The organism is Microbacterium sp. Y355 (genome assembly GCF_059445345.1).
In genome coordinates this window covers 1,929,573-2,387,533 of the sequence record NZ_JCAIUD010000001.1, presented here as the reverse complement: position 1 = coordinate 2,387,533, position 457,961 = coordinate 1,929,573, and the positions used below count along the sequence as shown (strand labels likewise).

Genomic DNA, 457,961 nt, shown 5'->3' with positions numbered 1-457,961 from the left:
GATCGCGAGCGGATCCGTCACCTTCCATGATGGGGCGGGTGACGACATCGACGTCGGCACCCTCGATGCCGAGCAGATGCGCCGGTTCCGCTGGGACAAGATCTCGATGGTCTTCCAGGGAGCGATGAACGCGCTCAATCCCGTCGCCACGATCGGCTCCCAACTTGAGGACGTTTTCGAGATCCATCGCCCCGGCATGAGCAGGCGGGAGCGCCGCGAGGCCGTCATAGAACTGCTTGAGATCGTCAAGGTGGGCGCCCAGCGCATCCGTTCCTTCCCGCACGAGCTCTCCGGCGGTATGCGTCAGCGCGTGATGATCGCGATGGCGCTGGCACTCCGACCGCAGCTGATGGTGATGGATGAGCCGACGACCGCGCTGGACGTGCTCGTCCAGCGCGAGATCCTGCGTCAGATCTCGCAGCTTCGCGAAGCGTTCGGATTCTCGGTGATTTTCATCACACACGACCTTCCGCTGCTGTTGGAGATCAGTGACCGCATCGCGATCATGCGCGCGGGCGAGATCGTTGAGCTCGATACCGCGGAGCGCATCTGGAACGCTCCGCAGGACGAGTACACGCAGACGCTGCTGTCATCATTCCCGCGCCTCACCGGAGAGAAGGGCGTGGTTCTCAGATGAGCATTCTCGAGGTCCGAAACATCACGAAGGTCTACAACGTGCGAGGCGCAGGGCAGATCGCCGCGCTCTCCGACGTCAGCTTCACGCTGGAGTCCGGACGAACGCTGGGCCTTGTCGGCCAGTCCGGCAGCGGCAAGTCGACAATCGCGAAGATCCTCACCCAGCTGGAGCGCCCGACCAGCGGTGAAGTACTGCTCGACGGCATGCCCATCCCACGCCGCGGCAAGGGCCTTCGCACCTATCGACAGCAGCTGCGCATGGTCTTCCAAGACCCCTTCGCGTCCCTCAACCCGTACCACTCGATCCGCTACCACCTGGAGCGCCCGCTGCGTCTGGACGCCGTAGTGCCGAAGGAGGAGACCGAGGCTGAGGTGCGCCGCCTGCTCGAACGCGTGCGGCTGGATCCGGATACCGTGATCGATCGCCGTCCGCACGAGCTCTCCGGCGGGCAGCGTCAGCGCGTCGCAATCGCTCGAGCGCTGGCATCCCATCCTTCGATCCTCGTCGCTGACGAACCGGTGTCGATGCTCGACGTCTCCATCCGTCTCGGAGTGCTGAACCTGCTCGCCGACCTGCAGCGCGAGGAGGGGTTGGGTGTGCTGTACATCACGCATGACCTCGCCACCGCCCGCCACTTCAGTGACGAGATCATGGTGCTCAATCAGGGTCGGGTCGTCGAGCATGGCCCGGCCGACGACGTCATCCTGCGTCCGAAGGACCCGTACACACAGGAGCTTCGCGCAGCATCCCCTGACCCTGAGCGATTCTTCGCCGACACCATCGGAGGTGCACGATGACCGCCGTCGAACCCCAGTTGCCCGTCACCGACCGGTATCCCACCGACCAGCATTCCGTCGATCAGCAACCCGTCGACGGCGTCGAGATCGGAACCACGGCGACGAAGGTGATCGCCGGTCGATCACGCATCCCGTGGCGCTTCCTCGGTGGACGTGCCGCGTTCTACCTGTTCACGCTGTGGGCGGCTCTCACGATTAACTTCTTCCTGCCACGCATGATGAAGGGAGACGCGGTCAGCCAGTATCTGTCCCGCAACCGCGACGTCTCGCCTGAAGCGGCGGATGCGCTTCGTGCGCTCCTCGGCTTGGACACCGACAAGAGCCTGTTTCAGCAGTATCTCGAGTACTGGGGACTGCTGCTGCGCGGCGACCTCGGCGTCTCGCTGCTGCATGGCCTCCGCCCTGTTACCGAGGTGATCAGCCAGGCGCTGCCGTGGACGATCGGCCTGGTCGGCTTCGCGACGATCGTCTCCTTCGCGATCGGCACGATCGGCGGTGCGATCATCGGATGGCGCCGGGGGAGCCGCCTGGAGGCTTTCATCCCGATCACCACGTTCCTCAGCACCATCCCTTACTTCTGGCTGGGTCTGCTCGCGATCGCCGTCTTCTCGGTGAACCTCGGCTGGTTCCCGATCGGCAAGGCCTATGGCGTGGGGATGGTGCCCGGCTGGAACCTGGAGTTCATCGGCCAGGTCATCCACCACGGCGCGCTTCCCGCTGCGACCATCGTCATCGCCTCGCTCGGCGGATGGATGCTCGGGATGCGGAACATGATGCTCACCGTTCTCGACGAGGACTACATCACCGTCGCGCAGGCCAAGGGCATGCCGCACCGGCGTGTGTTGTGGCGCTACGCCGCCCGCAACGCCGTGCTTCCGCAGATCCAGAGCTTCGCGCTGTCGATCGGATTCATCGTCGGCGGCACGATCGTGATGGAGATGGTCTTCAGCTATCCCGGCGTCGGCAAGCTCCTTCTGGATGCCACGAATGCGAAGGACTATGCGCTGATGCAGGGCGTTTTCCTCGTCCTCACCCTCTCGGTGCTGGTGGCGAACATCCTCGCCGACATCGCCTACGCGTTCCTCGACCCGCGCACGCGCCAGACGGAGGCCTGAACGATGACTACCAACACATTCCTGACGAAGACCGCCGGTGCCTTCGCGATGTTCCGCAACGCGAAGTCGATCACGGGTCTGTCGATTCTGGCGTTCTTCGTGCTCGTCGCGATCTTTGCCGATGTTCTCGCACCGTTCTCGCCCACGCAGATCGACAACTCGGCTCGGTTGCAGCCGCCCTCCGCGACGCACTGGCTGGGGACGACACATATCGGGGAGGACGTGCTCAGCCAGGTGATCCACGGAACCCGCGGTGTCATCGTCGTCGGCTTTCTCGCAGCGCTGATCGCCACGATCATCGCAATCACCGTCGGCGTGATCGCCGGATACCTCTCCGGTTGGAAGAGCGAGGCTCTGTCTGCGCTGACCAACGTGTTCCTGGTGATCCCCGGTCTTCCGCTCATCATCATCGTCTCTTCGCTGTTCGAAGACCCGCCCCTGGTGCTCATTGCCGGGGTGTTGGGGCTCACCGGATGGGCGTGGGGTGCCCGAGTACTGCGCGCGCAGACCATGTCGCTGCGCAACCGCGATTTCGTTCAGGCCGCCCGAGCCAACGGCGAGCCGCTGCGACGCATCATCACCGTCGAGATGCTACCGAACCTCATGGCGCTGATCGCAGCGAGCTTCGTCGGCACGGTGACCGCCGCCATCCTGGGGCTGACGACGCTGTCGTACATCGGTGTGATCCCGATGACCACGTACAACTGGGGGACGATCCTGAACTGGGCGTCGGCGCAGGGCGCCTTTGGCCAGAATCAGTGGTGGTGGTACATGCCTCCTGGACTCTGCATCGCTGCCATCGGCGTCGCGCTGTCTCTGATCAACTTCGGCATCGACGAATACGTCAATCCGCGGTTGCGTTCCGCCGGCGAACGCGCCCGCGCCATGAAGAAGAAGGGTCTCGACGTCAACGACGCCGTCACCGCCGTCCGCATGACCGCCACCACACAGAACGCGAATCGATGATCTCTCAGACCCAGACCGCGACGTACCTCGACCCGGCCGTTTCGGTTCCGGAGCGGGTGGCAGACCTGCTCGGGCGCATGACGCTCGAGGAGAAGATCGGGCAGATGCTGCAGCTCGATGCGCGTGACGATCTCGACGACCATGTGTTGCGGCGCTCAGTCGGATCGATCCTGCACACCTCCCCTGAGCGCCTCGTCCGCGCGAACGAGCTGACGGCCGAGACACGGTTGCGCATCCCGCTGATCGTCGGTGAGGACTGCATCCACGGCCACTCTTTCTGGCCGGGTGCGACGATCTATCCGACCCAGCTCGGGATGGCTTCTTCATGGGATGCTTCGCTCATCGAGCGCGTCGCCCGTGCAACCGCGGTCGAGGTGGCAGCCACCGGCATCCACTGGACGTTCTCACCGGTTCTCTGCATCGCCAGGGACCTCCGCTGGGGGCGCGTGAACGAGACATTCGGCGAGGACCCGTTCCTGATCGGCGAGCTTGCCTCTGCGATGGTGCGGGGCTATCAAGGCGAGGGACTCGACGATCCGACCGCGATCCTCGCCTCTGCCAAGCACTTCGCCGGATACTCCGAGACCCAGGGAGGCCGAGACGCCAGCGAGGCGGACATCTCGCGCCGCAAGCTCCGTTCGTGGTTCCTGCCGCCGTTCGAGCGCGTCGCGCGGGAAGGATGCCGCACCTTCATGCTCGGATATCAGAGCACCGACGGCGTCCCGATCACCATCAACGACTGGTTGCTCAGCGACGTGCTGCGTGGCGAGTGGGGGTACACCGGCACGCTCATCACCGACTGGGACAACGTCGGCCGGATGGTGTGGGAACAGCATGTGCAGCCCGACATCATGCACGCTGCGGCCGCCGCGGTGAAGGCCGGCAACGACATGGTCATGAACACGCCGACCTTCTTCGAAGGCGCCCTGGATGCCGTCGCACACGGCCTGCTGGATGAGAACTCCTTCGATGTCGCTGTCGAACGGATCCTGACGCTGAAGTTCGAGCTGGGTCTGTTCGAAAACCCGCGGCTACCCTCAGACGAGGTGGAAGCCGTGGTTGGCAGTGCCGCGCACGCAGCGCTGAACCTCGAAATGGCGCGCCGCTCGCTCGTGCTGTTGGAGAACGACGGGCTGCTGCCGCTTTCGTCGGCTGCGCCTGGCGAGCCGCTGTCGCCTTCGACCGTGAAGCGCGTCGCCGTCGTCGGACCACTCGCGGATGATGCGCAGGAGCAGCTTGGTGATTGGGCCGGTGGGTCAGGTCAGGCCGGGTGGCTGGATGGGCAGCCGCGCGAGATGATCACGACCGTGCTCGACGGGCTGCGCGAGGTCGCGCCGTGGGAGGTGGTGCATGCCAGAGGTGCAGATATCATCACCCTCGAGCCCGACCCGCGCGGGGAGACCTGGCCGGACGGTCAGCCGCGACCGCCGATCGTGCAGGCGTGCGAGCCCAACGAGGCGCAAATCGCCGAGGCTGTGGCCGCGGCATCCTCTGCGGATGTCGTCGTCGCCGTGGTCGGCGATGCGCGGGGGCTGTACGGAGAGGCCCGCTCGACCGCAACGCTCGAGCTTCTCGGCGGACAGAACGCACTGCTCGACGTACTGGTCGAGGCCGACACCCCCGTGGTCGTCGTATTGCTTGCGTCGAAGCCGCTCGTGCTGCCGGCATCCGTCTCGCGCGCCGCAGCAGTGCTTTGGGTTGCGAACCCTGGCATGCAGGGCGGGCGCGCGATCGCCGAGCTGCTCACCGGCAGGGTCGAGCCGACCGGCCGTCTGCCGATCTCGTTCGCCAGGCACGCCGGGCAGCAGCCGACGTACTACAACCAAATTCGCGGCCAGCATGGTGACCGCTACGCCGACCTCACCCAGTCGCCAGCGTGGGCGTTCGGGGAAGGGCTGTCGTATACGACAGTTTCGTATTCCGATCTCGCCGTCGAGGAGCCGGCGCTCGCGGCATCCGACACTGTCGTTGCGCATGTGACGGTGATCAACACCGGTGAGCGTGCGACGATCGAGACGGTGCAGGTCTATGTGCGGGACGCCATCACGAGCGTGAGCTGGACCGACAAGGAGCTCAAGACTTACCGCCAGGTGTCGCTGCAGCCGGGGGAATCCGCGCGTGTGCGGCTGGATCTGCCGGTCGCGGAGTGCACGCTCGTGGATGCCGCGGGCAACCGGGTCGTCGAGGCGGGGGAGTTCGAGCTGCTGGTTGGGCCGAGTTCGCGGGACGAGGTGCTGCTGACGGCGGACTTCACGGTGAGTTGAGCTCCGGCGGCCCCGGCTACAGTGGATCTGCCCCACTCGGGGCGTTCACTCTGGAGTCTTCATGACCACTGCCGCTGACGATCGCGCCCGCTATCGCGCGAATCCGTCCGTTCTCACCGCGTTGAAGAACCCGCGGATGCTGACGCGGGAAGTCCTCGCTGGGCTCGTTGTGGGCCTCGCTCTCATCCCCGAGGCCATCGCGTTCTCGGTGATCGCCGGCGTCGATCCCAAGGTCGGCCTGTTCTCATCGTTCATCATGGCGGTGTCGATCGCGTTCCTCGGCGGACGCCCGGCGATGGTCACCGCGGCCACCGGCGCCGTCGCGCTCGTGGTTGCTCCGGTGGCGCCGGCCTATGGCCTGGACTACCTCATCGCCACCATCCTGCTCGCTGGGGTCTTCCAGGTGCTGCTCGCGGTGCTGGGGGTTGCGAAGCTCATGCGCTTCATCCCGCGCAGCGTGATGACCGGGTTCGTCAATGCACTCGCGATCTTCGTGTTCAGCTCGCAGGTGCCGCATCTGCTGAACGTGCCATGGCTGGTGTATCCGCTGGTGGCACTCGGCATCCTCGTGATGATCTTCATGCCCAAGATCACCAAGATCATCCCGGCGCCGCTGATCTCGGTGATCATCGTGACGGCCGTGGTCATCGTGTTCGCGATCAGGGTGCCGACTGTCGGTGACCAGGGTGAGCTGCCGCAGAGCCTCCCGGAGCTCTTCATCCCCAATGTGCCGCTCACATGGGAGACGTTCACGATCATCGCCCCGTTCGCTTTCGCCGTCGCTGTGGTGGGCCTCATGGAGACGCTGATGACGGCCAAGCTTGTCGACGAGATCACCGATACGCACTCCCGCAAGACGCGTGAAGCCTGGGCGCAGGGCGTCTCGAACATGCTGTCCGGATTCTTCGGCGGCATGGGTGGCTGTGCCGTGATCGGTCAGACAATGATCAACGTCAAAGAATCAGGGGCGCGCACGCGCATCTCTACGTTCTGCGCCGGAATCTTCCTCTTTTTGCTCGTCGTCGTGTTCGGCGACTTCGTCTCGACGATCCCGATGGCCGCGCTCGTCGCCGTCATGATCATGGTCGCGATCGGCGCTTTCGACTGGCACAGCATCCGTCCGTCGACCCTGAAGCGGATGCCGAAGAGCGAGACGGCAGTCATGCTCGTGACCGTTCTCGCCGTCGTCGTCACCCACAATCTGGCCATCGGCGTCATCGCCGGGGTGATCACAGCTTCCGTGCTCTTCGTCAGACGCGTTGCCCACTTCGTGACGGTGGCACGAACGGTGGAGGGGGAGACCGCGCACTACATCGTCGACGGCCAACTGTTCTTCGCCAGCAGCAACGACCTGACAACACAGTTCGAGTATGCCGACGACCCAGAGCACATCGTCATCGACCTGTCGCGCTCACGCATCTGGGATGCCTCGACCGTCGCCGCTCTGGATGCGATTCAGACCAAGTACACCCAGCACGGCAAGACCGTCGAACTTGTGGGGCTCAACGATGCCAGTGGAGTGTTCCATGGGAGACTGAGCGGCGGCTTCCCGCCCGCCTGAGCCGGGGACGCCCGTCCGAGATCAGGATTATGCCCCCTGATCAGGACGTTTCAGTAGATTCCTCCTGATCTCGGAACAACGTCCTGATTTCGGGATGCGCGGCGCGGGGACGCGGCGGAGGAGGCTGCGTCAGCGCCGCGCTGTCGTCCCGCGGACGATGAGTTCGAAAGGCAGTGCCTCATGCTCCTGGGGCGCGTCGGAATCCGCGCTCAACCTGGCAAGCACGGCATCCGCTGCCCGCTCACCCTGCTTGAGGGGGAACTGATCGACAGTGGTGAGGCGGAAGACACGACCCAGGTCGTGGCCGTCGATACCAACCACCGACAGGTCTTCGGGCACGCGGTAGCCGAGGTCGCGCGCGGCGAGGATGGCGCCGACCGCCATCTCATCGGATGCCGCGAACACGGCGGTTGGGCGGCCCCCCGGACGCCCAAGCAGCTGCTTGCAGGCGCGATAGCCACCCTCGACAGTGAAGTCCGCTGGCTCGAGCAGGGCGGGTTTCGGGGTGATCCCGGCATCCGCCAATGCCTTCTCGAAACCGAGTCGACGGTTGGTGGGGATGTGGAAGTCGATGTCGAACTCCGGGTTCGCACCGATATGCGCGATCTCAGTGTGGCCGAGGCCCAGCAGATGCTCGGTGGCGAGCTGGGCGAGGGCGAAATCATCGACGGTGAGGGTGTCGAGCTTCGGGTTCGGGCCACCGATCGCGATGACAGGCAGGCCAAGGGCGAGCAGCCGCGCGGTCTCTGCCTCGTCGAGCTCGATCGACACCGCGATCACGGCATCCACTCGCTGCCTGCGCAGCGCAGTTTCGAATACGTCCTTGCGGGCGTCCTCATCCGCGGTGATGTTGTAGAGCGTGATGTCGTAGCCATGGCGCATCAGGGCACTGGAGACTCCGGAGAGCACGGTGCTGAAGAACCAGCGATCAAGGAACGGCACGACGACGCCGATGTTCCTGGTTCGGCCGGACGCGAGGCTCGATGCGCGTGAGGAGACCACGTAGCCGAGCGACTGCGCGGCTACGTGGACTCGCTCACGCGATGCTGCTGACACATAGCCGCGACCGCTGAGCGCGCGCGAAACCGTTGCCGTGGAGACCCCGGCCAGTTGCGCAACCTCATCGATACTGACCATGCGCCGCGGTCAGGCTTTCAGATACCAGGCGGCGGTGTCCGTGGGCAGCGCAGTGCCGTCGAACGCCTGGCTCTGCACGACGAACGTCACGCCTTCACCGAGTTCGAGCGGAGCATCGCCCAGGTTCGCCACCACGTGCAGGTCGCCGCGACGGAATGCGACAGCGTCCGTGCCGAGGTCTTCCCACACCAGCGAGCCGGTGCCGAGTGCGCGTTCGCGACGCAGGCGCAGCAGTGCCTTGTAGAGGTTGAGGGTAGAGGCTGCATTCGGCTCCTCGACATCGCGAGCGAACGTCGCCCACTCGGCCGGCTGTGGCAGCCAGGCGTCGCCGGTGTCGTTGAAGCCGAAAGCGGGAGCATCCGCTTCCCACGGGATCGGCACGCGGCAGCCGTCGCGGCCATAGCGCTTGCCGCCCGTGCGGAACCAGGTCGGGTCCTGACGGAACTCGTCGGGGATCTCCATGGCCTCGGGGAGTCCGAGCTCTTCACCCTGGTAGAGGTATGACGAGCCGGGGAGCGAGAGCATGACGGTGGTCGCAGCGCGCGCGCGCGAAAGACCGGTCGCCTGGTCGGGCTTGCCGGGAGAGAGCGGGCCGATGCCGTCGCCCTGGGGGCTGTCGGCCGTGAGCGCGAGGCGTGAGGCGTGGCGGATGACGTCGTGGTTGGAAAGCACCCACGTGCTGGGCGCGCCAACATCGCCGAACTGCTCCAGCGAATCGCGGATGACGCCGCCAATGCGCTCGGCATCCCACTCGGTCATCATGTACGGGAAGTTGAACGTCTGGTGCATCTCGCCCGGACGCACCCAGAGTGCGGTCTGCTCGAGCGTTGGCATCCAGGCCTCGCCGCACAGCGCGCGCTCTCCGTCGTACTCGGCGAGCACGTTGTGCCAGTCGCGGTAGATGTCGTGGACGCCGTCCTGGCCCCAGTACGGCACATCGTCCACGCCGCCCATCGAGCCTGCATCGGCCGGAGGCGTGTAGTCGGGTAGTCCGTCGGCCTTGATCATGCCGTGCGCGACATCGACTCGGAATCCGTCGACACCGCGGTCGAGCCAGAAACGCAGGACGGAGCGGAACTCCTCGCGGACCTCTTCGTTGGTCCAGTCGAAGTCGGGCTGTGACGGGTCGAAGATGTGCAGATACCACTGTCCGAGGGTTCCATCGGCCTCGGTCACGCGCTCCCACATGCCACCGCCGAAGACGCTCTCCCAGTTGTTCGGGGGCAGCTCGCCGTTCTCGCCCTTGCCGTCGCGGAACATGTAGCGTGCACGCTCTGGGCTGCCAGGCGCTGCCTTCAGTGCCTGCTGGAACCAGACGTGCTGGTCGGAGGAGTGGTTAGGAACGAGGTCGACGATGACCCGGATGCTGCGAGCGTGAGCCTGCTCGAGCATCTCGTCGAAGTCGGCAAGATTGCCGAAGATGGGGTCGACGTCACGGTAATCGGCGACGTCATAGCCGGCGTCTTTCTGCGGGCTCGTCATGAACGGGCTCAACCAGATCGCGTCGACGCCGAGATCCTGCAGCGCGTCGAGACGGCTGGTGATGCCAGGCAAGTCGCCGATTCCGTCGCCGGAGGCATCGGCGAATGAACGCGGGTAGATCTGGTAGATCACGGCGCTGCGCCACCACTCGGAACCGGGCGCGGCGGACTGCTCAAGCTCTGTCATGCGACGAGCCTACTGCAAGCGCTTACAGAAACGCTAGAGCGCCCGATCGAATCGGTTCGGTGATCAGTCGCCGATGACGACATTGACGGGAGCTTCGCCGCGCAGCATCCGCTCGATCTGCTTGCGGATCAGGCGCGCGATGCGCGGGTTCATCGCGCTGGACGCGCCGCCAACGTGCGGCGAGATGAGTACGCCGTCAGTCTTCCAGAGCGGATGCTCCGCCGGGAGCGGCTCGGGATCGACGACGTCCAACGCTGCGCGGATGCGCCCATCCTGACGCACGAGCGCGTCGCTGTCGACGAGCGTGCCGCGCCCGACGTTTACGAGCAGTGCGCCGTCGGGCATCAGGGCGAGGAGCGTGTCATCGAACAGGTGGTGTGTCTCGGCTCCGCCGGGAAGCGCGAGGATGACGATCTCGGCGTCCTTCACCAGCGCGGGCAGCTCATCGATCGCGTGCACCTGCACTCGTCCGAGGCGCTCGTGCCACACCGGGCGAGCGGTGCGCGCGACCACGGTCAATTCGACCTCGAACGGCTCGAGCCGCACGGCGATCGCTTCGCCGACGCCGCCAAATCCAACCAGCAGCACCTTGCGGTCGGCCAGGCTCTCGGCGAACACCGGTGACCACTCGCCGTGCTGCTGGGCGAGCACAAACCGCGGGAACTGCCGTTGCGCTGCGAGCGTCAGCGCCAGGGCGATCTCGGCGGTGGAGGTCTCATGCACACTGGCGGCATTCGCGAACGGGATGCCGGCGGGAAGAATATCCACCACACCGTCGTACCCGATCGATTGGCTCTGCACGAGGCCGATGTCGAGGCCGCCGAGGGAGCCGAGGTCTTGCGTGCCGCCCATGTAGGGCGTCACCGCGAGGTCGATGCGCTCGCGAGGTGCAGGCGACTTCATGTCCCAGACCTCGAGTTCCACTCCATCGGGCAGCGCGCCGATGTTCTCGGCGAGGCGGGCAGTGGGGACGGTGACGAAGAGACTCACACCTTCAGCCTATCGATCACCGCGGGCCTATCGATCGCGAACGGGGCGGGGGAGTACTCTCGGCGACAACGGCGACGCTCAGTCGCACAGATTCTCGAGGAGGAACCATGATTCCGGAGATCAACTACTGGGCGGTGCTGTTGGCCATGCTCTCAAGCATGGTCGTCGGGTCGATCTGGTACACACCGAAGGTGTTCGGCACGAGGTGGGCGAGGCTGGCGAAGGTCGATATGGAAGGCTCAGCCCGAGGTGCTTTGTGGCCGATCATCACCACGGTTCTCGTGAGCTTCGTGACGGCATGGGTGCTTGCCGGAGCATCCGCCATCGCTTGGCACTTCTACGAGGGGTCGTTCTTCACCGCGGCCGTGGTGACGTCGATCCTGCTGTGGGCGGGGTTCACCGCCGCCCGGTTCATCACGCATGATGCCTTCGAAGGGCGTCCGACGTCTCTCACCACGTTGAACATCGCACACGAGCTCGTCACCGTCGTGATCATGGCCGTGCTGATTGGTGTGTGGCCGCCGGCCGGCATCTAGTTCTGCCGTGTTACGCCTGCAGGAGGGTGTTGCACTTGTCGGACACTTCTGGAGAAAGGTCCGACAGGTGTAACAGGTTCCGACATATGTAACAGGCGGATGCCGCGGCATTCGCCCCGGGCGTGGACAGATTACGCGGCGACGCGGCTGACTGCGGCGATCGCGCTCGTGAAGAATGCAAGGCCGTCGATGCCGCTACGCATGGCGTTAGCGGTGTCGGGGCCGAAGCCAGGCTCGGTGGCGTGCTCGGGGTGCGGCATGAGACCGACGACGTTTCCGGCCTCATTGCGGACTCCGGCGATGTCGCGGAGCGAGCCGTTCGGGTTGACCCCCGCGTAGCGGAAGGCCACTAGGCCCTCACCCTCGAGGCGATCCAGGGTGTCCTCTGAAGCGACGTAGCCGCCCTCGCCGTTCTTCAACGGGATGATGATCTCTTGGCCCTGGCTGAACTCATTGGTCCAGGCTGAGGTCGTGTCTTCGACGATCAGCTTCTGATCCCGGCGCACGAAGTTCTGGTGGTCGTTGCGGATCAGGCCGCCGGGCAGCAGATGCGCCTCGACGAGCATCTGGAAGCCGTTGCAGATGCCGAGCACTGGCATGCCCTTGGCTGCGGCATCCTTGACCTCGGCCATGATCGGCGAGAGTGCAGCGATCGCGCCGGAGCGCAGGTAATCGCCGTAGCTGAAGCCGCCGGGCAGGACGAGTGCATCCACGCCCTCAAGATCGTGGGAACCGTGCCAGAGTGCGACCGGCTCGGCGCCGGCGAGACGCACGGCGCGCTGGGCGTCGCGGTCATCCAGCGACCCTGGCCAGGTGATGACTCCGATGCGGACCGTCACTGGACGACCTCGATGCCGACGACATCCTCGATCACAGAGTTCGAGAGCACCTCATCGGCGATCTTCTTCGCTTCGGCGAGCACGGCATCGGTCACTTCTCCATCGACCTTGAGCTCAAAGCGCTTGCCGATGCGGACGTCGCTGAAGTCGGTCACACCGAGGCGTGCGAACGCGCCGGAGACGGCCTTCCCCTGCGGGTCGAGCAGTTCAGACTTGGGCATGACGTCGACGACGATGGTGGGCATTGAAGGCTCCAGATGTCGCGGGAAGGCGGGCATGTCCAGTCTACTGTCCCGCCAGCTCCCGCTCAGCGCCGGAGCGGCGTCAGGATTATGCGCACGAGAAGGCCGGCCAGCAACGCCCAGAATGCGGCGCTGATTCCGGCGAACGAGAGGCCGGATGCCGCGATGAGGAAGGTGACGACGGCTGGCATCCGCTCTGCGGGTTCTGCCACAGCCTGCTGCACCGACGAGCCAAACGCAGCAAAGAGCGCGAGACCGGCAACGGCGGGGATCACTGCGGCGGGGGCGAGGATCACGAGCGTCGAAAAGGCTGCCGCGCAGCCGCCGAGGACGATGTAGGAGAAGCCCGTCGACACGCCAGCCACCCAACGGCGCTTCGGGTTTGGATCCGCTTCTGGGGCTGCGGCGAGCGCAGCGCTGATCGCGGCGAGATTTATGCCGTGACCGCCTGCCGGTGCGCCGAGTGCTGTGCCGATGCCCGTGACGAACATCGCCGGACGCCACGGCACCTCGTAGCCGTAGCTGCGCATGATCGCGACGCCCGGCACGTTCTGCGAGGCCATCGTCACGATGAAAAGCGGCAGCGCGATGCCGACGAGTGCTCCGACGGTGAAGGTGGGGGCGACGAGCTCGATGCGGGGGATGAGGAGCCCGGCATCCACTGTGGCCCCACTGCGGATCAGTTCCACGCCGACCACGATGGCTGCGGCGACGAATGCCAGCGGCACCGCCCAGCGCGGCACGAACCGGGCGAAGATCAGCCAGGTGAGCACCACCGGAATCACGCCCCACGGGTTCTCAGCGATCCCGGCGATCGGGGCGAGACACAGCGGGAGCAGTACTCCCGCGAGCATTGCCTGGGCGATGGATGCCGGAATCCGCGCGATAAGTCGGCCGAACCCCGGCCAGACCCCGGCGAGCAGAGTGAGCGCTGCCACCATCAGAAAGGCGCCAGTGGCCGCGGGCCATCCGCCTTCGACCATTCCGGTCGCAGCAAGAAGTGCGGCACCTGGCGTCGACCAGGCGACGGTGATTGGCATCCGGTATCGCCAGGCAAGGATGACGCAGGCCAACCCCATCGTGATGCTGAGGACCAGCAGTCCGCTGGCGGCCTGAGCGGCAGTCGCCCCGACGGCGTCGAGCCCGGTGAGCACGACGGCGAATGAACTGGTGAAGCCTACGAGTGCGGTGACGATGCCCGCAATGACCGGTCGAGACAGCGGGGCTGGGGCGTCGGTCATAGGGGTGAGGGTAGCGCGAGACGGCACTCACAGGGAACTGATTGCATGCACGGGAATACAATATCTCTTGCGGTCGTTGACCACTTGAGACCGCAAACGGCTCAGCCTGATCTCGAAACAGAAGGAATACCAGTGACTCGCACCATCGGATACATCGTCGGCAGCATCTCCAGCACCTCCATCAACCGCCGCCTGGCACGGGTGCTGACGAACCTCGCTCCAGAGGGTGTCGAGCTCGTGGAGATTTCGATCAAGGACCTGCCCTTCTACTCCCCTGACTTCGACGGCAGCTTCCCCGAGGTCGCCACCAACTTCAAGAAGGCCATCGCTGACGTTGATGGCGTCATCATCGTCACCCCTGAGTACAGCCGCTCCATCCCCGGCGTGCTCAAGAACGCCCTCGACTGGTCGACCCGTCCCTACGGCGAGATGTCGTTCTTCGGCAAGCCCGTTGCCGTGATCGGCGCCTCAGGCTCGGGTGTCGCGACCGCCGCTGCGCAGCAGCACCTGCGCGCGATCCTCGGCCACTTCAACGCGGTCACCATGGGTCAGCCTGAGGGCTTCATCCAGGACCGCCCGGGCCTCTTCACCGAAGACGGCCAGGTCACTGACGACAGCACGGCAGGCTTCCTCGTCGGCTACCTCGAGGCATTCAACGGCCTCATCTCGCGTGTGCAGCACTCCGCTGAGCTCGTAAACGCCTAAGCATTCTTGCGTGATCGGATGCCCCGTGGCCCTGTGCCGCGGGGCATCCGTCGTTTACGGGCGTCCATCGCCGCGGCCGACGTACGGAGATTAAAAACCGGGCTTCCGGCGCGGGGTTGGCCAGGTTTTCCTTCCCGCGCCAGTGGGGCTGCTCACGCCAACCCATGCCGCAGCGCCAGCACCACCGCCTGCACGCGATCGCGGGCGCCGAGCTTCTGCAGCACCCGTGAGACGTGCGTCTTCACAGTGGCTTCGCCGATAAACAGCGATGCGGCGATCTCAGCGTTACTCATCGCCTCGGATAGGAGCGCGAGAACCTCCGCCTCGCGATCAGTGAGCGGCTCGACCAGGTCGAGCGCGGGAGCGGATGCCAGGGCCACAGCCCCGTCGCCCGTCGCATACCGTTGTACGACGCGCCTGGTCACTTCGGGTGCCAGCATGCCGTCGCCAGCAGCCAGTACGCGCACCGCGGCGACCAGATCCTCTGGGCCGCCGTTTTTGAGCAGGAAACCGCTGGCTCCGGCATCCAGAGCGCTGAACAGATAGTCGTCACGATCGAAGGTCGTCACTATCGCGATTGCGGCGTGCACATCCGGGTCGGCGACGATGAGACGGGTCGCCTCGATGCCGTCCATGTCGGGCATCTGCACGTCCATGCTGATGACATCGGGTTTCAGTGCGGATGCGGCGGCCACCGCCTCAGCGCCGGTCGACGCTTCGCCAACCACGGTGATGTCAGGCTGGATATCGAGGATGGTGCGGAACCCGGCGCGCAGCATGGCGTGATCGTCGACGAGGAGAACACGGATCGGGTCGGTCATGCGGAGGCTCCTGCCAGTTCAGCGTGCGCGGCCAACGGAACCTGCACGCGCACGCGCCAGCCTCCGCGCTCGCGAGGTGCAGATTCAATCGTGCCACCCGAGGCCAGGGTGCGCTCGCGCATGCCCAGCTGTCCCATTCCCGGGCGGGGTGCGATCACCGCGCGGCCGGTGTTCATCACTTCGAGCTCGATGCCGACTGTCGTGTAGCGCAGACGCACATCGGCCGTAGCTCCGACGCCAGCATGGCGGCGGGCGTTTGTGAGCGACTCCTGCGCGATCCGGTACAGGTTTACCTGCACGACCGACGGCACAGGCCGCTCATCGCCGACGATAGTGAACTCGGTCGGCAGGCCAGCGCCATTCGATGCCGCGACGAGTTGGACGATATCGGCGAGCGAGACGGTGGAGGCAGCATCCTCGTGATCTCCGTTCGAGCGCAGAGTCTCCAGCAGATGCCGTAGTTCGCTGATGGCCTCGCGCGCCGATTCCTCGACGCTGGAGAGGATCTGCTTCGATCGCGCAGGATCCTGATCGAGCACGATGCGCGCGGCCCCTGCCTGCACGCCCATGACAGAGACGTGATGCGCGACGACGTCGTGAAGCTCGCGGGCGATACGCACCCGGTCGAGTGCAACGGCCTGTGCAGCGGTGACCTCGCGCTCGCGTTCCAGATCTTTCGTGCGCTGCTCGAGGGCCTGCTGCTCCATCGCGGCTTTCCATGCATGCTCGCCGAAGTAGTACGCGCCAGCGAAGTAGAGCACGTTCAGCAGCAGCTGCAACATCATGAACGCGAGGTATGGCGACATGGCGCCCGCGACGATCTCCTCCTCGCGCGCGGTGTCAATCGCGTCGCGGTACATCGTGAACAACAGCCAGATGAACATGCCGGCGATGATCGACACCCGCACGATCATTGCCGCTCGACGGTTGGCCATCCACGCGCCCACCGTGTACAACGCGATGAACATCGCGATGTTGCCGGCGTACATCTCCGGCACGCGTAGCGTCACGGCGAAGAAGTAGGCGACGCAGACGATGATTGCGACCTGCGCGGGCCAGATGCGGCGCACCGCGAGCGGGGCGGCGAGCACGAGCAGATACACGAGTGCCTGCCAAAGTGGTGCCTGTTCCTCGCCGTAGAGCTCAGAGATCGCCGACAGCGCGGCGCTGATGACACCGCTGATGAACACGATGACGGCGAGCAATACATCGGCCTGCCGTTGCCGCGCGGTCAGCGTGCGTGATGATGCGGACATGCTCCCACGGTACGGGTATGCGGATGCCGGGGCATCCGCCGTGCGGCGGACTCGTTGGTCGTTACGCGCTTGCTATTGACAAGCATGGTTGTTATTTGCAAGCATCCCTTTTATCGGCTCAGTGATCCCGCTGCGGCCGCCGATACGACAAAGGAGTCAGTATGTCCACGAAGGTCTTCGTCAATCTCCCCACCTCCGACCTCGAGCGCAGCAAGGCGTTCTACACGGCTCTCGGATGCGACATCAATCCGCTCTTCACCGATGAGAACGCCGCGTGCATCGTCTGGAGCGAGGACATCTTCTTCATGGTTCTGAAGCGCGAGTTCTTCGCCACCTTCACCGATAAGCCGATCGCCGATCCGAACGAGATCGCTCAGGTCTCCGTCTCTTTCAGCCAGGAGTCCAGGGAGGACGTCGACGCGATCCTCACCAAGGGGCTCGCAGCCGGCGGCGCGGAGCCCAAGCCCGCTCAGGACTACGGGTTCATGTACTCGCGCGACTTGGACGACCCGGACGGCAATTCTCTCGGCTTCCTCTACATGAGCGAGGATGCCGCCGAACAGGGCCCGGAGGCATACATGGCAGAACAGGGCGTCGAGTCGGCCTGACATGGCCGCGCGCAGTTACGGTCAGTACTGCGGCGTGACGAGCGCCGTCGAACTGATCGGGGAGCGCTGGGCGATGCTCATCGTCCGCGATCTTCTCGTCGGCCCGCGGCGGTACACCGACCTCAAGCAGGGCCTGCCTCGCATCCCCACAAACATCCTGTCCACACGGTTGAAAGAGCTGCAAGAGGGCGGGGTGGTGCGCCGGGTCCCGTTGAAGAACTGCGGCCTTGTGTACGAGCTCACCCCGTACGGCCGTGCTCTCGAGCCGATCATGCTCGCTCTCGGGCGCTGGGGATTCCAGGCGATGGGGGACCCGCAGGAGGGCGATGTCGTCACCGCGGATTCGTTGACGATGGCGCTTCGCACCGCGTTCCAGACCGAGCGGGCGACGGATGCCGACTATGAACTGCACGTCGGCGATGTCGCGTTGCGCGCGCGGGTGCGTGACGGGGAGTTGTCTGTCTCGCAGATCGCACCCCCCGCGCCGCCCGTCGGAGGGCAGATGCCGGCGGGCGAACCGGATGCCGTGATCGTCGCCGGCCCCGGCATCCGCCGCCTGATCGCGGGAGAGATCTCGCCCGCCGAGGCGATCGCGCAGGACGTCCTCGCGGTCGTCCGCGGCGAAGAGTCGCTCCTTGACTCCTTTGCCGCGACCTTCCATATCGCTTCATTCGCACTGCAAGGAGTCGCATCATGACCGGCCGCATCATTATCGATCTGTTCACCACACTCGACGGAGTCGCGCAGGCGCCCGGTGGCCCAGAGGAGGATGCCAGCGACGGCTTCCGCTTCGGCGGCTGGCAGGCAGGAGTTCCAGACGAGGCTGTGGGGAAGTGGGTCCTGGAGGGGATGTCGACGCTCGACGCGCTGTTGCTCGGCCGCCGCACATACGACATCTTTGCGTCGTACTGGCCGAGCCACACGACGGGACCGGAGGGTTGGATCGGGCAGCTATTCGATCGCGTTCCGAAGTACGTCGCCTCGCGAGACGCCGGCATCGACCTGGAATGGCAGGGAAGCTCGCGCGTCGGGGCAGACCTCGCGACTGAACTCGCACAGCTGCGCGAGAACCATCGTGACGTGCACGTGATCGGCAGTGTAGATCTCGTGCAGACTCTGCTCGCGGAACAGCTCTTTGACGAGCTGCAGCTCTGGGTATATCCGATCGTGCTCGGTCGTGGCAAGAGGGTGTTCCCTGACGAGGCAACCTCCGCGAATCTGACGTTGCTCGGCGCGGAGGCCGGTGACAACGGCGTGGTGAGCCTGCGCTATGCGCCCGCTCCTGGTCCGGTGCGCACAGGCGTCATGGGCTCCGACTGACACGGTTCACCCGATGGCGTGCTCGCCGTCGCCGAGTGGTGATGAATACGTGTTCTGGGGCTCGTATCACTCTGTTGAGCCCGGCACGATCGTGCACTCGTGGCAGTACGAGGGTGAGATTGACGTCACGCTCGAGGTGCTGCGCTTCGTCGACCTCGATCATGGCCGTTCTGCTATTGACGTCGTGTCGACCTACACCTCGAAGGCGGCCTGTGACGCCGTGCTCGCCAGCGGCATCGACGGTGGGATGGACGAGAACTTCGATCGTCTCGAAGAACTACTCACCGGTCGGTGACACCCGCCGCGCGTTCACGGGCACCACGTGGATTCCTGCGGCCCTGGCGGAGTCCAACGCGGCGCGCGTACGGGCCGAGACGCTGGAGTCTGCGCTGAGGAGTGTGCCGTCCAGATCGCTGGCGATGAGTCGCGGCAGCGCTCTCACGCGAAGATCATCGGCATGTCGTCATCGTCCTCATCAGCGCCGCCGAAATCGAGGTCGACGACCACAGGAACATGATCGCTGGGCTGGGTGCCCTTGCGCTCGTCCCGGTGGATGGATGCCCCGGTCACGGCGCTTGCGAGCGCGGGGGAGCCCAGCACGAAGTCGATGCGCACACCCTCATTGCGGGGGAACTTCAGGCGCTGGTAGTCCCAGTAGGTGAAGCCCTCTGGCAACAGCGGACGCACGACGTCGATGAGGCCGGCATCCTGGAATGCAAAGAACGCCGCGCGCTCCTCGGGAGACACGTGCGTCGAGACGCCTTCGACGATGTCAGGGTCGCCGTTGTCGCTGTCGAACGGGATGATGTTGAAGTCACCGACCAGCGCGAGCGGCAGGTCGGGCTTCGCCTGCAGCTCGGATGCCGCGTGCTGGCGCAGCGCCTCAAGCCAGTGCAGTTTGTACGCGTAGTGCGGGTCATCGAGGGATCGGCCGTTCGGCACGTACAGGCTCCAGACCTTCACCCCTTCGACCGTCACGCCCAGCGCGCGCGCTTCGAGCGGAGCATCCGGTCCTTCATGGCCCTTGGCAAAGCCAGGCATCCCGGTGAATGCCGTGTCGACGTCAGTGATCGGCAGGCGGCTCGCGATCGCGACGCCGTTCCACTGATTCAGCCCGTGCACCTCGACGTGGTAGCCCGCTTCCTCAAACGGCGCGTACGGGAACTGCTCGGGCTTGCACTTGATCTCCTGCATCGCGAGCACATCGATGTCTTCTCGCACGGCGAACTCGACGGTGCGGGTGACACGAGTGCGGATGGAGTTGACGTTCCAGGTGGCCAGGCGCATGCATCCAGCCTAGTTGTGGGGTCGGACGGCAGCGCGCCCTACACTTAATGCCGTGACTCTCGACGCTGACCGCCAGTCCCTGCTCGCCCTCATCAAGGATGAGGCGGTGTTCCATGGCGACTTCATCCTGTCCAGCGGTAAGCAGGCGACGTACTACGTCGATATGCGCAGGCTCACCCTCGATCACCGCGCAGCCCCGGCCATCGGTCGGATCATGCTCGACTTGATCGGCGACCTCGACGTCGTGGCCGTAGGGGGCCTGACGCTCGGCGCCGACCCGATCGCGAACTCGGTGATGCACGCTTCGGTCGCCACCGATCGACCGATGGACGCTTTCGTCGTGCGCAAGGAGCCGAAGGATCACGGCCGCGGTCGACAGATCGAGGGCGCTGATATCGCAGGCAAGCGCGTGGTCGTGCTGGAAGACACCTCGACCACTGGTCAGTCCGCACTCAAGGCCGTCGAAGTACTGCGCCGTGAAGGCGCGGAGGTTGTCGCCGTCGCGGTGATCGTCGATCGCAAGACCGGTGCACAGGCCGCAATCGAAGCCGAGGGCCTTGAATGGCGTGCGGCATTCAACCTCGATGATCTTGGGCTTGCTACGCAGTGACCCGGTATGCACTGGCCGTCGACGTCGGCGGCACGAAGCTCGAAGCAGCGCTCGTCTCTGACGCCGGCGAGCTGGTCGCGGGCAGCCGCAGCCGCCAGGCGACCGGTCGCTCCGCAACCCCGGAGCGCTTGGATGCGGCGGTGTCCGCCGTTGTGCGGCACGCTCTGGCGGCGCTTCCGGATGGTGCGGACCTTGTCGGTGCTGGAGTCGGAAGCGCCGGCCCCGTTGACCGCGCGACCGGGACGATCGTCCCGGTGAACATGCCGCAGGCGCGTGGCTACGCTCTGGCGGATGCGGTGCGCACTGCGGCATCCGATGCTTTCGGCCGCGAAGTCTCCACGGTGTTCGGGCACGACGGCGGTGCGCTTGCGCTCGCCGAATCTTGGCTCGGTGCGACGCGCGATGCGCGCTCCTCGCTGTCGATCGTCGTCTCCACCGGCGTCGGTGGCGGGTTCGTCGTCGACGGTGCGTACATCGCCGGCGCATCCGGCAATGCAGGGCACCTCGGCCAGGTGCGCCGCGAGGGAGGACTGACGCTCGAAGAGATCGCGTCAGGACCCGCCAGTGCAACATGGGCGCAGACGCAGGGATGGACCGGTTCGACCGGCGAGGATCTCGCCAGGGATGCGGCATCCGGCGATGCTGTCGCCCGCGCCGCGATCGAGCGCTCCGCGCGTGCAGTCGGGGAGGCGCTGGCGGATGCCGCGACCCTCGTCGACCTCGACGTGATCGCGATCGGTGGCGGATTCTCTCGGGTCTCAGACGATTACATCGAGCTCGTGCAGCACGCGCTCACGGCCAGTGCCGCACACGGATACTCCCGGCTGGCGCGAGTGGTGCGCTCGGGGCTTGGGGATGAAGGTCCGCTGATCGGGGCCGCAGCCTTCGTGCTGCGGTAGCGGTCGATCGCGCGGGAGCCACCGTTGATGCTCAGCGCCGCCGATCGTCCTCGTCCCAGGGGCCTTCCCACCAGTTGCCCGATTTCCTGTCGTCGCCGGGCTTGCGGCGGTGGGAACGCACGAACTGCACGATGATCACGGTCAGGCTTGAGAGTCCGATCAGGATCAGCACGAGGAAAAGCAGGTCCTGCTGGGTCATGGCCTCTTCCCCTCCGCGGCATACGCTGCCGTGAACCGCTCGCCCTCGTCGAGTGCGCCCATGTCAGCTCGCAGCAGCCTCGGGGAGCAGATCGGCAACCGAGTTCACGATCTCCTCGGGCCGGAACGGGTACTTCTGGATCTCGACCTGATCGCTGATGCCGGTGAGCACGAGCACGGTGTGCAGGCCCGCCTCGATGCCGGCGACAATGTCAGTGTCCATCCGGTCGCCGATCATGCCCGTCTTCTTGGAATGCGCGCCGATCTTGTTCAAAGCTGAGCGGAACATCATCGGGTTGGGCTTGCCCACGACGTACGGCTCCTTACCGGTCGCCTTCGTGATCAGCGCGGAGATGGCACCCGTTGCCGGCATCGGGCCATCGGCACTGGGACCGGTGGCATCCGGATTGGTCGCGATGAAACGGGCACCGTTGTTGATCAGGCGGATCGCCTTGGTGATCGCATCGAAGGAGTAGTTGCGCGTCTCGCCGACGACGACGAAATCAGGGTTGGTCTCGGTCATGATGAACCCGGCGTCGTGCAGAGCGGTCAGAATCCCGGCCTCGCCGATGACGAATGCCGAACCTCCAGGCAGCTGATGCTGCAGGAAGGCCGCGGTAGCCAGCGCTGACGTCCAGATGCGGTCCTCAGGAACATGCAGTCCGCTTGAGCGGAGGCGTGCAGAGAGGTCGCGTGCAGTGAAGATCGAGTTGTTCGTCAGCACCAGATACGGGATGCCGTTGCTCTCCCAGCCGGCGAGCAATTCAGCAGCCCCAGGAATGGCATCGTTCTCGTGGACGAGCACGCCGTCCATGTCAGTGAGCCAGCATTCGATTTCAGAGCGATCAACCATGTGCTCAGCCTAGAGGTCGCGGGCGAGGCTCGCCTGCCGCAGTGCGGTCAGCGGCCAGTGACGTGGAGCTGACGCTGTGGGCCTTCGAATCGTGCAACGGCGATCTTCAGATCAGTGATCTCGGTGGCGAGATTGTCGATGCGCGCGCCCAGGACCCTGCCGAGCGCGTCACTGCGCTTTTCAGCTCTTCGGTCAACGGCGTCGATGCGTTCTCCGAGCTTTCGGTCAACGGCGTCGATGCGTTCTCCGAGCTTTCGGTCAACGGCGTCGATGCGTTCTCCGAGCCTTTGATCGCCAGCATCGATGCGGCGTACGCACCAGCTGAAGCCCGCGAGCATCGTCGCGCTGAGCGTCAGAACGATTCCAATCGCACTAACGATGACGGTGATCACCTCGAGAGACACGTACACGGCTCCATTCTCTACCGATCGCGGGCGGTTCGCCACCGACAATACAACCGATTTATGCCCGGGGATTAGCGGTTCCGTGATCGGTGGACAAAGCAGAGAATGCGCGCGATGTGGAGAACAAGTGGCGCCCGGATGCTACGCGCTGAGCCAGACGATCTCGAATGCCCCGTCCGGCAGCGCCGCGGATGCACCGTCGAGCTCGATGCCATCCGTGGTCACACGCACCGAGGAGGAGACCGCAAGCCCGAGTGCTTCGAGCGCACGCAACAGCTCTGCGTCGGTGTCGGCAACGCGCAGTACGCGCCCCTCATGACCGAGCGCCGCGTCGGCCAGCAGCACGAACGGCTCGCGAACGACGTCGCCCGCCGCATCCGGAATGGCGTCCCCGTGTGGATCGAAGCGGGGCCGACCCAGGCGCTCGTCGATACCCTCCAGCAGTCGGTCACTGATGGTGTGCTCGAGAACCTCGGCCTCGTCGTGCACCTCATCCCACGCGTAACCGAACTCCCGCACGAGCCAGGTCTCGATCAGGCGGTGGCGACGCACGATTGCGAGGGCGCGCTGTGTGCCGGCATCCGTCAATCGCACTGCGCCGTATGGCACGTGCGAGACGAGCCCAGTGGCTGCGAGCTTCTTCACCATCTCGGTCACGCTTGACGGCGCGATGCCGAGCTTCGCCGCGAGCACCGACGGAGTAATCGGCGCATCCTGCCACTCGGTATGCGCGTACACCGTCTTCAGGTAGTCGTCTGCTGCCGGAGATGCCACGGCTCCAGACTACGCTGGCACCGGATCCGCTGCCTCCGGACTACGCTGGCCCGGACTACGCTGGCCCGGACTACGCTGACACAGTGACCGAGACTCCTGAGCGCAGCACCCACGGCCTCGGGCCCTGGGACGGTGAGTGGCCTGAGGGTGACCAATACGACCCTGAACTGCTGGAGAACGGCGACACCCGCAACGTCATCGATCGCTACCGCTACTGGCGTATGGAATCGATCGTCGCAGACCTCGACACCCACCGGCATCCGTTCCATGTCGCCATCGAGAACTGGCAGCACGACATGAACATCGGCTCCATCGTGCGCAGCGCCAACGCGTTTCTCGCCGACACCGTGCACATCATCGGCCGTCGCCGGTGGAACAAGCGCGGGGCCATGGTCACCGACCGCTACCAGCACGTCGTCCACCATGAGGATGTCGCCAGCTTCGCCGCATGGGCCGACACAGAAGGTATTCCGATCATCGCGGTCGACAACGTCGACGGCGCAATCCCCGTCGACCGGGCGGATCTTCCGGAGCGGTGCGTGCTGCTGTTCGGCCAGGAAGGGCCGGGGCTGACGGATGAGGCGATCGCCGCGGCATCCGGACACATCGAGATCACTCAGTACGGCTCCACGCGCTCCATCAACGCGAGCGCCGCAGGCGCCGTGATCATGTACGAGTGGTGCCGCCGCTACGCGAATTGACCTGCCAGGTTCACCCACGCGAGTGATCCGCGGCCGCCGCGCCTATGACAGCATGGGGCCGTGCCTGCAGGTGAGATGAGGAGCCCCGGCGGGTGGCGAGCCATCGGCAGACCCGACGTGATGCTCGCCGCCGGCCTCACAGTCGTGCTCCTGCCGACGAGCTTGCTGGCCGTCGTGCAGACAGACGTTCGCGCATCCACTCCCGTCGTGGTTGCGCTGGCTGTGCTGTTCGCTCTGCTGCACGCACTTTCACTCGCGGCGATCCGATTCCCCGTCGCGTCGTTCATCGGTGCCAGCGCTGTCATGCTGGCGCTTGCCCTGCTGCCCGGTGGTGCCGACATCCCGGCGGCCGTGTACCCCTCGTCATTCGCTTATCTCCTCTGCCTCGCGCAGGTGACAGCGACGCGCGAGCGTCGGCTCGGCATCGCCGCGCTCGCCGTGGGCGTTCTCGGCGCGATCATCATCGCCCTGACTCCGGCTGCCTCGCTGGACGTGCAGGTGCGATGGGGCACCTTCGTCGGGCTTGTCGCGCTCGTCGCCGCGGCCTGGGCGGTCGGAGCTCTGCAGAAGGTACGCCGCGAACAGGCGGATGACCGTGCTCGAGTACGCGTGCAACAGGCGATCACCGAGGAGCGGATGCGGATCAACCGTGACCTGCACGATGTCGTCGCCCACTCGATGACAGTGATGATTGCGCAGGCTGAGGCGGCCCGTGCCGTCATCCACGATGACCCAGAGGAGGGTGCCAGAGCGATGTCGATCGTTGCCGACACCGGGCGCGAGGCGCTTCGCGGCATGCGAGGGATCGTCGCGACCGGAGCGGATGCACCGCGTGAGCCCGTCCCCGACCTCGACGCGATCTCCCAGTCCGTCCACAGCGCGCGCAGCGTCGAGACCGATGTGTCGCTCGTCGAAGTTGGCCTGCGGCATCCGCTCGATCCTGCCGCGCGGATCGCACTTCATCACGCCGTGCGCGAGGCGCTCACCAATGCGATCCGGCACACCATGCCTCCCCGGCGCGTCGACGTGCGGATGCAGTGGGACGCGCAGTGCATCGTGACCACCGTCGTCGATGATGGCGGTTCCGGGGCGGCCGCGAACAGCCCTGGCACCGGCGTCGGCCTGATCGGGATGGTCGAACGGGTGCGCAGCGCCGGCGGGACGCTGACCGTGGGGTCGATGGATGCAGCGGGCTGGGCCGTCCGGATCGAGCTGCCGTACACACGTGTCGCCGGGCAGGAGCTGCAGTCATGAGCATCCGCGTGCTGCTCGCCGATGATCAGGCGCTGTTTCGGGAACCCGTCGCTGCGATGCTCGCGCGTGACGAACGGCTGGACGTTGTCGCTTCAGTGGCATCCGGTGACGAGGCGGTCGAGTTCGTGCGCGCGCACGCCGTCGACGTCATCCTTATGGACATCAGGATGCCGGGAACAGACGGCATCGCTGCGACGAGGGAAGTCCTGCGGCAACGTCCGCAAGTGCGGGTGCTCGTGCTGACCACCTTCGATCTCGACGAGTACGTGTTCGGCGCTGTGCGCGAGGGCGCGAGCGGATTCCTGACGAAGGACGTCACTCCCGCAGCGCTCGCGAATGCCATCGTCGCGGTCGCCGCGGGTGAACCGGTGATGTCGCCGAGCGCGACGCAGGCCCTCCTCGGATTCGTGAGGACGGGCTCTCCGGTGGCCAGCGCTGCAGCGGCCCTCGACATCCTCAGCCCACGCGAGCAGGATGTGGCCCGGCTGCTGGCGACCGGGGCATCCAATGACGACATCGCCCGTCGCCTCTTCCTCTCCGAGAACACCGTCAAAACGCATGTGAAAGCAGTTCTCGCGAAACTGTGTCTTCCCGACCGCATTCACGTCGTCATCTGGGCCTACGAGCAGGGCGTCCTGCGCCCTGGCGCCTGACCGCATCTCGCGTTGCAACCTCACCCGCGCGGGTGAGGGAGATCACCGTGCCGGGCGATGTCGACGGGCCTGCCGGATTCATAGCGTGAAGACCATGACTAAACGAAACCGTTTGATACTGACGCTCGTCATCGTAATCAGCTCGGCGGCGCTGGCAGTCGTCGCTGGGCTCCGTCTGATCGCCCCAGCTTCCGTCCCCTGGATCGAAGCGCTGGGCCCGGGGCTGGCGGGCCGAATACTGCCCGACGCCGTGTGCGCGGCGATCGGCCTCGCCGCCGGTCTCGCGGGAGTCGCGGTCGGAGTGCTCGGGTACACGGCGCGCATGCTCGCGCCGTCCTCCACGCTGCGCGTAGGAGCAGTGATCGTCGCCGCCATCATGATCGTGCTCGCCCCTGGCGGCATGATCCCCATCGCGGGCTACACCTTCGCACTCGCCGTGGTGCTCGGAGTGGTCACGATGACGGCGCTGTTCGTGCGTCGGCATCCATGGTGGGGGCTGGGTCTGGTCGCGGCCCTCGCCGGCATCGCGACGTGGGCGATCGTGAGCATGCGTGGGGCAGTACTGGCCGTCGAGATCGTCGTGTCTCTCGGCGAGATCCTGCCGGGAGCCCTGCTCGCGGCAGCCCACCTGCTCGCCGCCGCAGCCCTCATCGTCTGGACCGCGATCAGCGGACGCGGACGCCGTGGATCCTTCGCCAGCTGGGTGCTGCGGCACCGGACGGCGATCACCGTCATCGCGGCTTGCTGTGCGGTACCGTATGCCTTTGCGCGCGCGACCTGGTTGACTCCATGGCCGTTGCTCGGGCCCGACGCTGCGGCGCTCGCCGATGAGCCGATGGTGCTGCTGACCGGGTTGAGCCTCGGTGCGGCGATGCTGGCCGGAGGGCTGCTGACTCTCGGACTCATCATGCCCTGGGGCCGGACCTTCCCACGATGGATGGCTGGCCTGGGCGGACGCGCTGTGCCGGTCTCCCTCGTCGTCGTTCCGGCATCCGTCGTCGCCGCTTTGTTTACGGCCGGTGGCGTGGATATGGTGCTGTCGGTGGCGGATGGGAGCATCGGGGACGGCAGCCTCGCGCAGATTCTCGAGCTGACCCTGGTCTTCCCCTTCTGGCTCTGGGGTCCACTGCTCGCACTGGCAACGTGGGCCTACGCGATGGCGCGAAGCGATGACGCCGCCGGCATGGTTACGCGGGATATGGCGGCGCGGAATGTCGCTTCATCGGAAGTCTCGCGGTGACAACCCGGGGAGCGCAGAGCGATACAGGTCAGGAGAAGCGCGCCGACACGGCGATCTGATGGCCCGTCTCGATGCGCACATCGTGGAGGCGTGTCGGCGTGCCGTCTTCGGCGATGATCGCGTTGAGGTCGACCGTCTGCCCGATGACCCCGCGGATGTGCTTGCGCGCGAACAGCAACCCCGCCTTGACGAACAGGTTGCGGCTCCCGACCGTGAGATCCCGCACGGTGATGACTGCATCCCGCGTCACTTGGATGTGGGCATCGGCGCGTGCTGACGCCATGAGCAACTTCCAGCGCAGTCCGGCATACGCCGTGACGTGGATGCCGTCGCCGCCGTCGTCGGTCAGATCGAGCTTCACGCGACCGAGGTGCCCGCCCGCCTCCTTCACCATCGGGCGTGCGACGGAGGTGATGAGTGGAACCAGATCCTTCGTCGCGACGGTCGCGTGGAAGGTGCCGTGCAGCCCGCTCAAGTCGCCGTCCGGGATGAGCGTGTGAATGCTCTCGGGAAAATCGGGTTCGGTGGGTTCAGTGAAGGTCAGCCAGGCGATCGGGATGTCGAAGGCCTGCAGGTCGATGCGGAGCGGGGTTCGTTCGATCCGCATCGGTCGAGCCGCGAAGCGGAACGTCTTCACAAGGCCGGATCCCCGGGTGAGGGGGTTAGGTTCAGGTGCTTCGGATGCGGCGCCGGGCGGAGGCAGAGGCACGGGCGCCCCGGCACCCCATCCGAGCCGCAGCTTCATGCTGGTGGCATCCAGCGTCAGATGCTCGAGATCGTTGCCGGCGAGACTTGCGGTGACCTTGATGTCATCGAGCCCCTTCAGCTCCACTTCGCTCGTACCCTGAGCCGCGTGCTGGATGACTGCGCGCACCCAGCGCACGACGGTCGCGCTGTCACCAGGCCAAGCTGTGGTCATACAACAATCTTCGCGCACCGGCCGGCAGCGTCAGTCGCGATCGATGCCGAATGACCTCTGAGTCGCCTACACGGACGCGCTCAGCCACCCGCCCGTCTTCACGCGCCAGCCCAGTGTCGCGAAGCGGGCGAGCATGTAGACGCCGAAGAAGCAGACGGCGAGCCAGGTGACTCCTGCGGTGCCTTCGACCCCCACGAGCGTGACGATCCACAGCGCCGGTAGGAAAGGCACGAGGTTCAGTGCGCCAGCGAGCGCGAGGTAGCGCACGTCGCCTGAGCCCATTAGTACGCCGTCGAGCACGAACACGATTCCGGCGATGGGCTGCGCCACGGCGAGCACGAGCAGCGCAGGTTGGATGAGCGCCGCGAGCGCCGGATTCCCGGTGAATGCGAGCCCGATCACCCCCGACAGTGCCGCGATTACTAGCCCGACGATCACGCCGAACCACGCGCCCCATGCGACCGTTCGGGCGAGCACGTGCTTCACAGCGGGTATGTCCCCGGCGCCGAGCCCCTTCCCGATGAGAGCCTGGGCTGCGATCGCGAGGGCATCCAGAGCGAATGCTGCGGCCGAGAATATTGTGAAGATCACCTGCCACCCGGCGAGCTCCTCGGTGCCGATTCCGGTGGCGATTCCCACCGTGATCAGCAGCGCGATGCGCAGGCTCACCGTGCGCAGGAACAGCCACCCGCCTGAACGGGCCGAGCCTCGCACGCCGTCGCGCTGCGGACGAACGGATGCCGCATGCCGGCGCGCCAGGCGCCCGACGATCACAACATACGCGGCGACCATGCCCCACTGCGCTGTCACCGTACCGATGGCCGAGCCTGCGATGCCCCAGCCGAAACCGTAGATGAACAGGGCGTTCAGCAGTGCGTTCGCCCCGAAACCTGCGCCGGCGATCCACAGCGGAGTCACGGTGTCCTGCATCCCTCGAAGCAGGCCGGTGGCCGCGAACACGATCAGCATCGCCGGCAGCCCCCACATGCTGATCACGAGATACGTGTCGGCCTGGGCAGCGACCTCCTCAGAGGCGCCGAACAGCGAGACCAGCCAGCGCGACGACAGCGCTCCGACCACAGAGAGCACCGCGCCGAGTCCCAAAGCCAGCCACATGCCGTCGATGCCGACGGAGACGGCGTCCTTGTGCTCGCCGGCCCCGAACCGGCGAGCTACCGCCGGTGTCGTCGAGTACGCGAGGAAGATCATCAATCCGACGATCGTCTGGAGCACGGCGCTTGCGATACCGAGTCCCGCGAGCGGCACGGTGCCGAGATGACCGACGAGCGCAGCATCCACCATCAGGAAGGCTGGCTCTGCAACCAGCGCACCGAGCGCGGGGACCGCAAGCCGCAGGATGTCCCGATTGAGGGATGCAGGGCGCGCGGTCATCCCTGAAGCCTATGGCGTGGCGGTGACAGTGGAGCGAGGCAGAAGTAGGGTTGAAGAACCGGCATCCGGAGGTGGACGATGACTGATCCTCGAGATATTGCAGCCCGCTATCGGGCACGTCAGAACGGCGAGCCGGATGCCGAGCAAGAGCCAGCTCCGTCGCAGCTCACCGCGCAGAACCAGCACGAGTTCGTGGAGAGCGCGATCCAGATCGCCATCCGCCGCGGCGAATTCGATGATCTTCCGGGTGCTGGCAAGCCGATTGAGGGACTCGGCACGCATCATGACCCTGACTGGTGGATCCGTCGCAAGATCGAGACCGAGAATCTGTCGGGTCTTGGTCCGCCTGCGATCCTGCTGCGCACCGAAGATCGCGAACTGGACGGGCAACTCGATGGGCTGTCTCGGGAGAGCGATGTACGCGAGATCTTGGACGACTTCAACAGCCGCGTGATCTCCGCTCGCCGCCAGTTGCAGGGCGGACCGCCGGTGGTGACGCGCACTCGCGATGTGGATGCCGAGGTTGCGGCCTGGCGAGAGCGCAGGGAGGCACGGGCCGTGCGGCCTGCGCCTCTTCAGACCGAACCCGCTCGTCGGCGAATCTGGTTCCGCCGGGCGTGACGATGTCGCAGCCCCGGCATAGGCTGGAGCGCATGACTGATGTTCTCCCCGCAGGTCTTGCTACCGAAGAGTTCAGCTCCGACATTCGCCCGCAGGATGACCTTTATCGCTACGTCAACAACGAGTGGTTCAAGAAGACTGAGATCCCGGGTGACAAAGCTCGCTGGGGCTCGTTCCATCTCCTCGCCGAGCAGGCAGAGAAAGACGTTCGCACGATCATCGAAGAGTCGCAGGACGCCGAAGGCGGCACCCTCGCTCGCAAGATCGGCGACCTGTTCGCCAGTTTCATGGACACCGAGCGCATCAACGCTGCCGGCATCGAGCCCTTGGCCGTGACACTTGCCGAGATCGATGCCATCGACAGCATCCCGGCGTTCCTGCGCACAGTGGGCACATACGATCGTGACGGGCGCGCACACCTGATCGGTCTGTACATCGACGGAGACCCCGGCAACCCAGAGCGTTACCTTCCCGTCCTCGTGCAGTCGGGGCTCTCGCTGCCAGACGAGAGCTACTTCCGTCTCGATAGCTTCGAAGGCACCCGCGCTGCCTACCGTGCGCACTTGGAGCGCCTTCTCGCGCTCGCCGGAGTCCAGGATGCCGCCGGCGATGCCGACCGCGCCATCGTCGTGGAGACTGAGCTCGCTTCGCACCACTGGGACAACGTGCGCAGCCGTGACGCTGTGGCGACGTACAACCTGAAGACCTGGGACGAGATCCAGGCACTCGCCGGCATCGACCTCACTGCCTGGCGTGACGCGGTCGCCCCGTCGAACCCCAGTGCCTTTGGTGAAGTCGTCATCTCACAGCCGAGCTTCTTCGAGGGTCTCGGCACGCTACTGACCGCCGAGCGACTTGACGACTGGAAGGCGTGGCTACGCGCGCAGGTTGTGCACGCCGCCGCCCCGTACCTTACCGATGAGTTTGTGCAGGAGAACTTCTCGTTCTACGGCACAGAGCTCACCGGTGTGCCCACGATCCGCGAGCGCTGGAAGCGTGGCGTCTCGGCCACCGAGGGCGCCCTCGGCGAGGCGATCGGCAAGGTTTACGTCGAGCGGCACTACCCGCCGACGGCGAAGGCAGCGATGGATGAGCTCGTGGCAAACCTCATTGAGGCGTATCGACAGAGCATCACGACGCTGGAGTGGATGAGCCCCGAAACTCGCGAACGGGCGCTCGCCAAGCTGGACGCCTTCACTCCGAAGATCGGACACCCCGAGGTGTGGCGCGACTACTCGTCTCTGGCCATCGACCCCGCTGATCTGTTCGGCAACGTCCGTCGTGCGAACATATTCGAGCATGACCGCAACGTCGACAAGGTCGGCAAGCCCATCGATCGCGATGAATGGCACATGCCTCCGCAGATGGTCAACGCGTACTACAACCCGTCGATGAACGAGATCGTCTTCCCCGCGGCGATCCTGCAGTATCCGTTCTTCGACGCTGCGCGCGATGCGGCCGCCAACTACGGTGGCATCGGCGCAGTGATCGGCCACGAGGTCGGCCACGGTTTCGATGACCAGGGCAGTCGCTATGACGGATCAGGCAAGCTCGACGACTGGTGGACGGATGCTGACCGCACCGCGTTCGAGGATCGCACGAAGGCACTGATCGCGCAGTACGACGAGCTCGTCCCAGTCGGGCTGCCGGACGAGAACCACGTCAATGGTGCACTCACTATCGGTGAGAACATCGGTGATCTCGGAGGCCTGAGCATCGCGCTTAAGGCATACGAGTTGTCACTCGGCGGCACTGAGGCTCCGGTCATCGACGGCCTCACCGGAGTGCAGCGGCTGTTGCTCAGCTGGGCGCAGGTATGGCAGCAGAAAAGCCGAGATGCCGAGACCATCCGCCTGCTCACGATAGACCCGCACTCGCCGAACGAGTTTCGTTGCAACCAGATCGTCCGTAACATCGACGCCTTCTATGCGGCGTTCGACGTCACCGAATCGGATGCACTGCACCTGCCGAGCGACCAGCGTGTGACGATCTGGTGATAGTTCTTCATAGTGCGTGACGTGGGCTCGGGGTCGGGGCTACGATAGCCATGCCGCTGGGGAGCGTCCTCCCCAGTAGCGTCCCCCCGACAGATACCTTCCTGGGAAGGAACACGCGTGGGCACTCCCCCCGAGCCTGCGATGCTGCGCCGATCTCTACGCGGCACCCGACATCTACCGCGCCGTGCGGCCATCGGCAGACGGACATTCACCGCGACTACGCGTGCGCTCGAGCAGTTGGCTGATACCGGCGCCGAGGTGTCTGTATACGTCACTGACCTCGACAGCGATGCTGAGGTACTCGCCGGTGACGATCATGTGACGATGCCGATCGCTGGGCTCGGTGTGGTGCCGCTGCTGATCGAAGTTGCTGCCGGGTTCGAGGCAGGGACGTTGGATGCGTTGGAGATCGTCGAGCGTTCCTCAACCGAAGCTGTCACAAGCTCGGGAGTGTGGCGCAATTTGCAGGCGCCGGCGCTGCCCCTCGGTGACCTTGCCGTGCTTGCTGCCAGTGCCGGGGATCCGGTCGCTGTGAACATTCTGCTGCAGCACGTCGGACACCACCGAGTGCTCCGCAGAATCGAATCCCTGGGGCTTCGGCGCACCGCCGTGCTTGATCGTTTCCGCGACGAACGAGGTCCGGATGACGCGCCGCACGTCGCAGTTGGCACGACACGCGAGCTTGCCGGACTCTTCTCAGCCCTGGTGAATTCGAAAGTTGTGGATGCTGCGGTCAGCTCACAGGTTTCGGAGTGGCTGAGCCTGAATCACGACCTGAGCCTGGTCGCCGCGTCCACGGGACTGGACCCGTTCGCGCACGAGCACGATCCACACGGGCTGCTGTTCATCAACAAGACCGGGCGTGACCGCGGTGTTCGTGCGGAAGCAGGTGTGCTCGCCGGGCCCCGCGCCGGGGTCGCATACGCAATGAGCGTTTGTTTCGATGACCTCTCCATCGCGCACCGGCTTCGCGTGCACGACGCGTTCCGGCTACTCGGGCTCGAGTTGATGGAGTACGCCCACTAGCAGGTGGTCTGCACACTTGCAGGGTGATCGTACGGATGCATGGCCATCTGGCGGTGGGGTGGCCTGCAGGTGTGCATCGGCCCTGCAGGTGTGCCGGGCGCCTCAGACGCGGGCGGACTCCGGACGCACCTCAAACGCGAACGCGACGGGCGCCTTCGCCCAGCGACTCCAACTTCGCCCACGCGATGTCGGTGTGCACGCGGCCACCGAGGCCGCAGTCGGTCGAGGCGATCACGCGCTCGGGGCCCACGATCGCCGCGTACCGCTCGATGCGCTGAGCGACCAGATCAGGGTGCTCGACGACGTTGGTCGCGTGGCTGACGACGCCGGGGACGAGGACCAGGTCGTCGGGTACTGCGGCATCCGCCCACGCCCCGAACTCGTGCTCATGGCGGACGTTGCCTGCTTCGAACGAAATCGAGCCGACGTTCGCCTTGAGCACGGCCGGCAGGATCTTGGAGAGCTCGATGTCGGTGGCGTGCGGTCCGTGCCAAGAGCCCCAACACAGATGCAGACGGACGAGTTCTTTCGGCAGGCCCTGGATGGCGTAGTTCAATGCCTCGACGCTCTTCGCGGTGAACGTGAGATAGTCCTCGACGCTGGGCTCGGGGTTGATCTGATCCCAGTTCTCGGCCAGTGACGGATCATCGAGCTGCAGGATGAGCCCCGCGTCGGTGATGGCCTTGTACTCCTCGCGCAATACCTCAGCCCATGCCCAGAGGTGCTCGTCGTGGGTGGCGTAGTGCTCGTTCCACACGCGGGCAGCCGAGCCGGGCGCAATCGCGGTTAGGAAACCCTGCTCGCCCTCGGTCAGCGCGGACTTCAGGTGACGGATGTCGGCGGCGACAGCATCCTGCCCGGTGTAGGCGAGGGATGCGGTCGTGGTCGGGAATTCAGTGGCAGGGCGTCCCTCGGATGCGCCGGAGCGCCGGTCACTGTACACAGCGGGGAAGAGCTGGCGGTCGCGGCGGTCGGCGAAGCTGGTGAGCTCGATGTTGCCGGGTGTTGAGACTGCGGTCGGCTGCGTGAACAGGTTGTTTTCGGTGAGGGACAGTCCACTCACGCGCTGGAAGGAATAGCCCCACCAGGCACCGTAGTCGAGCGGGTTCGACATCGCCTTGCCGAATTCGCCATCGCCGGGCTGAGTGATGCCGGCCGCGCGCTGCCGTGCGACGACATCCGTCACTGCGTCCGCGACGAGCTGCTCGAACTCGGGCGGGGATTCGAGGGTGAACCCGTCGTCGGCGAGCGGACGCGCGGCATTTGCAGCGATGAGGGCCTCGGTGCGAGGCAGGCTTCCGGCGGTGGTGGTGGCGATCGTGCTCATGACTGCGATGCTATCCAGCGCCGGGTGCTGCGACCGATTCGCGTGACGAAGGGTGACGACGCGCGAGACGTCGAGTGCTCAGAATGGGCCGAACTTCCGTTGCGGATCAAGCGCCTGCACGACGGGCTCGAGTGCATCTGCCAAGTGATCGAGTTGCTCGGGGCTGAGGTGATCGAGCACCAGTCGGTGCACTGTGGCGAAGTGATCGGGAGTCGCGAGCACGAGCCTGCGGCGACCCTGCTTGCTGATCTTGAGCAGCACGCTGCGACGGTCTTGTTCGCTGTCCTGGCGCTCGACGAGCTCACGCTGCTGCAGACGGCTGACCACTTTCGATGCGCGCGGGAGCGTCGCGTTCGTGGCTGCCGCAAGATCACTCAGACGCATGGCGCCGCTGCGCTGAAGAGTGGTGAGCAGGAGGAATTCGTAATGGGTGAGCTGCGCATCGCTCTGCAATTGCGCATCCAAGGCAGCGGGGAGCAGTTCAGCCGTGCTGATCAGCGCGAGCCAGGCGCGGGACTGCTTCGGCGTCATGCGAGTGATGGATGCAGACATGTTCTCCATTCTGTCGGGAACAGTTGTCGAGGCAAGTTAGTTACCGCACGCCCTTCATCAGGCGCAGCACCGGCTTGGCGGCGAGGAGCAGCAGGCCGCCGACCGCGATCGCGATGAGCCCGAGGGTGAGGAAGTACGGCACCTCGTCGGCATCGTTGTAGAACGTCGCGAGCTGCCCCGCCAGTGCGGTGCCGAGCGACACCGAAAGAAAGAACAGCGCCACCATCTGGGTGCGGAAGGCGTGCGGGGCGAGCTTCGTCGCCGCTGACAGGCCGACCGGCGAGAGCAGCAGCTCGGCGATGGTGAAGACGAACAGGATGCCGACAATCGCGAGCAGCGGCGTCGAGTTCGCGCCCCCGCCTGCGAACGGCAGGAACAGCAGGAACGCCACGCCCATGATGATCGCCCCGAGCGCGAACTTCACCGGCGTCGAGGGCTGTCGAGCGCCCATCCGTGTCCACAGCCAGGCGAAGACGCCGGAGAGCACGATGATGAACACCGGGTTGATCGACTGCACCCATACGACCGGCATCTCGAACCCGAACAGGTTCCGGTCCAGGCGCTTGTCGGAGTAGACGGTGAGCACTGTGAATTGCTGCTGGTACAGCGCCCAGAACGCCACCGAGGTGATGAACAGCGGCACGAAGCCCCAGACGCGACTGCGCTCCTCGCTGGTGATGCGGCGGCTGGAGAGGATGACCGCGAAGTAGGCGACGGTCGCGATGACGGCGATGATGATGACGATAAGGGCCAGGTTGTCGGCCTGGATCACGCCCACGAGCACGAGCACGACGATGGCGATCACCGCGACAGCGGCGACGATTGCGACCATCGGGTAGCGTCCGCGTGGCAGCGGGTTGGGCACTTCGCGTGCGGAATCCGGAAGCCCGCGGCGCCCGAACGAGTACTGAATGAGGCCGGCCGCCATACCGACTGCTGCGAGGCCGAAGCCCCAGTGGAATCCGAGCGACGTCTGCAGGAGCCCGGTGAGGAGTGGGCCGAGGAAGGCGCCGAGGTTGATGCCGAGGTAGAACAGCGAGAATCCGCCGTCGCGGCGGACGTCGCCTTCGGAATAGAGGGTGCCGACGACGGCTGTCGCGGTCGCCTTCAATCCGCCGGAGCCGATGGCGACGAGCACCAGGCCGACGCCGACCCCGACGAATCCGGGTAGCAAAGCAAGGGCGATGTGCCCGACCATGATGACGAACGCGCTGACGAAGAGCACGCGCTCGGCGCCCAGCATCCGATCTGCAATCCACGCGCCGAGGATCGTCGACAGGTACACGGCCCCGCCGTAGGCGCCGACGATGCCGGCGGCGACCGTCTCTGGCATCCCGAGACCGCCTTCAGCAGCGGAATAGTAGAGGTAGATGAGCAGGATGCCCTGCATGCCGTAGAAGCTGAACCGCTCCCACATCTCCACGCCGAAGAGATGCGCGAGGGCGCGAGGATGGCCGAAGAATCCGGTGTCTGATGCGGGAGAGTCGGCGTCTGGCCGCGGTTCGCTCATACCGGGAACGCTACCGGAGCAACCGTGCCGGGCGGCAGTGGCAAGGTACGCTCATCGGATGGATGACTGGACACCGCACCGCCGCGACGACGGCGAGCTGCTCGGCTGGATTCACCCCGCGGGAGATGACTGGGTTGCCGTCGACGTGCTCGGCCGTGCCGTTTCCGAACCGATTGAGTGGTTGGATGCCGAAGTTGCACTCGAGGCGCACGGTCTTGCCTGGCTGGCAGACCCGTGGATGCTGGACGGCGAGGCCGCCCGCCCGTTGCGCGTGCGCATGGTCGAGGTCACCCCCGCTCGGGGCGGTGTTCCAGGGCGCATCGTGGTGAAGATCGACGACTTTGGCGACATGACTCGCGATGCCGCCGAGCAGTTCATTCTGTCGTGGCCCCTACCCGCGCGCCTGCGCCCACCGCAACCCACCGACCCCGACCCCTTCACCCGCTAGACCCGCGAGGGCAGGGGCGCTAGGGCAGGGAGGGATGGCGTTCTACGGCGGGGGCCTTCGGAATGAACAGCGACAGAACCAGGGCGACGGCCCCGGCGATGATCGCGAGCCAGAAGCAGACGTCGAAGGCCTCACGGGTCGGTATTGATACCCCGTCGACCTTGACGCTCATCGAAGCGAGCACGCCGCCCATGACGGCTGAGGCGCTGGATGTTCCAACCGAGCGGAACAGGGCGTTGAGCCCGTTCGAGGCGCCGGTCTCATTGGCGGGCACCGAGCGCATGATGATCATCGGCATGGCGGCAAAGGTGAAGCCGATGCCGACGCCGATGATCGCGTTGGCGATCAGGATGTGCACCCACTCGGTCGACCAGATCAGCACGAAGACGTACGCCAGTACGATCGCGGCGGCGCCGGCGGTGAACAACGGGCGCGGCCCGACCGTGCGCTCCAACCAGCCAGACAGCGGTGAGATCACCATCATGACGAGGCCAGCTGGCATCACGATGAAAGCCGCTGTGACCATGTCGAGTCCGAAGCCGGAGCCAGTCTCGACGGGCAGCTCTAGCATCTGCGGGAACGTCACGTTCGACGAGAACAGCGCGAAGCCCATCCCGATCGCGGCGATGTTGGTGAACAGCACTGCGGGTCGTGCCGCGACGCGCAGATCAAGCAGCGGGTCCTTCGTCCGTAGCTGATACCAGCCCCACAGCAGCATCACGAGAACGCCGCCGATGATGAGTGCCAGGCCGATCGGTGAGGTCCACCCCCACTCCGCCCCGCGCGACACATACAGCAGCAGACCGCTGAGACCGACTGCGAGCCCGACGGCGCCAAGAACGTCGAGCCTGCCCGGGGAGAGCAGTACGTCCTCCGGGACGTACAAGATCACGAGCACGAGTCCGATGACGCCAAGCCCAGCGGCGAGCCAGAACAGAGAATGCCAGTCGGCGTTGAGTGCGAGGTAGGCCGCAAGCGGCATTCCGAGTGCTCCGCCGACGCCCATGGTCGCGCTCATCAGTGCGACCGCGGTTCCCAAGCGGTTCGATGGCAAGATGTCGCGCATGATCGCAATGCCGAGTGGAATGACGCCGGTGACCGCGCCCTGAAAAGCACGACCGATGATCACGCCGATGATGGAGGTGGAAAGCGCTGCGATCACTGAGCCGATGATCAACAGCGCCATCAGCACGACTATGACGCGGCGCTTGCCGTACATATCGCCTAGGCGCCCCGATATCGGGGTGGCAATCGCAGCGACAAGCAACGTGATCGTGACGACCCATGTGGTGTCTTCGCGGGAGGCGTTCAGCAGCGTCGGCAGCTCTGCCTGGAGCGGTACGACCAGGGTGAACATGAACGATGAGACCAGGCCGGTGAACGCGAGCACTGCGACGGTGAGTCCACGATTCGGACGACGTGAGAGCCGCTTTCTGGCTCTTTCGTCGTCGTCTCCCATCACGCCAGGCTATCGGTGCCGCGATGGGGTGAGGGCCACAGGCTCTGTTCTTCCCGCCTTACCGCGGTCAAGATTCAGTCTTGATGCAGCGTCGGAGGTGCAGTGGAAGAGCGCAGAATCAGCGTCGGCTCGACGCGCGGCACAACTCCCTCTGGCTCGGTGCCTTCGATTTCCGCGATGACGCGCCGCGCGGCCGCCGCACCGACTTCTTCGAATGGCTGCCGAACCGTCGTCAGCGCGGGGGAGGCATAGGCCGCCAGCGCGATGTCGTCGACGCTCACGATTGAGACATCTTCCGGCACGCGGCGACCGGCCTCGTGCAGGGCACGGATGACGCCGAACGCCATCTCATCGCTGCTCACGAAGACCGCAGTGGCCCCGGGGATGGCCGCGATCGTGCGGCCGGCGCGGTAACCGGATTCGCTGGTCCAGTCGGCGGGGATGACGGGCGGAGGCTCGATGCCATGCTCTCGCAGCACGCGCTCCCACGTCTCGCGGCGCTGAACGCTTTCTGTCCAGTACTCGTCACCCGAGACATGCCAGACGGTCTCATGGCCGAGATCAAGCAGATGCTCGACCGCGAGACGTGCGACCTCGGTCTGGTCGACTGCGAATGCGGCGTCTTCCTCGGGGGAGACGCGCACGTTGCGGGTCGAGGGTGTGCGTTCTGTTCGCGCTCGCATCCCTGGGTGGTCAAGCGACACCGGCACGCCAAGGATGATGCCCTCGGCGCCCTGTCGCTCAAGACGATCGAATGCCTCCAGGATGTCTTCGATCGTGGCGTGATCTGAGACGGATGCCGTGGTCACGGTGAAGTTGTTGTCAGCGGCCACACGCTCGATGCCGACACCGAGGGCGGCCGTCGAATAGCGGTTCGTGCTCAGCACGATGACTCCGAGAATACGGGTGCGGCCGGAGGCGAGTGACGCGGCGGCGGCGTGCACGCGGTAACCGAGATCTTCCACCGCGTTGAGCACTTTCCGGGCAGTCTCTGGGCGTACGTTGCTCTGTCCAGACATGACGCGTGACACTGTTTGCGCTGAAACACCCGCGACACGGGCGACATCGTTCTGATTGGGAGCGCGATCAACGGGAGCCCGGCGGGGAGACATGCCTTCCATGCTAGTGATCACGAGGCTTCAAGGCGAGGTTCAATTCCGCAGATGATGCAATAATGTGAACGCAAACAGTTTTTGTCATGCCAGACTGCGCAGTGACGCCTCTCGGGACGAAAGAGCTCTCCAGATGTGTCGTGCGCGGACGTGCAGGACAGGCATCCATTCGCTCTTGGGAACACCCTGGAGTGAGATAGTCACGCAGGAGTCCCTGATGAACAGCACATTCTCGTCCTCCCCGGGAGTCGACCCGGCGATCACGTGGCGGGACGGACAGCTCATCCGCGATGGTCGTCCGCACCGCATCCTCGCCGGTGCAATGCACTACTTCCGCATCCACCCAGGCCAGTGGGAAGACCGCCTGCGTCGCCTCGCCGCTATGGGCGCAAACACTGTTGACACCTACGTGGCATGGAACTTTCACGAGCGGATCGAAGGTGAGCCCCGTTTCGATGGCTGGCGCGACCTTGAAGCATTCATCCGTTTGGCTGGCGAGGTGGGGCTGGACGTCTTCCTCCGCCCCAGCCCCTACATCTGCGCCGAGTGGTCGAACGGCGGTCTGCCGCACTGGCTGACCGGGCGCGTGAGCGCGCTGCGCACTAGCGACCCCGAATACCTCGCAGCCGTCGACCGCTGGTACGACGAGCTGATCCCGCGGATGGTTCCGCTGCAGGCGGCATACGGTGGCCCCATCGTGGCAGTGCAGATCGAGAACGAGTACGGCTCGTTTGGCAGCGATCACGCATACATCGAGCACCAGCGCGATGCGCTGCTCTCGCGGGGAATCGTCGAACTGCTGACCACGGCTGATGGCATCACCACAGACATGATCACGCACGGCTCGATCGAAGGTGCGCTGCCCACCTTCACCTTCGGCACCGGCGTTGCGACGGCCGAGGAGCTGCGCAAGCCGAACGATGCGCTGATGTGCAGTGAGCTGTGGGGCGGATGGTTCGACCATTGGGGCGAGCAGCACCACGTGCGATCGGCCGAGAGTATGGTCGGCACCGTCAATGAGCTGCTTGCGGCCGGCGGCTCCGTCAGCATCTACATGGCGCACGGTGGCACGAACTTCGGGCTCTGGAACGGCGCCAACTACGACGTTGCACTCCAGCCGACCATCACCAGCTACGACTCGGATGCACCGATCGGCGAGGCAGGTGCGCTGAATGACAAGTTCGAGGCGCTGCGCGCTGCGTTCGCTCCGTTCCACGATGGTGAGCTGCCTGAACGTCCGGCACCCGTGCCGGTTCAACCCGCCCAGACGGTCGCACTGAATCCGGTGATCTCACTGCGCGCCCTGGCCGAGACCCTTCCCGTCGTCGGTGAGGCGACCGCGATGCCGCAGACCTTCGAACAGCTCGGTGTCGAGGACGGCATCGTCGTCTACCAGGCGCAGATCGACGTCCCCGCTGATGCGACGGTGAATGTCGACGGGCTCCACGATCGTGCGACGGTGTTCATCGACGATGAGCGCCTCGGCACGCTCGAGCGCGACGGTCAGCTCTCCCTGACGCTCCCCGGCGGTGCCCGCAAGGCCCAGCTGACGATTGTGGTCGAAAGCCTTGGGCGCATCAACTACGGGCCCTACACCGGTGAGGGCAAGGGCATCATGCGCGGGGTGCGGATCAACAACCGTCGCTACGTGCATGGGTGGTCGCACCGTGCGTTGCCTCTCGACGCCCCGATCGCCACCGGTGCTCCCGCCGCTGACGGCGTCGCGCACGCGTCGATCGAGGTCGAGACTCCGGCGGATGCCTGGCTCGCGTTCCCTGGCGGGGCCAAGGGTATGGTCTGGTTGAACGGCTTCCTGCTCGGTCGCTACTGGAAGGTCGGCCCGCAGGAGACGCTTTACGCACCGGCGCCCCTGTGGAAGACCGGAGCCAACGAGATCGTCGTGCTTGACACCGACGGCCTCGGCTCCACAGTCGAAGTCCGCGAGCAGCCGAACTTCGGTCAGACCGAGGAGTTCATCGGCTCCTGACGCCGATTTTCTCCGATCGGTCACACGTTTGGCATTCGGGTCGTCTCCTTCATGAACCGCCATACCGGCGGACATCTAAAGGAGACCCCATGCCTGCGACACTCGACGACCTGCTTGAGGATTTCACCGGCACAATCATCACACCCGATTCGCCGGACTATGCCAAGGCGGCGCGCGCGGCGCTCACGTTTGCCGCTCCGGCACTGGTTCTGCGTCCGTCCGATATCGCTGACGTCCAGCGCGCGGTGCGCCTTGCCGCGGCATCCGATCTTCCGCTCGTCGTGCGCGGGGGCGGCCATTCTGCCGCCGGCCTCAGCACCGTCGACGGTGGCATCGTCATCGACCTCGGCGCATTCGACTCCGTGGAGCTTCTCGACGAACGACGAGTGAAGGTCGGCGGCGGAGCCCGCTGGCAGCAGGTCGCAGACGCGCTAGCACCCCAAGGGCTGGTGATCTCGTCCGGAGACACCGCAGATGTCGGCGTCGGCGGGCTGACCCTCTCCGGCGGAATCGGATGGCTTGTGCGCCGGCACGGCCTCACCCTCGATCATCTCCGCGCAGCCGAGGTGGTGACCGCGGCGGGCGAGGTGATCGTCGTCGACGAGACACATCACGCCGAGCTGTTCTGGGCCTTGCGCGGTGGCGGTGGCGCATACGGCATCGTGACGGACTTCGAGTTCGAGGCGCAACCCGCCCCGATGTTTACGTTCGCCTCGCTCACGTTCCCGGCCGATCGGGCAGAGCAGATTGTTCCTGCGTGGTCGCGTTTCATGCGCACCGCATCGAAGGAGATCAGTTCGACCATGGTTCTGGCGAACCCTTTCGCCGGCGGGCTCGATGCGCCCATTGAGGTGACGTTCGCGAGGTGCGACGCCGGTGCCATCGATGGCGCGCTGGCCGTGCTTTCGCAGGCTGGTGCGCCGTTATCGGAGGACGTTCGACAGCTTCCCTATCGGGACATCTTGCACCCCGGTGTCGAGTTTCCCCCGGGCATGCGAGTTGCGTTGCGAAGCGGATTCATCGGCGCTGAGTCAGCGGATGCCGCGGCCGAGACCATAGCGCGAGTGGCGAGCGAGACGCAGCCGGCGTCGATCGTGCTGCACAGCCTTGGCGGGGCCTTCGGTGAGACACCATCCGACGCCACGGCCTTCGCGCATCGTCACGCAGAACTCATGGTGAGCACCTTCGCTGTTGCTCCAGACGCGGCCTATGGGGATCTGCGCACACGGTTGGACCACGTGTGGAGCGTGCTCGCCCCGTTCACCGATGGTGCCTACGCGAACTCTTTGGATGGAACGGCGGCGGATGCCGTGGCATCCGTGTTTCCAGAATCGACCCGGCGCCGATTGGCCGACGTCAAGAACACCTATGACCCGTCAAATCTGTTCTCGCGGACCTTCGCGCCTGACCCGGAATCCGCACGGTAACCTCGCAGGACAGGAGAGAGACTATGAGTGATTCCACCGCGCTCGCGGCAGAGTTCGACAGCCATCGCCGGTATCTCACGACGGTCGCTTACCGGATGCTCGGCTCGCGGGCCGATGCCGAGGATGCTGTTCAGGAGTCGTGGTTCCGCCTCGAGCGCGCCGACGAGGTAATCGATGAGCAGCGTGCGTGGCTCACCAGAGTCGTGAGCAGGATCTGCCTTGATCAGCTCCGCTCCCGCACTCGTCGGCGGGAGAATCCGCTCGATGTCCTGCCTGATATCGAAGCGCCGCCCGAGGAGAACGGCCCAGCGGTGCGGGCCGAGACCATGGACCGCGTCGGCTACGCGCTCATGCTCGTGCTCGAGCAACTCCAGCCCGATGAGCGACTGGCGTACGTGCTGCACGACGTCTTCGGACTGCCATTCGACGACATCGCCGACGTCGTCGCCCGCACGCCACAGGCCACGCGCAAGCTGGCCAGTCGTGCACGCGAACGCGTCCGCGGTGCGGCTCCCACCTCACCGCAGGTGCGCGCGAGCAGGCAGGAGCAGCGGGTCGCCGTCGATGCGTTCCTCGCGGCCGCGAACAGCGGAGACTTCGCACGGCTCGTCAGTGTTTTGCATCCGGACGTCGAGTTCCGTGTTGATCGCGGGCCTGACGGGCTGCACATCGTGCGCGGGGCAGAGCAGGTCGCATCGCAGGCTGCGGAGTTCCATCGCTTCGCGCGTGACTACGAATTCGAGATCGTCGAGCTCGGCGACGGGTTCGGGGTGCTGGCCTCCGAGGGAGGCTCGCCGAGTTCTCTGCTTCTGCTGACCAGCGACGGCGGAGTCATCACCGACATGGAGACGCGGCTGCTCAGCTGACCAGCATCCGTCGGTGAAAGAAGCTGACAACGCAAGAAGGGCTCGCGACCGAAGTCGCGAGCCCTTCTTGCGTAGGGGGGGATCAGCCCTTGACCGCACCGGCGGCCAGGCCCGACTGCCAGAAGCGCTGCAGGCTGAAGAACAGGATGATCAGCGGGATGACGCCCAGCAGGGCGCCGAGCATGACCGCGCCCTTGTCAGGGGCGAAGTAGCTCATCATGCCGTAGAGGCCGAGGGTCACCGGCTTCAGCTCCGCGCTGGAAATCATCATCAAGGGCAACAGGAAGTTGTTCCAGGTCGCCACAAAGATGAACAGGAAGATCGTCACCATCGCCGGTGTCAGCAGACGCAGCACGATCGTGAAGAAGATTCGAGGCTCACTTGCGCCGTCGATGCGCGCGGCCTCAAGTAGCTCGGTCGGCACCGACGATTCGGCGTAGACCATTCCGAGGAAGACGCCGAACGGAGACACTGCCGAGGGGATGATGATCGCCCACATCGTGTTCGTGAGGCCCAGAGCGTGGAACTCCATGTACAACGGCACGGTGAGGAGGGCGACCGGCAGCAGGAGCCCCGCCATGATGATGCTCACGGCGATCTTCTTGCCGGGGAAGACGAACTTCGCGATCGCGTATCCCGCCATGATCGCGAACAGTGTGCCGATGACGCCCGCGACGCTCGAGTACAGAACCGAGTTGCCGACCCATCGCCAGAACATGCCCTGCGTCCAGCTCATGAGGCTGTCGTAGTTGGTGTCCAGGTTCCAGTTCGCGAACCAGAAGCCGAAGGTGTTGGTCAGATCGGCGTTGCTCTTCGTCGATGCCACGATGACCCAGTAGACCGGCATGAGGAAGTACAGCAGCGCAACGACGAGCGCGATGATTCCGACGGTCTTGGCGACCGGGCTGGGCGCTACGGAACGCGGCGGCATGTCGGCATCCGCAGCAGAAACCTTGCGCGGCTTGCGCTTTGTCGCGGGGGCGGTGATCAGTCTTGTGGTGCTCATGTCAGTTCGCCTTCTTGCGCTGTGCGAATGAGTAGATGACGGCGAGAGCACCGGCAATAACTGCCATCAGCAGGGAATAGGCGGATGCCGGACCGCTGCCAGAGGGGGAGATCTCACCCATCATCGAGTTGTAGGTCAGCATCATCGGCGTGTAGTCCAGGCCCATCCAGGAGTTCGCCCCCTCCATGATGACCGGCTCGTTGAAGAGCTGGACCGTGCCGATGATCGACAGCAGAATCGCGAGCAGAGCCGCGCCGCGCACCATCGGGACCTTGATCTTCGTGGCGATCTGGAAGCCGTTTGCTCCATCGAGGCGCGCTGCTTCGTACAACTCGCGCGGGATCGACTGGAGCGCGGCGAGGAAGATCAACATGTTGTACCCGGTGTAGGTCCAGGTGGTCATGTTGGCCATCGAGGCGAGGATCGTGGTCGGGGCCATGAAGTTCGTGCCTTCGGGCAGGAACTGCATGAACGGCGAGACCTCCGGGGTGTACATGTACAGCCAGATCATTGCCGCGATCACGCCGGGGATCGCGAACGGGAGGAAGAAGGCAAGGCGGAAGATCGCCGGGCGCCGCACAATGAAGGAATCCAGCAGCAGTGCGAGTGCGAGGGCGAGGATGATCATCACCGGGATCTGGAATGCGGCGTAGATGACGACGCGCCCCATACCGCCCCAGAAAGCACCGTTGGTTGCTGCGGCGATCAGCTGGTCGAAGCCGACGAAGGTGTCGACCAGCTCGCCTCCACCGAACAGTCCTTCGCCCGCGGGAACCTGCGCGAAGAACGCTGATCGCACCGAGATGACGATCGGGACCAGGAATACCACGATGAACAGGGCGGCGAACGGGGCCATGAAGAACCAGCCGTTGCGCGCTTCCTGTCGTGCGCGGAATCCCTTTCTCGTGCGCGGCCGTCGGCCGATGGTCTCAGCGGTAGTGGTCACAGCGTGATCTCACCTTTCGAAGTAAATAGGTCCGGCGGAGGACACATTATCGTCGTGTCCTCCGCCGGAACTGCGTGCTCAGAGAGCGGGGGAATTACTCGGCTACGGGCAAGCCGAGGTCAGTCAGCGCCTTGACCGCCGTGTTCTGGGCGGTGGTGAAGATGTCCGCGACCTGCGCGTCGCCTGAGACGACAGCCGCTGCCGTTTCGTTCATCGCCGAGAGGGTGGAGAATCCGGGCGCGTAGGGGAAGTCCGGGTTCATGTTGGCGGTGGCAGTGGCGAGCTCTTCGAGCACTTCCTGGCCGCCGAACTGGCGCAGCATCTTCTCGCTGGTCTCGGGCGTGCCCGCGGCAGCGACGACGAGACCCTGAGACGCGAGGTCATCGATCTGCGTGTTGAACCAGTTGTTGAACTCCATGGCCTCGGCCGGGTTCTCGCATCCCTTCAGGACTGCGACACCGGAGCCGCCGTCGGGGCCGGTCTGCTGGCCTGCACCGAAGTCGGGCAGCTGCGCGATGCGCCACTGGCCTTCGGCATCCGTGCCATCAAGCGAGTCGAGCAGGAAGCCCGCCTCCCAGGCGGCGCCGACGTGGCCGATGAGGCTGCCGTCGTTGAGGGCAATCGTGAAGGGCTCGCCCCAGCGGTCGGCCTTCAGAGTCTGGTTGGTGTCGAGCAGGTTCTGCCAGAACGCGGCGACGGTCTGCGAGCCTTCGCCCTCAGTGTCGACGACCCACTCGTCACCCTCGGTGGAGAACCAGGTGTCGCCGGCTGCAGCGGACTGCGCGGCGAGCCAGTGGGTGGCCTCGTCCGCCGAGAACGCGGTGAGGTACTTGCCAGCGGCTGCTGCCGTGGCCGACTCTGCCGTGAGCTCTTCGATCGTGGTCGGGGCCTCAAGGCCGAGGGCCTCGAACTCTGCCTCGTTGTAGAAGTAGACCAGCGGACCGACGTCCTGGGGCAGGCCGACGACGACATCGCCGACGCGCATGCCGGCGAAGGCGCCAGCGGAGAAGTTGTCCGCGTACTTCTCAGCCTCGGTCGTGACGTCTTCGAGGAGACCCTTCACGTAGAGCTGGGGAGCCTCGGAGTAGCCGACCTGGGCGAGGCACGGCGCGTTGCCGGCCTTCACATCGGTCTCAAGCTTGAGGATCATGTCAGTCGCGGCGCCATCGAACTTGGTCGTCTTGACCTGAATGTCGGGGTGCTCTTCGTTCCAGCGCTCAGTGATCTCAGCGACAGTGGCCATGTCTGCGCCATTGTCGAGGCGGTGCATGTACTCGATCGTGACCGCCTCGCCGGAGGCGTTGTCGCTTCCTGCGTCGCCTGCCGAGCTGCATGCTGCGAGACCGAACGCTGAGAGGGCGCCGACGGTGACGACGGCTGCGGTGCGCGTGATTCGTTTGGTTGCCATGAAGTGTTCTCCCCTTTGAGGGTCATGTGACTGACGGTCAGGACGGATGCTGTGAGACATCCGCGCCCGTGGAAACCATTAAACCCCGAAATGTTTGCGTTCACAACACTGGGATTCCTATGCCCGCCTGGGCAGTCAGGTATTGGTGTCGTGCGCAGACATTCGGCGGCTCATGCGGTGACTCTTCTCGCGGCGTGGCAATCGAGGTTTCCCACAGCGCTCAGTGAGGGGCAGACTGGGGGTGTGCGAAGCATCCGTGAACTCGACACCGTTGAACTCATCATCCAGGCGCAGTCGTTGCTTGACGCGATCCGCGGGCCGGAGCGCGTCATCGACGCTGGCACCCTACGCGCCCTCGAGCAGTCGGGAAACTACGTCGTAGGGCTCTTCGACGACGAGCCCGGCGAGGAAGAGATGGTCGGCGCGTCGATCGCCTTCTTCGGTGCTCCTGATCAGCGCACGATGCACTCGCACATCACGGCGCTGCTGCCTGAGTATCGGGGGCGGGGCTGGGGCCGTGAGCTCAAGGAGCACCAGCGGCAGTGGGCGTTCTCACGCGGCGTCGGCCAGATCACCTGGACGTTCGACCCGCTCGTCGCCCGCAATGCGCACTTCTTCCTTACTGTCCTCGGGGCCCGCGTAACCGGCTACTCGGTCAACAACTACGGCATCTTCGGCGGCGGGGACGCTGGCGATGAGAGTGACCGGCTCGATGTTCGCTGGGCGCTCGCAGATATCGCCAAGCCACCTGCCGAAGAGGTTGTCGTCGCGACGCTGGAGATTCCCTCCGGCATCGAAGGTATGCGCGAGACTGACCCCGCCGCTGCGCACGAATGGCGCCTGCGCCTGCGCGGCGAGATGGAGGAGTTGCTCGGCCGCGGTCTGCGCATCGCCGGCTTCGACGTCGCCCGGGGATATTTGTTCACTGAATGAGCCGGTACTCGCGCATGCCGGCGTCGTTCCGCGGATGCCGGCGTGGTGGTTCTGGTTTCATGTACGTATGACCTCCGAGGCAGAATTCACGCAGCACCCGGCCGGCACAGCCTGGCACCGCTGGGCACCGATCGGCCAGACCCTCGACACGTCCCGCGTTCCGGGCAGCGGCCCGGCACCCAGCATCGCGGCGTTCGAGCTCCTCCCGATCGAGCCGATGCTGGTGCCGGAGAAGCCCCGCCACGGCGAGATGGATGCCAGCGAGTGCGGGCACTGCAAGCCGTCGAAGCGCACGATCTGGCAGGACGACGAGTGGCAGGTGAACTCTGGTTTCGAGGGCGGCGTTGGACTGCCGTTCGTCGGGTCGATCTCGCCACGTCGCCACGTGAAACTTGAAGATGCGCCGATCGAGGTGCTCGCAGGGCTCGGACCCGTGCTGCAACGAGTATCAGAGGCGACCAAGGCGATCCCGGCTGTTGCCCGATGCCACTTCTCGCGCTGGAACGACGGCTCGGCGCACCTTCACCTGTGGGTGTACGCGCGCCCGGCCGGGATGATGCAGGGGCGCGGGGCGATCCTTCCGTACTGGGAGCAGTCGATGCCCGCGATGCCAGAAGCGATGATGAACGAGTACATCGACATCGTCGCGAAGTCTCTCGCGGCTGGCGGAGGAGAAGCGTTCCCGAACCGCTGAGCGCTTGTCCGAGGTTCCTTTGTCCGAGGTTCGTGGCATCCTGAATCGCATGGATGACGCGATGGGGCAGCCCGGCGGGTCGGCCGAGAAGCCGGCCGTCTTCTTCCGTGAGGCGGGGGAGTTCCGCGCGTGGCTGGAGCATCATCACGCCACCGCGACGGAGCTGTGGATGGAGGTGCGCAAGGCGCACGTCGCCGATCGTGGTCTGAGCTGGGCAGATGCCGTTCCCGAGGGGCTGTGCTTCGGATGGATCGATTCTCTCTCGCAGCCCATCGACGACGATCGCCGGCGGCAACGGTGGACGCCGCGAAAGCCGGGCAGTACCTGGTCGAAGATCAACATTGCGCATGTCGAGCGACTCATCGGCGAACGGCGGATGGCGCCGGCCGGTCTCGCCGCGTTCGAAGCGCGCAGCGCCGCACGCACGGGCACCTACTCGCACGAGAACGGCGAGGCGGAGCTCGAACCCGAGGTGCAGGCCGTGCTTTCCTCATCGTCCGCAGCGCAGGCCTTCCTTGATGCGGCGACGCCCGGGTACCGCAAGACCGTGCGGCACTGGATCGCGACGGCCAAGCGTCCCGAGACTCGCATCTCTCGTGCCGCGCAGCTCATCGCAGACAGTGAGCAGGGGCGGCTCGTCGCGTTCACGCGGGTGGGGAAGGCTCCGGCCTGGCTGACGCGGGCTGCCGCTGCTGCGGCATCCGCCCGGGGCTGAACCGGCGCGGGGGCGCAGATAAGATGGAGGATGCCGCGGCATGTCCGCGCGCCGAATGAATCCACCCCTTCCGACCATTGGAGCCACCGTGGCCGAACAGTCCCGCCTTGACAAGGTCATCAGCCTCGCCCGCCACCGCGGGTTCGTGTTCCAAGCGGGTGAGATCTACGGCGGTTCGCGCTCGGCCTGGGACTACGGTCCGCTCGGCACCGAGCTCAAGGAGAACATCCGCCGCCAGTGGTGGCAGACCTTCGTCCGCGGTCGCGGCGACATGGTGGGTTTGGACTCCTCGATCATCCTTCCCAAGCGTGTGTGGGAAGCGTCTGGTCACGTCGCGACGTTCAGCGATCCGCTCGTTGAATGCCTGAGCTGCCACAAGCGCTTCCGTGCCGACAACCTCGTCGAAGACTTCGAGGCACGCAAGGGCCGCAAGGCGGAGAACGGTCTGGCGGACGTGCCCTGCCCGCACTGCGGCAACAAGGGGCAGTACACCGAGCCCAAGGCATTCTCTGGCCTGGTGAAGACCTATCTTGGTGTCGTCGACGACGAGTCGGGCATGTACTTCCTGCGCCCCGAGACAGCACAGGGCATCTTCGTGAACTTCACGAACGTGCTCACCGCGAGCCGCAAGAAGCCGCCGTTCGGTATCGGCCAGGTCGGCAAGGCATTCCGCAACGAGATCACCCCCGGAAACTTCATCTTCCGCACCCGCGAGTTCGAGCAGATGGAGATCGAGTTCTTCGTTCCGCCTGCCGAGGCTCAGGAATGGTTTGAGCACTGGGTGGAAGCCTGCTGGGCCTGGTTCCTCGATCTCGGCATCAATCCCGAGAACATGCGTCAGTTCGACGTGCCTGAAGATGAGCGCGCGCACTACTCTGCAGGCACCATCGACTTCGAGTACCGCTTTGGCTTCACCGGCAAGGAGTGGGGCGAGTTGATGGGTGTGGCGAACCGCACCGATTACGACCTCAACAGCCACTCCGAGGCATCCGGTACGAGCCTGACGTACTTCGACCAGGCCTCCGGCGAGCGCTACACCCCGTACGTGATCGAGCCGTCCTTCGGACTCACTCGCTCGATGATGGCGTTCCTCGTCGACTCCTACGTCGAGGAAGAGGTGCCCAACGCGAAGGGTGGCACCGACACTCGTACGGTTCTCAAGCTCGACCCGCGTTTGGCTCCGGTCAAGGTTGCTGTGCTCCCACTGTCGCGCAACGAGCGACTCTCGCCGCTTGCGCGTGAGGTTGCTGACTCGCTGCGTGGCCGCTGGGCGATCGACTTCGACGACGCGGGTGCCATCGGTCGGCGCTATCGCCGTCAGGATGAGATCGGCACGCCGTTCTGTGTCACGGTCGACTTCGACTCCCTTGACGACCATGCAGTGACGGTCCGTGACCGCGACACGATGGCGCAGGAGCGCATCTCCGTCGACGATCTTGGCCAGTACCTGGCCGACCGGCTCAAGGGCGCCTGAGCGCCCGACGACTCGGCGTCGCACCGGTCGCCGGGGCCCCTGGTTCGCGACAGCAAGACGGGGCCCCGGTGGAAGCGGGCGGGGTCAGCCGGTGATAGTGATCTCCACCTGGTCGCTGCCGCCGGCTTCGGTCCAGGCGAGAGTGCTCTCTAGGATGCCCCGGAGCACGTCGAGATCGACCTTCTCGAGGTCCTTGATGTACAGGCATCCTTTGCCCAGGGTGTGCGGGCCGAGCTGCGCGAGCTCTTCGCTGTAACGGCCAGTGTCGTCCAGATAGATTGTCGATGCTGCCTTGCGCGGCGCGAACGCGAGGACCGGCATATCGCCCTCGTTGCCGGTCGGGTATTGGTAGTGGCACGATCCGAAGCCGATGATCGTGCCCCACAGCTGCGGTTCGCGGCCGCTGATGTCTTGAAGGAGCGCGGTCAGCGTCTCAGCATCCCGTCGTCTGGTTGCTGATGACACGTCGGCGATGAATGCGGCTACGTTTGTTCCGGTCTGCTTCATAGCCTCAGTCTCCGGCAGATGTATCGACGGGGGCGAGATCCGGCAGCGTCCTGGTGCCAAAGTCGTGTCTCAGAGCGCTCAGCGCCGCATGCCATCCCGATAGTCCGTGGACGCCGGGACCGGGTGTGGTGGATGCTCCGCAGAGGTAGATGCCGTCCATCGGTGTGCGCCATGGATCCGGGCTGAGTACCGGCCGACGCAGTAGTTGCGAGAGATCTGGCGTGCCGGCGGAGATGTCGCCCCGCGGATAATTCGGATTGTGTCGTGCGACGTCGATCGCGGTGCGCGAAGAGATCCCGAGGATCGTGTCGCGGAACCCGGGCGCGAAGCGCTCGATCTGTCGAATCACCTCGTCGGAGCGATCGGCTCCCGATGCGGCCGGCACATGCGTGTACGCCCACAGTGTGTGCTGACCTGCCGGAGCACGGGTGTCATCGAACAGCGAGGGCTGTGAGACGAGAACGTACGGCGAATCCGAGAGCCTGCCATGTGCGACGGCGTTCTCGGCGGCGGCGATCTCCGCGCGCGTACCGCCCAGGTGCAGAGTGCCCGCCCCGTGCAACTCGGGATGCGACCACGGAACGGGCTGCGACAGTGCGAAGTCGACCTTCGCCACGGCGTTGCCGTAGCGGAACCGGGCAAGCGCGCGGCGATACCGCTCCGGCATCCGATCTCCGGCGATCCTGCTCAGCGCGCGCGGCGTGACGTCGAGCAGTGTCACGCGCGATGCCGGCAGCTCGTCGAGAGAGGTGACTTCGTGATCCGTCACGAGCTCGCCGCCGTGCGCCAGGAGGTCGTCGACCATCGCGTCGATGATGCTCTGGCTTCCGCCGATCGGAATCGGCCACCCCTTCGCATGCGCGTACGCCGTCAGTGCAAGTCCTGCGCCCGCGCTGGCTAGGCCAGGCAGCGGCAGAATCGTGTGCGACGCGACGCCGGTGAGCATGGCCGGCGCCACATCATCGCGGAAGCGCGCGTTCCACAGCGGGCTGCCCTGCTCCAAAGCCGCCAGGCCGAAAGTAAGGGCGGTCGGAATGTCCCGGGGGATGCGCAGGAGGGTGTCGCCGGTGAAATCGGCGACTCTCGTCGCTCGCTCGACAATAGGACGCAGCAGGTTGGCGTACGACTTGCCGTCCGCACCGAGTCCTTCTGCCGTGCGCTCCAGATCGCGGTAGGCGACCCCGGCCCTGCCGCCATCGAGCGGATGCGCGAACGAGATCTCTGGCACCGCGAAGGACACGCGACGGGTGAGGCCGAACTCGCGGAAGAAACGCGACTCGAAGGCGAGCGGATGCACCGCCGAGCACACATCGTGATGGAAGCCGGGCAGCGTGAGTTCGGCAGTTGCCGCGCCGCCGCCCGCAGTGGACGCGCGCTCGAACACTCGCACCGATAGGCCGGCGCGTGCGAGTGTCACCGCTGCAGCGAGACCGTTGGGACCTGCACCGACGACGGTCGCGTCGACCTCGTGCGAACGGGTAGTCATCGAGCTTCCGACGAGGTGAGAGGGTTCTTCGCGTGGAGTCCCTCGGCCAGGTACGCCAGCCGGTGCAAGGTCTCCGCATTGCGCCACTGCAGCAGCACGTCCGTCAGGGCGGTCGGTATCGCCTTCGCCGGTCCCCTGACGGCCTCCTCCTGGATGCGAACGAGGCATCCGTCACCGAAGGGTTTGATGTCGATGGTCACTCGTGCCTCGCCGATCGGCCAGCCGCGTGCCGTCATCACCATCTGACGCGGCGGATTCCACGTCACGCTGCTCGTCGAGTCGTCGAGCAGCGCAGGCCAGACACCGACGGAGTGGTGCAGCCGCGCGCCGGGCTCCGGCCACGATTCATCAACGTCCCGCATTCGCGAAGCTCCCACGACCCAACCGGGATAGACCCAGCCGTCTGCCAGCACGCGGAACACAGCCTCAGGCGGGCACTGCATCTTTCGGACGTTTCTCGACATCGTCGCCTCCAGTGTCACGATCGGTACTCAGTCTGCGCGCCGAGGGCGATCAGCTCACTGGCCTTGACAACGGCTTCGGCGCTGTCGCACGACCGGATGCCCGGCCTCACTTGGCGAGCTTCGCCTCGGCCTTCATGGCCTTCTTGTGCTCGCGGACCTTCGCGAGCGACTCGGGCGAGACGATGTCGGCGACGCTGCGCAGCGCGCCAGCCTCACCGTAGGGAGCGGATGCTTCGCGCCATCCCTCGCCGGTGAAGCCGTACTGCTTGCCGAGGAGAGCGAGGAAGATCTTCGCCTTCTGCTCCCCGAAGCCGGGAAGGTTCTTCAGACGCCGCAGCACCTCAGCGCCGTCGGGCTCACCCTGTGTCCACAGTGCCGAGGCATCCCCACCCCACGAATCGACGAGTTCGTGGCAGAGGGACTGCACCCGCGTGGCCATGGAGCCGGGGAACCGGTGCACAGCGGGAGTCTGCTTGAACGCCTCGAGGAATGCCTCGGGATCCATGTCGGCGATGGCTGCAGCATCCACAGCCCCCGTGCGCTGCTCGATCTTGAGCGGCCCCGCGAAGGCCGTCTCCATCGGCACCTGCTGATCGAGAAGCATTCCGACCAGAAGTGCGAGCGGGTTGTCGGTGAGCAGCGTGTCTGCGGCGGTGTCTCCGGTGATGTGAAGGGCCATGCGTTCTATCCTCTCTCACGACCGGATGTCGGTGCGCAGACGCAGAGTTGGATTGGCGAGTCCACTGCGAAGGGGGCGCCATCCCAGCCGCCGAAGCGCTCCACCAGCCGGAGTCCGGCGTGTTCGAGAAGTACTGGCAGCTCCTGGGGGAAGATGCTCCGCACCTCGAGCGACACCTTCTGGAAGTCGGGTTCCGAGTCTGTCGAGAAGTACCATGTTCCGCGAGTCACTTGCGCGGCGGCATCGTAGGCGTCGTCGACGTCGACCTGGACGTCGCCGCGGTCAGGATCGGTAAAAGAGGTGCGCGGCCGCCGCATCCCGTCGGCGCCAGCCAGAAGCCGCACGTTCGGATTGAAGACGTCGAATGCGAATCGCCCGCCAGATGCGAGGTGCCGCCTGACTGCGCGAAAGCACTGCACGATGTCGTCGGCGTCGTGCAGGTGCAGCAGGGCGTTGGCCGCGATGAAGATGAGGTCGAACTCGCCGCCCAGGTCAAAGTCGCGCATGTCGCCTTGCAGCCACTCGACTGACACGCCTCGCTCATCGGCCTTCCGGCGCGCCTCGGCCAGCATGTCCGGCGACAGGTCGAGTCCGACGCTCGGGTGCCCATCGGCCGCGATCGGGATCAGCTTGTGCCCCGTGCCGCATCCGAGTTCGAGCACGCGCCCTCCCTTGCCGTCGGCTTCGGCGCGGTAGAAATTGACTGCCGCTTCGTCCGCCGGAAACAGCAGATCGTACAGTCTCGCGTCCGAGTACAACTCCTGTGTCATTCGGGCCTCCCGGGCGCCCATACTCTCACGACTGTGTCAGAGTGTGCGCTGACGCGGTTCGGGGGAGTCACGCTCACCGCATGGTTAGCGCACCTGCTGATCGAGAAGCGTTCCGACCAGAAGTGCGAGCGGGTTGTCGGTGAGCAGTGCGTCAGCGGCGGTGTCTCCGGTGATATGAAGGGCCATGCCTCCAGTGTGGCACTCGTACGGCGGCGGCGTCAGCGCTGTTTTGCGGACAGTTGCCTCGGAGATGTACCGCTTCTTCGGACGAATCCGGGGAATCTCTCCGAACATGACGTACATCTCCGAGCGAACCGCACGGCGAACCGAGCGAACCGCACGGCGAACCGAGCGAACCGCACAGGCCGCACCCCGACGAGGCTCAGGCGATCGCGGATGCCGCCGGGGCAGCTGCTGCCGGCGCGATGCCGTAGATCGTGTTGAGAGCGGCGGTGAACTCGTCACCGCGTCCCTCGGCGGCGAGCTCGTGGGCGCGCGTCGTCGGAGTGTGCGTGAGCACGCCCGCGAGGTGTCGCATTGCCTGCTCGACCTTGCCGTCTTCATCGCCGCGGGCGCGTGCACGGTCGATCTCGGCCTCCATGAGGGCGAAGATGTGCGAGCGGAACGCTACGACTGAGCCGGTGACACTCTGGCGATCTCCGACGACGTTGAATGTGTCGGCGGCTTCGCGAACCACGGAGCGCGCAGCATCCGTCGCCTGCAGCTCTTCGAGCGGGGCGTGCAGTCGGATGGTCTCGAGATCGAGCAGCGCGACGCCCTCAAGCCCTGCGACCGCAGGGTCTACGTTGCGCGGCATCCCGAGGTCGATCACGAGCTGAGAGTGCTGCCCCATCGGGCAACCAGCCGGCACGGGGCCGGTCGGTGCCTGCAAGTGCTCCGGGCCGAGAACCGGCTCGGTCGCCGTCGTGCAGGTGATCAGCAGGCTGGAAAGTGATGCCGTGCGGGCGTAGTCCTCTTCGCCGACTGCGGCGATATCGTGCTTCTTCGCGAAAAGCTCCGCGCGGCCAGAGGGTGAGTACACGGAAATGTTCGTGGCGCCACGCTCACGCAGCGTGGCAAGGGTGACTGCGGCGTAGGCGCCGGTGCCGACCAGCAGCACGCGCTCGGCGGACCAGTCCGCGATCCGGCTGTCGGCCAGTTCCAACGAGAGACGCACGAGGGAACGGCCAGCACGGCCGAGTGCGGTGACGTTCTTGACCTTGCGCTGTGCCTGGCTGGCGCGCTGAAACAGTCGTTCGAGTTCGGGGGAGGTGGTGCCGTCCTTGCGCGCCGAGTTCAACGCGCGGCGCACCTGGCCGGCGATCTCGCCCTCGCCGGAGACGACGGACTCCAGCCCGGATGCCACGGCGAACAGGTGCTCGGCGACGCGGCGTCCTGAGTGCACGGTGTATGCGCCGTCGAGTTCCTTGGCGGGGATGCCGGCCGACTGCCCGATCGCCTCAAGCACCGCCTCGACGCCCACTGCTCCCGCTGCAGTCACGGGCTCATCGACCTCGACATAGGCCTCAAAACGGTTGCACGTCGACACGATAACGGCCCCCTGCACGCACGGAGCGAGGCGAAGAAGGTTCGGCGCAACGTCGTCAGGGGTGCGGCTCAGTCGTTCGAGCATTTCGAAGGAGGCGGTCTTGTGGCTCGCCGTCACACACAGCAACACCCCGCCATCCTACGCTGAGTGCCGAAGAACCAGCTGAATGGGCCGTTCTCGGGCCTGAATGGGACAATGGCGACATGCCTTCATCCACAGCCCCGCTGCTGCGCGCACTCGCCGGAGATCGTCCAGAGCAGACACCCGTCTGGTTCATGCGTCAGGCCGGACGCTCACTTCCGGAATACCGAGAGCTCCGCGTCGGCACTCGGATGCTGGATGCCTGCCTCACCCCGGATCTCGCCGCGGAGATCACGCTGCAGCCGGTGCGCCGTCACGGTGTCGATGCAGCAGTGTTCTTCAGCGATATCGTCATCCCGCTGAAGCTGGCCGGTGTCGACGTCGTGATCGAACCTGGTCGCGGCCCGGTGTTCGCAGAACCGGTGCGCACCCGCGCCGATGTTGACAGGATCACCGCGATCGACCCTGACTCGCTCGACACCACGGCCATTGCCGAGGCCGTACGCATCGTCACAGCCGAGCTGGGTGACACCCCGCTGATCGGTTTCGCCGGTGCGCCGTTCACCCTGGCCGCCTATCTGGTCGAGGGTGGTCCGTCCAAGGAGCATCTGCGTGCCAGGGCGATGATGCATACCGATCCCGAAGCATGGAACCGCCTGGCAGGCTGGCTCTCGCGCGTTTCGCGCCGGTTCCTCGAAGCGCAGCGCGATGCGGGGGCTGCGGCCCTGCAGCTGTTCGACTCGTGGGCAGGTTCGCTCAAGCCCAGCGACTACCGCACCTTCATCGCTCCGCACTCGAAGGCTGCCGTCGCCGACCTCGGGGTGCCCGTGATCCACTTCGGCGTCGGTACGGGTCCGTTCCTCGATGACATGCGCCTGGGCGGCATCGCATCCGCTGTCGGTGTCGACTGGCGTCAGCCGCTCGACGAGGCAGCCCGCATTCTCGGCCCCGATGTCACGGTTCAGGGCAATATCGACCCGGCCCTTCTGTCCGCGCCCTGGGAAGTGCTTGAAGCACACGTTCTCGACGTGCTGGAGCGCGGTCGTTCCGCTCGTGCCCACATCGTCAACCTCGGCCATGGCGTTCCGCCCGAGACCGACCCGGCCCAGCTGACCCGCATCGTCGAGCTGGTGCACGCGCGCTCGGAGGGGGCTCAGGCATGACCGAAGAGGCTGCTGATCTCGCCTCCCGCGCCGCGCAGCGTCACATCATCGTCGTCGGCGGTGGCATCGGTGGGCTGGTCGCTGCGCGTGAGTGCGCCAAGGTCGGTATGCGGGTGACGCTGCTTGAAGCCTCTTCCGTTCTCGGCGGTGCGATCCGTCGCGCGGAGCTCGACGGCGTCATGGTGGATGCCGGCGCCGAAAGCTATGCGACCCGCGGCGGACACGTGCGCACTCTGATCGCCGATCTCGGCTTGAGCGATCTTGTCGTGACGCCGAATCCGGCGGGTGCCTGGCTGGTCGGCGCCCCGGGTGTTGGCGCTGCACCGTTGCCCAAGGGCGGCGTTCTCGGCATCCCGGCGAACCCGTTCGCCGACGATGTCCGCCGCATCATCGGATGGCGTGGTGCATGGCGCGCATACGTGGATCGCCTGCGTCCGCCGCTGACGATCGGCAACGAACGCAGCCTCGGAAAGCTCGTGGCGAAGCGGATGGGGGATCAGGTGCGTGACCTGCTGGTCGCGCCAGTGACAGCCGGGGTCTACTCCGCAGACCCTGATGATGTCGACGTCGAAATCGCGGCCCCCGGCTTGAACGCGGCTCTCACCCGAGCCGGATCGCTTTCCGGTGGCGTTGCCCAGTTGCTCGCCCAGCGTGCCGATGGGGCGAAGAAGGCGCCAGGGTCCGCAGTCGAAGCACTGGCCGGCGGTATGAGCACTCTTGTGGATGCGCTGGCAGCCGACCTGATCGAGCTCGGCGCCGTGATCCGCACCGGCGTGGAAGTGAATGCGCTCGAGCGCCAGGGCGACGGCTGGGGGGTCTCTTTTCCCGTGCCGACCGAGAACGTGGCCGTCGAAGGCGTCGATGCCGCCGAACCCGAACAGATCACTGAGACCCTCACTGCGGATGCTGTCGTCATCGCGACCGCGGAGCCCAGCGCTCGCGTGCTCTTGACCGGCCAGGTGAGCGGGCTCGGCGATGCTGGCGATGCCCCCGAGATTGAGATCGTGAGCCTGCTGCTGGACGCGCCAGCCCTGGACGCTGCGCCGCGTGGCACCGGCGTGCTCACGGCCCCTGGGAGCCATATCGCCAAGGCGCTCACGCATGCCACCGCTAAGTGGGGATGGCTGCGCGAAGCGGCGGGGAACAGGCACGTCGTTCGGGTCTCGTTCGGAGCCCAGGGCGAGCCAGCCGCGACAGCTCAGCTCGACGATGATGCCGCCGCACGCCTCGCCCTGAGCGAGGCCTCGACCATGCTCGGGGTGCCGCTGCCTGAGTCAGCGCTGATCGCCTCGCACCGGGCGCGGTTCACTCAGTCGCAGCCAGCATCCCTCATCGGAGCAGCAGACCGGCGACGCGAGGTGCGCGCTGCCGTGCAGAAGGTTGGCGGGCTCGCCGTCGTCGGTGCGTGGCTGGCCGGCACCGGCCTAGCGCAGGTCGTCCCAGACGCGAAGAAGGAGGCAGACCGCCTTCGCCACGGTCTGCTCTGGGACTGAGCGAAGCGCAGTTGTCAAGCCCCTCGAGGTATAGATGCCATTTTCGGCATATGGCGTTACGCTGGTAATCCTGGCCGACGGCATTCATGCCAGCGGCTCGACCGGAACAACGTGAGGAGACCCCATGAAGGGGAAGATCGGACTCGTCGTCGGACTCGGCGTAGGTTACGTACTCGGCACGCGCGCCGGACGCGAGCGCTATGAACAGATCAAGACGCAGTGGTTGAAGGTCTGGAACCTCGACCCTGTGCAGGACCAGGTCACCAGGGTCAAGGGCTACGTGGGCGACAAAGCCGTAGCTGTTCCCGGTGCTGTCTGGAACGGCATGGTCAAGATCGCCAAGGCAGCCGGCAACGCAGACACCCCCGGCAAGAAGCTCGACTCGGCGATCGCTACAGGCAAGAAGGTCGCATCCGACCTTGAAGATGCTGTGGAAGACGCGGCAGAAGAAGTGAAGAAGAACGCAACAGCCGCGAAGAAGCAGGCGGCCGCGAAGAAGCCCGCGACAGGCTCAGCGAGCACCAAGAACGGCGAGTGATATGGCCCGCGGATATCGTGACCGTGCGGACGACAGCCTCCTGACCCTGCTCGGCGATCTGCCTGACCTCGTCAGCAAGCTCGTCAAGGCAGAGATTGACTCGGCCAAGGCATGGATCTCGCGCACCGCGAAGGATGCCGGAATCGGCAGCGTCTGGTTCCTCATCGCCCTGTTCTTCCTGTTCTGGCTCATCCCGATGATTCTCGTCTTCGCGGTTGCTGGACTGTCGTCCTGGTGGCCGGTGTGGCTGTCAGCACTGGCGGTGATAGGCCTGTTACTGCTCTGTCTGGCAGTGTGCGCCTTGATCGGCCTGCTGAAGTTCCGCAAGGTCCTGCGTAGGGAAAATCCAGGCCAGGCTGTGGCGACCGATATTCGACTTGTGAAGGAGGCCGGTGATGACACTCTCTGACCAGAACCTTCCCCGCACCGCCGTTCCTACCGGGATCACTGATCCGGTGGCATCCGCTCGTGCTGAGCTGAAGGCGGCGCTCGCCGCGATCGAGGTCAAGGGCAACTTCCCCAGACGCATCGAGAAGGCATCCACCCGGGGCGCGGCCAAGGCCCGCGCCTTCGCCGACCGCAACCCGGTCGGCGCGGTCGCTGCTGCCATCGGAATCGCTGCTGCGGCTGGTGGACTCGTCTGGGCGATCGCTCGCGCGCTCGCCCGCTGACGCCGATCAGCTGACAACGGTTCGCTTCGCGCCGTCACGCATTCGCTCCTGCCTTCAGAAAGAGGCAGACTGGATGCATGTCCGATGCAGTAGAAGAGAATCCTTCCGGCTTCACCCTCTGGGCGGTATGGCGCCGCAACCCGGATGCACCCGTGATCGAGACGGATGCGACGGAGCTTGAGACGATTGCCGGTTACATCGAAGATTCCGGCGTCACGATCCGCGGTTTCTACGATGTCTCGGGCCTTAAGGCTGATGCCGACCTGCTGGTCTGGCTGCACGGCGACACCGCTGAAGACTTGCAGAAGGCATTGCGGCGCCTTCGCCGTACTGAATTGCTGCGCACGCTGCTCCCCGTCTGGAACGTCATGGGAGTTCACCGCGACGCCGAGTTCAACCGTGCGCATGTACCGGGGTTCCTCCGCGGCGTCGAGCCCAAGGGCTGGCTGTGCCTGTACCCGTTCGTGCGCACCCCGGAGTGGTATCTCGCGCCGGACGAGGAGCGTCGTGCGATGCTCGCCGACCACGGTCGCAAGGGCGCCGCTTTCAAGGGCGTCATCGCGAACACGGTCGCGGCTTTTGCACTCGGTGACTATGAGTGGATTCTGCCGCTTGAGGCCGATGACGTCACTGAACTCGTCGACCTGATGCGCGACCTGCGGTACACAGAGGCTCGCCGATACGTGAAGGAGGAGGTTCCGTTCTACACGGGACGTCGCCTTCGTTTCGACGAGATCGCGGACGTTCTCCAGTAGGCCGCCATGAGTACTCCGATCAGTCAGCGCCCAATCCGTCAGCGCCCAATCCGTCTGGGCACCCGTCGAAGCGCCCTCGCCGTGGCCCAGTCCGGACACGTCGCCACTGCCCTTGAGAAGATCTCCGGTCGCAAGGTCGAGCTCGTCCCGATCGTCTCCGAGGGCGACACCAACAGGGCCTCCCTCTCCGAGATCGGTGGGCTCGGTATCTTCGCCACCCGTCTGCGCGAAGCGCTGCTGGCGGGTGAGTGCGACATCCTCGTGCACTCGCTCAAAGACCTGCCAACGAATGTGCCGGACGGGTTACTCATCGCGGCGACCCCCGATCGTGAAGACGCCCGTGATGTCGTCATCACCCGTGATGGCACACCGCTGCACCAGCTGGCGGCCGGCGCGAAGGTCGGAACCGGCTCACCGCGCCGTATCGCGCAGGTGCATCGCCACGCGCCACAAGCCGAGGTTGTCGACATCCGAGGCAATGTCGACTCGCGCCTGGCGCGGGTTGAGTCTGGCGAGTTGGATGCCGTGATTCTCGCGGCTGCCGGGCTCTCCCGTCTCGGATCGCAGACGACCCTCGCGAGGGAGTATCTGGGTCTGGCCGGATGGCCCACAGCTCCGGGACAGGGCTCTCTTGCCGTCGAGACGACATCGGATGCTCCCGCTGAGCTGCTCGCGGCACTCGCAGAACTCGACGATGCCGACACACGTCTCGCCATCACCGTGGAGCGCGGCATCCTCGAGGGGCTGGATGCCGGGTGCCAGGCGCCAATGGCAGCCCACGCGGTCGTGAGCGGCGACTCCGTTCGCGTCCGCACAATCGTTTACGCACCCGAAGGAGAGCGACGGATCGGCCTCGACGTCACTGAATCACTGCACCGGGGGTATATTCGTTTGAACGGCAGTGGCAACGGAGCGGATACTGCCGATGGTGCGGACCCGAATCTCGCAGCACGCGAGATCGGACTTTCTGTCGCCCGTCGGCTGCTCGAACAAGGGGCGGCTGAACTCGTCTCCCGAGAGCAACTCTGATGACAAGCACACCCGAAACGAACCATGAGAAGCCGTTGACCGGCTGGCGCATCCTCGTCCCGCGAGGAGGCCCCTGGGGCGACGGCGTCGCCGCGAGCCTTCGCGCTCAGGGCGCAGTGCCCGTTGTCGCACCGCTGATCAACTTCGGCCCGACGAACGATCAGGCAGCACTCGATGATGCGCTGGAGAAGCTCGCCGCCGGAGAGTTCGACTGGCTGACAATCACCAGCGCGACGACCGTGGACGTGCTGTTCGCGCATCGCGCTGTCGTGCCGAAAACCACCAAGATCGCCGCGGTCGGCGAGACCACGGCGGCAGCCCTTCAGGCGGTCGGCTATGAGGTCGCGCTCGTGCCGGAGGAGGACAACTCCGCCGAGGGCATGGCCGAGCAACTGATCAGTCTCGAGCCTGAACCGCGCCGCATCCTGACTCTCCGCAGCGAGATCGCAAAGCCAGTGCTCACGCGCTCGCTCATCGACGCAGGGCACCACGTATCGAGCATCGTCGCCTACCGTACGGTCGGGGTGCCGGTCACTGACCGTATTCGCCGCGACGTCGACAGCGGTCGCATCAACGCGATCCTCATCACCAGTGGATCGGTTGCACAGCAAGTGCGAGAGCAGTTCCCTAACATCCCTGATGACACCCTGCTCGCAGCCATCGGTCCTCGCACCGCGAACGATGCACGCAAGGCGGGGCTGCCGATCACGGTGGTGGCCGACAAGCAGACCGTCGATGCGCTCATCGATGCCGTCTCGCACTTCACCCTTCCGCACGCGGCCGACGAATTCGCGCCGTGAGCTTCCCCGAGATCCGTCCGCGTCGACTTCGCCAGACGCCGGCGGTGCGGAACCTGGTGCGCGAGACGTCGCTCGAAGCGCGTCAGCTGGTGCTGCCGATGTTCGTGCGCGAGGGCCTTGCTGACGCCGCGCCGATCGGCTCGATGCCTGGCGTCGTGCAGCACTCGATGGACTCGCTGCGTCGCGCAGCAGCCGATGCGGCAGAGGTCGGGGTCGGCGGTGTGATGCTCTTCGGCGTTCCCGCAGTGCGCGATGGGATCGGCTCTGGCGCGGATGATCCCAGCGGCATCCTGAACCTCGCGACCACGGCTCTCGTCGAGGAAGTCGGTGATGCGCTCGTCGTGCAGACCGACCTGTGTCTGGACGAGTTCACCGACCATGGTCACTGCGGAGTGCTGGCAGCCGACGGTTCGGTGGACAACGACGCGACCCTGGAACGCTACGTCTCGATGGCGCTTGCGCAGGCACGCGCTGGTTCTCACCTGCTCGGTCTGTCCGGAATGATGGACGGCCAGGTCGCGGCCATCCGCAAGGGGTTGGACGGCGAAGGCTTCACTGACACGCTCCTGCTCGGTTATGCGGCGAAGTACGCCAGCGCGTTCTACGGACCTTTCCGCGAGGCTGTGGACTCGCAGCTGCAGGGCGACCGGCGCACCTACCAGCTCGACCCAGGCAACCGCCGCGAGGGATTGCGCGAAGCACTCATCGACGAGGCAGAGGGTGCCGATATCGTGATGGTGAAGCCTGCGATGGGATTCCTCGATGTTCTGCGGGAGGTGCGCGATGCCGTGCACATTCCGGTATGGGCGTACCAGATCTCCGGCGAATACGCGATGATCGAGGCCGCTGCGGCAAATGGCTGGATCGACCGCCGCGCCTCCGTAATGGAATCACTGCTTTCCATCCGACGGGCAGGCGCGGACGCCGTGCTGACGTACTGGGCGACCGAGGCCGCCCAGTGGCTTCGTGACTGATCCGGTTTTCCTGACTGATCCGGTTTTCCTGACTGAGGAGCTCCCGATGAATGATCGTAACGACGACCTGTTCGCTGCTGCGCAAGCCGTGACCCCAGGAGGCGTGAACTCGCCGGTGCGGGCATACGGCTCCGTCGGCGGGACGCCCCGGTTCCTGGCATCCGCCAAGGGCGCCACTGTGACGGATGCCTCCGGCAACGAGTACGTCGATCTGGTGGCTTCGTGGGGGCCGGCGCTGCTGGGGCACGCGCACCCGGAAGTCGTGGCCGCCGTGCAGGATGCCGCGACTCGAGGTCTGTCGTTCGGCGCACCGACGGAGGGTGAGGTTGAACTCGCCCGACTCATCACCGAGCGCGTGCGACTCGGCGACCTCGCACCCATCGAGCGTGTACGCCTGGTCTCCACGGGCACCGAGGCAACCATGACCGCGATCCGTCTCGCCCGCGGCGTGACCGGACGCGACCTGCTCGTGAAATTCGCCGGTCACTATCACGGCCACTCCGACGGGCTCCTGGCCGAAGCGGGCTCTGGTGTCGCGACGCTGGCGCTGCCAGGCTCAGCAGGCGTGCCCGCACCGATCGCCGCGCAGACCCTGGTGATCGGTTACAACGACCGCGCGGCGCTGGAAGCAGTCTTCGCCGAGCATGGCGACCGCATCGCGGCCGTCATCGTCGAGGCGGCCGCCGCCAACATGGGCGTGGTCGCCCCCGAGCCCGGCTTCAACCGCTTCATCGCCGACACCGCGCACGCGCACGGTGCGCTGATGATCCTCGACGAGGTGCTCACCGGATTCCGCGTGCACCACGCCGGGTACTGGGCGCTGCAGGCATCGTTGGGCGAGGAATACCTGCCCGACATCATCACCTTCGGCAAGGTCGTCGGCGGAGGCATGCCGCTGGCAGCCCTCGGCGGTCGGGCCGAGGTCATGGACCAACTCGCGCCGGTCGGCCCGGTCTATCAAGCAGGCACCCTGTCTGGCAACCCGCTCTCGGTTGCTGCCGGGCTTGCGACGCTGCGCCTCGCGACGCCCGCGGTCTACGCCAGGGTGGATGCTGCCGCCGCACGTGTCGCGAACGCCCTCGATGCCGCGCTCACTGAAGCCGGCGTCGTGCACGCCGTGCCCCGCGCGGGCAACCTCTTCGGTGTCGTCTTCGCCCCGGAAGCACCCCGCAACTATGCAGAGGCGCTGGCGCAGGAGTCGTTCCGCTACCCGCCGTTCTTCCACGCGATGCGCGAGCAGGGTGTCGCCCTGCCTCCAAGCGTGTTCGAGGCCTGGTTCCTCACCGCAGCGCACGATGACGCAGCGTTGACGCTCATCGAGCGCGCTCTGCCTGCCGCTGCTGCTGCCGCGGCATCCGCTCGTTCCTAACTCCTCAGAATCAGGGCGGTTCGGCCCGAATTGTGCGAGCGCACGGTATTTGGTGCCTATTTCTGAGGAGTTATGAACCGAAGTGCGGCTTGGCGCACTGCCACAAGATGATTGTTGTGGCTCTGTGAGCAAGTTGCAGACCGTTTACGGGGCGGCGCTGGCAGACTGGAACAATGGTGACGCTGCTCCTGGATCAGACACAACTGGAGGTTGTGCTCTCACCGGTCGAGCGTGCGGCGACATTTCATCGTGAGAACGTGCGGATCGCTCGCGACACGATCACCAAGGTGCAGCTGACTGACGACGCGTGGACCTGGCTCCGCGGCGTCCCAGGGCCTGGGACGCGGATCCCCGGCCTGATCGCCGCCGGCACTTGGAAGGCCGCTGCCACCACTGACTTCGTCATGCTCCGGGGCCGTCGAGCGAGTGTCGTCATTGACCTTGAGGGTGATGAGCACTTTGACCGGCTCATCTTCACCACACGTCACGGGCTTTCCCTGACCCAGGCGCTGCGGCTCGACGTCTCAGACAAGCCGGTCGATGTCGTGACGATCGCCAGCACCGCACCGATCCCGGTGGTGAAGGGTCGTCAGCGTCCGGTCATCCGGCCGCGCCCGGCGTGACGTCAGCGCTGCTCGCCTGCGGTAACGTCATCGTCTGCCGCGTCGTCATCGGACGCAGGGTCGCCGGAGAGCCCGTCGAAGAACTCCTCTGCGACATCTGACTCTGCGGAGTCGTCGTTCGCCGCCGGAACGATGTTGATGGCACGGGTCGCGTCTTCATCTGCCTCGGATGCTTCGGCGGGTTCGGGTGCTTCGTCTGTCTTGGATGCTTCGTCCTCGACGGATTCAGGCGCGGCGGACGCTGCGTCTTCGGGGGCAGATTCCGGTGCCGGCGAGGAGAATACGCTCGCCATGGCGGCGAGACCGGCAATACCGGGAAGGGGATGATCGGCTTCGACGGGCTCGGCCTCGGTCGCTTCAGGCTCAGCCTCGGGCGCTTCTGCAGGCGCAGCGGTCGGCTCGGGTGCTTCTACAGGCTCGGCGGCCCGCTCGGGTTCAACGGCCGGTGCATCGATGATGGGCAGAGCCGTCGTCGCATCCGCCACGACGGGAGCCGGCGGCACGTAGCGGTCGTTGACCAGATCGAGGAAGACGTCCTCGAGTGTCGGGCCGCGCTGCTGCAGTGTGGTGAGCGCGACTCCGGCACGAGCAGTGATGCCACCGATCGTCGCAGCGTCACTGCCGCGCACCGTGAGGCCTGAACGCAGCACCTCGAACTCGAAGCCTGCGTCGTGCAGCGTGGTGGACAATGCGGAGCGGTCAGCGGCATCCACCACAACCGGCCCCGTTCTCGGGTCGGCGAGGTTTTCCATGGTGTCGGCGAACTTCAGCTTGCCGCGTGCGATGACGAGGATCTCGTCGACGGTCTGCTCGATCTCCGAGAGCACGTGCGACGAGACCAACACTGTGCGCCCTTCATCAGCGAGGCTGCGGATGAGAGTGCGCATCCACCGGATACCTTCAGGGTCGAGCCCGTTCGCGGGTTCGTCCAGCACGAGCACACCCGGGTCCCCCAATAGCGCGGTGGCTGCGCTCAAACGCTGACGCATGCCGAGCGAGAGCGCAGCGATGCGGGTCTCGACGTCTCCGCCGAGACCGACGAAGGCGATGAGCTCGCCGACCCGGGACAGGGGGATGCCGTTGGCTTTCGCCGCCACGATGAGGTGCCGCTCGACCGTGCGACGGGGGCGGAAACCAGTGTCTTCCAGCATGGCGCCGATGACACGTGCAGGATTGCGAAGTTCCGAGTACCGCGTGCCGCCGATTGTCGCGCTGCCGGACGTTGGTCGCTCGAGTCCAAGAAGCACCCGCAATGTGGTGGTCTTGCCTGCGCCATTCGGGCCGAGGAACCCGGTCACGACTCCGGGGGCAATGCGCGCGGAGAAGTCCGAGACGGCGGCGACGGCGCCGAAGCGTTTAGTCACGTGGTCGAACTCGATCAACTGTCCGTCGGGCATTCGGGGCCTTCCTGCATGGGCGTTCTCCCTATCCTGCCGGAAAACACGCAGAATCTCGCGTTGGGAGTGTGCAGACCGATCAGAACTGGTCGATGTAACGTGGCTTGCGTGACTGACTTCGATGAGGCATCCGCTGTTCTTGTCCGCACCGAGGGATCGCTCGGGCGCCTGACGCTGAACCGCCCGAAGGCGATCAATGCGCTCAATATCGACATGATCCGGCAGCTCTCCGCGGCGCTGGAGGCCTGGCGGCATGACACCGATATTGACATTGTCCTCATCGATGGTGCGGGGGAGCGCGGCCTGTGCGCGGGCGGTGATGTGCGCGTTCTGTATGACGAGATCACTGCCGGCCACCCAGAGCACACGATCGACTTCTTCCGCTCGGAGTATGCGCTCAACCTGATGATCGCCGAGTATCCGAAGCCCGTCGTTGCATTCGCTGATGGGGTCACTATGGGAGGCGGCATCGGACTCGCGGGCCACGCTGCGATCCGCATCGTTACCGAGCGCAGTCGTCTGGCGATGCCGGAGACGAGGATCGGGTTCACCCCTGATGTCGGCGGAACGCTCCTGCTGGGTCGCGCGCCGGGTCGATTGGGTGAGTATCTGGGGCTGACCGGCGCCGCGATGTCAGGCACGGATGCCATCTACGCCGGATTCGCCGATCACTATGTGCTGTCGCAGCACCTGCCAGAACTGCGTGAGGCACTGGGCAAGCGCGCCGATCCGACGAGCCCGGCCGAGCTTGTGCTGCTCTTCGACGAAACACCGGAGCCCTCGGAGCTGGTGGAGGAGCGGAGATGGATCGACGAGGTTTTTTCTGCAGACACGATCGGTGAGGTCATGCAGCGCCTGTCCGCACGGTCGGAGCCTGCGGCATCCGCTGCTTCAGCAACACTCGCGGAGCTGTCACCGACCGGACTCGCGGTTACGCTTGAGGCCGTCCGAGAGGCCCGCGAGGGTGATCTACGCGACGCTCTGATCGGCGAGTACCGCCGCGTGCTTTGGTTCGGCGCTCACCACCCCGACCTCGTCGAGGGGATCAGGGCGCAGTTGGTCGACAAGGATCGCTCGCCGAAATGGCAGCCCGCGACGATTGCGGAACTTGCTCCGGATGCCGCAGCGGCCGCGCGCGCGTACGTGCCAGAGGTGGCGCTCTTCGACTGACGACCTCGGTCCGCGTTGCCGGGTGGAGGAAACCCGGTGCGATCAGCAGATCGTTTCGCCCTGAGCGGACATTGCGCTCTTTCCATTCTCAATGTCCGAGGTCCGTGACACGCTATCTTGTGGCCGCTTCGGCCCCTCTCCTACAAGGACGCCTTCATGCTCGGAAAACTCCTCGTCCGCTATCTCTCAAAGTACCGATGGCTACTCATCGGCGTGCTGGTCTTCCAGTTCGCCAGCGCGCTCGCCACGCTGTACCTCCCCCGACTCAACGCCGACATCATCAACAAGGGTGTCGCGCAGGCCGATACCGACTACATCTGGCGTACCGGTGCATTCATGCTCGTGGTGTCGCTCGGCCAGATCGTGGCGTCGATCATCGCGACCTACTTCGCGGCCAAGGCGGCCATGAGTATCGGCCGTGACATCCGCGCCGACGTGTTCTCCCGCGTGAGCGGCTTCTCCGAGCGCGAGGTGTCGCAGTTCGGCGCCGGCTCGCTGATCACGCGCAACACCAACGACGTCCAGCAGATCCAGATGCTGGCGATGATGGGTGCCACGATGTTCGTGACAGCGCCGCTGCTCGCGATCGGCGGCATCATCATGGCCGTCCAGCAGGACGTCGGTCTGAGCTGGCTGATCGCCGTCTCGGTGCCGGCACTTCTGATCGTCGCCGTTCTCATCATCGGTCGAATGGTTCCGCTGTTCCGCCGTAACCAGAAGCAGCTCGATGCGATCAACCGCGTCATGCGCGAGCAGCTCACGGGCGTGCGGGTCGTCCGCGCATTCGTCCGTGAGCCCATCGAGGAAGAGCGCTTCCGCGAAACGAACACGGAACTCATGGTTCTCGGGCGCAAGATCGGCTCATTGTTCGTGCTGCTCTTCCCGGCATTCATGCTGATCCTCAACATCACCGTCGTCGGTGTGATCTGGTTCGGTGGTGTGGAGATCAACTCGGGCAATGTTGAGGTCGGCACCCTGTTCGCATTCATGCAGTACATCGGCCAGATCATGATGGGCGTGATCATGTCGAGCTTCATGGCGATGATGATCCCACGTGCGGCCGTGTCGGCCGAGCGTGTGGGCGAAGTTCTCGACGCCGAGTCGAGCATGCACCGTCCGGACAATGGAGTCGTCGACTTCAGCACCCCCGGCACGGTCATGCTCGAAGATGTCGAGTTCACTTACCCCGGGGCCGAGGCTCCGGTGCTGTCGGGCATCTCTTTCGGTGCGAACAAGGGTGAGACGGTCGCGATCGTCGGATCGACCGGCGCAGGCAAAACCACACTCGTCTCGTTGATCCCGCGCCTGTTCGATGTCACCGGCGGAGCCGTGCGTGTCAACGGCACAGACGTGCGTGAGGCAGACGTCCAAGCTCTGTGGAAGAGCATCGGCCTGGTGCCGCAGCGGCCGTTCCTGTTCACCGGAACAGTCGCGTCGAACCTGCGGTATGGGCGAGAAGAGGCCACTGACGAAGAGCTCTGGCACGCGCTCGAGATCGCGCAGGGCCGCGACTTTGTCGAAGAGATGCCCGATGGACTCGAATCGCGCATCGCCCAGGGTGGAACCAACGTCTCCGGCGGGCAGCGCCAGCGACTCGCGATCGCGAGGGCGATCGTGCATCAGCCTGAGCTTCTCATCTTTGACGACTCGTTCTCGGCGCTCGATCTCACGACAGACGCCAGGCTGAGACAGGCGCTATGGCGTGAGTTGCCGGAGGTGACGAAGATCGTTGTCGCGCAGCGTGTGTCGAGCATCATGGATGCCGATCGCATCGTGGTTCTCGACGGCGGCGCGATGGTCGGCATCGGCACCCACGACGAGCTCCTTGCCACCAATGACACCTATCGTGAGATCGTCGAATCGCAGCTGGGGGTGGACGCATGAGCACGCCAGAACAGCTCACTGCAGAAGAGCAGTACGAAGCAGAGCTCGCCGACGCGGCGCGCCTGGAGGCGGGAGGCTGGGACGCCCCCGCCCCTGGCAAGGCCGACCACTTCGGCAAGAGCTTCGCCCGCATGATCGGGCTGCTGAAGCCCTCCGCCATCTGGTTCGTCTTCGTGTCGATCCTCGGCGCGATCGGCGTCGTGCTCACCGTCGCCGCGCCCAAGGTGCTCGGCGAGGCGACCAACATCATCTACGAGGGCTTCATCTCGAAGACGCTGGGCGACAGCGGCGTTCCGGCAGGTACGTCGCAGGAGCAGGTCATTGAGCTGCTGCGGTCGCAGGGCCAAGATGACTTCGCGAACATGGTCGCGGCCTTCACCGACTTCCAGGTCGGCGCCGGCATCGACTTCGAGCGGCTTCGCACGATCATCATCGCGGTCCTCGCGATTTACGTGGGCGCTGCGCTGCTGACCTGGATCCAGGGCTATGTCATCAACGTCATCATGGTGCGCACGATGTGGCGTCTTCGTGAGTCCGTCGAGGCGAAGATCAACCGCCTGCCGCTGTCGTACTTCGACAAGGTGCAGCGCGGTGAGCTGATCTCTCGCGTGACGAACGATATCGACAACATCACCACCGCGATGCAGCAGTCCCTCTCTGGTGCGCTGACCTCGGTGCTCACCGTCATCGGTGTGCTGGTGATGATGTTCTCCATCTCGTGGCAGCTCGCTCTCGTGGCTCTTGTCGCTCTGCCGCTCATGGGCGTCATCTTCGGCGTCATCGGTCCGCGATCGCAGAAGGCCTTCGGATCGCAGTGGCGCAAGGTCGGCCGGCTCAACGCCCGCGTCGAGGAGGCGTTCTCCGGACACGCGCTCGTCAAGGTGTACGGCCGTGAGAAGGATGCGCTCGACAAGTTCCAGGCCGAGAACGAAGAGCTGTTCCAGGCGAGCTTCAAGGCACAGTTCCTCTCTGGCATCATCATGCCGGGCATGACCTTCATCGGCAGCCTGACCTACGTCGGCATCGCCGTCCTCGGTGGTCTGATGGTCGCGAGCGGCCAGCTGCGCCTCGGTGACGTGCAGGCGTTCATCCAGTACTCGCAGCAGTTCACGCAGCCGCTGTCGGAGCTGGGTGGCATGGCGGCAGTCGTGCAGTCCGGTACGGCTTCGGCCGAGCGGGTGTTCGACTTCCTCGACGCCGACGAGCAGGAACCGGATGCGGCAGATGCTCCGACTCTTGCCGACGGCGAGGGCGTCATCGAGTTCGAGAACGTGTCGTTCTCTTACACACCGGAGCGTCCGCTGATCAACGACCTCTCGTTCCGGGTAGAGCCGGGCCAGACGGTCGCGATCGTGGGACCGACCGGCGCGGGCAAGACGACGCTGGTGAACCTCATCATGCGCTTCTACGAACTCAGCGGCGGCCGCATCCTGCTCGACGGGCAGGACATCTCTGAGGTGACCCGGTCCGAGCTGCGCTCGCGCACGGGCATGGTGCTGCAGGATCCGTGGCTGTTCGCAGGTTCCATCCTGGAGAACATCCGGTACGGCCGGGCCTCGGCGACCGACGAAGAGGTGTTGGCCGCAGCGAGGGCGACGTATGTCGACCGCTTCGTGCACGCGCTTCCCGACGGGTACGAGACGGTTCTTGAAGAAGACGCGGCGAACGTTTCGGCCGGTGAGCGTCAGCTCATCACAATCGCGCGCGCGTTCGTCGCGAAGCCGTCGATCCTCATCCTCGATGAGGCGACGAGCGCCGTTGACACCCGCACCGAGTTGCTGCTGCAGCACGCCATGGCGGCGCTCCGGCAGGGGCGTACCTCGTTCGTGATCGCGCACCGTCTGTCGACCATCCGCGACGCCGACCTCATCCTCGTGATGGAGCACGGCGACATCGTCGAGAAGGGTTCGCATGACGAGCTCATCACGGCGCAGGGCGCGTACTGGCGGCTGTACCAGTCGCAGTTCGAGCAGGCAGCGACCGACATCGACGCGGAGGAGGCCCTCACCGGCTCCGTCCCGGTCGTTGTCACCGGAGAGGCTGAGGCTGAGGCTGAGGCCGAGGTGCAGGCGGAGGTCTGAGATCTGAGGTAATCAACTGTGGCCGGCTGCAATCGCAGCCGGCCATAGTTTTTGTTGTTGTCGTTTGTCAGTCGTCCGCAGCGAGCCCGAGGATCTCAAGGGGATGCGTCAGGCGCCACAGCGGGCTCGGTCCGTTGAGTTCTTCGGCGAGGGAGACGCTGGAGTCTGTGGCATCCACGGGCCCGTTCACCGTGAGCGTGCCGATCTCTTCGCCATCGGCGCGCTGATCGCGCAGGTCGAAGGTTACTGTTGTGTCCGCCGATGCGCCGTTCCACAGCACGACGTTCGCGTCGCTGTCGGTCACCACATCCACGCTCGTGCCCCACGGAGTGCTGACCGTGCCAACAACCGTGCCGGCCTGCACTGCCGGAGGTGTTGCCGCCAGTGCGGCCTCCACTTCGGCGAACAGCGAGCGCGTCACTTCGAGCCGCTGGTCGTCATCGTCCTGGTTCAACACCGACGCATACAGGTGCACTGTCGTGTCACCGATCGTGACGTCCTTCGCGGTGAGCAGGCTCCACCCCACGAGGGTTCCGGTTTTGATGCCGACGACGCCCGGATCTGCGAGCATTCCGTTGGTGTTGGTCACCAGGCCGGCGCCCGGGATCTCCACACTTGCGGTGCCGACGATCTCGGCGAACACGGGATTCTGCATCGCCCGCTCGGCGAGCTGCAGCAGCGCCTCCGGTGTGGCGATGTTGTCCTCGTCGAAACCGGATGGGGTCACCACGGTGATTGCGGAGAGGCCACGGTCGGCGAGCCATATCTCCGCGGCCTCGGCGAACTGTCGGTTCGAGCCCCAGATGTCGCGCGCCAGTCGATCGACATAGTTGTTCGCGGATCCGAGCAGGGTGCCCTGCAGCATCTGGTACTCCGTCAGCACGCCGCCAACCGGTACATCCAGCGCTGATTGATTCGCGCTGCGGTAGTTCCAGTAGTCGAGCGTGTCACCATACGTGAACGCGAATTCCGGTCCCGTCTCGCCGAGCTGCAGCGGCATCTTGTCCAGCACCATCAGGCTGGTGACGACCTTCGTCAGACTGGCGATGGATGCCGCATCTAGGGAGGATGCCATCGAGGAGACCCCGCCGATGCTCACACCCGCGCTTCCGATGGTGGGCCAGGTGACCGTCGCCGCCTCGGACGCCACCGCCTGGAGCGGGGCGGCCTGGACGGTCGGCGGCACTGCGTTCAGTGGCCACAGCAGCATCGTCGCGGAATAGGCGACGGCAAGAGCAGCGACGGTGCCCAGCGGCGCGAGCAACGTGCGCGCGCCGGAGCGCAGCGAGGCATCCCCCAGCAGGTCGGGTCCCGCCTCGTACATCGTTACCGCATTGAGATCGGCCGGGCGGGTGCCTTCGCTGACATCGTCGACATCGATCCAGGTGAGAGCAGTGACTGGGCGCGCGGAATCAGCCCACTGCGCGTCTGAGGCGGTCTCGTCCACCGCGCGCTCGAGCACGTTCAGGTCGGCGTCGGCGTCGAAGTCGAAGATTGTCTCGGCAGTGGTGGACGTATCCCGTGTTTCCGGGGCATCCGGTAGCGGTTCTGAGGTGTTCGGCACCGCCTCCGGGGCATCCGATTTCGCCTCCGCGGCATTGGTGAACGGCAGGGCTGAGGGGCGCGCGGTATCGACCGCTCCCGTACGCGCGCGAAGCGCACGCCGGCTGAGCGTGCCCGTATCGGGCGTCGCATCGTCAGGGGTCACCCACCTACGCTACCGAATCTCGCTCCCGGTGTGCGCAGTGCGCCAGGAACTCCCCTGTTCGGTATGATCGTCAACACAACCACGGGAGTCCGGTAAGTCGGGCTGAGAGGGAGCGACACGCGCTTCGACCGTCGAACCTGATCTGGGTCATGCCAGCGCAGGGAGGAGTTCAGATGAACACGTCTACACGCACGCCCACTGCCGTGCAGTACAGCACCCAGAGTCCATCGCGCTGGCGCGTCGTCGACATCGTTGTCGCTGCCGTCCTCGGCGTCGCGATCGGGCTCGTCTTCTGGGGGTGGAACATTGTCGGCGGTGCCTGGTTCGGTGCTGCAGATGCCCTGACCCCCGGACTTGGCGGCGTTGCCGTCGGTATCTGGCTGATCGGCGGTGTCGTCGGTGGTCTGGTGATTCGTAAGCCGGGCGCGGCACTGGTCGTCGAACTGGTCGCCGCGATCGTGTCGATGCTGATCGGCAACGTGTGGGGCGTTTCGACGATTCTGTCCGGGCTCGTGCAGGGGCTGGGTGCGGAGCTGATCTTCGCGCTGTTCCTCTACCGCCGTTTCGGCGTCGTCGTTGCGGCCCTCGCGGGGATCGGTGCCGCCGTCGCCGCGTGGACCTTCGAGCTGTTCTACGGCAGCTCACCCAACATCCTCAAGTCGCTCGAGTTCAACACGATCTACCTGGTGTCTGTTGTCGTCTCGGGCGCGATCCTCGCCGGAGTCGTCGGCTGGTTGCTCGTGCGCGCGCTCGCCGCGACCGGTGCTCTCAGCCGGTTCGCCGCTGGTCGAGAACACGTGCGCGAGGTCTGAGCATGACCTCTGCCACCCCAGCCCGCGTGCAGGCTGCGGGCTGGGGGTGGCGCTACGCAGGGCGAAAACTTCCCGCCGTCAGTGAGGTCACCTTCACGATCGAACCTGGTGAGCGGGTACTGCTGCTTGGCGCATCTGGTGCGGGCAAGTCGACGCTTCTCGCGGGCCTTGCAGGTGTCCTCGGCGACGCAGACGAGGGAGAGCGCTCAGGATCGCTCCTCATCGATGGTGCGACGCCGGAGTCTCGGCGGGGGCAGGCAGGGCTCGTGATGCAGGATCCGGATGCCGGCATCGTGCTGTCGAAGGTCGGCGACGATGTCGCGTTCGGGTGCGAGAATCTCGGCGTTGCGGCATCCGAGATCCCTGCCCGCGTCGCCGAGGCACTCGATGCCGTCGGGTTGGATGTGCCACTGCGCCGTGCGACCAAGGCGCTTTCCGGCGGGCAGAAGCAGCGGTTGGTGCTTGCGGGCGTACTCGCGATGCGACCTGGACTGCTGCTGCTCGATGAGCCGACCGCGAATCTCGATCCGGACGGCGTCGCGGAAGTGCGCGCGAGCGTGGAGCGCGCCGTGGATGCCACAGGAGCGACGCTCGTCGTCGTCGAGCATCGGACTCCGGTGTGGGTCGGCCTGATGACCCGTGTGATCGTGCTCGCCGCAGACGGCGGCCTGCTCGCCGACGGTTCACCTTCTCAGGTGTTCGCCGAGCATGGGCGGTCCCTGGCGGATGCCGGCGTCTGGGTGCCCGATCAGAGTCTCGATCTGCCGGAGCTGTCGGGCGCAGTGGCATCCGATGTGCTGTCGGCTTCGGGGCTCGCGATCGCTCGTGATCCGCGCACCGTCGTGCAGTCGGGACTCAACGTGCGCGTGCCGCGGGGGAGCGCGACAGTGATCACGGGGTCGAATGGCGCCGGCAAGTCGACGCTCGCGCTCACGTTGGCAGGACTCATTCCCGAGCACACCGGACAGGTGGTTGCAGCGGCGGAGTTGGCTGGTCGCGGCGGACGCCGTCCGCTGCGGTGGACGTCGCGCGAACTGCTCACCCGCATCGGTACGGTGTTCCAGGAACCGGAGCATCAGTTCCTCACCCAGACGCTGCGCGATGAGCTCGCCGTCGGTCCGAAGGCGCTCGGCTGGGACAGTGCGCGCACCGACGTCGTCGTCAACACGCTGCTTGAGCGACTGCACCTGTCGAAACTCGCGTTGGCGAACCCGTTTACGCTGTCCGGTGGGCAGAAGCGGCGTCTCTCGGTTGCGACGGTGCTCGCGGCATCTCCTGAGGTGATCGTGCTCGATGAGCCGACCTTCGGGCAGGACCGCCGCGGCTGGATCGAACTGGTCGCGCTGCTGCAAGAGGAGATTGCCGAGGGAACGACGGTGGTCGCAGTCACGCACGACGAGGGGGTGATCCGCCATCTCGGCGGGCACCGTATCGAGCTTGGGGCGGCCTCGTGACTGGCCCGTCTATCTGGCGCAAACCCGCGCCCGATGGCCCCCAACCCGACGGTTCGCTCCATATAGATGGGGGGTCGTGGCTTGACGGCGTGAATCCGGTGACGAAGCTGGTGCTCGCGCTGCTGCTTTCTGTGCCGCTTTTCGCGTCAATCGACGTCGTCAGCGGCCTCGTCGCGATCGGACTGCAACTGCTGTGCCTGCCGCTCACCGGCTTGCGTTTTTCGCTTTTGCTGCGCCGGATCCTGCCGATCGTGATCTTCGCGCCGATTGCAGGTCTGAGCATGCTCCTCTACGCAGAACCTGCCGGTCGCATCTACTGGACCTTCGGCTTCGCAACGATCAGCGAAGACTCGATCAGCCTCGCAATCGCGGTGAGTCTGCGTGTCGTGGCGCTGGGGCTGCCGACGATTCTGCTGTTCGGCAACACCGATCCAACCGAGCTAGCGGATGCACTCGCGCAGGTTCTGAAGCTGCCCAGCCGATTCGTTCTCGGCATTCTCGCCGGCACTCGGATGCTCGGACTCTTCCTCGATGACTGGCGAACGATGGGGCTCGCCCGCAGGGCCAGAGGCGTCGGCGACAGGGGGGTGCTACGGAGATTCTTCTCGATGGTATTCGTGCTTCTGGTGTTCGCGGTGCGGCGTGGCACGAAGCTGGCGATGGCGATGGAGGCGCGCGGCTTCGGCTCCGGCATCCCGCGCACTTGGTCCAGAAAATCGCGTCTGCACAGACGAGACGCGGTAGCGCTCCTCGGTGGCGTGGCGATGATGGCGCTGGCGCTGACGGCAGCGGTGCTTCTCGGCACGTTCAGGTTCGTCTGGAGCTGAGGTGTTTTCTTCCATGCTGCGACATCATCTGCTGCCTGCGGCACTACTCTCTGCGTGAGACAACACGGCTGTCATGGTGCCTCACGCAGAATTTGGTGTCTGGCGCAGCGGATGTTGTCTCGCGGGCGCTAGTGCGTGCGCGGTCATATGCTCGCCGTTCTGCGGCAGCGCATCGGCACCCTCCGAGCCGTCCTCGAGGGTGATGTCCGCGAAATTCATCGGAATCCCGACGGCTGTCCACGGGGATGCGCGGTCCATGAGTTGAGCATGCACATGAGGCTCGCTCGTGTTGCCGGAGTTTCCGCAGCTACCGATCTGCTCACCCTCTCGGACCGTCTCGCCGACGCGAACGGTGACTGACCCGCGTTGCAGGTGCGCGACCATGGCGTGCACGCCGTCCGCGCCGCGAACCGTGACGTGGTTACCGATGACGAATCCCGGCCCGCCCAGCTCCCGGATCGCACCTTCGATCATCATGTAGATCACGGCGAGCAAATTGGAGCGTGCTCTGTGATCCCGTCGCCAGTCGGATGCGCGCACCACCACTCCGTCGCACATGGCGAACACCGGCTCTCCGAATGCCGGATACTCCGAAGGGGAACGCATCGCGGGGCTGCCGCCGAAGGTCGGGCGGACTGCATCGACCGGCTCGTTGACGAGGTCGATCGCGTATGTCTGGCCGTATGCGCGGACTCCGTGGCTGGGCGTTTTCGAAGCAGGGCTGTTCATTGCCAACCAGCGTCCGTGCACGGGGGAAACGACGCTCACTGTTCCTCGTTCGGGGAGAAACGCGGGCGCGGCGAGTGCGAGCACGATACACAGCGCCAGCGCGCACACCGCGATCATCGCAAGGATGCCACGCGCCTGGCGCGCGACATCGCCCAGTGCGAAGGGTGCGGACAGAGCGACGGCGACCAGGGTCGCGGTCGCTGCGTAGTAGCCGGGGACGCGGAAGCGATAGATGGCGGCGAGTGCCCGCCTCATCGCTCGGCTCCGAGCATGCACGCTAGTAAGGGGACGATCCGTGCCGCTGGAATCTCGTAGAGGCCACGCCCGCTCTGACGTACCCACCCGGCGCTGACTAGTTGTCGCAGATGGTGGTGCAGCTGACCGGTTGTTCCGAGTGTCTCGATCGCCGCGAGATCGGCAGTCGCGTGCACGCCGGAGAGGATGTGCCGCAGCAGTTCCACCCGAACCGGATGCCCCAGTGCCGCGAACACGGAAGCCTGCTCCGTCCACTCCGTCTCTAGCATTCCTGCGGTCCCGACGCTCTGCTGCCATGACACCGGAGAGCCAGTAGGCAGGGTCAGAGAGCCCACGAGCATTACTGCGCCATCGGCTGTGGACGGAGCTTCCGCAAGTCGTGACTGCAATCCAGCCAGCGCCCAGAACGCGTCTTGGCTGGCAGGTGGCCGATTGGTCGTCTGGTCCGGCCGCTGCTGTGCGTCGAGGGTGTCGACTCGTTTCGTCAGGGCACGCACTTCTTCGCGCAGTGCTTCCAGTTCGTCATCCATGTCGCAATAGTACGCTAATACGTACTAACAAAGAATAATGAAGTGACCACTATCGCTCGTCGAGCGTCCGAACCAGCCGTTTCGGAGCGGTCACCCGATACGACGCATCGATGAGTTCGGAGATCTCACGCCAGTCCGTCGCTTGGTCGAGGTCGATGCCGAGCCATCCGGACGGGCCGAGGTATGCGGGCACCCAGAATCGCGTGTCTTGTCGCAGCGCCGGATCGTCACCGGGATCGGGTCGCACCATGATTGCTGCGTCGTGCGCGATCCACTCGTCGTCTATGCGTTGGGAGCCGCCGAAGTAGCAGAACACCTTCTGTGTGAAAAACGCGGGGCGGCCGTGGCTGACCTTCTCGTCGGCCTCGGGCAACGCGAGCGCAATGGTTAGCACTCGCGCCAGCAGTGGATCGTCTTCCACGAACATGAGGGGATGAGACATCAGCGCGCGTTCTTCAGTCGCCTTGACCTGCGACGCCGAGGAATCGGATGAAGACCGAGATCCATCCGAAGATGAGCGCGAAAACGACGATCTCAAACGCGGTCAGCCCGAAGAATCCGACGGCGAAGAGCAGCGTGGACACCAGTACTGCGGCAAGGAACACCCAGGATGCGATGAAGTATGCGCGTGGCATCCCTCGAAGTATCCGGTGTCCGCTTGCGAGCATCCCGATATACATGACGGCCATGCCGCCCGCGCAGAGGTTGTGGACCAGCAGGCTCACGTTCACCGGGACGAGGCCGACCCCAGCCAGCATGATGCCCAAGATGATGAACATCCTTGCGATGATCTTGGGACCGTCTTCGCGTGCAAGGATCCGCCGCTCGAGGAGCGCGTTCATATCGTTCGTGAGATAGACGGCGAAAGCGGTGACGAGGAGGCCGCCGATGACCAGGGTGCCGTTGAACACCAGACTCGACACGCTCCAGAAGGTGCCGAGGTGGCTGAAGTGCGTGTCCCACCAGAGCGGATCCGGGGTCGTGAGCATCGCCGCGAAAGTGCCGATGCCGACGAAAGCCATCAGCAGTGAAGACATCCGCCGCGTCGTCATGCGCGACACCGACAGGTAGGTGAGATATGCGCTGAGCCCGAGGCTCACCGCCATCAAAACGACCGTCCAGAACGGCTCGACCTTCAACCCGACGAACCCGAGGCTGAGGATGAGGAAGGACGCAAGCGCCGCCAACACGGCAAGCACGAGGTGCACAAGCACCACCGCGATCGTGTTGACGGTGAAGGTCGCGGCGGAGAGCGAGTGTCGCCATTCCTGCCCAGGCATGTCTCGCACACGCCAGTATCCGATGCCGCTGGTGATCGCCGCGACCGCTCCAGCGGCGATGGCGACGATGCTCCCGAATGACCAGTCGCCGAACAGGCTGAGCGGGGGCAGAGCGACGCCGATGACGATGCCGAGGAATGCTCCTAGGACGCCAGCGGCGAGGGCGGCGTAGATGGCGTACGACTCCACACGAAGGGAGTGCGCTGGCTCTGCCACCACGCGTGTTGTAGCTACATCGGCTGCGGACATGATGGAGGGTCTCGTTCCAGGCGTCAGAGTTTAAAGGTGCGGTCGGTGAGTGCAGTGCCCGCGAGGATTCCGAGAGCGATCGCGACCATTGTAGTGATCGTGGTCACGAGGGTGGTCGTTCCCGCGCTGTCGCCGCTCAGGAGCGCGGCGACTCCGACGAGCCCGAGCGCCCCCGGCACGAGCAGCCAGAACGCGGGGAGGAAACTGACCTTGGCTGCGGGGCCGGACGGATGCCGCGAGGCGAGGATCGCGACCGGCGTCATGGCGAGCGCACCGATCAGGGCCGACAGCACTCCTCCGAAGAAGATGCTTCCGATGACCTGTGCGCCGTATGCGACGTAGAGCACGAGCAGGATCCAGGGTATGGACGCCATCCGTCCCCCTTGGTTGATCACGATCCCGACGCCGAAGACGGCAACGGCGACCCAGGGGGCGATTGGTCCAAGTGGTGCGCTCGCCTCGGTCATGTCGATCTGCGGTACACCAACGAGCATCGCGCCAGACACGATCCCAAGCGCGAGCAGTACCAGTTGCATGGATCCGGCCGCCAGTCGGCCAGCACCCGACATCATCTGCCCGGATGCCAGCTCGATCATTCCGGTCGTGAGCAGGCCTCCCGGCAAGAGAAGCACGAGCGGGGCAATCAGGGAGGGAAGGATGCCGGGGTCCCACCCGGCACCGGTGACAAGGAAGACCGTGGCGGAGACGCCAAAAGCGAGCCCGACCGTGACGAGAGGTGTGAAGCGACGCGGAACGGCCTCCGCCAGCAGGAGCACGATTCCGACCAGCGTGCCCAGAGCTGCAGCAAACGCCAGTCCGATCCAGGACCCACCGAGGAGTGCGGCAAGAGCAGCGCACACTCCAGCGTATGCAGCCACCCGGACCCCGCGCCCCGTCGATGGAGGAAGGGCGCGCACGGCTGCCACCCCGCGCCGCGCCTCTGCGGGCCCAATACGGCCGGCACGCGCATCCTCCACGATGTGATCGAGCGCGTCTACCTGATGCAGCAGCAGCTGCGAGCCAGCCGTGCCGACCGCACCGGTTCGCACGTGCCCTCCTACACGGGAGGAGACGATCAGTGCAGTGGGAAACACGATCAGTTCAGTGGACGGGTGTCCGTTGACAGTGGCGATGTCTGTCAGTGCTTGTTGCACTGACACGACGGAATAGCCGGCATCGAGCATCGCTTCGCCCACTGTCTCCAGGGCGGAGAAGGCCTCGCCTGACGGCTGCATCGACCACTCGTCCTCCGTCCGTTGTGCTCGGCGTCGGATGGGGAGAGGGATGGGGGCTGTGGCTGTGCGGTGGCGCAGCTGTGCCTGCAAGCCGATCAGCAGGAGAATGCTCGCGATGATGATGACCACCGCGGCAACCCAGCTGACCATGGGAATAGTGGCGCTCGCCGCAGGCGGCACGTACTCCAGTATCGGAGCGTCGACATCGGTGTCCTCGTCCGGAGCATCCTGCTCGTCCTGCGTGTCGTCCTCGGGCGGAACCTCCGATGCTGGCTCCGTCGGAGGCGCCGTCACTTCCTCGGCTGGCGCCGAGGGTTTGGGAGTCTCGGGTTCTTCGGTTGCCGGTGGCTGAGGCTCGTCCGTCGCTCTGTCCGCAGGCTCGTCCGTGGCGGGCGCGGGGTCTGTGGCATTCTCGGTCGCCGTGACGTTCGGAGAGTCCACCTCTGCAGTCGCCGCGCCTGCCGGAACAATCGCGAAGAACCCTGCGGCAATCAGCGCCACGAGGAGCGGGATCGGTGTGCGCATGCCCACTCTCTCGGTTGTTCGGTGTTCGCTGTCCTATCCGACACTAAGGCCACCACCCACGACCCGACACCCCTGGTTTTAGGGCTTCACCTCTGGGCGGAGATGACTCCGCTGCAGCGGATTGGCCGGGTCACTGCAATGCGGATGTCAGCCGCGCCAACCCGTCGATCACCTTCTCGCGCAACGGCCGCCTCGCCCATGCTTCGCGGTGCAGCCTGATGCTGTTGCGACGGTAGTCGTCCTCGACGAGTTTCAACTGATCGACGAACTTTCGCCCGCGGACCAACACGGAGACCTCCATGTTGAGGCTGAATGAACGGATGTCCATGTTGCTCGATCCGATGACGGCAACCTCGTCGTCGATGGAGAAGTGCTTGGAGTGCAGTACGGTCGGCGATCGGTACAGGTAGATGGCGACCCCCGCATCCAAAAGTGCTGCGTAGTACGAGCGTTGCGCGTGATGGACGAGGACCTGGTCTGCGACCTCCGACACGAAGAGCTCGACATCCAGGCCGCGTGCGGCCGCGGTGAGGATGGCCAGCATCGTCGACTCGTCCGGAACGAAGTACGGGCTGGTGATGCTCACTCGTGCGCGTGCGTTCTGGATGAGCATGACGAACAGCTTGAGATTGTTGTCGTTCTCGAAGCTGGGGCCGCTCGGAATCACCTGCGCGTCGATATTGTCGAGTGGCGTATCGCTGAGTGGTTTGTCGTTCCCTGAATCGGATGCCGCGATGGCGGCGGCCCGCGCCGGATAGGTGTGAACGGGGAGGAGCTCGTCTGTTTCGCTGAACCAGTCTGTGATGAACACCGCATCGAGCTCGCCGACCACGGGGCCCTCGAGCCGCACCATGAGTTCGATCCAGTGCAATCCGCGGCGAACATTCTTCGGCTTCAGGTACGTCGCATCGATGAGGTTCTGCGAACCGGTGTATCCGACGTACCCGTCGATGACGACCAGCTTGCGGTGGTTACGGAGGTCTGGGCGCTGCCATTGCCCGAGATGGGGACGCAACGGAAGCATCGGCCTCCACTGCGCCCCCATCTGCGCGAGTGCTTCTTGTGTTGCTTTCCGGTGCGGGAACATCAACCCCGAGACGTGGTCGGAGAGCACCCGTACGACGACTCCCCGGGCGACCGCGCGCGCGAGTGCGTCGAAGAACGGCTGCGTGGTCGTGTCTCTCACCAGAATGTAGAACTCGACGTGCACATACTCGCGGGCGGCGTCAATGTCGACGATCATCGCATCGAATGATCCCTGGTAGTCCTGGATCAACGTCGTTCTGTTGCCCGCGACGATGGGGAGCGCACCGAGTGTCTCGTTGAGTATCACGGCCGTGTCCAGCCAGTCGGGGGTCGATGGCGGCGCCCGGTGTGCGGTGACGCCCGAACGATCGAGCATCAGCGCATTGACCTCTTTTTGCTTCTCGCGCCGCCGCCGAGGGAGTCGGCCAAAGCCGATGAGGAAGAAGGCGATTGCCCCGAGAAGGGGGATGAAGATGATCGTCAGGATCCAGGCAATCGCCGTGGCGGGCTTTCTGTGCAGCGAGATCGCCACCGCCGCTACGAACCCCACGATGACGTGAACACTCAGCAGGATGATCCCCACGAAGTCCGCAGTGCTCACGATGCGAGGGCTTCCGTGACCGTCATCCCCTGGTCGGTCGTCTTATGCATCCTTGCTCCAGTCATCAGCTCGCATTCCACAGTGCCCGGTAGTAGGCGAGACGTTCACGGTCAGGCTCGAGGCCGTACGCGTCGATGAGTGCGTCCTCCCAGCCGGGGCCGCAATTCCACTCGGTGCTCATCGAGGCCACGGCGATGTCCGCCCAGCGGTCGGCGGTGCCGAGAACGGCGAGATCGACGTGGGCGAATGGGTTGCCGTCGGCGTTCAAGAGGGTGTTCGGCATGCAGGCATCCCCGTGGCACACCACGAGCCGATCGATCGGTGGCGCGTCGCGGAGTTCTTCGGGAATGCGGATGCTGCGAGTCTGAGCGTTCGCGATCCGGGATGCCACGCTCCACTCCCAGCGGCACTCGTCGACCGGGAGTGCGTCGTGCAGCATCCGCAAACCCGCACCGACGGCGCGCACAGCGACGGCCGGTTCTGCGATCCAGCGTCCGTTGACGGCGCTGAGCCCGTCGAGCGCGACGGTCACGAGCCACTCGTGTGTGGCATCTTCGCCCTGCTCGATCACTTCGGGCACGGTGATCCACTGCGACGCCCATCGCATGCGCTCGGCCTCGTCGCGCATGTTCGCCTCAGGGTCGCGGGGGCCCCATTTGATGTAGCGGCGGTCGTCCGTGCGGAACGTCAGCCCGCCATTGTTGTTCTGCCACACCGGTTCGAGAGTGGCGGCGTGTGCGAGTGCCCGCACGCGCGCAGGGATCTCGATATGTCCGGACGGAATGCTCACCGCCCCATCCTTGCGTGTTTCTCGCTGGTTCACAGCAGCGGACGAAGGCACTCCTCCAGCACGACGGCGTGATTGTGCTGCTCGTCGTGTGCGGCGTACACGAGCGTGACGACCGGATGCTGGCGCAGCTCGATCGCCAACGACTCCAGTCCGGCCGCCGTTTCGTGCGACAGCTCTGCGCGGTATCGGTCGGCATAGACGCCCCACTCCGAGTCGGGTGCGGCATGCCAGTCGCGACGTAGATCGGGGCTCGGCGCGGCATCCTTCGCCCATAGATCGATCGCGGCACGCTCCTTCGAGACTCCGCGTGGCCACAGTCGATCGACGAGGACGCGGAAACCATCAGAGGATTCGGCGGTGTCGTAGGCTCGCTTGCGACGCAGTTCCATGACCCCAGCCAACACCTCCGCCGTCACAGAAGCCAGGGGTGGTACTGAGAACTGCGTATGCTGGGACTGAGTTGCAAACGGTTCGAAGGAGAACACATGCAGATCCAAGGATCCGGGGCACTGATCACGGGCGGCGCTTCGGGGTTGGGCCTCGCGACAGCGCGCGCACTCGCCGCTGCCGGCGCGCACGTCACGCTTCTCGACCTGCCCTCGTCCGCAGGGGCCGAGATGGCTGCGGAACTCGGCGGGATTTTCGCTCCGGGAGATGTGACCAATCCGGAGGATGCCGCAGCCGCGGCAGCCACCGCTCAGGCCGCTGCGCCGCTGCGCATCGTCGTCAACTGCGCCGGCATCGCCCCGCCAGCCAAGGTGCTCGACCGTGAGGGCAACCCCGCAGTGCTCGCCGACTTCGAGCGCGTCATCCGTATCAACCTCGTCGGCACATTCAACGTGACGTCGCAGGCATCCGCCGTCATCGCGAAGAACCAGCCACTCGAAGGCGGTGGACGCGGCGTCATCGTCAACACGGCATCCGTCGCGGCGTTCGACGGGCAGATCGGTCAGCCCGCGTACTCGGCATCGAAGGGCGGCGTGCACGCCATGACGCTCCCGATCGCCCGGGAGCTCGCCCGTTACGGCATCCGGGTCTGCACGATCGCCCCCGGCATCATGGAGACCCCGATGCTCGCCGGTCTTCCGGAGGCTGCGCAGGCATCGCTCGGTGAGCAGGTTCCGTACCCCGCACGCTTGGGTAGGCCCGCCGAATATGCCGGGCTGGTCGAACACATCGTCAGCAACGACTATCTGAACGGCGAGACCATCCGCCTCGACGGCGCCATCCGCATGGCCCCGAAGTGACCGGCACCAACGTTCCCGTCGCGATTTCTGTCGCTTCGAGCGTTCGGAGGCGACAGAAATTGCGACTGGAATCCAACGAAGGAGCAGCATGACCAACCTGGCAGGCAAGACAATCCTGATGTCGGGCGGCAGCCGCGGCATCGGCCTGGCCATCGCGCTGCGCGCCGCAGCAGATGGCGCGAACATCGCGATGCTGGCGAAGACCGACACGCCGCATCCGAAGCTCGAGGGCACGATCCACACTGCGGCCGAGCAGATTCGCGCGGCCGGCGGGAACGCGCTGCCGATTGTCGGCGACGTCCGCGAGGATGACGACATCACCGAGGCCGTCATGAAGACGCAGGGCGAGTTCGGCGGCATCGACATCGTCATCAACAACGCCAGCGTGATCGATCTGTCGCGCTCGCTCGATCTCGGCGCGAAGAAGTACGACCTCATGCAGGACGTCAACGTGCGCGGCACCTTCATGCTGTCGCGTGCGGCGATTCCGCAACTGCGAGAGTCTTCAAACCCGCACATCCTCTCGCTGTCACCGCCGCTCAACCCGACCCCGAAGTGGCTCGGAGCGCACACCGGTTACTCGCTGGCGAAGTTCGGCATGACCATGGTCACTCTCGGACTCGCTGCTGAGTTCGCTGAGGATGGCATCGCCGCCAACACCTTGTGGCCGCGCACGACCATTGCGACCGCCGCGGTGCAGAACCTGCTCGGTGGCGACAAAGTGATGGCTGCGAGCCGCACGCCGGACATCTATGCGGATGCCGCCTACGCCGTGCTGATCAAGACGGCAGCCGGGTACACCGGACAGAGCCTGATCGTGGAAGACGTGCTGGAGGCCGACGGCGTGACAGACTTTTCCGGCTATGCCGCAATTCCCGGCACCCCGGACAACCGCCTGTTCCCGGACATCTTCCTGGACTGAGCCCCTCTGTCAGCGATCATTCACTGCCGAACCGGGTCCGCAGACAACATCCTCGGATTAAGGTAACGGGGGGCGAAGCGTACGCCTCGCCCCCCGATCAGTGCTTACGGTCAGCTCGCGTCGTATGCGGCCTGCCATATTTCGAGGTAGCGGTCGACGCCGAGGCCCTGGAGGCCGTCCAGGTAGCCATTCCAATCGTCGTCGTTGTTCGGGTCACGCACTCCGGTGACGAACTCGGCGGTTGATGTCGCCACGTTGCTCTCGATGTTGGCTGTCAGCGTGGACAGTTCGCTGCCTTCCTCGACGGGGACCCAAAGGTCCCAGTACGGGAAGATCGCGTCGGTATCTTTTCCTTCGTAGAGCTTGGTCGCCTCGAAGAGCCGACGCTCGTAGCCCGGCTGCGTGTTGATGTCGAGCGGTGACACCTGCGCGTTTCGGAATTCCGTTGTCTCGAACACCTGGGCCATCGGGCCCCAGCTGCCGTTGTAATCGGCTTCGTTCTCCTCATCCACCAGCACGTCGAAGAAGGTCGCCTCGAGTTCTGTGTCGAGTGCAACCTCTTCCTCCTCAGCAGCTCGCCAGCCGATGTTCTCCTCGCCGAACTCGCCTCGCATATGCCCTTCTTCGGTGAAGAGATAATCCATCATCTCCATAATCACCTTCTGCTCCGTCTCATCGGCGGCCTTCGTGACGAGAAAGGTGGCTCCGGGGATACTCGGCAGCTGGTAGGTCGCTTGTGGACCCGCGGGACCGTCGAGCGGCGGAATGGGGAAGTACTGATTGTCGCGCCCGTCTTCCTGTCCGACGCTCACGAAGATTCCGGAATGAATGGCTGTGGCGCCGCCGACGATCACTGCTTCGGCGTTGTTGCCCGTCCCCTGCATGGTGTCGTCGCCTTGCGAGAATGCCGCAGGGTCGATGAGTCCTGCCGCCCACAGCTTGTTCAGGAATTTCAGACCCTCCCGCCATCCGTCCTGCGTGGCCTGCACCTGCACGGTGTCACCGTCGAGCCCGAGCGAGATGGGCTGCCCGTTCGCCCCGGCCCCGGTATTGAACGAGTTGGAGATGAACGCGTTCATGATGTACGGCACGGCCGACCATTGGGCGCTGCCGGTGATCGGAATTTCGTCCGCGACCCCGTTACCGTTGGGGTCGCCCGTCTTGAACGCCATCATGACGTCGAAGAATTCGTCGGGCGTCGTCGGTGTGTCAAGTCCGAGCGTGGTCAGCCACTCCGTGTTGATCCAGAACTTATACGGGTACGAGCAGTGGTAGCAGTCATTCCATTGCGGAAGACCCCAGATATTGCCGTCGGGTGCTGTGGCGAGCGACTGGAAGCCGGGCTCAGCGGCGAGGGCGTCAGCGATGTTCGGCGCGTACTTGTCGATGAGGTCGTTCAGGGGCAGGATCACGCCCTGATCGCCGTAGCGCTGCAGTTCCGACTTGTTGAATTGCGAAGCCCAAGGGACGAGCATGTATGCCTCGGGCAGGTCGCCGCCCGCCAAGGAGACCTGGCGAGCCTCGTTCGCCGCCCCCGATTCGTAGCCGGTTGTCTCGAACTGGATGTCGACGTCGAATTTCTCCTCCATGAGCACGGTGAAGGAGTTGGTGTTGAGATCCATCTGCCCCCCCTCCTCTCCGAAGATGGTGATGACCTTCTGGTCGTCTTCTTCGCTGGGGGAACAGCCGACCAGCGCGGCAGTTAAAGCCGCGACTGCCGCGATGCCTGCGATTGAGCGACGGCTGAATCGCATCGTGTCGGATATGTGTGGTCTAGACAATGTCTTGCCTCCTGATTGAGGGTGGGAACGTCGCAGGGCGTGATCCTGAACGGGTAGAGACTCGAGCGGAACCCGCATCCGTCTGCTCTTGATCGGGAGTCGCAGGCAGCCGCCAGTGGCACATCATCCGGACGTTCCTCTCTGCGGCGTTGCAGGTACGTCCTTCACGGTAAACGTCTGATCATTCGCTGTCAACAAGTTTTGTGCTGAGATTCAGTGCGCGCCGACGTGAGTTGGATGCGGCAATGCGTGTGCATCGCTAAGACGTCCCAGTTTTCCGTGTTTCGAATGGCTTTGCACTGATGGTGTTCTGAGAATTTCCACGCTCGCGGGGCTCAGAACTCACCAAAACACGCCGCGCGTGTTCTCTCGTGAAGGATTGCGCTACTCTAAACATCTGATGATCGCCGATGAGGGCGCGGGTGCCCGCATCGCGCGAGCCAGCAGATTTTCTCACTCTCAAAGGCGCCGTCCACGCGGACCGCCTTGGAGAACGTCAACAGATTCGAGGACGCAAGATGGCGAACGCCCTGGAGTGGAACGACCCTGCTGTGCACGAATGGGGGACCGAGCCTGCTCACGCCTCGCTCATGCCCTACGAAACGCACGCGCAGGCTTTGCGCGCTGATCGGCTCGATTCGCCATATCGCTTGAGCCTCGACGGCCAGTGGAAGTTCCACTGGTCGGAGAACCCGACGGCGAGGATGCTCGACTTCGCCGACGACCGTGTCGATGACTCGGATTGGGACACGATCCCGGTTCCTTCCTCCTGGCAGCTGCATGGCTACGACTTCCCCATCGGGACGAACACGGTCCTGCCCTGGACCGGGGCGAATGGAAACAACGAACAGCCCGATCCGCACGGCGACTACCCGCACGCCCCGACCTCGTACAACCCGGTCGGCCAGTACCGCACGACCTTCGACCTGCCGGTGGGGTGGGCGCCGCGTCGCACCTTCATCCAGTTCGACGGTGTGGAATCTGCCTATTACGTCTGGATCAACGGTCAAAAGGTCGGGTACCGCGAAGACAGCTACACGTGCGGCGAATTCGAGATCACCGGTCACCTCCGTCCGGGCCGCAACCTGATCGCAGTAGAGGTGTATCGCTGGTGCTCCGGTTCGTACCTGGAGAACCAGGACAACGTGCGGCTCTCCGGCATCTTCCGCAGCGTGTCCCTGATCTCCCGATCGCCGGTGCTGATTCGCGACTTCACTGTCCGCACCCAGCTGGACGACGAGTTCGCCGACGCCGTGCTCGAGGTCACCGCGGACATCCGCGACTACGCCGGTGAAAGCACCGGGCTCGACTACAGCGTCCGGGGGCGACTCTTCGACGGCACAGCGCCGTCGGTGGCCGAACTGTGGACAGAAGCCGCCCGCGTACAGCTGGCTGGCGTCGGGGTCGATTTCTCCGTGGGCCTGTCGGCGCCTGTTCGGCAACCGCGTCTGTGGTCGGCCGAGCGCCCGGACCTCTACACCCTGGTCCTCGAACTGTGCGACGAGAACGGAGCGGTCGTCGAGCGCATCTCCACACGCGTCGGCTTCCGACGCGTCGAGGTCACGGACGGTGCCCTCCTGCTCAACGGCCAGCCGCTGTCCATCCGTGGTGTCAACCGTCACGAGTGGAACCCGCGGACCGGGCGCACGCTCTCCAGTGCGGACATGATCGCCGACATCCGGCTCATGAAGCAATCCAACATCAACGCCGTACGCACCTCGCACTACCCGAACGACCCCCGTTGGTACGAGTTCGCCGACGCGTACGGGCTGTACATCTTCGACGAGGCCAACAACGAGACCCACATCAACAGCGTCGACGCAGCAGGCAAGCCCAACGTCCCCGGCGACCGCCCGGAACTGCGGGACCCGCTGCTGTGGCGGATGAAGAACGTGGTCGATCGTGACAAGAATCACGCGTGCGTCATCGCCTGGTCGATCGGCAACGAGTCCGGCGTGGGATCCAACCTCCGAGCCATGTATGACTGGACCAAAAAGCACGACCCGACCCGTCCGGTCAGCTACCAGGACCCGACCGGCTCCGGGTCGCCCATCGTCCCCATGGAGCTCTCGGACTTCGACGGCGACTTCTATCCGCCCGTCGCCCAATTGATCACCCGAGCGCAGCGCGACCCCAGGCCGTATCTGCTCATCGAATACGCCTTCGGCCAGGGGAACTCCTCCGGTTACCTCGAGGAGTACTGGGCCGCCATTCGGGACCATCCGGGGCTGGTGCACGGCGGTTTCCTTTGGGATTGGGCCGACAAGGGCTTGTGGTGGCCGATGCCGGGGAGGCCCGGGGCCGAGTTCATCGCCTACGGCGGTGATTGGGGCGACGACCCGAATGAGGAGAGCGCGCACATGAGCGGCCTGGCGCTCTCCGATCGCACCCTCACGGCGAAGCTCGCCGAGGCGAAGCTCGCGTACCAGCCGATCACCGTCACCGGCCATGCCCTGCCCACCCCGACCGTCACGATCACCAACGAGCACCTGTTCATGGGGCTCGAGAGTCACACGCTCGAATGGTCGCTGACCGAGGACGGAATCACTCTTCAGGAAGGATCCGTACCCGGCGCGCGGCTGGCCATCGGGCCTGGCGAGAGCTCCGAGGTCACGCTTCCGTTCGGGATCCCCGAGAGTCCTCGCCCCGAGGCGGAGTACCGGCTGGACGTCTCGCTCACTCTCGCCGAGGCCACACCGTGGGCCGTGCGCGGGCACGTCGTCGCCCGCGCACAGTTCGACATCCCCGTCGGGACCATCGACGCCACCCGTGTCGCCGCCGAGGATATTCCGTCCGTCCACGTGGTCGATGGCGCCGGCGCGATCCACGTCAGCGGCGACCGGTTCGAAGCCGCGATCTCCCGCGATACAGGACGCCTCACGTCGCTGGCGTATGACGGGCGGGAACTGCTCGCAAGCGACCTGATGCCGAACTTCTGGCGCACGCCGAACGATCCGGAGCTGGCAATCCCCGACATTCGTGCCAAGCGTCCCGAGCCGTCGCAGCCGTGGCGCGGCGTCGGCGAGAAATGGGCTGTCGACGCGGTCGAGGTGCAGCCGATGACCGGGGCTGTGCGGATCACCGTCCGCGGCACCGTCACCACGAAGGTGCCCTTCCGTCCGAGCGACCAGATCACCACCTCACCGCAGTCGATCGTCTACACGATCCACGGCAACGGACAGGTCGACGTGCTGTCGACGTTCGCGCCGGTGACGGGCACGCCCAATCCGCAGGTGATCGGCACCACGCTCGGACTCCGCAAGGAGCTCGACAGCATCCACTGGTACGGCCGCGGGCCGTTGGAGTCGACCGCCGACCGACGGTCCTCCGCGTTCTTCGGACGATACTCCGGTACCGTCGCGGAGCAGGTCACCCGCTACAGCCGCCCTCAGGACTCGGCCAACAAGGCGGACACCCGCTGGGCAGCGGTCACGGACCACGACGGCGCCGGCGTGCTCTTCGTCGCAGGCGGGAGCATGTTCTTCAACGCCCAGCCCAACAGTCCGGATGAGCTCGCTGACCGCCGACACTGGCACGAGGTTCCGACCTCGAACCGGACCGTCGTCCGCGTCGATGCGGCGCAGGAAGGCATGCACGGCGGCAACTGGGACGTCATGACGCGCCCCGACAAGTACAGCAACACGCCCGCCAAGGGCCCGTATCGGCATCTCTACCGGATGCTGCCGCTTCGCGCGGGGGAAGACCCTGGCGAGGTGGCCGGGAGGTACGTCGAGACCGAGCTGCCCTACTCGCCCGCTGTCGCCCCGCAGCCGAGCCCGGGAGCCGACGCGTAGACAGGACTGCGAAAGCCTCTGGCGGATCGCCTTAGCGGAGCGATCCACCAGAGGCGGGATGCGAGGCGTGATGACTATGTGCGCCGCAGGCGGAACGTGCGCGCCGCAGGCTCGTCCGGCAGCTCGATCACGAGCTCGCCTGCGTGGGCATCCCACGTAGCCCGCGTCGGAAGCCGCTTGGGGAACATGATCTCCACGTCGAGTTCGCGCCCCGCGTGCCCTGCGAGCGGGATCCTCACGGTGGTGGGACCCGATCGGCGCCAGACGGTGAGCAGCTCGCCCTCATCGTCGCGCATGCCCAGGGCGACGACGGGATCGTGCCAGCCGGGCAGGCCCAGGGGCCAGAACGGCACGGCCGTCGGGAGCCTGTCGCGCGTCTCGCGGTAGGCGGCCAGTCCCGCCCTGACCAGCTCCATCTGCGGTAGCGAGAGAAGATCGAGGCGACCGCCGAGGTGCACGCGGCCCAGCAGCGTGTTCGCGAGCGAGAACGCGATCCGCTCATCGGACCATGACGGGTCGGGATAGGCCCACACGGCCCCCTGCTCGGGAGTGACGGCGGTGGGCGCGGCCGCGGCGATCGCAGCGGTGAACATCGGATCCTGATTGTCGCTCGTCGACTGGACCGGGTGCACCGCGAGGGTCGCGGCATCCATCCGCTGTCCGCCGCTCGCGCAGCTCTCGATGACGAGTCCAGGATGCCGGTCCATGAGGCTCCGCACCCAGCCCAGCAGCACCCGCTGGTGGCCGAACTGCCCGTCGCCGGGGCTGTCGGCATCCACGTCGGTGCCCTGCGTGACGTCCATGTTGTAGTCGAACTTCAGGTAACCGAGACCCAAGTCGGCGATGAGTCGTTCGACCGCGCCGTCGATGTGAGCGAGTGCGGCCGGATGCCGGAAGTCCAGCTGCAGTCGTCCTGACTCGATGACCCGCTGCCCGTCCCGCTGGAAGAAGGCCTCAGACGGCAGTGTGTCGGCGACCGGGCTCGAGACCGAGACGACTTCGGGCTCGAGCCAGAGCCCCGGCACCATGCCGGCGTCGCGCATCCGACTCGTCATCGTCTGGAGGCCGACGGGGAACCGGCGCAGCGACGGCTCCCACGAGCCGAGGTCGTTCCACCATGTCGCCCCGTCGGTGTACCAGCCCGAGTCCATGCAGTAGATCTCCGCGCCGGCGAGCCGCGCGGCGTCGATGAACGGCGGGATATTCTCGCTCGTGGGATCGCCCATGAGGGCGTTCATATAGTCGTTCACGATCACCGGCAGCGCATCGTTGTCCGGGTGCGGACGACGCACGCGGCGCCGCGCGCGGGTGAGGGCCCCGAACAGCTCGTCGTCGTCGCAGGCGAGGACGAGGGTCGTCGGCACGGATCGGAAGCGTTCGCCGGGCGCGAGGCGGCGCATCCAGGCCGAGCTCTGGTCCGTCGGCCCGCTCGCCACAAGGTACAGCGCCCCGCCCTGGTCTCCGAGCTCCCAGCGCCAGGCTCCGTTGTGCTCGACCTGCCACAGAATGGATCGCGCCTGATCTCGGGCCCGCAGGACGCCCATCGGCAGGTGACCGCCGGTTGACCAACTTCCGCGCTGCCCGATGGCGAATGACGCGCGGGAGCTGGGGATGCCCCACAGGTCCAGTCCTGAGTCGTCGAGTCCGAGCTCGGCCGGGGTGCGACGCTGCCAGACCATCTCGCGGAACCACGTGTTGTGTGCGAACCCGACCTCGTGGTCGAGCCACCATTGCGCGCCCGGCGACGATATGCCGCCGAGCGCGACGGACGAGACCGCGCGTAGCTCGACGGGCTCCGCGCCTGCGAGAACCTCGGTCTCGCATCGGACGACGGGCAGGTCCGGCCAGCTGGACCACCGCGAGATCACGCTGATGTGCGTCTCGGGGTCCTGCGCGGTCACCTCGAGATGCGCCATCCCGTCTTGATGCCACTCTCGGTGGTCGACGAAGCGCAGCCGGCGCCCCACGGCGCTGCCCATGAGCCGTTCCGACGAGGAAGTGCCCGAGCCTTCGCCGCCGAGGTGGACCTCGGCGATGGGCAGAGCGGATGTCGGGTCGGGAGCGCTCTCGTCGCCGGAACGCGTGAACCGTTTGACCATCGGCGGCCCGTCAGCCCCCGACGAGATGTCGAGCTCGATGGCGCCGGGGCGCCAGGTGATTTGCTCACCCACGGTCACCCCTTGACCGCTCCGATCAGGATCCCCTTGTTGAAGAAGCGGGCGACGAACGGGTAGACGAGCATCACGGGCACCGTCGAGATGACGATGAGCGAGTACTTCATCAGATCGGCGAGCTGCTGCCGTTCGAGGGCCGCGGCCGCGTTCAGGCCGGGGGCGGTCTGGTTGAGGATCAGCACGTTGCGCAGCACGAGCTGAAGGGGGTAGAGATCCGGGTCGCGCAGGTAGAGCAACGCGTCGAAGTAGGAGTTCCACTGGAAGATGGCGTACATGAGGGCGATTACCGCGAGCAGCGGTTTGGACAGCGGCAGCACCGTTGAGAAGAGGAAGCGCAGGTCGCTCGCGCCGTCCAGTTGGGCCGCTTCGTACAGTTCGTCAGGGATCGACGAGCGGAAGAAAGCGACAGCGATAATCACCTGCCAGACGCCGATCGCCTGCGGGAGAATGATCGCCCACTGGGTGTCGAGGAGCCCGAGGTTCTGGACGACGAGGTACGTCGGGATGATGCCGCCGGCGAAGAGCATCGTGAATACCACGAAGATCGTGATGCCGCGGCGACCCCAGAAGTCCTGTCGGGACAGCGGATAGGCGATCGCGACTGTGAGCACGAGGCTGATCGCGGTGCCCGCGATCGTGTAGAACAGCGAGTTGCCGAATCCGGTGAGGATCGAGCTGTCGCTGAGCGCGCGCTGGTAGCCCTCGAGAGTGAAGTTGATCGGCCAGAACGTGACCTGGCCCGACGACACCGCGAGGGGATCGCTGAAAGAGCTGGCGACGATGTAGACGAGCGGCAGCAGTACCACGAGCAGGAAGGTCGAGAGCAGGATGTAGACGCCGGCCATGAACCACCGGTCGACCGTGGGCTCCTTGATGCGCGTGGGCTTGAACCCACGGCTCGACTTCGGGAGTCGGGACCTGCTGGTCTTGTCAGAGGCTTGTTTCAGCATCGAGCTCACCACAGTCCGTTTCCTGTTAGTCGCTTCACTATCGCGTTCACGCCGAGCAGCAGCCCGAGGTTGATGACTCCGTTGAACAGCCCGATCGCCGCCGCCTGGCTGAAGTCGGCGTTGAGCAGGCCGACCTTGTACGTGTACGTCGCGATGATTTCCGATTGCGAGAGGTTGAGGCTGTTCTGCAGCAAGTAGGCCTTTTCGAACCCGATCGCCATGACGTTGCCGACTGCGAGGACGAGGACGATCATTGCGGTGGGCAGAATGCCTGGCAGGTCGACGTTGAGGATCTTCTGCCAGCGGCTCGCGCCGTCGACCCGCGCGGCTTCGTAGAGGGTGGGATCGATCCCCGCGAGCGCGGCGAGATAGATGACGGCGGAGTATCCCATGGTCTGCCAGACGTCGCTGACAACGTAGATGTGCCGGAAGAAGTCCGGGTCGCTCAGGAAGTCAATGGATCCCAGGCCGAAGAACTGGGTCACATGTCCGGCAATGCCCAACCGCGGCGAGAGGAAGAGGATGGTCATCGAGATGACCACGACCGTCGAGATGAAGTAGGGCGCGTACGTGACCATCTGCACGGTGTTCTTGAAGAACCGCAAGCGGACTTCGTTCAGCGCGAGCGCGAGGATGATGGGGATCGGGAAGCTTGCCAGGACGACGTAGGCCGAGAGCAGGAAGGTGTTGCGCAGCACCGGCCAGAACATCGGATTGTCGAAGAAGCGCTCGAAGTGCTTCGTCCCAGCCCAGTCGCTTCCCCAGACACCGTCTATAACGTTGTAATCCTTGAACGCGATGATGGTATTCGCCATCGGGATGTACTTGAAGATGACGAAGTAGGCGATCGGGATCAGGATCAGCAGATAGAGCTGCCAGTGCCGACGCCAGCTGCGCTTCAAACCGCGCAATCCGCGGGAGTTGCCCCGATCGCGGAGCTTGCGGGTGACATCGCCGACGTCCAGGCCGACGCCGGGTGGGCTCACCATGCAGACCTCGCGAGTCTGAGGGGCAAGTTCGGGGGAGTGGAACGGGCGAGCGACCTCAAGCGGATCTTCATCAGGTCTCCTCTCTGAGTCGATGCAGGAACACTTTACGATAAACGTCTGATCAATGCCTGTCAATCACTTCCGAAGCTCGCGCCTCGGCCAGGTCGGAGTGAGGCTCGGCCGAGGCTGCAGAGATCCGGCCTGTGAGCTTGAGATGCCCTGTTTTTCCGGTTATTTCGACCTGCTCCCAGCCGCCCGGCATCCCGCTGAGTGAAGACTTCACCGCACGTACGCCTTTGAGTCGAGTTGCGAATAGTCGATATTGATTCAATCTTTCAGTGCGCTGGCACTCACGTGCGCGAGGTCTGACGCAGAGGAGCGTTCAGCGGGGCATCTAGACGACGGGAGTCACGGGGATGCATGCCGTCTGGATAGATTCGTATGACGTTCTCGTCCGAGTCTCGTGAATGTACTCGTTCCAGATGAGGACTGTGAGGGCTTCGGCGACCATGCAGCTACGCTAAGCCACCGCGAATGCGCAGCTTCGCGTCGTCACATGCGATCCGGACCGCTCGGCTCCCGCATCCGACTTTGATCGAACCTATTCCCGCCTCGCCGCATACACTGAGAACGTGGCAGCTGAGACAGAAGACTTTCCGACGGGTTCCCTTTCGAGATCGGATCACGTCATCGATCATGTGAAGCGGATGATTGCTTCGGGTGAGCTGCGGGCGGGAGACCGGCTCCCGATCGAGAAGGACCTCGCCGCGCAGCTGGGGGTCTCCCGTGGCTCGCTTCGCGAAGCGGTGCGTTCGCTGGCCACGCTCGGCGTGCTCGAGACGAGACAGGGCGACGGCACCTACGTGACCCAGCTCGAGCCGAGCTCGCTGCTGCGGCACCTCGAATTCTGGGCGGGCCTGCAGGAGGCGACCCAGTCGGTCGACCTCCTCGCGGTCCGGCGCGTGCTCGAGACCGAGTCGGCGGGTCTGGCCGCGGTACGGCTCACCGAGGACGAGTTCGACGAACTGGAGAGGATCCTCTCCGACATCGATGCCGGACTGATCACGGGCCAACTTGAGCCGGAGTCATTTATCGACGCGGATGCCGCGTTCCACCACCAGATCGCCGTCGCCAGCGGCAACGCAGCCCTGGCGGCGCTGATCGACAGCCTCATGACCCGCACACTACGTGGGCGCCTCTGGCGCGCGATCACCGAACGGGACTCCCTCGGCGAAGCGCATTCCGACCACCGGGCCATCCTTGACGCCCTTCGCACGCGCGATGCCGAGCGTGCCCGCATCCGTATGGCCGCGCATCTGCTGGGCGTCGAAGTCTTCGCCGCCGACCACCCCGTCAAGGACGACGTGCCTCCAGCTCAGCAGGCCTAGGCGGTCACGAGACGACGAGCACCTCTTGGGCCTCCGACTCCAACCAGTAGCTGCCGGTCGGGAACTCGTAGCGCTGGATGCTCTCCTCGTGCAGCTCTGCACTGTATCCCGGCTTCGAGGGCAGCACGTAGTGTCCGCCGGCGACGAGGGCGGGATCGACGAAATGCTCGTGCAGGTGATCGACGTACTCGGTGAGGCGGTTGTCCAGCGATCCTGAGACGGCGACGAAGTCAAAGATCGACAGATGCTGCACGAGCTCGCACAGCCCGACGCCACCCGCGTGCGGGCACACTGGGACTCCGAATTTGTGAGCCATGAGAAAGACGGAGAGGATCTCGTTCACGCTGGCCAGGCGGGCAGCGTCCAGCTGACAGAAGTCGATCGCCTCGGCTTGGAACATCTGCTTGAAGAGCACGCGATTCATGCCGTGCTCACCGCTCGCGACACCGATCGGGCTGACCGCCCTGCGGATGGCGGCGTGCCCGAGCACGTCGTCGGGGCTCGTGGGCTCCTCGATCCACAGTGGCCGGAACTCCGCCAGCTCCTTGATCCAGTCGATCGCCTGGGGAACATCCCAGACCTGATTGGCGTCGATCATGATCTCGGCCTCCCACCCGACAATCTCGCGGGCCACACGCAGTCGCCGACGGTCCTCCTCGAGGTCGGCGCCGACCTTCAGCTTGAAGTGGCGGTAGCCGTCGTCCACCGCCTCCTGCAGGAGCGTGCGCAGCTTGTCGTCGGAGTACCCGAGCCAGCCGGCGCTAGTCGTGTAGCAGGGGTAGCCGCCGCGGGCGGTCAGCTCCGCGATGCGCTGCTGGCGTAGAGGCGCCGAGGCTCGCAGGAGGTCGAGGGCCTCTTGGCGGGTCAAGGCGTCGGACAGATACCGCAGATCCGCGGCATCCACGAGCTGCTCGGGGGACATTTCGACGAGGAGCCGCCACAGCGGCACCTCGGCACGTCGGGCGGCCATGTCCCAGAGGGCGTTCATCACCGCCGCCATCGCAAGATGGACGACGCCTTTCTCCGGACCCAGCCAGCGCAGCTGCGAGTCGGACGCGAGCTCCCGGTAGATCCCGCCGAGGTCGTCGAGGAGTGAGTCGACATCGCGGCCGATCAGCGGCTGGGCGCGCTGTCGGGCTGCCTCGGTGCACAGGTCGTTCCCGCGCCCGATCGTGAAGGTGAAGCCGTGACCGCGCAGGTCGCCGTCGGTTTCCAGGATGACGTAGGCGGCGGAGTAGTCGCCGTCCTTGTTCATCGCATCGGAGCCGTCGGCCTCAAGTGAGGTGGGGAAGCGTATGTCGTGCACGCGTACACCGGTGATGATCGCCATTAATCGTCCATTCTTGCTGGTGATACATCGAGCATCATTCGATCTATCACTGTTCTCGTAGAGGGTTCTCTCCCCGGTGGCCGCCGCGCCAGTCGAACGCTCGCATCGCTTATCCGTTGATATTTGTCGATATTCCGCCGCTTTGGAGTCCTATGGCTCCGCGCCACCGGAATCACGACTCTTCCGATGTTACCGTCAACCGCGCGATAAAGATCAGATGTTTACACATGATGTCTGCGATGTTAGCGTGACGTGGCACCGACGAGGAGGAGACCGGGATGCAACGGGAGGCGTATTCGCAGTCGTGGGAGTACCGGGATCTCACCGGCGGGACACCGGGGGAACTCCGCCCGGTGATCGTCCCTCACGACGCCGTGCTCAGGGTGGCGCGCGTCCCGGACTCCCGCCAGATAGCCTCGGGATACTTCCCCGGCGGAAAGTGGGAGTACCGCACCCGCATCTTCGCTCCCGCGCACTGGCGGGAGCGCCATGTCGTCCTCGAGTTCGAGGCCGTCCACCGCTCGGCCGCGGTCTTCGTGAACGGAGACCTCGCCGTCTGGCAGCCGTCCGGAAGCACCTCACTCGTGGTGGAGCTCGACACGTTCCTGCGCTACGGAGTCGAGAACGAGATCGTCGTAGAGGCTCGTGCCGACCAGGATGCGCGGTGGTACACGGGCGGCGGGATCATCCGACCCGTGCACCTCGCCGTGGGTCCTCGGGTGCACGTTCCGCTCGACGGCGTCGTGGTGACCACTCCGGAGCACGATGCGGAGGCGTCGCTCGTGCAGCTCATCACAACGGTGCGCAACCTCGAGCCCGTCCCCGTCGTGCGGCGGCTGGAGACGAGTATCCTGAGCACTTCGGGTGACGTGGTCGGCGTGGACCGGACTAAGGTCAGCGTGCCCGCCGGCGGCGCGGCGGAAGTCAGTCAGCGCATTCTGGTGGAGGCGCCGCGGCGCTGGTCCGTCGACACCCCGGAGCTGTATCGCGCGACATCGCTTCTCACCTCGGGCGCCGGGGGCGAGGACCAGACGGACCGGAGCGACGTGGTCTTCGGCATCCGGTCGCTTCATCTGGATGCGCGGCGCGGCCTGCGGGTGAACGGGCAGCCGGTGAAGCTGCGCGGGGCTTGCGTGCACGCCGACAACGGGGTTATCGGCGGGGCAACGTTCGACGCCGCAGACGAGCGTCGGGTCGCGATCCTCAAGTCCGCGGGTTTCAATGCGATCCGCAGCGCCCACCAGCCCATGAGCAGGGCCATGCTGGACGCCTGCGATCGGCTCGGGATGCTCGTGATGGATGAGCTCACCGACGTCTGGACGAAGGCGAAGTCGCCCGAGGATGGCTCCGACACCTTCCTCGACCACTGGCGGTCCGACCTCGAGGCTATGGTCCGCAAGGACCGCAACCACCCCAGCGTCATCATCTACTCGATCGGCAATGAGATCCCTGAGGCGGCGACGCGATCGGGCAGCGAGCTGACCAGGGCGATGGCGGCGGCGACTCGCTCGCTGGACCCGACCCGCTACGTGACGGCGGCCGTCAACGGCGCACTGTTCGTGATGGACGACGCAGTCGACATCGACCCGGAGCGGCTGGGCGGCGCATCGCTGGAGCCCGTGGCCGAGATCAACGCGCGCTCGATGAGCCTCGAGGACCGCATGAGTTCTCTGGCTCTCACGGATGCCGTTGCCGAACTCACGGAAGAGGCCTACGGCGCGCTCGACATCGCCGGGATGAACTACCAAGACGCGCGCTACGTGCTCGATCGTGAGCGGTACCCGAATCGAGTCATAGTCGGATCGGAGACCTTTCCGACCCGGATCGACCGTCTGTGGGGACTCGTCCTGTCCAACCCTCACGTCATCGGCGACTTCACGTGGACCGGCTGGGACTATCTCGGCGAGCCAGGCCTCGGGCGCATGCACTATCGGGACGACCAGCCCGGCGGCGGGGCGCTCGGCGCGTACCCCTTCCTCGTCTCGTTCGCCGGCGACATCGACATCACAGGAGAACGGCGCCCAGCGTCCTACTATCGCGAAATCGTCTTCGGCCTGCGCTCAGAGCCTTTCATCGCGGTGCGGCGGCCGCACACTCGCGGCCGTGAGATGAAGGCCGCTCCCTGGTCGTGGACGGACAGCATCCCATCCTGGACCTGGTCGGATGCCGAAGGGGATTCTTTCGAGGTCGAGGTCTACAGCAACGCGGCAGAGGTCGAGCTGTTCGTCGCCGGATCATCGCTCGGACGACAGCCCGCGGGCGTCGCGCACGGCTACCGCGCGTTGTTCGCGGTGCAGTACGCGCCGGGCCGGCTGGAGGCCGTCGCCGTGCGCGACGGACTCCCGGCCGAGCGGACGGCGCTGCAGACCGCCGGGACCGACCGTCGACTCGCGCTGAGCGCAGAGCTCTCAGATCCCGGCGCGGGCGGACAGCACCTTGCGTTCGTCGTCGTCGAGCTCGTGGACGAGGTCGGAGTACGGGCGACCGACGGCGACCTGGAGGTCGAGGTCGACATCGACGGTCCGGGAGTGCTCCAGGGGTTCGGCAGCGCACGCCCGGAGACCGAGGAATCGTTCACCGACTCCCGCCATCGCCTCTATGACGGGCGAGCACTCGCTGTCGTCCGCCCGACGGGGGCGGGCCGCATCGTGCTGACCGCCTCCGCGCCGGGGCTGCCGTCCGCTTCCGTCGAGGTGCAGGCCAGCTGAGCGCTGGCCTGCCCCCCAGAGAGATGTCAAGGGCACGGCCGTCGGCCGGCTCGCCGCGGGACCGAGATCCAGTCGCCGCCCCTCCACCGAGGAGGTCATCATGGTCTCCATGATCTCGAGAGCATGGAAAGCGCTGCCGGCGTCCGCGCGTGGGACGTCTCCGGCCGCGGTGCGGTGGTAGTCGAGCAGGCCGAAGCCGCGGGCGCTGCCTTCGTAGCCCGCCGATACCGGAAGGGGCTCCCAGTCTTACCCCGGACCCTGAGCAGCGTGGTCCCGGTGAACTCGTTCGGGTCGGGCACGATCAGCGATCCCTCGATCCCATGCACTTCGATCGGGACCGCTCGGGTGCCCACGGTGTCGAAGCTCATCGTGAGCGTCGTCGTCGCACCTCCCATGACCGAGCCGACCATCGGGCCGCTGACCGGTCACCGGTGCGCGCTTCGTGGTCAGTCCCGGTCTAGACGAGCAGATACACGGCGCCGACGATCGTGAGACCGATCACGATCTTGTCGAACACGTGCTGCTTCATTCGTCGTGCGAGCCGGATCCCGGCCAGGGCTCCGATCACGACGAGGGGCACCAGGGCGGCATCCATGAGCAATACGGGGCCTTCGAAGAGCCCGATTCCGGCCAGAAACGGCACCTTGAACAGGTTCACGATCGCGAAGAACCAGGCCGACGTGCCGAGGAACACCTGCACCGGCGTGCGCATCGCGAGAAAGTACATCGACATGACGGGGCCCGCGGCATTTGCGACCATCGTTGTGAATCCGGCCAGTGCGCCATAGGTGGAAGCGGTGACGATGGAGCCACCGGAGGCCGGAGCAGCATCCGCTCTGCTCTGTCGCCAGCGACGCCACAGCGTGACGGCGATCATCGCAAGAAGGATGACACCGATCGCACGACGCACGATGGCGTCATCACCGAGTGCGAGGAATGCGAAGCCCGCCAGCAACCCCACTACGACGGCTGGTGCCAGGCGCAGCAGCGTCGGCCAGTGCGCATGCCTGCGGTACGCGACCAATGCGAACATGTCGCCGACGATCAACAGGAGCAGCAGGGCAGCGGTCGATGTGCGCGCCGGAAGCACGGTCGCGAACAGCGCGACGGGCAGGATGCCGCCGCCAGGGATCGCCGTCTTCGCGAGGCCGATCGTCAGCGCAGCGAGACCCAGAACGACCCAGGCCCACGGCAGCAGTTCGGGCAAGACGATCGACTCAGCCGCGGACGGCGGCGAACGCGGCAGCGAAGCGCTCGGCGCGTTCGGTGAGATCGGCCCAGTTCGAGGCCTTGATGGATGCGGAGTTCGCCAGGTCGCCACCGGCACCCACTGCCACCGCTCCTGCGGCAAACCAGTCCGCGAGATTCTCAGGAGAGACGCCACCGGTGGGCATAAGCGGAGCATCCGGGAACGGTCCGCGCAGCGCCCCGAGATAGGAGGGCCCGCCGAGGGATGCCGGGAAGATCTTCACGACGTCGACTCCGAGCGCGAGTGCGCTCATGACCTCGGTCGGGGTCATCGCCCCGGTCATCACCACTCGGCCGGTGTCGAGCATCGCGCGTGTGAGGTCGGGCAGGGTACCGGGGCTGACGAGGAATTCGGCCCCTGCGTCTGCGGCCGCGGTGGCCTGTTCCACCGTGGTCACGGTGCCCGCACCGACGTAGGCGGCGTTGCCGTGCCTGGCGATCAACTCACGGATGACCGCGGGGGCGTCAGGCGTGGAGTACGTGACTTCGATTCCGGCAACCCCGCCGCGGATGATTGCGTCAGCCGCCTCGAGCGCGAGCTCAGGGGACGGTGCGCGCAGCACGGCAAGAACGCCGGTGGCGCGGGCGCGGGCGAGACGGTCAGTCATGGGGGCTCCTCGGTCGGTGATGCTTCCATTGTGTCGCAGAATGCAACCTGTCAGTACAGGCGCAACTGGGTCGGACCGGCGCCAAGCGATTGGAGCTGAAGGTGCGAGAGTGTCGCCAGCTCACTTTTCGCGATCGGGTCATCTGTGATCTATTCGATGCTAGTCTCGCCGAGAGATCGATCTCTCGCATGTGGCATGAGGTCGAACCAAGAACACACGGAGGTGCTCATGGCGGTTGGTCGTACGGCGAAGATGCGAGTGGTGAGGGCGGTATGACTGCCCCGATTCGCGTCCTGGTGTGGGGTGAGAACCATCACGAGAAACACGATGAGATCCCGCAGCGGATCTATCCCGAAACGATGCACGGCACGATCGCCGCTGGACTTCGCCGCAGTCTCGGCGCGCAGGTCGTGGTCGAGACGGCAACCCTCGATGACGTCGAGCACGGTCTTACGGACGAACGGCTCGCGCGCACCGATGTGCTGCTGTGGTGGGGGCACATACGTCACGATGTCGTCTCCGACGAGGTGGTCGCGCGAGTGCATAAGCACGTCCTCGGCGGCATGGGTCTCCTCGCGCTGCACTCGGCGCATTTCTCCAAGATTTTCATCGCTCTGATGGGCACCACCTGCACTCTTCGCTGGCGGCAGGGTACGGACCGGGAGCTCGTCTGGACGGTCGCGCCGACGCATCCGATCGCCGAAGGTGTCGCGCAGCCGATCGTGCTGCCCGCACAGGAGATGTACGGCGAGTTCTTCGACGTGCCGACGCCGGATGACCTCGTCTTCGTCTCGGGATTCACCGGCGGAGAAGTGTTCCGTTCCGGCATGACGTTCAGCCGGGGCCACGGACGGATCTTCTACTTCTCGCCGGGAGATCAGGACTATCCCGTCTACCACGACCCGAACATTCAGAGGGTGCTCGCCAACGCCGTCCAATGGGCGCATCAGACGCGCCCCCGCATCGCACCGCGCATTGCGATGCACCAGACCAACGACTTCGACACTCCTCGCGAGTGGGACGGGACACCCCTGTGAGCGCTGACCAGATCCGCGACGTCGTCGTCGTCGGAGCGGGAGGGATGGGCAGAGCCTGGCTCGACACGATCGAGAGGCGCGCGGATCTCCGGGTCAGCGCCGTCGTCGACGTCATGGAGGGTGCCGCCCGCGCGGCGATCGACGAACGCGAGTGGGATGCGCCCGGCTTCACGTCCGTGCAGCAGGCGCTCGCCGAGGTTCACGCAGACCTTCTCCTCAACGTGACCATCCCGGAGGCGCACCTCGAGGTCAGCGCGGCTTCTGTTCACGCCGGGGTGCCCGTGCTCAGCGAGAAGCCAGTCACGCCCACCGTCGCCGAGGCGATCCGGCTGGCAGCGCTCAGCCGGTCACAAGGCGTGCTCGTCGCGACGAGCCAATCGCGGCGCTACTCCCGTGGCATCACGGCTTTCCGGGGCGCGCTGAATCTGAACGGTGGCGCGGAGCAGCTCAACGCGCAGTTCTTTCAGAACCCACGTTTCGGTGGCTTCCGGGATCGGATGGCGCACCCGCTGCTGATCGACATGGCAATCCACACCTTCGATCAGGCGCGCTATCTGCTCGGCGTCGAACCGGTCTCGGTGTACTGCGAAGAGTTCAATCCTTCCTGGAGCTGGTACGACGGGGCAGCTGCAGCCGAGGCCGTCTTCGAATTCGACGGCGGCGCACGCTTCTCCTATGCCGGCAGCTGGTGCGCCGACGGTCTGCAGACCTCCTGGAACGGTGCGTGGCGGGCTTCCGCCGAGGGCGGCACCGCCACCTGGGACGGCGAGACCGAAGTGCGAACGCAGGGGCGCGACGAGGAAGAACCGACGAACTCGGTACTTGCCGGCGGGCCCGAGGGCCTGGATGCCGCGCTCGAGGAGTTTCTCGCGGCCCTGGACGGCGGACCGACCCCCTCGGGCGAGATTCAGCGCAACATATGGAGCCTCGCGATGGTGGAGGCGGCAATCGCCTCGGCCGAGAGCGGGCAGCGCGTCGTCCTCGACGACATCTTCGCGGCGGCACTCGCCGAGGCACGCCGCACGGCCTCCGATATCGACGACCTGGATGCGCTCACGCGATGGGGGAAGACATGGACGGACGATCGATCCGCGATGCACCGGGTGCAGCAATGACACTCACTCATGTCGCCATTGGTGACGCGCAACTCGAACGCGGCGTCTTCGACGACCGTCGCCGGCTCAATCGTGACTACCTGGCGACACTGCGCGAATCTGCGCTGCTTCAGAACCACTACATCGAAGCAGGTATCGGCAGCCAGCTCTGGCATCTGCAGCCTTCGCGCGACTCCGCGGACGCGCGCGGTCTCGATCGGCATTGGGGTTGGGAGACTCCGGGAGCCCTCCTACGAGGGCATTTTCTCGGACACTGGATGTCGGCGGTCGCCCGCGAAGTCGCGGTGACCGGCGACGCAGCGCTGCGCGCCAAGCTCGACACTGTGCTGGACGGGCTCGAGCGCTGTCAGCGCGACAGCGACGGTGAATGGGTGTGGGCGATTCCGCCGAGCTTCCTCAGCCACCTGGAGAAGGAGCGTTCGGTCTGGGCGCCGCAGTACAACATGCACAAGACGCTCATGGGGCTCGTCGACGTATACCGCGACCTCGGCGACGAGCGGGCTCTCGCGATGGCGAAGCGCGCGACGCAGCCCTTGCTGCGTTGGGTGCGCAGCCTGGATGATGACGCATTCCAGCGCATTCTCGAAGTCGAAACAGGAGGGATGCTGGAGGTCTGGGCCGACCTGCTGGAGGCCACCGACGACCCGGTCTACCGCGAACTGCTGGAGCGGTACTACCGCAAGTCGCTCTTCGACGGGCTGCTGGACGGACGCGACATGCTGACGAACATGCATGCCAACACGACCATCCCCGAGATTCTCGGTGCGGCCCGTGCGTACGAGGTCACCGGTGCCGAAGTCTGGCGCCGCATCGTGGAAGCTTATTGGGACTGGGCGGTCGTTCGCCGAGGCACGTTCTGCACCGGCGGACAGACCTCTGGCGAGATCTGGACACCGCCGTTCGCATTCGCTGCTCGTCGTGGGGATAAGACGCAAGAGCACTGCGGCGTGTACAACATGATTCGCCTCGCCGACGTCCTGATGCGATGGACAGGCGACCTCTCCTACGCCGACTACATCGAACGCAACCTCTATAACGGCATCCTCGCCCAACAGAATCCGCGAACCGGTATGGTGGCCTATTTCCTCCCGTTGGAGGGCGGAGCGCGGAAGGCGTGGGGGAGCCCAACCGAAGACTTCTGGTGCTGTCATGGCACGCTAGTGCAGGCGCACACCCGCCACGCGGAGCTGGTCTTCTACACGGCAGATGATGGCACCCTCACGATCGCGCAGTTCATCGCCGCGCACGCCCGGGTGGCGGTCGATGGTGGAGTGGCAGAAGTACGCGTCAAGCTGCTCGACAACGCGGAATACGTTGGCCCGGACTCGAACGCCGGTGCGGCCGGAGATCTTCATCGTCCGTCTGCTCTGCGGATCAGAGTGGAGATCGATGGGCCCGAAGCACCGCTGCGCGTGCGGCTACGTATCCCGGAGTGGATCGTAGGTGTGCCGTTGACCTCGAACGATGCGCTTTTCGAGACCGTCGACGGGGTGCTCGTGCACAACCACCCTGGTGGACGAGGCAGCGTCGACATCGCTTTCCCGTTCTCGCTGCGAACGGTGGCGATTCCCGACGAACCCGAGACAGTCGCCTTCATGGAGGGGCCCGTCGTCCTCGCCGGACTCGTCGACCGTGAGATCTCGCTTCGTGGAGACCTGGATGCGCCGGCAGCGCTGCTCAGACCCGATGACGAGCGACATTGGACGCAGTGGCGCACGCGCTATCGCACGGCCGGGCAGACGGCCGGCATTCGCTTCTTGCCTCTGCACGAGGTCGTCGACGAACAGTTCTCGGTGTACTTCCCGATCACGACGCACGCGTGAAGAAGGCGGGCGACAGCACCGCTGTCGCCCGCCTTCTGTACCAGTTCAGTCGAGCTGCAGCTCGATCGTCGCGAAGGAGTGCGGCGGAAGAGTCACGGTCAAGGCTCCACCCTCCAGTCGCACATCGAGCGGCTTCGGCGCCACGCGCCCAGGGGCATCGGCGTCGTTGAAGTCCGAGGTGCTCTCGCCGGTCAGCACCCGCGCACGCGCAACAGTGGCGTTGCGCCCGCGCAGGTCGATATTCACCGTGCAATCGTCATCGGTCGACATGTGGGTGAGGGAAAGCAGCGCGCTGCCGTCCTTGGTCGATGCCGACATCGAAACGAGCGGGAGTTCCTGGTCGCGCACTTTCTGGGACGGCGCCTCGAGCAGATGCGTGGTGAGCTGCTGCGCATCCTGATGACCCTTGTTCATCTCGAACACGTGATACGTCGGGGTGAGGACCATCGCCTCGCCGTCGGTGAGGATCATCGCCTGCAGCACGTTCACGGTCTGCGCGATGTTCGCCATCGACAGCCGTCGGGCGTGACGGTGGAAGATGTCGAAATGCAGACCTGCGACGAGGGCGTCCCTGACGGTGTTTTGCTGGAACAGGAATCCAGGGTTGGTCCCCTCCTCCGCATTCCACCAGGTACCCCACTCATCGCAGACGAGGCTGACCCGGTTGAGGGGATCGTATGAGTCCATGACGGCGATATGCCCGCTGATGACGCGTTCCATGTCGGCGGCGTATGCCATCGTCTCGTAGAACTGCGTGTCGCTGAACCCACTCGCGTCCTCCGTGTTGATCCCGGATCCGGAGTGCGTGTAGTAGTGGAACGAGATCGCCTGATAGGGAAGGTTCCCGTACAGGGTGCAGCCGTGGCATTCGGTGAGCGTCTTCATGAGGACGCGTGTCCAGTCGAGGTCATCCTCGTTGGCGCCGGCCGCGATGCGAACCAGCTTGTTCTTGCCGTGGTTGTGGCAGAACGTCGCGTAGCGACGCGCTTCCTCTGCGTAGTATTCCGCGGACATGTTGCCGCCGCATCCCCACGCCTCGTTGCCGAGTCCCCAGAACGGCACTAGCCACGGCTCATCGCGACCATTCTCCCGGCGTAGTCGTGCCATCGGGCTGTCATCGCCGCGAGTCAGGTACTCGACCCATTCGGACATCTCCTGAACCGTGCCGCTGCCGACGTTGCCGTTGACGTATGCGTCGGTGCCGAGCAGGTCGCACAGGTCCATGAACTCGTGCGTCCCGAAGTGGTTGTTCTCCACCACGTCGCCCCAGTTCGTATTGGCGATCTTCGGACGATCCTCACGCGGGCCGATGCCGTCGCGCCAGTGGTACGTATCGGCGAAGCATCCTCCAGGCCAGCGGAGGTTGGGGATGTTGAGATCGCGCAGCGCCTCCACGATGTCGAGGCGGATGCCACGCTCGTTCGGGATGGCGGAGTCTTCGCCCACCCAGAAGCCGTCGTAGATGCAGCGGCCGAGATGCTCGGCGAAATGCCCGTATACGTGGCGGCTGATCTGATGACCGGTCACATCTAGGTCGATGATCGCGCGCGCGGAAGAAGTCAACGCGTTCTCCAATGATTTTCGGTGGTGAGGGGGACGAGCGACGGACGCTCCGCGGTGGTCGTGAGATCGATTCGTCGACCGGAACGTGCCGACTCCATCAGTGAGGTCATGATCTCAAGCACGTGGAGAGCGATGGTGCCGTCGGCGCGGCCACCGCCTCCTGAGGTGAAGTCGAGCAGTCCGATGCCGCGCCCGGCATTCTCGTAGCCGGCGCGGGGCGCCACTGCCGTCCACTGATCTTCACGGGGACGGCGCAGACGCACCTGGCCGTTGAAGTTATTCGGATCCGGCAGGGAGAGCGTGCCGGTCTCACCGTGCACCTCGATCGGCGCGGCATCCGTCGCTGCGCCGTCGAAGCTGAAGGTGACCGTCGAGACGGCACCGCCGACGTGCTCGAGAATCCCGGTGACGTGGGTGTCGATCTCGACAGGGATGTCTTCCCCCGCGCGAGGCCCAGACGCGATGCGTCGCACGCTCTTCGGCCGTGAGGACGCACCGGATACCCGCGCGACCGGGCCGAGGAGGTGGAACAGAGACGTGAGGTAGTACGGGCCCATGTCGAGCATGGGGCCACCGCCAGGCCGGTAGTAGAAGTCGGGGTTCGGATGCCATGCCTCATGTCCCGCCGAGACCCAGGTGGCCACGGCCGCGACCGGGCGGCCGATCTCGCCATCATCCACGACGGCGCGGGCGGTCTGGATGCCGGTACCGAGCACAGTGTCGGGCGCAGAGCCCACCCACGCCGAGCCTGCAGCGTCGATGATGCCGCGGGCCTCCGGCATGGCGGGCGCCAAGGGCTTTTCGCCGTACACGTTTTTGCCGTGCTGCAGTGCAGCCAGCGCGACCTCTGTGTGGGCCGCGGGAATCGTCAGATTCAGGACCGTCTGCACGTTCGGGTCGGCGACGAGTTCGTCGACCGTCAGTGCGCGACAACCTGGGAACTGAGCGGCGACCGCGGCAGCCCTTCCCGCGTCAAGATCCGCTGTTGCAGCGATCCGCACACCGGGGTGTGCTCCCAACGTCTCCAGATACTGGCCGGAGATGACTCCTAGACCGACTATTCCGATACCGTGCGGCTCGCCCACAGCATTCCTCTCTCGATGATTGTGCGGACGTTGACGTCACGCAATATGACGGGGCTGTGCCCGGGTGTGGCAACGAAGATCCGGCCCTGGCCCCACTCGCGTGTCCAGACGGCGGGAGAAACGATGGGGCGATGCCACGGATGGTACGGCTGCACAGGGTGCGTGGTCGTCGCCAGCACATCGTTGAGATCGTCAGTGAGCACCCAGTACTGCTCTGTGCGCAGGGTGAAGTCTTCGAGGCCGGCCATGATCTCGTGATCGCGGCCGAGATCGGTGAGATCCACCGTGTAGCAGAGGTAGTTGTCCGTCTCGTCGCCCGCGCAGGAGTCGGGATGCTTCGACGGATGCGTCGCGAATTGTCCGCCGATGAGCTGGAGGTAGTCCGAGTTGTTGCGGTACGAATCAGCGATGCCGCCGTGCCAACCGGCAAGACCCGTCCCACGCTCGACCGCCCGGCGTAGACCCTTGAAAGCGTCGGCGGAGATGCTGGACATCGTGACCGACTGGACGATGAGGTCGATCTCCGTCATCACGTTCTCATCGGCGTAAACCTCGTTTGAGTCCTCGACGCGTACCTCGAAGCCGTTCTGTTCGAGAAACGGAAGGAACATGTCGGTGGATTCCACCGGACGGTGGCCTTCCCAGCCGCCCCGGACGACCAGGGCCTTTCGAGCGGTCATAAGAGTGCTCCTTCCACTGCGGTATATCTGCTCTCTGAGGAGGCGCTGCGCTCAACGGCATCCAGCACGCGCTGCACGTGGGCTGCCTCCTGGAAGCTCGGATTTGGTGTGTGCTGGTCTGTGATCGCGCGGACGAAATCAACGATCTGATGGGTGAAGAGGTGTTCGTAGCCCAAGCCGTGTCCGGCCGGCCACCATGCGCCGGCATACGGGTGCTCTGGTTCCGTGACATCTATGCGGCGGAAGCCCTGCTCGCCGGCAGGCAGAAGCGCATCGTAGAACTGCAACTCGTTCATGAACGAGAAGTCGAAGGCAACAGATCCTCGGTCGCCATTGATCTCGATGCGATTGGCATTGCGATGGCCGGTGGCCATCCGGGTCGCCTCGAAGACGCCCAACGCGCCGTCCGCGAAGGTGGCGGTGAATGCGGTGGCGTCGTCTACTGTGACGGCTTCGCGCGGCGCATCCGCACCTCCGTGTCCGCCGAGACCGACGCGTTCATCCAGGCGAGGCCGCGTGGGAACGAACGTCCGGAGCATCGCGGAGACCCCAGTGATCGATGATCCGGTCAGCCACTGGGCGGTGTCGATGCTGTGAGCGCCGATGTCTCCGAGCGCACCAGAGCCCGCGCGCTGCCGGTCCAGGCGCCAGGTGAACGAAGCATCGGGGTCACTCAACCAGTCCTGCAAGTACTGCGCGCGGACGTGTCGAATCTGCCCGATCCGCCCTTCCTCGATGAGGCGTTTGGCGAACGCCAGGGCAGGCGTGCGTCGATAGCTGAAGCCACACATGCTGACGACCCCACGGGCGGCGGCGAGCGCTGCGGCATCCGACATGCGGTCGGCGTCGATGGTGTCATTGGCGAGTGGCTTCTCGCACAGCACGTGCTTTCCCGCGGCGAGAGCCGCCAGAGCGATTTCGGCGTGCGTGTGCCCCGGCGTGCAGATATCGACGATGTCGATGTCGTCGCGGGCGACTGCCGCTGCCCAGTCGTCGGAGGACTCTGGCACACCGAACTCGGTGGCTGCGGCGGCAGCGCGAGCACCGTCGCTGCCGACCAGGAGCGCGACCTCCGGTGCAGACGAAAGATCGAAGAACCGGGGAGCCGTTCGCCAGGCATGGGCGTGCATGCGCCCCATGAATCCGGTTCCGATGATGGCTACCCGCAGCGTCGTCGTCATTGAACTGTTCCTTCGCCATTGATGGGTGCGTAAGTGGATCGCGAGAAACATTGCCAGTTTCGGTGGCGGAAGTCTCAGAAATTGCGCAAAATAGGCAAATGCCCCGCCCGCTTCGAATCACGCTCGCCCGCGTGGCGGACGTCGCCGGTGTCAGTGTGTCGACGGCGTCACGCGCGTTGCGAGGGCGCGGTGACATGGCACCTGATACGAGGTCCCGCGTCCTGCAGGCGGCACGCGCGCTGGGCTACACCGTCGCGGGTGAATCACGCGGACGCCCGCGTGGCGGTACATCCCTCGTCTTCGACCTCGTACTGGGGCACTTCCACGATCCCTACACCGATGAGGTGACGGCTGGCGCGCGTACTGCCGCGGCACAGTTGCGGTACGACCTGGTGCTCACTGCCGAGCGCGACGACCCCAGTGACGATTGGCCCCAGCGAATCCGATCGCGGGGCACTGCCGGTGTGATTCTCGGGCTTATCGCGCCCACCGCACCGCAGATGGCTTTGATGCGTCGTGCGGGAATTCCCGTCGTACTTCTTGAACCGCCTTCGGAAGCGCCGATGAAGCTGCCGAGCATTCGCACCACCGATCACGCGGGTGGGGCGGCGGCCGCGGAACACCTGATCGACCGAGGAGTTCGACGGTTCATCGTCATCGGAGGTGCGCCCTCCTACCGGTATGGCCGCGGTCGGGTGGAAGGGTTCCTCGAGACCCTCGCCAAGGCCGTCCCCGGTGCGCCTTATGTGCGCACGGACGCTGACTGGAGCGCGATGGAGGCATGGCGCTCCTGCGCCCGTGCGCTCACCGAGCTCGGCGGTGCAGGGCCGATCGGGCTCTTCGCGTGTTCTGACGAGATGGCTGCCGGGGCCTACCGCGCGATTGCTGAGGCCGGTCTGATGATCCCCCGAGATGTGCTGGTCATCGGGTTCGACGACGTGCGCGGCGCCCGGTGGTTGCATCCATCGCTGACGACGATCCGGCAACCGATCAGGGAGATGGCGGCTGCGGCAGTGCACACTCTTGCCAGGGCCGTAGCAGGCGACGAAATCGACGACGAGGTGATCAGCCTTCCCACAGAGCTCGTCGCCCGTGGATCGACAAGGGCGACGTTCATTCCCTCGGTCTGAGATCGATCTCTAGGCTATCTTTCACCCTGCTGATTGAGCAGAATGGAATCATGCGCGCCGCAAAGATCATCCATCTCACCGCCGAGAATGTCTCCATCATCGTTGCTCAACTCGAAGATCGTCTACCGATAATCGTGCACTGGGGAGTGCGAATCATCGCTACCGACGAAGAGCTGCGCGCCTTCGTTCTCGCCGAGGAACGGCCGGGAATGAGCGGAATATCTGACGTTCCATACCGTCCATCGATCTTGCCCGAGCACTCCTCCGGCTGGTTTGGTCGCCCGGGGCTTGAGCTGCATCGGGACGGGGCCGCGTGGGCTCCACGCTTCTCGGTTCAGTCGATCGAAGTAGACGGTGTGCCGCTGAGTGGCGGCGTCGCGCAGAGCGGCGCGGGGTCCTTGTCTGTTGTAGCAGTCGATGAGTGGGCGCAGATTGCACTGAAAGTGGAGATCGATCTCACCTCGGCAGGTCTGCTGCGAACGCGAGCACACGTGCGCAACACCGCCGAGGGGTCGGAGGCACTGCATGTGCAGTCGGTATCGGTGTCTCTTCCGATTCCGGTGTGGGCGAGCGAGGCGCTCGACTTCACCGGAAGATGGGCGCACGAGCGCATCCCGCAGCGGCATCCGGTCGTGCGCGGCACGCACTTGCGGGAATCGCGGCGGGGGAGAACGGGGCTTGACGCGACGATGGTCGTCGCTGCCGGTGTTCCTGGCTTCTCGTCTGATGCCGGCGAAGTATGGCTCGCACATGTCGGGTTCAGCGGAAACCACGAGCACGGTCTCGAACGCGGCGACGCTGCGCTTGCGTTCCGTGGCGGCGAGCTTCTCCTGCCCGGTGAGGTGAGACTGGCCAGTGGCGAGGAATATGCGACCCCGTGGGTCTTCGGCAGCTACGGCGTCGGACTCGACGAGGCCGCCGCACGCTTCCATGCGTATCTGCGATCAATGTCCCGATCCTCGACCCGCCCTCGCCCCGTCACGCTCAATGTGTGGGAGGCGGTGTACTTCGACCAAGACTGGGACACTATCGTCGAGCTGGCTGAGCAGGCGGCAGATCTGGGCATCGAACGTTTCGTGTTGGACGACGGGTGGTTCCAGGGTCGCCGGGACGACCGCGCGGGCCTGGGAGACTGGTCCGCCGACCCCTCTGTGTGGCCGGATGGGCTGCGCCCGCTCGCCGACCGAGTTCGAGAGCTCGGAATGGAGTTTGGGCTGTGGGTCGAGCCGGAGATGATCAACGAAGATTCCGATCTCGCTCGGGCTCACCCGGACTGGATTCTTCGCGCGCGGCCCGAGCTCCCCGCGCTCTTCCGATTCCAGCAGGTGCTGGACCTCACGAACCCCGATGCTTACGCGCACATCCTTGGTGTCTTGGACGGCCTTGTCTCCGAGATCGGCGTTGCCTATCTGAAGTGGGACCACAACCGAGACCTGATCGAGGCGGGCCATCCCGAGACCGGAGGCGCCGCCGTTCATGCGCAGACGCTCGCGGTGTACCGGATGCTGGACGAGCTCCGCGAACGTCATCCTGCGCTCGAGATCGAGAGCTGCGCGTCGGGTGGCGGTCGGGTCGACCTCGGCATCCTCGAGCGCACAGATCGGGTGCACCCCTCGGATAGTCACGACCCCGTCGATCGGTTCCACATCCTGCGATGGACTGGGCTGCTCGTCCCGCCGGAGATGCTCGGCTCGCATGTCGCCTCTGCGGTATCAAGCGTGACAGGACGCTCGCACAGCCTGCACTTCCGTTGCGCCGTGGCATTCCTCGGGCATTTCGGAATCGAGTGGGATGTCCGAGAATTGTCTGAGCAAGAGCGTGACGAAATTCGGCATTGGATTGCACTTCACCGTCGGTTCCGCGGGCTCATTCAGACCGGCCGTCAGGTCGGTGGCGGAGAGCTCGACTCATCAGGCCCCGCAATTCGCGGCGTCGTAGCTGCGGATCGATCAGAAGGTCTGTTCACGATCGTGACCCCCGCCGCGACCGCGGAGACCCGGACTCGCGTGCGATTCGCGGGACTCGACGACGACCGCAGCTACCGGGTGGCCGTCGGTGCCTCGGAGACGCTCGGCCCCCCGTGGCAAGTGTCGGACTGGCTCCGCGACGCACCCGCCCTCGGCGCCGAGGATGACCCGCGGACGCTCTCCGGCGCGATGCTGCGTCTGGTCGGTCTGGAGTTCCCGACGTTCCATCCCGAACGTGCGGCGATCGTCCACCTCAGCGCAGCCAGCTGAGGTGGACGATCGCGGTGCGTGAGGCGCGCGCTCAGCCCTTGAAAGCGCCGTCCATGATTCCCGCGACCATTCGGCGGCCGACGAAGAAGAACACGATCAGCAGCGGGAGCGTGGCAAGGAACGACCCGCCCATTGTCAGCGCCAGGTCGATCGTGCGGTTGGCCTGCAGCTGCTTCAGCGCGATCTGCACGGTGAACAGCTCTGGCGACTTCAACACGATGAACGGCCACATGAAGTCGTTCCATACTCCGGTGAAGGTGATGAGTCCGAGTACGAACACGGCCGGGCGAACGACCGGGAATCCGATGCGCCAGAAGACCTGCCAGCTGTTGCACCCGTCGATGCGCGCGGCGTGCATCAGCTCGTCGCTCAGAGTCGTTGCCATGTGCTGACGCATCCAGAAGATTCCGAAGGCGCTCGCGAGCCCTGGCACGATGATCGCCTGCAGCGTGTCGACCCAATCCAGCCACGAGATGATCAGGTACTGCGGGATCACGCTCAGTTGCGCCGGCACCGTCATCGTCAGGAGCACGATGACGAACAGCGCGTTGCGTCCGCGGAACTCGAGCTTCGCGAATGCGAACCCTGCGAGTGCGCACAGGAGCGAGGCGATCACCGCGATCGAGAGGGACACGATGACGCTGTTGAGCAGAGATTGGAAGAACGGGACCGTCTCGAAGACTTTTTGAGCGATGTCGAAGAAATTGAACCCGGGGTACAGTCGCGGCGGGATGGATGTCACCGCGGACGCACCAACTGAAGCGATGACGAACATGTAATACAGCGGGAAGACGCTCGCCAGCACAGCGATGATGAGCATCGCATAGACGAGCCAGGAGACCTTCCCGACCCGTCCTCCGCGCTTGCGCGGACGTTTGACCGGCGCGGCGAACGCTTCCTGCGGGGACTGAGGGATTGCCTGATCGACGACGTCGGACATCAGCTGGCCTTCCGTGTGCGGGTGGTAAGGAAGAAGTTGATGAGCGACACGATGACCACGATGACGAAGAGCGCGACGCCGATCGCCGAGCCGTAGCCGAACTCAAACTGTCCGAAGCCCTGTTCGTACAGGAACAGCGCCAGCGTCTGACACTGTCGTCCGCCTCCGCAGGTGAGTCCCGATTCCGGAGCAACGAGCAGTGGTTCTGTGAAGATCTGCAGCCCGCCGATCGTAGACATGATGACGGTGAAGATGATCATCGGGCGCAGGGAGGGGATCGTCAGATGGATGAACTGCTGCCAGCCCGAAGCACCATCCACAGATGCTGCCTCATACATCTCTCGAGGCATGGCCTGAAGCCCGGCGAGGTAAAGGAGCGTGTTGTAGCCGAACCAGCGCCACATCACCATCGATGAAATGACGATCCACGACCCGACCTGCGTCGAGAGGAAGTTGACTGGATCGATCCCGAACAGGTCCAGCACCCAGTTGATGAGACCGAAGTTCTTGTCGAATATCTGCGCGAACACGAGCGCCGTCGCCGCCACCGAGGTGATGTACGGAATCAGCAGTGCCATCCGGAAGAAGTTCGCCATCTTCAGTGCGGCGTGGTTGAGGAGGTGTGCGAGTCCCAGAGCCAGGAGTAGCTGCGGGATCGTCGAGATCAGGAAAATGCCAAACGTGTTCACGAAGGCGTTCCAGAATCGGGGATCCTGGAAAAGGCGCTCGAAGTTGGCAAGCCCCACGAACGTCTGTTCCCCGATCGGGTTCCAATCGAACAGTGCGACGTAGAACGTGAAGACCAGGGGGAACAGCCCGAAGACCGCGAAGATCACGAAGAACGGCGCGATGTACAGGTATGGCGCCGCACGCTCGGCTCGGGACTGGCGGATTCGTCGTGCCGGTGGGTGGTCGCGCTTGCGGATTTTTTGGACGGGGATGGCGGTTGCTGTCTCGGTCATCTTCGTACCTCGGTCAGGGTGGTGGCCCGACGTTCGTCGAGCCACCACCAACGGGAATGGGGGTCAACCACCGAGTGATGCCTTGGCGCTGTCCAAGGCGGCCTGCCAGGCGTCGTCAGGTTTGACGTTTCCCACCTCCATGTCGACGAGAACGTTGAGCAGTGCTCCACCGATGGCGCTGGTGTCCGGCCCGTTGTAGAACGAGTTGAACTGCAACACGGAGTCGCTGATGACCGCACCGACCGCGGAATCCCCATAGAACGGATTCGTGTACTCGAGGACCTCAGGGCTCTCCAGCGCATCCTTGGCGGCAGGGAACGTGCCTGTCGTAGCGAAGTGCTCGGTCTGGCCCTCCGGTGACAGCATCGTTTCGATGTACTTCCAGGCAGCCTCGGGGTTCTTCGCTCGGGCCGGGATCGCGATGACACTACCGCCCCAGTTGCCGCCGACGCCCGGGATCGAAGCAATACGCCAGAGGCCCTCGGTGTCTGGCGCATCATTCTCGATACCGGAGAGGATCCATGAAGGAGCGGTTGTGACGGCGAACGCGCCGTTCGCCCTGCCGGGCGCCGAACCGGATGACCACGCTGCGATTCCGGCGCTGATGCCAGCGTCGTACGCGCGGACGGCGATGTCGAACGCTTCCTCGACCTCAGGGTTGGTGTCGTAGACCAGCTCACCGTCGGGAGAGTAGTACTTCTCGGAGACCTGGTTGACGGCCGAGAAGAACACGGAGGTCTCGACGTTATCGACGAACGGCTTGCCGGTCGCTTCGGTGTATTTCTCACCCATCTCGATGAAGCCGTCCCAGGTCGACCACATCTCCGCGACCTCCGCCGGGTCGGTCGGCAGGCCCGCTGCCTCGAAGAGGTCGGCGCGGTATGCGAAGCTCAGTCCGCCCACGTCGGTCGGGACGCCGATGAGCGAGCCGTCCTCGGCGGTCGCAGCGTCAACGGCCCAGTCGAGATAGCTATCGCCGAGGTCGTCACCGCCCAGGGTGCGCAGGTCGAGGAAGTTGCCGGCGTTCTCGACGAACTTGGGCAGATCGTCGGTCTGGATCATGACCAGATCCGGAACCTTGCCTCCAGCGAGTGCTGCGGTCAGTGCAGTCGCGGTCTCGGTTGTGCTGCCGACCTCGGAGAGCTTCACCTTGGCGTCTGGGTTCTCTTCCAGATAGCGGTCGACGGAGTCCTTCTGTCCGATTCCAGTGAACGACCAGAACTCGAACTCGGCATTCGGGTCGTCGGATCCTGCGTTGGTTCCTCCAGACGAGCATCCGGACATTGCGAGCGCGAGCGCGCCCACCAGTGCGACGGGTAATGCGATTTTGCGACGGTTCACAAACTGCTCCTCTTCTTCGGGGACATGTGATCAGGGGCCATGTGATTACGGGACATGATGATCGTGAGAGAACGATCTCTCAGGGGCACACGATAACCCGCGTGTCCATGGAAAGGCAACCCCCAGTTCGACGAACCGGGCTCTCTGCGCGGGGGAGGAGCATGTCCAGCGTTCAATGGACTGGAACCCGTCCGGGCGGATGTGCAAGTATGCAATGATCAGCAACGTGAGAGATCGATCTATCACAATTCGCAGATCACCTGGGAGAGGGAGTAATGGCTAGACCCACGATCATCGACGTCGCCAAAGCCGCCGGCGTCTCTCGCGCCACTGCAGCGCGCGTGCTGGCTGGCGCCACCAACGTCGATCCGGCCATGACGTCTGCCGTCGCTCGCGAGGCAGCGAGCCTGGGCTACGAGACGAACTTCGCCGCGCGGATGCTACGCGGAGGCCGCGCCGGAGCGATCGGTCTGGTGATCGCGTTCAACCAGCTCGGCAGTATCAACGGCACGTTCTTCGCCTCCGCACTGAAGGGCGCTGCAAAGGGCCTCTCCGCGGGCGACGTACAGCCGGTGTTGCTGCCTGCAGACGACGAGGACCGCGACAGGATCCCCAAGTTTCTCCGATCGGGCGCCGTTGATGGCGTGATCGTCATCCTCCAGCACGAGATCACCCACCTGGTCGATGCGCTGGCCGATTCTCCCGTGCCGATCGCCTGGGTGGGGAGACCGCACGGCGACATCGGCCCCGACTCCATCGTCGTCGACTCCGACAACTTCGGGGGTGGCATCCTCGCCGCGCGTGCGCTCGTAGAGGCCGGACGGCGAAAGATCGGCATCATCACCGGCCCACCGGACATGGAGCAGGCGAACCAGCGCACACGAGGCTGGACAGAGGAATTGACGCGCTCCGGCATCGCTCCAGGACCGATGGTCCACGGCGATTTCACCGTCGACAGCGGCATGGCGGCGATGACCAGGCTTCTGCAGCGTGCACCTGATCTCGACGGCGTCTTCGCGTCATCCGATTTGATGGCAGCTGGCGCGATGCGCGTGCTGCAGGCGGCGGGACGTCGTGTCCCGCTGGATGTGTCGCTCGTCGGATTCGACGACGTGCTCATCGCCACTACCTCAGAGCCGCCGCTGACCACTGTGCGTCAACCGCTCGAGGAGATGGGGCGGGCAGCGGCCGAGGCGCTGATCGCGACCGTCTACGGACGCGTGGCCGAGAAGGAGCAGATTCTCCCGACGACGCTGGTCCGCAGAGAGTCGCTGTAGGCCCATGACCGCGGCCCGTAGACGCAAGGTGGTCGTCAGCACCGATGCGAAGAACGAGGCGGACGATCAGTTCGCCATCGTGCACGCGCTGCTCACCCGGACTCTCGATGTGCGCGGTGTGCTTCCTGCGCACTTCGGCAGGCAGGGGAGTCTCGCAGCCTCTCGCCAAGAGGTCGACCTGCTCCAGCAACTTCTCGGAAGTGCACGGCAGCCGGCCTCCGTCCATGATGGTGCCGAGGCAGCACTACCAGATGCCGGCACCTCGGCTCCTTCGGCGGCATCGCGGTTCCTCGCGGAGGAAGCAGCCGCGGACGATCGACGTCTGTGCATCGCCGTGCTTGGACCGCTCACCGACGTGGCATCCGCTCTTCTCGAGTATCCGGAATTCCAACAGCACGATCCTCTGGTGGTCTGGGTGGGCGGACCGCCCTATGAAGGTGTCGTCGGCTATTCACCCGAATTCAACCTGATCAACGATGTCCATGCCGCGAACGTGGTGATGGCATCCGGCGTCGAGGTCTGGCAGGTTCCGATGTCGACCTACACGATGATCGGGGTCGGGCATGCCGAACTGGAGGAACGACTGCGCGGGACGAGCCCGCTCGGGGACTACCTCGTCGACCAGCTCGTGGAATTCAACAGCACCGTCGAATACGGACCCATGGATTTTCGATCGCTCGGTGACAGCCCGGCGATTGGTGCGCTGATGAATCCGCTTGCTGCGCGATGGAGTCTGCGTCCGCCGCCACGGTTCACGGCCACTGGAGAAATGGACGGCACGCATGATGAGGGGCGTCGCATTCGGGTGTGCGAAGCATTCGATACACGGTGGCTGATTGAAGACATGTTCGCCAAGATCCGCGCGTTCGGTGCTGGCACCCGCGCTGCCGCTTCAACATGACAGACCTCCGGTTCGAGACCCGAACGCCAGCGCCGACGTGGGAAGACGGGCTCATCGTGGGCAGCGGCCGGGTGGGCGCCCTGGTCCATGGCAGCCCACACCAATTGCTCGTGTCCTTCGCTCACGAGCGGTTCTTCCTCCCCGCGAATGCGCGACCTGCCGCACCCGACCTCAGCCCTGTGCTCCCCGAACTGCGTGAGCGCCTGCTCTCTGGCGACAGCGCTGGTGCATCCGACCTCATGGGCGACGCCGCGAGAGCAGCCGGATATGACGGGCTGGTGTGGACAGATCCGCTCGGCATGTGCGCGACCCTGTCGCTGACGATGCAGGGAGGAGTCGCGAGCTTCTCTCGCACGATCGATCTGGCGCGCGGAACTGTCTCCGTGTCGTGGGCTGATGATCATGGCGGATCTCATCGGGTACACCTCGTCGCACCGCGAGGATTCGATACGGTCTGGATCGCGATCGAATCCGACCGCCCGTCCGAGATCGTGGCGTGCCTGATGCTTGATGCCGCAGACGCCGACCCAGCGGCATCCTTCGCTCCCGACTACTCGGGCACCGTTTCTGCGGCCGTTCATGCCGGAGGTCCGGGACTACTGGACGTTCTCGACAGCGATGGCACCCGGCTGGCCTCGGTGCAGGCGACTGCCGCCGCCACCTGGATGCAGGGGCCAGGGCCAAAAGAGCTGAGCGCCCACCTCGAGGCCTCCCCCGGGCGGATGCAGTTGCTGCGCTTCGACATCTCGGTCGTGGGCCGTCCCGCTCTCCCCGCTCCCGATGCGGACTGGGAGAGCATCCTGGAGACGCAGACCGCCGGCCATGAAGCGCTCGTACGCTCCTCGATGCTCGACCTGGACGGCGAGGGCGACACAACCGTCGAGGAGGTGTGGGACGCCGCCCGCTCCGGTGATCCAGCGGCCCGCCGACGCGCAGTGGAAATCGCCTACGCGTCAGGGCGGTCCCACATCATCGCCGCGACCGGAGAACTGCCACCAACCCTTCAGGGCGTGTGGCAGGGGACGTGGAAGCCAGCCTGGTCGGCGGACTACACGCTCAATGGCAATGTGCAGAACGGTGCGCTCGCGGGCGTCATCCCGACCGGTACGCCGGAGCTTGCCCGTTCGCTGCTCGACCTGATTCTGCCGTTCCTCGATGACTACCGAGAAAATGCCGCCCGAATCTTCGGCGCAGAAGGGATGTTGCTGCCATCCCGGATGTCGACCCATGGCAAGGCCGATCACTTCAACGCACAGTTCCCCCACCTGTTCTGGGTGGGATGCGGTGGCTGGGTGTTGCGATTCGCCGCCGATATCGTGTCGACCACCGGGGATCGGACCGTGGTCGATGACCGGTTGTGGGCGCTGGTGGAGGGGGTGCTGCGGTTCGGGGAGACGGCCACGGAACTGCGTGACGGTACGCGTCATTTCGTACCGAGCTATTCGCCGGAAAACACTCCGACGGATCAGCGCTCGCCGTTGGCAGAGGACAGCACGATCGATGTCGCCATCTTCCGTGATGCCGCACGATCCGCCGAGATACTCGGCCGCGCCCGTGACGATGACTCCCTGAACGCGCGGTGGGCCGCGCTCAGCGGGAGTCTGCCCGATTATCGGATCGCCGACGATGGCACCCTCGCCGAATGGAGCAGCGGTCCGTGGCAGGAGAACCTCGCGCACCGGCACGTATCCCAGCTCTACCCGCTCTGGTACGAGGCGGATGCCGCGTTCGAAGGCGAGCATGCTCCGGCGCTCCGTGCGGCCGCACTGGCAACAATTCACAGCAAGATCGCCTGGCGTGCTGCTGATCCCACGCCTCCACCCGGACGAATGGAGATGGCTTTCGGACTGGTGCAGCTCGGCATCGCGGCCGCGGCGCTCGGCGATGCCGCGTCAGCACTGAGGTGCGCAGAATGGCTGGCCATTGACCACTGGCGTCCCAGCCTCACCACGACGCACGACGCCGGAAAGATCTTCAACCTCGATGCAAGCGGTGGCCTTCCGGCGGTCGTTGCCGCGATGCTGTTCTCGTCGACTGCCGACACGCTCACAGTGCTCCCCGCGATCCCGGAGGAGTGGGAAAGCGGCGTCATCACAGGATTGCGAGCGCGGGGCGGTGTGGTCGTGGACCGGTTGGAGTGGGATCTGGATGGATGCCTGATTGATCTGCGACGGCTTCCGGAGGCCAGGTGGCTCAACCCCGAAGGCCGGCTCGAGCTGCGATCCGGCCGCGCCTTCGGTATCGACGGTCAGGAGGGTCGTGACGTGGTGCTGTATCCGGGGCAATCCACCACGCTTCGCCTGCGATGGACGTCTGTGGCTTGACGGCGCCGCGTGCTCGCCGTGCCACCCCAGCCCCTTCCCACCTGCCACCGCGTACCCTGGACACATGACTGAGTCCTCCGCCATCCGCTCGACGGGTCCCGCCAAACCGCAGGTGCGTCCGCGGACAGAGGGCTGGACCCAGAAGAAGGACGAGAGCGGGCGTCCACTGCTGCAGTTCGCGAGCCCGAAGCGTGGCAAGCCGCCCGTGCACCTCGCTGACCTCACGCCCGAAGAGCGCGTCGAGAAGGTCAAGGAGCTGGGGCTTCCCGGCTTCCGCGCCAAGCAGCTGTCCACCCATTACTTCACGCACTACACCTCCGATCCGGCTGCGATGACTGACCTTCCGGCCGATACCAGGCAGCAGCTGGTCACCGGCATGCTGCCGCCGCTGCTCACCGAGGTGCGGCGTCTGGAGACAGACAAGGGCGACACCATCAAGTTCCTCTGGCGCCTGCATGACGGCGCCCTCGTCGAGTCGGTGCTGATGCGCTACCCGGGCCGGATCACTTTGTGCGTGTCGAGCCAGGCCGGGTGCGGCATGAACTGCCCGTTCTGTGCCACCGGCCAGGCGGGACTGACCCGCAACATGTCGTCTGCGGAGATCATCGAGCAGATCGTCCGCGCGAACCGTCTGATCGCCGAAGGTGGTCTGGGCGGCAAGAAGTCTGATGATCACAGCATGGAGCGTGTCTCCAACATTGTCTTCATGGGCATGGGAGAGCCACTCGCGAACTACAAGCGAGTGATGGATGCGGTGCGCACCATGGTCGAGCCGCAGCCGAACGGCCTGGGCATGAGCGCCCGCGGCATCACCATTTCGACCGTCGGGCTGGTCCCCGCCATCCGCAAGCTCTCGAACGAGGGCATCCCGGTGACGTTCGCACTGTCGTTGCATGCTCCGGATGACCACCTGCGCGACGAGCTCATTCCGGTGAACTCGAAGTGGAAGGTCGACGAAGCACTGGATGCTGCGCGCGAGTACTACGAGAAGACCGGCCGTCGCGTGTCGATCGAGTACGCGCTCATCAAAGACATGAACGACCACGCATGGCGCGCCGACCTGCTCGCCACGAAGCTCAATGAGCGTGGCCGCGGCTGGGTGCACGTGAACCCGATCCCGCTGAACCCGACTCCTGGTTCGGTGTGGACCTCATCTACCCGCGCGGTGCAGCACGAGTTCGTACGCAGGCTCAACGACGCCGGCATCCCGACCACTCTCCGCGACACCCGCGGCAAGGAGATCGACGGGGCGTGCGGTCAGCTCGTCGCCACGACCGAGGACGAGGCCGCGGCCGCAGCCATGTGAGCGCTCGGCGCATCCGCGGATGATGCGGCGAGGGACACCACCGCTGCGAGGGTTCTCGCGCGCTGCGCGGGGTGGGCGCGAGCGTGTAGCGCCATCGATCGCACCAAACTGATGATGGCCGGCTCGCGGGTGATGCGAGTTCCGGACAGCGACGCATCGAGATCGCGCGTCCAACGGCTTCCCGTCAGGGCCTCCTCCAGCGCCCGCAGGGGAACGCGGATAGACCCATCACTCAAACGAGAATCGTCCTCGGCGAACCATTCCAGAAGACGTTCAATGGTCCAATCAAGGGAGATTGGCGCAGGGAACGCGATTTGAGGGTTCGATGGCTCGTTCATTGGACCAGAATGCTTTGATATGAGCATCGATCACAGTGCCAATCTCCGGCTGGTGGACCATCGATCGGCCACAGCGGACTCCGAGCGGCTCGCCGCCCGACTTGGGCGCTGGTCGCACGGCGACGGGACGCTCGCCGGTCGGCTCGCCCGTGCGATCGCGGTCCTCGTCGAAAGCGGCGAACTCAGGCCCGGCGACCGGCTGCCGGCCGAACGGACTCTCGCGGGCGTTACATCGGTGTCTCGCGGTACGGTCGTCGCGGCGTATGCGGAACTCGCCGAGCGCGGCGTCGTCGACAGGCGTCAGGGCAGCGGCACGAGCATCGCCGGGAGCGCGGGGTCGCTGCCGAGCACGGCGCGCTCCGGCCGAGGTGAGGCGCTGTTCTCCGCACTGCCGTCTGCTATCGATCTGCTGCGCGGCGTACCGCAGATTCCGGATGCCGGAGTCGATATCATTCGCGCCCACGCCCCGTCGCTCGATTTGGCGACCCTCACTGAGGCAGACCCAGCCGGTCTCCCCGTCCTCCGGCAGCGAATTGCTGACCTGCTCACCGTCGAAGGCACGCCGACGACGCCCGAGCAGATCCTCGTCACCCACGGAGCACAGCAGGCGATCCATCTGCTCGTGAGTGAGATCATCGCTGCGGGTGATGTCGTGCTCGCCGAAGAAATCACCTGGCCCGGCATGTCCGACACCGTTCGCCGACAGGGTGGCCACGTCTATGGGATCCCTCTGGGCCCAGACGGCATTGACGTCGTCGCCCTCGAAGCGGCGATCGTTCGGATGCGACCGGTGCTTGTCGCGTTGAACCCGCACCATCACAACCCGACGGGAACGCGGATGCCGGCGGCCACACGGCAGCGGGTGGCCGAGCTTGCCGCTGAATACGGCGTGCTCGTTCTAGAGGATCGCGTTCTCGCCTCGGTGTCCTTCGACGGGATCGTGCCGCCATCGATCGCGGCGCTGCGTCCAGACGCGCCGATCATCGTCGTGGAGTCGCTGTCGAAGTGGGCGTGGGGTGGGCTGCGCGTCGGGTGGATGCGTGCGGATCCGGTACTGATACGCCGGCTGCGCGCCACGCGACAGCTCGCCGACCAATCCACCAGCGTTCCCGCACAGCTGCTCGCGCTGGACCTGCTCGAGCAGGCTCCGCTGCTGCGCCGACAAGTGAGTGCCGCGCACGCGCTGGCACTGCAGCGTTTGCAGACACAGCTGGCCGAGGAATTGCCGGAGTGGCGTTACACCCCGCCGCGCGGGGGCCTGTCGCTGTGGGTGGAACTGCCCGGCGGATCGGCCGAGGCGTTCATCCGCACGGCGGCCGTACACGGGGTCGCGGTCGCAGGCAGCGCGGAGTTCGCGGCTGGCACTTCGCCCGACGACCACATCCGCATCCCGTTCACCGCGCCGGAGGAGGAGCTGGCAGAGGGCATCCGCCGTCTCGGCGAAGCGTGGCGGGAATATCGAGAGCTGTTATGACGGTCGCGGGGGGGGGGGGGGGGGGGGGGGGGGGGGGGGGGGGGGGGGNCCCACCCCCCCCCCCCCCCCCCCCCCCCCCCCCCCCCCCCCCCCCCCCCCCCCCCCCCCCCCCCCCCCCCCCCCCCCCCCCCCCCCCCCCCCCCCCCCCCCGCGACCGTGTCGTGCTCCTTGACGGCTATTCCTTCACGGCACCCGACGTCAGCCCCTGCACGATCCAGCGGCTCGCCAGGGCGAACATCACCATCGTCGGCAGGATCGTCACGACGGCTGCGGCCGACATCGAGCCCCAGTCCACGTTGAAGGTGGAGATAAAGCCGTTCAGCGCGGCGGGGACCGTGCGATTCTCCTCGGAGTGCATCAACACAACCGAGAGGAACAGCTCGTTCCAGCAGTTGACGAAGTTGAAGATGAACGCGGCGATGATGCCAGGAGTCATCACCGGAACCAGCACGCGGAACAGAGCACCCAGGCGTGAGCATCCGTCGATCATCGCCGCCTCTTCGAGCGCCACGGGGACGTTCTCGAAGAAGCCGCGCAGCATGATCGTGGAGAACGGGATGCATACGGCGATGTAGACGAGGATCAGGCCGAACTTGCTGTCCACCAGATTCAGGTCCGCCATCATCGAGTACAGCGGGCCCAGGGCGATGAACGCGGGGATCATCTGGGTGAGCAGGAACGCGATCAGGACCGCTCCTTTGCTGCGGAACTCGAAGCGGGAGATCACGAATGCACTGAGCAGGGCGATCAGCGTCGCGGTGAGGCCGGCAACGAGCGAAACGATCGCGGAGTTCGCCAGGAATACCCCGAAGCTGTTGTTCTCAAACAGATTCGCGTAGTTCTGCGTCGAGGGCTGGCTGGGCCAGTACTCGATGGGGAACACGTTGACCGTCGATGGAGCCTTGAACGAGGTGAGGGTGATCCAGTAGAGCGGGAACAGCGTCAGCAGCATCCAGACGGTGAGCCCGACGGCGCGCACGACTCCGCCGACGGTGACCTTGCGCCGTCTGCGGGTGGGTGTGGGGCGGCGGGTGCCGGACGGGCGTGCCAGCTGCACGGTGGCGCTCATTTGCTCACCTTTCTCATCGTCAGCAGATAGAACGCGCAGAACACGAACAAGAAGGCGACGACGATCAGTCCGATCGCACTCGCGATTCCGTAGTTACCCTGCTGGGTGTAATTGATCATCCAGGTGGTGATGATGTGCGTTTGGCTCGCTGGCCCCCCAGCCGTCATCGCCCAGATGATGTCGGGGAAGTTGAAGGTCCAGATCACACGGAGAAGCACCGTGAGCAGCAGCGTCATGCGGATGTAGGGGATCATCACCGAGAACAGCTGGCGCGCCTTGCCTGCGCCGTCGAGGCTCGCAGCCTCCAGCATCTCGTCCGGCACGGACTGGAGGGCCGCGAGGATCATGATCGCGAAAAACGTCACTCCGTACCAGATATTGGCGATGATCACGGCGAGCATCGCCAGCTTGGGGTCGGCCAGCCAGGGCAGCGGAGCGTCGATGAGGCCGATCTTCATGAGCAGATCGTTGACCACCCCGAACTCGGCGTTGAACATCCAGCGGAACAGCATCCCGATGAGGAAACCGGACACTGCCCAGGGGAAGAACACCAGAGCCTGGTAGACGCCGCGGAAGCGGAACCGTTTGCGCAGCGCGAGCGCGATGAGGAACCCGATGATGAACTGCGGCACCAGCGAGCCGACGACCCACAACACCGTGTTCCACGCGACCGTCGGGAAGACCGGATCGCTGAAGACGCGCACGAAGTTGTCGAAGCCGACGAACGGGGTGGATGTCAGATCCCACAGATTCCAGTCGTGGAAAGCCATCCGCACGCCTTGCAGCATCGGATAGTACGTGAACCAGCACACGAACAGGATCGCCGGGGCCAGGAAGGCGAGGATCGTCCAGGCATGCCTGGCACGGAACATCCGCTTTCCTGGCCGCGCCGGGGCGGCCCCACCGGATTCACCGGTGGGGCGCCTCGAACGCGTCAGTGTCGTCATGGATCAGTCCTTTTCGGCGGCGTACTTGTCTGTCCAGTACGCATCCCACGACTCGAGCAGTTCTGTGCTGGTCATGTTGCCCAGCAGCACGTTCTGCACATCCTGGTCGGACTTCTGGATCCACTCCGTCCACCAGCTCACACCGCGCGGCTGCTGCACGTTCACGTAGGTGTCGGGGTTGTCGGTCATCGTCACGTAGCTCGTCCACGGACCTGACGCGTAGAAGTCATCGTCTGCGGCTGCGGCGACGATCGGGACGAGGCTGTTCGCCTGAGCGAATTCGGTGGCGGGTTCTGCGGATGAGAGGAACTCGACCAGATCTACGGCGGCATCCTTGTGCTCACTGGCCTCGGCGATTCCCCAGCCGGCGACGGCGAGCGGCTGTGCAGCCTTGCCCGTCGGGCCGACGAGGAGCGGCGCGGTGTCCCACTGATCTTCGGTCAGGTTTGAGTCCTGCACGGTCGCGATGACCTCGGGGTCCTGCAGAAGGAACGCCGTGGAACCGTTCGTGAAGCCGGCCACCATCTCGGGGTAGCCCCAGGAAACGGCAGATGGCGGAGAACCCTGTTCGAACAGCGCGAAGTAGTCGTCGACGGCATCCTGCGCTTCATCGGCAGAGAAGATCGTCGAGCCGTCCTCGAGGAGGAACGCATTGCCGATGTCGAGGTCATCGATCACGTAGGCCTCGATTGCGGCGACGACGTTCGTGTTGCCGTTCTGGCCGCCGCGGAACGCATAACCGTAGGTGTTGTTCGCCGGGTCTTGGATGGCGGATGCCTGCTCGAGAAGGTCTTCCCAGCTCTCGGGAGGGCCGTCGAAGCCGGCCGCCTCGACGAGGTCGGTGCGGTAGAACAGCGACAGGCCGTAGAAGCCGTAAGGAACGAAGTAGCTCTCGCCGTCACCCTCGGCGGCCGCCTTCGCATTGTCGGTCAAGGCATCCCAGCCGTCCCAGCTCGACAGATCGTCGGTCATGTCGTACAGCCAACCGTTGTTCGAGAACGGACCGACTGTGATGTCGCGCACCTCGAGGACGTCTACGCCCTTCCCGGCCTGCAGCATCTGCTGGATGGTCTTGTCCGCCTGCTCGGTCGGCGGCGAGATCAGCTTCACCGTGACCCCGGGGTTGTCTGCCTCGAACTCGTCGAGGAGGCCTCGGAGTAGTTCGGTGCGCGCAGGGTTGGTCAGGCTCTCGACCATCTGGAGTTCGACGTCGCCGCCGTCACTGGACGAGTCGGAACCACCGCCGGAGCAGGCAGTGAGCGCCAGCAGGGCGACTGTGCCCATGCCGACGGCTGTCATCACACGAGTGCGTTTCATGACGTACCTCTTTCTGTGTTGTTCGATCGGGTGAGAAGGTCAGATTGCCGCGGACTCTGCGGCGCGCAGAATCTCAGGGATGCAACGCTCGATGTATGCCTCGAAGTCGCTGATCTCGGTGTAGAGGTGAACAGAGAGGCGGTAGTACCCGCGCCCCTCGAAACTCGTGAACGCGGTCTCGACGCCGACGCGGTCGAAGAGTGTCATGCGCAGAGCATCCGCCTCCTCGCGTGTCTTGCCGAGGCCATCAGGCAAGCGGATCAGTCGCATGGCATCGACCGGCATCGGCAGACGCGCGAGAGCGTCGTCTGCGACATAAGGCTGCACAGCATCCGCGATCATGCGCGCGCCGTGATCTGCGAGCTCGCGCATGGTCTCGCGGGTGCGCTCCCAGGTGTACTCGCGTTCGATGAATTCGATCGCAGCGGGGGTGCTGATGTAGGTGGTGGCGTCGACCGTTCCCTGAGTGTCGAAGCGACCGGGGAAAGGCTCAGTGGCACCCCAGGAGTCGATCAGCGGCCAGAGGTCCTGGCGGTCAGGGTCGGTCGTGATGAGCAGGGCAGACCCGCGAGGTGCGCAGGACCACTTGTGCATGTTGCCGAACCACCAGTCGCCGCCGCCGACTTCGGCTGCATCCGCGATGAGCCCCGGCGCGTGCGCTCCGTCGACGAGCACGCGGATGCCGCTTTCATGGGCGAGCGCGGTGATCTCGGCCGTCGGCAGCTTCCGCGCCGTAGGAGATGTGATCTGGTCGACGACGATCAGGCGGGTGCTCTCACTGATCGCCTGGCGGAAGAGCTCGATGACCTCGTCTGCGGAAGCGAACAGAGGAATGCTGACCACCCGTACGTGCGCGCCGAAGCGTCGGGCGAGGCGGGCGGCGCCCATCGTGATGGCGCCGTATCCGTGATCCGTCACGAGGATCTCATCATCGATGCCAAGACGCAGGCTGTTGTAAACGACGGTGGCCGCAGCCGAAGCATTCGGCACGAAGGCGCTGTCTTCGGCGCGCGCGCCGAGGAACGGAGCCACCTTCGTGCGTGCATCGGCGACATGCTCTGCGATGCGTGGAAACCAGCCGACAGGGTTGCGATCGGCCTGCGCGCGTAGGGCATTCTGGTGATGCACCACTTCGGTCGGCACGGCGCCGAAGGATCCGTGATTGAGGTGGATGATTTTGGGGTCAAGTGGCCAGGCATCCCGTGCGCGCATTCCCGACGCGAGGCGCACGGGTGCAAGAGTGGGGGAAGGATGCTGCATGGTGCCTCGTTCGAAAAAAGATCGGATGCCTGGAACTTGTTGTACAACGCTGTCACATTACGGGCAATAAGGCGATGTTCGGGCATAGATTTAGCAAATTCGTAATACAACTAGGTGAAAGGTGTGCAGATGGGCGCAATGGAGACAGCACTGCACGGGCTGCGTGCGCTCATCGCCGACGGCGATCTGAAGCCAGGGGACCGACTACCCAGCGAGGGTGATTTGTGCGCGAGGCTCGGAGTGTCACGGGGGCCACTGCGTGAGGCGATCCGGACGCTCTCGGCGCTTGGTGTGATCGACACGAGGCACGGATCAGGCAGCTATGTCTCGGAGTTGCACGCCGCCGACCTCATCAAAGGACTCGGACTCACCGTCGGGCTGCTGCCACTGGACTCGATCATCGAGTTGTACGAGCTGCGGCGTGCGCTCGAAGCGCATGCGGCGAGCCTCGCGGCCGCCCGCATCGACGACGAGCTGATCGCCAGGCTCGATCATCTGCTGGTGCAACTCGAAGCTGTGTCCGATGACGAAGCGCTCTCGGAACTCGACCATGAGTTTCACTCGGCGATCGCCGACGTCGCGGGAAATGATGCGCTCGCCACGCTGCTCGACGTGCTGCGTGCACGCTCGCGCGCCTACCGCATCTTTTCCACAGAGGATGCTGCGCAGATCAAGATGTTGTCGGATGCCGGACACCGCGCGATTCTTCGTGGGCTTGAGGCGCGTGATCCGGTGGCCGCGTCCGCCGCGGCCGCCGGCCATGTCGCACAAACCGAGTTCTGGTTGCGCAAGCATCAGCCGCCGGTCGGCTCCTGACCCTCTGGCATCCGATATCTGTGACAATCTGACATTCTTGCGCCGAGGAATCTTCAGAGGCTCTAGCGTTGAACCATGGTCAACTATCGCTTCCTCGGAAACAGTGGTCTCAAGGTCTCTGAGATCACATACGGCAACTGGGTCACGCACGCATCCCAGGTCGAAGACGACGCTGCAGTAAAGACGGTGCATGCGGCGCTGGATGCCGGTATTACCACCTTCGACACGGCTGACACCTACGCGAACACCGCGGCGGAGGTCATCCTCGGCAAGGCGCTGGAGGGCCAGCGCCGCGAGAGCCTGGAGATCTTCACGAAGGTTTACTTCCCCACCGGGCCCAAGGGCGCGAACGACACCGGGCTCAGCCGCAAGCACATCCTCGAGTCGATCAATGGATCGCTCACGCGCCTCGGCACCGACTATGTCGACCTTTACCAGGCGCACCGCTTCGACTACGAGACTCCGCTGGAGGAGACCTTCCAGGCCTTCGCCGATGTGGTTCGTCAGGGCAAGGCGCTGTACATCGGCGTTTCAGAGTGGACGGCAGAGCAGTTGCGCGAAGGACACGCGCTGGCGAAGCAGGTCGGCGTGCAGCTCATCTCGAACCAGCCGCAGTACTCGATGCTGCACCGTGTGATCGAGGGCAAGGTCGTGCCGGCATCCGAAGAGCTCGGCATCTCGCAGATCGTCTGGTCGCCGATGGCGCAGGGTGTGCTCAGCGGCAAGTATCTGCCCGGTCAGCCGGTGCCGGCAGGGTCGCGCGCGACCGACCCGCACAGCGGCGCCGACTTCATCAAGCGGTTCCTGCAGGATGACATCCTCACCGCCGTGCAGAAGCTCAAGCCCATCGCCGAGCAGGCCGGCCTCACGATGCCGCAGCTCGCGATCGCGTGGGTGCTGCAGAACAAGAATGTCGCGGCAGCGCTCGTCGGAGCATCCCGACCAGAGCAGCTCGCCGACACGGTCAAGGCATCTGGCATCACTCTCGATGCTGACACGCTCGCCGCGATCGACACCGCCCTCGGCGACACGGTCAACCGCGACCCCGAGGACACTTACTCGGTGTCACCGCGCGCCCGCCTGGTCTGAGTTTCTCGCCCGTTCTTCCTCGCCGAGCCCCCGTCTTCGCATCGAGCCCCCGTTGTATTGACGTCAATACGACGGGGGCTCGGCGACAAGACGGGGGCTCGGCGGCAGTGGTGGGGCGCGAGATCAGGTCAGCGTGATGTCGACCTGGAGCTCTGTCGTCAGACGCTCCAGGTCTGCGCGCAGGGCATCGAGATCTGTGGATGCCGGAACCGCCGCCGACACTGTCGCCTCGAACAGCCGGCCGCCCGACATTGCGGCATCCTTCGTCTCGGTCGTCATCTCGTGGATGCTGAGTTCGTGTGCGTGCAGCACCGCGGAGACCTCGCGCACAATGCCCGGACGGTCGTTGCCGAGGATCTGCAAGGTGACTGGGCGGGATGCAGTTCTGTCTAGGGCATCCGCCCCGGTGTGTACCGCGATCGTGAGCAAGCCATCGAGCGCGCGCAGCGCCGTCTCAAGATCAGCCTGCCGATCGGGCGTGACGGACACCTGGATGACTCCGGCGAACACACCGGCGAGCTCGGCCAGCTGGCTGTTCTCCCAGTTGCCGTCGTGTGCGTCGACGACATCGGCGATTGCTGCGACGAGGCCGGGGCGATCGGATCCGGCGACGGTGAGGATCAGAGTTGTCATGGCGCCAGCGTAGCCCGCAGCCGGGTCAGCTGTCCCAAACTCCGGTCTCGAGGAAGTCGTCCATCTGGGCGCGATGCGGGGCGAGATCCCAGCCCTGCGCCGCGACCCAATCATCCGAGTAGTACGTGCCGGCGTACCGTGCGCCGCCGTCGCAGATGAGCGTGACGACGCTGCCCTTGCGGCCCGCCGCGCGCATTCGGGCGATGAGCTGGAACGCCCCGACCAGATTCGTGCCGGTCGATCCGCCGGCCCAGTGCAGCGTTCGGTCCTTCAACAGACGGATGGCTGCGATGGACGCCGCATCCGGAATCTGCAGCATTTCATCGATGACACCCGGCACGAATGACGGCTCAACGCGCGGCCGACCGATGCCTTCGATGCGGCTGGGAGTGCCGGTGGTGTAGTCAGCGGCGCCGGTGCTCCAGCCGCCGAAGAACGCCGAGCCCTCTGGATCGACGACCGCGACGCGCGTCGGATGCTGGCGGTACCGCACGTAGCGACCGAAAGTGGCGCTGGTGCCGCCGGTGCCGGCTCCGACCACGATCCAGTCCGGAATCGGGTGCCGCTCTCGGGACAGCTGGCTGAACACGCTCTCGGCGATGTTGTTGTTGCCGCGCCAGTCCGTGGCCCGTTCGGCGTATGAGAACTGGTCGAGGTAGTGTCCGCTGCACTCGGCGGCCAGACGCTCCGCCTCCGGGTACATCTCGGGAGCCCGATCGACGAATTGGCAGCGGCCCCCGTAGAACTCGATCAGGTCGATCTTCTCTTGGCTCGTCGACCGCGGCACGACGGTGACGAACGGCAGTCCCAGCATCCGTGCGAAATATGCCTCGGACACCGCAGTCGAACCGCTGGATGCCTCGACCAGCGTCGTCCCCTCGTGGATGCGTCCGTTGACGAGGCCATAGAGCAGCAGTGATCGGGCGAGTCGATGTTTGAGGGATCCGGTCGGATGCACCGACTCATCCTTCAAATAGAGGTCGATGCCCCACTCGGGCGGCAGCGGGAAGACGTGCAGGTGTGTGTCGGCGCTGCGGTTGGCGTCTGCTTCCAGCAGTGCGATGGCGTTGCTGGTCCAGGAGGTCATGCAATCGAGCGTAGCTGCGCGCTCATAGTGCCAAGTACAAGGCGACGGCGCCGCCGGCGAGTGCAACCAGTACGACCGCCACCACGAGTGGCGCGACCCAGCGCGGACGGCGCTTGAGGGGACGAATCGTCGGTGAAGGCTTGGTCAGCGGGCCAGGCGCCGGTGCGGCACGACCCGTGAGATCGATCAGCGCAGGGGTGGGCCCGCTGGGCGGACCTGGATGCTTCTCATTCCGTTCGTCACTCATCGGAGTAGCCGCCTTCGCCGGTGTCGCCGTCGTATCGGAAGGTCCGGTCGCTCAGCGTGATCTGGATATCGGAGCACCGCGGCTGCTCAGACGACAGCAGGTCCTCGAGGTGGGTCATCCGGTCAGCATATTCCAGTGCGCGGTTCTCATCCACGCCCCACATCGCGGCACTGTTCATGTCGGCAGCTCTCTCTGAGGGGCAGTCATCACCTTCAGAGAGAGACTGTACCCGCGCGCGACGTGCCGCCGCGGCCGTCGATGTGCAGCAGCGAAGCCTGCGATTGCTCTTGACGCAGCTGGAATTCGAATCGTGAACGATCGCCACGGTGCAACGCGATGAAGTACTCGATCGGAGTGCCGGTGGCATCCCGGCTGATGCTGCGCAGTCGCAGGAGGGCCGACCCCGCGCTGACGTCCAAATGCTGCGCCTGGTCATGTGTCGCGACCGTAGCCTCGGCCGAGCGCACGCCGTCAGTCGCCTGTATCCCGTGCTCGGCGAGTACGCGGTAGAGGGATGCTTCGGACAGATCGACGCCGAGCGTGACAGTGCCGATGGCATCCGGCATCCACGTCGTTGAATATGACCACGGTTGGCCGTCCACGTGACGGAGACGCTCGAGCGCGATGACGGGGGAGCCCACCGGAATTTCGAGGGCCTCGGCGACGTCGGCATCGGCATCTTCGTGTTCATGGCGCAGGATGTCGCTGTGTACGTGACCACCACGTCGTTCGACGTCGTCGTAGAGTCCGATCAGCGTGTGCACCAGCGACTCGGCCGTGCGCGGACGTGAGACGAAAGTACCCTTGCCCTTGACTCGCTCGACCAGCCCTTCATGCTCCAGTTGCGCGAGTGCCTGACGAACGACCGTGCGCGAGATGCCGTACCGCTCACAGAGCCGGTGCTCGCCGGGAAGCGGGTCGCCGGGCATCAATCCGTCGCGGGCGATGCCCTCGATGATCAGCTGACGCAGTTGGTCGTACATCGGAGCGGCAGAGTGTCGATCGATCGTGTCGTCCGCAGTCTGGTTTGTGGCCATCTAGAACGCCACCCCCGCGTGCAGGATCACGTTGGCATAGGGCGTGAACTCACCGGAGCGCACGAAGGCGCGAGCCTCGTGGGTGCGCTTCTTGAACTCCACGTGCGGCACGAGCTCGATCTCGATTTCTGGCAGCCGTTCGCGGAGGGCCGTGAGTACCTCGGGGCTCTTCTCAGCGATCTCGGCGGATACCGTCGCGCCTTCGACGACCATCTCGGCAAGCACTGTGTCGAGCACGTCGAAGAACGCGGGTGCGCCGGGACGATAGGCAAGGTCGATCCGCTCGGAGCCGGGAGGAATCGGGAGCCCGGCATCCGTCACGACGATGAGGTCAGTGTGCCCGGTCTCGCTGATGACGCGTGAGAGGGCTGGGTTGATCGTGGTCGAGGTCTTACGCATGCGAACTCCTGATCAGACGGAAGCGCGGGATGCCAGAAAGGCATCGACGTCGCGGCGGAGGGGAAGGCTGGGGGATGCGCCCTGCTTGGTGACGGCCAACGCGCCGGCGGCAGTGGCCAGGCGCACGGCGTCGGGCAGTGTGGCGCCGTTTGCGAGGGCGGCGCCGAGGTAGCCAGCGTATGCATCGCCAGCGGCGGTGGTGTCGACGGCCTCGACTGGCAGCGGCGGAACGATCTCGGCGCCGTCTGCGGTCACGACGCATGACCCTTGTTCGGCGAGCGTGATGACCGCTGCACCGACGCCCTGGGCGAGGAACCAGCGCCCGGCCTGCTCGGCGGTGGCGGCATCCTTCACCTCGATGCCGCTGAGTACGGATGCCTCGGTCTCGTTCGGCGTGACGATGTCGATGTTGCCCCACACTTCTGCCGGCAGCGCGGCGGCCGGGGCCGGGTCGAGAATCACGGTCATGCCATGCTCACGTCCGCGTGCGGTGATGTGCGCGGTGAGGGCGGATGGCGTCTCGAGCTGAGTGAGCAGCACCGAGGTCGTCGCGGCGAGCGCGTCGAGTGCTGCGTCGATCTGCGCGGTGTTCAACTCGGCGTTGGCGAGCGGCACCATCACGATGTCGTTCTGCGCGGAGGCATCGACACGGATGTGGGCGATGCCGGTGGGGCCAGGGACCGTGCGCAGGTGGGTGAGGTCGACTCCGGCCTCGCTGAGACCGTCGATGACCAGGTCGTGGAAGAGGTCGTCACCGACGCATCCGACGAAGGACGTGTGCGCTCCGGCGCGCCCTGCGGCGACCGCCTGGTTGGCGCCCTTGCCGCCGAGCATCAGCGTGAACTGATCGCCGAGAATGGTTTCTCCGCGTGCAGGGAGACGCTGGGAGAAGGTGGTTACATCTGCGGTGACACTGCCGACGATGACGACGCCGGTGCGTTCTGTAGCGGGCGCGTCGGTGGGGGAGGCGGTCATGGGGCTCCTGATCTTCTTCTTCGGCTTCGTCGTCTTCATCGTCTTCTTTGGCGGAGGTCTTCTTTGACTTCGCCGAGTCCTGTCATTACATTAGCCGAGTCTGTACTTGTAACGACAGGTTGCATCTAAGGAGTCGAAGACATGTCTGCAGTCGCAGCCGTTGCCCCGCGCTTGTACGTCGACAGTGCCGATCTCGAGCGAGTCTCACGGCTTCTGGATGCCGGAGTCGTACACGGCGTGACCACCAATCCGACGATCCTCGAGCGTGGTGGACGCAAAGCCGCCGAGATTCCCGATCTATACGAGCGGTGGGAGTCTGAAGGCGCGAAGGAGATCTTCTTCCAGACGTGGGGTGCTGACCGCGCTGAGCTTCTACGCAATGCTGCGATGATCCGCGCGCTCGGCGAGCGTGTGGCGGTGAAGGTCCCGGCGACCGCCGATGGCTTCGCCGTGGCATCCGCTCTTGTCGCCGACGGCGCGACGGTTCTCATCACAGCCGTGTACTCGGTGGCGCAGGCGCTCGCCGCGGCGAGTATCGGGGCGACGTACATCGCGCCCTATCTCGGCCGGCTGAGGGATGCCGGTGTCGATGGTGATGCGCTGATTGCCGAGATGCAGGAGGTGTGTGCAGGTAGCGCGACGAACGTGCTTGCCGCGAGTCTGCGTTCGGCAGATGACATCACCAGGCTGCGGCTGGCCGGCGTGCCGTACTTCACCGCCGCACCCGACGTGCTTGACCAGGTGCTGTTCCACGAGGTCAGCGACAGTTCAGCCGTCGAATTCGACGCCGCCATGGGCCGGATCGGGGCCTGAGCCGCCTCGGTAGGCGTCAAGCGTCAGGTGTCAGGTGTCAGGCGTCGGTCGTCGGTCGCGGCTGCGGCCTGACGAAGCCAACGCTCAACGCCGGCGATGTGCGCCGTGGCGAGGGAAGTCGCAAGGTTCGGGTCGCGCTGGGCGATCGCTTCGGCGATGGCGCGGTGCTCCGACAACGTGCGCTCGACGGCACCCTGCTCGGTGAGGCCTCGCCACACTCGTGCGCGTACCGTCTGACTGCTGAGGTTTTCGATGAGACTGGCGAGATAGGAGTTACCGGCCATACGGACGATGTCGCGGTGGAAGCGGATGTCGTGCTCGACCAGTTCATCGATCGTGACCTCGGCGTCGACAGTTTCGAGTTCGCGGTGCATCGCGTCGAGCGCCTCGGGGGTGCCGAGCGTGGCGGCGAGGCCCGTCGCCTGGGACTCCAGCATCCGCCTCACAGCGAAGATCTCGAGCATCGAGTCGTCGTCATGCATGTCGACGACGAACGAGATGGCCTCCAGCAGCAGATGCGGCTCTAGGCTCGTGACGTAGGTGCCGTCGCCACGACGCACATCGAGTACGCGGATGACCTCGAGCGCCTTGACCGCTTCGCGCATGGAGTTGCGGGAGAGACCGAGCCGCTCGGCGAGTTCCTTCTCGGGCGGAAGGCGGTCTCCGGGGGAGAGCTCCCCGGACATGATCATCGCCTTGATCTTCTCAATCGCCTCGTCAGTGACTGCCATAGCCACAATCCTAGCCAGTGATCCGATGTTTCCGGCAGGATGGGTGCATGCGCATTCTTGATTCACATCTGCACCTGTGGGATCCGGAGCGTCTCGAGTATTCGTGGCTCGAGGGTCCATTGCGGGCGCGGTTTGCTGTGGACGAGCTTGCTGTCGCCGTTGGCGGTCTCGACGGCACGCGCGACTTCATCTTCGTTCAGGCTGGCAGCGCTGAAGGGCAATACCTCGACGAGGTCGAGTGGGTGTCGTCGCTGGCTGCGCGCGTCGGGGTACGGGGGATCGTCGCCGGTGCGCGACTCGATCGCGGTGCGGCCACGATCGAGCATTTGGATACCGTGGCTGAGAAGCCGCTCGTCGTCGGTGTGCGCCACCTGCTGCAGGGCGAACGTGTGGGCTTCGCGGGTACTGCCGCGTTCCGAGCCGGAGTGCTGGCGCTCGTGGAGCGGGATCTGACCTTCGACGCGTGCGTGCGGGGGCCGGCGCAGCTGCAAGATGTGGTCGCCCTCGCGGAGGAGCTGCCCGAGCTGCGGATTGTCCTCGATCACCTCGGTAAGCCCTCGGTCGGCACGGCTGAGGCGCCGGCTGCGCCGTCGACGCAATGGTCAGACGGGATGCATGCGCTCGCCGCGAACTCCCGGGTGTTCTGCAAACTTTCCGGGCTTCCCGCCGAGGCCGACGGTGCATGGGATGCAGCGCAGATGGTGGCCTTTCTCGACGTCGCGCTCGCCGCATTCGGACCCGACCGGCTGATGTTCGGCAGCGATTGGCCGGTGTCCGCGGTGCGCGCATCTGGAACTGTCGCGACCGTTGATCCTGTTGCCATCGCAGCCTGGACGGGTGCCGTGGCATCCTGGGCCGCGTCTCACGAACTAGACACCGACGCGATCCTGTACCGCAACGCGGAGCGCTTCTACGGGATCGGGTAGCCAGCGGGTGTGCCTGCGGGGTCGCGGCCCCGGGCTGGGGCGGGTGTCGCAGGTGGTCGCTATCTGTGGGTGGATGCGGCGATGTGTGACCCCTCGCTGGGCGCGGCCGGAGGGCGGGCCGCGGCAGGTGTCGTACATGGCCGCTACTCGCGGGTGGATGCGGCGATGTGTGACCCCTCGCTCCGCGCGGACGGACCTGCGCCGCGGCGGGTGTCGCAGGTGGTCGCTATCTGTGGGTGGATGCGACGATCTGCGACCCCTCGCGCAGGCCGCGCGGGTCAGGCCTACTCGGCGCGCAGGCGCAGCTGCGCCATACCGCCGTCGACCTCGATGAACGTGCCGGTCGTTGAGCCGGCGCCAGGAGAGACCAGATACGCCACAGCGGCGGCGACCTCCTCCGGGCTGACCAGGCGGCCGTGCGGCTGACGGGCCTCGAGCGCCGCGCGCTCAGCCATGGGGTCATCGGCTTGGCCGAGCAGGCGTCCGACCCACGGAGTGTCCGCGGTGCCAGGATTCACGGCGTTGACGCGGATGCCTTCGCGCAGATGATCCGCGGCCATCGCGCGCGTGAGAGCGGAGACCGCACCCTTGGACGCGGTGTACAGCGCACGCTGCGGCAGGCCGGTCGACGAAGCGATGGATGCCGTGTTGCACACGGCAGCGGCTGGCGACTGGCGCAGCCACGGAAGCGCCGCCGAGGTCACGCGGGCGATGCCGGTGACGTTCACCGAGAGCACCCGTGCCCACTCTTCGTCGTCGTTCGCGCTGATGTCGCCGACCGCACCGATACCGGCGTTGTTCACGACGATGTCGATGCGGCCGAACTTCTCGGCGACGGCCGCGACCGCGGCATCCACGCTGGCGCGATCCGACACATCAGCGGTGAACGCGGCGAAGCGCTCGTCGGCGCCGGAAGGGTCGCGATCGAGTACGGCGATCTGCGCTCCGTCAGCGTGCAGCCGGGATGCGATCGCCGCGCCGATGCCGGATGCGCCGCCGGTGACGATTGCAACGAGACCCTCAAGCGTGGCGCTCATCGGGTCGGCTCCCATGCCACGAAGTTCTGCCGCTGGTGGCCGAGGCCATCGATTTCGATGTCGACGACATCGCCGGCCTTCAGGTAGGGGAACTTGCCCGAAAGGGCCACGCCCTGCGGTGTGCCGGTGAGGATGAGGTCGCCGGGCTCGAGCGTCACGTACTGCGAGAGGTGGTGCACGATGTGCTCGACCGAGAAGATCATGTCACGGGTGTTCGAATCCTGACGGGGCTCACCGCCTACGAAGCTGCGCAGGTCCAGGTTCTGATGATCGACCTCGTCAGGGGTGACCAGCCAGGGGCCGGTGGGGTTGAAGCCGGCGGCGATCTTGCCCTTCGACCACTGTCCGCCTGAGACCTCGATCTGGAACGTACGCTCAGAGACGTCGTTGGCGGTGACGAAGCCGGCGATGTGGTCGAGTGACTCCGAGACGCTGTCGAGATAGGCGGCACGCTTGCCGATCACGACGCCGAGCTCCACCTCCCAGTCGGTCTTCTCACTGCCGCGGGGGATGGTCACGTCATCATTCGGACCGACGACCGTGTTCGGGGTCTTCAAGAAAAGAATCGGAATCTTCGGTGGCTCGGAACCTGACTCAGCCGCGTGCGCGGCGTAGTTCATGCCGATGCAGATGACGGCGCTGGGTCGTGCGATGGGAGCGCCGATGCGCAAATCTGCTGCCCCTTCAAGCTCCTCGAGCTCGCCAGCGGCGAGGGCGGCCGCCACTCGCGAACGGAAATCGCCGGAGAGGAAATCCCCGTTGACGTCGGATGTCACGGGTCGTAGGTCGAGGTGACGATCGCCGTCAACCAGGACGGGAATTTCGGATCCAGGGGCGCCAAGCCGCGCGAACTTCATAGTTCTCCTACCTCGTTAGGGGGCCGCCATCGGGCGGCACGTCTGATTGACAGTATAGACATCGGATGTTTACACTCCAAGAGATCCGTGCAGAAATTTCGTGCTGCACCAGGAGAGGAACCCCGTGAGCCGCATCGTTGCACTCGAGACCACAGATATCCGTTTCCCTACGTCATTGAGCCTTGACGGCTCGGACGCCATGAACACCGACCCCGACTACTCCGCGGCATACGTGATCATCCGCACCGACGCTGCGGATGACATCGCCGGACACTCCTTCGTGTTCACGATCGGCCGGGGCAATGACGTGCAGGTCGCCGGTATCAACGCACTCGCCGGTCATCTCGTTGGGCGGGAGCTCGAGCCGCTGCTCGACGACATGGGGACGACGTTCCGTGACATCATCGGCGACTCGCAGCTGCGCTGGTTGGGCCCAGAAAAGGGCGTCATGCACATGGCTATCGGCGCCGTGATCAATGCGCTGTGGGACATCAAGGCCAAGCGTGCAGGCCTTCCGCTTTGGCAGCTGCTGTCGAGGATGACGCCCGCAGAGATCGTCTCGCTCGTCGACTTCCGCTATCTCACTAACGTGCTCACACCTGAGCAGGCGCTCGAGATTCTCCAGGCGGCGGTCCCCGGCCGCGCCGAACGCGAGGCAGAACTCCTCGCCACCGGATACCCCGGATACACCACGAGTCCCGGCTGGCTCGGCTACTCCGACGAGAAACTCGAGCGCCTCGCCCGGGAGGCCCTTGCTGACGGCTTCACGCAGATCAAGCTCAAGGTCGGCGCGGACCTCGACGACGACATCCGCCGCTTCCGCAAGGCGCGCGAGGTGTGCGGCCCTGACTTCCCGATCGCGATCGACGCGAACCAGCGCTGGGAGGTCTCCGAGGCGATCGAGTGGGTGAACGCGCTCGCCGAGTTCAACCCGGCCTGGGTCGAAGAGCCCACCAGTCCCGATGACATCCTCGGCCACGCCGAGATTGCCCGGGGCATCGCTCCGATTCGTGTCGCAACCGGCGAGCACGCCCAGAACCGGATGATCTTCAAACAGTTGCTGCAGGCGAACGCTATCGAGGTCATGCAGATCGATGCCGTGCGCGTCGCCGGTGTCAACGAGAACATCGCCAACCTGCTGCTGGCAGCGAAGTTTGGTGTGCCGGTCTGCCCGCATGCGGGCGGCGTGGGCCTCTGCGAAGCGGTGCAGCACCTGTCGATGTTCGACTTCGTCGCCATCACCGGCACCCGAGAGGGACGCTTGATTGAGTTCGTCGATCACCTGCACGAGCACTTCGTCACACCGACCGACATTCAGGGCGGTTCCTACATGCCGCCCACCGCTGCAGGTGCCAGCATGGAGATGAAGGCGGAAAGCATCACGAAGTACACCTGGACGGGTGCGTATGTCACGGACTGACCTGAACATCCCGGCGCTCGGGTACGGCGCAGCGAACGTCGGCAACCTTTTTCGCGCGCTGACGGATGCCGAAGCATGGGCCGTGCTCGACGCGGCGTGGGACAGCGGCATCCGCTACTACGACACCGCACCGCACTATGGGCTCGGCCTTTCCGAGCGTCGCCTTGGGGCGTTCTTGCAGACCAAGCCGCGTGACGAGTTCGTCGTCTCGACCAAGGTCGGTCGCCTGCTGCGGCTGAACCCCGATTTCGATGGCGGGCTCGACACCGACAACGACTTCTTCGTGCCGAACGACCTGCAGCGAGTGTGGGACTTCTCGGATGCCGGCATCCGCGCATCACTCGATGAATCCCGGGAGCGCCTGGGGCTCGACCGAATCGACATCGCGTACCTGCATGATCCAGAGCGGCATGACCTCGATCTGGCGCTCGCCGAAGCATTCCCCGCCCTTGAACAGCTGCGCGCTGAGGGGGCGATCGGCGCGATCGGTGTGGGGGCAATGACCAGTGATGCGCTCGCCCGCTCAGTGCGCGGAGCCGACCTGGACGTCGTCATGATCGCCGGCCGATACACGCTGCTGGAGCAGCCGGCGGCTGCCGACGTGCTGCCGGCCTGTCGCGAGCGCGGCACCGGTGTGGTCGCGGCATCCGTGTTCAATTCCGGCCTGCTCGCGAAGGCAGAACCGACTCGCGGCAGCCGATACGAATACGGCGGGATGCCTGACGAGATCTGGGACCGTCTGCAGCGCATCGTTGCCGTCTGCCGCGCGCACGATGTGTTGCTTCCGGCTGCGGCAATTCAGTTTCCGCTGCGGGATGCAGTAACTCGCTCGGTCGTGGTCGGCAGCTCCCGACCGGAACAGGTGCGTCAGAACGCGGCCCTCGCCGCCGCGCCGATCCCCGCCGCGTTCTGGCTCGAGCTCATCGCCGAAGCACTAATCCCCGGATGAATCGACAGCATCCCGACGCGATTTCTGTCGGCTGACCGCGCGCCAGGCGACAGAAATCGCGACGGGAACAGCAAGGAGAAAAATGCTTGAAGGAATTGATCCGTTGCTCACAGGTGAACTGCTGCTGCACCTCGACCGGATGGGACATTCCGATTCCGTCGTGATCGCGGACGCGCACTTCCCCGCCTGGGCGCTGGGGGAACGCGCCATCGATCTGCCGGGGACGACGACACCTGAGGTCCTGGCAGCTATCCGCACGGTGATCCCGCTGGATGATGCGCCAGGTCTCGACCTGATGGCCTCCGCCGACGGCGAAGTTCTCGACGTTCAGCGCGAGCTGATGGCCGCCGCCGGAACAACGGTCGAGACGACCAAGTTCGTCGAGCGCTTCGCCTATTACGACATCGCAGAGGTCGCGTACCTCATCGTCCGCACCGGCGAGACGCGCAAGTACGGCAATGCACTGCTGCGCAAGGGGGTCGTCGGGCACGCCTCTGTGTAGCGGGAGGCCCGGCGCCGATCAGGAGCCGACGGTCGACTCGCGCACGACGAGCTCGGCCGGAAACTCCTTCGTCGCCGGCAACGGCGCCGAAGGGTCGGCAAGTATTTGCAGCAGCATCGTGCCTGCCGCGCGCCCCAGCTCGTACCCGGGCTGACGCACGCTCGTCAGCGGCACGACGCTTTGGCTGGCCTGCTCGACGTCGTCGAATCCGACCAGTGCGATCTCATCCGGAACCGCGACGCCTGCGCGCAGCAGCGCGGTGAGCACGCCGATGGCCACCATGTCGTTGGTGGCGAAGATCGCGTTCGGGCGTTCATCGTTCGGCAGTGCGAGCACAGATGCTGCGGCCTGCAACCCGGCATCGATCGAGAGCCCGGCAACGGGGAACACCGATACCTGCGCCTGCGTGCCTGCCACGGCATCCTGGAGCCCGGAGAGGCGCTGGGCAGTCTGCACGACTCGTTCGGGGTCGCCGATGAATGCGATCCGGTCTCGGCCGAGGTCCACCAGGTGTGCGCCCGCGAGGCGGGCGCCGCCGCGGTCGTCGAACAGCACGGATGCGACCTTCGCTGAGTCCTGCACTGGGCCGATCGTGACCGAGCGGATGCCGCGATCGGCGAGCTGCTCGAGCCGAGGGACGACATTGCCTAGCGGCGAGATCACGATGCCCTGCACCCTGTGCATTTCGAACAGCTCGATGTTGCGCAACTCCTGCTCGGCATCGCGAGCGCTGTTGCTGAAGAACAGCGACCAGCCGCCCTCGCGCGCGGTGTCCTCGACGCCTCGGGACAGTTCGTTGAAGTATGGCAGCCAGGCATCGAGCAGGATCAGTGCAAGCGTTCGGCTGGAACCTGCCCGCAGCTGGCGTGCGGACTCATTGGGCACGAAGCGCAGTTGCGTGATCGCCAAACGCACCTTCTCTCGGGTGGCCTCGCCCAGCAGGTGCGGATGATTCAGATAGTTCGAGACCGTCGAGGACGAGACTCCGGCCAGCGCCGCGACATCTTTCACGCTGGCGGTCATCGCACTCCTGGTTCGTGGGGGAGCGTCCAGCATATCCGCGCGACTTGGCACGTTACAAGTCTGTCTTGACAGATCGCTTTCGACGCTCGTATCGTATGGATCAGCATTAAAACTTGGAACGTGCCAATCGGCAGAGCGACAAAGGAGTCCGATCACTATGAACATTGGTTGCCATGGCTTGGTCTGGACAGGAACCTTCGACGCGGACGGCATTCGCCTCGCGGTCGAGAAGACGAAAGAAGCCGGCTTCGACCTGATCGAGTTCCCGCTGATGGACCCGTTCAGCTTCGATGTCGCGGCAGCGAAGGAGGCTCTCGAAGAGCACAATCTCGCCGTCAGTGCATCGCTCGGCCTCTCAGAGGCGACCGACGTCACCAGCTCCGAACCTGAGGTCGTCGCGGCGGGTGAGGCGCTGCTGCTGCGTGCGGTCGACATCGTCGCCGAGCTCGGCGGTGAGCACTTCTGCGGCGTAATCTACAGCGCGATGCGCAAGTACATGGACCCGGTCACCGCGGAAGGCCTTGCCAGCAGCAAGCGTGTCATCGCAAAGGTCGCCGATCACGCTGCCGAGCGGGGGGTGACGGTGTCGGTCGAGGTCGTCAATCGCTACGAGAGCAACGTGCTCAACACCGGACGCCAGGCGTTCGCCTATGCGGCGGATGTCGATCGCGCGAACCTCGGTGTGCACCTGGACACCTACCACATGAACATCGAGGAATCGGATATGTTCTCCCCGGTGCTCGATACTGCGCAGCGTCTGAACTACGTACACATCGGAGAGAGCCACCGCGGCTATCTTGGCACCGGCACGGTTGACTTCGACAACTTCTTCAAGGCGCTCGCTCGTATCGATTTTCAGGGGCCGATCGTGTTCGAGTCGTTCTCGTCGGCAGTCGTCGCCCCCAACCTCAGCCGCATGCTCGGAATCTGGCGCAATCTCTGGACCGACAATGTCGAACTCGGCACTCACGCCAACGCGTACATCCGCGACAAGCTCGTCGCTGTGGACTCGATCCGGTTGCACTAAGCGGCACTGTTGTGACCAACTTGTTATTACAGGTCTAGCATGGCAAGGCGGGGTTAGGTACATTTAGGTACAACTTGCATCGAAGTGGATGCTGGTAGAGAATTGACCCGATGTTTGATCCGGCGCGTCAGCGTCCACGCATCACGACAGACAACAGGACCTCCAAGGGAGCAGGCGAGCATATGAGCGATCCCATTCTTCGGGTGGAAGGCATTAGCAAGGGTTTCCCCGGCGTGCAGGCACTCCAGGATGTGCACCTCGAAGTGCGCGCCGGCGAGGTACTCGTTCTCGTGGGCGAGAACGGTGCCGGTAAGTCGACGCTGATGAAAATCCTCTCCGGGATCTACATGCGTGATGAGGGCACGATCACCTTCGAGGGTCGCGAAGTCGAACTGACCAGCCCGCTTCAGGCGCAGCAGCTCGGCATCACGATCATCCATCAGGAATTGAACATGATGCCTGACCTCACAGTTGCGCAGAACATCTTCATCGGCAGGGAGCCCAGGTCAGGGCCTCTGCTCTCCGAGCGCAAGCTCAACCGGCAGACCTCCGAACTGCTGAAGGGTCTGGGTATCGCGCTCAACCCGAAGCAGAGCGTCGGAGAGCTGACGGTCGCCGAGCAGCAGATGGTCGAAATTGCCAAGGCGCTGTCGTTCGACGCCAAGGTTCTCATCATGGATGAGCCGACGTCAGCGCTCACCGACAGCGAGGTGGAGACGCTCTTCCTTCTGATCGAACAGCTCAAGGCGAACGGCACCGGCATTGTTTACATCTCACATCGTATGGACGAGCTTCGCCGTCTCGCGGATCGTGTCTCGGTGCTCCGCGATGGTCAATACATCGGATCACTTGAGAAGAGTGAGATCAGCATCCCCAAGATCATCGAGATGATGGTCGGTCGTGTCATCGACGAGGGAACCCGTCCGACGGCCCGCGATCACGACAACGATCCGATCGTTCTCGACGTGGCGAACCTGTCGACCAAGGCGCTCTTGAAGGACGTCAGCTTCCAGCTTCGACGGGGCGAGATCCTCGGGTTCGCCGGACTCATGGGAGCAGGCCGAACCGAGACCGCTCGCGCCGTGATCGGCGCCGATCCGCGCAGCGCAGGGACCATCTCCATCAACGGTCGAGTCGCCAAGATCCGTCAGCCTGAGGATGCCGTCAAGCGGGGTGTCGGATACCTCTCCGAGGACCGCAAGCAGCTCGGTCTCATGCTCGAGCAGGACGTCACATTCAACACCGTCCTGGCATCCCTCGGCCGATACACCAACGCGATCGGCTGGATGGGCGACAGCAAGGCCAAGAATCAGACCAAGGACTACGTGCGGCAGCTGCGTGTGAAGACGCCATCGGTCAACCAGATGGTCAAGCTGCTGTCGGGCGGAAACCAGCAGAAGGTCGTCATCGCCCGTTGGCTGATGCGCGACTGCGACATCCTCATCTTCGACGAGCCGACTCGAGGGATCGATGTAGGCGCAAAGGAAGAGATCTACCGGCTCATGCAGCAGCTCGCTGACACCGGTAAGTCCATCATTGTCATCTCGTCCGAGTTACCAGAGATCCTCCGCGTCGCCAACCGCATCGCGGTGTTCGCGAACGGTCGGATCACCGGAACACTCCGCAACGAAGAAGCCAGCCAGGAGAAGATCATGCAACTCGCAGCCCATGGGGAGGAAGACTGATGAGCACGCCGCAACAGCCCGGATCGACGACGACCGTCATCCAGCAGGCAGTCAACGAGAACACCGACAAGCGTGATGTCAGCGGCTTCCTGAAGCGTCAGGCACAGCAATCGCTCGCGTTCGGCACGCTCGTTGTGCTGCTGATCTTCTTCTCGCTCGCGAGCCCGAACTTCTTCACGTTCAGCAACATCGCCTCGGTGCTCCTATCGACAGCAGTCATCGGCATCCTGGCGCTTGGTACCACGTTCGTCATCATCACCGGTGGCATTGACCTGTCCTTGGGTACAGGTATGGCACTGTGTTCGGTGATGACGGGTGTGTTCATCACGAACATGGGTCTTCCGGTCTGGCTTGGGGTGATCGGCGGTATCGCCACGGGTGTGCTGATGGGGCTGGTCAACGGCGTGAATGTGGCGTATCTGCGCCTTCCACCATTCATCGCCACTCTGGCGATGATGATGATCGCCGGCGGTCTCGCCCTGGTCATCTCCGGTGTCGCACCGATCTATTTCTCGACGTCTGCGCCTGACTTCAAGAGGATCGCTCTCGGCACGATCATCCCCGGCATCCCGAACGCCGTCCTCATCACCGCACTGCTGGCGATCGTGGCATTCCTCGTGCTTTCCAAGACGCTGCTGGGTCGCTACACCTTCGCGATCGGTTCCAATGAAGAGGCCACCCGTCTGTCTGGCGTAAATACCCGCCGTTGGACGATCCTCATCTACATGTTCGCTGGCGCCTTCACCGGCATCGCCGGCGTCGTCATTGCCTCACGCCTCGACTCGGCTCAGCCGCAGATCGGCACTGGCTACGAGCTGCAGGCGATCGCGGCCGTCATCATCGGCGGGACGTCTCTTCTGGGTGGCCGTGGCTCGATCATCGGTACCGTAATCGGCGCGCTGATCATGAGCGTGCTCGTCAACGGTCTCAGCATCCTCTCGATCCAGACCGAGTGGCGCAACATCGTTGTCGGTGTCGTGGTGCTGCTGGCCGTCTTCCTCGATTCGCTGCGCAACCGCCAGCGAACCTGATCCTCGGGTGGTGGCGATACCCGTGCCCGCCACCACCACGATCGGCTTCGGCCGAAAATCGCGGAGTGATCCGCACCGGCACACACCACCGGAATGTCCACATCGTCGGTCGCGAGATCGGCACCCACAGAACAATGGAGTTTCCCATGCGATTTGGCAAGAAGACCGCATTCGCGGCACTCGTGGCCGCATCTGCGCTTGTGATGGCGGGCTGCGCAGGCAGCGGCGACGTCATCGACGAGGGCGCAGGCACTGACGGCGGCAGCAGCAGCGACGAAATGTACATCGCCCTCGTTTCAAAGGGCTTCCAGCACCAGTTCTGGCAGGCCGTGAAGACGGGTGCTGAGGAGCGGGCGGAAGAGCTCGGCGTCAAGATCACTTTCGATGGCCCCGCCGCCGAGACCGAGATCGCCCAGCAGCTCGAGATGCTCACCACAGCGATCGACAAGAACCCGGATGCTATCGCCTACGCGGCGCTCGACCCCGAGGCGTGCGTTGCACCGCTCGAGCAGGCGAAGTCCAAGGACATCCCCGTCGTCTACTTCGACGCTCCCTGCAACGGTGATGTCGGCCTGAGCCTGGCCGCAACCGACAGCGAGGTCGCCGGTGCACTGGCTGCAGATCACATGGCCGAGCTCATCGGCGGCGAGGGCGAAGTCGCCATTGTTGGACACTCGCAGATCAACTCGACCGGTGTCGAGCGCCGTGATGGCTTCGTCAACCAGATGGAGTCTGAGTACCCGGACATCGAGATCGTCGACATCCAGTACGGCGACGGCGATCACCTGAAGTCGGCTGACATCGCCAAGGCCATGATCGCGGCGCACCCCGACCTCAAGGGTATCTACGGCACCAACGAGGGCTCCGCCATCGGCGTCGTGAACGCTGTCGGCGAGCTCGGCCTCGAGAAGGGCAAGCTGACGATCATCGGCTTCGACTCCGGTGCCGCGCAGATCAACGCCATCAAGGACGGCACGATGGCCGGCGCTATCACGCAGGACCCGATCGGTATCGGCGCTCAGGTCGTTCAGGCAGCGTATGACGCGGCCAACGGCGAGGCCGTTGATGAGTTCTATGACACTGGTTCGTACTGGTACGACGCCACGAACCTCGAAGACCCGAAGATCGCCGCGGTTCTCTACGAGTGATCTGACGTCTCGGCTCGGCCCCTCGCCTTCGGGTGAGGGGCCGATTTCGTGCGCCGATTCGGAATCAATTAAGGACACCAGATGTCCCGGTTGAGTGACAAGCTGGCGTCAACGAAAGGACGATCATGACCTCTCTGCCCGCTCGACCCACTGGTTCCAACACCATCAACCCGTTCCTCATGACCGATGACGCGGCCGGGATCATCGCATTCCTTGCTGAGGTCTTCGGTGCTGTCGATGTGCCGGAGGCACGCACTCTCGATACCGACGGACTCATCCTGCACTCCGAACTGCTCATCGGCGACTCGCTCATCACTGTCGCAGATCGCAAGGCCGACTGGCCTTTCACTCCGGGGTTCATCCAGGTCTACGTCGACGATGTCGACGCGACGCTCGAGCGCGCGGTGCGGCTGGGTGCGCGTATCGTGACACGTCCCACCGACTTCTTCGGTGACACCTTCTCCCGTTTCTCGGACCCGTCCGGCAACCTATGGTGGGTCTACCGGCACGCCCCGCAGGAAGCGTCCGGCGAATGGTCAGCGGAACCGGATGCCGCTGACGGCGCGGACTGGGCGACCGATGGTGATGGCGCGGAGGTCGAGGACTGGTCGAACTTCACCTCGCCCGAGCTCGAGTACATCCACGGAAGCCTCGTCGAGGCGATGTCTGCCCTGCAGGACCCCCGCCAAATCAGCTGAGGGTTCGAGATGCGCGAGGCGCTGTCAGGAGTGAAAGACGGTGTGCAGGTCGCCGATGAGTTCGCGTCCGCCGAGGCCGTCGATCTCGAACAGTACCGAAATGCCTGCGACGTGTGAGCCGAGGCGCTCGATCAGCTGCCGTCCGGCGGCGAGTGTGCCTCCGGTGGCGAGCACGTCATCGATGAGCAGCACGCGCGAGCCGGCCGGAATGTCGTCGTGCATCTCGATCGTCGCGGTGCCGTATTCGAGGGCATAGTCGATGGATGCTGCGGGCCTGGGGAGCTTGCCCGCTTTGCGGATCGGCACCAGCCCGACGCCGGCGACGATCGCAGCGGCGCTTGCGATCAAGAATCCCCGCGCCTCGATGCCGGCGATGACGTCGAACTGTCCCATGAAGGGTTCGATGATCGCCTCGGTCGTTGCGCGCAGCGCGTCAGCATCCGCCAGCAGCGGAGTGATGTCGCGGAAGAGGATGCCGGGTTCTGGATAGTCCGGGATGCTGCGGATGAGCGATTCGGCGCGGGTCAGAGCAGGGGTGAGTTCGGCAGAGGGCACTGAGAGATCGTACTCCAGCGCCCTGTGAGTGTTTCGAGGGCTTGACATTCGTGGGAGCGCTCCCATAGAGTTTCACATCAGTTCGTGGGAGCGCTCCCACGTTTCCATGAATGTCCTATTACCGCACTATCACCGCACCATCTCGCACAAAGGAGTGACCGTGAATACACGTGCCCGCCGACGGATTCTGACTACAGCTGCCGTCGCATCCATCTCTGCCCTCGCCCTCGCCGGCTGTTCTGCTGGCGCCGGCAACACAGACGCAGGCGCCGACGCCGGTGCCGACGCTGACGAGCAGATCACTCTGACCGTCACCACGTTCGGCGTCTTCGGCTATGACGACCTCTACAAGGAATACGAAGACGCCAACCCGAACATCACCATCGAGGCGAACAACATCGACACCGGTGGCAACGCCCGCACAGATACATTCACCAAGATCGCGGCAGGCAGTGGCCTCAGCGACGTCGTCGCGATCGAAGAGGGCTGGCTCGGCGCGATCATGGAGGTCTCCGACTTGTTCGTCGACCAGCGTGACTTCGGCATCGAAGACCGCAAGGACGACTGGGTCGAGTGGAAGTACGATCAGGGCACGGACCCTGAAGGCCGCGTGATCGGCTACGGCACCGACATCGGCCCAAGCGGCATCTGCTACAACGGCCCCGCGTTCGAGGCCGCAGGGCTCCCTAGCGACCGCGAGTCCGTCGCCGAGCTGCTTAACGGCGACTGGGAGAACTACTTCGCCGTCGGCGCCGACTACACAGAGAAGACGGGCAAGGCATGGTTTGATCACTCCGGCTTCGTCTGGAACTCCATGATCAACCAGCTCGACGAGGGCTATTACACGGCCGACGGTGAGCTGAACGTCGAAGGCAACACTGAGATGCAGGAGCGCTTCGAACTGCTGGGGACTGCAGTCGAAGGTGGCCAGTCGGCTGCAGAAGCCGCGTGGGACTGGAACGGCGGCAAGTCGTTTGTCGACAGCTCGTTCGCGACCTTCGTGTGCCCCGGATGGATGCTGGGAAACATCACCGGCAAGCTCGAATCAGGTGGCGGTGACGCGTCGACAGGCTGGGACTTCGCCGACGTGTTCCCCGGAGGACCGACCAACTGGGGTGGCGCGTTCCTCACGGTTCCGGAGACCTCGGAGCACCAGGAAGCAGCTGCGGAACTCGCCAGCTGGTTGACGCTGCCTGAGCAGCAGGTGAAGCAGTCCGCAGCCGCGGGCAACTTCCCGTCGACGATCAAGGCTCAGGAGACGCTCGCGGCTGAGGCGACACCGAACGAGATCTTCAACGACGCGCCGACCGGTGCGATCCTCGCGGCACGCGCAGAGGGCGTCGAAGCGCAGTTCAAGGGCCCGGACGACTCCATCATCCAGGAGAACGTGTTCGGCCCCGCGCTGACCAGTCTCGACCGCGGAGAGGTGAACACGCAGCAGGCGTGGGACAAGGCTCTGGCGCTTCTGGACGAACTCGTCGGCTGATCCTTCGACAGGCTCGGGAACCTTTCGGTTCCCGAGCCTGTCGCTGCTGGCCCGGTGGATAAAGAAGGAACGAAGCAATGACACTCACTGTCCCTCCCGTGCAGCGCACGGACACGGCATCCGCTCGGGTGCCCCATTCCGCGGGGAAACCTTCCTGGCGTCACCGTCGCTCACGATTCGATATGAAGGCGTCACCGTACTTCTATATCTCGCCGTTCTTTCTCCTTTTCGGCCTGGTCGGGCTCTTCCCGCTGCTCTACACCGTCTACGTGGCGGTCTTCGAGTGGGACCTGCTCAAGGGGCAGGGCGAGTTCGTTGGCCTCGGCAACTTCATCGAGATTCTCGGCGACTCGATGTTCTGGAACTCGATCTTCAACACTCTGAGCATCTTCCTGCTCTCCGCGATTCCGCAGCTGGCCGTAGCGCTTGTGGTCGCTTATCTTCTTGACCGCGGGCTGCGGGCACCGACCTTCTGGCGGATGAGCGTGCTCATCCCGTTCGTGGTCACCCCTGTCGCTGTCGCGATCATCTTCTCCAGTATCTTCAACGAAGCGGACGGCCTCGCCAACAACCTCCTTAACCTGATCGGCATTGCCGACCAGGAGTGGAAGCACGACACGTTCCTCTCGCATATCGCGATCGCGGTCATGGTGAACTTCCGCTGGACCGGCTACAACGCCCTCATCCTGCTCGCCGCGATGCAGGCGGTGCCGCGTGATCTCTACGAGTCCGCTGCCATCGACGGCGCAGGCCCGATCCGGCGCTTCTTCTCGATCACGATCCCGACAATCCGCCCGACACTGATCTTCGTGATCATCACGGCCACAATCGGTGGCCTGCAGATCTTCGCCGAGCCCCGCCTGTTCGACGTTTCCACGGCGGGCGGTATCGGCGGCAGTGACCGGCAATTCCAGACAACAGTGCTGTTCATGTGGGAGCTCGCTTTCTTCCGGCGTGACTTCGGTGAGGCATCCGCCGTTGCCATCTTGCTGTTCGTTCTCATCGTGGGGATCGGTGTGATCAACTTCCTGATCACCCGAGGAATATCCACCGGGGATGCCCCGAGAGCGAAGCGTCGCCGAGCGCGCAAAAACACGACAGGAGCCCAGCGATGACCGCCACCCAGGCCATGAGTGTGCCGGAGAAGCTCCGCAAGCGCCGCGGAGTCAGCTCTGGATCCGCGGGCATCGGCAGCCGGCCCGGCTTCCTCACCTACGGGCTTCTCGCCGCCTTCATCATCGGCAGCGTCTATCCGCTGTGGTGGTCTGTCGTCGTCGCCAGCGGCACCAACTCCACCCGCGGTGAAACGCTCCCGCTCATCCCCGGTGGCAACTTCTTCACCAACGCTGCGAAGGTGCTCGACGCCATCCCGTTCTGGCTGGCGCTGGGTAACTCTCTACTGATCTCGACGATCATCACCGTCTCCGTCGTGACATTCTCCACTCTCGCCGGGTATGCCTTCGCGAAGCTGCGTTTCCGTGGGCGAGAGGGACTCATGGTGTTCGTTATCGCCACGATGGCGATCCCTACGCAGCTCGGCATCATCCCCCTGTTCATGTTGATGAGACAGCTCGGCTGGACCGGATCGATCGGTGCGGTGATCATCCCGATGCTGGTGACGGCGTTCGGTGTGTTCTTCATGCGCCAGTACCTCGTCGACGTCATCCCGGATGAGCTCATCGAAGCCGCACGGATGGATGGCGCGAACCAGTTCCGAACGTTCCTCACCGTGGGTATTCCCGCTGCTCGCCCGGCTATGGCGATCCTCGGACTGTTCACATTCATGACGGCGTGGACGGACTACCTCTGGCCCCTGATCGTCCTTTCTCCGCAGAATCCGACGCTGCAGACGGCGCTCAGCCAGCTGCAGTCCGGCTATTACATCGACTACTCCATCGTGCTCGCCGGTGCTGTGCTCGCGACGCTCCCTCTCCTTGTGCTCTTCGTGGTCGCAGGCAAGCAGCTCGTCAGCGGCATCATGGCTGGCGCGGTGAAAGGATGACCTCTATGACTTCCAGGACGTTCCCGACAAACTTCCTCTTCGGCGCGGCAACAGCGGCCTATCAGATCGAAGGTGCGGCCTTCGAAGATGGGCGTACGGCGTCGATCTGGGACAAATTCGCACGGGTTCCTGGTGCGGTCATCGGTGGCGAAAACGGCGATGTGGCGTGCGATCACTACCACCGCTATCCCGAGGATGTCGCGCTCATGACCGAGCTCGGATTGCAAACGTACCGCTTCTCGACCTCCTGGTCGCGGGTGCGTCCGGATGGCGGAGCGGTCAACGAAAAGGGCGTCGACTTCTACAAACGGCTGGTCGACGAACTGCTGGCTGCCGACATCTTGCCCTGGCTGACGCTTTACCACTGGGATATGCCGCAGGCGCTGCAGGAGAACGGCGGCTGGACGAATCGCGACAGCGTGGAGCGCTTCGTTGAGTACGCCAGCACTATGCATGACGCGCTCGGTGACAGAGTGAATGTGTGGACGACGCTGAACGAGCCGTGGTGCTCGTCCTTCCTCTCCTACACCGGGGGTGAGCACGCGCCGGGTCACACGAGCATTGCCGAAGGCCTGCTCGCCTCGCATCACCTACTGCTCGCCCACGGCGAGACCGTTCGCGAGTTGCGCGGCCGCGACGCATCGCTGGACCTGGGCATCACGCTCAACCACACGGTTGCCGACCCCGCCGACCCGCAGAACCTTGAAGACGTCGATGCGGCGCGCCGTATCGATGGGCAGTTCAATCGCTGGTTCCTCGACCCGCTCTACCTCGGCGTCTACCCGGCCGACATCGTCGATGACATCCGTGCGGTGGATGCCGATGCCGTGGCGCAATTCGAAGCCGCAATCCATGACGGTGACCTGGAGACGATCTCACAAAAGATCGACACCCAGGGAGTGAACTACTACCACGGCGATTTTGTCTCAGGCACGGCGCCCGCCACGTCTACCGTTTCCGGTGGTCCGAGCACCGAGCGCAAGACCCGAAGCCCGTATCCGTCGAGCGATGGCATCCATTCTGTCGAGCGGGGCCTGCCGCGCACCGCCCAGAACTGGGAGGTGCAGCCGGAGGGGCTCACTCGATTGCTTCAGCGCGTCTGGACCGAGTACGCCCAGCCCGCAGGCACCGTGCTTTACATGACCGAGAACGGCGCGGCCTACGATGACGTCGCGGTGGTCGAGGACGGCGAGACACGCGTCCACGACACGGATCGCGCCGAGTTCCTGCGTCTGCACCTCGGTGCAGTGCTGGATGCTGCGGACTCCGGAGTCGACGTGCGTGGCTACTTCTACTGGTCGATGTTCGACAACTTCGAGTGGGCCTGGGGCTATGACAAGCGTTTCGGCATCGTTCGAGTCGACTACGACACTCAAGAGCGCAGCATCAAAGACAGCGGTCGGGAGTACGCTCGCATCATCGCCGCTCGTTCTCTCTGAGCGCGCGAAGGAGGGGAGAGCTGTGCCGTCACGCGCGACCATCGAAGAGGTGGCGGCTGCCGCCGGAGTGTCACGGTCGACGGTGTCGCGTGTGGTCAACGGATCGACCGCCGTCAGCCCCGAGGCACTCGAAGCCGTGCAGGTCGCGATTTCGACGCTCAACTATGTGCCCAATCGTGCGGCCCGTTCGCTCGCATCCAGGCAGACGCATGCGATCGCGCTGATTGTTCCAGAAGACACCACACGCTTCTTCGGTGAGCCCTTCTTCGCATCGATCGTTGCAGGCATCACCAGTGCTCTCGGCGGATCCGACTATCTATTGAATCTGCTCATCGCCAGCGACGACCCCGGCGCGAAGATGGCCAGTTTCGTGCGCAATGGGGGCGTCGACGGTGCGCTGATCGTCTCGCATCACACCAGCGACGCATTCATCGACCAGATCACGGATGCTGTGCCGGTGGTGTTCGGAGGGCGCTCGGCGCATCCGCGTCCAAGTGATTACGTTGTCGATGTCGACAACGTCTCGGCGGCGCGCGGTGCCACCCAGCACCTCATTGACATCGGGCGAAAGCGCATCGCGACGATCTCCGGTTCGTTGACAATGATCGCGTCGCTCGATCGCGTGCAGGGTTTTCGCGATGTGCTCGCGGAGGCGGGTCTCACCCCGTTCGCCGAAGCCGAGGGCGACTTCAGTGAGGAGAGCGGCGGCGAGGCCGCCAGGCGCATCCTCGAAGTCGGGGTGCCTGATGCTATTTTCATCGCCAGCGACCTCATGGCGCGCGGTGCGCTGACCGTGCTGCGCGCCGAGGGAATCCGCGTGCCGGAGGATGTCGCCATCGTGGGCTTCGATGACTCAGCGGTGGCGCTCAGTTCCGTTCCGCAGTTGACCACCGTGCGTCAGCCCATGTATGCGATGGGGGAGACGATGGCAGCGGTGCTGATGTCGCGCCTGAACGGTGGAGAGCCGCCGCAGACCACGATCCTGCCGACTGAGCTGGTGGTGCGGGCTTCGACGTAGGGGCTGTCGCTCGTCCCAGATCAGGCCAACTGCGCCTTCAGTGTGTTGCGCCACGGGTCGGTGAAGGTCAGGGTGCGACCGTCATCCTGCACCTGGGTGCCGAAGTGCGTCAACCGCTCGTTCAGCTCGCCAAGAGCATCCGCATTCGGCAAGGCAAGATCCATCTGACCGAGGCCGAGTGCTGGCATTCGCGGACCCGCGCCACGCGAGTTCCAGACGTTCATCGCCATGTGGTGGTGGTAGCCGCCGGCGCTGACGAACAGTGCTTGGTTACCTAGGGATGCCGTGGCGTCGAATCCCAGGCGACCCACGTAGAACTCGCGGGCGGTGGCGATGTCGCCGACGGAGAGGTGCACGTGGCCGATCTGTGCGGGCGCGGTCTCGGTCGCCGTCTCCTCGGTGAAATGCTCCTTCAGGAACGTGTTCGGGTCGAGGTAGAGGGTGGCCATCTCGATTTCGCCGTGCGTCCACGACCACTCCGAGCGGTCGCGGTCCCAGTACAGCTCGATGCCGTTGCCCTCAGGGTCGGTGAGGTAGAAGGCCTGGCTGACCAGGTGGTCGGCGCTTCCGGTGAAGGTCTGTGGCGCGCGCTGAGCGACCGAGAGGAGAGCGGATGCGAGAGCTGCCTGCGATTCGAACACGATCGCTGTGTGGTACAGCCCTGCGGAGCCGGTCGCCGCGTGCGCGAGCGTCGGCTCATGCTGGAGGATCACGATCGGCGTCCCCGCGCGACCGAGCACCACGGAATCGCGCTCGGCGCTCTGCACCTGAAGCGTGATGACGTCGCGGTAGAACGCCGTCATCGCATCGAGGTCACCGACGAGCAGGGTAACGGCTCCCATGGTGGTTGCCGCGGCAAGTTTTTCGTTCATGTCAGTTGGAACGGCCCCGACCCGGAATCTATTCCTGGCTACTCGCGGCCCATTCGGGCGAACGCGCCCAGCACGAGTCGTTCGGATTGGATGAGATAGCCCTCTAGCGCGTCGGCTGCGGCGTGGGGGCCGTCCTCGAGGAAAGTCTTGAGAACGACACGGTTCTTGCGCACGAATGGCTCATGGAGCGCGCGGGGATCGTCGATCTCAAGGAACACCAGCCGCAACTCGGCAGCGAGGTTTCGATAGGTGCGGGCGAGTCTCGGGCTGTCTGCCAAGGCTACGATCGCATCGTGGAAGGCCATGTTCGCGCTGCCCACTCGACGCCATTGATCACGGGGCAGGTGGAGTTCGGCTTCAGCGAGGGCATCCTTCATCAGTTGCACCGCCGGATGCTCCGGTTCTGACTGGCGAAGCGCAGTGCATTCGATGATGCGGCGCGCGCGATAGATGTCGATGACGTCAGCGATCGTGGGGGCCGCGACAGAGACGCCGCGATTCGGAATGTGCTCGATGAGCCCTTGCTCGGCCAGTACTCGGAATGCCTCGCGCAGCGTGTTGCGCGACACCTCAAATCGCTCAGCCAGTGCGGATTCGGACAGGCGGGACCCTGGCGCGAAATCGCCATCGATGATGCTCTGTCGCAGCACATCGGCCAGTACTCCCTGTTGGATCACGCCTTCATGTTATGCGTCTGGTTCGACACTCGTAGCATGCCGGAAACAAAGTTGTAGAACAATCAGCTCGATCTTGTTCTACACTCGGTGTCACCCGACACCCAACAAAGACGATGGGAACCCCCTCCATGTCCGAGCAATCTCAGACTGAATCTCAGCTGGCCGCCGTGAAGAAGCGCGCCGGTCGTAGCGCCGTCATCGGCGCGATCTTCCTGATGGCGACTTCCGCCATCGGCCCCGGCTTCATCACGCAGACCGCGACCTTCACTGCCACGATGGGGTCGGCGTTCGCGTTCGCCATCCTCGTCTCGGTGTTGATCGACATTGCCGTGCAGCTAAACGTCTGGCGGATGATCACGTCATCCGGCAAACGCGCCGGTGAGCTCGCGAATGCGGCGATCCCGTTCTCTGGACACGTGATCGCGATCCTCGTCGTGATCGGCGGTCTCGCCTTCAACATCGGAAACATCGCCGGTGGTGGCCTGGGTCTGAACGCGCTGCTGGGCATCGATCCCAAGATCGGCGGGATGCTGACCGCCGCGCTGGCAATCATCATCTTCCTGGTCAAGAAGGCCGGCAAGGTGATGGACATCGTGCTGATCGTCCTGGGTATCGGCATGATCGTGATGACCGTCATCGTTGCGATCCTCGCGCAGCCGCCAATCGGCGATGCGCTGCGACAGACGATCATCCCGGACGAGCTGAACTTCGCCACCATCACTACCATCGTCGGTGGAACCGTCGGCGGTTACATCACGTACTCGGGCGCACACAGGTACTTGGATTCCGGCCAGACCGGACCCCAGCACGCCAGCCGGGTCATGCGCGCTGCCGCTAACGGCATCATCATCACCGGCATCATGCGCTACGTGCTGTTCCTGGCGATCCTCGGCGTCGTCGCCTCGGGTGTCGCTCTCGATCTCTCCAGCCAGGCGGCAAACCCTGCCGGTCAGGCCTTCGGCGCAGTGCTCGGAGATGCGGGGCTCCGCATCTTCGGTGCGATCTTCTGGGCGGCTGCTCTCAGCTCGGTCATCGGTGCGGCATACACTTCTGCGACATTCCTGTCGGCATTCAACAAGAAGTTGCTCGGTGGCTGGGCGCTGCAACTGGCGACCGTCGCATTCATCGTCGTGTCGCTGATCGTCTACCTGTCGATCGGCACTGCCCCCGCCGCGATCCTGGTGTTCGTCGGTGGCTTCAACGGGCTCATCCTCCCGATCGGTCTCACCGTGTTCATGTACATCGGCTGGTTCCGGCGTGACCTGCTCGGCACGAAGAAGTACCCGCTGTGGCTGCTGATCGCAGGTACGGTGGTCACTCTGCTGACCTGGTACATGGGTATCGTCTCGGTCGGCCCAATCTTCGCCTTCCTCGGAATCGGAGCGTGACCTCGTGGTGAGCATCGACCTGAACTCTGACCTCGGCGAAAACGTCCCAGACCGCATCGTCAGTGACGATGCGAGCATGCTGCGCATCGTCACGAGCGCAAACGTGTCGTGCGGGTTTCATGCGGGAAGCCCCGAAGGCATCCGTGAGACCCTCGCGGCGGCCGTGGCAGGGGGCGTCGTGATCGGTGCTCACCCCGGATACCGCGACTACGAGAACTTCGGTCGCACAAACGTCGAGATTGACTCGGCAACGCTGCAGGCGCACGTCGAATATCAGCTCGGCGCGCTGATGGGGCTCGCCTCGTCGGTCGGCGGAAAGGTCTCGTACGTCAAACCACACGGCGCGCTGTACAACACCATCGCCCGCGACGAGCGGCAGTCTGCCGATGTGGTCGCGGCCATCCGTGCGATCGATCCGAGCCTCGTGCTGCTCGGCCTCGCTGGCGGAGTCGTGCTGGATGTCGCCTCAAAGGCAGGCCTCTCCGTTGCAGCAGAGGCCTTCGCCGACCGCGCGTACCTGCCCGACGGTCAGCTCGTCTCGCGCACTCAGGAGGGGGCCGTGCTGCACGAGGCCACCGCGGTTGCCGAACGCATGGTGCGCCTCGCATCCGATGGCGTCATCCGCGCGATCGACGGCACCGATGTGCGCGTCGACGCGCAGTCGATCTGCGTTCACGGCGACAGCCCTGGGTCGATAGAGATGGCGGCGGAGACGAAGCGCCTTCTGCAGGATGCCGGCATCACGATCGCCCCATTCGCTGGAGTCTGATGCGCATTCTCACGGCATCCGATCGCACGCTTCTCGTCGAGGCTGCTGACCTCGACGAGGCGATGCGCCTGAACCTCGCCTGGGATGGCGTGCCGGGCATCGTCGAGCGTATTCCGGGTGCGCGAACGGTGCTCGTGCGATTTGATCCGGTGCAGACCTCTGCCGCTGCGCTGGCCGCAGTGCTGGAAGCAACAGAGGTGGATGCTGAGCACATCACGCATGCGCGCGAGGTCACGGTTCCGGTGCACTACGACGGCGAGGATCTCGCCGAGGTCGCAGGACTGCTGGGCGTCTCGACCGAGGAGCTGGTGAACCGGCATCTGGCCGCCGATTGGCAGGTCGCGTTCTCGGGGTTCGCGCCGGGGTTCGGCTATGTCGTGAGCAGCGATCCGCTGTTCGATGTGCCGCGGAGGTCGTCGCCGCGCACGCGCGTGCCGGCAGGTTCGGTGGCGTTGGCCGGGCAGTTCACCGGGGTGTACCCGCGCGAGAGCCCCGGCGGCTGGCAACTGATCGGACGCACGGATGCCGTGATGTGGGACATCGACCGTGAGCCGCCAGCGTTGTTGTCACCCGGTGTGTCTGTGCGGTTCGAACGGGCTGAGCGGGACGCCGTCGAAGGGCGGCGGGAACACGGAGATGATTCCAGTCAGACTCGGCCCGCCATCACGCGAAACGACGCAACACGGCCGGACGATTCCGGTCTTCCGGCCGTCGAGGTCATCCGCTCGTCCCTGCAATTGCTGGTGCAGGATGCCGGGCGCCCAGGGCACGCGGCCCTTGGCGTATCCGCATCCGGTGCTGCAGACCGTAGGGCGATGCGCGACGCCAATCGCGCCGTCGGGAATGTCCCCACAGTCGCCGTGCTCGAAAGCGTCGGAGGTGCGGTGCTGCGATTCCGCGGTGACGGTGTCGCCGCTGTCGCTGGCGCCATCGGCACACTCACGCTGACCGACGCGCAGGGCATCGCTCGCTCGGTCGACCATGGAGCACCCTTCGCGACGGTCGACGGAGATGAGCTCGCACTCGGACACCCGAGCCGTGGCCTCCGCTACGTCATCGCCGTCCGGGGCGGAATCGCTGCGGCATCCGCTCTGGGCAGTAGTGCCGCCGACACCCTCGCGGGTCTCGGCCCCGACGCTCTCACCGCCGGCGACATCATTGCGGTCGGCATTGACGCACCGCATTCGGTCGAATTCGAAGTCGTGTCGCGAGAGCTGCCTGCTTCCGGTGACCTCGTTGAACTGGCGATCACTCTCGGCCCGCGCGATGACTGGTTCACGGCATCCGCACTTGAGAAGCTCACCGGCCAGGACTGGCTCGTCACGCCGCGGTCCGACCGGGTCGGTATCCGTCTGCAGGGTGAGGTGCCGCTCGAGCGCGCCGTGCAGGGCGAACTGCCCAGCGAGGGGGCGGTGACCGGAGCCATTCAGGTGCCGCCGGATGGTCAGCCGGTGCTGTTCCTGCCGGATCATCCACTTACCGGCGGGTATCCGATCATCGGCGCGCTCACTGACCGTTGCCTGGATCTCGCAGCTCAACTGCCGCCAGGCGCGCGCATCCGTTTTCGCATTGAAGAAGGTCTGTCATGAAGAAGGTACTGATCGCCAACCGTGGCGAAATCGCGGTGCGCGTGATCCGCGCGTGCGCCGAAGCCGGATACGCTTCGGTCGCCGTATACGCCGATCAGGATGCCGATGCGCTGCATGTGCGCTTGGCTGACGAGGCCGTACGCCTCGGTGGCGCGACCGCTGCGGAAACCTATCTGTCGATCGAAGCCGTGCTGCGTGCCGCCGTGACCTCCGGTGCGGATGCCGTGCATCCCGGGTATGGGTTCCTCTCCGAGAGTGCGGAGTTCGCACGTGCAGTCGAAGGTGCCGGCCTCACCTGGATCGGTCCGGCGCCGGACAGCATCGACGCACTCGGTGACAAGATGACCGCGCGAAGGATTGCTCAGAAGGTGGGCGCGCCGCTCGCTGCAGGCACCGATGAACCGCTGGCAGGACCAGCCGAAGCCGTCGCCTTTGCCGAACAGCATGGGCTGCCGATCGCGATCAAGGCAGCATTCGGTGGTGGAGGACGAGGGTTGAAGGTCGTGCGCGACCTCGCCGACGTCGCCGAGGCGTTCGACGCCGCCACGCGCGAGGCCGTCGTGGCCTTCGGTCGTGGCGAGTGCTTCGTTGAGCGCTTCTTGGAGAGCCCTCGCCACATCGAGGTGCAGGTTCTCGGTGACGGACGCGGCGCGATCACGGTCGTCGGCGACCGCGACTGCTCGATGCAGCGGCGCAACCAGAAGCTGATCGAAGAAGCGCCGGCGCCTGGGCTGACCGTCGAGCAGCGCACGCAGATTCACGACGCGGCCCGCCGAATCTGTGCCGAGGTGTCGTACCGCAGCGCGGGAACGGTCGAGTTCCTGCTCGCCGCTGATGGGACCATCTCCTTCCTCGAGGTGAACACGCGTCTGCAGGTCGAACACCCGGTGACCGAGGAGGTCACTGGGGTTGACCTGGTTGCCGAGCAGTTCCGGATTGCTGAGGGTCACGGCCCGTCGTTCACCGAGACCCCGACACCCGTGGGGCATGCGTTCGAGTTCCGCATCAACGCAGAGGACCCTGGTCGCGGCTTCTTGCCGAGTCCTGGACTTGTCGAGTCGCTACGGATCCCCGGTGGCCCAGGCGTCCGCTGGGACAGTGGAATCGAGGCGGGTGACACCGTGCAGCCCGCGTTCGACTCGATGATAGCGAAGCTGATCGTGCATGCCGATGACCGGGATGCGGCGCTCGTGCGCGCACGTCGGGCGCTGCGCGAACTGTCGGTCGAAGGTCCGGCGACGGTGATCGGGTTCGATCGGCTGGCGGTTGAGGAAGAGGCGTTCCAGACTGCGACCTTCGCCGTGCACACGCAGTGGATCGAGAGCACGCTGTTGCCGCGACTCGAGCCGCAGTTGCGCCCGGCCCCGATCGAGGACGCAGCGCTGCAGCGTTTCCCGGTCGAGATCGATGGCCGACGCCTGATGCTGGGTGTGCCCTCAGCACTGCTGCGCGGATTCGCTACCGGGTCGGTCGCGGTGGATGCCGTCGCCACGGTCGATCCTGCCGCGCTACGGGCATCCGTTCCGGGCAGCCTCGTGCGTTGGCTCGTTGCTGACGGTGAGACCGTCGCCGAAGGGGAGGCCGTGGCGGTGCTCGACGCGATGAAGATGGAGAATCAGGTCACCGCGCATCGGGCCGGAGTGCTTGCGCAGGGTGCAGCGGTCGGCGCGATGGTCGCCGCCGACGCGGAGATCGGCCGCATCGGCTGACCCGGATGCTCGGCCCGGTACCGAGGCATCCGGATCTGCGCACCACTCATGTTTCACTTATCGGAGGTTGTTACATCCGACGGAGGTTCTTGCCGAATTCCTCCGTCATTTGCAACATCCTCCGACAGGCGCAACGGACGAGACGTCCGGATACGGCAAAGGCCGGGCCCCTCGAAAGGATGCCCGGCCTTCGCAGTCGTCACTCCGGGTCGCCGCCGAGCGGGCCGACCGCGGGGATCGGGCCGCCGTCGTCCGCGCCGGTCTTGCGCGCACGGGCGATCGCGTTTCCGACGTGATAGATCAGGAGGGCTGCGACGGTGCCGAGGACGATGGCGCCGAGCTCGAAGCCGTCCCACTTCATCGCGAAGCCGCCGACCGCGATCACGAACGACACAGCAACGGTGTACTGGTTCACCGGACGTGAGAAGTCCACGCGGTTGTCAACCCAGATCTTGATGCCGATGACGCCGATCAGGCCGTACAGTGCGGTGGTCACGCCGCCGAGCACGCCAGCGGGAACAGTGTTGAAGATCATGCCGATCTTGGGCGAGAATGCCAACAGGATCGCGGCGAAGCCGGCGACCCAGTATGCGGCCGTCGAGTACACGCGAGTTGCTGCCATAACGCCGATGTTCTCGCCGTATGTGGTGGTCGCAGAACCACCGAAGCCACCGGCGAGCGTCGTGGCGACGCCATCCGCGATGAGTGCGCGGCCGGTGTGCTTGTTGATCGACGGGTCGTTCGTCATGGTGGCAACGCCGCGCACGTGGCCGATGTTCTCGGCGAGCAGCACGAGCACGATCGGCAGGAACATGGGGACGAACTTCCACGCATCCGGGTCGGTGACCGCAGCGAGGTGGAATTCGGGCAGGCCCACCCATGCGGCATCCGCGATCGGCTGGAAGTCGATCTTGCCCATGAAGATCGCGACCACGTAACCGACGATCACGCCGAGGAAGATCGAGATGCGTCCGAGGAAGCCGCGAAACAGCACGCTGAACAAGATCGTCGCTGACAGCGTGATGGTCGCGAGCACCGGGTCAAGGTTGAAGTTGTTCCACGCGGCCGGGGCCAGGTTGAACCCGATGAGCGCGACTATGGATCCGGCGACCACCGGCGGCATGAGCTTGTCGATCCAGCCGCTGCCGACCGCCTGCACCAGGAAGCCAATACCGGCGAGCAACAGGCCGACGACGAGCACGCCGACGAGCGCCTGGGTGATCTGCTGCGCGGTCTCGAGCGACTGGCCGGCGTTGATTGCGGTGATCGGTGCGAGGAAGGCGAACGACGAGCCCAGATAGCTGGGGAGGCGGTTGCGCGTGATGACCAGGAACAGCAGGGTTCCGATACCGGAGAAGAGCAGCGTCGTCGACACCGGGAAACCGGTGATGATCGGCACCAGGAACGTGGCGCCGAACATGGCGACGATGTGCTGCGCGCCGATCGCGAAAGTGGCGGGCCAGTTCAGGCGCTCTTCGGGCTTGACGACTGCGCCAGGGGCGACGGTATGGCCGTCGCCATGAATCTTCCACACGGGCATGCGGGTGCTCCTCAAATTTCGGGGTGGTGGGAGTGCTGGAGCAACACTATCGATTCCGGGGCGCCGTCTCGGCGGTGCCCCACAGCGCGCTACGCGGTCAACCGCGTGATGAGCTCGCGGTAGCGGTCTGCGGTGCGCTCGACGATCTCTTCGGGCAGCACGGGCGGCTCACCCTGTTTGTCCCAGTTCGACGCCAGCCAGTCGCGGACGATCTGCTTGTCGAAGCTCGCCATCCGCTCAGCAGGTGTCGTGCCGGACTCCCACGCCGCGGCATCCCAGTAGCGGGAAGAATCGCTTGTGAGCACTTCGTCGGCCAGGCGCAGGGTGCCGGTAGCATCCGTGCCGAACTCGAATTTCGTGTCGGCGAGGAGCAGGCCGTGCTCTTCGACGATCGCCGCAGCCCGCGCGTAGATCGCAAGCGAGGCATCGCGCAGCTCGGCAGCGCGCTCCGCGCCGACGAGTTCCACCGTCTTCTCGAACGTGATGTTCTCGTCGTGCTCGCCCATCGGTGCCTTGTATGCCGGAGTGAACAGCGGCTCTGGCAGGCGGTCGCCGTTTTCGAGGCCAGACGGCAGCGAGATGCCGCAGACCGTTCCGCTCTCGACGTACTCGGCCCAGCCGGAACCGGTGATATACCCACGAACCACGCACTCGATCGGCAGCATCTCCAGCGACTGCGCGAGCATCGCACGATCGGCGACAGCATCCGGAATCGGGCCTTCGGCGAGGTGATTTGGGAAGTCAAGCTTCGCGAACCACCAGCGGCTGAGCTGCGTCAGCAGCGCTCCCTTCTCAGGGATGCCGGGGGAGAGCACGAAGTCGAAGGCGCTGACGCGGTCGCTCGCGACGACGAGGATGCGGGTGTCCGCGGGATCCTCAGAGGCATAGAGGTCGCGGACCTTGCCGGAGTAGAGGTGTCGCCAGCCGGGGATGCTCATGGAAGTGCTCACCAGAACATCCTCGCAGATGGGTCGCTCGACGCTGTTCTGAGAAAATGATATAGTCCACGTGGACTATTTGAAATGGATCATTCATGACGGACGCACTGGCAAAGATCACACCCACCGCGGTGATGGTGCTCGCACTCCTGAGCGAGGGCGACATGCACCCCTACGAGATGGCGCGTCTGCTGCGGCTGCGCCGCGATGAGCGTCTGGTAAAAGTGACCAACGGCACGCTGTATCACTCTGTCGCGAGGCTGCTCGACCAGGGCCTCGTCGCAGAAGTTGGCACCGGCCGAGAAGGGAACCGTCCAGAGCGGACGACCTACACGCTCACTCCCGCCGGCGCCGAGACTGTGCACGCGTGGGTGCGCCGTGAGCTACCACGTATCGACCGGCCCGCACAGTTTCGCGTCGCGCTCGCTGAGGCGCACAACCTCGACCACGACGAGGTCATCGACCTTCTCCGCCTGCGTCGCGTCGCGCTCGATGCGGAGAATCTGCTGCACCGCTCGGGGCTGCAGGACGCCCGTGTGAAGCAGGTACCGGAGCAGTTCCTGCTCGAAGTCGACCGATATCAGGTGCTCCTCGAAGCTGAGCTGCGCTGGATGAACTCGCTCCTCACTCGACTCGAAGACAATGCAATCCCCTGGGGGCCGGAAGGCTTCCATGACTCAGACCGCTATGCAGCTCAGCGAAAGGCCGCACGAAAATGACAGATTCCACCCCCGTCGGGCGTCGGGCGTCGGCACCGTCTGGTCCCTCCACCGGGACGTACGCCACCGGGCAGCGCCCGCGCAGCCCGTGGCCAGCTCTCTGGGCGCTGGTCATCGGGTTCTTCATGATCCTCGTCGACACCACGATCGTGTCGGTGGCCAACCCGGCAATCAAAGCTGCGCTCGACCCGAACACCAGCAACTTGGACAACATCGTGTGGGTCACCTCGGCCTACCTCTTGGCGTACGCTGTCCCGCTGCTGATCACCGGACGCCTCGGCGACCGCTTCGGCCCGAAGAACATGTACCTAATCGGGTTGACGATCTTCACCCTGTCGTCGCTGTGGTGCGGACTCTCCGGCACGCTCGAGATGCTCATCGCTGCACGCGCTGTGCAGGGACTCGGCGCCGCGCTGATGACACCGCAGACGATGGCCATCATCACGCGCACCTTTCCGCCGGAACGCCGCGGCGCGGCGATGGGCCTGTGGGGTGCGACGTCCGGTGTGGCCATGCTCGTCGGCCCGCTCGCGGGCGGCTTTCTCGTCGACGGCCTCGGCTGGGAGTGGATCTTCTTCGTGAACATCCCGGTCGGCATCATCGGGTTCGTGCTCGCCTGGATCCTGGTTCCCAAGCTCGCTACGCACTCGCATCGCTTCGACATCCCGGGAGTCTTCCTCAGCGCGATCGCAATGTTTCTCATCGTCTTCGGCTTGCAGGAGGGTGAGACGTACGACTGGGGCGTGATCTGGGGCCCCATTTCGGTCTGGGGCCTCATCATTGCGGGCGTCATCGTGCTGGCGCTGTTCATCTGGTACCAGGCCAGGACGAAGAACGAACCTCTCGTGCCGATGGCACTGTTCCGCGACCGCAACTTCTCCTGGGCGAATGTGGGGATCGCCATCGTCGGTTTCACCGTGACTGCCCAAGGGCTGCCGCTGATGTTCTTCCTCCAGCTGGGTCGCGGACTGACTCCGACCGAGTCCGCCCTGATCCTCATCCCGATGGCGATCGGCGCCGGTGTGCTCTCACCCTTCGCCGGCAAGCTGCTCGACCGCGTTGACCCTCGACTGCTGCTCGTGCCTGGCCTGCTGCTCGTGTCGCTGTCGCTGTTCCTGTTCTCGATGATGATGAACACGGATGTGCCGATCGGGATGCTGCTGATCCCGTCGGCGATCCTCGGTATCGGTAACGCCGGCATGTGGGGTCCGCTCGCGACGACGGCGACCCGCAATCTGCCGCCGCGGCAGGCGGGCGCGGGCGCTGGCATCTACAACACGACGCGCACGATCGGCTCGGTGCTCGGCTCCGCCGCTGTCGCCGTGTTCATGCAGAGCCGCCTCGAAGCGAACCTGCCCGGTGCGGGCGACGCCACGGGCGGGTTCGGTGAGGGGTCGCTGCCGGATGCTGTCGCGGGTCCCTTCTCGGATGCCATGGCGCAGACGATGCTGCTTCCTGCGGCGTTTATGCTGCTGGGCGTAGTCGCCGTGCTGTTCCTGCGCAAGGCGCCGAAGGCTCCGGTGGCTGGCGCGTAGCTCGCCGCCCATCCTCCGGGGAACCGTCACCTGGGCGAACAAGCCTCAGGCGAAGGCGACCTCCCCCGCTGCCTCGAGGTTCCGACCACCGCGATATCGAGCCGCGAAGTGCCGATCTGGCAGCCGGGGTCCCTCGCCGGTGAGCCGCTCCCGCAGCGTGCGCTGATCATCTCGTAGCTCGTCCGCTGAACGCAATCTGCCCCGGCGACGAAGTTCCGGCACCACGAGCTCTGCGAAATCGGTGAGCGTGTCGAAGCTGTGGTACTGGCGGAGGTTGATGCCGTCGATACCGTCCTCATCCAACCAACGTTCGATCTCGTCGGCGACAGTCGTGGGGGACCCTGCGACGAAGAACCGACCTTCGCGGCCGGACGTCAGACGATTCAGGAATTCTCCGACGGTGCTGTCCGGACCCGCGGCCCAGGGGGACTCCTGCGGATCGAGCCCGGAACGGCGAAGTGCCTCGACGAGCGTGGTTTCCGGCGGGAATGCCAGAGGATCGAACGGAAGCGAGGAATGCACGAGCACGCCCTCGACGCTGCTGTATTGACGGTAGAGGTCGAGCTTCTTCGCGGCCTCCTCGTCGGTGCGGCCGACGACGACTCCGGCCTGAATGATGAATTTCGCATCTCCCGGGCGCCGTTCGTTGCGGACGAGCGCGTCCTGGATGTTCTGCTTGTTCCGCCGGAACTCTTCCACGTTGCGGCCGCCAGTGAAGACGACCTCGGCATGACGACCGGCGAACTCGATGCCAGCCGGAGAACCGGTGGCCTGGAACAGAACAGGTGTCCGCTGCGGGGAAGGTTGCACCAGGTGGGGACCAGCCACCTGGAAGTTCTCGCCGACATGGTTGATGTAGCGCACCGTTCCGGGTCTCGTGTAGACGCCACGCTCCTGGTCGGCGATAACAGCGTCATCGTCCCACGAGCCCTCCCACAGTTTGTAGAGCACGTCGAGGTACTCGTCGGCGATGCGATAGCGCTCGTCGTGCTCAATCTGGTCGGGCAGGCCGAAGTTGCGCGCCGCGTTGCTGAGATACGACGTCACGATGTTCCAGCCGATGCGGCCGGAGGTGAGATGGTCGAGCGTGCTGACGCGTCGGGCGAAGGAGAACGGTGGCTCATACGTCGTCGAGAAGGTCACACCGAACCCGAGACGCTTACTCGAGGCGGCCATCACCGGGATGACCAGGAGCGGGTCGTTACTTGGGATCTGAACACCCTCAGCGAGCGCGGGGTCCAGCCCTCCCCGGAACGTGTCGTACGCTCCGATGACGTCGGCGAGAAAGATCGCGTCGAACCCGCCATCCTCTGCGCGTTCGGCGAGTTCCTGCCAGTAGCCGAGTTCGTTGAAACGCGTCCTGTTGTTCCCCGGAATCCGCCAGAGCCCGTGGGTGATGTGGCTGACGCAGTTCATTTCGAACAGGTTGAGAATCAGCTGCTTGCGTTCGGGCATGATCAGCTCTCCTTCTTTTCGACAGTGGGGAACTCGGGGAACTCGCCGAACAGCTCGAAGTATCCGACGGTGCGGGCGCGGTGGTCGGCAGGGTTGTGGGATGCCACGGTTCTCGCGTTGCGCCAGTGACGATCGAGGGCACGGGTAGAGAAGGTGGCGGAGGACCCGCCGACCTCGAAGATGCGTTCGGTTGCTGAGAGCACCAGGGGAATCAGGGCGGTCTGTCCGCGGAACACGGCGAGTTTGGCACGCTCGAACACCGGTTTGGCGGCCTCTTCTTCATCGTCGTACGCCAGGTACGCGGCATCCAGCGCGCCTGCACCATGCAGCACGATCGCCTCTGCCGCTTCGGCGGCGGCACTGGCCTCGCCGACCGTGCGCTGTACGAGGATGTCGTCCTTCGGCGTCGAGTTCTCGTCACCGCCGAGTGCGCGCCTGTTGCGGCCGAGGACGTACCTCACGATGTCATCGACGGCGCTACGCGCGATCCCGGCGAGAGTCGCCAAGAGTACGAGTTGGAACAACGGGGCGAGATACGACCGCCAGGCGTTCTCTTCGTCTCGATGACGGATCTCGTCGGCGGACACTCTAGCTTTCACGAATCGCGTCGTTCCAGTGCCGGTGAGACGCTGGCCGAAGCCGTTCCAGTCATCGACGATCGTGATGCCCGGGTCGTCCAGGCGCGCGGCTATGTACACGCGCTCGCCGTCGAGCTGGGCTGCGACGCTGGTCCACTGCGAGAAGATTGTGCCGGTGGTGTAATACTTCTCACCGTCGAGCAGATATCCGCCGTCACCATCGGCCGTGAGAACCGTCGAGCTGTCCTCCCACGAGCGGTTGCCGACTTCGCTCCATGCGTTGCCGATGATGTCTCGGTCCTGGCCGATGCGCGTCAGCCACCGCTCCCGGCGGACGGCATCGGAGTCTAGGAGCGTCTCCTCGACGAACGCGAAATGCCCTCGCCAGATGTGCGCGGTGTTCGAATCGTGGACGGCGAGCTCGGTGAGCAGCCGGAACAGCTCGGTGAGCGTCAACCCGAATCCGCCGAACTCCCGCGGCACCCGCAGTGCACCGAATCCCTCTTCGCGTAGGCGGGTGATCGCCTCGTACGGCAGCCGGCGGTCGGCTTCCCGCTCGAGCACACCATTGCCGATCTCGGCGAAGATCGGCGTGAAGCGTGCGCGTAGGTCTTCAAAGCGTGGCGGTGCAGGTTCGGTGACGGTGGCGCGGGGCATGGCGCTCTTCTTCCAGGATGACGGCGGTGGCTGATCGCCAGAGATACACGACCAGTCTCGACACCATCGCCCCTCCACGCCGCTTCGCAACTGATCGACGAAACATGCGTTCATCTTCGGGAACTCTGTGACATACCCGAGGCGCTTGATTGCGCGGATGCCGGTTCAGGGACCAACGTTGCCTCACTGTCCCCCTGCACTATCCCCACCCTGCCCAGGAGCGAGAATGTCCCAACCACAGGTCCGCATCGTTAAGAAGAGTCGGACGCCACTCTGGATAGTGATCGCCATCGCTGCCGTCATCGCGGTCGTCCTCGCCATCATCTTCATTCCACGCGCTCTCGGGGGTCAGCCGGATGCCATCGCCGCGGTGGCCGCAGACGTGCCGGAGGAAGCGGAGTACGGCGGAACGCTGACATATCTGGATGCTGAGGTGATCGCATCCGCGACGGTACAGAACGGCACCTGGCAGACCACTGCGCTTACGCACAACATCACCGATCGCCTGGTCTATTCAAACTCGGACACCAACGAGCTCGAACCATGGATCGCCGAAAGCTGGGACATCAGTGACGACGGACTCGAGTACGTGTTCCACATCCGGGACGGTGTCACCTTCAGCAACGGACAGGACCTCGATGCAGGCGCCGTGCAGCGGAACATCGAGTGGCAGGCATACGGCAACCCCGCCCAGGGGATCGTTCCGAACTCGACCTACCCACTGGTCGACTCGGTGGAGAGTAACGATGCAGACCAGACGGTCACCGTGCGGCTCTCTGAGCCCTTCAGCCCTTACATCAAGATCCTCTCGAACTGGGCGAGCTCTCTCATCGCGGACGAGTCACTGGAACTGAGCGCGGAGGAACAGCAGCAGGCCGTGAACATCATCGGTAGCGGGCCGTTCGTCGTCGAGTCTGAGGTCTACGGCGAGGAGATCGTGCTCGCACGCCGCGACGACTATGCCTGGGCGCCGGCGAGTTTTCCGAATCAGGGCAAGGCATACCTCGAGAAGATCGTCTGGATCCCGGTGCTCGAGGACAGCACTCGGCTCGGCAGCCTTCGCGCGGGTGAAGGCGACCTGATCCGCTATGTGCAGCCCAGTGAGGAGGCGGCGCTCGCCGACGAGGGTTTCCAGGTGCTCGGCCTGCAAGGCGTCGGCCAGACCAACACGTGGATTCTGAAGCAGCAAGTCCCCGTGCTTCAAGATGTGCGGGTGCGCCAGGCGATCCTTTCAGCCATCGATCGAGATCAGATCATCGACGACCTCTACACGGACAACTGGACGACCGCATCCAGCCTCGTCACCGAGGACGCCTTCGGGTTCAAGGACGAGTCGGCGGGGCTCGCATACGACCCGGATCGCGCGAATGAACTGCTCGACGAGGCGGGGTGGACCGAACGCGACGCAGATGGCTATCGCATCAAAGACGGTGAACGCCTGCACATCAAAACGGTGATCGACGTCTTCGACGCGACCGCGCCACCGTTGTTCCAGCTGATCGCCTGGCAGCTCAAGCAGGTCGGCATCGAGCTCGAGCTGACCGAGGTGGACTACGCGAACGTCTCCACTGCGTACGCCGACCCTGAGGTCGGCATCCTCCGCACCGGCTGGCCGCAGGCTGATCCGTGGATCACCATCCGCAACGCGTTCGACACTGAGCGTCTGAACTCTCTGACGCTTCCGGAGACTGACGAAGTGCTGGGGGATCTGCTCAACCGTCAGGCGACGGTTGACGGGGACGAGCGCGCCGAAATCCTTGGTGAACTGCAGGACTATCTCATCGACAACGCCCTCGCCTTCCCTGTGCTGACAGACACGCAGATCTACGCGCTGCAGCCCGACGTACACGGATTTGGATGGACGCCCGAAGCTCGCCCGCTCTTCTACAACACCTGGGTCGAGGGGAACTAACGAGCGAACGAGCTGGAAAGGAAACGAGATGTCGAGATCGCAGTACATCCTCCGGCGGGTGCTGCATGCCGCACTGGTCGTCATCCTCGCGTACGTGTTCGTGTGGATCATCCTGTTCGCGCTCCCCGGTGACCCCGTGCAGAACAGGTTGGACAATCCGCAGAATCCGGTACCTGAGGACGTCGCAGAGCGGATCACCGCCTATTACGAACTCAACAGCACGCCGATCGAACAGTTCTGGCTCGCTGTCACGCGGCTCGTGCGCGGTGATCTCGGCTACTCGCTCGCCACCGGGCGACCGGTCACCGAGCTCATCGCCCAGGGGCTTTCATCCACCGCTCTGCTGGCGCTCCTCGGCCTAATATTCGCGCTCGTCATCTCCGTCGTCGTCGCGTTTCTCGCCGTCTTCCCGAAGGCAGAGGGGATTCGTCGCTTCGCGCAGGCGCTTCCGCTGCTGTCGCTGTCGGCACCGACCTTCCTGGTCGGGCTTCTTCTTCTCCAGATCTTCGCCTACCAGCTGGGGTGGTTCTCCTCGATCAGAGACGAAGGGTTCAAATCGCTCGTGCTTCCGGCGCTCACTCTCGGGATCGGAGCGAGCCCTCCCATCACGCGCGTGCTGATCCAGGGGCTGACGACAGCCAGGCAGCTGCCATTCGTCAACGTCCTCCGTGCGAAGGGGATGCCGGAGCGTGTGATCATCTTCGGGCACATCCTCAAGAACGGATCGATCCCCGCTGTGACGTTGTTCGGGCTTACCGCCGGATCGTTGCTTGCCGGTTCCGTGATCACTGAGACGATCTTCGCTCGCGCCGGGCTTGGGTTCGTCACCGAGCAGGCAGTGCGCGCGCAGGACGGCCCAGTCGTACTTGGCGTCGTCCTGGTCGTCGCGGTCGTCGTCACGCTGTTCAACCTGGTGACGGATCTCGTATATCCGCTCATCGACCCGCGCATCAATATCCACGCCACGCGTCGGGCACCAGCTCGCGGTGCGCGTGCGAGAGGGGTTCACGCATGACCGTCGCTCCACAGCTCGAGGTCGACCTCGAGCCGGTCACCCCCGGACACGAGGGTGGGCGTCGGCCCGGCCGCCCGATCTGGTTGAACACTGCCGACCTGGCCGCAATCGGATTCGCGGTGTTCCTTCTCGTCGCGGTGTTCTTCCCATTCGTCCTCACCCCGTATGACCCCCTGGAGGCGAGCCCGGGGAACACCTTGCTCGCTCCCAATTTTGAACACATCTTCGGCACGGATTACCTGGGCCGAGACCTCTACACGCGAATCGTCTACGGCACTTCGCTGACGCTGTCGACCTCTGCGGTGGCCGTAGCCATCGGACTGGGGATCGGTATCGCGCTGGGCTCACTGGCCGGATACCTCGGCGGCTGGGTCGACAGCTTCCTCAGCCGAATCGTTGACGTCCTCCTGGCCATCCCCGGGCTGCTGTTGGCGATGGTCATCGTCGTGTCGCTGGGATTCGGAGCAGTGAACGCTGCCGTAGCGGTCGGCCTTTCGTCAGTGGCCGGATTCACTCGACTGGTGCGATCTGAGGTGCTCACAGTGAAGGAGTTGACCTTTGTGGAGGCGAGTTCGCATCTCGGAGGCGCACGGCGATACACCCTCATTCGACACATCCTGCCCAACTCGTATGGTTCGGTGATCGCTCTGGTGCCGCTGGAGTTTGGGGGTGCGATCCTCGCAATCTCGGCGCTGAGCTTCCTCGGGTTCGGAGCCGTGCCGCCGGACCCTGAATGGGGCCTGCTGGTGTCTGAGGGACGCCAGTACATCACGTCATCGCCGTGGATGTCTCTCATCCCCGGAGTGGTGATCGCGGCGACCGTGTCGAGCGTCGCACGTTTGAGCACACTGGCTCAGCGGGCCAGGGAAGGTAAATCATGAACATCCACACATCCAGGATCAGCTCGGCGCCTCCTCTCAAAGTCAGCGGGCTTGACGTGTCGTACATCCGCGGACGGTGGGCCACCCGTGTGGTGACAGGCTTCGAGTTGACTCTCGAGGCGGGTGAGACCGTCGCGATCGTCGGCGAATCCGGCTCTGGTAAGAGCACGATCGCCGCGGCGATCGGCGGGCTGCTCCCGCAGAATGGTGTCATCGACGAGGGCAGCATCGAGATATTCGGCGAGGACGTCTCTCGCTTCGACGCCCGGCATTGGCGTCGACTGCGCGGCAGCACGATCGGCTACGTGCCGCAGGATCCGCTGAGCTCCCTCGACCCGTTGCAGCGGGTCGGTGATCAGGTGGCGGATGCCGTCCGTCAGCACCGGCAGGTGTCCAAGACACAGGCGCTTCAGGGAGCCGTCGACCTGCTCGCCCGTGTCGGCATCCACGATGCCGCAGAGCGGGCAAGGGCATATCCCCATCAACTCTCCGGAGGGCAGCTTCAGCGCATCCTGATCGCGATCGCGATCGCCGGAGAGCCCCGCATCCTCATTGCGGACGAGCCGACCTCGGCGCTCGATGTGACGGTGCAGCGCACGATCCTTGACCTCATCGACGATCTCAAGCGCGAACTCGCGTTGTCTGTGGTCTTCATTACCCACGATCTCTCGGTGGCGGAGGAGCGCAGTGACTCACTGATTGTGTTGCGCGACGGACAGATCCGCGAAGCCGGTGCGACCGAGCACGTGATCGCCCGCCCGCAGGATCCGTATACATCTCAGCTGTTCGCGGATGCTCCCGCTCTCAGCCCGGACAAGTACGCACACCGAAAGTCCGCCGCCGCGTCGGCGGAGGAGCCGATCATCGAAGTGCGCGGTCTCACCAAAACCTTCCCATCGCTGGTTGGCGGATCACACGTGCGTGCACTGGACGAGGTGTCCCTGCGCGTCAGGCCGGGGACGATCCATGCTCTCGTCGGTGAATCGGGCTCGGGGAAAACCACGGCGGCCCGTGTCATCGCGGGGCTGACCGACTTCGATGATGGCGCGGTGCAAGTGTCGGGGCGCGATCTGCCGCTGCACCCGACCGTCGCCAACGTCGACCCTCGAGGGCTGCAGCTCGTCTACCAGAACCCGCTTGCGGCGATGGATCCCAGATGGAGCATCGAGACGGCCCTCGAGGAGCCACTGCGTATCAACGGGATCGAATCGGGCCGCCGAGCACGGCAAGCCCGCGTGCGCGACATCCTCGCCTCGGTGGGTCTGCCTAATGAGGTCGGTCGTCGCCGCCCCGCAGAGCTTTCCGGCGGTCAGCGACAGCGAGCGGCAATCGCCAGGGCGCTGATCCTTCATCCGCGCGTGCTGATCCTTGACGAGCCGACGTCAGCTCTCGACGTGACCGTGCAGTCGCAGATCGTCGACCTGCTCTTCGACCTCAAGGAGCAGCACGGCCTGACATTCCTGTTCATCTCGCACGATCTCAGCCTCGTGAAACAGATCGCCGATGATGTGACCGTGCTGGAAAAAGGCAGGGTGGTCGAAAGTGGGATCGCCGATCACGTCTTTGAAAATCCGCAGGCTGAGTACACAGTGCGACTGATCGGGGCGATCCCTGGGCGGGTGCGGGACTCAGATCGAGGCGAACTCGTCACCGTGTGAGCGGGGCGCGCAGCTACGCCGCTACTGGATCACGCTGTAGCGGCGCAGCACACGTCAGCGCGTAGAGAAAGCCCTCACCTCGTGGAGAACGCACTATCGAACGCGGCATCCGCCGGCTTGTACGTCGACAGTTTCCGCACGAACTCCAGCGCCTCGGGTGCGCCGACGAGGCGATCCATCCCGGCGTCCTCCCACTCGACCGAAAGCGGGCCGGCGTAATCGATCGCATTGAGCATCCGGAACGCGTCCTCCCACGGCACGTCGCCGTGCCCTGTGGAGATGAAGTCCCAGCCGCGCCGAGGGTCAGCCCATGGCAGGTGTGACGAGAGGCGCCCGTTGCGTCCATTGCCGAGACGCTTCTTAGTGTCCTTGCAGTGCACGTGGTAAATCCGGTCTTGGAAGTCCCACAGGAACGCGACGGGGTCGATGTCCTGCCAGACCATGTGCGAGGGGTCCCAGTTGAGCCCGAACGCTTCGCGGTGTCCGATCGCCTCGAGTGCCCGCTTGGTCGTCCAATAGTCGTAAGCGATCTCCGAAGGATGCACCTCGTGCGCGAAGCGCACGCCGACCTCGTCGAACACATCGAGGATGGGGTTCCAGCGGTCTGCGAAGTCCTGGTAGCCGGCCTCCACCATCTCGTCCGTGGCCGGCGGGAACATCGCCACGTACTTCCAGATCGATGATCCGGTGAATCCGGTGACCGTCTTCACTCCCAGCTTGGCTGCGATTCGTGCTGTGTTCTTGAGTTCCTCAGCGGCGCGCTGGCGCACGCCCTCCGGGTCGCCGTCTCCCCAGACGTGGTCGGAGAGCATGTTGCGATGACGCTGATCGATCGGGTCATCGCACACCGCCTGCCCTTTGAGGTGATTGGAAATCGTCCAGACCTTCAGCCCGTTGCGCTCCAGGATGGCGAGACGGTCCTGTACGTATTCGTCGTCATCCCAGCGCCACGGGTCGAGATGGTCGCCCCAGCAGGCGATCTCCAGGCCGTCATAGCCCCACTCGCCCGCGAGTCGACAGACTTCTTCGAACGGTAGGTCGGCCCACTGGCCGGTGAACAAAGTGATCGGTCGTGACATCATCGTCCTCTTCTTGTGAGATTCGTATGGTGATTGTATTCAGACGCCGGTCCAGGCGGAGCCGTTCCGTGCGCTGCGCTCGACCGCGTCGAGCACCCGCTGCACGAGCAGCCCGTCCGTGAAGGTCGGATGCGGGTCGAAACCCCCCGCAATCGACTCGGTGAAATCTTTCACCTGGTGGGAGAATCCGTGTTCGTACCCGAGCATATGTCCGGTGGGCCACCATCCGGAAAGGTATGGATGCTCGGGTTCGGTGACGAGGATGCGACTGAAGCCCTGCCTGCCCGAGGGCAGTGTGGCGTCGTAGAAGTCGAGAACATTCATGTCCTCAAGGTTCCAGTGCAGCGCTCCGGCGTCGCCTGAGATCTCGATGTCGAGGGCGTTCTTACGGCCGGTCGCGAACCGGGTTGCCTCGAAGGTCGCCAGAGTCCCCGACTCGAATCGCCCGGTGAACAGGGCGACGTCATCGACCGTGACCTTTCCGCGCTCGGTGCCGGCGGTGCCTCCGAGGCCGACCGCCTCACCCAGCACCGGGCGCTCGCCGACGAGCGTCTCCATCACGCCTGACACCCGCGTCAGCGCCTGTCCGGTCACGAACTGCGTCATGTCGACGATATGTGCGCCGATGTCACCGAGCGCTCCGGAGCCGGCGCGGTCCTTGTCGAGCCGCCAGGTCATCGGCGACTCAGGATCGGCGAGCCAATCCTGCCGGTAGCTCGCGCGTACCTGCCGGATTGTGCCGATCTGGCCGGCCGCGATCATGTCGCGCATGAGGGTGACGGCTGGTACACGCCGGTAGGTGAAGCCCACCATGGCGCGGATGCCGTGCGCCGCGGCATGGTGGGCCGCCTGCTCCATTGCTTCGGCCTCTGCGACCGAGTTCGCCAACGGCTTCTCGCACAGCACGTGCTTGCCGGCAGCCAGCGCCGCGATGGCGATCTCGGCATGCGAATCGCCAGGTGTGACGATGTCGACCACGTCGATGTCATCGCGTGCAATGACAGCTCGCCAATCGGTGGATGTTTCGTCCCAGCCCCACTGGCGGGCGGCGGCAGTCGTCTTCTCGGCGTCACGCCCGACGAGCACGGCCATTCGGGGGGAGAGGGGGAGACCGAACGCTGCCGGCGCCTGCCGCCAGCCGACGGAGTGCGCCGCTCCCATGAATCCGTGGCCGATCATGGCCACTCGCAGCTCAGTTGTCATCTTTACTCCTGGGAACGGTGCGGGGCGAGCGCGGTGGCGCTCGCCCCGCAGATGGTGATCAGGACTCGAAGGCGAGGTCGATGAACTCGTCGACGTTGTCCTTGGTGACCACAGGGGCATCGAGCACGATGCGGAACGGAACGCTCGGCGTGATCAGATCGCTCATGGTCTTGCCCTGCGCGATCAGGCGTGCCATGGCGATGCCGTCGGCGGCCTGCGTCGACGGGTAGATGACCGTCGCCTTGATGACGCTGTCATCCGCCTTGATACGGTCCATCATGTTGACGCTGCCAGCACCGCCCACCATGAAGAACTCGTCGCGACCGGCCGATTCGATGGCGGCCATGACGCCGACGCCCTGGTCATCGTCATGGTTCCAGATCGCATCGATCTTCGGGTTCGCCGAGAGCAGCTGCGATGTTGCGCTCTCGCCGCCGGCCACGGTGAAGTCCGCGGCGACACGCGGGCCGACCTCGAGGCCGCATACTTCGAGAGCGTCCGCGAAGCCCTGCGAGCGGTCCTGCGTGAGTGGCAGTGAGTCAATGCCGGCGATCTCTGCCACGACGGCATCGCTCTGACCATCAAGCTGCTCGCAGATGTAAGTGCCGGCACTGACGCCCATGCCGTAGTTGTCGCCGAGGATCGTGACGCGGGATGCGAATGTGCTCGAGAACTCACGGTCGACGTTGATGACGGGGATGCCAGCATCCATCGCCTTCTGGGCGACCTGGGTCAGTGCGGCGCCGTCCGTGGGGAGAAGCACGATCGCATCCACATCGTCGTTGATGAACTTCTCAATAGCGGCGATCTGCTGGTTCGCGTCGTTCGTTCCCTCAGCCTGGAGCAGTTCGACATCGTCAAACCCCTCTGCCGCACTGATGGCACCCGAGCTGATGGCGCCGAGCCAGCCGTGGTCGTTATCCGGACCGGACCAGCCGATGGTGACCGTGTCGCCTGACGCCGTGTTCTCCTCGCTCGTGGTGCCCTGGTTTCCGGCTTCTCCTTCGCCCTCGGCACCATCGCTGGTGCAACCGGCCAGCAGGGTGACGGCGAACAGTGCTGCCGCTCCTGCCATCAGCGGGCGAAGCCCGCGTGTGCGCATGCCGTGCATGTCTTTCCTCCTTGAAATGTGATGCAGATGCGTGCGGTGCGTGCATTGACGATCGGGACCGATTTGGTGCGCACCGGGCACTGACAAAGGTCAAGCTAGCAGAAGATGTCATCATCTGGCCAGCTTTTGCCTCGACAAGGTCAAAAGTCCATGAGCACCCAGTAGGCGCCGTGATTGTGGGCGCCTACTGCGATCTCAGAGGTTCGTCACCGATCGGTCATATCGACAGATCGCCGCTCGCGTTCACGATTCGAGCATGTTATGTTCATTGCGTGATCAAAGATGACCAGAACTCGGCATTACTCGAGATGCGCGGTGTCGAGAAGAGCTTCGTCGGTGTGCGCGCGTTGCGCGGAGTCAACCTCGAGGTGCGACCGGGCGAGGTGCACTGCCTGCTCGGTCAGAATGGCGCGGGCAAATCGACGCTGATCAAGACACTTGCCGGTGTGCACACGCCGGATGCCGGGGAGATTCGCTGGTTGGGCGAGCCGATCGAGATCGCGAACCCGCAGACGGCCATATCGCTCGGCATCTCGACGATGTATCAGGAGCTCGACGTCGTCGACGGCCTCACCGTGGCAGAGAACGTCTTCCTCGGACACGAGTTCGACAGGTTCGGATTCACACGCCGCGGTCAGCTCATCCAGCAGACGCGCAGGCTCCTCGAGCGGCTCGGCCATGGTTCGATGTCGCCGCATGCAGACGTCGGTTCGCTCAGCGCCGCCGAGAAGCAGATCGTCAGTATGACCCGTGCCCTGTCGCACGACACGAAGCTCATCATTATGGACGAGCCCTCAGCAGTTCTCGATTCCGAAGAGGTACGCAATCTGTTCGCGGTGGTGCGGGAGCTCACATCGCAGGGCATCGCAGTGGTGTACATCACCCACCGCCTCGAGGAAATCCGCCAGATCGGGGATCGCATCACAGTCCTCAAGGATGGCGCGACTGTGGCGAGCAACCTGTCCGTGGCCGATACGACCACCGCCGAGCTGATCAAGCACATGACGGGTCGCACCGTGCAGAACGTCTTTCCTCCGGCGGATCCCATCGCTGCTGACGCACCTGTGCTGCTCGAAGTTGAGGATCTGGGACTTGATGGCGTGTTCGAGGACGTGTCGTTCTCTGTGCGTGCGGGCGAGATCATTGGCCTCGCCGGCCTTGTCGGCTCAGGACGCAGCGAGATCATCGAGACGATCTACGGTGCGAGGCGCGCATCGACCGGAACTGTCCGGGTCGGCGGGAAGGTGCTTCCGCGCGGATCCGTCTCCGCTGCAGTCGCCGCTGGCGTCGGGCTGAGTCCCGAAGAGCGCAAGTCGCAGGGCCTGGTGCTCGGAGAGCCGATCTTCAAGAACGTCACCCTCTCGTCATTTACGCGGTTCGCCAAAGGCCCGCTGCTGGATGAGCGCAGCGAGCGCCGCACCGCAAAGGACCAGATCGCAGCCCTTGAGCTCAGGCCGGCGGATCCTGACCGTCCGGCGGCGACACTGTCCGGCGGAAATCAGCAGAAGATCCTGCTCGCGCGTTGGCTCGTGCACGGCAGCTCAGTACTGCTGCTGGACGAGCCCACCCGAGGCGTCGACATTGGAGCGCGATCAGAGATCTACGCGCTGATCCGTCGGCTCGCGGCATCCGGCCACGCCATCGTCGTCATCTCGAGCGAGATCGAGGAAGTCCTCGGACTCGCAGACTCGGTCCTCGTCATCGGCGACGGACGCGTCCTCACCACACTTCCCGCATCTGAGCTCGACGAGTCCGGCGTGCTCGACCTCGTCATGAAAGGAGTCGCCGCGTGAGCGTGCAGACCACACCCACCACCTCGCCGGGCCAGACCCCGGCCGAAACCACCTCAATGCTTCGCCGGCTGCTCTCCGGATCCGTCGGTCGCAATCTCGGTCTGGTCCTGGCGCTGCTGGTGATCATCGTCGTGGGGGCAGTGACCTCCTCGAACTTCCTGAACTTCGACAACGCGCTCGTGATCCTGCGTCAGGCGTCGATCATCGGCGTGATCAGCATTGGCATGACCTTCGTCATCATCGCCGGTGGCATCGACCTCTCCGTCGGGGCGGTTCTGGCACTGGCATCCGTCGTCGCCTCACTGGCCGCGGTCCAGGACATCGCGAGCTCCAGCCACTGGATCGTGACGGTCATCGTCGCGCTGCTCGTCGGTGTCGGCGCCGGGCTCATCAACGGAGTCGTGATTGCCTATGGCAAGGTCGCAGCCTTCATGGCGACGCTCGCGATGATGGTCGGTGCGCGAGGCCTGGCAGAGATCCTGGCGAACAATCGCACACTGGTGCTGAACGACCGCGACTTCGTGCGCGCTATGAACGTCGACCTGCTCGGCGTCGATGTCCTCATCTGGATCTTCGCCGTGGTCGCCGCCGCCGGCTGGTTCTTGCTCAATCGCACGACGTTCGGACGCCGCACGGTCGCGATCGGCGGCAACCCCGAGGCTGCGCGCCTCGCCGGCATCAAGGTGAAGCGCCACACGATGTGGCTGTACGCGCTCGTGGGTCTGACGGCTGGCATCGCGGCCGTCATGCTCCTCGGCCGCACCACGGCCGGAACCTCGACCCACGGCAACTTGTACGAACTGGATGCCATCGCCGCTGTCGTCGTCGGCGGCACGCTGCTCGTCGGCGGACGCGGCACGATCACCGGCACGGTGTTCGGTGTGCTGATCTTCGCGACGCTGTCGAACGTGTTCGTTCAGAACAACCTCACCTCCTCGGCGCAGGCCGTGGCCAAGGGCGTGATCATTGTCGTCGCCGTTCTGCTGCAGCAGCGTTTCGCCGTCGGACGCGTCCCGCGCAGTCGCCCGCGACCGGCGGCTCAGGCGGCGCCCCCCGCGTAGACTCGACAGACGCGGAATCGCCGAAACGAAGGCCACCAGGGCGTGGATGCGATGCTGTCCTTGCGTTGCACAGGGCCGTTCACGAGAAGTGCAGGGAAGAATGGCAAGCAATCTCAACGCCGGCGGTGTCGGCCAGCTCTTTCAGTTGCTGCGCGACGGTGAACCTCGTACCCGAGCGGAACTGGCAAAGACATCGGGCCTTGCCCGATCGACGGTGGCTGCGCGCGTGGACGAGCTCATGCGGAAGGGGTTGATCGCCCCCGTCGCTGATGCTGCCTCGACCGGCGGGCGGCCGCCCTCGCAGTTCGCGCTGAACCCCACGGCGAAGGTCGTCATCGCGGCCGACATCGGCGCCTCGCACACGACTGTCGCGGTGACGGATCTCGCCGGCACCATCCTCGCCGAACGCACCGGCAAGCTCGCCGTATCGCTCGGGCCGGAGGCCGTGCTTTCATGGCTCGTCGAGGCCGCGAACGAGTTGATCACTGAGACCGGGCTCAGTCATGACCGCGTCGCGGCAGTCGGCGTCGGTGTGCCGGGACCCGTGGAGCACGCCACTGGTCGCCCGGCGAAGCCGCCGATCATGCCCGGCTGGGACGGTTTCGACGTGCCCGGTTGGGTGCAGCAACACCTGCAGGTTCCCGTGCTCGTCGACAACGACGTCAACATCTCGGCACTCGGCGAGCGCGCTTTCGCATTTCCGTCGACCGATCACATGATCTTCGTCAAGGTCGCAACCGGCATCGGCGCCGGAATCATCTCCGACGGACGGCTTCTTCGCGGAGCGCAGGGCATCGCCGGCGACTTCGGACATGTGCGCGTCGCGAGGGGAGCGGACGTTCCCTGCCACTGCGGAAATACCGGTTGCCTTGAGGCGCTCGCCTCGGGACCAGCGATCGCGCGCTCGCTCAGCCAGCGCGGAATTCCGGCCACCGACGGCAACGATGTCGTCGAACTGGTCAAATCGGGCAGCCTCGAAGCGATTCAGGCCGTGCGACAGGCTGGCCGTGACCTCGGCGAGGTGCTCACGGCATCCGTGAGCCTACTCAACCCGTCTGTCATCGTCATCGGCGGCGCGATGGCACGCGTGGGCGAGCACCTGATCGCCGGCGTTCGCGAGGTCGTCTACACGCATTCCATGCCGCTGGCGACCGAACACCTCGCGATCGTGCAGTCCTTCACAGCAGGAGAAGCCGCGGTGCGCGGAGCCAGCCTGCTCGCGGTGGAGCACGTGCTGAGCCCGGAGATCCTCCCCCGTAGCTTCGCGCTCGACGGCTGACGCCGCTGTCGCCTACTCCGCGACGCGGGCCGCGATGTCGCTGCGGAAGTGGGCGCCATCCAGACTGATGCGGCCCATGGCGTCGTATGCGTGTGCACGCGCTGCGGCGAAGTCCGAGCCAACCGCGACGACGTTGAGTACGCGGCCGCCGGTGGCGACGAGGTCTCCGCCCGGAGCGTCAGGGGCGGCCGTTGCTGCATGGATGATTCGCACGCCCGCTACGCCTGCGGCATCCGCAAGTCCGGAGATCTGGCGACCGGTCTGCGGTGCCTCCGGGTAGCCCTCGCTGGCAAGTACGACGGTGATCGCAACGTCGTCGGAGAACTGCGGTTGCGGCTGATCCTCAAGATTTCCGGATGCTGCGGCCAACAGCAGCTCTGACAGGGGAGTGACCAGGCGCGGCAGCACGACCTGGGTCTCTGGGTCGCCGAAGCGCGCGTTGAACTCGATGACCTTCACTCCAGAGGTGGTGAGGATGAGTCCGGCATAGAGGAGTCCGATGAACGGGGCGCCGTCGGCATCCAGTTGGCGGATGACCGGCATTGCGACCTGCTCGGTGACCAGCTCGACGAACTCTTGCTCGCTTCCGAATTGCTCGTTCAGCCACGGCAGAGGCGAGTACGCGCCCATGCCGCCAGTGTTAGGGCCCTCGTCGCCGTCGAAGGCACGCTTGAAGTCTTGGGCGGGGCTGAGTGCGCGCACCGTGTCGCCGTCGCTGAGGAAGAAGAGTGACACCTCTGGGCCCGCGAGGAACTCCTCAACGAGCACGGGGCCTGCGGGTAGGTAATGAGCCGCGTGTGCGCGCGCCTCATCGCGGTCGGAGGTGACGATGACGCCCTTGCCCGCAGCCAGGCCATCGGCCTTCACCACATAGGGGGCACCGAGATCGTCGAATGCGGAGTCGACATCGGCGATGGATGCTGCGCGCACAGCGCGTCCGGTCGGGACACCGGCGGCATCCATCACTCGCTTCGCGAAGGCCTTCGATCCTTCCAGCTGGGCCGCGGCCTTGCCGGGGCCGAACACCGGGATGCCGCGCTCGCGCAGCGCATCAGCGACACCGGCGACGAGCGGAGCTTCGGGGCCGACGACGACGAGGTCGACAGCGTTCTCGTTCGCGAACGTGGTGACGGCACCGCCGTTGAGCTGGTCAACGACGACGAGCGTCGCGTCCTGAGCGATGCCCGCGTTGCCGGGCGAGCAGAGAATCTCATGCTCGGCCGCTTCGGCTCGAAGGGCGAGGATGATCGCGTGCTCACGGGCACCGGAACCGAGGACCAGAATCTTCACGGTTCCAGACTACCGAGCCAGGCGGTGACCGTCAGTTCTCCACGGGGCGTTCGTCTGTCTCGTCCCACGGCACGTTCCAGCCGCACGCGTCGAATACGCGATCGAGCACCATCGCGGTGAATCCCCACACGATGGTGCCGTCGACGTCGAATGCCGGTCCTTTGAAGACGATCGGACCGCTTCGGGTGACCGAGCGGAAGCGCGACGCCGGGTCAAGCAGCTGCGCGACCGGCACTCGGAACACCTCGACGGTCTCGGCATGATCGACCGCCGCCACCTTGGACGGCTTCGTCCACCAGCCAAGCACGGGGGTGACTCGGTGGTTGCTGGACGCGAGCGGAAGCTCCGGCAGCACGCCGAGCACTTCGACGCCGGTCGGATCGAGACCGGTTTCCTCTTCGGCTTCGCGTAGTGCCGTGTCGATGACATCTCGGTCGCTCGCATCGCGTCCGCCACCGGGGAACGACACCTGCCCCGGGTGAGATGAGAGTGTAGACGCGCGCCGTTGCAGCAGCACGTCGAGATCCTTCGCGACCGCGGTGCCGACCGTGCGGGCAGGGATGCGGTCAAGCACCCCGAACAGAATCAACACGGCTGATTCGCGGGCAGCCGTGCGGTCGGCCAACTGGGGGAGCACTCGCGTCGCCCAATCGCCCGTCTGCACCGCATTCAGCAGCTGGGCGCGGGCGCCCTCCGGATGCTGATCGACACTCACACCTTGACCCTACGCGCTGCGCGACAGGGAGGATCCGGGAAGATGGACCCATGGCCAAGAAGATCGACATCGCTGACGGACGGGCGGCTCTGGATGCCGTGCGCACTGCGACCGCGGCAGGGGAGAAGCCCGCGCGCACTGCCTCGGCGACGGCAGTGCGCTATCTGCTGCAGCTGCTAGATGAGAAGGCCCCAGGTAACAGCGTCGAGGTGCGGGTGCCGCCGTTCGGCGCAGTGCAGGTCGTTCAAGGGCCGCGGCACACCCGCGGCACCCCGCCGAACATCACCGAGATGGACGCGCAGACCTGGATTGCCCTCGCGACCGGCGCCGAGACGTGGGCCGACGCCGTCGCCGCAGGGCGGGTGCAGGCTTCCGGTACGCGCGCAGACCTCTCAGACCTGCTGCCGCTTCGCCCGTAGAACCTGGATCAGGAACGCATCCTCAGCCCATAGGTGAACAGTGGGACAATAGGAGTATGTCTGCGCCCGAGTCCCACGAGATCGTCGAAGCCACCGTTCGCCGTGTGCCGCGCTACGGCGTGTTCATGGCCATTGGCGTCGTGCTCGGAATCATCGCCGCCGGCGTCTTGACGATGGTGGGCAACTATGAGCCTTCGACGGTGAACAATGTGGTTTACCCGCCAAGCCAGGTGTTCGGATTCGCCCTGCTATGGGCAGCACCGATCGGCCTCGCGCTTGGCGCACTCGTCGCCATGTTGCTTGAGCGCATCGCTCGCCGCCATGACCGCGTTGTGCGCGTCGACCACGAAACGATTATCGAAGCGGACTGATCGGAACCTGGTCTAGGCCGGTCAGGCCAGTTCGGCGATGACCGGTCGGATGGCGGCGTCGAACGCCACCACGTCTCGCCGCAGCCCGTCCGTCACTGCGACTGAGAGCGCACCGATCCACCAGATTCCACGCTGCGAGAACGGCAACACCTGCACGTTCAGCTCGAAGGAATGCGCACGCCTGCCGATCTCCCGCTCGAACTCTGCGATCGCGCTCGCATAAGCACGATACGAGCTGCCGCCGGTGGCAGTGTCCATCGAGTCGACGTAACGGTTGTGTGCAGTCTGCGCATACTTCTGAACAGACGTCGCGAGCGGAGCGATTGCCTCACGAAGGTGCTCGGCGCCGCTGGCAGGCAGCGCGACGATCGTGTCGAATCCGTCGACGAGCTCCAGCGGCACATCAGAGTGATGTGCGCGCGGCTCGACAGTCATGTTCCAGTACTCGCGCCACTGCGCTTCCAACTCTGCCGTGGCGTCCGTCGCGTCCGGGGCGCGCACCTGAAGATCACGCAGACTCGGCAGATCTTCTGGTTCACGGATGCCGAGCATCTGGCGCAGCGCGAGCGCGACGAGCACCGGAACCCCGGCGTCTTCGCGGATCAACCACTGCGGCTTGTCTGCCATGGCACCATCCTAGGGAGATCTCGCGGTGCCTGCGGAGGTCGGGGTGGCTTACTGGATGGGACACCAGTTGCCGGTAGTTCGCCCGAACCCTAGGTTCAGGATTCAGCTGGCATCTTCTACGTCGCTGGCATCCGAAACGAAAGATCAAGGGAGATCACGTGAAATCCTTTTTGCGTTCAGGGATCGCGCTGGTGGCGGCCGCGGTGCTCGGCGCCGGGCTGTTTGCTGCGAGTTCAGCAACAGTCGCCGCCGGAAACGGAAACGGCAACGGACACGGCAATGGAAACGGCAACGGCAACAAGCCGGTCACCGCTTCGGACATCTATCTCGACGGCGTGGCGGACTACGGCGCGTGCCGCGGTACTGATGCTGACTGCTACCACGACTGGGGCAACGGCTGGACGGAGGGCGAAGAGAAGCGCATCCTCATCTGGAGCCGCACCGGTGGTCCGCGCCATGCGCACCTCGGCACGCCGCTCGCGCCGGGACTGAACCCGGCTCTGAATGCCGACAATGTCGCACAGGCCGGTCTGAAGAGCTGGGCAGAAGAGCGCGGAATCGCGGTGGACTACACCGAAGATCTCGCAGCATTCTCAAGGCTCGAAAAGTATCAGGCGATCGTGTTCCTCAGCCCGACCCGTGACAGCCTGGACGACGCGGCCCAGACCTCGCTCATGAAATATGTCCGCGGTGGTGGTGGGTTCGTTGGCATCCACAACGCGCTCGGTACCGAGTACAACTGGCCGTGGTACGAGGGCCTCCTCGGCGGTACGAACTTCTTTGACCACGCACCCAACCGCGCGGGGACTGTGGAAGTCATGAACAAGAAGGACGTGACGACGAGCTTCATGCCGAAGACTTGGGCGTTCACAGACGAGTGGTACAACCTCTACCCGTACCCCAGCCACGTCAACGTGCTGCTTGAGGTTGACGAGGCGACCAGCCTCAACGGCCGCGCAACCGGCCACCCAGGGCACGGCGAGAATCACCCGGTCAGCTGGTGCCAGTACTACGACGGCGGTCGGTCATTCGTCTCCAGCCTCGGCCACGCGGTCGAGAACTGGACGGATGCTGAAGGCGAGAACGACGAGCTCTTCAAGAGTCACGTCATGGAAGGTCTCGAGAGCGTGATGGGCATCAAGCCCTTCTGCAAGTCCTGATCCGCCAGATGGGCCCGAATGCGCGACACGCGTTCGGGCCCATTGCGTTCCCTCACACCACGCACTAGCTTCAGTCTCGGGCAGGTCGAAGAAGCTGCCCTACGAAGGATCCCGATGTCGCGTCTCTCCAGCTCTCCAGGTTCCAGCGGTCCCGCGTCTGTACTCACACGAATTCTTTCGATACTCGATGCGGTCAAGCGGGCAAACGGCACGGTTTCCGTGACCGTCATCGCCACGGCGACCGGCATCCCGAAGTCGACCGCCGCTCGTCTGGTGAGCGAACTGGTCGCGCAACGATACCTGATGCGCGACAGCGAGGGCGTCACGCTGGGCCTGCGGCTGTTCGAGTTGGGTGCGCTGGCCACCATGCCGCGCCGACTGGTCGCAGCTGCCGCACCGATCATGAGCCAGCTGGCCCAGCACACTGGCGAACGCGTCGGACTGTGGGTGCAGCAGGGTGTCGACATGGTCTCTCTCGCGGCCGCTCCTGGACGGCTGCCGATGCTGCCCACCTGGGCGGGGATGCGTTCACCGGCGTTGACGACCGCGAGCGGCAAGGCCTTCCTCGCATTCTGCGAAGACCAGCACGTCATTGATCGCGTCAGCGCGCCGCTGTTTGCGGAAGAGGCCGAGCACTTCCATGAGGAGCTCCTTGCTGTGCGGACGTCGATGCTCGCCACAGATGCCGGTGCGTCCTATCAGGGCGTGCTGGCCGTCGCGAGCCCGATCATCAGTTCAGACAGCAGCGTCATCGGCGCGATCTCTGTGGCGGGTCCTGCAGGCGGAATGCGGCCAGACAATATCGCTCCGCTGGTTCGTGCAGCTGGCGTCTCGCTGACCAGACGCCTCGCTGCGGCCTGAGCATCATGCGGACCGCTTCTTGGACGGAAACCGTCAGCGTTCTCGATCGAATGACCGCAATCCTCGACGCCTTCAGCGAGGTCGGTGAAGGCGGAGAAGGACTAGGCGTGACCGAGCTCGCTCGGCGCGCGAACCTTCCGAAATCGACCGTCTCTAGAATCGCTGCTGACCTCGTCGAGGAGGGCTATCTCGACCGCGTCGGCAACCACCTATATTTGGGCCTGCGCCTGTTCGAGCTCGGCCAGAGCGTGGAGCGGCCCCGTCGGCTTCGTCGGCTCGCCATCAGCGCTATGACCGGCCTGCGCGATACCACCGGGCACAATGTGCAGCTGGCGATCGCCGATGGTGAAGACGTCGTCGTGATCGCCAATGCGCGAGGAAGGGATGCCGGTTTCCCCGCTGCACGCATCGGTGAGCGGCTGCCCCGTGCGGCGACAGCACTCGGCGCCGTCTTCGCTGCCTTCGAGCCGGCAGGCGGCGCCCACGAGGCAGTGGCGACATATGAGGCCTTCCACGGCGGACACCTGTGCGTGGCGAGTCCTGTGCAAGAGCGTGGGCACACGGTCGCAGCTCTCGCGTTGAGCGGTGCTGTCGGTGTGCTCGATCCTGTGGATGCCGCACCGATCGTACGGCGCGCGGCCGCGACGATCAGCCGCCTCATCGCCGCCTCATAGAACTGAGACAGCTGCCAGACACAAATGCACCCGCCAGACACAGAGGCGGGGCGAGCGCTTTCGCGCCCGCCCCGCCTTCAGTCGATCAGATCATTTCGCGGATTCGCGGATGCTCTCGTATGCCTCGAGCGTCTCACCGGAGTAGTGGTCTGTGAAGTACGCTTCGGCTTTCTCGATGAACGCATCGATGTCGATCTCGTCCTTCTCGATGACGGTGAAGTCGGGGTTGTCGCGGTAGCCCTGGACGATCTCTTCGGTCTCTTCCTCGACGCAGGTGCGGTTCTCGCCGCGGATCTCGTGAATCGTCTCGTTCAGCAGTTCGGTCTGCTCTTCGTTCAGCTTTTCGTACGTCTTGTCTCCGACAACGACGAACTGGATGCCGACATTGTGGTCGTTCAGCATCGCGACGTTGAGCACCTCGTCGTAGCTTGACGAGTGGGTGGCGACGATCGGGTTCTCCTGCCCGACGGCGATGCCCTGCTGCAACGCCGTGTAGAGCTCTTCGACTGCGACCGAAACCGGACTGTCGACACCGAGTGCTTCGGCGTTCGCAAGGAAGCCAGGCGAGTTCGGGAAGCGGATCGGGACGCCGGCGAGGTCTTCCGGACTGCGGACCTCGACGTCTTTGGTCGTGAACGTGCGGTTGCCGAACAACCAGCCATCCACGATCGTCACGCCGGTCGTGTCGTGGAACGAGCTGAACAGGTCGGCGGACCCGTCATCGATCCATGAGAACGCGTGGTCGACGTCATCGAATGCGTATGCGGCGTCGACCGCCTCGATCGGTGCGAAGGTGGCGGCGAGTTCTGACCCGCCAAGCAGGTCGATGTCGATGTCACCCGCCTGCACCAGGGGGAACCGGTCGGCGTGCGGGCCGAGCTGGCTCGATGGATAGAGGTCGACGGTGAAGCCGAGGTCGGAAGACTCCAAGCGCTCCTTGAGCAGTTCGACACCGCAGTAGTAGTTGGGAGTCTGCTCGTTCTGGGTGAGCGAGACGGTGAGCGTTACCTCGTCTGCGCCCGATCCGCCGGCTGGCTCCGGCGAGGTACCGCCGCTGCATCCAACCACCATGAGTGCGGTTGCAGCGAACGCCGATGTGGTGACGATGCTTCGACGCATCGTGATCTTGCTGACCATGTGATTCTCCTCTGTTCTTGCGCTTCATTGCGCTGGTCTGCTGTGTATGAGTGACTCTCACTCGCGGGTGACTTTTTGCCAACTGTGCTCTCGCCGAATGGAACGCCTAGGTGGTGAGCGCGTCCGCAGCGCGGACGGCGAGCTCGTAGCCGAATGGCCCTGCGCCGGCAATGACCGTGGTCGCGACCGCTGACATCAGAGAATGCCGATGCGCCTCATCTCGGGCGTGGATGTTCGAGATGTGAATCTCGACGATGGGGATGTTGAGGATGCGCAGCGCATCGAGCACGGGTACCGATTGGAAACTCAAACCCGCCGGATTGATCACGACGGCAGCTCCGTCACGGTACGCGTCGTGCAGCCAATCGATGATTTCGTGCTCGGCGTTGGATTGAGCAAACATCAGCTCGAAGCCGACCTCGTCGGCGACACGAGTGCATTCGGACTCGATGCCTTTGAGAGTTGTCGTCCCATAGATCTCGGGCTCGCGATGGCCCAGCATGTCGAGATTCGGGCCGTTGAGCACGTAGAGCTTCCTGGTCACGGTCTAGTCCTTTCGATGACTCGCGTCAGAGGTTGAGCAAAGTGGGAACGATCGTGACGATCGCAGGGAAGAGTGTCAGCAAGAGAAGTACCAGCCCAAGGGGAATCAGGAAGGGAAGGACGCCGCGGAACAGCTCGCCCATGGGCCTTCGGGTGACAGATCCGACCACGAACAGCACCGCGCCGACCGGCGGCGTCAGAGAGCCGATCATCAGGTTGATGATCATGATCACGCCGAGGTGCACCGGATCGATTCCGTAGGTCGCGCTGATCGGCATCAGGATCGGCACGAGCACGAGGATCACCGGCGTCGCCTCCAGGAAGATGCCCAGCAAGATCAACAGCACGTTGAGCAACAGCAGGAAGATAACGGGGTTGTCCGTCAGGGTGGTGAGGGCTTCGCCGAGATTTCGGGATACCTGCTCGCGGGTGAGAACCTGGCCCAGCAGGTTCGATGCGCCCAGGATGAGCAGGATGCCGCTGGAAATCAAGACGGTCTCCTTCGTGGCCCTCCAGAGCCTGCGCCACGTGAGCGTTCGATACATCGCACCGAGGGCGAGCATGACGGCTGCCGCGATCCCGGCGCTTTCGGTGGGGGTGAACCATCCGCTGAAGATGCCGCCGAGGATGATTACCGGGATCGTCATCGGGCCGATCACACGGACCGTCGCGCGACGCAGCATCGCGCCGCTGAAGGAGCGGCTTCCTGCAATCTCCGGATGCATGCGCACCCAGATGAAAATATAGACGGCCAAGCCGAGCGCCATGAGCGCTGCCGGAAGAACTGATCCCGCAAACAGTGCGCCCGTCGAGATGGACGCGGTCGCCGCGAACAGAACGGCCGGGATGCTCGGGGGCATCACGGTGCTGAGCAGCGAGCCGGCTGAGGTGAGGCCGGCGGAGAACCCGTAGGGGTAGTTCGCCTTAAGCATCTGCGGAACCTGCACCTTGCTCGTGGAGGCGGCGTCGGCCAATGCCGACCCACTGATCCATGAGAACCCGACCGCAGTGGTGAGGTTGACGTAGGCGAGGTTGCCGGGCAGCCTCGGCAGCAGCGCCTTCGCGAAGTCGTAGAGTCGCGTGGCGATGCCGAGGTGGTTCGCGATCGTGCCGACGAAGATGAACAGCGGCACCGCGAGCAGTGGGAAGCTGTTGATCCCGTTGACCATGGCGGTTGTCGCGTACCCCGCGGAGAGGTTGTGACTGTAGAAGTAGAGCATGCTCGGAGCGATCATCGCGAAGGCGACGGGTACTCGCAGCAGTAGCAGGACGACGATGAGCAGGGCGTAGAGCCAGAGATCCATCGATCAGCCCTCCATTTCGGAGATCTCGAGCTGACGCTCTGGTCGGTTTGCGTGGGGAATCTTCCAAATCGAGTGGATGCCGGTGGAGAGGCCACCGATGAAGGCGAAGATGTAGAGGATCCCTAGTGGTATCCCCATCGCCGCGCTCACGCGCATCCATTCGAGCCCGATCTTGACGTAGGCGTCGTAGACGAGCCCGATGCTGGTAAGCACCATGATCGCCGCGGCGGTCACACGCAGCACCACGAAGAGCTTCTTCCCGCGCAGCACGCCGTCGAACACCTCGATGACGATGTGACCATTGCGTCCGGTCAGGTAGCCCATCATCATGAACGTCATCGCGATCATCGACAGCAGCGCGAGCTCACCGGAACCGACCCAGCCCAGGGCGGGAAAGTAGCGACCTACCACCTGGTGCATGACGCCGAGGAAGATTCCTGCGAAGAGCGCAACGGAAATGATCATCTCGGCGCTGGAGAGCACGCGGATGAACCGCGACTCCCTCGGTACGTCCGCGTTCAGGTCGGGAGCAGTGAAGACGGTTTCGGTGTGCCCGAAGATCGACTCATCACGTTCCTTGCGTCCTCGCATGATTGACCTCTCTGTCGTGGCGGTTCGCTGACCGCTGTGGTAACTCTGTCTGTGGTGGTTGCACCCGCCAAAGCCAGTCCCAGCGAATGGGACGGGCCCAGAGCACACGGGTGCCGCGCCGCCATGGGAGGCGACGCGGCACCGGATCGTGCGTTGGGCTCTACTTGGTCACGGTAACGCTCACCGTCGATCTGACCTCTTTCTGCACGCCGTCATGCACAGCATTCGTGACGACAGTCAGCTCAGTCACCCCGCTCGGCACGTTGTTGTCGAGATCGGCTTTGTCGAACTTGAGGACCACGTGGTTCCTGCTGCCGGTCACCTTCGATGCCGTGATGGGCTGCAGACCCAGCTCGGTCTCCAGGAACACCTCGCCTTCCTGCGTGTATCCCTTCGGGAGATCGAGATGCGCGTTGATGGTGCCCTTCACATTTGTGAAGAGACCCTTCTTCGCCTTCAGGTCGATCTTTCCTGGACGGATCGTCAAGGCGCCAGGAATCTCCTCGGATGCGGCATACACCTCGATCTTGCCGGTGGGACGCGGGTCGGTGCAGTCGTTGAAGAAGTAATCGCCCGCCTTGTCGAAGGTGTGCTGATAACTCTCCCCAGGCTGCAGACGTGCATTGAACTCGCCCTCAAAGAACTGCGTGGCGCAGTGCTCGAGCAGGTTCGGATGCTGCGCGAAGGTATCCGCTCCAGGGTTGAGGAACGTCACCGCCGTGCCAACCGGTACGCGCAGGTGCGTGGGCTGCATGGCCGCCTGATTGGTGCTGTCTGCAGCCGCGACCGTGTCGGACGTGCGATCTACGCGAGCCAGCAGCACGGTGTTGTCGACAGTGCTGCCTTCGACGGCGTTCCCGCTGACGGGCCGGCGGATCGACAGCGGCGCTGTCGACGGACCTTCCTGGCTGCCGGACGCGGTGACGTAGTCGCCGTCGAGCTTGAACGCCCACAACGAGTCGCCCTGCGTCACCGATCCGCCATACGGGTTTGTGGTGCCTGCGGCGAGGACGGCGACGTACTGCTCGCCGTCGATCTCGTAGGTGACGGGTGCGGAGCCGATGCCGTTGCCGGTCTGGAACTCCCAGAGCACATCGCCCTTCTTGGCATCCATCGCGAGCAGACGCCCGTCGATCTGGCCGACGAAGACCAGATCGGATGCTGTCGCGAGCGGACCTTGACCGTGTGACATGTCCGTGCCGAGGTGCTGGGTCCACTCCACCGCACCGGTGGAGGCGTCATACGCGACGATGCCGCCGGTCTGGTACTGACCGATCGCGCGCTGACCGTTGGCGGATGCGCCATTCCAGTGCGCCACGTTGTTCGTGCCATACGGGAAGTACACGAGGTTCGTGTTGTGGCTGTATGCGTTGTTCGACCAGTCGCCGCCGCCGTTCTGGCTGGTGGTGGACAGGATCGGGAGATCCCACTGCGGGTCATACATGCAGCCTTCGCGGTTGCCGACGTGACCTTCGGGGTACGTCAGGTGCTCCTGGTCTGCGGCGACGTAGCTGTCCGGGTTGAATACGAGATTCCCGTCTTCGTCCGGCTGGTACCCGTTGTAGTTGGGAACACCTCGCCAGGGGTCTCCAGGAATGTTGTCAGCACCGAGCTTCTCCCAGGCCACGCATTCAGGCAGCAGACGCTCAGTGGGGAATGGCTGGGTGTCAGAGTTTGCCTGTCGATCGTCTGTGATCACGGGAGTCTCGGTCAACGGCAGCACAGGTTTGCCGTTCGTACGGTCCAGCACGAACTGGTGGCCGGACTTGCTGCCGTAGAAGATCACCTGGCGCTCTTTGCCGTCGATCTCGATGTCGGCGAGGTTCGGGGCGTGCACGTTGTCCATGTCCCAGATGTCGTGGTGGATCGACTGGTAGTGCCACTTGTACTCGCCGGTTGCGGCGTCGACGGCGACGAGAGTGTCGGAGAAGACGTTGTCGCCGGGGCGACCGGAACCATCCTGTGAGGTGTTGCAACTACGCGGGTTGCCGAAGGTCATGTAATACATGTCGAGTTCTGGGTCGACGGCGCCGTGCACCCAGGAGGTCGCACCGCCCTCGGCTGCGCAGTCGGTGCCGTCTTCGTGCACCGGGCCCCAAGTCTCCGAGGCGTCGAACGTGTTGCCGTTCACATCGGTGAACTCTTCACCGCGAGTGGGACCGCCGAAGAAGTGCCAGACGTAGCTGCCGTCACTGGCATCAAGGGCGACGACCGCACCCCGGTCGCCGTCGGCTGCGTGCGCATACACGAGGCCCTCCGAGTACACGGTCGCGACCTTTGCGACGCGTCCGAGGTCCTCGCCATTCGGGCCTGTTGGCTGAACTGCCCAGATCTCTTCGCCGGTCGCCTGATCGAGGGCAACGACGCGGTTGTCGCCTGCAAGCGTGTAGATGCGTCCTTCACCGGCAGACACCCCACGGCGTGTGCTCGACATTCCGTAGTCATGGTTCTCCCACTTCCACGCGGTCTCGCCAGTGGCGCCATCGACCGCGGCGACACCGCCGCTGGGAGTGTCGAGATAGATCATGCCGTCGACGACGATCGGCGTCGTCTGCTGGCCCACATCGTCAGAGGCTGGCGCTGCCGCCGATAGATGCGTCTGCCACGTGGGAGCCAGCTGGTCGAGGTTCTTCTTCGTGATCTGAGTGAGAGCGGAGTAATGCTGGTTGCCGAGGTTTCCCCCGACGGTGGGCATGTCTTCCTGGGTTGGCGCGGTGGCGGTCAGACCGTCACCGACGGGATCATCGGCTGCGAATACAGGGCTGACGGCGAGTGAGAGCGTCACTGCCGCTGCGATCCCCGCCACCCCCAATCGTGTCGCGAGATGGGTGGACATCGTTAGCTCCTTGATCGTTATCGGTCCCCAGAACTCTTTGGAAGCTATCGACCTTGCGGAGCCCAGCCAACCATCGGCCCATCGGGTGAGACAGATGCGGAAGTTCGTCGTCTCCAGCGGCGGTAGTCTTGTCGTGTGGCTGCCTCCCCCACTAACCCCTATTCCGAAGCCGGCGTCGACACCGCAGCAGGTGATCGTGCGGTCGCGCTGATGAAGTCTTCTGTGCGCGCAACGCACGGCCCTGAAGTGCTCGGAGGTTTCGGCGGCTTTGCCGGTCTCTTCGACGCCAGCGCGCTGCTTGGTTACACCAAGCCGCTGCTGGCGACCAGCACCGATGGCGTCGGCACGAAGGTCGCGATCGCGCAGGCGATCGACAAGCACGACACGATCGGACAAGACCTGGTCGGCATGGTCGTCGATGACATCGTCGTCGTGGGCGCCAAGCCACTGTTCATGACCGACTACATCGCCTGCGGAAAGGTCGTGCCCGAGCGCATCGCCGACATCGTGCGCGGAATCGCGGATGCCTGCACAGCGACCGGCACAGCACTCGTCGGCGGCGAGACTGCCGAGCACCCCGGCTTGCTCGGCGTGAACGACTACGACGTCGCAGGCGCTGCCACCGGCATCGTCGAGGCGGATGCCGTTCTCGGAGCTGAAAACGTCCGCGACGGCGACGTCGTGCTGGCGCTAGCATCCAGCGGACTGCACTCCAACGGCTATTCGCTTGTGCGTCACATCATCACCGGTGCTGGCATCGGCTACAGCGACACTGCCGCAGACTTCGCCACCACCTGGGGCGAGACTCTCCTCGAGCCGACGCGCCTCTACACGCTCCCGCTGCTGCGCCTACTCGACACACTTGCAGACGGCAGCGTGCACTCCCTCAGCCATGTCACCGGCGGCGGCATCGCCGCGAACCTGGCACGCGTGCTGCCGCAGGGCAGCTGGGCAGAGGTCGACCGTTCCACCTGGTCGCCGAGCCCGATCTTCCGTGTGCTCAGCGACATCGCCGGATCCACACTGGAATCCGCCGAAGGCACGTGGAACCTCGGCATCGGCTTCCTCGCCGTGATCGACGCGAGTCAGAAGGATGCTGCCATCGCTGCGCTCGCCGTAGAGGGCATCGACGCCTGGCAGGTCGCCACAGTTGGAATCGGCGCACGCCCAGCCGGAGAATTCGAAGAGGGCGCCAAGGGCGTCGACGGCGGTGCGGTGCGTCTGGTTGGCGCATACGCGAATGGAGCGAAGTAACACCCAATGTGCGGAATCGTCGGAGTGGTCGCAGGCGGCCCGGTCAACCAGGACATCTACGACGCGCTCCTGCTTCTGCAGCACCGCGGGCAGGATGCCACTGGCATCGCCACGGCAGAGCCCAATGGTGTCATGCACATCACGAAGGCCGAAGGCATGGTGCGCGAGGCCTTCCGCACGCGCGACATGCGCACCCTTCTCGGCAACGTCGGCCTCGGCCACGTCCGTTACGCCACCAAGGGCACCGCGTCGAGCGAAGAGGAAGCTCAGCCGTTCTACGTGAACTCGCCGTACGGCATCATCCTCATTCACAATGGCAACCTCACCAACACGCGTGAGCTCACCGCCGACATGGCCAAGCGTGATCGTCGCCACCTGAACTCGTCCAGCGACACCGAGCTGCTGCTGAACGTGCTCGCCGGTGAGTTGCAGGCCACGACTTCGGATGTCGACCTCGACCCTGAGCGCATCTTCGAGGCAGTCACTCGCACGCACCAGCGCATCGAGGGCGCTTACGCAGTGATCGCAGTACTCGCCGGATACGGTCTGCTCGCATTCCGCGATCCCTTCGGCATCCGTCCGCTGATCCTGGGTCGCCGCGACGGGGCAGAGCACGACGAATGGGTCGTCACCAGCGAATCGCTGGTGCTGGAAAACGGTGACTACGAGGTTGTCCGCGAGGTCGCACCGGGTGAGGCTGTCTTCATCAACGATCAGGGTGAGCTGTTCAGCCGGCAGTGCGCCGAGAACCCCACGCTCACCCCCTGCGCCTTCGAGTACGTGTACCTCGCTCGTCCGGACTCGACGATGAATGGCATCGCCGTGTACGAGTCGCGTCTGCGGATGGGCGACCGCCTGGCCGACACGATCGCCAAGCACGTGCCGATGGACAAGATCGATGTCGTCATGCCGATCCCGGACTCCGCACGCCCCTCTGCGATGGAAGTCGCCCGCAAACTCGGCATCGAGTACCGCGAAGGTTTCTACAAGAACCGCTACGTCGGCCGCACATTCATCATGCCCGGCCAGGCGGTGCGCAAGAAGAGCGTGCGACAGAAGCTCAACGCGATGTCGACCGAGTTCCGTGGCAAGAACGTGCTGCTGATCGACGACTCGATCGTGCGCGGAACGACGAGCAAAGAGATCATCCAGATGGCTCGGGATGCCGGCGCCCTCTCCGTCACGTTCGCCTCAGCCGCCCCACCGGTGAGGCACCCGCATGTGTATGGCATCAACATGCCGTCCAAACACGAGCTGATCGCTTACGGCCGTACGATCCCGGAGATCGCGGAAGTGCTCGGCGCCGATCACCTCGTCTACCAAGAGGTCGAAGATCTGAAGGCCGCGATCATCGAGGGCTCTGACGTCACCGATCTCGACATGAGCTGCTTCGACGGCCGGTATGTCACGGGAACCGTCACTGAGGAATACCTCGGCTGGGTGGAGAGCTCCCAGACTTCGTGACGAATGCGCGTCCGCTGTGGCGAGGGCGTGTTCTCGCTCTTCTCGGCATCGTGCTGTGCGCGTTCTCGCTGCGGTCAGCGGTAGCTTCGCTGTCGCCGGTGATCGACTACGTCGCAGCCGACTTCCCACTGCCTGCTGCGGTTGTCGGTCTGATCGGCACTGCCCCACCGGTGTGTTTTGCCATCTTCGGGCTCTGCGCCCCAATGTTTGTGCGTCGGCTGGGCCTCGAGCGGGTCACGATCATCGCGCTCTCCGCGATCGCTGCAGGTCTCGTGCTGCGCGGGTTCTCGATCGGGTCGGTGTCGCTCTTGCTCACCACCGCACTGATTTTCGCAGGCGTCGGTATGGGCAACATCCTTGTGCCACCACTGGTGAAGAAGTACTTCCCTGATCGCATCGGCACGATGCTGACGCTGTACACAACGGCAATGGCGTTCTCGACGTTCTTGCCGCCGCTTGTCGCGGTTCCTGTGGCGGATGCTGCGGGCTGGCGCATGTCGTTGGGGCTGTGGGGCGTGTTCGCGATCGCCGGTGTCGTGCCGTGGATCGCCATGCTCGTGACCGGGCGCGCGGCGGCGCAGCCGTCAGTGGATGCTCCGCTGCGCGCACGAAAGACTGCCCCGGTCGCAGCATCCGATCCGGCAGAACTGTCGACAGGGCCTATCGCTGTGGTGCCCGCGAATTCGCAGGCATTCTCCCGACTGGTCCGGCTGCCTCTTGCCTGGGCAATCGCCGTGGTCTTCAGCACCTCGTCGATCATCGCCTATGTATCGTTCGCGTGGCTGCCCACGATTCTCTCCGACGTCGCGGGTGTCTCGGCAAGTACCGCGGGTCTGCTCCTGTCGGTGTTCGCTCTCATGGGGCTTCCCGCATCGCTGCTCGTGCCCGTGCTGGTGGTGCGGTTTCAAGCCACTCGCCAGGTGTACGCGGTTGCTTCGGTGTGTGGGCTACTGGGCGTTGCCGGACTCCTGTTCTGGTCGAACCCGATCACGGTATGGCTGTGGGTCGCACTCTTCGGCATCGTCGGCGTCATGTTTCCGCTGGCGCTCGTACTCATCAGCATCCGCTCACGCACGCCAGAGAGCGCTGTGGCACTCAGCAGTTTCGTGCAGAGCGTCGGCTACTTGATCGCAGCCGGTTTCCCCCTGTTGATCGGTGTGCTGCACGAGGCCAGCCAGAGCTGGACAATTCCGCTACTCGTCATCGGCGGCGTGCTCATCGTCTCGATCCCGTTCGGGGTCATCGCTGGGAGACGCCGCACGGTCGAGGAAGAGTGGGAACTGCGCCACGGCACCTGGTGACCCGCTTCGACGTGCTCAGGCGGCCGTGACCTCGTCACCGACGCGGATGACGCCGCCCCGGCCGGAGCGGTCGTCAACGTCGCCGCTCACGCCGGGTAGCAACAGGAGCCGGCCGAGGGTCGGTTTGTGCTGCCCCAGGCGGTCGGTGAGCGTCGTCAGCACCTTTGCGTCGCGTACGCCGCTGTCCGGGTTCACGTGGGTCGCAAGGCATCGGCCGATCGGCGCAGCGGTGGCGAAGACCACGTCGCCGATGCGCACCTCGCCGGCCCATTCGAGTTCTTCCCAGGCGTCGACGCCATCGATCACCACGTTGGAACGGAACCGGCGGTCGTCGATCGGTTGTTCCAGCGCCTCGCCGAGCGCGGCGACGCTGGCCGTGCTGTGCACTGAGACGTAGCCGCGCGCCCGATCCTGGAACCGAGAGCGATCTCCGTCTCCGATGAGGATCAGGGGCAGCCGGCCCGGTCGGCGCAGTCGGCGAGCGTCGGGGGAATCGAGTACATACCGCGTCATCACGGTCTCCAGCTCTGCGCGCCCGTCTGGGTCGAGCCCCGCATCCACCAGGATTCGATCGCCGTGCGAGATCGTGACCCGGTGCATCTCGTCGTCGTACGACAGGTGGAGCGCTGCAAGGGCGGGGAAGTCCTGCAATGCCAGGCCATTGGACTTCGGCCAGTGGTCGAGACCGTCGTGATCCTCCGGTGTCGCGGCATCCACGAATCGGAAGGCGAGCACGCGGTCGCCAGCGACTCGACCGTCCGGCTGTACAACCAGCTCGTCAAGTCGCTGCGGAGTGAAACCTTTAACGGGGTGGCGGAAGAGAGCGACGACGCGAGGCATGAACGTCATTCTCGCAGGTACATCGATTGGTGCGCGGGTACGTCGATGACCCCGTCGCGCACGGCTACGGGGTCATCGAAGAATACGGGGACAACAACGAGTGCAGATCGTCGAAGAATGAACTCGGGCTTCAGGCCTTTTCGAGTTCGTCTTCGTCTTCGTCCGCATACTCGTCGGCCCACTTATCGACGTAGGCGTTCTCGTCGTCGGAGGGGTGAGCGAGCTCACGCTCCAGCGCAGAGGTGTTCAAGGACGGACTATACGCCTTGAGTTCTCGAGCGATTTTAGTGTGTTTCGCCTTTTGACGGCCACGGCCCATGCGCGAGACCCCCTTACGAGTTAGGATGCGGGCATTTAGAGGCCCGATGCATTTCACGACACCGGCGTGCGGCCGGTAAGAGTAACATTCAGAATAGCACGAGGGCCAGGTTCTCTGGCCTTCGCCGGTAGGTGAAGGGAACGATTCTCATGGCAGATGCAACGTCCTCCACGTCCGACGAAGTGGCCCAGAATGCCGCACTGCAAAAAGCGGTGATCGTCGGCATGCAGCCCGGTCAAGCGGCGCACGTCCTGAAAGAAGCAGCGCGCTACGCGAAGCTGCTGAATGTCCCCCTCGTGGTTGCGCATGTGGATGTCACACGTTTCGTCACCTATGAAGATCCGGACGGCTACGTGCACTCTGCGCCGATCGATCTCAATCTCGAAGCAGGCGCCGCCGAGTTCGAAGAGGTCCAGGCTGAAGCAGGCGCTGTCCTCGATAACACCGGGCTGACCTGGACTGCACGCCAGCTCGTCGGTGACCCGGCCTTGGCGATCAAGCAACTCGCCAACAAGCTCGACGCACAGCTCATCGTCGTCGGCACGCGCAAGCGCGGCCTCGGTGAATCGATCCGTGAGTTCTTCACTGGATCTGTTGCCGCACGTCTTGCTCATCGCCAGCACCGCTCGGTGCTGGTCGTGCCGTTGGAGGAGTCTGTGCCAGACGACCAGGCCGAGATCTGGACCGACTAGCGGTCAGCGGCCTGGTGTACCGAGTGCCTGGGTGACGGCGCGGGCCGCCGCATCCAATGCATTCTCCAGATCGGTGACGACTGTCGATGCCAGGCTTCCTCCACGGGCGACGTGCGTGCGCAAGTCGGTGCGAGTTCTCGCACGGAAGGCGTTGATCGCCGCGTCAGCGCGATGCAGTTCCTCTCGGCTGGTGACCCGCTCGTCGGCCATCGGTGAGGATGTCGACGGCCGGCTCTTCGAGGCAGTCCGCTCATCATGCGCCGCAGAGGCGAGGTCGGCGCGGAGGCTCTTCATGGCATCCTGAACGCTCTGCCGCACCTCGTTGGCGATCAGGCGCACCGAGTCGGTGAGGCCAGATTCGATGCCGGCGAGATCTCCTTCGCGCCCGGCGACCTCGGCCCGTCCGGCATCCGTGATCGCGTAGATCGTGGTGCGACCATCGACGGTCTTGGTGACCAGGCCCTCTTCCTCGAGTTTTGCGAGCCGAGGGTAGATGGTGCCGGCACTGGGTGTGTACGTGCCGCCGGTGCGGTCGGTGAGAGCCTGGATGATGCCGTAGCCGTGCTGTGGCGACTCCGCGAGCAGCGACAGCAGGTACAGACGCAGGTCGCCGTGAGAGAAGACGGCGGGGGTCATGAGTCCCACTCCTCGTCGTCGGCCACCGTGATCATGGGCTGGCGCAGCACGGTCGTGTCGCCGGAGACCGAGTTCGTGCGGATGTCGACGAATGTGCCTGCGAGCTCACCGGTCGATCCGGTGTAGTTGGTCGGACCGGAGTTTCCGCGGTTGATGCCGTCGATCATTACGCCGCCGCTCATCGAGCGCACCACGTAGTTGGCGGGGAGTGTCTCTTCGAGGCGGATAGTGCTGTTGCCGGCGACCGTGTTCAGGCTGATGGTGTTGACGGCGCCCGTGGCATCCACCCAGATGGCACCCGAGACGGTGTCGATCGTCGCCTTGCGCACCGAGCCGGTGATGGCGACGTCACCCGAGACGCTGTTTGCGTTCACCGAGCCGGTGAGTCCGTGCACCTGCACGTCGCCCGAGACCGAGTTCAGTGTCAGATCGCCCGTGTGGGTGTCGACGATGAGGTCACCGGAGACGGTGTTCAGGCGGGCGTCGTTGGTGAGGCCCGAGATCAGGGCGCCAGCGCTGACCACGCCGAGGTTCAGCGCGATGCTGCGGGGAACGGCGACGCTGATCTCCGCACGTGGGCCGCCCGCGCCGAAGTTGCGGAACACGTCGAGGAAGTTGTCCCAACCCAGTTGCGGGTGGTCGATCTCGATCTGAGTGCCGTCGGATTCGATGCGGAGGTCTTTGATGGTGACGCCGTGCACCTCGATGCGGATGCCTGGTTCGTCATGCGCGATGACGTCGATCTGCCCGCCGACCAACCCGACCTTGAGTCGGGTTGCCTGCGCGATGTCGATGACGCGTTCCTCGCCGGGGGCGATAAGCCACTTCTCGGTCATGGGTTCTCTCCTGGATTGTGGCGATATCGAGATATATCGCGTGTAGAGAGAGTAACACGATATATCTCGAGTTTGTCAAGAGTTCGTGGGCGAGGAGGTTGACATTGACGTGGCGTCAACTTTTATCGTGGGAGATAACAACACGGAAGGAGGATGCATTGGACAGTAATGACTGGTCAATCCAGGAGATCGCACGGCTGGCGGGCACGACCAGCAGGACGCTGCGTCATTACGACGACATCGAGCTGCTGAAGCCCTCGCGCATCGCGTACAACGGCTACCGGCACTATGACCAGGCGGCGCTCGTGCGACTGCAGCGAATATTGCTGCTGCGCGAGCTCGGACTCGGTCTGCCGCAGATCGCGGAGGTGCTCGCCCCTTCGAACGGTGCGGACGACACTACCGAGGCATCCGCCCTCCGTACCCACCTCGCGTACTTGCGCGAGGAGCAAGACCGGCTGACGCGACAGATCGCGTCGGTCGAATCGACCGTGCACGCATTGAAAGCAGGTGAATCTCTCATGGCAGAGAACATGTTCGACGGCTTCGACCACACCCAGTACAAGGATGAGGTTGAGCAGAGATGGGGCAAGAAGGCCTATGCCGACAGCGACCGCTGGTGGCGGGGGATGACGGATGCCGAACGCGCCGAGTGGCGACAGCTCGTCTCCGACCTGGGTCGCGACTGGATCGCGGCCGCAGAGAGCGGCGTGGACGCGGCATCCGATCAGGCTCAGGCCCTCGCGAAGCGCCACGTGGAATGGCTCGTGAGTGCGCCTGGTGCCCCGGGAGCCTCCAAGGAGTACATCATCGGCCTCGGTGAGATGTACGTCGCTGATCCGCGGTTCGGGGCGAACTACGCCACGAGCGCGGGTGGATCGCAGGGTGCCGAGTTCGTGCGCGACGCACTGCGTAGCTACGCAGAGGCAAATCTCTGAGTAACCCGCTGGACGGGGTGCCTTACCCGGCACCTCGTCCAGCGACAAGTTGGAAGCATCGGCTCGACGTCCGTCGTCGTTGCATGATGAGGCGTAGGGTCGGGGCATGATCAGCCGGGTGGGCTCCACGAGTGCGGCGCCGCTGTTCGCAGCGGTGGCGCTGAGCTACGCGGCGAACAGTGCGCTGGGAACAGCTGTCGCGGTGAAGCTCGTCGATACCAGCGGCTTCCGCTGGTTGCATCATGCGCTGTACATCACGACCTGCGCCGCCTTCGCGATCGCAGTCAGCACAGCCTGGCGGGGCAGACCCTGCAGCGCGAGCCGCCGCGCGGCGCTGGCGCTGGTGCCAGCCGCTGTGCCACTCGCCGGGATTGCGTTCGTGAAGACTCACAGTCGCTGGCATCCGCTCGTCGCCCTCGCCGCCGCCCCCTTCATCGCTGCGGGCCTCGTATGCTCGCTGCGCCCCGCCGACCGGAAGTGATCGTATGGAACTGCTCGACGCCATCCGCCGCCGCAAGACCACGAACGGGGCTTTCCTGCCCGACCCGGTCTCCGAGGAGCATCAGCAACTCCTGTTGGAAGCGGCCGGGCGTGCGCCGTCGCAGCTGAACAGTCAGCCTTGGCGATTCGTGGTCATCGAAAGCCGCGAGACGATCGACGAGATTGCCCGCATCTCCGGGAAGAGCATGACCGAGGCGATGTCGAACGGCACGTTCTTCGAGCGATACAAGCCGTACTTCCGCTTCAGCCAGGAGGAGATGGACTCGAAGCGCAGCGGGATGCTGTTCGACAAACTCCCCGCTCCCCTTCGACCCTTTACCGGACAGGTGTTCACGAAGCGCGGACAGACTCTGATGAACACCTTCGGGGTGCCGAAGACGCTCGGTGCCGAGAACCGTCGGCTCGTCGCAGGCTCGCCGCTGCTGCTGGGCGTGATGCTCGACCGGAGCGAGTACCGCCCCGGGCAACTGTCATCGTTCTATTCGGTGTTCAGCATGGGTGCGGCGATGGAGAACATATGGCTCACGACGGTCGAGTTCGGCATGGGCATCCAGTTCATATCCTTCCCGATGGAAGTTCCCGGCCGCTGGGACGAGATCGTGCGGCTCCTGCACGTTCCCGATGACCTGGAGCTGATGGCGGTGTATCGGCTGGGCTATCTGCCACCTGAGCAGCGCCGGCCGGCGATCGACTGGTCCAGCAGTCAGCGCAGGCGTGTCTCTCAGTACGTCTTTCGCGAGAACTGCGAGACGCCGCAGCAAGGCTGGGATGCTCCGGACTCGGGGCGTTGAACGTCAGCGTCCGCCCGATCGAGGCAGCTTCCGCAGATCACGCAGCGCTGGGCCTTCGATGCGCGTACCGTCCGCGGTGAAGCGCGAGGCATGCAACGGGCAGTCCCAAGTGCACTCGGCGTCATTCCAGTCCAGTACGCCGCCGAGATGGGTGCACACCGCACTGACGGCACGAGTAACCCCGTCGACGGTCGACACACCCACCGGTTGCCCCGCCCGGTTGGCCACCGCGCCCTCTCCTTCGACCGGCCGGGAAACCGGGACGGAACGGGACTCTGCGCCGGCCCATCCGGCTGCGAGCAGGGCTGCGACCTTCGAGCCCTCAGCGGCTCCGCGGCCGATGTCGGCCGGCACGGTCAGGCGTGTTCCGATAGTGGTCATCCACCCCGGTCGGTCCCGCCGAGGCGTTCCGAGAATCTCCGCGGTGAGGCGCAGTGCTGCGGCGGGGGCATTCGACAGACCCCATTTCGAATAGCCGGTCGCGAAGCGGATGCGTCCGAGCCCCCGCGGCATCGCGCCGACGAAGGGGATGAGGTTGTGCGACTCGTAGTCCTGAGCCGACCACCGGTGAGTCTCCTCGGCATCCGGAAAATGTTGCCGCGTCCAGGAGATGAGGTCATCGACCGCCGCGGTCTCTCCCTCGGAGCGCCCGACCGGGTGGCCGTTGCCGCCGATGATGAGCTGCGCCGCGCCGCCTGGTCCATCCGCTTCCGTAACCGGCCGGATCGAGCGCGTCGGGCCATCGACAGCGATGAACGTCCCTTCCGGAACCTTTCCGGGTACGCGGAACGAGACGCAGTACGACCGCTGCCCATGGGTCTTCGCGAAGTAGAGGCCGCGGTCGATGATCGGCGCGCCGGTGGCAAGTACGATGTGGCGCGCGAACAGCGGTCCGGCCGCAGTCTCGACGCGCGGCTCTGGGAGCGCATGCGCGCCCATGACACGGATGCCAGTGTGCAGCGTTCCGCCCACCGCGAGCAGCTCTCGTGCCATCGCCTGTGCGACGAGGACCGGGTCGATCGCCACCTGATCGTCGAGTGCGACGGCGCCGAACATGGGGAACAGTGTTGTCGGCAGATCGCGGGGAGTCAGCATTCGTGTGGGCAGCCCTGCTTCGCGCGCGGCAGCATGCTGGGCGTGCACAGCATCGAGGCCGCTGGGATTCTGTGCGTACGAGTGGTCCGTGAGGCGGGTGTACGGAACGTCTGCGCGCTCGGCGAAGCCCGTCAGCCACTGCATGCCGGTGCGGTTCGCGTCGACGTACGCGCGCACGAGCGCGGCGGGGTGGTGGCGTCTGATCGCTGAAAGGCGCTGCCCCTGAAGGAGTGAGAGCTTGCCGGTGTTCGCGCCGGATGCGAGTTCTGCGACTCCGCCGGCGTCGATCACGGCCACGTCGAGCCCCTCGTGAGCGAGCATCACCGCGGTCGCCAAGCCCGTGAGCCCCGCACCGACGACGACCACGTCATGCCGCGCTCCCGGATCGAACGGCGAGCCGAGGGGCGTGGTCGGATTGAGCTTCCAGAGCGGGATCATGGCACGAGTCAACGCTCCCCGCAGCCCGGTCCCCATAGCCTTGACATTCGTGTGGATCGCTGAAACGAGGTGGCGAGGATAAAGTGACCTCGTGACCCTCCGTCGACTGCTCCTCGTTGTGCTCGGTGGGATGTTCGGCACCGCTGCGCGTCTTGCGCTTGGGCTCATGATTCCGGATGCCGCTGGTCTGCCCCTCGCGACTTTCACGGCGAACGTGCTCGGTGCCTTGCTTATCGGGGTGCTCGCCGCGCGCCTTCCCCGCTCGTCAGAGCTGCGGGTGTTCCTCGGCACTGGCATCCTCGGCGGGTTCACTACATACAGCGCCTTCGCGGTTGGCTCTATCGAACTGTGGACGGGCGCACCACTGCTCGCCGTGCTGTATGCACTCCTCACGCTGGTGCTCGGCCTTGCGGGGGCCGCGCTGGGGATGCGGCTGGGCAGGAGGCGCGCGCAGTGACTCCGCTCCTCTTCGTGCTGGCATCCGTCGCCGGAGGCATCGGCGCGGGCCTGCGCTATCTCGTAGACATCGCCGTGATGCGCCTCACCAAGGGGCGATTTCCGTGGGGGATCGTCGTCGTGAACATCACCGGGTCTTTCGCGCTCGGGGTAGTCACGGCATCCATCCCTGACGCGGCCTTCGTCATCGGCGCAGGACTCCTCGGTGGTTACACCACCCTCAGTACGGCCATGCTCGACACTCTCGCGCTGTGGAAGGACGGCGAGCGGCCGGCATCCGTCCTTCACCTGGCAGGCACGTTTGCAGCATCCGTGCTCGCGGCGCTCGCAGGTCTCGCCCTCGGTGCGCTGATGTGACTGCGTGCGAGTGGTTGTCTCACAGGTAGCCTGGATATTGAAGATGTACATAAGTACATGTACTGATGTCCGCGTTCGGGGGAGAGTGATGACGGCGACGCTGCGCCGCAAGCGCGACCCCGAGGGCAGGCGCCTTGCGATTATCGAGGCCGCAGCCGAACTCATCGTCGAAATCGGCGGTGAGGCCATCACGCACCGCAAGGTGGCGGCAAGAGCTGGCGTGCCGCTCGGAGCCACGACGCAGTATTTCGACACTCTCGATGATCTGCGGGATGCAGCGGTGCGGCACCTGTCTGTCGAGGTAGATGCCCGCATTGAAATGATTCGGCGCACGGTGGAGCGCAATGGCGCTTCGGCGCGGGTCCTCGCTGAAATCCTGCACCGCGGACTCATCGATGCGCATACCGTGCGCCTCGATCGCGCGGTCGCGACCGCGGCCATCCACGATCCACAGCTGCACGGGCTCGCCCGACACTGGTCCGCCCAGCTCGTCTCCTTCCTCGCCCCCGTCCATGGTGAGGAGCGGTCGACCGCCGTCGCCATCTTCATCGACGGCATCATGTGGCACGCGCTGCAGAACGACGCCCCACTCCCACAGGAGCTCATCGAGTCGGCCCTCGCGGGTCTGCTCGGTGACACAGCCGACGCATCCGCCTCCTCCAAAGCATCCGTCTCGCACGACGCATCCGTCCGCACTGACCGAGAGAAACCCCGTGTATAAACTCGCCGTTCTCAGTCTGCGCAACCGCGCACTGATCGCCCTCATCACGATCGTCGCCGCCGTGTTCGGCGGACTCGCGCTGACGAACCTCAAGCAGGAGCTCATCCCCTCTCTTGAGCTGCCTGCGCTCATCGTCATGACGACCTACCCCGGCGCCTCGCCCGAGGTCGTCGAGAACGACGTCTCGACGCCGATCGAGACCGCAATTCAGGGGGTCCCCGGCCTCGAGAGCACCAGCGCGACGAGCACAACGAACGCCTCGATCATCCAGGCGACGTTCACCTACGGGGAGAACCTCGCGACCGCCGAGCAGAAGATGCAGCAGGCGATCAACCGCATCGCCTCGCAGTTGCCCGATGATGTCGAGCCGCAGGTGCTGTCGGTGTCGATCGATGACTTCCCGGTGATCCAGATCGCGGTGACGGGTTTCGATGATGCCGAGACGGCTCAATCAGACCTCGAGAACGTTGCGATTCCCGCGCTCGAAGACGTCAACGGCGTCAACGCCGCCCAGATCGTCGGAGGTATCGGGCAGCGGATCACCATCACACCCGACAACGCGAAACTTGCCGCAGCGGGTCTCAGCGCTCAGGCGATCAGCGATGCGCTGCAGCAGAACGGCACGCTGTTCCCCGGCGGCGACATCACCGAAGATGGTCAGACGCTGACCGTCCAGACCGGCGCGAAGATCACCTCGGTCGACGAGATCGCGGCGCTCCCGCTCATCGGGGCGCAGGCCACGATCGCCGATGTCGCGACCGTTGAGCTGGCATCAGAGCCGACCTCGTCGATCTCTCGCGTGAACGGTGAGGATGCACTGTCGATCTCGATCACTAAGCTGCCCGCGGCGAACACCGTCGAGGTGTCAAACGGTGTAATCGCTGCGATCGATGATCTGAAGGAGGCATTCCCGGATGCCGAATTCACCGTCGTTTTCGATCAGGCACCGTTCATCGTGCAGTCCATCGAGACGCTGGCCACCGAAGGCCTGCTGGGGCTCGTGTTTGCTGTGCTCGTCATCCTGGTGTTCCTGATGTCGGTGCGTTCGACGCTCGTCACCGCGATCTCGATCCCGACCAGCGTGCTCATCACCTTCGTTGGACTGCAGGCGTTCGGCTACTCGCTGAACATCCTCACCCTCGGCGCCCTCACGATCGCGATCGGTCGTGTGGTCGATGACTCCATTGTCGTCATCGAGAACATCAAGCGACATTATGTCGGCGACGCGAACAAGGGTGATGCGATCCGGCTCGGCGTGCGCGAGGTCGCGGCGGCCATCACCGCATCCACGATCACGACGGTTGCGGTGTTCCTGCCCATCGTGTTCGTCGGCGACATGGTCGGTGAGCTGTTCCGGCCGTTCGCGATGACCGTGACGATTGCCATGGTCGCGTCCCTGTTGGTGTCGCTGACGATCGTGCCGGTACTGGCGTACTGGTTCCTCAGGCCCGGTAAGGAGCTGCTCGACGCTGACGGCAAGGTCATTGACCCGGAGCATCCGGATGCTCCGCCGACCAAGCTGCAGAAGGCATACCGGCCGATCCTGAGCTGGACTCTCAAGCACTCCGGCCTCACCGTGCTCATCGCCGTCGTTGTCTTGGGCGGCACCATCGCCGCGGCACCGCTGATGAAGATCAACTTCCTCAGCGACACCGGTCAGAACACGATGACGGTGACGCAGGACCTTGGTCCGACCGCAAGCCTCGAGACGAAGGATGCCGCGGCGGCAGTCGTCGAAGACGCCTTGTCTGGTCTCGACGGGATCGAGAACGTGCAGGTGTCGATCGGCTCGAGCGGATCATCACTCATGGATGCGTTCTCGGGCGGAGCGGGTGTGACCTACTCGATCATGACGTCAGCGGATGTCGATCAAGAACAGCTCAGGGCCGACGTGCTGGACGCTGTTGACGGACTCGAAGATGTCGGCGAAATCAGCGTCAACGCTGCCGCGGGCTTCGGTTCCAGCGACATCGCGGTGAACATCACGGCTCCGAGCAGTGATGCACTGGCCGAGGCCACCACGGCGGTGACCGCTGAGCTCGAAGGACGTGAGGGCATCGGTCAGGTGACTGACAACCTCGCCGCTTCGCTGCCATACATCGCCGTCGTCGTCGACCGTCAGGCTGCGGCAGACGTCGGACTGTCAGAAGTCGCCGTCGGGCAGATGGTGTCGAGCACCATGCGTCCGCAGCAGATCGGCTCTGTCGAGCTGAACGACACTGCACTGACGGTGTACCTCGCAGCGACCGAACCGCCGACCACGGCCGAGGCCCTGCGCACGCTGACGATTCCGAGTGCGCTCGGCGTCGTCGAGCTGCAGGACATCGCCGTCGTGGAAGAGCGCGAGGGGCCGACCTCGATCACCACCGAGCAGGGGCGTCGCACGGCGACGGTGACGGTGCCCCCGGCATCCGACAATCTTGCGGTGGCGACCGCCTCGGTCACCGCGGCTCTTGAGGCTGTTGACCTGCCTGATGGCGCCAGCGCCGAGGTCGGCGGTGTCGCATCCCAGCAGGCCGACTCGTTCTCGCAGCTCGGACTCGCGATGCTCGCGGCGATCCTGATCGTTTATGTCGTGATGGTGGCGACATTCAAGTCGCTGCGCCAGCCGCTGCTGCTGCTGATCTCGGTGCCGTTCGCGGCCACTGGTGCGATCCTGCTGCAGATCGTGACGGGCGTGCCGTTGGGCGTTGCATCCCTCATCGGTGTGCTGATGCTGATCGGCATCGTGGTGACGAACGCCATCGTGCTCGTCGACCTGGTGAACCAGTATCGGGAGAAGGGGCTGCCCGCGCATGACGCGGTCATGGCCGGTGGCGAGAAGCGTCTGCGCCCGATCCTGATGACGGCGCTCGCGACGATCTTCGCCCTCACTCCGATGGCGCTGGGGATCACCGGGCACGGTGGGTTCATCTCGCAGCCGCTGGCGATCGTCGTGATCGGCGGTCTGGTCTCGTCGACCGTGATGACGCTGATCGTGCTGCCGACGCTGTACAACCTCGTCGAGGGTGCGCGCGAGCGCCGCAGGGCGCGCAAGGCCGGGCCGGATGCTTCGGCTGCGGATCCTGGTTCCGACGAGCCGGACGCACCGGAGGGATCCGAGCGCACGCTGACGCGTCGCGAGCTGCGCGGGCAGCACGGCTGACCTCTCGAGACCGCAAAACCACGCCGAAACACACGCTATTAAGCGTAGGTTCGGCGTGGTTTTGCAGTCTGGGTGATGGGTAGGGAATATTCTGCGCGGCGATGGTGTTGTGCGCCCAGTGCGTCGACCTCAACCGGCGTACGGAAAAGAGTGTCAGTGTTCCTGAACGACGTCACCATCCTGCCCAACCAGGAAACGATCGCGCACGAGACAGCAATACAACAGGAACAAACCACTCTCGACGAAGCCTTCGCTCGTCGCGATGACCTCCTCCGCGAGCTTGACTCCGAACTCGCGATTCCCACGTCGGATGCCGTTCATCACGCGCGCAAGCGCATGATGAAGAGGCGGCAGTCGGAACTGATGCACGCCGAGCAGGGTCTAATCTTCGGCCGGCTCGATGCCGTCGACCAGACGGTTCGTCACCTGGGTCGGGTCGGGCTTTCCCGTACAGACGGTGACGATGCTGAGCCGCTGGTGATCGACTGGCGAGCGCCGGCTGCACGTGCCTTCTACACCGCGACAGCGGTCGATCCCCAAGGGCAGGCGAGGCGTCGGCACATACGCATCAGCGACCGAACGGTGCTGGGCGTCGACGATGAGCCTCTTGATGGATCCATGGCGAGCGATCTTGTCGGCGAAGGTGCGCTGCTCGCCGCGCTAGACGAACGTCGCACGGGGCGCATGGGTACAGCTGCGGCGACGCTGCAGCGCGAACAGGACGACGTGATCCGCGCGGATGCCCACGGGCCGCTCGTCGTGCAGGGTGGGCCTGGTACCGGCAAGACGGTCGTGGCCCTGCATCGTGTGGCGTATCTGCTCTTTACCCATTCCCAGCTCGCCGCCCAGGGCGTGCTGGTGCTCGGCCCGTCGATGCGCTTTCTGGAATACATCGCCCAGGTGCTGCCGGCGCTCGGCGAGACTGCGATCATCTCGGCCACGTGTGACACGCTGGTGCCGGGAATCGCCGTGGAGCGCGATGAGCCGCGCGCGGTCGCCGAGATCAAGGGCCGGGACTTTTGGCAGCGCGCGTTGACGGACTACGCCCTGTCGCTGGTGCCGCAGGCGGCCGAACTCGCTCTCGTGTGGGAAGGCGAGAGCCATGCGCTCGATGAGCGCAGAATCGAGAATGCGCTCGCTTCCGCAACGTCAGGGCGTTCCTATCACGCCGCGCGGGCAGTCTTCTTCGAGCATATGCAGGATCTGCTCACCGACTCCGTCGTGGAGCGCAGCGAGGAGACCCTGGCGCAGATGGAAGAGGGCCTGGACGACATCCTCGTCTCCTTCGATGCCGGGCTCGCGCGCACAGATAACCGCGCAGTGGCCGACGGATCGACCGGCGCGGAGGTCGACGGGGTGCTCTCCGAGGCCGACATCGAGCGGCTGCGCGACCGGATTGCCGTCGATCCCGGAGTGGGCTCGGCGCTCGCGAAATGGTGGCCGGCGCTGGATACGACGGCCGTGCTTCGTCGTCTGCTCGCCGATGACGCGATGCTGAGCCGGTGGGTGCCTGAGCTCGCTCAGGCTGAGCGGGAAGCGATCATGCGGGAGCCGCACGGGTGGGCGAGCAGCGACATCCCTCTCGTCGACGCGCTGGCCGACCTGCTTGGCGATGCGGGACCCGGCGCGGAACAGGGCGAGTTCCTCGCTGATCGCGCCGCCGCCCAACGCGACTGGGTGTACGGCCACATCGTGATCGATGAGGCACAGGAACTTTCCGAGATGCAGTGGCAAATGGTGATGCGCCGCTGTCCTTCCCGGTCGATCACGGCCGTCGGCGACATCGATCAGGCCGAAGCACCGCATCGGCACACCACCTGGGAACAGGCGGTTGACGTGGCGTTCGGCGGCAGGTGGACTCAGGCGCGGTTGACGATCTGCTACCGCACTCCGCGCGAGGTTATGGCGCTCACCGCGTCTGTCCTGCGTAACGCCGGAAGTGAGAATGAACCGCCCAGCGCTGTGCGCTCGGCCGGTGTCGAACCGTGGGAACGCGAGGTGGATGAGCGTGACATCGCCGCGCATGCCGCCGATCTTCTCGACGAGTTGTCAGGGCGTTGGGCGGGAGGAACCGTCGGCGTCATCGCGCCTCAGCATCGCCTCACCGCGCTGCGCGAGGCTCTGCCCGACGCGACGGTAATCTCCGCAACCGACGCGAAGGGCCTGGAATGGGACGCAACGCTGCTCGTGGATGCGCGTGGTATTGCCGCCGAGCCACGCGGCTGGAACGGACTCTACGTCGCGCTCACCCGCTGTACCCAGGAGCTGGGACAACTGCACGTGATGGAGCGAGTTAGCTGAGCTCGACGCCCCAGCTCAGCGTCCACGTCTCACCGGGGGCGAGGCGACGGATGCCTAGGCCGCTGTTGAATGCGTCGGCCGGTGCCGACATCGGTTCGATGGCGACGGCGAGAGCCTGACCCGGGTAGCTCGTCGTGGTGTACACCTGCACGAAGTCGAGGCCCTCGCCCTGCCACAGTGTCACGCGGCGCCCGTCCTGCGCGGTGAGCGAGTGGCGCACCTTGCCGTCTTCATCGCGGGCGAGGTCAGTGAACCCGGTGTCGAGAGTGATGTCACCGAGGCGAATGCCAGCGCGCAGCACCTCGGGTGCAGGCGAGGTTCCGGTCGGCAGCATCCGCTCGTCGGTGTCGAACTGCGTCTCGGCAGGAATCGTGAGCGTCAGATCATGAGCATCGACGTCGCTGATCGTGACGAACGGGTGCGTGCCGATGGCGACGGGGGCCGCAGCATCCGACCGGTTCGTCAGCGTGTGCGTGACCTGGATGCCGGCATCCGTCAACGCGTAAGTGACCGTCGTCGCGATCTCGTAGGGATACCCGGTCTGGGGGTGGATCGTCGCGCGGAGGGTGGCGGTGGCGTCCGACTGCTCGATGTCGTAAGAGGTGAAACGCAGCAGTCCGTGACTTGCGTTGTTGAGCTTCGGCTCGGTGATCGCCAGTTGGCGGGACGTGCCTTCGTCATCCCAGATACCATCACGCACGCGGTTCGGCCACGGCGCGAGCACGACGCCCGAGCAGGACGGGGTCGCAACATTCTCGGGGTAGCGAGCGACGAGATCGACCCCGCCGACGGCGAGACCACGAAGGGATGCTCCGACCTGGGCGATCTGCGCCGTGACGCCGCCAAGCTGGAGATGGATCTGGATACCGGTGGGGGAGAGAGATGTCACCTCGCAATCGTACGGGGGTCTTTCTCAGGTGCGTTGACTAGACTCATGAAGTCGGCTTCGGACAGCCGCGCGTTGGCGCGAGCGTTTTTGTGGTCCAGGGGCCGATGGTGAGCGTCGATCGACGCACATTACCATCACATGAATGGCCCCCGGCCGACGGATGTCCGGGTTATCCCTGCGCGCGTACGTAGGTGCTGTTCTCGTGCAGAGAACCAGAAGGATTCACCTTGCCTAACAACAAGAAGCCCCAGGGCGGCCGAACCGGCCGCAACTTCGAGCCGCGCTACGGCGAGAAGAAGACCTCGTTCCACGACCGCCATGCCGGACGCCCCGAGGGCAGCCGAGGCGGACGATCGGATGCTGGTCCGCAGCGTTCTGCAGCAGGCCCCGACCGCAGCTTCGGCCGCAGCGCCGCCGGCAGCAAGAACTCGAGCCACCGCGGCTACCGCCCGGCCGAGGCTGAGTCTGGTGCGCCCAAGCGCCGCTGGACCGACCAGGAGCGTACCGGTCGCGATGACTCACGCGGCTTCTCCGGCCGTACCGATTCGGATCGCCGCGAGGCACCGCAGCGCCGCGACGAGCGTCCGCGCACCAACAGCGACCGTGGCGGCGACCGCCCGCGTTTCAACAGCGACCGCGGTGGCGAGCGTCCTCGCTACAACGATGACCGCCCGCGTCGTGACGCGTCGGCTGGCGCAGCGAGTGGTTCGCGCTACCAGGGTGATCGTCCCCGGTTCAATAACGACCGTGGCAATGATCGCCCTCGGTTCAACGACGACCGTGGCGGCGATCGTCCCCGCTACAACAACGATCGTGGTGGCGAGCGTCCGAGCTACAACAATGACCGTGGCGCTGAGCGTCCTCGGTACAACAACGACCGTGGCAATGACCGTCCTCGGTACAACAACGATCGTGGTGGCGAGCGTCCTCGGTACAACAATGACCGTGGCGCCGAGCGTCCGAGCTACAACGCTGACCGTGGCGCTGAGCGTCCTCGGTACAACAACGATCGTGGTGGCGAGCGTCCGAGCTACAACAATGACCGTGGCGCTGAGCGTCCTCGGTACAACAACGATCGCGGCAATGACCGTCCTCGTTTCAACAATGACCGTGGTGGCGAGCGTCCTCGTTACAACGACCGTGCGCCCGAGCGTCCGAGCTACAACGACCGCCCGCGCGGCAACAGCGATGACCGTCGCACCGAGCGCCCCCGTGTCAACGCGGAGCGCCCGAGCGACCGTCCGCGCACGAACGACCGTGAGCGCCCGAGCGACCGCCCGCGCACCAATGACCGTGAGCGCCCGAGCGACCGTCCGCGCACCAATGATCGTGAGCGGTCCAGCGACCGTCCGCGCACGAACGACCGTGAGCGCTCCAGCGACCGTCCGCGTAACAACGATCGGGACCGCCGCAGCGAGCAGCGCCCCGGCCGTGACAACTGGAACGCGTCGACAAGCTCCGGCTCCAACTCAGCGAAGTTCGCTCCGGGCGTCGACGTCGTGCACGAGCGCCTCGAGGCGAAGACCGTTGCCGCACCAGAGGTTGAAGGCGTCACGTTCGCTGACCTCGGCATCGGCTCGAACATCGTCGAGGTGCTGAAGGAGCTCGGTGCGTCTTCGCCGTTCGCTATCCAGGCGGCGACGATCCCGTCGATTCTCGAGGGTCGCGATGTGCTCGGCCGTGGCCGCACCGGATCCGGCAAGACCATCGCCTTCGGTGCACCGCTCGTCGAGCGAGTACTGAAGTCGCAGGCCGGCAAGCGTCGCGAGTTCGGCCGCAAGCCGCGCGCGATCATCCTGGCGCCGACGCGTGAGCTCGCGCTGCAGATCGACCGCACCATTCAGCCAATCGCCCGCAGTGTCGGTCTGTTCACCACACAGATCTACGGCGGTGTCCCGCAGGGCCGTCAGGTCGGCGCGCTGATGAAGGGTGTCGACATCGTGATCGGCACTCCAGGTCGCATCGAGGACCTGATCAAGCAGCGCAAGCTCGACCTGTCAGAGTGCATGATCGCTGTTCTCGACGAGGCAGATCACATGTGCGAGCTCGGCTTCGTCGAGCCGGTGCAGCGCATTCTTCGTCACACCGCAGAGGGCAGCCAGAAGTTGCTCTTCTCGGCGACGCTCGACCGTGAGGTCGCTGCGCTCGTTGACGAGTTCCTCGTGGATCCCGCCGTCTACGAGGTTTCTGGCGAAGACCAGGACTCCGGCACGATCGACCACCGCGTGCTCGTGATCGAGCACCGCGACAAGGCAGAGATCCTCACTTCGATGGTCGACCGTGCAGGCAAGACCCTGGTCTTCGCCCGCACCCGTGCATACGCGGAGACGCTGGCTGAGCAGTTCGACGACGCCGGTATCCCGGCGGCTGCGTTGCACGGTGACCTGAATCAGGCCAAGCGCACCCGCAACCTCGAGCGCATGACCTCGGGTCGCGTGCAGGTTCTCGTCGCCACCGACGTCGCCGCTCGCGGCATCCACGTCGATGACATCGACCTGGTGATCCAGGCAGATGCGCCGGACGAGTACAAGACCTACATGCACCGCTCGGGTCGCACCGGGCGTGCTGGTCGCTCGGGTCGGGTCGTCACACTCATCACGCGTCAGCGTGAGCGTCGTATGACGGACCTGCTGGCTCGTGCCGAGATCGACGCGCCATTCGAGTCTGCTCGCATCGGTGACGATGTGATCGAGGAGATCACCGGGCGCATGCCCACCAACGCGGAGATCACCGCGTAACAGCGTTCATAACTCCTCAGATTCCTGAGGAACAGGGCCCCGGAAGTGACTTCCGGGGCCCTTTCGCGTCTGCTCTGAGGAGCTACGAACAGCGCGACGCCGAAGAACATGCCAGCACGGAAGAATCTTCCAAATCTGAATGGCTAGCGGAACGTTCGTTCCAATCTGTCGGAGCGACACTCCCCGGTAACCCGCGCTTCTTAACTTCGTAATCATGCGGAGCGCGATCGAGCAGGGCAGGATCTCCGGATTCGTCGACGGTGCTCACGGAGTGAGTGACGTGCTCGAGAGCCTGCGCGCGGCGCTGCCGTCGCTATCTCTGCGCAGCCACCACGTTGCGGGTTTTATCCTGGCGCACCCCGAACAAGTCGTTGAGATGTCGGCCTCGCGTTTGGCATCCGAAACCGAGACCTCAGTGGGCACCGTGGTGCGGCTCTGCCACCTGATCGGGCTCCCAGGGATCCACGCGCTCAAGCTGCGGCTCGCCGCGCAGCTCGGCGTCGGGCGACTCGCCTCTCCGCTGCCGATGGACACCGCTGGCGCAGCCACATTCGCCCGGATCGTCGATGATCTGCGCCGCACGGCCAGCGTGCTCGACCACGGCGCCATCGAGCGGGTCACCGGCGCACTGCGCGACGCTCGCCGCGTGCTCATCATTGCCAGCGGCACGTCGCAGCCGCTGGCGATCGAGTTCGGAAACTGGTTGAGCTCCGCAGGCCGATCCGTCGCGTACCCGACCGACAACGGCACGCAGGAGGCGGTCGCCCAACAGCTGACCGACGGCGACGTTTGCTTCGCCATCAGCCACTCAGGCACCACGGCAGCGACCATCCACCCCGTGCGGATCGCCGCCGAGCACGGTGCCAAGACCGCAGCACTCACGAGCTACACGGGTGCCCCGCTCGCGCGTCTAGTCGACGCGGCCATCATCGCCGGAGCTGCCGGTGACGGCATCCGCAGCGAAGACATGGCCAGCCGCATGGTGCATCATGCCGCGCTGCAGGTGATCCGCTCGCTCCTCTCTTCTTCCTCCGTCACTCACCTCGTTCCACCTTCCCCAAGGAGCAATTGATGTCCAAGCGAATTCTCACCACCGCTGCCACGAGCGTGCTGCTGCTCGCCACGATCGCACTCACAGGTTGCGGTGCCAGCGCAGCCGGAGACGATACCGCGGAAGACGCCGCGGGGGGGATGCCTGAGAAGATCGTCATCTCGTCGATCCCCAGTGAGGACCAGACCGCGCTCGATGTGGAGAGCTCGGTGACGTTTAAGGTGCTCGAGCGGGAGCTGGGTATTCCTATCGAGTTCCACGCCGCGACCAGCTATGCCGCGACGATCGAGGCCCAGCGTGCCGACAAGGTGCAGATCGCCGGCTACGGACCGTTCTCCTACGTGCTCGCCGCGGACAGCGGAGTCGAGGTCGAGCTCATCGGAGCGGGGACCGCCGACCCGGACGCTGAGTCGGGTTACCACTCGGTCGCCAGCGTGGTCGCAGGTTCCGACATCACCTCACTGGAGGATGTTGCAGGAAAGCCGGTCTGCTTCGTGGATCCGGCATCCACCTCTGGCTACCTTTTTCCGTCGGCTGGTCTGCTCGAAGTCGGCATTGACCCCGAGACCGACATCACCCCGATTTTCGCAGGCGGACACGACGCTTCGGTGCTCGCTCTTATCGACGGGCAGTGCGACATCGCGTTCAGCACAGAGGGGATGGCCACCGAGCAGCTGATCGAGTCGGGTCAGATCACCAAGGGCCAGATCACCCAGGTCTGGGAGTCCGAGCTGATCACCCCGAGCCCGGTCACCGTGAGCTCCAGCCTGACTGCCGAGTTGCGCGAGCAGATCAAGTCGATCTATCTGGAGCAGCTCAACGTCGACGCACTCAAGGCCAGCGGTGACTGCGACGAGACAGCGGAAGACGGCTTCTGCGGCCTCGGCACCTGGGGCTACCTCGCGATCGATGACGCCGCCTACGACGGTGTGCGCAAGGTCTGCGAGATCACCAAGTCCGACGCCTGCGAGATCGCCAACCAGTAGTCAACCGGATTCCGAGCAGCACGAACCTAGCGGAGAGCAGACATGACGACGACGCACACGGGCCCGGCCATCCAGCTGAGCCAGGTCACCAAGCGGTTCAACGAGACCGTCCTCGGACTCGACAACGTCTCATTCAGCATCCCGAGAGGGCAACGCGTGGTGCTGCTCGGAAAATCCGGATCTGGAAAGTCCACGATGCTGCGGCATCTGAACCGCCTCCAGCAACCCACCTCAGGCACCATCGAGATCCACGGGCAGGACATCAACGCGGCGGGCAGGTTCGAGCTGCGCAGGATGCGTCGAGAGATCGGATTCATCTTTCAGAACTTCCACCTCGTGGGCAGCATTTCCGCACTGGAGAACGTGTGTACAGGGTTCCTCGGCGGACTCGTCGGCCCGAGATCTGGTCTGTGGATGTATCCGAAATCCCGGCGACGGATCGCGCTGGAACTTCTGGACCGAGTCGGTCTCGCCGATCGTGCCTTCCAGCGCACCGACACACTCTCGGGTGGTCAGCAGCAGCGGGTCGCGATTGCCCGAGCGCTGGCGCAGAGCCCCTCGATCCTCCTCGCGGATGAGCCCGTCGCATCGCTTGATCCTGACTCCAGCGCCGCCGTGCTCGACTTGCTCACTCGCATCAGCGAGGAAGACCATCTCACGGTGGTGTGCAGCCTGCACCAGGTCGAGTACGCGCTCGGTTTCGGCGAGCGCATCGTCGGGCTGAAGGAGGGCAAGGTCGTGCTCGATAAGACGACAGCCGGACTCAGTCGCGAAGAGGCGATGACGATCTACCGCGAGCCGATGAGCGCCGAAGGGTTGCCGACCACCGCCGAGATCACCCAGGCCACCCGCGCTCCCGCGACGTCCATCGCTCCGGCCTGATCATGAGCGTCATCCTCGAGCGCAGCTCCGCTGCTCACCGCGACCGACCGGTTCCGATGCCCGTCCAGCCCCGGATGTCCTGGAGCAGACGCGCTCTCATCGCGGTGCTGCTCGGCGTCCTCGCCCTGGCGATCTGGTCGACGATCGAACTGCGCATCAACATTGCGACCTTCGTTGACGGTTGGGGCAACGCCGTCGACTTCCTCAGCCGCACTGTGCCGTTGAAGTTTCCCGAACCGCTCGTCATCGTGACGATGATCGGACAGACTCTCGCTATCGTCGTCCTGGCCACCGTCGTCGGGTTCATCCTGAGTCTGCCGTTGGCACTGCTCGCGGCGAAGAACACCACGGTCAACCCCGCCGTGCGAGCGATTGTGCGCACCCTGATCGTGCTGAATCGCGCGATGCCCGACTTCATCATCGCGATCTTCTTCGTGCGCGTATTCGGGCTCGGTGCGCTCCCAGGCATCCTCGCCCTGGGTATCGGATCTGTCGGCTTCATGGCCAAGCTGTTCGCCGATGCCATCGAGGAGATTGATCCTGGACCCCGTGAAGCACTTCGCGCTGCGGGTGCCGGCACCTTCCAGCAGATCGTCGGCGGAGTGCTGCCGGGCCTGCGCCCCACGCTCGTCGCCACGACGCTGCACGCGTTCGACATCAACCTGCGCTCGTCGGTGATCCTCGGGTTCGTCGGTGTCGCCGGCATCGGCATGTACATCTCCGCAGCTTTGGAGACGATGAACTACCGACTGGGACTCGGGTTGACGGTCATCCTGCTCATCCTCTGCCTTCTCGCCGAACTCATCTCCGGCACCATTCGACGCACTCAGCTGGGCCACGAGTCCACCTCATCCGGAAACAAGTGGCTGGCGGTATTCCTCCCGCACCTCCCAGGGAAGGGTTGGCTGCGCGGAAGAACGGATGCTCGCAGCTCGGCCAGCCTCGCAGCTGAAGCGCGCATCTCACCGCCGTGGAACGGCGAGCGGGTCCGCCGCACGCTCTGGACTGCGGTGGCTGTCGCCGCCGTGATCGCCTCTGCCGCAGCATCCGGAATCTCCCTGAGCCAGATCGCCGGAGGAATGACCAAGGCGGTCGAGACGCTCGCTCTGTATTTCCCGCCCAGCGACGGCGGCATTCCGCTCAAGCTGCTGGATGCCATGGTCGAGACGGTGCAGATGGGCCTGGCCGGCACTCTCGTCGGACTCATCATCGCCATCCCGTTCGGGCTCCTGTCCGCGCGCACGATCGCACCGAACCAGACGGTGTCAGCGGTGTTCCGTGCGCTTGTCGTCACGATCCGTGCCATCCCGGGAATCATCGTCGGCATCTTCTTCGTGGTGATCACGGGGCTGGGCCCGACCGCAGGCGCCCTCGCGCTGGCGGTGGGAGCGATCGGATTCTTCAGCAAGGTGATCGCCGACTCACTGGAGGAGGTCGACGTGCGAGTACAGCACGCCATCCGCTCCTCTGGTGCGGGTGGCACCCAGGTGTTCTTCGCGGCCACGCTCCGCCAGGTGGCCCCGGCACTGTCGGCGCACACCCTCCATCAACTCGACAGCAACCTGCGTGCCGCCACAGGGCTCGGTGTGATCGGTGCCGGCGGCATCGGCTTCTACATGATGAATGCCTCTCGGGTGCTCGAGTACGGAGTCGTCACTACCTGTCTCATCCTCGTCGTGATCACCGTGCTGCTCTCCGAAGCACTCGCGGTGTGGGCTCGACGCGAAGTCCAATGACCCCGTTCCGCCCCGTACGCAGAAGAACAATGCGCGCAGCAGTCCAGTACGCGCAGAAGAAAGGCCGACCATGACAGACACGCTCACGAGGGCGCAGATCACATCTGAGCTCAATATGGCGGATGCCGCCGAGGTGATCACCCTCTCGCACGCCTGCCTCAAAGATGACGCGGAGGTCGTGGTCACTCGCCCGCCGATCGTCGGCACCGTCGTCACTCAGGTGCGCGAGCCGGTTGCCGAGCAGCGCTTCATCCTCGGCGACGTGATGGTCACACAGGCCGAGGTGCGGCGTCGCGGCGTCGACGGCTGGACGATGCGGATGGGTTCTGATCGCCTCGCCGCGCTCGCCGCCGCCATCTGCGCGACCGAATACCACGCTGACGGCCCCCGCAGCGCAGAGGTCGTCGCGCTCTGCGAACGCACCAAGGCGCGCCGCGTGGCCGAGCGTGCCGCCGAATGGGAACGTCTGGCCCCGTCCATCGTCGAGTTCGAGGAGATTCCGTGACCATCATCGACACCCCCGCACCCTCCGCCATCAACATCGCCAAGGCGAACTGGCAGCTGCTGCGCGAACTCACCCCGACGACCTCGCAGCGGGTGTTCCGCGCGATCATGGATGCCTTCGCGCGCCCAGGTACCGTCCACCGCATTCCCACAGATGAGCTGCCGGTCGGGCTGCCCGCCGCAGTCCTTCCGCTGCTCGCACTGGCCGACTTGATGACGCCGACGGGCGCGCTGCGCTCCATCGAGGCGGGTTCGGGCGCCGCGTCCGAGACAGATCTCGACGAGGCGACGGATGCCGTGGCCGCGATCGCTCGAGTCGTCGGTGCCAGCGTGGTTCCGGCATCCGCCGCCCGCTACGCTCTCGCGCTTGCCGAGTCGGCGCAACTGCGCGAGCTGTCGTCTGGTACGCACTGGTCGCCGGAGACGGCGGCGACACTCGTGCAGCGAGTCGGCGCGATCCGCGCCGGCGTCACTTCCGGCTGGCGCCTCACCGGTCCAGGCATCCCGCCGTACGCCCCTGTCGTGATCGCGGTCGACGGGCTCAGTGCGCAGTTCGTCGCTGCCCGCGCGGAGCTGGTCTCCGACTATCCCTCCGGCATCGACAGCATCCTCATCTGCGATGACGGGACTCTCATCGCCCTGTCGCGCACGACTCGAATCGAGCTGATCTGATGTATGCAGGAACGAACAAGGGCGGCACCGAGGCGATCATCGCGGCCGAGCGCCTTGTGCTCGAACGCCGTGCGCAGCTCGACTCCGGGCTGACCGCAGAGTCCGTGATCGCGAGCTTTCCGATGGCGATCGACCGCATCATGGGTGAGGGTGGACTCTGGGACCCGCCCACAGCAGCCGCGGCCTTCCTGCAGGGCAGTGGCGACATCTCCGAGGCCGTGCACCTGATCCGCGCGCATCGCTCGACGCTGCCTCGGCTCGCACACAGCGACCCGCTGCAGCCGCGCGAGATGAAGCTTCTCCGCCGGGTCGTCTCCACGCAGCGTCAACCAGACGGGCCGATCCTGCTCGGTGAGACCGTCGACTACACCGCTCGTATCCTGCACGACGGTCATGATCTGCCGCTGCCGATCGTGGAGCCCCTCGACGACACCCCGCTGCAGCATCCCGCCGACGAACCGTTCCGGCGCTTCCGGGACTACCTTGCAGACAAGGGTGTCCTCGTGGATCGCACGCTCGAATCCGACGAGGAGCCGTTCGACATCCAGATGGTCGCGGCTCAACTCCCGGCGGAGCGTTCTGCCGTGTTGTCTGCTTCCGCGCAGGCCGATACCGGCGCACTGATCAACATCTGGTACCAGTCGGTGCTCGGACCAGACGACTACGCGGCCGAACAGGTCACGCTCGGCGAAGTGCGCCACGGTCGACTGCCGCTGCGGGTCGCCGATCCGCACACCGGCGAGCTCGTGCAGGTCGGTGAGCTGCGCGCTTCCGAATGCGAGGCGGTGTCGCACCTCGGCGGGATTCGCGGTGAGGACCCCACGACATACGACGTCGGCTACGCGATGGCCTTCGGGCACAACGAGCGCAAGGTGATCGCCGCCGCGAGCCTTGATGTCTCGATCGTCCGTTACGCCGGTCTCGAAGCGGGCCGCCGACTCGAGCAGGTGATGCTCTTCACCACCGATGGGCTCGCCGCGAGTGGGTTCCTTGAACACCTGAAGCTGCCGCACTACGTCACCTTCCAGTCGGGTCTGGATGCCGCGTTGGCGGCACGCGCCGAGCAGGACGGTCAGCTCGAGCGACTCCTCACCGAAGACGGCCGCAGCGCCCATGCATCCGATTGCGACTGCGAGCACCACCAGGAAGGACACAGCTGATGACGATGCTGATCGACACTCAGACAGAGCACGAACACGGTGAGGATGCATCCGCCGACCTACTGACGGCGATGCTCCCTGGGGATCCACACGAGGGGCGACCCATCGTGATGGACGAGCAAGCCAAGCGGGAAGCCCGCCGAGCCGTCATCGCCGGCATCTGCGTGCCGGGATACATCGTGCCCTTCGGGTCGCGGGAGATGCCGGTCGCACGCGGCTGGGGCTCTGGCGGACTACAGGTCACACTCGCGATCGGCGGCAGTGACGACAACGTCAAGGTCATCGACCAGGGTGATGAAGAAGGCGTCAACGCCGTGAACCTGCGCCGGCTGATCGTCGGCACGCTCGGCAGCGCATCGACGGTCGACACCGACGAGTCGACCATCGTGCAGTCCCGGCACCGCGTGCCTGAGGAGCACATGGGCACCCATCAGACGCTCGTGCTGCAGGTGCCGCAATCAGAGCCTCTGCGCGCGGTGGAGAAGTCCGTCTTCGAGTGCAAACGACGTCATGCCGAAGCCGACTACGCCAAGATGTGGGTCGCGCTGTATGAACGTCTCGCGCTGACCGGCGTGATGGGTGCGGGGGCAGGTCACCCGGTGCTCGTGCACCACCGCCACCTGATGTCGCCGAGCCCGATCCCGCGCTGGGATGTGCCGCGACTGCACCAGAGCGAGCACCTGACGCTCCTCAGCCATGGCCGCGACAAGAAGATCTACGCGGTACCGCCATTCACCGATGTCGAACCATTGAGCTTCGATGACGTCCCCTTCGAGGTCGAGCACACCGAGGGTGTGCGCTGCGCGAAATGCGGCACCGAAGAGTCGTTCATGGTCGAGACGAAGACGAACGAGTTCATCTGCTCCGACGTGCAGTTCTGCCTCAAAGTGCGGGCAGGGGTCGCCGACCTCGAAGCACATGAGCGGATCATCCCCCGTCGCTACTACCCGGACCCCGCGATGCGCGTTCGGGCCAGAGCCGGAGTCGAAGTCAGCACTCCTATCGCACCCGCGAAGGGTGAGACGGCGCCGGGCAAGGACTGGTCGTTGAAGGTCGATGGTCTGGGGAAGGTCTTCTTCGGCAGTCGCGGCTCCAGCGAGGTCATCGCCGCCGAGGATGTCTCCTTCGACGTCGCGCCAGGTGAGGCGCTCGGCGTGATCGGGGAGTCGGGTTCGGGCAAGTCGACGGTGATGAAGTGCATCATCGGGGACGAGACGGATGCCACCGGTTCCGTGTACATCGGAGCGGTGGGGGATGGCACAGTCAACCTTCTCGGCCTCGACAGCTCTGCGCGGCGTCGCCTGCGCACGAACATCCTCGGGGTGGTGCATCAGGATCCGGCGATGGGCCTCGACCTGGGCATTTCTGCCGGCGGCAACATCGCCGACGCGCTGATTGCAGCGGGATGGCGTTCGTACCACGCGATCCGCAACAGGGCTGCTGAGCTGCTCACCCGCGTCGACGTTCCGCTCGAGCGCATGGATGACGTCGTCGGACAGTTCTCCGGCGGCATGCGCCAGCGCGTGCAGATCGCCAAGGCGCTTGCCACCGATCCGCAGGTGCTGCTGCTCGACGAGCCGACGACAGGCCTGGATGCCTCGGTGGCAGCCGGCGTCCTGGATCTGCTGCGGGAACTGCTCTCAGAGCGAGAACTCGCGGTGGTGGTCGTCAGCCACGACTTCGCCGTGATCCGCGCGCTCACCGACCGTGCCGTGGTGATGCGTCAGGGCCGGGTGATCGAGCAGGGGCTCACCGATCAGCTCCTCGCCGACCCGCACCACCCCTACACCCAGCAGCTCGTCGCTGCCGCGCACAGCTGAGAGGAATCATGAACATGACAGCCCAGAAGCCGATACTCGCCGTGCGGGAGTTGAGCAAGTCGTTCACCCTGCACGCGATCGATCGCACCGTCGATTCGCTCCGCTCCGTCACCTTCGATCTGATGCCGGGGGAACACCTTGCCCTCGCCGGTGCCAGCGGTGCGGGAAAGTCCAGCCTGCTGCGGTGCATCTACCGCAACTACCTCCCCGATTCCGGCACGGTCGTGCTGCACGACGGTGAGCGCGATATCGAGCTCACCTCACTCGGAGATCGGGAGATGGCCCGGTTGCGCGGGCGGGACTTCGGCTATGTGTCGCAGTTCCTCAACGCTCCGCCGAGGCAGGGTCCCCTGCGACTGGTGTCCACTGCAGCGCGGCGACGGGGTCTTGATGCGTCGGAGGCCAGGGACGCCGCGGCCGATTCTCTGCGCAAGCTCGGCATCGAAGAACGCCTGTGGGATGTCGATTGCAGTGTGCTCTCCGGCGGTGAGCGTCAGCGCGTGAACCTCGCCGCGGGAACCGTCAGCCCGCCGCGGCTGTTGCTGCTCGATGAGCCGGTATCCGCGCTGGACCCGGCCAATCGCGTGCTGGCGCTCGAGGTGATCGAGGAACTCCGTCACCGCGAAGTCAGTGTGCTGGCGGTCTATCACGATATGAACATCATCCGTCGGGTCGCGAACCGTGTGCTCTACATGGAGAACGGTGCGATCACGGCCGACGGTGGTGTCGACGAGGTTCTGAACGCCGGACATCGTGTACTGGAGGAGGTCTACGCATGAGTGGTGTCATCACAGAGGAGCTCGCCGATCGGACGGAGCACCGGCCGGCGACGCGGAGCACAGGATGGGTTCTCGGAGCGAATCCGGCGAGCTACGTGCTCGGCGACGTTCGAGTCGTGCTGCCGAACAGCGTCACCGCCACGGCGAGCGTGGTTGTCGAGGATGGCAGGATCGTCGAGGTCATCGAGGGGTCGGGTCTGCGTGCGGACGTCTCCGGTGCAGGGATGCTTCTGCTGCCCGGTCTGATCGATGTGCACAGCGACGCCCTCGAGAAGGAGCGTGTGCCGAGGCCGGCGGCTCCGTTGCCGTTGGATTTCGCGATGCGATCCTTCGACGCGAAGGTGGCGGCGGCGGGCATCACCACGATCTTTCACGGCGCGGGCTTTCACCGGAAAATCTCTGACGGGGTGAGTCGCGTTCCTTCAGCAGCGCTCGAGGTGTGTGAGGCGATCGATGCCTTTGTCAGCGACCGTGTCGATCACCGCGTTCTGCACCGCTTCGATGTGCGCGGTGAAGAAGGAGCAGCGCTCATCCGCGGGCGGATGGATGGCCTTCCCGCTGATTCCGAGCCGATCCTCCTGTCGCACGAGGATCACACGCCGGGGCAGGGTCAGTATGCGGATATCGAGCACTTCATCGACATGCTGGTCGCCGGCGGCGAGAACCGCGACGAAGTGGAACGCAACGTCACGGCGCGCATCGCGGAGGGTGAGCGCACCGCTCCGATCCGGGATCAGAACTTGGCGTGGGCAGGGGAGCAGGCAAGGCTCGGTGGGGTTCGGCTCATCGGACATGATCCTGACACCGCCGAGGCGATCGACGCACTCGTGGAGCGAGGCGGTGTCGTCGCGGAGTTCCCGACCACCATGGAGGCCGCGCGGCGGGCGCGAGAGCGGGGAATGGTGACGGTTGCCGGAGCTCCGAATGTGCTGCGGCGCGGCTCGCACTCGGGGAACATCGGCGCGGTCGAGCTCATCGCCGAAGGGCTGGTAGACGCGTTGGCATCGGACTATTTGCCCAGCAGCCTGCTCACCAGCGCGATTCTGCTGGCCAGAGACGGCGTGCTCGACCTGCCGGCGGCTGTCGCTCTGGTCAGTTCCGGCGCGGCAACCGCTGCCGGACTCACCGACCGTGGGGCCATCACGGCGGGTGCGCGGGCAGACTTCGTGCTCGTCGATGACCGTGGGCAGTGGCCGACCGTCGTGACGACTCTTACTGCCCCCAGAGGCATCCGGTGAGCGCGTGCTGCCGGACATCACTCTCCCAAATCGAAAGGCCCTCATGAAACGTCACCTTCTCCTCATCGGTCTCGACGGACTGCGCGTGGACCGCGCATTCGGAACGGGCCTTGCTCCCACTCTCGATGCGCTGGCGGCGCGCGGCATCATGCAACCGGCGACGGTTGAAGGGCCGACGATCTCGGGACCGAGCTGGGCCAGCATCCTCACGGCTGCGACGCATGAGGAGCACGGGGTGTTCGACAACTCCTTCACGGACAATCGCATGCGAGTGGACGGTGACATGCTCACACGTGCCTGGCGTGAGGACCCCGCAACGCGCACGATCGCCATCTCGAGCTGGCCGGGCATCGCCCACCCGAATGGTCCCGGCCCCATCATCGCGACCCGCACGGAGCAGATCGACGCGGGCCTTCACAAGAACATCGTGATCGATGGGGAAGATCACGACGACGACCCGGATGCTGAGGCCTGCCGTCAGGCGTTGATCGAGTTGGAAGATCGTACGCCCGATGTCGCCTTCATCTACTTCGTGCTGCCCGACCACGTCGGACATGCCTCGGGTGGGCTCTCCGCTGAGTACGACGATGCTGTGCGCACGACTGATGCGCGCGTCGCCCAGATTCTCGACGCCGTGGAGCGCCGCGTTGCCGAACATGCGGAGGAGTGGCTGATCGCGGTCACCACCGACCACGGACACACCGATGCGGGCGGCCACGGCGGCGACTCGGAGCTCGAGCGCCGCACGTTCCTTCTCGGCGCGTCTTTCGGAACTGAGGAATTGAACGTGCCGGCGGGGATCCGCCCGGCGGAGTTCTCGACGTTCCTGTTGAACGCCCGCTGAGGCTCAGCCCTCCGCGGTCGCCCCGCGGACGTGGAGGGCTGAACTGAGGTTCGTCCCGTTCAGGTCGAGGTAAAGCTGTCGCTCGGTGACCGTGAGAGTCACGGTGTTGCGGCGCTCGATCACCCGGACGGCGTCGTCGATGAAGCCGGCATCGAAGCTGAACACCTCGATAGCGTCGACGTTGTGGATGCGCTTGCCCGCCCACGGAGCGATCACCTTCGCCGGGTCGCGGTGGGTGTAGACGACGGTGCGCTCCGCGAGCCGACTGCCGTAGTGCATCCGTTCGGCATCTGGTGCACCCACTTCGATCCATGCAGTGATCTTGCCGGTGAGGTCGCGGGCGAGCACAGCTGGATCTTCGGTCGAGGAGAGGCCCTCGCTGAACGCGATCCCCTCGCCGTACTCGAGGCAGTAGGCAAGCAGCCGGGTGACCATATAGGCATCCGTCTCGGACGGATGCCGTGCGACGCGGAGCGTGAAGTCGTCGTAGGCGCCCCGATCCATGTCTGCCAGCTGCACTGTGAACGTGTGGATCATCGCGCCGATTGCCATAACTGTTGAGCCTACGCGTCGCAGCTGCGAGGTTTGGCCGAGCTGTCAGAACAGCATCGATGCCGGGGGAGTCGCAACCGGTTCCGGCGCAGATACCGGCCGCGTGAGCCGTCGTGCCGGATAGGTGTCATCGGAGTGCCTCGCCTCGAGTCCGTGCATGCGGATAAGCGGCCGGGCGCGTTTTGCCAGCCATTGCCGGTACGGCTTGGGCGCTTCGGAAGCGGCGCCAGGATAGAGGCCGCGGTATGAAGACATGAGTTCCGGATGCTCGCGCTCCAGCCATTGCATGAACCAGGGCTTGACTCCTGCGCGAAGGTGCAGAGCGCCATAGATGACGTGGTCGGCTCCGGTGTCCTTGATGCGTCGCAGTGCATGATCGATGGCCTCAACCGAGTCAGTCAAGTGCGGCAGGATCGGCATGAGGAAGACGCCGACTCGGAGACCGGCATCCGTCAGCGCGCGCACCGTGTCGAGTCTGGCCTGCGTCGATGGGGTTCCCGGTTCGATCGAATGCTGCAGTTCATCGTCGTACATCGCGATCGACATCGAGATGTCGACGGGGACGGATTTCGCGGCATCCACCAGCAGGGGAATGTCGCGGCGAATCAGCGTCCCCTTGGTGAGGATCGACATCGGTGTGCCTGAGTCAGCGAGCGCACGGATGATGTCGGGCATGAGCTTGTAACGCCCCTCTGCGCGCTGATAGGGGTCGGTGTTCGTGCCGAGCGCCACACTCTCGTGCTGCCAGCTGCCCCGTCGCAGCTCTTTCTGCAGCACTTCGGCGACATTCGTCTTCACGACGATCTGCGAATCGAAGTCGCCACCGCCGTCGAGGTCGAGATACTCATGCGTTCCGCGCGCGAAGCAGTTGTGACTGATCACGCCGTTCGCGATGAAGTCGCCGGTTCCCGTCGTGATGTCGACAAGATCTCGCGCTTCGCCAAGTGGCTCGACTGCGACGACTCGAAGGTCGGAGACTGTCTTGACCGCGCTTCCTTCGATGCCGAGTTTCCTCGTAATGACTGGTTGTGTGAGGTCGAAGACACCGTGGAAGATCATTCCATCGCCGCGGATCATTCCAGCAAGATAACCATGCCGGTAGGAGGCGTTGGTCAGATCGACGGGGATCTCGTTTACAGCACCGATCCCGAACCCCATGAGCCGGTTACTCGTCGTCAGGTGCGGCCGCTGGCCTTGCTCAGCGTCAGAAACGTGCTTCCATCCGCGATCGGTGAGGAACCGGTGATCGCCGCTCGCGACGAGTTCCGTCCCGTCTGCGAGTGTCACTCGATAGGCAGCCTTCTGCGTGCCCCATTTTGCAAGGATCGTGGTGCGCACGTATCGGCGGTAATCGCCTCGACGTTCTGTGCCGATGATCTCGTCACCGATCTGGAGATCATCGATCGGTCGCTGCCGTCCGTCGGCGCACAGCACCAGCGTGTCAGGGGAGACGCAATATACGCACGCATGACTGCATCCACGGTAGGGGTTGATCGTCCAGCTGAACGGCATCCGCGAACCGGCCGGAACCTTGTTCAGGGCGGAGCGCGCCAGCACCTCGTGGAAAGTCATGCCGGCGAACTCCGGCGTGGTCACCGATCGCACGATGCCGGTGCGATTCTCCATGCCGGGCAATGCCGCGGCATCCTCATCGTCGATCGTTTGTCCCTGCCATCGCATAGTCTCATTCGAACAAATACTCGATGTTAAGTCAAGGAGGGATGCGAGTTATGTTCGATCAGCGATTGGGGGGACAATGGAACCCATGAGTGACGCATTGCAACCCCAGCACGCGTCGCGCCGCCCCCGAGCATTGAGAATTGCTCTACCTATCGGTCTGGCAGTGACCGCACTCGGGGCTCTGTGGGCGATCGCGGACGCGCCGGGGCTTGTTGGCGCAGAGCTTCCTCCCATGCCTGTCGTGGCCGCGCAGCTCCCCGCGGTGGATGTCGCGGGCGTCGTGGCCGCAGATCCTTGCTCCGACCCCGTGGTGATCGATGCTCTCGCCGTAGGCGACGATGAGGCGGCCATCGCTGGGTTCGGTGGTGGTGCAGCCTTCCGGGATGCTGTGGTCATCGGCAACGCACCCTGCATCTCGCTCACGGATCCTGTGCGCCGATGGGTCATCGTGAACAAGACGCTCTCGCTGAACCCGATCGACTACGAGCCGACTCCGCTCGTAGGTGCGGCAATTGAAACGACCACGCGGTCGAATCAGCTCCGCGAAGACGCGTCATCAGCGCTCAACGAGATGGCTGCTGCGCTGAATGAGTCGGGTGCAGGCGTACTGGGTATGAACAACGGCTATCGCTCCTATCGCCTGCAGGTCGCGACGCATGCCGGACATGTGAGCTCCCGCGGGCAGGAGGGTGCAGATCAGGTCTCTGCACGTCCGGGCTTCAGTGAACACCAGACCGGACTCTCGATGGATGTCATCGCGTGTGGCAGCGGCTGTGGCGAGATTGGCGCCTTCGGCGGTACCAGCGAGTCAGGCTGGGTTGCGGAGCATGCGTGGGAGTACGGCTTCATCGTCCGCTACGAAGCTGGAGTGACAGGCACCACGGGGTATGTGCCGGAACCCTGGCACCTGCGTTACATCGGTCCGGCGCTCGCGTCGGCCTATCACGACAGCGGATGCCGTTCGCTGGAAGAGTTCTTCGGACTCCCGGCAGCGCCCGACTACGGGCACTGACCCTTCTTCTGTGGCATCCCACAAACGCGGCACGCAGTCTCACGTATGGTGGGATGCATTCTCACAAGGCACTGCCTCGGCATCCGCTCTCCGGCATAGACTCGCGGGAGCAATGACGCCACACACGTTCGGGAGGACGGCATGGAACGCGATATCTACGAAGAAGACCACGAGGCATTCCGAGACCTGGTGAAGGACTTCGTCAAGCGCCACGTCAGTAACGAGAGCATCGAGAAGTGGGATGCCGCGGGCGAGATCGACCGCGCGACCATGCTCGCCGCAGGCGAGGCCGGAATCATCGGACTCTCGGTTCCTGAGGAGTTCGGCGGCGCCGGCATGCTCCAGGACTACCGATTCCGCACCATCGTGAATGAAGAGGTCATTGGCGCCGGGGCCGGCTCGCTCGCTGGTGCCTTCGGTATCCAGGACGACCTCGCGATTCCTTACCTCGTGCACATGGGCACGCAGGCGCAGAAGGAGAAGTGGCTGCCGCGGATGGCAACCGGTGAGATCCTCGGTGCTCTTGCGATGTCCGAGCCCGGTGCGGGCAGTGACCTGCGCGGCATCAAGACCACGGCGAAGAAGACTGACGGCGGCTACATCGTCAACGGTGCGAAGACCTTCATCTCCTCGGGTAAGACTGCCGACATCGTCGTGACATTCGTGAAGACCGGTGAGGGCAACCGCCCCGACGCGTTCAGCCTGCTCATCCTTGAGAACGGCATGGAGGGCTTCGATCACGGCAAGAAGCTCAACAAGATGGGCTCGCACGGTCACGACACCGCCGAGCTGTCGTTCAGCGACGTCTTCGTTCCGGAGGAGAACCTCATCAGCGGCAAGGAGGGCCAGGGCTTCCTGCAGCTGATGATGAACCTTCCGCTTGAGCGGCTGTCGATCGGCATCGCCGCGGCATCCGCCTCGCAGGCAGCCTTTGCCTGGACCGTCGCGTACACGAAGGACCGCGAGGCCTTCGGCGAACGGATCATCGACTTCCAGAACACCCGCTTCAAGCTGGCCGATGTCGCGACAACTGTCGACGTCATGTGGGCATACCTCGACCGCGCACTGCTCGCCTACAAAGACAAGAAGCTCACCGGCGAAGAAGCAGCGAAGATCAAGTTCTGGACCACCGAGCGCGAGTGGGAGATCCTCGACACGTGCGTGCAGCTGCACGGCGGTTACGGGTACATCACCGAGTACCCCATCGCTCGTGCCTTCCTCGACGCCCGCGTGCACCGTATCTACGGCGGCACGAACGAGATCATGCGCGACATCGTCTCGCGCCAGATCGCCGGCAAGCGCTGACGTTCTCGCACCGCGCGTGTGCGCGCGCGAGCAGCCGTTGAAAGAATGAAAACCCGCCTCCCGAACGCCGGGAAGGCGGGTTTTTTTCCGCCTATGTCTGGGGACGCTCGATCAGGCGTTGCGCATGACTGGGCGCTCCCCGTCTATTCGCGGGTGGTTAGGGGAGGAGGAAGATCGCGGCGGATGCTGCGATGAAAAGAGCGATGAAGACCACGTCGCGGATGCGGAAGGGCACCAGATACCGCTCGGTGCGAGTGACGTAGGCGCCGAAGGCCCTGGCATCCATCGCCAGCGCGACGCGCTCGGCATGCCGGATCGCACCGGCGAGCAGCGGCACGATGTAGCCCCAGCCGCGTGCGATTCGTGAGAACGGGCCGCGCCCGCCATGGTGTCCGCGCACACGATGTGCCGCGCGGATCACTGCGAGTTCATGCCCGAAGCGCGGCACGAAGCGGTACGCGGCCAGCGCCGTATATCCGATCCGGTACGGCACGCGTAGTTGCTGGATGCTCGCGCGCACGAGGTCGGGCCCGGTCGTTGTGAGACCGCCGATCAGCGCAAGCGAGAGGATCGCGGCTAGGCGAAGTGCCGTCGCGAAGCCGACCTGCAGTGCACCGGTGAAGAGAGTCCACCCGCCGATCTGCAGGAACGGGGCGGTGTCGTCGACGCCTGAGGCATCCACCCACAGCGAGAAACCGAACCCGATCGCGGCGACGCCGATGGGGACGGCGAGAAACAGCAGCGCGGCGGAGCGCGGCGTGATGTGTGCGCCGATCAGGATGATGACGTACGCGAACGCGATGAAGTAGGCCGGGGTGGTGAGATCGCGCACGAAGATCAGCATCAGCATCGCTGGCGCGACCGCGGCGACTTTCGATAGCGGGTTGAGGTGGTGCAGGAACCGCCAGGCGGGAGTCGGTACCGCCACCTCGTATGGATCGATGGTCGTCGTCGGCGCCGTCGTGGCGGTCATCGCGCCGCCTCGGTGAGGACGCCGCGGAGTGCGGGGGTGAGCGCGCGGTGCAACGCAGGCAGACGAAGACCGGCGGACTCGAACAGTCCCTCGGTGGCGAAAAGATCCGCCGTGAGACCTGCGGCGTGCACGCGCCCGTCGGAGAGGATGACGGTGTGCGTCGTGTGATCGGCGACCAGCTGCAGGTCATGGGTGACGATGATGATTGTCGTGCCCTCGCTCTGCAGATCGCCCAGCAGGTGCAGTAGTTCGCCGGCGCGGGCGCGGTCTTGTCCGAACGTCGGTTCATCGAGTGCGAGCACCCGTGGGTGCGTGATCAGCGCCGTGCCGACCGAGAGTCGGCGCTTCTCGCCACCGGAGAGCAGGAACGGATGCACATCGGCCTTTTCCTGCAGACCGAACCGGGTGAGCATCTCGTCCACGCGCTCGCGGATCTCGAGCTCAGGCGTGTGTCTCAGCCTCAGTCCGTGTGCGAGTTCGTCGAACACGGTGTGCGCGACGAACTGGTGCTCCGGGTTCTGAAACACGAAGCCGATGCGCGCGGCGAGGTCGCGTGGAGAGGCCTTGCCGGGGTCGAGATCATCGATCATTACCTGGTGCTTCGGCGGCGGCACGACTCCGGCCAGGGACTGGATGAGGGTGGTCTTTCCTGCACCGTTCGCGCCGACGACCGCAGTGAACGAGCCGGCCTCGATGTCGAGGTCGATGCCGTGCAGAATCTCCTGTCCCCCGCGCTTCACGGTGAGGCCGCGGGCCCGCACGAGGGGGCGGTCCTCGCCCGATGGTCGGCCCGATGGCTGGCCCGACGGCTGGCCCGAAGGTTGGTACGGGTGCAGGGTCGATGCACGGATGTCGGGCGATTCCTCGGCGTGTCGCCCTGCAGGTGTGCTTCGGCCCTGCATCTGTGCCGTGCCGCGCCGCGGCTCCACGTCGCGCATCGCCTCGGCGAGCTCCTCCGGCGTCAGCGGCAGCAGCACATCCTCTGGCAGGATGCCTCGCTCGCGCAGCATCCGTCCGGCCAATGTCGCAGCAGGCAGCCACACGCCCATCTCCACGAGCTCCTCGGTGTGTCCACGCAGCACCTCTGCGACCGGACCATCGAAGGCGAGACGGCCCTGCTGATCGAGTACGAGGGCGCGCGTCGCGAAGCGCATCGCGGCATCCAGATTGTGCTCGACCAGCACGATGGCATGATCGCCGCCGGCGACCAGGTCACTGAGCGCCTCATACACGTCGTCGATGCCCTGCGGATCGAGGTTTGCGGTGGGCTCGTCGAGCACGATCAGCGGCGATCCCATCGCGAGCGCACAGGCGATCGCGAGCCGTTGCCGTCCGCCGCCGGAGAGCCGGTCGGGGTTCCAGCTGCGGCGATCCCACAGCCCGATCTGGCGCAGAGCCTGCTCGGTGCGGGCCAGCACTTGATCAACCGGAAGCAGCAGGTTCTCCAGAGCGAAGGCCACCTCGTCGAGCACGGTGCCGGTGACCAGCTGCGCGTCTGGATCCTGGAAGACCATCGCCACATCGGTACTCAACTCGGCGACTGGTGTGGTGATGGTGCTGCGACCGCGTACCTCGACGCTGCCCTCGATGTCGGCGGGAACCGATTGGGGGAGCAGGCCGTTGAGGGCGAGGGTCAGGGTCGATTTGCCCGATCCGCTCGGTCCGAGCACAAGGACGACCTCGCCAGGATGCACGTCGAAGCTGATGCCCTGTGGTGACGGGCGCGCAGCGCCAGCGTGGGTGAGGGAAAGATCACGCACGCGAAGCAGGGGCGCGGATGGGCGCACGGCGGATTCCCCGGGTCGGTGAAACGGTACGGCTCCAGGTTAGCTGAGCCTTACCTGATGCGCACACGCCGGGGCGTGCTCAGCCGCGAATAACCCCGGCACGCCGCAACGCAGATCCGAGGCCGAGCCCGATCAGCGTCCACGCCACAGGGCCGAGCACGAACAACACAATGAAGCCGACTCCACCCCAGGGTGGCAGCGCACTGATGCCGAAGGCGAACCACAGCGGCACCGCGACCACGATCCCCGTGATTGCAGCGGAGAGCAAGAAGCGCCACGCTTCCCAGTGCCGATACCGGAACAGTGCTGACACACCTTCCTGCACCCCTCCGAACACGATCGCGGCCAGCAGATACCGGCCGGCCATGGCAGGGACGAACGCAGTGGAGATGAGCGCGGCGATCGCATGGGTGATCAACGCAACCCACGGCACCCGCAGCACCTGCTGTGCGATCACGCCGGGAAGCACGTGGAAGCCCAGGACGAGCCCGTACAGCGGAACCGCGCTGACAGCAACGATCACGTGGAGGCCGGCCCACAGCGCCGAGACGAGCCCGGTGGCGACGCCGACAGCAGCGCAGATCATTAGCACGCGGGTCGACAGCACGCGATTCTTCAGCACTGTTCCAGCCTATCGCTGGGTTCGCCGGGCGGGCCCGTGGCCAACGCCGGTCCATGCCGAGGTTGACGTTATACCGCGTCGCGCGATCGGAATCTACCTCTGGTGCGCGGCGGCGGCCGGGTCTATGTTGAGCGACGATGCGGCGACGAAGCCGCAGACCACAACCATCGGAGAGACACATGGGTCGATCACCCTTCCGGTTGGCGATGGCCGTTACATTGGCTGCAGTCGTCATCGGATCCTCGGCAACCGCCAGCTTCGCAAGTGCAGAGGGGGTGACACATCCCACACCGGTGGACGGCACACCGGGGCACTACATCGTCGTGATGAAAGCCGATCCTCTGGCCACGTACGAAGGCGACACGAACGGCCTGCGCCGAACCATGCCGAAACCCGGCACGCAACTCGACGCCCACTCCTCGGACTCGCAGAAGTACATTGCGCACCTCGCGAACGAGCAGCGCAAGCTCGCGAAGGCCGAAGGCGTCACCACAGACGCGACATACCAGGTGACGGTCAACGGCTTCAGCGCCGACCTCACCGGCGAGCAGGTCGATGCGCTGCGAGCCTCGAAGGACGTGGTCGGGGTGTTCCCGGATGAGATCCGGCATCCGGATGCGCAGTCGTCCACCGAGTTCCTGGGACTCGGCGACGACGCGAACGGTGCGGGCGGAGTGTGGGAGTCCACCGGCGGTGTCGAGCACGCAGGTGAAGGGGTTGTCGTCGGTGTCATCGACACAGGCATCGCCCCGGAGCATCCGTCGTTCGCTGGCGACAAGCTGAAGAAACAGAAGCAAAGCGGTACCGCGCCATACAGCGACGGCTCGTACGTCTACTTCGACAAGTCAGACGGCGCCCAGTTCCGCGGTGCGATCGTGCAGGGCCAGGACTGGAACAAGCATGACTACTCGACGAAGCTGATCGGCGGGCAGTACTTCGCGACCGGTGCGACAGCGGCCGGATTCGACTTCCAGTACGACTACCTCTCTCCGCGCGACGGCGACGGGCACGGCTCGCACACCGCGAGCACGGCGGCCGGCAACTTCGGCGTCGACGCGACCGTGCAGGGCGTTGGGCTCGGTTCGATCTCCGGTGTCGCCCCGGCGGCCAAAGTCGCCGCGTACAAGGCGTGCTACGTCGGCCCGGACCCGCTGATCACTGAGGACGACATCTGCGCCCTCAGTGACCTCATCTCCGCGATCGATCAGGCAGTCGCTGACGGCGTAGACGTGGTCAACTATTCGATCGGCGGGGGTGCGGCCACGTCAGTCCTTCAGCCCGACGACATCGCGTTCCTAAACGCCGCAGCCGCCGGAGTGTTCGTCTCCGTCAGCGCAGGTAATGCCGGGCCGGATGCTGTCACCGCAGACCACGCGTCGCCCTGGTACACCACGGTCGCGGCATCCACGATCCCGACCTGGGAGGGCACGGTCGCGTTCTCCGGCTTCGCCCAGGCCGGAGCATCCGTCTCTGTCCCGTTCGGTGAGACCGTCTCTGGTCCCTCGATCTACGCAGGCGATGCCGCTGCGGCAGGAGCGGTAGATGCGCAGCTCTGCCTGCCAGGCACGCTTGACCCTGCAAGAGTCGCCGGCCACATCGTCGTCTGCGATCGCGGCAACAATGCGCGTGCGGAGAAGTCGCAGGTTGTGAAGGATGCCGGCGGCACTGCCATGGTGCTGGTCAACGTGCCAGGTGGCTCCGATTCTCTCGACAACGACTTTCACATGATCCCCACGGTGCATCTCGCCGCGGCACATCGCGCGGCGGTCCTTGCGTATGTGCAGGGTGGTGTCGACCGGCCGATCTCACTGATCGGTGAGAACACGACGGGCGAGGTCACTCCGGTGCCGCAGATCGCGGGCTTCTCCAGCCGCGGTCCGATGCACGCCGACGGCAGTGACGTCATGAAGCCCGACATCGCCGCCCCAGGTGTGGCGATCCTCGCCGCGACGAACAGCGGCAGCAAGGACGCCGCGACCTTCGGCATCCTGTCCGGCACGTCGATGGCGTCGCCGCACATCGCCGGTCTCGGTGCCCTGTATCTCGGTGAGCGTCCGAACGCGACGCCCGCAGAGGTGAAGTCGGCGATGATGACCACCGCCTACGACACGGTGAACGCCGACGGGTCGCCGAACACCGATCCCTTCGCGCAGGGTGCGGGCCAGGTCGACGCGACTCGTTTCTTCGCACCTGGGCTGCTGTACCTGAACGGCGTCGCGGACTGGGCGGCGTTCCTGGAGGGCAAGGGGTTGGCGGAGTTCGACGGCGTAGAGCCGATCGACGGCAGCGACCTCAACCTCGCTTCGATCTCGATCGGCTCCCTCGCGAGCGCGCAGACGATCACCCGCACGGTCACCTCGACTGAGGCGGGGACGTTCACCGCGAGCGTCGATGTGCCGGGCGTGAACGCGACTGTCGAACCGGCCACGCTCAACTTCGGTGCGGCTGGGGAGACGGCGACGTTCACCGTCACCTTCGACAACGAGAGCGCTCCGGTCGAGCAGTGGGCGACCGGATCACTCACCTGGTCGAGCGAGGCGAACACGGTGCGCACACCGATCGCGGTGTTCCCTGTGACGGCGGATGCACCGGCTGAGGTGACCGGAACAGGTGTCGACGACAGCACGGTCGTGGAGATCACGCCCGGCATCGACGGCAACCTGCCGCTGAACGTCGCGGGACTCACCCCGTTCCAGCTGCTCACCGACCCGAGTCATCCGGTCGAGGGGCACTCGGGCGACGAGAACTCGGGCGATGTCAACAAGGACGTCGCGTGGATCGTCGACGTGCCGGAGGGCACGACGCTGTCGCGCTTCGATCTCGATTCGTCGGATGACGAAGGTAGCGACCTCGATCTGCTGGTGTACCGCGTGGTCGCACCCGACGATCTGCGCTACTACGAGGTATGGCAGTCAGCGACGGCCTCCGCCGACGAGCAGGTGACGCTGCCGACGCCGACAGCCGGCACGTACATGATCGTGGCAAACGTGTACTCGACGACCGGGCCGATGACATGGGACATGACCTACGCCAACGTGGCACCGGGCGGAGAGGGCGCGTTCACGGCGACGCCGAACCCGATCGCTGTGACGCAGGGTGTGGCGACGAGCTATGAGGTCAGCTGGACCGGCCTCGCCGCCGGCACACGCTACCTCGGGGCGGTGCAGTACGCCGATTCCGACGTCCGCACGATCGTCTCGGTAGACACAGCGCCGTAACGCGTCTGAGGCGCCCCGAGCTCTTCGGAGTGCGGGGCGCTTCTGTGTGCGGCACACTTGCAGGGCTGGCGGTCAGATCCGGCGGCGGCGTGGCTTCAACGTCACATGCGGGAGCTCCGGTGCGGGGATCCGCTCGGAGCCGTGAGTGACGACATGACCGAAGCGAGCGGATGCCGCATCCGGCGTCTCCCAGTCGGCACGCGCCTGCTCGATCTCGTCGTGGGTTCGCGCGGCGAAGTTCCACCACATCACAAGGTCTTCCTCGAAGGGTTCCCCGCCGAGCACGAAGATCAGCGCACCCTCTGCAGTTGATACCGAAACCTGCGACCGGGAGTCACCCAGATACAGCATCTCGTTTCGAGCCAGCGTGTGAGATTCGACCAGCACGTCACCCTCGACGAGGATGACGGCATGCTCCCATGCGGTGTCGAGAGGTAGCGTGACGCGGCTGCCAGCGGGAATGGTGATCTCGGCCCCGACGATCGGCGTGTGCACCGTCGCAGGCGAGCGGATGCCGGCGAATTCGCCGAGCACGACCGTGGCCGTGGCATCCGCTCCTGTCGTGGAGGGCAGTGTCACGAATGGCAAGGACGTGTGCTGCTCGAATCCTGGCGCGCCATGCCGGGCAGACTCCGGCAGTACGACCCAGAACTGCAAAGCATCCAGCGGGCGGGCATCTTCACCAAGCGAGTATTCGGAGTGCGAGATTCCGTTCCCCGCCGTCATGAGATTCAGCTGGCCGCGCGTGAGCGTTACATCGCGGCCGAGCGAATCGCGGTGACGCTGTTCGCCGACCAGCGGCCAGGTGACGGTCTGCAATCCGATGTGCGGGTGCGGTTCGACCCGCATGCGCACCTCTTCTGGCCCGAAGCGATCGAGGAAGCACCATGCACCGATCGTCGGGAGGTCGCGATGCGGCAGGGTGCGCAGCACTGTCATCGCGCGCAGGCCACCGAGGGGCACCTCGCGTGGTTCGAGCGAGATGCTGCGCTGGCCGATCATTCCGCGCTCGCCGCGTCAGTGGGGTCGGTGGGAAGCTGAGGCCAGCGGATCTCCGCACCCGCGACGTCGTGCTTCTTCAGATAGCGGGCGATGTATGGGCAATAGGGCACGATCGTGTCGCCTGATGCCGCCACATCCGCTAATGCTTCCGAAGCGAGCGTGCCGGCTACCCCCTTGCCCTGGAAGGCGGGGTCGACCTCGGTGTGGATGAACTGAATCTCGCCGGGCCGTCGACGGAACTCCGCGAAGCCGGCGAGGGTCTCGCCGAGGCGGATCTCGTAACGCGACGCTTCGTCGTTGCGGGTGACTGTGGTGTCGTCGGTCATGGATGCTCCTTCGAGTTATCCCCACCCTAGGGCGGCGAGCGCAGGCAGGGGTCGATACGCTTGAGGGATGCCGCAGACATCCCGTGACCCGTACGAGGATCTGCCATGGGATCCAACGCCACCCGATTCCTTCGGCGAGCAGTGGGACGATGCCCCGCCGCCGGAAGAGATGGATTGGGAACCGCAGGGGCCAGGCTACGAACCTCCGCTCGATTGGGGCCCTGGTCCTGCCACGACTGTGACGCCTGCACCCGCGGCAGCGGCAGGATCCGCTCCGCGCACCGCGACGCCCTCTCGCTACGCGACCGCGCGCGAGGCGTTGCATACGGTTTTCGGCTATGACGCGTTCCGCGGCGATCAGGAGGCGGTCGTCGAGCAGGTGATCGGCGGTGGGGATGCCGTCGTACTCATGCCGACCGGTGGCGGAAAGAGCATCACCTACCAGGTCCCCGCCCTCGTGCGAGAGGGAACCGGGCTGGTGATCAGCCCACTCATCGCCCTGATGCACGACCAGGTCGACGCGCTGCGCGCCAACGGTGTCAATGCCGCGTACCTGAACTCCACGCAGTCGGTGTCGGAGCGCGCAGACGTCGAACGGGCGTATGTCGCTGGCGAGCTCGATCTCATCTACGTCGCCCCCGAGCGGCTGTCGAACCGGCAGACCACTGCGCTGCTGCAGCGCGGCACGCTCAGTGTGATCGCGATCGACGAGGCGCACTGTGTGTCGCAGTGGGGTCACGACTTCCGCCCCGACTATCTCGCACTCGGCGATCTGGGGGAGCGCTTCCCCGGGGTGCCGCGCATGGCGCTCACCGCGACGGCGACCCGCGCCACCCACAAGGAGCTCACCGAGCGCCTGCAGCTGGATACCGCCAAGCACTTCGTGGCCAGCTTCGATCGCCCGAACATCCAGTACCGGATCGTGCCGAAGGTCGACCCGCGCAAACAGCTGGTGTCGTTCATCCGTTCGCTTCCGGATGCGCCGGCAGACCAGGCGACCGGCGGCTCGGGTGCGCCCGCCGGAATCGTCTACGCGCTGAGCCGAAAGTCGGTGGAGCAGACTGCCACCTATCTCGCCGCTCAGGGCTTCGACGCGCTCCCGTACCACGCGGGCCTTCACGCCGATGTGCGGGCGGCGAACCAGTCGCGGTTCCTGCGCGAAGACGGCGTGGTGATGGTCGCGACGATCGCGTTCGGCATGGGTATCGACAAGCCCGATGTGCGCTTCGTCGCCCATGTCGACCTCCCGAAGTCAGTTGAGGGCTACTACCAGGAGACTGGCCGCGCCGGCCGCGATGGCGAGCCAGCGGTGGCGTGGATGGCGTACGGACTCGGTGACGTCGTGCAGCAGCGACGGATGATCGATCAGAGCCCAGGTGACCGTACTTTCAAGATGCGGATGGGCCAGCACCTTGACGCCATGCTTGCGCTGAGTGAGACCGTCGAGTGCCGCCGCCAGAACCTGCTGAACTACTTCGGGCAGGACTCAGGGCCCTGCGGTAACTGCGACACCTGTCTCGAGAAGCCAGAGACCTTCGACGGTCAGATCCCGTCACAGAAGTTACTGTCGACCATCGTGCGACTCAAGCGTGAGCGGCGGCAGGCGTTCGGTGCTGGTCACCTCATCGACATTCTCCGCGGCTCCTCGAACGACCGAATCCGTCAGCAGGGGCACGATGCGCTCGCGACATACGGCATCGGTGCGGATCTGTCAGATCAGGACTGGCGCAGTGTCGTGCGGCAGTTGCTGGCCCGCGGCATCCTGGTCGCTCAAGGCGATTACGGAACACTTGCGCCGGGTGAGGCTGCCATTGGAGTGTTGAGCGGGGAGACCCCGGTGCCGCTGCGCAAAGACACCATCGGGCGGGTCAGCGCGACTCGCACGCGCAAGGCGTCGGCGGCTTCGGATGCCGTGGCCGAGGGTGATCGCTCGCTCTTCGAGGCGCTGCGCGTCTGGCGTGCCGAGACCGCCAAAGAGATCGGCAAGCCGGCGTACATCGTCTTCGGTGATGCGACGCTGCGCGCGCTCGCCGAAATACGCCCGGCATCCGTGAGCGACCTCGACGGAATCACCGGAATCGGCGAAAAGAAGCGCGAAGCCTATGGTGACGCGGTGCTTGCTGTGGTCGCTGCGAACTGATTTCCCGTAGCTCGAAGGTACGAGACTCAGCCAGAGACGTAGTTCTCGGTATGAACGCGCACGTCCGCCGCCCCACTCAGCAACTTCGACACCGGGCAGCGGGCGTGCGCTGCGGCGAGCACGCGCTCACTCTCTGCGGTATCCGCACCCTCGACTGATAGATAGGCGTCAAGGTGGAACTCGAGGCCGGGCCCCGGGTCGGCGTCATGAAGCTCGACCTCGACGCGCACGGCGGTCCGCACACGGCCCCCGACGATGACCTGCGCGGTCGCGTTGAGACAGGTGACCCACGCGAGAGCCAGCAACTGCTCCGGATTGCTACCGGCGGGATCGCGGTCGGGGTTGAGCGGTGACGCCACCGCGACCTTGAGTCCGCCGGTCACCGCACTCGTCCCGTCGCCACCATCGCGGTTGATTGCCTCAGTCCGGTACCTCATGCTCATACCTCAACTATAGTTGGACGCAGTACATGAACTCCGGGCGATGGCGGCCGTTGACGAGGGAAACGGCACACATCAATGGATACCACTGGCACGACGATCGTCGAGTTCGACGACGTCACCAAGCGGTATGACGACCGCCCTGGTCAACCGCCGGCGCTCGACGCCATCAGCTTGACCATCGAACGTGGCGAGATATTCGGCGTCATCGGTGAGAGCGGCGCGGGCAAATCCACGCTGCTTGCGCTGATCAACGGATTGGCTATCCCCGAGCGCGGAGTCGTGACCGTCGACGGTGAGCCAGTCGCCGGACGCAGCAGGCGTGCTCTGCGGATGCTGCGCCGAAACATTGGGGTCGTGTTCCAGGGGACTCACCTGCTCAGCAGCCGCACCGTGCGTCAGAATGTCGCGCTTCCGTTGCAGATTGCTCGCCGCGGCGCAGTCGGACGATCTCGCGCCGCAGAGCGCGCGACGGTCGATGAGATGCTCGCCTTCGTCGGCCTCACTCATCGTGCCGATCATCATCCTGCAGAGCTCAGCGGGGGAGAGCAGCAGCGGGTGGGGCTTGCGCGTGCGCTGATCACGCGTCCTCCTGTGCTGCTGTGCGATGAGCCGACCTCGTCACTGGACGCCAGCACCACTGCCGAGATCTTGGGTGTGCTGCTCGATGCTCGTGAGGCATTCGGCACGACGATCGTCGTGATCTCGCATGACCTCGATGTCGTCAAGGCGATCTGCGATCGCGCGGCGTTGCTCGAGAAGGGGCGGCTGCGTGAGCTGTTCCACGTGGCGAAAGCCGACCTGAATGCGATGCCCAGCTACTACGAACAGGTCAAGCGAGAGCTGATGTGATGACCTGGCTCACCGAACTCCTCGCCGAGTACGGCGAGGACATCGTCGAAGCTCTCGCTGAGACCGGATACATGATGCTCGTGTCGCTGGCGGCGGCCGTGTTGATCGGTCTTCCACTGGGCATGATCGTGTTCCTCACGCAGCGCGGAGGCATCGCCGAGAACCGACCGATCTGGTCAGTTGCGAACCTGTACATCAATATCGTCCGCTCGTTCCCGTTCCTCCTGCTGGTGGTGTTCCTCATCCCGTTCACCAGGTCGGTGGTCGGCACGAGCTTCGGCACGCAGGCATCAACCCTGCCGTTGAGCTTCGTCGCGGTGGCCATCTACGCCCGGCTGGTTGAGCAGATCCTCCGGGAGATCCCGCCGGGTATCTCCCGCGTCGCCGTCGCGATGGGCGCGACGTTGCCGCAGGCAGTGTTCCGGGTCTTGCTTCCTGAAGCACGCTCCGGACTCGTATACGCGCTCACGTCGGCCGCGATCAGCTTGCTGTCGTACTCGACCGTCCTCGGCGTCGTGGGCGGCGGCGGCATCGGTGACTTTGCGATGCGCTACGGCTACCAGGAGTACAACGACGCGCTCATGTACATCACGATCGCGATCATCGTCGTGTGCGTGCTCCTGATCCAGACCGTCGGACACCGCGCTTCCGAGCGCCTTGATCACCGCTGAAAGACTTCGACCAGAGAAAGAAGGACCCCATGAGAACCCCTCGCATCGGCATCTTCGCCGTCACGATCGGAGCAGCCCTCGTGCTGGCCGGATGCGCGTCATCCGCAGAACCGGCCGCAGACTCGAGTGCGGCCGCATCCGCAGAGCCAGTCGTGCTCAAGGTCGCCGCCGTCACCGCGCCGATGACTGATGTCGTCGAAGCCGCTGCCGCCGCGATTGAAGACGGCTACGAGATCGAGCTCGTCGAGGTCTCCGACTACGTCACCGCCAACACGATCGTGAACGACGGCGACGTCTACGCGAACTTCTCCCAGCACGTGCCGTATATGGAGGAGTTCAATGCCGGAAATGACGGCACCCTTGTCGCCGTGCAACCGGTCTACAACTTCGACATCGCGTTCTACTCAAAGACGCTCGACGACATTGCCGATCTGCCTGAGGGAGCCACGGTTGCGGTCCCGAATGACGCGTCGAATCTCGGTCGTGCGCTCAAGCTGCTTGACGCCGAGGGAGTCATCACGCTCGACGCTTCGGCCGACCCGTATGCCTCGACGGTGGATGACATCACCGAGAACCCGAAGAACGTCGAGTTCCTCGAGGTGCCGATCGCATCACTGAACGCCGCGTATGAGGAGGCCGATCTCGTCTTCCAGTGGCCTTCGCACATCGCGGCCATCGGCCTCAACCCTGACGACGATGGGCTCATCGTCGAACTTGACGACCGCTTCGCGCTGCACGTCGCCGTTCGAGAAGAGGATGCCGACAGTGCCGCAACCGAGGCGCTCAGGGCGGCCTTCTCCAGCGACGAGGTGCGCGAGGTTATCGAGTCGAACGGCACAATCGGCGTCGCTTTCTAAGAGACATCGATGGCCGAAAGGACGCCGACTGTGGCCTCGTGACAACTGCACGGGGCCACGGTCGTCCTTGCGGTTGGAGGAACCGCACACCTCGCTTTGCAGTGCATTGGAGGAGTCCTACGGTTGAAGCATCCTTACTTCTCTCCGAGAGGAACACCCATGGTCGACGCCGCAGTCCACACCTCGACGCCATCCGCCGCTAGCGACGCTCCCCGCATCGATGTCGAGCGCGTCAATGATCTTCTCCTCGGCACCTGGGCCGACACACGCCGCGCGTCACGTGAGTTGATCAAGGACTCGGCCTTCTGGCGCAAAGACGAGCTCGGCAAAGACGAGCACCGCGAGCGCGTGCTCAGCCAGCTGCATCTTCTCGTCGAGAACAAGACTGTGCACCGCGCGTTCCCGAAGGAATTCGGCGGGGAGGACAACAACGGCGCGAACATCTCCGGCTTTGAAGAGCTCGTCGTCGCAGACCCGAGCCTGCAGATCAAGGCGGGTGTGCAGTGGGGGCTGTTCGGCTCGGCGATCCACCAGCTCGGCACCGCCGAGCACCACAAGAAGTGGCTACCCGGAGTCATGGATCTTTCTATCCCCGGCGCGTTTGCGATGACCGAGATCGGGCACGGCTCGGATGTCGCGGCGGCCGGCACGACTGCCACCTTCGACCCTGAGACCGAAGAATTCGTCATCCACACGCCGTTCCGTGCGGCGACGAAGGAATACCTTGGCAACGCGGCCCTGCACGGGATCGCAGCCACCGTGTTCGCACAGCTGATCACCAACGGTGTGAGCCACGGCGTGCACTGCTTCTATGTGCCGCTGCGTGGTGAAGACGGCGTGGATCTTCCCGGTATCAACCGCGAGGATGACGGGCTGAAGGGCGGCGTGAACGGTATCGACAACGGCCGTCTTTCGTTCGACCACGTGCGCATCCCGCGCACGAACCTGCTGAACAAATACGGTGATGTCGCCGCAGACGGTACGTACACGAGCTCGATCGACAGCCCTGGGCGCCGCTTCTTCACGATGCTTGGCACCCTGGTACAGGGTCGCGTGTCGCTCGACGGGGCCGCATCATGGGCATCCGCTCTCGCGCTGCACATCGCGATCACCTATGCCACACAGCGCCGCCAGTTCGACGGTGCAGACGGGCAGGAGGTCGTGCTTCTCGACTACGGCAAGCACCAGCGCCGGCTGCTGCCACGCCTGGCAACCACTTACGCGCAGATCTTCGCCCACGACGAGTTCCTGCAGAAGTTCGACAGTGTCTTCTCAGGTCGCACCGACACCCCTGACGACCGTGAAGATCTCGAGACTCTTGCGGCGGCGCTCAAGCCACTGTCGACATGGCACGCCCTCGACACTCTGCAGGAGGCCCGCGAGGCGTGCGGCGGCGCCGGGTACATGTTCGAGAACCGCCTGGTCGGGCTCCGTCAGGATCTCGACATCTACGTCACCTTCGAGGGTGACAACAACATCCTGCTCCAGCTCGTCGGCAAGCGTCTGCTCACCGATTTCGCCAACCAGTTCAAGAACAAGGATGCCGCGGCTCTCGCCAAGTACGCAGTCGGCCAGACCGCAGGCAAGGTGTTCCATGGTGCGGGTCTGCGCCGCTTCGGTCAGAATGTGGCCGACTTCGGTTCGACGGCCCGGTCGGTCGAGAACGGTCTGCGCGCCGAGCAACAGCATGAGTTGCTCGCCGATCGCGTGCAGCAGATGGTGGCCGACATCGCCGGACGCCTGCGCCCTTCGGGCAAGGACAAGGTGCTCGGCGAGAAGCTCTTCAACGAGAATCAAGCCGACCTCATCGAGGCAGCCCGCGCTCACGGTGAGCTGCTGCAGTGGGAGGCATTCACAGATGCCGTCAACAGCATCCCGGACGAGGACACAAAGCAGGTGCTCACGTGGCTCCGTGACCTGTTCGGTTTGCAGCTGATCGAGAAGCACCTCGCATGGCACATCATCAACGGTCGCCTCTCGACGCAGCGCGCGGCGGCGGTGTCCAGTTACATCGACCGGCTGTGCCAGCGGCTGCGCCCCCATGCGCTCGACCTGGTCGGTGCCTTCGGCTACGAGCCGGAGCATGTGCGCGCACCCATCGCGAGCGGCATCGAGCAGCAGCGTCAGGACGAGGCCCGCGCATACTACGCAGACCTCGAGGCATCCGGCCAGGCGCCCCTGTCGGAGAAGGCCATGAAGAAGGCCGCCAAGAAGTAGCCGCAGCCGTGGCGTCGGCACCCCTGTCTACGCTGAACCTATGACCTCTCTCATTACCGGTTCCGACGGCGTCGTACGTTGCGCGTGGACCGGGGCGGATGCCGAATATCAGCGCTACCACGACGAGGAGTGGGGCGTGCCGCTGCACGGTGACCGCGCGCTCTTCGAGAAGATGGCGCTGGAGGGATTCCAGGCAGGGCTCAGCTGGATCACTATCCTGCGTAAGCGCCCACGGTTCCGCGAAGTGTTCGCAGGGTTCGAGCCGGAGGTCGTTGCCGCTTTCGACGACGACGATGTCGAACGTCTGATGCAGGACGGCGGAATCATCCGCAACCGCGCGAAGATCCTCGCAACGATCGGCAATGCGCGCCTGGTCCTCGGCATGGCGGAGGGGGAGCTGGACGAGCTGATGTGGTCGTTCGCGCCGGTCCGTGGCATCCGACCACGCTCGTTCGACGACGTGCCGGCGGTGACGGACGAATCGACGGCCATGAGTAAGGCGCTGCGGGGGCGCGGCTTCCGATTCGTCGGTGCCACCACGATGTATGCGCTCATGCAGTCCTCTGGGATGGTCGACGATCACGTCGAAGGATGTTGGCGGGTCGGGTGATCTCCCCTGTGGGCCCCGCCCATGATGGGTATCTCTCCCCATAGATGCTCAGCATCGTGGCGGTTACCATTGTCCGATGTGCCGTTTCGCTGTGCGAAGCGGATCGGAGGATGAAGCGGCCGCCGAGAGGCCGTTCAGGGGGAGCAGGGTATGAAGGCGCTGTCGTGGGTGCGTGCGAAGCCGAAGACCATTGCATCCGCGGCCGGGATCACAGCAGCGGTCGTGGCCATCGCGACGCTGGCCTTCGTCTATGAGGGCAACCCCACCACGAAGGTCGATCTCAACGACGGCGGCGTCTGGATCACCAAGTCCTCCGCCCTCATGATCGGCCATTTCAACAACGAGTCGACGCTGCTCGACGGCGGTTTGCGCACCACCGGTGAATCCTTCGACATCATGCAGGATGCCTCCACCGTGCTCGTCAAGGACAGCACGAATGCGACCCTGACCGCAGTGGACCCGGCGCGCGTCTCCCTCGAAGACAGCACGGATGTTCCGGGATCATCCAAGGTCGCGCTCGGAGCGCGGACCGCGGCCATCCTCAATACCGATTCGGGCGACTTGTGGGTTGTGCCGGTCAGTGGCCTTTCGGGCTTCGAGTTCCAGGGCAGCGACCCCATCGTCAACCTTGGCAAGAACGCCGATATCGCCGTCGGTCAGGACGGTTCGGTGTACGGGGTGTCTGGCGACGACGCCCTGGTCGTGACCATTCCGGTCGACCCTGACGGGCAACCGCTCGAGCCGACCACCGCGCCTTTGGAAAAGATCGACACAGCAATCGCCCCGACCATCACTGTGGTCGGCACAACCCCGGTCGTGCTGTCGCCAGCCGACAGTGCCGTGATGACTCCTGACGGGTTGCGCACCGAGATCACCGAGGCCGATTCGGCCGTGCTGCAGCAGTCGTCTGCGCGCGCGGATACCGTCACCGTCGCGACCGCCTCGCAACTGATTGACATCCCCCTAGACGGCGGCGAGCCCGCGGTCACCAAGGCTGGCGGTCAGGGCGTCCCGGCCGCTCCGGTTTCGCTGCTCGGCTGTACCTATGGTGCGTGGGCGGGTGCAGACCGCTTCGTGCGCGAGTGCCCCGGCGACCCCAACGACGTCGCTGCCGACATTCCCGGCATCGAGGGCGTGCCGAACCTGATGTTCCGCGTGAACCGCGACGTCATCATCATCAACGACACCATCGCCGGGACCGCCTGGCTGGCCGATGAGAGCATGCAGCAGGTCGACAACTGGAACGACCTGACCCCGCCCGAGGGCAAGGACGAAGACCAGGAGGAGACGACCGAGCAGACGCAGGACACCACGCTGCCGGTGCGTACCGACGTGAACACTCCGCCGGTCGCCGAGAACGATGAGTACGGTGTGCGCCCCGGGCAGACCACCATGTTGCCGGTGCTCGACAACGACAATGATCCTGACGGTGACGTGCTGGTCGCCTCGGTCCGCGGCAAGCAGCCATCGGTGGGTACGGTGCAGCCGATTTACGACGGGGGATCGTTGCAGATCGGCGTCGATGAGGATGCCCAAGGTGCGGCATCCTTCACCTACGACGTGGAGGATGGCCGGAGCGGTGAAGACTCCGCCACGGTGAGTCTCGTCGTCAAGGATTGGGACACCAATACGGCGCCCAAACCGCAGCGCAACACGACCCTTGAGATCGAGACCGGCGGCACGGTGTCGTACAACGTACTGCCGGACTGGATCGACCCCGAGGGCGACGATTTCTATCTGCAGGACGTCTCGGCTGCTCCCGGTGATGAGGTCGAGTTCACGACCGACGGGCAGATCACCTACCGCGCAGTGGCCAGCATGCAGGGCCGCAAGGAGATCACTGTGACGGTGGCCGATGCGCTCGGCGAGGCGGCCAGCGGCACGATCATTCTTGATGTGCGTCCCTCCGGGTCGACGCTGCCGAAAACCAACGCCGACCACGTGATGACCCGTGTGAACGAGCAGGTCACCGTCGCCCCACTGACGAATGACTCCAGCTCAGGCCGCGAGCAACTGCGCCTGACCAGGGTCAACGGCGATGAAACGCCAGGCGCGACGATCGAGCCGGATTACGCGAACAAGACGTTTACCTTCAGTGCTCCGAGCGTGGGCGTCTACTACGTGCTGTATGAAGTCGCCGCCGGCCCTAACGGCGTGCAGGGTATCGTGCGCATCGACGTTTCGGACGAAACGGACGATGACATGCCGCCCGTCGCGGTCCGTGACGTCGCACTACTTCCCGCAGGCGGTGAAGTGCTGCTCGGGGTGCTCAACAATGACACGGACCCTGCCGGCGGCATCCTCGTCGTCCAGTCCGTCTCGGTGGAGTCCAACAGTGGTATCTCGGTGTCCGTCCTCAACCACGAGACGCTGCGCATCGGCGACCAGGGTTCGCTCGATGAGTCGGTACGAGTGACCTATCGCATCTCCAACGGCGCGAAAACTGCGGAGGGTGAGGTCGTCGTCATCCCGATACCGGCGCCGCAAACCATCCTCCCGCCGGTCGCTGGCCCTGACCAGGCCGTCGTACGCGCCGGCGATGTGGTCACCATCCCCGTACTCAATAACGACACCAGCCCGATCGGCGACGACCTCACCCTTGAGCCGGACCTGATCGAGCCATTCGTCGACCCCGCCGACGGAGAGATCTTCGTCTCCGAGGACACCGTTCGTTTCAATGCCGGCGACGTCGCCAAGACGGTTTACGCCACCTACGAGGTCTCAGACACCCGTGGCAACAAGGTCGGTGGGTACATCACCATCCAGATACTGCCGGTAGGTGAAGAGAACGCCGCCCCGCGACCGCACGATCTCACGGCGCGCGCCCTCAGCGGCGGCGTCGCGAACATTGCTGTCCCTCTGGACGGCCTCGACTCTGACGGCGACTCCATCGAACTCGTCGGCCTCGCCTCGAACCCCACCAAGGGCCGTGTCACCGAGGTCGCGCAGAACTACTTGGTCTACGAGGCCTACGCCGATTCCTCGGGTGTTGACACATTCACCTATCGAGTGCGCGATCGTCTCGGCAAGGAGGGGACCGCGACGGTTCGCGTCGGCATCGCCGCGGCAGAGGACGTCAACCAGGCTCCGTATGCGGTGAAGGACTCTGTGGTGGTGCGCCCGGGTCGCGAAGTGGCCGTACCAGTGCTGGTCAACGACTCCGATCCCGAAGGCGACAAAGTCTCGCTCGTGAAAGACGGCCTCGATGCGCCGGAGGGCCTTAAAGCCCGAGTTTCCGGCGACCGCGTACTCGTGGATGCTCCGGACGAGGCGACTGAGACCTCGCTACGGTACACGATCACTGATTCGAAGGGCGCGACGGCGGATGCCGTAGTGCAGATCACCGTCGATGAGGATGTGCCGCTGCTGGCCCCGATCGCCCGTGATGACCGGGTGCGCACCAGTGATCTCGTCGAGGGCGAGCTCACTGTCGACGTGGACATCCTGGCCAACGACGAGGACCCCGACGGCACGACCGAGGCACTCGTGCTCGAAGTCGACGATGATGCTCTACCGGTCAACGACGGCAACGTGCAGGTGACGGTGGGCGAGCAGATGCAGCTCATCCGCTACTCCGTCACAGATATCGACGGACTGTCTACCTCGGCCTTCATCTTCGTCCCGGCGCTCGAAGAACTGCGCCCGTACCAGATCTGGACTGAACCCGTCGTGGTGAACAGCGGTGAGACGACGGAGCTGCCTCTCGACCAGTACGTGGGCGTGGTCGGTGGGGGCGCAGTCACCATCACCGAGCACGGTAAGGTCAGCGCCTCGCACGCGAACGGCGCGGAACTCGTGAAGGATGGCAGTACCCTCGTCTACACGTCGGCCGACCGCTACTTCGGCTCGGACGCCATCAGCTTCGAGGTGACCGACGGTGCCGGCCCCGATGACCCCGCCGGCCGCAAATCAACGCTGTCGATCCCGATCGAAGTACTACCGCCGATCAATCAGCCGCCGAGCTTCACCCGCAGCGCGATGGATGTCGCCCCTGGTGAGGCGGCGACCACCATTGACCTGGCGTCGCTGACCTCGGACCCTGATCCCGAGGACGCTGGCAGGCACACGTTCAGGCTCGTGGGGGATGCCGGAGACGGACTCACTGCGCGCATCGACGGCACGACGCTGTCCGTCGAGGCCGCGCAAAACGCGGTCAAGGGCACCAGTGCGAACCTGACGATCCAAGTTTCGGACGGCGAGACCGATCCGATCGAGGGAATCGTGACTGTGAATGTGACGGCATCGAACCGCCCACTGCCGACAGCGAACACCGACACGATCGATGAAGCCGACCAGGGTGAGGAAATCAGGGTCCCCGTTCTCGCCAATGACGTGAATCCATTCCCGGATACACCGTTGGAGCTCGTCTCCGCGGCGGCCGAGACGGGCTCGGCAGATGTCTCGCTGGGTGACGACGAAGTGCTCATCACGCCCGGACCGAAGTTCGTCGGGACATTGGTGGTGCGATACACGATCCAGGACGCGACGGAGGACCTCGACCGTCAGGTCGACGGACGCATCGTCGTGACTGTTCAGGGCATACCGGATGCCCCGGGGCGTCCGCAGGTGACGAGCGTGCAGGATCGCACGGTCGTGGTGTCGTTCTCGGCACCATCGAACAACGGCGCAGAGATCACGAAGTACACGATCTCGAGCGCAAAGGGCGGCAATTACTCCAAGGAGTGCAAGACCACGACTTGCACCCTCGATGGGCTGACCAACAACGTCGAGTACGCGTTCGACGTCGTCGCCACCAACCGTGTTGGAGACTCCGAGCCGTCGGCGGTCTCCGAGGTCGCGCGTCCGGATGCCCGACCTGACACGCCAAACGCGCCGAAGCTGACCTTCGGCGACAAGGCGCTCAAAGTCACGTGGACGACGCCGCCCACCCCAGGATCGCCCGTGGATTCATATACGCTGCAGATCTCGCCAGCACCGCCCTCTGGCATTACCCAGAAGACGGGCGTGACGGGCAATTCGCTGACCTGGGATGGCCTCGAGAACGGTACGGCCTACCAGGTGCAGGTCCGCGCGCACAACAAGGCGCCTGAAGCATCCTCATGGAGCGCCTGGTCCCTTGAAGAGATCCCGGCGGGTCCTCCCGCTGCTCCCGACGCGCCGACCAGCGCCGAGCTGTCGCCGGTCGGCGATCAGGCCCAGATGTTGGTGACGTGGAACGCGCCGTATAACAACGGTGCCTCGATCTCGCGCTATCAACTGCAGGTGCTGCGTGGCGGGACGACGATCAGTACGATCGACGTTCCCGCTGGGCAGACCACCCAGGCCGTCACCGTCGATGCGTCCGAGAGCGGATACTCGTATATCGTGCACGCTGAGAACAAGGCCGGCTGGGGTGCGTGGAGCAGCCCGTCTGCTGAGCGGCGCGGTGCCCTCCGTCCGGACGCACCGGTCACACCAACGATCGTGGATGGCGATCGCGCGATCACCATCACCTCGGATTATGTCCTCACGGCCGAGCAGCGCAACGGTGCCAAGGACTCCGAGATCACTTACCAGTACCGCCTCAACAGCAGCGGTGACTGGCAGAACCTGACGAGCACCACCATCGGGGGCCTCACGAACGGCGCGTCGCACACGCTGCAGATGCGCGCCCTATCGAACACCGGCGACGGCGCTTACACCGGCGCGGAATCGGGTGTCTCGAACTCCGCGATTCCGCACGGCACACCGCATACTCCGGTCGGTGCGGCCGCAAGCCACGCCAAAACGGTCGACCTCTCCTGGGATGCATCTGGGTCGGCGAATGGACGTTCGATCCAGGTCGTCAAGATCAGGATCAACTCCGGAGCGTGGGAGAACGTCGGCCTCAGCGGCACCAGAACCGTCGGCAACGACTACGAGCAGACGTTCACGATCGAGGTGAAGGCGATCGACACCGAAGGCAACGAATCCGCCATCAGTGCCTTGGCCCAGGGCGCGACGGGGTCGCGACCACCTCCCCCGGTCACCGTCGCGCGAGCGTATCGGGGAGCAGACTCCGGCGAATGCTCGCCCGATACGTGCTATTACCTCGGGCTGTACGTCGAGAACTTCCCCAACCCGGGCAAGTACGACGCATATTGCCTGGAGGACGGGGAGACCTTCAACACCAGTGGCCGGCCGATCGAGATCGTGATCCCGGCGAACGGCAACGCCACGGCGGCTGCGGGCTGGAGCCTGTGCTGGCACGGCGGGTACGACAGTACGTACAACCTTCAGCTCGACATCGTCGGTTGGGGAAAGTCCGAAGGCGTGCGCTGGGACTGAACCCAGAGAACGCAATAGCAGCGAGAAAGAACCACACGAAATGACAATGACACCCGAGCAGGCGGCCTGGTTCCAGGGCACGTTCCACCGTCTCGTCGACAACGTCGACAAGGCGCTGCAGGGAAAGCGTGAGATCGTCAGCCTCGTTCTGGCATCCATGCTGGCCGAAGGGCACGTGCTCCTCGAGGATGCCCCCGGTACAGGAAAGACGAGCCTCGCGAAGGCTCTCGCGGCGACCGTGCAGGGCACGAGCTCGCGCATCCAATTCACTCCCGATCTGCTGCCCTCCGACGTCACCGGCGTGACGATCTACGACCAGCAGAACCACAAATTCGAGTTCCACAAGGGGCCGATCTTCGCCTCGATCGTCCTCGCCGACGAGATCAACCGCGCGTCACCCAAGACGCAGTCTGCTCTCCTCGAAGTCATGGAAGAATCGCGGGTCACGGTCGACGGCGTCACACACGAGGCCGGTCGGCCGTTCCTCGTCATCGCGACCCAGAACCCCGTCGAACAGGCCGGTACCTACAAGCTCCCCGAGGCGCAGCTCGACCGCTTCCTCATCAAAACCGCCATCGGCTACCCAGATCTTGCGGTGACCGAGAGCATCCTCGCCGGTGCATCCGATCGCAACCCCTCCGCGAGACTCTCGGCGATCATCACCACCAGCGCGGTCGCCGACATGGCAGACCTCGGCGCAAGTGCCCACGTCGACTCTGCGGTACTGCGCTACGTGGCACAGCTCACCGAGGCAACCCGCGAGGACAGCGGCGTGCGCCTGGGAGTGTCCGTGCGCGGCGCGATCGCGATGATCCGCTTGGCCAAAGTCTGGGCCGCAGCCCACGGCCGCCACTACGTGCTTCCGGATGACATCAAGACGCTCGCGGCCCCAGTGTGGCAGCACCGACTGCTGCTCGATGCCGAGGCAGAGTTCGCAGGTACGACGCCCGACGCGGTCATCGCTCGCGTGCTCGACGGCATCGCAGCTCCCCAGGCGCGAACGGCGGCTTGATGGCCGCGGAGACGATGACCGCAGAGACGCCGCCCGCGGAGACGCCGCCCGCGGAGACGCTGCCCGCATCAACCGACACCGCCCGCGACGCCGGATGGCGCGACATTGCGGCGCTCGTCGGCGTGCGCGTCTGGGCGCGGCTGCAGAAGATCACGAGCGTCATCCGCCCCCTCGCGTGGGTATTGATGGTGCTGGCGGTGGTGTGCTGGATCGTCGGCGCGAATCTGGGTTGGATTGAACTGACGATCGTGGCGACGGTCGTCACCGTCCTGATCGGACTGTGTGCGCTCTTCGTCATAGGTCGCACTGAGTATGACGTCTCCCTCGACCTTGCCCGCACTCGGGTCGTCGTGGGCGAGCGGGCGGTCGGTGCGCTCACCGTCGCGAACCCGACCGACCGCGCCATTCTGCCCTCCCGGGTCGTGCTGCCGGTCGGCAACGGGCGTGGCGAGTTCGGCATCCGTCGTCTCGCGCCTGGCGACAGCGAAGAGGAACTTTTCGCGATCCCGACGCTTCGTCGCGGCGTCGTCAAGGTCGGGCCAGTGAGCGTCGTCCGTGGCGATCCCCTCGGGCTGTTCGAGCGTGCGCATCGCAGCGACGACCCGGTAGACCTGTTCGTGCATCCGAAGACCGTGATCTTCGACGGGCAGTCACTGGGCTTCCTGCGCGACCTCGAAGGTCTGCCCGCGGCAGACCTCTCCCGTGATGATGTTTCCTTCCATGCGCTGAACGAATACCACCCCGGCGATGACCTCCGTCACGTCCACTGGCGCTCCACTGCGCGCACCGGTGTGATGATGGTCCGCCAGTACGAGGAGACCCGGCGCTCGCACTTCGTGATCGGCCTGTCACGCTCGACTGGCGACTACCAGACGGATGCTGATTTCGAACTTGGCATCTCGGTCGCAGGCTCCGTTGGCCTGCGCGCTCTCCGCGACTCGCAGCGCGTCGACGCGCGGGTGCAGGGGCGCGAGCTGCGCTCCGGAACGGGCAAGCAACTGCTGGACTCGCTCGCAGCGCTCGAGGAATCCAAGCCCCGTGACGGCAGCATCGCCGAGCTCAGCGGCGTGATCTCCGCGACCATGCCGCTCGCCAGCGTCGTCGTGCTCGTGTGCGGCTCGCGCGTGTCGAACGAGAACCTGCGGCTGGCCTGCGCGCGTCTCCCGTTCGGCGCGCGCGTGATCGCAATCGTCGCCGACGTCTCCGTCGAGGTGCCGGCTTTGCGCCGTATCGGCGAGGCGGATGTCGTGAGCGTTGGCGCCCTCAACCAAATTCCGCTCGCACTTCAGAAGGTCCTCGCATGAGTGCCCCCGCCGTCCCCGTGACCCCGGTACTTCCTGTGCGCCGCTGGGCGCTCGACCTTGGCGCCGTCTTCGCGCTGCTCGTGGTCTCCATGGCCGGGTTCTGGCCGAGCTTTGGTGGCCCCGGCTACCTCGTCGCAGCCCTCGGCGGAGCGATCCTCGGCCTCGCGATCGCAGCTGTCGCGGTGTGGCGTCGCTGGGGCGTGTTGACCATCGCCGGTGTCACGGTGCTGGTCTATTTCGTCTTCGGCAGTGCGCTCGCATTGCCGCACACAGCCATCGCGGGGTTCATCCCGACCCTCGACACGCTGCAGCAGCTTGCGCTGGGCACGGTGACGTCGTGGAAAAAGATGCTCACGACCTCGGCGCCGGTGGCTGCCGCGGACGGGCACCTGATCGTCCCGTTCCTGCTGATGCTGGTCGCCGCGGTCCTGACAGCATCGCTCGCACTGCGTCTGTCGAATCCAGCCTGGACACTGATTCCGGCGGGCATCACTCTCGCGATCGTTATTTCCCTCGGCACGCCGGACCCGGCAGCACCCATCCTGCAGGGTCTCCTCTTCGCCGTCGTGAGCGTCGCCTGGCTCGCCGCCCGCCAGATGTGGGCACCGCAGAACGCCGCCGTCTCTGTCAGCGAGATCGACCCGGCCCGCGCGAACCGTATGCGGATGCGCCGGCTGCTCTCCGGAGCAGTGGTCGTCGTCGTCGCGGCCGGCGCGGGAGCCGCGGTCAGCGGTATCACCGCGCCGAACGAGGTGCGCCACGTGCTGCGCGACGTCGTTATCCCGCCCTTCAATGTGCGCGACTACCCGAGCGCTCTGCAGTCCTTCCGCGGCCATGTCCGCGACGACGCCGACAAGACGCTGTTCACCGTGCAGGGGCTACCGTCCGGCGCGCGCGTCCGCCTTGCGGCGATGGACGAGTTCGACGGTCAGGTCATCAACGTCGTCGATGGCGGTCCAGGGACATCCAGCGCCTTCACTCCCATTCGTGGGAACATGTCGCCGGATGCCGTTGGCACACCCGTGACGCTGCAGATCGACATCGACGAGTATTCCGGAGTATGGGTGCCGAGCGCCGGCTCCGTGTCCGAGTTCGACTTCAGTGGCGACGACGCCGACATGCTGCGTCGCAGCACCTACTACAGCACCGGCTCGGGCACGGCGGTCTCCACCGGCGGCCTTTTCACCGGCGACAGTTACACGGTGCAGGCGATCATCCCGGGCGAGATCAGCGACGAGCAGCTCGCCGATACGCCGTTCGGCACCGTGCGCATGCCCAAATCGGACAAGGTCCCCGACGAACTGTCCTCTCTCGCCGGCGAGGTCACTGCCGAGGCGGAGACGCCCATCGAGCAGGTGCGGGCGCTGGCCACGTACCTGTCAAAGGATGGCTTCTTCAGCCATGGCCTGAAGGATGAGGTCATCTCGCGTGCAGGGCACACCTCGGAGCGCATCTCGACGCTAGTAGGCGGCGACCAGATGATCGGAGACGACGAGCAGTACTCCGTCGCGATGGCGCTGCTCGCCGGCGAGATCGGCATCCCCGCCCGCGTCGTCATGGGCTTTTACCCGGACGAGGCTCAAGCCGGGAAAGCGAGCTTCGCCGCCACGGGCGAGGACATCCATGCGTGGGTCGAGGTGAACTTCGACGGCTTCGGCTGGGTGCCATTCGATGCAACACCGCCAGACGACCAGGTTCCGAACGAGCAGAACACCAAGCCGCGGGCCGACCCGAAACCACAGGTGCTGCAGCCCCCGCCCCCGCCGCAGGAGCCAGCCGACCTGCCGCCGACCCTTCCTGATGACCGCGAGGCCGAGGATGAGGTTCCTGACTTCTCGGGAGTTATCGGCCTGATTCTCGCGATCGGTGGCGTCACCCTCGGTACCCTTTTGATCCTCGCGTCACCGTTCATCATCATCGGCGCGTGGAAGGCGTCGCGTCGCCGGTCGCGCCGGGCTGCAGAGCGCACCGCGGATCGCATCTCCGGCGGCTGGGACGAGCTCACCGACCGGGCGGTCGACTATGGGGCGCGCTTCACCGCCGGCGCCACCCGCAGTGAGGAGGCCGCTCACGTCGCAGAGAAGCTGGCGGTTTCTGCCGCGACATCGCTCGCCGATCGTGCCGACGCCGAGGTCTTCGGCCCGAGCGATCCGAGCACAGAGGAGGTCGAGGCCTTCTGGAAGGAGGTCGACGAGATCGTCGTCGGCCTCGGCAGCGAGGTCGGGTTCTGGAAGCGGATCAAGGCACGTCTGAACCTCCGCTCACTGTTGGGAGGCTCGAACCTCTCGGCAGGTATCCAGGGCCTGAAGGATGCCGCGACCGCGCGCGTTCGACGAGAACCTGGCACGATCAAGAACAGCACTTCCGACGTATCCGAGAGCGAGACCCCATGACACAACTGGCGTTCGGCACGGTCGCCCCGACGTCGCGGCGCGCCGTGGCATACATCATCGACGCCGCGATCGCGGCCGGGCTCGGGATCGTGCTCAGCATAATTCTCACGGTGGTTGCCATCTCGGCAGGCCTTGATGGGATCCTCGGCGTGCTCGCCATCGGCGGCCCGCTGATCTCGGTGGTAATGCTCGGATGGTTCATCGTCTACACGCTTATGCAGAGCGGCCGCGGGTCGATCGGCATGCGTGCGCAGGGCATCCGCCTCGTCCGCGAGGTCGACGGCGCGCCGCTCGGATTCGGCATGACCCTGGTGCGGAACATCATCTTCGGCCTCGCAGCATCCATCATCGTTGGTTACTTCACGCCGTTGTTCGACGGCTCGGGGCGATTCCAGGGCTGGCACGACAAGGTCGCGAAATCGCTGATGCTGGACGCTCACACGGTGCCCACCGCGGCCGCCGCAGCTCCTCCAACCCAGGCGATGCAGGTGCCACCGCGCCCGCCGCTGCCGCCGGCACAGCCCGGATCGCCCACACTCGCGACGGCCCCGCGGCCGATGGTTCCGCAGATGCCGGCCGTTCCTGTGACGCCGAGCTCCGTTCCTGTGACGCCGAGCTCCGCACCTGTCGCACCGGTCGCGCCGCCTGCACCGGTTGCCGAGGAAGCGCTGATTGCGTTCGTGCCCGGTGTGACGCAGGACACCCCGCCGCAGCGGCCTGCGCGGACCGCCGATGTGACGGTTTCACAGCCCGATCTCGATCGCGAGCTCACTATCGTGCCCGATCTCGCCGCGGTTGCCGACTCAGACGGCGTTGAACCGGAGGACATCGAGGACACCCGGATCAGCGTCCCCGGCCACCGGCTGGTGTTCACCTGGGATGACGGCACCCGAGTCTCGGTGTCCGGGCGTACCCTCTTCGGGCGCAATCCCCTTCCAGAGCAAGGTGCAACCGTGGTGTCAGTGCGCGACGAGACGCTGTCGCTGTCGAAGACTCATTTCGAAGCCGGTGCGGACGTCAGCGGCGGATGGGTGATGGATCGTCACTCCACCAACGGACTGACGATCGTGCGAGACGGGGAGCGGATCGCATGCCCCCCCGGCGAGCAGGTGAGCGTCCGTCTCGGCGATGCCATCGAGATCGGCGATCGCATCGTCACGATCGGCGGCTACGTATGAGTGCATCCCTGATCGTGACCTCCGGCTCGGCCACGCATGTGGGCAGTCGCCGCACTCTGAATGAGGACTCGCTGTTGGCGAGCGCTCCTGTCTTCCTCGTCGCGGACGGTATGGGCGGACATGAGGCGGGGGAGCGCGCGAGCGCCGCGGCGCTCGCCGAGTTCGAGCGGTATTCCGGCCGTGAGTCACTCGTCCTCGATGATGTGCGCGCTGCCGTGAGCAGTGCGCGTCTCGCCGTCGACGACATCTCCACCGCCAGCACCGGACGCGCAGGCACCACATTGAGTGGAGTCGTGCTGGCCTCCGTCGACGGCACCGGCTATTGGCTCGTCCTGAACATCGGCGACTCCCGCACATATCGACTGTCGGACGGCGAGCTGGAACAGATCAGTGTGGATCATTCAGTTGTTCAGGAGCTGTTGGAGTCTGGCGAGCTGACTTCGGCTGAAGCCGCCACCGATCATCGACGCAACATCATCACCCGGGCGATTGGCGGCGGCAGCACCGGCGAGGCCGACTACTGGATGTTCCCCGCAGACCTCGGCGACCGAATCTTGGTCTGCTCGGACGGGCTCTGCTCCGAACTGCCCGACAACTACATCCGCGACGTCCTTTCCCTCGAGGCCGACCCGCAGAACGCGGCCAACGTCCTTGTGGCCGAAGCTGTGAGAGCCGGCGGTCGCGACAACGTGACGGCCGTGATCGTCGACGCCGTCTCCGTCGCGTCCCGTCCGGGGCGGCCTGTGGAGACAGATGTTCCCGATATCGCGGATACTCGTCCGCGCGAAGCCGCAGGAGGAGTGCGCCCATGAACGTCACCTATCGCCCTGGACAGTGGAACGCGCTCATCAGGGCAAACACCGTCATCGTTTTGCCTCCGCGAGCAGACGCGGCGTTCGTCGCCGAGATCTGGGACGGTATGCGCGACGCGCATGAACTCGGCGCGCTGGTGGACCTGCTCACCCTCGGCTCCGGAGGATCACTCGCAGGGATCCCGGATTTCGTGGCGATCGCCACGGATGGCGCGGACGTTCGCGTCGCCGTACGCGGTGTGCCCGATGTCACGGTCGGCTCACCCGAGGGTGAGATGCGCGTCAGCGGACGAGAAATCACCACCTGGAGTGAACGTCTGATCCGCTCGGCCAGCCGGATACACATCGCAATCGCAGACGACGCTGATGTCTCCTTCCCGATCGTCGGCGGTGTGGTGCTCGCTGCTGCAGTGACCGTGGAGCTGGTGGCGTCGGAGCCGGAACAAGAGCCGAAGCAAGAGCCGGCGCAAGAGCCGAAGCCGGAACAAGAAGCGTCGCCGGCAACAGTGGAGCTGGAAGTGCCGGTGGCTCCTCCCGTTCCCGTCGCCCTGCCGCTGCCAGGGGAGACACCTTCTGCTGCCTCGGACGAGGGCCCAGACACTGCAGACACGCTGATGCCGGAGCAGGTCGATTCCACCGCAGAGGTAGATGACTTCGATCTGTTGTGGGGCGACACTGTCCACATCATCCCGGCAGGAAGTCCCGTGCCCAAGGGCACCACCGGCGACCATGACGGTGAAACCATCTCGCTCGCCGAGGCCCGCGCGCTCCGTGAGCCGGCCGCAGCGTCATCATCGGAAGCACCGACCGTCGTGATCCCCGTGGCGTCCGTCGGCAGCATCCGGCTCTCCACAGGGCAGAGCGCAACTCTTGACCGCCCGGTGATCATCGGCCGGCGGCCGCGATCGACCAGGGCCAGCGGCGCCAACCTGCCTCACCTCATCGCGGTGGACAGCCCCCAGCAGGACATCTCCCGCAACCACCTTGAGGTGCGCCCAGAGGGTGACACGGTGGTGGTGATCGACCTGCACACCACGAACGGCTCTACGCTGCTGCGGCCGGGTGTCGATCCCATGCGCCTGCACCCCGGTGAGCAGGTCTTGGTGCTGAGCGGCGACGCCGTCGACCTCGGTGATGGTGTCGTCGTCACGTTCGAGGGTCTTCTGTGAGCAGACCCCCCTCTCCGCCTCCCGAGCTTCCTGGCTTCACATACGTGGAGCCGCTGGGCACTGGTGGCTTTGCCGACGTGTTCCTGTATGAGCAGCAGATGCCGAAGAGGCGTGTCGCAGTCAAGGTGTTGTTGGCCGATCGCATCTCGAGCGGATCCGCGCAGGAGTTCGCCGACGAGGCGAACGTCATGGCGATGTTGTCGACGCACCCGGCGATCGTGACCATCTATCAGGCCGCGGTTGCCGGAGACGGCCGGCCGTACCTCGTGATGGAGTACTGCCCTCGACCGAACCTGCAGTTGCGCGCACGTAAGGAGCCGTTCTCGGTCGCTGAGGCTCTGCGCGTCGGCATCCAGGTCGCCGGAGCCGTGGAGACCGCGCACCGTGCCGGTGTCTTGCACCGCGATATCAAGCCGGCAAACATCCTCGTCACCGAGTACAACCGCCCTGCGCTCACCGACTTCGGCATCGCCTCGACGACCGCCACGCTCCCAGAAGCGATGGGGATGTCGATTCCGTGGTCGCCGCCTGAGTCGTTCGGCGACCCGCCGCGGAGCGGCGTGTGGTCGGATGTCTGGGCCCTCGGCGCCACCCTGTTCACCCTGCTCGCAGGGCGTTCGCCGTTCGAACGTCCGGGTGAGCGCAACGCCAGCGCTGACCTGATCGAGCGCATCGAACGCGCTCCTTTGGTACCACTCGAACGCGCGGATTCGCCGGCAAGTCTGCAGCGCGTCCTCGACCGGGCGATGGCAAAGAATCCCGCCGACCGGTACCCCAGTGCTGTCGCCTTCGCACGTGCGCTGCAGAAGATTCAGATCGAGCTGTCGCACTCCGTCACACCTATCGACATCGTCGATGATCATCCCGTCGAGCAAATCGACGATGATGACGACGGACTCACCAGGGTGCGTCAAGTCGTCAGCATCGCCCCGGATGCTGGAGCGACCCGTCCGTCCGCGATGACGCAGCCGTTCGCCCCGAGCCTCGACTCTGCGCCGGTCTCGCCAAAGGTCGACGACACTGTGATGCGGCCGCCCACGGTCGTCGTTCCCGAGCCATCGCAGGATTCCGCGGATGACCGCACCCTGCTGCGTCCGCCACGGATCGTGGCGCCGCATGCGCCGGAGACGCCGCAGGCGCCGGGCCTCGCCCCTGCCGAGGTCAAAGCGTCACCTGCTCGGGGGCGCATGGGTTGGATCATCGGCGGGATCGCCGCGGCAGTGGTGGTCATCGTCGGCGGCATCATCGGCGTGAACCTCATCGCCACGAGCCTGAACGCCCCGCAGCCCGACCCCGAGGAAACCGAACAGGTCGTAGACCCACAGGACGTCGTCTCGACTGCTGTCCCGGGTGCGACTGATGTCACCGGTACCCGTGACGGTGAACAGGTCACCTTCACCTGGGCGAATCCAGACGAGCAAGAGGGCGACTTCTACATCTGGGAGCAGATCGTCCTTTCCGGAGAGACCAGCCCCGAACGCGCGACGACGCCGACGGCGACGCTCACCGCGCAGGGGCCAGGAGAGGTGTGCATCGACGTCTCCCTGATCCGCGCGGACGGGCGCTCGTCCGAACCGGTGCGGGGATGCGTGAGCTGACATGATCTGGGAGATCGACGAGAAGAAGCAGACGGTTGAGGGACTCGACGCCGATGGGCGACCGGATCCCGCATATGCCGCCGCGCTCGGCCTGCTGCGTGCTCCGTTCGGGCGCCGTGCACTCGCCCTGACATGCGATGTTGCGTTCTGGCTGCTTTTGCAGCTGCCGCTCTGGCTCGGCGCGATGCCACTACTGTTCAAACTCGCAACCGGATCGATCTCGTCCTACGGGTTCATCAATCATCCGAGTTTCGTACTCGCTGTCGTGACGGCGGGCGTCACGGTACTTCTCACCCTCGTGTTCAGCATCGTGCAGCTGGCCCTCCACGGAACCAAGGGGCTGACGATCGGCAAGGCCATCGCCGGCATCCGAAGCGTGAATGTGCGCACGCTCGAGCGTCCTGGCTTCGGCGCGGTGCTACTTCGTTTCCTCATCGTCGCAGCCGCGAGCCTGGTGCCGCTGTTTGGCCTCGTGTTGTTCCTGATCTCTCCGACGCTCGACCCACAGCGTCGCGGTCGCGGATGGCACGACAAGGCAACGAACGTCTGGCTGGTGGACGTACGTAAGGGGCTGCAACCCTACGACGAAAAGCGGATGCGTGTCGCACGCAAGATGGTGAAGGCTGAGCCGGCTCCAGAGCGATCGGCGCTACCTTCCCTTGCCACCCCGGTGGATCCGGCGGCGCAGCCCGAATATCGCCCAGGCAACCGCGTCAGCGCCGGCGTGATCGGTGTTGCGCGTCCCTACGAGGCGCGTGAGCGTCCGGTTATTGGTCTCCCGCAGACGGTCCCGCCTGCGGAGGCCGGCCCAGGTGAGGCGGGCAAGCCGGTGCTCGGCGGATACCGGATCTCTGACGGCACGCCCGCCGCCGGAGCGGAGCCGCAGACTGTGGCGTCTGGCGTTCACCTGGACGCGCCGCTTCCCGACCCGACCCCCGCTCCGGCGCCTGCCCCAGCGCCCGACCCGACCCCCGCCCCAGTGCCCGTGCCTGCCCCAGTGCCCATGCCGGAGTCCGCCCCGGCGGCACGCTTCGGGCTGCGCCTCGATACGGGTGAGAGCATCCTGATATCCGAACCCGTCCTTCTTGGGCGCAACCCGGATCCGGCGCAGTACTTTGGGGCACGACCGATCGCGCTGGCAGATGACAGCAGGTCGTTGTCGAAGACCCATCTGCTGGTGCGCCCCGTCGACGGTGGACTTGAGATCGCCGACTGCGGATCCACAAACGGGTCGGGACTGATCCGAGACGGTGTCGAGTACGTTGTCGTTGCTGGTTCGCAGGTCATGACGACGGACGGCGACCTGATTCGGATCGGCGACCGTACGGCGGCCGTGATTCGGATATGAGCGAGGGCGAGCACATGATCGCTGGCGAGTTGAGCAGGACTGAGGAACACGAATGCGACTGAAGCTGACCTTGCACCGTCAGGCGGGCGAGCCCGTCGATATCGTGATCACGACGGATTCGACGGCCACCACCGCTGACGTGGCCCGTCAAGTCGCCGAGGCGGATCCGACCCGGTCGACACCTGTCGCCGAGGGTGACGTGCTCACACTCGCTGTCGCACCCCCTGCCGGTGAGCGGCTCATTCCCCTTCAACCGGACATCCCAATCGGCGAAGCACCGATCGGCTCCGGCTTCGCGGCATCCATCGTCAATTACGGCCCGAACTACGCGTCCACCGGAAGAGGCGACACCGTCGGCGTACTGCGCGCCACCGCAGGAACTCTCGAAGGTCAGGAGTTCGCCATCGCAGCCGGGCACGTGTTCGTAGGGCGGGACGCGGACAACGATGTTGTGCTCCTCGACCCGATGGTCTCCAAGCGTCATGCCCGACTCGAAGTCGGTACGCACATCGAAGTCGTCGACCTGAACTCCGCGAACGGCGTGCTGGTGGACGGCGTCGCGGTGCAGCGCGTGCGGGTTGAAGAGGGTGAGCCGTTCGTGATCGGCGGCACCACGCTCGTCCTGCGCCTTGCGCGATCCTTTGACGGCTCGGCGGCTGAGGAGCCGATCATCGAACGAGGCGGCGGCCTGCATTTCAACCGCAGCCCTCGTGTCGAGGTGCGCTACCCGGGGACGCGGTTCAAGTCTCCGCGTCTGCCCACCGAGAAGATCGGCAAGATCTTCCCCTGGCCGATCCTGGTTGCGCCGATCCTGATGGGAATGGCGCTGTACGCCCTTAATGAGAATCCGCGATCGCTCCTGATGATCGTGATGACGCCACTGATGGCGTTCGGCAACATCATCAATCAGGCGGTGCAGAGCAAGAAGAGCACCAATCACGAGTTCCTCCTGTTCGAGCGACAGTATGAACAGCTCGAAGAGGATTTCTTCCGTGGCAAGCCGGAAGAAGAACGCGCCCGCAACGCGGAGGCGCCGCCTGTCGCCGAGGTCTTCGACCACGCAATGCGCTTGGGCGCAATGCTGTGGACGAGGCGGCCAGAGCACTGGAACTTCCTCGGCCTGAGGCTGGGCAGCTGCAGGCTCCCGGCACGCAACATGATCGCCGATGCCGATGAGCCGGACGGCCTTCCTGAGTTCATCGATCGCATCGACAGACTGCGCGAGCGCTACGAGCTCGTAGATGACGTACCGGTTTTTGACACGATGGCCGACGCCGGATCGATCGGAATCGCTGGCCCTCAAGCCGCGGTGGCAGACACGATGCGCGGCATGGCCGTCCAGTTGTTCGGGCTGCACGCGCCCAACGATGTGGTCGCCGTCGCATTCGCCGACTCCGCATGGACACCCGAGCTCGACTGGCTCAAATGGATGCCGCACACGTCCAGCGAGAAGAGCCCGTTCCGGGATTTGGCACTCGCGGATTCCGCGCCGACAGGTGCCGCGTTGCTGAGCATGCTCGAGGAGTACGTGCTGCGCGCCGGCGGAGAAGGCGGCGGAGGTGAGCCGCGCGGGCCGTTCAAGGAGGACTGGAATCCGCAGCTGTACGGGACGGATGTCGCTCGTGCGGCGACCGATCACAAGAGCACTCCACCGCTGTCGGTGATCGTCTTCGTGACCAGTGATGCGCCGGTCGACCGTGGGCGACTCACGGATGTGCTGGAGCGCGGCGCGGATCGCGGCGTGCACGCCGTGTTCCTCTCGCCCACAGTCGAGTCTCTCCCGGCCGTGTGCCGCAGCTACATCGACGTCACAACGGGTCTCGAAGATGCCCAGGTGGGCCTGGTCCGCACCGGTGAGAACTTCGAGCATGTGCGAGTGGAAGGTGTCTCCAACGCGTACATGCACATGCTCGCGCGACGTCTTGCGCCGGTGGTGGACGCGAGCACCGTGGTGCACGATGCGTCCGATATCCCCAGCTCGGTGATGTTCCTGCAACTGGTCGACCCGGCGATCGCGGACGACCCGCAGGTCGTGATCGAGCGCTGGCGGCAGAACAACACCATCGTTGATCGCTCGCCGAGACCTCGGCCTCGGCTGAAGAAGTCCGGCACGCTCCGCGCGATCATCGGCCAAGGGGCGAGCGACGCGATGGCACTCGATCTGCGCACGCAGGGCCCGCACGCACTCGTCGGCGGCACGACCGGCGCGGGAAAATCCGAGTTCCTGCAGGCATGGGTTCTTGGTATGGCTGCGGCGCACAGTCCGGATCGCGTCACGTTCTTGTTCGTTGACTATAAGGGCGGATCCGCCTTCGCCGACTGCGTGGAGCTGCCGCACTGCGTGGGGCTCGTGACTGACCTGAGCCCGCACCTCGTGCGCCGTGCGCTGACCAGCTTGCGGGCCGAGCTGCAGCAGCGGGAACATCTGCTCAATCGCAAGAAGGCGAAGGATCTACTCGAGCTCGAGAAGCGTCAGGATCCGGAGTGCCCTCCAGCCCTCGTTCTCGTGATCGACGAGTTCGCCGCTCTCGCATCCGAGATGCCGGAGTTCGTCGATGGCGTGGTCGACATCGCACAGCGCGGTCGGTCTCTTGGCATCCACTTGATCATGGCGACCCAGCGACCAGCCGGTGTCATCAAAGACAACCTGCGCGCGAACACCAACCTGCGCATCGCCCTGCGCATGGCGGACGAGGCAGACTCCCGCGACGTCGTCGACGACGGCATCGCGTCGACCTTCTCCGCAGCGATCCCCGGCCGTGCGATCGCGAAGACTGGCCCTGGCCGGCTTGTACCGTTCCAGTCGGCGTACGCGGGTGGCTGGACCACCGACGACGATGCCGCGGTGGCCGAGGTGCGCGTGGCCGAGCTGCGTTTCGGCTCCAGCGCGGAGTGGGAATCCGACCGCCCAGCCGAGTCCGACTCCCACGAGGAGGATCTCGGGCCGAACGACCAGAAGCGCATCGTGTCGACGCTGATCCGCGCCAGTGACGTCGGGGGACTCATCCGGCCCCGCCGCCCATGGCTCGACGACCTGTCGCCACTTGTGGATCTGTACGACCTGCCAAATGATGGTGACACTCGCATTCCGCTCGCGCTGGTGGACGTGCCCGAGAAGCAGTTGCAGCAGCCGGCGGTGTTCGCCCCTGACCGCGATGGCTCACTGGTGATCTACGGCACCTCCGGTTCAGGTAAATCGACCCTGCTGAAGACGATCGGCACAGCCGCAGGCATGCGGCCGGATCGTGGCCGCGTGCAGGTCTACTGCCTTGACTTCGCCTCGGGTGCGTTGGGTGCGCTTGCCGTACTTCCGCATGTCGGCTCTGTCGTGGACAGCGCAGACGTCGAGCGCATCCAGCGACTGCTGCGCACACTGGATCGGGAGATGGATCGCCGTTCCGCGTCGTTCTCGGCGGCCAGCGCGGCATCCGTCCAGGAATACCGGGAACTCGTCGATCCGAACATGGCGCGCATCCTGCTGCTGATCGACAACTTCCCCGAGTTCAAGAAGGACTGGGAGTTCGCGCCGGGCCGTGCGCCGTTCTACCGCATCTTCATGCGCATCCTCGGCGAGGGACGCACACTGGGCGTGCACACGGTGATCACCGCCGACCGCGGCAACGCGGTGCCGAGCGCGGTCGCGGCGAACATCTCGCGTCGCGTCGTGCTGCGGATGGGAGATCCGAGCCAATACATGCTGCTGAACGCGCCGCGGGACATCCTTGACGAGCAATCCGCGCCCGGTCGGTCGGTCATCGACGGGCATGAGGCGCAGATCGCGGTACTGGGCGGCACGATGAACGTGGTCGAACAGACCAAGGCGCTCGCTGTGCTCGCTGACCGTCTTCGCGAGGAGGGCGTGCGTGATCTGCCGGAGATCGGCGCACTTCCGACTATGGTTCCGGTGACCGAGATGCCGGCACAGGTAGGCGGGATGCCGGTGTTCGGCGTCGCCGACGACACACTCGCACCTCACGGCTTCGAGCCGATCGGCTCGTTCGTGATCTCGGGTCCCCCGGCATCCGGCAGGACGAACACGTTGAAGGCGCTCATCATTGCCATGGAGCGCTTCAACCCGAACGTGCGGATGTATCACTTCGGCAGCCGTCGCTCGGAGCTCAAGGACTTCCGTCCGTGGGTGCGCAGCGCGACGCGCGCCGAGGACGAGAAGGACCTCGCCACAGAGCTCGCAGAACTGGTCGTAAGCGATTCGCCCGATGGCCGAATCATGATCGTCATCGAGGACATGCCGCACCTGGCCGACGGTGCGGCTGACCGCCCGATGCGGGCACTGCTGCAGGCGATGAACAACAGCGACCATCTGCTGATCGGCGAGGCCGAGATCAGTCGTGCCAGCGGCAGCATCGGTGTGATGGGGGAGTGGAAGACCGGAAGGCAGGGCATCGTGCTCAAGCCAGACACCTACGACGGGGAATCGATCTTCAAATCTCCGTTCGGCCGCGTCAAGCGATCGGACTTTCCCGTCGGTCGTGGCATCTTCGTACAGGCGGGTAAAGCTGTCACGATGCAGATCCCGTTCGTGCCTGATGCGCCGGCTCATGGGTAGAGGTACATGGGTACCGCTCCCCGTATGCCAGATCGAGAACCTTGGCTAACCTCGTTGTAAGAGGCCGAGCGGCCTGAAGAAGACGAAACTTGGAGGCGGCTCTCATGGCAGCAGATTTTGGTGCAACATACAGCGAGATGGAAAGCGCGGCTCAGCGCCTTCGTGACGGACGTACCACCGTCACCGACACGCTGAAGGAACTGCAGGGCGTCATTGAGGACCTCGTCCAGGACGGGTTCAAGACCGAGAACGCTTCGGTGGCGTACAACACGTCGTACTCGGAGCTCACGAGCTCGCTCGACGATGCTGCGGAGGCCGTGAACGATATGGCGCAGGCACTCGACCAGATGGCGGACCAGATCCGCGACACCGACTCGAGCATGGCCGGCGGCGCCTGAGTCATTGCACTTTCGGAGGTCGTGGCGTCGGGGGGACTGACGCCACGACCTCTGTTTTTGCCTGAGACGCACATTAAACGGCGAATAGAATCGGGAACATGAGCGGAACGCAGAGCTACTGGTACAACCTGTCGACCCAGTCGGTCCAGCGTGCGGATGAGCGCCCTTCCGAGGACACGATCGGGCCCTTCGCTACTGCTGAAGAGGCACAGGATTCGCCGGCGGTGCTGTTGGAGCACGCGCGCGCGTGGCTGGAGAGCGAAGAGAGCGAGCGCTTCCGCGAGCTGGCTGAAGGCGACGACAGCGCCGACTTCGTGTGACGGTGACGTCATGAGGATGCGCCGCCGCATCGCGGTACCGCTTGTCGCCCTCCTTGCGGTGAGCCTGGCAGCATGCGCGCCGGCGATGCCGGAATCGGTCGTGCCCGGTTCGGCGATCACCGTGGGGTGGACGGGCGAGTTCACATCGACCAACGCCGCCGCATCCCCCACGTCAGGCAATGTCGATATCGCCGAGACGATCCGAGGCGACTTCGGAGACGTGATCGACGGCGAGTTCGTTCCCGACGAAGGCTTCGGCGCGGTCACGATCGTCAGTGACGACCCGTTCACGGTGCGATTTGACCTCGCCGAGCCGTCGTGGTCGGATGACATCCCTCTCGACGCGGCAGATCTGCTGCTGGGCTGGGCCGGGGCATCCGGATACTTCGACCTCAGTGACCAAAGCGAGACAGCGGATGCCGGGCCGGATCCCGAGCTCGCGATCCCTATCGTTGATGAGTTCGCACGCGCGATTCAGGTGACGTTTCCGCGGCCGATTATCGAGTGGCAGCAGGCGGTCACGGTGCCGGTGCCCGCGCACGTCGTCGGTCGGCTCGCTTTCAACATGGACGACGACATGGAGGCGAAGCAGGCGGTCATCCGGGCGATTCAAGAGCGGGATCCGACCGCGCTCGAGGCGATCGCCAAGGTCTGGAACGAAGGCTTCGAGCTCTCCGACCAGGGGGAACTTCCCGCGGATCTGATGCTTTCCAGCGGACCATTCCTGGTTGAAGGGGCAGATCGCAGCGAAGCAGGACAGAGTGTGACGCTGGTGCCGAACCCGTCGTACCAGGGTCTCGTGACGCCTCAGGTCGCCCGCATCGATCTCGTGCCACCGGGCGACGACCCGATCGCCACGATCGGCGACCAGCTGGATGCTGCGCAAGTGGCTCCGATCGCGGCCAATCGGGCGCCGATCGTCGAGCTTGAGCGCAAGGATTTCACTGTTGATACAACGCATGACGGAACGGTGTGGGCGATGCTGTTGAATCCTGCTGGTGTCTTCACTGAGCAGCAGGCGCGAACCGCGTTCATCCACGCGGTACCGGCGAGTTCGATGGTGGAGCGCGGTGCCGGTGAATGGGCCGCTGCGTACGCCGTCACCACATCGATGGTGTCGGCGCCCGGCTCTCGCGCCCACGACATCGTGAGCGCCGACTCCGGATTCGCCGAGACGCTCGGCGATCCTGGAGACGACCCGGCGCTGGAGCGGGAAGCTGCCGGTCTCGCTCCAAGAACACATGTCTGCGTGCTGTACGACCGGCGGAGCGAGTTCGCGGTCGGGGCGTTCGCGGCGCTTCGGGATGCCGCAGGCGAATTCGGCTGGAGCGTGGTCGACTGCGGCAGCGATGACTTCGACGGCGCGCTCGTACAGCGCGGGTGGGATGCAGTGATCGCCCGAGTGCCGATCCCGCAGACGCCAGGGCAGATCGCTGCGCAGTGGGGCAGTCAGGGTGACGCATCCATCACTCGCCACGCGGATCCGGAGCGTGACGCCCTGATCACTCAGCTCGCCCAGACCACTGATATCTACGAAGCACGAGATCTTCGTGCGCAGATTGAGGCGACGATTGTGCGTGCCGCCATCGCACTTCCGATCGCGGCGAATCCGCGGGTGACGATCAGCGATCGCGACGTGACCGGCGTCACATCACGCAACGGCGCGGCGGCTCCGTTGACGTACGGCTCCGTGCAGTGGGCGGTCGTGCCGTGAACCGGACGCTGTGGGTTGTTCTCCCCATCGCGAGGCAGCGGTCGCGACCCGTAGAGTCTCCTCTGGAGGTTTTGCTGTGGGAATGATGTTGCCGAATGAGCTGATCTGGGTAATGGAGAAGCTGGGGTTCGAGTGGCCGGACATCGACGAGGACGAGCTACGTCGAGGCGGCGAGATGGTTCGCGCGTTCCACGGTGAGCTGGAGTCGAAGATTCAAGTGATGGACCGGAAGGTCAACGGGGATCTTGCGATGGCGATGCGTGGCCAGGCGGGTCCCGCGTATGTGAGCGCGTGGAATACGAACCGTTCGCAGAATCTGCAGAAGCTGCTGGATCTGCTGGGTCCCGTACCGACGGGCGTCGATATCGCGTCTGATGTGATCTTCGGTTTGAAGATGAAGGTCATCGTGGATGTGACGACGACGATGATCACGTTGGTGGCGATGTTGACGAATCCAATCACGGCGGTGGGCGCGGGTCCGATGCTGCTGATCAAGAAGAAGCTGTTGAATGCGGCGGTTGATATCGCGGTGGAGCAGGCATTGAATCAGGTGCTCCCGATGGTGGTCGAGCCATTGGCTGAGCATCTTCCGGCGGCCATCATGGCGGCGCTGGAATCGCCGATCGTCGAGGCCGTCGCGGGTGACCCGGATGAGTTCTATGCCGATCTGCAGGCTTTGGAACAAGCGGAGGGTGACATGGAAATGCACGCCTCCGATATCGAGACTTTGACGGAGCGGCTGATGGCAGATCTCGCCACGCTCAACATCGGGGGAGACTGAGTATGGGTAGGGGTCCTGGTTCAGAGATCGCCGATGCCATTAAGCATTCGCTTGATGGCATGCCGATTCACGTGCGGCAGCTCGCGGAGATGTTCCGCAAGCACGGTAATGCGCACAAGCGCAACAACAGCGACGTCACTGATCTTGACAACACCGGCGTGCCGCAGGAGCTGCGGGATGGCTGGAACACGGATTCCGGCTGGAATCCGAACCAGGTCGAAAGCTGGGGCAAGGGCGACCGTCCCGACCCGAGCGAGTACCTCGACGACGACTACATCCGAAATCACCTCGCCCAATTTGAAGACGGCGCGAGCCGGATCTACTTCTCAGACTCTCTGCACAAATGGGGCCCAGGCAATGGGGGAAGCACCTACGTGTTCCCCACCTCGCAGCTGCAGGAGATTCTTGACGAGACGGGTGGAAATCCCTTTGAACTTGCGGATCGGCTCGGGATGCAGCCAAGTGACTTCTTCGATGCGGACGGCAACCCGCTTCCCTTGGAAATCCGTCACTTTGATCCGTCCGAACTCGCCAACATCCGCATGCCTTCCGGCAACGAAGGCGGCGCGAACGCCCAGTGGATTCCGGGAGGCTACCTGCCGACGGGGGTTCCAGAGGCAGTGATTGACATTCCTGGAAGCGCCACCGGAGTAGGGGCCATCTTGGACAACGATGGCAACGTCATACCCAACGGCGGCGATGACTATAACCCCGGACTTTGGCCCGGAACGAGCCAAAGCATGCCGACGCGACCATGAGTCTCGAAACGGCCTTTGCTCCTGACTCGGTCCGTACTGGCGCCGTGATTTCATTCAGCGGGGAGAAGCTCATCGTGAGCGGGGAAGTGATCATTCGCGCCGTCGAAGCTCGACTGACGGCCCCCGGACTGACGCTGGACCGCACTGATCAGTGGCTCGCGAACAACGTACCTCTTCTGTCGAAAGGTGCGGCGTGGATCGTGCCGCTGTCCTGGGAGCCACTTCAGCGTGACGGGGATGCATCCGAACGACAAAAGCTGCGTGATCGAGCCAACGAGCTTTGGATCGATGTTCGGAGTTCATGCTCGTACAGGCAGGGCAATCCGATCGCGATCGATCTTGCCCCTGAGCCCGGTCAGAGTGGGCGATATGTGTCGGAGCTGGTGCGCACAGGAGTCAGACGAGCTGACTGGTGGGAATTCGGCGACTGTGCGGTGGTCCTGGTCGTTCACGGCGAACCATTACCGGCCCCGAAGACAATGATCGCCGTGCACGTGGTTCCGAGCGGTTGGGTGTCAACGCGCCGACCTGCGAAGAAGATACCGCGATTGGACCTCAGCTGGTCGTGGGCGGAAGTGGTCGAGTTCGCACGTCGGGAGGCGTCTGTGACGGCAGATACCCTGGCAAGGGTGGACGAAGAGGGGCAGGACTCATGACAGGTGCATTTGGGAACGTCGACGTGAACGTGGTGCCACGCATCTACGGTGCGAGCGAGCTCGGAGTGCTGTCGATCACGGCTCCGGGCGACGCCCATCCTCGGGTGGAGTATGTCGGCGGCGAGATCTTCGTCGGACTGGATGCAGGCGACATTCGCGCGGCGGTCACTCGGGGGCAGGCAGAGGAATGGTCACGCCCGTTCAGCGATGCGGTGGCTGCGGCCGTAGCAACGGCGGGCGCACTGCCCGACGTCGTGGCGGGCACGATCGTCATCAACGATGAAGTGCTGGCTTCGGCAGTGCTGATCGATCGCACGCGTGCCGCAGCGGTGGCGCTTCAGGGCGCCCCGGTCGTGTTCGCGCTGTCGCGTGACCGACTTGTGATCGCAGGAGCCGACGACGAGGCCGGCATCGCACGCGTTCTAGACCTGGCTGAGGAACTGTATGACGCGGGTGGTCCGTTGGTGAGCGCTCACCCCATCGTCCTTGATGACGGCGCCTGGGCACCGTTCCCGTGGCTCGAGCGTTTCCCGGCGCTCGAGATGCGCATCCAGCGCGTACTCCGTTTGTTCGGCGTGCGTGCGTACGAGGCGCAGACCGTGGCGCTCCAGCGTCCCGATGTTCACCTCGCCGACCCCAAGATTCAGGTCCTCGAGACCGGTGTCACCACCACGTTCGCGACCTGGCCGAAGGGCACCGCGACGCTGCTGCCAGTCGTTGACAATGTGATCATCGCGGATCCGGCAGGCACACTCAGCGTGGCGACAATGAACGAGTTCCTCGATGCCGCTGGCGAGGCCGTCGTGCGCACTGGCCTATCGCCGCTGCGCTACTTCGTGCCTGGAGAACCGCCGCGCTGACCACGCTCCCGGCGATCGAGAGTGTGTCGCGGACAGTCAGGCCGCGATGTCGAATCGTGCGCGGCCGCCTAAGCGTGGGGTGCGTGCGGGGTCGACGTAGGCGGGCGGGATGAACCAGACCCCTGCGGTGATACCCGACCCGTCGATGCGGATTTCCCAGCCGTTGTCATGGATGCGGTGGTGGCAGGTCTCGCACAGGAGGATCCCGTTGGAGAGGTCCGTTCGTCCCTGATCGCGTTTCCACCATCGCAGGTGGTGTGCTTTGGTCATCTCGGGTGGGAGGTTGCACATCGCGCATCCGTCGTCGCGTTCTACGAGCGCGAGGCGTTGTGCTTTTGTGAAGAGGCGTTTGTGTCTGCCCCAGTCGAGGATTTCGCTGTCGCCACCGAGGACGAGCGGGATCACGCCGGCGCCTGCGGCCATTCGCCGTGCGGCGCCTGCGCTGACGGGCTGGTCGATGCCGTCGATGGTCGCCGACCCGGTGCCGTTTACGAGGTCTGCATAGTTGATGCGGACGATGACCGTCGCTCCGGCAACAGGGGTGCGCGATGTGCAACCGAGGACGTGAGAGCAGAACAGGGCGAGCGCGTCGGCCTGCAACATCGCGACAGTACGGCGGTCGGCATCCGGAGCATCCGGATCGGGGGCGTTTTTGCGGGCGGCGAACGCGGCGGACACGTAACCGCGGAGCGCGGCCACGATCGGCGCACCGGTCTCGACGTCGAAGTCCCCGTCGAAGTGCAACCGCCCGCCACGCTCGTGGAACGTCAGCGAACGTCTGCCGCGCTGCTCATCCTCACGCGGTTCCATACCGTCTGGATCCAGCCATGCCTCCACGCGCACCACGAGTCGGCGCACCTCATCGAGCGCGAGTCCCGGTGCAGCGTCAACCAACAGTTGCTCGCCCTCGGACGTCTGCTCCAGCCCGGCCGCGATCCGGCACCGCTCCAGCACTGCGATGATCAACGCCGCCGCCTGCGCGCTGAGCGTCCCGGCCTCCATCGCCTCCCGCACAAGCGGGTACTTCGCAGGCAGGCGCGAGCCCAGCAGATCCGTGCGGATCGCGGTTGCCTCGCCCACCTTGATCAGACGCGACGCGTCCCCAGTCGACACGCCAGTCGCCGCCGCGATCAGCTTTGACGCCGAACGGAATCCCTGCTGCTTCGCCAGAGAGTCGGCGCCGAGCTCAGGACGTGACTCGCTCGCAATCCCCGCCGCCACATCGACATGCACAGCATCCAACCGACGCTGCAACAGGCCGACCGCGTTCGTGACCGCGATGAGCTGTTCCCTCGAAAGGTCATTTGCCTCGCTGGCGTCTGCCCACACTTCATCAAGGCGAGAGAGCGCCTGGTGCAGAACGGTCAGCTTTGACATGTCTTCAGCTTATCGCAAAATCGAGTCAGTATCGAAGATTTGTTCTAAAACAGTGGAAATATCCTGAGATTGAAGGGTTTGATCCGAAGCGAGAAGATATTCCACCTTAGAATCTTTAAACGATTACTGAAGGGAAAATACCAGCGTGATGGGCTGATCTCCCCATCGCCTCTGCACTCGCCCCTCGGTAGCGTCATAGCCGGAGGTGGTTGCCGTGGGAATGATGCTGCCGAACGAGCTCATCTGGGTGATGGACAAGATGGGGCTCGAATGGCCTGACATCGATGAAGATGAGGTGTGGAAGGCCGCCGGTCTCGTGCGCGTTTACCGCGACGACATGGAGACGCTGGTGCAGGCAGCCGATCGTCGCATCAACGGCGACCTCGGTGCCGCTATGGTCGGACAGACCGGCACCGCACATGTGACCGGGTGGAATCGCAACCGCTCCGAGAATGTTCAACAGCTGCTCGATATTCTCGGACCCGCAGCCACCGGTATCGACCTCGCCGCGGATATCGTGCTCGCGTTGAAGATGAAGGTGATCATCGACGTCACGGTCACTCTCGCCCAGTTGATCCCGTTGCTGGCCGCAGGGCCGTTCGGGCTGGGCGGCGCCGCTGTGCTGATCCTGGCACGCAAGAAGCTCTTCTCGATGGCGATGGAGGCGACGCTCGAGCAGGTCATCAACCAGGTGCTGCCGCTGGCGATCGAACCCCTCGCGGAACAGGTGCCGGGGTTGGTGTTGGCGATGCTGGACGCTCCCGTCGTAGAGGGCGCAGTTGGCGACGCGGACGAGTTTTACGCGGATCTCGTAGCTCTCGACCAGGCAGCCGACGACATGGATGCGCACGCCGCCGATGTCGAGGATCTGACGGATCGACTGCTCGCAGACCTCGCCAACCTACAGATCTCAGGGGAGTGAACGATGTCATCGATGAAGACGCTGATGCGAGACCTCGTGGATGCCGTGGATGGCGCAGGGCGCGAGTTCAAACAGGGTTTCGCGGGTGCGTTTCGCAAACGCGGCGGAAAGCACCGGGCAGATGCCGACCGCATTCGTGGCGTGGACCGTCGCGGACGCGACAGCACTCCGCAGCACCGCGCTGAACCGTCCACGTCGCACGCGAAGAAGTACAAAATCGTCGAGGATGTCACACGCGGTCGCGAGTCGTTCGGACACGAGCCGCGACACCGCAACCCGGACTACAACTCTGCCCGTGATCTCGGACTGTCGCTGGGCAAGGACGTTCGTGCGCTCCCCGGCGACGTCCTCGACGAGATCAAGGACGTGCCGAAGAAGGTGCCGGGGCAGTTCGTCGAAGAGCTGTATGAAGATGCGATCGGGCAGGACGACCCAGACAAGTACGGCAAAACGAGCCAAGGAGACACGAGATTCCTCGCTCCTGCTAGCGAGGCAAACGATCTGACAGGTCTCAGTCACGCCGAGATCGAGGAACGATTCGGACTGGAACCCGGCTCTCTCAATGGTGCGACGGTCGAGATCAACCTGATCCCAGACACGCGCTTCGCGAGTATCGAGATCGATTACCCCGGAGAGTGAGCGGCGTGCACGGACACCGCTATGTGGGAAGCGCTACCCATGGTGGTGCCTGCGCCCGGATCATACAGTCGATCCAGGAGGTGCGATCGTGGGAATGATGTTGCCGAACGAGCTTGTCTGGGTGTTGGAGAAGCTGGGTTTTGAATGGCCGGATATCGACGAGGACGAGGTGCGCCAGGGCGCTGTCCTGGTGCGCACCTTTGGTTCGGATTTGGAAACAGTGATTCAGGCTGTGGATCGCAAGGTCAATGGGGACCTTGGCGGTGCGATGAAGGGTCACACGGGCCCCGCGACGATGAGCGCATGGAACACGAATCGTTCGCAGAACCTGCAGAAACTGATCGATATTATGCCGCCGGCGTCGACGGCGATGGATATCGGGGCAGACGCGATCTTCGCGCTGAAGATGAAGGTCATCGTCGATGTGACGACAACGTTGGTCACATTGGTTGCGATGTTGACGAATCCGATCACTGCGGTGGGCGCGGGTCCGATGCTGCTGATCAAGAAGAAGCTGCTGAATGCGGCGGTGGACATCGCAGTGGAGCAGTTGCTGAATCAGCTTCTGCCGATGGCGATTGAGCCGATGGCCGAGCAATTGCCTGCGGTGCTTGATGCGATCTTGGATGCGCCGATGGTGGAAAGTTCTGTGGGCGATTCGGATGAGTTTTACGCGGATCTGCAGGCGTTGGAGGATGCGCAGTCGGAGATGAAGCTGCACGGTGCGGATATTCAGACGTTGACGTCGACGTTCTTCTCGGAATTCTCCGCACTCGATTTCGGAGGGGACGCCTGATGAGCGCAGGAGCGAGAGCCGCGATACGGCAACTGAAGCAAGCGGGTGCTGATGCCGCTCGCCACATGGATGACAAGCTTCCACGGCTTGCCGACAAGATCACCGAACACCTCGACGCCGTGGTGAAGAAGGTACGCGACACTGACAATCTCAACAGCACCGTCACTCCGCGAAGCCCGAACACCAAGACGACGTACTGGGATCCCGACTCGAAGCGGCCCGTCCAGGAAGAGGGCACGATCCTTGCGGACTTCGGCGGTACGACGCGCGGCGACAATGCAACCGCGGTCGGCCATCTCGGCAACCCAGGCGACGACGGTGGGCACCTTGGCGCGCATCGCTTCTTCGGGGACACCGCGGATGAAGGAATCGTGCCACAGATCGCCAACCTCAACCGGGGCGCGTGGAAGAAGATGGAGAGTGAGTGGGCCGATTCCGTTGCCGAGGGCTGCCGGGTCGACTACCGCATCTCAGTCGATCCGCCCGGGGCAATACGACCTGATAGATTTCAGGTCGTGTATGTGGTGTCCGACCCAGTTACAGGCCGAATCCTTCAAGTCCGCGACCCGAGCTTCGCCAACATCGCTGATCAGACGTTTGACCGGATTGACCAGCTTTGAATCGACCCAAAGGAAACGTCATGCCAGACAACGTCGTAGCCGATGTCATTCGAGCGCTGATCGAGAACATGAAGGGCGACAGCGGTGGTTGGGACTCCTTCGCGATGATCCTCGAGTTCCCCGAAGGGGAGTTCAACGAGGCTCATGGGTACACGTATTCTCCTGACGGTGTCATCACTGCCGTGGCTTCAGACCCGTGGGCGGTCGCACCGGCGGTAAAGGCGTATACGGACAGCTACTACAAACCGGATGAGACGTTGCCGGTGAAGATTCTCGTTCAGTTCGACCGTGTATCCGGACGTTACAACGTGATATTCGAGGACACTGACGAGAAACGCTGGAAGGTCACGCCGCGCAATTTCGACGAGGTCTGCGAGGAATTGCGCCCAAAGTTCGACTGACCGCACCGCGATCCAGCGCCACCGCCCCCTCCATGGCAGGATGTTCCCGAGGGGGCTCGCTACGTGAATGAACTGAATCCTGCTTCGGAGCCTGAAGAGGCCGCCAGGGCGAGGGATGCGAACCATGTCGCACCGCTTCGCCTTGAGTTCGCCGGTGAATGGCACGACCTGCCTACAGAGAAACCGTTCATTATCGGACGCGAGGGTGACCTCGAGATCGACGACAACCCCTACCTGCACCGCCATTTCCTGGAGCTGCAGCACCGCGATGGCCTGTGGTGGCTGGCGAACATCGGCGTGCGTATCGCGGCCACGGTCTCCAGCGCCGGCGGCGCGGTCCAGTCGTGGCTCTCGCCGGGCGCACGGATGCCGCTTGTCTTCGAGCGCAGCGTGATCGTGTTTACTGCTGGCCCCGTCACCTATGAGCTGAGCCTGCACACCGAGCAGGCCCCGTATGAGGTGTCCCGCCAGGTGGAAGCGTCAATGAGCGGCGAAGAGACGGTCATGCCGGCCAGTTTTACGCCATTGCAGAAGCAGCTCATGGTCGCCCTTGCCGAGCCGATGCTGCGCCGTGAAGGCGTGAGCATCAACGAGCTGCCGTCGTCGAGCGTCGCTGCCGAGCGTCTCGGGTGGACGATGAGTAAGTTCAACCGCAAGCTCGACAACGTCTGCGACAAGCTTGACCGCATGGGAGTACAGGGTCTTCGTGGCGGCCCGGGCAAGCTGGCGACCAACCGTCGTGCCCGCCTGGTCGAGTATGCGGTGACCACGCAGGTTGTCACCCGCGCGGACCTTCCTCTACTCGACGATGAGGCACTGCGAAATCAGAGCGATTCCGACGGCGACTGAGATGCTCTGCTCAGCGCATCGCGTCGGCGAGGTGGCGTGAGTCGGTGCTGAGTACCTTCACCATGATCCCGCGCTGACGCAGATCCGTGATCGTACGGGTCTCTTCGTCACGGTCGCGGCCCAGCGCGTGCACGTTCGTGACGACGAGCACATCACCCTTCTTCAGCGTGGGGATGAAACGTGCCAGACGGTCGCTCCAGCTCTCCAGGATCTCGGGTGCCGGATGCCGGAACCCTTCGATCGGGACACCGAAGCGGGTCAGGTCGTCGCGCTGCTGCACGACCGACGGCATCCCATCGCGTGAGACGACCAGCCCGACCAAGCGCGATCCAGTGGGGCGTGCGTGCCACCAGTCGTGGTCGTGCTGAAGCTGGGTGAAGCACTTCGAGCACTGGGTCGCCTGGTGCGGCAGATGCAGCGGGCTTGTCAATGGCTCGTGATGTCCGGATACGGTCGTCAGATCAGTCGAATCACTCATCGGCGCACCTCCAGCATCCATTCTGCCCTGTTCTCGAGCGTGCGCGGTACTGGCTCAGAGAACCCCGAGCCCCCGCACCGCCTCGCGTTCCTCGACGAGCTCAGCGACGGAGGCATCCACTCGCGCTCGCGCCCACGCATCCAATTCGAGGCCTTCGACGATCTGCCACTCGCCGTCGATCGAGCGCACCGGGAACGATGACATGAGCCCCTCCGGAACGCCGTACTCACCGTGTGAGACGACGCCTGCGCTGGTCCAGTCATCCGTCCCTTGCACCCAATCGCGGGTGTGCTCGATCGTCGCGTTCGCGGCGGATGCCACGGAAGAAGAACCGCGCACTTCGATGATCTCTGCACCGCGCTTCGCGATCCGCGGGATGAAGGTCTGCTCCAGCCACGCCGAGACATCACCGACATGCTCCGCGAGCGCCTCGAGAGCCGGCCGCCCATCGACGGTCGCGTGCGAGACATCAGGGAACTGCGTCGCGGAATGATTTCCCCAGATGGGTAGGCGTCGGATGCTCGAGACCGGTGCATCCAGTGCCAGGGCGAGCTGAGCGCGGGCACGGTTCTCATCGAGACGCGTCAGGGCCGTGAAGCGCTCGGAGGGCAGCCCGTCAGCGGATGCCGCGGCGATCAGCGCATTCGTGTTCGCCGGGTTGCCGACCACAGTGACGCGCACATCGGCCGCAGCGTTGTCGGCGATCGCCTTGCCCTGGGGGCCGAAGATTCCGGCGTTGGCCGCCAGCAGATCAGCACGTTCCATACCGGGCCCGCGTGGCCTAGCACCGACCAACAGTGCGAGGTTTGCCCCGTCGAAGCCGGTGGCGGCGTCGTCCGTCACCTCGACGTGCTCGAGCAGATCGAATGCGCCATCCTGCAGTTCGAGGGCCGCACCCTCTGCAGCCTTGAGGCCCTGGGGGATCTCGAGCAGCCGTAGCCGCACCTTCTCGTCAGGGCCGAGCAGTGCCCCTGCGGCGATGCGAAACAGCAGTGCATACCCGATCTGCCCGCCCGCACCTGTGATCGTGATTGTGGTCGACATGATTCGAGCCTACGACTGGGGGTCACTCAAGCACAGAGTGCGCGGTAATCTCATCGCATGACGTTCAATCCTGACGCCGATATCTCGGGCCACAAGACTCGTCGTCCCGGGCGCACAGCCGCGGTCGCTGGCGGCGGTATCGGACTGCTCGCCCTCATCGCGCTGGTCGCCGGTCCTTTGCTCGGCATCGACCTGTCGGGGCTCGTCGGCGGCACCCAAGACCCCGGATCGGGATCTGACGAGAGCACGGTGCTCGCCTGCGAGAGCGGCGAGGATGCCAACACACAGGACGACTGCCGCATGGCGGGCGCCCAGCTGATGCTCGACGAATATTGGGCGCAGCATGTCGAGGGCTACACGCCGCCGCAACTGTACGTTTTCCATGGTCAAACGTCGACGCAGTGCGGCACGGCGTCGAACTCGGTCGGTCCGTTTTACTGCCCTCCGGAGCAGGGCGTGTACATCGACCCGGACTTCTTCCAGATCATGCGTCAGCAGTTCGACGCATCCGCTGGCGAACTGGCGCAGCTCTACATCGTGGGCCACGAGTGGGGCCATCACATCCAGAGCATCACCGGCACGATGGACGCCTACCCGAACAACGGCACTGGGCCCGCCAGCAACAGTGTGCGCACTGAGCTTCAGGCCGATTGCTACGCGGGCGCCTGGCTTGCCGATGCGGCAAGCCAGACTGATCCGGAGGGCCGGAACTACCTGGAGACACCGACCGAGGCCCAGATCGAGGACGCGTTGAACGCGGCCTTTGCCGTCGGCGATGACCACATCCAGGAGCAGTCCGGCTTCAACAACCCCGAGTCCTGGACGCACGGTTCGAGCGACCAGCGTCAGAGGTGGTTCGCAAGCGGCTACGAGAACGGGCTCGGCAGCTGCGACACCTTCACGATCAGCGCAGACCAGCTCGGATAGCGTCTCTCCTCCCGCAGTCGGCGGGTGCTGCGCGGTACGGTGAAGAGACCGCCATGTGGCGGCAAATCTTATTCATCGGGGGTTGAATATGAATCTGGATGCGCTTTATCCACCGATCGAGCCGTACGACAGCGGGATGCTTCTCGTCGGCGACGGACAGCGCATCGCGTGGGAGGTCAGCGGCAATCCTGACGGGAAGCCGGTCGTATTCCTGCACGGCGGTCCCGGCGGCGGCACCGCCCCGTGGCATCGACAGTTCTTCGACCCGGAGAAGTACCGGATCGTGCTTTTCGATCAGCGTGGCTGCGGCAACAGCAAGCCGCACGCGAGCGAGCCAGAAGCTGATCTTCGTTTCAACACCACCGCGCATCTGATCGCCGATCTCGAACTGCTGCGTAAGAACCTTGGCATCGAAAAGTGGCAGGTCTTCGGTGGCTCGTGGGGGAGTGCACTCGCGCTCGCCTACGCACAGGCGCATCCGGATGCGGTGACCGAGCTGATTTTGCGCGGCATCTTCACCCTCCGCCGCATGGAGCTGGAATGGTTTTACGAGGGCGGAGCGGGTGCACTCTTTCCCGACCTGTGGGAAGACTTCGTCGCGCCGATTCCGATTCTCGAGCGCAACCACATGATCGAGGCCTATCACCGCTTACTGTTCGATCCGAACCCTGCCGTTCACGTTCCGGCCGCGAAGGCGTGGTCGACGTGGGAAGGCTCCACCATCACACTGCGACCGGATGCAGACAAGGTCGCGGAGATGACCGAAGATGCCACGGCGGTGGCATTCGCCCGCATCGAGAGCCACTTCTTCGTGAACCGTGGCTGGTGGACCGAGGGACAGCTGCTGGACGGGGTAGACGCGATCCGGCACATCCCCGCGGTGATCGTGCAGGGGCGTTACGACGTCTGCACGCCGATGATGACCGCGTGGGATCTGCACCGAGCCTGGCCGGAGGCGGAGTTCGTCGTTGTCGATGACGCTGGGCACGCGGCATCCGAACCCGGCATCCAGAGCGCGCTGCGCGACGCAACCGATCTTTTCGCCGACGACTGATCCGCGCCGGCCCGCGTAATCGGCTCAGGCGCGAAGTGCCTGGAACAGCGTCTTCGCCAGACCCAGGACGTTGCCACTCGCGCGGTAACGCGTCAGGCCCTCACACACGACCGCTCCGGTGCGTGCAGTGACAAACCATGGTGGCGTCGGCAGGATCGTGAAGCGTCCGCCGCCGTTCGCGACAGGAAGCGAGCGCGGGAACGGACGGAATGGGCCGCGCACGACCGACCGCTCCACGTTGTCGAGGAGCAGGGCATTGTGCACGACGCCGAGTCCGCTGCCGACGTCGTCGATCGTGTTTCCGGGGAATGCGCCCCACGTCAACGTCGGTGTGATGAAGCCGAATGCGGTCCAAGCGTTGATCGCGATCGAGCCGTAGCGCAGGTCAGCGATCGCTCGTTCGAATCCCGTGCCGAGGGACTGCTGCGTGGTCGGGTCGATCAGCAGGTTTGCGCCGAGCGTGCCCTGGAGTTCGTCGTTCGCGTAGGCGACGGCGGCATCCAAGAACTCCTGACCGGTGCCGGTGATCTCGACAACGCCGAGCACGGGAGCGAAGTACTCGGTGCTCTGCAGCGCGCTCGCGTCGTCGCCATCGCCGATCTCGACGAGCAGGCGATCGCCAAGCACAAGGGCGTCGGGGTAGTCATCGCTTGCCTGCTGCATCCGGTCGACGGAGCCCGGATACCAGGCCGGACGCTCCGGGGCTTTCGCATAGGCGCGACGCAGTGCCACACGGAACGCATCGCGCTGAGCCCAATCGGACGACATGATCACGACCTGACCGGCGATGCAATTGTGGCCGCAGTTCTGCAGTCGCATCGTCGCGATGTGCTCTGCCTGGAACGTGAGGTCGGCCTCCGTCCACTCGCCGGGGACCACGATGATGGGCGAAACGCCGCCGAGTTCTGCGGTGATCGGCGTCTTCAGCTGCGGTCGGTTCTCGCGGCGGCGGCGCTTGCCTGCCGCGCCTGTGCCCCACACGATCGTGTCGAAGGTCGCTGCCGACCCAGTGATGTGCACATGGACCAGCTTCTTGTGAGCCGTGAGGTAGGCGCCGGTCTCGCCGTCGCCACGCACGATCCGTAGAAAGCCTGGCTCGATCAGTGCGGCCAGGGCGTGTTCGAAGACCGGCACCAGAGCATCCTGCGTCGGGTTCACCTTCAGAAGTACGGTGCGATTGTGTGCGAGCAGTTCGTAGAGCACATCGAGCACGGGGATCGAGGTGACATTGCCTGCACCGAGCACCAGGCCGACACCGCCGGCGTTTGCGGGAGTGCGCTGGGCGAGGCCTGCCCCCGCGCGCGCCGATCGCGGCGTCGTGCCAGGCGTGAGCCACACCTCGCCGGTGAAGCCAGAGAGCAGCACCTTGTCGATGCCGGTCAGCGGGAACGCGTGCACGACCGTTCGGCCGCCCGGTGCGCGACCGAGCTGGATTCCCTCGAGCGGATTGCGTCCTTCGGACAGGCGAGAAAGCGTCTCGATGTATGCGTCGAGCGCTCCCAGCACGCTGTAGGGCCCTGCCAGCCACTCCTCGCCCCGCAAGGGATGGCTGCCGTTCAACCCCTTGGACATTGCCGCGGTGTGCGCCCACTCCTCAGCGGAGGCGGCGACTGCCGTGCGAACAGCGCGCAGCAGCGTCGCGCGCTGGCCGACGCCGAGAGCAGACCAGGTGAGCGAGCCCGTCTCGAGCTCGTCGATTGCGGTATCGAGGCGTGCGCGATCGGTGTCAGTCAGACCGGTCGCGGCAGCGGTTGCTGAGGTCATCAGGATCTCCTTCAGGCGGGTTTCCAGCCTATGCGGGCTGGTTTGCCGCGGTCTCGATATCGTGCCGGCGCAGGGGGTACCGGAGGAGAGGAATGAGACTCAGCGACATCAGGACGGCTGGCACGATGCTGAAGCTGAGCACGATGCCTGCGATCGCGGCGTCCGGTTGCACAGTTGCGGCGCCGGTGAGGTCGAGGCCGGCGACGCTGGAGACATAGCCTGTTGCGGCAAGCACGAGTGCGACGGTGGTGGCACCCAGTGCGAATCCGATGGTCTCGCCGGCTGTCCAGATCCCGGTGAAGGTGCCTGCCTGGCCTGGGCCGCTCGTCCGCTCGTCGTGCGAGATCACATCCGGCAGCATCGCCATAGGCAACGACTGCAGGCCGGCGTACGCGATACCGGCCACGGCCACTGAGGCGTATATCCATTCGCCAGGAGCCCAGACCGCGATGGTGATCGTCGCGGAGGCAACCAGGAAAAGGATGCTGGCACCGAAGAACGCTCGCTCCTTGCCGATCCTGTTCGCGATTGCCGTCCAGCCTGGCGTCGCGAGAAGCGCAGGGCCGACAAGCGCGACGAACAGCAGCTCGACCGCGGCCTCATCGCGAAGAACCCAGCTTGCGACGTACTGCGCACCGGCGAGCATCGTGCCGGTGGCGAGGGCCTGCAGCAGAAAGGTGCCGAGCAACGCGCGGAACGGGATGCTGCGGCGCAGCGCCCGGAACCCAGAGAGGTACTGGTCGCGAAGGCTGGACGCTACGACTATTGATCCCTCGGCAGGCTCAGGAGTCGAACCGGCCGCGGCTGCGGCATCCGTCGCTGTGCGACTTGCGAGCAGCATCCCGATCCCGATCACGACGCCGGCGACGATGCCCATCAGCAGATAGCCGGTGACCGGATCGCCAGTGGCGCGGCGGAGCATGGGCCCGCCCGCCCCGAACAGCAGAATCGCGGCGGTGAGCACGACCACGCGCCAGCCGAGCAGGCGGGTGCGCTCGTCGTAGCTGCGGGTGAGTTCGGCCGGCAGCGCGACATATGGCACCTGGAAAAGGCTGAACGCAGTCGCGGTGCCGAGGAATGCCAGCAGCACGCAGGTCGCACTCGCGGCAGGGCCCCAGGACGGCGGCACGGCGAACGTCAGCGCGAAGAAGACCGGCAGTGTGAGTGCGCCGGTCACCATGAATCCGCGGCGAGAGCCGGTGCGTGCGAGTTGGCGATCGGATGCCGCCCCGATCAGCGGATCGATGACGACGTCCCACACCTTCGCGGAGGTGACAATGAGTCCAGCGGCGAGGGCGGCGACACCCAGATTGTCGGTGAGAAAGTACGTCAGGACAAGCCCGGGAAGGGTCGCGTAACCGCCGGTGCCCAGCGAGCCGATCGCATAATTCACGATCGTGCGCGGAGACAGGCGGGAGGATGCTCGTTCGGGCCGAGCGCCAGTGCTCATCGCGCCAGTGTAGCGGCGCGGAGCCGGGTCAGATCAGCCTGCTCAGATCAGCGCGAGCTCGCGAAGCCGCGACTCGACGTCGTCGTTCGAAGGTTCGACGTGATGCGAAGCATCCGGGTACACGATGACCGGGATGTTCATGCGCCCGGAGATCTCCTTGGCGATGTCAGCGGCGGCCGGCTCAGCAACCAGGTCCACGTAGGTGTACTCGACACCGAGCTCGTCGAGCTGCTTCTTGGTGCGGATGCAGTCACGGCACCAGTCGGCGCCGAACAACGTGATGGTGTCAGAGGCAGGAGAAGTCATATATCCAGGATATGTCGGCCCAGCAGACCGGGCGTCGAAAGTGCTGTCACCGTCGGATCGCAAGCCATGAAACGATAGATGCTGGCAATGCGAGCGTCGGGGAGGAGAGGCACGTGGGAACGTCAATCACTGTCATCGTGCCGACCTTCAACGAGCGTGACAACGTCGCCGAACTCGTCGCACGCATCGGTGGGGCATTGGGTGGCCGCGAAGCGGAGATCCTCTTCATCGATGACAGCTCAGACGACACGGCCGCGGAAGTCGTGCGCGTCGCCTCCGACGCTGCGCTGCCGGTGCGGGTGATTCATCGCAGTGCGAACGTCGGCGGGCTGGGCGGCGCGGTCGTGCTGGGCATGGCAGAGGCCGCAGGCGACATCTGCATCGTGATGGACGGTGACCTGCAGCATCCGCCCGAGTTGCTGCCCATCATGCTGAAGCGGTTCGAGCAGGGCGACGCTGATGTCGTCGCGGCATCCCGTTACGTCGGCGGGGGCGACTCCCGTGGTCTCGGCACGGCGCTGCGATTCGGCGTCTCGCGGGCGGCGACCTGGCTGGCGAAAGCGATGTTCCCGCGGCGGCTGGCGCGCAGCACAGACCCGATGACCGGCTTCTTCCTCGTCGATCGACGACGCCTCGATCTGCCGACCCTGCGGCCGCAGGGATTCAAGATCCTGCTGGAGATCCTCGCTCGGTCGGATGTGCGCATCGCCGAGGTTCCAATGGAATTCTCTGAGCGCCGCAACGGCACGTCGAAGGCGACGCTACGCCAGGGTGCCACCTTCGTCGCACACCTGACCCGGTTGCGATTCGGCAAGATGTCGCTGTTCGCGCTGATCGGCGTGATCGGCGCGGTCGCGAATCTCGGCATCATGTGGGCGCTCACGACGATGGGCATGCCATATGTCTGGGCGGCGATCGTCGGCGCAGTGGTGACGATCATCGGCAACTTCCTGCTGCAGGAGCGGTTCGTGTTCGCCGATATGCGTCAGGATGCCCGCGGCGCCTGGGCGCGGTTCGGCGCATCATTTACTTTCAATGGCATCGAAGCGACGCTTCGCATTCCGATTATGGCGCTCATGGTCGAGACCTGGCACATCTCCAGCGTGCTGGCCACTGCGCTCTCGCTGATCGTCGCGTTCTTCGCGAGGTTCCTGTTCCACTCGCTGGTTGTTTACGCGCCGCGCAGGCGGGGGAAGTCGGATGCCGCGGCTGAGCCGCCGACTGATACGGCGGGGCAGCGCATCATCCGTGCGATCGACGCCGAGGCGATGCGCCCCGGCGAGCTCTGAGCGTCGACGGGCGACCTAGGATGAGGGGCGGCGCGCTGCTTCGTCTCGTGTGATGCAACCCGCCTGACGGAAGGGATGCTCATGCTGCCAAACGTTGTCGTCGGGGCCGGAATCGTCGGACTCGCCACCGCCAGGGCGATGCTTCGGCGTGATCCAGATCGCCCGCTCGTCATCCTGGAGAAGGAGCGCGACGTCGCGCTGCATCAGACTGGCCGGAATTCGGGCGTGATCCATTCGGGGCTCTACTACGCCCCCGGTTCACTGAAGGCCGACTTCGCGATCCGCGGGGGCCGCCTGCTCCAGGAATTCTGCCAGGAGCACGGCATCCGCTACGACGTTCCGGGCAAGCTCGTCGTCGCCACTCGTCCGCAGGAGCTCCCCAGATTGGAGGCGCTGCGCGCCAGGGGTATTGCCAACGGGGTGTCGGTCCGCGACCCAGAACCCGGCGAGATCGCAGAACGTGAACCCCACATCGATGTCCTCTCTGCGCTCGTCGTCGAGCCGACCGGACGCGTCGACTATGGGGAGGTCTCGCGGGCGCTCGCCGCTGAGGTGCGGGCAGCCGGAGGCGAGGTGCGGTTCGGAGCCGAGGTGTCCTCTGTCGTGGAGTCGGCAGAAGGAGCCAGAGTCGAGGCTGGTGATCTCTCGCTTGTCGCTCATCGGGTGGCCGTGTGCGGAGGGCTGCACGCCGACCGGATCGCCCGTCGATCGGGACTTTCTGTCGACGTGAGGATCATTCCCTTCCGTGGCGAGTACAGCGAACTCCGCGCAGACCGCGCCCATCTGGTGAAGGGGCTGGTGTATCCGGTGCCTGATCCTGACCTGCCGTTCCTCGGCGTTCATCTCACGCGCGGGATCGACGGCGCGGTGCACGTGGGGCCGAACGCCGTGCCGGCACTTGCGCGAGAGGGTTACTCCTGGAGTCACATCTCGATCCGCGACACTGCGGATACGCTCGCCTTCCCCGGTGCTTGGCGGTTGGGAGCTGGCTATATCGGCGTGGGGGCGAAAGAGGTGTTCCGTTCGCTCTCCGGGCGGGCGATGCTGCGCGCCGCGCGCGAGATGCTCCCTGAACTGCAACTCGGCGACCTCGCGCCCTCCCAAGCAGGCGTGCGGGCGCAGGCGGTTGGCAGGGACGGACGGATGCTCGACGACTTCCACTTCGTGTGCAGCGGTCGAACCCTCCACGTCCTGAACGCGCCGTCACCGGCGGCAACGGCGTCATTGCTCATCGGTGAGCACATCATGGACGTACTCACGGCCGATTGATGATGCCGAATCAGATCGGCGCACGCACGGCCGACGTCTGAGCGACAAGTTGGGCGTTCCCAGCCCGCATCGTGGAAGGGCTGGTAGGCTGATTGTGCAACGTGAACGATTCGCCGTGATTCGGCGCTTCACGTAGCCACTGATCAGGGCCGTAAAGGACCGCTCGCACCGACGCGCGCGGCATCCGCTTCTGATTTCAAGAACCTGAGATGCGCCTGCGCGCGCGTCCGCACAAAGCAATGAGCATCACCATAATGAGCAGTACGTCCACACATTCACCCTTACCCCTGAACTGGAAACAAGCAGACGACAACGTCTTTGTCGCGACCCGCGAAGGCGAATTCGCCGGTTTCGTCGAGCGCGAAGGCGCCACACACGTTGTCCACGACAACCATGGAGCCGACCTCGGTTCGTTCTCCACACTCGCCGACGCTCGGTCGGCCCTCGAGTACCCGCCGCGCCGCCGCACGCGGTCGATTCGGCAGACGCTGCGTCGTCATCTGACCAGGGCTCGTTCCTGAAGGTCACTTCCGTTGGGGAACGTATACGCGGTGGCGTATACGGGGCACGTTAGCCTGGAGTGAAGCGAACGGCGTCCGCCCTTGGCTTCACAGCTCAAGGGCTCCGATCGACAGGAGAGCATTATCTCCACCTCAACGGTCGTCGAAACGACCGAAAACATCCTCGGACCAGTACGCCAGACGTACGCAGGCAATGCCGACTTCCCTCCGATGGCGAAGGCATATCGAAGCGTGTCGCAGGTCGTACGTGAGACCGGACTGCTCAATCGCACCCAGTGGTTCTACCTGCTGACGGGAGTGGGCATCGCCCTCGCCCTCGGTGGTGCGATCACCGGATTCATACTGCTCGGCGACAGCTGGTTCCAACTGCTCATCGCCGGCGCGCTCGGCATCATCTTCACGCAGATCGCCTTCGTTGCGCACGAAGCTGCACACCGGCAGGTGCTGACTTCTGGGCCGGCGAACTTCCGCCTCGCTCGCGTCCTCGTTGGACTCGTCGGCATGAGCTACTCCTGGTGGGACAACAAGCACACCAAGCACCACGGCAATCCCAACCAGGTTGGCAAGGACCCGGACATCGAAGTCGACACGGTCTCGTTCCTCGAAGAGGATGCTGCCAAGTCCCGTGGCCTGATCCGCCTGATCACCCGCAAGCAGGGGTGGCTGTTCTTCCCGCTGCTCACGCTGGAGGGTCTGAACCTGCACTACCTCGGTCTGAAGTACCTGTTCACTAAGAAGGGTGTTAAGGGTCGCTGGATTGAACTGGCACTCATCACCGCGCGTCTCGCCGCCGTTCTGGTTCCGGTCTTCTTGATGCTCCCGCTCGGGATGGCGTTCGCGTTCATGGGCGTGCAGCTTGCCGTCTTCGGCGTTTACATGGGCGCCGCGTTCGCCCCGAACCACAAGGGCATGCCGATCATTGAGCCGGGTGCCCGACTGGACTTCTTCACCAAGCAGGTTCGCACCTCTCGCAACATCTCCGGTGGTTGGTGGGTCACGATGTTCATGGGTGGCCTGAACTACCAGGTGGAGCACCACCTGTTCCCGAACATGCCACGGCCGCACCTGGCCAAGGCTCGCGGCATCGTGCGCGACTACTGCATCTCGAACGACGTGCCGTACACCGAGACGAACCTGATCCGCTCTTATGCGATCGTCATCGAGTACCTGAACCGCGTCGGGCTCGCCGCGGGTGCCGATCCGTTCGACTGCCCTGCTGCGACGCAGTTCGGTCGCGCAGCGGCATAGCTCCCCGCAAACTTCAGCGGTCCATCCGCGCTTCTGCGGCCACATCCTTCGGGAGAGGCCGCAGAAGTTCGTTAGGGCCGCAAAAGTTCGTTAGGACCGCAAAGCTTGCTGCAGGTCACGCGACCCGCGACACCCACCCGGTCTCGTGCAGGCGTTGGAAGGCATCGAGCAGCAGGTCGAGTGTGAACTCGAACTCGGACTGATAGTCGCACGCGCCCTGCGGGTTGCGGATGGCCGCATCCATCGCGATCGCTGTGACATGCGGGTATTGAGCAGCCATGACCTGCATCATCGCTTGCTGTTCTGCTTCGGATGCCGCGGCCGGCGCAGGTGCGGCCGAGAACGCCTCGGCATTGAACCCCCAGATGCGGTAGCCCAGCGCGTGCATAGCGTGGTGGGCGAGATCTACTGACACTCCACCATCGATGAACTCTCCGGCGACGGCGTTCATATAGGTGAGAGCGCCCGGCGTCTGCTGGGTGGCGCTCTCGATCGCAGCTCGCAGCCACGGATGCCGAGCCAGCGCTTCCCTCGCTGACAGCACCCGCGCACGTACGGCGTCTCGCCAAGGAAGACCGGATGTCGGCGCCTCATACTCCGCGACGACAAGGTCGATCATTCCACCGATGAGATCATCCCGGTCGGAGACGTGCTTGTAGAGCGCCATCGGCACGACACCCAGCCCGCCCGCAAGTGCGCGCATGCTGAGCGGTGCCAAGCCTTCGCGATCGGCGAACGCGGCGGCGGCGGTGAGGACGCGACCTCGGTCGAGGGGTACGCGCTTCGGTGCGGTCATCGATCTCCCTCTTGACGAGTTTACAGCGTACACCTAGGCTCGGGGTGAAAAGGTGTACGCCGTACACCCTGCGTTGATTTCGAAGGGAAAACCATGTCCGACCGCACGCTCGCCAGGATCGCCGGCATCCTGTACCTCGTCACCTTCGTGACCTCGATTCCCGCCCTGGCACTGAAGCAGCCGTTCCTGGACTCGCTCGGAGCTGGTGATTCGGCATCCATGAGGTGGGCGATCGTGCTTGACGTTTTGCTCGCACTCAGCTGCCTCGGGACGGCCATCGCGCTCTACCCGCTCGTGCGGAGGGCGAACGAAGCGCTCGCACTCGGGTTCGTCGGCTCGCGAGTGCTCGAGGCCTCAACGGTGTTCGTCGGCGTGATCGCGCTGCTGTCGCTGGTGGACATCGGGCGCGCGGACGGCAGTGCTGCGCCGGTGCTCGTCGCGCTCCACGACGCGGCGTTCCTCGCGGGGCCGGGCCTGCTGCCTGCCGCGAACGCACTCCTGCTCGGCACGGTGCTGTACCGCGCCCGGCTCGTGCCGCGCGTCATCCCGCTGATCGGTCTGATCGGGGCGCCGTTGCTCGCGGCATCCGCTCTGTTGACGGTCTTCGATGTGGTGGATCAGGTGTCGGCGATCGCGGCGATCGCCGCCCTCCCTATCGCCGCATGGGAGTTCAGTCTTGGTGTCTGGCTGATCGTCAGGGGCGTCGACGCGGACGCTCTCGAACGTGCGACCGTTGCTACAGCAACCCGAGTTCCAACGCGAGCGTGACGGCGCGAGTGCGGTCGGAGACCCCGAGCTTCTCGAACACGTGCAGCAGGTGCGTCTTCACCGTCGCTTCGCCGATGAACAGCGACTTCGCGATCGCGGGGTTGCTGCCTCCTGCCGCGACGAGCCTCAGAACGTCGAGTTCGCGCGGACTCAGTTGCGGGCGTTCCTCGCGCGCAGTGCGCATGCGTGTCACCAGGGTCGCCGCGATCGATGGCGCGAGCACCGTGTGGCCGTCAGCGACCGAGCGGATGCCGGCAACGATTTCCTCCTGCGGTGCGGCCTTGAGCAGATAGCCGCTGGCGCCGGCTTCGATCGCGCCGAGGATGTCGTCGTCGCTCTCATAAGTGGTGAGCACCAGTACCCGCACATCCGGTAGTTCTGCGGCGAGACGGGCGGTGGCTTCGGCTCCGGTGAGGTTGGGCATCCGCAAATCCATCAGCACGACGTCTGGACGCAGCGCATGCGCCAACGCGACTGCTTCCGCGCCGTCTGACGCCTCGCCGACGACCTCGAGTCCGTCATCCAGCGAGAGCAGTCCGACAATGCCGGCGCGCACGATGGGGTGGTCGTCGGCGACGATGACGCGGATCATTCCGGAACCTCCGCAGCGATCAGCGCCGCCTCAGATTTCAATGGGATGTGCACGGTGAGAGCCGTGCCGTTCGGTGCGGCATCCGTCACGTTCAACGTTCCTCCTACGAGAGCTATGCGATCACGCATGCCAGCCAGCCCGAAGCCATGGCTGGCATCGATGGTGGCATCGCCGAGACCGCGGCCGTTGTCGCGCACAGTAAGCGTCGCGTTGGCACCGATCGCGAGGACGACGGATGCCGCGCTCGCAGCGGCATGTTTGCGGACGTTCGCCAGCCCCTCCTGTGCGCAGCGCAGCAGGACGACCTGGATGTCGCGCGATACGTCGCACTCGGATGCCTCCACGCGAACACTCACACCGGTCTCGCGCTCGAATCGCTCGCCGAGTCGGTGCAGCGCCTGCGCGAGCGAACCAGAAGGGGTGGACGCCGGCGACTCGACGACCACGAGCGTGCGGGCTTCGCGCAGGGCCTCGCGGGCGCCTTCCTCAATCAGTGCAATGGTGTCGGCTGATCCGTCGCGGCGGGCACGTTCTGCGAGCATGACGATGCTGGTCAGCGTCTGCGCGATCGTGTCGTGAACCTCTCGTGCAAGACGCGAGCGCTCGGCGGTGGCGCCGGCTTCGCGGCTGGCGGCCTCCAGGCTGGTCTGGGCTTCAGTGAGCTCTGCGAGCAGCCGTTGGCGCTCAGCGCCCCACTCAGCGATGCGGCTGATCCAGAGTCCCAAAGCGATGCTGAACGCCGCGGAGAGGCCCGAGGTGAGGAAGCCGGCGACCACCGTCGCCGGTTCGAATCCGCCCCACACCGAGTAGGCGAGGGTCAGCATGAGCGCATTCGCGAGCGTGACGAGCACCGATTGGCGGGTGGATCGTGACGTCATCCAGATCAGCGGTAGCACGATGGTCTGCAGCAGGAGCATGTTCGGAGCGAGTGAGGTTCCGACGGCGAGGAGGACGACGAGGCTGATCTGCAGGAGCGCGGAGGTCAACGGAGTCGGCAGCGGTGATTCGCGGATGCTGACGTACCGCCGGGCACCGAACGCGTAGACGGCGAGGATGCCGGCAGCGATCGTGACCAACACCCATGGCGATCCGGGGAATCGGGGCGGGTCCACAAACGCGATGATCGTGATCACGATGAACAGCCCGCCACTGGCGATATCCCAGCCCAGCTGCTCGCGGTGGATGCTGTTGCTCATGCGTACCACTCTTCCACCCCTGTTCATCCGTTGCGGTGGATCCAGCGGAACGTCAGCCGGCTGATGATGAGTCCGACCACGAGCCAACCGACAAGCACAAGCGCGATGATCCCGAGATCCCATGAGCCGCTGACCTCGGCGACCGCGAAGGAATCCGGCAGGAACACCGAGCGCATGCCCTGTGCGATCCACTTCACCGGCAGCACACCGGCGGCATTCTGCAGCCACTCCGGGAGCATCGAGAACGCGATGTAGACGCCGGAGATGAACTGGATGAGCAGCACAATCGGGATGACGACCGCTGACGCCGTTTTACCGGTGCGCGGCACGGAGGACAGCGCGATGCCGAGCAGCGTGCAGGTGATGAGCCCCAGCACAAAGATCCAGGCGAAGCGGCCCCATGTTGCGGCATCCGTCGGTAGTTCTACGCCGTAGAGGACGGCGGCGACGACGATCAGTAGGGCGATCTGAAGGATGGCGGTCACGAAGACTTGGCCGAGCTTGCCGATGAAGTACGTCACGGGCGAGATCGGTGTGCCACCGAGGCGCTTGAGTGTGCCGTCGCTCTTCTCCGCAGCGATCTCGAGCGCCGGACCCTGCAATCCGGAGAGCAGGATGCCACCGGCGATGAGCCCTGGCAGGTAATACGTCGCCATGCTCACGGCATCCGGGCCCTCGCCGATGTCGCCGGTGAAGATCGTCGCGAAGACGAGATACATCAGCGTCGGGAAGAGGAAGGTGAAGAACACCTGGTCTCCGGCGCGGAAGTATTGGCGCAGCTCGAAGCCGATGCGGCGGACGCCGAGACGCAAGGTGCGGGGCAGGCCGAAGCTGGTGGCATTCGGGGTCAGTGTGGTGGCGTTCATGTTCATAACTCCTCAGAGATCAGCGTGGATGCAGGTGCCGCTGCAGGTTTTGCGAGTTTCTCGGCCGTTTCTGCGGAGTTATGAACGGTGTCGGCGTCTGACTGCTCGCGAATCAGGCCGAGATAGATGTCTTCGAGCGTGGGGCGGACGACTTCGAGTCCGCGCGGCTCGCCACCGTCGCGGAACAGCCCGGCCACGACGGCGCCGGGCTGATCGGTGTGCTGTTCGTGAGTCGTGCCGTCGGAGTCGGTCCAGCGCACGCGTGGGGTGCGGGCATCCGCCCCGCCGATCTCGTCGACGCGGCCGATCGCGGAGATCACCCCTCCTGTGATGACGGCTGCCCGGTCGCCGAGCTGCGCGGCTTCGTCTAGGTAGTGGGTGGTGAGCAGGATGCTGGTGCCCTCGGCCTTCAGCGAGTTGATGAGACCCCAGAACTGGCGCCTGGCCTCCGGGTCGAAACCTGTGGTCGGCTCGTCCAGGAAGAGCATCTCGGGGCGGCCGATGATGCCGAGGGCGACGTCCATGCGGCGCCGCTGCCCGCCGGAGAGCTTGCCGACGCGCGTCTTCTGCTTCTGTTCGAGCCCGACCGCAGCGATCACCTCGTCGATGTCGCGAGGGCGAGGGTAGTAGCCAGCGAACTCGGTGAGCAGTTCGCGCACCGAAGCGTTGCCGGCCTCGCCGGTTGACTGCAGCACGATGCCGAGTCGCGCCTTCCAAGCTAGTCCACCGCGTTGTGGGTCGACGCCGAGCACTCGCACGTCACCGGAAGTGCGGTGGCGGTAGCCCTCCAGGATCTCGATGGTCGTGGATTTGCCCGCACCGTTCGGTCCCAGCAAAGCGAAGGTCTCGCCGCGGTGGATGTCGAAGCTGATGCCATCGACGGCGGTGAAGGCTCCGTAAGACTTGCGGAGGTCGCGAACCTCGATCACGTTTTCTGTCATGGTTCCAGCGTGGCCTGGTGCAGGGCCGGCCGGTAGCGGCCGGGCGGCTGATTCGCGTATCCACCGATCGGTGGATGCACGATGGCAAGTCACCCGTAGGCTCGAGCCATGGCTGAGCTGCACGACCTGACCGCGATCGAACAACTGGCGGCGCTTCGTTCGCGTGAGATCAGCCCGGCCGATCTCGTCGCGCACTACCTCGAACGCATCAACCGGCTCGACAGCGGACTCGGCGCTTTCGTGGAGGTAACAGCGGATGCCGCGCGCGACCGCGCCGCGACCATGGCCAACGAGGCACCTGAGGGCGCCCTCTGGGGACTCCCGTTCGGGGACAAGGACCTTGTCGCACGCGCCGGAGTGTCGACGCGGTTCGGCTCCCGCCTACACAAGGATTTCGTGCCGGATGCCACGGCGGACCAGGCCGCGGTGCTCGATGAGGCGGGCGGCATCAGCCTCGGCAAGACGAACACCCCCGAGTTCGGACTCACCGGATACACCGAATCGCAGGTCGCACCTCCCGCGCGTGACCCGTGGAATCCGGCGAACGGTGCAGGCGGCTCAAGCGGGGGAGCAGCGACCGCGGTGGCGGCGGGGCTGCTGCCGCTCGCCCCGGCATCCGATGGTGGCGGGTCGATCCGCATTCCGGCCGCGACGGTCGGCGTTGTGGGGATCAAGCCCTCGCGCGGGCGCATCCCGTTCGCTTCGGGACTTGATAGTCCCGGTGGGCTGCCGGTGGCGGGGCCGATCGCCCGCACGGTCGCGGATGCTGCGCTGCTACTTGACGTGCAAGTGGGCGGGCGGCCGTACCCGTATGCCACGGCGGCGCCCGGCTCTGGTCCGTTTCTTGACGCAGCGACGGCGGATGCGGCATCCGCTCGTGTCGGCGTGACGACCGTCTCACCGTGGGACGATGCCGACGACATTCGGCTTGACCCGGATGCGGCGCGGGCGGTTTCGGTGGCGGCGGAGCTGTTGTTGGATGCCGGACACGGCGTAGACGAGTTCGACTGGCGTCCGCGCGGCTATGCGGAGATGTTCACGACGATCTGGCGCACGAGCGCGGCGCGCATGACCCTGTCGGATGTCGAGCTTGAATTCGTCGAGCCGATCACGGCGTGGCTGGTTCGGGAGGGGCGTCGCCTGAGCGGTGCGCAGGTGTTGGAGGCGCTCGCCGCGGCAACGGCATTCGAACGTGCCACGATCACGGCGTTCGCGCCATTCGATGCGGTGCTGACTCCGGCGCTCGCGCTACCCCCGCAGCCGGTCGGATGGTTCCACTCGACTGATGCCGCGGAGAACTTCTCGCAGCAGGTGCGCTACGCCCCGTACTCGAGTTTCGTGAACGTCGCAGGTCTTCCCGCCGTGGTGGTTCCGGTGACCCTTGATGCATCGGGGCATCCAGTGAGCGTGCAGCTGATCGGGCGTCCTGGTGGCGAAGCGGCGATCATCGCGCTCGCCGCTGAGCTCGAGCGCCGAGTCGACGGTTTGCCGCGGCCTGTGGTGTGGGGTTTGCTTCCCACCTGAATCACGAATCGCCATTGATTGCACGCCCCTTGACCTACGACGTTGCGGGTGCTCAAATGTCACACGGAATTGAACTAGAGGGGGCATCATGCGGGGTCGTATTAGAGCCAGCAGTGACGGTGGAACGTCCGGCAACAGAAGTCATCTGAACCGGATCGAACCGTTCAGATTCGGGCTCGTCGGGGCGCTGGGAGTGCTCGTCGCACTTCTGATCGGCGCGATCGTCGGCCAGCTTGCGACGGTCTTGATCTATATCGGGGTGGCGTTGTTCCTCTCCCTCGGCCTCGACCCCGTCGTGGTGTTTCTGGAGAAGCGGATGCCGAGGGCTGCAGCAGTGACCGTAGTGGTCGCTGGAGTGCTGGCGGTCTTCGCCGGCATCCTGCTCGCGATCGTGCCCATACTGGTGCGCCAGATCGGCAATCTCGTCGAAGACGCACCGAAGATGATCGAAGACGTGATGGGTAGCGACTGGTTCACGCAGGTGACCGGCCAATACGGCGCAGAGATTGAGAACGCTGCCAACGGCGCACTGGAATTCTTCCAGGATCCCGACAACCTTGGCCAGATCGGCGGGGGGCTGATCGCTGTGGGATCGGGGATCGCGAGCGGAGTCACCGGGGTGATCATCGTGCTCATCCTGACCCTGTACTTCATGGCGTCGCTGCGGAGCATGAAGCGGACCGCGGCGCGGTTCGTTCCTGCATATCGGCGGCCCCGCTTCAGCGAGCTGCTCGAAGACGTCTCAACGGCGGTGGGGCGCTATGTGATCGGTCAGGTCAGTCTGGCGTCGATCAACGCGGTGCTGACGATCATCTTGATGAGCATCATTGGGGCACCGGTTCCGGCACTGTTGGCGCTGATCGCATTCATCGGTTCGCTCATCCCGCTCGTCGGAACGCTCAGTGCATCGATCATCATTTCGTTGATCTGTCTGTTCAACGCACCGGTCACCGCGCTGATCGCGGCCATCTACTACCTCATCTACATGCAGATCGAGGCGTACGTGCTGAGCCCGCGCATCATGAGTCGCGCGGTTTCCGTACCAGGTGCGATCGTCGTGATCGCCGCGGTCGGTGGCGGTGCACTCGGGGGGATCCTCGGCGCCCTGGTGGCGATCCCGGTGACGGCGAGCATCATCATCATCGTGCAGAAGGTGCTGTTTCCCGCGCAGGACCAAAAATTGACTCCGCCCGATGCAGAGGTCGGCGTCATCGCGTAATCAGTGTCGTCCGGAGGAAGGTCCTCGCCTCAGCCGAATAGGCGCGCGGTGTGCCCCACACGCTGCGACAGGGCGATGATCTCCTCGGCGTTGGCGATCGGAACGGCGATCAGCGGATAGGCGTCCGAGTCTTCGTCGAGGTAGATCAGGCGGAATCCGTGTGGGCGGAGGAGCTCGTCGGCGCGCGCGACTGCGGCAGGCAGGTCGCCGTCGACGTCGCCGACGGCATCGATATCGATACTGGCCTGGAAGATCCGGGGGAGCGCGGGTAGTGCGTCGGCCAACTCAACTCCGGTGTCTTTCCCATCGAGGTAGGCGAGCGCGCCCGCCTCGTCGAGCCCATCAAGGAGTGCCTGCCAGGCGTCGAGCCCTCCGGTGGCTGCCTGCCTCACGGCCGGCTCAAGCTCGGGGTCGTCGTCCAACAGTGCGCAGAGGCGGGCCCAATCGTCGGTCGTCGGGTCGCTCATTTTGCATCTCCGTTCGAGGCGTCCGAGGCATTTGAGGCATTTGAGGCATCCGAAGAATCCGGCTCGATCAGGGATGCATCCGCGGCAACCTCATCGGTCGTGATGATCGGCAGCGCCGAGGTCTCGAATACCTCGGTGAACGCCTCATCTACTGGCACGTCGATCCAAGGGTGTCCGTCCAGGGAATGGTCATACTCGCTCGGAATGAGTGCAAAGCCGTCCCCGTATTCCTCCAGCCCCGTGCGCACGCTGTGCCGGAGTGCCTGCCGTGCGTACTTGTCGCGCAGGATCAACGGATCGCGACTGAGGTCCTTCATCAGCGCGATCATCATGAACACCAGGATGACGGCGAATGGCAACGCGGCGATGATCGTCACATTCTGCAGCGCGCGCAGACCGCTGCCCTCGACCCCCGTAGCAAGCAGTACCGCAGCGATCACGCCGACGAGCGTGCCCCAGGTGATCGTGACCCAGCGCTGGGGCGTTGGACGGCCCTGCTGCGACATCGTGCCCATCACGAGAGATGCCGAGTCGGCGCCGGTGATGAAGAAGATCGCGATGAGGAGCATCAGCACGATGTTCGTGATCCCCGTGAGCGGGAGATTCTCGAGCACACCGAAGAGCACATTCTCCGGCGGAGTCGTCGCCAGCTCTGCTCCGTTCATCTGCTGATCGATCGCGGTCGTCCCATAGATCGCGAACCAGACCAGCGAGATCAGCGACGGCACGAGTATCACGACCAGCACGAACTGGCGGATGGTGCGGCCGCGCGAGATTTTGGCGATGAACATGCCGACGAACGGCGACCAGGAAATCCACCACGCCCAGTAGAAGATCGTCCAGGAGGCGAGGAACTGCTGTGTCGCCTCACCCTGTGCGTTGGAGCGTCCCATCATCTGGGGGAGATCATTGATGAACTCGAAAGCGATCGATGGAATTATGTTCAAGATCAGCAGTGACGGGCCGACGAAGAAGACGAAAAGTGACAGCACGATGGCTGCGACAGCGTTGATGTTCGACAGTGCCTGGATTCCCTTAGACACGCCGGAAGCTGCTGAGGCGATGAAGCAGGCGGTGAGGACGGCGATCACCGCGATGAGTACCCCGTTGCCGATCTCTCCGATGCCGGAGACGATTTCGACGCCATGACCGATCTGCAAGGCACCAAGACCAAGAGACGCCGCCGTGCCGAATAGTGTCACGAGGATCGAGAAGATGTCGATCGTCTTGCCCAGCGGACCCGTCGTCTTGTGCTCCCCCAGCAACGGTGCGAAGACCGATGAGATGAGTGGCGTGCGCCCGCGGCGGAACGATCCGTACGCGATTGCGGCGCCCACCAGTGCGTAGAAAGCCCACGCCTGTGGACCCCAGTGGTACAGCACCTGTGCCTGCGCCGTCTGCATGGCCTCGAGCGTTCCGCCCTCGACTGTTCCAGGCGGTGGCGTCTCGAAGAAGGTCAGCGGCTCCGCTGCTCCCCAGAACACCAGGCCGATGCCCATGCCCGCGGCGAAAAGCATCGAGATCCAGGAGAACATCGAGAACTGGGGGGCTTCGCCATCGCGCCCGAGGGGGATGCGACCGTACTTGCTGACCCCGAGGTAGATCATGAACAGCAGGATCGCCGTCGCCACCGAGGTGAAGAAGACTCCGGTGTACTCGATGACCCAGTCCAGGGCGGACTGTGCGGTGGCCGACAGGCTCTCACCACCGAAGACACCCCAGCTGATGAATGCGATGACGAAGGCCGCTGCGACGCCGAACACCAACCAATCGGTGCGGTACGTGCGCCCGGTCTGCTCCACTCCCACTCCGGGGATCAACGCCGGATGCACACTCTTCGGCGGCAGATCCTTTAAGCTGCGTGCGATGTTGCGTGCTACTTCGACGGCACGCGTGGCCGGACGCGGCGTAGACGAGGTGTCTTTGGCGTTCTTGCCCGTTCCGTAATCACTGTTCACGAAACCCATACTTGCAGTGACTGGGCTAATACGGCAGGTAGTGTGAGCAGAGACGGAGGGATGCCGCAGTGATCACTCGGTTCGAAGAACTTGACTGGCAGCCCACCCCGATCGGCGACTTGATGTTGCGGCGGCGCACGGAGCCGTCAGTGGGTCAGGAGATCTACGAGGTCAAGCTCGGCGACGAGTACCTCATGTCGAGCCTGTTCACGGTGGCAGAGGAAGAACTCGCGAATCTCGGGCTCGCCGCAGTCCAGGGCGATGACCTGTCAGTGTTGGTCGGCGGTCTCGGGCTTGGATACACGGCTGTCGCCGCATTGCGCGACGAACGGGTGCGCGCACTTACGGTGATCGACCGACTCGGCGCCGTGATCGGCTGGCACGAGCGGATGCTGCTGCCGGTGTCGACCGAGCTCGTCGGCGACCCGAGGACGACCCTTGTCGAGGACGACTTCTTCGCCGTCATCCGCGCGGAACCTGCCGCGGATCGCGGCGGATACTCCGCCATCTTGCTCGACGTAGATCACTCGCCGCGTCACCAGCTGGACCCGACGCATGCTGACCTTTACGACGCGGCCGGTTTGCGCGCACTCGACCGACATCTCGCGCCGCGTGGTGTCTTCGCGCTGTGGTCGGATGATCCGCCGGACGACGACTTCATGGTCGAACTGAACGCGGTGTTCGACGACGCCGTCGCGCACGTCGTCGACTTCGACAACCCCGTCACCGGTGGGGTCTCATCGAACACCGTCTACGTCGCGCGCAGCCGTGGCTGACCCGGGTAGGCGGCGTTCCGTCAGCGTCTGACGCGGGCGCGCGATTTCGCGACGCTGGCGAGGGTGGCACGCAGCGGGGTGCCCAGGTAGAGCCCGAGGGATGCGCCGGCAGCGAGGCCGACGCCGATGGACGCGGCGAGCACGAGCGGGCTGATGCTGACGAGCATCCCTTCTGCAGTGCCGTCGGAATCGACGACCCCGAGCAATCCCCGAAAGACGGTCAAACCGGGTACCAGTGGAACGATCGCTGCGGTCGTGACCGCGACGGAGGGGACATGCAGATTGCGTGCAATCAGGATGCCGACGAAGCTGGCCAGAAGCGCGCCGACGGCGCTCGCCGCGCCCTCGTGGATGTCGAGCAGGATCGTGGAGCTGTAGCCGAGGATCGCGATCACGCTGAGCACTGCGCTGACGAGGATGATTCGAATCCCCGCGCCGTTGAACAACGCGACCGCTACGGCGATGATCGCGGCGCCAGCGATCTGTGAGGGGAGCGAGCCGAACGGCAGAGCGTCGTCGGGCAAAGCCACGCTGAATCCGAACAGGCGAGCGACCTCGAGGCCGATGAGGATGCCAAGCACGACGCCGACGGTCTGCATCGTGAGGTCGAGGATGCGACCGCCGGCAGTGAGCGCAAACCCGTCGATGGCATCTTGCGCGGCACTGACGACGGTCAGGCCGGAGAGCATCAGCACGATGCCTGAGGCGACGATGATCGAAGGCTGTACCTCAGCGAAGGGTGTGATGCCCGCGTCTCCGAGGGCCGAGACGATGGCGGCGAAGGCGGTGATGACGAATGCGCCGGCGATCTGGCTGAAGAACGATGGCACCTGCAGGCGCGCGAGGCCGGCCTGGGTGAACGCAGCGCAGAGCGCCGCGATGAAGGTAAGCAGGATGATGATCGGTGAAGCGTCGAACAGGATCGCGGCGCCGACGGTGAGTAGCGCACGGGCAATGATCACGACGATGGGGCGATACAAGAATGGCGTGCGTCGGATGATCCGGAAGGCTATCCGCGCTGGGCCGAGTTCCATTCCGTCGGTGATGTCGACGACCAGCGCTTGCAATCGCTGCAGCTTCGCGTGATCCGGAGACGCGGCGCGCACCACGCGGAGCAGTGTGGTCGGCCAGTCCTCCTCGCCGCGATGGTAAGAGACGGTGATGGCGTTGAATGCGACCTCAACCTGCACCCCGGTGAGTCCGTAAAACTGGGAGATTCGAGTGATGGCGAAGGTGGCATCGTGAGCAGAGGCGCCGACGGCGAACATAGACTCGCCTACCCGCAGCGCGAGGTCGAGGATCTTCACGACGACGGTCTCATTGAGGACCGGATATGCCTCGGTGAGTGCGACCCGTGAAGGGTCCGTTCGGATGGCGCGGCGTACCGAAGTCAGCAGCCGCCACTCGCGTTCGCGGGACATACTCCCATTGTGGCAATGCGGAAGCTGAATGCCACCCTTGCCGGGGGCATGTGGGCTAACTCGCTATGCGTTCGTGCTTCGATTCGTATCGAGCTGAATCCGACCAGGGAGGAAAGGCAGCATCGGCGCCCGATACTTGATCGCCGGTGCGTGGTGGGGTTCCAGTGAGAACTCAGCCTGACCGAAGCGCCACAACCGGTTGAAGAGGAACACACCCAGCTTCACCGTTTTGTCAGACGGAACCTGCCAAGTGCCGAGACCCCACTGGATCGGCTGACCGCGGCCTTCGATGACGAATGTCGGTTTCGGGGCGATGTACAGGGCGAACCAGGGCTTGTGCAAGGTCAACTCGATGCGGCGAGTGGCGGCTTCGGACATGGAGACTCCTGCGGTTGCATGATGCATTCTCGTCGGCGATGCGCTGGGATTTTTGCGGACGATCGTCGACGCGCACTCAGCCTACCGGTGGCAATGCTGCGGGTGACCTTCGCCAAATCACTTCGCATTGTTACGGCTGTCATTGATTCGGGGTAGACAAGAATCAGTCTATCGATAGACTGCGTTAGTCGATCGATAGACCAAAATCGGTGGATTGTGTGAATTCCCCCTGCGGTACATCTCAATGAGGAGCATGAAGCAATGACACGAAGGACATCAGCACTTGCGCGGCGGGGGAGTGCGGCCGTAGCCGTCGCGGTCTCTGCAGCACTCGTACTCGCCGGCTGCGGCGCGGGAGAAAGTAATGCCGACGATGGCGTCGCGTTGGAGGACCTTGCCGTCGGTGCGATGGAGAATTTCCAGGCGGACGAGCAGTTCAAAGCCACTGAGCCGGTGGACTTCTCGATGCTCTGGACCGATTGGCCGGACAGCCCGATTACTGACTCGTGGCAGGTGTTCGACGAGATCGAGAAGCGTACGAATGTCTCCCTCGACCTGACCAACATCCCGTTCAGTGACGCCACCGAGAAGCGGAGCCTGCTCATCAGCGCCGGTGACGCGCCCTACGTCATTCCGCTGACTTACACGGGCGACGAGGATCAGTTCGCTGCGGCCGGCGCCGTTCTTCCCATGAGTGACTACGTCGACAAGATGCCGAACTTCCAGAAGTACGTCAAGGAGTGGGGTCTGGAAGACATGATGGACAACCTCCGCCAAGACGACGGCAAGTACTACATGCTGCCTGGTCTTCAGGAGGTGTCGGTCCCGGTCTTCACGATCATCCTGCGCAAGGACATCTTCGACGAGGTCGGTGCCAAGATCCCCGAGACGTGGGATGAACTGCGCGATGGCCTGGAGAAGGTCAAGGCGGAGTACCCCGATTCGTACCCCTTGGCTGACGGTTTCGAAGGTCAAGCCATGATCAACTACGCCGCGCACGCCTTCGGTACGGTCGCAGGCTGGGGCCTAGGAAACGCCACCTTCTGGAACGAAGACAAGGGCGAGTTTGAATTCGCCGGCAACGAGGGCTACCGCGAGATGGTGGAGTACTTCAGCGGCCTTTACGAAGACGGCTTGCTGGACGCTGAGTCTTTCACCGCAGCCAATGACGGCGCAGGCACGGTCACCGAGAAGTTCGCCGCCGGCGAGGTGTTCGCGGCATCCGGTGCGGCCGGCACTGTGCAAGAGTTCGCGACCGCCTTGAACGAGACGGTAGGCGAAGGCAACTACGAGCTCGTCCAGATCGCACCGCCGGGTGGGCCTGCCGGACAGGTTATCGAGCCGCGCAACTTCTGGAATGGCTTCATGCTCACCGCTGACGCAGCCAAGGACCCGAGTTTCCTCACGATGTTGCAGTTCCTCGACTGGTTGTACTACAACCCGGAGGCTCGCGAGATGTTGCGCTGGGGTGTCGAAGGCGAAACTTACACGAAGGCCGACGACGGCTCGATCACGCTGAACCCCGAGTTCTCGTACAACGCATTCAACATCAACCCTGATGGCAAGACGGACCTCCTCACGGATCTTGGTTTCGGTAACGGTGTGCTCGCCGATTCAACCGAGTCGCGCGCGCTGAAGGAGTCGTATAACTCGGCTCAGCTCGTGGACTACATCGACACCGTGACGTCAACGCGCACTCCTCGTGCACCCTTCCCAGCCGCGCCGCTGAACGAAGCCGAGCTTGAGCAGTCCGCTCTGATGTCCACACCTATCAAGGACAGTCTGAACACGAACACACTGAAATTCATCCTTGGTCAGCGCCCGCTCAGTGAATGGGACGCGTTCCTTGGCGAAACTGACGGTCAGAACCTCTCGGGGTATCTCGATCTGATCAACGGGGCGCAGCAGCGTCTCGCGGAAAAGTCCGACTGATCCCGCCGCAGGCGGGCGGTGGGTCGGCATCCTGGTGCCGTCCCACCGCCCATCGCATCGCAAAGGAGCGATAGATGACCCTCAACCTCGGGCAGGAGGTCTCTCAATCGGAGCAGCAATCCGATACGAGGACGCTCATTACGCCTGGCCCTCGTGGTTCTGTGCTGCGCATGGGCCGAAACCGCAGGTCTCCCGGCTCTGCGAAGGTGCCTGCGGTGCCGTGGCGCACCGCGCTTCGACGCGACTGGGTGCTCTACGCAATGGCGGTTCTGCCGCTGATCTTCCTCGCCATCTTCCGGTACATGCCGATGATCGGGAACGTCATCGCCTTCCGTCGATTCCGCCCCGGCGGCAGCATCTTCGGCGAGGAATGGGTGGGGCTGCGCTATATCCAGATGTTCATCAACGACCCCACGTTCTGGCATGTGTTCACGAACACTGTCATCATCGGGGGCCTGACCCTACTGGTGTGCTTCCCGCTGCCGATCGTGCTCGCCCTCCTGCTCAACGAGGTGCGCAAGACGGTGTTCAAACGCACGGTCCAGTCGATCTCCTATCTGCCGCACTTCCTCTCGATCGTGATCGTGGCGGGCATGACGATGCAGTTGCTGTCCGTGACCGGAACGGTGAATCAGTTCATCGAAGCGGTCGGAGGTGAGGCGATCCCGTTCTTGCAGCGTGCGGAATGGTTCCGTGCGATCTACGTCGGCACCGAGGCGTGGCAGACGGTCGGGTGGGGCACCATCCTCTACCTCGCCGCGCTCACGACGGTCGATGCTTCGCTGTACGAAGCGGCACGCATCGACGGCGCCAGTCGATGGCGCCAGACCTGGCACGTTACGCTCCCGGGTATCCGCCCCACGATGATCACGCTGCTGATTTTGAACATCGGCACGTTCCTCAATGTGGGCTTCGAGAAAGTGCTGTTGCTTTACAACCCGCTGACCTACGAGACAGCCGACGTCATATCGACGTACCTGTACCGGGTCGGACTGGTCTCGAACAACCTCAGTTATGCGGCGGCGATCGGCCTGTTCCAGGCGTGCATCGGCTTCGCGATGATCATGACCGCGAACCTCATTTCGCGGCGATTGGTGGGAACAAGCCTGTGGTAATCCAAAGCATGGCGGCACCGTCGAATCGCGGCCGCGCCGCGCGTCCGGTCGGCATCCGCGACACGAAGGGCTATCGCACCTTCACTATCCTGAACACGATCCTGCTGCTGCTGATATGCGCGATCATGCTCTACCCGTTCGTCGCGGTGCTGGCACAGTCATTCTCCAGCCCGGGGGCGATCAAAGCGGGACTGGTCAACCTGATCCCCGTCGGGTTCAACATCGACACGTACGTGGCCGTCGCGCAGAACAAGCAGTTCTGGACGTCGTATGGCAACACCGTGCTTTACACCGTCATCGGCACGAGCATCGCGATGGTGCTCACCACGATGCTCGCGTATGTCATCTCCAAGCAGCACCTGCGCGGGCGATCGTTGCTGACTGGCCTCGCGGTGTTCACGATGTTCTTCAACGGTGGCATCATCCCGAACTACGTGCTCATCTCGTCGCTCGGCCTGAAAAACACGATGTGGGCGGTCGTGCTTCCGGGAGCACTGTCGGTGTTCAACCTGCTGGTCATGAAGGCATTCTTCGAGAACCTGCCGCGCGAGCTCGAAGAAGCCGCGCAGATCGACGGCCTCGGCTGGTGGGGCATCTTCACCCGCATCACCCTCCCGCTGTCGAAGGCCGTGCTCGCGACGATGGTGCTCTTCTACGCCGTTGCGTATTGGAACGACTGGTTCAGCGCTTTCCTCTACCTCGACCAGCGGGAGCTGTTCCCAGTCACTCTGTTCCTACGCAACCTCATCGCGGGCGCCTCGTCGGCGGCGACCGAGAGCGCTGCGGCCGCCGGGACGCAGAAGGATGCCATCTCGGCGAATATACAAGCGGTGACGATGATTCTGACTCTGATTCCCATCGTGGCCGTGTACCCGATGGTGCAGCGCTACTTCGTCTCTGGCGTCATGCTTGGTTCGGTCAAGGGCTGAGTCTTGGCGACAATCCCGCACACCTGGAAAGGCCGGTCATGAGCAGACGGATCGATCCCGTCGGCGACGCGCCCCTCACGCGTGTCGCCGACGCGCCGCTCACTCGCGTCACGGACGTGATCTATCGGCATCTGGCGCTAGGGCTGAGTCTTGCCCTGGCGTGCCTTCCGACGGTCATCGTGCAGATGCTGTTCCGATCGGACCTGTCCAACATCCCCGTGTTCGTGGTTGCGCTGCTGCCGGTCGCACCCGCGCTGTCAGCGGGCCTCTACACGGTTCGCAGTTGGCGACAGGATTCGGACGAAGGCCCGTTCGTGGTGTTCCTCAAGGGCTACCTGTTGAATGTGCGGGACGTATTGAAATGGTGGGTGCCCGTGGTGGTGGCGGGTGTCGTCCTGAGCGTCAACATCGTCTTCGCCGATGCCGTATTCGCGGGGCCAGCCCTCCGTGGAGTAAGCGTCGTGTTTGCGGTGTTGAGCGTCCTGTGGGCGGGTCACGCACTCGTGATCAGCTCGTTCTTTTCCTTTCGGACCCGCGATGTGGCGCGGATCGCCACCGTCGAACTGTTCTCACGTTGGCGGGTAAGCCTCGCGTTCATCTCGTTGGCCATCGTTGCGATTGCGTTGGTCTACTTCGCCACGGAGATCGCACTTCTGCTGCTCGCTTGGGCGTTCGTGGTGATGATCGAACTGATGTCACGTCCGGTGGTGAACGCCGTCACCGTCCGGTTCACCGCCGGTGAGTGAGAGGCGAATTTCAGCGCGTGGACCCGCGCACCACCAGGCTTACCGGCATAACCACGTGTTCAGGCGCTTCGCTGAGGCCGGCCATTCGCTGGTTGAGCAGTCGCACGGCCGTTGCGGACAGATCGTCATGGTTCGGGTTGATCGATGTCAGGCCCGGTGTCACGAACTCGTCGATGTCGAGGTCGTCAAAGCCGACGACCTGCACATCGTCAGGAACGCGGATGCCGCGTTCGCCAAGCGCCGCCAGCGCCCCGTGCGCGAGGATGTCGGTGACGGCGAAAACGCCGTCGAATCTGCGACCTGAATCCAACAGTTTCCGCATTGCATCGCGGGCACTGCTCATCGAGTATTCCTCGACCGGGACCACGAGCCCTGGGTCGCACGCGAGTTCTGCCTCGCGGTGGGCTGTCTCCCAGCCTTCGCGGCGGGCCGAGGCCATGCTGCGCTCGGTCTCGAATCGGCCGCCGATCACAGCGATGTGCCGAGCGCCTCGTGAAATGAGGTGCTCGGTGGCCAAACGTCCGCCCTCCTCATTGTCCAAGCGCACATGGTCGAGGCTGGCTGGCATGTCCCGTTCGCCCAGCAGCACCAGCGGCACGGTCTTGCCCGCAATCTCGAGTTCAGCAGGGCTGACTCCGAAAGCAGACAGCAGCACTCCGTCGTACATGCGCAGTCGGGAGAGCGACAACGCTTCGCGCTCGTGTTCCGCGGTCCCGGCCGTTCGCTCGAGCACAAGGTGGTGCCCAGACGCTTCGAGGAGCAGAGCGAGCCGGTCGGCCACGGCGCCGAAGTAATCATGGAAGCTCGGCACGATGAGTGCGACAGCGTCGGTTCGCCCTGAACGCAGATTGCGCGCGGTGAGGTTGATCTCGTATCCCAGGTCGGACACGACGTTGAGAACGCGTTCGCGGGTGGCCTCGGATGCCCGCGGGCGTCCGTTCAGAATATGGGAGACAGTCATCACCGACACGCCTGCTGCGCGTGCGACATCGCTCATTGTGACCATTGTGACCCTCCCTGCACAGTCTCTCAGACACCGACGTCCGACTTGACCTCGATGGGTGGCGCAGTATGCTTAGTCTATCGATATACAAACAGCCGCGCTGAGCGATGGTAGTGACCCGCTCCGCGCGCGGCGTCATCGACATGACCGTCGTTTAGCCCGCGGCGGATGGGACGGCCACCGGTGATCAGTATCAGCGAACCCGATCTGTACGCGCACCGCCGTGGCAATGCGGTGGTCGAGCTCGTTGATGCGAGCGGAGCGCCCCTCGTCGGCGCCGACCTCACGATGCGGCAGGTACGTCACGCATTCCAGTTCGGCTGCACCACCGTCGATCTCGACGCCGATGAGAGCCTCAGGGAACTTTGGCTCAATCTGTTCGACACGGCAACGCTCGCGCAGTTCTACTGGGGACGCTACGAGCCAGAACGGGGGCACACCGCCCGCGAGTACGTCGAGTGGCTCGCCCGCTGGTATGCAGACAGGGGTGTGCGACTGAAGGGGCATCCCCTCGTGTGGCATACCGTCAAACCTCGTTGGCTCGATGCCCTGCCGCTGCATGAGGCAGAGGCGGAACTGCGTGCGCGAATCCGCCGGGAGACACACGACTTTGCGGGGCTCATCGATGCCTGGGATGCCATCAACGAGGTCGTCATAATGCCACGCTTTCAGAACGAACCGGATGGCGTTCCTAATGCGGTGACTCGCCTGGCGGCACAGAAGGGCAGGATCGAGATGGTCCGCCTTGCGGTGGACGAGGCTCGCAGCCAGGGGACGAATCCGTTCCTCGTGCTGAACGACTTCGATCTCGGCCCGGAGTATGAGCAACTCGTCGAGGCGGTTCTGGATGCCGGCATCCAGATCGACGCGATCGGGCTGCAGTCGCACATGCATCAGGGCTTCCGTGGCGAAGATCAGTTGCGTGACATTTGTGATCGATTCGGTCGTTTCGGCCTGCCGTTGCACTGGACGGAGACGACGCTCGTCTCCGGTGATCTAATGCCTCCCGAGATCGACGACCTCAATGACTTCCGTGTGGCGGAGTGGCCTTCCACAGTCGAGGGCGAGGCCAGGCAGGCGGATGACATCGTGCGGCATTACCGCACACTGGTCGCGCACCCCGCCGTGCAGTCGATCACGTACTGGGGCCTGGACGACGCGAGCGCTTGGCTGGGCGCGCCTGCCGGACTCGTACGCGTCGACGGCACCCCCAAACCTTCATACGACGCGCTTCGGGATCTCATCCGCGGGGAGTGGTGGATGGCTGATCGCGACTGCCGCAGCGATGCCGATGGGCGGGTCGAGCTGACCGGCTTCGCCGGCACCTATGAGATCACGACCGAATCCGGAAGCGCGATATTCGACATCGCGCCGGGCCACTCGCGGGTCGTTGCGCAACTTCGATGACTTTCGAGCACGACAACACACCATCCAACTTGGAGACAGACACATTGAGCGCTGACCTGGCCGCTATTATCAACCTCGACCTGCCGGGTGCGACGATCAGTCGGCATATCTATGGACACTTCGCCGAACACCTCGGGCGCTGCATTTACGGCGGTTTCTTCGTCGGCGAGAACTCCGAGATCCCGAACGAGGACGGCATCCGTCTCGATGTCGTCGACGCGCTGCGCGCGATCCGCATCCCCAACCTGCGCTGGCCCGGCGGGTGCTTCGCCGATGACTACCACTGGAAGGACGGCATCGGCCCGCGCGACCAGCGTTCACGGATGGTGAACTCGCACTGGGGCGATGTCGTGGAGGACAACTCGTTCGGTACGCACGAGTTCCTGCACCTGTGCGACCTGCTCGGCGCCGAACCGTATATCAACGGCAATGTCGGGTCGGGAACGGTCCGCGAGATGAGTGAGTGGGTCGAATACCTCACGCGTGGGGATGACTCGCCCATGGCGGAACTGCGCCGCGAGAACGGACGGGATGAGCCGTGGAAGGTGCCGTTCTTCGGTATCGGCAATGAGCCGTGGGGGTGCGGTGGCAACATGACGGCCGAGCACTATGCAGACGTCGCGCGCCAATACAGCACGTACATCCGCAACCATGGCGACAATTCTGTCTACAAGATCGCCGCCGGCGCGAATGCCGGCGACTACTCGTGGACGGAGACACTCATGAAGTCGCTCGACTGCAGCAATTGTGGTGGCGAGCTTCGGAAGCACTTTCAGGCGGTGTCGCTGCACTACTACACCATGTCGGGTTCGTGGAGCGATAAAGGCAATGCGACCACCTTCACGGAGGACGAGTGGTACACGACGCTGCGCCAGGCGCGGCACATGGAGGAACTCGTGCGGCGACACAGCGCCGTCATGGATGTCTATGACCCGCAGCGCACTGTGGGGCTCGTCGTTGATGAGTGGGGAACGTGGTGGAACGTTGAGGAAGGCACGAACCCCGGCTTCCTGTACCAGCAGAACACCTTGCGCGACGCTCTGGTGGCGTCGGTACATTTCGATGTGTTCCACACATTCGCCAACCGCGTCGCGATGGCCAATATCGCCCAGACAGTCAACGTGCTGCAGGCCATGATCCTCACCGATCCTGACACCGGCGCACTCGTGCTCACCCCGAGCTATCACGTCTTCGAGATGAACACGGGGCATCATGACGCGGCATCCCTTGACGTCTCGTTCACGGGCGACATCCCGGCGCGTGACGTGGACGGCACGCAGCTGTCGCTGATATCGGCGTCGGCATCCACGAAGGACGGGGCGGCGCTCATCTCGCTGTCGAATCTCGACGCCGCCGAAGCGCGCACCATCGTGCTCGATCTGCGCGGCCGCGACGTCACGGGTTTCGCGGCCCGGGTGCTGACGGGCGGCTCGCTGCAGGCACACAACACGCCCGATACCCCAGACGCGGTCGCGCCGGTTGCTCATGACGGCATCCGCGTACACTCGCGCGGCCTCGAGGTAGAACTGCCAGCACATTCCTACGTCACGGTTTCGATCGAGCTGAGCTGAGTCGATCAGGGGCCGCCCGTCAGGCTTGAACCCACTCGTCGCCGTCGCGGGTTCGGATCCAGCGCTGACGTGGCTGCTCCTGCTCGTGTGCAGCATCCGTGAGCCAGATGGTGGCATCCGGTGCCCACCCTCCGATGACCGTCGCGTACTCCGCATCGATCTCGATGAGTGTTGCGGCAGCGCAGAGATACGCGAAGGTGCTGAGGTGCACGGCATCCCATTCCTTCGCGACACGCAACCAGTCGGGGATGAGCCAGCGCCCATCTCTTCCGGTCACGCGGAACCAATCGTGGCGACGGGATGCTGTGACCTCGAATGGATAGGCGCGGCACAGTTCCGCCCAGTCGTCGGCGGTGCGTATCTCGAGCACGCGTCCGTCGCCGCGGACGGGGATGACGGTCGCGACTTCCCAGCCGAACGAGTACTCGACGAGTTCGAGCGCGTCCGCGACCCGCCCTTGAGACGTGAGCGGCCGTTGGGGCACCGACCACCATTCTCCCGAGAAGTTCGCATGAGGGTCGCGCGGGCGCACGTGTGCCGCGCGGGTCTCCTCTTCTCGCTGCGCCTGGTCCCACGCGGTGAGAAGAGTCGAGGCATCCGACGGCAGCGGAGAAGCATCCGCCGGCTCGCGCCAATCGATGGCCCACTGCTCGGCTGAGCGCGCAGAGTCCCATCCAGCCGCCGTCTGCGATGAGAGCACGGCTTCAGCGATCCTCGTCAGCACAGCACGCAGCTGCGGAAGTGCTGCGACAGAATCCTCACCGTCGGGCTCCTGCCAGTAACGGGCGAAATCAACCGAGGCCATCAGCGCTGCGCGCACCGCTTCCTCATTCGGGTGCGCCAAGTCGAGCGAATCGAGGAGGGCGACGAGATCCGTCGGGGTGTACTCGGGTGGCGTGAATGACTCGGTCGCGCCGGCGTCGGTGAAAAGAATTGTGCGCCCTGGTTCGGTCCGATATCTGAACCAGAAGACCACCTGTCGGATGTCGCTGGAGACGGCCATCGCATATTCCAGACACAACCGCCTGCCGCGAGAGCCAGCCAGCATGGCTCGCGCGGACGCCGTCGTCGATTCCTCTGCCATGCGTCCATACTGCCGGGTGTCGATCATCACTACGATGCATCAGATGGATCTCTTGCGGCTCGCGGGTGCGCCGGGTGTCGGTAAGTCGACGACGGCGTGGGCTGTCGCGCAGCGCCTCGCGTCCGATGGCGTGGCGACCGGTTACGTCGACATCGATCAATTGGGCATGTGTTATCCGGCTCCGGACAATGATCCGGATCGCTGGGTGCTCAAAGAGCGAGCGCTTGCCGGCGTTGCGGAGGAGTTCAGACGCGCCGGCGTGAGTCGGCTGGTTGTCTCCGGGGTCGCGTGGCCGGATGACCCACCGCCACAGCTCGACGGTGTATCGGTGCGGTCGATATGGCTGGATGCCGCCGAGCGGATTCGATCCGAGCGTCTCAGCTCGCGGAACATCAGCCAGGAGCAGCTCGCGCAGTTCTTGTCGGCGGGGAGTGCGGAGGCCGAGCGAGTGCATGCAGCGTGGGATCGGGTCTCGACAGACAACAGCTCGGAGGCCGAAACTGTCGAGGACGTGCTGGCGAGGTGGCAGCCGGACGACGTGCGGGAGTGGTCGACCCGGGCATTGTCAGCTACCACGCGGGCCGCGAGTCGAGTGTTGTGGATCACCGGTCCGCGCTTGGCGGGCGCATCGCAGATCGGCTGGTCTGTCGTGAACAGCGAGTGGGGTGTGGGGCGTCGAACAGGATTCGTGGATCTCGCCCAGCTGTCTTTCGCATGGAACGTCGACCGGCCGGTGGGAGTGGCGAACCTCGCGCGCCTGCACGATGCTTTCAGCGACGTGGGAACCGACCGGTTCGTCGTGGTCGCGCCACTAGTTGTCGATCCGGCGGCAGTGCGCGCGGTGCTCCCGCCCTCGGTGGTGTCCTTCGTGCGGCTCACGCCCCGCCCCGCGGACCTTCGTGCGCATGCCGACGTTCGCAGGCGAGCTGGCGGCCCGGTGCTCGCCGGCGATGATGTCCTCGACGCTTCGGACGACGCGATCAACCGCATAATCCAGGCCGGCAGCGCGCAGGCATCCCTGCCTTTGCGGGAGAACGAGACCAACGTCTACACGCAAGATCTCTCGATCTCGGATGCCGCGGCGGCCGTGCGGCGCGTTGCTGGGTGGTGACCGCGTTGGCTTGTCTCACCCCGCGGACCTTCCTCATCGCACGAGATCAGCGCTGAGGGCGATTGCAGCGGCGCGCTACGTGGCCCTTCTTTTCCACTGACGGTATGTATATAGATGAGTGGCTTCGCCTCCGAGTGCGTGATGGGTTTGCGAGCGCTCGTGCAGTGGCCCCGACTATGCGAGCGGCACTGGATGCAGCCGCGTCACCTCACGCGTCGCGAGGTCGATCATCACTGCGGTGTCTTCAGGGATCCGTGTCCAGCCGTCCGCGTCGACGCCGCTCGAGATGACGTGCACGGCGTCGTTGGTGATGCGGTAGTCCATGGCGTAGTACTCGGTTGCGTGACTCGCGGGCATCGCCTCGGCCGACTCGAAGATCTCGCGGAGGGCTTCGAAGGGCGAGTCGACGCGACTGTTGATGTGAATCGCGAACAGCTTGCTCGGCGTCAGTAGGAGAGCGTTGAGGCTCGAGTTCGGAAACTCACGTACCAAAGTCTCGAGCGCGCGGGTGACCCCGTCGGCTTCATCGCCGGAAGCCTCGTCGATGCATTGCATGATGAGGCGGAAGTAGCGCTCGCTGTCGGTGTCGCCGATGAGCTTCTGCCGTGACGCCGTACTGAGCTGTGATTCGAGGTGAGAGATCGGTGCGATATGGCCGTTGTGAGCAAACGCGTACCCGGCGTCGGTGAACGGGTGAGTGTTCTCAGGCGATACCGGCAGTCCACCTGTCGCCCAGCGCAGGTGTACGAGTCCGCAGCATCCGAGCGCCTGTTGTGAGAGCGCCTTGTATTGGGTGTCGACCGACGCGTTGCGCGCGGATGAGATCGCTTCGGTGTCGCCCCCGAGCGCGCGATGCCATGCCATGCCCCACCCGTCGCTGTGCACCTCGGTGAGCGCGGTGAAGGTCTCGAAGTCGTCGTGTCCGAGGACGTCGACGACCGAAGTCGGACGGGTGGTGACGTAACCAAGCAGTCGACACATGGTGCGGTTCTCCTCTCGCAATCACCCCGAGTTTTCTCTCTTCGACGTGTGCAAGCAACCACGGTTGGCGCTTTGTGCTCTACGCGCAATCCCTGCAGCATCCGTCGAACCAACCTGACAAAATGGGCGCATGCGCACTGTCGGAGTTGAAGAGGAACTGCTGCTCGTCGATGCGGAGAGCGGCCGACCTCGATCGGTTGCCGCGCGCACGCTGCGGTACGGGGCCGAAGCTGCGAAATCTGTTCAGCCCAGCGGTCGCGATGCGTCGGCAGATTCTGAGGCAACGGGGCTGGCCGCCGCATCCGACGATGTACCGGGCGGCTCGCTCGAGCACGAGTTGCAACAGCAGCAGGTCGAAACTGACACGGTTCCGCACACTGACATGGTCGCGCTAGGCGACGATGTTCGGTTGTGGCGTGGGCACGCGATCGCTGCGGCACGGCGTGCAGGTGCTCGGGTGATCGCTTCCGGAACGTCGCCGCTGCCGGCAGGGGCTGCGGTCGTTGACAAACCTCGATATCTGCAGATGGTCGAGCACTTCGGGCTGACCGCAAACGAGCAGCTCACGGGAGCGTGTCACGTGCACGTCTCCGTGGAGTCAGACGATGAGGGCGTCGGTGTGCTTGACCGCATCCGCGGCTGGTTGCCTGTGTTGCTCGCGCTGAGCGCGAATTCGCCGTTCTGGCAGGGTGAGGACACAAAGTATTCGAGTTTTCGCTCACAGGCCATGGTGCGCTGGCCGACGGCTGGTCCGACTGAGGCGTTCGGAACTGCGGACCGCTATCACGAGCTTGTCGCCTCGATGATCGGTTCCGGTGCCATTTTCGATGAGGGCATGGTCTACTTCGACGCACGATTGTCGCACCACTATCCGACCGTCGAGATTCGTGTTGCCGATGTCTGCCCGGATGCCGCGGACACGGTGCTGATTGCAGCCTTGTGCCGTGGCCTTGTGGACACAGCTGCCGCGGCGTGGCGCGCGGGGGACGAACTGCTGCCCTTCTCCGTTTCGATGCTCCGCCTCATGAGCTGGCAGGCTGGGCGGTTCGGCATCGAAGGTGACCTTATCGATCCAAGAACGCTCAAGCCGCGCGCGGCGCGTGAGGTCGTCGCTGATCTCGTCGATCACATTCGTGCAGCGCTGCGCGAGAACGGCGACGAGGCACTCGTCGACGAACAGGTCGAGCAGATCTTTACGCGGGGCAACGGTGCCATGCGCCAGCGAGCGATGCTCGAGAAGACGGGTCAGCTGAGCGATGTCGTCGCAGAACTCGCCAGGGTCACCGCCGGCCTCGAACGCTGACGTTCGGTCACGACACAATCCCACAGCTCGCTCCAGCCTGCGGCACAGGCTCTGACGGTGTGGGCGACCGTCCTTCTAGACTGACCGACATGAGCGACGAAACCGGCCGAGCAGTGATCGCGGATCTGTGCCGCATTCCCAACCCCGAAGCGATCGATCGCACGACATTCGTCGAGCTCGGCGGTGTTGAGCAGTTCGTCTCAATTCGAGGTCGAAGCACAACGAACCCGGTACTTATCGTCTGCCATGGCGGGCCGGCGCTTCCCTCATTGCCGTCGTCGTGGATATGGCAACGAGGAGTTGAAGACTATTTCACGGTCGTCAACTATGACCAGCGTGCCAGTGGCAAGTCTGCGGCAAGCGTGAACGGCGAAATGGACCTGAGCGTCGACAGGTACGTCGAAGATCTCGTGGAACTGATCGCATGGCTCCAGAGTGAGCTGGGCGTGAGGAAAGTGGGCCTCCTAGGCCACAGCTGGGGAACAATCATCGGCGTCACATTGGCCGAGCGACGACCTGACCTACTCTGGAGCTACATCGGTGTCGGCCAGGTGATTTCTGGTCCTGAGAACGAAGTTGAGAGCTTCGAGCATGCGATCCGGAGTGCGACTGCGGATCAGAACGATGAAGCACTCGCGGAGCTTCGGGCACTCGGTGAGTATCCCGGCGCGCAGCCATTGACCGTTGAGCGAATCGTCACCTGCCGAAAATGGGCGCAGCATTACGGGGGGCTATCTGCGTATCGATCCGACTCCGCTTTTTTCACGGAATCGGAAGAGCTGTCGCCGTACTACACGGACGATGAGTTGGACCTGATCGGCGTCGGACAACAGGCGACCATGCCACTGGTGCTTCCCCAATTGCTTAGCTTTGACGCGCGGGATCAGATCGCGTTCGATGTGCCCGTGCTGCAGTTCCTCGGACGCCACGATTGGACGACCCCGACGGCTCCGGTCGAGCGCTGGATCGAAAGGGTGACTGCACCATCGAAGGACGTGGTCTGGTTCGAGAACTCGGCACACCTATGCATGTATGAAGAGCCGGGGAAATTCGTTGTGAGTCTCGTCAACCTGGCATTGCCGTACGCGGTAGTCGCCTGATCTAACGTTCCTTGGGCTCTCTCCCTTTGAAGTTTCCAGTTCCTAGTCGCGCCGGACCGCCCGGCGTACCATGCAGTGCATGACTGATCGATTCGCGGACAGGGTTGTCGTTCCGAACGTCGTCGGTATGCCATTCCACGTTGGGCGCGATGTTGCCGACGCTGCTGGCGTCACGTTGGCGAACCCAGACCCGGACGGGCCGCCGATCTCTGGACTAGCGTGGCCAGGACTCTTTGACATCACGTCACAAAACCCCGTGGCCGGGACGCATATCTATCGCTGGGACTCGGTCGTAATCGAGATTGTGGAGCATGGCACAGCGGAGTCGGGGGCACTGCGTGCCGTCTCGCCGCGACCGCCAGCTGATACGGCGCACGCTGTTCCCGACCGCGAGCAATATGTCGATCTCACTGAAAATGAGGACAAGTCCTGATTAGTTTCGGTTGAACGAGCCGTTTGTGAGGATCTCGGACACAACAGAAGATTTCGCTCTGGTGTACTCGCCCCATCCGTTTGCCAGCGCTGCTGCTTCCCGTTTGACAGCGAGGTACTTCTCTCGGCTTTTCTTGTCCGTCAGCAGGATTTCGCGGAAGCGTAGCCGTTTGCTCCACTTCTCACCTTGAAACTCGAAGATGTGGATTACGAACACACGAGCTGAACGATCCGGATAGCTCAGCCACGCGTGATCGGCTAGGTCTCCCTCAAGATCGAACCCGCGCCGCGCCAGCTCGCGACCAGAAAGCACGATCTCATCCGCAGCTACGCCGACCGCTAGATCGATGACCGGCTTCGCCGGTAGCCCCGGAACAGATGTGGATCCAATGTGCTCGATCTTCGCGTGAGGTAGGTGCTCTAAGAGTTCGACCCCCATCTCGGCGGCCTTTCGCGCCCACATTTCGTACTCACTAGCAACGATAGTTATGCGCTCGTCGGATGCCATTCGACGAGTTTCGCAGAAATCAACTGCCTGTTTCGTGGCCTTGGTGCTTCGAGTCCGCCCTTTCGCTCCGGCATGCGGCGCGTGGACATGAACCATGAGGCCACCGACGAGAACCGATCTGTCCTTCGGCAGGCTGGGTGCGAGCTCAATTGCTAGCGACCATGGCGGCGCAGTCGCGACTAGCTCTACAACGTGGGGTGACGTCCGGGGACAGGAAGCTGGGCTATTGGCCGGGATTGAGCAGATGCGAAATGCCCGAGAAGGCCGCACGCTCGGGAGCGTTCGGCTCGCTTCGCTCATTTAAAGATGCGCGCGTCACGCCCGGCCGCCACGCCAGTCGCTACAGTGCCGTCATGAGCAACATGGAATCACCGAGCCGAGTCGGCGCCGCCATTGGGTGGTGGGGTCTGCAGCTGGTCGTGGCTTTGATGGGTGCCGTCCATATGTGGTTGTCGCAACTGAGTGTCGCCAGTTGCACGGCGACCTCATGCGATTACTCCGCCTTTCCGCTTCGATCAACACCTTCTACATCGGAGCGGTCGATCTACTGGTGGCGACTGCCGTGGTCATTCACATATTGCGGGATCGCGGCTGGGCTGCCGTCGCTGCTCCAATCATCGGAACGATTCTGATTCTTGTATTGCTTGCGGCAACCTACGCCGTCAGTCGTGCTGCACTGCAGCTTCCGCTGTTCGGAGGGCGGATCTGACGGGCTTTTTCGATCACCTTCGGGGGCCTGAGGGGTGAACCGGAACCTGCTACCGGCACACCATTTGGACGCAGTGGACGCAGAAGACGTTTTGTCTCGCTTCGCTCGCTCAGCAACCGCCGAGGGCGTTTCGTCTCGCTGCGCGCGCTCAACGTCCGGGAGTTCCACTCGCTCAACGACCGGCCCGGAACAGCCCAGGGGAGCGGTTCGGAAATCAGCGCTCATCAGGGCAAAACAAAACCCCCGCCATGTTAGAAGCTAGGCGGGGGTTTCTAGGATGACTGTAATGATCACCCGTGTGGCTCCGACGGGCGTCGATCCCGTGACCTCACGATTTTCAGTCGTGCGCTCTACCAACTGAGCTACAGAGCCATGCGGCACATCATAAATCTGCCACAACCTAGACGAAAGGCCCTTTCCGAAAAAAGGGCCCGTCGCTTAGAGCGACCCTGACGGGACTTGAACCCGCGACCTCCGCCGTGACAGGGCGGCACGCTAACCAACTGCGCTACAGGGCCATGCTATTAAATTGTATCGGATTGAGTGACCCCAACGGGATTCGAACCCGTGCTACCGCCGTGAAAGGGCGGCGTCCTAGGCCGCTAAACGATGGGGCCGAGGCTGTCCCGGGGGACTTCCTTGCCGACGCTCAAGCATAAGCGATCTTTTGAGCAAAACGCGAATCGAGGGCGAGTCATCGTCGCGCCCGGGCGTTTCGGGAGGACGATGGGGTGTCATCTGCCACGTCAGAACATCATCGCTGCTTGTTGCGGATGTTAAAGATGTTGTTACTGTGGCTTATGTGAATCCGTTGGAAGGGGCCCTGTGAACGCCGAGCAGTCCACGATGGACGCTGCGCTCGACGCAGGGGACTCCTGCGGGTGCGCACCCAGCGTCGACGAGCAGCGCACCTTCTGGCAGAAGAGCGCACTCACGCGCCGAAATGCTCTGGGCCTTGGCGCCCTCAGCGTGGTGGCGCTCAGTGCCTTCGGCATCGGTTCCGGCGTCAACGCCGCCTATGCGGCCACGTACCCGAGCTGGGACGACGTGCAGCGCGCCAGGGGCAACGAGGCGGCGAAGGCCACCGAGATCACCCGTATCGAGGGATTGATCCAAGCCCTCACACAGCGGGTCGCCGAGACCCAGGCGGCGGCCGAGGCCGCCGGCAATGAGTACTTCGAGGCACAGCAGGCATTCTTCGACGCGATCGCGGAGGCCGAAGCGCTGCAGACTCAGGCCGACGCGCAGGCGAAGATCGCCGATGAATCCGCGCGCAAGGCCGGACAGGTAGCTGCGCAGCTCTACCGCAACGGCGGCGACGACACCGCCCTTGAGCTCTTCTTCGCCGGCTCTGCCGCGAGTGCCGACCAGTTGCTTTCGCGCCTCGGCACGATGGACAAGCTCCTGCAGTACAACCAGTCGGTCTATGACGACGCAGTCGCTGCTCGCAACTCCGCCCAGTCACTCAGCGATCAGGCTGTCGTCGCTCGCACAGAGCGTGACCGTCTGCAGAAGGTTGCCGAAGAGAAAATGCTCGCCGCACAGCAGGCTGCTGCTGCTGCTGAAGCCGCGCTCGCCGAGCAGGCCGAGTACCTCACCACCCTCGAGGCACAGCTCGTAGCGCTGCGAGACGAGACCGCGAAGACGGTCGCCGACTACGAAGCGGGCGTCGCAGAAGCGAAGCGCATCGCTGAAGAGAAGCGCAAGGCTGAAGAAGCGGCGCGACGTGCAGCAGAGGAAGAAGCTCGCCGGAGAGCCGAAGAGGACGCTCGTCGCAGAGCCGAGGAAGAACAGCGCCGGCGAGACGAGGAAGCGGCAAACGGCGGCGGAGGCGGCGGTGGCGGTGGCGGTGCTCCAGCAGGCGCCGGCGGCGGCGACGGTGGCGGTGCGGTCGGTAGCGGAGGCTGGGTCCGACCGCAGGGCGGACACCGATCCTCAGGGTACGGTCCGCGCATGGTGCAGTGCGGCACGGGGTACTGCTCGAGCGGGTACCACTACGGCGTCGACCTCGCCAACGGCTGCGGGGCCCCGATCTTCGCCGCGCAGTCAGGAACGGTCGACTACGCCGGCTGGAACGGCGGCTACGGAAACTACATTCGCGTTCAGCACGGCGGCGGCGTCGGCACCGGCTACGGACACATCAACGCCATCGTGGTGGGCTGGGGCCAGTGGGTCAATGCCGGCCAGATCATCGCGTACGCGGGCAACACCGGAAACTCTTTCGGATGCCACCTCCACTTCGAGGTGTACATCAACGGCGGCTACACGAACCCGATCGACTTCATGGGTGCGCGCGGAATCGGGGTCTGACCTCGCGAACGCACGAAGAAGCCCTCGGCCGCTGAAATGCGGACACGAGGGCTTCTGACGTTGTTGGTGCGGTTCAGTGACCGGTTTCGCTTGCGCGCACGATTGCCTCGTCGAGGATGCGCTGTGCTTCGGCAGCGTTGCCCCACTCGTCGACCTTGACCCATTTGTTGGGCTCGAGGTCCTTGTAGTGCTCGAAGAAGTGAGTGATCTCCTTCTTCGTGTACTCGGCGATGTCGTCGATGTCCTGGATGTGGGCCCAGCGCGGATCCTTAGCGAGCACGGCTACAAGCTTGTCGTCGCCGCCGGCCTCATCGCTCATCTTCAGCACGGCAACAGGACGCACCTCGACGACGACGCCCGGGAACAGTGCGTGGTCGAGGAGGACGAGTACGTCCAGTGGATCGCCGTCCTCGCCCAGAGTGTTGTCGAAGTAGCCGTAGTCGGCGGGGTATCCGAAGGTCGTGTACAGGACGCGGTCGAGGTGTACTCGCCCTGTCTCGTGGTCGACTTCGTACTTCACGCGGCTGCCGCGTGGGATCTCGATGACGGCGTCGTGTGCGCCCATGCGTGTACTCCTCAGGAAAAACGGTCGGATACCGGGAACTACCCTACCTGCGCATCCGCAACAGCAATTTCTCCAGTGGATCGGACAGCGCTACGAGCAGCAAAGCGAAGTACCCGATCATATGCACCCACGCGGCGATGGGAAAGGCAATGCAGAACAGGATGATCGCAGCGATGTCGCCGATCGACCCTCGCCGGAGCTCATCGACGGTGTAATCGGTGAGCACCAGGTGCCTAGCCAAGTACAGCTTTCCGGCGAGCGTGATCACCTGAGTCATGATCAACGTCCCGATGTATAGCGCGGCCTGTAGCGGATCGGTTTCCAGTTGACCAAGCATCGCCGTCGGAACCGGAAGCCACACGATGGTGAGCATCCACGCGACATTGATCCACAGCAGCGGTGTGGAGACGCGACGCACGCGTTCGTACTGCCGATGATGTTCCATCCAGAATGCCGCGATGAGGACGAAGCTGAGACCGAAGCTGATGAGCTGACCGCGGTGCTGCGCGAGGAACGCGCCAGTGCCGATCCCTGAGCCCGCAGCATCAGAGACAGCTTCCAACAACGGCAGGATCAACAGTGTCATCGCGATCGCCACGACAGCATCGACGAACGCCTTCAGGCGCTTCGGTGCGAACGTCGTCGGCTGCGTCACGCGCCCAGACTACGACCGAGTCGGATGCCGCGGTAGGTGTTTCTCGGTGCCGTACCGTTGAGTTGTGCCTTCGCTTGCTCCTGCCATCGCTGAGATCCGCCTCGCCGTGCGCACCGCACTGGTCGACCTGCCCGATGGAGCGACCGTCATCGTCGCTCTTTCTGGAGGTGCGGATTCACTCGCCCTCGCGGCCGCGACGGTATTCGAAGGGCGCTCGCGCCGGATGAGTGTGGTCAGCGCCACGATTGATCACGGGCTGCAGGAGGGGTCGGCGGATGTCGCCGCTGAGGCCGCGGCGAAGGCCGAGAGTCTCGGCATCCGCGCCTTGACCGAGCGTGTGGACGTGGCGAGCTCCTCGACACGAGCAGGCAGCGGTGCGCGTGGTGGTGGCACGGAGGCCGCCGCGCGCGATGCACGCTACGCGGCACTGCGCCGGATCGCCGCAGATGAGAATGCTGCGGCCGTGCTGCTCGGACACACCCTCGACGACCAGGCGGAGACCGTGCTGCTCGGTCTCGCTCGCGGCTCTGGTGCCGCGAGTCTTCAGGGCATGGCCCCGCGCCGCGAAGACGAAGACGGCACAGTCTGGCTGCGACCGATGCTGGGCGTGCGTCGCGAGACGACACGAGCGTTCTGCGCAGCATCCGATCTCGCGCCCTGGGACGACCCGCACAACTTCGAAGCGCGTTTCGCGCGTGTGCGTGTGCGTGAACGTGTGTTGCCCGTGCTGGAAGCCGAACTCGGCCCCGGCATTGCGGAGGCTTTGGCGCGCACCGCCGAACAGCTTCGGGAGGATGCCGAGGCGTTCGACGAGATGATCCACGAGACGATCGAAGACATCGTCGAGCACGCCGAGGCGGGCATCTCAGTCAGCGTCGCCGCCCTCGCGGCGAACCCGACCGCACTGCGCAACCGCATCATCCGCCTCGTCGCGCACAGCGAGTTCGGCGCGAGCCTCACCCGCACGCAGACCGTGGAAGTCGCTCGCCTCGTCACCGACTGGTCAGGACAGGGCGCCATCGATCTGCCGGGCTGCTCTGCGGTGCGGCAGGGCGGGCGCATCGTCTTCACTGCGCGCTGAGCCGCGCTCGCTGAGCCGCGCTCGCTGAGCCGCGCTCGCTGAGCCGCGCGCGGTCGAGCGCGGCTCACCGAAGCGTTCGTTACTTCTTGCCGCCGAACAGGCCACCGAGCAGATCGCCGATTCCGCCGCCGGATGACGAACCGCCGCCGAGGATGCCGCCCAGCAGATCGCCGATCCCGCCACCAGACGAGTTGTTGCTGCCTCCTCCTCCGAGGAGTCCTCCGATGAGGTCGCCGATTCCCCCGCCGGACTCCGCACCATCGGTGGAATCCGACTTGTTCTTGTTCGCGATCAAGCCCATGATGATCGGCGCGAGAATCGGCAGAAGCTTGCCGAAGTCGATGCCTGCGGTCTTCTCTGACGCGGTCAGCTTCGCGGCGACATCCTGTGACTGTTCTCCGAGCACGTGCTTGATGATCTTCTCGCCGTCAGTCTGATCGACGTCGTCGATCGTAGTGACGCTCTTCGCGCCCTCATGCTTCTTGAGTGCATTCTTGATCGCCGCAGAGCCCTCTTCGCTCTCGGCATTCTTGGCCAGCCCGCCCAGGAGGACGGCCCCGCCCTGCTCGACCGCAGCCTTGGCGACGTCGGGGGAGACGCCGAGCATCGCGGCGATGTCATCGATCGGCACCTGCGTGAGGATGTCGTCAAGAGCCATGGTGATTCCTTCCTTCGGCGGGCGTGCGCCCGATCATTCCTCACAGTATTGCGGAACCCATAGCAACCGTCGCCTAAAATCAATCTATGCGCGCGGCTGAGATCCAAGATGACCTTGCAGAGATCCTTGTGACAGAGGAGGAGATCATAGCCAAGCTCGATGAGCTCGCGGCCGTGGTCGCGAAGGACTACGAGGGCAAAGACCTGCTGCTCGTGGGGGTTCTCAAGGGTGCGGTCATGGTGATGGCCGACTTCGCCAGGGCGCTGCCATTTCACGCTCCGATGGACTGGATGGCAGTCTCCAGCTATGGCTCGAGCACGAAATCCAGCGGTGTGGTGCAGATCCGCAAGGACCTCGACACCGACCTGCACGGCAAGCACGTACTCATCGTCGAAGACATCATCGACTCGGGCCTGACGCTGAGCTGGCTACTGGAGAACTTCGAGTCGCGTGGCCCAGAGTCGATCGAGGTGCTGGCGCTGCTACGCAAGCCCGAGGCCGCCAAGGTCGAGATCGACTGCAAGTACGTCGGCTTCGACATTCCCACCGAGTTTGTCGTCGGCTACGGGCTCGACTACGACGAGCGCTACCGCAACCTCCGCGACGTCGCCGTCCTCGCACCGCACATCTACAGCTGAGCGCGGAGACGTACGCCATGGGCGAATCCCAGGGGACCACTAACTTCCACGCGATACGCTGAACGCATCATGGACGTGAAGAAGATCACTCGTAATCCGCTGCTCTATGTAGTGCTGATCGGTGTTTTGCTGTTCGGCGGGTTCCTGCTGATCTCAAACCTCAATGCCCCGAGCACGATCACCACCCAACAGGGGCTCGATCTCCTGTCGGGGGAGACCGTCACCGAGGTCACCAACACCGACGGCGACCAGCGCGTCGACATGACCCTGTCGAAGGCCTTCGAGGACTCGAAGGAGGTGCAGTTCTACTACGTAGATGCACGTGCCGCCGAGGTCGTCGACGCAGTCAACGCTGCCGACCCGAAGGACGGCTTCAACGACGTCGTCCCGCGGGCTACCTGGTTCGACGGGTTCCTCTCGCTTCTTCTTCCGTTGGTGCTACTGGGCCTGCTGTTCTGGTGGCTGCTCTCGTCGATGCAGGGCGGCGGCGGAAAAGTCATGCAGTTCGGCAAGTCCAAGGCGAAGCTCGTCAACAAGGAGACCCCGACGGTCACCTTCGCAGACGTCGCCGGTGCCGACGAGGCGATCGAAGAGCTTCAGGAGATCAAGGAGTTCCTCGAGGACCCCGCCAAGTTCCAGGCGATCGGCGCCCGCATCCCGAAGGGCGTGCTGCTGTACGGCCCCCCAGGAACCGGAAAGACTCTTCTCGCTCGCGCAGTCGCCGGCGAGGCGGGGGCACCGTTCTACTCGATCTCGGGTTCGGACTTCGTCGAGATGTTCGTCGGTGTCGGTGCCTCGCGCGTCCGCGATCTTTTCAACCAGGCCAAGGAACACGCGCCTGCCATCATCTTCATCGACGAGATCGACGCCGTCGGCCGTCACCGTGGTGCCGGTATGGGCGGCGGCAACGACGAGCGTGAACAGACGCTGAACCAGATGCTCGTCGAGATGGACGGCTTCGACCCGAACGCGAACGTCATTGTGATCGCGGCCACCAACCGCCCCGACATCCTCGACCCTGCCCTTCTTCGCCCGGGCCGATTCGACCGCCAGATCGGAGTGGATGCTCCCGATCTCAAGGGACGCCTGCACATCCTGCAGGTGCACGCCAAGGGCAAGCCGTTCGCACAGAGCGTCGACCTTGAAGTCGTCGCTCGCAAGACCCCCGGCTTCACCGGCGCCGACCTCGCGAACGTCCTCAACGAAGCGGCGCTCCTCACGGCTCGCTCGAATGCGCAGCTGGTCGACAACCGCGCACTGGACGAGGCCATCGACCGCGTGATCGCCGGTCCGCAGCGTCGCACCCGTGTCATGAAGGATCGCGAGAGGCTCATCACCGCCTACCACGAGGGTGGTCACGCTCTCGCTGCGGCGGCGATGAACTACACCGATCCGGTGACGAAGATCACGATCCTTCCGCGCGGCAAGGCACTCGGCTACACGATGGTGATGCCGCTGGACGACAAGTACTCCATCACTCGAAACGAGCTGCAGGACCAGCTGACCTACGCAATGGGCGGTCGTGTCGCGGAGGAGCTCGTCTTCCACGACCCCACCACCGGCGCCTCCAATGACATCGAGAAGGCGACCAGCATCGCCCGCAAGATGGTCATCGAGTACGGCATGACCACCGACCTCGGTCCGGTCAAACTCGGCTCAGAGGGCGGCGAGCCGTTCGCCGGCCGCGACATGGGCCGCGGACGCGAGTATTCCGAGACGATCGCCGAGCGCGTCGACACGCAGGTGCGCCAGCTCATCGAGCAGGCACATGACGAGGCCTACCAGGTGATCAGCGACAACCGCGACCTCCTCGATCGCCTTGCCCTCGCGCTGATCGAGGAGGAGACCCTCGACCACAACCAGATCGCCGAGATCTTCACCGACATCCGCAAGCTGCCGGAGCGCCCGCTGTGGCTTTCCAGCAATGAGCGGCCGGTGTCGACTCGTCCTCCTATCGAGGTACCGAAGCGTGTCATCCCGGTGGATGCTGCGGCCACTGTCGAAGGATCTGTGGATGCTGCGGCACCTTACGGCGCGACAGACGGCACGCCCGCATCTGGGCAGGCACGTCCGGCGACGGCCTGACCGTGGCCGTAGACAGAGATCGTGTCCAGCGGCTGACTCGCGAGCTTCTCGAAGCGATCGGTGAAGACCCGGAGCGTCCAGGTCTCAAGCAGACTCCTGCTCGCATGGCTGACCTCTACGCGGAGTTCTTCTCTGGTGTGGGAGAGGATGCCGCGGCGCCGCTGGCCCACACGATCAGCGTTGCGCGCGGACCCGCCCCGGAAACTCTGCCCTCCGGCGCGGTGCTGCTGCGCGACATCCTCTTCCGCTCAGTGTGTGAACACCACCTGCTGCCGTTCACTGGGCGTGCGCACATCGCGTACCTGCCCGGCGAACAGGTCGTCGGCCTCGGCGCCCTGGTGCGGGTCGTCGAGACGCTCGCGGCGCGTCCCCAGGTGCAGGAGCGATTGGGCGAGCAGATTGCCGACACGATCGCGGAGCACCTCGACACCCGCGGGGTGCTCGTCGTACTGGACGCCACGCACGGCTGCGTGACGATGCGAGGCGGACGTCAGCCCGAAGCATCGACTCTGACGATTGCCGCGCGCGGCGAGTACAGCGAGCCGGTCGCCCGGCAAGAGCTGATCACGCTGATCGGACTCTCTGCAGGCTCAGGGATCGGGGGCGCGTAATGACCGGAATCTGGGGCATCGTCAACGTCACGACCGACTCCTTCAGCGATGGTGGGCGCTTCATCGACCCCGAGCAGGCCATCGCCCACGGGCTCGCATTACGAGATGCCGGTGCCACAGTGCTCGACATTGGCGGAGAGTCCACGCGCCCCGGCTCCGAGCGCGTCGACCCCGCCGTCGAGGAGCAGCGAGTCATCCCAGTGATCCAGGCGCTTTCCTCCCGGGGCATCCCCGTGAGCGTCGACACACTGAACGCATCGACGGCTGCGGCCGCAGCCCGGGCGGGCGCGCGCATCGTGAACGATGTCTCCGGTGGTCTGTCCGACCCCGACATGCTCAGCGCAGTCGCCGCATCTGGTGCAGACTTCGTCATCGGTCACTGGCGCGGACCCTCCGATGACATGTACGCGCGCGCCGAGTACCGTCGTGCCTCACGCGAGGTCGCCGGCGAGCTGCGCGAGCGTGTCGGCGCTGCCGCCGCTGCGGGCATCGCGCCAGCGCGACTCATCGTTGATCCCGGCATCGGATTCGCCAAGGTGGGGGAGCAGAACTGGGACGTTCTGCGAGGCCTCGCCGACATCACGGCGCTCGGTCACCGGGTGCTGATCGGTACGTCACGGAAGCGGTTTTTGGTCGAACCACTTCGACAGGAATCCGGCGAGGCGATTGACGAGTCGCGACGCGATCTTGCCACCGCGGTCACGAGTGCACTGGCCGTTCGACATGGTGTGTGGGCCGTGCGGGTGCACAATGTCGCAGCGACCCGAGATGCCCTCGCGATCGCACACGCGTGGGAGGGCTGATGATGCAGACCTTGGACGAGATCCAGCTCACCGGGCTCACCGTGTTCGGCCGTCACGGCGTCTTCGAGCACGAGCGGGAGAACGGTCAGGAGTTCGTGATCGATCTGCGTCTGCAGCTCGCGCTGACGGATGCCGCGGCATCCGATGATGTCACCGACACGGTGCACTACGGCGAGCTTGCCGAGAGGGTTGCAGCGGTTGTCGCGGGTGAGCCGGTAAACCTCATCGAGACGCTCGCTCAGCGCATCGCCGATGTGGTTCTCGAGGAAGAGCGCGTGAAGCAGGTGGCAGTTACCGTGCACAAACCGCACGCTCCCATTCCGCTGACGTTCTCGGATGTTTCGGTCACCATTTTTCGCATCAGTGCGGATGCCCAGTGATGATCCGCATGCCGCCGCTGACGGCACCGGATCCGCGCCCCGGCCGCGACATCGTGCACGCGGTCATCGCCATCGGTGCGAACCTCGGCCACCGCCACGAGACGATCCGGCGCGCGATTGAGCGGATCTCCCGACTGCCACTTGTCGAAGGCGTACGGCTGTCAGAGCTGTACGAGACGGTCGCCATGCGACCGGATGGCCCAGACCCGGATGCACCGACCTACGTAAACGCTGTCGCGCTGGTCAGCACCCGTCTCGCGCCGCAGGTGTTGTTGGGACTGCTGCACGCGATTGAAGACGAGCACGGCCGCGAACGGCACGAACGCTGGGGCGACCGCACCCTCGATCTCGACCTGATCACCTACGGAGATCTTCTCTCTGAAGACCCACACCTGCAGTTGCCGCATCCGCGGGCCGCAGAGCGACTGTTCGTACTCGAACCGTGGCTGAGCCTTGACTCGGACGCCGAGATTCCAGGGCGGGGACGGATCGCCCCGCTGGTTGCCCGATTGCGAGCGGATGCCGTGGACGACGCTCCGGAGCACGGATGAAGCGCACATCCGCCGCGCTGCTGATCATCCTTGCGCTGCTCGGCGGGGGCATCGGCTACCTGGTCGATCATGTGCTGACGGTGTCGGGGCGGTCCACCTTCGCTCCGTCTGGGTTTCTCCCGCTCCTTCTGCTCCTGATCGCTGCTGCGGTGCTCTCGCTTGCCTGGCCGGTGCGCCGCAGTGCGCGTGGACGCACGCCGGGCCGCATAGACCCATTCCGTGCGATGCGTGCTGCGACTCTGGCTCGGGCGTCGAGCCTGCTCGGTGCGATCACGGCCGGGTTTGGCGGAGGGTTAGGGGTGTTCCTCCTGTCGCGCCCGGTGGATCCCCCGGTAGGGTCGATGGTGGCGATGGCCGCCCTCGTGGCAAGTTCGATCGTGCTCGTGGTCGCCGCACTTGTCGCCGAACAGTTCTGTACTCTGCCGAAGGATCCTGATGACCGACATCCAGATGACCCCGCCTCCGGAGCCGACGCCGGGCGCTGATCCATCTCAGCAGGTGACACCGCCGGTGTTGGATGAGGGCACCTACTCACAGATCCGCGAACCCCGCGGCGCCGCACGTCTCGCTCTCGACGGGCACTGGCATCAGATCTCACCGCGCTATGTCGTGTCGCAGCTTTTGCAGAACGGCATTCTGCTCGCGCTCCTTCTGCTCGCGGCGCTTGTGCTGAGCATCGCTTTTGAGCAGACCTGGGTCTGGATCCCGGCCGGAATCCTGATCGTGATCGAACTCATCACTCTCGTCATTCTGCCTCGGCAGGCGAAAGCAATCGGATACATGCTCCGCGCCGATGACATCGTCTTTCGCAAGGGCATCATGTGGCAGAGGATCATCGCCGTCCCTTACGGGCGCATGCAGCTCGTTGACATCACGCAGGGGCCGCTGGATCGTGCGTTCGGAGTGTCCCAGCTGAAGATGGTCACCGCTGCCGCCACGACGGGCGTGCAGATCCCCGGGCTGACGCGGCCCGCCGCCGAAGCGCTGCGTGACACACTCATCGACGTCGCCGAGACCCGTCGGACCGGCCTGTGAGCACGCCTGAGCAGCCTGCCCCGAACGAGGGGCCATCGAGTCCGGCAGCAATCCTCGCTGAGGGCACTTCGCTCGCCGATGGTGACTGGCACCGCCTGCACCCGCTGACGCCGCTGTTCAAAGGCGGGCTGGTGCTCATCATCGTGGCGAGCATCGTGCTCAACAACTTCCGCGACCGGATCATCTTCTGGTTCATCAATCTCTTCACTCCTGAGGAGATGCATGCTGATGAGTACTCCGGCGGCGACCCAGTGGACTGGGTATTGGCGAACAACCTGATTCTGGTCGCGCTGCTCGTCGTACTGGGCGTCTTGATCGTGCTCATCGTCGGGTTCTGGCTGGTGTGGCGGTTCCAGGAGTTCCGCATTTCCGAGGAGCACGTCGAGGTCCGCAAGGGCATCATCTTCCGCTCGCACCGACGCGCGCCGCTCGATCGTGTGCAGGGAGTCAACCTCACGCGTCCCTTCCCCGCGCGGCTGATCGGCATGGCCAAACTCGAGGTCGTCGGTGCCGGCACTGACGCGAACGTTCCGCTTGAGTACCTCTCCACGCCGAAGGCTGAGGCCGTTCGTACCGACATCCTCCGGCTCGCCTCCGGTGCCCGTCAGTCACGTGAAGCGCGTCGTACCGGACAGCCCGCGCCCGCGCAGCCAACTACTTCTGGCGGGCTGCGCTCCCAGCTTGTCGGCTCGATGAACGACGGAGTGAGCGGTCTCATCGGCGGCGTCGACCTCGCCGATGTTACGCCTGACAGTGTCGTGAAGATCCCGACCGGACGGCTCGTCGGTTCAATGTTGCTCGCCGGGGCGCTCTGGTTCGTCTTCTTCCTGATCATCTTCGCCGTGTTCATCGCCACGATGCTGCCCATCGCGCTGGATAACGAAGATGGAGACGGCCTGTTCATCCTGCTCGGATCCGGACTCGGCGTCGCGATCCCCCTCATCATCGCCACGGTCGCCATCACCTGGGGACAGATCTCCAAGTCATTGCGCTACGCGATCGCGCCGACGCCTGACGGTGTCCGCATCACCTATGGCCTGTTCACGACGGTGACCGAGACGATCCCTCCAGGGCGTATCTTCGCAGCCGAGGTGACGCAGTCACTTTTGTGGCGTCCGTTCGGCTGGTGGACCATCAAGATCAACCGCATGTCGGGCAAGAGCGCATCTCAGCAGCAGTCCGGATCAGCGCAGCAGTTCAACGTGGTGCTTCCCGTCGGCACGCGCGCCGATGTCGAGAGGGTGCTCGCGCTCATCCTTCCCGACCTGCCGGCGGAGGATGTCCCGCTGGTCTGGGAACACGGCATCCTCGGGCCCCAAGAGAATGACCCGTATACCTCTCTAGAGCGTCGTGCCTGGTGGCGCCGGCCAATGTCGTGGAAACGGCACGGCCTTATCGTGACCGACTTCGCGCTGCTGATGCGCCGCGGACAGTTCTGGCGCAAGCTCGCCGTGGTTCCTCTCGCGAGGCTGCAGGGGGTCTCTGTGTCGCAGGGGCCGATCGATCGATTGCAGCGCGTCGCGTGGATGAAGGCGCACAGCGTGGCGGGTCCCGTTCTCGGCGACGTCGTCGGCATCGAGAGTACGACCATGATGACGACGATGGACGACATCACCCGCAGGACTTTTGCTGCCACAGGCCGCGATCACAGCCACCGTTGGGCCCAGTATGCGCAGGAGTCAGTGGCCGTGGACCCTGCCCCCGACGCATCCGGACAGACGGATTTCGCACAGCCAGAGTTTGCACCGGCGCCGCCCACATTCCATCCATCACAGGCACCGCATGAATCGTGATGGCAGGCTCGGCGTCGGGATCATCGGCGCCGGGCACGTCGGTCCGGTGATCGGCGCCGCTCTCGCTGGAGCGGGGCATGCGATCACGGGAATCACGAGCGGTTCAGATGACGACCGTGTCTCGGGGATCCTTCCGGGCGTGCCAGTGCTCGAAGCCACCGAGGTGCTGCGACGCAGTGAGCTGGTGATTCTGGCCGTGCCGCATGACGTGCTTCCCGGATTGGTTAACGGGCTCGCTGAAGTCGGCGCGTGGCAGCCCGGCCAGCTCGTGTTGCACACCGACCCCGCCTACGGCATCGGTGTTCTGGAGCCTGCGCAGCGCTCGGGCGCAATCCCGCTCGCGGTGCATCCGGCTATTTCGTTCACCGGCACCTCGATTGACCTCCGTCAGCTGCAGGCGAGCTTCGCGGCCGTCACTGCCCCCGCACCGGTGCTGCCGATCGCTCAGGCGCTCGCCGTCGAGATCGGGTGCGAGCCGATCGTTATCGCTGAAGCCGACCGGGCCGCTTATGCCGAGGCCATTGCCACGGCATCCGAGTTTTCCCGCGCCATAATCGGGCAGTCGACGTCGCTTCTGCGCAGCATCGGTGTGGAGAATCCCGGTGGCTACCTTTCGGCGCTCGTACAGTCGACGGCCGAGCGGGCCCTGCGCGAAGCATCCGACCCGCTCTTGCCCTGAGCGACGTCGCGCTCAGCGACCGCCGGAGAATCCGCCGCCGCCTCCTCCGCCGGAGAATCCTCCGCCAGACGAGCCGCCAGCACCAGACGAGCCAGTGCTGGGTGCTGTGTACGTGGACGACGAACGGGTTGCCGATGAGAAGATCAGCATTCGGGCGACAAGGCCCTGGCTGGACCCGTTGATCCACCCTGGATCCTGCGCCGCAGCGCCATAGGCGAACTCGAGCACCTCGCCCCACTCTCGCTCCTGACCAAACAGGATCGCGTACGGCAGCAGTTTCTCGTATACGTGGATCACGTCGACGGCGCCGTCGCTGCGACGTTCCGCGCCCGTGTATGACTGCAGCATTTGGAGACGGTCAGCCTCTGCGACGCGGATGAACTCGCGCACGCCCTCCAAATATTCCAACTGCAGCGCGCCGTCCTTGGTGAGAACCGTGTGCTTCTTGAACGCCACGACGCTGGAGATCAGCACAACGATGCCGCTCATCAGCGTTGCGAAGAAGACCGGACCCGCCGACGCCCGCCCAGTGAACAGGCCCCATCCGAGCAGAACAACCATGCCGGCAAACACCACGAGTGCGACGGCCTGCACGACGCGCGCAAGCGTGCTCGACGCCGTCGTTGTGAACCCGCGCTTGTTCGCTTCACTCGGTCCAACCTTGAGCAGCTTCTGAATCCGTGTCGCGAATGCCGAACTGTTCTTCGGCATCCTCATGACGACATTCGGCTCGGTGCTGCCGAACAGTGCCTTCAGCGACTGTTCGTCGAGCGGATCTGGGATCGGAGCGTCGAGTCGACGCAGTCGCGGCCTGCCCTTCTTCTGCCCTTCCTCTGGCAGCTCTTCCACCCGCAGCATCCCGTTCACGGCGAGGTGGATGATCTGGGCGCTGAGAGTGTTCTTCGCCTTCGGGACGATCGCGCTCGCCAACAGCGGCGGCATGGAAGCAGGCACGTCGTACTGTGCGACGACGATTCCAGTACCGCGGCGGCGCGAGCGGATCATGGCAGAAGTGGCGAACCAGCCGCCGATCGACAACAGAATCGCGCCACCGCCCACGGCATATGGCAGCACATCAGTGGCGGCATTGGGCTGGCGGGCCGAAGGCTGAGTGACGGTTCCTGGATCGAGGGCGATCGCGACAGTGACGCCGTCGCCGGCGGCGAGGTCGGTTTCGGAGACGGTGAACGTCGATCCGTCACGGGTGAGATCGCAGGGGTCGGTCGAGCCCTGAATGCCCCGATAACAGGATGCATCGCCGGTCAGATTCGTCGCCAGGTCATCATCAAAGATGATCTCGGCGTCGAACGCTGCGATGTCCTGAGTGCTGTCCAGAGGAAGAAGGTTCCAGTAGAACTCGTCGACTTCGGTCTCGGTCGCGGCGATGATCACGTCGCGCATCTCGTACTCGATGACATAGGTCGTCGGGCCGTGCACGTAATCGTCGTTTCCGGTGAGGACGTAGATGAACCCGTCGTCGTCCTCGGTCTCGTAGGGAACGTCGTTGCCGTTCTCATCCCGCACAGAGAGGATCGTCGTGTCGAGCCCTGCGCCCTCGTAGGTCTCCGGGTAACCGGCCACGATGCCGCGGTTCTGATCGAAGTCGGGGAACTCGGCAACGCGGGTCTCCTCGACATGCATCGTCGCGCGTCCGTCATCGTCGATGCCGATCTCGTAGATCGCGCTCCACGTGGAGAAATTGAAATCGTCGACGTCGGTGCGCGGTTCTGCTGCGGATGCCGCGGATGCTGCGGCCGCCGTGCCTGCCAGCAACACCCCGGACGTCACTGCGATCAAGGTCAGAAAACGAGGAACACGATGCCGGAACATGCTTCGAGCGTATCGATGTGTGTGCTCGGAAGCTGCGGAGTGCCCCGTCGGCGAGGCTCTCAGCGCCGCCCCGGTAAACTGGGGGAGACTTCCAAGGAGCCCCTATGACCACCGCGCCAGACGCGCCTGCATCCACCCCTGACGACGCCGATGGCGAGGACGTTCACGAGCAGAAGGCCGTACGTCTCGCCAAGCGCGAGCGACTCATCGAGCAGCGGGCGAATGCCGCAGGTGGAGCATTCCCGGTCAGCGTGCCGGTGACACACGCGATCCCGGCGTTACGCGCTGAGTATGGCGACCTTGAAGCAGGAGCCGAAACCGGCGTCACCGTCGGCATCGCGGGCCGCGTGGTTTTCAGTCGCAACACCGGCAAGCTCTGCTTCGCGACGCTGCAGGCCGGCGACGGCACGCGCATCCAGGCCATGATCTCGCTGGCCGAGGTCGGCGAAGAGTCTTTGGCGCAGTGGAAAGAATTCGTCGACCTGGGTGACCACGTCTTCGTGCACGGACAGGTGATTTCCAGCCGCCGTGGCGAGCTGTCGATCATGGCGGATGAATGGGCGATCGCCTCGAAGGCCATCCTGCCGCTGCCCAACGCCTACGGCGACCTCAGCGAGGAGAGCCGGGTTCGCAGTCGCTACCTTGACCTCATCGTTCGTGAGCAGGCGCGCCACACGGTGCGGGCCCGCGCTGCGGTGAACGCAAGTCTTCGTGCGACCTTCTCCTCGCACGAATACCTCGAGGTCGAAACACCGATGCTGCAGGTGCAGCATGGTGGAGCATCCGCTCGTCCGTTCGTCACGCGCTCGAACGCGTTCGACACCGAGCTGTACCTGCGCATTGCGCCGGAGCTCTACCTGAAGCGTGCTGTCGTCGGCGGCATCGAGCGTGTGTACGAGATCAACCGCAACTTCCGCAATGAGGGCGCCGACTCGACGCACAGCCCCGAGTTCGCGATGCTCGAGGCCTACCAGGCCTATGGCGATTACAACCAGATGGCCGAACTCACGCAGGAGCTCGTGCAACAGGCTGCGATCGCGGTCACCGGTTCGACCACGGTGACCTGGGCTGACGGCACCGAGTACGACCTCGGCGGCGAGTGGGATCGCATCTCGATGTACGACTCGCTCTCTGAGGCAGCTGAGCGCACGTTCACCACCGAAGACTCGGTCGAAGGCCTCATCTCCTTCGCCCAGGAACACGGCGTCGGTCTTCCGCCGCACGCCACGCACGGAAAGCTCATCGAAGAACTGTGGGAGCACTTCGTGAAGGGCGACCTGACGCGCCCGACGTTCGTGATGGATTTCCCGGTCGACACCTCGCCGCTGGTGCGCGAGCACCGCTCGATCGACGGTGTCGTGGAGAAGTGGGATCTGTACATTCGCGGATTCGAACTGGCCACCGGCTACTCCGAGCTTGTCGACCCGGTCATCCAGCGTGAGCGTTTCGTCGAGCAGGCGAAACTCGCCGCACGTGGCGATGTCGAGGCGATGCCGGTCGACGAGGAATTCCTGCGTGCACTCGAGCACGGCATGCCGCCGTCGGGCGGCATGGGCATGGGCATTGACCGTCTGCTCATGGCGATCACCGGTCTCGGCATCCGCGAGACGATTCTCTTCCCGCTGGTCAAGTAGCACTCAGGTGCCTGCGGCCTCGCCGCGGCGGAACGTCCACTCCGGCAGTATGGCCGCGTCGATCATGCTGCTGATCAGCGATGCGAGCGAGTAGCAGGGGTCGATCTCGGCGACCAGTCGCAGGTAGTGCGCGGCGTGCGTGGAACGTCCGAGCGCCCATGACAGCCAGGCCGCCGCGGTCAGCGGTGCGGATCTGGAAGCGCGGGGTGCGCGAGCCGCGACGTTGCGGGCGATCGCCAAGGCGACTGTGAGCCGGTCGGCGTCCGGACTCGGCCCACGCCCGAGGAACACTTGGCCCAAATCATCTGACACGCCTGCGCCGACTTCGGCGTAGGCGAGTTGCGCGTCCAGTGCGCGCATGCCGGTCGGCAGGTCAGTCGCCCACTGCAGGAGCGCGACGTCACGGTAGTGTGGGTGGTCCAAGCACCAGAGCAGAGCTGCGGTCACGAACGGCGGTAGGTGCTCCGGAGAATCCAGCAGGTCTTCGAAGAACAGCGGCAGGTCGTCGAGCAGTACCGAGGCGGCGATGGCCTGTGGGTTCTCGCGTGCGCCGGTGAGGCCGAGGTGCTCGTGCGCCAACACGTCTGACAGGTCGAGCAGTGCTCGACCCACGCGTTCCTTCTCGGCGAGATCGACGACGGGCAGCGCCGTGCCGGCATCCTGATCACCCGAGACATCGCCGATGCCCGGAACCGTCGGGGCCACGGGAATCTCGGCAGACGGACGCATCACTGGGTCGTCGTGCAGATAGCTCGACCAACCCTCTGGTGTGACGCAGAGCGCGTCGACCACATGCAGCCCGAGATCGACGGCCAGATCGAGCAGGTCTTCGACGACGATGGTCGACGGCAGCACGATGCCGTCCGGGGTGTGCTGCGGGGGCTCATCGGTGTACACCACCACGGCGACAGCATCCGTTCCGGTGACCTGCGAAATCAGGCCGATCGCGGTGTCGACGTACTCGTCGAGATCGACATCGTCTCGGGGCAGATCGATGCGCATCGCGCCATGGGCGCGTGAGCGTTGAAAGGGCAGCAGCACGATGCTCTGCCTCGGTGTGAACCCGGCGAGGCTCGGGACGATGCCGAGGAACTCGGCGGAATCAGTGGCACGAAGGACTGTGTTCATGCAGAGAGTGTCGCGGAGAAGTCCTGCCAGAAACGAGCACTCACAGCTTCGGGTGTTAACCCCCATCGGTGCAGAACAAGTCAACTTTCTCAAAGGAACGACAGCGTACGATGGAACCATGGACAACTTCTGGGTCGCCGCGGCATGGTCGCTTCTGCCGACACTCGGAGTCAGCGTCGTCTTTTTCTTTGTGCTGCGCAGCATCATTCGCTCCGACCGCACTGAGCGGAAAGCACACGCGCAGGTCGAGGCTGAAGAGCGCCTCGCGCGCGGGCTCCCGCCCCGCGCCTGACGGCGCTGTCTGCGCGACCGACTACTCTGAAGCCAGACGCCGAGTTCGGCGAGTTCTGCTCAGTGTTTGCGGGGGGTGACGCGCATGTGGGAATGGTCATGGCCATGGTGGGTTCTTTCGATCGCTATCGTTGTCGATATCGTCATCCGTGTGATGGCGATCATCGTGATCCCGCGCAACCGGCGCCCGACCTCCGCGATGGCCTGGCTGCTCGCAGTGTTCTTCATTCCCTACGTGGGCGTGATCCTCTTCCTGGTCATCGGCAATCCACGACTGCCGCGAGCGCGTCGCCGCAAGCAGGATCAAATCAACGCCTACATCGCTGAGACCAGCGATCAACTGCACTTCGGAACGCTGCGCCCGAACGCACCGGAGTGGTTCTCCTCTCTGGTGACGATGAATCAAAACCTTGGTGCACTGCCGATCTCGGGCGACAATGGCGCGCATCTGATCAGCGATTATCAGGAGTCGTTGGATGCGATGGCGGAAACGATCCGCACCGCAAACGAATACGTGCACGTCGAGTTCTACATCCTGCAGTCGGACAAGGCGACCGACAACTTCTTCCGTGCACTCGAAGAAGTCGCCGCTCGTGGTGTCGAGGTCCGCGTGCTTCTTGATCACTGGGCCAACCGTTGGAAGCCGCGATATCGCACGACGATCAATCGACTGGATGCGATGGGTGCACACTGGCATCTGATGCTGCCTATGCAGCCGCTCAAGGGTCGGATGCAGCGGCCGGATCTGCGCAATCACCGCAAGCTGCTCGTCGTCGACGGAACTGTGGGGTATCTCGGATCGCAGAACGTCACCGATTCGACATACAACCTGCCCAAGAACATCAAACGTGGACTGCACTGGGTCGATCTCATGGCCCGCGTCGATGGACCGATCGTGCTGAGCATCAACGCCATATTCCTCAGCGATTGGTACGCCGAAACAGACGAGGTGCTCAGCGAGATCGACATCACGCACGCGCAGACCGGAAGCGGAGATCTGGACTGCCAGATCGTCCCGTCCGGGCCGGGCTTCGAGGTCGAGAACAATCTGCGACTCTTCCTCGCGCTGCTCTATGCGGCACGGGAGAAGATCATGATCGTGAGTCCGTACTTCGTGCCTGACGGTGCGCTGTTGATTGCCGTCAGCGCGGCGTGCGACCGCGGTGTCTCGGTGGAACTGTTCGTCTCGGAAGAGGGCGACCAGGCGATGGTTTACCACGCGCAACGCAGCTACTACGAGGCGCTACTGCGCGCCGGGGTGCGAATCTGGATGTACCGCAAGCCGTACATCCTGCACACCAAGAGCCTCACGATCGACGACGAGGTCGCGGTGATCGGCTCGAGCAACATGGATATGCGCTCGTTCGGGCTCAACCTCGAGATCTCGATGCTCGTGCGCGGCGAGGAGTTCGTGGCGGAGATGCGCGAGATCGAAGACACGTATCGTTCGCTCAGTCGCGAACTCACTCTGGAGGAATGGATGAAGCAGCCATTGCGCTCCACGGTGCTTGACAACCTCGCCCGCCTCACCTCGGCAGTGCAATAACGACCGAAGACGGCGACCCGATCAGCGGCAGAAATCTCTGCCGCTGACAGTTCTCTAGCGATACCCTGAGCGCATGACCTCCTCACTGCGTCTCGCTCTGTCTGCGTCGGCCGTGCTCGCTGCCGCCCTGCTCGTTGTCGGTTGCACCTCTTCGCCTGGGTCCCAGGCACCGACGAGCGCCGCGACACCGGATGATTCCGGGTCGTCCACGACGCCGGTGGCTGACGATGACATCGAGGCGGCATGGCTCGACGATGGGCGACTGTTCGCCATCGTGACCTGGGGATCCTCGACGTGCGTTCCGGTGGTCGACGAGGTCACCGCGAACGGGCAGACGGTCACCGTCGCTCTCGTCGACGCGCCCAGTGCAGACGGTGCGGAGACGGCCTGCACCGCCGATCTCGCCCCTCGCGCGAGCATCGGAGGAATTCCAGAGGGCGTGGATCCGACCAAGGACGTCGAGTTCATCGTCACAGTCGGCGACGTCACAGATGATGTCGATCTCGAAGGGAACTCCGCCCTTGCCGGTATCCCCGGTGAATCGTCCGACTTCCTGCCGAGCGCCGGATGGTTCGACGACGAGGGTGTCGTGTTGCTCACTTGGGGGTCGTCCACGTGCGCTCCGATTGTGGAGAACCTCGAGGAACAGCCGGGAGGTGCGACCGTGACGTTCAAGACTCAGGACGGGGTGTGCACCATGGACATGGCGCCTCGGGCGACGATGCTCGGATTCAGCGACGATATCGACGACGACGGTGACTTCATCCTGACCCTCGTCGGTGACAACCTCGACGCCACGGTCACCGTGATCGAGGGTTGATCAGGTCAGAGCGAGTCGACCGGGTGGCCAGCGGGCAGCGCCAGTAGGAGAGCGCCGGGGTCGACGCGGCAGCGGATGCGGACGGCGATCCCGAATTCGTCACCGTCGAGCTCGATGGGTGCTGGTTCGACAGCGGCGGCCTCGATGGATCGTCCGCGTAGATACCGCACCGACGCATCCTTCCCTCGACGCTGGAGCACCAGACGCCCGGCGCGGAACCTGCGCAGTACCGAGTTGTCCCACCAGATTTTGCGCCAGACACCGATCCAGCCGAAGGGGCCGGTCGGCTGGATGATCGCGATGTCCAGGTCGCCGTCGATGACGGATGCGGACGGGATGAGCGAGATCCCGGCCGGCAGCGTGCCGCAGTTTGCGAACAGCACGCTGTGCACCTTTGTGGAATGCAGCCGCGATTGGTCGAGCTGATAAACGATGCGGAACGGCTTGGCGTTCGGGAGGGACCGCGCTGCACCATCGAGGTAGGCCACCCAGCCGACCGATCTCTTCAGGTCCGGTCGGGTGTTAGCGATCATGTCGGCATCCAGCCCCATACCGGCGAGGACGACGAACGCGTGCTCGCCCGTCTCTCCGTTTGCGCGGGTGAGTTCAGCCCAGCCGATATCGATCGGATGCCGGAATTCGCCCAACGCCGCGCGGATCATTGCGCGCGGATCCACCAGCGGAAGTCCGAGGTTGCGGGCAAGCAGGTTCCCGGTGCCGCTCGGCACGATCGCCAGCGGTACACCGGTGCCTGCCATGGCCTCTGCAACCGCGCGCACGGTGCCGTCTCCACCGGCGACGAGCACGACATCGACGCCGTGTTCGAGTGCTTCTCGGGTCACCGACTGCCCAGCATCCGCAACCGTCGTCGGATAGAAGGTGGGGTGCTCCCAGCCCATTTCCTTCGACAGGTCGCGCAGGAGGCCGCGCAGATGCCTCTCGTCGACCTTGATGGGGTTGTAAACGAGAGCCGCCTGGCGGTGGCGCGAGGTGCTCTTCCTCATGGCGATCACTCTACGGCCCGGATCCGCCCGTGCGTGTCACGCCATCTAGACTTGGAGGATGATCGACCTCGCTCTTCTCCGCGACCAGCCTGACCTCGTCCGCCGCTCGCAGGTGGCCCGTGGCAATGACGAAGGCACCGTCGACGCCGCGATCGAGGCTGACCGATCGCGCCGGGTGGCGCTTACCGCATTCGAAGAGTTGCGGGCAGAGCAGAACGCATTCGGCAAGCAGGTCGCCAAGGCTCCTAAGGACGAAAAGGCAGCTCTGGTCGCTCAGGTGAAAGAGCTCGCCGAGCGTGTCAAGCAGGCGCAGCAGGCGGCGAACGAGGCAGCGGATGCCGCGGCATCCGCTCTTGCTCGCATCGAGAACGTCGTGATCGATGGGGTGCCGGCCGGCGGCGAGAAGAACTTCGTCGAACTGCGCCGTGTGGGCGAGGCGCCGACCTTCGATTTCGAGCCCCGTGACCATCTTGAGATCGGTGAGATGCTCGGCGCGATCGACATGGAGCGTGGCGCGAAGGTGTCGGGGGCGCGGTTCTACTTCCTGCGCGGCATCGGCGCGCGCCTCGAGATCGCGCTGATGAATCTGGCGCTCGACAAGGCGCTGCAGCACGACTTCGTGCCGATGATCACACCGACACTGGTGCGTCCGGAGATCATGCAGGGCACCGGCTTCCTCGGCGAGCACGCCGATGAGGTCTACCACCTCGACAAAGACGACGATCTGTACCTCGTCGGCACCAGTGAGGTCGCGCTCGCCGGGTACCACAAGGACGAGATCGTCGACCTCACAGGCGGCGCACTGCGCTACGCCGGATGGTCGACCTGCTATCGCCGTGAGGCAGGGTCGTACGGCAAGGACACCCGCGGCATCATCCGCGTGCACCAGTTCAACAAGCTGGAGATGTTCGTTTACACGAACCCCGAGGACGCGGAGGCTGAGCACCTGCGTCTGGTCGCGTTGCAGGAGGAGATGCTGACTGCATTGGGCCTCTCGTACCGCGTGATCGACGTCGCAGCAGGCGACCTTGGCTCGAGCGCCGCTCGCAAGTACGACATCGAGGCGTGGGTTCCGACGCAGGGCGCGTTCCGCGAATTGACGTCGACCTCGAACTGCACCACGTTCCAGGCGCGTCGGCTTGATGTGCGTCACCGCCCGGATGCTGTGGATGGGGCTCCGGCCAAGACTCAGCACGTCGCCACGCTGAACGGCACGCTCGCGACCACACGCTGGATCGTTGCTCTGCTCGAGACGCATCAGCAGGCAGATGGCTCGGTCATCGTTCCTGAGGTGCTGCGCCCCTACCTGGGGGGTCTTGCGGTTATGGAGCCGACTACCCGGCCGCTCAATTCGTCGAAGGGTCAGGCATCGAAATGACTGCTCCCTGGCTCGTCGGCCTCGACGTCGACGGCACGATCATTCTGCAGGACGAAACCATGAGCCCTGGCGTGCCGGAGGCAGTCGCGCGTGTGCGGGATGCCGGCCACGTGGTGACGATCGCCACGGGGCGCAGTTGGATGGCCACCGAGCGCTGGGTGGATGCACTCGAGATCACTCCGGAGTTCGTCGTCTGCTCAAACGGTGCCGTCACGATGCGCCGTGTCGCGGATGCCTGGGAGCGCTGGCATGTCGAGGTCTTCGACCCGCGCACTGTGCTGACGCTGCTCACCGACCGACTGCCCGAAGCGCACTACATGGTCGAGCTCGAGTCCGGTCAGCGGCTGTTCACCGGCGAGATCGATGACTGGACGCTTGACGGGGGCAGGCAAGTGACCCTTGAGGAGCTGGGCGCTCAGCCGGTTTCTCGTGTCGTGGTGGTGTCGCCCGGCCATGATGAGGAAGACTTCCACGAGCTGGTGGCGGATGCCGGGCTTAACGAGGTTTCGTATGCGATCGGTTGGACGGCCTGGCTGGACATCGCACCGCAGGGTGTCGACAAGGGCACCGCTCTCGCGCGGGTTCATGCAGAACTCGGTATCAACGGCGGGCAGGTCTTCGTCGCCGGCGACGGGCGCAACGACATCGGCATGTTCGGCTGGTCGCTCAGTATCGGCGGTCGTGCGGTGGCGATGGGACAGGCGCCCGATGAAGTCAAGGATGCTGCTGGCGAGGTCACCGCAGACGTGGCAGAGGGTGGTCTCGCGCTCGCGCTGGACACTCTGTTGGTTCGTCCAGCGCCCGCTCAGGTCGAACCGGGAGAATGAAACCGGTTAGACTCGACCACTGATCGACAGATTCGTCTGTTGATGGAGGGCTGTCCGAGCGGCCGATGGAGCTGGTCTTGAAAACCAGTGGGCAGAAATGTCTCGTGGGTTCGAATCCCACGCCCTCCGCAGAGAACTGACTGCGGTACCCCCGCAGTCAGAGTGAAAGGTATCGAGTGAGCGAAAAGATCCGTCGCCGCAAGACCGTGGCGCGCCATGGGCAGTTGCGGTCTCCGGGCCCGATCAGTCAGCTCCTGAAGATCATCGGCATCGGCCTCGCGGTCGTTCTGGTCAGTGGGTTCGGCGTTGCGGCGTTCGTCGTCACTGATCTCAGCAACACCGTCAGCGCGAACGCAGTCGAGCTTGACGGCCAGGAATCAGCCCCGCCGAACATCAGCGAATACGAGGGTGGATTCGATCTGCTGCTGGTCGGCACCGACACCTGCGAAGAGGCATACGCGGAGTTGTTCGGCGACCGCTGTTCCGGTGCGGATTCTGAGGGCAACCTCAACGATGTGAACATTCTGATGCACGTCTCAGAGGAACCGCGACGTGTCACAGCGGTGAGTTTCCCGCGTGACCTCATGCTTCCGATCCCATCGTGCACGCGTGAGGACGGCAGCGAGACCTCGGCGATGAGCAAGCAGCCGCTCAACAGTGCCTACACGTATGGCGGCCTGAACTGCGTCGCGAAGACGGTCTCGCAGATTACCGGGCAGGACATCGAGTTCGCGGCATCCGTCACCTTCGGCGGCGTGATCGAGATCACCAACTCGATCGGCGGCGTCGATGTGTGCCTGGCCAGCCCGATCAAGGACTACCACACCGGTCTCGACATGGAAGCGGGCATCCACACTGTCTCCGGCCTGGAAGCTCTGCAGTTCCTGCGGACCCGTCACGGTGTCGGCGACGGCAGCGACCTGGGGCGCATCGGCAACCAGCAGCAGTACATGTCGAGCCTGGCCCGCAAACTCATCAGCGGCGAGGTGCTCGGAAACGTCCCCACCATGCTCCGCCTGGCGAACACTGCGCTGAGCAACCTCGAAGCGAGCACAACGCTGACGAATCCGATGACGATCGTGCAGGTCGCGCTCGCGCTCAAGGACGTGCCGTTCGAGGACATCGTTTTCCTGCAGTACCCGACCTTCGAGGACTCGTTCGACGCGAACAAGGTGGTCGCCGACACAGAATCGGCGCAGGCGATGTGGGATGCGATCAACGCAAACCAGCAGCTGCAGGTCACGCACGTGAACACCGACAACGAGGGCGTCATCATCGAGGAGACCGAGGTTCCGGTCGATGAGACGGCGACTCCAGATCCGAGTGTCATCGCTCTTCCCGACAGCATCAAGGGGAACTCCGCTGCTCAGGAGACCTGCTCCAACGGAAACGTTCGCTAGGACGACTCAGCCGGTCTGAGCTGCCGCGGCGCGAGGTGTCGCTGGTTGTCGGCTCCGCGCTTGTTTAGCGGCAATCTGTGACACCGGGTCCGGATGCCGGACGCGGGAGGTGTCGCTGGTTGTCGCCTCCGCGCGCGTTTGGCGGCAATCTGTGACACCTGGTCGGGTGGGGCGTGGGTGCGGGCCCAGGAGACCTGCTCAACGGCAACGTTCGCTACGACGGCTCAGCCGGTCGTGGAACGACGGATGACCAGCTCGGGCGGGAACACCGTCTGGCGAGGGATGCTGTCTGGGTCGTCCGCCTCTTCCAACACGATTCGCAGGGCCGTACGGCCGATCATCCGACTGGGCTGGCGGATCGACGACAGCGGCACTGCGGCGGCCGCGGCGAACGGGATGTCGTCGAACCCGATAATTGCGATCTCGTCTGGCACCAAGAGCTGACCGCCGGAGACAAGCGACTGCAGCAACCCGAGCGCGAGCAGATCGTTGGCCGCGAAGAGTGCATCCGGCCATTCGCGACGGGGCCGCGCGAGGATGCGGGCGCCGGCGGCGACACCCTCCTCGACGGTCATGGCCGATGTGGCGATGACCTCCAGGTCGACTCGCACGGAGGCGTTCTCGGCAGCGGCCCTCGCGCCAGCGAGACGGTCGTTCACCTGTCGGATGTCGAAGGGCCCGCCCACGAACGCGACTCGGCGGCGCCCTACTTCGATGAGATGTTCCACGGCAAGCCGCCCACCGGCGACGCTGTCGACCGAGACCGAGGAGAAGTTCCCGTCGCCGCTGAAACGATCGACGAGGACCGTGGCGATGCCACTGGAGCGGAAGCGACGCAGCTGCGTCATCACGTCGCCGTAGGGGGCGATCAGAAGGCCGCGCACCTGCTGCTCCTGAAACAGATCGAGGTAGACCTTCTCTCGGGAAGGGTTCTCATCGGTGTTTCCGTAAAGGATCGCGATCCCGTGGGCGGTGGCCTCGTCTTCCGCGCCGCGGACGACGTCGTTGTAGAACGGGTTCTGGCCGTCGAGTACGACGAAGCCGACCGTCGTGCTGGTGCCGGCTCGCAGTTTCCGGGCCGCATCGTTTCGCACATAGCCAAGCTCTTCGATCGCCAGGGTGACGCGCTGAACCGAATCTGCCGAGACCTCTTCTGGTCGGTTGAGAACGTTGGAGACGGTGCCGACGGAGACGCCGGCGCGCTGGGCGACATCGCGGATGCTCGCAGGCACGACCTCACCTCTCTTCGTCGATCGGATCACGATTCGGTTACCAGGGTGTTGACCTCCTGGCGTTCTTTCATACACTAGCTTGAAACCTACCTGAATCGATTCATGTAGATTCATCTTCAGATCAAAACGATCTACCTCAAGGGAGAGGACGCGCCAGTGGCCGTCGAAGACGACAAGCACAGCTCGCCGAGCGTGGCGCTGGAACTGCATCGCGTCGTGAAGTCCTTCGGCCCGGTTGTGGCGCTGCGCTCAGGCAGCCTGACATTGCACTCGCGGTCGATCCACGCGCTCATCGGTGAGAACGGCGCGGGGAAGTCGACCCTCGTGAAGATCATGGCGGGGTTGTATCGGCGTGACTCGGGGGACTTCCGCCTGCACGGTGAGCCGGTCGACTTCTCCAGCACGGCACAATCCAAGGCAGCCGGGATCGCGGTTATCTACCAGGAGCCGACGCTGTTCCCTGATCTCTCCGTCACCGAGAACATCTTCATGGGACGTCAGCCGACAAACGGCCTCGGGCGCATCGACCGCAAGGCGATGCGCCAGGAGGTCGAGCAGATCTTCCAGCGACTGGGAGTGACGCTTGACCCCGACCGGATCACCGACGGGCTGTCGATCGCCGATCAGCAGATCATCGAGATCGCCAAGGCGATCTCTCTCGATGCCAGCGTTCTCGTCATGGACGAGCCGACGGCTGCCCTCAGCGGCGTGGAGGTCGAGCGGCTCTTCGCTGTTGCACGAAGCCTGCGCGATGAAGGCCGCGCGGTGCTGTTCATCTCGCACCGCTTCGATGAGGTATTCGCGCTCTGTGACACCGTCACGGTGATGCGCGACGGCGCATACATCAGCACGACGCCGATCGTCGAGACCACCGTGGATGAGCTGGTGCGGCAGATGGTCGGCCGGGATGTCACCGAGCTCTTCCCCAAGCAGATTGTGCCGATCGGTGAGCCGTTGCTCGAGGTCGCCGCTCTCACGAGCCCTGGCGTCTTCCACGACATCTCGTTCACCGTACGAGCCGGTGAGATCGTCGCCCTCGCCGGGCTCGTCGGCGCCGGGCGCAGCGAGGTCGCCCGCGCCGTGTTTGGCGTCGACGCGTATCGGGAGGGCGAGGTGCGGATGCTGGGTGCGACGGTGCCGCGACGAAGCCCGACCGATGCCATGCGCGCCGGCCTCGCTCTCGTCCCCGAGGACCGTCGCAAGCAGGGGTTGGTGATCGAATCCGGTGTGGGTAGCAACATCACCATGGCGATCCGCGGTCAACTTGCGAAGTTCGGTCTGATCACCACGGGTATTGAGAACCGCGCCGCGAAGGAGTGGGCGAGCCGTCTTGAAGTCAAGACCCACGCACTCGACACGATCGCCTCGACCCTCTCCGGCGGAAATCAGCAGAAGGTGGTTCTCGCGAAATGGTTGGCGACGAATCCGCGCGTGCTCATCATCGATGAACCGACACGCGGCATCGACGTTGGCACCAAAGCCGAGGTGCACCGCCTGCTCTCGCAGCTCGCGGGTGAGGGCATGGGCATCCTCATGATCTCCTCCGAACTCCCCGAGGTGCTGGGGATGGCCGACCGGGTGCTCGTCATGCGTGAAGGCCGAATCACCGCCGAGATCGACCGCGCCGAGGCGACCAGTGAAAACGTCATGTTCGCCGCGACACACGCAACGGAGCTTCACTCGTGACCACAACCTCGATCTCGCGCACTGGGCTCGGCAAGACGCTGGGCGGCGTTGGCCGAGCGCGGGAGTTCGGCATCCTTATCGCCCTCGCCATTGTCGTCATCGCCGCGACCGTGAAGAATCCCAACTTCCTGTTCAGCTCGGACGGATGGCGCGACCTGCTGCTCACGCCGTCGATTCTCGTGCTGGTCGCGGTCGGCCAGGCGATCGTCATCATCACTCGCAACGTCGACCTTTCGGTCGGGTCGGTGATGGGCCTGACCGCGTATCTCACGGGCCGGCTCTTCATCGATATTCCCGGCATCCCCATCATCCTCGTCGTGCTCGCTGCCGTCATCTTCGGCGGGCTGCTCGGGCTGATCAACGGCGCGCTGGTCGCCTTCGCGAAGGTTCCTGCGATGGTGATCACTCTGGGCACGCTGTACGCCTATCGCGGCATTAACGTCCTCTGGGCCGGTAGTAGTCGGGTCAACGCCTCTGACATGCCCAAGGACTTCCTCGCGCTCGGTACTGCGCAGCTGGTCGGCATCCCGGTGCTCGCGATCATCGCGTTGATCGTGCTGGCCGCTGCTGCCTGGTACATGCGCAACACCCGGGGCGGTCGCGAGTACTACGCGATCGGTTCGGATCCTGCTGCGGCAGAGCTGTACGGGCTCAAAGTCACACGTCGTCTGCTGTCCGCCTTCGCGCTGTCTGGAGCCCTCGCGGGGCTCGCCGGGGTGTTCTACGCGGCCCGCTACGGTTCGGTCAGTTCGCAGGCCGGCGCCGGATGGGAGCTGGATGCCGTGGGTGCAGCCGTCATCGGCGGCATCGCGATCACCGGAGGCGTTGGCTCGGTCTGGGGCGCCGCAATCGGCGCCATGCTGCTGATGACCATCAACAGGGCGCTGCCCATCCTCGGCATCCAGGACTTCTGGCAGCGGGCTGTTGTCGGAGTGCTCATCATCGGCGCCATCGTGCTGGACCGAGTGCTCGCCGTCCGGCAGAAACGGCGGCTCATCGAGGCGAGGGACGAATCATGACCACGACATCCACCACCTCCACGATTCGCGTCATCCAGGACCACGGCCGCCCGCTGTGGCGTCGACTCCTGCTCACTCGCGAGGTCGCGATCATCGCGCTTCTCATCCTTGTGGTCGTCGTCGCATCGGTCACAGTGAAGGGGTTCGCGCAGCCGATCACCGTGAACTATCTGCTGCTCGACGTCGCGCCGATTCTGCTTATCGCGTTGCCGATGGCGCTGATCATGGTGACCGGCGAGATCGACCTTTCCGTGGGCAGCATGGTGGGCCTGGCGAGCGTCGTGACCGGTGTGCTCACGCACGCTGGTGCGCCTTTCGAAGTCGCTGCCCTCGCTGCCCTCACCGTCGGTGTGATCGGCGGCGCGATCAACGGATTCCTCGTCACCGTGGTCGGGCTGCCATCCCTGGCCGTCACGATCGGCACACTGGCGCTGTTCCGCGGACTCGCCGTCGGCCTGCTCGGCACCACGGCCGTCACCGACTTCCCGGAGCAGTGGACGGCGCTGGCCAAGGCGAAGATCGCCGGGACCACGATCCCGTACATCGTCATTCCATTCTTGATTCTGCTGGTGATCTTCGTCGTGCTGCTGCACTTCACGCCGTTCGGTCGAGGGATCTTCGCAATCGGCCTGTCGAAGGATGCTGCCCGGTTCTCCGGCGTGCATGTCGAGCGCACGAAGTTCATCCTGTTCGTGCTCGCCGGTGTTGTCTCCGCGTTTGCGGGAATCTTCTTCACCCTCCGCTTCGGTAGCGCGCGCGGCGACAACGCCACAGGACTGGAGCTCCAGGTCATCGCCGCTGTCGTCCTTGGCGGGGTGTCGGTGTTCGGCGGACGCGGTCAGCTGCACGGCGTCGTGGCCGCGGTTTTGCTGATCGGCGTGCTCGGAAGTTCGCTGCGCCTCGCGAACGTCACCTCTGATGTCATCAACATCATCACCGGTGGCCTGCTCGTCGCCTCCGTGGTTGCCGCCAGTCTTCTCGCCTGGGCGCAACGATCACGTGCCAAGGCGGGGCCTCCGCCTCGTCTCGCCGTCCCCTCGACCAGCTGAGGGTACTTCTCGCCGCCGGCATCCGTCTGTGGCAGTCCCAACGAAAGGAAGAACAATGAAGTTTGCACGTAAGCGCGTCACTGCGTTCGCGGCCGTCGCCGTCGCCGCGGCGCTGGCTCTGACCGGCTGTGCCGATACGAGCGGCGGAACCGGCGGTGGCGATACCGGTGGTGGGTCAGAGGGCGGCTCTGACAACCTCTCGATCACGTTCCTGCCGAAGAACCTCGGCAACCCGTACTTCGACACCTCCAGCAAGGGCGGCAAGGCCGCAGTCGAAGAGCTCGGCGGCACCTTCGCCGAGGTGGGTCCGGCGGAGGCCACACCCGATGCACAGGTCAGCTACATCAACACCGCCACGCAGCAAGGTGTCGGCGCTCTGGTCGTCTCGGCCAACGACCCGCAGGCGATCTGCGATGCGTTGAACGAGGCACGGGATGCCGGGATCAAGGTCGTGACCTTCGACTCCGACACCAACCCCGAGTGCCGCGACCTGTTCATCAACCAGGCCGATGCCGAGGGCATCGCAAAGGTCCAGGTCGACCTCATCGCCGACCAGATCGGCGGCGCAGGCGAGATCGCAGTGCTGTCCGCTTCGGCGAACGCGACGAACCAGAACGCCTGGATCGAGCTGATGGAGGCGTACCTCGCCAGCGACTACCCCGACATCACGCTCGTCGAGACGGTCTACGGCGACGATGATGACCAGACCTCCTTCGACAAGACGGCGGCTCTGCTGCAGACGCACCCCGACCTGAAGGGCATCATCTCGCCCACGACGGTTGGCATCGCAGCTGCGGCACGGTACCTGTCCACCTCGGACTACAAAGGCACGGTTGCTCTGACCGGTCTCGGCACGCCGAACCAGATGCGCGAGTACGTCGAGGACGGCACCGTCACCGCGTTCGCGCTGTGGAACCCGGAGGAGCTCGGCTACCTGTCGGCCTTCGCTGCGGCCGCTCTCATCGAGGGTGACATCACCGGTGCTGAGGGTGACACCTTCGAGGCGGGCGACCTCGGCGAGTACACGGTCGGCGCCGACGGCGTCGTGCTGCTGGGTGACCCGTACGAGTTCAACGCGGACAACATCGGCGACTTCGACTTCTGAGTCGAGATTGGGACGCCTCTGCTGCTTGCGCGGCAGGGGCGTCCTGCTCCGTGGGGGGGCGCCCCGATGTGGGAGGTGTCACTGGTTGTCGTCTCGATGCGGGTGCAGCGGCAATCTGCGACACCCGGCCGCCGCGCCGGGTGTGGGAGGTGTCACTGGTTGTCGTCTCCGTAGGTGTTTGGCGGCATTCTGCGACACCCGACACCCGACACCCGGCCCCTGCACTGGCGCTGGTCGCCGGACCCGACCAGATGCGGCTCAGCGCGGGTCGAAGCGCTGCGGCGGGTGGGTGCGGGCTACGAGCGCGCGCAGGTCCTCGAGTGACGCAGGAGTACCGTCCAGTGCGCGGGCCTGGACGAGCACGTTGCCCAGCGCGGTCGCCTCGACGGGGCCTGCCAGCACAGGAAGGCCTGAACGATCGGCTGTGGCCTGGCAGAGCAGACGATTGAGGGAGCCGCCACCGACGAGATGGATGCTGTCGAGCTCGCGCCCAGACAGATCAGCCGCGGTCTGCACGGCCGCGGCGAAGGCGGCGGCGATCGACTCCACGATCGTGCGCGCGAACGTAGCCCGATCCTCGGGAATCGGGGAACCCTGCGCACGCAGCACCGCGGCGATCCGGGCGGGCATGTCGCCGGGCGCGCTTAGCGAAGGATCGTTCGCGTTGAACAGCTCGACCTCCACGGCGACAGCGGATGCCGCGGCCAGGAGTTCTGGCAGGTCGATCGACGACCCGTCCTCTGCCTCCCACGTGCGCACGGTCTCGCTCAGAAGCCAAAGCCCGGTGACGTTGTGCAGGAACCGGTAGCGTCCGTCGACACCGAGCTCGTGGGTGAAGTTGGCCTCGCGCGCGGCATCCGTCAGGACGGGCTCGGTCAGCTCCACGCCGACCAGTCCCCACGTTCCGCATGAGATGTACGCCGCGTTCGGTGACGAGAGCGGGACCGCGACGATGGCGGATGCCGTGTCATGCGATCCGACCGCGATCACCGGAAGCTCCTTGCCGATGCGCTCCGCCAGCTCGGGGCGCAGCATCCCGAGCGTCGTGCCGGGATCGACGAGCGTCGGGAGCACCTCGGTCGATATGCCCAGGCGCTCAGCCAATTCCAGATCCCACTCGCCGGAACGGACGCCGAGGAGTCCGGTCGTGGACGCATTTGTGCGCTCTGCGACGCGCGCACCGGTGAGGAGGAATGCGACGAGATCGGGGATGAGAAGAGCTGCGTCAGCATCCGCCAACCGGTCGTCGACTCGGTATTGGTACAGCGTGTTGAACGGCAGGAACTGCAGACCGTTGCGGGCGTAGAGCTCCTCGAACGGCGCGATCTCGTGCACCTCGGCGACGCCCCGCTCAGAGCGTGAGTCGCGGTAGTGGAACGGTTGGGCGAGCAGCTTTCCATCCTGCAGCAGGCCGTAGTCGACTGCCCAGGAGTCGATGCCGATGCTCTCGATCTCGGGTTCGCGGCGCACCGCCTCGGCGAGCCCGTCGACGATGTTTTCGTAGAGCGCGTCGAAGTCCCAGTGCAGGCCGTCTTCGCGCTGGACGGGCCCGTTCGGGAAGCGTGTGACGAGCTCCAGATCGAGGGTTCCCGTGCCGACGCGCCCGATCATCACCCGCCCGCTGGTCGCACCGAGGTCGACGGCTGCGACGGCGCGCGGGCGTGTGCTGCTCATCGCAGGAACGCGGCCGCGACGCCGGAGTCGACCGGGATGTGCAGGCCCGTCGTGCGGGTCAGCTCTGGTCCGGTCAACACGAACACAGCATCCGCGACGTTCTCCGGAACGACCTCACGCTTGAGGATCGTGCGGTTCGCGTAGTACTGGCCGAGGTCCTCTTCGGCAACACCGTAGGTTGCGGCGCGGTTCGCGCCCCAGCCCGAGGCGAAGATGCCAGACCCGCGGACGACACCGTCGGGGTTGATGCCGTTGACGCGGATGCCGTGCTCACCGAGTTCGACGGCCAGCAGGCGCACCTGGTGCGCTTGGTCTGCCTTCGTGGCCGAGTACGCGATGTTGTTCGGGCCGGCGAAGACCGAGTTCTTCGACGAGATGTAGATGATGTCGCCGCCGAGCTTCTGGTCGATGAGCACGCGCGCTGCGGCCTTGGAGACGAGGAAAGAACCCTTCGCCATGACGTCGTGCTGAAGGTCCCAGTCCTTCTCGGTGGTCTCCAGCAGGGGCTTCGAGAGCGAGAGGCCGGCGTTGTTGACGACGAGGTCAACGCCACCGAAGGCGAGGACGGCGTCGTTGAGCGCGGCCTGTACGGCGTCGGCATCCGCGACGTTGGCAGCAACGCCGATCGCGACATCCGTGTTTCCGAGCTCGGCGGCAGCGGCCTGTGCCTTCTCGAGGTCGAGGTCGGCGACGACGACGCACGCGCCCTCGGCTGCGAGACGGGTGGCGATGGCCTTGCCGATGCCAGAGGCTGCTCCCGTGACGAAGGCGATGCGACCCTGGTGGGACTTCGGCTTCGGCATCCGCTGGAGCTTCGCCTCTTCCAACGCCCAGTACTCGATGTTGAACTTCTCGGCATCCGAGATGGGGGAGTAGGTGGAGAGCGATTCAGCGCCGCGCATGACGTTGATCGCGTTGACGTAGAACTCTCCGGCGACGCGGGCGGTCTGCTTGTTGGCACCATACGAGAACATGCCGACGCCGGGGATCAGGACGATCAGCGGATCGGCGCCGCGGATCGCGGGCGACTCGTCGGTCGCGTGCGCGTCGTAGTAGGCCTGGTAGTCGGCGCGGTACTCGGCGTGCAGTTCGCTCAGGCGGGCAAGCTGGTCCGAGATGGATGCCGTGGCCGGCAGGTCGAGGATGAGCGGCTTCACCTTGGTGCGCAGGAAGTGGTCAGGGCAGCTGGTGCCGAGCGCGGCCAACGCGGGTGCGTTCTCGGAAGCCAGGAAGTCGAGCACCTCGTCGGACTCGGTGAAGTGACCGACCATGGGCTTGTCGGTGGAGGCGATGCCGCGGATCGTGCCGGCGAGGGCCGCCGCACGCTCACGGCGCTCGGCCGGGGCTAGCGCTTCGAAACCGGCACGCACTCCGCCGAACGGCTGCGCTTTACCGTTTGCAGCGATGTATGCCTCGGCAGTGTCGATGATCCACAGCGAGTTCGCCTCTGCCTCTTCTGAGGTGTCGCCCCACGCAGTGATGCCGTGGCCGCCGAGGATCGTTCCGATCGCCTGCGGGTTCTGCTTCTTGATCTCCGAGATGTCGAGGCCGAGCTGGAAACCGGGGCGGCGCCACGGCACCCAGACGACCTTCTCGCCGAAGATCTTGGAGGTCAGCGCCTCACCGCCGGCCGCGGTGGCGATCGCGATGCCGGAGTCGGGGTGCAGGTGGTCGACATGCGCAGCATCCACCAGGCCGTGCATGGCGGTGTCGATCGAGGGGGCAGCTCCGCCCTTGCCGTGCAGGCAGTAGTCGAACGCGGCGACCATCTCATCCTCACGGTCGATGCCGGGGTAGACGTCGACGAGCGCGCGGAAGCGGTCGAGGCGCAGCACGGCCAGGCCCTGCTCCTTGAGCGTGCCGAGGTCGCCGCCGGAGCCCTTGACCCACAGCAGCTCGACCGGCTGGCCCGTCACGGGGTCGGTCTCCATGCCCTTGGCCGAGGTGTTCCCGCCGGCATAGTTCGTGTTCTTCGCGTCTGCGCCGAGACGGTTGCTGCGCGCGATGAGTGCGGCTGCGGTGGGGTTGGTCATGAGAGTTCCTTGTGTCAGTCGAGAGCTGTGTGCGAAGCGAGGGGCAGGCGAACGATGCGGGTGGCAAAACGGTCAATGGACAGCGTGGCTGCAGGGTCGTCCGGTCGGTTGAGGTGGCCGTGAGTCGTGCCGGGTTCTGTCGAAACGTCGATCTCGACTCCGGCATCCGCCAGCGAACGCGCGAAGGCTTCACCGGAGACGCGGAGCTCGTCTGTCTCGTCGTTGATCATGATCGTTGTAGGGAATGCAGCGAGCTGGGCAGCTGAGGCTGTGCCGGCGATCGCGTAGACATCCGCCTCCGAGACCGGGCCGCCCACGTAGTTCTCGTACATGCCGAGCACGGCCGCCGGGCCGAAGTGATCAGCCTCTGGGTTCGCATTGAGCAGTGAACGCAGCGCCGCATCCGGGGCATCCTGCTCTGCTTGCAGTGTCGGATAGGCGAGCACGGCCAGGCTGGGCACGGACCAGCCGTCGTGCGCGAGGCGCAGCGCCGCACCGGCCGCAAGGTTGCCGCCCGCACTGGCTCCGCCGATCGCCCACGGGCCGACGGCGAGGCCGGATTCCGTCGCCCACCGGAAGGCGTGGACGACCTCGTCATGCGGCACCGGATAGTGCACAGCTGGGGCGAGGCGGTACTCGACGCTCACCACGACGATGCCGCGGTCGGCGAAGGCGCGGCTGACCCAGTCGGCCTCCGGCATGTCGAGGTCACCAGCAGCGAATCCGCCGCCGTGCACCCAGACGAGTCCGTGACCCGTCGGGGTGGCTGGCGCGTACACGCGCACCCTGAGCGGGCCGTGTGGCCCGTCCAGGATCCGTTCGGTGACCTCGATGCCGGTGGTCATCGACTTACGCGCCCCAACCGGCCTGGACGCCGCCGACGCGATCGGCCGCGATCTTCTCCTGGTAGCCGGATGCCGCGTACGCTGCCATCGGGTCGCCGGCGAGGCCGCGGGACTCACGCCATTCGGCCAGCGCCGGACGCACGTCAGTGTAGAAGGCGTCCATGAACACGGCGTTCGCCGCGAGCACGTCGCCCGACTTCTGGGCGGCGGTGAGAGCATCCTTGTCGACGAGCAGCGCGCGCGCCGTCATCTCTTGCACATTCAGCACCGAGCGGATCTGACCGGGGATCTTGTCCTCGACGTTGTGGCACTGGTCGAGCATGAAGGCCACGTCGGGGTTGTTCAGGCCGCCGCCACGGATGACTTCGAAGAGGATGCGGAAGAGCTGGAACGGGTCGGCGGCACCCACGATGAGGTCGTCGTCGGCGTAGAAGCGCGAGTTGAAGTCGAACGATCCAAGCTTGCCGAGGCGCAGCAGCTGCATAACGATGAACTCGATGTTCGTGCCGGGGGCGTGGTGGCCGGTATCCAGGCACACCATCGCCTTGTCGCCGAGCGCGCTCACCTGAGCGTACGAAGTACCCCAGTCCGGAACATCGGTGTGGTAAAAAGCGGGCTCGAAGAACTTGTACTCGAGCACCAGGCGCTGGTCGTCGCCGAGGCGTGCGTAGATCTTCTGCAGCGACTCCTGCAGGCGGTCCTGGCGGCCACGGAGGTCGGCCTGGCCCGGGTAGTTCGACCCCTCGGCAAGCCAGATCTTCAGGTCACGGCTGCCAGTGGCATCCATCACGTCGATGCACGCGAGGTGATGGTCGATCGCCTTTGTGCGGACCGCGGCATCTTCGTGGGTGAGGGCGCCGAACTTGTACTCGTCGTCCTGGAATGTATTGGAGTTGATCGTGCCCAGGGCGACGCCGAGGTCTTCGGCATGCTTGCGGAGGTCGTCGTACGAGTCGACGAGATCCCACGGGATGTGCAGCGCGACCGACGGGGCGAGGGCGGTGTACTTGTGCACCTGCGCGGCATCCGCGATCTTCTCCCACGGGTCGCGGGGGGTGCCGGGAGTGCCGAACACCTTGAACCGGGTGCCGGAGTTGCCGAAGGCCCAGCTCGGGAGTTCGATGCCCTGCTTCTCGAGATCGGGGGTGATGGAGTCGAACGTCGTCGTCATGGGTGCTCTCCTTGTGCGTGCTCCGGCGAAACTGAATCGATTCAATCCCTGCCTTCTCGGAATATTAGCCGCTCATACGGGAGGCGTCAATCTGCGAGAAGGTGCGTACCTATGATGGTGTCAGCGCATCGCGCGAGCAGGTGGAGGAGACAGCATGGCCGGTCCGGTGGGAATACGTGAGGTGGCCGCACAGGCGCGTGTGTCAGTGGGGACGGTGTCCAATGTTCTCAACAAGCCCGACCTCGTCTCCAAAGACACGCGCGAACGCGTGTTCGCGACGATGGACGAGCTCGGCTTCGTCCGCAACGATCTCGCCCGACAGCTCAAGATGGGCGGCGGCACGACGCTGGGCATGATCGTCCTCAACGTCGCCAACCCGTTCTTCGGCGACCTGTCTCACGCGTGCGAGGCCGCTGCCGAAGTCCGAGGGCACACGGTGATCTTCGGTAGCAGCGATCAACTCGGCGATCGTGAGGATCGCTACATTGATCTCTTCGAGGAACAGCGCGTTCAGGGCATGATCATCGCACCCCTGGATGGTCCGACCGAGCGAATCGCTCGCCTGATTCGCCGAGGAATGCCGGTGGTTCTTTTCGATATTCACGCCTCCGGTGACGGAGACTTCTGCTCCGTAGCGCTCGATGGCTCGGCCGGCGGCTATCTCGCGACACGCCATCTCCTCGAGACCGGGCGTCGCCGGATCACCTTCCTCGGTGGGCCGCTGCATCAGGTCGAGGACCGGTGGGACGGAGCCCAACGTGCAGTCGCCGAGTTCGGGGATGCCACTCTGACTCACCTCAACACGATTGATCAGACGATCGCCAACGGGCGCGCCATCGGCGATCAGATCGCCGCTATGCCTGCCGACACCCGCCCGGATGCGGTGTTCGCCGCGAACGATCTGCTGGCGCTCGGAATGATGCAGTCGCTCGTGATCGCCGATGGCATCCAGATCCCGCGTGATATCGCCATCGTCGGATACGACGACATCGACTACGCGGCCTCCGCGATCGTTCCGTTGACCACGGTGCGTCAGCCGAAGGAAGCGCTCGCAAATGAGGCAGTGCGCCTGGTCCTGGACCATGCGGCGAACGCAGACACCCACGTGCACGTGCACTCGCTGCTCCCGCCTGAGCTCGTGGTGCGCGCCAGCACAGGCTGACGGCGCCACTCACCACGTCGGACGCGTGGTGCTGCAACCCACCTCGCCGAGGTGGAAGGCGAGTGGCGCATCCATCTGCGTGGACACGGTCGAGTAGGCGGTCTCTTTCTGAGCACGCACGCGGACGCCGACCTCGACGGACTCGAGTGATGTTTGCGCTGCGAGTTGCGATACGTCGACGGTGACGCGATTCCACCCCGCCGGCCAGATCCGGTGAGTGCTCTCGGCGACGCTGCCGTCGGCACCGCGGACGCGGATGACGGATTCGAAATCCCGTGCGGGGTTCGGAAGGCAGAGATCGAACGTGGCGTAAACGAAAGTGGTATCCGCGCGTTCGTCCGCAGCATCCGGCACAGGGAGCCGCGCGAGCAGGGCGCTGCCTTGACCAACGACTCCCGGCGGCGTGGGCTGCGTACCCTGCACGAGGAGGACGCGTCCAGACGGCTGCTCATGCGGCACGGGCATGCACTGCAGACCGTCGAGGATGCTCACGACCGCGACGTTGTTGTCTAAGACAGCGACCGCGTCTTGATCGATCGCGTGCGTCAGCCAATCGTGTTCGCCCAAGACATCGGGAGAGGGCGCCGGACGGAACGGCGGATGCAGGGCCGCGTGTTCCGGCCGCTCGCCGCGCGGAGCGCGAAGCACAGCGACCGTGCGTGTGTGCCAGCCGGCCCCGAGCACCTCCTCCGTGCACCCCGGCAGCCGCAGGGTCGCCTCAGCACCGACCGGAACAGTGAGCTCGACCAGGGCGGACGTCCCTTCGATGCGATAGCGAAGCTCGACCGTGCCGCGCACAGTGTGGGTGTCGAGGGACAGCACATCGACGCCGTCGACGAACTGCGGGGCGACCTCGAACCGTGACCATGCCGGGCCGGTCGGGCGAACACCCGCGAGCGATTGCCACGCCCACCCCGCGATCGGGCCGCCGAGTCCGATGTGGTCGAGCGATCCGGTGCCGGTATTGGTCGGATCGATCCACCAGCATTCCCAGAATGTCCCCGGTCCGTGGTCGAGCATCGCTCCGATCCCCGGCTCCTCGGGCTGATGCAGCGCGTCGAAGATCGTCTGAGAGTGTCCGGTGCCCGCCAGAGCGCGCACCACCGTGCGCGTAGTCGCAAATCCGCTGGAGAATCTGCCTCCGCGATCGTGGATGTCCCAGGCGATGCGTCCGGCCGCGCGTTCCGCATCGGACTCGACGACGGCGCCGGACTCGATCGCGATCGAGTCGGCTCCCTGGGTGCCGTTGCCGAATACGTCGCGGTCGGCATCGTAAAACGTGTCGATCATGGCGCGGCGGAGACCATCAGCCTGCGTGCGGCGCGCGGCGGCCGCGCCCGGATCACCGAAGTCCTCCTCGAGTGTCGCCAGCGACTCAAGGCAGTCGATGACGGCGCCGGTGTGGTGCAACTCCGGCGGAGTCTGCACCAGTGCGAGCCAGTCGGAGCCATAGCTGATTGCGGCGTCGCCGATGATGCCGTCCTCGTTGCGCAGTGTCAACAGATAGTCCGCCCAGCGCCGCACGGCGGGGAGCGTCTCGCGGAGCACGCGCGCGTCGCCGTAGTGCAGCCAGTGGCCGAACAGAACCCGCGGGAGCGCGGCGCCCCAGACCGGATCCGGGCTGATCCGCGGCAGGCGCAGATCGGGGGAGATCGCCGGGATGCTGCCGTCCTGCTGCTGGCTCGTCCGCAGGTCGGCGAGCCACTTGGTGAAGAAGGACTGCATGTCGAACGCCGAGAAAGAGAACTCTGCGGCGGAGGCGGTGTCGCCGGTCCATCCCGCCTGTTCGCGGGTGGGGCAGTCCTCGGGAATGCCATGCAGGTTGTTGCGCAGTGTTCGCCGCGCCGCCCGTGTGAGCGCGTTCACCTCGAGATCGTCAGTGGTGAGATCGCTGATCTCGTCGACGTGGCTGTGCACGCTCCATGCCTCGACGGAGATCTCGGCGTCCACGGGGAGTCCGAGGATTTCCACGTAGCGGAAGCCGTGAAAGGCGAACCACGGCTCGAGCACCGAAGGCGTGACATCCACGGCGTACTCGACGACTTGGCGCACGCGCCCCGCATCCGTCGGCATCGTGAGGTTGGTGGTGTCGAGGCGGCCGTCCTCGTCGAGATGCTCACCGTGAACGACCCTCACGATGGTGCCGATGGGGACAGGGGAGGCAACGTGCACGCGCGTGCGACCGGCGATGTTCTCTCCAACGTCAAAGACGCGCACGTTCGCTGCGCGAGCGAGCTCTGTCACCGGATGCTCCGCGACGCTGTGCAGCGGCGGTGAGGGGTCGGGCGCGACCTCGCTCGGAGGAAACGGGAAGGCATCCGTCGTGAGCACGCGCAGAGCGGCCGCAGGACCGAACGCCTGCGCATCCTCGGCGCATCGGTGGCGTTCGAGGTAGAACGGCTCGTCATGGGTGACCTCGCTCGCCGCGGCGAGCAGGTCGCTTCCGGTGCCGACGCGGACGGCGGTGCCGTCCTCCGTGACGGCGACGAGTTCTGCGAGAAGGTGCGGGTCTTCTCCGGTTCTTTCCCACTCGCCCAGCCCCATCGCGAAGTCGATGACGTTGTCGCCGACGCTCACCAGATCGGTTACATCGTAGGTCCGATACAGCGCCCTCTCGCGGTCGGTGCGTGAAGGATCGGAGGCATCCGCATTGACAGGGACAGTGTTTACCGCTGCCCGCACGAGGCCCTGCGCGGTCAGGTGGAGGCGGGCGCGGGTCACCGGGGCATCGAGCGTGAATGTTCGACGCAGTGTCATCAGCGGCGGATGCGCGACCCAATCGGCTGCCCAGTCGTCGAGCTGCCACGGGCCAGTCTCGCAGCGTGCTGGCTCGGTCCACGCAGACCAGGCACCGGTCTCATCGCGAACACGCACGGTCCAGTGGCACAGGATATTCGGGTCGAGTGCAACGCCGAGTTCCACGAACCCGGCAGCATCGCGGACCTCGCCGCTGTCGAACAGGACCGGTGTGTCGTCGTCGCGCGGGTCGAACGGAGCCAGACACAGGCGCACTCTGAACGCAGTCTGGTGCTGCCGGTCGCGAACGAGAGGAACCACCCAGGACAGGCGGGGACGTCGTTCAGAGGCGAGTGTGACGAAGCGGTCACCGGCGCGGGAGGCATGGCGACCATCCACACGCAGGGAGGTCGGTGTCGGACTGTGCACTGCGGCTCCTTCGCCTGGCGGACAGGGGTTCCTGCACGAAAATCACTCCCGTGCGCTGGCGGCGTATCCTCACGGTATCCGACCCAAATCAGACCATGGCTTGACAAGGATCTGGAACTCGCCAATCATAGCCTGAAAGGTTTCAATTTCCGAGTGCGCGAGATTTTCATTGCCGCACGCTCATTGAAACCCCTAAGCCATAACCAATGAAAGGAAAGCTGACAATGAGGTCAACCACAGCGAAAAAGACACTTCGCGCAGCTGCGGTACTCGCGGGAGCAGCACTGCTTCCCGCGCTCGCCGCATGCGGGGGCGGTGCCGCTACCGGCGGTGGCGAGGCCGGTGAAGTCGAGGGCAGCTCGATCATCCTCAACACCATCACCGGGCTCGAGCCCCAGTTCCAGGAGTACGCCGACGCGTACATGGAGGCGTTCCCCGAGCGCAAGGTCGAGGTGCGCAGCACCACCGACGATGCCGCAGAGTACGCACAGGGGTTGGCAACGGCGCGGCTGAGTGGCGAGGTGCCTGACGTCTTCTTCAACGTGGACTTCCTCGCAGACACGCTGGCGACGAACAACGTCACGCTCGACATGACGCAGGGGCTGAAGGACGGCAAGCTCGGCGACCTCGATGCGGATTCGTTCCTCCCGCAGTTCGTCGGCCAGTACCGCCCCATCGACAACCCCGAACAGATCACCGGGCTCCCCGTGAGCGCCGACTCTGTGGGTCTTTACTACAACAAGACCGCCTTCGAGAAGGCCGGCGTCACCGAATATCCTGAGGCCGATTGGACCTGGGACGACATGTATCGGGTCGCCGAGGAAATCCGAGCGAACAGTGGTGGAACCGTCACCGGTCTCGCTGCTCCGCTCCGGGATGGGTCTGAACAGATCGTTTTCGGCCCCGTCATCGAGGCGTTTGGCGGAAGCGTGTACGACCCGGAGACCAACAAGTCCAGCATCGGACAGCCCGAAGCGCTGAAGGCATGGGAGTTGCTCCTGAGCGCTTATGGAACGGCATCCGGCGAGTACACGACGACAACCGATGACCCGACGCTCAAGTTCGACTCGGGCAACGTCGCCATGGCAATCGCGTCGCGCGGTGCCGCACCTGGCCTCAAGCAGACGATGCCGGACGACAACTGGGACGTTCAGGTTCTGCCCACCATCGACGGCAATTCGACGGCGGGCGGCGGCTCCTACGGACTCTCCATTGCTCAGACCAGCAAGAGCCAGGATGCCGCGTGGGCATTCCTGAGCTGGTTCTATGACACCGACGCCGGCATGAAGGTCGCGCAGGAAGTCGGCGGGGTTATCCCTCCCACCGATGACGGCATCGACAACGGCATCTGGAAGGACGGCACCCCGCCGCCCGCCAACATCGAGATCTTCGGCGAGTCCGCACGCACTGCAGTGCTCCTCACTCAGATGCCCGGCTCCTCTTCCTCGACGCTGACCGAGGCGACAAAGAAGGCGACGCAGGAAGTTCTGCTGAACGGGAAGTCCGTCGAAGAGGCTTTCGGCGAGGCTGAGCAGACCGTCAACGACGCCATCGAGAAGCAGAGCAAGTAGCCCGAAATTCAGGGTGGGGCGCCCGCGCTCCGCCCTGGATCCCGATCATCGGAGATCGCAGTGTCCACCCCCATCCTTGATATGCCATTGCCCAGACAGGGCGAGAAGAAGCCGGCCATTCCGGCTGAAAGACCAGGAAGTCGGCGAGCCAAACGCGCCGACGCGCTGACCGCAGCTGCCTTCCTGACACCCGGGATGCTCGCATTCACGGCGTTCGTCATCCTCCCCGCGGTGGGCGGCCTGGTTCTGACCTTTTTCGATTGGGATCTCTTCGGCACACCGCAGTGGGTAGGGCTCGACAACATCGTCCGCCTGTTCGGCGACAAGGACATGTGGCAGGCCCTCGGGGTCACCGCCCTGTTCGTTGTGATGGGAGTCATCCCGACAATCGTGATCGGCTTCGTCCTGGCAGTTCTCGTCAACACGAAACTTCCGGGAACGGGCGCGATCCGCGTCTTTTACTTTGCGCCGATGATCGCTTCGGCCGCCGTTTCAGCGCTGATCTGGGTCAACCTGTACAGCCAGCATGGCCTCATTAACCAGTTGCTTGCGGGGGTCGGAATCGATGGGCCGATCTGGCTCTCCGACCTCACCTGGGCGCGGCCGGCCCTCGTCATCATGATGATCTGGGGCGGCCTTCCGATCGTCATCATTTTGTACATGGCAGGGCTCCAGCGAGTATCGGATGACATCTACGCCGCCGCATCACTCGACGGCGCGAGCAAGTGGCGCCAGATCTGGTCAATGACCTGGCCGAACGTGTGGGGCACCACGATTCTCATCGCCGTTCTCCAGGCCGTCAGCTTCGTGAGCGGGTCGTTCGAGATCGCGCTCATCATGACCGATGGCGGCCCGCTCGGCACTACGCAGTCGATCGCCCTGTACTCCTACAAGGTCGCCTTCTCTGAACGTGACATCGGATACGCGAGTGCACTCTCGCTGTTCCAGCTCGTCCTCATGATCGCCATCGTCCTGCTCGTGCGCTTTATCGTGCGAATCCGAAAGGAGCGCAGCTGATGCGTACTTCTCCTCTGCACGCCACGCTCCGCTACCTGGCGATTGTCATCGGCGGCCTCATCATGGCCGCGCCTCTGCTTTTCATGGTCTCTGGGTCTCTCCAGTCCGCCGCCGAGGTCTCGGCATTTCCGCGGCCGCTTCTGCCTGAGACCCCGATCTGGCAGAACTTCGCCGACGCCTGGAACTTCCTCACCCCGCAGGTGATCGCCAACACCTTTATCTTCAGCCTCGGAATCGTCGGCCTTCAGCTACTGCTCTCATTGCCCGCAGCATTCGCGCTTGCGAAGATCCCGTTCAAGTGGTCTGCGGCCGTGATGGCGACGCTGATCGTACCGATGTTCATTCCAGGCAACCTGACGTTGATTCCGCTTTTCATCGTCACATTCCAGTTGGGCTGGCTGAACACCTACGCCGGACTCATCATCCCGATGGCGGCTCAGTGCGCATTCGCGATTCTGCTGTTCCGACAGTTTTTCGCGACGATGCCAGCAGGCCTCATCGAGGCAGCACGCATCGACGGGGCGAGCTGGGGGCGTGTACTCACGTCAATCGCCCTTCCCCTGGCAAAGCCCGCGCTCGCGACGTTCTGCTCGATCAGCTTCCTGACCGCGTGGAACATGTACATCTGGCCGCAGGTGATCGCGCCGAATCCCGCCAACAGGGTCATCAACGTGGCACTGGCGCCTCTCGCCGGTGGCGAGAACTCCGTGATTTCGCCTTCGGTTGGTCTTGCCGGCGCCGTGATCTCGATGCTGCCGGTGCTGATCGTGTTCATCGTGTTCCAGAAGTGGTACCTCAAGGGCATCGCCGGAACGGGTCTCGAGTGAGGGCCAAGTCAGTCTCGCTGCAGCACGTGTCACCACAATCGCAAGCCCCCGCTGCCGTCGTTCGGCTGCGCGCGGAGTACTTCGACGAGGCTCTCGGTATCGGCTCGGCCACGCCCCGGCTGTCGTGGCGGATCGAATCTGCTCCGAGCGATTGGCACTCTGACCGCTATGAGGTGCAGGCCGAACGTGCGGACGGCACCGTCGAGCGCGTCGAGGTGGAATCGGGCGAGCAGCTGTATGTGCCCTGGCCGTTCGCGCCGTTGGTGTCGCGCGAGCAGGTCGTGGTGAGCGTCCGTGTGGCGAGCAGAGGGGAATGGACTCCGTTCAGTGCAGAGCTGGCCATCGAAACCGGCCTCCTCATGGCGAGCGACTGGACGAAGCAGCTGATCAGCCCGTCGACCATCGCAGGCCTGAACGATCCGGCTCCGCTGTTGTTCGGCCGGGCCGACCTCGATGCGGCTCCGGTCTCGGCGCGGCTGCACCTCACCGCTCACGGGATCGTCGAGTTCACCATCAACGGGTCGCGAGTGGGCGACGACGTCTTCGCCCCAGGGTGGACCGCATATGAGAAGCGGCTCCGCTATCGGACATACGATGTCACCGATCTTCTTCGCGCCGGTTCCAATGACCTGTACGCGCTCGTGGGCAACGGCTGGTATCGAGGTCAGCTGGTCTGGCCGGGAAATCGATCGAGTTACGGTGACCGCCTTGCCGTGCTCGCGCAGCTCGAGGTGGTCTTTGCCGACGGAACGCGCAAGACGTTCGGGACGGATGGCACCTGGGGAGCGGTGCACAGCAGCATCCTGTTCGACGACTTCTACGACGGCCAGCGCAGGGATCTGCGGATCACCGATACGCCTGAGGGCAAGGTTGTAGACACTGTCGACGTGCTGGAGGGCGGCTTCGCCCGGTTGATCAGTCCGTCAGGTCCCCCCGTCCGGATCACCGAGACGCGGGCACCCGTCGAGCTGCTGACGACACCCTCTGGCCGAACGATCATCGACTTCGGTCAGAACCTGGTCGGATGGGTGCGCCTTCGCGTCAACGGCCGCGCCGGCGACACCGTCACGGTGCGACACGCAGAGGTCCTCGAGCACGGCGAGCTGGGCGTGCGTCCACTGCGCAGTGCGCAGGCCACCTGCACCTACACGCTCAGCGGTAGCCCGGACGAGATTCTGCGCCCGACGTTCACTTTCAACGGTTTCCGCTACGCCGAAGTCGAGGGAGTGGCGGATCTCGCCCTCGACGACATCGAGGCGCTGGTGCTCGGCTCGGATCTGGAACGTACCGGGTGGTTCGAATCCTCCGAATCCCGCATCAACCGGCTGCACGAGAACGTCGTGTGGAGCATGCGCGGCAACTTCCTCGCTGTGCCGACGGACTGCCCGCAGCGAGACGAGCGGCTCGGATGGACCGGAGACCTTCAGATCTTTGCGCCAACGGCGACGTTCCTCTACGACAGTGCGGGGTTTATCTCGGAATGGCTGGGCGACCTCGCCGCAGAGCAGAAGCCGGACGGCGGCGTCCCGTATGTCATCCCTGACGTTCTCCGCGACCCGGATCCTGCCGGAGCGGCCTGGAGTGACGCGGCGACGATTGTGCCTGAAGCGCTGCACCTCGCGTACGGCGACGTCGGCGTGCTCGATCGTCAGTACGCGTCGATGCGAGCGTGGGTGGAGAAGGTCAGAGGGATCGTTGGTGCGGACCTGCTGTGGAACACCGGACCTCAGTTCGGGGACTGGCTTGATCCGACTGCGCCGCCCGAAGACGCGGCGCGCGCCCAGGCAGATCCTGCGGTCGTTGCCACCGCGTACTTCGCGAAGTCTGTTGGAATCGTGGCACGGACAGCGGACCTGTTGGGTCGCACCAGTGACGCCGACGAATACTCGGCACTCGAACGACAGGTGCGTGCGGCGTTCATCGCGGAGTACGTCAGCGCCGACGGCTTGGTCCGCAGCGACTGTCAGACCGTCTATGCGCTGGCCATCGTCGGCGACTTGCTGGACACCGACAGCCAACGTCAGGGTGCGGGCGAACGACTGGCCGATCTCGTAATCGCGGCGGGCTATCGGGTCAGCACCGGCTTCGTCGGCACTCCGGTGATCCTTGACGCACTGACACGCGCCGGACGCCCGGATCTTGCGTATCGGATGCTGTTTGAAGAGTCGTGCCCGTCGTGGCTGTATGCCGTTTCGATGGGGGCGACGACGGTCTGGGAGCGCTGGGACTCGATGCTGCCTGACGGGTCGATCAACCCCGGGTCGATGACGTCGTTCAATCACTACGCCTACGGTGCGGTCGCCGACTGGATGCATCGCAGTATTGCAGGGCTCGCACCGACGGAACCGGGCTACCGCACCGTCGAGGTTCGACCGCGCATCCTGGGCGATCTCTCGTCCGCCTCCGCGCGGCACCTCTCGCCGTATGGTGAGATCGCGGTCGACTGGCGTCTCGATGGGGACGTGGTCCGGCTGCAGTTGACGATCCCGTACGGAGTCACCGCGAACGTGTGGCTTCCCGGTGCTGAGTACGCGACGACGGCCACGCACGGTAGCCACGAGTTCGAATCGCGCCTCGAGCTGCGGTGATCGAGCTGCGGTGATGAGCGCCGCAATGATCGAGAAACAGTAATCGGGCCGCGGCAGCCGCCGCGGCCCGATTACTGTTCGATCAGAGTGCTTTTGCCTTGAGCTTCACAGACTCACCGGACTTGTACTTCTGGGTGAACTGCACCCCGTCGCCGGTAACGGTGACCGTCTCTCGGGTGGCGACGATGTCGAGCTTCTTCCCTCGCCAGCGCAGGTGGCGCACTCCCGCATCGGACAGGCTCGACGGCAGGTTCGGGGTGATGACGAGGGCGTCCGGTGCTGCTTCGACGCCGACGAAGGCGTAGAGGAAGCTCGCTGGCACCAGGCCGCTCTCGGGGAACGGGATATCGGTGCCCACAGACTTGCCGGCAGCTGCGCCGTCGACCGTCGTCTCGCCGCGGAACAGGGGGGAGCCGCCGGAGATGTGGTCGGGTTCGCTCCAGCGATCGAGGATTGTCGTCATCCTCAGCCATGCGTCATCCGCTGAGCGGTACTTCGCCCTGGCCATCACGTCGAACCCGGATGTGTAGAGGATCGCGCCGCCATCTTGCACTTCGTCGCCCCACGGGATCGCGAGGTGCGTCAGGAAGAACCAGTAGCTGTTGCGGCGGGTGGTGGATCGCGGTGCGAACACCCACTTCGAATAGATGTCGGCTGGCCCTTCGACGTGGTCGGCCAGCACCACGATGAACCGTGTCTTCGCATTAGGATCCGGTTGCCCGTCCGCGAAGCAAGCGACTCCTGCAACTGGCGTCTGGGAAGACCACCAGGCGAGAGCGCCAGTGACATCGGAGACTTCGAGGTAGTAGACCCCAGGTGCCTGCTCGTCGAAGTCGATGTGCGCCACTTTGCCGTCGAACCAGTCGGTGTAGTGCTGCTCCTTGATCTTGACCGGAGAGCTCCCGGGCAGTCCGCTGTACAGGGTCATCGTGAACGCGGCGCCGCGTGCGCCGTAAGTGGGGAAGCGGGCACCGACACTGGTGAAGCCGGCATCCGCGGTGAAGCTTTGGCCGAGCGAGTGGCCGGGCGCGATCGAGGGAGCAAGGCCCCCGCTCTCGATCAGGATGATCGGCTCCTGAAGCTCGGTGTGACCGTTGTCGAGCCAGTCGAAGATTCGCTCGGCCTGCTCCGGTGTGGGGAGCCCGAACGAGGCGGCTTCGAGGTTGACGTAGGTCGATCCGTAGTCGTGCACAATGCCGTTGACGTCGATGGTCTGGACGTACCGTCCTGCTTTTTCGTTCCAGAACGTTGCGTTGTACTGCTCCTTGGCCAGCTTCCGCAGCTTCTTCAACTGCTTGGCGCGTTCTTTCTGGCCGGCATGCTCTTCGAGTTGCATGAGCGCTTCCAGCGACCCGTAGAAGTATGCGTTGGCGTACGCGTCCTTGTACCCGAAGGAGGTCACATCCCAGTAGTTGGACGGTAGCGAACCGTCTGTGCCGTCATGGTCGGGGGAGGTGATCGTCAGGAGACCGCTGCTTCCGCCGAGCGAGTTGAGGTAGAAGTCCATCGCCCGTCGCACACGCGGCATGGTCGTCGCGAGGAACTGCTCGTCTCCGGTCCAGGAGTAGTAGCGCCAGACGCCGAGGATGTACAGCGCGTTCGAGGAGAAGTGCCTCGTATCGAACAGATTCGGATCGGGGAACGGCCAGCCCTGCCGGTCCGGCCACGCCCAGACGTAGCCGTCGTCGTCGAGCGGCACGTTCAGCAACGTGTCTTTCTGAGCCCCGGAGCCTGCCGTGCCCGTCCAATCCAGGATGCGCCCTTCCCAATCAGCCCACGACATGGCGTGATTCGTGAATCGAAAGCTCAGCGCGCGTTCCCAGTAGAAGGTCGAGAGCTGTGTGGCCCGCGTCGCATCCGACGCCGTGAAGAGGGGGAAGATGTCGGGGAGCACTTCGGTGTGCGTCTCGGCGACGAAGCCGATGGTTCGAGACAACTGGGTCGCCGCTTCGGCGCTGCCGGAATTGAGGGTGAGCGCCATCGTCTCCGCGCTCATCGTTCCATCGAGCACCGGCGTATCGCCGGTAATCCGCAGGTCGTATGGTCCGCCACCCGTAGCGGTCACGCTGGCAGTTCCGCCCACCGGGGTAATCCATGCCCCACGGCGCTTCAGCTGCTCGGCTGGCATGTAGTCGCCGGTGTCGCTCCAGAACCGGTTGAACCGGATGCCATCGCCATACGCGACGGAGTAGCCGTCCTTGATCCACGGTGCGTTGAGCATCAGTCCGGGGTCGGCTCTGCCTTCGGCCAGCCACTGGATGTCGTACGTGGAGGTGAGGCTTCCTCCGTCGAGCTCGAGATCCCACGTCGCAGTGCCGTCGACGTTGAATCCCGCGACGTCGAGAGACATCGTCCGCTCCGTCGAGCGCTGGCGGTTGTTGTAGGCGAAACCCTTGACGTCGACGGTGGTGCCGCCGAGATGGCTCCACCAGCCGGGCGTTCCCGTGGGACTGGACATCTCGAGATAGTAGTTGCCGGCCGGCTGGCTGGGCACGTTCAAGTACGCCCATCCGTTGTCCTGCAGAGGGTTGAACACTTCTTGAGCGATCTGTGTGAGCGTCGTTTCGGGGGTGCCGGCGTACAGCGTCATCGTCACGCCGGAGCTCTGGCTGCCCCACGTGGGGAGCTGGCCGCCAACCTTCGAGAACCGATACATCGACGTCGTAAAGGACTGCCCGAGCGTCTGGCCGGTGCTCATCGGAACGGGGGAGCCGACCTGCGACTGGGTGAGGTTCGCGACGGACGGCAGTTGGATGCCGGACAGGCTCAGTTTCGTGGCGCTGAGCGTGTGGGTGACACCCGAGTTGAACCCCGCGTCGAAGTAGTCTTCCGCGCCGATGAACACGGATTCGAAGGAGGAAGGCTCGTAGTTGCCTGCACCACTCGGGTCGAGCGCGAATCGAGTGAGCTTGCCGAACGAGCCGGACAGGCTGAGGAAGCCGTTCTCCAATTTATACGTTTCATTCGCTGTCGCAACGGCCTGGGCGGCCGATACGCGAGAGGGAAGGATGAGGCCGCCGGCGGCCAGTAGTAGACCGCCTCCTGCGCCCTGCAAGAGGGTGCGGCGGCTCAGTCGGAAGCGCATGATGCTATTGCTCATTGGATTCTCCGGTTGCTCGGTCGGCGGTGGTGGCGGAGTGCCATATCGTGCTGTCAGCGAGCTTCGGGGGAAGCCAGCCTTCTACCTTGAAAGCTTTCAGAGAACGAGAGTATTCATCGGAGATCGACCCTGTCAAGAGTGGTCGGTTTTACCGTCCGCCGGTACGCAGCCAATCGATGAGTTGCAGGATGCTGCGCTGCGCCTCAGGTGTGTGCGGTCGATCGAGGTGTCCGTGCACGCTGCCCGGCTCGCAGTACTCATGCACTGGAACGCCCGCCAGTATGGCCTTTCTTGCGAACTCTTCGCTAGAGAGTCGGTGTTCGTCTCGGTCGGAGTTCAGGATCAGCGTCGGCGGAAGACCTGCCAGATCGGCATATCCTGCGAAGGCGTACGGATGCTGGAGCAGTTGCTCGTCGCCGACGTAGTTTAGGGCGATCTGACTGACCATGCTCTGCGGGAACTGTGCCTCGTTCGGGACTGTCGCGATGGCCTCGAGTGCCTCCGGGGTGCCCTCGGGGAGCGTGCTGTGCAGCAGGGGATAGACCAAGACCACTGATGCGGGCAGCTGTCCGCGGTCTCGGAGTCGGACTCCGACGCCAGCGGCGAGATTGCCGCCGGCGCTCGCCCCGCCGACGTGCAGCCTCTGGGGATCGAGCCCGAGTTCGGCGATTGCCCAGTCCCAGGCGGCGAGCAGATCCAGCGAGGGAACGGGGAAGCGCACGCCGAAGAGTGCCTTGGTGTACTCGACGGCGACGACGGTGAAGCCCGCCGACGCCACGGAGAGGCTCACCCAATGGCTCTCCGGCATGTCCAGGTTGCCGCCGATGAAGCTGCCGCCGTGCGCCCAGACGAGTCCGCCCGCTGGCGGACCCTTGGGTGTGTAGACACGCACGTCGATGTCGCCAATGCTGCCGGGGATACGCACATTCGCGATGGCTACATCTGCGAATTCTGGGTACGCCGCGATCAACGATCGTGTGTCGATATCCGTTCTCGGGTCAGGATCAGAGGTGCCGTTCTCAAGAACACGGATGGTGTCGGCCAGCGTGGCGGGCGAGGAGGCGCTCATGCGGATTCGGAGAGCTGCTCCGCCAGATTGAAAACCTCAGTGAGGGGAGTCGCGGCTTGATCGGGCCGGCCGGAGAGGTCGACAAAGAACCGCGCCATCTCCGCTTCCCAGCGAGCGGCGATCGCCGACTCGGCGAGGTAGGACTGAGCGGCCGCATCGTCGTCGGTCTCGTAGTAGCCGATCAGCGTTCCGCCTTCACCCAGGAAGAGCGAGTAGTTGCGGCGGCCTGAGGCCGCGATCTCCGCGAGCATCTCCGGCCAGACGGGGGAGTGCCTGGCGAGGTACTCGTCCAGCAGTTCGGGTCGGACCTGGAGTTGAAAGCAGATGCGGGTGGGGGCGGTCATCGTTGAGGGCTCCTCGATCAAGGTATGAATCGTTTCAAGCGTAGAGTGATGAGACAGCGAGCGCAATACCTGCGAATGCAGCAGCGAGCATGCGGCCGACGAGGTCTGCGAGACGGCGATGCCGTACACTCGCGGACATCACCCAAGGAGGAGAACCAGGTGGCAGTGAGCGTGCGCGAGGTAGCGGCCGCGGCCGGAGTGTCGGTGGGCACGATCTCCAACGTGCTGAATCGACCAGAAAAGGTCGCCGAAACGACGGTTCAGCGTGTCCAAGCGGCGATCGAGGAGTTGGGCTTCGTGCGCAACGACGCGGCCCGTCAGCTGCGAGCCGGTCGGAGCCGGAGTATCGGCCTCGTCGTGCCCGACGCCGGTAACCCATTCTTTGGGGACGTCGCTCGCGGAGCTGAGGCCAGAGCTGAAGAGAATCGGCTGTCAGTGCTGCTCGGCAACAGTGATGAGGATTCTTCGCGCGAGGACCGCTACCTCGATCTGTTCCGCGAGCAGCGCGTGAACGGCGTGCTGATCAGCCCGGCATCCGATGACGTCGACAAGCTCGAGCGGGTGCAGAATGCCGGCATCCCCGTCGTCCTCGTCGACCATGAGCTGCCAGGAAGTGCCTTCTGCTCGGTGTCAGTGGATGATGTCGAGGGCGGATATCTCGCGGTGCGGCACCTGATCGATATCGGTCGACGGCGGATCGCATTCATCGGGGGACCGGCATCGATCGCGCAGGTCGCGAACCGCTTGCTCGGCGCACAGCGTGCCGTAGAGGAGACGCCGGGAGCGAGCATCGAGGTGATCGAGATGCCTGCGCTCACGGTGCTCAACGGCCGCGCTGCTGGCGAGACGATCGTGGGGCGCACAGTCAGGCCGGAAGCGATCTTCGCAGCGAACGACCTGTTGGCGGTCGGCCTGTTGCAGGCCTTATCTATGTTCAGCACGGTGCGAGTGCCCGAGGATATCGCGCTGATCGGGTATGACGACATTGACTTCGCTGCTGCGACCGTCGTACCGCTGAGTTCGATCCGTCAGCCGGCGCAGCTGATCGGGCACACCGCGGTCGACCTGCTGCTGCGCTTCATCGATGACCCGGACGGCGCCTATGAGCGCAACGTTCGGTTCCAGCCCGAGCTGGTGATTCGTCAGTCGACCTCCGGCTGAGAGACCTTCCGAACAGGATGGGGGCGCCAGCCGATTGGCCGCCGCCCCCATCAATCGTGCTACTCGACGATCCCGAGTTCCCGGACGTCGACGATCTCGCCCTCTGGCTGCCAGCTGGTGCCGTCAAACCGGCTCAGCTGGAATTGAAAGACGATGCGCCCGTCAGGACCGGAATCGAAGGTGATGCCGGGGAGCGTCAGCGGGTTCTCCAGGTCGGACAGCGAGTCCCAAGCGGCGACGAATCCTTCGCTGTCGAGCGACTCGGCCTGCCCCAGGGCACCGACGATCGCCGCTGCGAGGCCATATCCGCTGAACGCTAGCGAGTCACCAATGTCGTCCTCGTGGCCCTGCGCGGTCATCGCCTCGGCGTACGCGAGATAGCGCTCGTCCTCGGCGAAGAGCGGATCGGACGGGTCCATGTACCACTTGAAGGCGTACGCGCCCTCGACCGCCGGGGGCGTCGCCTGGTTGATGGCGGCAGTGAAGTCCGACGTCGTGGATCCGAGCATCAGCGTCGGCTTCCATCCGATCTGGTGAATGTATCCGAGCAGCGCGCCGACGGTCGGTGCGCCGATGTTGACGACGAGCGTGTCCACGCCTGCGGCCTGGAACTGGCTAACCTGAGCGCTGAGGTCGGACGTCCCGGGTGCGACCAGCGCCTGCTCAGCAGGAACCACGCCGCCGGCGGCGAGGCCCGCGAGCTGGCTCTCGCTCAGATCGTTGTTGAATCCGACGTATCCGACGACGGCATCCGGGTTCTGCTCGGTGATCCACTGTGCCTGGAGCTCGCCCTCCCACGCGACATCAGGCCAGAAGGCACGCTGGAGGGGATAGTTCTCGATGTCGCTGAGGGGAGAGTTGCCCGCCAGGGACACGCCAGCCACATCGTTCTGCTTGAGGTAGTCGCGTCCGGCGATGGAGATGCCGCCGAAGTTGACCACCAGGACGGCGCCGTCCTTCTCGACGAACTTGCGCTGGTTCTCGACCAGGCGTGCCGGATCGTACGCGTCGTCAGCGGTGACGAGCTCGATGGGGTGCCCGTCGATCCCGCCATCCTCGTTGGTCTCTGCGATGTACGTCTCGATGCCGGCCAGCCCCGGCGCGACGGAACCGGCCGGACCGCTCAGTGGCCAGCTGACGCCGATGACGATCGGTGCCTTGTCTTCGCCTTCCGGCGACTGCCCTGTTTCACCGCCTCGTGGAGTGCAGGCGGAAAGGGCGAGGGTTATGGTGCCGAGCAGCGCGACAGTCGTCAGCGCGCCGCGGCGGATGGACTTCGTCATCGAATCTCCTGTGGGTCGGGTTGGGCGGGAACGGAGGGACGCGGTTGGACGGCGTGAGCCGGCCAGACCGAGCGGTACAGACGCGAGAGCAGGCCGGCGATGCCGCCGGGGGCGACGATGATGCACACGCCGAGCACGATCGCGAAGATCAGCTGCGCGAGATACGCCGAGGTGTCACCAGGCACCGCTTCGCTGAACCATGTCGGGAGGTAGACGATGACAGCGGCGCCGATGATCGCGCCCCACCAGGATCGGCTGCCGCCCACGACGGATGCGACGAGCAGTGTGATCGAGAAGACGAGCGGATACGACTCCGGCACGACGAGTCCGAGCACGAAGGCGTAGAGGGCGCCGCCAAGGCCGGCGAGAGCCGAGCTGATGACGAACACGACCAGCTTGAGTCGGTCGGCGTTGACGCCCATCGAAGCGGCCAGGATCGGCGAAGCCCGTACTGCGGCGAGCGCGCGGCCCGTTCGTCCGGAGACGATGCCTCGGAGCATCCCCACGCACGCCAGAAGCACGAGGAGTATGACCAGATACGCCCACTGGGCGTCCGTGAGGGCATCCGTGGGGGAGATCAGCCCCGCGCCACTGAGGGTGATGCCTGCCTGACCGCCAGTGAAGTCGGAGAAGCGGTAGAGCAGGATCGGGAAAAGTGCAGCGATCACGATCGTCAGGAGACCGAGATTGAATCCGCCTAAACGGACGCCGGGGAACCCGAGGATTACGCCGAGCACTATGCACAGGACGACCGCGCCGAGAACGGCCAAGCCGATCGGCCACTCCATGAAGCGCATCAGCATCATTGCCGCGTAGCCGCCGACGCCGAAGATTGCGCCGTGTCCCAGGCTGATCTGGCCGGAGGAGCCCATCAGGAGGTTCAGGCTCACGACGCCGAGGGCGACCGCGAGCACGCGGCTCATCGAAAACAGGTCGTAGTCGGAGACGAGGAAGGGCATCAGGATGCCGACGATGATCGCCACGACCGCGATACCGCGCGGCAGCCAGGTCCGCAGTGAAGCCATCATGCGCGCACCGTGCTCTCACGGCCGAACAGGCCGGCGGGCTTGAACAGCACGACCACGATCACGACCCCGAACGCCAGGAGGACGTTGAGATCCCCGCCCAGCCCGGGGACGTAACGTCCGCCCAGAGCGGCAAGCACCCCGATGATCAGTCCGCCGAGGACGACGCCGACACGACTGGTGATCCCGCCGAGGTTCGTCGCAGCCAGTGCCATCAGCAGCGGCACCGTCATCATGCCGGGTGACAACCCAAGCGTGGGAGCAGCCACGACGCCGGCGATCGTGCCGACGCCACTGGCTACCGCCCATCCCGTTGCGAGCCAGAGGCCGCCCGAGAGCCCGAGTAGCGCAGCCGACGATTGGTTCTGCGCCACCGCGCGCAGGCGCAGCCCGAAATCTGTGCGGGTGAGCAGGAGCGCCATGGCGATCATCGCACCGCCGACGAGGACGACCCCTGCCACCTGCTGGCTCGTTAGTCGCACTCCGCCGAAGTGGAAGACCCAGGTTCCGAAGAGCGGGGGGAATCTGTGTGGATCCGTGCCCCAGATCATGCTGATCACGGCGCTGACGCCCAGCAGCAGGGTGACGCCGAGCGTGGTGAGCGCCGTCTGGTTGCGTCGGTCCACCCATCGCACGACGAAGAAGTAGATCGCGGCGCCGACCACCGCGGAGACGACGATCGCGATCGGGATGGCGAGCCACAGCGGGAGCCCGAGGAGCAGAACCGTATAGGAGATGTATGCCGCGAGCACAGCCATCTCGCCCTGGGCGAGATTGAGCATCCCGGTTCCCTGGAAGATGACGCTCAGGGCCAGTGCGAGAGCTGCGTAGACCAGCCCGGTCATCAGACCGTCGAGTGAGATCTGGATGAACTCGATCATGCGGAGCCCTCCTTCGGGCCTACGGGGGATGTCTGGTCGGCGGGCGACGATGCGCCGCCGAGATAGTGGGCCTGCAAGGCATCGGTCGACTGGTATTCGGCTGCAGGTCCGTCGTGGACGACGCGGCCGCGGCTGAGCAGCACCACTCGATCGGCGACCGCCAGCGAAAGCCGTGCGTTCTGTTCCGCGAGGAGCACCGTGAGGTCCCATTCCGTGCGCAGCGCCGTGAACTGGGAGAACAGCTCCTTGGTAGTCAGAGGCGCAAGTCCGAGGGACGGCTCGTCGACGAGCAGCAGCCGAGGCCGTGCCAGGAGAGCCCGGGCGATCGCGAGCATCTGCGCCTGCCCGCCTGAGAGCGCTCCGGCCGGGCGCTTCCGGAACTCCTCCAGGATCGGGAACGAGCGGAAGATGCGCGCGAGGTCGGCCGCGCTGTCGGTGCGCCGTGCCGACGGCCGCGCGACGCTGCCGAGACGGAGGTTCTCCTCGACGGTGAAGTCTGAGAAGGTGCCGCGGCCCTCAGGAACATGTCCGACGCCGAGCCGGGCGATCTGGGGAGTGCGCAACCGTGCGATGTCGGTGCCGGCGAAGGTGCGGGTGCCGTTGACGGCGATGGTGCGGCTGATCGCGCGGAGGAGCGAGGTCTTGCCGGCGCCGTTCGGTCCGAGCACCGCCACGATGCTGCCCTCGTCGATATCGAGATCGATGCCGTGCAGCACTTCGACCTTCCCGTATGCGGCGGTGACGCCGCGCAGACTTAGGAGACTCACGTCGCATCGACCTCCACGTCGGTTCCGAGGTACGCCGCGACGACCGCGGGGTTCTTCTGGATCTCCGCGGCAGCGCCGACGGCGAGGAGCCGGCCGGCGTCGAGTACGGCGATCGTGGTCGCATAGCGCATGACGAGGGCAACATCGTGCTCCACGAGCACGCACGTCATCCCCGTCTCAGCGCCGTGCGCGACGACGAGATCCATGAGAGCGTTCGCCTCCTGCTCGCTCAGCCCAGCCGCCGGCTCATCGAGCATGAGCAACCGGGGCTCAGCGATGAGCGCGCGAGCGATCTCGACGCGGCGCCGGTCGCCATGAGCGAGGGCCCCGGCCGGAGTCCACGCGTGAGTGCGAAGTCCGACGCGCTCGATGATGGCCATCGCCTTCTCGCGGACGGCGCGTTCCTCGCGGCGCACGCGGGCCGGGGACCAGAGGGGTGCGAAGATGCCGGCGTGCGTGCGGGTGTAGGAGCCGAGCATCACGTTCGTGAGCACGTCCTGGTCGTCCAGCAGCACCGGGGTCTGGAATGTCCGGGCGATACCGGCGCCCGGACGACGGAACGCGCGCTTGCCGTCGAGCGCATTGCCCTCAAGGAGGATCGAGCCTTCGTGCCGGTAGATGCCGCTGACGCAGTTGAAGAGCGTGGTCTTCCCGGCGCCGTTGGGACCGATGACGGCGCTGACGCCACCCTGCGGGACGTCGAAGGTCACCGAGTCGAGCGCGCGCACTCCGCGGAAGCCGATCCCGACGTCGATGAGTCGGAGTGCTGGTACTGACGATTTCGTCATCAAAAGAACTCCCTTGTTCTCTTGCAATGACAGTCGACCGCGCCGCGGCGGGAAAGAGGCTTCTTGTTATGCGCTCATCGATGATGGTGATAGCGGGGCGGTGCCGCTATCAGGCGTCGCCGGGATCAGGCGTCGAGCTGATCGACGAGCTCTAGTCCCCGCCGCGCCCACGCGATCTCGCCATTCGCCCGGTAGACGAGTCCTTCGTATGCGAACCGCTTGAAGGCGACCGTGCGATCCTGTTCCTTCTCGGGCGTGACGGCGAGCCGGCGGATGAGCATGGGATTGTCGCGAGCGTCGATGCGGCGTAGCTCGCCCTCCCACTGCTCCAGCTCGGACTGCCACTCCGCGATGTGCCGGTGGAAGAACACTCGGGCAGCGTCGGGCGTGGTGTTCTCCAAATAGGCGGCGCGCAGGTGGGCGGGATCGCGAACCCGCTGATAGTCCAGTGGCGACCGCATCCATTCGGTGTACGCCTGCTCGCCGGCATCCGTCACGTGGTAAACGCGACGTGTGCCCCGCTGGCCCCGCGTCTGCTCCTCGCCCTGGATGAGACCTTCGGTCGCCATCTTGCGGAGTTCGGGATAGATCTGCGAGTCCGGCGCATGCCACACGTGACCGACAGAGAGCGAGAACTGCTTCTGGAGGTCGTAGCCGGAAAGCGGTCCCACGCGCAGCAGCGCGAGCAGGGCGTAGCGCAGGCTCACGGTGCCTCCTTCGTGTCGCAGATACCGAGAATCGGACGAGGGGCCTGCCCATCACAGACTCATCGAATCTGATCGGGCGGACCCCTCGAGCTTACGCGGCGGCCCAGACTTTCCGACCTAGGCGGGCTGGTAGTTCGTGCGCCAGCCGCCGTGGTAAGTGGCGCGGGCGACCGTCGAGTACGGCACCGGGCTGACCACGGCCCGCACCTCCGTCTGCTCGTGCGTCTCGACGCTCGCCTTCGTCGTTCCGCCGCCTGGCTCGCCCCAGACGACCTTCAGTTCGGTGCCTTCGGGCACGTTCGGGTCGACCGTCGCCAGCGACAGTCCACGGCGCTCGTTTGCGCTGTATCCCGTGAACATCGAGTACCCGACGACGGTTCCGTCTTCGTCCACGACCGAGTCGTAGTTGGCGGAGCCGTAGTTCGCCAGCGGCAGGTCGAAGAACTTGTAGTTCGGACCGTCCACGTTGAGCAGCGATGTCCACACCTTCCCGAGATCGTCCGCGTTCCAGGCCAGCGTTACCTTCTTACGCTGCGAGGCCAGATCAATCTTCTCGAGGGCATCGCGACCGATGAAGTCGTGGTCGAACTTCACGAAGTTCCCGTACCCCAGCTCCCACGGTGTCAGGTAGTAGTCCTCGATGTCGGACGACACGAAGGAGCCTGCCAGCGTGCCGGTCGCCTCATATCCGTCCGCCGGCAGCCATTCGCGGTAGCCGCGCTCCTCGGCCCCCGTGTAGATCGCGGGCAGCGGCGAGGGGATCCAGCCGGACTCCAGCGTGTTGGACGGATACGCACGCGAGCCGACCGGTACCAGCCCGAACTCCGCGCCGGCGGTGACGATCGCGTCCCAGATGCGGTCGTGGTCCTGGTACGGACCCCAGATCTCTAGGCCGGGCGCCCCAGCCATGCCATGGCGGAGAGTGCGGACGGTGGTCCCATCGATCGTCATGGTCGACATGTTGAAGAACTTCAGCCGCTCCAGCGGGCCGCCGTTGAGCTTCTCGATGACCTGCCAGGCATTCGGCCCCTGGATCTGGAAGCGGTAGTACCGGCGGGTGACTGCGTGGCCATATGGCCGCGAGGGCGAACGGCGATCGATCTCGATGTCGAGGTTCGAGTAGCCGCCGGTCTCCCCGTGGTAGAGCAGCCAGTTCGCCGCGGGAGCCCGGCCGACGTAGACATACTCGTCCTCGGCTTCACGGAACAGGATGCCGTCGCCGATCACGTGACCGGATGCGGTGGTCGGGACGTACTGCTTGGCCTTGTCGACCGGGAAGACGGCGGTCGAATTGATCGCGGTGTCCGAGATCAGGCGGATGGCATCCGACCCCTTGAGGAAGAGGTTGTCCATATGGTGCGACTGGTCGTAGAGCACGGCGGTGTCGCGCCACGCCTTCTGCTCCTTGATCCAATTCTGGAAGTCGGCGGGGACGACCGGATAGATGTACGAGCCGATCTGCGAATTGCGCAGCAGTTCGACGGGGTTACTGGCGGCGTCGATCACTTCCTGCAGATTCTTGGGTGCCACGATGAACCTCTGATTTCTCTTTGGGTTGAGGATGCCTCAGCACGAGGCGCCCGTGCGGTCAGAAGACGATTGTCTGATTGCCCCGCCGGATGACGCGGTCCTGAGCGTGCCACTGCACGGCGCGGGACAGCACGGCGCGTTCCACATATGCGCCTCGTGCCTGGAGGTCGGCGGCCGAGTGTGCGTGATCGACGCGTGCGACGTCCTGCTCGATGATCGGGCCCTCGTCGAGGTCCTTCGTCACATAGTGCGAGGTCGCACCGATCAATTTCACGCCGCGCTCCTTGGCCTTGCGGTATGGCGCGGCGCCGATGAAGGCGGGGAGGAACGAATGGTGGATGTTGATCACCGGCACGCCCACCTTGTCCAGAAAATCGGACGAGAGGATCTGCATATAGCGTGCGAGAACCACGAAGTCGACGTTGTCTGTGAGCAGCTTCACGAGCTCCGCTTCGGCCGCGGACTTGTCCGGCCCCTGGGAGGGGACGTGGAAGAACGGGATGCCGAACGAGCGGACGTCGTCCGCGGCGTTGGTGTGATTGGAGATCACCATCGGGATCGTCACCGGCAGTTCGCCACGGCGATGCCGCCAGAGCAGCTCAAGCATGCAGTGGTCGGAGGTGGAAACGAGGATCGCCATCCGCTTCGGCACAGACTGGTCAGTGAGGGTCCATTCCAGGCCGAGCGGGGTGACGGTCTTCGTCAGGTCCGCCTCGATCTCGATGATCGCCGCAGCCAGATCGGACCGGTGGAAGACGACCCGCTGGAAAAAGGCTCCGCCGTCGGCATCGTCGGAGTACTGATCCAGTGCAACGATGTTGCCCCGGTTGCGGGTTATCAAGGCGGTCACCGCTGCCACGATCCCGGGACGATCCGGCCCGTGCACGATCAGGCAAGCGTGGTTGCGCAGTGCTTCGGTGTGCAGTGTCATCGCTGTCATCCTCGAGAGCTGGCCGCGATAAGTTTCAGCTTCGTGCGGCGACGAAGTCGCGCGCCCATTCCGCTGTCGCGAGCAGTCCGCCGAACGTGTAGAAGTGCAGCTTGACGTCTTCCTCGGTTCGGGTCGCCGTCTCGACGGCGACGTCGGCGCCCCGCCGTGCGGGCGAGTCGGCGAGAAGCGCCGACAGGTCGGCGACGAAGGTGTCAGGGCCGGCCGTACCCATCAGGTTGGTGAGGGAGAAGCCGTATTTCTTCACGATCATCGCGTTGGCGCCGATCCCGAACCGGCGTGCAAACCCGAGCAGTCGCTTGATCCCGGCGGGGCCGGGTGTGCCGATGCGGATGGTGCTTTCGATGGTCCGTTCTCGGACTGCGTCGATCCAGGCCATCACCGGATCGGTGTCGAACGCGAACTGGGTGAGAATCGTCGAACCCAGACCCTGCTGGGCGAGGGAGAGTACCTTCTCGTCCAGCGCGTGCCAGAGTACGTCGTCAGCGATGTCCGGATGACCCTCCGGGTAACCGGCGATGGACACCTCCTTGACTCCGTAGTCCAGGAGCACCCCGGAGCGGATGACGTCGTAGGAGTTCTCGTAAGGACCCTCGGGCGTGGCCGGGTCGCCTCCGACGACGAAGACGTGCTCGGTCGCTCCGACATCCTGCAGGCGGGTGAGGAACTCTTTGAGCTGGGCCTGGGACGCCAGGCGGCGGGCCGAGATATGAGGGACGGGGGTGAAACCGAGGTCGCGAACCGCCTTCGCGGCGGACACCCGCATCTCCAGGTCCTCGTTGCCCAGGAACGTGACGTTGATCTTTGTGCCCGCGGGGATGGCGTCCTTGGCCTCGAGGAGACCGGGTACATCCTTACCCGTCATCTCGAGGGAGTAGCCGTTCACCAGATCGAGGGCCGCCTGTGGATCGGCGATGACATGCGTGGTCTTCGACACTGATCGAGGTCCTTTCCGCTGCGCGTGGAAGCGCGCCTCTGCGCTTCCCGACCAGCGTACCTATGCGTATAGGGAATGTCTATAGGGAAAGGGCGCGCGTAGGAGACCCCTGCCTCAGCGGGCGCCGCTGTCAGTGCGCCTGCGCCGCCAGAGTTGCCGCGTCGATATGAGCGATGGAGCGGGTGTCCTGGAATGCCCGGATGCCTTCGAGGCCCTGTTCGCGTCCGAAACCGGACTGCTTCATGCCACCGAAAGGCGCGCGCAGGTCCAGCCGGGTCGCGCCGTGGTCGTTGACCCAGACGTAACCGCAGACGAGCTTGCCCCCGACCCGGTTCGCGGTGTCCACGTCCGCGGTCCACACCGACCCGCACAGGCCGCTCCAAGTGTCATTCGCCGCGGCGATCGCCTCGTCCTCCGAGTCGAAGGGGATGACCGGGATGACGGGCCCGAACTGCTCCTGGGTAACCACCCGCAGTGCCGGGTCGGGATCGACCACGATCGCGGGGCGAACGAAGTTCCCGCCGGCGAGATCCCCGCCGGGCAGCTGGCCGAACTCGCGCACGTCGGCCCCGGCATTCTTCGCCTCTTCGATGATCTCCTCGACGAACGCCTTCTGCACGGGCGAGTGCAGCGGACCCATCGTGGTGCCTTCGTCGAGCCCGTAGCCGATGACCGCCTTCTCGAGGCGCACGGACAGCCCCGTGACGAGTTCTTCGAGGCGCGAGCGGTGCACGTACAGCCTTTTGGCATTCATGCAGATTTGTCCGGTCGTGTCGAACACGGCCGCGTAGATGCGGTCGAGGTGCGTGTCGTCGAGGATCGCGTCCTCGAGGAAAAGTGCGGCGTCGTTCCCGCCCAGCTCGAGGGTCACGCGGGTGAGAGACTTCGACGCCATCTCCATGATGCGCTTGCCACCGTTCACCGACCCGGTGAAACAGACCTTCGCGATGTCGTCGCTGCTGATCAGCGCGGCCATCTCGGCGTCCTTGCCAGTGACCACGTTGAGCACGCCTGCCGGCAGCTTCTCGGCAAGGCGCTGGACGACACGGGTCGTAGCCAGCGGCGCGGTGGGCGGCGGCTTGACGATCGCGGTGTTGCCAGCCAGCAGTGCGTGCGGAAGCGCGGCACCGAGGATCGCGATCGGCCAGTTGAACGGCACGATCACGGTGACAACGCCCAGCGACTGGTACGAGACGGTCGTTTCGACCGGGATGCCGGGCGCGACCGGGAGCGTCTTTCCGGTGTCGACCTCGCCTGCCAGCATCAGCGCGAGGTTCCAGCGGATCTCGAACACCAGTGCGTCGATCCACGCCTCGAAGCGGATCTTGCCGTTCTCCTGCGACAGGATCGCGGCATCCTCGTCACGATCGTCGGCGATGCCCGCTATGGCATCGGCCATGACCGCGGCCCGCTCGGTCGCGCTCAGCGCGGACCACGCCGGGAAGGCGGCCTTCGCTGCTGCGATCGCATCGTCGACATCCTGCGGAGTCGCCGCGGCGGCACGGCCGACGATCGCTTCGAGCTTGCCGGGGTCGGCAATCTCGAGGGTGGCGTCGGTATGACGCTCCGCGCCTCCGATGTACAGGCCCGTCCGGACCTCGGACCTCGTGGTCATTGCGTCACTCATTCGTCACACCTCTCTGTGCGATGTTGCCTGGGTTCGGTGAAGCGAGAAGTCGAGCCGAGCGGCAACGGGCGCCGCACTCCGTATGGTCAGTAAACAAGTGTGCTGACATTTTTGTCAACGGGTCCCGCAAGTCGAATCGTCAGTGCTCGTCCTTGACGACCGGCGTGCCGTGCGTGTGGAAGGTCTCGATCGTCTTCATACCCCACGCTTGGCCCTTCTTGCGCTCTTCGGAGGTCCACTCAACGACGGGGGAGTCGGGGTCGAGCAGAAGCCGGGCGCCGGCGTTGGCGAACTCGATGCGGTTGCCGCCGGGCTCCCACACGTAGAGGAAGAAAGTCTGGTTGATGGCGTGCTTGTGTGGACCGGACTCCATGTGGATGCCGTTCTCGAGGAAGATATCGGCGGCCTTGAGAATGTCTTCGCGGGTGTCTGGGGCGAACGCGATGTGATGGAGCCGGTTGCCGTGCCCCAGCCAGTCGTCCGAGTAGACGACGTCGTACGACTTGTTGTTGAAGTGGAACCACCAGGCTGCGTACCCGCCGTCATCCAGGGCGATCCGTTCGCTCTCCCGGCCGCCGAGGGCCTGTGCGATGAACTCGCCGTTGGCGACGACATCCTTCGCGAGATAGTTGACGTGATCGAGCCGCCGCGCGTTGACGCCCCTGCCGGGAAAGGCCGATGCCTGGTTCTTCAGCGCCGGCTTGTCGTCGGTCGCGACGTAGCGTTCGATTTCGTAGTAGACGCCCATCGAATGGCCGTCGGGATCGCGGAACAGGTAAGTCGGCCCTATGCCTTCATCGCCGTCGACCCACCCCTCGCCGAGTCCGAACCGGTCGATCGCGGCGACGCGGCGATCGAGCGCCTCCTGACTGGATGCGCGGAACGTGGTGAGTCCGACACCGGCGTCGGAGGAGGCGGTGAGCTTGATCGTGTAGCGCTGATACTCGTCCCAGGTGCGCAGGTAGACGGAGTCGCCCTGCTCGGCGACCACGCGCATCGCCAGCAGGTCCTCGAAGAACCACCGGCTCTTGTCGAACTCTGCAGTGAGCAGTTCGACGTTTCCGATGTGTGCGATGTCGAACGAGGTGTACTCGGTCATTGTGGTCCTCTCGGATGGGGTGGTCAGGGCACAGAGAACCACACCCCTAGCGAATTGGTCAACGTTCTGCATACAATCTTGGCGACCACAGTTCACTTTGAGCATAGGTAAATTGGGTCGTGCATCGCGTTTCAGGACCCACACGACGAAGAAGTTGAAGGGAATGACATGGCAGGCAGCCTGCAGAACGTCCTCGATCAGGCGGGGAACACCGTCGAGCACTTGCGCAATTCGCAGCTCGGGACGTACATCTATCCGGTTGTGCCGGCGGAGTTTACGAACTGGCGCCGTGAGCAGATCTCGTGGCGCGAGACCGCCGTGCTCTTCGACCAGTCGCACCACATGGTCAACTTTTTCGTGTCCGGTCCGGATGCGCTGAAGCTGCTGTCCGACACCGGAATCAACAGCTTCGCGAACTTCCCGGTGAACACCGCCAAGCAGTTCGTCCCGACCGCCTCGAACGGGGGAGTGATCGGCGACGGCATTCTTTTCCATGAGAGCGAGCACGAGTTCGTGTATGTGGGCCGTGCCCCCGCAGCGAACTGGCTGCAGTTCCACGCCGAGACCGGAGGTTACGACGTCGAATTCCGCTACGACGACCGTTCCCCGTCACGCCCGTACGGTGCAGCGGTGAATCGTCAGTACTACCGATTCCAGATCCAGGGGCCCAACGCCTGGCCGATCATCGAGAAGCTCAACGGGGGCACCCTCGAGAAGGTCCGCTTCTTCCACATGGGCGAAATGACCATCGCTGGTGAGCGCGTGCGGACGCTCCGCCACGGCATGGCCGGTGCTCCGGGGCTGGAGCTTTGGGGGCCGTACGAGCAGCACGGCAAGATCCGCGACGCAATCCTCGAGGCCGGACGCGAGTTCGGCATCGAGCCGTGCGGATCCCGCGCATACTCCTCCAACACTCTCGAGTCCGGATGGATCCCCTCTCCGCTTCCCGCGATCTACTCGAGCGAGGAGGAGCGCGCCTATCGCGAATGGCTCCCGGCCGACAGCTACGAGGCCATCAACGCGCTCGCAGGGTCCTTCGTCTCCGAGAGCATCGAGGACTACTACCTGAACCCGTGGGAGCTCGGCTACGGCTCGTTCGTGAAGTTCGATCACGACTTCATCGGTCGCGACGCGCTCGAGAAGATCGACCCGGATCGGCAGCGCAGAAAGGTCACGCTCGCCTGGAACGATGAGGACCTCGCCAAGCTGCTGACGACGCCGATCGACCGCGACGGCACCGGATACCAGGTCTTCGACCTGCCGAACGCGAACTACGGCTCGTCGAACTACGACGAGGTCATCGACGCGAACGGCGACACGATCGGCCTATCGCTATTCACCGGCGTCACCGCGAACGAGAAGCGCGGCCTGTCGCTGGCCACGGTCGACCCCGACGTGCCCATCGGGGCCGAGGTTCGGGTCGTCTGGGGTGAGCCGAACGGCGGATCCAGGAAGACGACGGTGCAGCCGCACGAGCAGCTCGCCGTCCGCGCCGTTGTCAGCCCGGCGCCTTACGCCGTGACGGCACGCACCGAGTACCACGGCGGATGGCGCACAGCGGACGCCGCCGTCTGAGCCCGGAGAGCTATCGCAAGGACTGAGTGTCGCCACGAGGGCAGGGGTGGAGGCTGGGGCGCCCCCGCCCTCGTGGCGCGACCGCTCAGGCGTCCGGCCACACCTCGGCAGCGATCGCCACGGTCTCCTCGACCTTCGCCCACTGCTCATCCTCGGTGAGGACGTTGCCTTCCTCGGTGGATGCGAAGCCGCATTGTGGGCTCAGCGTGAGCTGCTCGAGTGGCACGATCGCGGACGCCTCATCGATGCGACGCTTCAGGTCGCCTCGATCTTCGAGCGTGCCGGACTTGGTCGTGACCAGGCCGAGCGCGACCACCTTCTCGCCCTTCGGGAGGAACCGTAGAGGCTCGAGCCCGCCGGCACGCTCGTTGTCGTATTCGAGGAAGTAGCCGTCGAACGCGGTCTCGCCCAGCAGTTGCTCCGCGACTGGCTCGTAGCCGCCGGAAGAGATCCACGTGGACCGGAAGTTGCCGCGGCAGACGTGGGTGGTGATGACCATGTCGGCAGGCTTGTCGCGCAGCGACGCGTTGATCAGGGCCGCGTAGCGCTCAGCGAGGTGATCGGTTCGGACGCCGCGCTGAGCCGCCTTTGCGAGCTCGATGTCCGAGCAGAGGTATGCCCAGGCGGTGTCGTCGAACTGCAGGTAGCGACAGCCAGCGTCGTAGAAGGCCTGAACCGCGGCGCGATAGGTCGCTGCCAGGTCGTCGATGATGTCGTCGTGCCCGCTATAGGCGGATCCCTCGAGAGCGTCGCGCTCGAGGCGGAAGTCGAGCACTGTGGGTGCGGGGATGGTGAACTTCGGCACGGCGCCGACGGCCTCGGCGATCGGTTTCAGGGCGCGGAAGTGCTCGAGCATCGGGTGGTCTGCAGGGAAGCCGATTGTGCCGTCGATCTGCAGCCCGCGTGGGCGGGTCTGTACACCCTGGAACTGGATGCCGTGATCGAGTTCCACGACGTTGACGCCGTCCAGCATCTCGAAGAAATCGAAGTGCCACCATGAGCGGCGAAACTCGCCGTCGGTCGCGACCTTCAGGCCGGCAGCGGCTTCGCGGGCAACCAGCGCGCGGATCGCGGAGTCCTCGACGGCGCGGAGTCCTTCAGCGTCGAGTTCGCCCGCCCCATGCAGTGCGCGAGCGTGCTTCAGTGATTCGGGACGTAGGAAACTACCGACGATATCGGCGCGGAAAGGCGGGTTGACAGACATGCGGCCACCCTAATTCAAGTGCCGGGGGCGGCGCGAGGCGTGTCGAACTGTGACGGCGCTCGCGCCGGTCGCGAACCGGTGCGCGGGACTCGTTGACAATCTCGTCATCGGTCCCTATCGTTTGCCTATGGCGGTAGGTGAATTCCGCCGTTCTCCTGTGCAGAGTCGCAATCAGGGAAGGTGATCCATGGCCGCGAGGCTGAGACTGACCGACGTGTCCCTGCGTTTCGGCGGCATCAAGGTGCTCGAGGAGGTCGGATTCGACGTCGAACCGGGCGCGATCTTCGGACTCGTCGGTCCCAACGGCGCGGGCAAGACCTCGCTGTTCAACTGCATCAGCGGGCACTACCGGCCGACGTCTGGCTCGATCCGCATCGACGAGACAGAGGTCCTCGGCATGCGGCCCTCTGCGCTCGCTCGTCACGGTCTCGCCCGCACATTCCAGCATCCGGCTCTCCAACTGCACGCGACCGTCCTTGAGAACGTGCTGCTCGGCGCGCACACCCGGCTCCGCGGTGGTCCAGCGGAATGGTCGTTGCGACTGCCTTGGACGACCAGATCCGAACGCGACCTGCGAGCGGAGGCACGCGAGCTGCTCGAGCGCAATGGGCTCGGGTGGGCGGCGGACCTGCACGCCGACGAGCTGTCGCACGGGCTACTCAAGGGCATCGAACTCTGCCGCGCGCTTCTTTCGAAACCACGCCTTCTGCTGCTCGACGAGCCGGCCGCTGGCCTGCCGCATGCCGAGGTTGAGAAATTCATCGACTCGATCAAGCGTCTCCGCGACGAGGAGGACATCACGGTCGTCATCGTCGAGCACCATATGGGCCTGATCGCCGCGCTCACCGACCGGGTTGTCGTGCTCGATCACGGGCGCAAGCTCATGGAGGGCACGGCCGCCGAGGCGCAGTCCGACCCGCGCGTCGTTGAGGCATACATCGGGAAGGACGCCGCCGATGACGCTGCTTGAGCTCACCGATGTGACCGCCTCCTACGGACCCGTCCAGGTGCTCCACGGCGTCTCGCTGACCGTCCCCGACGGAGGTGCGGTGGGGATTCTGGGGGCCAATGGGGCAGGCAAGACCACCACACTCCGAGCGATCAGTGGAACTGTGCGCGCCGGCGGCAGCATCGTGTTCGATGGCAAAGACATCCGCGGAATGCGGCCGGACCGAGTGGCTGCGCTCGGCATCGCCCATGTGCCGGAGGGGCGCGGCACACTGTCGGATCTGACTGTGAAGGAGAACCTCCGGGTCGGCGCCTACCTGCGCAAGGACCGGAAGGGGATCGAGTCCGACATCGAGTACTGCCTCGACCTCTTCCCCAACCTCCGCGAACGCATCCGCTCCCACGGTTCGGCGCTGTCCGGTGGGGAGCAACAGATGCTCGCGGTCGCCCGCGCGGTCATGGCGAAGCCCCGGCTGATGCTTCTCGACGAGGCTTCGCTCGGACTCGCCCCGAGCACCGCGAAGGACGTGTACCGCGCGATCGGGCGGCTGCGCCGCGAGTCCGGGATCGCGATGCTCGTCGTGGAGCAGAACGCCAACCTCGCCTTCACGCTCGTCGACACTGTCACGGTGCTGGAGGTGGGCCGCAGCGTGCTCACCGGCACCTCGGCGGAGCTCAAGGGCATGGACGAGATCCGACGCGCCTACCTGGGGGGCTGACCGTGGGCACCTTCATTCAACTCGTGGTCGACGGCCTCTCCGCCGGCTCGATCTACGCGGCGCTGGCACTGGCGATCGTGCTCGTGAACCAGGCGACCGGTCTCATCAACTTCGCCCAGGGTGGTATGGCGGTCCTCGCCGCGTATTTCGCCTATGCGTTTCTTCAGTGGGGGCTGCCGCTGATCCTCGCGATCCTCCTCTCGATCCTCGTGTCCTGCGCTCTCGGTGCGATCATCGAACGCTTCCTGATGCGCCGATTCGAACAGGGCGACCCCGACACCGCGGTGGTGGTGACGATCGGGCTGCTGATGTTGATCACGGGGTTGTGCGGGTACATCTGGAGCTTCAACAACCTGCAGTTCCCGTCGCTGTTCCCCGTGGAGAACATCAGTTTCCTCGGCGCGGTACTCAGTATCCGCTCCGTCGGCACGACGCTCGTGATCGTCGGCATCATGATCCTGCTGCAGCTGCTTTTCGTCGGCACCAAGCTCGGCTTGGCGCTGCGTGCAGTGGCAGTCAACCCGCAGTCGGCTTCGTTCTCGGGGCTGCCGGTCGGAAGGCTGCTGATGGTCGGCTGGGGGCTGGCGGCAGGACTCGGGGCGATCGCCGGCGCGCTGATCGCCCCCTCGCTCACGCTCACTCCGGGGATGATGGATTCGGCTTTGGTCTACGCTCTCGCCGCGGTCATCCTCGGTGGTCTGTCGAGTCCGGTCGGCGTGGTGATCGCCGCATGGCTGATCGGCGTCTTGGAGAACCTGGCCGCGGTCTACGTGCCCTTCATCGGCTACGACCTGAAGGTCGCGGTGCCGTTCATCTTGATCTTCGTGGTGCTCATCGTGCGCCCGCAAGGCCTTTTCGGCCGGAAAGACGTGGTGCGCGTGTGATGGCGTCGGCGAAGGAATTCATGAGCAGGCCGTGGGTGCGCTGGGCTGGCGTGCTGCTGGTCGTCCTGCTTCTGCTGATCGCTCCGCTCATCCTCCCGGTCTTCGTCAACCAGACGCTCGCCCGCATTGGCGTCTTTGCCGTCGCGGTGCTGGGACTCAACGTGGTCATGGGCTATACCGGTCAGGTCTCGCTCGGGCAGATCTTCTTCGTCGGCCTCGGCGCATATGTCACCGCTTACGGCGTGAACGCTGGCTGGAACATCGCACTCGTTTTGGTCCTCGCCGCGCTCGTGCCTGCGGTAGTCGGCCTGCTCATCGCGCTGGCCGCCGCACGGCTGAGCGGACTGGCGATCGCGATGGTCACGATCGCGCTGCCCATTGTCGGCGTCCCGCTCGCCAAACGACTCGCGGAGTTCACCGGGGGTTCGCAGGGCACATCGGCGCGGTTCTCGGGCGCACCGGACTGGTCGGGCCTGGCGGATGATCAGTGGCAGCTGTACATCGTGTTCGCTATCGCTGGGGTTGTGTTCGTGCTGACTCGCAACCTGATGCGGGGAAAGTATGGCCGGGCGTTCACGATCGTAAAGGGCAACGAGGCCGTCGCATCATCGATGGGCATCTCGCCATATCGCTACAAGGTGCTCGCGTTCACGATCGCGTCTCTCATCGGCGGCGTCAGCGGCTTCCTCTACATGGTCGTCGTGCAGTACACCTCGCCCGAGACGATGAGTTTTGGGCATTCGATCACACTGCTGGCCTCCATGGTGATCGGCGGCGCGGGCAGCATTCTCGGCTCGCTGCTGGGCGGCGCGTACTACGTGCTGGCACCGCAACTGACCAATGCCGTCGATTCGAGTCTCACGGCAGTGATGCAAGGCATCATCCTCCTCGTGATCCTGTTCGTCCTCCCCGGCGGCCTGGTCTCGCTTCCCCGGCTCTGGCGTCGACGAAGACGAGGCCGGGATGCCGCATCACCCGATCCCACCCGAACCGCGCTATCTGAAAGAAAGAGGCAGGACACATGAGAACGTTCAGCAGCAAGAGGCGAACAGCCTCGGTCATCGCAGGGATCGGCATCGTCGCCGTCCTCGCAACGGGGTGCGCACGCGGAGGCGGGGGCGACGACGATCCTGGTGAAGGGTCGGCCGAAGCCAGCCCGGGCATCACCGACGACAGCATCACGCTGGGCATCACCAGCCCCCTGAGTGGTGCGACCGCCGGCCCCGGCAACTGCACGGTCGACGGTGCACTCGCCTACTTCGGTGTCAAGAACGCCGAGGGCGGCATTGAGTTCGGCGATGGAAAGACCCGCACCGTCGAGATCAAGGCGTACGACGACACCTACGATCCGCAGAAGGCCCTGGCGAACTTCCAGCAGATGGTGTCCGACGGTGTCTTCGCCGCGGGCCTCGGGCTCGGCACGCCGACAAACCGCGCCTGGCGCGAAGCGGCCATCGATGAGGGCGTCCCGCAGGTGCTGGTGCAGACGGGGGACCCGATCTTCAGCGACCGCGAAGCGAGCCCCGAACAGATCGGCTTGGTCCCGATCTACCAGCAGGAGGGCGCCGCATTCGGCGAACTGCTCGCCGCCTCGGCTGAAGAGCACAAGGTCGCCGTCCTGTCGCAGAACGACGACTACGGCGACGGCTACGTCGAGGGGTTCATGGAGGCCATCGACGGCGCGGACAACATCGAGGTCGTCAAAGAGCTCACCTACGAGGCGACCGACACCTCGGTGGACGCGCAGATCATCGAACTCGCCGCCAGCGACGCGGACGTGTTCTTCAACGCGATGTCGATCACGCCGTTGGTCATCTCCGCGCTGAAGAAGACCGAGGAACTCGGCTGGACACCCAGCTGGTTCCTGCCGTCGAACACGTCGAGCCCCGGCGGCATCCTGCAGCAGCCGGACGTGCACGCCGATGTCTTCCCCGGCATCTACACCGTCGCCTTCTCGGAGTCGGCGGCGAGCCCGATGTTCCAGGAGAGCGAAGAGGGGAAGGAGTTCCTCGCCGCGATCGACGAATACACCGATCAGGAGGGCGTCCCTGCGTTCCCGCACTGCGTGTGGAGCTGGATTGGCGCGGCGACCCTTGAGCAGGCGTTCAGCCAGATGAAGGAGCCGACGCGCGAGAGCTTCATGGAGGCGCTCATGAGCATCAAGGACTACGAGGCGCCGTTCATGCTCGAGGGATCGGTTATCGACACCACGGTCGACGGCAAGCCCGCCGTGTCTGACGTTGTCGTGCAGAAGTACAACGGCAAGGGATACGCCACGGCGGAGGCGTTCGGGTGAAATGAACCGAGCTGAACCGAGCTGAACCGAGAGGCCGGAGCGCGATTCGGCCTCTCGGCAACTAGTGCGCGTCTCCGAGTTCCGCCGCAGCCTGCACGAAAAGCCCGCGCATCCACTGGTGCTCGGGATCGCGGTCGTGCACAGGATGCCACCACACGGCGTTGAGCACCGGGGTCGCGTCGAAGGGCAGGGCGAAGGTACGCACGCCAGCGGAGCGCTCGAGAGCGGGTGCGACAGACGCCTGCACCAGACCGAGTCGATCGGTGCCCTCGATGAAATACGCCAGGGCGAGGAAACTCTCCACGACGGCCTCGAATCTCGGCTCGATGCCAAGCTGCTGGATCTGGCGACTCGCCGAGGTGAACGCCTCGCGGGACTGATAGGTGAAGACCCAGGGACGCGCAGAGAGATCGGCCATCGTGGCCCGCTCGCCGATCGTCGTGTCGTGCGTGCTTGTGATCCCCACCCAGTGGTCCTGCCAGAGGTCGGCGTACGGCAGATCGCTGAGGAAGCCGTGCGGGATGAGCATCGCGTCCGCCGAGCGCAGCCTCGTTGCGGCATCCTCCACGACTGCCGGACTGTGCAGCATGAACCGGAAGCGCACCCCGGGCGCTTGCTGTCGGGCCAGCAGACTGACGCGTCGCCCGACGGTCACGAAGGAATAGTCCGACCCGTAGATGGCGAACTCGCGTGTCGACAGCTCCGGATTCCACGCCGCCTGGCTCTCGAACACTCGCCTAGCGGCTTCGAGCGCCGTGGTGGTGTGGTCCGTGAGTCGGATGGCAAGTGGGGTCAGCTCGTAGGAGTTCCCGCGGCGGGCGAGGATCGGATCGTCGAAGTGCGTACGCAGTCGCGCGAGCGAGGCGCTGAGAGCGGGCTGGCTGAGATGCAGTCGCTCTGCTGCCCTGGTGACGCTGCGCTCGGTGAGCAGTGCGTCCAAAGACACGAGCAGGTTCAGGTCAAGGCGGGAGAGCAGCGGTTGATCAGACACGGGCAGGGTCTTCCTCAGGTGGATAAGGGCTCGTCGGTGAGCTGAGGCCGATCGTATCAGTCGCACTGATACCGGAGATAGCTGAATTCGGATTCCCTGATACTTGCAGCTCGGCGCAGAGTAGGAACACGACGAGCCCACCTCAGAAGGAATCAACGATGATTAAACTGCTCTCCCATCTCTCCTATGTGGCGATCACGACGCCTGACGTCGAGGCGTCGGTCGAGTTCTACAAGACTCAGGTCGGCCTCACCGAGGTCGCTCGAGAGGACGATCGCGTGTACTTGCGCTGCTGGGGCGACTACTACTCGTACTCAGTTGTTGTCGTCGAAGGCGCAGAGCCCGCCCTCGAGACCATGGCGTGGCGCACGACCAGCGCCGAGGCGCTCGAAGAGGCCGCGAAGCGCATCGAGGCTGCCGGCATCCAGGGCGAGTGGTTCGACGGCTACAAGATCGGCCGGGCGTACCGCTTCACCGGGCCCTACGGCCACAGCATGACCCTGCACTGGGACGTCACCCGTCACCAGGCGCAGGGTGACACAGCATCCATCTATCCCGACCGTCCGGAGAAGCGCTCGACCGTCGCGGGCGCACCGCGCCAACTCGACCATGTCACCATCGCGGCGAGTGACGTTGACGGCTTCGTCCAGTGGTACGTCGACGTGCTCGGTTTCCGGTTCATGGCCCGCACGGTTCTGGACGAGGTACCGATCTCGGTGTTCTCCGTGCTCACCACGAACGAAAAGTCACACGACCTCGGTATCGTCCTCGACAGCTCCAGCCTCGCAGGGCGCATCAATCACTACGCGTTCTGGGTCGACACCCGCGAGGAGCTACTCATCGCCGCGGATACGCTCATGGAAAATGGCACCCCGATCGAATACGGACCGAACATCCACGGCATCGGTGAGCAGACGTTCTTGTACTACCGCGAGCCGTCGACGATGCGTATCGAAGTGAACACCGGCGGCTACCGCAACTACGTTCCGGACTGGGATGCCCAGACCTGGCGCCCGTCGCAGGGATCGAGCAACTTCTATCGCAACGGCTCCATGCCGATGTCGATGACCGAGTCGTTCCCGCCAGCGGACGGACCATCCGCGACCGAAGAGGGCGTGCCCGACGAGATCAAAGACCTGCTGCTGAACCCGTACACCCAGCACGGCTAGGGCTGAGTGGACAGGAGGGGTGCGGTGATGCCGCGCCCCTCCTCCCACCCTCATGACACAGACTGAGAAACGAAACTGGAGAAGGATCGATGACGACCACCACGGCACCCTTCGCGCTGGCCCGCTACCGGGACGGCGCTTCTGCGCGTCTCGGGCTGGTAGCGGGAGACCGCATCCGACCGCTGGATGACGAGGACCTCGGCGCAGCCGGGCTGAACGCATTCCTCGCCGCCCCCGACTGGGATCGCCTCGGCGCGCTCGCCGAAAGTGCTGACGGCGCCTGGCGTCCGCTGGACGAGGTCGTGCTGACCGCGCCGGTCGAGCCGCGCCAGGTGCTGCAGACCGGAGCGAACTACCGTCAGCACGTGATCGAGCTGGTCGCCGCCGGAGTGTCGAAGAACAGCGGTCGCACAATCGAAGAAGCTCGCGAGTTCGCGGCCAAGCTGATGGACGATCGGGCCGTGAACGGTGAGCCCTACTTCTTCATCGGCCTGCCCGCGTGCGTCGTCGGCGACGACGTACCGCTCGTGCTGCCGGGCTACAGCGAGGTGCATGACTGGGAGCTGGAGCTGGCCGTAGTGATCGGTCGGGAGGCGTTTCGGGTGACTCGCGAGGATGCCCTCGAGCACGTGGCCGGCTACACCATGGTCAACGACGTCACCACGCGTGACCTCGTATTCCGCGAGGACATGAAAGACATCGGCACCGACTGGTACCGCGGCAAGAACGCCCCCGGCTTCCTGCCCACTGGTCCCTTCTTGGTGCCGGCCGAGTTCGTGGATGCTAGCAATGCGGCGGTGCGACTCGAATTGAATGGACAGGTGATGCAGGACGCCTCCACCGCCGACCTGCTCTTTGACATCCCCGCACTGATCTCGGCGGCCTCGCAGAACATGCCGCTGCTGCCGGGCGACCTGCTGCTTACCGGAAGTCCCGCGGGCAATGGTCAGCACTGGAAGAGGTTCCTGCGCGACGGCGACGTCATGACAGGGACGATCGGCAACCTCGGCACCCAGGTCATCCGCTGCGTCGCGGAGGAGGCGTCATGACCGGTCCGTCCGAGAACCCCGCCGACCTCGACCGCCAGGATCCAGAGGCGGAGATCGCCCTCCGCGCCGAGGCGTTCCGCAACTGGGGCCGCTGGGGCGAGCACGACGCGCTCGGCACGCTGAACTTCATCGACGCGGCCAAGCGCGTGCAGGCCGCGAGCCTGGTCCGCGACGGCCGGGCGATCTCGCTCTCGCAGCCCTTCGACACAGACGGTCCGCAAAAGGGTTGGCGCCGACGCACCAACCCGGTGCACACGATGACCGACACCGGCACCGATGCCGAACGCGGCAATCAGGGCTTCCCGCACGGGATCGGCGGCGCGGATGACGTGATCGCCATGCCGTTGCAGTGCTCGACCCAGTGGGACGGTCTCGGCCACATCTTCGACCACGGGAACGCCTGGAACGGTCGGCGCGCGGGCGACGTGGTCACAAGTGATGGCGACCTCATCACAGGCATTGAGCATGCGGCATCCGTCGTCATCTCCCGCGGTGTGCTGCTCGATGTCGGCCGGCATCTGCACCCCGAGACGGGCGAGCTCGACGACGGCCACGCGATCACCGTCGCCGACCTCGAGGCGACTGCCGCAGCGCAGGGCGACTCCGCCCGCATCGGCCGCGGCGACATCGTGCTCGTCCGCACCGGTCAGTACGCGCGCACCCGCCGCGACGGTTGGGGCGACTATGCAGGCGGACCCGCACCCGGCCTTTCACTCACCACTGCCGGCTGGCTGCATCGCACCGAGATCGCCGCTATCGCGACCGACACCTGGGGCTTCGAGGTGCGCCCGAACGAGTTTGACGCGCCGGCCTTCCAGCCGCTGCACCAGGTCGTAATCCCGAACATGGGACTCACGATCGGCGAGATGTGGAACCTCGACGAGCTCGCCGCGACCTGCGGAGAGCTCGGCCGCTGGGAGTTCCTGCTCTCCGCCCCGCCCCTGCCCATCACGGGTGCGGTCGGCTCTCCGATCAATCCCATCGCCCTTCTCTAGCTTTCCGATGCACCACACCAGAACAAGGAGGTTCTGACATGACCGCAGTATCCAAGGTCGCGATCGCCGGCAGCGGCGTCGCAGGACTCGCCGCAGCGATCCAGCTGGCGAAAGCGGGCGTCGAGGTCGACGTCTTCGAAGCCAAACCCGATTTGAGCGCCCTCGGTTCGGGCATCTCCCTGCAGGGGAACGCACTGCGCTGCTTCGACGCGATTGGTGCCTGGGACGACATCAGGGAGGCAGGCTACCCGTTCGAGGGGCTGAACCTCCGAGCTCCCGGACCCGACGCACCGATCGTCGCATCGCTTCCCGACGTGAAGACCGGAGGCCCCGAGTACCCGGCCGCGATGGGGATGCCGCGTGCCGAACTGGCACGCATCCTGCTCGCCCACGCGCAGGCGGCGGGCGTCAACCTCGTCTTCGGCGCGAAGGTCACCGGAATCGACGCGAGCGCACCGGACTCCGTCGAGGTGTTCGTGGATGGTGGATCCGCCGGAGCATACGACCTGCTGATCGGCGCTGACGGTCTGCACTCGACCGTTCGCGGACTCATCGGGATCGAGACCAAGCCCGAGCCGAACGGCATGGGCATCTGGCGCACTTTCGTGTCACGTCCGGCCGAGGTCGAGCGCAGTGAGCTGTACTACGGCGGACCGGTGTACATCGCCGGCTACACGCCCACTGGCGAGGACTCGATGTATGCGTTCCTGGTCGAGAAGGCGCAAGACCGATTCAGCCATTCCGACGAGGATGCGACGCGCATCATGCTCGAGGAGTCTCGGGCCTATGCAGGCCCGTGGGACTCTATCCGCACCGACCTGGAGAAGGGCGCGCACGCGAACTACACCTGGTTCACGCGGCACATCGTCGACGCACCCTGGAACCGCGGACGCGTCGTGATCATCGGCGACGCTGCGCATTCCTGCCCTCCGACGATCGCGCAGGGCGCCGCGCAAGGGCTGGAGGATGCCGTCGTTCTCACTGAGCTTCTGGTGGCGGCAGACGTCATCAACGAGGCGCTGTGGGACGAGTTCCACAGCCGCAGGATTCCCCGGGCGACGGCTGTTGTTGAGGCGTCTTCGCAGCTCGCGCAGTGGCAGATCGACGGCGACCGCGACGCCGACGCGGGTGGGTTGATCTTTGGGATCGCGAAGCAGATGGCGGCACCGGCATGAGCGTCCGCGTGACGGATGTGCACGCCCATCTCCTACTGCCGTCGATCCAGGCGGCGGTGGAGGCGCGAGTGCCAGAGCTGGTCGCAGAGGCCGCCGCGCTTGAGCTGAAGCGCAACGGTGCGGAGAGCGCGGCTGTGTCCGGCCCCATGGTCGGCGCCCGCATCCCGAAACTCACTTCGGTCACCGAACGGCTCGCCGCGATGGACCAGCAGGGTGTCCAGGTGCAGTGGGTGAGCGCGTCGCCAAACCACTTCTATCCGTGGGCGCCGGAGGGCCTCGCGGTGTGGGCTTCGAACGAGGCGAACAGGCTCGTGGCCGAGCACGTGGCGCAGGCCCCGGATCGGCTCGTCGGGCTCGGACTCGTCCCGCTGCAGCATCCGGAGCGAATCGTGGAGTGCCTCGATGATGCCGTGCTCGGGCGGGGACTGGCCGGCGTGGAAATATCCTCGTTCGCCGGCGATGTTGAGCTGTCGGACGAGCGGCTCGAGCCGTTCTGGGCGCGTGCCGCCGAACTCGGTTGCGTGCTTTTCCTGCATCCGTTCGGCTGCAGCCTGGATGAGCGGCTCGACCGCTTCTACCTGGCCAACACGGTCGGTCAACCGACTGAGAACGCGGTGGCGCTTTCGCACCTTATCTTCGCGGGTGTGCTCGATCGGCATCCGGAGCTGAAAATCATCGCGGCGCACGGCGGAGGCTACCTGCCATTCGCGATCGGCCGCTCCGACCGGGCTTGGGCCGTACGGCCCGAGGCGCAGCGCTGCGCCGAGGCGCCATCGACGTATCTGAAGAAGCTCTGGTTCGACACGGTCGTGCACAGTCCCACATCACTCCGGCAGCTGATCGATGTCGCCGGCGCCGACCGGGTGGTTCTCGGCAGCGACTTCCCGTTCGACATGGGGCTCGACGACCCGGTGGCGTTCGTGCAGGACGCAGGGCTTTCCGCCGAGATCGCCGAGCGCATCCTGGCCGGGAACGCCGCCGACCTGCTGACAGCGAGGGTGCAGGCATGAGGATCGCTCGCTGGGAGAGCGGACAGGGCGTCAGCGAGGGTTTCATCATTGCTGACAGGGTGGTGCCGTTTCCCGACGGTCTCACTGTCACCGACGTGCTGCGGCGCGGTCTCGCCGAGGCTCACTCCGTGTTTGAGCGGGTCGAGAGCGCCGGTGAGCCGCTGGCCGACGTGCGCCTGCTCGCACCGGTGGTGCCAGCCTCGGTGCGGGACTTCGTCGCGTTCGAGGAGCACGTCGAAGGAGTGAGCGCCGGGGTCGAGGGCAAGAGTGACGTCGCCGCGGAGTGGTACGACGCACCGACGTTCTACTTCACGAACCCGCACACCATCTCGGGTCCTGGAGACGTGCTGCGTCCGCCGGTCACCGAGAAGCTCGACTTCGAACTCGAACTCGCGATCGTCATCGGCGCCGATGCACAAGCAGGGGAGTCGAACCTCGACGCGCAGTCCGCGGCATCCGTCATCTTCGGCTACACGATCATGAACGACTGGTCAGCGCGTGACCTCCAGGCCCGCGAGATGAAGGTGCGTCTGGGGCCGGCAAAGGGCAAGGACTTCGGCACGACGCTGGGCCCGTGGATCGTCACCGCCGACGAGGTGGCGCCGTATCTCGATGATGACGGTTTCCTGGCGCTCCGCGCCGAGGTGTACGTCAACGGCGAGCTGATCGGCGAGGACCTGCTATCGAACGCCGGTTGGCCATTTCCGGAGTTCGTTGCCTACGCTTCGCGCAACTCGCGCGTCGTGCCCGGCGATGTGCTCGGCTCGGGGACAGTCGGTAACGGCGGATGCCTCGGCGAGCTCTGGGGCCGCAACCAGGCCCTCACCCCGCCCCCGCTGCAGGAGGGCGACGAGGTGCGGATGGTTATCGAAGGCATCGGCGAACTCGTCAACACGGTTGGGGAGAAGGTGCCGGCACCGCCGCTCCCGCCGGCCCGGCTGCGTCCAAGGGACCGCCGCCGCGCGTCGTAGTACTCGCGACCACACGGGGAACGTTTGTCGGGGTCAGCGGGTGGCGCTCAAGCGTGTCCAGCTGCCGGGTTCGACGACGACGTCCTGCGTCGCTCCGCCCGTCACCTGCACGCCGAACTTCCTCGTCACTCGATCGAGGTTCGCGACGAGCACGATGTCCTCGTCGGAACTGCGTGATCCGACCGCCCAGACGAGTCCATCCGGACTGTTGCCGGTCAGCAGGGTGCCACCGGCGAGCGAGATGAGCGACTCGATCGCCGCCGCGACCGGGAAGGCGCCGTCTGCGTCGCGCAGTCCACGCGGCCCGAACGTCTCGAACCAAGAGAGGCTCGCCACCCCGGGCGCGGCCAGGGCCGCCGCACTCGCGACCACCCACGCGGCCAGCTCCGCGGCGCGTTGCCGTTCGTCGGCCGCCCCGGTGAACTGGGCGCCGTACCCCTCGGAGAGTTCGCCACGGGTCGGCGCCGGCTCCGGGCTGGTCGCGACGTTGTTGAAGCGCGGGCGCAGCGAGACCGGGCCGATGTGCACCGGTAAGCCGTCAGCGATCCGCACGGTCTGTTCGGCGATGAGCCGCTGCATCGGGAGAGCCTCGACGAGCTGCTCGGTGTCCAGGGAATGGAACAGCGGCGTGGTGTTCACGGCAATACCGTCCACGTCGCGCGGCACCTGGTGCTGCTCGCGGTTGAGCTCGGTGAAGTGCGAGCGCGCCCCGCCCAGGATCGGCACAGAAAGACCCGCAGAGGCGAGCGCGGTACGAGTAGCCTCGACGACGGCTCGGTTGCTCACGTGCATCGTGGCGTCGAACGGCGTCACTCGCTGCACGTCGTGATCCCGGAGCGAGCGCGCCGCTTGTTCGAGAAGCCCGGCTTCGCCGTCGGTCACGAGGCGAACGTCGATCGGACGCCGGTCGGCCGACGCTCTGGTCAGCGCCGCGGGCCAGTTAGGGGTGGTGAGGTCCAGCTCCACCACGCGGAACCCACCGATCGTGACTGCGGGGACCGGGTCCGGGGCAGTGCAGGCCTCGATTCCGATCTGCGGGAACGCGCCGGCCGGGTGCAGGCCGATGACGAGATCCGCACCGGACGTGGTGCCTCTGGCCGCCATGCCGTCGACCCGAATACTGATCGATTGCCGGACATGCTCGCCGGCTTCCAGGCGGTACGGGTACGGCAGCGAGAGTGGTCGGCTGTACGTCTTGAACGACGCGTCGGACCAGTTTCGTTGGTCCTCCATCTCGAACACTTCGCCGTCGAACCTAAGCGTGGTCGAGGCGGTCGAGCCGATCCGCAGCTCGCGGATGTCCATAATCGGCTGGTGGCCGCTGATCGCGACGGGCAGCATCGTCTGCTCCGCAGAACCGTCCGAGTGGGTGACCGTCACCGCCGACCCCGCAGCCATCGCCGGATGCAGCACGACGAGTCCGGCGCGGCAGGTGTCGAATCCCAACTCGTTGACGGCATCCCACGAGACGGTCAGCTCGTCGTCGCGGACGTCGACCCGCAGAAGCGCGGTGACACGAGCGCCGAGTCCGTCGTGGCGCAGCCGGAACTCGAGACCGTCAGGGGAGGTCGTGAACGACTCGACGACGACCGGCACGGTGTTCCAGCCATGGTCGCGTACGACGGCGCGCACGCCGCGCAGTACCAGCCGCCCATCCCGCCGGATGTCGGCGAGCTCGTCGCCGCGCACCTCGATGCTCCAGCCGTGCGCGCGCCAGGGCGCGGCATCCGTCCGCCACCACGTCATCGCAATCGTCCGATCGTCAGAGGTTCGTCATTCCACCGTCGACCGCGAACAGCGCGCCGGTCGCGAACTCTCCGTCGGCGCTTGCGAGGAACACCATGATGCCTTCGACATCGGTTGGTGTTCCTGCACGGCCCAGGGGGATTCGCCCGACGATCGCGGCACGAGACTCAGGGTCTTCGGAGATCGTCGAGACCAGCCCGGTTTCGGTGTACGCAGGAACCACCGTGTTCACGCGAATGCCGTCTGCGGCATATGCGGCGGCGACAGTGCGCGTGAGCCCGTGGATGCCGGCCTTCGATGCCGAGTAGGCCGTGAAGTCCTGCCCTTCTCCGTTGAGTCCGGTCGGGCTGCCGGTGAGGATGATCGAACCGCCGCCTGCGGCCAGCATCGCCCGCACCGAGTGCTTCACCGTCAGAAACGTGCCCGTCAGGTTGATGTCGATCGTGCGTCGCCAGACACCGAGATCCAGATCTGCGATCTTGGCATCCTGGCCGAAGAGCTGCACGCCGGCGTTCGCGACGACGACGTTCGGGCTCCAGCCCGCCCCGGTGAGCTCGACGAAGGCAGACTCGACGGATGTCTCATCCGAAATGTCCATCACCGCGGCGCGGGCGGATTCACCGATGGATGCAGTGACCAAAGATGCGGCATCCGCATCACGATCGGCGATGATCACGCGTGCACCTTCGCGTGCGAAACGCTCGGCGACAGCGCGACCGATCCCCGAGCCGGAGCCGGTGACCAGCGCGGTCTTTCCTTGAAGTCGTGTCATCTCAGCGGGTGATTTCGTCGAGGTGGAGCATGCGGGCGAGGTTCTTGTCGAGCTCATCATCGCGGAAGATCTTCTTCCAATCATCCTTGATGATGCTCTCGCGGCCGTAGTCCATCGCGATGAGGCACGCGTCAGAGAACGGGTTGTCGCCGCGCAGGCCGTTTGCGAGGGCCACCTGCGTGTGGCCGTAGAGGATGCTACGCGCAGCTGCCTCCGGCACGCCCATAGTGTTCACGGTCTCCTGCAGAGCCTCGTTGAGGAGTGCGCCGATCATGCAGGCGATTGTCTCCACGAGGGTCGGCTCGAGCTGCGCGAGCTGCTTGATCGTGACCCAGTGCACATCGATGACGGGCGCGTAGATCGCTCGCACTGTGGCCTCGACGATGGCCTTCTTGGTCGGGTCATCCGACTCGACTGCGGCAATGGCATCTTGTGGGGCGGCGATGCCACCGAAGGTGTCGGCCCACTGCTCCGGGGTCTCGCGCTGCAGGAAGATCGACGGGTGACACGGGTGGGCGACCGCCTGGATGATGTCCTCGCGGGTGGTGAGGAGCCCGGCATATGCGGCGGCAGGGTCGAGTGTCAGCACGATCGCGCCTGCGCGTAGCTGGGGGACGAGGTCCGCGGTCACAGGGCCGAGCGCCAGGTCGGGGACGGCGAGCACGACGATGTCGGCGTCGGCAACGGCTATCGAGGCATCCGTCAGCTCGCGGCCTGCGTCGAGGGTGCGCTGCTGTCCGGCGGGGGAGTTCTCCACATACCAGACGGTGTGGTCGGTCTTCACGAGGTTGTTGGACACGCGCATGCCCATCTTGCCGCCCGCGCCGATGACGGCGATCTTGTAGTTGTCGCTCATAGTGTGCTCCTCAGGTAGTCCAGGGTGGTGCGGGTCCATTCCCGCTCGGTTCGTATCGTTGTCGCAGCATCGTCCTGCCAGGGCAACCAGTGTTCGACAATCTCGTTGATGCCGCGTACGCGGGGGCGCACAGTCGCGAGCAGGTGGGCGTAATCGTGCAGGCCGGTGCCCATCTGCGCCCCGCTGTAGGTGAAGCCGACCCAGCCCGGCTGGCGGGCGAAGGCGAAGTCCTTCACGTGCACGTTCTTGGTGAGCGCCGCTGTCTGTTCGATGCAGGTGCGCGGAGATTCGAGTCTGGCCGTGACGTTCGCGGGGTCCAGGCAGATCCCGAGGCGGTCGCTTCCGACGCGTTCGATGACCCCGATGAGATCCGTCGTGGCGAGCTGTTCGTACGTCTCCAGTGCGAGCGTGACGCCCGCGGATTCGTATGCCGCCAGCGCGTGGCGCAGCCAGGTCTCGGCCTCGGCGAGGCTGGGGTGCGAATCCGGACCGTAGAGCATGCTGCGCACAAGGTGCGCATCGAAGAACTCCGCGAGTTTCAAGTAGCGGTTCAAGTGCTCGGGTGCGATGCCCTTCGTGCCCAGCTCGATGGTAAGGCCGAGGTCGCGGCCGGCGCGGGCGGCGTCGTGCAGCTCGGCGTCGTTCATCTGCTCCAGTGGTGCGTAGTCGCAGATCTGGAACAGATCGACACCCTGAGCGCGAGTGTCCTCAAATGCGCCGATGAGGTTCAGTGGCTCCGGTGCTCGTTCGGAATGCTGCCAGAAGTAGGCGTAGGTGCCGAGGCCGATCATGCTGCTAGTTTGGCAAACCGGTTGACCAATTGCAAGTCAAATCGTCACGATCAGAGTAAGTTGATTTCATGCCCGCATATCCCGGTGATCGAGTCGACGACATCACAGCTGCCCTCGGTTCGCTGCCGTCAGGGACCCCGGTGTCCGAAGTCGCGCGACGCCTGATGGACCTTTTCACCAGCGGGTCTGTCGCTTCTGGCACGCGGCTGCCACCCGAAAGGCAGCTCGCTGCGACGCTTGCGGTGGGGCGATCTGCGGTGCGTGAGGCCCTGGCGGCATTGGAGATTCTCGGAATCGTGGACGTGCGCCCAGGATCCGGCACCTATCTGCGAGGCGCGGCGAGCGAGCTTCTTCCGCAGACGCTGAGGTGGGGGCTCTTGATTGGTGAGCGACGCACCGGTCAGTTACTCGAGCTGCGTGAAGGCCTAGAGATCTACGTTGCGCGCCTTGCGGCGACGCGGGCGGACGAGGCGATTCTCGAGCGGATGGAGCGAATCGTCGAACGGATGCGCGCGACGGTGACCGAGTTGGCTGCGTTTGCGCGCGCCGACCTGGACTTTCATCATGCGCTGGCCGAAGCCGCAGGCAACGAGACGCTGACGGATCAGGTCCATGTCGTCCGGTCGCTGCTGCAGGTATACGCAGATCGGGCCGTGCATGATCGCGAGCACGCTGTGCGTGCGGTTGCTGAGCATGAGGCGGTCCTTGAAGCGGTCCGCGCGCAGGATGCCGACGCTGCAGCATCTGCAATGGCGGTGCATATGGCGACAGCAAGTGCGCGCCTGCTCGCGGATGCCCAGTCTGTGCTCGAGTAGTCGGTTCGCTCCGCTCTCTCTGAACGGTTATGCTTGCTGAGTGCATCCGAGTTTTGGCCTGGATGCCTGGAGACGTCGCATAGTGGCCTAGTGCACCACCCTGCTAAGGTGGAGTCCTCTTAAGGGGACCGAGGGTTCAAATCCCTCCGTCTCCGCCATAAAATCCCTGGTCAGAAGCAATGTCTTAAATGCTCTGCACTCGGTTTGCGTCAGATTGCCCACGGGATTGTGGACCAAGAGCGCCCGGCCCGTCCGGCAAACATGCGTGAAAGTGCTGACCAGTTGCATTTCGCTAAGGCGCGACGGAGACGGAGGGACATTGTCCCTCGGTCTCTCACCGACCCCTTGTCTGGCTCAAGAATGGCTCGCGAAAGTTTCGTCACACGGTGGCGCGAACCATACCGACAACGGTCCTCATGCTTTCAACTCGACAGAATGTGCATCAAACCCTGAGGCGGTTCAGGTCAGGCGTTGCCTTGGATGGGTCCTGTTCGCGGAGCACGCGCGATTGAGGCGACCGAGCGCGAACGAGACGGATTGAGGATGATTGAGACCGACGTCGACCAGGCCTGCCGACCCCATCAACGGAACCCGATAGACACACTGCTACGCGCGTGTTCTTCGGGACGTTGACCTACTGCGTCGGAAGGCGACGACCGCGTCGATTGCTGGGTATATGGCGAGCAGTCCCAAGAGGAGCCTCGCTGTGCTGTCGGTCACTGGGGCAATGAACACCGGCCCCGCAAGAGACCACCAAAGCAGCAGGCTGGCCCCGGCCAGAGACAGCACGCTGCGGGCGCGCAGAGTGGGTACAGTCCATCGCCCTGCGATGAGCACGAGCACGTACAGGACCAGCTCCGCCGCCCACAAGAGAAGCACCCAGGGCGCTCGCCACTGCAGGAACTCGGGGTCGAGTGCGAGGGCTTCGATGGCGGGTTTTGGGAGCCCGGGCGCCCAGGAGGGAAGCCAGGGGAGGGCGATGACGAGGGCGGCGCCAAGCACCCCGGCCGCGATTCCAACGACCGTGCCTGGGCGACTGACCAGGTCGCGGTCGATCATTCGGGGCGGGGTAGGAGTCCAGGTCTTCGGCCCGGACTCGCGGCGGTGTGTGACCAGCGCGCCGATGAGTGTGAAGGTGATCACCACGCCGGGCCACCAGAGGGCGCCGATGCCGGGGCCGAGCCACCAGACGGTGAGGCGGCCCCACCAGGCGTTTGCGCCGTAGTCCCAGCCGAGGACGGGGATGACGCCGAGCATGATGGCTGGCAGAGTGATCGCCCAGATCAGCGCGACGCCACCGAGTGCGATCCAGGTGAATCGGGGGGCGTCGGAGGGACGGATGATCGTGAAGCCGGCGGGTCGATAGCGGTCCGCTACGTCCCGGGGTGTGCCGAAGGTTGTGAGCAGTCCCATGGCGAGTGTGGAGTCGGCTGGGCGACCGGCATCCGCTGCTCGACCATTTAGCTCCTCGTCGAGCAGCGAGCGGAGTTCGAGGGCGACGTCGGCGCGCTGGCGTCGCGGAAGGTGCCGTACGACGTCGGCCACGTAGCTGTCGATGATGGCGTTGGGATCCACTTCAGTCCTCCTCGGTCAGGAGCCGGTCCATCACCGACGCCAGCGACCCCCATGCGGAGGTCAGGTCTTGGAACAGCCCCGCGCCGAGCGTGCTGAGCTCGTAATAGCGGCGGGGAGGCCCGTCATCCGTCTGCCATTGCGACGCGAGTAGCCCCTGAGTCTCCAACCGCCGCAGTAGAGGGTAGAGCGTTCCCTCCTCGATAGGCATCCCGCGCTGGGCAAGTTCTTGCCGTAGGGAGTAGCCGTATTGCGGGGTGCGCAGCTGGGAGAGCACGGCCAGCACCAGGACACCCTTGCGGAGGTCCTGCTCAAGCCGACCGAGCTGCGTCCCGCGATCTACCATGCCGCACACATTACATAGAGTCACACAGTAACGCAAGTACCATGCTCGACCTCACCCATCCGCACCGTTGTGGGTGGCGTGCGGCCGTCTCGGTCGCAACACACGGGCACGCCACACGCGAGGCGAATATCGCCGCTCCGCCACCCCTGGGACGTCACCCGAACGGCTTTACCTCTAGCGCTACCAATTGCGGCACGCGAGACTGGTCTGAACGCAGAATGCTGCCGACGACGTGGCAGTGCCAGAGTCGGGATCCGCGCCCACAGTTTGCGTCAAATTGCCCACGGAAGTTTGCGCAGAAGGCCTCCGATTCGTCTTGCGGCCGCGTATCAAAGCCCTGTTCACGCGACCTTTCATCTTCGTGCGCCGCGAGGAGACGGAGGGACATTTTCCCTCGGTCTCTCACCGTTCCCTTGTCTGACTCAAGAATGGGTCGCTACGTGGCAGACGCCGCCTGCGCCCATCGACGACACGCACGCATCGGCGTACAATTTTGAATGACGGCTGACGGGTGATGGTGCTCTCGAACGGGTCGGGTAAGCCCTTCTCGGGCTTTCGTCCGCCCTGTGCCCGCCCACCGCGCGACGCGACTCATCAGCCTGAATCGGTCTGACTGGTTGGAGGTTGCGATGAACGCGGCGGCCGAGTCACGGTTCGAGTTGTGCAAGGTATCGGATGTTGAATGGTGGATCCTGGACCACCGTTATCAGCCAAGCGATCCGTTGTACACAGTCGCGTGTGTTCACGAACTTGATGCGACGCGTGTGGAGGTTGTATGGGTGCGGGAGGCGCCTCTGGCGAAAGAGCATTCGACGGCATTCGAGGTGCTGGACGAGGTTCGGCGGTTATATGAGGTGAATCGCTCAACCCGCCCTATTCCGATCCCACACTTGCCGCCCCGCGGGGCCAAAAGCTGAAGCTACATGAGCCCGCCGGTGGTGCGTCCCCAGCAACGGCCCCCGACGTTGTGCACCATCGGCGGCCGCCTCTGGACTTCGCAAATGTTGCGGCGTATTCTTCCGCATAGAGCGGCGTTTTGGGGGCGCTGGGGAGTTGCTCACCCGCCGTTCGTGGGCTTCCGTTGCTCTGAGGTTCAAGGAAGAGATCGTGCAGCGGGAGCCCTATCTCACTGAATATGTGACCGGATTTTGCTACACGCCACGGTCTCGCACCGATCGCCCGTTGGCCCTCATTCGTTCAGCACAGCGCGGGCAACCACGGGCACATGCTGTGCTTCTCTGGCCTCTCCAGCACAGATTCCATCGAGCCTAAATTCAGACGTGAGAGTACGCTTACCGGCATGGTCAACGAAGACCCGGTGAGGTCCAACCCAGAGCACTACCGCACAATTTTCGAGAATGAACATGTCCGTGTGCTGGACTATTCAGACCTGCCTGGTGAGAGCACCACCCCTCACGTGCATCCGAACAGCGTGATGATTACGCTCACCAGCTTCCAGCGGCGGCTCAGCACCGCGGCCGGAGATCGCGACGTCGAACTCAGTGCTAACCAGGCAGTGTGGCTTCCGGCGCAACGTCACGCCGGCGAGAACACCGGGGCGACACCCACCCACACGATCCTTGTCGAACTTAAAGGCATCAGTGCTGGCGCCGTTGATGCGAGTGCGATTGGCCCCACCGCAACCTGAGCGGAGGAACCGGGCGGGAGTTGTCCGCGGCCAACGTGCTCGGTGGTTGCGTTGCGTGCGGTTTCGGAGGTCTTGTCGGATGCAGCTGATCAGCAGGGCCAGGGTGAGGATCCAGAGCAGTGCTTGTGCGGTGACTTCATTTGGACCGGCTGGGACTATCTCGGTGAATCCGGTATTGGCACCTGGTCGTACGGCCAGGAAGCAGGCGGCCTCAACAAGCCTTACCCGGCGTTGCTCGCAGGATCGGGTGCGTTCGACATCACCGGGCAGCCCGGAGCGCCCGTATATCTGGCGCAGGCGGCGTGGGGCCGGCTGGCTGCGCCGGCGATCGCCGTCCATCCGTTGGATCGTGCCGGACAGCGTACGAACAAGACACCATGGCGGACGTCCGACACGATTCCCAGCTGGGCGTGGGGCGGGTGCGCAGGCCGGGCGGAGATCGAGGCGTACTCAGATGACGACGAGGTCGAACTGCGCCTCAACGGGCGATCACTCGGTCGACGTCGCGTAGGCCGCCGCGTGGGATTCATCACACGATTCACCGCCGAATACGAGCCAGGCGAACTGGTCGCCATCGGCTACCGCAACGGCGCCGAGACTGGTCGCTCGCAGCTGCGGTCGGTCAGCGAGAATCGGTTGACGTTGCGTGTCGAGGAGCCTGAGCGGGCAGACGACGAGATCGCGTTCATATGGCTCGAACTCGCCGACGATTCGGGAACCGTTGACAGCGCAGCGCGGGACAAAATCTCAGTGCGAATCGACTGACCTGCGGAGCTCATCGCCTTCGGCAGCGCTGCGCCCGCGACGGAGGAGAGCTTTGTGGACGACACACACTCGACCTACCAGGGACGCACGTTCGCAGTCATCCGCAGCACGAGCGAAGGCGGCGTGGTCACAGCCACGGCGGAGAGTGAACGCCACGGGGTAGCGATGGCGGAAGTTGGCTGAATGCGTACTGACGCGCTCCCGGAAGGAGCGGGTCAATACCGCTGCACTCAGAGTGACCATCAGATTGAGAGCGCGACGACCGCAACTCCAAGGGAAGCGATCGCTACCGTGAGAGCCCCACGTCATCCATCGTGTGAAACGCTCTGAGCGTTCAGCATCTGCCCGAGCGGCGCCCCGTCAACTCGACTTGCGCAGCCGACAGCTTCAGCTGCTCCCGACTGAGCTTGATCATGTCCTTCACGGCATTAGCGGTCGCCATGGCAGAGTCGGCGGATTTCTGAAGCGAACGTTCGTTTCTGCGGTCTTGCGACTTTTCGGAGATGGACCGTTGATCTGGCACATGTCGAGCATGGCAGATCGACCGCATGCCGATTGGCCGCGAACTCTCGTTTCGCCGTGATCCGGCACCTCGGTTGGGCTGGAAGCGTACGTGGACCCGGGGATGTCTTCAACGTAACGTCGTGCGAGTTTCACGGCCGTCGTGTGAGCCCAGATCATACGGACCAGAGCACCGACTCACCGGTTCGTCCGTCTCGGTGGCTTGACGTCATCCTCGTCTCCTGCCTTTCGCAGCAGTCCTTGGCGTGCCCAACCCTCGACCGGAGACGACAACGTTGCTGACCACGATCAGCCCGATTCCGATCCATTCGTTGACGCCGAGCGTCTGGTGCAGGATCAGCATCCCGGCGAAGGCGGCCCAGACAGGGTTGATGCTGGTGAAGGTGGCGAACATGGACACCGGAATCCTGCGCAACGCTTGTAGATCTGCGACGTAGGGTGCCACGGAAGACAAAACTCCGCACGCAGTTGCAAGCAGCAGAGCAGCGACCGTCGGCGGGTGCGTGATGAACCAGGCCGCGGCGATGGGCAGCCAGAGAGCCGTGGTAATAGCGCTGGCAAGAGCTGTACCCTGCAATCCGGGCAGTCGTTGACCGATGCTGCGGTTGAGCAGTATGTAGCATCCCCAAGCCGCGGCGGCGATGAGAGCAAGTGCGATGCCCATGACGTCAGTCGTGGGGCCGGGGTTGGTAACTACGACGACACCGACTCCGGCGAGGGTGGCGCATCCGATGTCTACGGCCCGTCGCGAGCTGGCGACCGCCACGGCGAGCGGCCCCAAGAACTCCAATGTGACCGCGAGCCCCAATCCGATCCGCTCGATTGCTGCGTATAGGGCGAGGTTCATCACGCTGAACACCACCGTGAGACCGATGATCGAGTGCCACTGTGCCCGGCAGAGGCTCCGAAATCGCGGCCGCACCAGCGGAACTAGAACGAGGGCAGTGACGAACTGGCGGATTGCGACTACGCCGACCGGACCGATGATGGGGAACGCGAGGGCGCCCAGGGCTGCGCCGGTCTGATTGGACGCTGAGCTGGCGAGCATCATGGCGATGCCGGCGGCCCGCTGACCAGGTGTCGCCGTCGCAGCAGAGAGCGCGGCACGAGTTTCTGCCGGCACGGATGTACCCCCTGTTGTCGTCATGTGACCCACGCTAGGAGCGACGTCCCCAACCGCCTAGTGCATATATTGCTTGTGCCATACGCTCAGGTTATGGATTGGACCTTGCGCGAGCTCAGAGTGTTCGTCGCCGCTGAGGAGACGGGTTCCTTCACGGACGCAGCCGGGGACCTACACATCTCGCAGGCGGCGGTCTCCCGCACGATTGCCTCGCTGGAACGCAGCGTCGGTGTGCAGCTTCTGCGACGAGTGCCCCGAGGCTGTGAGTTGACGAGCGCCGGTCAGCAGGTCCTGGTGCACGCGCGTCGCGTACTTGCTGAGGCGGACAGGTTCGACCAGTTCGTTCGGACGCGCCATGCCCGGCTGCGGCTCGGTTATGCCTGGGCGGCGCTCGGGCACCGCACGACATCGTTCCAACGCCGATGGCGCACCGAGCACGAAGCAGTCGAGCTGGAACTGGTACGTCACAACTCGCCGACCGCGGGCTTGGCTGAGGGCATCTGCGATGTGGCGATCAGTCGTCGTCCTGTCGACGAACGCCGGTTCGAATCCGTGGTGGTCGGTCTCGAACGGCGGGTCGTCGCCTTCGCATCCGACGACCCGGAGTGGAAGCGACGACGACAGCTGAGCATGGCCGAGATCGCCGAGCGCACCATCGTGATCGATCCGCGGGTCGGGACGACGAGTGAAGACCTCTGGCGTGGCTCCGAGCGAGCGCCTCGATTCATCGAGTCCACAGATGTCGATGGGTGGCTCGATATCATCGCGACGGGCCGCGGAGTCGGCACCACGGCCGAAGCGACGGCGCATCATCACCCGCGGCCCGGAGTCAGTTATCGCCCTATCAAGGACGGCCCCCGCATCCCGGTGAGGCTCGCCTGGTGGCGAGACGCGCGGCCCGCCGGACTCGCCGACCTCGTCGACACCGTGACTCGGCTCTACGCACAAGAAGTCACGTAGGTGTGGAGCGCCCTGAAGCATCCCCGCCGAGCCCGTAGCCGCTGCGCGTCACGGCCGGTCGCCCACGAGGGCCTTTGCGCGCGGTTCGGGAACTCCCAGGATGAGCAGGCTCGTAATGGTTGCCGCGTGGGCGCCGGGGCTCTCATGTGAAAGATCGCTGTCCGCGATGGAGAACACGGCGGCATAGGCAACCTGGCTGAGGATTCCCGCGGGCAGGTGTTGTCCGAATACTTGGCTGTCCTGGCCTCGTTGCACGAGGCCAGCAAGGGTCTTGTCGAATGGGCCGAGTAGGGCGTGGATCTCCTCGCCGTACTCGCCTCGCCGGAGCGCCAACAGCACTCGGTATCGGTGCACCAGGGGCCACAGGCGGGCGATGAAATCGACCCACGCCGCGTCGGCTGCTCCGTCGGAGTCTTCGACCTCGGTGAGTACGGTTGTCATCTCGTTCACTGCGTGTTGCGTGAGAGTCCGCACGAGGTCGGAGCGAGTGGGGAAGTGGCCGTAAACGGTGCGGCGGACCACGCCGGCAGCAGAGGCGATGTCTCCCATGCCGGCGTCCGGATTCTGTCCCAACACCTCGAGGGCGACGTCGAGGATTCGGTTCCGTGTGTCGTTCACGGAGCGCGCCCTGGCGGATTCGTTCTGCACAATCCAATCATTGCACAACAGTGTGCAATGAAGTAGATTTGCACATCACTGGGATTGCACACCATTGTGCAATAGATCCTCATGCTGCGAACTAAACGCTCAGGAGAACAAGGCCATGACCACATCGACACCCTCACTCTCGCCCCTCGTCCGCCCATTCACCGTCGCGATCCCAGACTCCGAGATCGACGACCTCAAGGTGCGACTGGCCAGAACTCGTTGGCCGAATCCGGAAACTGTGCCGGACTGGTCACAAGGCGTCCGCTTGGATCATGCAAAATCGCTTGTCGCCTACTGGCAGCGAGAGTACGACTGGCGTCGATTCGAGTCGGAGCTCAATGGCTTCCCACAGTTCTTGACCGAGATCGATGGGCTGGATATTCACTTCATTCATGTCAAGTCCAAGAACCCGAATGCAATGCCTCTCATCCTGACGCACGGATGGCCCGGTTCGATCGTCGAATTCCTGAAGCTGATTGGCCCGCTGACTGATCCGGTGGCGTTCGGCGGAAACGTTGAAGATTCATTTGACGTCGTCGTCCCGTCTCTGCCCGGATTTGGATTCTCCCAAAAGCCGACCGAGACGGGGTGGAACGTCACACGTGTCGCAACCGCGTGGACGGAACTCATGAAGCGTCTTGGCTACGAGAAGTGGGCTGCTCAGGGCGGTGACTGGGGATCGGTCGTAACCTCCGCCCTCGGGGCTATGCAGCCAGAGGGTCTGCTCGGCATCCACTTGAACAGCCCATACGCCTTCCCCGCACAGATCCCCGACACGCTCTCGCCCGAAGAGCAGAGGGCCGTGGATACCCTCTCCCTCTACAGCGGCGACATGGGGGGAGCAAACCACCTTCAAGGCACGAAACCAGAGACCATCGGAATCGCGCTGGCGGACTCCCCTGCTGGCCAGGCGGCCTGGATTTACGACAAGTTCCAATCCAAGACCGACAATCACGGGCTGGCCGAGGACGCCCTCACCACCGATGAAATCCTGGACGCGGTATCTCTCTATTGGTTCACAAACAGTGCCGCGTCGTCTGCCCGCATCTACTGGGAGAACAAAGGAGGCAGCATGGCTGGCCCCAAACTGGCGCTGCCGGTCGCGGTGACGGTGTTCCCCCGTGACATCCCGCTTCTGCCACGAAGCTGGATCGAAGACACCTACTCCAATCTGATCCACTATGGCGAAGCCGATAAGGGTGGGCACTTCGCGGCATTCGAGCAGCCCGAGATCATGATCAGCGAAATCCGCACCGGACTAAGGAGCCTCCGCGCCCAAAGAGTACTTTGATAGGTAGCTGGCGGATGGGAGAAGTATGACAAAGCACACGGTGATCGTTTCGCAGGGGCGCGTTGCGGACAGGACAGACGGAGCGCTCGTGGGAGCTCGTCTGACAGGCGATGCTCTGGCCTCGCTCCTTCGTGTCGATCCTGTTCACATTGGATCACCAACGCCAGCGCGCGATGACGACTGGACCGAAAGTCTCCCGGCCGCGAACACAGTCCTGACTGAACTTCGATCGGCGCTCGGACGAGCTCTTGACGTCGGATCGGTTCCTATTCTTGCCACGAACACTTGCGCGGCAAGCCTCGCAACATTGCCGGAGGTCGCAGAGCGTTTTCCGGATGCAGTGGTCCTGTGGATCGACGCGCACGGAGACTTCAACACCCCAGATACGACTGGCTCTGGCTACCTCGGCGGCATGGCCTTGTCCGGGGCCTGTGGGCTCTGGGACAGCGGCCACGGCGCGGGGCTGGCCCCCACTCAGGTTGCCCTCATCGGAGCCCGGGACATCGACGAAGCAGAACGAGAACTCTTGACCGCAGCCGGAGTGCGTATCTTTTCTCCGTCAGAGAGCACGCCTGCGGCCGTGAGCGAATTTGTCGCGGGTAGGCCCATTTGGATCCACGTCGACTGGGACGTGCTCGAGCCCGGCTACATTCCCGCGGCGTACAAGATCCCCGACGGCCTACGTCCTCACCAAATCTCAGCTATCTTCGCCGCACTGCCGACCGAGAGCATCCGCGGGGTGGAGCTAGCCGAGTTCGAAGCAGGCGAACTCAACGTACCTGAGCACCTCAGCGTGGAGCTCATCCTCGAAACCTTCCAACACCTCATCCGCCCATAGTTCACACCGCAAGGCGCTCGTCAACCAACGCTCGTTCGACGCCGAATCGCGATTTCCGTCGGAATTCCTCGTGAAAAGAGCATCGAGAGAAGACTGATCACGATCAGCCCGACAAACGCCACGCGCAGGGAGGACAGCTGGGACTCGCGGTAAATATCAGCGAGTTCGTCAGCGTCTTCTTCGGTGAGACCCGCCTGTTCGGCGAGCGCTGCCACGTCTGCTGCTGGCACGATCGTGACGCCGCCATCGGTGGCTGCAGCCACAGCGACGCGTGTGTCATCCGGAAGGTCGCTGACGGCGACTCCGGAGGCGAACGACGTGGACAGAGCACCGATCAGAATCGATCCGATCAGGGCAGTGCCGAGTGAAGAGCCGAGGTTCTGGAAGACGCCCTGCAGCCCACCGACCTCGCTGGTGTCCTTCTCGGTCACGCTCGACATGTTCACGTTGCCGAGCTGCGAGGCGAGCAGACCCAGCGCGCTCCCGGCCAGGAACATGCCGGTGGCGAACAGACCGCCGCGCAGATCGCTGGTGGCGGCGCCGAGAAGAAGTACCGCGCTGAGCACCAAGATCAGCTGCCCGACCCGCACGATGCGCCGAGGCGACCACATCCCCGAAAGCCGCGTGCCGACGATCGAGAAGAGGATCAAGGAGACCGAGAGCGGGAAGATCTTGATTCCCGTCTCCAGCGCGTCCAGCCCCAGCGTCATCTGCAGATAGACCGGCACCATGAAGAAGAGCCCGGCGGTCACCGCGTACTGGGCCCCGAGTACTGAAAGACCGCTGCGCAGCGGGGCGATCGTGAACAGCGCTGTCTGCAACAGCGGCGCTCGCCCGTTGCGGACGAGCCGGCGTTGCCATCCGATGAACAGTGAGATCAGCACGGCACCGAGCGCGATGCACCAGGCGGTGAGAGAGACGCCGAGAGGGGCCAGGGGGATCCCGGCGACTTCGGGCGTGTGCAGTGGGATGATCCATCCCCAGGTTTTGCTCTGGAGCATGCCGAACACGATCAGCACGAGGCCGGCGGATGACATCAGAACGCTGCCGATATCGATCCGCATTTTCTGGCGTGGTGTGGCGTCCGTGACGATGCGAGCGAAGAAGACGACACCGACCATGATCACCACCTCGGCGACGAAGACGTATCGCCAATTGAAGTAGGTTGTCACGGCCCCGCCGATCAGTGGCCCCGCAGCGACCGCCGCGCCCGAAACGGCGCCGATGATCGCGAAGGCGGTAACTCGATCGTGACCGTGGTAATTGTCGGCAACGAGGGCTGCGATTGCCGGGATCACCAGTACGGCTCCTAGCCCTTCGATCACCGACCAGCCGAGAAAGAGGAAACCCACCGACGGGCTTAAAGCTGTGATCAGCGAACCGATCGCATAGATGCATGAGCCGATCACGAAAGCTCGGCGACGCCCCCAGACGTCGCCGAGCTTCGCCCCCAAAAGCATGAAAGCCGCCATGGTGAGGGTGTAGAACGTGATCGCCGCCTGCATCGCGGCCACCGTCGTATCCAGGTCGTTCACGACGGTCGAGATCGACACGTTCATGACCGTCCCGTCGAGCACCATGACAAACTGTGCCGCACCGAGGACGAGGATGACGTTCCATTTCTTCACGGCGTCTCCTTCACGATGTCGTTCGCTGCCGCATCCGGCGTGATACCGACGGATCCGGGGCCACGAGATCCGCGCATGATCCGCGCCACGGCCGTGATCAGGAACAGCTGCCCGGTGATGGCCTCGGCGACTGCGATCCCCTGAACCGCGGCGGTGACGGGCACGATGTTGCCGTAGCCGGTGGTTGTGAGCGTGGTGAAGGAGAAGAAGAGCTGGCTGGATAGCGAATCGACGCTCTGATCCCCGAATGTCGGTGTGACCGTGAGCAGCGAGATCAGGTTGTAGAGGAGAGCGAAGAACATCCCCACCAACACATACGCCGCGGTCGCGGCAAGCAGAGCCTCGATGTCCAGGCCCCGCCGCATGACCTGGTGGCGGATGATGGCGACTGGCGCGACAAAGAACGCGATCATCGAGGCTGCAGACAGCACGATGTCGAGTACCGCGCCGCGCGTACCTATGACCGCGACGATGATGACCGCGACGCCCGCAAACGACAGCACAAACCATGCGATGCGCTGCACACCCACGTGCGCCTCAGTAACCCGCAGGACCGCGGCGACCGTGGCGAGCTGTACAACGAACGCGGAGGGGCTCGGATCGCTCGTGGTCTGTGCTGCGCACAGCGCGTAAGTGAGGATGAGCAGGGCGATGATGAGCCAGTATCCGGTGCGCCATCCGGACGCTGAGCTCGCGACGTGCGTTGGGAGAGTCATCTGTGGTTCTCGCCCAGCGGAAGTCGTCCTGAGCTCAACGCCGCGGAGAACTCCAAGAAGTCGCGGTCGTTTTGATCGGCGTAGGTGTCGGCGAACCCAACGATCGCTTCATCGAACGCGCCGCTCCGACCGAGGTATCCCGCGATCTCCACCCGGTCGCCGGATCGAGCGTGCGCCCGCGCGAGCGTTTCTCCGCAGATCCGTGCGTAGAGCGCGGCTCCTCGAGCGCTCATGGCATCGGGGTCGATGCTCCCTTTTCCATCCTGCAATTGGCGCACGTAGAAGTCTCGTGGTTCTCCGTCGATTCCGGTGACGCGTTGCCATCCGAGGAAGATGTCACTGGAGGCCTGCATGAGTCGCTGCCCACGAACGACGCGTTCGCCGTGGTTGTCGAACTCGCTCGGGCCGAGGAATCGTTCCAGAACCGAGGCCCCGGCCTCCTTCGCCTGCAGCAGGAGCGGATCACCATCGTCACGACCGCTGAGCAGAATCACCCATGCACGCGTCCCCACGCTTCCCACCCCGACGACCTTGCGCGCCATGTGGCGGTAGCGGTATTCGGCGATCGGATGCTGTGTACCGACGAGCGTTGTCCGGTAGGACTCCAGCACCCTTTGCATGACGCTCACCTCGTCGGAAGCGTCGCCGCCCACGTTGAGATCCTCGACAGGGGTGATCAGAGGCGGGTCGGCGACGATGCGCAGCCGGCCGTCGACGACGCGCACCAGTTTCGCGAACGCCTTCTGATGGTCGCGCTTCTGCGCTTTCTTGATCGCGGAGTCCAGGCGCTGAACCTCGATATCGCTTGCCCGCCGCTCGCGCTGCTCCTCCCGGATCCATCGTCGAGCGCGCTCGGCATCGAGCCGGTCATACCAGGCGCCAAGCACGGTGTTCTTCGCCGCCGCTCTCATCATCGAGCGGTAGCCGCTCACCGCGGCCCTGACACTCGCCTGCGTCTCGACGGCGCTGAAACCACGCTGCCGACCCGCCACGGCAAAGCTTGCGGCAAGGCGCTTCACATCCCATTCGAATGGCCCTGGCAGCGTTTCATCGAAATCGTTCATGTCGAACGTGAGGTGCCGCTCTGGTGTGCTGAAGAGTCCGAAATTCGACAGGTGCGCGTCGCCGCAGAGCTGCACGGTGATCCCGCTGTGCGGGGAAGATGCGAGATCGGATGCCATGAGAAGCGCCGCACCGCGATAGAAAGCGAACGGCGATGCCGACATTCGCGCGTATCTCACCGGCACGAGCTCCCGCACACGTGAGCGTGCCTGCTCCTCCAGCAGGGAAATCGGGTCGGGCCGATCCGCTGCAGGCATCCAGTGACCCAGTCGAGATCGCGGCATGCGCACACGCGCGGCGCGACCGGCAGCACGGCGAGCCTCGAACGGCTGTACTTCCTCCCTCTCACGATTCATAGCCGGCATTTCGCTCATGGACTAGACCCGTGACAGCTCTTCGCGGTCTGGGGACTCGTCCTCCACCGGGGCCGTCGGCGGACGCTCGATGACCTCCAGCACGAGCGCCACCAGCAGCGCCAGCGCAAGGGTCCACAAGGTGAGCGCGGGAGTGAGCGGACGCACGAGCAACACGATCGCGGCGCTCACTACAGCGAGAGCGACGCGCAGAAGTACCCGCTGCGAATACAGCCACCCGCCGACGCGACCCGTGCTGAGGCCGCGCCGCTCCAGTGCAGTGCGAAGCCGGCCCGCGCCGGCGCGGACGGCCCCGCGCAGTCGGCGTGGAATATCGAACGGCCCGGTGAACCACGCCACGGCTGCGGTGGCGAGCGCGAGGACGAGAACGGCGACGGAGGTGTCCCGCATCGCACCGACGACCTGCTCGTAGATCACCCCGCCAGCATCCGCGGGTATCGCGCCGGAGCGCAGCGCCGCGTCGAAGAACACCCTCCCGATCGCAATGCTCGCGATCAGGATGATCATCGTTGCAGCCAGAGAGAACGATGCGGTGATCAGGGCGACGGAACGCCGCCTGGCCGCGACGACCCCGGCAGCGAGCAGCAGCAGCGTAATCCACGGCAGCCAGAGACCGGCAGCCAGCACCAGTCCGTAGGCGAGCTGAACGGTTGCGAGCGAGTCCGTCTGTGCCACGACGATCGTCCGGTCAACGGTCGGAATCGCCGCCGCAAATCCGACGCCCTGTTCGACGAGGACGACCTTCACTGCATCGATGATCGGCGCCAGCTGGATTCCGATCGTGCCGTCCTGTCCAAAATCTACGGCCGTATCCGGGTCGTTCTGGAGCGCGCCCACCAACTGCGAGTGGCTCACGCGAAGCGCCGATGCCCACACGTTTGCGAACGCCTCGGATTCGACGAACCGCTCGATCATTGTGCCCACCAACGACTGCAGACCCTGTGTCGCCGGACCCTTCAGCAGCTCCAGGGCGCGCGTCGCCGCAGGACCCGTTCCCAGGTCAATGACACCGTCAATGACATCGGCGGTAAGCGTGGGAATGTCGACCTGCTGCTCGATCACGCTCACTACCTGCGTGGTGACGAGCGCCTGCACGGCCGGGTCATTCGCTAAGGGCGCGTAGCTGGTGACGAATCGATCTGTGTCTGTGAGCTGCACATTCGCCCACGCGGCCACCACGGCAACGGGCGCGATCAGTGCGCCGATCACGATCAGCACAGTGGCGAGCAAGGTGCGACCCCACGCGCGCTTTCGAACCGGGCGACTGCCGGATGCGATCGTCGGAGGCAGGCCATCCCCTGCGGCCGCCGCGCGCAACGCCGTGTTCTCCGCCTCGAGTTGCGTCAGCCGTTGCTGAAGCTCGTCGACTGCCGATCGCGCCATGTTCTCTTTCATTCTCAGATCTTCGCATCCTGTCGGGGAATGTGGACCTGCTTGATGATCAGGAGGATCGCCGCTGTGACCGGGATCGACACCAGAGCGCCGAGGAGCCCGAGCAGGGTTCCGCCGATCAGCGCTCCGATGATGACGAGAGAACCCGGTATTGCGATCGCCTTGTTCATGATCCGAGGCGTCAGCAGGTATGCCTCGAACTGCATGTAGATCAGATAAAGCAGAGCGAAGATGAGGGCGAGTACGGGGTCGGTGAAGAGCGCGACGAGCGACGCGATAACCCAATAGGTTGCCGGTCCGATGAGGGGAATCAGCGTGATCAGGAAGGCTGCCAGGCCCATGAAGGCGGGGAACGGCAGCCCGAGAACGAAATGCAGAAGGGTTGAGAAGGCGGCATTGCACGCCGCGAGGACCACCATGCCGATGAGGTATCCGCCCACCGAATCGGTGATTCGCTCGGTCAGCGATGTGAGCGTCGCCCGGTCGCGTGCAGGAGCGAGCGTGTAGAAGGCATCCTTGATCGAGGTCAGGGATGCGAGGAAATAGAGCGTGAGGACGACCACGATGATCACGCCCGAGATCGCGCTGCCGACGCCGAAGCCGACCGCTAGCACCCCGCCGCCGACGGCGAGCAGATTTCCCGGGTCAGCGAGGAACAGCTTGAGCTGATCGAGTGCGGTGCCCACAACGTCGCCGACCTGTGCCTCGAACGAGCGATACCAATCTGAAGCCTGGAAATCTGTGATGGACGCGGGTATGGAGCGAGCGAACTCAGCAACCTGCAGCAGCGCGGGAGGCAAGACAAATGTGATGATGACCGCGAGGATGACGACGAACGCGGTGAAGACGAACACGATCCCTCGACCACGAGAGAGGCCATTGCCTTCGAGTCGCCGGACGACCGGATCGAGCCCAAGGGCGATGAAGATCGCCAGAGCGATGTATATCAGGATCGTGGTGACAGAGCTCAGCGCCAGTCCCAGAACGAACGCGCCGAGGCCACCGAGGACGAACACGAAGCCGAAGACGAATGGATGAGTGACCGTGATCTGGATTGATCGTGAACGCTGCGAACGTCCAGCGCGGCGAAGTGGCGCCGGACTCTCTTCGGACATGCGTGAATCGCTCACCGTGTCACTCTGGGGCGCACGGCGCGCGACCGCGTCACCCTTTCAGGGCGATTTGCCTGCAGGACGATCGCGCGCTCAGAGAAGTCCGAGCTCTTGGGCACGGGCAACGGCCGAATTGCGATTGGGCACCGCGAGCTTCCGGTAGATGTGCGCCATGTGTGTCTTGATCGTGTTGGGCGACACATAGCATCGCGCGGCCAGCTCCGTGTTGGTCATCCGGGTCGGCAGATACGCGAGGATTTCCAATTCACGGTCGGTGAGTTGCTCCGCCAACTGCGGGGATGTGGCCCGGGGGCGGCGGAGGGCACGCGCCCGCTCGGACACGCGTGCACGGAAGCGTGCCGGAGCGCCGGGAAGGTCCGATGCCAGCCGGAGTACTTCGGGGCCCGCGCGCACGAAGACGGCGACAAGGTCGTGACGGGATGCGAGTTCCATCGCCAATCGCATGGTGTCTCCGGCCGCACCTGGACCGTTCTCGCTCGATGCGAGCCAGGCGCGCAGTACGAGCTGTTCGACCGTCGCGCGCGGCATCAGCTCGGACTGCTCTGCCGCCGCGGCATCCAGATGGGCACGCGCGAGATCTGGGTGATGATTCGCCAGCGCGGCGGCGGCGGATTCGAAGGCGAGCGGGGACCAACTCCCGGACGGGGCTGATCGGAAAGTACTCGAGGGGGTGCCCTCGAGACGAAGCATACGGGCATCTTCCGCCTGCAGCGCTGCCGCGACGATCGGCGGCGGATTCGTCGAGAGGTGCTCGTCCGGTGGGGCATCATCCCGATCGATCAGGACCCGCTGGAGATGGGCGATCCACATGAGCTGCGTGCGGCGGTTGGCGTCGGCCCGGAGACTGCCCTCATGCAGATTCAGCGCGGCGCTTTCCGGCTCACCACGCTCGATGGCCACGAACGCCGCTGCCAGATAGGCGTCCGCCGGAGACGGATGCGAGAGAAGCTGTGTCTCCGCGGCGAGGCTGAGGGCTTCGTCAGCCAGGGCAGAAGCGGCAGGCAGTCGGCCGCACCATGCCTCCAGCAGGGCGAGGGAACCGAGCAGATGGATGCGGTACGGGCTGTACTGCGCACCAGGGGAGGCGAGCGCTTCGTCGAACCAATTGCGGGCCGGCGCGAAGTCGCCTGCAAAAAGATGCGCGCGACCTCCCGAAGTCAGTGACGTGGTGAGGAGAAGACTCGGATGCGTCAGCCCCAGCAGCACTGGCGGGCGAAGGTGCGGGTGGTCACGGATGATATCGACGGCCAAGCCTGCCTCGTGCAGCGCGACGGCGGGTTCGGACCGGAACTGCACGCGGGCGGCGAGATAGGTATGCACGATCGCCGATTGATGCGGCGTCAGGGTCGATCGGGCAGCTTGCTGACGGAGCATGTCTTCGCTCCGGGCCGCATCGCCGTTCAGCATCAGCAGCATGCCGTGCAGGATTTCGACATCCGGACGTGCCGCGCGAACTTCGGTCGGCACCGCATCGAGCCACCTGCTCATCGACGCGGTGGTGCTTCGCTCGAAGACCTCTCGTCCCCGCCCTGCGATGAGCTCGAGCGCGCGATCCCAGGCATGCGCCTCGAGGAAGTACTCGATCGCCGAGGTCGCGTCCTCCTGGCCCAGATGCCACTCGGCCGCGGCGATGAGGATTGCTGTTGCCTCGGCGCGGCTCTGCGCTTTCAGTCGGTAGCGTAGAAGTTCGCGGAAGAGCGGATGGAATCGGAACCATTCCCGGTCGCTGTCGAGCGCGACGAGGAACATCGACTCGCGCTCCAAGTCCTCAAACAGTGACGTTGCATCGTCGACATCCATGATCGCTTCGACGAGGTCAACGGACATCCGATCGAGGGCAGACAGGCGCAACAACAGCGCTCGCCGCGGAGGAGACTGCTGACCGAGGGCCTGTTCGCTCAGATACTCCGAGATCAGGCGGTCTGTTCCCCGTAGTTGTCGCGCGAAGCGCTCAGGGTCGGACTGACTGCGCAGACCGAGTCCGGTCAGTAGCACTCCGGCCGCCCACCCCTCCGTCCTCTCCATCACGGCGGCGAGTGTGCCCTGACTGACTTGAGTGCCGACAATCCGTTCCAGCAAAGTGGCGGTGGTGCCCTCGTCGAAGGCGAGGTCAGCCTGGCGCAGCTCCAGAAGCGAGTGACGCAATCGGTGCTGTCCCAGGGGCAGACCGAAGTCGACGCGCGAGGAGAACACCATGCGAGTTTTCTCGGGCAGGTGATCGGCGAGCCACCACAGATCCGCGAGTAGGGGTGAGTCCGACAGCAGATGCAGGTCGTCGACGATGAATACGATGCCGGGGTTCTCCCTGAAGACCGTAATCAGTGCTTCGAGCACGTGCTCGCCGAGCGCCCGGTCGCTGAGAGCGTGCGGCCTGCCGAGGTCGGGTGCATCCCGAGTATTGGCACGCACTCCGCTGAGCAAATGATCGATGAAGTGGCGTGGATCTCTGTCGGCGGACTCTATGCCCATCCAGATGACATCGAAGTCTGGGTGTGATGCCACCCATTGCGACAGCAGTACTGTTTTGCCAGAACCGGCCGGGGCGACGATGACGCTGAGGGGCGCGGACAGAGCCTCATCGAGTCGGCGGCACAACTGCGGACGATCGACGGCATGATCCGGGGTGGGAGGTATGGCGGTCATCGCATTCTCACCGTCAGTATCGCAGTGCGCGACGAGATCATCCATACGGGATGAGGACGAAACTGCACGAGGCGGCCGATCATGAGACGACGACGCTCACGCACCATCTCGACGTGTGAGCTTTTAGGGAGGCATGCCGTCATGACCCAGGTCTTCGAAGTGCTCGTCCGCGGAAGGATGAGCACGGAACTTGCGCAGGCGTTGGATGGGTTCACCGTCGAGGCGCGGCCGGGGGGGTTGACGAGCATCGTTGGCGCCGTTGATGACCAACCGCGTCTGCTCGGTTTACTCGGTGCCTTCGACGACCTCCACATCGAGGTGGTCTCCGTGAATCCGGTTCCCTCGGTGCCGCGAGAGTCACCCGGGCAGGGTGACGCGACCGCATCGACGCCTGGCTAGCTTCAGATCTGGCATTGAATTCTCCCGATCGAAGGAGTCGCGCATGAACATCTGGAATCTTATGGGCTGGTTCTTCTGGTCCTTCGTCTTCATCTCCTACCTGATGGTGGTCTTCACGATCATCGGGGACATCTTCCGTGACAGCGCGTTGAACGGATGGATGAAAGCGGTGTGGATCATCTTCTTGGTGTTCCTACCGTTCCTCACTTCGCTCGTCTACCTGATCGCCCGTGGGGCGGGCATGGCAGAGCGTCGAGGCGAACAGCTGAATGCGATGCGAGCCACTCAAGAGGCCTATATCCGAGAGGCGGCGCGTTCGTCTTCGCCCGCGGACGACATCACGAAGGGGCAAGCGCTCCTCGACGCCGGCGTGATCACGTCGGCCGAGTTCGATCTGCTGAAGGCGAAGGCGCTCGCCTAACACGAGACCTTGCGAGCGATCACCTCATTGGGGAGTCCCGGAGATCGCTCGCAGGGATCCGGAGTTGCGGAGGAACAGCGTTGCGAAGGAACAGCAGCAACCAACTGAAGATGATCAGGAACGCGATGAGTTCGACCGCGGTCAGGTTGTAATAGCCAGTGGTGAATAGGACCGCGAGCACCACAATGCAGGCGACGAATACGTACCCCAGCGTGAGGAAAACATGCGGGGTCGCCGGGACGTTGCGCCGGAGCCCGATCACCATCGCGACGAACAGGACAGCCATTCCCATCGCTGAGAGGTTGTGGAGTGTGGCGAATCGGTCGACGGGGAAGAGACCGACTCCGCACAGCAGAATCCCCATCGCGCTCAGTTCAAGACGAACGATTCGGCGCCCTCGCGCTGCGCGGGCACTCGCTGCGGGAATCGCGGCTGTGGCGAAGTGAGCGACCGCCGTCACCAGGAGTCCCGCGATGATCACCGTGACATTGAAGGTCAGCGCCGAGATGTCATCGGTGACACCGAGGCTACTGAGATGCAGCTTCCACCATTGGTCATCCGACGCACTGAGCATGCTCGCGAGAATTCCCACGATGAGAAACACCATCAGCACCAACGACAGCAGGGTCGGGGTCATGTTCGCGGCCGAGAGCGTGACGACATACGCCGTGCACGCGATCGCCACGCCGGCGAGCACCGCCCCCGCCACCGGAAACACCTCGGCCCCGACGAAGCAGCGCTCCACGATGTCGGCCATTCCTACCCATCCCAGCAGCGCGATGACGCCGTGCGCGATCGCGACGCTCGCCGCGTCGAACCAGCGCATCCTCACCGGCACACCGTCTCCTTGCGGCCGAGAGTCGGCGAGCGAACGAGTCCCGAGAAAAACGAGTACCGCAGCTATCGCCGAACCGATCGCGATGAACTGACCGATCGACCCCGGGCCCGAGATCGCCAACGTGTGGCCCCAGAAGACCAAGAGCGCGATTCCGGTTGCGATGATCAGCGCGGCCGCGCCGACGAGCAGCGCCGCAGACTCGCGCGATTGCGTATTGGAGAGCGGATGCCGCAGCACCTGCTCGAGCGGCATCCGCTCGCTCATATGAGGCTCCCGCGCCCTCGCACCGTGCGGCGTTGGGCCAGCTCGTGGCCGTGCACGGTGAGTGCGTAGATGATGAGAACGTCCATCGCGATGACGATGACCGACCACCAAGGCTGTACCGGAAGGACGAGCAGCTGACCGGCCGCACTGATGACCGCGAGGACCACGGCGACGACACGGGCCCAGACCGCACCGCTGAACAACATGAGGGCAGTGACGGTGAGAAGTGCGCCCACGACGATGTTCCACCAGCCCCATCCGACGAGATCGAAGACGAAGAGGGAGCCGTCGATAACGACGTAGGAGGCCTGTGGGCCGATCAATATCACGAGGCCCTGCAACAGGGTGAAGATTCCACTCACCAGGATGATGACGCCGGCGAAGGCTGCCCATCCAGTCCAGGCGGATTTTTCGGATGCGGACATGATTGCCATCTCTCCGCCGGCGTACCGGCACGATGCGCGCAGGGTTGATCCCATGCGCTCTCGCCGCCGATTCTCGCGCCGACGCTGAGGTTGCGCGTCACCCGCGAAGTGTGATGATCGCACACCCTCATTCGGGGCATGCTAGAAGCACACGCGAGAGAGAGCACCGATGACCCTTCTCAACATCGGCACAAAGATCACCGATCCAGTGACACCTGCTGCGCTTGACGCTAGTCGGTTCAACCGGCACACATTCTGGTGCGGTCAGAGCGGCAGCGGGAAAACCTACGCGCTCGGTGTCGTGCTTGAGCAGTTGCTTCTGCACACAGAGTTGCCGATGGTCGTCCTCGATCCGAATGCAGACTTCGTGCGGTTAAACCAGGTCAGAGCGGAGGTGCCGATAGAGGACGCCGCTCAGATCTCGCAGAGCGACATTCGAGTGTTCAGATCCGGGGAATCGGAGGGCGAGCGGCTGCACGCCCGATATCTTGACCTGTCTCCGGCGGCGCAGGCGGCGGTTCTGCAGATGGACCCGATCGCAGACGCCGAGGAGTACAACGTCCTACTGCATTGGGCCAAGGATGCCTCGGCTGCGACGGAGTTCGATGCCGCGAAGATGCTCGCGGACTTCCGTACTTCGGGTGATTCTGCGCGCATCCGGCTCGCGAACCGGATGGAGAACCTACAGGTTCTGGAGTGGAACCTGTGGTCCAGAGGTGCGGGATCCGTCATCGACGTGATCGAGGAGCGGCCGAGGGCGACGGTTCTGGATCTTGGCGGCTTCGATCACCCGGCGGAGCCCAAGGTTGCGGCCCTCGCAGTGCTTGAGCAACTTTGGGCGCGGCGGGAGAGTCGTCGGCCCATCCTGATTGTGATCGACGAGGCGCACAACCTCTGCTCGCCGGAGCCACGCACCGCAGTCGAGCGGGCACTCACCGAGCAGCTTGTGCAGATCGCGGCAGAAGGGCGGAAGTTCGGACTCTGGCTTCTGCTGTCGACCCAGCGACCGACGAAGATCCATCCGAACGTGCTTTCGCAGTGCGACAACCTCGGTCTTATGCGCGTCAACGCGCCGCGTGACATCGCCGAGCTCGCCGAGGTGTTCGGCTTCGTCCCAGAAGAGGACATCCGTCAGGCGCAGAGTTTCACACAGGGACAGGCGCTCTTCGCCGGTGGATTCATCTCGGACCCGACGTTCGTCCAGATGGGAGAGCGCCTCACTCAGGAAGCAGGCGGCGATGTCCGAGTGCCGCTGCGCACCTGACGCGCGGCACGGGGCTCCGCATCTCAGGGGCGTTTTCTTTCTGCGTAGAGCGCGAGAGCGCTGCCCCAGAGCGAGCTCTGGTTGGCGTGCTCGGGGTATCGATCGGTCATGCTGTTGAAGAACTCGACCGGTGTCGCGTGCGTGTCGAGAAGCTCGTCCACGTCGTCGAGATAGCGGCGCGTCTCGTTGATGGCACGTGCGGCACCACGGTCGAGGTGCGCGCGCACGTGACCGGTCGAGACCAGGCGTGGGCGGAGCGCCGCCACGGTATCGAGAGCACGGCGCCAGGCATCGCGACCACCGTTCTTGGACTCGACGAGGTATAGATGCACGCCGTTGTAGACGACGTCGCCGGTGACCGCGAGACTGAGGCTCGGCACGTGCAGCACTGTTGTGCCATCGGTATCAGAGTGGCCCACCTCGATCACGTGCAGCTTGTGCCCCTCGAGCGGGATGAACCCGTCCGTCACGGGCGTGACGGTCACGGGCGTTGTGGGGATCTGCCCGGGGAGGATGCGGTCCCAGAAACTCTCACGCATCCCCGCATTGGCGGCCAGTTGTTCGATCGTGCTGGGGGCTGCGACCACGATCGCGTCCGGGAAGCGTTCGGCGAGCACGCCGGCCGCAAACCAGCGGTCACCGTGAGCATGGGTGATGAAGATGTGGGTCAGATGTCTGGCGCTGGCCTTGACCCAATCACCGACGGCTGCCGCCTGCGTGCTCGTCAGCGGCGGATCGACGAGAACGGCATCGTGGCTGCCGTAGATCAGTGTGGTCGCGAGAGGTGCCCAGGTCCGAGCGCCTCCGTTCGGGAGCAGGTCGGTCAGGGCAAGCTCGAGCGTCTCGGACACGAACACGTCATGGCTCAGGTCGGAGGCGACAGTGTTGTCAGTCATGGTTCTCTCTTTGATCACATAACGTTGGTGAATCCAACGTTGGGGTTCCCAATGTATACCATGATGTTGGGATGGCCAACAGTCTGCGAGTAAAGTTGAGGGATGCCAGAGAATGACGACACAACGCGACCCCCGGCCCGCTTGCGACGCCTGGTCTCGTGGCAGTCCGCGCGAGTATCGACGCTCGGCGCACGATTCACAGCCCAGCGCCTCCCGCTCGGCGCGCGCGCCGATTTTGCCGTTCTCGCCGCCCTCGACGAATACGGCTCCCTCAGCCAGGCAGAGCTCGGCCGCCGACTCGGCCTCGACCGCAATGACGTGAACGGGATCGTGACCCGCCTTCAGGCGGCTGCCCATATTGATCGCGAACCCGATTCACATGATCGACGACGCAACATCGTGAGCCTCACCGAGGCAGGCCTGCGTCATCTCGATGAGTTGCAAGCCTATGCGGATGAGGTCCAAGCGGATCTCCTGCAGGGGCTCGACGTCGCCGAGCGTGAACGCCTCGTCGAACTACTTGGCAAAGTACTGGGGGGCCACAAGGCTCAGTCGGCGTAGTCCCGATTCGATGCAGAATACGGCTCCGGGGAGACCGCTCACTGCGCCACAAGCTCCGAGGCTACGAACGCAGCCATTGCATCCGCGCCGAAGTGATCGTCGGCAGTGATCGTCACGACGGCATCGCCGACGAAGATGAGCAGTTGGCCGTACGCCCCATGCAGCCTCCACGCCGGCCCGGGGCCGCCCCATCCGCTGAGCGCATAGCGGTCGTAGCCTGGATTCACGCCTGCGACCACCCAGTCCGAGTGCATCGCGTCGATCCACTCGGTGGATACCAGGCGTTGTCCCTCCCAGACGCCGCGATCCCGAACGAGGCGTCCGATTCGCGCCAGTTCCTCGGTGCGCAGCGCGAGGCCCTCGCCGGCGACGATCCGTCCGTTAGGGCAGCGAGCCCATTCGAGGTCATCAATGCCGAGGGGAGCGAACAGGCGTGGGATGAGGTATTCGAGTACATCGCCGACCCTGGTGGCGAGCAAGAACATCGCCGTATACGTGCTCGCGTTGGAGTACTGGAACACGCGTCCGCGAGCTGGCCTCGCGAGGAACTCGTGGGCGAGATCCGGCCAGTCCGTCATCATCGTCTCCGACCACGGCAGGTCTACTCCGCTCGACATGCTCAAGAGATGGCGGAGGGTGACGTCCTCGACACCGTCACCGAGCGCGACCTCCGGCAGATAGGTCGATACCGGCGCATCCAGGGAGATCAGGTTCTCGTCTGCAGCGATGCCAGCCGCGAGCACGCAGATGCCCTTCGCTGCCGAGTGGATGTCTTCGCGGATGTCGGGCGTCCAGCGGTGCTCCGCAACGTCGTCGCCGGTGCGCACGTGCACACCGTGGGCTCCGAAACCGGAAGCATCCACCTGACGCACGATGAGGTCTCGGATGGTCTGCGCAGAAGTCACACTCACAGTCTGCCCGCATCCCCAGCGCCCGACGCATGTTTCCACTTCGTTCACGTTCACGCTGTATTGTTGGCGCCCTCACCGCGCGTCTGATCCCGGCACGGTATTCTCCGGAAGCGAAAAGGTTGAACCATGGCGAAGACCACGAAAGCGGCGAAGTCCGCGAACACAGCGATCACCGCAGCGGGATCCGCAGCGAAGGACGCCAAACAGCTCAGCAAGACCTTGCCCAAGAAGGATGCGAAGAAGCTTCGCACCCTCGCGGACGAAGCGAAGGATGCGGCGAAGGTATCGAAGAAGAAGATCGCGCGCAGCCCGCGCAAGGTCGAGAAGAAGGCCATAACGGCGGTGGAACGCCTCGAGAAAGCCACCGACAAGATCGAGAAGAAGCGTGCCACCGCGGCGGCGACTGTTGTGAAGAAGGCGGCCGTGGCAAAGGAGTCGCAGCCTGCCAAGAAGGTGCCCACGGCTAAGACGGCACCCGCTGCTAAGAAGGCGCCCGTTGCTAAGAAGGCACCGGTTGCTAAGACGGCGCCGGTTGCTAAGAAGGCCCCCGTTGCTGCTAAGGCCCCCGTTGCTAAGAAGGCGCCCGCTGCTGCTAAGGCCCCCGCTGCTAAGAAGCCCGCCACCTCCACCGGGCTGACCGCACTCACCGTGCTGCAGCTGCGCGATCGGGCTCGATCTGAGGGGCGTACCGGGTTCTCACGGTTCTCGAAAGCTCAACTCGTCGCGTTGCTCTCTTCCTGATCCGCGTGCAGGAGTATCTCGATCGCCGCGGCGATGCCCCGGCGCCGCGAACGCTGATCGACATCCTTCGGGCGTCCGCAGCGCAATACCCCGAGGCATCCGCTCTTGAAGATGCTTCGGGCGCACTGAGCTACGCGGAGCTGCTCGCGCAGGTCTCGCTTACGGCCGAGCGGCTGCACACGCAGGGCGTGCGCTGCGGCGATCGGGTCGGCGTGCGAATGCCCTCGGGAGGTCGTGAGCTCTATCTGTCGATCTTGGGAATCATGGCGGCAGGGGCAGCCTACGTGCCCGTCGACGCCGACGATCCGCAGGAACGCGCCGACCTCGTATTCGGCGAGGCAGTCGTCAGCGGGGTCATCACGAGCGATGGCTACCAGTCGTGGTCCAGCGAGCGAGCGGATGACGCATCCGACGAGTTTCCGCCACCGGGTCTCGAGGACGACGCGTGGATCATCTTCACGTCTGGATCGACCGGCGTGCCGAAGGGCGTCGCTGTTTCTCATCGCTCGGCGGCAGCGTTCGTGGATGCCGAAGCGCGGCTTTTCCTGCAGGGCGCCCCGCTCGGTCCTGGCGACCGAGTACTCGCCGGGCTCTCGGTCGCATTCGACGCCTCCTGCGAAGAGATGTGGCTTGCCTGGCGCCACGGCGCATGCCTGGTGCCGGCCCCGCGTGCCCTGGTGCGCTCAGGAGAAGACCTGGGTCCGTGGCTGGTCGGCCACGGGATCACCGTGGTGTCTACCGTCCCGACGCTGGCGGCGCTCTGGCCGCAAGACGCGATCGAGAACGTGCGGCTCCTCATCTTCGGCGGCGAGGCTTGTCCGCCCGAGCTCGTCGCGCGACTGGTGGGTGAGGGCCGCGAGGTGTGGAACACCTACGGTCCCACTGAGGCCACCGTTGTGGCGTGCGCAGCGATCATGGACGGCGAGGGACCGGTGCGTATCGGCCTCCCGCTCGACGGCTGGGCACTGGCCGTGGTCGACGGCGAAGGCCTTCCGGTTCCTGACGGCGAAGTCGGCGAACTCATCATTGGTGGCGTCGGGCTTGCGCGATACCTCGACCCAGCGAAGGATGCGGAGAAGTACGCCCCGATGCCGACCCTCGGCTGGGACCGCGCCTACCGGTCCGGCGACCTGGTGCGTGCAGACCATGCCGGACTCCTCTTCCAGGGGCGCGCCGATGATCAGGTGAAGGTCGGCGGCCGACGCATCGAACTCGGCGAGGTCGAAACGGCGCTTCAGTCGCTCAGTGCCGTCTCGGCGGCCGCTGTCGTCGTGCAGCACTCGGAGGCCGGAGTGGCGCTTCTGGTCGGATACGTGGTCGCGACAGAGGGTTTTGATCGGCAGACTGCTCGAGCGCAGCTTGCCGAAATGCTCCCAGCACCGCTCATCCCGCTTCTCGCCGTTGTGGATGACCTGCCCGTTCGAACCTCGGGCAAGGTTGACAAGGCCGCACTCCCGTGGCCGCTCACCGACACGGACGCCTCTGACTCCCCGCTGACGGGAACGGCGGCGTGGCTGGCAGAGCAGTGGCTGGCTGTGCTCGGCATCCGTCCTGCTGATGAGAATGCGAACTTCTTTCAACTCGGTGGTGGGTCGCTTGCAGCGGCCCAGGTCGTCTCACGCATCCGCACTCGTGCGCCGGAGTTCACGATGGCGGATGTCTATGATCTGCCTCGTCTGCGCCAGATGGCGGAGGCTGTGGAAGCGGAAGCATCCGATGACGAGACGCCGCTCACCTTCAGCACCCCGCGGCCAACGCCGCGGGTGATGCAGTGGGTGCAGAGCATCGCCGGCGCACCGCTGTTCATCCTCACCGGGGTGCGGTGGACGATGTGGCTGCTGGCGGCGAGTTGGATTCTGCGACTGTTCCCCGGCTTCGACTTCCTGCCGGATGCCCCGGGGTGGGTGGTCCTTGCAGGTCTCTTCTTATTCGCCACGCCGTTCGGCAAGATGGCGCTGTCCGCCGGGTTCAGCAGGGTGCTCCTGCTCGGACTCACGCCCGGTGACTACCCGCGCGGCGGGGGAGTGCACCTTCGACTCTGGCTCACCGAGCAGATCGCACAGCAGATCGACCCGGTCGGTCTCGCCGGTGCACCCTGGGTGAGTTACTACGCCCGCGCGCTCGGTGCCAAGATCGGTCCGAACGTCGATCTGCATACCCTCCCGCCAGTGACGGGCATGCTGAACGTCGCCGAGGGGGCCTCGATCGAACCAGAAGTCGATCTGACCGGCTACTGGATCGACGGCGATACCGTGCGCATCGGCGGAATCCGCATCGGGGCGGGCGCCTCGATCGGCGCACGCAGCACGCTCGCCCCCGGTACGAAGATCGGTCGCAATGCCGAGATCGCTCCCGGTTCCGCTGTCTTCGGGCGCGTGCGCGCCGGGCAGCGCTGGGCAGGATCGCCCGCGGCTCGAGTCGGCGGAACGTCGACGCCCCTTGCCTCTGAGCGACCCCCAGCGCCGAAGCGCTGGCTGTGGGCGTACGGAGCCTCGTCGGCGTTGCTCGGCTTGCTGCCGTTCATCTCGTTCGCGTTGGGCGGTGCGGTGATCGCGCAGGCGATCGCTGGATCGTCCTCGATCGGCGCCGCGATCCTTCCCGCGCTTGCATGGCTCATTCCGGCCACCCTCGTTTCCGGCCTGGTATTCGCGGGAGCGGTTCTGGTGCTCGTGCGACTGCTCTCATTCGGGCTGGCCGAGGGCGTACATCCGGTGCGAAGTCGGATTGCCTGGCAGGCGTGGACCATCGAGCGTCTCCTCGACTCGGCGCGCACGATCCTGTTCCCCATCTACTCGAGCCTCTTCACTCCCATCTGGCTGCGGATGCTCGGTGCGCGGGTCGGTCGCGATGTCGAGGCATCCACTGTCCTGCTGCTGCCCTCCCTCTCAACGATCGACGACGGCGCCTTCCTCGCCGACGACACGATGGTCGCCACCTACGAGTTGAAGGGTGGATGGATGCGCCTGGCCGAGGCACGCATCGGCAAGCGCGCGTTCCTCGGTAACTCAGGGATGGCGGGTCCAGGGCACCGGGTTCCGCGAGACGGACTGGTCGCGGTGCTCTCGGTTGCGCCCGAGAAGTCGAAGCCAGGGTCGTCGTGGCTCGGTTCTCCGGCGATGCGTCTGCGGCGGGTCGTGAACGATTCCGATCTTGAACGCACGTACAAGCCTCGCCGGTCGTTGCGCGTCGCGCGTGCCCTGTGGGAGTTGAGCCGCGTGATCCCGGTCTTCGTGACATGCGGACTCGGGCTCGGTGTGCTCTTCACTCTTTCGGTGATGATCGACGTGTGGGGGCTCGCCCTCACGATCGTCCTGTCGGGCGTTGTCCTGATGATTGCGAGCATCCTCGCCGCCGGCATCACAACCGTGGCGAAGTGGACGATCGTCGGCCCGATACGCCCGGGCGAACACCCGCTCTGGTCGAGTTTCGTGTGGCGCACCGAGGTCTCGGACACCTTCACAGAAATGCTTGCGGCGCCCTGGTTCGCGAACGCCGCTGCGGGAACCCCGGCGCTCGCGATGTGGCTGCGATCGCTGGGTGCGAAGATCGGTCGCGGTGTGTGGACCGACAGCTATTGGCTTCCAGAACCCGACCTCGTGACCCTCGGCGACGGTGCCACCGTCAACCGCGGATGTGTGGTTCAGACGCATCTGTTCCATGATCGAGTGATGAGCACTGATACCGTCACACTCGAAGCGGGTGCGACTCTGGGCCCACACAGCGTGATCCTTCCTGCAGCGACGATCGGCGCGGATGCCACCGTCGGGCCCGCATCGCTGGTCATGCGAGGCGAGGTCGTGCCCGTTGGCAGCCGCTGGAGCGGCAATCCGATCGGCCCATGGCGTGCCGTGAAGGTGCGCGCGTATCAGCAGGCCGACAGATGACGGGCGATCGCTACGCGCCGCAGAGCGGCGACCCGAACCTCAGCATCGACCACTACGAGCTGAGCCTCGAGTACAAGGTTCCGACCAACCGGCTCAGCGGGACTGCGGTTCTCCGGGGGCATGTGCTGGAGTCGGCCAAATCGATCGCACTCGACCTGGTCGGCGTGCGCGCCACCCGCGTGCGCGTCGCCGGAGACAAGAATGCGGGGTTCCGCCAGACCGACCGCAAACTCTGGATCACGCTAGGGCACCCGCTCGAAAATGGCGAAGAATTCACCGTTACGATCACCTACGCCGGGGCCCCGCGACCGCGCCGCTCTCGATGGGGGCAGATCGGGTGGGAAGAGCTGGAAGACGGAGTCATCGTCGCGTCACAGCCCACCGGAGCGCCCACGTGGTTCCCCTGCAACGATCTGCCGTCAGACAAGGCCACCTACGGGATCGAGTTCACCACCGACCAGGCGTACACGGTGGTTGCGGGTCGGCGCACCGGTCGTTCGACTCGTGGTGGCAAGACGACCTGGACCTTCGCGCACGATGTACCGATGGCGACGTATCTGGCCACGGTCCAGCTGGGCAGGTACACCACGGAGTCCCTCGCGTTGGGCTCGGCCGCCGGCGAGCTGCACTATCCGCGGGAGCTAGCCGCGCGTGTGCACGCGGATTTCGCGGATCTGCCGCGAATGATGACGGTCTTCGAGGATGCCTTCGGTCCTTACCCGTTCGCGGAATACGCGGTGGTCGTTACACTGGACAACCTCGAAATCCCGCTCGAGGCGCAGGGCGTGGGGATTTTCGGTGCGAACCACATCGACGGCGTCGGCGGCTTGGAACGACTCATCGCGCACGAGCTCGCGCACCAGTGGTTCGGCAACAGCGTCGGGCTGTCGCAGTGGTCCGACATCTGGTTGAACGAGGGATTCGCCTGCTACGCGGAGTGGATCTGGTCGGAACGTTCGGGTGGTCCCAGCGCAAATGAGAAGGCGCTCGCACACCACGCGCGTCTGCGCGCGCTTCCGCAAGACCTCGTCCTCGGCGACCCTGGACCCGACCTCATGTTCGACGACCGCGTCTATGAGCGAGGCGCACTCACCCTGCACGCCCTTCGCCTCGCGATCGGCGACGAGACGTTCTTCGAGGTGCTTCGCAGCTGGACCCGCAGTTACGGTGCCGCCACCGCAACGACGGAGGATTTCATCGTGCTCGCAGAGGAGATGAGCGGTATCCCGCTCGCGGCGGTCTTTCGCACGTGGCTCGCCGTTCCGGCGCTGCCACCGCTGCCGCTAACCGCTTCGCTTACGCAGCTGGCGCGACCGCCACGCTGAGAACGAAACTGTTCGGGCCAGGCGCGGCGGATGCTTCGATCGTCTCGGCGCGGCCTGGTATCGACATCCGATGTGCACCGCGGATGATGCGGCCTTCTCGATCGTGGAACGACACGGTCGCCGGCGGCACACGGAGTCCGCGGCCGTCGGCTTTCAGGGCAGCCTCGATCAGCGTCCATCCCCGCAGATCGGGCGGCGGTGCCGGCGCGAAAAGCCGTGCGAGCTCGTCGAGCGGCCCGATCCTGGACTCAGCTTCGATGTCGATGCCGACGGCACTGGCATCAGCGTCATGCACCGCGGCGATAGCCACCATGCTGCCCGCGTAGCTGACGCTCAATGAGACAGGTGCATCAACCACCCTCGGCGCACCGTGATCGCCGCCGCACCGCTCGCACACGGTTGATATCTCAGCATCGGCCTGTGTCGAGAGCTCAGTGAGCAGCTGCGTCATCAGCCAGCGTCCGGTGAGGAATCGCGCGGCCTGAACGTCTTGCAAGCCTGCGTGCCGCTGCACCTGCGCCGTACCAAGGCCGCGCAGAATCGACACATCGGGAAGGTTCGGGCCCGCGGAATCTGCCCACGCGATGCGGACTGGGCCCAGACTGGTGCGGCCGACGAACATTCCCTCAGTTTAGAAGGCTCCCGCCGCGTGACAGTCGAGTCAGGGCTCGAGGAACAGCGCGTTCATTCGCCGCTGCCACTCGGTATCGGCCCACATGGGGTGGTGCGGTGCTGCATTCGAGCACGCGACGACACCCCAGACGCCGTGCGCGCGAGCGGTGCGCATCCCATGCTCGGCAAGTGCCCGGCCCACGGGCCCTTCTTCGAAACGTCCGTCTCGGGGCGTGTAGCCGATCCACCCCTCACCGATCACAGCCGGCACGCCGCGCCAGCGTGCCCATTCTGCGATGGCGATGACGCGCGACTCAATCTCGCGCTGCATCACCTCGTGGTGTGCGTCATAGTGCGCGTCGAGCCACGCATCCCACGCGGCAGCGTCAATCCAGTCATATCCGTAGATCATCTGGTCGGTGATGACCGTGGCCCTGAGCTTCCAGCTGGCTGGCCGTCCGTACTCGTCGACGCTCGGGGCATCAGGCCGAAGCAGAGCACGCAACTCGGCATTCGGGAAGCCCTCGGTGCCTTCGGAACGGATATCGATGCGTCGCTGCAGAGCATCAAGCACACCGTAGCTGTAGACATGGAACTGTGCCACCTGCAGGTCCGGCGTGAGACGGTGCATGGCCAGGTGGGGTGGCTTGCCGTAGCTGACGGTGATGAGCTGATCGGCATGCCACGAGCGGAGCCTCTCCATCGCGGCGATGCCGTTCACGATCCCTGGGCCATCATCAGTCGCATCGATAGGAGGAAGGATCGAGAAGTCGACCTCGTTGTGCAATTCAGTGAACGCGATCGATTCGATCAGGCCCGCGGCGCGGATCTGATCGAGGAGCCGGCCGAATGCATCGGCGAGGGCCTCGTAGCGACGTTCGATCGGCACTCGGTCGATTGCTTCGAACCAGGCGGGGTCACCCGCGAATGCTGTGGACTGCTGGTACTCCCAACTCGCGAGGATGACAACGATCCCGTGCTTCTTGGCACTTTCCAACACGGCGAAGAAACGCGCTCGCACATCGATCGTGTACCCACCGGGACTGTCATACCAGCGGGTCCGCTGCCCGTAATAGCCGTGGCCGGGTGCCGCGCCCAGCCCCTCGATCGGCAGCGCTTCGGCAAGAGCGTCGAGACCCAGGTCTCCGGCGAGAAGCAATGGCGCAGCGCAGATGCGCACGGCGTTGTAACCGCGCGCAGCAGTTTCGGCCATCGCCTGCTCGACGTTCTCATACGGCTCGTCAGAACCCGCCCTGGTGTACCAGGAGAAGTCCCACAAACAGACGGCGAGGCGCTCTGGCAGGTGCGCGGGAACCGCTCCGGTAAGCGTGGAATCGGGCGCAGCGGGCATCACGGAGGTGCCGAGGTAACGTTCGCTCATGCGGTGAACTCCATCTGGTGGCGACCCTGTGCCGCGAGGTCTCGGAGCTCCTGCGCCTCGGCGGCTCGCCGCTCAGCGGTGTCGATCGAGAAGAGTAGCAGCTCCGGCATCGAGGTGGCGAAGTAGTCGATCCGGTCGGCAGCCGCTTCGAGATCGTCTGCTCGCGCATCGAGAACGTCCCATACGTGCCGTGCTTGGTCGGTCTCACCCAGGCGCAGGTGCGCCCAGCCGATCCACACATCGCGTGTTGTGACCAGGTGCCCGGTGGCAGCGAGCGGCCCGTCAATTTCGCGGGCACGGCGCCATGCGGCGGCAGCCGCCGCATCGTCACCAAGCGCGGCTTCTGCGTCGCCGAGCAGCACGAATCGCTCGGCGACGACGTCTGCGGGGTGGCGCCCCTCGCCGAGATGCTCGGGGGGAACGATGCCCGCTTTCAGCAGCTCGCGAGCCGAGCCTGGGTCGGTATCGATCATTTCGCGCGCTACTGCGGTCGTCGCACGATCGAAGACCGCAAGCACCTTGCCCTCTCCTCCCTCAAAGGGCTGGAAGCTGCGTTCGCCGAGCAGCGATAGGGCCTCGCGGGCGCGCCCCAAACTGACCAGGAGATCGGCATACACGACGGCTAAGTCATCGCGGATCAGCACCGAAGGCCCAGCCTGCTCGATCGCTGACAGCCGCGCCGCGGCATTGATTCCGCGCAATGCGGACAGCTGATCACGCTCGTACACGAGCCGGGCGTCGGACGCGCCACTCAGCTTCAGCGCTCCCGCGTATCGCTCGTCGGCGAGCTCAAGGTCGCCACCGGTGTTGACGACCGCGACTGCCGCATTTCGCCACACCACCGGGTCGTCTGCGCCGGCCGAGATCGCGGCATCGAGGGCGCGAAGAGCTTCTGCCGTACGCCCCGCATCGAGCAGCCAGCAACCGAGCATCCCGTTCGCACGGGGATCGCCGGGGTCGGCGTCGAGCGCGAGTTGAAGCATCGCGAGGTCATCCAATCCGGCGGGGAAGGCGAGGAGAGGATCTGCTTCTCGAGCGGCAGAACGCGCAGCCATGGCCCGCTCGTGATCGCCCGCTTGGTCGAGGAAGACCGCCAGCGCGTACGCAGCCATCGGCGCGGGGTTGCCGAAGCGACCAGGTCTTGCCAGCATGGCGCGTTTTGCCAGAGCGATGCCACGTTCGCGCTCGCCGAGACGATGCATTTCATGGGCCATGGTGAGCAGCGTGCGGGGATCGATCGGATCCAGCGCATCATCGAGTGCAGCGAGCAGCGGATCCAGCGGATCGGCAGCCCGAGCCGGCGCAAGGAGTCGGTCGGCTTCGGGAGCGCGATCGAGCGCCCGCAGCGCCGTCACCTGGGCCGCGAGGGCCTGGCTGCTTGAGGAATCCAGCTTCGCCGCCATATTTGCGAACTCCAGCGCACGGCGCGCGTCACCCGCGCGAAGCGCCAGCCGGGAACGACCCAGCAGCGCTGGCAGCGCGAGGCCGCCATCCCACATGGTCTTACCGAATGCGTCGGCAGCTTCGTGGAAACGGCCGAGACGCTCAAGCACGAGCGCGCGCAGGAAACTGATGTCACCGTGTTCGGGGTTAAGGTTGCGTCGCGTCTCGCGGGCGAGCGCCAGGTCGAGGTGTTCGAGTGCCTGTGGAAAATCGCCTCGAGCAAACGCCAACCGAGCGATCCCCTCGTGGGCCCGGGCATCACCCGGGTCGCGACGAACGGCCTCGCGGAAATAGGGCTCGGCAGCTCGGCTCGGGTGCCGATACTGCACGAGGTGGCGTCCCGTCACGACAAGTTCATCGTTGGACTCGATGTCGTTCGGATCAGCCGGCTCCTCAGCAACCCATGGCTCCACGGCAGGGGAGTGGTGCGCACTCCATCGAACGAGGTCGCGCGCGATGGACGCGTCGGAATACACGACAACATCCAGATCGTCTCGGGTGGCCGGTTCTTCGAGCTCGAACTCCGCGGTGAAGGGTGCGCCAGGGCCACACGGCGCCGACCAGCTCGTGATCGTCGTGTCGTTGCGCCGCAACTCGATGCGCAGCTCTTTGTGTTCGCGGGTCGTGGCGATGCCGAGTCGTACCAGAGACCCATCGACCTCGAGCCCGACGGCTGCATCGAGCGTTGCCTGCACGGCGGGGCCGATGTCCTGGATCGGATACCAATACTGGCTGAACGTCCGAGTCTCGCCGGGGCGCAGCCAGGTGAAGTCGGGCTGGTTGTCTGTGAAGACTCCGGCCATAAGCTCGACGTACGGGCCATCACCATCTGTGAGATGGCGGTCCCAGGCATGTCCAACCGGACCATTGCCCCACGTCCACATTTTCTTGCCCGGTGCGATCGCTCGGTCGGCCCAGTGCACGAATCCGGCTTGCGCCTCATGATCGTAGCCGCCGAAGAAGTCGTCGACGGTGTCGGTGATCATGTACGAAGTCGGGACACGCACATTGCCGTAGAAATCAATGCGGTCGGCGCCGGTCTCAGCGGATTCCAGGGCTGGATAATCTACGCCGTAGTAGGGGCGGTCGGCAGCCGGAAACGCAGTGATCGCGCGACGCGCGTGGTCGGCCACATAGCCGACATCGGTGGGGAAGAACGACTGGTACTTATCGTGCGAGCGTGCGGCGACGTTCGCCCACCAGAGGAACGTCTGGGGCACATCGGTGCGGTTCACGAGACGGGCTTCTAGTTCGATGACTGTCGAATCGCCGCGCAGTCCGATCCCGTGACTGGCACGCATGCGTTGCAATTGGTCGAGGTCGCTGTGCCACACGGTGACCGCGCCATCATCATGGCGAACGATGTGTGTCTCCACCGGAAGGTGGGTCGCCGGGCGGTGATGCTGAGGCCAGTTGAACTCGACGCCACCGGATATCCAGGGGCCGGCGACGCCTACGAGTGCGGGCTTGATGACGTTGTTGCGGTAGAAGAAGTCGTAGTCGCGTGTCTTGTCGTATCCGATGTGGATCCGGCCGCCGAGCTCCGGCAGGAGCACGAGACGTACCCAACGGTTCTCGATGTGGATCGCGCGCCATGTGCGTGGCCGCCGCTCCGACTCGATTCGGTCGGTGAACGGCATCGGGTAGATCTTTCCGCTTGATCCCTGATAGACCCGGCGATCGAGGAAGGCGGGGTACTGGTCGGGCTCGGCCGCATCGTACGTGTCGATGGTGATCGACTCTTCCCAGCAGGCGACTCCACCCGCTTCGAGACGGGCGCGCTCGGCCTCCGGCGCATCAGGTAGCACGATCGGCTGGTGCGAGGTATTCATGTAGTCAAAATTACTGTCGGCCTGCGCGTCGAGACATAGGAGATCATCGGATTGACATGGACGTTTCTACTATCTCTGCCAGAATTGGCGGCATGGAGCGTCGTGATGGGTTCGACCGGCAGCGGTTGTGCGTTGTGCCGCGTCCCGCGATCGCGGAGGCCCTCGCGCAGCCGGTGACTCGACGGCTCGTGGTGACCGATGCTGGGTGGTTCCCAGAAGCGGCGGGGCATCTGCGTGTCAGGCAAGAAGGTGCCGAAGAAGCGATCGTGATCGTATGCACCGAAGGTAGCGGCTGGGTTGACGTCGGTCAGGGGCGGCATCGGGTGGGACCGGGCACGAGCGTGCTGATCCCGCGGCGGACTCCGCATTCCTACGGATCAGATGAGGGCCAGCCATGGACGATCTGGTGGTGCCATCTGCTCGGCAGTGATGTGGCGGACCACTGGGCAGCGATCGGCGTTGATCGTGGCCATCCCGTGGTATCTCTGCGTGCGCTCGAGCGAGTGACGGCGCTGATGGATGAGATAGTTTCCTCGCTTGAACGCGATCAGTCGCCTGCTCGCCTGCTCGCGACCGCTGGTATCGCTTGGCGACTGATGACCCAGTTCGCGGTGGATCGCAGGCTCCCTGAGCAGGGAGAACCGCTCGAGCGAGCTATGCGTTACCTCGAAGAGCGCGCCGATGGCAGTATTCGCGTCTCTGAACTCGCCCGCCTCATCGGCGTCTCCGCCTCGCACCTCGGTGCCCTTTTTCGGGGTGCCACCGGTGGGGGAGTTCTTGCGTACCACACGGGGCTCAAGATGGCGCGTGCTCGACGCTATCTCGACACCACATCAATGCATGTGTCTGAGATCGCGCGCCAGGTCGGCTATGAAGATCCGTTCTACTTCTCGCGTCAGTTCAGCCGGGTGCACGGGATGAGTCCGAGTGACTACCGCCTGCACAGCAAGGGCTAGTCGCTCGGACTCATCGTGTAATCGGGGCATACGGCTCAGCCCTTGGTGGCTCCTGCCGTGAGATCGGCCTTCCAGAAACGCTGCAGCGAGACCATCAATACGATCAGCAGGATCACCGAGACAGCTGACCCCGTGACGACCAGGGACGTGAATGCGGGGTCACGCTGGATCTGCGAGTTCCAAAGGGTGAGGCCAAGCGTGATGGGGAAGCGCTTCGTGTCACTCAGCATTACCAGTGGAAGCAGGTAGTTGTTCCAGATTGTCACGAACTGGAACAGGAAAATCGTGACGATCGCCGGAGTCATCATTCGCGTTGCGATGGCACCGAAGATGCGCAGATCGCCGGCGCCGTCGATGCGGGCTGCCTCGATGATCTCGTCGGGGACGGAGCCGCTCGCGTGGATGCGGGCGAGATAAACGCCGAACGGGCTCACCATGCTGGGAAGCAGCACGCTCCAATATGACCCTGTGAGCTGGACGGAGTTCAACAGGAAGTACAGCGGCAGGGCGATGACAGTGGCTGGAACCAGTACTCCACCGAGGATCGTCCAGAACAGTGCCTCCTTGCCCCGGAACGCGTATTTCGCAAAGGCATACCCCGCGGCGGTTGCAATGACCGTCGCGACGAGGGCGCCGCCGCCCGAGTAGAGGACACTGTTGAGGATCCAGATAGAGAAAGCGCCGCCATCCTGCGTAAACAGGTTGACGAGGTTCTGCCAGGCCTGGGGCGTATCGGAGAACCATAGCCCAAACGTCGAGTAGAGCTGGCTCGGTGATTTTGTCGCCGCGATCAGCACCCAGACGATGGGCAGCAGAAAGTAGATTGCGGCGACCACAAGCGCGGCGTTCACGAGGATTGCGCCTGCCGTACCGCCTGGACGAGGCAGCGATCGGCGGCGGGAGTGCGATTCGGTGGTTACCATGCGCGGTTCCCCTTCCGGTTCACGATACGGATGAACAGGGCCGAGAAAGCGAAGGCGAGGAGCGCCACGATGACGGCCATCGCCGCGGCGAGGTTGGGGTTCCCCTGTGAGAAGGCCTGGTTGTATGCGGCGAGGTTCGGAGTGAAGTCAGAGCTGATCGCAGTGGTGAGTGGTCGCAGGACGAGCGGTTCGACGAACAACTGCAACGTGCCGATGATCGTGAACAGCGTGATGAGCACGACGGAGGGCCGGATGAGGGGGAGCTTGATGTGCCAGATCATGTGCCATTCGCTTGCGCCGTCCAGGCGGGCAGCCTCGTAGAGTTCGGATGGAATGGCATCGAGCGCGGCGATCAGGATGAGCATGTTGTAGCCCGCGAAACCCCAGAGCGCGATGTTCGCGATCGCGAACAGCACCGCATCGCTCGAGAGCGGGTTCACGTCGATGCCGAAGTTTGACAGCACCTGCAGTACCGGGCTGGTTGCAGGCACATAGAGGAACCCCCACAGGAGCGCAGCGATCACCCCAGGAACCCCGTACGGCATGAAGTACGTGACGCGGAAGATCCGAGGAAAGCGCGCAGCGCCTGCACCGAGGAGTAGGGCAAGCGCGAGTGCTGTGACCACCATGAGGGGGACTTCGATCGCCGAGAAAGCAACCAGGCGGCCGAGGCTCGCAAGGAATGACGGGGTCGACAGTGCGCTGATGTAGTTGTCGAGGAAGACGAATTCGCGAGTTGGCGCGGTCAGACCGAGACCGCTCGACTTCTGGGCGAAGAGACTCTCGACGATCGCGTACACGATCGGAGCGATGAAGAACGCCACGAACATGATCATGAATGGCAGAAGCAGGATCCACAGAGCTGCGGGTGGACGCCGCCGGCGTGTTTGTTGGGTGGCTGGGGCGGCTATGGCCGACACGTTAACTCCTCGGTGTTGCTGAGCGGATGCCTCGGAGGATCCGCAGGTCGGATCGGGGTGAGTCGGAGGTTCGACCCACCCCGATGTCGTCAATCGGCGACGGAGATGCCCTTGTCCTTCATTGCGGCGACGAAGTCCTTCTGCGTCTGTACGAAAGCGTCCGAAAGCGGAGTGCCCTGTTCGACGCTGGACTTGACGTTGTCGGTCAGGCTGGCGAAAAGCGTCTGAGACAGCGGCGGCCAGACCCAATCCGAGTCCACCGACGCATCGGAGGTAGCAAAGACCTCCCAGATGTTCTGGCCACCGTAGAAGGCGAAGACCTCAGGATCGTCCTTCAAGCTGTCGACGGCGGCGAGGTCGGTGATTGCCGGCCAGCCGGCGCCGATGCTGGTGAGGGTGCTGACGCTCTCGGGGTCGCTGTTCAGCCATAGCGCGAATTCGGCAGCGGCTTCTGGGTGCTTTGAGCCCTTCAATACGACGTTCGCGGAGCCGCCGGCCCAGGTTGCAGAGACATTCTCGCCGGCGTTCCACTGCGGAACGGTGGACACTGCCCAAGAACCAGCAGTGTCGGGCGCAGTGCCGCGGACGATCGCATCGGCCCAGGAGCCAGAGATCCAGGTGACGACGTTGCCGTTCTGGATATCTGCGTTCCACTCGCTGGACATATCGGCCTCAATCTTGACGAGATCCTCGTCGATGAGCTTCTGCCAGTAGTCGGCTACTTTCAATGTCGCCTCGTCATCGATCGCGATACCCCAGGCATCGCCTTCGGGGCTGAACCACTTGCCGCCGCCCTGCTGCGAGAGACCGATCAACCACGGGGCCTGGTTGAACGCGAACGCCGCGATGTAGCGGTTGGGATCAGATGCGCGGATTACCTTCGCGGCCTCGTAGTACTCATCCCATGTGGATGGAGCCTCGAGACCGAGCTCATCGAAGATATCTTGGCGATAGAACTGACCGAGCGGTCCTGATGCCTGGGGGATCGAGTACACGCGGTCGTCGAAGACGCCCGTCTGCCACTGCCAGTCGGTGAAGAGGTCTGCGGAGTCGCTGACGTAGTCGGTGATGTCTTCGACCGCACCGTTGACAAGGAACTCGGGGATCGCGTCGTAACCGACCTGCGCGACATCAGCGGGATTGCCCGCCTGCACGGCCGAGAACATCTTCGCGTAGCCGCCGTCGGGGCCAGCTGTGATGGTCTCGAGGGTGACGTGAATATCGTCGTGCGCTTCATTGAACGCATCGACGGCGCGGTCGATGTTCGGAACCCAGGACTGGAATGTGAGTTCGACCGGACCTTCAGCGGTGCCGCTGCTGGCCCCAGCGCCGCAGGCGGTGAGGGCGAGTGCGGCCGCGAGAGTGCCGGCCGCGGTGGCCGATACGCGGGTGCCACGGCGGTGACGTTGCGACATGGTGAATGCTCCTTTGCAAGCGGGGTTTAGTGATGGTGCGGATGCGACCCTACGCGTGGTCCACACGGTTGAGCCATGGGCGATCTGGACGCCCGGCCTGGACATTTCGATGATGATCCAGAGAAGAACGTCCCGAAGGCGTCGGCACCAAAACGCGCACGTGGCGCAAAGCCAGGAGTCTGGATAACCGGCGACGTCATCGTCGCTATGGACGAGCAACCACGATCCCCGGCGTCAACGCAGCCGAGTCCATCGCCATGAGCGCCTCTGCGGCGCCGTGCAGATCAGTGAGACTGCCAATCAACGCATCCGGGTTCAGGCGACCGTCTTCGATCATTGACATCATCGCCGGGTAGTCGGATGCCGGCATCCCGTGTGAACCCATGACCGACAGTTCCCAGGCGATCACTCGGTCCCAGGGGAGCGCGGCGTTCGCGGCAGCACCGAGCATGAGCCCCACCTGCACATGCCGTCCGCGTCGCCGGAGACTTCGAACCGCCGCGTTCGCCGTAGCAGGAGAACCCAGCGCATCGATGGTCGCGTGCGCGCCGCCGCCGGTCGCACGCACGACATCAGCGACGGGATCGGCGGCCTGCTCTGCGGCGACCTGCACCACCTCAGCGGCTCCGAGTCGCCGCGCCTGATCGAGTGCGGCTTCCGACACGTCGATCGCGGTGACGCGGGCACCAAGTGCGACGGCGATTGTGATCGCAGAAAGGCCGACGCCGCCGCATCCGAACACGGCGACCTCATCGCCGGGGCCGACCTGCGCGTGAACGGTCACGGCCCGGAACGCGGTAGCAAATCGGCACCCAAGCGCGGCCGCCGTTGTGAAGTCGAGCGCCGCCGGCAGCGCGACCAGGTTCAGATCGGCGGCGTGCACGACGACGTACTCGGCGAATGAGCCCGCGTGCGTGAAGCCAGGCTGTGTCTGGTTCGGGCATACGTGTGCGTCACCGCGTCGACAAGTGTCGCAGTCGCCGCAGCCGTTGACGAACGGCGCAGTGACGCGGTCTCCGACGTGCCAGTTCTTTACCTGGCGCCCGATTTCGGCGATGGTGCCCGCGAACTCGTGGCCAGGGATATGTGGCAACGACACAGGGTCGTGCCCGCGCCAGGCGTGCCAATCGGAACGGCACACCCCCGTCGCGCCGACCCGGATCACTACGCCGTTCGGCGGGCACTCGGGAGCGGGGACTTCGACGACGCGTGGTGTCGCACCGATCGCATCGAACATGACTGCCTGCATTCGTCCAGTATCGGGGCGAATTGGTTCCTGACAGAACTTCCCGTCTCGGGTAATGTCACCAGCATGGCGACCGCATCGACGCAGACCCAAAAACGCGAGGCCTTCGGCTCGCGCAACGTCTTCATCCTCTCGGCCATCGGCTCTGCCGTCGGCCTCGGAAACATCTGGCGCTTTCCGTACGTCGCGTACGAGGGCGGCGGTGGGGCGTTCCTGATCCCATACCTGTGCGCGCTGTTGACCGCAGGCATTCCGCTGCTGTTCTTCGACTACGCGATCGGCCACCGGTTCCGCGGCTCGGCGCCGCTGGCCTTCCGGCGCATGCACCGTGCTGCCGAACCGCTCGGGTGGTGGCAGGTGCTGATCTGCGTCGTCATCTCGGTCTACTACGCCGTCATCATCGCCTGGGCAGCGATGTACACCTGGTTCTCGGCACAGCTCACCTGGGGTCCTGGCAACGAAAACGACTTCTTCTTCACCGACTTCCTGCAGATGGCAGATGTCGCAGAGGTCGGAGTCTCTACCGACTTCGTGCCTCAGGTAGGCATCCCGCTGATCATCGTCTGGCTGGTCGTCATCGTGATCATGGCGCTCGGTGTCAAGCGCGGAATCGGGCGGGCGAACATGATCCTCATGCCGCTGCTCACCGTGATGTTCGCGATCCTCGTCGTCCAGTCGCTGTTCCTCCCCGGCGCTATGGAGGGCCTCAACGCCTTCTTCACTCCGAACTGGGAGGCGCTGGCCAACCCGGCCGTGTGGGCCTCCGCCTACGGGCACATCTTCTTCTCGCTGTCTGTCGCGTTCGGCATCATGGTGACGTACTCCTCGTACCTCAAGCGCAAGACCGACCTCACCGGCTCGGGTCTGGTCGTCGCATTCGCCAACTCTGGGTTCGAGATCCTTGCCGGCATCGGGGTGTTCGCAGCCCTCGGGTTCATGGCTCAGGCGCAGGGCACAGATGTGGCAGGAGTCGCGTCTTCCGGCATCGGGCTCGCGTTCATCGCATTCCCGACGATCGTCTCGCAGGCCGCCGGCGGTTCGATCATCGGCGTGCTGTTCTTCGGGGCGCTGGTCTTTGCCGGCATCACCTCGCTCATCTCCATCCTCGAAGTGATCGTCGCAGCCCTTCAGGACAAGCTCGGCTGGGGACGCATCCGCACCACCCTCACCGTGGCGATTCCGCTCGCGGTCATATCGATGGCACTGTTCTCGACGACGACCGCGCTGGCAGTGCTCGACACGGCGGATGCCTTCGTCAACGCCTTCGGCATCATGGCGGTCGCTCTCGTGGCTGTCATCGTCGTGGCGTGGTTGTTGCACAAACTGCCCGCACTGCAAGAGCACCTGAACCGTCGCTCCAGTTTCCGCGTCGGACGCATCTGGCGTCTACTGATCGGCATCCTCGGCCCGATCGTGCTGGGCTACCTGTTCATCAGCGAACTGATCGCAAAGATCTCGAACCCCTACGAGGGCTACCCGATCTGGTTCCTCTCGATCTTCGGCTGGGGCATGGTGATCTCGCTGGTCATCGGAGGCATCCTGCTTTCGCTCGTGCCGTGGCGCGCACGCTCGCACGCGAAGGACGACCCGGACTACGACGAGTTCCTCGACGTAGAAAAATACGACCCCGATCCGGAGACCGACACGATCAGGGTGCCGTCGACGACGGCTCACGCGAAGGGAACGGACGCATGACCGCCACAGCCATCGTCTTCATGATCATCGCCATGATCACGGTCTGGGGTGGACTGATCGCCGCGATCGTGAACCTTGCACGCCACCCCGAGGTGGCTGAGTCGGAGCCTGCTCCGCCCGTCGAGCTCTGACGCACGGCACGGGAGCGGGGGCCTTCGCCGTTACCCTGAGGCTGAGGAACCCGACCGCAAGGAGGCGGAATGACCCTGCGTCAGAAGATCACCCGTGCCATGGATGCCAGAGCTGTCAAAGACATAGCTCTCGGCCCACATGAAATCGATATCCGCAAGGACGTTCGTGTCCCGATGGATGACGGCGTCGAGTTGCTCGCCGATCTGATTGTGCCGAAAGGCGCCGACGCATCAATGCCCACAATCGTGATGCGCAGTCCGTACGGGCGACGCGGATTGATGGCTGGCAGCGCACGACGCCTGGCCTATGAGGGATGCACGGTGCTCGTGCAGAGCTGTCGGGGCACCTCGGGATCCGAGGGGAAGTTCCACCCACAGGTGGACGAACAGCGCGACGGGATTGCCACTCACCGCTGGGTGCGCCAGCAGCCGTGGTTCACCGGGCGTCTGGCGACATTCGGCCAGAGCTACCTCGGGTACACCCAGTGGGCCGTAGCCGGAAAACTGCAACGCGACGAACCGGAGACCGCACCTGAGGCGCTGGTGCTCCAGGTCACGATGCCCGACTTCGGTGCCATCACCTGGGACAACAACGCATTCTCACTGCGCAATGCGCTGGGGTGGACGCGCATGATGCGCCGCATGCGTAAGGGCGGAATCGGCATGCTGGCAATGTTGCTCCCCGATCGCAAGCTGGAGAAGGGGTTCGCCACCCTTCCGCTGGGGGACGGCGATGTTGTCGCCACCGGGGAACAGGTGGACTGGTATCAGGATTGGGTGCGGCACGAGAAGCTCACTGACGAATACTGGACGCAGCAGTCGCACACGGCATCCGTCGCCGACGTCACTGCTCCGGTGCTCATGGTCACCGGCTGGTACGACATCTTCCTGCCCTGGCAGCTGCGCAATTACGCGCAGCTCGTCGAGGCCGGTAATCCGCCGGTGTTGACCGTCGGGCCGTGGGGCCACACCAGCGCGGGAATGGGAGCGCCGATGCACGATGACACCGTGGCGTTTCTGAAGGATACGTTCGCGGGAGCGCGCTCGGCGCGCACGACTCCCGTGCGCGCCTATCTCACCGGCGCGGATGAATGGCATGATCTGCAGAACTGGCCACCGGTGGGATCCGCCGCGCAGACGTGGCACCTGCACGACGGCGGAAAGCTGTCGACGGATGCCGCGGCAGGCGGTACCACCCGCTATCAATACGACCCGGATGCTCCCACACCCGCGGTGGGCGGGCCGAGCCTCACGCCGGACACGCTGCCCAAGGACAACCGTGCGCACGAAGAGCGGAGCGATGTCGTGGTGTTCAGTGGCGACGCACTAGGGTCGGCCGTGACGCTTGCCGGCACGCCGGTCGCACGTATCCGCTTCCGCTCCTCTCAGCCCTCATACGACGTATTCGTGCGCATCACCGACATCGCCCCCGACGGGCAGGCGCTGACGGTGAGCGACGGCATCCGGCGCATCGGCAGCGCCGGAAGCGCCGCCACCGATCCCGCCCCTGATGCAGACGACTATCGCGAGGTCGAGGTGCCGCTGTGGCCGGTGTTCCATAGGTACGCCGCCGGACATCGCATCGGCGTGCAGGTGAGCTCAGGAGCGCACCCGAGATACGCCCGCAACCCCGGATCAGCGGAACCAGGGTTCACTGCCGTCTCCGCCGGGATCGCCGATCAGGAGATCTCGCACGCGGGACCGCACGCTTCGCGCGTCGAGCTGCCGGTATGGGTTGTGATCTAGGAGGGCCTTCCGCTGGCAGCATCCGCGGCGCACACTGGTCACGTCAGCCAACGTGAGGAGCAGTCATGTCGTACAAGGTCGGGTACTTCGTCGGAAGCCTGTCGTCCACCTCGATCAACCGCGTGCTGTCGAAGGCGCTGATCAGTGTGGCGCCGGATGATCTTGAGTTCACCGAGATCCCGATCGGTGATTTGCCCCTGTACAGCCCCGACCACGACGCGGACTACCCGGCCGAGGCTCGCGCGCTCAAGGACGCGATCGCGGCCAGCGATGCGGTGCTGTTCGTCACACCCGAGTACAACCGGTCGATCCCCGGTGCGCTGAAGAACGCGATCGATTGGGCCTCACGCCCGTGGGGTCAGAACTCCTTCGATCACATGCCGGCGGCCGTGATCGGAGCATCCATCGGCGTCATCGGCACGGCCGTCGCGCAACAGAGCCTGCGTGCCGTGCTCGCGTTCTGCAACGCCCGTCAGATGACTGCTCCCGAGGCGTACATCCACTTCACAAAAGAGGTTTTCCAGGACGACGGGACGATTACGAAGCCTGACACGGAAGACTTCCTTCGCGCGTACATGGCTGAGTATCGCGAACACATCCAGCGCGTGCTGACGGTGCTGCCGCGGCAGTAGTTCAACGCGGCGATAGTTCAACGCGGAAGTAGCTCAAGATGCGGCGGATGCGCCGACATGCTCCTGCCGATGGAAGTCTTCGGAACGGGCCACGAGCAAGTGGACGGCTGCATCCACTGCGCCGGCGAGCACTTGGGTGGGATCGCCCACCAACTGCAGGTGGAGATGTCCGCTGACGTGATCCATCGCCCAGCCCAGATATACCGTTCCTGCACCATGGCCGTCTTCTGGATCCGGTCCGCCGACGCCGGTGGTCGAGATGCAGAGGTCGGCCGCGAACAGATCCAGGCCGCCGCGGGCCAGTTGTGCCGCACAATCCGCGGAACAGGGATCGACGTCTGCTGTGACCCCCAGTAGATGCTGCTTGACATCGGTCATGTAGGCGACGATGCCGCCGGCGAACCAATCACTGGCATCCTTGCCGGCGCCTACAGCCTGAGCGAGCGCACCAGAGGTGAGCGATTCGACCACCGCGATGCGAAGCTCGCGTGTGCGAGCCAACTGGCTGAGACGGTCGATGTCGTTTCCGGGTTGCTGGGGTATCACGATGTTCTCTCTTCTAGTTTGATCTCTGCGAGATGCTCTCAACCGTGACCCCGGTCACTTCCGGCGCCAGTGCCCGCGCCACATCAGCCTGGCTGACGATTCCAACGAGAAGGTGATCCTCGATCACCGGAAGACGCCGCACCTGGTGCTTTTGCATCCGCGCCAGCGCGACGGTCACATCGTCAGACGCCTCGACGGTCACCGGTTTGCCACCAGCCAGCGCGCGCGAGGGTGTGGTTTCCGGATCGAGGCCTTCCGCTACCGCTTTGACCACGATGTCGCGATCGGTGAGCATCCCCTTCAGCTTTCGGTCTTCGCCGCAGATGGGTAGGGCGCCGATATCCAACTCGGCCATCAGAGCTGCGGCGATGCTGAGGGAGTCGTTTTCACCGATGCATCGCGGCGAAGGCGTCATGATTTCGCGTGTGAGCGTCATGGGTTTTTTCCTCTCCTATTGATTTTGTCTGTGACTGAACGATAAGGTTCCGCCTCGAACGCTCACAGGGGGTTGACACCGACGCACGCGCACGTCAATCCCCTGGTTTTCTTGTTCATGAAGCCAGAGGCTGGCGGTATCGAAAATTGGAGGGGTCATGTCGAAACCTGCCCGCGACACCATCGGGATGCGTAGCGCCTTCTGGATCTGGACGGTGATCATCGCCGGCGGTCTGGCATACATGATCGCCACAGCGCTGGGAGGGCGCTGATCATGCGTCGAGCATTGCGCGACAACGGACTCAGCCTGTTCTTTCTGGTGCTCTTCGTGCTCGCGCTGGTCGGGCAGTCGCTGGCCGGGTACGCGCGCAACAACGAAGAGTTGACGCAGCACGGTCAGGTGACACTGGACTTTTGGACATTCGTCACCTCGAGCGATTTCCTGGTGGATGTCGCAGAGAACTGGCAATCCGAGTTCCTGCAGTTCTTCTTGTTCATCGCGGCAACCGTCTGGTTCGTGCAACGCGGATCACCAGAGTCGAAGAAGCCTGGTGACGAGGGTGCGGGCAGCGACGAGGACCAGCATGTCGGCGCTCACGCCGATGCCGGATCCCCACGCTGGGCGAAGGCAGGCGGCTGGCGCACGATGATCTACGGAAACTCGCTGCTGCTGGTGATGGGAGCGATTTTCCTGCTGTCGTGGTTCGCTCAATCGCTGAGCGGGGTGATCGTTGCCAATAAGGAGAACGCGTGGCACGACCAGCCGCCGATCGGTTGGATCGACTACGTCGTCAGCGCCGATTTCTGGGACCGAACTCTGCAGAACTGGCAGTCGGAGTTCCTCGCCGTTGGCACGATGGTCGCGTTCGCGATCTATCTGCGACAGCGTGGCAGCGCTGAATCGAAGCCAGTCGGCGCCCCGCACAACATTTCGGCGTGGGAGTCGGAATGAGCGGCGATCAACCGTCCTTCACCTCGAACTCTTCGTCAGGAACGTCGTCCTCACCCTGACGGTAATCTGGCCGTGCCGGCTGCGGGGCCTGATCATCCAACTCGCCACCTTCTCGGCCGCCGAACGGTCGTCCGTGGTCAGCGAATTCTTCTCGTCCGAAAACGAGCGTCCATGGTCCGGCTGTGAAGTGTGCTCCAGTGCGAAGAATCTCTGTCTGCTCGCCAGGTCCGGTTTCTGCGGCGTGCGGGCTGGCGTTCATCTCGCCTGCACCGTGCAAAGTGAGAACGTATTCGTCGCGCTCGTCGTGGACGATCGTCGCGTGCACCGGATCGGTCTCCGTTAACTGAAGCTCGTTGCCGTCAGCAGCGCCGATGCGCACGGTGTCCATCGTGAGGTGGAACACTAAGCGGTCGTCGTTACGCGTGATGCGCAGATGCGGATCGCCAGCACCCCATTCCGCGTGCGTTGTCGTCGGTTGATATCCCTGCGGGTCAGTCATGATTATCTGCCCTTCCATTGGAGCCGCTGTGATCTCACGTTGCGTTGACGATACGCGCTCAGATGGCGGATGCCGAGGGGGTTGACCACATTTCGCCCCTGTGCCAACTCAGGTGCGGCGCGGCGGTTTCCCCTGGGGAGTGCAGAGCATATCTTCGGTGACTATCGTGATTCCGCCGCTGGTATTGGCTGAGTTCGCCATCGCCGTTATCCACGCGGACATGAGTTCGGGAGGCTCAGCCGAATCGAACACGAAACGCAGCGGAATGGAGGGGTGCAGCCAGATCGTCGAACGACCGGGCGCATCGCCCTCCGGATGCTTCCAGGAGAGAGTGAAGCTCTCATTCCGGCGGAGCTTCGTTGCGATCACCACCTTGAGATGCGCGAGCGCACGATCTTCGATGTGGATCGGGTCAGCGGCCCCGCCGTAATACATCA

The 457,961-nt window shown here is 64.8% G+C and carries 412 protein-coding genes, 5 tRNA genes, 1 pseudogene and 1 riboswitch (2 of these 419 cut by a window edge); of the genes and pseudogenes, 236 read left to right on the top strand and 182 right to left on the bottom strand.

Annotation, left to right across the window (positions count from 1 at the left end; genetic code table 11):
- The 6 genes from AC1C2O_RS11420 to AC1C2O_RS11395 all read left to right on the top strand — a co-directional run.
- Nucleotides 1-637: the 3' portion of an ABC transporter ATP-binding protein gene (locus tag AC1C2O_RS11420; RefSeq protein ID WP_495430553.1), read on the top strand. It extends 188 nt beyond the left edge of the window; the window shows 637 of its 825 coding nt (coding positions 189-825); its start codon lies off the left edge, out of view; the stop codon is at nt 635-637.
- Nucleotides 634-1,434: an ABC transporter ATP-binding protein gene (locus AC1C2O_RS11415; protein ID WP_495430552.1), complete on the top strand. Its 801-nt coding sequence runs from the start codon at nt 634-636 to the stop codon at nt 1,432-1,434. Before AC1C2O_RS11420 ends, AC1C2O_RS11415 begins: the two co-directional genes overlap by 4 nt.
- On the top strand, nt 1,431-2,549 hold the full coding sequence (locus AC1C2O_RS11410) for an ABC transporter permease (protein ID WP_495430551.1): 1,119 nt from the start codon (nt 1,431-1,433) through the stop codon (nt 2,547-2,549). Before AC1C2O_RS11415 ends, AC1C2O_RS11410 begins: the two co-directional genes overlap by 4 nt.
- Nucleotides 2,550-2,552: 3 nt before the next feature.
- The gene (locus AC1C2O_RS11405; RefSeq protein ID WP_495430550.1) at nt 2,553-3,515 is read left to right on the top strand and encodes an ABC transporter permease; all 963 of its coding nucleotides are present in this window, start codon (nt 2,553-2,555) and stop codon (nt 3,513-3,515) included.
- A complete protein-coding gene (locus AC1C2O_RS11400; protein ID WP_495430549.1) occupies nt 3,512-5,779 on the top strand; it encodes an exo-beta-d-1,3/1,6-glucosidase in 2,268 nt (755 codons plus the stop codon). The genes AC1C2O_RS11405 and AC1C2O_RS11400 overlap by 4 nt, the downstream gene beginning before the upstream one ends.
- A 61-nt stretch (nt 5,780-5,840) precedes the next feature.
- Nucleotides 5,841-7,340, top strand: a complete 1,500-nt coding sequence (locus AC1C2O_RS11395) for a SulP family inorganic anion transporter (protein ID WP_495430548.1) — start codon at nt 5,841-5,843, stop codon at nt 7,338-7,340.
- A 129-nt stretch (nt 7,341-7,469) separates the two neighbouring features.
- Here AC1C2O_RS11395 and AC1C2O_RS11390 read toward each other — a convergent pair whose 3' ends face one another.
- From AC1C2O_RS11390 to AC1C2O_RS11380, 3 genes are all read right to left on the bottom strand, one after another.
- Nucleotides 7,470-8,477, bottom strand: coding sequence for a LacI family DNA-binding transcriptional regulator (locus AC1C2O_RS11390; RefSeq protein WP_495430547.1), 1,008 nt, complete (start codon nt 8,475-8,477; stop codon nt 7,470-7,472).
- A 9-nt stretch (nt 8,478-8,486) separates the two neighbouring features.
- The gene (locus AC1C2O_RS11385; RefSeq protein WP_495430546.1) at nt 8,487-10,145 is read right to left on the bottom strand and encodes a glycoside hydrolase family 13 protein; all 1,659 of its coding nucleotides are present in this window, start codon (nt 10,143-10,145) and stop codon (nt 8,487-8,489) included.
- Between the two features lie 63 nt (nt 10,146-10,208).
- Nucleotides 10,209-11,135 (bottom strand): 2-hydroxyacid dehydrogenase, encoded by a 927-nt coding sequence (locus tag AC1C2O_RS11380; protein ID WP_495430545.1) that lies wholly within the window; start codon nt 11,133-11,135, stop codon nt 10,209-10,211.
- 107 nt (nt 11,136-11,242) lie between these two features.
- Between AC1C2O_RS11380 and AC1C2O_RS11375 the strand changes: the two genes are divergently transcribed.
- The gene (locus tag AC1C2O_RS11375) at nt 11,243-11,671 is read left to right on the top strand and encodes a DUF1761 domain-containing protein (RefSeq protein ID WP_495430544.1); all 429 of its coding nucleotides are present in this window, start codon (nt 11,243-11,245) and stop codon (nt 11,669-11,671) included.
- A 131-nt stretch (nt 11,672-11,802) separates the two neighbouring features.
- Here the strand turns inward: AC1C2O_RS11375 and purQ are convergent, their stop codons facing one another.
- The 3 genes from purQ to AC1C2O_RS11360 all read right to left on the bottom strand — a co-directional run bounded on the left by purQ (nt 11,803) and on the right by AC1C2O_RS11360 (nt 13,993).
- Nucleotides 11,803-12,510 carry a phosphoribosylformylglycinamidine synthase subunit PurQ gene (gene purQ / locus AC1C2O_RS11370; RefSeq protein WP_495430543.1) on the bottom strand — a complete coding sequence of 236 codons (708 nt, stop codon included), beginning with the start codon at nt 12,508-12,510 and terminating at the stop codon, nt 11,803-11,805.
- Entirely contained in the window at nt 12,507-12,755 is a 249-nt protein-coding gene (gene purS, locus AC1C2O_RS11365) for a phosphoribosylformylglycinamidine synthase subunit PurS (protein WP_495430542.1), read from the bottom strand. The genes purQ and purS overlap by 4 nt, the downstream gene beginning before the upstream one ends.
- A 62-nt stretch (nt 12,756-12,817) precedes the next feature.
- Nucleotides 12,818-13,993 (bottom strand): benzoate/H(+) symporter BenE family transporter, encoded by a 1,176-nt coding sequence (locus AC1C2O_RS11360; RefSeq protein WP_495430541.1) that lies wholly within the window; start codon nt 13,991-13,993, stop codon nt 12,818-12,820.
- A 126-nt stretch (nt 13,994-14,119) separates the two neighbouring features.
- Here AC1C2O_RS11360 and AC1C2O_RS11355 point away from each other — a divergent pair, with 126 nt between their 5' ends.
- Nucleotides 14,120-14,698, top strand: a complete 579-nt coding sequence (locus tag AC1C2O_RS11355) for an NADPH-dependent FMN reductase (protein WP_495431729.1) — start codon at nt 14,120-14,122, stop codon at nt 14,696-14,698.
- 152 nt (nt 14,699-14,850) lie between these two features.
- Here the strand turns inward: AC1C2O_RS11355 and AC1C2O_RS11350 are convergent, their stop codons facing one another.
- Nucleotides 14,851-15,519, bottom strand: coding sequence for a response regulator (locus tag AC1C2O_RS11350; protein WP_495430540.1), 669 nt, complete (start codon nt 15,517-15,519; stop codon nt 14,851-14,853).
- Nucleotides 15,516-16,775 carry a sensor histidine kinase gene (locus AC1C2O_RS11345; RefSeq protein WP_495430539.1) on the bottom strand — a complete coding sequence of 420 codons (1,260 nt, stop codon included), beginning with the start codon at nt 16,773-16,775 and terminating at the stop codon, nt 15,516-15,518. Before AC1C2O_RS11345 ends, AC1C2O_RS11350 begins: the two co-directional genes overlap by 4 nt.
- 161 nt (nt 16,776-16,936) lie before the next feature.
- Here AC1C2O_RS11345 and AC1C2O_RS11340 point away from each other — a divergent pair, with 161 nt between their 5' ends.
- From AC1C2O_RS11340 to AC1C2O_RS11325, 4 genes are read left to right on the top strand one after another with little or no spacing between them, the layout of a single operon-like run.
- Nucleotides 16,937-17,383, top strand: a complete 447-nt coding sequence (locus tag AC1C2O_RS11340; protein ID WP_495430538.1) for a VOC family protein — start codon at nt 16,937-16,939, stop codon at nt 17,381-17,383.
- 1 nt (nt 17,384) lies between these two features.
- Complete coding sequence (locus AC1C2O_RS11335) at nt 17,385-18,080, top strand: winged helix-turn-helix transcriptional regulator (RefSeq protein WP_495430537.1); 696 nt, start codon at nt 17,385-17,387, stop codon at nt 18,078-18,080.
- The gene (locus tag AC1C2O_RS11330) at nt 18,077-18,703 is read left to right on the top strand and encodes a dihydrofolate reductase family protein (RefSeq protein ID WP_495430536.1); all 627 of its coding nucleotides are present in this window, start codon (nt 18,077-18,079) and stop codon (nt 18,701-18,703) included. Before AC1C2O_RS11335 ends, AC1C2O_RS11330 begins: the two co-directional genes overlap by 4 nt.
- A gap of 13 nt (nt 18,704-18,716) precedes the next feature.
- Nucleotides 18,717-18,998, top strand: coding sequence for an SRPBCC family protein (locus AC1C2O_RS11325; RefSeq protein ID WP_495430535.1), 282 nt, complete (start codon nt 18,717-18,719; stop codon nt 18,996-18,998).
- Here AC1C2O_RS11325 and AC1C2O_RS11320 read toward each other — a convergent pair.
- On the bottom strand, nt 18,981-19,145 hold the full coding sequence (locus AC1C2O_RS11320) for an HAD family hydrolase (RefSeq protein WP_495430534.1): 165 nt from the start codon (nt 19,143-19,145) through the stop codon (nt 18,981-18,983). The two genes, AC1C2O_RS11325 and AC1C2O_RS11320, sit on opposite strands and share 18 nt — an antisense overlap.
- Nucleotides 19,142-19,990 (bottom strand): exodeoxyribonuclease III, encoded by an 849-nt coding sequence (locus tag AC1C2O_RS11315; protein ID WP_495430533.1) that lies wholly within the window; start codon nt 19,988-19,990, stop codon nt 19,142-19,144. The genes AC1C2O_RS11320 and AC1C2O_RS11315 overlap by 4 nt, the downstream gene beginning before the upstream one ends.
- A 52-nt stretch (nt 19,991-20,042) precedes the next feature.
- On the opposite strand from AC1C2O_RS11315, the gene pyrE reads away from it, so the two are divergent.
- Nucleotides 20,043-20,600: an orotate phosphoribosyltransferase gene (gene pyrE / locus AC1C2O_RS11310; RefSeq protein ID WP_495430532.1), complete on the top strand. Its 558-nt coding sequence runs from the start codon at nt 20,043-20,045 to the stop codon at nt 20,598-20,600.
- Nucleotides 20,597-21,499 carry an ROK family protein gene (locus AC1C2O_RS11305; RefSeq protein WP_495430531.1) on the top strand — a complete coding sequence of 301 codons (903 nt, stop codon included), beginning with the start codon at nt 20,597-20,599 and terminating at the stop codon, nt 21,497-21,499. The genes pyrE and AC1C2O_RS11305 overlap by 4 nt, the downstream gene beginning before the upstream one ends.
- Before the next feature lie 31 nt (nt 21,500-21,530).
- Here the strand turns inward: AC1C2O_RS11305 and AC1C2O_RS11300 are convergent, their stop codons facing one another.
- The 4 genes from AC1C2O_RS11300 to AC1C2O_RS11285 form a co-directional block, all read right to left on the bottom strand.
- Complete coding sequence (locus AC1C2O_RS11300) at nt 21,531-21,698, bottom strand: hypothetical protein (RefSeq protein ID WP_495430530.1); 168 nt, start codon at nt 21,696-21,698, stop codon at nt 21,531-21,533.
- Nucleotides 21,699-21,761: 63 nt separating this feature from the next.
- Nucleotides 21,762-22,550, bottom strand: coding sequence for an HAD-IIA family hydrolase (locus AC1C2O_RS11295; protein WP_495430529.1), 789 nt, complete (start codon nt 22,548-22,550; stop codon nt 21,762-21,764).
- Nucleotides 22,551-22,597: 47 nt separating this feature from the next.
- Nucleotides 22,598-22,960, bottom strand: a complete 363-nt coding sequence (locus AC1C2O_RS11290; protein ID WP_495430528.1) for a hypothetical protein — start codon at nt 22,958-22,960, stop codon at nt 22,598-22,600.
- A gap of 135 nt (nt 22,961-23,095) precedes the next feature.
- Nucleotides 23,096-23,728 carry a metal-dependent transcriptional regulator gene (locus AC1C2O_RS11285; RefSeq protein ID WP_495430527.1) on the bottom strand — a complete coding sequence of 211 codons (633 nt, stop codon included), beginning with the start codon at nt 23,726-23,728 and terminating at the stop codon, nt 23,096-23,098.
- On the opposite strand from AC1C2O_RS11285, the gene AC1C2O_RS11280 reads away from it, so the two are divergent.
- The 4 genes from AC1C2O_RS11280 (at nt 23,722) to AC1C2O_RS11265 (ending at nt 27,576) form a co-directional block, all read left to right on the top strand.
- Nucleotides 23,722-24,429 (top strand): TrmH family RNA methyltransferase, encoded by a 708-nt coding sequence (locus AC1C2O_RS11280; RefSeq protein WP_495430526.1) that lies wholly within the window; start codon nt 23,722-23,724, stop codon nt 24,427-24,429. The two genes, AC1C2O_RS11285 and AC1C2O_RS11280, sit on opposite strands and share 7 nt — an antisense overlap.
- 60 nt (nt 24,430-24,489) lie before the next feature.
- Nucleotides 24,490-25,683, top strand: a complete 1,194-nt coding sequence (locus AC1C2O_RS11275) for a sensor histidine kinase (RefSeq protein ID WP_495430525.1) — start codon at nt 24,490-24,492, stop codon at nt 25,681-25,683.
- Complete coding sequence (locus tag AC1C2O_RS11270; protein ID WP_495430524.1) at nt 25,680-26,336, top strand: response regulator; 657 nt, start codon at nt 25,680-25,682, stop codon at nt 26,334-26,336. The genes AC1C2O_RS11275 and AC1C2O_RS11270 overlap by 4 nt, the downstream gene beginning before the upstream one ends.
- A gap of 94 nt (nt 26,337-26,430) precedes the next feature.
- Nucleotides 26,431-27,576, top strand: a complete 1,146-nt coding sequence (locus AC1C2O_RS11265) for a hypothetical protein (RefSeq protein WP_495430523.1) — start codon at nt 26,431-26,433, stop codon at nt 27,574-27,576.
- Between the two features lie 28 nt (nt 27,577-27,604).
- Here AC1C2O_RS11265 and AC1C2O_RS11260 read toward each other — a convergent pair whose 3' ends face one another.
- Both AC1C2O_RS11260 and AC1C2O_RS11255 read right to left on the bottom strand, forming a co-directional pair.
- Nucleotides 27,605-28,495, bottom strand: coding sequence for a hypothetical protein (locus tag AC1C2O_RS11260; protein WP_495430522.1), 891 nt, complete (start codon nt 28,493-28,495; stop codon nt 27,605-27,607).
- A 66-nt stretch (nt 28,496-28,561) separates the two neighbouring features.
- Entirely contained in the window at nt 28,562-29,887 is a 1,326-nt protein-coding gene (locus AC1C2O_RS11255; RefSeq protein WP_495430521.1) for an MATE family efflux transporter, read from the bottom strand.
- Nucleotides 29,888-29,965: 78 nt separating this feature from the next.
- Here AC1C2O_RS11255 and AC1C2O_RS11250 point away from each other — a divergent pair, with 78 nt between their 5' ends.
- The 3 genes from AC1C2O_RS11250 to AC1C2O_RS11240 all read left to right on the top strand — a co-directional run bounded on the left by AC1C2O_RS11250 (nt 29,966) and on the right by AC1C2O_RS11240 (nt 33,531).
- Nucleotides 29,966-30,508, top strand: a complete 543-nt coding sequence (locus AC1C2O_RS11250) for a DnaJ family domain-containing protein (RefSeq protein ID WP_495430520.1) — start codon at nt 29,966-29,968, stop codon at nt 30,506-30,508.
- 32 nt (nt 30,509-30,540) lie between these two features.
- Nucleotides 30,541-32,505 carry a M13 family metallopeptidase gene (locus tag AC1C2O_RS11245; protein WP_495430519.1) on the top strand — a complete coding sequence of 655 codons (1,965 nt, stop codon included), beginning with the start codon at nt 30,541-30,543 and terminating at the stop codon, nt 32,503-32,505.
- 141 nt (nt 32,506-32,646) lie between these two features.
- Nucleotides 32,647-33,531 carry a serine hydrolase gene (locus AC1C2O_RS11240; protein ID WP_495431728.1) on the top strand — a complete coding sequence of 295 codons (885 nt, stop codon included), beginning with the start codon at nt 32,647-32,649 and terminating at the stop codon, nt 33,529-33,531.
- A 130-nt stretch (nt 33,532-33,661) separates the two neighbouring features.
- On the opposite strand, the gene AC1C2O_RS11235 is transcribed toward AC1C2O_RS11240, so the two are convergent.
- The 3 genes from AC1C2O_RS11235 to AC1C2O_RS11225 all read right to left on the bottom strand — a co-directional run bounded on the left by AC1C2O_RS11235 (nt 33,662) and on the right by AC1C2O_RS11225 (nt 36,920).
- Nucleotides 33,662-34,858 (bottom strand): cobalamin-independent methionine synthase II family protein, encoded by a 1,197-nt coding sequence (locus tag AC1C2O_RS11235; protein ID WP_495430518.1) that lies wholly within the window; start codon nt 34,856-34,858, stop codon nt 33,662-33,664.
- 78 nt (nt 34,859-34,936) lie between these two features.
- Nucleotides 34,937-35,410, bottom strand: coding sequence for a MarR family winged helix-turn-helix transcriptional regulator (locus AC1C2O_RS11230; protein WP_495430517.1), 474 nt, complete (start codon nt 35,408-35,410; stop codon nt 34,937-34,939).
- Between the two features lie 40 nt (nt 35,411-35,450).
- Complete coding sequence (locus tag AC1C2O_RS11225) at nt 35,451-36,920, bottom strand: peptide MFS transporter (protein ID WP_495430516.1); 1,470 nt, start codon at nt 36,918-36,920, stop codon at nt 35,451-35,453.
- Nucleotides 36,921-36,978: 58 nt separating this feature from the next.
- On the opposite strand from AC1C2O_RS11225, the gene AC1C2O_RS11220 reads away from it, so the two are divergent.
- Nucleotides 36,979-37,368: a hypothetical protein gene (locus tag AC1C2O_RS11220; protein WP_495430515.1), complete on the top strand. Its 390-nt coding sequence runs from the start codon at nt 36,979-36,981 to the stop codon at nt 37,366-37,368.
- A gap of 19 nt (nt 37,369-37,387) precedes the next feature.
- Here the strand turns inward: AC1C2O_RS11220 and AC1C2O_RS11215 are convergent, their stop codons facing one another.
- Both AC1C2O_RS11215 and AC1C2O_RS11210 read right to left on the bottom strand, forming a co-directional pair.
- The gene (locus AC1C2O_RS11215; RefSeq protein ID WP_495430514.1) at nt 37,388-38,827 is read right to left on the bottom strand and encodes an MFS transporter; all 1,440 of its coding nucleotides are present in this window, start codon (nt 38,825-38,827) and stop codon (nt 37,388-37,390) included.
- A gap of 74 nt (nt 38,828-38,901) precedes the next feature.
- Nucleotides 38,902-39,939: a LacI family DNA-binding transcriptional regulator gene (locus tag AC1C2O_RS11210; protein WP_495430513.1), complete on the bottom strand. Its 1,038-nt coding sequence runs from the start codon at nt 39,937-39,939 to the stop codon at nt 38,902-38,904.
- A 217-nt stretch (nt 39,940-40,156) separates the two neighbouring features.
- Here AC1C2O_RS11210 and AC1C2O_RS11205 point away from each other — a divergent pair, with 217 nt between their 5' ends.
- The 3 genes from AC1C2O_RS11205 (at nt 40,157) to AC1C2O_RS11195 (ending at nt 44,219) form a co-directional block, all read left to right on the top strand.
- Entirely contained in the window at nt 40,157-41,926 is a 1,770-nt protein-coding gene (locus AC1C2O_RS11205) for a glycoside hydrolase family 35 protein (RefSeq protein ID WP_495430512.1), read from the top strand.
- Between the two features lie 89 nt (nt 41,927-42,015).
- The gene (locus AC1C2O_RS11200) at nt 42,016-43,353 is read left to right on the top strand and encodes an FAD-binding oxidoreductase (protein WP_495430511.1); all 1,338 of its coding nucleotides are present in this window, start codon (nt 42,016-42,018) and stop codon (nt 43,351-43,353) included.
- 23 nt (nt 43,354-43,376) lie between these two features.
- The gene (locus AC1C2O_RS11195; protein ID WP_495430510.1) at nt 43,377-44,219 is read left to right on the top strand and encodes a sigma-70 family RNA polymerase sigma factor; all 843 of its coding nucleotides are present in this window, start codon (nt 43,377-43,379) and stop codon (nt 44,217-44,219) included.
- Nucleotides 44,220-44,301: 82 nt separating this feature from the next.
- Here AC1C2O_RS11195 and AC1C2O_RS11190 read toward each other — a convergent pair whose 3' ends face one another.
- From AC1C2O_RS11190 to AC1C2O_RS11180, 3 genes are all read right to left on the bottom strand, one after another.
- Complete coding sequence (locus AC1C2O_RS11190; RefSeq protein WP_495430509.1) at nt 44,302-45,225, bottom strand: carbohydrate ABC transporter permease; 924 nt, start codon at nt 45,223-45,225, stop codon at nt 44,302-44,304.
- Between the two features lies 1 nt (nt 45,226).
- Complete coding sequence (locus tag AC1C2O_RS11185; protein WP_495430508.1) at nt 45,227-46,171, bottom strand: carbohydrate ABC transporter permease; 945 nt, start codon at nt 46,169-46,171, stop codon at nt 45,227-45,229.
- A gap of 94 nt (nt 46,172-46,265) precedes the next feature.
- Nucleotides 46,266-47,579: an ABC transporter substrate-binding protein gene (locus tag AC1C2O_RS11180; protein ID WP_495430507.1), complete on the bottom strand. Its 1,314-nt coding sequence runs from the start codon at nt 47,577-47,579 to the stop codon at nt 46,266-46,268.
- Between the two features lie 243 nt (nt 47,580-47,822).
- Here AC1C2O_RS11180 and AC1C2O_RS11175 point away from each other — a divergent pair, with 243 nt between their 5' ends.
- From AC1C2O_RS11175 to AC1C2O_RS11160, 4 genes are all read left to right on the top strand, one after another.
- On the top strand, nt 47,823-48,512 hold the full coding sequence (locus AC1C2O_RS11175) for a GNAT family N-acetyltransferase (protein ID WP_495430506.1): 690 nt from the start codon (nt 47,823-47,825) through the stop codon (nt 48,510-48,512).
- A gap of 67 nt (nt 48,513-48,579) precedes the next feature.
- Nucleotides 48,580-49,206, top strand: coding sequence for a hypothetical protein (locus tag AC1C2O_RS11170; protein WP_495430505.1), 627 nt, complete (start codon nt 48,580-48,582; stop codon nt 49,204-49,206).
- A 49-nt stretch (nt 49,207-49,255) separates the two neighbouring features.
- Nucleotides 49,256-49,921: a YdeI/OmpD-associated family protein gene (locus AC1C2O_RS11165; RefSeq protein ID WP_495430504.1), complete on the top strand. Its 666-nt coding sequence runs from the start codon at nt 49,256-49,258 to the stop codon at nt 49,919-49,921.
- 88 nt (nt 49,922-50,009) lie between these two features.
- A complete protein-coding gene (locus AC1C2O_RS11160) occupies nt 50,010-51,395 on the top strand; it encodes a glycine--tRNA ligase (RefSeq protein WP_495430503.1) in 1,386 nt (461 codons plus the stop codon).
- A gap of 84 nt (nt 51,396-51,479) precedes the next feature.
- On the opposite strand, the gene AC1C2O_RS11155 is transcribed toward AC1C2O_RS11160, so the two are convergent.
- The 7 genes and pseudogenes from AC1C2O_RS11155 to AC1C2O_RS11125 all read right to left on the bottom strand — a co-directional run bounded on the left by AC1C2O_RS11155 (nt 51,480) and on the right by AC1C2O_RS11125 (nt 56,979).
- Complete coding sequence (locus AC1C2O_RS11155) at nt 51,480-51,902, bottom strand: DUF1801 domain-containing protein (protein ID WP_495430502.1); 423 nt, start codon at nt 51,900-51,902, stop codon at nt 51,480-51,482.
- 4 nt (nt 51,903-51,906) lie between these two features.
- The gene (locus tag AC1C2O_RS11150; protein WP_495430501.1) at nt 51,907-53,388 is read right to left on the bottom strand and encodes a phytoene desaturase family protein; all 1,482 of its coding nucleotides are present in this window, start codon (nt 53,386-53,388) and stop codon (nt 51,907-51,909) included.
- A complete protein-coding gene (locus tag AC1C2O_RS11145; protein WP_495430500.1) occupies nt 53,385-53,852 on the bottom strand; it encodes an SRPBCC family protein in 468 nt (155 codons plus the stop codon). Before AC1C2O_RS11145 ends, AC1C2O_RS11150 begins: the two co-directional genes overlap by 4 nt.
- Nucleotides 53,853-53,958: 106 nt before the next feature.
- Entirely contained in the window at nt 53,959-54,531 is a 573-nt protein-coding gene (locus AC1C2O_RS11140; protein ID WP_495430499.1) for an HhH-GPD-type base excision DNA repair protein, read from the bottom strand.
- A 5-nt stretch (nt 54,532-54,536) separates the two neighbouring features.
- Nucleotides 54,537-55,301: a methyltransferase domain-containing protein gene (locus tag AC1C2O_RS11135; protein WP_495430497.1), complete on the bottom strand. Its 765-nt coding sequence runs from the start codon at nt 55,299-55,301 to the stop codon at nt 54,537-54,539.
- A 90-nt stretch (nt 55,302-55,391) separates the two neighbouring features.
- Nucleotides 55,392-55,487: pseudogene (locus AC1C2O_RS11130) on the bottom strand (HhH-GPD-type base excision DNA repair protein); the annotation flags it as partial.
- A gap of 196 nt (nt 55,488-55,683) precedes the next feature.
- A complete protein-coding gene (locus AC1C2O_RS11125) occupies nt 55,684-56,979 on the bottom strand; it encodes a glutamyl-tRNA reductase (protein WP_495430496.1) in 1,296 nt (431 codons plus the stop codon).
- 74 nt (nt 56,980-57,053) lie between these two features.
- On the opposite strand from AC1C2O_RS11125, the gene hemE reads away from it, so the two are divergent.
- The 11 genes from hemE to AC1C2O_RS11070 all read left to right on the top strand — a co-directional run bounded on the left by hemE (nt 57,054) and on the right by AC1C2O_RS11070 (nt 66,346).
- On the top strand, nt 57,054-58,094 hold the full coding sequence (gene hemE, locus AC1C2O_RS11120) for a uroporphyrinogen decarboxylase (protein WP_495430495.1): 1,041 nt from the start codon (nt 57,054-57,056) through the stop codon (nt 58,092-58,094).
- Nucleotides 58,091-59,587, top strand: coding sequence for a protoporphyrinogen oxidase (gene hemG, locus AC1C2O_RS11115; RefSeq protein ID WP_495430494.1), 1,497 nt, complete (start codon nt 58,091-58,093; stop codon nt 59,585-59,587). Before hemE ends, hemG begins: the two co-directional genes overlap by 4 nt.
- Before the next feature lie 124 nt (nt 59,588-59,711).
- A complete protein-coding gene (locus AC1C2O_RS11110; RefSeq protein WP_495430493.1) occupies nt 59,712-60,125 on the top strand; it encodes a hypothetical protein in 414 nt (137 codons plus the stop codon).
- 1 nt (nt 60,126) lies between these two features.
- Nucleotides 60,127-60,534 carry a phage holin family protein gene (locus AC1C2O_RS11105; RefSeq protein ID WP_495430492.1) on the top strand — a complete coding sequence of 136 codons (408 nt, stop codon included), beginning with the start codon at nt 60,127-60,129 and terminating at the stop codon, nt 60,532-60,534.
- Nucleotides 60,521-60,796 carry a hypothetical protein gene (locus tag AC1C2O_RS11100; protein ID WP_495430491.1) on the top strand — a complete coding sequence of 92 codons (276 nt, stop codon included), beginning with the start codon at nt 60,521-60,523 and terminating at the stop codon, nt 60,794-60,796. Before AC1C2O_RS11105 ends, AC1C2O_RS11100 begins: the two co-directional genes overlap by 14 nt.
- A gap of 77 nt (nt 60,797-60,873) precedes the next feature.
- Nucleotides 60,874-61,551 (top strand): hydrogen peroxide-dependent heme synthase, encoded by a 678-nt coding sequence (hemQ, locus tag AC1C2O_RS11095; RefSeq protein ID WP_495430490.1) that lies wholly within the window; start codon nt 60,874-60,876, stop codon nt 61,549-61,551.
- Nucleotides 61,552-61,557: 6 nt separating this feature from the next.
- Complete coding sequence (gene hemC / locus AC1C2O_RS11090) at nt 61,558-62,580, top strand: hydroxymethylbilane synthase (protein ID WP_495430489.1); 1,023 nt, start codon at nt 61,558-61,560, stop codon at nt 62,578-62,580.
- Nucleotides 62,580-63,380, top strand: coding sequence for a uroporphyrinogen-III synthase (locus AC1C2O_RS11085; RefSeq protein ID WP_495430488.1), 801 nt, complete (start codon nt 62,580-62,582; stop codon nt 63,378-63,380). The genes hemC and AC1C2O_RS11085 overlap by 1 nt, the downstream gene beginning before the upstream one ends.
- On the top strand, nt 63,377-64,354 hold the full coding sequence (gene hemB, locus AC1C2O_RS11080) for a porphobilinogen synthase (RefSeq protein ID WP_495430487.1): 978 nt from the start codon (nt 63,377-63,379) through the stop codon (nt 64,352-64,354). The genes AC1C2O_RS11085 and hemB overlap by 4 nt, the downstream gene beginning before the upstream one ends.
- A 46-nt stretch (nt 64,355-64,400) precedes the next feature.
- Entirely contained in the window at nt 64,401-65,723 is a 1,323-nt protein-coding gene (locus AC1C2O_RS11075; RefSeq protein WP_495430486.1) for a glutamate-1-semialdehyde 2,1-aminomutase, read from the top strand.
- Between the two features lie 173 nt (nt 65,724-65,896).
- Nucleotides 65,897-66,346, top strand: a complete 450-nt coding sequence (locus tag AC1C2O_RS11070; RefSeq protein ID WP_495430485.1) for a hypothetical protein — start codon at nt 65,897-65,899, stop codon at nt 66,344-66,346.
- 2 nt (nt 66,347-66,348) lie between these two features.
- Here the strand turns inward: AC1C2O_RS11070 and AC1C2O_RS11065 are convergent, their stop codons facing one another.
- Nucleotides 66,349-67,743 carry an ABC transporter ATP-binding protein gene (locus tag AC1C2O_RS11065; protein WP_495430484.1) on the bottom strand — a complete coding sequence of 465 codons (1,395 nt, stop codon included), beginning with the start codon at nt 67,741-67,743 and terminating at the stop codon, nt 66,349-66,351.
- 108 nt (nt 67,744-67,851) lie between these two features.
- On the opposite strand from AC1C2O_RS11065, the gene AC1C2O_RS11060 reads away from it, so the two are divergent.
- The 3 genes from AC1C2O_RS11060 to AC1C2O_RS11050 all read left to right on the top strand — a co-directional run bounded on the left by AC1C2O_RS11060 (nt 67,852) and on the right by AC1C2O_RS11050 (nt 72,878).
- The gene (locus AC1C2O_RS11060; RefSeq protein ID WP_495430483.1) at nt 67,852-68,913 is read left to right on the top strand and encodes an enoyl-CoA hydratase/isomerase family protein; all 1,062 of its coding nucleotides are present in this window, start codon (nt 67,852-67,854) and stop codon (nt 68,911-68,913) included.
- 156 nt (nt 68,914-69,069) lie between these two features.
- A complete protein-coding gene (locus tag AC1C2O_RS11055) occupies nt 69,070-70,797 on the top strand; it encodes an ABC transporter ATP-binding protein (protein ID WP_495430482.1) in 1,728 nt (575 codons plus the stop codon).
- Entirely contained in the window at nt 70,794-72,878 is a 2,085-nt protein-coding gene (locus tag AC1C2O_RS11050; RefSeq protein ID WP_495430481.1) for an ABC transporter ATP-binding protein, read from the top strand. The genes AC1C2O_RS11055 and AC1C2O_RS11050 overlap by 4 nt, the downstream gene beginning before the upstream one ends.
- Nucleotides 72,879-72,945: 67 nt before the next feature.
- Here the strand turns inward: AC1C2O_RS11050 and AC1C2O_RS11045 are convergent, their stop codons facing one another.
- Nucleotides 72,946-74,586 (bottom strand): D-alanyl-D-alanine carboxypeptidase family protein, encoded by a 1,641-nt coding sequence (locus tag AC1C2O_RS11045; RefSeq protein ID WP_495430480.1) that lies wholly within the window; start codon nt 74,584-74,586, stop codon nt 72,946-72,948.
- A 71-nt stretch (nt 74,587-74,657) separates the two neighbouring features.
- Nucleotides 74,658-74,769, top strand: a riboswitch (TPP riboswitch).
- Between AC1C2O_RS11045 and AC1C2O_RS11040 the strand changes: the two genes are divergently transcribed.
- The 3 genes from AC1C2O_RS11040 to AC1C2O_RS11030 all read left to right on the top strand — a co-directional run bounded on the left by AC1C2O_RS11040 (nt 74,760) and on the right by AC1C2O_RS11030 (nt 77,679).
- On the top strand, nt 74,760-75,398 hold the full coding sequence (locus AC1C2O_RS11040; RefSeq protein WP_495430479.1) for an ECF transporter S component: 639 nt from the start codon (nt 74,760-74,762) through the stop codon (nt 75,396-75,398). Its footprint overlaps the riboswitch before it by 10 nt.
- A 2-nt stretch (nt 75,399-75,400) precedes the next feature.
- Entirely contained in the window at nt 75,401-76,852 is a 1,452-nt protein-coding gene (locus AC1C2O_RS11035) for an ABC transporter ATP-binding protein (protein ID WP_495430478.1), read from the top strand.
- Between the two features lie 62 nt (nt 76,853-76,914).
- A complete protein-coding gene (locus tag AC1C2O_RS11030; protein WP_495431727.1) occupies nt 76,915-77,679 on the top strand; it encodes an energy-coupling factor transporter transmembrane component T family protein in 765 nt (254 codons plus the stop codon).
- Between the two features lie 81 nt (nt 77,680-77,760).
- Here the strand turns inward: AC1C2O_RS11030 and AC1C2O_RS11025 are convergent, their stop codons facing one another.
- The 8 genes from AC1C2O_RS11025 to AC1C2O_RS10990 all read right to left on the bottom strand — a co-directional run bounded on the left by AC1C2O_RS11025 (nt 77,761) and on the right by AC1C2O_RS10990 (nt 85,288).
- Complete coding sequence (locus AC1C2O_RS11025) at nt 77,761-78,663, bottom strand: M23 family metallopeptidase (RefSeq protein WP_495430477.1); 903 nt, start codon at nt 78,661-78,663, stop codon at nt 77,761-77,763.
- Nucleotides 78,660-79,193, bottom strand: coding sequence for an ArsR/SmtB family transcription factor (locus AC1C2O_RS11020; RefSeq protein ID WP_495430476.1), 534 nt, complete (start codon nt 79,191-79,193; stop codon nt 78,660-78,662). The genes AC1C2O_RS11025 and AC1C2O_RS11020 overlap by 4 nt, the downstream gene beginning before the upstream one ends.
- 49 nt (nt 79,194-79,242) lie before the next feature.
- The gene (locus AC1C2O_RS11015; protein WP_495430475.1) at nt 79,243-79,635 is read right to left on the bottom strand and encodes an MmcQ/YjbR family DNA-binding protein; all 393 of its coding nucleotides are present in this window, start codon (nt 79,633-79,635) and stop codon (nt 79,243-79,245) included.
- Between the two features lie 13 nt (nt 79,636-79,648).
- On the bottom strand, nt 79,649-80,722 hold the full coding sequence (locus tag AC1C2O_RS11010) for a hypothetical protein (protein ID WP_495430474.1): 1,074 nt from the start codon (nt 80,720-80,722) through the stop codon (nt 79,649-79,651).
- Between the two features lie 23 nt (nt 80,723-80,745).
- Nucleotides 80,746-82,482 (bottom strand): threonine/serine exporter family protein, encoded by a 1,737-nt coding sequence (locus AC1C2O_RS11005; protein ID WP_495430473.1) that lies wholly within the window; start codon nt 82,480-82,482, stop codon nt 80,746-80,748.
- A gap of 130 nt (nt 82,483-82,612) precedes the next feature.
- Nucleotides 82,613-84,109 (bottom strand): cardiolipin synthase, encoded by a 1,497-nt coding sequence (cls, locus tag AC1C2O_RS11000; protein WP_495430472.1) that lies wholly within the window; start codon nt 84,107-84,109, stop codon nt 82,613-82,615.
- A 64-nt stretch (nt 84,110-84,173) separates the two neighbouring features.
- A complete protein-coding gene (locus tag AC1C2O_RS10995; protein ID WP_495430471.1) occupies nt 84,174-84,899 on the bottom strand; it encodes a phosphotransferase in 726 nt (241 codons plus the stop codon).
- Between the two features lie 29 nt (nt 84,900-84,928).
- Complete coding sequence (locus AC1C2O_RS10990; protein ID WP_495430470.1) at nt 84,929-85,288, bottom strand: DUF488 domain-containing protein; 360 nt, start codon at nt 85,286-85,288, stop codon at nt 84,929-84,931.
- A gap of 96 nt (nt 85,289-85,384) precedes the next feature.
- Here AC1C2O_RS10990 and AC1C2O_RS10985 point away from each other — a divergent pair, with 96 nt between their 5' ends.
- The gene (locus AC1C2O_RS10985) at nt 85,385-86,146 is read left to right on the top strand and encodes an SDR family NAD(P)-dependent oxidoreductase (protein ID WP_495430469.1); all 762 of its coding nucleotides are present in this window, start codon (nt 85,385-85,387) and stop codon (nt 86,144-86,146) included.
- 88 nt (nt 86,147-86,234) lie between these two features.
- The gene (locus AC1C2O_RS10980) at nt 86,235-87,068 is read left to right on the top strand and encodes an SDR family oxidoreductase (RefSeq protein ID WP_495430468.1); all 834 of its coding nucleotides are present in this window, start codon (nt 86,235-86,237) and stop codon (nt 87,066-87,068) included.
- A gap of 110 nt (nt 87,069-87,178) precedes the next feature.
- On the opposite strand, the gene AC1C2O_RS10975 is transcribed toward AC1C2O_RS10980, so the two are convergent.
- Nucleotides 87,179-88,690: a type 2 periplasmic-binding domain-containing protein gene (locus tag AC1C2O_RS10975; RefSeq protein ID WP_495430467.1), complete on the bottom strand. Its 1,512-nt coding sequence runs from the start codon at nt 88,688-88,690 to the stop codon at nt 87,179-87,181.
- A 677-nt stretch (nt 88,691-89,367) separates the two neighbouring features.
- On the opposite strand from AC1C2O_RS10975, the gene AC1C2O_RS10970 reads away from it, so the two are divergent.
- Nucleotides 89,368-92,643: a glycoside hydrolase family 2 TIM barrel-domain containing protein gene (locus tag AC1C2O_RS10970; protein ID WP_495430466.1), complete on the top strand. Its 3,276-nt coding sequence runs from the start codon at nt 89,368-89,370 to the stop codon at nt 92,641-92,643.
- Nucleotides 92,644-92,717: 74 nt separating this feature from the next.
- Here the strand turns inward: AC1C2O_RS10970 and AC1C2O_RS10965 are convergent, their stop codons facing one another.
- The 3 genes from AC1C2O_RS10965 to AC1C2O_RS10955 are packed head-to-tail and all read right to left on the bottom strand — an operon-like array spanning nt 92,718 to nt 96,756.
- Entirely contained in the window at nt 92,718-94,814 is a 2,097-nt protein-coding gene (locus tag AC1C2O_RS10965; protein ID WP_495430465.1) for a glycoside hydrolase family 36 protein, read from the bottom strand.
- Between the two features lie 2 nt (nt 94,815-94,816).
- Nucleotides 94,817-95,767: a carbohydrate ABC transporter permease gene (locus AC1C2O_RS10960; protein WP_495430464.1), complete on the bottom strand. Its 951-nt coding sequence runs from the start codon at nt 95,765-95,767 to the stop codon at nt 94,817-94,819.
- 5 nt (nt 95,768-95,772) lie between these two features.
- Entirely contained in the window at nt 95,773-96,756 is a 984-nt protein-coding gene (locus AC1C2O_RS10955) for an ABC transporter permease (RefSeq protein ID WP_495430463.1), read from the bottom strand.
- 632 nt (nt 96,757-97,388) lie between these two features.
- On the opposite strand from AC1C2O_RS10955, the gene AC1C2O_RS10950 reads away from it, so the two are divergent.
- Nucleotides 97,389-98,144, top strand: a complete 756-nt coding sequence (locus AC1C2O_RS10950; RefSeq protein WP_495430462.1) for a FadR/GntR family transcriptional regulator — start codon at nt 97,389-97,391, stop codon at nt 98,142-98,144.
- A 4-nt stretch (nt 98,145-98,148) separates the two neighbouring features.
- Here the strand turns inward: AC1C2O_RS10950 and AC1C2O_RS10945 are convergent, their stop codons facing one another.
- Nucleotides 98,149-99,474: an enolase C-terminal domain-like protein gene (locus AC1C2O_RS10945; RefSeq protein WP_495430461.1), complete on the bottom strand. Its 1,326-nt coding sequence runs from the start codon at nt 99,472-99,474 to the stop codon at nt 98,149-98,151.
- Between the two features lie 278 nt (nt 99,475-99,752).
- On the opposite strand from AC1C2O_RS10945, the gene AC1C2O_RS10940 reads away from it, so the two are divergent.
- The gene (locus AC1C2O_RS10940; protein ID WP_495430460.1) at nt 99,753-102,182 is read left to right on the top strand and encodes a glycoside hydrolase family 2 TIM barrel-domain containing protein; all 2,430 of its coding nucleotides are present in this window, start codon (nt 99,753-99,755) and stop codon (nt 102,180-102,182) included.
- 457 nt (nt 102,183-102,639) lie between these two features.
- Here the strand turns inward: AC1C2O_RS10940 and AC1C2O_RS10935 are convergent, their stop codons facing one another.
- Together AC1C2O_RS10935 and AC1C2O_RS10930 are read right to left on the bottom strand one after the other, a co-directional pair.
- Nucleotides 102,640-103,389, bottom strand: a complete 750-nt coding sequence (locus AC1C2O_RS10935) for a sulfite exporter TauE/SafE family protein (protein ID WP_495430459.1) — start codon at nt 103,387-103,389, stop codon at nt 102,640-102,642.
- A gap of 10 nt (nt 103,390-103,399) precedes the next feature.
- Nucleotides 103,400-104,038, bottom strand: coding sequence for a bifunctional 4-hydroxy-2-oxoglutarate aldolase/2-dehydro-3-deoxy-phosphogluconate aldolase (locus tag AC1C2O_RS10930; protein WP_495430458.1), 639 nt, complete (start codon nt 104,036-104,038; stop codon nt 103,400-103,402).
- Nucleotides 104,039-104,310: 272 nt separating this feature from the next.
- Between AC1C2O_RS10930 and AC1C2O_RS10925 the strand changes: the two genes are divergently transcribed.
- Genes AC1C2O_RS10925 through AC1C2O_RS10915 form a run of 3 tightly spaced genes read left to right on the top strand, consistent with a single transcriptional unit; the run spans nt 104,311 to nt 108,013 of the window.
- On the top strand, nt 104,311-105,075 hold the full coding sequence (locus AC1C2O_RS10925) for a ThuA domain-containing protein (protein ID WP_495430457.1): 765 nt from the start codon (nt 104,311-104,313) through the stop codon (nt 105,073-105,075).
- Nucleotides 105,072-106,190: a Gfo/Idh/MocA family protein gene (locus tag AC1C2O_RS10920; protein WP_495430456.1), complete on the top strand. Its 1,119-nt coding sequence runs from the start codon at nt 105,072-105,074 to the stop codon at nt 106,188-106,190. The genes AC1C2O_RS10925 and AC1C2O_RS10920 overlap by 4 nt, the downstream gene beginning before the upstream one ends.
- Entirely contained in the window at nt 106,148-108,013 is a 1,866-nt protein-coding gene (locus AC1C2O_RS10915) for a beta-L-arabinofuranosidase domain-containing protein (RefSeq protein WP_495430455.1), read from the top strand. The genes AC1C2O_RS10920 and AC1C2O_RS10915 overlap by 43 nt, the downstream gene beginning before the upstream one ends.
- Before the next feature lie 45 nt (nt 108,014-108,058).
- Here AC1C2O_RS10915 and AC1C2O_RS10910 read toward each other — a convergent pair whose 3' ends face one another.
- The 4 genes from AC1C2O_RS10910 to AC1C2O_RS10895 are packed head-to-tail and all read right to left on the bottom strand — an operon-like array spanning nt 108,059 to nt 112,522.
- The gene (locus tag AC1C2O_RS10910; RefSeq protein ID WP_495430454.1) at nt 108,059-109,576 is read right to left on the bottom strand and encodes an alpha-N-arabinofuranosidase; all 1,518 of its coding nucleotides are present in this window, start codon (nt 109,574-109,576) and stop codon (nt 108,059-108,061) included.
- Nucleotides 109,573-110,661 carry a Gfo/Idh/MocA family protein gene (locus tag AC1C2O_RS10905; protein ID WP_495430453.1) on the bottom strand — a complete coding sequence of 363 codons (1,089 nt, stop codon included), beginning with the start codon at nt 110,659-110,661 and terminating at the stop codon, nt 109,573-109,575. The genes AC1C2O_RS10910 and AC1C2O_RS10905 overlap by 4 nt, the downstream gene beginning before the upstream one ends.
- Entirely contained in the window at nt 110,634-111,341 is a 708-nt protein-coding gene (locus tag AC1C2O_RS10900) for a ThuA domain-containing protein (RefSeq protein ID WP_495430452.1), read from the bottom strand. The genes AC1C2O_RS10905 and AC1C2O_RS10900 overlap by 28 nt, the downstream gene beginning before the upstream one ends.
- Nucleotides 111,338-112,522, bottom strand: a complete 1,185-nt coding sequence (locus tag AC1C2O_RS10895) for a Gfo/Idh/MocA family protein (RefSeq protein WP_495430451.1) — start codon at nt 112,520-112,522, stop codon at nt 111,338-111,340. The genes AC1C2O_RS10900 and AC1C2O_RS10895 overlap by 4 nt, the downstream gene beginning before the upstream one ends.
- Nucleotides 112,523-112,620: 98 nt before the next feature.
- Here AC1C2O_RS10895 and AC1C2O_RS10890 point away from each other — a divergent pair, with 98 nt between their 5' ends.
- Together AC1C2O_RS10890 and AC1C2O_RS10885 are read left to right on the top strand one after the other, a co-directional pair.
- Nucleotides 112,621-113,652 (top strand): LacI family DNA-binding transcriptional regulator, encoded by a 1,032-nt coding sequence (locus AC1C2O_RS10890; protein ID WP_495430450.1) that lies wholly within the window; start codon nt 112,621-112,623, stop codon nt 113,650-113,652.
- A gap of 50 nt (nt 113,653-113,702) precedes the next feature.
- On the top strand, nt 113,703-115,889 hold the full coding sequence (locus AC1C2O_RS10885; RefSeq protein WP_495430449.1) for an alpha-galactosidase: 2,187 nt from the start codon (nt 113,703-113,705) through the stop codon (nt 115,887-115,889).
- Between the two features lie 31 nt (nt 115,890-115,920).
- Here the strand turns inward: AC1C2O_RS10885 and AC1C2O_RS10880 are convergent, their stop codons facing one another.
- From AC1C2O_RS10880 to AC1C2O_RS10870, 3 genes are all read right to left on the bottom strand, one after another.
- On the bottom strand, nt 115,921-116,829 hold the full coding sequence (locus AC1C2O_RS10880) for a carbohydrate ABC transporter permease (RefSeq protein WP_495430448.1): 909 nt from the start codon (nt 116,827-116,829) through the stop codon (nt 115,921-115,923).
- A complete protein-coding gene (locus AC1C2O_RS10875) occupies nt 116,829-117,791 on the bottom strand; it encodes a carbohydrate ABC transporter permease (protein ID WP_495430447.1) in 963 nt (320 codons plus the stop codon). Before AC1C2O_RS10875 ends, AC1C2O_RS10880 begins: the two co-directional genes overlap by 1 nt.
- 63 nt (nt 117,792-117,854) lie before the next feature.
- Nucleotides 117,855-119,132 (bottom strand): ABC transporter substrate-binding protein, encoded by a 1,278-nt coding sequence (locus AC1C2O_RS10870; protein WP_495430446.1) that lies wholly within the window; start codon nt 119,130-119,132, stop codon nt 117,855-117,857.
- Between the two features lie 275 nt (nt 119,133-119,407).
- Here AC1C2O_RS10870 and AC1C2O_RS10865 point away from each other — a divergent pair, with 275 nt between their 5' ends.
- From AC1C2O_RS10865 to rlmN, 4 genes are all read left to right on the top strand, one after another.
- Complete coding sequence (locus tag AC1C2O_RS10865; protein WP_495430445.1) at nt 119,408-120,409, top strand: LacI family DNA-binding transcriptional regulator; 1,002 nt, start codon at nt 119,408-119,410, stop codon at nt 120,407-120,409.
- A gap of 4 nt (nt 120,410-120,413) precedes the next feature.
- Complete coding sequence (locus tag AC1C2O_RS10860; protein ID WP_495430444.1) at nt 120,414-121,310, top strand: nucleoside hydrolase; 897 nt, start codon at nt 120,414-120,416, stop codon at nt 121,308-121,310.
- The gene (locus tag AC1C2O_RS10855) at nt 121,307-123,634 is read left to right on the top strand and encodes a glycosyl hydrolase family 95 catalytic domain-containing protein (protein ID WP_495430443.1); all 2,328 of its coding nucleotides are present in this window, start codon (nt 121,307-121,309) and stop codon (nt 123,632-123,634) included. Before AC1C2O_RS10860 ends, AC1C2O_RS10855 begins: the two co-directional genes overlap by 4 nt.
- Before the next feature lie 64 nt (nt 123,635-123,698).
- On the top strand, nt 123,699-124,940 hold the full coding sequence (gene rlmN / locus AC1C2O_RS10850; RefSeq protein ID WP_495430442.1) for a dual-specificity RNA methyltransferase RlmN: 1,242 nt from the start codon (nt 123,699-123,701) through the stop codon (nt 124,938-124,940).
- On the opposite strand, the gene AC1C2O_RS10845 is transcribed toward rlmN, so the two are convergent.
- Nucleotides 124,892-125,278, bottom strand: a complete 387-nt coding sequence (locus AC1C2O_RS10845; protein WP_495430441.1) for a hypothetical protein — start codon at nt 125,276-125,278, stop codon at nt 124,892-124,894. The genes rlmN and AC1C2O_RS10845 overlap by 49 nt on opposite strands.
- Nucleotides 125,279-125,297: 19 nt before the next feature.
- On the opposite strand from AC1C2O_RS10845, the gene AC1C2O_RS10840 reads away from it, so the two are divergent.
- Nucleotides 125,298-126,752, top strand: coding sequence for an aminotransferase-like domain-containing protein (locus AC1C2O_RS10840; RefSeq protein ID WP_495430440.1), 1,455 nt, complete (start codon nt 125,298-125,300; stop codon nt 126,750-126,752).
- Nucleotides 126,753-126,927: 175 nt separating this feature from the next.
- Here the strand turns inward: AC1C2O_RS10840 and AC1C2O_RS10835 are convergent, their stop codons facing one another.
- Genes AC1C2O_RS10835 through AC1C2O_RS10820 form a run of 4 tightly spaced genes read right to left on the bottom strand, consistent with a single transcriptional unit; the run spans nt 126,928 to nt 131,345 of the window.
- A complete protein-coding gene (locus tag AC1C2O_RS10835) occupies nt 126,928-127,821 on the bottom strand; it encodes a carbohydrate ABC transporter permease (protein ID WP_495430439.1) in 894 nt (297 codons plus the stop codon).
- Nucleotides 127,818-128,768 (bottom strand): carbohydrate ABC transporter permease, encoded by a 951-nt coding sequence (locus tag AC1C2O_RS10830; protein WP_495430438.1) that lies wholly within the window; start codon nt 128,766-128,768, stop codon nt 127,818-127,820. Before AC1C2O_RS10830 ends, AC1C2O_RS10835 begins: the two co-directional genes overlap by 4 nt.
- A gap of 3 nt (nt 128,769-128,771) precedes the next feature.
- Nucleotides 128,772-130,085 (bottom strand): ABC transporter substrate-binding protein, encoded by a 1,314-nt coding sequence (locus tag AC1C2O_RS10825; RefSeq protein ID WP_495430437.1) that lies wholly within the window; start codon nt 130,083-130,085, stop codon nt 128,772-128,774.
- Between the two features lie 39 nt (nt 130,086-130,124).
- A complete protein-coding gene (locus tag AC1C2O_RS10820; protein WP_495430436.1) occupies nt 130,125-131,345 on the bottom strand; it encodes an aminotransferase class V-fold PLP-dependent enzyme in 1,221 nt (406 codons plus the stop codon).
- Between the two features lie 129 nt (nt 131,346-131,474).
- Between AC1C2O_RS10820 and AC1C2O_RS10815 the strand changes: the two genes are divergently transcribed.
- Both AC1C2O_RS10815 and AC1C2O_RS10810 read left to right on the top strand, forming a co-directional pair.
- Nucleotides 131,475-132,161: a FadR/GntR family transcriptional regulator gene (locus AC1C2O_RS10815; protein WP_495430435.1), complete on the top strand. Its 687-nt coding sequence runs from the start codon at nt 131,475-131,477 to the stop codon at nt 132,159-132,161.
- 75 nt (nt 132,162-132,236) lie between these two features.
- A complete protein-coding gene (locus AC1C2O_RS10810; RefSeq protein ID WP_495430434.1) occupies nt 132,237-133,250 on the top strand; it encodes an aldo/keto reductase family protein in 1,014 nt (337 codons plus the stop codon).
- 123 nt (nt 133,251-133,373) lie between these two features.
- On the opposite strand, the gene AC1C2O_RS10805 is transcribed toward AC1C2O_RS10810, so the two are convergent.
- From AC1C2O_RS10805 to AC1C2O_RS10775, 7 genes are all read right to left on the bottom strand, one after another.
- A complete protein-coding gene (locus AC1C2O_RS10805; protein WP_495430433.1) occupies nt 133,374-133,883 on the bottom strand; it encodes a glycine cleavage system transcriptional repressor in 510 nt (169 codons plus the stop codon).
- A gap of 25 nt (nt 133,884-133,908) precedes the next feature.
- Nucleotides 133,909-134,970: an L-cysteine desulfhydrase Cds1 gene (gene cds1, locus AC1C2O_RS10800; RefSeq protein ID WP_495430432.1), complete on the bottom strand. Its 1,062-nt coding sequence runs from the start codon at nt 134,968-134,970 to the stop codon at nt 133,909-133,911.
- Nucleotides 134,971-134,992: 22 nt separating this feature from the next.
- Nucleotides 134,993-135,217, bottom strand: coding sequence for a hypothetical protein (locus AC1C2O_RS10795; RefSeq protein ID WP_495430431.1), 225 nt, complete (start codon nt 135,215-135,217; stop codon nt 134,993-134,995).
- The gene (locus AC1C2O_RS10790) at nt 135,210-135,335 is read right to left on the bottom strand and encodes a hypothetical protein (protein ID WP_495430430.1); all 126 of its coding nucleotides are present in this window, start codon (nt 135,333-135,335) and stop codon (nt 135,210-135,212) included. Before AC1C2O_RS10790 ends, AC1C2O_RS10795 begins: the two co-directional genes overlap by 8 nt.
- A 94-nt stretch (nt 135,336-135,429) precedes the next feature.
- Entirely contained in the window at nt 135,430-136,254 is an 825-nt protein-coding gene (locus AC1C2O_RS10785) for a GntR family transcriptional regulator (protein ID WP_495430429.1), read from the bottom strand.
- On the bottom strand, nt 136,255-136,653 hold the full coding sequence (rbsD, locus tag AC1C2O_RS10780) for a D-ribose pyranase (RefSeq protein ID WP_495430428.1): 399 nt from the start codon (nt 136,651-136,653) through the stop codon (nt 136,255-136,257).
- 12 nt (nt 136,654-136,665) lie between these two features.
- Nucleotides 136,666-137,628: a ribokinase gene (locus AC1C2O_RS10775; RefSeq protein WP_495430427.1), complete on the bottom strand. Its 963-nt coding sequence runs from the start codon at nt 137,626-137,628 to the stop codon at nt 136,666-136,668.
- Nucleotides 137,629-137,769: 141 nt separating this feature from the next.
- On the opposite strand from AC1C2O_RS10775, the gene AC1C2O_RS10770 reads away from it, so the two are divergent.
- Nucleotides 137,770-138,441 (top strand): transaldolase family protein, encoded by a 672-nt coding sequence (locus AC1C2O_RS10770; protein WP_495430426.1) that lies wholly within the window; start codon nt 137,770-137,772, stop codon nt 138,439-138,441.
- Nucleotides 138,442-138,464: 23 nt separating this feature from the next.
- Here AC1C2O_RS10770 and AC1C2O_RS10765 read toward each other — a convergent pair whose 3' ends face one another.
- Nucleotides 138,465-139,172, bottom strand: a complete 708-nt coding sequence (locus AC1C2O_RS10765; RefSeq protein ID WP_495430425.1) for a FadR/GntR family transcriptional regulator — start codon at nt 139,170-139,172, stop codon at nt 138,465-138,467.
- Nucleotides 139,173-139,219: 47 nt separating this feature from the next.
- On the opposite strand from AC1C2O_RS10765, the gene AC1C2O_RS10760 reads away from it, so the two are divergent.
- Complete coding sequence (locus tag AC1C2O_RS10760) at nt 139,220-140,098, top strand: amidohydrolase family protein (protein WP_495430424.1); 879 nt, start codon at nt 139,220-139,222, stop codon at nt 140,096-140,098.
- 284 nt (nt 140,099-140,382) lie between these two features.
- Here AC1C2O_RS10760 and AC1C2O_RS10755 read toward each other — a convergent pair whose 3' ends face one another.
- Nucleotides 140,383-141,135 (bottom strand): SDR family NAD(P)-dependent oxidoreductase, encoded by a 753-nt coding sequence (locus AC1C2O_RS10755; RefSeq protein ID WP_495430423.1) that lies wholly within the window; start codon nt 141,133-141,135, stop codon nt 140,383-140,385.
- On the bottom strand, nt 141,132-141,992 hold the full coding sequence (locus tag AC1C2O_RS10750) for a fumarylacetoacetate hydrolase family protein (protein WP_495430422.1): 861 nt from the start codon (nt 141,990-141,992) through the stop codon (nt 141,132-141,134). The genes AC1C2O_RS10755 and AC1C2O_RS10750 overlap by 4 nt, the downstream gene beginning before the upstream one ends.
- Nucleotides 141,993-142,116: 124 nt before the next feature.
- On the opposite strand from AC1C2O_RS10750, the gene AC1C2O_RS10745 reads away from it, so the two are divergent.
- The 3 genes from AC1C2O_RS10745 (at nt 142,117) to AC1C2O_RS10735 (ending at nt 144,863) form a co-directional block, all read left to right on the top strand.
- On the top strand, nt 142,117-143,412 hold the full coding sequence (locus tag AC1C2O_RS10745; RefSeq protein ID WP_495430421.1) for an L-fuconate dehydratase: 1,296 nt from the start codon (nt 142,117-142,119) through the stop codon (nt 143,410-143,412).
- Entirely contained in the window at nt 143,399-144,361 is a 963-nt protein-coding gene (locus tag AC1C2O_RS10740) for an aldo/keto reductase (protein WP_495430420.1), read from the top strand. Before AC1C2O_RS10745 ends, AC1C2O_RS10740 begins: the two co-directional genes overlap by 14 nt.
- 82 nt (nt 144,362-144,443) lie before the next feature.
- Nucleotides 144,444-144,863, top strand: coding sequence for an RbsD/FucU family protein (locus AC1C2O_RS10735; protein ID WP_495430419.1), 420 nt, complete (start codon nt 144,444-144,446; stop codon nt 144,861-144,863).
- Between the two features lie 18 nt (nt 144,864-144,881).
- On the opposite strand, the gene AC1C2O_RS10730 is transcribed toward AC1C2O_RS10735, so the two are convergent.
- The gene (locus AC1C2O_RS10730) at nt 144,882-145,886 is read right to left on the bottom strand and encodes a LacI family DNA-binding transcriptional regulator (RefSeq protein WP_495430418.1); all 1,005 of its coding nucleotides are present in this window, start codon (nt 145,884-145,886) and stop codon (nt 144,882-144,884) included.
- A gap of 157 nt (nt 145,887-146,043) precedes the next feature.
- Here AC1C2O_RS10730 and AC1C2O_RS10725 point away from each other — a divergent pair, with 157 nt between their 5' ends.
- The 5 genes from AC1C2O_RS10725 (at nt 146,044) to AC1C2O_RS10705 (ending at nt 151,475) form a co-directional block, all read left to right on the top strand.
- Nucleotides 146,044-146,913, top strand: coding sequence for a sugar phosphate isomerase/epimerase family protein (locus AC1C2O_RS10725; RefSeq protein WP_495430417.1), 870 nt, complete (start codon nt 146,044-146,046; stop codon nt 146,911-146,913).
- A 182-nt stretch (nt 146,914-147,095) separates the two neighbouring features.
- Nucleotides 147,096-148,598, top strand: coding sequence for a sugar ABC transporter ATP-binding protein (locus AC1C2O_RS10720; protein ID WP_495430416.1), 1,503 nt, complete (start codon nt 147,096-147,098; stop codon nt 148,596-148,598).
- A complete protein-coding gene (locus AC1C2O_RS10715; protein WP_495430415.1) occupies nt 148,598-149,629 on the top strand; it encodes an ABC transporter permease in 1,032 nt (343 codons plus the stop codon). The genes AC1C2O_RS10720 and AC1C2O_RS10715 overlap by 1 nt, the downstream gene beginning before the upstream one ends.
- A gap of 146 nt (nt 149,630-149,775) precedes the next feature.
- A complete protein-coding gene (locus tag AC1C2O_RS10710) occupies nt 149,776-150,777 on the top strand; it encodes an ABC transporter substrate-binding protein (protein WP_495430414.1) in 1,002 nt (333 codons plus the stop codon).
- A 125-nt stretch (nt 150,778-150,902) separates the two neighbouring features.
- The gene (locus AC1C2O_RS10705) at nt 150,903-151,475 is read left to right on the top strand and encodes a VOC family protein (protein WP_495430413.1); all 573 of its coding nucleotides are present in this window, start codon (nt 150,903-150,905) and stop codon (nt 151,473-151,475) included.
- Nucleotides 151,476-151,499: 24 nt separating this feature from the next.
- Here the strand turns inward: AC1C2O_RS10705 and AC1C2O_RS10700 are convergent, their stop codons facing one another.
- Nucleotides 151,500-152,030: an adenine phosphoribosyltransferase gene (locus AC1C2O_RS10700; RefSeq protein ID WP_495430412.1), complete on the bottom strand. Its 531-nt coding sequence runs from the start codon at nt 152,028-152,030 to the stop codon at nt 151,500-151,502.
- Nucleotides 152,031-152,190: 160 nt separating this feature from the next.
- On the opposite strand from AC1C2O_RS10700, the gene AC1C2O_RS10695 reads away from it, so the two are divergent.
- The 5 genes from AC1C2O_RS10695 to AC1C2O_RS10675 all read left to right on the top strand — a co-directional run bounded on the left by AC1C2O_RS10695 (nt 152,191) and on the right by AC1C2O_RS10675 (nt 157,975).
- On the top strand, nt 152,191-153,516 hold the full coding sequence (locus AC1C2O_RS10695; RefSeq protein WP_495430411.1) for an ABC transporter substrate-binding protein: 1,326 nt from the start codon (nt 152,191-152,193) through the stop codon (nt 153,514-153,516).
- Nucleotides 153,517-153,593: 77 nt separating this feature from the next.
- Complete coding sequence (locus AC1C2O_RS10690) at nt 153,594-154,631, top strand: carbohydrate ABC transporter permease (RefSeq protein WP_495430410.1); 1,038 nt, start codon at nt 153,594-153,596, stop codon at nt 154,629-154,631.
- Nucleotides 154,628-155,518 (top strand): carbohydrate ABC transporter permease, encoded by an 891-nt coding sequence (locus AC1C2O_RS10685; protein WP_495430409.1) that lies wholly within the window; start codon nt 154,628-154,630, stop codon nt 155,516-155,518. The genes AC1C2O_RS10690 and AC1C2O_RS10685 overlap by 4 nt, the downstream gene beginning before the upstream one ends.
- A 5-nt stretch (nt 155,519-155,523) precedes the next feature.
- Entirely contained in the window at nt 155,524-156,957 is a 1,434-nt protein-coding gene (locus tag AC1C2O_RS10680; RefSeq protein WP_495430408.1) for a GH1 family beta-glucosidase, read from the top strand.
- Nucleotides 156,958-156,979: 22 nt separating this feature from the next.
- Nucleotides 156,980-157,975, top strand: coding sequence for a LacI family DNA-binding transcriptional regulator (locus tag AC1C2O_RS10675; RefSeq protein WP_495430407.1), 996 nt, complete (start codon nt 156,980-156,982; stop codon nt 157,973-157,975).
- A gap of 20 nt (nt 157,976-157,995) precedes the next feature.
- Here AC1C2O_RS10675 and AC1C2O_RS10670 read toward each other — a convergent pair whose 3' ends face one another.
- Entirely contained in the window at nt 157,996-158,847 is an 852-nt protein-coding gene (locus tag AC1C2O_RS10670; protein ID WP_495430406.1) for a VOC family protein, read from the bottom strand.
- Nucleotides 158,848-158,885: 38 nt separating this feature from the next.
- Entirely contained in the window at nt 158,886-159,524 is a 639-nt protein-coding gene (locus AC1C2O_RS10665) for a GntR family transcriptional regulator (protein WP_495430405.1), read from the bottom strand.
- A 128-nt stretch (nt 159,525-159,652) separates the two neighbouring features.
- Here AC1C2O_RS10665 and AC1C2O_RS10660 point away from each other — a divergent pair, with 128 nt between their 5' ends.
- Genes AC1C2O_RS10660 through AC1C2O_RS10645 form a run of 4 tightly spaced genes read left to right on the top strand, consistent with a single transcriptional unit; the run spans nt 159,653 to nt 164,979 of the window.
- The gene (locus tag AC1C2O_RS10660) at nt 159,653-160,912 is read left to right on the top strand and encodes an NRAMP family divalent metal transporter (RefSeq protein WP_495430404.1); all 1,260 of its coding nucleotides are present in this window, start codon (nt 159,653-159,655) and stop codon (nt 160,910-160,912) included.
- A gap of 4 nt (nt 160,913-160,916) precedes the next feature.
- Complete coding sequence (locus AC1C2O_RS10655) at nt 160,917-161,681, top strand: LamB/YcsF family protein (RefSeq protein WP_495430403.1); 765 nt, start codon at nt 160,917-160,919, stop codon at nt 161,679-161,681.
- On the top strand, nt 161,681-163,270 hold the full coding sequence (locus AC1C2O_RS10650) for a 5-oxoprolinase subunit B/C family protein (RefSeq protein WP_495430402.1): 1,590 nt from the start codon (nt 161,681-161,683) through the stop codon (nt 163,268-163,270). Before AC1C2O_RS10655 ends, AC1C2O_RS10650 begins: the two co-directional genes overlap by 1 nt.
- Entirely contained in the window at nt 163,267-164,979 is a 1,713-nt protein-coding gene (locus AC1C2O_RS10645) for an acetyl/propionyl/methylcrotonyl-CoA carboxylase subunit alpha (RefSeq protein WP_495430401.1), read from the top strand. The genes AC1C2O_RS10650 and AC1C2O_RS10645 overlap by 4 nt, the downstream gene beginning before the upstream one ends.
- A gap of 199 nt (nt 164,980-165,178) precedes the next feature.
- On the opposite strand, the gene AC1C2O_RS10640 is transcribed toward AC1C2O_RS10645, so the two are convergent.
- Together AC1C2O_RS10640 and AC1C2O_RS10635 are read right to left on the bottom strand one after the other, a co-directional pair.
- The gene (locus tag AC1C2O_RS10640) at nt 165,179-166,519 is read right to left on the bottom strand and encodes a uracil-xanthine permease family protein (protein WP_495430400.1); all 1,341 of its coding nucleotides are present in this window, start codon (nt 166,517-166,519) and stop codon (nt 165,179-165,181) included.
- 89 nt (nt 166,520-166,608) lie between these two features.
- Entirely contained in the window at nt 166,609-167,457 is an 849-nt protein-coding gene (locus tag AC1C2O_RS10635) for a phosphoribosylaminoimidazolesuccinocarboxamide synthase (RefSeq protein WP_495431726.1), read from the bottom strand.
- A 95-nt stretch (nt 167,458-167,552) separates the two neighbouring features.
- Here AC1C2O_RS10635 and AC1C2O_RS10630 point away from each other — a divergent pair, with 95 nt between their 5' ends.
- Nucleotides 167,553-168,176 (top strand): PadR family transcriptional regulator, encoded by a 624-nt coding sequence (locus tag AC1C2O_RS10630; protein ID WP_495430399.1) that lies wholly within the window; start codon nt 167,553-167,555, stop codon nt 168,174-168,176.
- Entirely contained in the window at nt 168,173-169,711 is a 1,539-nt protein-coding gene (locus AC1C2O_RS10625; RefSeq protein ID WP_495430398.1) for an MFS transporter, read from the top strand. The genes AC1C2O_RS10630 and AC1C2O_RS10625 overlap by 4 nt, the downstream gene beginning before the upstream one ends.
- A 45-nt stretch (nt 169,712-169,756) precedes the next feature.
- Here AC1C2O_RS10625 and AC1C2O_RS10620 read toward each other — a convergent pair whose 3' ends face one another.
- Nucleotides 169,757-171,166, bottom strand: coding sequence for an NtaA/DmoA family FMN-dependent monooxygenase (locus tag AC1C2O_RS10620; RefSeq protein WP_495430397.1), 1,410 nt, complete (start codon nt 171,164-171,166; stop codon nt 169,757-169,759).
- Nucleotides 171,167-171,168: 2 nt separating this feature from the next.
- Complete coding sequence (locus AC1C2O_RS10615; protein ID WP_495430396.1) at nt 171,169-172,401, bottom strand: acyl-CoA dehydrogenase family protein; 1,233 nt, start codon at nt 172,399-172,401, stop codon at nt 171,169-171,171.
- Between the two features lie 226 nt (nt 172,402-172,627).
- Here AC1C2O_RS10615 and AC1C2O_RS10610 point away from each other — a divergent pair, with 226 nt between their 5' ends.
- Genes AC1C2O_RS10610 through AC1C2O_RS10595 form a run of 4 tightly spaced genes read left to right on the top strand, consistent with a single transcriptional unit; the run spans nt 172,628 to nt 177,867 of the window.
- Complete coding sequence (locus AC1C2O_RS10610) at nt 172,628-174,313, top strand: ABC transporter substrate-binding protein (protein ID WP_495430395.1); 1,686 nt, start codon at nt 172,628-172,630, stop codon at nt 174,311-174,313.
- Nucleotides 174,314-174,341: 28 nt separating this feature from the next.
- Nucleotides 174,342-175,328 (top strand): ABC transporter permease, encoded by a 987-nt coding sequence (locus AC1C2O_RS10605; RefSeq protein ID WP_495430394.1) that lies wholly within the window; start codon nt 174,342-174,344, stop codon nt 175,326-175,328.
- On the top strand, nt 175,325-176,209 hold the full coding sequence (locus tag AC1C2O_RS10600; RefSeq protein WP_495430393.1) for an ABC transporter permease: 885 nt from the start codon (nt 175,325-175,327) through the stop codon (nt 176,207-176,209). Before AC1C2O_RS10605 ends, AC1C2O_RS10600 begins: the two co-directional genes overlap by 4 nt.
- Nucleotides 176,206-177,867 carry a dipeptide ABC transporter ATP-binding protein gene (locus AC1C2O_RS10595; protein WP_495430392.1) on the top strand — a complete coding sequence of 554 codons (1,662 nt, stop codon included), beginning with the start codon at nt 176,206-176,208 and terminating at the stop codon, nt 177,865-177,867. Before AC1C2O_RS10600 ends, AC1C2O_RS10595 begins: the two co-directional genes overlap by 4 nt.
- A 74-nt stretch (nt 177,868-177,941) precedes the next feature.
- On the opposite strand, the gene AC1C2O_RS10590 is transcribed toward AC1C2O_RS10595, so the two are convergent.
- Genes AC1C2O_RS10590 through AC1C2O_RS10580 form a run of 3 tightly spaced genes read right to left on the bottom strand, consistent with a single transcriptional unit; the run spans nt 177,942 to nt 181,260 of the window.
- Entirely contained in the window at nt 177,942-178,946 is a 1,005-nt protein-coding gene (locus AC1C2O_RS10590; protein WP_495431725.1) for a sugar phosphate isomerase/epimerase family protein, read from the bottom strand.
- Nucleotides 178,947-178,985: 39 nt separating this feature from the next.
- The gene (locus tag AC1C2O_RS10585) at nt 178,986-180,149 is read right to left on the bottom strand and encodes a Gfo/Idh/MocA family protein (RefSeq protein ID WP_495430391.1); all 1,164 of its coding nucleotides are present in this window, start codon (nt 180,147-180,149) and stop codon (nt 178,986-178,988) included.
- A gap of 58 nt (nt 180,150-180,207) precedes the next feature.
- Nucleotides 180,208-181,260: a substrate-binding domain-containing protein gene (locus AC1C2O_RS10580; protein WP_495430390.1), complete on the bottom strand. Its 1,053-nt coding sequence runs from the start codon at nt 181,258-181,260 to the stop codon at nt 180,208-180,210.
- 308 nt (nt 181,261-181,568) lie between these two features.
- On the opposite strand from AC1C2O_RS10580, the gene AC1C2O_RS10575 reads away from it, so the two are divergent.
- The 3 genes from AC1C2O_RS10575 (at nt 181,569) to AC1C2O_RS10565 (ending at nt 185,393) form a co-directional block, all read left to right on the top strand.
- On the top strand, nt 181,569-183,053 hold the full coding sequence (locus AC1C2O_RS10575) for a sugar ABC transporter ATP-binding protein (protein WP_495431724.1): 1,485 nt from the start codon (nt 181,569-181,571) through the stop codon (nt 183,051-183,053).
- A gap of 56 nt (nt 183,054-183,109) precedes the next feature.
- A complete protein-coding gene (locus AC1C2O_RS10570) occupies nt 183,110-184,114 on the top strand; it encodes an ABC transporter permease (protein WP_495431723.1) in 1,005 nt (334 codons plus the stop codon).
- 100 nt (nt 184,115-184,214) lie between these two features.
- Nucleotides 184,215-185,393 (top strand): ROK family transcriptional regulator, encoded by a 1,179-nt coding sequence (locus tag AC1C2O_RS10565; RefSeq protein ID WP_495430389.1) that lies wholly within the window; start codon nt 184,215-184,217, stop codon nt 185,391-185,393.
- A 12-nt stretch (nt 185,394-185,405) separates the two neighbouring features.
- On the opposite strand, the gene purD is transcribed toward AC1C2O_RS10565, so the two are convergent.
- Together purD and AC1C2O_RS10555 are read right to left on the bottom strand one after the other, a co-directional pair.
- Nucleotides 185,406-186,683 carry a phosphoribosylamine--glycine ligase gene (purD, locus tag AC1C2O_RS10560; RefSeq protein WP_495430388.1) on the bottom strand — a complete coding sequence of 426 codons (1,278 nt, stop codon included), beginning with the start codon at nt 186,681-186,683 and terminating at the stop codon, nt 185,406-185,408.
- A 31-nt stretch (nt 186,684-186,714) separates the two neighbouring features.
- Nucleotides 186,715-187,398 (bottom strand): NUDIX hydrolase, encoded by a 684-nt coding sequence (locus AC1C2O_RS10555; RefSeq protein ID WP_495430387.1) that lies wholly within the window; start codon nt 187,396-187,398, stop codon nt 186,715-186,717.
- Between the two features lie 50 nt (nt 187,399-187,448).
- Between AC1C2O_RS10555 and AC1C2O_RS10550 the strand changes: the two genes are divergently transcribed.
- Nucleotides 187,449-187,817: a sterol carrier family protein gene (locus tag AC1C2O_RS10550; protein WP_495430386.1), complete on the top strand. Its 369-nt coding sequence runs from the start codon at nt 187,449-187,451 to the stop codon at nt 187,815-187,817.
- A gap of 56 nt (nt 187,818-187,873) precedes the next feature.
- The gene (locus AC1C2O_RS10545; protein WP_495430385.1) at nt 187,874-188,188 is read left to right on the top strand and encodes a potassium transporter Trk; all 315 of its coding nucleotides are present in this window, start codon (nt 187,874-187,876) and stop codon (nt 188,186-188,188) included.
- Nucleotides 188,189-188,209: 21 nt separating this feature from the next.
- Here the strand turns inward: AC1C2O_RS10545 and AC1C2O_RS10540 are convergent, their stop codons facing one another.
- Nucleotides 188,210-188,815, bottom strand: coding sequence for a zinc-binding alcohol dehydrogenase (locus tag AC1C2O_RS10540; protein WP_495430384.1), 606 nt, complete (start codon nt 188,813-188,815; stop codon nt 188,210-188,212).
- A gap of 158 nt (nt 188,816-188,973) precedes the next feature.
- Between AC1C2O_RS10540 and AC1C2O_RS10535 the strand changes: the two genes are divergently transcribed.
- The 3 genes from AC1C2O_RS10535 (at nt 188,974) to AC1C2O_RS10525 (ending at nt 191,510) form a co-directional block, all read left to right on the top strand.
- On the top strand, nt 188,974-189,975 hold the full coding sequence (locus AC1C2O_RS10535) for a ThuA domain-containing protein (protein WP_495430383.1): 1,002 nt from the start codon (nt 188,974-188,976) through the stop codon (nt 189,973-189,975).
- A 114-nt stretch (nt 189,976-190,089) separates the two neighbouring features.
- Nucleotides 190,090-190,836, top strand: coding sequence for an IclR family transcriptional regulator (locus AC1C2O_RS10530; protein ID WP_495430382.1), 747 nt, complete (start codon nt 190,090-190,092; stop codon nt 190,834-190,836).
- Between the two features lie 50 nt (nt 190,837-190,886).
- Nucleotides 190,887-191,510, top strand: a complete 624-nt coding sequence (locus AC1C2O_RS10525) for an IclR family transcriptional regulator (protein ID WP_495430381.1) — start codon at nt 190,887-190,889, stop codon at nt 191,508-191,510.
- Nucleotides 191,511-191,600: 90 nt separating this feature from the next.
- Here the strand turns inward: AC1C2O_RS10525 and dctP are convergent, their stop codons facing one another.
- The 5 genes from dctP to AC1C2O_RS10500 all read right to left on the bottom strand — a co-directional run bounded on the left by dctP (nt 191,601) and on the right by AC1C2O_RS10500 (nt 197,921).
- Nucleotides 191,601-192,647, bottom strand: coding sequence for a TRAP transporter substrate-binding protein DctP (dctP, locus tag AC1C2O_RS10520; RefSeq protein WP_495430380.1), 1,047 nt, complete (start codon nt 192,645-192,647; stop codon nt 191,601-191,603).
- Between the two features lie 106 nt (nt 192,648-192,753).
- Nucleotides 192,754-193,191 (bottom strand): type II 3-dehydroquinate dehydratase, encoded by a 438-nt coding sequence (locus tag AC1C2O_RS10515; RefSeq protein ID WP_495430379.1) that lies wholly within the window; start codon nt 193,189-193,191, stop codon nt 192,754-192,756.
- 25 nt (nt 193,192-193,216) lie between these two features.
- Nucleotides 193,217-194,494, bottom strand: a complete 1,278-nt coding sequence (locus AC1C2O_RS10510; RefSeq protein WP_495430378.1) for a TRAP transporter large permease — start codon at nt 194,492-194,494, stop codon at nt 193,217-193,219.
- 3 nt (nt 194,495-194,497) lie between these two features.
- Nucleotides 194,498-195,085: a TRAP transporter small permease gene (locus AC1C2O_RS10505; RefSeq protein ID WP_495430377.1), complete on the bottom strand. Its 588-nt coding sequence runs from the start codon at nt 195,083-195,085 to the stop codon at nt 194,498-194,500.
- A gap of 160 nt (nt 195,086-195,245) precedes the next feature.
- Nucleotides 195,246-197,921: an outer membrane protein assembly factor BamB family protein gene (locus AC1C2O_RS10500; RefSeq protein WP_495430376.1), complete on the bottom strand. Its 2,676-nt coding sequence runs from the start codon at nt 197,919-197,921 to the stop codon at nt 195,246-195,248.
- A 135-nt stretch (nt 197,922-198,056) separates the two neighbouring features.
- Between AC1C2O_RS10500 and purM the strand changes: the two genes are divergently transcribed.
- From purM to AC1C2O_RS10485, 3 genes are read left to right on the top strand one after another with little or no spacing between them, the layout of a single operon-like run.
- Nucleotides 198,057-199,175, top strand: a complete 1,119-nt coding sequence (purM, locus tag AC1C2O_RS10495; RefSeq protein ID WP_495430375.1) for a phosphoribosylformylglycinamidine cyclo-ligase — start codon at nt 198,057-198,059, stop codon at nt 199,173-199,175.
- 6 nt (nt 199,176-199,181) lie between these two features.
- A complete protein-coding gene (gene purF, locus AC1C2O_RS10490) occupies nt 199,182-200,639 on the top strand; it encodes an amidophosphoribosyltransferase (RefSeq protein ID WP_495430374.1) in 1,458 nt (485 codons plus the stop codon).
- Complete coding sequence (locus AC1C2O_RS10485) at nt 200,636-201,940, top strand: MFS transporter (protein ID WP_495430373.1); 1,305 nt, start codon at nt 200,636-200,638, stop codon at nt 201,938-201,940. Before purF ends, AC1C2O_RS10485 begins: the two co-directional genes overlap by 4 nt.
- A 15-nt stretch (nt 201,941-201,955) precedes the next feature.
- On the opposite strand, the gene AC1C2O_RS10480 is transcribed toward AC1C2O_RS10485, so the two are convergent.
- Together AC1C2O_RS10480 and AC1C2O_RS10475 are read right to left on the bottom strand one after the other, a co-directional pair.
- Nucleotides 201,956-202,780 (bottom strand): MOSC domain-containing protein, encoded by an 825-nt coding sequence (locus AC1C2O_RS10480; RefSeq protein ID WP_495430372.1) that lies wholly within the window; start codon nt 202,778-202,780, stop codon nt 201,956-201,958.
- Nucleotides 202,781-202,910: 130 nt separating this feature from the next.
- Nucleotides 202,911-203,099 (bottom strand): DUF3073 domain-containing protein, encoded by a 189-nt coding sequence (locus AC1C2O_RS10475; RefSeq protein ID WP_206494397.1) that lies wholly within the window; start codon nt 203,097-203,099, stop codon nt 202,911-202,913.
- A gap of 149 nt (nt 203,100-203,248) precedes the next feature.
- Here AC1C2O_RS10475 and AC1C2O_RS10470 point away from each other — a divergent pair, with 149 nt between their 5' ends.
- The gene (locus AC1C2O_RS10470; protein WP_495430371.1) at nt 203,249-203,791 is read left to right on the top strand and encodes a universal stress protein; all 543 of its coding nucleotides are present in this window, start codon (nt 203,249-203,251) and stop codon (nt 203,789-203,791) included.
- A gap of 3 nt (nt 203,792-203,794) precedes the next feature.
- Here the strand turns inward: AC1C2O_RS10470 and AC1C2O_RS10465 are convergent, their stop codons facing one another.
- Complete coding sequence (locus AC1C2O_RS10465; protein WP_495430370.1) at nt 203,795-204,427, bottom strand: PadR family transcriptional regulator; 633 nt, start codon at nt 204,425-204,427, stop codon at nt 203,795-203,797.
- Complete coding sequence (locus AC1C2O_RS10460) at nt 204,424-205,263, bottom strand: DUF4097 family beta strand repeat-containing protein (RefSeq protein WP_495430369.1); 840 nt, start codon at nt 205,261-205,263, stop codon at nt 204,424-204,426. The genes AC1C2O_RS10465 and AC1C2O_RS10460 overlap by 4 nt, the downstream gene beginning before the upstream one ends.
- Before the next feature lie 158 nt (nt 205,264-205,421).
- Here AC1C2O_RS10460 and AC1C2O_RS10455 point away from each other — a divergent pair, with 158 nt between their 5' ends.
- From AC1C2O_RS10455 to AC1C2O_RS10445, 3 genes are all read left to right on the top strand, one after another.
- A complete protein-coding gene (locus AC1C2O_RS10455; RefSeq protein WP_495430368.1) occupies nt 205,422-206,201 on the top strand; it encodes a MerR family transcriptional regulator in 780 nt (259 codons plus the stop codon).
- Between the two features lie 106 nt (nt 206,202-206,307).
- Nucleotides 206,308-206,682: a hypothetical protein gene (locus AC1C2O_RS10450; RefSeq protein ID WP_495430367.1), complete on the top strand. Its 375-nt coding sequence runs from the start codon at nt 206,308-206,310 to the stop codon at nt 206,680-206,682.
- A gap of 4 nt (nt 206,683-206,686) precedes the next feature.
- Nucleotides 206,687-207,493: a nitroreductase family protein gene (locus AC1C2O_RS10445; protein ID WP_495430366.1), complete on the top strand. Its 807-nt coding sequence runs from the start codon at nt 206,687-206,689 to the stop codon at nt 207,491-207,493.
- A 3-nt stretch (nt 207,494-207,496) separates the two neighbouring features.
- On the opposite strand, the gene AC1C2O_RS10440 is transcribed toward AC1C2O_RS10445, so the two are convergent.
- On the bottom strand, nt 207,497-209,026 hold the full coding sequence (locus AC1C2O_RS10440) for an FAD-dependent oxidoreductase (protein ID WP_495430365.1): 1,530 nt from the start codon (nt 209,024-209,026) through the stop codon (nt 207,497-207,499).
- 91 nt (nt 209,027-209,117) lie between these two features.
- Here AC1C2O_RS10440 and AC1C2O_RS10435 point away from each other — a divergent pair, with 91 nt between their 5' ends.
- The 5 genes from AC1C2O_RS10435 (at nt 209,118) to AC1C2O_RS10415 (ending at nt 216,006) form a co-directional block, all read left to right on the top strand.
- Nucleotides 209,118-209,483 (top strand): fluoride efflux transporter FluC, encoded by a 366-nt coding sequence (locus AC1C2O_RS10435; protein ID WP_495430364.1) that lies wholly within the window; start codon nt 209,118-209,120, stop codon nt 209,481-209,483.
- Nucleotides 209,480-209,839: a fluoride efflux transporter FluC gene (locus AC1C2O_RS10430; protein ID WP_495430363.1), complete on the top strand. Its 360-nt coding sequence runs from the start codon at nt 209,480-209,482 to the stop codon at nt 209,837-209,839. The genes AC1C2O_RS10435 and AC1C2O_RS10430 overlap by 4 nt, the downstream gene beginning before the upstream one ends.
- Nucleotides 209,840-209,927: 88 nt before the next feature.
- Nucleotides 209,928-210,560 (top strand): TetR/AcrR family transcriptional regulator, encoded by a 633-nt coding sequence (locus AC1C2O_RS10425; protein WP_495430362.1) that lies wholly within the window; start codon nt 209,928-209,930, stop codon nt 210,558-210,560.
- A complete protein-coding gene (locus tag AC1C2O_RS10420) occupies nt 210,553-213,705 on the top strand; it encodes an efflux RND transporter permease subunit (protein ID WP_495430361.1) in 3,153 nt (1,050 codons plus the stop codon). Before AC1C2O_RS10425 ends, AC1C2O_RS10420 begins: the two co-directional genes overlap by 8 nt.
- A gap of 156 nt (nt 213,706-213,861) precedes the next feature.
- On the top strand, nt 213,862-216,006 hold the full coding sequence (locus AC1C2O_RS10415; protein WP_495430360.1) for a HelD family protein: 2,145 nt from the start codon (nt 213,862-213,864) through the stop codon (nt 216,004-216,006).
- Here the strand turns inward: AC1C2O_RS10415 and AC1C2O_RS10410 are convergent.
- On the bottom strand, nt 215,999-216,895 hold the full coding sequence (locus AC1C2O_RS10410; protein ID WP_495430359.1) for an aldose 1-epimerase family protein: 897 nt from the start codon (nt 216,893-216,895) through the stop codon (nt 215,999-216,001). The two genes, AC1C2O_RS10415 and AC1C2O_RS10410, sit on opposite strands and share 8 nt — an antisense overlap.
- A gap of 227 nt (nt 216,896-217,122) precedes the next feature.
- Here AC1C2O_RS10410 and AC1C2O_RS10405 point away from each other — a divergent pair, with 227 nt between their 5' ends.
- From AC1C2O_RS10405 to AC1C2O_RS10350, 12 genes are all read left to right on the top strand, one after another.
- Nucleotides 217,123-219,633, top strand: a complete 2,511-nt coding sequence (locus AC1C2O_RS10405; RefSeq protein WP_495430358.1) for a DEAD/DEAH box helicase — start codon at nt 217,123-217,125, stop codon at nt 219,631-219,633.
- A gap of 214 nt (nt 219,634-219,847) precedes the next feature.
- Nucleotides 219,848-220,705 carry a MurR/RpiR family transcriptional regulator gene (locus AC1C2O_RS10400; RefSeq protein WP_495430357.1) on the top strand — a complete coding sequence of 286 codons (858 nt, stop codon included), beginning with the start codon at nt 219,848-219,850 and terminating at the stop codon, nt 220,703-220,705.
- Nucleotides 220,705-221,670: a phosphate/phosphite/phosphonate ABC transporter substrate-binding protein gene (locus AC1C2O_RS10395; protein WP_495430356.1), complete on the top strand. Its 966-nt coding sequence runs from the start codon at nt 220,705-220,707 to the stop codon at nt 221,668-221,670. The genes AC1C2O_RS10400 and AC1C2O_RS10395 overlap by 1 nt, the downstream gene beginning before the upstream one ends.
- A 42-nt stretch (nt 221,671-221,712) precedes the next feature.
- Nucleotides 221,713-222,552: a phosphonate ABC transporter ATP-binding protein gene (phnC, locus tag AC1C2O_RS10390; protein ID WP_495430355.1), complete on the top strand. Its 840-nt coding sequence runs from the start codon at nt 221,713-221,715 to the stop codon at nt 222,550-222,552.
- A 2-nt stretch (nt 222,553-222,554) separates the two neighbouring features.
- Nucleotides 222,555-224,288, top strand: coding sequence for a phosphonate ABC transporter, permease protein PhnE (gene phnE / locus AC1C2O_RS10385; protein ID WP_495430354.1), 1,734 nt, complete (start codon nt 222,555-222,557; stop codon nt 224,286-224,288).
- A gap of 70 nt (nt 224,289-224,358) precedes the next feature.
- Complete coding sequence (locus tag AC1C2O_RS10380) at nt 224,359-224,793, top strand: phosphonate C-P lyase system protein PhnG (RefSeq protein ID WP_495430353.1); 435 nt, start codon at nt 224,359-224,361, stop codon at nt 224,791-224,793.
- Entirely contained in the window at nt 224,790-225,464 is a 675-nt protein-coding gene (gene phnH / locus AC1C2O_RS10375; RefSeq protein WP_495430352.1) for a phosphonate C-P lyase system protein PhnH, read from the top strand. Before AC1C2O_RS10380 ends, phnH begins: the two co-directional genes overlap by 4 nt.
- A complete protein-coding gene (locus AC1C2O_RS10370) occupies nt 225,464-226,624 on the top strand; it encodes a carbon-phosphorus lyase complex subunit PhnI (RefSeq protein WP_495430351.1) in 1,161 nt (386 codons plus the stop codon). The genes phnH and AC1C2O_RS10370 overlap by 1 nt, the downstream gene beginning before the upstream one ends.
- The gene (locus tag AC1C2O_RS10365) at nt 226,624-228,444 is read left to right on the top strand and encodes an alpha-D-ribose 1-methylphosphonate 5-phosphate C-P-lyase PhnJ (protein WP_495430350.1); all 1,821 of its coding nucleotides are present in this window, start codon (nt 226,624-226,626) and stop codon (nt 228,442-228,444) included. The genes AC1C2O_RS10370 and AC1C2O_RS10365 overlap by 1 nt, the downstream gene beginning before the upstream one ends.
- An 8-nt stretch (nt 228,445-228,452) precedes the next feature.
- On the top strand, nt 228,453-229,223 hold the full coding sequence (locus AC1C2O_RS10360) for an ATP-binding cassette domain-containing protein (protein ID WP_495430349.1): 771 nt from the start codon (nt 228,453-228,455) through the stop codon (nt 229,221-229,223).
- Nucleotides 229,220-230,461, top strand: coding sequence for an alpha-D-ribose 1-methylphosphonate 5-triphosphate diphosphatase (locus tag AC1C2O_RS10355; protein WP_495430348.1), 1,242 nt, complete (start codon nt 229,220-229,222; stop codon nt 230,459-230,461). The genes AC1C2O_RS10360 and AC1C2O_RS10355 overlap by 4 nt, the downstream gene beginning before the upstream one ends.
- Before the next feature lie 43 nt (nt 230,462-230,504).
- Nucleotides 230,505-231,305, top strand: a complete 801-nt coding sequence (locus tag AC1C2O_RS10350) for an alkaline phosphatase family protein (protein WP_495430347.1) — start codon at nt 230,505-230,507, stop codon at nt 231,303-231,305.
- A gap of 3 nt (nt 231,306-231,308) precedes the next feature.
- Here AC1C2O_RS10350 and AC1C2O_RS10345 read toward each other — a convergent pair whose 3' ends face one another.
- Nucleotides 231,309-231,857 carry a YaeQ family protein gene (locus AC1C2O_RS10345; protein ID WP_495430346.1) on the bottom strand — a complete coding sequence of 183 codons (549 nt, stop codon included), beginning with the start codon at nt 231,855-231,857 and terminating at the stop codon, nt 231,309-231,311.
- Between the two features lie 45 nt (nt 231,858-231,902).
- Complete coding sequence (locus AC1C2O_RS10340; protein ID WP_495430345.1) at nt 231,903-233,537, bottom strand: Rv2578c family radical SAM protein; 1,635 nt, start codon at nt 233,535-233,537, stop codon at nt 231,903-231,905.
- Between the two features lie 85 nt (nt 233,538-233,622).
- On the opposite strand from AC1C2O_RS10340, the gene AC1C2O_RS10335 reads away from it, so the two are divergent.
- Complete coding sequence (locus AC1C2O_RS10335) at nt 233,623-234,549, top strand: M15 family metallopeptidase (protein ID WP_495430344.1); 927 nt, start codon at nt 233,623-233,625, stop codon at nt 234,547-234,549.
- A gap of 141 nt (nt 234,550-234,690) precedes the next feature.
- Complete coding sequence (locus tag AC1C2O_RS10330) at nt 234,691-235,854, top strand: acyl-CoA dehydrogenase family protein (RefSeq protein WP_495430343.1); 1,164 nt, start codon at nt 234,691-234,693, stop codon at nt 235,852-235,854.
- A gap of 157 nt (nt 235,855-236,011) precedes the next feature.
- Here AC1C2O_RS10330 and AC1C2O_RS10325 read toward each other — a convergent pair whose 3' ends face one another.
- The 3 genes from AC1C2O_RS10325 to AC1C2O_RS10315 all read right to left on the bottom strand — a co-directional run bounded on the left by AC1C2O_RS10325 (nt 236,012) and on the right by AC1C2O_RS10315 (nt 239,236).
- Entirely contained in the window at nt 236,012-236,827 is an 816-nt protein-coding gene (locus AC1C2O_RS10325) for an energy-coupling factor transporter transmembrane component T (protein ID WP_495430342.1), read from the bottom strand.
- The gene (locus AC1C2O_RS10320) at nt 236,824-238,587 is read right to left on the bottom strand and encodes an ABC transporter ATP-binding protein (protein ID WP_495430341.1); all 1,764 of its coding nucleotides are present in this window, start codon (nt 238,585-238,587) and stop codon (nt 236,824-236,826) included. The genes AC1C2O_RS10325 and AC1C2O_RS10320 overlap by 4 nt, the downstream gene beginning before the upstream one ends.
- A gap of 106 nt (nt 238,588-238,693) precedes the next feature.
- Nucleotides 238,694-239,236, bottom strand: a complete 543-nt coding sequence (locus AC1C2O_RS10315; RefSeq protein WP_495430340.1) for an ECF transporter S component — start codon at nt 239,234-239,236, stop codon at nt 238,694-238,696.
- A gap of 179 nt (nt 239,237-239,415) precedes the next feature.
- On the opposite strand from AC1C2O_RS10315, the gene AC1C2O_RS10310 reads away from it, so the two are divergent.
- The gene (locus AC1C2O_RS10310; protein WP_495430339.1) at nt 239,416-242,454 is read left to right on the top strand and encodes a S8 family peptidase; all 3,039 of its coding nucleotides are present in this window, start codon (nt 239,416-239,418) and stop codon (nt 242,452-242,454) included.
- Nucleotides 242,455-242,526: 72 nt separating this feature from the next.
- Here AC1C2O_RS10310 and AC1C2O_RS10305 read toward each other — a convergent pair whose 3' ends face one another.
- Nucleotides 242,527-243,456 carry a pirin family protein gene (locus tag AC1C2O_RS10305; protein ID WP_495430338.1) on the bottom strand — a complete coding sequence of 310 codons (930 nt, stop codon included), beginning with the start codon at nt 243,454-243,456 and terminating at the stop codon, nt 242,527-242,529.
- Nucleotides 243,453-243,782 (bottom strand): GNAT family N-acetyltransferase, encoded by a 330-nt coding sequence (locus AC1C2O_RS10300; RefSeq protein ID WP_495430337.1) that lies wholly within the window; start codon nt 243,780-243,782, stop codon nt 243,453-243,455. Before AC1C2O_RS10300 ends, AC1C2O_RS10305 begins: the two co-directional genes overlap by 4 nt.
- 67 nt (nt 243,783-243,849) lie before the next feature.
- Between AC1C2O_RS10300 and recQ the strand changes: the two genes are divergently transcribed.
- Entirely contained in the window at nt 243,850-245,922 is a 2,073-nt protein-coding gene (gene recQ, locus AC1C2O_RS10295) for a DNA helicase RecQ (protein ID WP_495430336.1), read from the top strand.
- Between the two features lie 26 nt (nt 245,923-245,948).
- On the opposite strand, the gene AC1C2O_RS10290 is transcribed toward recQ, so the two are convergent.
- Nucleotides 245,949-246,365, bottom strand: a complete 417-nt coding sequence (locus AC1C2O_RS10290; RefSeq protein ID WP_495430335.1) for an OsmC family protein — start codon at nt 246,363-246,365, stop codon at nt 245,949-245,951.
- 75 nt (nt 246,366-246,440) lie between these two features.
- Between AC1C2O_RS10290 and AC1C2O_RS10285 the strand changes: the two genes are divergently transcribed.
- The 22 genes from AC1C2O_RS10285 to AC1C2O_RS10180 all read left to right on the top strand — a co-directional run bounded on the left by AC1C2O_RS10285 (nt 246,441) and on the right by AC1C2O_RS10180 (nt 278,704).
- Complete coding sequence (locus tag AC1C2O_RS10285) at nt 246,441-247,214, top strand: methionine ABC transporter ATP-binding protein (protein ID WP_495430334.1); 774 nt, start codon at nt 246,441-246,443, stop codon at nt 247,212-247,214.
- Nucleotides 247,214-247,885 (top strand): methionine ABC transporter permease, encoded by a 672-nt coding sequence (locus AC1C2O_RS10280; RefSeq protein WP_495430333.1) that lies wholly within the window; start codon nt 247,214-247,216, stop codon nt 247,883-247,885. Before AC1C2O_RS10285 ends, AC1C2O_RS10280 begins: the two co-directional genes overlap by 1 nt.
- Before the next feature lie 29 nt (nt 247,886-247,914).
- Nucleotides 247,915-248,742 (top strand): MetQ/NlpA family ABC transporter substrate-binding protein, encoded by an 828-nt coding sequence (locus tag AC1C2O_RS10275; RefSeq protein WP_495430332.1) that lies wholly within the window; start codon nt 247,915-247,917, stop codon nt 248,740-248,742.
- A gap of 159 nt (nt 248,743-248,901) precedes the next feature.
- On the top strand, nt 248,902-250,959 hold the full coding sequence (locus AC1C2O_RS10270; RefSeq protein ID WP_495430331.1) for an acyl-CoA dehydrogenase family protein: 2,058 nt from the start codon (nt 248,902-248,904) through the stop codon (nt 250,957-250,959).
- Nucleotides 250,960-250,999: 40 nt separating this feature from the next.
- Nucleotides 251,000-251,569 (top strand): DNA-3-methyladenine glycosylase I, encoded by a 570-nt coding sequence (locus AC1C2O_RS10265; RefSeq protein ID WP_495430330.1) that lies wholly within the window; start codon nt 251,000-251,002, stop codon nt 251,567-251,569.
- A gap of 150 nt (nt 251,570-251,719) precedes the next feature.
- Nucleotides 251,720-257,836, top strand: coding sequence for an Ig-like domain-containing protein (locus tag AC1C2O_RS10260; RefSeq protein ID WP_495430329.1), 6,117 nt, complete (start codon nt 251,720-251,722; stop codon nt 257,834-257,836).
- 40 nt (nt 257,837-257,876) lie between these two features.
- Nucleotides 257,877-258,848 (top strand): AAA family ATPase, encoded by a 972-nt coding sequence (locus tag AC1C2O_RS10255; RefSeq protein WP_495430328.1) that lies wholly within the window; start codon nt 257,877-257,879, stop codon nt 258,846-258,848.
- 14 nt (nt 258,849-258,862) lie between these two features.
- Complete coding sequence (locus AC1C2O_RS10250; protein ID WP_495430327.1) at nt 258,863-260,152, top strand: DUF58 domain-containing protein; 1,290 nt, start codon at nt 258,863-258,865, stop codon at nt 260,150-260,152.
- The gene (locus AC1C2O_RS10245) at nt 260,149-262,545 is read left to right on the top strand and encodes a transglutaminase-like domain-containing protein (protein ID WP_495430326.1); all 2,397 of its coding nucleotides are present in this window, start codon (nt 260,149-260,151) and stop codon (nt 262,543-262,545) included. The genes AC1C2O_RS10250 and AC1C2O_RS10245 overlap by 4 nt, the downstream gene beginning before the upstream one ends.
- On the top strand, nt 262,542-263,723 hold the full coding sequence (locus AC1C2O_RS10240) for an RDD family protein (RefSeq protein WP_495430325.1): 1,182 nt from the start codon (nt 262,542-262,544) through the stop codon (nt 263,721-263,723). The genes AC1C2O_RS10245 and AC1C2O_RS10240 overlap by 4 nt, the downstream gene beginning before the upstream one ends.
- On the top strand, nt 263,720-264,535 hold the full coding sequence (locus AC1C2O_RS10235) for a PP2C family protein-serine/threonine phosphatase (RefSeq protein ID WP_495430324.1): 816 nt from the start codon (nt 263,720-263,722) through the stop codon (nt 264,533-264,535). The genes AC1C2O_RS10240 and AC1C2O_RS10235 overlap by 4 nt, the downstream gene beginning before the upstream one ends.
- Nucleotides 264,532-265,704, top strand: a complete 1,173-nt coding sequence (locus tag AC1C2O_RS10230) for an FHA domain-containing protein (protein ID WP_495430323.1) — start codon at nt 264,532-264,534, stop codon at nt 265,702-265,704. Before AC1C2O_RS10235 ends, AC1C2O_RS10230 begins: the two co-directional genes overlap by 4 nt.
- Entirely contained in the window at nt 265,701-267,302 is a 1,602-nt protein-coding gene (locus AC1C2O_RS10225; protein ID WP_495430322.1) for a serine/threonine-protein kinase, read from the top strand. The genes AC1C2O_RS10230 and AC1C2O_RS10225 overlap by 4 nt, the downstream gene beginning before the upstream one ends.
- A gap of 1 nt (nt 267,303) precedes the next feature.
- Nucleotides 267,304-268,650, top strand: coding sequence for an RDD family protein (locus AC1C2O_RS10220; RefSeq protein ID WP_495430321.1), 1,347 nt, complete (start codon nt 267,304-267,306; stop codon nt 268,648-268,650).
- A 52-nt stretch (nt 268,651-268,702) separates the two neighbouring features.
- Nucleotides 268,703-273,217 (top strand): type VII secretion EssC family protein, encoded by a 4,515-nt coding sequence (locus AC1C2O_RS10215; RefSeq protein ID WP_495430320.1) that lies wholly within the window; start codon nt 268,703-268,705, stop codon nt 273,215-273,217.
- Nucleotides 273,218-273,321: 104 nt separating this feature from the next.
- Nucleotides 273,322-273,615 carry a WXG100 family type VII secretion target gene (locus AC1C2O_RS10210; protein ID WP_495430319.1) on the top strand — a complete coding sequence of 98 codons (294 nt, stop codon included), beginning with the start codon at nt 273,322-273,324 and terminating at the stop codon, nt 273,613-273,615.
- A gap of 98 nt (nt 273,616-273,713) precedes the next feature.
- Nucleotides 273,714-273,935, top strand: a complete 222-nt coding sequence (locus AC1C2O_RS10205; protein WP_495430318.1) for a hypothetical protein — start codon at nt 273,714-273,716, stop codon at nt 273,933-273,935.
- 10 nt (nt 273,936-273,945) lie between these two features.
- Nucleotides 273,946-275,649 carry an ABC transporter substrate-binding protein gene (locus tag AC1C2O_RS10200; RefSeq protein ID WP_495430317.1) on the top strand — a complete coding sequence of 568 codons (1,704 nt, stop codon included), beginning with the start codon at nt 273,946-273,948 and terminating at the stop codon, nt 275,647-275,649.
- A gap of 82 nt (nt 275,650-275,731) precedes the next feature.
- Entirely contained in the window at nt 275,732-276,430 is a 699-nt protein-coding gene (locus AC1C2O_RS10195; protein WP_495430316.1) for a hypothetical protein, read from the top strand.
- Between the two features lie 59 nt (nt 276,431-276,489).
- Nucleotides 276,490-277,188 carry a hypothetical protein gene (locus AC1C2O_RS10190; RefSeq protein ID WP_495430315.1) on the top strand — a complete coding sequence of 233 codons (699 nt, stop codon included), beginning with the start codon at nt 276,490-276,492 and terminating at the stop codon, nt 277,186-277,188.
- Nucleotides 277,185-277,844, top strand: coding sequence for a hypothetical protein (locus AC1C2O_RS10185; RefSeq protein ID WP_495430314.1), 660 nt, complete (start codon nt 277,185-277,187; stop codon nt 277,842-277,844). Before AC1C2O_RS10190 ends, AC1C2O_RS10185 begins: the two co-directional genes overlap by 4 nt.
- Nucleotides 277,841-278,704 (top strand): hypothetical protein, encoded by an 864-nt coding sequence (locus AC1C2O_RS10180; protein ID WP_495430313.1) that lies wholly within the window; start codon nt 277,841-277,843, stop codon nt 278,702-278,704. The genes AC1C2O_RS10185 and AC1C2O_RS10180 overlap by 4 nt, the downstream gene beginning before the upstream one ends.
- A 36-nt stretch (nt 278,705-278,740) precedes the next feature.
- Here the strand turns inward: AC1C2O_RS10180 and AC1C2O_RS10175 are convergent, their stop codons facing one another.
- Entirely contained in the window at nt 278,741-280,081 is a 1,341-nt protein-coding gene (locus AC1C2O_RS10175; protein WP_495430312.1) for a DUF222 domain-containing protein, read from the bottom strand.
- Between the two features lie 220 nt (nt 280,082-280,301).
- Here AC1C2O_RS10175 and AC1C2O_RS10170 point away from each other — a divergent pair, with 220 nt between their 5' ends.
- From AC1C2O_RS10170 to AC1C2O_RS10145, 6 genes are all read left to right on the top strand, one after another.
- On the top strand, nt 280,302-281,003 hold the full coding sequence (locus AC1C2O_RS10170; RefSeq protein ID WP_495431722.1) for a WXG100-like domain-containing protein: 702 nt from the start codon (nt 280,302-280,304) through the stop codon (nt 281,001-281,003).
- Between the two features lie 3 nt (nt 281,004-281,006).
- Entirely contained in the window at nt 281,007-281,642 is a 636-nt protein-coding gene (locus tag AC1C2O_RS10165; RefSeq protein WP_495430311.1) for a hypothetical protein, read from the top strand.
- Between the two features lie 121 nt (nt 281,643-281,763).
- Nucleotides 281,764-282,438: a WXG100-like domain-containing protein gene (locus AC1C2O_RS10160; RefSeq protein WP_495430310.1), complete on the top strand. Its 675-nt coding sequence runs from the start codon at nt 281,764-281,766 to the stop codon at nt 282,436-282,438.
- A gap of 65 nt (nt 282,439-282,503) precedes the next feature.
- Nucleotides 282,504-283,058 (top strand): DNA/RNA non-specific endonuclease, encoded by a 555-nt coding sequence (locus AC1C2O_RS10155; RefSeq protein WP_495430309.1) that lies wholly within the window; start codon nt 282,504-282,506, stop codon nt 283,056-283,058.
- 20 nt (nt 283,059-283,078) lie between these two features.
- A complete protein-coding gene (locus tag AC1C2O_RS10150) occupies nt 283,079-283,459 on the top strand; it encodes a hypothetical protein (RefSeq protein ID WP_495430308.1) in 381 nt (126 codons plus the stop codon).
- 168 nt (nt 283,460-283,627) lie between these two features.
- Complete coding sequence (locus tag AC1C2O_RS10145) at nt 283,628-284,308, top strand: hypothetical protein (protein ID WP_495431721.1); 681 nt, start codon at nt 283,628-283,630, stop codon at nt 284,306-284,308.
- Between the two features lie 10 nt (nt 284,309-284,318).
- On the opposite strand, the gene AC1C2O_RS10140 is transcribed toward AC1C2O_RS10145, so the two are convergent.
- Nucleotides 284,319-284,786 carry a recombinase family protein gene (locus tag AC1C2O_RS10140; RefSeq protein WP_495430307.1) on the bottom strand — a complete coding sequence of 156 codons (468 nt, stop codon included), beginning with the start codon at nt 284,784-284,786 and terminating at the stop codon, nt 284,319-284,321.
- A gap of 54 nt (nt 284,787-284,840) precedes the next feature.
- Nucleotides 284,841-285,830 (bottom strand): malate dehydrogenase, encoded by a 990-nt coding sequence (locus AC1C2O_RS10135; RefSeq protein ID WP_495430306.1) that lies wholly within the window; start codon nt 285,828-285,830, stop codon nt 284,841-284,843.
- Between the two features lie 57 nt (nt 285,831-285,887).
- Here AC1C2O_RS10135 and ypfJ point away from each other — a divergent pair, with 57 nt between their 5' ends.
- Together ypfJ and pip are read left to right on the top strand one after the other, a co-directional pair.
- Complete coding sequence (gene ypfJ / locus AC1C2O_RS10130; RefSeq protein ID WP_495430305.1) at nt 285,888-286,757, top strand: KPN_02809 family neutral zinc metallopeptidase; 870 nt, start codon at nt 285,888-285,890, stop codon at nt 286,755-286,757.
- A gap of 88 nt (nt 286,758-286,845) precedes the next feature.
- Nucleotides 286,846-287,811: a prolyl aminopeptidase gene (gene pip, locus AC1C2O_RS10125; RefSeq protein WP_495431720.1), complete on the top strand. Its 966-nt coding sequence runs from the start codon at nt 286,846-286,848 to the stop codon at nt 287,809-287,811.
- Nucleotides 287,812-287,835: 24 nt separating this feature from the next.
- Here pip and AC1C2O_RS10120 read toward each other — a convergent pair whose 3' ends face one another.
- The 3 genes from AC1C2O_RS10120 to AC1C2O_RS10110 are packed head-to-tail and all read right to left on the bottom strand — an operon-like array spanning nt 287,836 to nt 291,331.
- Nucleotides 287,836-289,575: an aldehyde dehydrogenase family protein gene (locus AC1C2O_RS10120; RefSeq protein WP_495430304.1), complete on the bottom strand. Its 1,740-nt coding sequence runs from the start codon at nt 289,573-289,575 to the stop codon at nt 287,836-287,838.
- 28 nt (nt 289,576-289,603) lie between these two features.
- Complete coding sequence (locus AC1C2O_RS10115; RefSeq protein WP_495430303.1) at nt 289,604-291,025, bottom strand: MFS transporter; 1,422 nt, start codon at nt 291,023-291,025, stop codon at nt 289,604-289,606.
- 42 nt (nt 291,026-291,067) lie between these two features.
- Nucleotides 291,068-291,331 carry a glutaredoxin family protein gene (locus AC1C2O_RS10110; protein WP_495430301.1) on the bottom strand — a complete coding sequence of 88 codons (264 nt, stop codon included), beginning with the start codon at nt 291,329-291,331 and terminating at the stop codon, nt 291,068-291,070.
- 113 nt (nt 291,332-291,444) lie between these two features.
- Here AC1C2O_RS10110 and AC1C2O_RS10105 point away from each other — a divergent pair, with 113 nt between their 5' ends.
- The 4 genes from AC1C2O_RS10105 (at nt 291,445) to AC1C2O_RS10090 (ending at nt 295,658) form a co-directional block, all read left to right on the top strand.
- Nucleotides 291,445-292,620, top strand: coding sequence for a glycosyltransferase (locus tag AC1C2O_RS10105; protein WP_495430300.1), 1,176 nt, complete (start codon nt 291,445-291,447; stop codon nt 292,618-292,620).
- 81 nt (nt 292,621-292,701) lie between these two features.
- Complete coding sequence (gene lhgO, locus AC1C2O_RS10100) at nt 292,702-293,889, top strand: L-2-hydroxyglutarate oxidase (RefSeq protein WP_495430299.1); 1,188 nt, start codon at nt 292,702-292,704, stop codon at nt 293,887-293,889.
- Nucleotides 293,890-294,143: 254 nt separating this feature from the next.
- Complete coding sequence (locus AC1C2O_RS10095) at nt 294,144-294,410, top strand: hypothetical protein (protein ID WP_495430298.1); 267 nt, start codon at nt 294,144-294,146, stop codon at nt 294,408-294,410.
- A gap of 81 nt (nt 294,411-294,491) precedes the next feature.
- The gene (locus tag AC1C2O_RS10090; protein ID WP_495430297.1) at nt 294,492-295,658 is read left to right on the top strand and encodes a fatty acid desaturase family protein; all 1,167 of its coding nucleotides are present in this window, start codon (nt 294,492-294,494) and stop codon (nt 295,656-295,658) included.
- A gap of 115 nt (nt 295,659-295,773) precedes the next feature.
- On the opposite strand, the gene AC1C2O_RS10085 is transcribed toward AC1C2O_RS10090, so the two are convergent.
- The gene (locus tag AC1C2O_RS10085; protein ID WP_495430296.1) at nt 295,774-296,454 is read right to left on the bottom strand and encodes a TetR/AcrR family transcriptional regulator; all 681 of its coding nucleotides are present in this window, start codon (nt 296,452-296,454) and stop codon (nt 295,774-295,776) included.
- 93 nt (nt 296,455-296,547) lie between these two features.
- On the opposite strand from AC1C2O_RS10085, the gene AC1C2O_RS10080 reads away from it, so the two are divergent.
- Nucleotides 296,548-297,222, top strand: a complete 675-nt coding sequence (locus AC1C2O_RS10080; protein ID WP_495430295.1) for a DUF4386 domain-containing protein — start codon at nt 296,548-296,550, stop codon at nt 297,220-297,222.
- On the opposite strand, the gene AC1C2O_RS10075 is transcribed toward AC1C2O_RS10080, so the two are convergent.
- The 4 genes from AC1C2O_RS10075 to AC1C2O_RS10060 are packed head-to-tail and all read right to left on the bottom strand — an operon-like array spanning nt 297,191 to nt 300,817.
- Nucleotides 297,191-297,814, bottom strand: a complete 624-nt coding sequence (locus AC1C2O_RS10075) for a response regulator (protein WP_495430294.1) — start codon at nt 297,812-297,814, stop codon at nt 297,191-297,193. The genes AC1C2O_RS10080 and AC1C2O_RS10075 overlap by 32 nt on opposite strands.
- Complete coding sequence (locus tag AC1C2O_RS10070) at nt 297,811-299,010, bottom strand: sensor histidine kinase (protein WP_495430293.1); 1,200 nt, start codon at nt 299,008-299,010, stop codon at nt 297,811-297,813. The genes AC1C2O_RS10075 and AC1C2O_RS10070 overlap by 4 nt, the downstream gene beginning before the upstream one ends.
- A gap of 23 nt (nt 299,011-299,033) precedes the next feature.
- On the bottom strand, nt 299,034-299,876 hold the full coding sequence (locus AC1C2O_RS10065; RefSeq protein ID WP_495430292.1) for an ABC transporter permease: 843 nt from the start codon (nt 299,874-299,876) through the stop codon (nt 299,034-299,036).
- A gap of 2 nt (nt 299,877-299,878) precedes the next feature.
- On the bottom strand, nt 299,879-300,817 hold the full coding sequence (locus AC1C2O_RS10060) for an ABC transporter ATP-binding protein (RefSeq protein ID WP_495430291.1): 939 nt from the start codon (nt 300,815-300,817) through the stop codon (nt 299,879-299,881).
- Between the two features lie 108 nt (nt 300,818-300,925).
- Here AC1C2O_RS10060 and AC1C2O_RS10055 point away from each other — a divergent pair, with 108 nt between their 5' ends.
- Nucleotides 300,926-302,341 carry an amidase gene (locus AC1C2O_RS10055; protein ID WP_495430290.1) on the top strand — a complete coding sequence of 472 codons (1,416 nt, stop codon included), beginning with the start codon at nt 300,926-300,928 and terminating at the stop codon, nt 302,339-302,341.
- Between the two features lie 88 nt (nt 302,342-302,429).
- The gene (locus AC1C2O_RS10050) at nt 302,430-303,560 is read left to right on the top strand and encodes an AI-2E family transporter (protein WP_495430289.1); all 1,131 of its coding nucleotides are present in this window, start codon (nt 302,430-302,432) and stop codon (nt 303,558-303,560) included.
- Between the two features lie 29 nt (nt 303,561-303,589).
- Here AC1C2O_RS10050 and AC1C2O_RS10045 read toward each other — a convergent pair whose 3' ends face one another.
- The gene (locus tag AC1C2O_RS10045) at nt 303,590-304,027 is read right to left on the bottom strand and encodes a DUF6630 family protein (protein WP_495430288.1); all 438 of its coding nucleotides are present in this window, start codon (nt 304,025-304,027) and stop codon (nt 303,590-303,592) included.
- The gene (locus tag AC1C2O_RS10040; RefSeq protein WP_495430287.1) at nt 304,024-305,985 is read right to left on the bottom strand and encodes a BCCT family transporter; all 1,962 of its coding nucleotides are present in this window, start codon (nt 305,983-305,985) and stop codon (nt 304,024-304,026) included. Before AC1C2O_RS10040 ends, AC1C2O_RS10045 begins: the two co-directional genes overlap by 4 nt.
- Nucleotides 305,986-306,053: 68 nt before the next feature.
- Here AC1C2O_RS10040 and AC1C2O_RS10035 point away from each other — a divergent pair, with 68 nt between their 5' ends.
- Nucleotides 306,054-306,761: a spermidine synthase gene (locus AC1C2O_RS10035; RefSeq protein WP_495430286.1), complete on the top strand. Its 708-nt coding sequence runs from the start codon at nt 306,054-306,056 to the stop codon at nt 306,759-306,761.
- A 20-nt stretch (nt 306,762-306,781) separates the two neighbouring features.
- Here the strand turns inward: AC1C2O_RS10035 and AC1C2O_RS10030 are convergent, their stop codons facing one another.
- Together AC1C2O_RS10030 and AC1C2O_RS10025 are read right to left on the bottom strand one after the other, a co-directional pair.
- Nucleotides 306,782-308,182 (bottom strand): threonine/serine exporter family protein, encoded by a 1,401-nt coding sequence (locus AC1C2O_RS10030; protein WP_495430285.1) that lies wholly within the window; start codon nt 308,180-308,182, stop codon nt 306,782-306,784.
- Nucleotides 308,183-308,245: 63 nt separating this feature from the next.
- Nucleotides 308,246-308,560 carry a hypothetical protein gene (locus AC1C2O_RS10025; protein WP_495430284.1) on the bottom strand — a complete coding sequence of 105 codons (315 nt, stop codon included), beginning with the start codon at nt 308,558-308,560 and terminating at the stop codon, nt 308,246-308,248.
- A gap of 261 nt (nt 308,561-308,821) precedes the next feature.
- On the opposite strand from AC1C2O_RS10025, the gene AC1C2O_RS10020 reads away from it, so the two are divergent.
- The 4 genes from AC1C2O_RS10020 to AC1C2O_RS10005 all read left to right on the top strand — a co-directional run bounded on the left by AC1C2O_RS10020 (nt 308,822) and on the right by AC1C2O_RS10005 (nt 313,282).
- Nucleotides 308,822-310,492 (top strand): ABC transporter substrate-binding protein, encoded by a 1,671-nt coding sequence (locus tag AC1C2O_RS10020; RefSeq protein WP_495430283.1) that lies wholly within the window; start codon nt 308,822-308,824, stop codon nt 310,490-310,492.
- Nucleotides 310,493-310,662: 170 nt separating this feature from the next.
- Complete coding sequence (locus tag AC1C2O_RS10015; RefSeq protein ID WP_495431719.1) at nt 310,663-311,607, top strand: ABC transporter permease; 945 nt, start codon at nt 310,663-310,665, stop codon at nt 311,605-311,607.
- A gap of 8 nt (nt 311,608-311,615) precedes the next feature.
- On the top strand, nt 311,616-312,536 hold the full coding sequence (locus AC1C2O_RS10010) for a carbohydrate ABC transporter permease (protein WP_495430282.1): 921 nt from the start codon (nt 311,616-311,618) through the stop codon (nt 312,534-312,536).
- 38 nt (nt 312,537-312,574) lie between these two features.
- Entirely contained in the window at nt 312,575-313,282 is a 708-nt protein-coding gene (locus tag AC1C2O_RS10005) for a hypothetical protein (protein ID WP_495430281.1), read from the top strand.
- Between the two features lie 10 nt (nt 313,283-313,292).
- Here AC1C2O_RS10005 and AC1C2O_RS10000 read toward each other — a convergent pair whose 3' ends face one another.
- Nucleotides 313,293-314,279, bottom strand: coding sequence for a LacI family DNA-binding transcriptional regulator (locus AC1C2O_RS10000; RefSeq protein ID WP_495430280.1), 987 nt, complete (start codon nt 314,277-314,279; stop codon nt 313,293-313,295).
- A gap of 174 nt (nt 314,280-314,453) precedes the next feature.
- On the opposite strand from AC1C2O_RS10000, the gene AC1C2O_RS09995 reads away from it, so the two are divergent.
- Nucleotides 314,454-315,692 (top strand): endo-1,4-beta-xylanase, encoded by a 1,239-nt coding sequence (locus tag AC1C2O_RS09995; RefSeq protein ID WP_495430279.1) that lies wholly within the window; start codon nt 314,454-314,456, stop codon nt 315,690-315,692.
- Between the two features lie 44 nt (nt 315,693-315,736).
- Complete coding sequence (locus AC1C2O_RS09990; RefSeq protein WP_495430278.1) at nt 315,737-317,263, top strand: alpha-N-arabinofuranosidase; 1,527 nt, start codon at nt 315,737-315,739, stop codon at nt 317,261-317,263.
- Between the two features lie 19 nt (nt 317,264-317,282).
- On the opposite strand, the gene AC1C2O_RS09985 is transcribed toward AC1C2O_RS09990, so the two are convergent.
- Nucleotides 317,283-318,347 carry a hypothetical protein gene (locus tag AC1C2O_RS09985; protein ID WP_495430277.1) on the bottom strand — a complete coding sequence of 355 codons (1,065 nt, stop codon included), beginning with the start codon at nt 318,345-318,347 and terminating at the stop codon, nt 317,283-317,285.
- 43 nt (nt 318,348-318,390) lie between these two features.
- On the opposite strand from AC1C2O_RS09985, the gene AC1C2O_RS09980 reads away from it, so the two are divergent.
- Complete coding sequence (locus tag AC1C2O_RS09980) at nt 318,391-319,458, top strand: DEAD/DEAH box helicase family protein (RefSeq protein WP_495430276.1); 1,068 nt, start codon at nt 318,391-318,393, stop codon at nt 319,456-319,458.
- A 174-nt stretch (nt 319,459-319,632) separates the two neighbouring features.
- Here AC1C2O_RS09980 and AC1C2O_RS09975 read toward each other — a convergent pair whose 3' ends face one another.
- The gene (locus AC1C2O_RS09975) at nt 319,633-320,439 is read right to left on the bottom strand and encodes a class II glutamine amidotransferase (RefSeq protein ID WP_495430275.1); all 807 of its coding nucleotides are present in this window, start codon (nt 320,437-320,439) and stop codon (nt 319,633-319,635) included.
- Between the two features lie 130 nt (nt 320,440-320,569).
- Here AC1C2O_RS09975 and AC1C2O_RS09970 point away from each other — a divergent pair, with 130 nt between their 5' ends.
- The 3 genes from AC1C2O_RS09970 to AC1C2O_RS09960 all read left to right on the top strand — a co-directional run bounded on the left by AC1C2O_RS09970 (nt 320,570) and on the right by AC1C2O_RS09960 (nt 323,275).
- Nucleotides 320,570-321,742, top strand: coding sequence for a glutamate--cysteine ligase (locus AC1C2O_RS09970; protein WP_495430274.1), 1,173 nt, complete (start codon nt 320,570-320,572; stop codon nt 321,740-321,742).
- 89 nt (nt 321,743-321,831) lie between these two features.
- On the top strand, nt 321,832-322,842 hold the full coding sequence (locus AC1C2O_RS09965; protein WP_495430273.1) for an alpha/beta fold hydrolase: 1,011 nt from the start codon (nt 321,832-321,834) through the stop codon (nt 322,840-322,842).
- 79 nt (nt 322,843-322,921) lie between these two features.
- Nucleotides 322,922-323,275 (top strand): hypothetical protein, encoded by a 354-nt coding sequence (locus AC1C2O_RS09960; RefSeq protein WP_495430272.1) that lies wholly within the window; start codon nt 322,922-322,924, stop codon nt 323,273-323,275.
- On the opposite strand, the gene AC1C2O_RS09955 is transcribed toward AC1C2O_RS09960, so the two are convergent.
- Nucleotides 323,276-323,782: a GrpB family protein gene (locus AC1C2O_RS09955; RefSeq protein ID WP_495430271.1), complete on the bottom strand. Its 507-nt coding sequence runs from the start codon at nt 323,780-323,782 to the stop codon at nt 323,276-323,278. It lies immediately after the preceding gene.
- A 487-nt stretch (nt 323,783-324,269) separates the two neighbouring features.
- Here AC1C2O_RS09955 and AC1C2O_RS09950 point away from each other — a divergent pair, with 487 nt between their 5' ends.
- On the top strand, nt 324,270-324,491 hold the full coding sequence (locus tag AC1C2O_RS09950; protein WP_495430270.1) for a hypothetical protein: 222 nt from the start codon (nt 324,270-324,272) through the stop codon (nt 324,489-324,491).
- A 299-nt stretch (nt 324,492-324,790) separates the two neighbouring features.
- Here AC1C2O_RS09950 and AC1C2O_RS09945 read toward each other — a convergent pair.
- The 3 genes from AC1C2O_RS09945 to AC1C2O_RS09935 form a co-directional block, all read right to left on the bottom strand.
- Nucleotides 324,791-324,863: transfer RNA gene (locus AC1C2O_RS09945), tRNA-Phe, on the bottom strand.
- Nucleotides 324,864-324,935: 72 nt separating this feature from the next.
- A tRNA-Asp gene (locus tag AC1C2O_RS09940) sits at nt 324,936-325,009 on the bottom strand.
- 26 nt (nt 325,010-325,035) lie between these two features.
- A tRNA-Glu gene (locus AC1C2O_RS09935) sits at nt 325,036-325,108 on the bottom strand.
- 229 nt (nt 325,109-325,337) lie between these two features.
- Between AC1C2O_RS09935 and AC1C2O_RS09930 the strand changes: the two genes are divergently transcribed.
- Nucleotides 325,338-326,801, top strand: a complete 1,464-nt coding sequence (locus tag AC1C2O_RS09930; RefSeq protein WP_495431718.1) for a peptidoglycan DD-metalloendopeptidase family protein — start codon at nt 325,338-325,340, stop codon at nt 326,799-326,801.
- 73 nt (nt 326,802-326,874) lie between these two features.
- On the opposite strand, the gene ppa is transcribed toward AC1C2O_RS09930, so the two are convergent.
- Complete coding sequence (gene ppa / locus AC1C2O_RS09925) at nt 326,875-327,366, bottom strand: inorganic diphosphatase (protein WP_495430269.1); 492 nt, start codon at nt 327,364-327,366, stop codon at nt 326,875-326,877.
- Between the two features lie 43 nt (nt 327,367-327,409).
- On the bottom strand, nt 327,410-328,021 hold the full coding sequence (locus tag AC1C2O_RS09920) for a TMEM175 family protein (RefSeq protein ID WP_495430268.1): 612 nt from the start codon (nt 328,019-328,021) through the stop codon (nt 327,410-327,412).
- Nucleotides 328,022-328,085: 64 nt separating this feature from the next.
- On the opposite strand from AC1C2O_RS09920, the gene tilS reads away from it, so the two are divergent.
- Nucleotides 328,086-329,102, top strand: coding sequence for a tRNA lysidine(34) synthetase TilS (gene tilS / locus AC1C2O_RS09915; RefSeq protein WP_495430267.1), 1,017 nt, complete (start codon nt 328,086-328,088; stop codon nt 329,100-329,102).
- Nucleotides 329,103-329,181: 79 nt separating this feature from the next.
- Here the strand turns inward: tilS and AC1C2O_RS09910 are convergent, their stop codons facing one another.
- On the bottom strand, nt 329,182-329,760 hold the full coding sequence (locus tag AC1C2O_RS09910) for a DUF937 domain-containing protein (protein WP_495430266.1): 579 nt from the start codon (nt 329,758-329,760) through the stop codon (nt 329,182-329,184).
- Nucleotides 329,761-329,846: 86 nt separating this feature from the next.
- Here AC1C2O_RS09910 and hpt point away from each other — a divergent pair, with 86 nt between their 5' ends.
- The 10 genes from hpt (at nt 329,847) to AC1C2O_RS09860 (ending at nt 338,335) form a co-directional block, all read left to right on the top strand.
- Complete coding sequence (hpt, locus tag AC1C2O_RS09905; protein ID WP_495430265.1) at nt 329,847-330,398, top strand: hypoxanthine phosphoribosyltransferase; 552 nt, start codon at nt 329,847-329,849, stop codon at nt 330,396-330,398.
- Between the two features lie 69 nt (nt 330,399-330,467).
- A complete protein-coding gene (gene ftsH / locus AC1C2O_RS09900; protein WP_495430264.1) occupies nt 330,468-332,483 on the top strand; it encodes an ATP-dependent zinc metalloprotease FtsH in 2,016 nt (671 codons plus the stop codon).
- A 2-nt stretch (nt 332,484-332,485) separates the two neighbouring features.
- A complete protein-coding gene (gene folE, locus AC1C2O_RS09895; protein ID WP_495430263.1) occupies nt 332,486-333,094 on the top strand; it encodes a GTP cyclohydrolase I in 609 nt (202 codons plus the stop codon).
- Complete coding sequence (folP, locus tag AC1C2O_RS09890; protein WP_495430262.1) at nt 333,094-333,897, top strand: dihydropteroate synthase; 804 nt, start codon at nt 333,094-333,096, stop codon at nt 333,895-333,897. Before folE ends, folP begins: the two co-directional genes overlap by 1 nt.
- Nucleotides 333,898-333,899: 2 nt before the next feature.
- Nucleotides 333,900-334,277, top strand: coding sequence for a dihydroneopterin aldolase (gene folB, locus AC1C2O_RS09885; RefSeq protein ID WP_495431717.1), 378 nt, complete (start codon nt 333,900-333,902; stop codon nt 334,275-334,277).
- Nucleotides 334,277-334,828 (top strand): 2-amino-4-hydroxy-6-hydroxymethyldihydropteridine diphosphokinase, encoded by a 552-nt coding sequence (gene folK, locus AC1C2O_RS09880; protein ID WP_495430261.1) that lies wholly within the window; start codon nt 334,277-334,279, stop codon nt 334,826-334,828. Before folB ends, folK begins: the two co-directional genes overlap by 1 nt.
- A complete protein-coding gene (locus AC1C2O_RS09875; protein WP_495430260.1) occupies nt 334,825-335,313 on the top strand; it encodes a DUF3180 family protein in 489 nt (162 codons plus the stop codon). The genes folK and AC1C2O_RS09875 overlap by 4 nt, the downstream gene beginning before the upstream one ends.
- Nucleotides 335,279-335,863, top strand: a complete 585-nt coding sequence (locus tag AC1C2O_RS09870) for a PH domain-containing protein (RefSeq protein WP_495431716.1) — start codon at nt 335,279-335,281, stop codon at nt 335,861-335,863. Before AC1C2O_RS09875 ends, AC1C2O_RS09870 begins: the two co-directional genes overlap by 35 nt.
- Nucleotides 335,860-337,656 (top strand): PH domain-containing protein, encoded by a 1,797-nt coding sequence (locus tag AC1C2O_RS09865; protein WP_495430259.1) that lies wholly within the window; start codon nt 335,860-335,862, stop codon nt 337,654-337,656. Before AC1C2O_RS09870 ends, AC1C2O_RS09865 begins: the two co-directional genes overlap by 4 nt.
- A complete protein-coding gene (locus AC1C2O_RS09860) occupies nt 337,646-338,335 on the top strand; it encodes a DUF2520 domain-containing protein (protein WP_495430258.1) in 690 nt (229 codons plus the stop codon). The genes AC1C2O_RS09865 and AC1C2O_RS09860 overlap by 11 nt, the downstream gene beginning before the upstream one ends.
- A 12-nt stretch (nt 338,336-338,347) precedes the next feature.
- Here the strand turns inward: AC1C2O_RS09860 and AC1C2O_RS09855 are convergent, their stop codons facing one another.
- Nucleotides 338,348-340,165, bottom strand: coding sequence for a DUF2207 domain-containing protein (locus tag AC1C2O_RS09855; protein WP_495430257.1), 1,818 nt, complete (start codon nt 340,163-340,165; stop codon nt 338,348-338,350).
- A gap of 104 nt (nt 340,166-340,269) precedes the next feature.
- Here AC1C2O_RS09855 and lysS point away from each other — a divergent pair, with 104 nt between their 5' ends.
- A complete protein-coding gene (gene lysS, locus AC1C2O_RS09850) occupies nt 340,270-341,799 on the top strand; it encodes a lysine--tRNA ligase (RefSeq protein WP_495430256.1) in 1,530 nt (509 codons plus the stop codon).
- A gap of 3 nt (nt 341,800-341,802) precedes the next feature.
- Here the strand turns inward: lysS and AC1C2O_RS09845 are convergent, their stop codons facing one another.
- Nucleotides 341,803-342,927 carry a DUF4192 family protein gene (locus AC1C2O_RS09845; protein WP_495430255.1) on the bottom strand — a complete coding sequence of 375 codons (1,125 nt, stop codon included), beginning with the start codon at nt 342,925-342,927 and terminating at the stop codon, nt 341,803-341,805.
- 118 nt (nt 342,928-343,045) lie between these two features.
- On the opposite strand from AC1C2O_RS09845, the gene AC1C2O_RS09840 reads away from it, so the two are divergent.
- The 3 genes from AC1C2O_RS09840 to AC1C2O_RS09830 all read left to right on the top strand — a co-directional run bounded on the left by AC1C2O_RS09840 (nt 343,046) and on the right by AC1C2O_RS09830 (nt 345,584).
- Nucleotides 343,046-343,219, top strand: coding sequence for a hypothetical protein (locus AC1C2O_RS09840; RefSeq protein WP_495430254.1), 174 nt, complete (start codon nt 343,046-343,048; stop codon nt 343,217-343,219).
- 84 nt (nt 343,220-343,303) lie between these two features.
- Nucleotides 343,304-344,764, top strand: coding sequence for a cardiolipin synthase (cls, locus tag AC1C2O_RS09835; protein ID WP_495430253.1), 1,461 nt, complete (start codon nt 343,304-343,306; stop codon nt 344,762-344,764).
- Nucleotides 344,765-344,837: 73 nt separating this feature from the next.
- A complete protein-coding gene (locus tag AC1C2O_RS09830; RefSeq protein WP_495430252.1) occupies nt 344,838-345,584 on the top strand; it encodes a hypothetical protein in 747 nt (248 codons plus the stop codon).
- A 5-nt stretch (nt 345,585-345,589) separates the two neighbouring features.
- Here AC1C2O_RS09830 and AC1C2O_RS09825 read toward each other — a convergent pair whose 3' ends face one another.
- Entirely contained in the window at nt 345,590-346,588 is a 999-nt protein-coding gene (locus AC1C2O_RS09825; RefSeq protein WP_495430251.1) for a diacylglycerol/lipid kinase family protein, read from the bottom strand.
- 58 nt (nt 346,589-346,646) lie between these two features.
- Between AC1C2O_RS09825 and serS the strand changes: the two genes are divergently transcribed.
- From serS to AC1C2O_RS09805, 4 genes are all read left to right on the top strand, one after another.
- Nucleotides 346,647-347,966, top strand: a complete 1,320-nt coding sequence (gene serS, locus AC1C2O_RS09820) for a serine--tRNA ligase (protein ID WP_495430250.1) — start codon at nt 346,647-346,649, stop codon at nt 347,964-347,966.
- Nucleotides 347,963-348,793, top strand: coding sequence for an HAD family hydrolase (locus AC1C2O_RS09815; protein WP_495430249.1), 831 nt, complete (start codon nt 347,963-347,965; stop codon nt 348,791-348,793). Before serS ends, AC1C2O_RS09815 begins: the two co-directional genes overlap by 4 nt.
- Before the next feature lie 44 nt (nt 348,794-348,837).
- Nucleotides 348,838-348,922: transfer RNA gene (locus AC1C2O_RS09810), tRNA-Ser, on the top strand.
- A 47-nt stretch (nt 348,923-348,969) separates the two neighbouring features.
- Nucleotides 348,970-350,193 carry an LCP family protein gene (locus AC1C2O_RS09805; RefSeq protein ID WP_495430248.1) on the top strand — a complete coding sequence of 408 codons (1,224 nt, stop codon included), beginning with the start codon at nt 348,970-348,972 and terminating at the stop codon, nt 350,191-350,193.
- A gap of 224 nt (nt 350,194-350,417) precedes the next feature.
- Here the strand turns inward: AC1C2O_RS09805 and AC1C2O_RS09800 are convergent, their stop codons facing one another.
- Nucleotides 350,418-351,425: a LacI family DNA-binding transcriptional regulator gene (locus tag AC1C2O_RS09800; RefSeq protein WP_495430247.1), complete on the bottom strand. Its 1,008-nt coding sequence runs from the start codon at nt 351,423-351,425 to the stop codon at nt 350,418-350,420.
- Nucleotides 351,426-351,581: 156 nt separating this feature from the next.
- Here AC1C2O_RS09800 and AC1C2O_RS09795 point away from each other — a divergent pair, with 156 nt between their 5' ends.
- From AC1C2O_RS09795 to rhaS, 4 genes are read left to right on the top strand one after another with little or no spacing between them, the layout of a single operon-like run.
- Nucleotides 351,582-353,111, top strand: coding sequence for a sugar ABC transporter ATP-binding protein (locus AC1C2O_RS09795; RefSeq protein ID WP_495430246.1), 1,530 nt, complete (start codon nt 351,582-351,584; stop codon nt 353,109-353,111).
- On the top strand, nt 353,108-354,130 hold the full coding sequence (locus AC1C2O_RS09790; protein WP_495430245.1) for an ABC transporter permease: 1,023 nt from the start codon (nt 353,108-353,110) through the stop codon (nt 354,128-354,130). The genes AC1C2O_RS09795 and AC1C2O_RS09790 overlap by 4 nt, the downstream gene beginning before the upstream one ends.
- The gene (locus AC1C2O_RS09785; RefSeq protein WP_495430244.1) at nt 354,127-355,179 is read left to right on the top strand and encodes an ABC transporter permease; all 1,053 of its coding nucleotides are present in this window, start codon (nt 354,127-354,129) and stop codon (nt 355,177-355,179) included. The genes AC1C2O_RS09790 and AC1C2O_RS09785 overlap by 4 nt, the downstream gene beginning before the upstream one ends.
- Nucleotides 355,180-355,234: 55 nt before the next feature.
- Nucleotides 355,235-356,284, top strand: a complete 1,050-nt coding sequence (rhaS, locus tag AC1C2O_RS09780; RefSeq protein WP_495430243.1) for a rhamnose ABC transporter substrate-binding protein — start codon at nt 355,235-355,237, stop codon at nt 356,282-356,284.
- A gap of 258 nt (nt 356,285-356,542) precedes the next feature.
- Here the strand turns inward: rhaS and AC1C2O_RS09775 are convergent, their stop codons facing one another.
- Genes AC1C2O_RS09775 through rhaI form a run of 4 tightly spaced genes read right to left on the bottom strand, consistent with a single transcriptional unit; the run spans nt 356,543 to nt 362,007 of the window.
- On the bottom strand, nt 356,543-357,958 hold the full coding sequence (locus AC1C2O_RS09775) for a rhamnulokinase (RefSeq protein ID WP_495430242.1): 1,416 nt from the start codon (nt 357,956-357,958) through the stop codon (nt 356,543-356,545).
- Nucleotides 357,955-359,991 (bottom strand): bifunctional aldolase/short-chain dehydrogenase, encoded by a 2,037-nt coding sequence (locus AC1C2O_RS09770; RefSeq protein WP_495430241.1) that lies wholly within the window; start codon nt 359,989-359,991, stop codon nt 357,955-357,957. Before AC1C2O_RS09770 ends, AC1C2O_RS09775 begins: the two co-directional genes overlap by 4 nt.
- Before the next feature lie 14 nt (nt 359,992-360,005).
- Nucleotides 360,006-360,836: an alpha/beta hydrolase gene (locus AC1C2O_RS09765; RefSeq protein WP_495430240.1), complete on the bottom strand. Its 831-nt coding sequence runs from the start codon at nt 360,834-360,836 to the stop codon at nt 360,006-360,008.
- Between the two features lie 4 nt (nt 360,837-360,840).
- Complete coding sequence (gene rhaI, locus AC1C2O_RS09760; protein WP_495430239.1) at nt 360,841-362,007, bottom strand: L-rhamnose isomerase; 1,167 nt, start codon at nt 362,005-362,007, stop codon at nt 360,841-360,843.
- Nucleotides 362,008-362,161: 154 nt separating this feature from the next.
- Between rhaI and AC1C2O_RS09755 the strand changes: the two genes are divergently transcribed.
- On the top strand, nt 362,162-363,169 hold the full coding sequence (locus tag AC1C2O_RS09755) for a LacI family DNA-binding transcriptional regulator (RefSeq protein ID WP_495430238.1): 1,008 nt from the start codon (nt 362,162-362,164) through the stop codon (nt 363,167-363,169).
- A 9-nt stretch (nt 363,170-363,178) separates the two neighbouring features.
- On the opposite strand, the gene AC1C2O_RS09750 is transcribed toward AC1C2O_RS09755, so the two are convergent.
- The gene (locus AC1C2O_RS09750) at nt 363,179-366,334 is read right to left on the bottom strand and encodes a family 78 glycoside hydrolase catalytic domain (RefSeq protein ID WP_495430237.1); all 3,156 of its coding nucleotides are present in this window, start codon (nt 366,332-366,334) and stop codon (nt 363,179-363,181) included.
- A gap of 224 nt (nt 366,335-366,558) precedes the next feature.
- Between AC1C2O_RS09750 and AC1C2O_RS09745 the strand changes: the two genes are divergently transcribed.
- Genes AC1C2O_RS09745 through AC1C2O_RS09730 form a run of 4 tightly spaced genes read left to right on the top strand, consistent with a single transcriptional unit; the run spans nt 366,559 to nt 372,337 of the window.
- Nucleotides 366,559-367,905, top strand: coding sequence for an ABC transporter substrate-binding protein (locus tag AC1C2O_RS09745; protein ID WP_495430236.1), 1,347 nt, complete (start codon nt 366,559-366,561; stop codon nt 367,903-367,905).
- A gap of 60 nt (nt 367,906-367,965) precedes the next feature.
- Complete coding sequence (locus AC1C2O_RS09740; protein WP_495430235.1) at nt 367,966-368,922, top strand: carbohydrate ABC transporter permease; 957 nt, start codon at nt 367,966-367,968, stop codon at nt 368,920-368,922.
- Nucleotides 368,922-369,749, top strand: a complete 828-nt coding sequence (locus tag AC1C2O_RS09735; protein ID WP_495430234.1) for a carbohydrate ABC transporter permease — start codon at nt 368,922-368,924, stop codon at nt 369,747-369,749. Before AC1C2O_RS09740 ends, AC1C2O_RS09735 begins: the two co-directional genes overlap by 1 nt.
- A complete protein-coding gene (locus AC1C2O_RS09730; RefSeq protein WP_495430233.1) occupies nt 369,746-372,337 on the top strand; it encodes a family 78 glycoside hydrolase catalytic domain in 2,592 nt (863 codons plus the stop codon). The genes AC1C2O_RS09735 and AC1C2O_RS09730 overlap by 4 nt, the downstream gene beginning before the upstream one ends.
- Nucleotides 372,338-372,419: 82 nt before the next feature.
- Here the strand turns inward: AC1C2O_RS09730 and AC1C2O_RS09725 are convergent, their stop codons facing one another.
- From AC1C2O_RS09725 to AC1C2O_RS09715, 3 genes are all read right to left on the bottom strand, one after another.
- A complete protein-coding gene (locus AC1C2O_RS09725) occupies nt 372,420-375,437 on the bottom strand; it encodes an MGH1-like glycoside hydrolase domain-containing protein (protein WP_495430232.1) in 3,018 nt (1,005 codons plus the stop codon).
- A gap of 148 nt (nt 375,438-375,585) precedes the next feature.
- A complete protein-coding gene (locus AC1C2O_RS09720) occupies nt 375,586-376,506 on the bottom strand; it encodes an alpha/beta hydrolase (protein WP_495430231.1) in 921 nt (306 codons plus the stop codon).
- Nucleotides 376,503-376,850, bottom strand: a complete 348-nt coding sequence (locus AC1C2O_RS09715) for an L-rhamnose mutarotase (RefSeq protein ID WP_495430230.1) — start codon at nt 376,848-376,850, stop codon at nt 376,503-376,505. The genes AC1C2O_RS09720 and AC1C2O_RS09715 overlap by 4 nt, the downstream gene beginning before the upstream one ends.
- Before the next feature lie 159 nt (nt 376,851-377,009).
- Here AC1C2O_RS09715 and AC1C2O_RS09710 point away from each other — a divergent pair, with 159 nt between their 5' ends.
- Nucleotides 377,010-378,011: a LacI family DNA-binding transcriptional regulator gene (locus AC1C2O_RS09710; protein WP_495430229.1), complete on the top strand. Its 1,002-nt coding sequence runs from the start codon at nt 377,010-377,012 to the stop codon at nt 378,009-378,011.
- A gap of 59 nt (nt 378,012-378,070) precedes the next feature.
- Here AC1C2O_RS09710 and AC1C2O_RS09705 read toward each other — a convergent pair whose 3' ends face one another.
- The 11 genes from AC1C2O_RS09705 to AC1C2O_RS09655 form a co-directional block, all read right to left on the bottom strand.
- On the bottom strand, nt 378,071-379,294 hold the full coding sequence (locus AC1C2O_RS09705) for an ABC transporter substrate-binding protein (RefSeq protein WP_495430228.1): 1,224 nt from the start codon (nt 379,292-379,294) through the stop codon (nt 378,071-378,073).
- Nucleotides 379,291-380,322: a branched-chain amino acid ABC transporter permease gene (locus tag AC1C2O_RS09700; RefSeq protein WP_495430227.1), complete on the bottom strand. Its 1,032-nt coding sequence runs from the start codon at nt 380,320-380,322 to the stop codon at nt 379,291-379,293. The genes AC1C2O_RS09705 and AC1C2O_RS09700 overlap by 4 nt, the downstream gene beginning before the upstream one ends.
- The gene (locus AC1C2O_RS09695; RefSeq protein ID WP_495430226.1) at nt 380,319-381,200 is read right to left on the bottom strand and encodes a branched-chain amino acid ABC transporter permease; all 882 of its coding nucleotides are present in this window, start codon (nt 381,198-381,200) and stop codon (nt 380,319-380,321) included. Before AC1C2O_RS09695 ends, AC1C2O_RS09700 begins: the two co-directional genes overlap by 4 nt.
- A complete protein-coding gene (locus AC1C2O_RS09690; RefSeq protein ID WP_495430225.1) occupies nt 381,197-381,967 on the bottom strand; it encodes an ABC transporter ATP-binding protein in 771 nt (256 codons plus the stop codon). The genes AC1C2O_RS09695 and AC1C2O_RS09690 overlap by 4 nt, the downstream gene beginning before the upstream one ends.
- Complete coding sequence (locus AC1C2O_RS09685; RefSeq protein WP_495430224.1) at nt 381,964-382,755, bottom strand: ABC transporter ATP-binding protein; 792 nt, start codon at nt 382,753-382,755, stop codon at nt 381,964-381,966. Before AC1C2O_RS09685 ends, AC1C2O_RS09690 begins: the two co-directional genes overlap by 4 nt.
- 125 nt (nt 382,756-382,880) lie before the next feature.
- Entirely contained in the window at nt 382,881-383,462 is a 582-nt protein-coding gene (locus tag AC1C2O_RS09680; RefSeq protein WP_495430223.1) for a PadR family transcriptional regulator, read from the bottom strand.
- Nucleotides 383,463-383,579: 117 nt separating this feature from the next.
- Nucleotides 383,580-384,992: a vanillate/3-O-methylgallate O-demethylase gene (ligM, locus tag AC1C2O_RS09675; RefSeq protein ID WP_495430222.1), complete on the bottom strand. Its 1,413-nt coding sequence runs from the start codon at nt 384,990-384,992 to the stop codon at nt 383,580-383,582.
- A 58-nt stretch (nt 384,993-385,050) separates the two neighbouring features.
- Nucleotides 385,051-385,923, bottom strand: a complete 873-nt coding sequence (purU, locus tag AC1C2O_RS09670) for a formyltetrahydrofolate deformylase (protein ID WP_495430221.1) — start codon at nt 385,921-385,923, stop codon at nt 385,051-385,053.
- A gap of 34 nt (nt 385,924-385,957) precedes the next feature.
- Complete coding sequence (locus tag AC1C2O_RS09665; RefSeq protein WP_495431715.1) at nt 385,958-386,806, bottom strand: methylenetetrahydrofolate reductase; 849 nt, start codon at nt 386,804-386,806, stop codon at nt 385,958-385,960.
- Nucleotides 386,807-387,008: 202 nt separating this feature from the next.
- Entirely contained in the window at nt 387,009-388,493 is a 1,485-nt protein-coding gene (locus tag AC1C2O_RS09660) for an aldehyde dehydrogenase family protein (protein WP_495430220.1), read from the bottom strand.
- Nucleotides 388,494-388,644: 151 nt separating this feature from the next.
- Nucleotides 388,645-389,604 carry a VOC family protein gene (locus tag AC1C2O_RS09655; RefSeq protein ID WP_495430219.1) on the bottom strand — a complete coding sequence of 320 codons (960 nt, stop codon included), beginning with the start codon at nt 389,602-389,604 and terminating at the stop codon, nt 388,645-388,647.
- Nucleotides 389,605-389,772: 168 nt separating this feature from the next.
- Between AC1C2O_RS09655 and ligM (AC1C2O_RS09650) the strand changes: the two genes are divergently transcribed.
- On the top strand, nt 389,773-391,179 hold the full coding sequence (gene ligM / locus AC1C2O_RS09650; RefSeq protein ID WP_495430218.1) for a vanillate/3-O-methylgallate O-demethylase: 1,407 nt from the start codon (nt 389,773-389,775) through the stop codon (nt 391,177-391,179).
- Between the two features lie 85 nt (nt 391,180-391,264).
- Here the strand turns inward: ligM (AC1C2O_RS09650) and AC1C2O_RS09645 are convergent, their stop codons facing one another.
- Nucleotides 391,265-392,383, bottom strand: coding sequence for a 5-methyltetrahydropteroyltriglutamate--homocysteine S-methyltransferase (locus AC1C2O_RS09645; RefSeq protein ID WP_495430217.1), 1,119 nt, complete (start codon nt 392,381-392,383; stop codon nt 391,265-391,267).
- Between the two features lie 214 nt (nt 392,384-392,597).
- Here AC1C2O_RS09645 and AC1C2O_RS09640 point away from each other — a divergent pair, with 214 nt between their 5' ends.
- Genes AC1C2O_RS09640 through AC1C2O_RS09620 form a run of 5 tightly spaced genes read left to right on the top strand, consistent with a single transcriptional unit; the run spans nt 392,598 to nt 397,230 of the window.
- Nucleotides 392,598-393,353, top strand: a complete 756-nt coding sequence (locus tag AC1C2O_RS09640) for an ABC transporter ATP-binding protein (RefSeq protein ID WP_495430216.1) — start codon at nt 392,598-392,600, stop codon at nt 393,351-393,353.
- Nucleotides 393,340-394,050 (top strand): ABC transporter ATP-binding protein, encoded by a 711-nt coding sequence (locus AC1C2O_RS09635; RefSeq protein WP_495430215.1) that lies wholly within the window; start codon nt 393,340-393,342, stop codon nt 394,048-394,050. The genes AC1C2O_RS09640 and AC1C2O_RS09635 overlap by 14 nt, the downstream gene beginning before the upstream one ends.
- A 2-nt stretch (nt 394,051-394,052) precedes the next feature.
- Nucleotides 394,053-394,934, top strand: a complete 882-nt coding sequence (locus AC1C2O_RS09630) for a branched-chain amino acid ABC transporter permease (RefSeq protein ID WP_495430214.1) — start codon at nt 394,053-394,055, stop codon at nt 394,932-394,934.
- 20 nt (nt 394,935-394,954) lie between these two features.
- Nucleotides 394,955-395,959, top strand: a complete 1,005-nt coding sequence (locus AC1C2O_RS09625; RefSeq protein ID WP_495430213.1) for a branched-chain amino acid ABC transporter permease — start codon at nt 394,955-394,957, stop codon at nt 395,957-395,959.
- Entirely contained in the window at nt 395,956-397,230 is a 1,275-nt protein-coding gene (locus AC1C2O_RS09620; RefSeq protein ID WP_495430212.1) for an ABC transporter substrate-binding protein, read from the top strand. The genes AC1C2O_RS09625 and AC1C2O_RS09620 overlap by 4 nt, the downstream gene beginning before the upstream one ends.
- 61 nt (nt 397,231-397,291) lie before the next feature.
- Here the strand turns inward: AC1C2O_RS09620 and AC1C2O_RS09615 are convergent, their stop codons facing one another.
- Nucleotides 397,292-398,221, bottom strand: coding sequence for a LysR family transcriptional regulator (locus tag AC1C2O_RS09615; RefSeq protein WP_495430211.1), 930 nt, complete (start codon nt 398,219-398,221; stop codon nt 397,292-397,294).
- Between the two features lie 158 nt (nt 398,222-398,379).
- Here AC1C2O_RS09615 and AC1C2O_RS09610 point away from each other — a divergent pair, with 158 nt between their 5' ends.
- The 6 genes from AC1C2O_RS09610 to AC1C2O_RS09585 all read left to right on the top strand — a co-directional run bounded on the left by AC1C2O_RS09610 (nt 398,380) and on the right by AC1C2O_RS09585 (nt 404,590).
- Entirely contained in the window at nt 398,380-399,390 is a 1,011-nt protein-coding gene (locus tag AC1C2O_RS09610) for a VOC family protein (RefSeq protein ID WP_495430210.1), read from the top strand.
- Between the two features lie 89 nt (nt 399,391-399,479).
- Nucleotides 399,480-400,439 carry a fumarylacetoacetate hydrolase family protein gene (locus tag AC1C2O_RS09605; protein ID WP_495430209.1) on the top strand — a complete coding sequence of 320 codons (960 nt, stop codon included), beginning with the start codon at nt 399,480-399,482 and terminating at the stop codon, nt 400,437-400,439.
- Nucleotides 400,436-401,434 (top strand): cyclase family protein, encoded by a 999-nt coding sequence (locus AC1C2O_RS09600; RefSeq protein WP_495430208.1) that lies wholly within the window; start codon nt 400,436-400,438, stop codon nt 401,432-401,434. Before AC1C2O_RS09605 ends, AC1C2O_RS09600 begins: the two co-directional genes overlap by 4 nt.
- A gap of 38 nt (nt 401,435-401,472) precedes the next feature.
- Nucleotides 401,473-402,609, top strand: a complete 1,137-nt coding sequence (locus AC1C2O_RS09595; RefSeq protein ID WP_495430207.1) for an FAD-dependent monooxygenase — start codon at nt 401,473-401,475, stop codon at nt 402,607-402,609.
- Nucleotides 402,606-403,619, top strand: coding sequence for an amidohydrolase family protein (locus AC1C2O_RS09590; RefSeq protein WP_495430206.1), 1,014 nt, complete (start codon nt 402,606-402,608; stop codon nt 403,617-403,619). Before AC1C2O_RS09595 ends, AC1C2O_RS09590 begins: the two co-directional genes overlap by 4 nt.
- Nucleotides 403,616-404,590, top strand: coding sequence for a fumarylacetoacetate hydrolase family protein (locus AC1C2O_RS09585; RefSeq protein ID WP_495430205.1), 975 nt, complete (start codon nt 403,616-403,618; stop codon nt 404,588-404,590). The genes AC1C2O_RS09590 and AC1C2O_RS09585 overlap by 4 nt, the downstream gene beginning before the upstream one ends.
- Before the next feature lie 33 nt (nt 404,591-404,623).
- Here AC1C2O_RS09585 and AC1C2O_RS09580 read toward each other — a convergent pair whose 3' ends face one another.
- From AC1C2O_RS09580 to AC1C2O_RS09565, 4 genes are read right to left on the bottom strand one after another with little or no spacing between them, the layout of a single operon-like run.
- The gene (locus AC1C2O_RS09580; RefSeq protein WP_495430203.1) at nt 404,624-406,336 is read right to left on the bottom strand and encodes a D-apionate lactonase family protein; all 1,713 of its coding nucleotides are present in this window, start codon (nt 406,334-406,336) and stop codon (nt 404,624-404,626) included.
- Nucleotides 406,337-406,352: 16 nt separating this feature from the next.
- Nucleotides 406,353-407,108: an SDR family NAD(P)-dependent oxidoreductase gene (locus tag AC1C2O_RS09575; RefSeq protein WP_495430202.1), complete on the bottom strand. Its 756-nt coding sequence runs from the start codon at nt 407,106-407,108 to the stop codon at nt 406,353-406,355.
- Between the two features lies 1 nt (nt 407,109).
- Nucleotides 407,110-407,964 carry a phosphogluconate dehydrogenase C-terminal domain-containing protein gene (locus AC1C2O_RS09570; RefSeq protein ID WP_495430201.1) on the bottom strand — a complete coding sequence of 285 codons (855 nt, stop codon included), beginning with the start codon at nt 407,962-407,964 and terminating at the stop codon, nt 407,110-407,112.
- The gene (locus tag AC1C2O_RS09565; protein WP_495430200.1) at nt 407,961-408,755 is read right to left on the bottom strand and encodes a sugar phosphate isomerase/epimerase family protein; all 795 of its coding nucleotides are present in this window, start codon (nt 408,753-408,755) and stop codon (nt 407,961-407,963) included. The genes AC1C2O_RS09570 and AC1C2O_RS09565 overlap by 4 nt, the downstream gene beginning before the upstream one ends.
- A 68-nt stretch (nt 408,756-408,823) precedes the next feature.
- On the opposite strand from AC1C2O_RS09565, the gene AC1C2O_RS09560 reads away from it, so the two are divergent.
- Both AC1C2O_RS09560 and AC1C2O_RS09555 read left to right on the top strand, forming a co-directional pair.
- Complete coding sequence (locus AC1C2O_RS09560; RefSeq protein ID WP_495430199.1) at nt 408,824-409,570, top strand: FadR/GntR family transcriptional regulator; 747 nt, start codon at nt 408,824-408,826, stop codon at nt 409,568-409,570.
- Between the two features lie 68 nt (nt 409,571-409,638).
- Nucleotides 409,639-409,728: transfer RNA gene (locus AC1C2O_RS09555), tRNA-Ser, on the top strand.
- 448 nt (nt 409,729-410,176) lie between these two features.
- Here AC1C2O_RS09555 and AC1C2O_RS09550 read toward each other — a convergent pair.
- Nucleotides 410,177-411,145, bottom strand: coding sequence for a hypothetical protein (locus AC1C2O_RS09550; protein WP_495430198.1), 969 nt, complete (start codon nt 411,143-411,145; stop codon nt 410,177-410,179).
- 1 nt (nt 411,146) lies between these two features.
- Complete coding sequence (locus AC1C2O_RS09545) at nt 411,147-411,488, bottom strand: PadR family transcriptional regulator (RefSeq protein ID WP_495430197.1); 342 nt, start codon at nt 411,486-411,488, stop codon at nt 411,147-411,149.
- 1,300 nt (nt 411,489-412,788) lie between these two features.
- Here AC1C2O_RS09545 and AC1C2O_RS09540 point away from each other — a divergent pair.
- From AC1C2O_RS09540 to AC1C2O_RS09530, 3 genes are all read left to right on the top strand, one after another.
- On the top strand, nt 412,789-413,136 hold the full coding sequence (locus AC1C2O_RS09540) for a cupin domain-containing protein (RefSeq protein WP_495430196.1): 348 nt from the start codon (nt 412,789-412,791) through the stop codon (nt 413,134-413,136).
- Nucleotides 413,137-413,208: 72 nt separating this feature from the next.
- The gene (locus AC1C2O_RS09535) at nt 413,209-413,901 is read left to right on the top strand and encodes a DUF4982 domain-containing protein (protein ID WP_495430195.1); all 693 of its coding nucleotides are present in this window, start codon (nt 413,209-413,211) and stop codon (nt 413,899-413,901) included.
- Between the two features lie 12 nt (nt 413,902-413,913).
- The gene (locus AC1C2O_RS09530; protein WP_495431714.1) at nt 413,914-414,084 is read left to right on the top strand and encodes a hypothetical protein; all 171 of its coding nucleotides are present in this window, start codon (nt 413,914-413,916) and stop codon (nt 414,082-414,084) included.
- 547 nt (nt 414,085-414,631) lie between these two features.
- Here AC1C2O_RS09530 and AC1C2O_RS09525 read toward each other — a convergent pair.
- Nucleotides 414,632-415,570, bottom strand: coding sequence for an EamA family transporter (locus AC1C2O_RS09525; RefSeq protein WP_495430194.1), 939 nt, complete (start codon nt 415,568-415,570; stop codon nt 414,632-414,634).
- Nucleotides 415,571-415,639: 69 nt separating this feature from the next.
- Here AC1C2O_RS09525 and AC1C2O_RS09520 point away from each other — a divergent pair, with 69 nt between their 5' ends.
- Complete coding sequence (locus AC1C2O_RS09520; RefSeq protein ID WP_495430193.1) at nt 415,640-416,506, top strand: LysR family transcriptional regulator; 867 nt, start codon at nt 415,640-415,642, stop codon at nt 416,504-416,506.
- 48 nt (nt 416,507-416,554) lie between these two features.
- Here AC1C2O_RS09520 and AC1C2O_RS09515 read toward each other — a convergent pair whose 3' ends face one another.
- Complete coding sequence (locus AC1C2O_RS09515; protein WP_495430192.1) at nt 416,555-417,124, bottom strand: TetR/AcrR family transcriptional regulator; 570 nt, start codon at nt 417,122-417,124, stop codon at nt 416,555-416,557.
- Nucleotides 417,125-417,269: 145 nt separating this feature from the next.
- Here AC1C2O_RS09515 and AC1C2O_RS09510 point away from each other — a divergent pair, with 145 nt between their 5' ends.
- A complete protein-coding gene (locus tag AC1C2O_RS09510; RefSeq protein ID WP_495430191.1) occupies nt 417,270-418,445 on the top strand; it encodes an epoxide hydrolase family protein in 1,176 nt (391 codons plus the stop codon).
- Nucleotides 418,446-418,470: 25 nt separating this feature from the next.
- Nucleotides 418,471-419,283, top strand: coding sequence for an arginase family protein (locus AC1C2O_RS09505; protein WP_495430190.1), 813 nt, complete (start codon nt 418,471-418,473; stop codon nt 419,281-419,283).
- Nucleotides 419,284-419,303: 20 nt separating this feature from the next.
- On the opposite strand, the gene AC1C2O_RS09500 is transcribed toward AC1C2O_RS09505, so the two are convergent.
- The 6 genes from AC1C2O_RS09500 to AC1C2O_RS09475 form a co-directional block, all read right to left on the bottom strand.
- Nucleotides 419,304-420,911 carry an MFS transporter gene (locus AC1C2O_RS09500; protein WP_495430189.1) on the bottom strand — a complete coding sequence of 536 codons (1,608 nt, stop codon included), beginning with the start codon at nt 420,909-420,911 and terminating at the stop codon, nt 419,304-419,306.
- Entirely contained in the window at nt 420,908-421,627 is a 720-nt protein-coding gene (locus AC1C2O_RS09495; protein WP_495430188.1) for an ion channel, read from the bottom strand. Before AC1C2O_RS09495 ends, AC1C2O_RS09500 begins: the two co-directional genes overlap by 4 nt.
- The gene (locus tag AC1C2O_RS09490) at nt 421,624-423,063 is read right to left on the bottom strand and encodes a DUF2252 domain-containing protein (RefSeq protein ID WP_495430187.1); all 1,440 of its coding nucleotides are present in this window, start codon (nt 423,061-423,063) and stop codon (nt 421,624-421,626) included. The genes AC1C2O_RS09495 and AC1C2O_RS09490 overlap by 4 nt, the downstream gene beginning before the upstream one ends.
- A gap of 3 nt (nt 423,064-423,066) precedes the next feature.
- Nucleotides 423,067-424,458 carry a hypothetical protein gene (locus AC1C2O_RS09485; protein ID WP_495430186.1) on the bottom strand — a complete coding sequence of 464 codons (1,392 nt, stop codon included), beginning with the start codon at nt 424,456-424,458 and terminating at the stop codon, nt 423,067-423,069.
- A 2-nt stretch (nt 424,459-424,460) separates the two neighbouring features.
- The gene (locus AC1C2O_RS09480; RefSeq protein ID WP_495430185.1) at nt 424,461-425,585 is read right to left on the bottom strand and encodes an AI-2E family transporter; all 1,125 of its coding nucleotides are present in this window, start codon (nt 425,583-425,585) and stop codon (nt 424,461-424,463) included.
- A 75-nt stretch (nt 425,586-425,660) separates the two neighbouring features.
- Nucleotides 425,661-428,231 (bottom strand): winged helix-turn-helix domain-containing protein, encoded by a 2,571-nt coding sequence (locus AC1C2O_RS09475; protein WP_495430184.1) that lies wholly within the window; start codon nt 428,229-428,231, stop codon nt 425,661-425,663.
- 141 nt (nt 428,232-428,372) lie between these two features.
- Here AC1C2O_RS09475 and AC1C2O_RS09470 point away from each other — a divergent pair, with 141 nt between their 5' ends.
- Together AC1C2O_RS09470 and AC1C2O_RS09465 are read left to right on the top strand one after the other, a co-directional pair.
- Nucleotides 428,373-428,630 (top strand): DUF8691 family protein, encoded by a 258-nt coding sequence (locus AC1C2O_RS09470; protein WP_495430183.1) that lies wholly within the window; start codon nt 428,373-428,375, stop codon nt 428,628-428,630.
- Between the two features lie 43 nt (nt 428,631-428,673).
- A complete protein-coding gene (locus AC1C2O_RS09465; RefSeq protein ID WP_495430182.1) occupies nt 428,674-429,051 on the top strand; it encodes a PLDc N-terminal domain-containing protein in 378 nt (125 codons plus the stop codon).
- Nucleotides 429,052-429,070: 19 nt separating this feature from the next.
- On the opposite strand, the gene AC1C2O_RS09460 is transcribed toward AC1C2O_RS09465, so the two are convergent.
- Nucleotides 429,071-430,153 (bottom strand): DUF998 domain-containing protein, encoded by a 1,083-nt coding sequence (locus AC1C2O_RS09460; RefSeq protein WP_495430181.1) that lies wholly within the window; start codon nt 430,151-430,153, stop codon nt 429,071-429,073.
- The gene (locus AC1C2O_RS09455) at nt 430,150-430,587 is read right to left on the bottom strand and encodes a DUF7144 family membrane protein (RefSeq protein ID WP_495430180.1); all 438 of its coding nucleotides are present in this window, start codon (nt 430,585-430,587) and stop codon (nt 430,150-430,152) included. Before AC1C2O_RS09455 ends, AC1C2O_RS09460 begins: the two co-directional genes overlap by 4 nt.
- Before the next feature lie 160 nt (nt 430,588-430,747).
- On the opposite strand from AC1C2O_RS09455, the gene AC1C2O_RS09450 reads away from it, so the two are divergent.
- Nucleotides 430,748-431,842, top strand: coding sequence for an ATP-binding protein (locus AC1C2O_RS09450; protein ID WP_495430179.1), 1,095 nt, complete (start codon nt 430,748-430,750; stop codon nt 431,840-431,842).
- A 23-nt stretch (nt 431,843-431,865) separates the two neighbouring features.
- On the opposite strand, the gene AC1C2O_RS09445 is transcribed toward AC1C2O_RS09450, so the two are convergent.
- Complete coding sequence (locus AC1C2O_RS09445) at nt 431,866-432,738, bottom strand: MBL fold metallo-hydrolase (RefSeq protein WP_495430178.1); 873 nt, start codon at nt 432,736-432,738, stop codon at nt 431,866-431,868.
- 102 nt (nt 432,739-432,840) lie between these two features.
- On the opposite strand from AC1C2O_RS09445, the gene AC1C2O_RS09440 reads away from it, so the two are divergent.
- The gene (locus AC1C2O_RS09440) at nt 432,841-433,299 is read left to right on the top strand and encodes a MarR family winged helix-turn-helix transcriptional regulator (protein WP_495430177.1); all 459 of its coding nucleotides are present in this window, start codon (nt 432,841-432,843) and stop codon (nt 433,297-433,299) included.
- 38 nt (nt 433,300-433,337) lie between these two features.
- Here AC1C2O_RS09440 and AC1C2O_RS09435 read toward each other — a convergent pair whose 3' ends face one another.
- Nucleotides 433,338-434,204 (bottom strand): serine hydrolase domain-containing protein, encoded by an 867-nt coding sequence (locus AC1C2O_RS09435; RefSeq protein ID WP_495430176.1) that lies wholly within the window; start codon nt 434,202-434,204, stop codon nt 433,338-433,340.
- A gap of 132 nt (nt 434,205-434,336) precedes the next feature.
- On the opposite strand from AC1C2O_RS09435, the gene AC1C2O_RS09430 reads away from it, so the two are divergent.
- Genes AC1C2O_RS09430 through AC1C2O_RS09420 form a run of 3 tightly spaced genes read left to right on the top strand, consistent with a single transcriptional unit; the run spans nt 434,337 to nt 440,160 of the window.
- Nucleotides 434,337-434,951, top strand: a complete 615-nt coding sequence (locus AC1C2O_RS09430; RefSeq protein WP_495430175.1) for a hypothetical protein — start codon at nt 434,337-434,339, stop codon at nt 434,949-434,951.
- Between the two features lie 5 nt (nt 434,952-434,956).
- Entirely contained in the window at nt 434,957-438,835 is a 3,879-nt protein-coding gene (locus tag AC1C2O_RS09425) for a Pls/PosA family non-ribosomal peptide synthetase (RefSeq protein WP_495430174.1), read from the top strand.
- A complete protein-coding gene (locus AC1C2O_RS09420) occupies nt 438,832-440,160 on the top strand; it encodes a M1 family metallopeptidase (protein WP_495430173.1) in 1,329 nt (442 codons plus the stop codon). Before AC1C2O_RS09425 ends, AC1C2O_RS09420 begins: the two co-directional genes overlap by 4 nt.
- Here the strand turns inward: AC1C2O_RS09420 and AC1C2O_RS09415 are convergent.
- Genes AC1C2O_RS09415 through AC1C2O_RS09405 form a run of 3 tightly spaced genes read right to left on the bottom strand, consistent with a single transcriptional unit; the run spans nt 440,132 to nt 445,428 of the window.
- The gene (locus tag AC1C2O_RS09415) at nt 440,132-440,782 is read right to left on the bottom strand and encodes a 4'-phosphopantetheinyl transferase family protein (protein WP_495430172.1); all 651 of its coding nucleotides are present in this window, start codon (nt 440,780-440,782) and stop codon (nt 440,132-440,134) included. The genes AC1C2O_RS09420 and AC1C2O_RS09415 overlap by 29 nt on opposite strands.
- A 39-nt stretch (nt 440,783-440,821) precedes the next feature.
- Complete coding sequence (locus tag AC1C2O_RS09410) at nt 440,822-442,153, bottom strand: cellulase-like family protein (RefSeq protein WP_495430171.1); 1,332 nt, start codon at nt 442,151-442,153, stop codon at nt 440,822-440,824.
- Entirely contained in the window at nt 442,150-445,428 is a 3,279-nt protein-coding gene (locus AC1C2O_RS09405) for a DUF5107 domain-containing protein (protein WP_495430170.1), read from the bottom strand. The genes AC1C2O_RS09410 and AC1C2O_RS09405 overlap by 4 nt, the downstream gene beginning before the upstream one ends.
- A 92-nt stretch (nt 445,429-445,520) precedes the next feature.
- Here AC1C2O_RS09405 and AC1C2O_RS09400 point away from each other — a divergent pair, with 92 nt between their 5' ends.
- On the top strand, nt 445,521-446,384 hold the full coding sequence (locus tag AC1C2O_RS09400) for a helix-turn-helix domain-containing protein (protein ID WP_495430169.1): 864 nt from the start codon (nt 445,521-445,523) through the stop codon (nt 446,382-446,384).
- 35 nt (nt 446,385-446,419) lie between these two features.
- On the opposite strand, the gene AC1C2O_RS09395 is transcribed toward AC1C2O_RS09400, so the two are convergent.
- The 4 genes from AC1C2O_RS09395 to AC1C2O_RS09380 all read right to left on the bottom strand — a co-directional run bounded on the left by AC1C2O_RS09395 (nt 446,420) and on the right by AC1C2O_RS09380 (nt 450,891).
- Complete coding sequence (locus AC1C2O_RS09395) at nt 446,420-447,307, bottom strand: carbohydrate ABC transporter permease (protein WP_495430168.1); 888 nt, start codon at nt 447,305-447,307, stop codon at nt 446,420-446,422.
- Entirely contained in the window at nt 447,301-448,227 is a 927-nt protein-coding gene (locus tag AC1C2O_RS09390; RefSeq protein WP_495430167.1) for a carbohydrate ABC transporter permease, read from the bottom strand. The genes AC1C2O_RS09395 and AC1C2O_RS09390 overlap by 7 nt, the downstream gene beginning before the upstream one ends.
- 89 nt (nt 448,228-448,316) lie before the next feature.
- Nucleotides 448,317-449,642 carry an ABC transporter substrate-binding protein gene (locus AC1C2O_RS09385; protein ID WP_495430166.1) on the bottom strand — a complete coding sequence of 442 codons (1,326 nt, stop codon included), beginning with the start codon at nt 449,640-449,642 and terminating at the stop codon, nt 448,317-448,319.
- Between the two features lie 205 nt (nt 449,643-449,847).
- Nucleotides 449,848-450,891, bottom strand: coding sequence for a zinc-dependent alcohol dehydrogenase family protein (locus AC1C2O_RS09380; protein ID WP_495430165.1), 1,044 nt, complete (start codon nt 450,889-450,891; stop codon nt 449,848-449,850).
- 63 nt (nt 450,892-450,954) lie between these two features.
- On the opposite strand from AC1C2O_RS09380, the gene AC1C2O_RS09375 reads away from it, so the two are divergent.
- From AC1C2O_RS09375 to AC1C2O_RS09360, 4 genes are all read left to right on the top strand, one after another.
- Entirely contained in the window at nt 450,955-452,583 is a 1,629-nt protein-coding gene (locus AC1C2O_RS09375) for a sodium-dependent transporter (protein WP_495430164.1), read from the top strand.
- A complete protein-coding gene (locus tag AC1C2O_RS09370; protein ID WP_495430163.1) occupies nt 452,580-452,714 on the top strand; it encodes a methionine/alanine import family NSS transporter small subunit in 135 nt (44 codons plus the stop codon). Before AC1C2O_RS09375 ends, AC1C2O_RS09370 begins: the two co-directional genes overlap by 4 nt.
- A 69-nt stretch (nt 452,715-452,783) precedes the next feature.
- Nucleotides 452,784-454,460, top strand: coding sequence for a CocE/NonD family hydrolase (locus tag AC1C2O_RS09365; protein ID WP_495430162.1), 1,677 nt, complete (start codon nt 452,784-452,786; stop codon nt 454,458-454,460).
- Between the two features lie 65 nt (nt 454,461-454,525).
- Nucleotides 454,526-455,092 (top strand): NADPH-dependent FMN reductase, encoded by a 567-nt coding sequence (locus tag AC1C2O_RS09360; protein WP_495430161.1) that lies wholly within the window; start codon nt 454,526-454,528, stop codon nt 455,090-455,092.
- Nucleotides 455,093-455,125: 33 nt separating this feature from the next.
- Here AC1C2O_RS09360 and AC1C2O_RS09355 read toward each other — a convergent pair whose 3' ends face one another.
- On the bottom strand, nt 455,126-455,638 hold the full coding sequence (locus tag AC1C2O_RS09355) for a CinA family protein (protein WP_495430160.1): 513 nt from the start codon (nt 455,636-455,638) through the stop codon (nt 455,126-455,128).
- Nucleotides 455,639-455,651: 13 nt separating this feature from the next.
- Nucleotides 455,652-456,074 (bottom strand): CBS domain-containing protein, encoded by a 423-nt coding sequence (locus AC1C2O_RS09350; RefSeq protein WP_495430159.1) that lies wholly within the window; start codon nt 456,072-456,074, stop codon nt 455,652-455,654.
- 273 nt (nt 456,075-456,347) lie between these two features.
- Here AC1C2O_RS09350 and AC1C2O_RS09345 point away from each other — a divergent pair, with 273 nt between their 5' ends.
- Nucleotides 456,348-457,025 (top strand): DUF6766 family protein, encoded by a 678-nt coding sequence (locus tag AC1C2O_RS09345; protein ID WP_495430158.1) that lies wholly within the window; start codon nt 456,348-456,350, stop codon nt 457,023-457,025.
- 7 nt (nt 457,026-457,032) lie between these two features.
- On the opposite strand, the gene AC1C2O_RS09340 is transcribed toward AC1C2O_RS09345, so the two are convergent.
- The gene (locus AC1C2O_RS09340; RefSeq protein WP_495430157.1) at nt 457,033-457,524 is read right to left on the bottom strand and encodes a hypothetical protein; all 492 of its coding nucleotides are present in this window, start codon (nt 457,522-457,524) and stop codon (nt 457,033-457,035) included.
- 108 nt (nt 457,525-457,632) lie between these two features.
- On the bottom strand, nt 457,633-457,961 hold the 3' portion of the coding sequence (locus tag AC1C2O_RS09335; protein ID WP_495430156.1) for a DUF7882 family protein. The gene runs 7 nt beyond the window's last position; only the last 329 of its 336 coding nucleotides appear in the window; the start codon falls outside the window, past its right edge — the gene reads right to left on this strand; its stop codon occupies nt 457,633-457,635.

Excerpts from the sequence above, each read along its gene's own strand:
- AC1C2O_RS11015 (WP_495430475.1), bottom strand. The coding sequence starts at position 79,635 with ATGTCTCATCCCCTCATGTTCGTGGAAGACGATCCACTGCTGGCGCGA.
- AC1C2O_RS11340 (WP_495430538.1), top strand. The coding sequence starts at position 16,937 with ATGTCCACGAAGGTCTTCGTCAATCTCCCCACCTCCGACCTCGAGCGC.
- AC1C2O_RS09705 (WP_495430228.1), bottom strand. The coding sequence starts at position 379,294 with ATGACGAAGTCCATCCGCCGCGGCGCGCTGACGACTGTCGCGCTGCTC.
- AC1C2O_RS10955 (WP_495430463.1), bottom strand. The coding sequence starts at position 96,756 with ATGGTGAGCCCACCCGGCGTCGGCCTGGACGTCGGCGATGTCACCCGC.
- AC1C2O_RS10400 (WP_495430357.1), top strand. The coding sequence starts at position 219,848 with ATGCGGAGCGCGATCGAGCAGGGCAGGATCTCCGGATTCGTCGACGGT.
- AC1C2O_RS10200 (WP_495430317.1), top strand. The coding sequence starts at position 273,946 with ATGAGGATGCGCCGCCGCATCGCGGTACCGCTTGTCGCCCTCCTTGCG.
- AC1C2O_RS09655 (WP_495430219.1), bottom strand. The coding sequence starts at position 389,604 with ATGACCGAGTACACCTCGTTCGACATCGCACACATCGGAAACGTCGAA.
- AC1C2O_RS10175 (WP_495430312.1), bottom strand. The coding sequence starts at position 280,081 with ATGTCAAAGCTGACCGTTCTGCACCAGGCGCTCTCTCGCCTTGATGAA.
- AC1C2O_RS11215 (WP_495430514.1), bottom strand. The coding sequence starts at position 38,827 with ATGGGAGACGACGACGAAAGAGCCAGAAAGCGGCTCTCACGTCGTCCG.
- AC1C2O_RS11325 (WP_495430535.1), top strand. The coding sequence starts at position 18,717 with ATGGCGTGCTCGCCGTCGCCGAGTGGTGATGAATACGTGTTCTGGGGC.
- AC1C2O_RS10330 (WP_495430343.1), top strand. The coding sequence starts at position 234,691 with ATGGAACGCGATATCTACGAAGAAGACCACGAGGCATTCCGAGACCTG.
- AC1C2O_RS09860 (WP_495430258.1), top strand. The coding sequence starts at position 337,646 with ATGAATCGTGATGGCAGGCTCGGCGTCGGGATCATCGGCGCCGGGCAC.
- AC1C2O_RS10440 (WP_495430365.1), bottom strand. The coding sequence starts at position 209,026 with ATGATCCCGCTCTGGAAGCTCAATCCGACCACGCCCCTCGGCTCGCCG.
- AC1C2O_RS09985 (WP_495430277.1), bottom strand. The coding sequence starts at position 318,347 with ATGGCAGAGGAATCGACGACGGCGTCCGCGCGAGCCATGCTGGCTGGC.
- AC1C2O_RS11375 (WP_495430544.1), top strand. The coding sequence starts at position 11,243 with ATGATTCCGGAGATCAACTACTGGGCGGTGCTGTTGGCCATGCTCTCA.
- AC1C2O_RS10760 (WP_495430424.1), top strand. The coding sequence starts at position 139,220 with ATGCGCATTCTTGATTCACATCTGCACCTGTGGGATCCGGAGCGTCTC.
- AC1C2O_RS10205 (WP_495430318.1), top strand. The coding sequence starts at position 273,714 with ATGAGCGGAACGCAGAGCTACTGGTACAACCTGTCGACCCAGTCGGTC.
- AC1C2O_RS09505 (WP_495430190.1), top strand. The coding sequence starts at position 418,471 with ATGACAAAGCACACGGTGATCGTTTCGCAGGGGCGCGTTGCGGACAGG.
- AC1C2O_RS10900 (WP_495430452.1), bottom strand. The coding sequence starts at position 111,341 with ATGACCGCTCGAAAGGCCCTGGTCGTCCGGGGCGGCTGGGAAGGCCAC.
- AC1C2O_RS11220 (WP_495430515.1), top strand. The coding sequence starts at position 36,979 with ATGGATGACTGGACACCGCACCGCCGCGACGACGGCGAGCTGCTCGGC.
- AC1C2O_RS11350 (WP_495430540.1), bottom strand. The coding sequence starts at position 15,519 with ATGACCGACCCGATCCGTGTTCTCCTCGTCGACGATCACGCCATGCTG.
- AC1C2O_RS10185 (WP_495430314.1), top strand. The coding sequence starts at position 277,185 with ATGAGTCTCGAAACGGCCTTTGCTCCTGACTCGGTCCGTACTGGCGCC.
- AC1C2O_RS10230 (WP_495430323.1), top strand. The coding sequence starts at position 264,532 with ATGAACGTCACCTATCGCCCTGGACAGTGGAACGCGCTCATCAGGGCA.
- AC1C2O_RS10480 (WP_495430372.1), bottom strand. The coding sequence starts at position 202,780 with ATGCCTCGCGTCGTCGCTCTCTTCCGCCACCCCGTTAAAGGTTTCACT.
- AC1C2O_RS11360 (WP_495430541.1), bottom strand. The coding sequence starts at position 13,993 with ATGACCGACGCCCCAGCCCCGCTGTCTCGACCGGTCATTGCGGGCATC.
- AC1C2O_RS11195 (WP_495430510.1), top strand. The coding sequence starts at position 43,377 with ATGAGTGATTCCACCGCGCTCGCGGCAGAGTTCGACAGCCATCGCCGG.
- AC1C2O_RS10605 (WP_495430394.1), top strand. The coding sequence starts at position 174,342 with ATGTCGAGATCGCAGTACATCCTCCGGCGGGTGCTGCATGCCGCACTG.
- ppa (WP_495430269.1), bottom strand. The coding sequence starts at position 327,366 with ATGGGCGCACACGACGCCGTCATCGAGATCCCACGCGGCAGCCGCGTG.
- AC1C2O_RS10395 (WP_495430356.1), top strand. The coding sequence starts at position 220,705 with ATGTCCAAGCGAATTCTCACCACCGCTGCCACGAGCGTGCTGCTGCTC.
- AC1C2O_RS11405 (WP_495430550.1), top strand. The coding sequence starts at position 2,553 with ATGACTACCAACACATTCCTGACGAAGACCGCCGGTGCCTTCGCGATG.
- AC1C2O_RS10545 (WP_495430385.1), top strand. The coding sequence starts at position 187,874 with ATGTCTGCGCCCGAGTCCCACGAGATCGTCGAAGCCACCGTTCGCCGT.
- AC1C2O_RS11105 (WP_495430492.1), top strand. The coding sequence starts at position 60,127 with ATGGCCCGCGGATATCGTGACCGTGCGGACGACAGCCTCCTGACCCTG.
- AC1C2O_RS10015 (WP_495431719.1), top strand. The coding sequence starts at position 310,663 with ATGGGCCGAAACCGCAGGTCTCCCGGCTCTGCGAAGGTGCCTGCGGTG.
- AC1C2O_RS10540 (WP_495430384.1), bottom strand. The coding sequence starts at position 188,815 with ATGGCAGACAAGCCGCAGTGGTTGATCCGCGAAGACGCCGGGGTTCCG.
- AC1C2O_RS10025 (WP_495430284.1), bottom strand. The coding sequence starts at position 308,560 with ATGTCCGAAGCCGCCACTCGCCGCATCGAGTTGACCTTGCACAAGCCC.
- AC1C2O_RS10975 (WP_495430467.1), bottom strand. The coding sequence starts at position 88,690 with ATGGATCTCAACACCAACTCCTTCACCGTGCTCATGGAGGAGAAATTC.
- AC1C2O_RS10585 (WP_495430391.1), bottom strand. The coding sequence starts at position 180,149 with ATGACAACTGAGCTGCGAGTGGCCATGATCGGCCACGGATTCATGGGA.
- AC1C2O_RS10710 (WP_495430414.1), top strand. The coding sequence starts at position 149,776 with ATGCGATTTGGCAAGAAGACCGCATTCGCGGCACTCGTGGCCGCATCT.
- AC1C2O_RS10340 (WP_495430345.1), bottom strand. The coding sequence starts at position 233,537 with ATGCGATGGCAGGGACAAACGATCGACGATGAGGATGCCGCGGCATTG.
- AC1C2O_RS11410 (WP_495430551.1), top strand. The coding sequence starts at position 1,431 with ATGACCGCCGTCGAACCCCAGTTGCCCGTCACCGACCGGTATCCCACC.
- AC1C2O_RS10715 (WP_495430415.1), top strand. The coding sequence starts at position 148,598 with ATGAGCACGCCGCAACAGCCCGGATCGACGACGACCGTCATCCAGCAG.
- AC1C2O_RS09350 (WP_495430159.1), bottom strand. The coding sequence starts at position 456,074 with ATGACGCTCACACGCGAAATCATGACGCCTTCGCCGCGATGCATCGGT.
- AC1C2O_RS11200 (WP_495430511.1), top strand. The coding sequence starts at position 42,016 with ATGCCTGCGACACTCGACGACCTGCTTGAGGATTTCACCGGCACAATC.
- AC1C2O_RS10305 (WP_495430338.1), bottom strand. The coding sequence starts at position 243,456 with ATGATCGGCCAGCGCAGCATCTCGCTCGAACCACGCGAGGTGCCCCTC.
- AC1C2O_RS10795 (WP_495430431.1), bottom strand. The coding sequence starts at position 135,217 with ATGAGTGACGAACGGAATGAGAAGCATCCAGGTCCGCCCAGCGGGCCC.
- AC1C2O_RS09720 (WP_495430231.1), bottom strand. The coding sequence starts at position 376,506 with ATGAGCGCCTCCTCGCCCGCCACGCTGGCCGACACCATCCGTGTTCTT.
- AC1C2O_RS09410 (WP_495430171.1), bottom strand. The coding sequence starts at position 442,153 with ATGAGCGAACGTTACCTCGGCACCTCCGTGATGCCCGCTGCGCCCGAT.
- AC1C2O_RS10875 (WP_495430447.1), bottom strand. The coding sequence starts at position 117,791 with ATGACCGAGACAGCAACCGCCATCCCCGTCCAAAAAATCCGCAAGCGC.
- AC1C2O_RS09395 (WP_495430168.1), bottom strand. The coding sequence starts at position 447,307 with ATGGTAACCACCGAATCGCACTCCCGCCGCCGATCGCTGCCTCGTCCA.
- AC1C2O_RS09700 (WP_495430227.1), bottom strand. The coding sequence starts at position 380,322 with ATGATGGCTTCACTGCGGACCTGGCTGCCGCGCGGTATCGCGGTCGTG.
- AC1C2O_RS10270 (WP_495430331.1), top strand. The coding sequence starts at position 248,902 with ATGGTCGACGCCGCAGTCCACACCTCGACGCCATCCGCCGCTAGCGAC.
- AC1C2O_RS11070 (WP_495430485.1), top strand. The coding sequence starts at position 65,897 with ATGGTGACGCTGCTCCTGGATCAGACACAACTGGAGGTTGTGCTCTCA.
- AC1C2O_RS09590 (WP_495430206.1), top strand. The coding sequence starts at position 402,606 with ATGAGCGTCCGCGTGACGGATGTGCACGCCCATCTCCTACTGCCGTCG.
- AC1C2O_RS10310 (WP_495430339.1), top strand. The coding sequence starts at position 239,416 with ATGGGTCGATCACCCTTCCGGTTGGCGATGGCCGTTACATTGGCTGCA.
- AC1C2O_RS11150 (WP_495430501.1), bottom strand. The coding sequence starts at position 53,388 with ATGACTACCCGTTCGCACGAGGTCGACGCGACCGTCGTCGGTGCAGGT.
- AC1C2O_RS10805 (WP_495430433.1), bottom strand. The coding sequence starts at position 133,883 with ATGACAACTCTGATCCTCACCGTCGCCGGATCCGATCGCCCCGGCCTC.
- AC1C2O_RS10170 (WP_495431722.1), top strand. The coding sequence starts at position 280,302 with ATGATGCTGCCGAACGAGCTCATCTGGGTGATGGACAAGATGGGGCTC.
- AC1C2O_RS10245 (WP_495430326.1), top strand. The coding sequence starts at position 260,149 with ATGAGTGCCCCCGCCGTCCCCGTGACCCCGGTACTTCCTGTGCGCCGC.
- AC1C2O_RS09755 (WP_495430238.1), top strand. The coding sequence starts at position 362,162 with ATGGCCGGTCCGGTGGGAATACGTGAGGTGGCCGCACAGGCGCGTGTG.
- dctP (WP_495430380.1), bottom strand. The coding sequence starts at position 192,647 with ATGGTCAGCAAGATCACGATGCGTCGAAGCATCGTCACCACATCGGCG.
- AC1C2O_RS11395 (WP_495430548.1), top strand. The coding sequence starts at position 5,841 with ATGACCACTGCCGCTGACGATCGCGCCCGCTATCGCGCGAATCCGTCC.
- AC1C2O_RS11270 (WP_495430524.1), top strand. The coding sequence starts at position 25,680 with ATGAGCATCCGCGTGCTGCTCGCCGATGATCAGGCGCTGTTTCGGGAA.
- AC1C2O_RS10010 (WP_495430282.1), top strand. The coding sequence starts at position 311,616 with ATGGCGGCACCGTCGAATCGCGGCCGCGCCGCGCGTCCGGTCGGCATC.
- AC1C2O_RS10055 (WP_495430290.1), top strand. The coding sequence starts at position 300,926 with ATGGCTGAGCTGCACGACCTGACCGCGATCGAACAACTGGCGGCGCTT.
- AC1C2O_RS10300 (WP_495430337.1), bottom strand. The coding sequence starts at position 243,782 with ATGACCGACGACACCACAGTCACCCGCAACGACGAAGCGTCGCGTTAC.
- AC1C2O_RS11255 (WP_495430521.1), bottom strand. The coding sequence starts at position 29,887 with ATGACCGCGCGCCCTGCATCCCTCAATCGGGACATCCTGCGGCTTGCG.
- phnE (WP_495430354.1), top strand. The coding sequence starts at position 222,555 with ATGAGCGTCATCCTCGAGCGCAGCTCCGCTGCTCACCGCGACCGACCG.
- AC1C2O_RS10065 (WP_495430292.1), bottom strand. The coding sequence starts at position 299,876 with ATGAACGCCACCACACTGACCCCGAATGCCACCAGCTTCGGCCTGCCC.
- AC1C2O_RS09405 (WP_495430170.1), bottom strand. The coding sequence starts at position 445,428 with ATGAATACCTCGCACCAGCCGATCGTGCTACCTGATGCGCCGGAGGCC.
- AC1C2O_RS09565 (WP_495430200.1), bottom strand. The coding sequence starts at position 408,755 with ATGATCGGCCTCGGCACCTACGCCTACTTCTGGCAGCATTCCGAACGA.
- AC1C2O_RS10135 (WP_495430306.1), bottom strand. The coding sequence starts at position 285,830 with ATGTCGACCACAATCACGATCACAGGTGCGGGCGGGCAGATCGGGTAT.
- AC1C2O_RS11050 (WP_495430481.1), top strand. The coding sequence starts at position 70,794 with ATGAGCACGCCAGAACAGCTCACTGCAGAAGAGCAGTACGAAGCAGAG.
- AC1C2O_RS10365 (WP_495430350.1), top strand. The coding sequence starts at position 226,624 with ATGACGATGCTGATCGACACTCAGACAGAGCACGAACACGGTGAGGAT.
- AC1C2O_RS09930 (WP_495431718.1), top strand. The coding sequence starts at position 325,338 with ATGGACGCTGCGCTCGACGCAGGGGACTCCTGCGGGTGCGCACCCAGC.
- AC1C2O_RS10740 (WP_495430420.1), top strand. The coding sequence starts at position 143,399 with ATGTCACGGACTGACCTGAACATCCCGGCGCTCGGGTACGGCGCAGCG.
- AC1C2O_RS10425 (WP_495430362.1), top strand. The coding sequence starts at position 209,928 with ATGACGGCGACGCTGCGCCGCAAGCGCGACCCCGAGGGCAGGCGCCTT.
- AC1C2O_RS09825 (WP_495430251.1), bottom strand. The coding sequence starts at position 346,588 with ATGAGGAAGAGCACCTCGCGCCACCGCCAGGCGGCTCTCGTTTACAAC.
- hemQ (WP_495430490.1), top strand. The coding sequence starts at position 60,874 with ATGTCCGATGCAGTAGAAGAGAATCCTTCCGGCTTCACCCTCTGGGCG.
- rhaS (WP_495430243.1), top strand. The coding sequence starts at position 355,235 with ATGAAGTTTGCACGTAAGCGCGTCACTGCGTTCGCGGCCGTCGCCGTC.
- AC1C2O_RS10120 (WP_495430304.1), bottom strand. The coding sequence starts at position 289,575 with ATGACCTCAGCAACCGCTGCCGCGACCGGTCTGACTGACACCGATCGC.
- AC1C2O_RS10985 (WP_495430469.1), top strand. The coding sequence starts at position 85,385 with ATGCAGATCCAAGGATCCGGGGCACTGATCACGGGCGGCGCTTCGGGG.
- AC1C2O_RS09840 (WP_495430254.1), top strand. The coding sequence starts at position 343,046 with ATGGACAACTTCTGGGTCGCCGCGGCATGGTCGCTTCTGCCGACACTC.
- AC1C2O_RS10770 (WP_495430426.1), top strand. The coding sequence starts at position 137,770 with ATGTCTGCAGTCGCAGCCGTTGCCCCGCGCTTGTACGTCGACAGTGCC.
- AC1C2O_RS10550 (WP_495430386.1), top strand. The coding sequence starts at position 187,449 with ATGGCCAAGAAGATCGACATCGCTGACGGACGGGCGGCTCTGGATGCC.
- AC1C2O_RS10855 (WP_495430443.1), top strand. The coding sequence starts at position 121,307 with ATGACAGACCTCCGGTTCGAGACCCGAACGCCAGCGCCGACGTGGGAA.
- AC1C2O_RS10345 (WP_495430346.1), bottom strand. The coding sequence starts at position 231,857 with ATGGCAATCGGCGCGATGATCCACACGTTCACAGTGCAGCTGGCAGAC.
- cds1 (WP_495430432.1), bottom strand. The coding sequence starts at position 134,970 with ATGACCTCCTGGACCAGCAACGCCATCGCACTGCTGGAAGCAGACGCC.
- AC1C2O_RS10660 (WP_495430404.1), top strand. The coding sequence starts at position 159,653 with ATGTCCGAGCAATCTCAGACTGAATCTCAGCTGGCCGCCGTGAAGAAG.
- AC1C2O_RS10275 (WP_495430332.1), top strand. The coding sequence starts at position 247,915 with ATGAGAACCCCTCGCATCGGCATCTTCGCCGTCACGATCGGAGCAGCC.
- AC1C2O_RS10475 (WP_206494397.1), bottom strand. The coding sequence starts at position 203,099 with ATGGGCCGTGGCCGTCAAAAGGCGAAACACACTAAAATCGCTCGAGAA.
- AC1C2O_RS10380 (WP_495430353.1), top strand. The coding sequence starts at position 224,359 with ATGACAGACACGCTCACGAGGGCGCAGATCACATCTGAGCTCAATATG.
- AC1C2O_RS09715 (WP_495430230.1), bottom strand. The coding sequence starts at position 376,850 with ATGACCGCCCCCACCCGCATCTGCTTTCAACTCCAGGTCCGACCCGAA.
- AC1C2O_RS09580 (WP_495430203.1), bottom strand. The coding sequence starts at position 406,336 with ATGACGTGGTGGCGGACGGATGCCGCGCCCTGGCGCGCGCACGGCTGG.
- AC1C2O_RS11205 (WP_495430512.1), top strand. The coding sequence starts at position 40,157 with ATGAACAGCACATTCTCGTCCTCCCCGGGAGTCGACCCGGCGATCACG.
- AC1C2O_RS10280 (WP_495430333.1), top strand. The coding sequence starts at position 247,214 with ATGACCTGGCTCACCGAACTCCTCGCCGAGTACGGCGAGGACATCGTC.
- AC1C2O_RS11235 (WP_495430518.1), bottom strand. The coding sequence starts at position 34,858 with ATGAGCACGATCGCCACCACCACCGCCGGAAGCCTGCCTCGCACCGAG.
- AC1C2O_RS10885 (WP_495430449.1), top strand. The coding sequence starts at position 113,703 with ATGCGCGCCGCAAAGATCATCCATCTCACCGCCGAGAATGTCTCCATC.
- AC1C2O_RS10750 (WP_495430422.1), bottom strand. The coding sequence starts at position 141,992 with ATGAAGTTCGCGCGGCTTGGCGCCCCTGGATCCGAAATTCCCGTCCTG.
- AC1C2O_RS09910 (WP_495430266.1), bottom strand. The coding sequence starts at position 329,760 with ATGGCTCTTGACGACATCCTCACGCAGGTGCCGATCGATGACATCGCC.
- AC1C2O_RS10970 (WP_495430466.1), top strand. The coding sequence starts at position 89,368 with ATGGCGAACGCCCTGGAGTGGAACGACCCTGCTGTGCACGAATGGGGG.
- hemC (WP_495430489.1), top strand. The coding sequence starts at position 61,558 with ATGAGTACTCCGATCAGTCAGCGCCCAATCCGTCAGCGCCCAATCCGT.
- AC1C2O_RS10600 (WP_495430393.1), top strand. The coding sequence starts at position 175,325 with ATGACCGTCGCTCCACAGCTCGAGGTCGACCTCGAGCCGGTCACCCCC.
- AC1C2O_RS10445 (WP_495430366.1), top strand. The coding sequence starts at position 206,687 with ATGGAACTGCTCGACGCCATCCGCCGCCGCAAGACCACGAACGGGGCT.
- AC1C2O_RS10335 (WP_495430344.1), top strand. The coding sequence starts at position 233,623 with ATGAGTGACGCATTGCAACCCCAGCACGCGTCGCGCCGCCCCCGAGCA.
- AC1C2O_RS10580 (WP_495430390.1), bottom strand. The coding sequence starts at position 181,260 with ATGCACGGCATGCGCACACGCGGGCTTCGCCCGCTGATGGCAGGAGCG.
- AC1C2O_RS10050 (WP_495430289.1), top strand. The coding sequence starts at position 302,430 with ATGCGGGGTCGTATTAGAGCCAGCAGTGACGGTGGAACGTCCGGCAAC.
- AC1C2O_RS09635 (WP_495430215.1), top strand. The coding sequence starts at position 393,340 with ATGACGCTGCTTGAGCTCACCGATGTGACCGCCTCCTACGGACCCGTC.
- AC1C2O_RS10830 (WP_495430438.1), bottom strand. The coding sequence starts at position 128,768 with ATGACGACACTGACGCGTTCGAGGCGCCCCACCGGTGAATCCGGTGGG.
- AC1C2O_RS09360 (WP_495430161.1), top strand. The coding sequence starts at position 454,526 with ATGTCGTACAAGGTCGGGTACTTCGTCGGAAGCCTGTCGTCCACCTCG.
- AC1C2O_RS10155 (WP_495430309.1), top strand. The coding sequence starts at position 282,504 with ATGGATGACAAGCTTCCACGGCTTGCCGACAAGATCACCGAACACCTC.
- AC1C2O_RS09980 (WP_495430276.1), top strand. The coding sequence starts at position 318,391 with ATGGATCTCTTGCGGCTCGCGGGTGCGCCGGGTGTCGGTAAGTCGACG.
- AC1C2O_RS11040 (WP_495430479.1), top strand. The coding sequence starts at position 74,760 with ATGAACACGTCTACACGCACGCCCACTGCCGTGCAGTACAGCACCCAG.
- AC1C2O_RS09830 (WP_495430252.1), top strand. The coding sequence starts at position 344,838 with ATGACCTCCTCACTGCGTCTCGCTCTGTCTGCGTCGGCCGTGCTCGCT.
- AC1C2O_RS10070 (WP_495430293.1), bottom strand. The coding sequence starts at position 299,010 with ATGAGCAACAGCATCCACCGCGAGCAGCTGGGCTGGGATATCGCCAGT.
- AC1C2O_RS10945 (WP_495430461.1), bottom strand. The coding sequence starts at position 99,474 with ATGGCGATCATCACCGGTGTACGCGTGCACGACATACGCTTCCCCACC.
- AC1C2O_RS11170 (WP_495430505.1), top strand. The coding sequence starts at position 48,580 with ATGACCTCCGAGGCAGAATTCACGCAGCACCCGGCCGGCACAGCCTGG.
- AC1C2O_RS09950 (WP_495430270.1), top strand. The coding sequence starts at position 324,270 with ATGCGATTACTCCGCCTTTCCGCTTCGATCAACACCTTCTACATCGGA.
- AC1C2O_RS10460 (WP_495430369.1), bottom strand. The coding sequence starts at position 205,263 with ATGACCGAGAAGTGGCTTATCGCCCCCGGCGAGGAACGCGTCATCGAC.
- AC1C2O_RS09625 (WP_495430213.1), top strand. The coding sequence starts at position 394,955 with ATGAGCAGGCCGTGGGTGCGCTGGGCTGGCGTGCTGCTGGTCGTCCTG.
- AC1C2O_RS10625 (WP_495430398.1), top strand. The coding sequence starts at position 168,173 with ATGACAGATTCCACCCCCGTCGGGCGTCGGGCGTCGGCACCGTCTGGT.
- AC1C2O_RS09455 (WP_495430180.1), bottom strand. The coding sequence starts at position 430,587 with ATGGCAATCATGTCCGCATCCGAAAAATCCGCCTGGACTGGATGGGCA.
- AC1C2O_RS09340 (WP_495430157.1), bottom strand. The coding sequence starts at position 457,524 with ATGACTGACCCGCAGGGATATCAACCGACGACAACGCACGCGGAATGG.
- AC1C2O_RS09440 (WP_495430177.1), top strand. The coding sequence starts at position 432,841 with ATGCCAGAGAATGACGACACAACGCGACCCCCGGCCCGCTTGCGACGC.
- AC1C2O_RS11260 (WP_495430522.1), bottom strand. The coding sequence starts at position 28,495 with ATGACCACAGCTTGGCCTGGTGACAGCGCGACCGTCGTGCGCTGGGTG.
- AC1C2O_RS09870 (WP_495431716.1), top strand. The coding sequence starts at position 335,279 with ATGACCCCGCCTCCGGAGCCGACGCCGGGCGCTGATCCATCTCAGCAG.
- AC1C2O_RS11035 (WP_495430478.1), top strand. The coding sequence starts at position 75,401 with ATGACCTCTGCCACCCCAGCCCGCGTGCAGGCTGCGGGCTGGGGGTGG.
- AC1C2O_RS10865 (WP_495430445.1), top strand. The coding sequence starts at position 119,408 with ATGGCTAGACCCACGATCATCGACGTCGCCAAAGCCGCCGGCGTCTCT.
- AC1C2O_RS10110 (WP_495430301.1), bottom strand. The coding sequence starts at position 291,331 with ATGACTTCTCCTGCCTCTGACACCATCACGTTGTTCGGCGCCGACTGG.
- AC1C2O_RS10350 (WP_495430347.1), top strand. The coding sequence starts at position 230,505 with ATGAAACGTCACCTTCTCCTCATCGGTCTCGACGGACTGCGCGTGGAC.
- AC1C2O_RS09995 (WP_495430279.1), top strand. The coding sequence starts at position 314,454 with ATGGGACGGCCACCGGTGATCAGTATCAGCGAACCCGATCTGTACGCG.
- AC1C2O_RS09600 (WP_495430208.1), top strand. The coding sequence starts at position 400,436 with ATGACCGGTCCGTCCGAGAACCCCGCCGACCTCGACCGCCAGGATCCA.
- AC1C2O_RS10115 (WP_495430303.1), bottom strand. The coding sequence starts at position 291,025 with ATGAGCACTGGCGCTCGGCCCGAACGAGCATCCTCCCGCCTGTCTCCG.
- AC1C2O_RS10510 (WP_495430378.1), bottom strand. The coding sequence starts at position 194,494 with ATGGATCTCTGGCTCTACGCCCTGCTCATCGTCGTCCTGCTACTGCTG.
- AC1C2O_RS10575 (WP_495431724.1), top strand. The coding sequence starts at position 181,569 with ATGCGCGGTGTCGAGAAGAGCTTCGTCGGTGTGCGCGCGTTGCGCGGA.
- AC1C2O_RS10680 (WP_495430408.1), top strand. The coding sequence starts at position 155,524 with ATGACTTCCAGGACGTTCCCGACAAACTTCCTCTTCGGCGCGGCAACA.
- folP (WP_495430262.1), top strand. The coding sequence starts at position 333,094 with ATGACCGGAATCTGGGGCATCGTCAACGTCACGACCGACTCCTTCAGC.
- AC1C2O_RS11240 (WP_495431728.1), top strand. The coding sequence starts at position 32,647 with ATGCTGCGCCGATCTCTACGCGGCACCCGACATCTACCGCGCCGTGCG.
- AC1C2O_RS11025 (WP_495430477.1), bottom strand. The coding sequence starts at position 78,663 with ATGAGGCGGGCACTCGCCGCCATCTATCGCTTCCGCGTCCCCGGCTAC.
- AC1C2O_RS10630 (WP_495430399.1), top strand. The coding sequence starts at position 167,553 with ATGACGGACGCACTGGCAAAGATCACACCCACCGCGGTGATGGTGCTC.
- ligM (WP_495430218.1), top strand. The coding sequence starts at position 389,773 with ATGGCAGGCAGCCTGCAGAACGTCCTCGATCAGGCGGGGAACACCGTC.
- AC1C2O_RS09430 (WP_495430175.1), top strand. The coding sequence starts at position 434,337 with ATGGCGAAGACCACGAAAGCGGCGAAGTCCGCGAACACAGCGATCACC.
- AC1C2O_RS10020 (WP_495430283.1), top strand. The coding sequence starts at position 308,822 with ATGACACGAAGGACATCAGCACTTGCGCGGCGGGGGAGTGCGGCCGTA.
- AC1C2O_RS10085 (WP_495430296.1), bottom strand. The coding sequence starts at position 296,454 with ATGACCGCACCGAAGCGCGTACCCCTCGACCGAGGTCGCGTCCTCACC.
- AC1C2O_RS10370 (WP_495430351.1), top strand. The coding sequence starts at position 225,464 with ATGTATGCAGGAACGAACAAGGGCGGCACCGAGGCGATCATCGCGGCC.
- AC1C2O_RS11180 (WP_495430507.1), bottom strand. The coding sequence starts at position 47,579 with ATGGCAACCAAACGAATCACGCGCACCGCAGCCGTCGTCACCGTCGGC.
- AC1C2O_RS11075 (WP_495430486.1), top strand. The coding sequence starts at position 64,401 with ATGAATGATCGTAACGACGACCTGTTCGCTGCTGCGCAAGCCGTGACC.
- AC1C2O_RS11020 (WP_495430476.1), bottom strand. The coding sequence starts at position 79,193 with ATGGATGACGAACTGGAAGCACTGCGCGAAGAAGTGCGTGCCCTGACG.
- ftsH (WP_495430264.1), top strand. The coding sequence starts at position 330,468 with ATGGACGTGAAGAAGATCACTCGTAATCCGCTGCTCTATGTAGTGCTG.
- AC1C2O_RS10255 (WP_495430328.1), top strand. The coding sequence starts at position 257,877 with ATGACAATGACACCCGAGCAGGCGGCCTGGTTCCAGGGCACGTTCCAC.
- AC1C2O_RS10845 (WP_495430441.1), bottom strand. The coding sequence starts at position 125,278 with ATGAACGAGCCATCGAACCCTCAAATCGCGTTCCCTGCGCCAATCTCC.
- AC1C2O_RS10595 (WP_495430392.1), top strand. The coding sequence starts at position 176,206 with ATGAACATCCACACATCCAGGATCAGCTCGGCGCCTCCTCTCAAAGTC.
- AC1C2O_RS09370 (WP_495430163.1), top strand. The coding sequence starts at position 452,580 with ATGACCGCCACAGCCATCGTCTTCATGATCATCGCCATGATCACGGTC.
- AC1C2O_RS10810 (WP_495430434.1), top strand. The coding sequence starts at position 132,237 with ATGGTCAACTATCGCTTCCTCGGAAACAGTGGTCTCAAGGTCTCTGAG.
- AC1C2O_RS09785 (WP_495430244.1), top strand. The coding sequence starts at position 354,127 with ATGACCACGACATCCACCACCTCCACGATTCGCGTCATCCAGGACCAC.
- AC1C2O_RS11330 (WP_495430536.1), top strand. The coding sequence starts at position 18,077 with ATGACCGGCCGCATCATTATCGATCTGTTCACCACACTCGACGGAGTC.
- AC1C2O_RS09445 (WP_495430178.1), bottom strand. The coding sequence starts at position 432,738 with ATGACTGACAACACTGTCGCCTCCGACCTGAGCCATGACGTGTTCGTG.
- AC1C2O_RS09735 (WP_495430234.1), top strand. The coding sequence starts at position 368,922 with ATGCGTACTTCTCCTCTGCACGCCACGCTCCGCTACCTGGCGATTGTC.
- folB (WP_495431717.1), top strand. The coding sequence starts at position 333,900 with ATGCAGACCTTGGACGAGATCCAGCTCACCGGGCTCACCGTGTTCGGC.
- AC1C2O_RS10645 (WP_495430401.1), top strand. The coding sequence starts at position 163,267 with ATGAAGAAGGTACTGATCGCCAACCGTGGCGAAATCGCGGTGCGCGTG.
- AC1C2O_RS10840 (WP_495430440.1), top strand. The coding sequence starts at position 125,298 with ATGAGCATCGATCACAGTGCCAATCTCCGGCTGGTGGACCATCGATCG.
- AC1C2O_RS11065 (WP_495430484.1), bottom strand. The coding sequence starts at position 67,743 with ATGCCCGACGGACAGTTGATCGAGTTCGACCACGTGACTAAACGCTTC.
- AC1C2O_RS10915 (WP_495430455.1), top strand. The coding sequence starts at position 106,148 with ATGGACGGACGATCGATCCGCGATGCACCGGGTGCAGCAATGACACTC.
- AC1C2O_RS10030 (WP_495430285.1), bottom strand. The coding sequence starts at position 308,182 with ATGTCCCGCGAACGCGAGTGGCGGCTGCTGACTTCGGTACGCCGCGCC.
- AC1C2O_RS11135 (WP_495430497.1), bottom strand. The coding sequence starts at position 55,301 with ATGACACAGGAGTTGTACTCGGACGCGAGACTGTACGATCTGCTGTTT.
- AC1C2O_RS09400 (WP_495430169.1), top strand. The coding sequence starts at position 445,521 with ATGGAGCGTCGTGATGGGTTCGACCGGCAGCGGTTGTGCGTTGTGCCG.
- AC1C2O_RS10080 (WP_495430295.1), top strand. The coding sequence starts at position 296,548 with ATGTCCGACCGCACGCTCGCCAGGATCGCCGGCATCCTGTACCTCGTC.
- AC1C2O_RS09620 (WP_495430212.1), top strand. The coding sequence starts at position 395,956 with ATGAGAACGTTCAGCAGCAAGAGGCGAACAGCCTCGGTCATCGCAGGG.
- AC1C2O_RS10465 (WP_495430370.1), bottom strand. The coding sequence starts at position 204,427 with ATGACCCCCGCCGTCTTCTCTCACGGCGACCTGCGTCTGTACCTGCTG.
- AC1C2O_RS10265 (WP_495430330.1), top strand. The coding sequence starts at position 251,000 with ATGACCTCTCTCATTACCGGTTCCGACGGCGTCGTACGTTGCGCGTGG.
- AC1C2O_RS09380 (WP_495430165.1), bottom strand. The coding sequence starts at position 450,891 with ATGCAGGCAGTCATGTTCGATGCGATCGGTGCGACACCACGCGTCGTC.
- AC1C2O_RS10260 (WP_495430329.1), top strand. The coding sequence starts at position 251,720 with ATGAAGGCGCTGTCGTGGGTGCGTGCGAAGCCGAAGACCATTGCATCC.
- AC1C2O_RS09725 (WP_495430232.1), bottom strand. The coding sequence starts at position 375,437 with ATGAGCAATAGCATCATGCGCTTCCGACTGAGCCGCCGCACCCTCTTG.
- AC1C2O_RS10650 (WP_495430402.1), top strand. The coding sequence starts at position 161,681 with ATGCGCATTCTCACGGCATCCGATCGCACGCTTCTCGTCGAGGCTGCT.
- cls (WP_495430253.1), top strand. The coding sequence starts at position 343,304 with ATGTGGGAATGGTCATGGCCATGGTGGGTTCTTTCGATCGCTATCGTT.
- AC1C2O_RS10325 (WP_495430342.1), bottom strand. The coding sequence starts at position 236,827 with ATGACCGCCACGACGGCGCCGACGACGACCATCGATCCATACGAGGTG.
- purF (WP_495430374.1), top strand. The coding sequence starts at position 199,182 with ATGTGCGGAATCGTCGGAGTGGTCGCAGGCGGCCCGGTCAACCAGGAC.
- AC1C2O_RS10290 (WP_495430335.1), bottom strand. The coding sequence starts at position 246,365 with ATGAGCATGAGGTACCGGACTGAGGCAATCAACCGCGATGGTGGCGAC.
- AC1C2O_RS10725 (WP_495430417.1), top strand. The coding sequence starts at position 146,044 with ATGAACATTGGTTGCCATGGCTTGGTCTGGACAGGAACCTTCGACGCG.
- AC1C2O_RS11190 (WP_495430509.1), bottom strand. The coding sequence starts at position 45,225 with ATGAGCACCACAAGACTGATCACCGCCCCCGCGACAAAGCGCAAGCCG.
- AC1C2O_RS09475 (WP_495430184.1), bottom strand. The coding sequence starts at position 428,231 with ATGACCGCCATACCTCCCACCCCGGATCATGCCGTCGATCGTCCGCAG.
- AC1C2O_RS10525 (WP_495430381.1), top strand. The coding sequence starts at position 190,887 with ATGACCGCAATCCTCGACGCCTTCAGCGAGGTCGGTGAAGGCGGAGAA.
- AC1C2O_RS11385 (WP_495430546.1), bottom strand. The coding sequence starts at position 10,145 with ATGACAGAGCTTGAGCAGTCCGCCGCGCCCGGTTCCGAGTGGTGGCGC.
- AC1C2O_RS10000 (WP_495430280.1), bottom strand. The coding sequence starts at position 314,279 with ATGAGCGATGTCGCACGCGCAGCAGGCGTGTCGGTGATGACTGTCTCC.
- AC1C2O_RS10880 (WP_495430448.1), bottom strand. The coding sequence starts at position 116,829 with ATGTCCGACGTCGTCGATCAGGCAATCCCTCAGTCCCCGCAGGAAGCG.
- pip (WP_495431720.1), top strand. The coding sequence starts at position 286,846 with ATGAATCTGGATGCGCTTTATCCACCGATCGAGCCGTACGACAGCGGG.
- AC1C2O_RS10860 (WP_495430444.1), top strand. The coding sequence starts at position 120,414 with ATGACCGCGGCCCGTAGACGCAAGGTGGTCGTCAGCACCGATGCGAAG.
- AC1C2O_RS10500 (WP_495430376.1), bottom strand. The coding sequence starts at position 197,921 with ATGTCCACCCATCTCGCGACACGATTGGGGGTGGCGGGGATCGCAGCG.
- AC1C2O_RS10815 (WP_495430435.1), top strand. The coding sequence starts at position 131,475 with ATGGGCGCAATGGAGACAGCACTGCACGGGCTGCGTGCGCTCATCGCC.
- AC1C2O_RS11400 (WP_495430549.1), top strand. The coding sequence starts at position 3,512 with ATGATCTCTCAGACCCAGACCGCGACGTACCTCGACCCGGCCGTTTCG.
- AC1C2O_RS10890 (WP_495430450.1), top strand. The coding sequence starts at position 112,621 with ATGCCCCGCCCGCTTCGAATCACGCTCGCCCGCGTGGCGGACGTCGCC.
- AC1C2O_RS11110 (WP_495430493.1), top strand. The coding sequence starts at position 59,712 with ATGAAGGGGAAGATCGGACTCGTCGTCGGACTCGGCGTAGGTTACGTA.
- AC1C2O_RS09575 (WP_495430202.1), bottom strand. The coding sequence starts at position 407,108 with ATGACACGACTTCAAGGAAAGACCGCGCTGGTCACCGGCTCCGGCTCG.
- AC1C2O_RS11225 (WP_495430516.1), bottom strand. The coding sequence starts at position 36,920 with ATGAGCGAACCGCGGCCAGACGCCGACTCTCCCGCATCAGACACCGGA.
- AC1C2O_RS09570 (WP_495430201.1), bottom strand. The coding sequence starts at position 407,964 with ATGAGCGACAACTACAAGATCGCCGTCATCGGCGCGGGCGGCAAGATG.
- AC1C2O_RS10190 (WP_495430315.1), top strand. The coding sequence starts at position 276,490 with ATGCCGATTCACGTGCGGCAGCTCGCGGAGATGTTCCGCAAGCACGGT.
- AC1C2O_RS10005 (WP_495430281.1), top strand. The coding sequence starts at position 312,575 with ATGAGCAGACGGATCGATCCCGTCGGCGACGCGCCCCTCACGCGTGTC.
- AC1C2O_RS11415 (WP_495430552.1), top strand. The coding sequence starts at position 634 with ATGAGCATTCTCGAGGTCCGAAACATCACGAAGGTCTACAACGTGCGA.
- lysS (WP_495430256.1), top strand. The coding sequence starts at position 340,270 with ATGACCACCGCGCCAGACGCGCCTGCATCCACCCCTGACGACGCCGAT.
- AC1C2O_RS09375 (WP_495430164.1), top strand. The coding sequence starts at position 450,955 with ATGGCGACCGCATCGACGCAGACCCAAAAACGCGAGGCCTTCGGCTCG.
- AC1C2O_RS10220 (WP_495430321.1), top strand. The coding sequence starts at position 267,304 with ATGATCTGGGAGATCGACGAGAAGAAGCAGACGGTTGAGGGACTCGAC.
- rlmN (WP_495430442.1), top strand. The coding sequence starts at position 123,699 with ATGACTGAGTCCTCCGCCATCCGCTCGACGGGTCCCGCCAAACCGCAG.
- AC1C2O_RS11100 (WP_495430491.1), top strand. The coding sequence starts at position 60,521 with ATGACACTCTCTGACCAGAACCTTCCCCGCACCGCCGTTCCTACCGGG.
- AC1C2O_RS10640 (WP_495430400.1), bottom strand. The coding sequence starts at position 166,519 with ATGCCCGTGTGGAAGATTCATGGCGACGGCCATACCGTCGCCCCTGGC.
- AC1C2O_RS10210 (WP_495430319.1), top strand. The coding sequence starts at position 273,322 with ATGGCAGCAGATTTTGGTGCAACATACAGCGAGATGGAAAGCGCGGCT.
- AC1C2O_RS09610 (WP_495430210.1), top strand. The coding sequence starts at position 398,380 with ATGATTAAACTGCTCTCCCATCTCTCCTATGTGGCGATCACGACGCCT.
- AC1C2O_RS11155 (WP_495430502.1), bottom strand. The coding sequence starts at position 51,902 with ATGAAGCAGACCGGAACAAACGTAGCCGCATTCATCGCCGACGTGTCA.
- AC1C2O_RS10730 (WP_495430418.1), bottom strand. The coding sequence starts at position 145,886 with ATGACCGCCAGCGTGAAAGATGTCGCGGCGCTGGCCGGAGTCTCGTCC.
- AC1C2O_RS11145 (WP_495430500.1), bottom strand. The coding sequence starts at position 53,852 with ATGTCGAGAAACGTCCGAAAGATGCAGTGCCCGCCTGAGGCTGTGTTC.
- AC1C2O_RS10930 (WP_495430458.1), bottom strand. The coding sequence starts at position 104,038 with ATGACTGACCGTCTCGCCCGCGCCCGCGCCACCGGCGTTCTTGCCGTG.
- AC1C2O_RS09495 (WP_495430188.1), bottom strand. The coding sequence starts at position 421,627 with ATGACTCTCCCAACGCACGTCGCGAGCTCAGCGTCCGGATGGCGCACC.
- hemG (WP_495430494.1), top strand. The coding sequence starts at position 58,091 with ATGACCGAAGAGGCTGCTGATCTCGCCTCCCGCGCCGCGCAGCGTCAC.
- AC1C2O_RS09645 (WP_495430217.1), bottom strand. The coding sequence starts at position 392,383 with ATGTCTGTCAACCCGCCTTTCCGCGCCGATATCGTCGGTAGTTTCCTA.
- AC1C2O_RS10705 (WP_495430413.1), top strand. The coding sequence starts at position 150,903 with ATGACCTCTCTGCCCGCTCGACCCACTGGTTCCAACACCATCAACCCG.
- AC1C2O_RS10925 (WP_495430457.1), top strand. The coding sequence starts at position 104,311 with ATGACTGCCCCGATTCGCGTCCTGGTGTGGGGTGAGAACCATCACGAG.
- AC1C2O_RS10735 (WP_495430419.1), top strand. The coding sequence starts at position 144,444 with ATGCTTGAAGGAATTGATCCGTTGCTCACAGGTGAACTGCTGCTGCAC.
- AC1C2O_RS09510 (WP_495430191.1), top strand. The coding sequence starts at position 417,270 with ATGACCACATCGACACCCTCACTCTCGCCCCTCGTCCGCCCATTCACC.
- AC1C2O_RS09970 (WP_495430274.1), top strand. The coding sequence starts at position 320,570 with ATGCGCACTGTCGGAGTTGAAGAGGAACTGCTGCTCGTCGATGCGGAG.
- AC1C2O_RS10150 (WP_495430308.1), top strand. The coding sequence starts at position 283,079 with ATGCCAGACAACGTCGTAGCCGATGTCATTCGAGCGCTGATCGAGAAC.
- AC1C2O_RS09660 (WP_495430220.1), bottom strand. The coding sequence starts at position 388,493 with ATGACCACGAGGTCCGAGGTCCGGACGGGCCTGTACATCGGAGGCGCG.
- AC1C2O_RS09540 (WP_495430196.1), top strand. The coding sequence starts at position 412,789 with ATGGTCAACGAAGACCCGGTGAGGTCCAACCCAGAGCACTACCGCACA.
- AC1C2O_RS09845 (WP_495430255.1), bottom strand. The coding sequence starts at position 342,927 with ATGAACACAGTCCTTCGTGCCACTGATTCCGCCGAGTTCCTCGGCATC.
- AC1C2O_RS11165 (WP_495430504.1), top strand. The coding sequence starts at position 49,256 with ATGGATGACGCGATGGGGCAGCCCGGCGGGTCGGCCGAGAAGCCGGCC.
- AC1C2O_RS09585 (WP_495430205.1), top strand. The coding sequence starts at position 403,616 with ATGAGGATCGCTCGCTGGGAGAGCGGACAGGGCGTCAGCGAGGGTTTC.
- AC1C2O_RS10355 (WP_495430348.1), top strand. The coding sequence starts at position 229,220 with ATGAGTGGTGTCATCACAGAGGAGCTCGCCGATCGGACGGAGCACCGG.
- AC1C2O_RS10615 (WP_495430396.1), bottom strand. The coding sequence starts at position 172,401 with ATGCCCCGCGCCACCGTCACCGAACCTGCACCGCCACGCTTTGAAGAC.
- AC1C2O_RS11250 (WP_495430520.1), top strand. The coding sequence starts at position 29,966 with ATGACTGATCCTCGAGATATTGCAGCCCGCTATCGGGCACGTCAGAAC.
- AC1C2O_RS09815 (WP_495430249.1), top strand. The coding sequence starts at position 347,963 with ATGACTGCTCCCTGGCTCGTCGGCCTCGACGTCGACGGCACGATCATT.
- AC1C2O_RS09765 (WP_495430240.1), bottom strand. The coding sequence starts at position 360,836 with ATGACCACCGGCATCGAGGTCACCGAACGGATCCTGGACGGGCCACAC.
- AC1C2O_RS09605 (WP_495430209.1), top strand. The coding sequence starts at position 399,480 with ATGACGACCACCACGGCACCCTTCGCGCTGGCCCGCTACCGGGACGGC.
- AC1C2O_RS10940 (WP_495430460.1), top strand. The coding sequence starts at position 99,753 with ATGCAACGGGAGGCGTATTCGCAGTCGTGGGAGTACCGGGATCTCACC.
- AC1C2O_RS10635 (WP_495431726.1), bottom strand. The coding sequence starts at position 167,457 with ATGAGCATCCCCGGCTGGCGACACCTCTACTCCGGCAAGGTCCGCGAC.
- AC1C2O_RS09975 (WP_495430275.1), bottom strand. The coding sequence starts at position 320,439 with ATGTGTCGACTGCTTGGTTACGTCACCACCCGTCCGACTTCGGTCGTC.
- AC1C2O_RS09695 (WP_495430226.1), bottom strand. The coding sequence starts at position 381,200 with ATGATCGAGTTCATCCAGATCTCACTCGACGGTCTGATGACCGGGCTG.
- AC1C2O_RS09745 (WP_495430236.1), top strand. The coding sequence starts at position 366,559 with ATGAGGTCAACCACAGCGAAAAAGACACTTCGCGCAGCTGCGGTACTC.
- AC1C2O_RS09560 (WP_495430199.1), top strand. The coding sequence starts at position 408,824 with ATGCCCGCATATCCCGGTGATCGAGTCGACGACATCACAGCTGCCCTC.
- AC1C2O_RS10530 (WP_495430382.1), top strand. The coding sequence starts at position 190,090 with ATGTCGCGTCTCTCCAGCTCTCCAGGTTCCAGCGGTCCCGCGTCTGTA.
- AC1C2O_RS09490 (WP_495430187.1), bottom strand. The coding sequence starts at position 423,063 with ATGAGCGAAATGCCGGCTATGAATCGTGAGAGGGAGGAAGTACAGCCG.
- AC1C2O_RS10195 (WP_495430316.1), top strand. The coding sequence starts at position 275,732 with ATGATGTTGCCGAATGAGCTGATCTGGGTAATGGAGAAGCTGGGGTTC.
- AC1C2O_RS09520 (WP_495430193.1), top strand. The coding sequence starts at position 415,640 with ATGGATTGGACCTTGCGCGAGCTCAGAGTGTTCGTCGCCGCTGAGGAG.
- AC1C2O_RS10835 (WP_495430439.1), bottom strand. The coding sequence starts at position 127,821 with ATGAGCGCCACCGTGCAGCTGGCACGCCCGTCCGGCACCCGCCGCCCC.
- AC1C2O_RS10505 (WP_495430377.1), bottom strand. The coding sequence starts at position 195,085 with ATGCGAGGACGCAAGGAACGTGATGAGTCGATCTTCGGGCACACCGAA.
- AC1C2O_RS09415 (WP_495430172.1), bottom strand. The coding sequence starts at position 440,782 with ATGTTCGTCGGCCGCACCAGTCTGGGCCCAGTCCGCATCGCGTGGGCA.
- AC1C2O_RS11300 (WP_495430530.1), bottom strand. The coding sequence starts at position 21,698 with ATGACCCAGCAGGACCTGCTTTTCCTCGTGCTGATCCTGATCGGACTC.
- AC1C2O_RS10045 (WP_495430288.1), bottom strand. The coding sequence starts at position 304,027 with ATGAGCGACCCGACGACCGACGATTGGGCCCGCCTCTGCGCACTGTTG.
- AC1C2O_RS10990 (WP_495430470.1), bottom strand. The coding sequence starts at position 85,288 with ATGGAACTGCGTCGCAAGCGAGCCTACGACACCGCCGAATCCTCTGAT.
- AC1C2O_RS09460 (WP_495430181.1), bottom strand. The coding sequence starts at position 430,153 with ATGAGCGAGCGGATGCCGCTCGAGCAGGTGCTGCGGCATCCGCTCTCC.
- folK (WP_495430261.1), top strand. The coding sequence starts at position 334,277 with ATGATCCGCATGCCGCCGCTGACGGCACCGGATCCGCGCCCCGGCCGC.
- AC1C2O_RS11265 (WP_495430523.1), top strand. The coding sequence starts at position 26,431 with ATGACTAAACGAAACCGTTTGATACTGACGCTCGTCATCGTAATCAGC.
- AC1C2O_RS10215 (WP_495430320.1), top strand. The coding sequence starts at position 268,703 with ATGCGACTGAAGCTGACCTTGCACCGTCAGGCGGGCGAGCCCGTCGAT.
- AC1C2O_RS10180 (WP_495430313.1), top strand. The coding sequence starts at position 277,841 with ATGACAGGTGCATTTGGGAACGTCGACGTGAACGTGGTGCCACGCATC.
- AC1C2O_RS10590 (WP_495431725.1), bottom strand. The coding sequence starts at position 178,946 with ATGTCACGACCGATCACTTTGTTCACCGGCCAGTGGGCCGACCTACCG.
- AC1C2O_RS10980 (WP_495430468.1), top strand. The coding sequence starts at position 86,235 with ATGACCAACCTGGCAGGCAAGACAATCCTGATGTCGGGCGGCAGCCGC.
- AC1C2O_RS10165 (WP_495430311.1), top strand. The coding sequence starts at position 281,007 with ATGTCATCGATGAAGACGCTGATGCGAGACCTCGTGGATGCCGTGGAT.
- AC1C2O_RS11005 (WP_495430473.1), bottom strand. The coding sequence starts at position 82,482 with ATGCGCACACCGATCCCGCTCCTCGTGGCGCTGATTGCCGCAGGGTTC.
- AC1C2O_RS10755 (WP_495430423.1), bottom strand. The coding sequence starts at position 141,135 with ATGAGCGCCACGCTTGAGGGTCTCGTTGCAATCGTCACCGGCGGCGCA.
- AC1C2O_RS11295 (WP_495430529.1), bottom strand. The coding sequence starts at position 22,550 with ATGGTTGATCGCTCTGAAATCGAATGCTGGCTCACTGACATGGACGGC.
- purS (WP_495430542.1), bottom strand. The coding sequence starts at position 12,755 with ATGCCCACCATCGTCGTCGACGTCATGCCCAAGTCTGAACTGCTCGAC.
- AC1C2O_RS09775 (WP_495430242.1), bottom strand. The coding sequence starts at position 357,958 with ATGAGCAGCACACGCCCGCGCGCCGTCGCAGCCGTCGACCTCGGTGCG.
- serS (WP_495430250.1), top strand. The coding sequence starts at position 346,647 with ATGATCGACCTCGCTCTTCTCCGCGACCAGCCTGACCTCGTCCGCCGC.
- AC1C2O_RS11085 (WP_495430488.1), top strand. The coding sequence starts at position 62,580 with ATGACAAGCACACCCGAAACGAACCATGAGAAGCCGTTGACCGGCTGG.
- AC1C2O_RS10775 (WP_495430427.1), bottom strand. The coding sequence starts at position 137,628 with ATGACCGCCTCCCCCACCGACGCGCCCGCTACAGAACGCACCGGCGTC.
- AC1C2O_RS10565 (WP_495430389.1), top strand. The coding sequence starts at position 184,215 with ATGGCAAGCAATCTCAACGCCGGCGGTGTCGGCCAGCTCTTTCAGTTG.
- AC1C2O_RS09965 (WP_495430273.1), top strand. The coding sequence starts at position 321,832 with ATGAGCGACGAAACCGGCCGAGCAGTGATCGCGGATCTGTGCCGCATT.
- AC1C2O_RS10285 (WP_495430334.1), top strand. The coding sequence starts at position 246,441 with ATGGATACCACTGGCACGACGATCGTCGAGTTCGACGACGTCACCAAG.
- AC1C2O_RS11390 (WP_495430547.1), bottom strand. The coding sequence starts at position 8,477 with ATGGTCAGTATCGATGAGGTTGCGCAACTGGCCGGGGTCTCCACGGCA.
- AC1C2O_RS09420 (WP_495430173.1), top strand. The coding sequence starts at position 438,832 with ATGACGGGCGATCGCTACGCGCCGCAGAGCGGCGACCCGAACCTCAGC.
- AC1C2O_RS09470 (WP_495430183.1), top strand. The coding sequence starts at position 428,373 with ATGACCCAGGTCTTCGAAGTGCTCGTCCGCGGAAGGATGAGCACGGAA.
- AC1C2O_RS09685 (WP_495430224.1), bottom strand. The coding sequence starts at position 382,755 with ATGACGAAATCGTCAGTACCAGCACTCCGACTCATCGACGTCGGGATC.
- AC1C2O_RS11210 (WP_495430513.1), bottom strand. The coding sequence starts at position 39,939 with ATGTCTCCCCGCCGGGCTCCCGTTGATCGCGCTCCCAATCAGAACGAT.
- hpt (WP_495430265.1), top strand. The coding sequence starts at position 329,847 with ATGCGCGCGGCTGAGATCCAAGATGACCTTGCAGAGATCCTTGTGACA.
- AC1C2O_RS10685 (WP_495430409.1), top strand. The coding sequence starts at position 154,628 with ATGACCGCCACCCAGGCCATGAGTGTGCCGGAGAAGCTCCGCAAGCGC.
- AC1C2O_RS11345 (WP_495430539.1), bottom strand. The coding sequence starts at position 16,775 with ATGTCCGCATCATCACGCACGCTGACCGCGCGGCAACGGCAGGCCGAT.
- AC1C2O_RS09595 (WP_495430207.1), top strand. The coding sequence starts at position 401,473 with ATGACCGCAGTATCCAAGGTCGCGATCGCCGGCAGCGGCGTCGCAGGA.
- AC1C2O_RS11280 (WP_495430526.1), top strand. The coding sequence starts at position 23,722 with ATGCCACGGCTCCAGACTACGCTGGCACCGGATCCGCTGCCTCCGGAC.
- AC1C2O_RS09525 (WP_495430194.1), bottom strand. The coding sequence starts at position 415,570 with ATGACGACAACAGGGGGTACATCCGTGCCGGCAGAAACTCGTGCCGCG.
- ypfJ (WP_495430305.1), top strand. The coding sequence starts at position 285,888 with ATGACGTTCAATCCTGACGCCGATATCTCGGGCCACAAGACTCGTCGT.
- AC1C2O_RS09365 (WP_495430162.1), top strand. The coding sequence starts at position 452,784 with ATGACCCTGCGTCAGAAGATCACCCGTGCCATGGATGCCAGAGCTGTC.
- AC1C2O_RS09485 (WP_495430186.1), bottom strand. The coding sequence starts at position 424,458 with ATGAAAGAGAACATGGCGCGATCGGCAGTCGACGAGCTTCAGCAACGG.
- AC1C2O_RS11230 (WP_495430517.1), bottom strand. The coding sequence starts at position 35,410 with ATGTCTGCATCCATCACTCGCATGACGCCGAAGCAGTCCCGCGCCTGG.
- AC1C2O_RS10960 (WP_495430464.1), bottom strand. The coding sequence starts at position 95,767 with ATGCTGAAACAAGCCTCTGACAAGACCAGCAGGTCCCGACTCCCGAAG.
- AC1C2O_RS09345 (WP_495430158.1), top strand. The coding sequence starts at position 456,348 with ATGCGTCGAGCATTGCGCGACAACGGACTCAGCCTGTTCTTTCTGGTG.
- AC1C2O_RS10825 (WP_495430437.1), bottom strand. The coding sequence starts at position 130,085 with ATGAAACGCACTCGTGTGATGACAGCCGTCGGCATGGGCACAGTCGCC.
- lhgO (WP_495430299.1), top strand. The coding sequence starts at position 292,702 with ATGCTGCCAAACGTTGTCGTCGGGGCCGGAATCGTCGGACTCGCCACC.
- purU (WP_495430221.1), bottom strand. The coding sequence starts at position 385,923 with ATGACACTGCACACCGAAGCACTGCGCAACCACGCTTGCCTGATCGTG.
- AC1C2O_RS10895 (WP_495430451.1), bottom strand. The coding sequence starts at position 112,522 with ATGACGACGACGCTGCGGGTAGCCATCATCGGAACCGGATTCATGGGG.
- hemE (WP_495430495.1), top strand. The coding sequence starts at position 57,054 with ATGCCTTCATCCACAGCCCCGCTGCTGCGCGCACTCGCCGGAGATCGT.
- AC1C2O_RS09665 (WP_495431715.1), bottom strand. The coding sequence starts at position 386,806 with ATGACGGGTAAGGATGTACCCGGTCTCCTCGAGGCCAAGGACGCCATC.
- AC1C2O_RS09545 (WP_495430197.1), bottom strand. The coding sequence starts at position 411,488 with ATGGTAGATCGCGGGACGCAGCTCGGTCGGCTTGAGCAGGACCTCCGC.
- AC1C2O_RS10790 (WP_495430430.1), bottom strand. The coding sequence starts at position 135,335 with ATGACCCACCTCGAGGACCTGCTGTCGTCTGAGCAGCCGCGGTGCTCC.
- AC1C2O_RS11140 (WP_495430499.1), bottom strand. The coding sequence starts at position 54,531 with ATGGCCCTTCACATCACCGGAGACACCGCCGCAGACACGCTGCTCACC.
- AC1C2O_RS10765 (WP_495430425.1), bottom strand. The coding sequence starts at position 139,172 with ATGGCAGTCACTGACGAGGCGATTGAGAAGATCAAGGCGATGATCATG.
- rhaI (WP_495430239.1), bottom strand. The coding sequence starts at position 362,007 with ATGACGACGACGTTCGACTCCATCACCCCCGATCTCGAGAAGCAGGGC.
- AC1C2O_RS10060 (WP_495430291.1), bottom strand. The coding sequence starts at position 300,817 with ATGACAGAAAACGTGATCGAGGTTCGCGACCTCCGCAAGTCTTACGGA.
- AC1C2O_RS10235 (WP_495430324.1), top strand. The coding sequence starts at position 263,720 with ATGAGTGCATCCCTGATCGTGACCTCCGGCTCGGCCACGCATGTGGGC.
- AC1C2O_RS10670 (WP_495430406.1), bottom strand. The coding sequence starts at position 158,847 with ATGAACGAAAAACTTGCCGCGGCAACCACCATGGGAGCCGTTACCCTG.
- AC1C2O_RS09770 (WP_495430241.1), bottom strand. The coding sequence starts at position 359,991 with ATGACCAACCCCACCGCAGCCGCACTCATCGCGCGCAGCAACCGTCTC.
- AC1C2O_RS10610 (WP_495430395.1), top strand. The coding sequence starts at position 172,628 with ATGTCCCAACCACAGGTCCGCATCGTTAAGAAGAGTCGGACGCCACTC.
- AC1C2O_RS11245 (WP_495430519.1), top strand. The coding sequence starts at position 30,541 with ATGACTGATGTTCTCCCCGCAGGTCTTGCTACCGAAGAGTTCAGCTCC.
- AC1C2O_RS10690 (WP_495430410.1), top strand. The coding sequence starts at position 153,594 with ATGACACTCACTGTCCCTCCCGTGCAGCGCACGGACACGGCATCCGCT.
- AC1C2O_RS10785 (WP_495430429.1), bottom strand. The coding sequence starts at position 136,254 with ATGGCCACAAACCAGACTGCGGACGACACGATCGATCGACACTCTGCC.
- AC1C2O_RS11335 (WP_495430537.1), top strand. The coding sequence starts at position 17,385 with ATGGCCGCGCGCAGTTACGGTCAGTACTGCGGCGTGACGAGCGCCGTC.
- AC1C2O_RS09465 (WP_495430182.1), top strand. The coding sequence starts at position 428,674 with ATGAACATCTGGAATCTTATGGGCTGGTTCTTCTGGTCCTTCGTCTTC.
- AC1C2O_RS10720 (WP_495430416.1), top strand. The coding sequence starts at position 147,096 with ATGAGCGATCCCATTCTTCGGGTGGAAGGCATTAGCAAGGGTTTCCCC.
- AC1C2O_RS09955 (WP_495430271.1), bottom strand. The coding sequence starts at position 323,782 with ATGGCATCCGACGAGCGCATAACTATCGTTGCTAGTGAGTACGAAATG.
- phnC (WP_495430355.1), top strand. The coding sequence starts at position 221,713 with ATGACGACGACGCACACGGGCCCGGCCATCCAGCTGAGCCAGGTCACC.
- rbsD (WP_495430428.1), bottom strand. The coding sequence starts at position 136,653 with ATGCGTAAGACCTCGACCACGATCAACCCAGCCCTCTCACGCGTCATC.
- AC1C2O_RS10250 (WP_495430327.1), top strand. The coding sequence starts at position 258,863 with ATGACCGCAGAGACGCCGCCCGCGGAGACGCCGCCCGCGGAGACGCTG.
- AC1C2O_RS09385 (WP_495430166.1), bottom strand. The coding sequence starts at position 449,642 with ATGTCGCAACGTCACCGCCGTGGCACCCGCGTATCGGCCACCGCGGCC.
- AC1C2O_RS09960 (WP_495430272.1), top strand. The coding sequence starts at position 322,922 with ATGACTGATCGATTCGCGGACAGGGTTGTCGTTCCGAACGTCGTCGGT.
- AC1C2O_RS09450 (WP_495430179.1), top strand. The coding sequence starts at position 430,748 with ATGACCCTTCTCAACATCGGCACAAAGATCACCGATCCAGTGACACCT.
- AC1C2O_RS10140 (WP_495430307.1), bottom strand. The coding sequence starts at position 284,786 with ATGAGTGATTCGACTGATCTGACGACCGTATCCGGACATCACGAGCCA.
- AC1C2O_RS09875 (WP_495430260.1), top strand. The coding sequence starts at position 334,825 with ATGAAGCGCACATCCGCCGCGCTGCTGATCATCCTTGCGCTGCTCGGC.
- AC1C2O_RS10450 (WP_495430367.1), top strand. The coding sequence starts at position 206,308 with ATGATCAGCCGGGTGGGCTCCACGAGTGCGGCGCCGCTGTTCGCAGCG.
- AC1C2O_RS10620 (WP_495430397.1), bottom strand. The coding sequence starts at position 171,166 with ATGCCCGAACGCAAGCAGCTGATTCTCAACCTGTTCGAAATGAACTGC.
- AC1C2O_RS11010 (WP_495430474.1), bottom strand. The coding sequence starts at position 80,722 with ATGTCCGCAGCCGATGTAGCTACAACACGCGTGGTGGCAGAGCCAGCG.
- AC1C2O_RS09855 (WP_495430257.1), bottom strand. The coding sequence starts at position 340,165 with ATGTTCCGGCATCGTGTTCCTCGTTTTCTGACCTTGATCGCAGTGACG.
- AC1C2O_RS10820 (WP_495430436.1), bottom strand. The coding sequence starts at position 131,345 with ATGCAGCATCCTTCCCCCACTCTTGCACCCGTGCGCCTCGCGTCGGGA.
- AC1C2O_RS11055 (WP_495430482.1), top strand. The coding sequence starts at position 69,070 with ATGCTCGGAAAACTCCTCGTCCGCTATCTCTCAAAGTACCGATGGCTA.
- AC1C2O_RS10240 (WP_495430325.1), top strand. The coding sequence starts at position 262,542 with ATGACACAACTGGCGTTCGGCACGGTCGCCCCGACGTCGCGGCGCGCC.
- AC1C2O_RS10360 (WP_495430349.1), top strand. The coding sequence starts at position 228,453 with ATGAACATGACAGCCCAGAAGCCGATACTCGCCGTGCGGGAGTTGAGC.
- AC1C2O_RS10470 (WP_495430371.1), top strand. The coding sequence starts at position 203,249 with ATGGCAGATGCAACGTCCTCCACGTCCGACGAAGTGGCCCAGAATGCC.
- AC1C2O_RS10095 (WP_495430298.1), top strand. The coding sequence starts at position 294,144 with ATGAGCAGTACGTCCACACATTCACCCTTACCCCTGAACTGGAAACAA.
- AC1C2O_RS10075 (WP_495430294.1), bottom strand. The coding sequence starts at position 297,814 with ATGATCCGCGTCATCGTCGCCGACGACCACCCCATCGTGCGCGCCGGC.
- AC1C2O_RS11315 (WP_495430533.1), bottom strand. The coding sequence starts at position 19,990 with ATGCGCCTGGCCACCTGGAACGTCAACTCCATCCGCACTCGTGTCACC.
- recQ (WP_495430336.1), top strand. The coding sequence starts at position 243,850 with ATGCCGCAGACATCCCGTGACCCGTACGAGGATCTGCCATGGGATCCA.
- AC1C2O_RS10570 (WP_495431723.1), top strand. The coding sequence starts at position 183,110 with ATGCTTCGCCGGCTGCTCTCCGGATCCGTCGGTCGCAATCTCGGTCTG.